Annotated in this window: 392 protein-coding genes, 7 tRNA genes, 3 pseudogenes and 1 riboswitch (2 of these 403 only partly in view); of the genes and pseudogenes, 214 read left to right on the top strand and 188 right to left on the bottom strand. The window is 73.0% G+C overall.

What is annotated here, in order from left to right; translation table 11 throughout:
• Nucleotides 1-826, bottom strand: partial view of a DUF262 domain-containing protein gene (locus tag ACA514_RS02625; protein ID WP_375039331.1) — the 5' portion only. Its footprint begins 1,697 nt before the window's first position; 826 of the gene's 2,523 nt are visible here — the first part of the coding sequence; its start codon is at nt 824-826; its stop codon lies off the left edge, out of view.
• A gap of 167 nt (nt 827-993) precedes the next feature.
• Here ACA514_RS02625 and ACA514_RS02620 point away from each other — a divergent pair, with 167 nt between their 5' ends.
• Entirely contained in the window at nt 994-1,149 is a 156-nt protein-coding gene (locus ACA514_RS02620) for a hypothetical protein (RefSeq protein WP_375039330.1), read from the top strand.
• A 372-nt stretch (nt 1,150-1,521) separates the two neighbouring features.
• Here ACA514_RS02620 and ACA514_RS02615 read toward each other — a convergent pair whose 3' ends face one another.
• The 5 genes from ACA514_RS02615 to ACA514_RS02595 form a co-directional block, all read right to left on the bottom strand.
• On the bottom strand, nt 1,522-3,261 hold the full coding sequence (locus tag ACA514_RS02615; RefSeq protein WP_375039329.1) for a serine/threonine protein kinase: 1,740 nt from the start codon (nt 3,259-3,261) through the stop codon (nt 1,522-1,524).
• 288 nt (nt 3,262-3,549) lie between these two features.
• A complete protein-coding gene (locus ACA514_RS02610; protein ID WP_375039328.1) occupies nt 3,550-4,572 on the bottom strand; it encodes a hypothetical protein in 1,023 nt (340 codons plus the stop codon).
• On the bottom strand, nt 4,569-6,500 hold the full coding sequence (locus ACA514_RS02605) for a hypothetical protein (protein ID WP_375039327.1): 1,932 nt from the start codon (nt 6,498-6,500) through the stop codon (nt 4,569-4,571). The genes ACA514_RS02610 and ACA514_RS02605 overlap by 4 nt, the downstream gene beginning before the upstream one ends.
• Nucleotides 6,497-7,228 carry a toll/interleukin-1 receptor domain-containing protein gene (locus tag ACA514_RS02600; protein ID WP_375039326.1) on the bottom strand — a complete coding sequence of 244 codons (732 nt, stop codon included), beginning with the start codon at nt 7,226-7,228 and terminating at the stop codon, nt 6,497-6,499. The genes ACA514_RS02605 and ACA514_RS02600 overlap by 4 nt, the downstream gene beginning before the upstream one ends.
• 13 nt (nt 7,229-7,241) lie before the next feature.
• A complete protein-coding gene (locus ACA514_RS02595) occupies nt 7,242-8,537 on the bottom strand; it encodes a helix-turn-helix domain-containing protein (RefSeq protein WP_375039325.1) in 1,296 nt (431 codons plus the stop codon).
• A 321-nt stretch (nt 8,538-8,858) separates the two neighbouring features.
• Between ACA514_RS02595 and ACA514_RS02590 the strand changes: the two genes are divergently transcribed.
• Entirely contained in the window at nt 8,859-9,674 is an 816-nt protein-coding gene (locus ACA514_RS02590) for an SGNH/GDSL hydrolase family protein (protein WP_375039324.1), read from the top strand.
• On the opposite strand, the gene ACA514_RS02585 is transcribed toward ACA514_RS02590, so the two are convergent.
• Nucleotides 9,634-10,800 carry a Cmx/CmrA family chloramphenicol efflux MFS transporter gene (locus ACA514_RS02585; protein ID WP_375039323.1) on the bottom strand — a complete coding sequence of 389 codons (1,167 nt, stop codon included), beginning with the start codon at nt 10,798-10,800 and terminating at the stop codon, nt 9,634-9,636. The two genes, ACA514_RS02590 and ACA514_RS02585, sit on opposite strands and share 41 nt — an antisense overlap.
• Before the next feature lie 270 nt (nt 10,801-11,070).
• Here ACA514_RS02585 and ACA514_RS02580 point away from each other — a divergent pair, with 270 nt between their 5' ends.
• Entirely contained in the window at nt 11,071-11,880 is an 810-nt protein-coding gene (locus ACA514_RS02580; RefSeq protein WP_375039322.1) for an amidohydrolase family protein, read from the top strand.
• A gap of 21 nt (nt 11,881-11,901) precedes the next feature.
• Here ACA514_RS02580 and ACA514_RS02575 read toward each other — a convergent pair whose 3' ends face one another.
• Complete coding sequence (locus tag ACA514_RS02575; RefSeq protein ID WP_375039321.1) at nt 11,902-12,948, bottom strand: lysylphosphatidylglycerol synthase domain-containing protein; 1,047 nt, start codon at nt 12,946-12,948, stop codon at nt 11,902-11,904.
• Nucleotides 12,949-13,256: 308 nt separating this feature from the next.
• Between ACA514_RS02575 and ACA514_RS02570 the strand changes: the two are divergent.
• Nucleotides 13,257-14,315: pseudogene (locus ACA514_RS02570) on the top strand (aminotransferase class I/II-fold pyridoxal phosphate-dependent enzyme); the annotation flags it as partial.
• Nucleotides 14,316-14,549: 234 nt separating this feature from the next.
• Here ACA514_RS02570 and ACA514_RS02565 read toward each other — a convergent pair.
• Nucleotides 14,550-15,359 (bottom strand): annotated as a pseudogene (locus ACA514_RS02565) (oxygenase MpaB family protein); the annotation flags it as partial.
• A gap of 199 nt (nt 15,360-15,558) precedes the next feature.
• Between ACA514_RS02565 and ACA514_RS02560 the strand changes: the two are divergent.
• On the top strand, nt 15,559-16,563 hold the full coding sequence (locus ACA514_RS02560; RefSeq protein WP_375039320.1) for an MlaD family protein: 1,005 nt from the start codon (nt 15,559-15,561) through the stop codon (nt 16,561-16,563).
• On the opposite strand, the gene ACA514_RS02555 is transcribed toward ACA514_RS02560, so the two are convergent.
• Nucleotides 16,538-17,272 (bottom strand): TetR/AcrR family transcriptional regulator, encoded by a 735-nt coding sequence (locus ACA514_RS02555; RefSeq protein WP_375039319.1) that lies wholly within the window; start codon nt 17,270-17,272, stop codon nt 16,538-16,540. The genes ACA514_RS02560 and ACA514_RS02555 overlap by 26 nt on opposite strands.
• 194 nt (nt 17,273-17,466) lie before the next feature.
• Here ACA514_RS02555 and ACA514_RS02550 point away from each other — a divergent pair, with 194 nt between their 5' ends.
• Nucleotides 17,467-19,113 carry an amidohydrolase gene (locus tag ACA514_RS02550; protein ID WP_375039318.1) on the top strand — a complete coding sequence of 549 codons (1,647 nt, stop codon included), beginning with the start codon at nt 17,467-17,469 and terminating at the stop codon, nt 19,111-19,113.
• Between the two features lie 73 nt (nt 19,114-19,186).
• On the opposite strand, the gene ACA514_RS02545 is transcribed toward ACA514_RS02550, so the two are convergent.
• The 3 genes from ACA514_RS02545 to ACA514_RS02535 all read right to left on the bottom strand — a co-directional run bounded on the left by ACA514_RS02545 (nt 19,187) and on the right by ACA514_RS02535 (nt 22,227).
• The gene (locus tag ACA514_RS02545; RefSeq protein ID WP_375039317.1) at nt 19,187-20,380 is read right to left on the bottom strand and encodes a beta-ketoacyl synthase N-terminal-like domain-containing protein; all 1,194 of its coding nucleotides are present in this window, start codon (nt 20,378-20,380) and stop codon (nt 19,187-19,189) included.
• Nucleotides 20,381-20,505: 125 nt separating this feature from the next.
• Entirely contained in the window at nt 20,506-21,555 is a 1,050-nt protein-coding gene (locus ACA514_RS02540; RefSeq protein ID WP_375039316.1) for a threonine aldolase family protein, read from the bottom strand.
• Nucleotides 21,556-21,612: 57 nt separating this feature from the next.
• Nucleotides 21,613-22,227, bottom strand: a complete 615-nt coding sequence (locus tag ACA514_RS02535; RefSeq protein ID WP_375039315.1) for a hypothetical protein — start codon at nt 22,225-22,227, stop codon at nt 21,613-21,615.
• A 606-nt stretch (nt 22,228-22,833) separates the two neighbouring features.
• Here ACA514_RS02535 and ACA514_RS02530 point away from each other — a divergent pair.
• Entirely contained in the window at nt 22,834-24,270 is a 1,437-nt protein-coding gene (locus ACA514_RS02530) for a GAF domain-containing protein (protein ID WP_375039314.1), read from the top strand.
• A gap of 31 nt (nt 24,271-24,301) precedes the next feature.
• On the opposite strand, the gene ACA514_RS02525 is transcribed toward ACA514_RS02530, so the two are convergent.
• A complete protein-coding gene (locus tag ACA514_RS02525) occupies nt 24,302-25,033 on the bottom strand; it encodes a histidine phosphatase family protein (RefSeq protein ID WP_375039313.1) in 732 nt (243 codons plus the stop codon).
• A gap of 170 nt (nt 25,034-25,203) precedes the next feature.
• Between ACA514_RS02525 and ACA514_RS02520 the strand changes: the two genes are divergently transcribed.
• The 4 genes from ACA514_RS02520 to ACA514_RS02505 all read left to right on the top strand — a co-directional run bounded on the left by ACA514_RS02520 (nt 25,204) and on the right by ACA514_RS02505 (nt 28,058).
• Nucleotides 25,204-26,070 (top strand): alpha/beta fold hydrolase, encoded by an 867-nt coding sequence (locus ACA514_RS02520; protein WP_375039312.1) that lies wholly within the window; start codon nt 25,204-25,206, stop codon nt 26,068-26,070.
• Nucleotides 26,071-26,141: 71 nt separating this feature from the next.
• The gene (locus ACA514_RS02515; protein WP_375039311.1) at nt 26,142-27,125 is read left to right on the top strand and encodes a GlxA family transcriptional regulator; all 984 of its coding nucleotides are present in this window, start codon (nt 26,142-26,144) and stop codon (nt 27,123-27,125) included.
• 107 nt (nt 27,126-27,232) lie between these two features.
• Complete coding sequence (locus ACA514_RS02510) at nt 27,233-27,595, top strand: hypothetical protein (protein ID WP_375039310.1); 363 nt, start codon at nt 27,233-27,235, stop codon at nt 27,593-27,595.
• 85 nt (nt 27,596-27,680) lie between these two features.
• Nucleotides 27,681-28,058 (top strand): hypothetical protein, encoded by a 378-nt coding sequence (locus tag ACA514_RS02505; RefSeq protein WP_375039383.1) that lies wholly within the window; start codon nt 27,681-27,683, stop codon nt 28,056-28,058.
• 134 nt (nt 28,059-28,192) lie between these two features.
• On the opposite strand, the gene ACA514_RS02500 is transcribed toward ACA514_RS02505, so the two are convergent.
• On the bottom strand, nt 28,193-29,104 hold the full coding sequence (locus tag ACA514_RS02500) for an NERD domain-containing protein (RefSeq protein WP_375039309.1): 912 nt from the start codon (nt 29,102-29,104) through the stop codon (nt 28,193-28,195).
• A gap of 309 nt (nt 29,105-29,413) precedes the next feature.
• On the opposite strand from ACA514_RS02500, the gene hrpB reads away from it, so the two are divergent.
• Nucleotides 29,414-32,005, top strand: coding sequence for an ATP-dependent helicase HrpB (gene hrpB, locus ACA514_RS02495; protein ID WP_375039308.1), 2,592 nt, complete (start codon nt 29,414-29,416; stop codon nt 32,003-32,005).
• Between the two features lie 6 nt (nt 32,006-32,011).
• Here hrpB and ACA514_RS02490 read toward each other — a convergent pair whose 3' ends face one another.
• Nucleotides 32,012-32,776, bottom strand: a complete 765-nt coding sequence (locus ACA514_RS02490; RefSeq protein ID WP_375039307.1) for a TetR/AcrR family transcriptional regulator — start codon at nt 32,774-32,776, stop codon at nt 32,012-32,014.
• A gap of 93 nt (nt 32,777-32,869) precedes the next feature.
• On the opposite strand from ACA514_RS02490, the gene ACA514_RS02485 reads away from it, so the two are divergent.
• Nucleotides 32,870-33,862, top strand: a complete 993-nt coding sequence (locus ACA514_RS02485) for an ATP-binding cassette domain-containing protein (RefSeq protein ID WP_375039306.1) — start codon at nt 32,870-32,872, stop codon at nt 33,860-33,862.
• A gap of 5 nt (nt 33,863-33,867) precedes the next feature.
• Nucleotides 33,868-34,719 carry an ABC transporter permease gene (locus ACA514_RS02480; protein ID WP_375039382.1) on the top strand — a complete coding sequence of 284 codons (852 nt, stop codon included), beginning with the start codon at nt 33,868-33,870 and terminating at the stop codon, nt 34,717-34,719.
• On the opposite strand, the gene ACA514_RS02475 is transcribed toward ACA514_RS02480, so the two are convergent.
• From ACA514_RS02475 to ACA514_RS02465, 3 genes are read right to left on the bottom strand one after another with little or no spacing between them, the layout of a single operon-like run.
• The gene (locus tag ACA514_RS02475; RefSeq protein WP_375039305.1) at nt 34,716-35,420 is read right to left on the bottom strand and encodes a hypothetical protein; all 705 of its coding nucleotides are present in this window, start codon (nt 35,418-35,420) and stop codon (nt 34,716-34,718) included. The genes ACA514_RS02480 and ACA514_RS02475 overlap by 4 nt on opposite strands.
• A 43-nt stretch (nt 35,421-35,463) precedes the next feature.
• On the bottom strand, nt 35,464-36,189 hold the full coding sequence (locus tag ACA514_RS02470; RefSeq protein WP_375039304.1) for an anti-sigma factor family protein: 726 nt from the start codon (nt 36,187-36,189) through the stop codon (nt 35,464-35,466).
• Nucleotides 36,186-36,674, bottom strand: a complete 489-nt coding sequence (locus tag ACA514_RS02465) for a sigma-70 family RNA polymerase sigma factor (protein ID WP_344283200.1) — start codon at nt 36,672-36,674, stop codon at nt 36,186-36,188. Before ACA514_RS02465 ends, ACA514_RS02470 begins: the two co-directional genes overlap by 4 nt.
• A gap of 553 nt (nt 36,675-37,227) precedes the next feature.
• On the opposite strand from ACA514_RS02465, the gene ACA514_RS02460 reads away from it, so the two are divergent.
• The gene (locus ACA514_RS02460) at nt 37,228-37,920 is read left to right on the top strand and encodes a hypothetical protein (protein ID WP_375039303.1); all 693 of its coding nucleotides are present in this window, start codon (nt 37,228-37,230) and stop codon (nt 37,918-37,920) included.
• A gap of 126 nt (nt 37,921-38,046) precedes the next feature.
• On the top strand, nt 38,047-38,475 hold the full coding sequence (locus ACA514_RS02455) for a PPOX class F420-dependent oxidoreductase (RefSeq protein WP_375039302.1): 429 nt from the start codon (nt 38,047-38,049) through the stop codon (nt 38,473-38,475).
• Nucleotides 38,476-38,549: 74 nt separating this feature from the next.
• On the opposite strand, the gene ACA514_RS02450 is transcribed toward ACA514_RS02455, so the two are convergent.
• Both ACA514_RS02450 and ACA514_RS02445 read right to left on the bottom strand, forming a co-directional pair.
• Complete coding sequence (locus ACA514_RS02450; protein ID WP_375039301.1) at nt 38,550-39,266, bottom strand: SDR family oxidoreductase; 717 nt, start codon at nt 39,264-39,266, stop codon at nt 38,550-38,552.
• Nucleotides 39,267-39,376: 110 nt separating this feature from the next.
• Nucleotides 39,377-40,156, bottom strand: a complete 780-nt coding sequence (locus ACA514_RS02445; protein WP_375039300.1) for a class I SAM-dependent methyltransferase — start codon at nt 40,154-40,156, stop codon at nt 39,377-39,379.
• A 70-nt stretch (nt 40,157-40,226) separates the two neighbouring features.
• On the opposite strand from ACA514_RS02445, the gene ACA514_RS02440 reads away from it, so the two are divergent.
• The 3 genes from ACA514_RS02440 to ACA514_RS02430 all read left to right on the top strand — a co-directional run bounded on the left by ACA514_RS02440 (nt 40,227) and on the right by ACA514_RS02430 (nt 43,504).
• Nucleotides 40,227-40,805 (top strand): CGNR zinc finger domain-containing protein, encoded by a 579-nt coding sequence (locus ACA514_RS02440; RefSeq protein WP_375039299.1) that lies wholly within the window; start codon nt 40,227-40,229, stop codon nt 40,803-40,805.
• 124 nt (nt 40,806-40,929) lie between these two features.
• Nucleotides 40,930-42,960 carry a CehA/McbA family metallohydrolase gene (locus tag ACA514_RS02435; protein WP_375039298.1) on the top strand — a complete coding sequence of 677 codons (2,031 nt, stop codon included), beginning with the start codon at nt 40,930-40,932 and terminating at the stop codon, nt 42,958-42,960.
• Nucleotides 42,961-43,045: 85 nt separating this feature from the next.
• A complete protein-coding gene (locus ACA514_RS02430) occupies nt 43,046-43,504 on the top strand; it encodes an SRPBCC family protein (protein WP_375039297.1) in 459 nt (152 codons plus the stop codon).
• Nucleotides 43,505-43,598: 94 nt separating this feature from the next.
• Here ACA514_RS02430 and ACA514_RS02425 read toward each other — a convergent pair whose 3' ends face one another.
• From ACA514_RS02425 to ACA514_RS02390, 8 genes are all read right to left on the bottom strand, one after another.
• Entirely contained in the window at nt 43,599-46,076 is a 2,478-nt protein-coding gene (locus ACA514_RS02425; RefSeq protein ID WP_375039296.1) for a GMC oxidoreductase, read from the bottom strand.
• Between the two features lies 1 nt (nt 46,077).
• On the bottom strand, nt 46,078-47,169 hold the full coding sequence (locus tag ACA514_RS02420; protein ID WP_375039295.1) for an alpha/beta hydrolase: 1,092 nt from the start codon (nt 47,167-47,169) through the stop codon (nt 46,078-46,080).
• 166 nt (nt 47,170-47,335) lie between these two features.
• On the bottom strand, nt 47,336-50,290 hold the full coding sequence (locus tag ACA514_RS02415; RefSeq protein ID WP_375039294.1) for an AAA family ATPase: 2,955 nt from the start codon (nt 50,288-50,290) through the stop codon (nt 47,336-47,338).
• A gap of 219 nt (nt 50,291-50,509) precedes the next feature.
• Nucleotides 50,510-51,943: a rhamnulokinase family protein gene (locus tag ACA514_RS02410; protein ID WP_375039293.1), complete on the bottom strand. Its 1,434-nt coding sequence runs from the start codon at nt 51,941-51,943 to the stop codon at nt 50,510-50,512.
• Between the two features lie 50 nt (nt 51,944-51,993).
• Nucleotides 51,994-52,572: a lactate utilization protein C gene (locus ACA514_RS02405; protein WP_375039381.1), complete on the bottom strand. Its 579-nt coding sequence runs from the start codon at nt 52,570-52,572 to the stop codon at nt 51,994-51,996.
• Between the two features lie 38 nt (nt 52,573-52,610).
• The gene (locus ACA514_RS02400; RefSeq protein WP_375039292.1) at nt 52,611-54,065 is read right to left on the bottom strand and encodes a LutB/LldF family L-lactate oxidation iron-sulfur protein; all 1,455 of its coding nucleotides are present in this window, start codon (nt 54,063-54,065) and stop codon (nt 52,611-52,613) included.
• Nucleotides 54,066-54,115: 50 nt separating this feature from the next.
• Nucleotides 54,116-54,829, bottom strand: a complete 714-nt coding sequence (locus ACA514_RS02395; RefSeq protein WP_375039291.1) for a (Fe-S)-binding protein — start codon at nt 54,827-54,829, stop codon at nt 54,116-54,118.
• A complete protein-coding gene (locus ACA514_RS02390) occupies nt 54,826-55,926 on the bottom strand; it encodes a LacI family DNA-binding transcriptional regulator (RefSeq protein WP_375039290.1) in 1,101 nt (366 codons plus the stop codon). Before ACA514_RS02390 ends, ACA514_RS02395 begins: the two co-directional genes overlap by 4 nt.
• Nucleotides 55,927-56,226: 300 nt before the next feature.
• On the opposite strand from ACA514_RS02390, the gene ACA514_RS02385 reads away from it, so the two are divergent.
• The 20 genes from ACA514_RS02385 (at nt 56,227) to ACA514_RS02290 (ending at nt 101,209) form a co-directional block, all read left to right on the top strand.
• Nucleotides 56,227-57,765, top strand: coding sequence for a sugar ABC transporter ATP-binding protein (locus ACA514_RS02385; RefSeq protein ID WP_375039289.1), 1,539 nt, complete (start codon nt 56,227-56,229; stop codon nt 57,763-57,765).
• Between the two features lie 3 nt (nt 57,766-57,768).
• Entirely contained in the window at nt 57,769-58,911 is a 1,143-nt protein-coding gene (locus ACA514_RS02380; protein ID WP_375039288.1) for an ABC transporter permease, read from the top strand.
• The gene (locus tag ACA514_RS02375) at nt 58,908-59,936 is read left to right on the top strand and encodes an ABC transporter permease (RefSeq protein ID WP_375039287.1); all 1,029 of its coding nucleotides are present in this window, start codon (nt 58,908-58,910) and stop codon (nt 59,934-59,936) included. Before ACA514_RS02380 ends, ACA514_RS02375 begins: the two co-directional genes overlap by 4 nt.
• Before the next feature lie 68 nt (nt 59,937-60,004).
• The gene (gene rhaS, locus ACA514_RS02370) at nt 60,005-61,090 is read left to right on the top strand and encodes a rhamnose ABC transporter substrate-binding protein (RefSeq protein WP_375039286.1); all 1,086 of its coding nucleotides are present in this window, start codon (nt 60,005-60,007) and stop codon (nt 61,088-61,090) included.
• A 3-nt stretch (nt 61,091-61,093) separates the two neighbouring features.
• Nucleotides 61,094-61,426, top strand: a complete 333-nt coding sequence (locus ACA514_RS02365) for an L-rhamnose mutarotase (RefSeq protein WP_375039285.1) — start codon at nt 61,094-61,096, stop codon at nt 61,424-61,426.
• 57 nt (nt 61,427-61,483) lie between these two features.
• A complete protein-coding gene (rhaI, locus tag ACA514_RS02360; RefSeq protein WP_375039284.1) occupies nt 61,484-62,650 on the top strand; it encodes an L-rhamnose isomerase in 1,167 nt (388 codons plus the stop codon).
• 68 nt (nt 62,651-62,718) lie between these two features.
• Entirely contained in the window at nt 62,719-64,767 is a 2,049-nt protein-coding gene (locus ACA514_RS02355; RefSeq protein ID WP_375039283.1) for a bifunctional aldolase/short-chain dehydrogenase, read from the top strand.
• Nucleotides 64,768-64,953: 186 nt separating this feature from the next.
• Complete coding sequence (locus ACA514_RS02350) at nt 64,954-67,458, top strand: alpha-L-rhamnosidase C-terminal domain-containing protein (RefSeq protein ID WP_375039282.1); 2,505 nt, start codon at nt 64,954-64,956, stop codon at nt 67,456-67,458.
• 9 nt (nt 67,459-67,467) lie between these two features.
• On the top strand, nt 67,468-69,672 hold the full coding sequence (locus tag ACA514_RS02345; RefSeq protein ID WP_375039281.1) for an alpha-L-rhamnosidase C-terminal domain-containing protein: 2,205 nt from the start codon (nt 67,468-67,470) through the stop codon (nt 69,670-69,672).
• Nucleotides 69,673-69,777: 105 nt separating this feature from the next.
• Entirely contained in the window at nt 69,778-71,154 is a 1,377-nt protein-coding gene (locus tag ACA514_RS02340) for an arabinose isomerase (protein ID WP_375039280.1), read from the top strand.
• Between the two features lie 204 nt (nt 71,155-71,358).
• Nucleotides 71,359-73,443, top strand: a complete 2,085-nt coding sequence (locus ACA514_RS02335) for a family 43 glycosylhydrolase (RefSeq protein WP_375039279.1) — start codon at nt 71,359-71,361, stop codon at nt 73,441-73,443.
• The gene (locus ACA514_RS02330; RefSeq protein ID WP_375039278.1) at nt 73,444-77,406 is read left to right on the top strand and encodes a family 78 glycoside hydrolase catalytic domain; all 3,963 of its coding nucleotides are present in this window, start codon (nt 73,444-73,446) and stop codon (nt 77,404-77,406) included. It begins immediately after the preceding gene.
• 44 nt (nt 77,407-77,450) lie between these two features.
• On the top strand, nt 77,451-81,161 hold the full coding sequence (locus ACA514_RS02325; protein WP_375039277.1) for a glycosyl hydrolase: 3,711 nt from the start codon (nt 77,451-77,453) through the stop codon (nt 81,159-81,161).
• 39 nt (nt 81,162-81,200) lie between these two features.
• Nucleotides 81,201-83,945 (top strand): family 78 glycoside hydrolase catalytic domain, encoded by a 2,745-nt coding sequence (locus ACA514_RS02320; RefSeq protein ID WP_375039276.1) that lies wholly within the window; start codon nt 81,201-81,203, stop codon nt 83,943-83,945.
• A gap of 11 nt (nt 83,946-83,956) precedes the next feature.
• A complete protein-coding gene (locus ACA514_RS02315) occupies nt 83,957-87,148 on the top strand; it encodes a family 78 glycoside hydrolase catalytic domain (RefSeq protein ID WP_375039275.1) in 3,192 nt (1,063 codons plus the stop codon).
• A gap of 57 nt (nt 87,149-87,205) precedes the next feature.
• Entirely contained in the window at nt 87,206-90,400 is a 3,195-nt protein-coding gene (locus ACA514_RS02310) for a family 78 glycoside hydrolase catalytic domain (protein WP_375039274.1), read from the top strand.
• 31 nt (nt 90,401-90,431) lie between these two features.
• On the top strand, nt 90,432-93,389 hold the full coding sequence (locus ACA514_RS02305) for a glycosyl hydrolase (RefSeq protein WP_375039273.1): 2,958 nt from the start codon (nt 90,432-90,434) through the stop codon (nt 93,387-93,389).
• Nucleotides 93,390-93,489: 100 nt separating this feature from the next.
• Entirely contained in the window at nt 93,490-95,529 is a 2,040-nt protein-coding gene (locus ACA514_RS02300) for a hypothetical protein (RefSeq protein ID WP_375039272.1), read from the top strand.
• A complete protein-coding gene (locus ACA514_RS02295) occupies nt 95,526-98,051 on the top strand; it encodes a beta-L-arabinofuranosidase domain-containing protein (RefSeq protein ID WP_375039271.1) in 2,526 nt (841 codons plus the stop codon). Before ACA514_RS02300 ends, ACA514_RS02295 begins: the two co-directional genes overlap by 4 nt.
• A 29-nt stretch (nt 98,052-98,080) precedes the next feature.
• Nucleotides 98,081-101,209 carry a family 78 glycoside hydrolase catalytic domain gene (locus tag ACA514_RS02290; RefSeq protein WP_375039270.1) on the top strand — a complete coding sequence of 1,043 codons (3,129 nt, stop codon included), beginning with the start codon at nt 98,081-98,083 and terminating at the stop codon, nt 101,207-101,209.
• 85 nt (nt 101,210-101,294) lie between these two features.
• Here ACA514_RS02290 and ACA514_RS02285 read toward each other — a convergent pair whose 3' ends face one another.
• Entirely contained in the window at nt 101,295-101,792 is a 498-nt protein-coding gene (locus ACA514_RS02285) for a DinB family protein (RefSeq protein ID WP_375039269.1), read from the bottom strand.
• A gap of 20 nt (nt 101,793-101,812) precedes the next feature.
• Nucleotides 101,813-102,340, bottom strand: coding sequence for a pyridoxamine 5'-phosphate oxidase family protein (locus ACA514_RS02280; RefSeq protein ID WP_375039268.1), 528 nt, complete (start codon nt 102,338-102,340; stop codon nt 101,813-101,815).
• A gap of 136 nt (nt 102,341-102,476) precedes the next feature.
• Here ACA514_RS02280 and ACA514_RS02275 point away from each other — a divergent pair, with 136 nt between their 5' ends.
• A complete protein-coding gene (locus ACA514_RS02275; protein ID WP_375039267.1) occupies nt 102,477-103,442 on the top strand; it encodes a zinc-binding dehydrogenase in 966 nt (321 codons plus the stop codon).
• A 44-nt stretch (nt 103,443-103,486) separates the two neighbouring features.
• Here the strand turns inward: ACA514_RS02275 and ACA514_RS02270 are convergent, their stop codons facing one another.
• The 3 genes from ACA514_RS02270 to ACA514_RS02260 are packed head-to-tail and all read right to left on the bottom strand — an operon-like array spanning nt 103,487 to nt 106,767.
• On the bottom strand, nt 103,487-104,395 hold the full coding sequence (locus ACA514_RS02270) for an acetamidase/formamidase family protein (RefSeq protein ID WP_375039266.1): 909 nt from the start codon (nt 104,393-104,395) through the stop codon (nt 103,487-103,489).
• Nucleotides 104,395-105,831 carry an APC family permease gene (locus ACA514_RS02265; protein WP_375039265.1) on the bottom strand — a complete coding sequence of 479 codons (1,437 nt, stop codon included), beginning with the start codon at nt 105,829-105,831 and terminating at the stop codon, nt 104,395-104,397. The genes ACA514_RS02270 and ACA514_RS02265 overlap by 1 nt, the downstream gene beginning before the upstream one ends.
• A gap of 18 nt (nt 105,832-105,849) precedes the next feature.
• Nucleotides 105,850-106,767: a proline iminopeptidase-family hydrolase gene (locus ACA514_RS02260; RefSeq protein WP_375039264.1), complete on the bottom strand. Its 918-nt coding sequence runs from the start codon at nt 106,765-106,767 to the stop codon at nt 105,850-105,852.
• A 175-nt stretch (nt 106,768-106,942) separates the two neighbouring features.
• On the opposite strand from ACA514_RS02260, the gene ACA514_RS02255 reads away from it, so the two are divergent.
• Both ACA514_RS02255 and ACA514_RS02250 read left to right on the top strand, forming a co-directional pair.
• Nucleotides 106,943-107,674, top strand: a complete 732-nt coding sequence (locus ACA514_RS02255; protein WP_375039263.1) for a FadR/GntR family transcriptional regulator — start codon at nt 106,943-106,945, stop codon at nt 107,672-107,674.
• Between the two features lie 143 nt (nt 107,675-107,817).
• Nucleotides 107,818-108,648: an aldo/keto reductase gene (locus ACA514_RS02250; protein ID WP_375039262.1), complete on the top strand. Its 831-nt coding sequence runs from the start codon at nt 107,818-107,820 to the stop codon at nt 108,646-108,648.
• 44 nt (nt 108,649-108,692) lie between these two features.
• Here ACA514_RS02250 and ACA514_RS02245 read toward each other — a convergent pair whose 3' ends face one another.
• A complete protein-coding gene (locus ACA514_RS02245) occupies nt 108,693-109,754 on the bottom strand; it encodes a DUF2293 domain-containing protein (RefSeq protein WP_375039261.1) in 1,062 nt (353 codons plus the stop codon).
• A gap of 84 nt (nt 109,755-109,838) precedes the next feature.
• On the opposite strand from ACA514_RS02245, the gene ACA514_RS02240 reads away from it, so the two are divergent.
• From ACA514_RS02240 to ACA514_RS02220, 5 genes are all read left to right on the top strand, one after another.
• Nucleotides 109,839-110,051 carry a hypothetical protein gene (locus ACA514_RS02240; RefSeq protein ID WP_375039260.1) on the top strand — a complete coding sequence of 71 codons (213 nt, stop codon included), beginning with the start codon at nt 109,839-109,841 and terminating at the stop codon, nt 110,049-110,051.
• A 138-nt stretch (nt 110,052-110,189) separates the two neighbouring features.
• Nucleotides 110,190-111,221: a LacI family DNA-binding transcriptional regulator gene (locus tag ACA514_RS02235; protein ID WP_375039259.1), complete on the top strand. Its 1,032-nt coding sequence runs from the start codon at nt 110,190-110,192 to the stop codon at nt 111,219-111,221.
• Nucleotides 111,218-112,765 carry a sugar ABC transporter ATP-binding protein gene (locus ACA514_RS02230; protein WP_375039258.1) on the top strand — a complete coding sequence of 516 codons (1,548 nt, stop codon included), beginning with the start codon at nt 111,218-111,220 and terminating at the stop codon, nt 112,763-112,765. The genes ACA514_RS02235 and ACA514_RS02230 overlap by 4 nt, the downstream gene beginning before the upstream one ends.
• A gap of 61 nt (nt 112,766-112,826) precedes the next feature.
• The gene (locus ACA514_RS02225; protein ID WP_375039257.1) at nt 112,827-114,767 is read left to right on the top strand and encodes a substrate-binding domain-containing protein; all 1,941 of its coding nucleotides are present in this window, start codon (nt 112,827-112,829) and stop codon (nt 114,765-114,767) included.
• Between the two features lie 12 nt (nt 114,768-114,779).
• The gene (locus ACA514_RS02220; protein ID WP_375039256.1) at nt 114,780-115,691 is read left to right on the top strand and encodes a ribokinase; all 912 of its coding nucleotides are present in this window, start codon (nt 114,780-114,782) and stop codon (nt 115,689-115,691) included.
• 23 nt (nt 115,692-115,714) lie between these two features.
• Here the strand turns inward: ACA514_RS02220 and ACA514_RS02215 are convergent, their stop codons facing one another.
• A complete protein-coding gene (locus ACA514_RS02215; protein WP_375039255.1) occupies nt 115,715-116,143 on the bottom strand; it encodes a PH domain-containing protein in 429 nt (142 codons plus the stop codon).
• Between the two features lie 86 nt (nt 116,144-116,229).
• Between ACA514_RS02215 and ACA514_RS02210 the strand changes: the two genes are divergently transcribed.
• Nucleotides 116,230-117,159: a Ppx/GppA family phosphatase gene (locus ACA514_RS02210; protein ID WP_375039254.1), complete on the top strand. Its 930-nt coding sequence runs from the start codon at nt 116,230-116,232 to the stop codon at nt 117,157-117,159.
• A 5-nt stretch (nt 117,160-117,164) separates the two neighbouring features.
• Here the strand turns inward: ACA514_RS02210 and ACA514_RS02205 are convergent, their stop codons facing one another.
• From ACA514_RS02205 to ACA514_RS02190, 4 genes are all read right to left on the bottom strand, one after another.
• Nucleotides 117,165-119,285, bottom strand: a complete 2,121-nt coding sequence (locus tag ACA514_RS02205) for a protein kinase (protein ID WP_375039253.1) — start codon at nt 119,283-119,285, stop codon at nt 117,165-117,167.
• Nucleotides 119,286-119,408: 123 nt separating this feature from the next.
• Complete coding sequence (locus ACA514_RS02200; protein WP_375039252.1) at nt 119,409-122,678, bottom strand: error-prone DNA polymerase; 3,270 nt, start codon at nt 122,676-122,678, stop codon at nt 119,409-119,411.
• A gap of 11 nt (nt 122,679-122,689) precedes the next feature.
• Nucleotides 122,690-124,249, bottom strand: coding sequence for a DNA polymerase Y family protein (locus ACA514_RS02195; protein ID WP_375039251.1), 1,560 nt, complete (start codon nt 124,247-124,249; stop codon nt 122,690-122,692).
• Nucleotides 124,246-125,019 carry a hypothetical protein gene (locus ACA514_RS02190; protein WP_375039250.1) on the bottom strand — a complete coding sequence of 258 codons (774 nt, stop codon included), beginning with the start codon at nt 125,017-125,019 and terminating at the stop codon, nt 124,246-124,248. Before ACA514_RS02190 ends, ACA514_RS02195 begins: the two co-directional genes overlap by 4 nt.
• Nucleotides 125,020-125,178: 159 nt before the next feature.
• On the opposite strand from ACA514_RS02190, the gene mtnA reads away from it, so the two are divergent.
• Nucleotides 125,179-126,210 (top strand): S-methyl-5-thioribose-1-phosphate isomerase, encoded by a 1,032-nt coding sequence (gene mtnA / locus ACA514_RS02185; protein ID WP_375039249.1) that lies wholly within the window; start codon nt 125,179-125,181, stop codon nt 126,208-126,210.
• 24 nt (nt 126,211-126,234) lie between these two features.
• On the opposite strand, the gene ACA514_RS02180 is transcribed toward mtnA, so the two are convergent.
• The 3 genes from ACA514_RS02180 to ACA514_RS02170 form a co-directional block, all read right to left on the bottom strand.
• The gene (locus ACA514_RS02180; protein WP_375039248.1) at nt 126,235-128,370 is read right to left on the bottom strand and encodes a M28 family peptidase; all 2,136 of its coding nucleotides are present in this window, start codon (nt 128,368-128,370) and stop codon (nt 126,235-126,237) included.
• Nucleotides 128,371-128,604: 234 nt separating this feature from the next.
• Entirely contained in the window at nt 128,605-129,192 is a 588-nt protein-coding gene (locus tag ACA514_RS02175; protein ID WP_375039247.1) for a hypothetical protein, read from the bottom strand.
• On the bottom strand, nt 129,189-129,614 hold the full coding sequence (locus ACA514_RS02170) for an ATP-binding protein (RefSeq protein ID WP_375039246.1): 426 nt from the start codon (nt 129,612-129,614) through the stop codon (nt 129,189-129,191). The genes ACA514_RS02175 and ACA514_RS02170 overlap by 4 nt, the downstream gene beginning before the upstream one ends.
• A 423-nt stretch (nt 129,615-130,037) precedes the next feature.
• Here ACA514_RS02170 and ACA514_RS02165 point away from each other — a divergent pair, with 423 nt between their 5' ends.
• From ACA514_RS02165 to ACA514_RS02150, 4 genes are read left to right on the top strand one after another with little or no spacing between them, the layout of a single operon-like run.
• Nucleotides 130,038-130,907 carry a helix-turn-helix domain-containing protein gene (locus ACA514_RS02165; RefSeq protein ID WP_375039245.1) on the top strand — a complete coding sequence of 290 codons (870 nt, stop codon included), beginning with the start codon at nt 130,038-130,040 and terminating at the stop codon, nt 130,905-130,907.
• Between the two features lie 7 nt (nt 130,908-130,914).
• Nucleotides 130,915-131,109, top strand: a complete 195-nt coding sequence (locus tag ACA514_RS02160; RefSeq protein WP_375039244.1) for a DUF397 domain-containing protein — start codon at nt 130,915-130,917, stop codon at nt 131,107-131,109.
• Nucleotides 131,110-131,114: 5 nt separating this feature from the next.
• Complete coding sequence (locus ACA514_RS02155) at nt 131,115-131,423, top strand: DUF397 domain-containing protein (RefSeq protein ID WP_375039243.1); 309 nt, start codon at nt 131,115-131,117, stop codon at nt 131,421-131,423.
• 42 nt (nt 131,424-131,465) lie between these two features.
• On the top strand, nt 131,466-133,694 hold the full coding sequence (locus ACA514_RS02150; protein ID WP_375039242.1) for an ATP-dependent RecD-like DNA helicase: 2,229 nt from the start codon (nt 131,466-131,468) through the stop codon (nt 133,692-133,694).
• On the opposite strand, the gene ACA514_RS02145 is transcribed toward ACA514_RS02150, so the two are convergent.
• Genes ACA514_RS02145 through ACA514_RS02135 form a run of 3 tightly spaced genes read right to left on the bottom strand, consistent with a single transcriptional unit; the run spans nt 133,685 to nt 135,701 of the window.
• Nucleotides 133,685-134,476 carry an MBL fold metallo-hydrolase gene (locus tag ACA514_RS02145; protein WP_375039241.1) on the bottom strand — a complete coding sequence of 264 codons (792 nt, stop codon included), beginning with the start codon at nt 134,474-134,476 and terminating at the stop codon, nt 133,685-133,687. The genes ACA514_RS02150 and ACA514_RS02145 overlap by 10 nt on opposite strands.
• 20 nt (nt 134,477-134,496) lie before the next feature.
• Nucleotides 134,497-135,075, bottom strand: coding sequence for a TetR/AcrR family transcriptional regulator (locus tag ACA514_RS02140; protein ID WP_375039240.1), 579 nt, complete (start codon nt 135,073-135,075; stop codon nt 134,497-134,499).
• Between the two features lie 50 nt (nt 135,076-135,125).
• A complete protein-coding gene (locus ACA514_RS02135; protein WP_375039239.1) occupies nt 135,126-135,701 on the bottom strand; it encodes a TetR/AcrR family transcriptional regulator in 576 nt (191 codons plus the stop codon).
• A gap of 60 nt (nt 135,702-135,761) precedes the next feature.
• Here ACA514_RS02135 and ACA514_RS02130 point away from each other — a divergent pair, with 60 nt between their 5' ends.
• Complete coding sequence (locus tag ACA514_RS02130) at nt 135,762-137,147, top strand: MFS transporter (RefSeq protein ID WP_375039238.1); 1,386 nt, start codon at nt 135,762-135,764, stop codon at nt 137,145-137,147.
• A gap of 28 nt (nt 137,148-137,175) precedes the next feature.
• Here the strand turns inward: ACA514_RS02130 and ACA514_RS02125 are convergent, their stop codons facing one another.
• Nucleotides 137,176-138,501, bottom strand: coding sequence for an aromatic acid exporter family protein (locus ACA514_RS02125; RefSeq protein WP_375039237.1), 1,326 nt, complete (start codon nt 138,499-138,501; stop codon nt 137,176-137,178).
• Nucleotides 138,502-138,636: 135 nt separating this feature from the next.
• A complete protein-coding gene (locus tag ACA514_RS02120) occupies nt 138,637-139,170 on the bottom strand; it encodes a CGNR zinc finger domain-containing protein (RefSeq protein WP_375039236.1) in 534 nt (177 codons plus the stop codon).
• Between the two features lie 79 nt (nt 139,171-139,249).
• Here ACA514_RS02120 and ACA514_RS02115 point away from each other — a divergent pair, with 79 nt between their 5' ends.
• A complete protein-coding gene (locus tag ACA514_RS02115; RefSeq protein WP_375039235.1) occupies nt 139,250-139,435 on the top strand; it encodes a hypothetical protein in 186 nt (61 codons plus the stop codon).
• Here ACA514_RS02115 and ACA514_RS02110 read toward each other — a convergent pair.
• The gene (locus ACA514_RS02110; RefSeq protein WP_375039234.1) at nt 139,432-140,844 is read right to left on the bottom strand and encodes a glutamine synthetase; all 1,413 of its coding nucleotides are present in this window, start codon (nt 140,842-140,844) and stop codon (nt 139,432-139,434) included. The genes ACA514_RS02115 and ACA514_RS02110 overlap by 4 nt on opposite strands.
• A gap of 127 nt (nt 140,845-140,971) precedes the next feature.
• On the opposite strand from ACA514_RS02110, the gene ACA514_RS02105 reads away from it, so the two are divergent.
• Genes ACA514_RS02105 through ACA514_RS02090 form a run of 4 tightly spaced genes read left to right on the top strand, consistent with a single transcriptional unit; the run spans nt 140,972 to nt 149,138 of the window.
• Complete coding sequence (locus ACA514_RS02105; protein WP_375039233.1) at nt 140,972-142,081, top strand: amidohydrolase family protein; 1,110 nt, start codon at nt 140,972-140,974, stop codon at nt 142,079-142,081.
• 49 nt (nt 142,082-142,130) lie between these two features.
• On the top strand, nt 142,131-143,519 hold the full coding sequence (locus tag ACA514_RS02100) for an FAD-dependent oxidoreductase (RefSeq protein WP_375039232.1): 1,389 nt from the start codon (nt 142,131-142,133) through the stop codon (nt 143,517-143,519).
• Between the two features lie 56 nt (nt 143,520-143,575).
• Nucleotides 143,576-146,950, top strand: a complete 3,375-nt coding sequence (locus ACA514_RS02095) for a DUF4132 domain-containing protein (RefSeq protein ID WP_375039231.1) — start codon at nt 143,576-143,578, stop codon at nt 146,948-146,950.
• A 10-nt stretch (nt 146,951-146,960) separates the two neighbouring features.
• Nucleotides 146,961-149,138: a DUF4132 domain-containing protein gene (locus tag ACA514_RS02090; protein WP_375039230.1), complete on the top strand. Its 2,178-nt coding sequence runs from the start codon at nt 146,961-146,963 to the stop codon at nt 149,136-149,138.
• A gap of 6 nt (nt 149,139-149,144) precedes the next feature.
• On the opposite strand, the gene ACA514_RS02085 is transcribed toward ACA514_RS02090, so the two are convergent.
• From ACA514_RS02085 to ACA514_RS02075, 3 genes are all read right to left on the bottom strand, one after another.
• Nucleotides 149,145-150,446 (bottom strand): cystathionine gamma-lyase, encoded by a 1,302-nt coding sequence (locus ACA514_RS02085; RefSeq protein WP_375039229.1) that lies wholly within the window; start codon nt 150,444-150,446, stop codon nt 149,145-149,147.
• Between the two features lie 131 nt (nt 150,447-150,577).
• Nucleotides 150,578-150,832, bottom strand: coding sequence for a hypothetical protein (locus ACA514_RS02080; protein WP_375039228.1), 255 nt, complete (start codon nt 150,830-150,832; stop codon nt 150,578-150,580).
• A 128-nt stretch (nt 150,833-150,960) separates the two neighbouring features.
• On the bottom strand, nt 150,961-152,166 hold the full coding sequence (locus ACA514_RS02075) for a helix-turn-helix domain-containing protein (protein WP_375039227.1): 1,206 nt from the start codon (nt 152,164-152,166) through the stop codon (nt 150,961-150,963).
• Between the two features lie 250 nt (nt 152,167-152,416).
• On the opposite strand from ACA514_RS02075, the gene ACA514_RS02070 reads away from it, so the two are divergent.
• The 8 genes from ACA514_RS02070 (at nt 152,417) to ACA514_RS02035 (ending at nt 166,568) form a co-directional block, all read left to right on the top strand.
• Nucleotides 152,417-152,953: an RNA polymerase sigma factor gene (locus ACA514_RS02070; RefSeq protein ID WP_375039226.1), complete on the top strand. Its 537-nt coding sequence runs from the start codon at nt 152,417-152,419 to the stop codon at nt 152,951-152,953.
• Entirely contained in the window at nt 152,943-153,248 is a 306-nt protein-coding gene (locus ACA514_RS02065; RefSeq protein ID WP_375039225.1) for a hypothetical protein, read from the top strand. The genes ACA514_RS02070 and ACA514_RS02065 overlap by 11 nt, the downstream gene beginning before the upstream one ends.
• A 6-nt stretch (nt 153,249-153,254) precedes the next feature.
• Complete coding sequence (locus tag ACA514_RS02060) at nt 153,255-156,551, top strand: DUF4132 domain-containing protein (protein WP_375039224.1); 3,297 nt, start codon at nt 153,255-153,257, stop codon at nt 156,549-156,551.
• 80 nt (nt 156,552-156,631) lie between these two features.
• Entirely contained in the window at nt 156,632-159,922 is a 3,291-nt protein-coding gene (locus ACA514_RS02055; protein WP_375039223.1) for a DUF4132 domain-containing protein, read from the top strand.
• 16 nt (nt 159,923-159,938) lie between these two features.
• Nucleotides 159,939-161,132 carry an AAA family ATPase gene (locus ACA514_RS02050; RefSeq protein ID WP_375039222.1) on the top strand — a complete coding sequence of 398 codons (1,194 nt, stop codon included), beginning with the start codon at nt 159,939-159,941 and terminating at the stop codon, nt 161,130-161,132.
• Complete coding sequence (locus tag ACA514_RS02045; RefSeq protein ID WP_375039221.1) at nt 161,132-163,405, top strand: DUF5682 family protein; 2,274 nt, start codon at nt 161,132-161,134, stop codon at nt 163,403-163,405. The genes ACA514_RS02050 and ACA514_RS02045 overlap by 1 nt, the downstream gene beginning before the upstream one ends.
• Nucleotides 163,402-164,589 carry a VWA domain-containing protein gene (locus ACA514_RS02040; RefSeq protein WP_375039220.1) on the top strand — a complete coding sequence of 396 codons (1,188 nt, stop codon included), beginning with the start codon at nt 163,402-163,404 and terminating at the stop codon, nt 164,587-164,589. Before ACA514_RS02045 ends, ACA514_RS02040 begins: the two co-directional genes overlap by 4 nt.
• On the top strand, nt 164,586-166,568 hold the full coding sequence (locus tag ACA514_RS02035; protein WP_375039219.1) for a hypothetical protein: 1,983 nt from the start codon (nt 164,586-164,588) through the stop codon (nt 166,566-166,568). The genes ACA514_RS02040 and ACA514_RS02035 overlap by 4 nt, the downstream gene beginning before the upstream one ends.
• A gap of 22 nt (nt 166,569-166,590) precedes the next feature.
• Here the strand turns inward: ACA514_RS02035 and ACA514_RS02030 are convergent, their stop codons facing one another.
• Nucleotides 166,591-167,196 (bottom strand): PadR family transcriptional regulator, encoded by a 606-nt coding sequence (locus tag ACA514_RS02030; protein WP_375039218.1) that lies wholly within the window; start codon nt 167,194-167,196, stop codon nt 166,591-166,593.
• Between the two features lie 85 nt (nt 167,197-167,281).
• On the opposite strand from ACA514_RS02030, the gene ACA514_RS02025 reads away from it, so the two are divergent.
• A complete protein-coding gene (locus ACA514_RS02025; protein ID WP_375039217.1) occupies nt 167,282-168,439 on the top strand; it encodes an FAD-dependent oxidoreductase in 1,158 nt (385 codons plus the stop codon).
• On the opposite strand, the gene ACA514_RS02020 is transcribed toward ACA514_RS02025, so the two are convergent.
• From ACA514_RS02020 to treS, 10 genes are all read right to left on the bottom strand, one after another.
• Nucleotides 168,440-169,378 (bottom strand): MBL fold metallo-hydrolase, encoded by a 939-nt coding sequence (locus ACA514_RS02020; RefSeq protein WP_375039216.1) that lies wholly within the window; start codon nt 169,376-169,378, stop codon nt 168,440-168,442.
• Nucleotides 169,379-169,445: 67 nt separating this feature from the next.
• Complete coding sequence (locus tag ACA514_RS02015; RefSeq protein ID WP_375039215.1) at nt 169,446-170,531, bottom strand: rod shape-determining protein; 1,086 nt, start codon at nt 170,529-170,531, stop codon at nt 169,446-169,448.
• A 153-nt stretch (nt 170,532-170,684) separates the two neighbouring features.
• Complete coding sequence (locus ACA514_RS02010; protein ID WP_375039214.1) at nt 170,685-171,566, bottom strand: metal ABC transporter permease; 882 nt, start codon at nt 171,564-171,566, stop codon at nt 170,685-170,687.
• Nucleotides 171,556-172,209 carry a metal ABC transporter ATP-binding protein gene (locus tag ACA514_RS02005; protein WP_375039380.1) on the bottom strand — a complete coding sequence of 218 codons (654 nt, stop codon included), beginning with the start codon at nt 172,207-172,209 and terminating at the stop codon, nt 171,556-171,558. Before ACA514_RS02005 ends, ACA514_RS02010 begins: the two co-directional genes overlap by 11 nt.
• Before the next feature lie 5 nt (nt 172,210-172,214).
• A complete protein-coding gene (locus ACA514_RS02000; protein WP_375039213.1) occupies nt 172,215-173,141 on the bottom strand; it encodes a metal ABC transporter solute-binding protein, Zn/Mn family in 927 nt (308 codons plus the stop codon).
• Nucleotides 173,142-173,308: 167 nt separating this feature from the next.
• Complete coding sequence (locus ACA514_RS01995; RefSeq protein ID WP_375039212.1) at nt 173,309-174,157, bottom strand: SAM-dependent methyltransferase; 849 nt, start codon at nt 174,155-174,157, stop codon at nt 173,309-173,311.
• A 93-nt stretch (nt 174,158-174,250) separates the two neighbouring features.
• Nucleotides 174,251-175,246, bottom strand: a complete 996-nt coding sequence (locus ACA514_RS01990; protein ID WP_375039379.1) for an aldo/keto reductase — start codon at nt 175,244-175,246, stop codon at nt 174,251-174,253.
• Between the two features lie 166 nt (nt 175,247-175,412).
• On the bottom strand, nt 175,413-176,276 hold the full coding sequence (locus ACA514_RS01985) for a C40 family peptidase (RefSeq protein ID WP_375039211.1): 864 nt from the start codon (nt 176,274-176,276) through the stop codon (nt 175,413-175,415).
• A 330-nt stretch (nt 176,277-176,606) separates the two neighbouring features.
• Nucleotides 176,607-178,028 carry an aminoglycoside phosphotransferase gene (locus tag ACA514_RS01980; protein WP_375039210.1) on the bottom strand — a complete coding sequence of 474 codons (1,422 nt, stop codon included), beginning with the start codon at nt 178,026-178,028 and terminating at the stop codon, nt 176,607-176,609.
• A 2-nt stretch (nt 178,029-178,030) separates the two neighbouring features.
• Nucleotides 178,031-179,977 (bottom strand): maltose alpha-D-glucosyltransferase, encoded by a 1,947-nt coding sequence (gene treS, locus ACA514_RS01975; RefSeq protein ID WP_375039209.1) that lies wholly within the window; start codon nt 179,975-179,977, stop codon nt 178,031-178,033.
• A 339-nt stretch (nt 179,978-180,316) separates the two neighbouring features.
• On the opposite strand from treS, the gene ACA514_RS01970 reads away from it, so the two are divergent.
• Both ACA514_RS01970 and ACA514_RS01965 read left to right on the top strand, forming a co-directional pair.
• On the top strand, nt 180,317-180,667 hold the full coding sequence (locus ACA514_RS01970; protein ID WP_375039208.1) for a hypothetical protein: 351 nt from the start codon (nt 180,317-180,319) through the stop codon (nt 180,665-180,667).
• A 3-nt stretch (nt 180,668-180,670) separates the two neighbouring features.
• Nucleotides 180,671-181,525, top strand: coding sequence for an STAS domain-containing protein (locus ACA514_RS01965; RefSeq protein ID WP_375039207.1), 855 nt, complete (start codon nt 180,671-180,673; stop codon nt 181,523-181,525).
• A 39-nt stretch (nt 181,526-181,564) separates the two neighbouring features.
• On the opposite strand, the gene ACA514_RS01960 is transcribed toward ACA514_RS01965, so the two are convergent.
• Nucleotides 181,565-183,682, bottom strand: coding sequence for an alpha-1,4-glucan--maltose-1-phosphate maltosyltransferase (locus tag ACA514_RS01960; protein WP_375039206.1), 2,118 nt, complete (start codon nt 183,680-183,682; stop codon nt 181,565-181,567).
• A 176-nt stretch (nt 183,683-183,858) separates the two neighbouring features.
• Nucleotides 183,859-184,200, bottom strand: coding sequence for an STAS domain-containing protein (locus tag ACA514_RS01955; protein WP_375039205.1), 342 nt, complete (start codon nt 184,198-184,200; stop codon nt 183,859-183,861).
• Nucleotides 184,201-184,693: 493 nt separating this feature from the next.
• On the opposite strand from ACA514_RS01955, the gene ACA514_RS01950 reads away from it, so the two are divergent.
• Nucleotides 184,694-184,975, top strand: coding sequence for a sulfurtransferase TusA family protein (locus tag ACA514_RS01950; protein ID WP_375039204.1), 282 nt, complete (start codon nt 184,694-184,696; stop codon nt 184,973-184,975).
• On the opposite strand, the gene ACA514_RS01945 is transcribed toward ACA514_RS01950, so the two are convergent.
• The gene (locus ACA514_RS01945) at nt 184,962-185,801 is read right to left on the bottom strand and encodes a helix-turn-helix transcriptional regulator (RefSeq protein WP_375039203.1); all 840 of its coding nucleotides are present in this window, start codon (nt 185,799-185,801) and stop codon (nt 184,962-184,964) included. The two genes, ACA514_RS01950 and ACA514_RS01945, sit on opposite strands and share 14 nt — an antisense overlap.
• A 129-nt stretch (nt 185,802-185,930) precedes the next feature.
• Between ACA514_RS01945 and ACA514_RS01940 the strand changes: the two genes are divergently transcribed.
• The 3 genes from ACA514_RS01940 (at nt 185,931) to ACA514_RS01930 (ending at nt 187,992) form a co-directional block, all read left to right on the top strand.
• On the top strand, nt 185,931-186,446 hold the full coding sequence (locus ACA514_RS01940; protein WP_375039202.1) for a cupin domain-containing protein: 516 nt from the start codon (nt 185,931-185,933) through the stop codon (nt 186,444-186,446).
• 312 nt (nt 186,447-186,758) lie between these two features.
• A complete protein-coding gene (locus tag ACA514_RS01935) occupies nt 186,759-186,911 on the top strand; it encodes a hypothetical protein (RefSeq protein WP_375039201.1) in 153 nt (50 codons plus the stop codon).
• Nucleotide 186,912: 1 nt separating this feature from the next.
• Nucleotides 186,913-187,992: a hypothetical protein gene (locus ACA514_RS01930; protein ID WP_375039200.1), complete on the top strand. Its 1,080-nt coding sequence runs from the start codon at nt 186,913-186,915 to the stop codon at nt 187,990-187,992.
• A gap of 3 nt (nt 187,993-187,995) precedes the next feature.
• On the opposite strand, the gene ACA514_RS01925 is transcribed toward ACA514_RS01930, so the two are convergent.
• Together ACA514_RS01925 and ACA514_RS01920 are read right to left on the bottom strand one after the other, a co-directional pair.
• The gene (locus ACA514_RS01925) at nt 187,996-190,887 is read right to left on the bottom strand and encodes an AAA family ATPase (RefSeq protein WP_375039199.1); all 2,892 of its coding nucleotides are present in this window, start codon (nt 190,885-190,887) and stop codon (nt 187,996-187,998) included.
• Nucleotides 190,884-191,522: an FMN-binding negative transcriptional regulator gene (locus tag ACA514_RS01920; RefSeq protein ID WP_375039198.1), complete on the bottom strand. Its 639-nt coding sequence runs from the start codon at nt 191,520-191,522 to the stop codon at nt 190,884-190,886. Before ACA514_RS01920 ends, ACA514_RS01925 begins: the two co-directional genes overlap by 4 nt.
• Before the next feature lie 51 nt (nt 191,523-191,573).
• On the opposite strand from ACA514_RS01920, the gene ACA514_RS01915 reads away from it, so the two are divergent.
• The 4 genes from ACA514_RS01915 (at nt 191,574) to ACA514_RS01900 (ending at nt 195,775) form a co-directional block, all read left to right on the top strand.
• Nucleotides 191,574-192,530 carry a DNA polymerase domain-containing protein gene (locus ACA514_RS01915; RefSeq protein ID WP_375039197.1) on the top strand — a complete coding sequence of 319 codons (957 nt, stop codon included), beginning with the start codon at nt 191,574-191,576 and terminating at the stop codon, nt 192,528-192,530.
• A 123-nt stretch (nt 192,531-192,653) separates the two neighbouring features.
• Complete coding sequence (locus ACA514_RS01910; RefSeq protein ID WP_375039378.1) at nt 192,654-194,015, top strand: cytochrome ubiquinol oxidase subunit I; 1,362 nt, start codon at nt 192,654-192,656, stop codon at nt 194,013-194,015.
• 3 nt (nt 194,016-194,018) lie between these two features.
• A complete protein-coding gene (locus ACA514_RS01905) occupies nt 194,019-195,020 on the top strand; it encodes a cytochrome d ubiquinol oxidase subunit II (protein ID WP_375039196.1) in 1,002 nt (333 codons plus the stop codon).
• 80 nt (nt 195,021-195,100) lie between these two features.
• Entirely contained in the window at nt 195,101-195,775 is a 675-nt protein-coding gene (locus ACA514_RS01900; protein WP_375039195.1) for an esterase/lipase family protein, read from the top strand.
• Between the two features lie 79 nt (nt 195,776-195,854).
• On the opposite strand, the gene ACA514_RS01895 is transcribed toward ACA514_RS01900, so the two are convergent.
• The 9 genes from ACA514_RS01895 to ACA514_RS01855 form a co-directional block, all read right to left on the bottom strand.
• Nucleotides 195,855-196,709, bottom strand: coding sequence for a geranyl diphosphate 2-C-methyltransferase (locus ACA514_RS01895; protein ID WP_375039194.1), 855 nt, complete (start codon nt 196,707-196,709; stop codon nt 195,855-195,857).
• Nucleotides 196,710-196,791: 82 nt separating this feature from the next.
• Nucleotides 196,792-198,108, bottom strand: coding sequence for a family 2 encapsulin nanocompartment cargo protein terpene cyclase (locus tag ACA514_RS01890; RefSeq protein ID WP_375039193.1), 1,317 nt, complete (start codon nt 198,106-198,108; stop codon nt 196,792-196,794).
• Nucleotides 198,109-198,330: 222 nt separating this feature from the next.
• Nucleotides 198,331-199,224: a TauD/TfdA dioxygenase family protein gene (locus ACA514_RS01885; RefSeq protein WP_375039192.1), complete on the bottom strand. Its 894-nt coding sequence runs from the start codon at nt 199,222-199,224 to the stop codon at nt 198,331-198,333.
• Nucleotides 199,225-199,239: 15 nt separating this feature from the next.
• Nucleotides 199,240-200,073, bottom strand: a complete 834-nt coding sequence (locus ACA514_RS01880) for an ABC transporter permease (protein WP_375039191.1) — start codon at nt 200,071-200,073, stop codon at nt 199,240-199,242.
• The gene (locus ACA514_RS01875) at nt 200,070-200,879 is read right to left on the bottom strand and encodes an ABC transporter ATP-binding protein (RefSeq protein WP_375039190.1); all 810 of its coding nucleotides are present in this window, start codon (nt 200,877-200,879) and stop codon (nt 200,070-200,072) included. Before ACA514_RS01875 ends, ACA514_RS01880 begins: the two co-directional genes overlap by 4 nt.
• The gene (locus ACA514_RS01870; protein ID WP_375039189.1) at nt 200,876-201,940 is read right to left on the bottom strand and encodes an ABC transporter substrate-binding protein; all 1,065 of its coding nucleotides are present in this window, start codon (nt 201,938-201,940) and stop codon (nt 200,876-200,878) included. The genes ACA514_RS01875 and ACA514_RS01870 overlap by 4 nt, the downstream gene beginning before the upstream one ends.
• 337 nt (nt 201,941-202,277) lie before the next feature.
• The gene (locus ACA514_RS01865) at nt 202,278-202,559 is read right to left on the bottom strand and encodes a DUF6295 family protein (protein ID WP_375039188.1); all 282 of its coding nucleotides are present in this window, start codon (nt 202,557-202,559) and stop codon (nt 202,278-202,280) included.
• A gap of 14 nt (nt 202,560-202,573) precedes the next feature.
• Entirely contained in the window at nt 202,574-203,275 is a 702-nt protein-coding gene (locus ACA514_RS01860) for a dienelactone hydrolase family protein (RefSeq protein WP_375039187.1), read from the bottom strand.
• A gap of 124 nt (nt 203,276-203,399) precedes the next feature.
• Nucleotides 203,400-204,230 (bottom strand): undecaprenyl-diphosphate phosphatase, encoded by an 831-nt coding sequence (locus ACA514_RS01855; RefSeq protein WP_375039377.1) that lies wholly within the window; start codon nt 204,228-204,230, stop codon nt 203,400-203,402.
• Between the two features lie 334 nt (nt 204,231-204,564).
• Here ACA514_RS01855 and kdpF point away from each other — a divergent pair, with 334 nt between their 5' ends.
• The 7 genes from kdpF to ACA514_RS01820 all read left to right on the top strand — a co-directional run bounded on the left by kdpF (nt 204,565) and on the right by ACA514_RS01820 (nt 213,148).
• Nucleotides 204,565-204,654, top strand: coding sequence for a K(+)-transporting ATPase subunit F (gene kdpF / locus ACA514_RS01850; protein ID WP_285914484.1), 90 nt, complete (start codon nt 204,565-204,567; stop codon nt 204,652-204,654).
• Complete coding sequence (gene kdpA / locus ACA514_RS01845) at nt 204,654-206,315, top strand: potassium-transporting ATPase subunit KdpA (RefSeq protein WP_375039186.1); 1,662 nt, start codon at nt 204,654-204,656, stop codon at nt 206,313-206,315. The genes kdpF and kdpA overlap by 1 nt, the downstream gene beginning before the upstream one ends.
• Nucleotides 206,315-208,414: a potassium-transporting ATPase subunit KdpB gene (kdpB, locus tag ACA514_RS01840; protein WP_375039185.1), complete on the top strand. Its 2,100-nt coding sequence runs from the start codon at nt 206,315-206,317 to the stop codon at nt 208,412-208,414. The genes kdpA and kdpB overlap by 1 nt, the downstream gene beginning before the upstream one ends.
• A complete protein-coding gene (locus tag ACA514_RS01835; protein ID WP_375039184.1) occupies nt 208,414-209,301 on the top strand; it encodes a potassium-transporting ATPase subunit C in 888 nt (295 codons plus the stop codon). Before kdpB ends, ACA514_RS01835 begins: the two co-directional genes overlap by 1 nt.
• Nucleotides 209,302-209,317: 16 nt before the next feature.
• On the top strand, nt 209,318-211,831 hold the full coding sequence (locus ACA514_RS01830; RefSeq protein WP_375039183.1) for a DUF4118 domain-containing protein: 2,514 nt from the start codon (nt 209,318-209,320) through the stop codon (nt 211,829-211,831).
• Nucleotides 211,828-212,505 carry a response regulator gene (locus tag ACA514_RS01825; protein ID WP_375039182.1) on the top strand — a complete coding sequence of 226 codons (678 nt, stop codon included), beginning with the start codon at nt 211,828-211,830 and terminating at the stop codon, nt 212,503-212,505. Before ACA514_RS01830 ends, ACA514_RS01825 begins: the two co-directional genes overlap by 4 nt.
• Before the next feature lie 115 nt (nt 212,506-212,620).
• A complete protein-coding gene (locus tag ACA514_RS01820; RefSeq protein WP_375039181.1) occupies nt 212,621-213,148 on the top strand; it encodes an HU family DNA-binding protein in 528 nt (175 codons plus the stop codon).
• Nucleotides 213,149-213,160: 12 nt separating this feature from the next.
• Here the strand turns inward: ACA514_RS01820 and ACA514_RS01815 are convergent, their stop codons facing one another.
• Entirely contained in the window at nt 213,161-213,673 is a 513-nt protein-coding gene (locus ACA514_RS01815) for a cupin domain-containing protein (protein ID WP_375039180.1), read from the bottom strand.
• 131 nt (nt 213,674-213,804) lie between these two features.
• Between ACA514_RS01815 and ACA514_RS01810 the strand changes: the two genes are divergently transcribed.
• From ACA514_RS01810 to ACA514_RS01795, 4 genes are all read left to right on the top strand, one after another.
• Nucleotides 213,805-214,308 (top strand): SigE family RNA polymerase sigma factor, encoded by a 504-nt coding sequence (locus tag ACA514_RS01810; RefSeq protein WP_375039179.1) that lies wholly within the window; start codon nt 213,805-213,807, stop codon nt 214,306-214,308.
• A gap of 2 nt (nt 214,309-214,310) precedes the next feature.
• The gene (locus ACA514_RS01805) at nt 214,311-215,360 is read left to right on the top strand and encodes a hypothetical protein (RefSeq protein WP_375039178.1); all 1,050 of its coding nucleotides are present in this window, start codon (nt 214,311-214,313) and stop codon (nt 215,358-215,360) included.
• A gap of 102 nt (nt 215,361-215,462) precedes the next feature.
• Entirely contained in the window at nt 215,463-216,953 is a 1,491-nt protein-coding gene (locus ACA514_RS01800; protein ID WP_375039177.1) for an alkaline phosphatase family protein, read from the top strand.
• A gap of 28 nt (nt 216,954-216,981) precedes the next feature.
• Nucleotides 216,982-218,181 (top strand): hypothetical protein, encoded by a 1,200-nt coding sequence (locus tag ACA514_RS01795; protein WP_375039176.1) that lies wholly within the window; start codon nt 216,982-216,984, stop codon nt 218,179-218,181.
• Nucleotides 218,182-218,215: 34 nt separating this feature from the next.
• On the opposite strand, the gene nhaA is transcribed toward ACA514_RS01795, so the two are convergent.
• The 12 genes from nhaA to ACA514_RS01735 all read right to left on the bottom strand — a co-directional run bounded on the left by nhaA (nt 218,216) and on the right by ACA514_RS01735 (nt 232,039).
• Nucleotides 218,216-220,111 (bottom strand): Na+/H+ antiporter NhaA, encoded by a 1,896-nt coding sequence (gene nhaA, locus ACA514_RS01790; RefSeq protein ID WP_375039175.1) that lies wholly within the window; start codon nt 220,109-220,111, stop codon nt 218,216-218,218.
• A 124-nt stretch (nt 220,112-220,235) separates the two neighbouring features.
• Entirely contained in the window at nt 220,236-220,829 is a 594-nt protein-coding gene (locus tag ACA514_RS01785) for a hypothetical protein (protein WP_375039174.1), read from the bottom strand.
• A gap of 27 nt (nt 220,830-220,856) precedes the next feature.
• Complete coding sequence (locus tag ACA514_RS01780) at nt 220,857-221,486, bottom strand: CBS domain-containing protein (protein WP_375039173.1); 630 nt, start codon at nt 221,484-221,486, stop codon at nt 220,857-220,859.
• 30 nt (nt 221,487-221,516) lie between these two features.
• A complete protein-coding gene (locus tag ACA514_RS01775; protein ID WP_375039172.1) occupies nt 221,517-223,193 on the bottom strand; it encodes an ArnT family glycosyltransferase in 1,677 nt (558 codons plus the stop codon).
• A 32-nt stretch (nt 223,194-223,225) separates the two neighbouring features.
• A complete protein-coding gene (locus ACA514_RS01770) occupies nt 223,226-224,953 on the bottom strand; it encodes a sulfatase (protein WP_375039171.1) in 1,728 nt (575 codons plus the stop codon).
• A gap of 220 nt (nt 224,954-225,173) precedes the next feature.
• Nucleotides 225,174-226,322 (bottom strand): NDMA-dependent alcohol dehydrogenase, encoded by a 1,149-nt coding sequence (locus ACA514_RS01765; RefSeq protein WP_375039170.1) that lies wholly within the window; start codon nt 226,320-226,322, stop codon nt 225,174-225,176.
• Nucleotides 226,323-226,641: 319 nt separating this feature from the next.
• The gene (locus ACA514_RS01760; protein WP_375039169.1) at nt 226,642-227,292 is read right to left on the bottom strand and encodes a DsbA family oxidoreductase; all 651 of its coding nucleotides are present in this window, start codon (nt 227,290-227,292) and stop codon (nt 226,642-226,644) included.
• 38 nt (nt 227,293-227,330) lie between these two features.
• On the bottom strand, nt 227,331-228,404 hold the full coding sequence (locus ACA514_RS01755) for an alcohol dehydrogenase catalytic domain-containing protein (RefSeq protein ID WP_375039168.1): 1,074 nt from the start codon (nt 228,402-228,404) through the stop codon (nt 227,331-227,333).
• On the bottom strand, nt 228,401-229,234 hold the full coding sequence (gene phnE / locus ACA514_RS01750) for a phosphonate ABC transporter, permease protein PhnE (protein WP_375039167.1): 834 nt from the start codon (nt 229,232-229,234) through the stop codon (nt 228,401-228,403). The genes ACA514_RS01755 and phnE overlap by 4 nt, the downstream gene beginning before the upstream one ends.
• Nucleotides 229,231-229,992, bottom strand: a complete 762-nt coding sequence (locus ACA514_RS01745; RefSeq protein WP_375039166.1) for a phosphonate ABC transporter ATP-binding protein — start codon at nt 229,990-229,992, stop codon at nt 229,231-229,233. Before ACA514_RS01745 ends, phnE begins: the two co-directional genes overlap by 4 nt.
• A gap of 4 nt (nt 229,993-229,996) precedes the next feature.
• Nucleotides 229,997-230,905 (bottom strand): phosphate/phosphite/phosphonate ABC transporter substrate-binding protein, encoded by a 909-nt coding sequence (locus ACA514_RS01740; RefSeq protein WP_375039165.1) that lies wholly within the window; start codon nt 230,903-230,905, stop codon nt 229,997-229,999.
• An 18-nt stretch (nt 230,906-230,923) separates the two neighbouring features.
• Nucleotides 230,924-232,039 carry a TIGR03364 family FAD-dependent oxidoreductase gene (locus ACA514_RS01735; protein ID WP_375039164.1) on the bottom strand — a complete coding sequence of 372 codons (1,116 nt, stop codon included), beginning with the start codon at nt 232,037-232,039 and terminating at the stop codon, nt 230,924-230,926.
• 144 nt (nt 232,040-232,183) lie between these two features.
• Here ACA514_RS01735 and ACA514_RS01730 point away from each other — a divergent pair, with 144 nt between their 5' ends.
• From ACA514_RS01730 to ACA514_RS01700, 7 genes are all read left to right on the top strand, one after another.
• Nucleotides 232,184-232,945 carry a GntR family transcriptional regulator gene (locus ACA514_RS01730; RefSeq protein WP_375039163.1) on the top strand — a complete coding sequence of 254 codons (762 nt, stop codon included), beginning with the start codon at nt 232,184-232,186 and terminating at the stop codon, nt 232,943-232,945.
• A complete protein-coding gene (locus ACA514_RS01725; RefSeq protein WP_375039162.1) occupies nt 232,942-233,607 on the top strand; it encodes a phosphonatase-like hydrolase in 666 nt (221 codons plus the stop codon). Before ACA514_RS01730 ends, ACA514_RS01725 begins: the two co-directional genes overlap by 4 nt.
• A 212-nt stretch (nt 233,608-233,819) precedes the next feature.
• A complete protein-coding gene (locus ACA514_RS01720) occupies nt 233,820-234,794 on the top strand; it encodes an aminoglycoside phosphotransferase family protein (protein WP_375039161.1) in 975 nt (324 codons plus the stop codon).
• Between the two features lie 252 nt (nt 234,795-235,046).
• Nucleotides 235,047-237,440 (top strand): tetratricopeptide repeat protein, encoded by a 2,394-nt coding sequence (locus tag ACA514_RS01715; protein ID WP_375039160.1) that lies wholly within the window; start codon nt 235,047-235,049, stop codon nt 237,438-237,440.
• 110 nt (nt 237,441-237,550) lie between these two features.
• Nucleotides 237,551-238,960, top strand: a complete 1,410-nt coding sequence (locus tag ACA514_RS01710; protein ID WP_375039159.1) for a cyclic nucleotide-binding domain-containing protein — start codon at nt 237,551-237,553, stop codon at nt 238,958-238,960.
• A gap of 165 nt (nt 238,961-239,125) precedes the next feature.
• Nucleotides 239,126-241,627: a protein kinase gene (locus ACA514_RS01705; RefSeq protein ID WP_375039158.1), complete on the top strand. Its 2,502-nt coding sequence runs from the start codon at nt 239,126-239,128 to the stop codon at nt 241,625-241,627.
• Between the two features lie 11 nt (nt 241,628-241,638).
• Complete coding sequence (locus ACA514_RS01700; protein ID WP_375039157.1) at nt 241,639-242,097, top strand: hypothetical protein; 459 nt, start codon at nt 241,639-241,641, stop codon at nt 242,095-242,097.
• 223 nt (nt 242,098-242,320) lie between these two features.
• On the opposite strand, the gene ACA514_RS01695 is transcribed toward ACA514_RS01700, so the two are convergent.
• The 5 genes from ACA514_RS01695 to ACA514_RS01675 form a co-directional block, all read right to left on the bottom strand.
• Nucleotides 242,321-242,392: transfer RNA gene (locus ACA514_RS01695), tRNA-Val, on the bottom strand.
• A 14-nt stretch (nt 242,393-242,406) separates the two neighbouring features.
• Nucleotides 242,407-242,477 (bottom strand) — tRNA-Cys (locus ACA514_RS01690).
• 26 nt (nt 242,478-242,503) lie between these two features.
• A tRNA-Gly gene (locus ACA514_RS01685) sits at nt 242,504-242,576 on the bottom strand.
• Between the two features lie 40 nt (nt 242,577-242,616).
• A complete protein-coding gene (locus ACA514_RS01680) occupies nt 242,617-243,588 on the bottom strand; it encodes a CHAP domain-containing protein (protein ID WP_375039156.1) in 972 nt (323 codons plus the stop codon).
• A 171-nt stretch (nt 243,589-243,759) separates the two neighbouring features.
• The gene (locus ACA514_RS01675; protein WP_375039155.1) at nt 243,760-244,563 is read right to left on the bottom strand and encodes a universal stress protein; all 804 of its coding nucleotides are present in this window, start codon (nt 244,561-244,563) and stop codon (nt 243,760-243,762) included.
• A 101-nt stretch (nt 244,564-244,664) separates the two neighbouring features.
• Here ACA514_RS01675 and ACA514_RS01670 point away from each other — a divergent pair, with 101 nt between their 5' ends.
• A complete protein-coding gene (locus ACA514_RS01670; protein ID WP_375039154.1) occupies nt 244,665-245,231 on the top strand; it encodes a YceI family protein in 567 nt (188 codons plus the stop codon).
• A gap of 31 nt (nt 245,232-245,262) precedes the next feature.
• On the opposite strand, the gene ACA514_RS01665 is transcribed toward ACA514_RS01670, so the two are convergent.
• The 4 genes from ACA514_RS01665 to ACA514_RS01650 form a co-directional block, all read right to left on the bottom strand.
• Nucleotides 245,263-246,183: a hypothetical protein gene (locus ACA514_RS01665; RefSeq protein ID WP_375039153.1), complete on the bottom strand. Its 921-nt coding sequence runs from the start codon at nt 246,181-246,183 to the stop codon at nt 245,263-245,265.
• A gap of 118 nt (nt 246,184-246,301) precedes the next feature.
• Complete coding sequence (locus ACA514_RS01660; RefSeq protein ID WP_375039152.1) at nt 246,302-247,522, bottom strand: M20 family metallopeptidase; 1,221 nt, start codon at nt 247,520-247,522, stop codon at nt 246,302-246,304.
• A gap of 95 nt (nt 247,523-247,617) precedes the next feature.
• Nucleotides 247,618-248,331, bottom strand: a complete 714-nt coding sequence (locus ACA514_RS01655; protein WP_375039151.1) for a hypothetical protein — start codon at nt 248,329-248,331, stop codon at nt 247,618-247,620.
• Nucleotides 248,332-248,357: 26 nt separating this feature from the next.
• Entirely contained in the window at nt 248,358-249,128 is a 771-nt protein-coding gene (locus tag ACA514_RS01650; protein ID WP_375039150.1) for a maleylpyruvate isomerase family mycothiol-dependent enzyme, read from the bottom strand.
• A 65-nt stretch (nt 249,129-249,193) separates the two neighbouring features.
• On the opposite strand from ACA514_RS01650, the gene ACA514_RS01645 reads away from it, so the two are divergent.
• From ACA514_RS01645 to ACA514_RS01620, 6 genes are read left to right on the top strand one after another with little or no spacing between them, the layout of a single operon-like run.
• Nucleotides 249,194-250,150 (top strand): MerR family transcriptional regulator, encoded by a 957-nt coding sequence (locus tag ACA514_RS01645; RefSeq protein ID WP_375039149.1) that lies wholly within the window; start codon nt 249,194-249,196, stop codon nt 250,148-250,150.
• A gap of 60 nt (nt 250,151-250,210) precedes the next feature.
• Nucleotides 250,211-251,305 carry an LLM class flavin-dependent oxidoreductase gene (locus tag ACA514_RS01640; RefSeq protein WP_375039148.1) on the top strand — a complete coding sequence of 365 codons (1,095 nt, stop codon included), beginning with the start codon at nt 250,211-250,213 and terminating at the stop codon, nt 251,303-251,305.
• Nucleotides 251,302-251,895 (top strand): CE1759 family FMN reductase, encoded by a 594-nt coding sequence (locus tag ACA514_RS01635; protein ID WP_375039147.1) that lies wholly within the window; start codon nt 251,302-251,304, stop codon nt 251,893-251,895. The genes ACA514_RS01640 and ACA514_RS01635 overlap by 4 nt, the downstream gene beginning before the upstream one ends.
• A gap of 60 nt (nt 251,896-251,955) precedes the next feature.
• A complete protein-coding gene (locus ACA514_RS01630; RefSeq protein WP_375039146.1) occupies nt 251,956-252,297 on the top strand; it encodes an ArsR/SmtB family transcription factor in 342 nt (113 codons plus the stop codon).
• Nucleotides 252,294-252,926 (top strand): SRPBCC family protein, encoded by a 633-nt coding sequence (locus tag ACA514_RS01625; protein WP_375039145.1) that lies wholly within the window; start codon nt 252,294-252,296, stop codon nt 252,924-252,926. The genes ACA514_RS01630 and ACA514_RS01625 overlap by 4 nt, the downstream gene beginning before the upstream one ends.
• Nucleotides 252,927-252,936: 10 nt before the next feature.
• On the top strand, nt 252,937-254,961 hold the full coding sequence (locus tag ACA514_RS01620) for a hypothetical protein (RefSeq protein ID WP_375039144.1): 2,025 nt from the start codon (nt 252,937-252,939) through the stop codon (nt 254,959-254,961).
• On the opposite strand, the gene cobN is transcribed toward ACA514_RS01620, so the two are convergent.
• On the bottom strand, nt 254,922-258,473 hold the full coding sequence (gene cobN, locus ACA514_RS01615) for a cobaltochelatase subunit CobN (RefSeq protein ID WP_375039143.1): 3,552 nt from the start codon (nt 258,471-258,473) through the stop codon (nt 254,922-254,924). The genes ACA514_RS01620 and cobN overlap by 40 nt on opposite strands.
• An 81-nt stretch (nt 258,474-258,554) precedes the next feature.
• Nucleotides 258,555-258,674: riboswitch (cobalamin riboswitch) on the bottom strand.
• 77 nt (nt 258,675-258,751) lie between these two features.
• Here cobN and ACA514_RS01610 point away from each other — a divergent pair.
• The 5 genes from ACA514_RS01610 (at nt 258,752) to cobJ (ending at nt 264,274) form a co-directional block, all read left to right on the top strand.
• Entirely contained in the window at nt 258,752-259,888 is a 1,137-nt protein-coding gene (locus tag ACA514_RS01610; RefSeq protein ID WP_375039142.1) for a hypothetical protein, read from the top strand.
• A 1-nt stretch (nt 259,889) separates the two neighbouring features.
• Nucleotides 259,890-260,951 (top strand): hypothetical protein, encoded by a 1,062-nt coding sequence (locus ACA514_RS01605; RefSeq protein ID WP_375039141.1) that lies wholly within the window; start codon nt 259,890-259,892, stop codon nt 260,949-260,951.
• A gap of 61 nt (nt 260,952-261,012) precedes the next feature.
• Nucleotides 261,013-262,161, top strand: coding sequence for a precorrin-3B synthase (locus ACA514_RS01600; RefSeq protein WP_375039140.1), 1,149 nt, complete (start codon nt 261,013-261,015; stop codon nt 262,159-262,161).
• Nucleotides 262,158-262,778 (top strand): precorrin-8X methylmutase, encoded by a 621-nt coding sequence (locus tag ACA514_RS01595; RefSeq protein WP_344275063.1) that lies wholly within the window; start codon nt 262,158-262,160, stop codon nt 262,776-262,778. The genes ACA514_RS01600 and ACA514_RS01595 overlap by 4 nt, the downstream gene beginning before the upstream one ends.
• Nucleotides 262,778-264,274: a precorrin-3B C(17)-methyltransferase gene (gene cobJ / locus ACA514_RS01590; RefSeq protein ID WP_375039139.1), complete on the top strand. Its 1,497-nt coding sequence runs from the start codon at nt 262,778-262,780 to the stop codon at nt 264,272-264,274. The genes ACA514_RS01595 and cobJ overlap by 1 nt, the downstream gene beginning before the upstream one ends.
• Here the strand turns inward: cobJ and ACA514_RS01585 are convergent.
• Complete coding sequence (locus ACA514_RS01585) at nt 264,262-264,993, bottom strand: cobalt-precorrin-6A reductase (RefSeq protein ID WP_375039376.1); 732 nt, start codon at nt 264,991-264,993, stop codon at nt 264,262-264,264. The two genes, cobJ and ACA514_RS01585, sit on opposite strands and share 13 nt — an antisense overlap.
• Nucleotides 264,994-265,016: 23 nt before the next feature.
• Between ACA514_RS01585 and ACA514_RS01580 the strand changes: the two genes are divergently transcribed.
• The gene (locus ACA514_RS01580) at nt 265,017-266,054 is read left to right on the top strand and encodes a cobalt-precorrin-5B (C(1))-methyltransferase (protein WP_375039138.1); all 1,038 of its coding nucleotides are present in this window, start codon (nt 265,017-265,019) and stop codon (nt 266,052-266,054) included.
• Between the two features lie 7 nt (nt 266,055-266,061).
• On the opposite strand, the gene cobM is transcribed toward ACA514_RS01580, so the two are convergent.
• The 3 genes from cobM to ACA514_RS01565 are packed head-to-tail and all read right to left on the bottom strand — an operon-like array spanning nt 266,062 to nt 268,467.
• Entirely contained in the window at nt 266,062-266,805 is a 744-nt protein-coding gene (gene cobM, locus ACA514_RS01575; RefSeq protein ID WP_375039137.1) for a precorrin-4 C(11)-methyltransferase, read from the bottom strand.
• Nucleotides 266,802-268,064 (bottom strand): precorrin-6y C5,15-methyltransferase (decarboxylating) subunit CbiE, encoded by a 1,263-nt coding sequence (gene cbiE / locus ACA514_RS01570; RefSeq protein ID WP_375039136.1) that lies wholly within the window; start codon nt 268,062-268,064, stop codon nt 266,802-266,804. The genes cobM and cbiE overlap by 4 nt, the downstream gene beginning before the upstream one ends.
• Complete coding sequence (locus ACA514_RS01565; RefSeq protein ID WP_375039135.1) at nt 268,057-268,467, bottom strand: pyridoxamine 5'-phosphate oxidase family protein; 411 nt, start codon at nt 268,465-268,467, stop codon at nt 268,057-268,059. The genes cbiE and ACA514_RS01565 overlap by 8 nt, the downstream gene beginning before the upstream one ends.
• 155 nt (nt 268,468-268,622) lie before the next feature.
• Between ACA514_RS01565 and ACA514_RS01560 the strand changes: the two genes are divergently transcribed.
• The 7 genes from ACA514_RS01560 to ACA514_RS01530 all read left to right on the top strand — a co-directional run bounded on the left by ACA514_RS01560 (nt 268,623) and on the right by ACA514_RS01530 (nt 276,652).
• The gene (locus ACA514_RS01560; protein ID WP_375039134.1) at nt 268,623-270,335 is read left to right on the top strand and encodes an MFS transporter; all 1,713 of its coding nucleotides are present in this window, start codon (nt 268,623-268,625) and stop codon (nt 270,333-270,335) included.
• Nucleotides 270,336-270,499: 164 nt separating this feature from the next.
• Complete coding sequence (locus tag ACA514_RS01555) at nt 270,500-271,528, top strand: LacI family DNA-binding transcriptional regulator (protein ID WP_375039133.1); 1,029 nt, start codon at nt 270,500-270,502, stop codon at nt 271,526-271,528.
• A gap of 29 nt (nt 271,529-271,557) precedes the next feature.
• On the top strand, nt 271,558-272,778 hold the full coding sequence (locus tag ACA514_RS01550; RefSeq protein WP_375039132.1) for an extracellular solute-binding protein: 1,221 nt from the start codon (nt 271,558-271,560) through the stop codon (nt 272,776-272,778).
• 244 nt (nt 272,779-273,022) lie between these two features.
• Nucleotides 273,023-274,132, top strand: a complete 1,110-nt coding sequence (locus ACA514_RS01545; protein ID WP_375039131.1) for an ABC transporter ATP-binding protein — start codon at nt 273,023-273,025, stop codon at nt 274,130-274,132.
• Nucleotides 274,132-275,055, top strand: coding sequence for an ABC transporter permease (locus ACA514_RS01540; protein WP_375039130.1), 924 nt, complete (start codon nt 274,132-274,134; stop codon nt 275,053-275,055). The genes ACA514_RS01545 and ACA514_RS01540 overlap by 1 nt, the downstream gene beginning before the upstream one ends.
• Nucleotides 275,052-275,900 (top strand): ABC transporter permease, encoded by an 849-nt coding sequence (locus ACA514_RS01535; protein ID WP_375039129.1) that lies wholly within the window; start codon nt 275,052-275,054, stop codon nt 275,898-275,900. The genes ACA514_RS01540 and ACA514_RS01535 overlap by 4 nt, the downstream gene beginning before the upstream one ends.
• A complete protein-coding gene (locus tag ACA514_RS01530; RefSeq protein ID WP_375039128.1) occupies nt 275,897-276,652 on the top strand; it encodes an SDR family NAD(P)-dependent oxidoreductase in 756 nt (251 codons plus the stop codon). The genes ACA514_RS01535 and ACA514_RS01530 overlap by 4 nt, the downstream gene beginning before the upstream one ends.
• 43 nt (nt 276,653-276,695) lie before the next feature.
• On the opposite strand, the gene ACA514_RS01525 is transcribed toward ACA514_RS01530, so the two are convergent.
• A complete protein-coding gene (locus ACA514_RS01525; RefSeq protein ID WP_375039127.1) occupies nt 276,696-277,670 on the bottom strand; it encodes a hypothetical protein in 975 nt (324 codons plus the stop codon).
• Between the two features lie 159 nt (nt 277,671-277,829).
• Entirely contained in the window at nt 277,830-278,939 is a 1,110-nt protein-coding gene (locus ACA514_RS01520; RefSeq protein ID WP_375039126.1) for a DUF2637 domain-containing protein, read from the bottom strand.
• 205 nt (nt 278,940-279,144) lie between these two features.
• On the opposite strand from ACA514_RS01520, the gene ACA514_RS01515 reads away from it, so the two are divergent.
• The 5 genes from ACA514_RS01515 to ACA514_RS01495 all read left to right on the top strand — a co-directional run bounded on the left by ACA514_RS01515 (nt 279,145) and on the right by ACA514_RS01495 (nt 283,419).
• Nucleotides 279,145-280,467, top strand: a complete 1,323-nt coding sequence (locus ACA514_RS01515; protein WP_375039125.1) for an erythromycin esterase family protein — start codon at nt 279,145-279,147, stop codon at nt 280,465-280,467.
• A gap of 25 nt (nt 280,468-280,492) precedes the next feature.
• Nucleotides 280,493-281,281 (top strand): DUF427 domain-containing protein, encoded by a 789-nt coding sequence (locus ACA514_RS01510; protein ID WP_375039124.1) that lies wholly within the window; start codon nt 280,493-280,495, stop codon nt 281,279-281,281.
• Between the two features lie 75 nt (nt 281,282-281,356).
• Complete coding sequence (locus ACA514_RS01505; protein ID WP_375039123.1) at nt 281,357-281,983, top strand: LysE family translocator; 627 nt, start codon at nt 281,357-281,359, stop codon at nt 281,981-281,983.
• 87 nt (nt 281,984-282,070) lie between these two features.
• On the top strand, nt 282,071-282,784 hold the full coding sequence (locus tag ACA514_RS01500) for a Crp/Fnr family transcriptional regulator (RefSeq protein ID WP_375039122.1): 714 nt from the start codon (nt 282,071-282,073) through the stop codon (nt 282,782-282,784).
• Nucleotides 282,785-282,855: 71 nt separating this feature from the next.
• Complete coding sequence (locus tag ACA514_RS01495; RefSeq protein WP_375039121.1) at nt 282,856-283,419, top strand: TetR/AcrR family transcriptional regulator; 564 nt, start codon at nt 282,856-282,858, stop codon at nt 283,417-283,419.
• Nucleotides 283,420-283,434: 15 nt separating this feature from the next.
• Here the strand turns inward: ACA514_RS01495 and ACA514_RS01490 are convergent, their stop codons facing one another.
• The 4 genes from ACA514_RS01490 to ACA514_RS01475 form a co-directional block, all read right to left on the bottom strand.
• Nucleotides 283,435-284,898 (bottom strand): MFS transporter, encoded by a 1,464-nt coding sequence (locus tag ACA514_RS01490; protein ID WP_375039120.1) that lies wholly within the window; start codon nt 284,896-284,898, stop codon nt 283,435-283,437.
• Nucleotides 284,899-284,935: 37 nt separating this feature from the next.
• Nucleotides 284,936-285,964 carry a sigma-70 family RNA polymerase sigma factor gene (locus ACA514_RS01485; protein ID WP_375039119.1) on the bottom strand — a complete coding sequence of 343 codons (1,029 nt, stop codon included), beginning with the start codon at nt 285,962-285,964 and terminating at the stop codon, nt 284,936-284,938.
• Nucleotides 285,965-286,042: 78 nt separating this feature from the next.
• Nucleotides 286,043-287,701 (bottom strand): cytochrome bc complex cytochrome b subunit, encoded by a 1,659-nt coding sequence (locus ACA514_RS01480; RefSeq protein WP_375039118.1) that lies wholly within the window; start codon nt 287,699-287,701, stop codon nt 286,043-286,045.
• Nucleotides 287,702-287,789: 88 nt separating this feature from the next.
• Nucleotides 287,790-288,428 carry a hypothetical protein gene (locus ACA514_RS01475; protein ID WP_375039117.1) on the bottom strand — a complete coding sequence of 213 codons (639 nt, stop codon included), beginning with the start codon at nt 288,426-288,428 and terminating at the stop codon, nt 287,790-287,792.
• Nucleotides 288,429-288,616: 188 nt separating this feature from the next.
• Here ACA514_RS01475 and ACA514_RS01470 point away from each other — a divergent pair, with 188 nt between their 5' ends.
• Nucleotides 288,617-289,522, top strand: a complete 906-nt coding sequence (locus tag ACA514_RS01470) for an MOSC domain-containing protein (protein WP_375039116.1) — start codon at nt 288,617-288,619, stop codon at nt 289,520-289,522.
• A 28-nt stretch (nt 289,523-289,550) separates the two neighbouring features.
• On the top strand, nt 289,551-290,294 hold the full coding sequence (locus tag ACA514_RS01465; RefSeq protein ID WP_375039115.1) for a hypothetical protein: 744 nt from the start codon (nt 289,551-289,553) through the stop codon (nt 290,292-290,294).
• A gap of 58 nt (nt 290,295-290,352) precedes the next feature.
• Here the strand turns inward: ACA514_RS01465 and ACA514_RS01460 are convergent, their stop codons facing one another.
• On the bottom strand, nt 290,353-291,606 hold the full coding sequence (locus ACA514_RS01460) for a hypothetical protein (protein ID WP_375039114.1): 1,254 nt from the start codon (nt 291,604-291,606) through the stop codon (nt 290,353-290,355).
• A gap of 364 nt (nt 291,607-291,970) precedes the next feature.
• Between ACA514_RS01460 and ACA514_RS01455 the strand changes: the two genes are divergently transcribed.
• A complete protein-coding gene (locus ACA514_RS01455) occupies nt 291,971-292,531 on the top strand; it encodes a TetR/AcrR family transcriptional regulator (RefSeq protein ID WP_375039113.1) in 561 nt (186 codons plus the stop codon).
• A gap of 47 nt (nt 292,532-292,578) precedes the next feature.
• The gene (locus ACA514_RS01450; protein ID WP_375039112.1) at nt 292,579-293,442 is read left to right on the top strand and encodes an NAD(+)/NADH kinase; all 864 of its coding nucleotides are present in this window, start codon (nt 292,579-292,581) and stop codon (nt 293,440-293,442) included.
• Nucleotides 293,443-293,473: 31 nt separating this feature from the next.
• Here ACA514_RS01450 and ACA514_RS01445 read toward each other — a convergent pair whose 3' ends face one another.
• Genes ACA514_RS01445 through ACA514_RS01430 form a run of 4 tightly spaced genes read right to left on the bottom strand, consistent with a single transcriptional unit; the run spans nt 293,474 to nt 296,364 of the window.
• Nucleotides 293,474-294,082 carry a response regulator gene (locus tag ACA514_RS01445; protein WP_375039111.1) on the bottom strand — a complete coding sequence of 203 codons (609 nt, stop codon included), beginning with the start codon at nt 294,080-294,082 and terminating at the stop codon, nt 293,474-293,476.
• Nucleotides 294,079-295,212: a sensor histidine kinase gene (locus tag ACA514_RS01440; RefSeq protein ID WP_375039110.1), complete on the bottom strand. Its 1,134-nt coding sequence runs from the start codon at nt 295,210-295,212 to the stop codon at nt 294,079-294,081. The genes ACA514_RS01445 and ACA514_RS01440 overlap by 4 nt, the downstream gene beginning before the upstream one ends.
• A gap of 10 nt (nt 295,213-295,222) precedes the next feature.
• The gene (locus ACA514_RS01435) at nt 295,223-295,681 is read right to left on the bottom strand and encodes a hypothetical protein (RefSeq protein WP_375039109.1); all 459 of its coding nucleotides are present in this window, start codon (nt 295,679-295,681) and stop codon (nt 295,223-295,225) included.
• Nucleotides 295,682-295,731: 50 nt separating this feature from the next.
• Entirely contained in the window at nt 295,732-296,364 is a 633-nt protein-coding gene (locus ACA514_RS01430; RefSeq protein WP_375039108.1) for a TetR/AcrR family transcriptional regulator, read from the bottom strand.
• 267 nt (nt 296,365-296,631) lie between these two features.
• Between ACA514_RS01430 and ACA514_RS01425 the strand changes: the two genes are divergently transcribed.
• A complete protein-coding gene (locus ACA514_RS01425) occupies nt 296,632-297,651 on the top strand; it encodes an enoyl-CoA hydratase/isomerase family protein (protein ID WP_375039107.1) in 1,020 nt (339 codons plus the stop codon).
• Nucleotides 297,652-297,696: 45 nt separating this feature from the next.
• A complete protein-coding gene (locus ACA514_RS01420; RefSeq protein WP_375039106.1) occupies nt 297,697-298,527 on the top strand; it encodes an acyl-CoA thioesterase in 831 nt (276 codons plus the stop codon).
• Nucleotides 298,528-298,564: 37 nt separating this feature from the next.
• On the opposite strand, the gene ACA514_RS01415 is transcribed toward ACA514_RS01420, so the two are convergent.
• From ACA514_RS01415 to ACA514_RS01405, 3 genes are read right to left on the bottom strand one after another with little or no spacing between them, the layout of a single operon-like run.
• Entirely contained in the window at nt 298,565-299,170 is a 606-nt protein-coding gene (locus ACA514_RS01415; RefSeq protein WP_375039105.1) for an alpha amylase C-terminal domain-containing protein, read from the bottom strand.
• Entirely contained in the window at nt 299,140-300,183 is a 1,044-nt protein-coding gene (gene nrfD, locus ACA514_RS01410; RefSeq protein WP_375039104.1) for an NrfD/PsrC family molybdoenzyme membrane anchor subunit, read from the bottom strand. Before nrfD ends, ACA514_RS01415 begins: the two co-directional genes overlap by 31 nt.
• Nucleotides 300,180-300,959 carry a 4Fe-4S dicluster domain-containing protein gene (locus tag ACA514_RS01405; protein ID WP_375039375.1) on the bottom strand — a complete coding sequence of 260 codons (780 nt, stop codon included), beginning with the start codon at nt 300,957-300,959 and terminating at the stop codon, nt 300,180-300,182. Before ACA514_RS01405 ends, nrfD begins: the two co-directional genes overlap by 4 nt.
• A gap of 241 nt (nt 300,960-301,200) precedes the next feature.
• On the opposite strand from ACA514_RS01405, the gene ACA514_RS01400 reads away from it, so the two are divergent.
• Nucleotides 301,201-301,647, top strand: coding sequence for a PaaI family thioesterase (locus ACA514_RS01400; protein ID WP_375039103.1), 447 nt, complete (start codon nt 301,201-301,203; stop codon nt 301,645-301,647).
• Between the two features lie 41 nt (nt 301,648-301,688).
• On the opposite strand, the gene ACA514_RS01395 is transcribed toward ACA514_RS01400, so the two are convergent.
• Complete coding sequence (locus ACA514_RS01395) at nt 301,689-302,567, bottom strand: PaaX family transcriptional regulator C-terminal domain-containing protein (protein ID WP_375039102.1); 879 nt, start codon at nt 302,565-302,567, stop codon at nt 301,689-301,691.
• 117 nt (nt 302,568-302,684) lie between these two features.
• Between ACA514_RS01395 and ACA514_RS01390 the strand changes: the two genes are divergently transcribed.
• The 3 genes from ACA514_RS01390 to boxB all read left to right on the top strand — a co-directional run bounded on the left by ACA514_RS01390 (nt 302,685) and on the right by boxB (nt 307,484).
• Entirely contained in the window at nt 302,685-304,289 is a 1,605-nt protein-coding gene (locus ACA514_RS01390) for a benzoate-CoA ligase family protein (RefSeq protein ID WP_375039101.1), read from the top strand.
• A 115-nt stretch (nt 304,290-304,404) separates the two neighbouring features.
• A complete protein-coding gene (gene boxC, locus ACA514_RS01385) occupies nt 304,405-306,063 on the top strand; it encodes a 2,3-epoxybenzoyl-CoA dihydrolase (protein WP_375039100.1) in 1,659 nt (552 codons plus the stop codon).
• Nucleotides 306,064-306,065: 2 nt separating this feature from the next.
• A complete protein-coding gene (boxB, locus tag ACA514_RS01380) occupies nt 306,066-307,484 on the top strand; it encodes a benzoyl-CoA 2,3-epoxidase subunit BoxB (RefSeq protein ID WP_375039099.1) in 1,419 nt (472 codons plus the stop codon).
• Here the strand turns inward: boxB and ACA514_RS01375 are convergent.
• The 5 genes from ACA514_RS01375 to ACA514_RS01355 all read right to left on the bottom strand — a co-directional run bounded on the left by ACA514_RS01375 (nt 307,477) and on the right by ACA514_RS01355 (nt 311,146).
• Nucleotides 307,477-308,226 carry an IclR family transcriptional regulator gene (locus tag ACA514_RS01375; protein ID WP_375039098.1) on the bottom strand — a complete coding sequence of 250 codons (750 nt, stop codon included), beginning with the start codon at nt 308,224-308,226 and terminating at the stop codon, nt 307,477-307,479. The two genes, boxB and ACA514_RS01375, sit on opposite strands and share 8 nt — an antisense overlap.
• Nucleotides 308,223-308,525 (bottom strand): hypothetical protein, encoded by a 303-nt coding sequence (locus ACA514_RS01370; RefSeq protein ID WP_375039097.1) that lies wholly within the window; start codon nt 308,523-308,525, stop codon nt 308,223-308,225. The genes ACA514_RS01375 and ACA514_RS01370 overlap by 4 nt, the downstream gene beginning before the upstream one ends.
• Nucleotides 308,450-309,019 carry a hypothetical protein gene (locus tag ACA514_RS01365; RefSeq protein ID WP_375039096.1) on the bottom strand — a complete coding sequence of 190 codons (570 nt, stop codon included), beginning with the start codon at nt 309,017-309,019 and terminating at the stop codon, nt 308,450-308,452. The genes ACA514_RS01370 and ACA514_RS01365 overlap by 76 nt, the downstream gene beginning before the upstream one ends.
• Before the next feature lie 529 nt (nt 309,020-309,548).
• On the bottom strand, nt 309,549-309,785 hold the full coding sequence (locus tag ACA514_RS01360; protein WP_375039095.1) for a GntR family transcriptional regulator: 237 nt from the start codon (nt 309,783-309,785) through the stop codon (nt 309,549-309,551).
• A gap of 218 nt (nt 309,786-310,003) precedes the next feature.
• Nucleotides 310,004-311,146 carry an acyl-CoA dehydrogenase family protein gene (locus ACA514_RS01355; protein ID WP_375039094.1) on the bottom strand — a complete coding sequence of 381 codons (1,143 nt, stop codon included), beginning with the start codon at nt 311,144-311,146 and terminating at the stop codon, nt 310,004-310,006.
• 71 nt (nt 311,147-311,217) lie between these two features.
• Between ACA514_RS01355 and ACA514_RS01350 the strand changes: the two genes are divergently transcribed.
• A complete protein-coding gene (locus ACA514_RS01350; protein WP_375039093.1) occupies nt 311,218-311,775 on the top strand; it encodes a TetR/AcrR family transcriptional regulator in 558 nt (185 codons plus the stop codon).
• Nucleotides 311,776-311,782: 7 nt separating this feature from the next.
• On the opposite strand, the gene ACA514_RS01345 is transcribed toward ACA514_RS01350, so the two are convergent.
• From ACA514_RS01345 to ACA514_RS01330, 4 genes are read right to left on the bottom strand one after another with little or no spacing between them, the layout of a single operon-like run.
• Nucleotides 311,783-312,370 (bottom strand): ATP/GTP-binding protein, encoded by a 588-nt coding sequence (locus tag ACA514_RS01345; RefSeq protein ID WP_375039092.1) that lies wholly within the window; start codon nt 312,368-312,370, stop codon nt 311,783-311,785.
• The gene (locus ACA514_RS01340; protein ID WP_375039091.1) at nt 312,351-312,740 is read right to left on the bottom strand and encodes a DUF742 domain-containing protein; all 390 of its coding nucleotides are present in this window, start codon (nt 312,738-312,740) and stop codon (nt 312,351-312,353) included. Before ACA514_RS01340 ends, ACA514_RS01345 begins: the two co-directional genes overlap by 20 nt.
• A gap of 7 nt (nt 312,741-312,747) precedes the next feature.
• Nucleotides 312,748-313,176, bottom strand: a complete 429-nt coding sequence (locus ACA514_RS01335) for a roadblock/LC7 domain-containing protein (RefSeq protein ID WP_375039090.1) — start codon at nt 313,174-313,176, stop codon at nt 312,748-312,750.
• Nucleotides 313,173-315,590, bottom strand: coding sequence for a nitrate- and nitrite sensing domain-containing protein (locus tag ACA514_RS01330; RefSeq protein WP_375039089.1), 2,418 nt, complete (start codon nt 315,588-315,590; stop codon nt 313,173-313,175). Before ACA514_RS01330 ends, ACA514_RS01335 begins: the two co-directional genes overlap by 4 nt.
• A gap of 294 nt (nt 315,591-315,884) precedes the next feature.
• Between ACA514_RS01330 and ACA514_RS01325 the strand changes: the two genes are divergently transcribed.
• On the top strand, nt 315,885-317,396 hold the full coding sequence (locus ACA514_RS01325; protein WP_375039088.1) for a M20/M25/M40 family metallo-hydrolase: 1,512 nt from the start codon (nt 315,885-315,887) through the stop codon (nt 317,394-317,396).
• A 109-nt stretch (nt 317,397-317,505) separates the two neighbouring features.
• On the opposite strand, the gene ACA514_RS01320 is transcribed toward ACA514_RS01325, so the two are convergent.
• On the bottom strand, nt 317,506-318,348 hold the full coding sequence (locus tag ACA514_RS01320; protein WP_375039087.1) for an LLM class F420-dependent oxidoreductase: 843 nt from the start codon (nt 318,346-318,348) through the stop codon (nt 317,506-317,508).
• Nucleotides 318,349-318,409: 61 nt separating this feature from the next.
• Between ACA514_RS01320 and polA the strand changes: the two genes are divergently transcribed.
• A complete protein-coding gene (polA, locus tag ACA514_RS01315; protein WP_375039086.1) occupies nt 318,410-321,040 on the top strand; it encodes a DNA polymerase I in 2,631 nt (876 codons plus the stop codon).
• Between the two features lie 37 nt (nt 321,041-321,077).
• The gene (locus ACA514_RS01310) at nt 321,078-321,740 is read left to right on the top strand and encodes a GntR family transcriptional regulator (RefSeq protein WP_375039085.1); all 663 of its coding nucleotides are present in this window, start codon (nt 321,078-321,080) and stop codon (nt 321,738-321,740) included.
• A gap of 21 nt (nt 321,741-321,761) precedes the next feature.
• Here ACA514_RS01310 and ACA514_RS01305 read toward each other — a convergent pair whose 3' ends face one another.
• Together ACA514_RS01305 and ACA514_RS01300 are read right to left on the bottom strand one after the other, a co-directional pair.
• Complete coding sequence (locus ACA514_RS01305) at nt 321,762-322,883, bottom strand: 5-methyltetrahydropteroyltriglutamate--homocysteine S-methyltransferase (protein ID WP_375039084.1); 1,122 nt, start codon at nt 322,881-322,883, stop codon at nt 321,762-321,764.
• 138 nt (nt 322,884-323,021) lie between these two features.
• Nucleotides 323,022-323,699: a GntR family transcriptional regulator gene (locus tag ACA514_RS01300; protein ID WP_375039083.1), complete on the bottom strand. Its 678-nt coding sequence runs from the start codon at nt 323,697-323,699 to the stop codon at nt 323,022-323,024.
• 102 nt (nt 323,700-323,801) lie between these two features.
• Here ACA514_RS01300 and ACA514_RS01295 point away from each other — a divergent pair, with 102 nt between their 5' ends.
• On the top strand, nt 323,802-324,581 hold the full coding sequence (locus ACA514_RS01295; protein WP_375039082.1) for a DUF1932 domain-containing protein: 780 nt from the start codon (nt 323,802-323,804) through the stop codon (nt 324,579-324,581).
• Nucleotides 324,582-324,596: 15 nt separating this feature from the next.
• Here the strand turns inward: ACA514_RS01295 and ACA514_RS01290 are convergent, their stop codons facing one another.
• The 7 genes from ACA514_RS01290 to ACA514_RS01260 form a co-directional block, all read right to left on the bottom strand.
• Nucleotides 324,597-325,538, bottom strand: a complete 942-nt coding sequence (locus ACA514_RS01290; RefSeq protein WP_375039081.1) for a catechol 2,3-dioxygenase — start codon at nt 325,536-325,538, stop codon at nt 324,597-324,599.
• Nucleotides 325,535-326,587, bottom strand: coding sequence for a 4-oxalomesaconate tautomerase (locus ACA514_RS01285; protein WP_375039080.1), 1,053 nt, complete (start codon nt 326,585-326,587; stop codon nt 325,535-325,537). Before ACA514_RS01285 ends, ACA514_RS01290 begins: the two co-directional genes overlap by 4 nt.
• A complete protein-coding gene (locus ACA514_RS01280) occupies nt 326,584-327,282 on the bottom strand; it encodes a 4-carboxy-4-hydroxy-2-oxoadipate aldolase/oxaloacetate decarboxylase (protein WP_375039079.1) in 699 nt (232 codons plus the stop codon). The genes ACA514_RS01285 and ACA514_RS01280 overlap by 4 nt, the downstream gene beginning before the upstream one ends.
• Nucleotides 327,279-328,016, bottom strand: coding sequence for a PIG-L deacetylase family protein (locus ACA514_RS01275; RefSeq protein WP_375039078.1), 738 nt, complete (start codon nt 328,014-328,016; stop codon nt 327,279-327,281). Before ACA514_RS01275 ends, ACA514_RS01280 begins: the two co-directional genes overlap by 4 nt.
• A gap of 139 nt (nt 328,017-328,155) precedes the next feature.
• Nucleotides 328,156-329,928 (bottom strand): ABC transporter ATP-binding protein, encoded by a 1,773-nt coding sequence (locus ACA514_RS01270; protein WP_375039077.1) that lies wholly within the window; start codon nt 329,926-329,928, stop codon nt 328,156-328,158.
• A 332-nt stretch (nt 329,929-330,260) separates the two neighbouring features.
• Nucleotides 330,261-331,217, bottom strand: coding sequence for an ornithine cyclodeaminase family protein (locus ACA514_RS01265; RefSeq protein ID WP_375039076.1), 957 nt, complete (start codon nt 331,215-331,217; stop codon nt 330,261-330,263).
• A complete protein-coding gene (locus ACA514_RS01260) occupies nt 331,210-331,950 on the bottom strand; it encodes an IclR family transcriptional regulator (RefSeq protein WP_375039075.1) in 741 nt (246 codons plus the stop codon). Before ACA514_RS01260 ends, ACA514_RS01265 begins: the two co-directional genes overlap by 8 nt.
• Before the next feature lie 179 nt (nt 331,951-332,129).
• Between ACA514_RS01260 and ACA514_RS01255 the strand changes: the two genes are divergently transcribed.
• From ACA514_RS01255 to ACA514_RS01230, 6 genes are all read left to right on the top strand, one after another.
• Entirely contained in the window at nt 332,130-333,482 is a 1,353-nt protein-coding gene (locus ACA514_RS01255) for an amidohydrolase family protein (RefSeq protein ID WP_375039074.1), read from the top strand.
• Nucleotides 333,472-334,548, top strand: a complete 1,077-nt coding sequence (locus tag ACA514_RS01250) for a dipeptidase (protein ID WP_375039073.1) — start codon at nt 333,472-333,474, stop codon at nt 334,546-334,548. The genes ACA514_RS01255 and ACA514_RS01250 overlap by 11 nt, the downstream gene beginning before the upstream one ends.
• Nucleotides 334,549-334,613: 65 nt before the next feature.
• On the top strand, nt 334,614-336,542 hold the full coding sequence (locus ACA514_RS01245) for an ABC transporter substrate-binding protein (protein ID WP_375039072.1): 1,929 nt from the start codon (nt 334,614-334,616) through the stop codon (nt 336,540-336,542).
• A 49-nt stretch (nt 336,543-336,591) separates the two neighbouring features.
• Complete coding sequence (locus ACA514_RS01240; protein ID WP_375039071.1) at nt 336,592-337,539, top strand: ABC transporter permease; 948 nt, start codon at nt 336,592-336,594, stop codon at nt 337,537-337,539.
• Nucleotides 337,536-338,456 (top strand): ABC transporter permease, encoded by a 921-nt coding sequence (locus ACA514_RS01235; RefSeq protein ID WP_375039070.1) that lies wholly within the window; start codon nt 337,536-337,538, stop codon nt 338,454-338,456. Before ACA514_RS01240 ends, ACA514_RS01235 begins: the two co-directional genes overlap by 4 nt.
• 26 nt (nt 338,457-338,482) lie before the next feature.
• Nucleotides 338,483-340,585: a dipeptide ABC transporter ATP-binding protein gene (locus ACA514_RS01230; RefSeq protein ID WP_375039069.1), complete on the top strand. Its 2,103-nt coding sequence runs from the start codon at nt 338,483-338,485 to the stop codon at nt 340,583-340,585.
• Between the two features lie 2 nt (nt 340,586-340,587).
• Here ACA514_RS01230 and ACA514_RS01225 read toward each other — a convergent pair whose 3' ends face one another.
• Complete coding sequence (locus tag ACA514_RS01225; RefSeq protein ID WP_375039068.1) at nt 340,588-341,040, bottom strand: Lrp/AsnC family transcriptional regulator; 453 nt, start codon at nt 341,038-341,040, stop codon at nt 340,588-340,590.
• Between the two features lie 152 nt (nt 341,041-341,192).
• Between ACA514_RS01225 and ACA514_RS01220 the strand changes: the two genes are divergently transcribed.
• On the top strand, nt 341,193-342,080 hold the full coding sequence (locus tag ACA514_RS01220) for a tryptophan 2,3-dioxygenase (protein ID WP_375039067.1): 888 nt from the start codon (nt 341,193-341,195) through the stop codon (nt 342,078-342,080).
• 16 nt (nt 342,081-342,096) lie between these two features.
• Nucleotides 342,097-343,443 (top strand): FAD-dependent oxidoreductase, encoded by a 1,347-nt coding sequence (locus ACA514_RS01215; RefSeq protein ID WP_375039066.1) that lies wholly within the window; start codon nt 342,097-342,099, stop codon nt 343,441-343,443.
• 18 nt (nt 343,444-343,461) lie between these two features.
• Here ACA514_RS01215 and ACA514_RS01210 read toward each other — a convergent pair whose 3' ends face one another.
• Nucleotides 343,462-344,073: a TetR/AcrR family transcriptional regulator gene (locus ACA514_RS01210; RefSeq protein WP_375039065.1), complete on the bottom strand. Its 612-nt coding sequence runs from the start codon at nt 344,071-344,073 to the stop codon at nt 343,462-343,464.
• A 95-nt stretch (nt 344,074-344,168) separates the two neighbouring features.
• On the opposite strand from ACA514_RS01210, the gene ACA514_RS01205 reads away from it, so the two are divergent.
• Complete coding sequence (locus tag ACA514_RS01205) at nt 344,169-345,176, top strand: oxygenase MpaB family protein (RefSeq protein ID WP_375039064.1); 1,008 nt, start codon at nt 344,169-344,171, stop codon at nt 345,174-345,176.
• Here the strand turns inward: ACA514_RS01205 and ACA514_RS01200 are convergent.
• A complete protein-coding gene (locus ACA514_RS01200; RefSeq protein ID WP_375039063.1) occupies nt 345,173-346,642 on the bottom strand; it encodes an MFS transporter in 1,470 nt (489 codons plus the stop codon). The two genes, ACA514_RS01205 and ACA514_RS01200, sit on opposite strands and share 4 nt — an antisense overlap.
• A gap of 134 nt (nt 346,643-346,776) precedes the next feature.
• Here ACA514_RS01200 and ACA514_RS01195 point away from each other — a divergent pair, with 134 nt between their 5' ends.
• From ACA514_RS01195 to ACA514_RS01185, 3 genes are read left to right on the top strand one after another with little or no spacing between them, the layout of a single operon-like run.
• Nucleotides 346,777-347,418, top strand: coding sequence for a TetR/AcrR family transcriptional regulator (locus tag ACA514_RS01195; protein WP_375039062.1), 642 nt, complete (start codon nt 346,777-346,779; stop codon nt 347,416-347,418).
• On the top strand, nt 347,415-347,621 hold the full coding sequence (locus ACA514_RS01190; RefSeq protein WP_375039061.1) for a ferredoxin: 207 nt from the start codon (nt 347,415-347,417) through the stop codon (nt 347,619-347,621). Before ACA514_RS01195 ends, ACA514_RS01190 begins: the two co-directional genes overlap by 4 nt.
• On the top strand, nt 347,618-348,922 hold the full coding sequence (locus tag ACA514_RS01185; RefSeq protein ID WP_375039060.1) for a cytochrome P450: 1,305 nt from the start codon (nt 347,618-347,620) through the stop codon (nt 348,920-348,922). The genes ACA514_RS01190 and ACA514_RS01185 overlap by 4 nt, the downstream gene beginning before the upstream one ends.
• A 112-nt stretch (nt 348,923-349,034) precedes the next feature.
• Here ACA514_RS01185 and ACA514_RS01180 read toward each other — a convergent pair whose 3' ends face one another.
• The 4 genes from ACA514_RS01180 to ACA514_RS01165 form a co-directional block, all read right to left on the bottom strand.
• Nucleotides 349,035-349,400, bottom strand: coding sequence for an STAS domain-containing protein (locus ACA514_RS01180; RefSeq protein ID WP_375039059.1), 366 nt, complete (start codon nt 349,398-349,400; stop codon nt 349,035-349,037).
• Between the two features lie 41 nt (nt 349,401-349,441).
• On the bottom strand, nt 349,442-350,470 hold the full coding sequence (locus ACA514_RS01175) for an SDR family oxidoreductase (protein WP_375039058.1): 1,029 nt from the start codon (nt 350,468-350,470) through the stop codon (nt 349,442-349,444).
• Nucleotides 350,471-350,563: 93 nt separating this feature from the next.
• Nucleotides 350,564-351,757, bottom strand: coding sequence for an ATP-binding protein (locus tag ACA514_RS01170; RefSeq protein WP_375039057.1), 1,194 nt, complete (start codon nt 351,755-351,757; stop codon nt 350,564-350,566).
• A 64-nt stretch (nt 351,758-351,821) separates the two neighbouring features.
• Complete coding sequence (locus ACA514_RS01165; RefSeq protein WP_375039056.1) at nt 351,822-353,861, bottom strand: phosphatase PAP2 family protein; 2,040 nt, start codon at nt 353,859-353,861, stop codon at nt 351,822-351,824.
• Between the two features lie 140 nt (nt 353,862-354,001).
• Here ACA514_RS01165 and hpnC point away from each other — a divergent pair, with 140 nt between their 5' ends.
• The 6 genes from hpnC to hpnH are packed head-to-tail and all read left to right on the top strand — an operon-like array spanning nt 354,002 to nt 361,039.
• Nucleotides 354,002-354,892 (top strand): squalene synthase HpnC, encoded by an 891-nt coding sequence (gene hpnC / locus ACA514_RS01160; protein WP_375039055.1) that lies wholly within the window; start codon nt 354,002-354,004, stop codon nt 354,890-354,892.
• The gene (gene hpnD, locus ACA514_RS01155; protein WP_375039054.1) at nt 354,861-355,724 is read left to right on the top strand and encodes a presqualene diphosphate synthase HpnD; all 864 of its coding nucleotides are present in this window, start codon (nt 354,861-354,863) and stop codon (nt 355,722-355,724) included. Before hpnC ends, hpnD begins: the two co-directional genes overlap by 32 nt.
• Nucleotides 355,721-357,058 (top strand): hydroxysqualene dehydroxylase HpnE, encoded by a 1,338-nt coding sequence (gene hpnE / locus ACA514_RS01150; RefSeq protein WP_375039053.1) that lies wholly within the window; start codon nt 355,721-355,723, stop codon nt 357,056-357,058. The genes hpnD and hpnE overlap by 4 nt, the downstream gene beginning before the upstream one ends.
• A complete protein-coding gene (locus tag ACA514_RS01145) occupies nt 357,055-358,065 on the top strand; it encodes a polyprenyl synthetase family protein (protein WP_375039052.1) in 1,011 nt (336 codons plus the stop codon). Before hpnE ends, ACA514_RS01145 begins: the two co-directional genes overlap by 4 nt.
• A 51-nt stretch (nt 358,066-358,116) precedes the next feature.
• Complete coding sequence (gene shc / locus ACA514_RS01140) at nt 358,117-359,982, top strand: squalene--hopene cyclase (RefSeq protein ID WP_375039051.1); 1,866 nt, start codon at nt 358,117-358,119, stop codon at nt 359,980-359,982.
• Between the two features lie 52 nt (nt 359,983-360,034).
• Nucleotides 360,035-361,039, top strand: coding sequence for an adenosyl-hopene transferase HpnH (hpnH, locus tag ACA514_RS01135; RefSeq protein ID WP_375039050.1), 1,005 nt, complete (start codon nt 360,035-360,037; stop codon nt 361,037-361,039).
• Nucleotides 361,040-361,108: 69 nt separating this feature from the next.
• On the opposite strand, the gene ACA514_RS01130 is transcribed toward hpnH, so the two are convergent.
• Nucleotides 361,109-361,906: an alpha/beta fold hydrolase gene (locus ACA514_RS01130; protein ID WP_375039049.1), complete on the bottom strand. Its 798-nt coding sequence runs from the start codon at nt 361,904-361,906 to the stop codon at nt 361,109-361,111.
• Between the two features lie 146 nt (nt 361,907-362,052).
• Here ACA514_RS01130 and ACA514_RS01125 point away from each other — a divergent pair, with 146 nt between their 5' ends.
• A complete protein-coding gene (locus tag ACA514_RS01125; protein ID WP_375039048.1) occupies nt 362,053-362,682 on the top strand; it encodes a TetR/AcrR family transcriptional regulator in 630 nt (209 codons plus the stop codon).
• Between the two features lie 66 nt (nt 362,683-362,748).
• Here ACA514_RS01125 and ACA514_RS01120 read toward each other — a convergent pair.
• The 3 genes from ACA514_RS01120 to ACA514_RS01110 all read right to left on the bottom strand — a co-directional run bounded on the left by ACA514_RS01120 (nt 362,749) and on the right by ACA514_RS01110 (nt 363,041).
• A tRNA-Val gene (locus ACA514_RS01120) sits at nt 362,749-362,823 on the bottom strand.
• Nucleotides 362,824-362,858: 35 nt separating this feature from the next.
• A tRNA-Cys gene (locus ACA514_RS01115) sits at nt 362,859-362,929 on the bottom strand.
• 40 nt (nt 362,930-362,969) lie between these two features.
• A tRNA-Gly gene (locus ACA514_RS01110) sits at nt 362,970-363,041 on the bottom strand.
• A gap of 145 nt (nt 363,042-363,186) precedes the next feature.
• Between ACA514_RS01110 and ACA514_RS01105 the strand changes: the two genes are divergently transcribed.
• The 9 genes from ACA514_RS01105 to ACA514_RS01065 all read left to right on the top strand — a co-directional run bounded on the left by ACA514_RS01105 (nt 363,187) and on the right by ACA514_RS01065 (nt 374,021).
• A complete protein-coding gene (locus ACA514_RS01105) occupies nt 363,187-363,888 on the top strand; it encodes an ArsR/SmtB family transcription factor (RefSeq protein ID WP_375039047.1) in 702 nt (233 codons plus the stop codon).
• Complete coding sequence (locus ACA514_RS01100) at nt 363,885-364,922, top strand: chorismate-binding protein (RefSeq protein ID WP_375039046.1); 1,038 nt, start codon at nt 363,885-363,887, stop codon at nt 364,920-364,922. The genes ACA514_RS01105 and ACA514_RS01100 overlap by 4 nt, the downstream gene beginning before the upstream one ends.
• Nucleotides 364,855-365,709: an aminotransferase class IV gene (locus ACA514_RS01095; protein ID WP_375039045.1), complete on the top strand. Its 855-nt coding sequence runs from the start codon at nt 364,855-364,857 to the stop codon at nt 365,707-365,709. The genes ACA514_RS01100 and ACA514_RS01095 overlap by 68 nt, the downstream gene beginning before the upstream one ends.
• 80 nt (nt 365,710-365,789) lie before the next feature.
• Nucleotides 365,790-367,217: an extracellular solute-binding protein gene (locus ACA514_RS01090; RefSeq protein ID WP_375039044.1), complete on the top strand. Its 1,428-nt coding sequence runs from the start codon at nt 365,790-365,792 to the stop codon at nt 367,215-367,217.
• On the top strand, nt 367,189-368,169 hold the full coding sequence (locus ACA514_RS01085; RefSeq protein ID WP_375039043.1) for a carbohydrate ABC transporter permease: 981 nt from the start codon (nt 367,189-367,191) through the stop codon (nt 368,167-368,169). Before ACA514_RS01090 ends, ACA514_RS01085 begins: the two co-directional genes overlap by 29 nt.
• Nucleotides 368,166-368,993, top strand: coding sequence for a carbohydrate ABC transporter permease (locus ACA514_RS01080; protein WP_375039042.1), 828 nt, complete (start codon nt 368,166-368,168; stop codon nt 368,991-368,993). Before ACA514_RS01085 ends, ACA514_RS01080 begins: the two co-directional genes overlap by 4 nt.
• Nucleotides 368,993-370,120: an ABC transporter ATP-binding protein gene (locus ACA514_RS01075; RefSeq protein WP_375039041.1), complete on the top strand. Its 1,128-nt coding sequence runs from the start codon at nt 368,993-368,995 to the stop codon at nt 370,118-370,120. The genes ACA514_RS01080 and ACA514_RS01075 overlap by 1 nt, the downstream gene beginning before the upstream one ends.
• Nucleotides 370,117-371,316, top strand: a complete 1,200-nt coding sequence (locus tag ACA514_RS01070; protein ID WP_375039040.1) for a CehA/McbA family metallohydrolase — start codon at nt 370,117-370,119, stop codon at nt 371,314-371,316. Before ACA514_RS01075 ends, ACA514_RS01070 begins: the two co-directional genes overlap by 4 nt.
• Nucleotides 371,313-374,021: an alpha-mannosidase gene (locus ACA514_RS01065; protein ID WP_375039039.1), complete on the top strand. Its 2,709-nt coding sequence runs from the start codon at nt 371,313-371,315 to the stop codon at nt 374,019-374,021. The genes ACA514_RS01070 and ACA514_RS01065 overlap by 4 nt, the downstream gene beginning before the upstream one ends.
• A gap of 21 nt (nt 374,022-374,042) precedes the next feature.
• Here the strand turns inward: ACA514_RS01065 and ppgK are convergent, their stop codons facing one another.
• The gene (ppgK, locus tag ACA514_RS01060) at nt 374,043-374,879 is read right to left on the bottom strand and encodes a polyphosphate--glucose phosphotransferase (protein WP_375039038.1); all 837 of its coding nucleotides are present in this window, start codon (nt 374,877-374,879) and stop codon (nt 374,043-374,045) included.
• A 131-nt stretch (nt 374,880-375,010) separates the two neighbouring features.
• On the opposite strand from ppgK, the gene sthA reads away from it, so the two are divergent.
• Entirely contained in the window at nt 375,011-376,423 is a 1,413-nt protein-coding gene (gene sthA / locus ACA514_RS01055; RefSeq protein ID WP_375039037.1) for a Si-specific NAD(P)(+) transhydrogenase, read from the top strand.
• Here the strand turns inward: sthA and ACA514_RS01050 are convergent, their stop codons facing one another.
• Nucleotides 376,424-376,837 (bottom strand): SsgA family sporulation/cell division regulator, encoded by a 414-nt coding sequence (locus tag ACA514_RS01050; protein ID WP_151541842.1) that lies wholly within the window; start codon nt 376,835-376,837, stop codon nt 376,424-376,426.
• A 278-nt stretch (nt 376,838-377,115) separates the two neighbouring features.
• Between ACA514_RS01050 and ACA514_RS01045 the strand changes: the two genes are divergently transcribed.
• The 3 genes from ACA514_RS01045 (at nt 377,116) to ACA514_RS01035 (ending at nt 378,726) form a co-directional block, all read left to right on the top strand.
• Nucleotides 377,116-377,541, top strand: a complete 426-nt coding sequence (locus ACA514_RS01045; RefSeq protein ID WP_375039036.1) for a PGPGW domain-containing protein — start codon at nt 377,116-377,118, stop codon at nt 377,539-377,541.
• Nucleotides 377,542-377,565: 24 nt separating this feature from the next.
• On the top strand, nt 377,566-378,591 hold the full coding sequence (locus ACA514_RS01040) for an ABC transporter permease (RefSeq protein ID WP_375039035.1): 1,026 nt from the start codon (nt 377,566-377,568) through the stop codon (nt 378,589-378,591).
• Between the two features lie 63 nt (nt 378,592-378,654).
• Nucleotides 378,655-378,726, top strand: a tRNA-Val gene (locus ACA514_RS01035).
• 468 nt (nt 378,727-379,194) lie between these two features.
• Here the strand turns inward: ACA514_RS01035 and ACA514_RS01030 are convergent.
• Nucleotides 379,195-379,764 carry a TIGR03086 family metal-binding protein gene (locus ACA514_RS01030; RefSeq protein ID WP_375039034.1) on the bottom strand — a complete coding sequence of 190 codons (570 nt, stop codon included), beginning with the start codon at nt 379,762-379,764 and terminating at the stop codon, nt 379,195-379,197.
• A 64-nt stretch (nt 379,765-379,828) separates the two neighbouring features.
• Here ACA514_RS01030 and ACA514_RS01025 point away from each other — a divergent pair, with 64 nt between their 5' ends.
• The 8 genes and pseudogenes from ACA514_RS01025 (at nt 379,829) to ACA514_RS00990 (ending at nt 386,700) form a co-directional block, all read left to right on the top strand.
• Nucleotides 379,829-380,593, top strand: a complete 765-nt coding sequence (locus ACA514_RS01025) for a DUF6597 domain-containing transcriptional factor (RefSeq protein WP_375039033.1) — start codon at nt 379,829-379,831, stop codon at nt 380,591-380,593.
• Nucleotides 380,594-380,775: 182 nt separating this feature from the next.
• The gene (locus tag ACA514_RS01020) at nt 380,776-381,084 is read left to right on the top strand and encodes a hypothetical protein (RefSeq protein WP_375039032.1); all 309 of its coding nucleotides are present in this window, start codon (nt 380,776-380,778) and stop codon (nt 381,082-381,084) included.
• 69 nt (nt 381,085-381,153) lie between these two features.
• Nucleotides 381,154-382,300: pseudogene (locus ACA514_RS01015) on the top strand (IS3 family transposase).
• A gap of 102 nt (nt 382,301-382,402) precedes the next feature.
• On the top strand, nt 382,403-383,686 hold the full coding sequence (locus ACA514_RS01010) for a PQQ-binding-like beta-propeller repeat protein (protein ID WP_375039031.1): 1,284 nt from the start codon (nt 382,403-382,405) through the stop codon (nt 383,684-383,686).
• Nucleotides 383,667-383,960 carry a TSUP family transporter gene (locus ACA514_RS01005; RefSeq protein ID WP_375039030.1) on the top strand — a complete coding sequence of 98 codons (294 nt, stop codon included), beginning with the start codon at nt 383,667-383,669 and terminating at the stop codon, nt 383,958-383,960. Before ACA514_RS01010 ends, ACA514_RS01005 begins: the two co-directional genes overlap by 20 nt.
• A 204-nt stretch (nt 383,961-384,164) precedes the next feature.
• The gene (locus ACA514_RS01000; protein WP_375039029.1) at nt 384,165-384,527 is read left to right on the top strand and encodes an SDR family oxidoreductase; all 363 of its coding nucleotides are present in this window, start codon (nt 384,165-384,167) and stop codon (nt 384,525-384,527) included.
• 486 nt (nt 384,528-385,013) lie between these two features.
• Nucleotides 385,014-385,583: an RNA polymerase sigma factor gene (locus ACA514_RS00995; RefSeq protein WP_375039028.1), complete on the top strand. Its 570-nt coding sequence runs from the start codon at nt 385,014-385,016 to the stop codon at nt 385,581-385,583.
• Nucleotides 385,576-386,700, top strand: a complete 1,125-nt coding sequence (locus ACA514_RS00990; RefSeq protein WP_375039027.1) for a CU044_5270 family protein — start codon at nt 385,576-385,578, stop codon at nt 386,698-386,700. Before ACA514_RS00995 ends, ACA514_RS00990 begins: the two co-directional genes overlap by 8 nt.
• Nucleotides 386,701-386,869: 169 nt before the next feature.
• Here ACA514_RS00990 and ACA514_RS00985 read toward each other — a convergent pair whose 3' ends face one another.
• Entirely contained in the window at nt 386,870-387,133 is a 264-nt protein-coding gene (locus ACA514_RS00985; RefSeq protein ID WP_375039026.1) for a helix-turn-helix domain-containing protein, read from the bottom strand.
• On the opposite strand from ACA514_RS00985, the gene ACA514_RS00980 reads away from it, so the two are divergent.
• Together ACA514_RS00980 and ACA514_RS00975 are read left to right on the top strand one after the other, a co-directional pair.
• Nucleotides 387,072-387,377: an RICIN domain-containing protein gene (locus ACA514_RS00980; RefSeq protein WP_375039025.1), complete on the top strand. Its 306-nt coding sequence runs from the start codon at nt 387,072-387,074 to the stop codon at nt 387,375-387,377. The two genes, ACA514_RS00985 and ACA514_RS00980, sit on opposite strands and share 62 nt — an antisense overlap.
• Before the next feature lie 86 nt (nt 387,378-387,463).
• Nucleotides 387,464-388,084, top strand: a complete 621-nt coding sequence (locus ACA514_RS00975; protein WP_375039024.1) for a TetR/AcrR family transcriptional regulator — start codon at nt 387,464-387,466, stop codon at nt 388,082-388,084.
• 234 nt (nt 388,085-388,318) lie between these two features.
• Here ACA514_RS00975 and ACA514_RS00970 read toward each other — a convergent pair whose 3' ends face one another.
• The 3 genes from ACA514_RS00970 to ACA514_RS00960 are packed head-to-tail and all read right to left on the bottom strand — an operon-like array spanning nt 388,319 to nt 390,701.
• Nucleotides 388,319-388,843, bottom strand: a complete 525-nt coding sequence (locus ACA514_RS00970; protein ID WP_375039023.1) for a hypothetical protein — start codon at nt 388,841-388,843, stop codon at nt 388,319-388,321.
• A 40-nt stretch (nt 388,844-388,883) separates the two neighbouring features.
• Nucleotides 388,884-389,216 (bottom strand): twin-arginine translocase TatA/TatE family subunit, encoded by a 333-nt coding sequence (locus ACA514_RS00965; protein WP_375039022.1) that lies wholly within the window; start codon nt 389,214-389,216, stop codon nt 388,884-388,886.
• A 15-nt stretch (nt 389,217-389,231) separates the two neighbouring features.
• Nucleotides 389,232-390,701, bottom strand: coding sequence for a flavin-containing monooxygenase (locus ACA514_RS00960; protein WP_375039021.1), 1,470 nt, complete (start codon nt 390,699-390,701; stop codon nt 389,232-389,234).
• Nucleotides 390,702-390,818: 117 nt separating this feature from the next.
• Between ACA514_RS00960 and ACA514_RS00955 the strand changes: the two genes are divergently transcribed.
• The 4 genes from ACA514_RS00955 (at nt 390,819) to ACA514_RS00940 (ending at nt 395,746) form a co-directional block, all read left to right on the top strand.
• The gene (locus ACA514_RS00955) at nt 390,819-391,430 is read left to right on the top strand and encodes a TetR/AcrR family transcriptional regulator (RefSeq protein ID WP_375039020.1); all 612 of its coding nucleotides are present in this window, start codon (nt 390,819-390,821) and stop codon (nt 391,428-391,430) included.
• A 137-nt stretch (nt 391,431-391,567) separates the two neighbouring features.
• Entirely contained in the window at nt 391,568-393,445 is a 1,878-nt protein-coding gene (locus ACA514_RS00950) for an FAD-dependent oxidoreductase (RefSeq protein WP_375039019.1), read from the top strand.
• 130 nt (nt 393,446-393,575) lie between these two features.
• Nucleotides 393,576-394,526 (top strand): hypothetical protein, encoded by a 951-nt coding sequence (locus ACA514_RS00945; RefSeq protein WP_375039018.1) that lies wholly within the window; start codon nt 393,576-393,578, stop codon nt 394,524-394,526.
• A 926-nt stretch (nt 394,527-395,452) separates the two neighbouring features.
• Nucleotides 395,453-395,746, top strand: coding sequence for a hypothetical protein (locus ACA514_RS00940; RefSeq protein WP_375039017.1), 294 nt, complete (start codon nt 395,453-395,455; stop codon nt 395,744-395,746).
• 335 nt (nt 395,747-396,081) lie between these two features.
• On the opposite strand, the gene ACA514_RS00935 is transcribed toward ACA514_RS00940, so the two are convergent.
• Together ACA514_RS00935 and ACA514_RS00930 are read right to left on the bottom strand one after the other, a co-directional pair.
• Nucleotides 396,082-396,744: a LuxR C-terminal-related transcriptional regulator gene (locus ACA514_RS00935; RefSeq protein WP_375039016.1), complete on the bottom strand. Its 663-nt coding sequence runs from the start codon at nt 396,742-396,744 to the stop codon at nt 396,082-396,084.
• The gene (locus ACA514_RS00930; RefSeq protein WP_375039015.1) at nt 396,735-398,549 is read right to left on the bottom strand and encodes a sensor histidine kinase; all 1,815 of its coding nucleotides are present in this window, start codon (nt 398,547-398,549) and stop codon (nt 396,735-396,737) included. The genes ACA514_RS00935 and ACA514_RS00930 overlap by 10 nt, the downstream gene beginning before the upstream one ends.
• Nucleotides 398,550-398,847: 298 nt before the next feature.
• Between ACA514_RS00930 and ACA514_RS00925 the strand changes: the two genes are divergently transcribed.
• The 4 genes from ACA514_RS00925 to ACA514_RS00910 all read left to right on the top strand — a co-directional run bounded on the left by ACA514_RS00925 (nt 398,848) and on the right by ACA514_RS00910 (nt 403,688).
• A complete protein-coding gene (locus ACA514_RS00925; RefSeq protein WP_375039014.1) occupies nt 398,848-400,416 on the top strand; it encodes a protein kinase in 1,569 nt (522 codons plus the stop codon).
• A gap of 7 nt (nt 400,417-400,423) precedes the next feature.
• Entirely contained in the window at nt 400,424-401,932 is a 1,509-nt protein-coding gene (locus ACA514_RS00920; RefSeq protein WP_375039013.1) for a serine/threonine-protein kinase, read from the top strand.
• Between the two features lie 311 nt (nt 401,933-402,243).
• Nucleotides 402,244-402,711 carry a PH domain-containing protein gene (locus tag ACA514_RS00915; protein WP_375039012.1) on the top strand — a complete coding sequence of 156 codons (468 nt, stop codon included), beginning with the start codon at nt 402,244-402,246 and terminating at the stop codon, nt 402,709-402,711.
• A 296-nt stretch (nt 402,712-403,007) separates the two neighbouring features.
• Complete coding sequence (locus ACA514_RS00910) at nt 403,008-403,688, top strand: integrase core domain-containing protein (RefSeq protein ID WP_375039011.1); 681 nt, start codon at nt 403,008-403,010, stop codon at nt 403,686-403,688.
• Between the two features lie 168 nt (nt 403,689-403,856).
• Here ACA514_RS00910 and ACA514_RS00905 read toward each other — a convergent pair whose 3' ends face one another.
• The gene (locus ACA514_RS00905; RefSeq protein ID WP_375039010.1) at nt 403,857-404,675 is read right to left on the bottom strand and encodes an MBL fold metallo-hydrolase; all 819 of its coding nucleotides are present in this window, start codon (nt 404,673-404,675) and stop codon (nt 403,857-403,859) included.
• Between the two features lie 112 nt (nt 404,676-404,787).
• On the opposite strand from ACA514_RS00905, the gene ACA514_RS00900 reads away from it, so the two are divergent.
• Nucleotides 404,788-405,396, top strand: a complete 609-nt coding sequence (locus ACA514_RS00900) for a helix-turn-helix domain-containing protein (RefSeq protein WP_375039009.1) — start codon at nt 404,788-404,790, stop codon at nt 405,394-405,396.
• A gap of 1,002 nt (nt 405,397-406,398) precedes the next feature.
• Here ACA514_RS00900 and ACA514_RS00895 read toward each other — a convergent pair.
• A complete protein-coding gene (locus tag ACA514_RS00895; protein WP_375039008.1) occupies nt 406,399-408,171 on the bottom strand; it encodes a hypothetical protein in 1,773 nt (590 codons plus the stop codon).
• Nucleotides 408,172-408,523: 352 nt separating this feature from the next.
• Here ACA514_RS00895 and ACA514_RS00890 point away from each other — a divergent pair, with 352 nt between their 5' ends.
• Together ACA514_RS00890 and ACA514_RS00885 are read left to right on the top strand one after the other, a co-directional pair.
• Nucleotides 408,524-408,943, top strand: a complete 420-nt coding sequence (locus ACA514_RS00890; RefSeq protein WP_375039007.1) for a hypothetical protein — start codon at nt 408,524-408,526, stop codon at nt 408,941-408,943.
• A 709-nt stretch (nt 408,944-409,652) separates the two neighbouring features.
• Entirely contained in the window at nt 409,653-410,141 is a 489-nt protein-coding gene (locus tag ACA514_RS00885; RefSeq protein WP_375039006.1) for a hypothetical protein, read from the top strand.
• A gap of 769 nt (nt 410,142-410,910) precedes the next feature.
• Here the strand turns inward: ACA514_RS00885 and ACA514_RS00880 are convergent.
• Together ACA514_RS00880 and ACA514_RS00875 are read right to left on the bottom strand one after the other, a co-directional pair.
• On the bottom strand, nt 410,911-411,504 hold the full coding sequence (locus ACA514_RS00880) for a hypothetical protein (protein ID WP_375039005.1): 594 nt from the start codon (nt 411,502-411,504) through the stop codon (nt 410,911-410,913).
• 129 nt (nt 411,505-411,633) lie between these two features.
• On the bottom strand, nt 411,634-412,656 hold the full coding sequence (locus tag ACA514_RS00875) for a hypothetical protein (protein WP_375039004.1): 1,023 nt from the start codon (nt 412,654-412,656) through the stop codon (nt 411,634-411,636).
• 653 nt (nt 412,657-413,309) lie between these two features.
• On the opposite strand from ACA514_RS00875, the gene ACA514_RS00870 reads away from it, so the two are divergent.
• The gene (locus tag ACA514_RS00870) at nt 413,310-414,419 is read left to right on the top strand and encodes a hypothetical protein (protein ID WP_375039003.1); all 1,110 of its coding nucleotides are present in this window, start codon (nt 413,310-413,312) and stop codon (nt 414,417-414,419) included.
• A gap of 564 nt (nt 414,420-414,983) precedes the next feature.
• Nucleotides 414,984-415,397: a hypothetical protein gene (locus tag ACA514_RS00865; protein WP_375039002.1), complete on the top strand. Its 414-nt coding sequence runs from the start codon at nt 414,984-414,986 to the stop codon at nt 415,395-415,397.
• A gap of 404 nt (nt 415,398-415,801) precedes the next feature.
• Here ACA514_RS00865 and ACA514_RS00860 read toward each other — a convergent pair whose 3' ends face one another.
• From ACA514_RS00860 to ACA514_RS00840, 5 genes are read right to left on the bottom strand one after another with little or no spacing between them, the layout of a single operon-like run.
• Complete coding sequence (locus ACA514_RS00860) at nt 415,802-416,110, bottom strand: antibiotic biosynthesis monooxygenase family protein (RefSeq protein ID WP_375039001.1); 309 nt, start codon at nt 416,108-416,110, stop codon at nt 415,802-415,804.
• Nucleotides 416,111-416,127: 17 nt separating this feature from the next.
• On the bottom strand, nt 416,128-416,901 hold the full coding sequence (locus ACA514_RS00855; protein WP_375039000.1) for an enoyl-CoA hydratase/isomerase family protein: 774 nt from the start codon (nt 416,899-416,901) through the stop codon (nt 416,128-416,130).
• Complete coding sequence (locus ACA514_RS00850) at nt 416,898-417,371, bottom strand: nuclear transport factor 2 family protein (RefSeq protein WP_375038999.1); 474 nt, start codon at nt 417,369-417,371, stop codon at nt 416,898-416,900. Before ACA514_RS00850 ends, ACA514_RS00855 begins: the two co-directional genes overlap by 4 nt.
• Nucleotides 417,368-418,825, bottom strand: a complete 1,458-nt coding sequence (locus ACA514_RS00845) for an aldehyde dehydrogenase family protein (protein ID WP_375038998.1) — start codon at nt 418,823-418,825, stop codon at nt 417,368-417,370. Before ACA514_RS00845 ends, ACA514_RS00850 begins: the two co-directional genes overlap by 4 nt.
• On the bottom strand, nt 418,822-419,967 hold the full coding sequence (locus tag ACA514_RS00840) for a 3-hydroxyacyl-CoA dehydrogenase NAD-binding domain-containing protein (protein WP_375038997.1): 1,146 nt from the start codon (nt 419,965-419,967) through the stop codon (nt 418,822-418,824). Before ACA514_RS00840 ends, ACA514_RS00845 begins: the two co-directional genes overlap by 4 nt.
• Before the next feature lie 76 nt (nt 419,968-420,043).
• On the opposite strand from ACA514_RS00840, the gene ACA514_RS00835 reads away from it, so the two are divergent.
• From ACA514_RS00835 to ACA514_RS00790, 10 genes are all read left to right on the top strand, one after another.
• Nucleotides 420,044-420,874 carry a CoA transferase subunit A gene (locus ACA514_RS00835; protein WP_375038996.1) on the top strand — a complete coding sequence of 277 codons (831 nt, stop codon included), beginning with the start codon at nt 420,044-420,046 and terminating at the stop codon, nt 420,872-420,874.
• The gene (locus tag ACA514_RS00830; protein WP_375038995.1) at nt 420,871-421,572 is read left to right on the top strand and encodes a 3-oxoacid CoA-transferase subunit B; all 702 of its coding nucleotides are present in this window, start codon (nt 420,871-420,873) and stop codon (nt 421,570-421,572) included. Before ACA514_RS00835 ends, ACA514_RS00830 begins: the two co-directional genes overlap by 4 nt.
• Nucleotides 421,569-422,132, top strand: a complete 564-nt coding sequence (locus ACA514_RS00825; protein ID WP_375038994.1) for a carboxymuconolactone decarboxylase family protein — start codon at nt 421,569-421,571, stop codon at nt 422,130-422,132. The genes ACA514_RS00830 and ACA514_RS00825 overlap by 4 nt, the downstream gene beginning before the upstream one ends.
• Before the next feature lie 38 nt (nt 422,133-422,170).
• Nucleotides 422,171-422,785, top strand: a complete 615-nt coding sequence (locus ACA514_RS00820; RefSeq protein WP_375038993.1) for a TetR/AcrR family transcriptional regulator — start codon at nt 422,171-422,173, stop codon at nt 422,783-422,785.
• A gap of 67 nt (nt 422,786-422,852) precedes the next feature.
• The gene (locus ACA514_RS00815) at nt 422,853-423,770 is read left to right on the top strand and encodes a LysR family transcriptional regulator (RefSeq protein WP_375038992.1); all 918 of its coding nucleotides are present in this window, start codon (nt 422,853-422,855) and stop codon (nt 423,768-423,770) included.
• Nucleotides 423,771-424,008: 238 nt separating this feature from the next.
• Nucleotides 424,009-424,875 (top strand): ABC transporter ATP-binding protein, encoded by an 867-nt coding sequence (locus ACA514_RS00810; RefSeq protein WP_375038991.1) that lies wholly within the window; start codon nt 424,009-424,011, stop codon nt 424,873-424,875.
• Entirely contained in the window at nt 424,872-425,624 is a 753-nt protein-coding gene (locus ACA514_RS00805; RefSeq protein ID WP_375038990.1) for an ABC transporter ATP-binding protein, read from the top strand. Before ACA514_RS00810 ends, ACA514_RS00805 begins: the two co-directional genes overlap by 4 nt.
• A complete protein-coding gene (locus tag ACA514_RS00800; RefSeq protein ID WP_375038989.1) occupies nt 425,621-426,502 on the top strand; it encodes a branched-chain amino acid ABC transporter permease in 882 nt (293 codons plus the stop codon). The genes ACA514_RS00805 and ACA514_RS00800 overlap by 4 nt, the downstream gene beginning before the upstream one ends.
• Nucleotides 426,499-427,545, top strand: coding sequence for a branched-chain amino acid ABC transporter permease (locus tag ACA514_RS00795; protein WP_375038988.1), 1,047 nt, complete (start codon nt 426,499-426,501; stop codon nt 427,543-427,545). The genes ACA514_RS00800 and ACA514_RS00795 overlap by 4 nt, the downstream gene beginning before the upstream one ends.
• A complete protein-coding gene (locus ACA514_RS00790) occupies nt 427,542-428,726 on the top strand; it encodes an ABC transporter substrate-binding protein (protein ID WP_375038987.1) in 1,185 nt (394 codons plus the stop codon). Before ACA514_RS00795 ends, ACA514_RS00790 begins: the two co-directional genes overlap by 4 nt.
• Before the next feature lie 11 nt (nt 428,727-428,737).
• On the opposite strand, the gene ACA514_RS00785 is transcribed toward ACA514_RS00790, so the two are convergent.
• From ACA514_RS00785 to ACA514_RS00750, 8 genes are all read right to left on the bottom strand, one after another.
• Complete coding sequence (locus tag ACA514_RS00785) at nt 428,738-429,265, bottom strand: LysR family transcriptional regulator (protein WP_375038986.1); 528 nt, start codon at nt 429,263-429,265, stop codon at nt 428,738-428,740.
• Between the two features lie 90 nt (nt 429,266-429,355).
• On the bottom strand, nt 429,356-430,495 hold the full coding sequence (locus tag ACA514_RS00780; protein ID WP_375038985.1) for an FAD-dependent monooxygenase: 1,140 nt from the start codon (nt 430,493-430,495) through the stop codon (nt 429,356-429,358).
• On the bottom strand, nt 430,492-431,433 hold the full coding sequence (locus ACA514_RS00775; protein ID WP_375038984.1) for a fumarylacetoacetate hydrolase family protein: 942 nt from the start codon (nt 431,431-431,433) through the stop codon (nt 430,492-430,494). Before ACA514_RS00775 ends, ACA514_RS00780 begins: the two co-directional genes overlap by 4 nt.
• 10 nt (nt 431,434-431,443) lie before the next feature.
• Nucleotides 431,444-432,430, bottom strand: a complete 987-nt coding sequence (locus ACA514_RS00770; protein ID WP_375038983.1) for a cyclase family protein — start codon at nt 432,428-432,430, stop codon at nt 431,444-431,446.
• A complete protein-coding gene (locus ACA514_RS00765) occupies nt 432,430-433,368 on the bottom strand; it encodes a VOC family protein (RefSeq protein ID WP_375038982.1) in 939 nt (312 codons plus the stop codon). Before ACA514_RS00765 ends, ACA514_RS00770 begins: the two co-directional genes overlap by 1 nt.
• A complete protein-coding gene (locus ACA514_RS00760; RefSeq protein WP_375038981.1) occupies nt 433,365-434,393 on the bottom strand; it encodes an amidohydrolase family protein in 1,029 nt (342 codons plus the stop codon). The genes ACA514_RS00765 and ACA514_RS00760 overlap by 4 nt, the downstream gene beginning before the upstream one ends.
• On the bottom strand, nt 434,390-435,364 hold the full coding sequence (locus ACA514_RS00755) for a fumarylacetoacetate hydrolase family protein (protein WP_375038980.1): 975 nt from the start codon (nt 435,362-435,364) through the stop codon (nt 434,390-434,392). The genes ACA514_RS00760 and ACA514_RS00755 overlap by 4 nt, the downstream gene beginning before the upstream one ends.
• Before the next feature lie 500 nt (nt 435,365-435,864).
• A complete protein-coding gene (locus ACA514_RS00750; protein ID WP_375038979.1) occupies nt 435,865-436,608 on the bottom strand; it encodes a hypothetical protein in 744 nt (247 codons plus the stop codon).
• Nucleotides 436,609-437,284: 676 nt separating this feature from the next.
• Here ACA514_RS00750 and ACA514_RS00745 point away from each other — a divergent pair.
• Complete coding sequence (locus tag ACA514_RS00745) at nt 437,285-437,533, top strand: hypothetical protein (protein ID WP_375038978.1); 249 nt, start codon at nt 437,285-437,287, stop codon at nt 437,531-437,533.
• A gap of 344 nt (nt 437,534-437,877) precedes the next feature.
• Here the strand turns inward: ACA514_RS00745 and ACA514_RS00740 are convergent, their stop codons facing one another.
• Nucleotides 437,878-438,069, bottom strand: coding sequence for a hypothetical protein (locus ACA514_RS00740; protein ID WP_375038977.1), 192 nt, complete (start codon nt 438,067-438,069; stop codon nt 437,878-437,880).
• 30 nt (nt 438,070-438,099) lie between these two features.
• Between ACA514_RS00740 and ACA514_RS00735 the strand changes: the two genes are divergently transcribed.
• From ACA514_RS00735 to ACA514_RS00690, 10 genes are all read left to right on the top strand, one after another.
• Nucleotides 438,100-438,435: an LLM class flavin-dependent oxidoreductase gene (locus ACA514_RS00735; RefSeq protein WP_375038976.1), complete on the top strand. Its 336-nt coding sequence runs from the start codon at nt 438,100-438,102 to the stop codon at nt 438,433-438,435.
• Between the two features lie 137 nt (nt 438,436-438,572).
• On the top strand, nt 438,573-439,400 hold the full coding sequence (locus ACA514_RS00730) for an MlaE family ABC transporter permease (RefSeq protein ID WP_375038975.1): 828 nt from the start codon (nt 438,573-438,575) through the stop codon (nt 439,398-439,400).
• The gene (locus ACA514_RS00725; protein WP_375038974.1) at nt 439,400-440,266 is read left to right on the top strand and encodes an ABC transporter permease; all 867 of its coding nucleotides are present in this window, start codon (nt 439,400-439,402) and stop codon (nt 440,264-440,266) included. Before ACA514_RS00730 ends, ACA514_RS00725 begins: the two co-directional genes overlap by 1 nt.
• Nucleotides 440,263-441,294, top strand: coding sequence for an MlaD family protein (locus ACA514_RS00720; protein ID WP_375038973.1), 1,032 nt, complete (start codon nt 440,263-440,265; stop codon nt 441,292-441,294). Before ACA514_RS00725 ends, ACA514_RS00720 begins: the two co-directional genes overlap by 4 nt.
• A gap of 1 nt (nt 441,295) precedes the next feature.
• Nucleotides 441,296-442,390, top strand: a complete 1,095-nt coding sequence (locus ACA514_RS00715) for an MCE family protein (protein ID WP_375038972.1) — start codon at nt 441,296-441,298, stop codon at nt 442,388-442,390.
• Complete coding sequence (locus ACA514_RS00710; protein WP_375038971.1) at nt 442,381-443,409, top strand: MCE family protein; 1,029 nt, start codon at nt 442,381-442,383, stop codon at nt 443,407-443,409. The genes ACA514_RS00715 and ACA514_RS00710 overlap by 10 nt, the downstream gene beginning before the upstream one ends.
• On the top strand, nt 443,406-444,446 hold the full coding sequence (locus tag ACA514_RS00705) for an MCE family protein (RefSeq protein ID WP_375038970.1): 1,041 nt from the start codon (nt 443,406-443,408) through the stop codon (nt 444,444-444,446). Before ACA514_RS00710 ends, ACA514_RS00705 begins: the two co-directional genes overlap by 4 nt.
• Nucleotides 444,443-445,459 (top strand): MlaD family protein, encoded by a 1,017-nt coding sequence (locus ACA514_RS00700; RefSeq protein WP_375038969.1) that lies wholly within the window; start codon nt 444,443-444,445, stop codon nt 445,457-445,459. The genes ACA514_RS00705 and ACA514_RS00700 overlap by 4 nt, the downstream gene beginning before the upstream one ends.
• Nucleotides 445,456-446,769, top strand: coding sequence for an MCE family protein (locus ACA514_RS00695; RefSeq protein ID WP_375038968.1), 1,314 nt, complete (start codon nt 445,456-445,458; stop codon nt 446,767-446,769). The genes ACA514_RS00700 and ACA514_RS00695 overlap by 4 nt, the downstream gene beginning before the upstream one ends.
• A gap of 11 nt (nt 446,770-446,780) precedes the next feature.
• Entirely contained in the window at nt 446,781-447,647 is an 867-nt protein-coding gene (locus tag ACA514_RS00690; protein WP_375038967.1) for a hypothetical protein, read from the top strand.
• 435 nt (nt 447,648-448,082) lie between these two features.
• Here the strand turns inward: ACA514_RS00690 and ACA514_RS00685 are convergent, their stop codons facing one another.
• The 7 genes from ACA514_RS00685 to ACA514_RS00655 all read right to left on the bottom strand — a co-directional run bounded on the left by ACA514_RS00685 (nt 448,083) and on the right by ACA514_RS00655 (nt 455,075).
• Complete coding sequence (locus tag ACA514_RS00685; RefSeq protein WP_375038966.1) at nt 448,083-449,438, bottom strand: GDSL-type esterase/lipase family protein; 1,356 nt, start codon at nt 449,436-449,438, stop codon at nt 448,083-448,085.
• Nucleotides 449,439-449,667: 229 nt separating this feature from the next.
• Nucleotides 449,668-450,072: a hypothetical protein gene (locus ACA514_RS00680; RefSeq protein ID WP_375038965.1), complete on the bottom strand. Its 405-nt coding sequence runs from the start codon at nt 450,070-450,072 to the stop codon at nt 449,668-449,670.
• Between the two features lie 33 nt (nt 450,073-450,105).
• Complete coding sequence (locus tag ACA514_RS00675; RefSeq protein WP_375038964.1) at nt 450,106-450,852, bottom strand: hypothetical protein; 747 nt, start codon at nt 450,850-450,852, stop codon at nt 450,106-450,108.
• 160 nt (nt 450,853-451,012) lie between these two features.
• Nucleotides 451,013-451,840 carry a CbbQ/NirQ/NorQ/GpvN family protein gene (locus ACA514_RS00670; protein ID WP_375038963.1) on the bottom strand — a complete coding sequence of 276 codons (828 nt, stop codon included), beginning with the start codon at nt 451,838-451,840 and terminating at the stop codon, nt 451,013-451,015.
• The gene (locus ACA514_RS00665) at nt 451,837-453,366 is read right to left on the bottom strand and encodes a nitric oxide reductase activation protein NorD (RefSeq protein ID WP_375038962.1); all 1,530 of its coding nucleotides are present in this window, start codon (nt 453,364-453,366) and stop codon (nt 451,837-451,839) included. The genes ACA514_RS00670 and ACA514_RS00665 overlap by 4 nt, the downstream gene beginning before the upstream one ends.
• A 27-nt stretch (nt 453,367-453,393) precedes the next feature.
• Complete coding sequence (locus ACA514_RS00660) at nt 453,394-453,522, bottom strand: hypothetical protein (RefSeq protein WP_375038961.1); 129 nt, start codon at nt 453,520-453,522, stop codon at nt 453,394-453,396.
• 287 nt (nt 453,523-453,809) lie between these two features.
• A complete protein-coding gene (locus ACA514_RS00655) occupies nt 453,810-455,075 on the bottom strand; it encodes a cytochrome P450 (RefSeq protein WP_375038960.1) in 1,266 nt (421 codons plus the stop codon).
• 158 nt (nt 455,076-455,233) lie between these two features.
• Here ACA514_RS00655 and ACA514_RS00650 point away from each other — a divergent pair, with 158 nt between their 5' ends.
• Nucleotides 455,234-455,833, top strand: a complete 600-nt coding sequence (locus tag ACA514_RS00650; protein ID WP_375038959.1) for a TetR family transcriptional regulator — start codon at nt 455,234-455,236, stop codon at nt 455,831-455,833.
• Between the two features lie 91 nt (nt 455,834-455,924).
• On the opposite strand, the gene ACA514_RS00645 is transcribed toward ACA514_RS00650, so the two are convergent.
• The 5 genes from ACA514_RS00645 to ACA514_RS00625 all read right to left on the bottom strand — a co-directional run bounded on the left by ACA514_RS00645 (nt 455,925) and on the right by ACA514_RS00625 (nt 460,910).
• A complete protein-coding gene (locus tag ACA514_RS00645; protein ID WP_375039374.1) occupies nt 455,925-456,713 on the bottom strand; it encodes a VOC family protein in 789 nt (262 codons plus the stop codon).
• A gap of 119 nt (nt 456,714-456,832) precedes the next feature.
• The gene (locus ACA514_RS00640) at nt 456,833-457,003 is read right to left on the bottom strand and encodes an amidase family protein (RefSeq protein WP_375038958.1); all 171 of its coding nucleotides are present in this window, start codon (nt 457,001-457,003) and stop codon (nt 456,833-456,835) included.
• Nucleotides 457,004-457,046: 43 nt separating this feature from the next.
• Complete coding sequence (locus ACA514_RS00635; protein WP_375038957.1) at nt 457,047-458,672, bottom strand: AMP-binding protein; 1,626 nt, start codon at nt 458,670-458,672, stop codon at nt 457,047-457,049.
• Nucleotides 458,673-458,697: 25 nt separating this feature from the next.
• Nucleotides 458,698-459,891, bottom strand: a complete 1,194-nt coding sequence (locus tag ACA514_RS00630; protein WP_375038956.1) for an acyl-CoA dehydrogenase family protein — start codon at nt 459,889-459,891, stop codon at nt 458,698-458,700.
• On the bottom strand, nt 459,891-460,910 hold the full coding sequence (locus ACA514_RS00625; protein ID WP_375038955.1) for an acyl-CoA dehydrogenase family protein: 1,020 nt from the start codon (nt 460,908-460,910) through the stop codon (nt 459,891-459,893). The genes ACA514_RS00630 and ACA514_RS00625 overlap by 1 nt, the downstream gene beginning before the upstream one ends.
• A 345-nt stretch (nt 460,911-461,255) precedes the next feature.
• Between ACA514_RS00625 and ACA514_RS00620 the strand changes: the two genes are divergently transcribed.
• Nucleotides 461,256-461,373, top strand: the start of a protein-coding gene (locus tag ACA514_RS00620; RefSeq protein ID WP_375038954.1) for a nuclear transport factor 2 family protein. It continues 419 nt past the right edge of the window; 118 of the gene's 537 nt are visible here — the first part of the coding sequence; its start codon is at nt 461,256-461,258; its stop codon lies beyond the right edge, outside the window.

Raw genomic sequence — 461,373 nt, 5'->3', positions numbered from 1 at the left:
AGTACTTCGCGTCCTCGCCGAGCCTGAGCACGAGGACGAGATACATGAGCAGTTCGAGAGCCTGCGTCCCGTGTTCGTCCCGGAGCTTTTCCTGGAGTGGCAGCCAGTACATGTCGTAGACGTACTGTCCGCGGTTCGGCAGGCACATGAAGACGTAGTTGCGAATCAGATCGACCGGACTGAGTCGCGTTCCGGTGTTGTTGAGGGACTCGAAGATCCGGAACGCGTTGTCGTCGGACTCCACGGTGATCTGGACGAGGCTCAGCCGGTCGAGGATCACGTTCTCGATCCGCGTGATGTCGTGCGGGTCCGCAGGGTCGTCGGCGTCGACCAGTTGCGCGCGGAAGAACCCGTAGGCATCAGCGATCGGGCCGGTAACCCGCTGGTCGATCTGCCCGTCGATGAGGGCCATGAGCGCGGCCCGGTCCGCCTGGGTGGGGAGCAGCCGGTAACGGAGATCGCCGTGCCGCCACTTGTTGATCAGGTGCAGTTCGTTGATCCGGTCCAGGCTGCTCGGATCCTCGGCCGCGAGATGGTCCCGGATCGCGCAGAGGGCCAGAAGAAGCGTCGTCAGTCGCTGCTGCCCGTCGACCACGATCCATTGCGAGTTCGTCGGGGCCAAGTCGGGACCGGGTGCCAGCACGATGGACCCCAGGAAATGACCGGAGTCCCGGCCCTTTGCGAGACCGTCCGCCTGATCGAGGACGTCCGACCAAAGCGTGCGCAACTGCTGCGGTCCCCAGGCGTACGTACGCTGGTAGAGCGGCACCACGAACTGCTGCTCTCCCTGGATCAGTTTGCGGAGTGTGCTTTCTCCCGCCTTCATGCTTCCCCCTGCCGAGTACGCCGCCGCGTCCGCGCTTTATCGATCAATGTTGACATTTTCCGGGTTGTCCTGTCGTCCCTTCTGCGGGAGCGTGACCGGGTCGTTGCCCTCTGCCTGTGGCGTCTTCGGGGCCCTGCCGGGTGATCGATCGGCGCTATGGTTGCCCGGTGGAGCGAGTGTTTTCGCTGATCCTCCGGGGACGGGACACGATCGCGTGGGTGCGGGGGGAGGAGCGCATGGCCTTTCCGGCGACGGCCCGGCCGGAGGTCGAGCGGCTCGCCGGGGGCGACGAGCTGCTGATCTATGCGATGCGCGGCACTTGAGGTGCTTCCCGACGTCCGGGATTGAAGCATCCGGCTCTGTCGGCCCCTGCTGCGCCTGCCAGGGCCGACGCCGAACTGCTGAAGAGCGCGCTCGATTCTGCTGCGGGTTCCCGGACGCGAAATGTCGGTGGTAGTCGCGGCCGGGAGACTGTCAGGACGTGACGCTCATGGGTCTTCGTCGAGTACCTCACCCAGCGGGATCTCCGGTGAAATGGCCCTGGCCAGGCATGCGCGGTGGGCAAAGAACTCTTGGGAGGGGAAGCCGTCCATAGTCTCGATGTTCAGTCGGCGAAGGTCCGGTGAAGACATAAGGATATCGTTTGCGCAGAAGGCGCAGACGTACCCGGTGTCTTGGTGGTCTGTTGTCATTGCTCAGTAGGCGCTTGTGATGGTTCCGCTCTTGCCCCAGTCGCTGTAGGCGGCGGTGAAGAGCGAGTGGTAGATCACGTTGGGCTGGACGGTCGTCCAGAGGTCGAGGTCGAGGCGTTTCGGCAGGTGGTCGCGGGTGATGACGAGTGTGAACGTTATCTTTGTGACCTTGTTGCCGAAAGATCTGTAGAAGGCGGCCACCGGACCGCCGACTGCCATGGCGGTGCCGGACGCGGTGCCTCGATAAGTGACCGTTCCGACGTCACTTCCACTTCTTAGAGAAGTGGAATTCTTAAGCAATTCCTGCAGGTTGTACGGTGAACTCACCCAGCGGACGTCGCCGGCCATCCACAGATGGGGGTCGTCGAGTTCGGTCGCCGTGGCCGTGATGTGCGCGCAGTGCTTCGGGTCATCCCGGTAGTAAGCGCAGTCGCCAAGGATGATCAGGCGTTGCGCGTAGTCGTCGGTGATGTGGGGGTTCCGGACCGTGAGATCATAATTGGTGCTGTCTCCTTGTCGGTAGTGAAGTCGTCCGTGCGCCTCAAAGGCGTCTTCCCCTTCTGGAAAAGCGCCCGTGGCCGTGAAGGCGGCGGTTTTGCGTTGAGCGACCGCGCGTTCGATGGCACTGGCGATCTGCGTCGGGCTGGTGGGGTCCGTGGTCGGGACGGCCGCACGCGCAGCGGGGAGAGGGGTACCGCGTCCGCTTTGCGCGGCCATGGGGTGAGTGCGGTGCGGGGACGTGCGATGGCGGATGGCGAGGGCGGTGGTGAGGACCAGGAGGGCGGTCGCGGCGGCGATTCCGGACAGGAGTACGCGGCGCTGGAAGAGCGGGCGGGCGGGGCGTTGCGCCGTTGCCCAGCGGGCGGTGCGGTCGGTAAGGGTCCGGTCGTCGGCCATGGCGAGGGCGCGGCCTTGGGCGAGGGCTTCAGGAGCGGCGACGGGGCCTTGGGAGTGTTCGAGGAGGCGGAGGAGGAGGTCCCGGCTCTCGGGGCGGCGGGACGGGTCCTTGTGCAGAGACTCGGCGACCAGAGCGCGGAGGGGACCGGTGAGGCCGCCGAGGTCCGGTTTCCCCTTGACGATGCGGTTCATCACGGCGGGGATGGTGTCCTGGCCGTAGGGCGGGCGGGCGTTGGCGGCGTAGGCGATCGTCGCGCCCCAGGCGAAGACGTCCGCGGGCGGGCCGACGGCCGCGCCGGCGAGTTGCTCGGGGGCCATGTAGGACGGGGTGCCGATGACCGTGCTCGCGGCGGTGACGGTGGCGTCGACAGAGCGCGCGACGCCGAAGTCGATCACGCGCGGGCCGTCCGGACCTACCAGGACGTTGCCGGGTTTGAAGTCGCGGTGCACGATGCCCGCCTGATGGATGGCCGCGAGCGCCGTCGCCGTCCCGATTCCGAGGCGGTAGAGCGCGGGACCGCTCTGCGGGCCTGTGTCTTCCACCAGTTCGCGCAATGAAGGGCCGTCGATGAATTCGGTGACGACGTAGGGCAGATCACCGTCCTCGCCGACGTGCAGGATCTCAGCGGTGCAGAAAGGCGCCACTTTGCGGGCCGCCGATATCTCCCTGAGGAACCCGTCGCGCGAGCCGCCGCGGTCGTGCAGGACTTTCAGCGCGACCTGCCGGCCCGACGGATCCTCGGCGAGGTAGACGACCCCCTGGCCGCCCTCGCCGAGCCGCCGGAGGAGGCGGTGCTCGCCGAGACGCTCCGGATCCCTCGAGGTCAGTGGCCTGCTGCCGGTCATGGACGACCAACGTCGGGACGGGCTTCTCGGGGCATGCGGCCCGGCCTTTCTTCAGCTGTGGAAAAAGAGGCGGCAGTGGCCGCCGCCGTTCAGTGAGACGGTTCAGCGGAGGCTCCCGTTTACGGGGTCGCAGGGGTGATCTGGAATGGCGCGCCGCGCAGGAAACAGGGGTCGCGCACGGCGTCGAGCAGGCGCGGCCACGCGCCGGCCGCCACCGTTCCGTGGCGACCGGCGTCCCGAGTGCGAGCACCGGGGTTTCGTCACCGCCGCCGGTGACCGACCGGTTCCTCAGCGGTCGTTGTCCGAGGGTGGCCAGGGCTCCGGGCGCGGTGCGGAGCCAGGCATGTCGGCGTCGTCCGGCGTGCGCGGCGGGTCGAAGCGGGCCTTGATCTCGTCGGCCACGTCGGGGTGGCCGTTGTGCGCGACGGTGTCGGCGAATTCGCGGGCGACGAGGTTGCGTTGCGGATCATCGGTGGACAGTCCCAGGCGGTCCAGCATGGCGCCGAAGTGGTCGGCGGCGGACCTCTCCGGTTCGGGCGGCGGTTGGACGTTGTTCGCGACGTCGGCCAGTTCTTTCAAGACGTCGATGTGCTCGGCGGTGCCGTCCAGCTGCCCGTCGTTGCGGGCCAGCCACCACACCACGGCGCTGCCCTGGTCCTTGAGGGCGTCCTCGCCGAGGTAGCGCCGCCGGCTCTGCTCCTGCTTGCGTTCGTGCTCCCAGACGGCCTCCGTCTTGCGCACCGTGGCGAGTTCGTCGAGCCGTCTCCGGTCGTCCTCGGGCACGGAAAGCTTGACCGCCTGGGCCACGGCCCGGACGCGGCCGGTGGCATCGGGCTGCATCTCCGCCAGCGCGCAGGCGAGTTCATGCGCCACCAGCGAGACGTGCTCGGGGTCCCAGCGCCGGACGATGTCACGCGCACGCCGGACGATCGCGTTCCGCGCGATGGCGTCCAGGTTGACCGCCGAACCTTCGGCGATGCCGTTCGAGCGCGTCCACACCACGTTCGCGGAGAAGACGAAGAAGTAGTCGGGGCGGTTGCTCGGCAGACGCACCTCGGTGATGCGGCCGACCTCGGTGGACGGCGGAGCATCGGGCACGTACGTGAACTCGCGCGGCGGCGCGCGGCGGAACGTCCTGCGCAGGACGAGCGTGAGCCCGGCGAGCGCCGCGACTGCGATGACCGGTCCCCAGACGAAGACCGGCGCGAGCAGGATCAGCGTGGCGAGCAGCAGCCCGCCGATCAGCAACGGGAAGAAGACCGGCGGAACGCGACCCGTATCGAGGCGACGCACCTTGTCGAACTCGCTCATAGGGAACCGGCCCTCCTACCCGACCTGATCTTGCGAAGCACGAGATCCTCCAGGTCCGCGTGCGCTGCGGCCTCGCGCGCGAGCGTGTACATCCGGGCGAGGACGCGCGGACGGTGCGCGCATCCGGTGATGAGCAGGTCGAGCAGCAGATCCCGGTGGCACCCGTCCTCCATGGCGTGACGCAGCCAGGTGCGTGCGGCCGGAGCCCACGCTTCTTCGGGTAGCGAGCCGATGGCGCGGTCCCAGCCGTCGGCCAGCCGAGCCTGGACGGCCGCCTCGTCGAGGAGCGGGCGCCCACTCGCGCCTGGGGACGCAAAGAGCGCCGGGTCGGCGAGTGCTAGGAAGATCGGTGCGTCGGAGACCCGCCGCCGTTCGTCCGTGCTCGGCAACGTGACGCGGTCGAGCATCCGGCGGAGGAGACGAGGATCGTCGCGAACCAGGGCGGACAGGGCGTCGCGAGCGCGCGTACCCCGCTCGCGCCTGGCCAGGTGGTGCAGGCGCACGATCGCTTCATCCGGATGGCTCACCACCATCTCGTCCCGGCACGCGACCATGACGACCTCGGCCAGGGCCGGCGGCGCATCATGCCGCTTGGACCATTCGTAGATCCTCCGGCGGAAGAAGCGGCCGTGCGCGCGGTCGCGCAGTCCGGCCTGGAGGACGAGGGCCGCCGCCGCGATCCTCGGACGGGAGGGCGGTTTCTCCGTCCAGTTCTCCACGAGTTTCGGCAGAAGGCCGCAGTGCCGGTCGGTGAGGCACAGCGTGGTGAAACGCCCGATCAGATCCGTCCGTTCGGTGTCGGAGAGGCCCGTGTCCTGGGCCGTCCGGGCGACCCATTCGCGGATTTGTCCTTGGAGGAAAGGCAGGTGCATCCAGATGTACGATCGGACCGCCGCGTCGTAGCCGGTTTCTTCGAAGTGGACGTGGCCAGAGTCGTCGAGGCTCGCGTGGACGTCGGCCAGCCGCTGCTGAAGAGGCGAATGCTCCAGGAGCGGAACGTCCTCCGGTGGTTGCTCCATGATTCGCAGGAATTCTGTAGCGCCCTGGTACACCGTCTCAGCGTGCGCGCCGTGCAGCAACGCGGTCACGAGCAGGAATGCTCGTTGTGTTCCTCGCGTCAGCTCGGCGATGTGGCCGGCGAGCTCATCGCGATGACCGGACAGGGCGCGTTCTGCGACTTCGCACCACTCGGTGAAGCTGCCGCCCCCTGTTCCCTTCTTGTGCTCCACCACGACGAAGTGCGCGTACCGGGCGACTCTCTCAAGAGACGGGCGCGCGGTCAGCGGCGGCAGCGGGGGCAGCGGCGTGGGGAAGGGCACGCCGTCCTGCTTGAGGTAGCGCCGGAACACGGCGTCCGGTGGAACCTCGCCGAGTTCGACGCAGAACGGCAGCAGTTCTGGTCCGAGTTCCCACCCTTTGCGGGTCGATGCGTTCCTGGGCGGCAGGACGACGACCAGATGACCGTTCCTGTCGCGGGTCCGGCTGCGCAGGCTGGACAGTTCGCCGTGCACCTTGCGCCAGTCGTTCTCGCCGGCAGTGGAAAGGTCGAGCAGGATGCAGTCGGATTCGCCCACGTGATCGAGGTCCAGGCAGTTCGATCGCTCTTCGTCCTGCAGCACGATCTCGTGGACGGGACGCTGCGCCAGTTGCCACAGGAGCATCTTCGCGGCGGCGAGCCTTCCGCTGCCCGGCAGACCCTCGAGGAAGACGGTGCTGTGCCGCTTCAGGACGTCCCGTGCCGTGCCGAGCCCGGACGGTTCGACGAAACGCTGCCAGAGCCACTCGAGTTCGTCGATGTCCTTCTTTCTGGGCTCCCTCCCTTTCGAATCCCGCAACATGTAGTTGTAGTTGTAATTGTTCTGCGGGGCGTCGCCCGCTTGTACCGGGCCGTGAGCATGAGATATCTGCGGGCCGGTTTGCGTGGTCATCGATCGGCTCCGTCGTCGGTCTTTCCGCCGAACCGGTGGGCGACGTTACCGTGGTGATCGCCCTGGATGTAGGTGGCGCCGTCACCGGAAAAGGTCTGGGAATAGTTGTTCATATCACCGGAGCCGGCATGGACGGGGCCGTGGACATCCCGTATCACCGGGCCGGAGCTACCGACGGCACCGGAGATGTCGCGTGCCTGGACGACGGTTCCGGACGCGTCGGAGGACGAATTGCGCACCGAGTCCTTCCCCGGCGCGTCGGCGGAGGCGGCTTCCCTCAGGGCCGGGACCGCCTTCGCGACGACCTGGGCGATGCGCGCAAGGCCGGACTCGCCGTCCCGGACGTCCAGACGAAGCGACTGGGCATCGGCGAGGCGGCCCAACTCCGGCGGTAGAAGGTCCTTGCGGAGCCGGTCTGTCAGTCTGCCCTTGAGGACAGGGATGACCATCGCCGCGTTGGCGTACGCCTCCATAATCTCTCGCCGTACCCAGTCGTTCTCGTCCCGGAGGCGCGGATCGCCGAGCCAGTCCGGGCCGATTACGGCCAGCAGGACGGTGCAGTTCTGCGCAGCGCGGAGCAGTTCCCTGTTGAAATCCGCTCCCGCACTGATGGATTTGGACGCACGGAACACCGCTTCGGAGCCGAAGCGGCCGGACAACTCCCTTTCGATCGCGAATGCGGCCTCGTCGCCGTCCCCGGTGCGGTAGTTGATGAACACCTCGTGCATGTCCCGTCCCCTTTCATGGGCTCGAGTTCCGCAGGGCCGTTCCGAGTTCGGGCGCCAACTTGCGCACGGCCGGGTTCGTCGGATGGCGCGACAGCGTCCGCGCGAGTTTGCGCAGGTCCGTGGTGATGGTGGCGGAGGCGACGGTGGCCGCTCCGCCGAGGAGTTCGCGGGTCTGCTCGCAGGCGCGGTCGATCTCCCCGGACGCCGCCACGGCCAGCGTTCGCCGCATGCCGAACCGGGTGCGGGCGCGGACGGCATCGGGCGGTACGCGGGCGAGTTGGGCGTCCAGGATCTCAGCGGCCGCCTGCGGACGACCCAGCTCGTACAGGCACCAACCGCGTCCCATTTCCGCCGGGTCGTCCACATTTGTGGTGCCAAGGACCGGCGTTTCCTGCTCGTGCGGCGCGGTGGCGAGCAGGTCCTGGGCCAGGTCGATACAGCGCATGCAGGCGTCGTGGTCCCCGGCGAGGGCGTGCCCCTGCGCTTCCCGCTGCGCGGCCAGCCCGAGGACGCGCGGCGAGATCCGTCCCACCTGCGCCCGCCTCGCGAGGTCGATCGTGCTCCGGGCGTCGTTGCGGTAGAGGGCGACCAGCGCGTGGCGGACCAGCCCGTAGGCGGTGAGCTCCCGGTCGCCGCCGGCGGCCGCGAGGTCGACCGCGTACCGGGTCCACCAGAGCGCGGCCTCGTCGTTGCCGGTCTCCTGCACGAGCCAGCCGATGTATTCGGCATATCGGGAAGCGAGCTGCAGCAGGTCGGGGCGGGCGAGCGGGCCGGCGTGCGACGCCAGTTCGCGGAGCGTGTGGGTCTGGGCGATGAGGACGGGCAGCACGAGGCCGGGGGCGACCGCCTGACCGAGCCGCCGGTACTGCGCGAGCATCGACCGGTAGACGTCAGGGAGCTCTGGGTTGTCGGCGGCTGTCGGTCCGGCGTGACCGATCCCGAGGCTCGCGAGGGACGCGGCGCCTACGGCCACCGCTTGCCGTCGGCTCACGGGCTGGAACCAGCTCGGGCCGTTCGCCGACAGCCGCATCAGCCACACCTCCGCCTCCCGGTCTTCACTCTCTTCAGGCACCGACACTGAGGGATCGGCGGCGAGCGTCGCGAGCGCGCCGTCCGCGCGGAGTTCGGTGTCGCAGAGCCGTGCCAGGTCCCGGGCCGGGGGCCGGAGGCCGCGTTCGACCAGGCTCAGGTGTCCCTTGCTGTAATGCACGCGGGCGGCGAGGCGGGCGAGTGACATGCCCGCCGCGAGCCGCCTTCTCCGAAGCTCTTTCCCGAAATCCGCCGGACCGTCGTTCGTGCGCACCGTCATGCCGTCCATCCGAACAGCGGGACCCGTCGGGGGCAAGAGTGCGTTCCCGGCGGTCCGCTCGCAAGAGGAATGGGTGTGTTTCCTGTTTCGCCTTTTCTGGTTCGGGGGATACGGTCGGGCCGATGCGTCCGAAGTGGGGCGGGTGGTGTTGGTGTGGCCAGGGTGGTCGGCGGGTTTGTGGCGTATGCGTGGATGCCTTGTTATCTGCCATTTCAATGGCGGAATGTGACGAAAGAAAGTTGATCAGGTCGGGGCTTGGGGGAATGGTGGGGCGGGTATGTGGTGGGGGACACAATTCGGTACGGCGCCCCCGGAGGGCAGATGCGTCTCTTCCGCCCCTGTCTGGCCGCTTTCGGTGCGGTGACCTTCGCCGCCGGCATGATCACCTGGTCCGGTGCCGCCTCGGCGGCCGGGACGAACTACGTCGCTCTCGGCGATTCGTACTCGTCCGGTACGGGGGCCGGGGACTACGACCCGGCGAGCGGGTCGTGCAACCGCAGTAAGAACGCCTATGCGGAGCTGTGGGCCGCGGCCCACGCGACGAGTTCGTTCAAGTTCGTCGCGTGCTCGGGCGCGACGACCGCGACCGTGGCGTCGGGGCAGCTCGGCGCGCTGAGCTCGTCGACGACGCTGGTCAGCATGACCGTCGGGGGGAACGACGCCGGGTTCAGCGACGTGATGCAGACGTGCGTGCTGCACTCGGCGTCGACGTGCCAGAGTGCGGTGGCGTCGGCGGAGAGCTTCATGAAGAACACGCTGCCCGGAAGGCTCGACTCCCTGTACGGCAAGGTCCGGGCGAAGGCGCCGGAGGCGCGGGTGGTGGTGCTGGGCTACCCGCACCTCTACAAGATCGTGAGCGTGTGCGTCGGGCTGAGCAACGCCAAGCGGACGGCCCTGAACGGTGCCGCCGACGTGCTCGACGGCACCGTGAAGGCGGCGGCCGGGCGGGCCGGGTTCGCCTGGTCGGACGTCCGCGACGAGTTCGCCGGGCACGAGCTGTGCTCCGGCGACGACTGGCTGCACGCGGTGACGATCCCGATCGGCTCCAGCTACCACCCGACCGCCACGGGGCACCGGCTGGGCTACCTGCCCGCGCTCACCGGGTCGGCGAAGGCGTCGCTGCAGGCGCAGACCTGACCCGCAGCGCGAACGCCGCCGTGGTGAGGGCGCCCGCCATGAGCAGGGCGCTCACCCAGGCGGGGGAGCGGTAGCCGAGCCCTGCGCCGATCGCCAGGCCGCCGAGCCACGGCCCGATCGTCGCGCCGACGTTGAACGCGGCGGTGGTGAGGCCGCCGGCGAGCGCCGGCGCGTCCGCGGCCAGGTGCAGGACGCGGGTGATCAGCGCGGGGCCGGTGCCGAACGCGAGCATGCCCTGGACGAACACCAGCGGCACCGCGGCGGCGGGGGACCCGGCGGTCAGCGCCAGGGCCGTCCAGCCGGCCGCCAGCGTGGTCATCCCGGCGATGGTCAGGGTGCGCGGGTGGGCGTCGGCGATGCGGCCGCCGAGGGTGACCCCAGTGAAGGAGCCGAGGCCGAACAGCGCCAGCAGCGCGGGCACCCAGGCGGTGCGCAGGCCGGTGACGTGCGTCGCGAGCGGCGCGAGATAGGTGAAGGTGCAGAACGTCGCGCCCTGGAACAGCGCGTTCATGGCCAGCGTGAGCAGGAGCGGCCGGGACGCCAGGACGCGCAGTTCGCTCGCGGCGCCCGCGGCGGGGGAGCGGTCGTCCGGGATCGTCCGGGCGATGGCGGCGACCGCGGGCAGCGACACCAGCGCCACCGCCCAGAAGGCCGAGCGCCAGCCGAGGTGCTCGCCGAGCAGCGCGCCGGCGGGGACGCCCGCGACGCAGGCGACGGTGACGCCGCCGACCACGACGGACGTGGCGCGGGCCCGCGCGTCCGGCGGGACGAGCGCGACGGCGGCGGCGAGCGCGACGGCCCAGAACCCGGCGTTGGCGAGGGCGGCGGCGACGCGGGTGGCGAGCAGGACGGCGTAGCTGGTGGTGACGGCGCCGATCACGTGGACGGCGATGAAGGCGCACAGGAAGGCCAGCAGCGCGCGGCGGCGCGGCCGGCCGCGGGCGAGCAGCGACATGGCCGGCGCGCCCACCGCCATGCCGATGGCGAAGGCGGAGGTGAGCAGCCCGGCGGCGGGCACGGACACGTGCAGGCCGGCGGCGATGCCGGGCAGCAGGCCGGACAGCATGAACTCGGAGGTGCCCTGGGCGAACACGGCGAGCCCGAGGACGTAGACGGCGAGAGGCAAGGCAGAACTCCCGAGACGGCGAACAGGGGTGCGCTGAATCGGTGGGGGCGGTGCCGCGGACGGCCGTCATCGACGGCGGCGGCGAGAAAGGAAAGGCCCTCGGGGAGACGCGATCGCGTCGAGGGCGGCCCGCACCGCGGCGCGGCGGCCGTCATGGCCGGGCGCGCCGGGGGTCAGCGTCTGTTCGCCTCCGGGCTGGACATGGGCGCGAGGCTACCAGCGCGGCGGCGCGGGCTCCACACGATAATCGGGTCGTCGAGAGGAGACGCGATGATCGTCGACGCGTGGATGCAGCACGGGACGGTCCGGTTCCTGCGCCACGAGATGCTGGACTCGCTGTGGCGGTGGACCGGGCAGAAGCCGCCGGACGAGGAGGTGCCGGTCTCGGTCACGGTCGGCGCCATGGACGCCGGCGGGGTCGACGTCGGGCTGATCAGCGCCTGGTACGGCCCGGAGGGCGCGCTCGTGAGCAACGACGAGGTCGCGTCGTTCGTCGCGCAGGCGCCGGACCGGCTGGCGGGGGTGGCGTCGGTCGACCTGCGCAAGCCGATGGAGGCGGTGCGGGAGCTGCGGCGGTGCGTGAACGAGCTGGGCTTCAAGGCCCTGCGGGTGGTGCCGTGGTTGTGGGAGCTGCCGCCGACGGACCGGCGGTTCTATCCGCTGTTCGCCGAATGCGTGGAGCTCGGGATCCCGTTCTGCACGCAGGTCGGGCACACCGGGCCGCTGCGGCCGAGTGAGACGGGGCGTCCGATCCCGTACGTCGACCAGGTGGCGCTGGACTTCCCCGAGCTGGTCATCGTAGGCGGCCACATCGGGTACCCGTGGACGGAGGAGATGGTCGCGGTGTGCCGCAAGCACCCGAACGTGTACGTCGACACGTCGGCGTACACGGTCCGCAGGTACCCGCCGGAGCTCGTCCGGTACATGGTGCAGGACCGGCACCACAAGGTCATGTTCGGCACGAACTTCCCGATGATCGCGCCGGAGCGGGCGCTGAAGGGACTGGACGAGCTGGGGCTGGACGCGGCGGCGCGGGAGGCGTTCCTGTCGGGCAACGCCCGTGCCGTGTTCCGCCTTTAATGATCTACAACGTAAAGGCCGTCACCGGCGCAGCATCCGACAGGCCAGCACACCGACCGGGACGGGCGCCCAGAACGTGACCGCCCGGAACACCAGGACGGCGTGCAGCGCCGGACCGGGCGCGATGCCGCCGGCGGCCAGCGCCGCCACCAGTGCGGCCTCGGTGGAGCCGATGCCGCCCGGTACCGGGACCGCCGCCCCCGCGGTGGCGCCGGCCAGGTAGGCGGCGAGCAGCGCGGGGGCGTCGGCCGGGCGCGCGCCCGTCCCAGGGACGGCGAGCACGCTCAGCGTGAACGCGGCGCCGAGGACGAGCGTGCCCGCGGCCGACGCGGCGAGCGTGACCGCGACGTCGCGGGGGCGCCGTCGCAGCTCGGCGAACCCCGCGGCGGCCTGCGCCAGAGCGGCCCGTCCCGCCGAGGCCGAACGCAGGGCCCTGCGCGCCCACGGGGCCGCCGCGGCGAGCAGGACGCCGATGACCGCGAGCAGCGGGACGGGTGGGAGGGCCGGGACGAGTCCCGCCGCCCGGTCCGCGGCCCGCGCCGCGTGGTCGGCGACCGTCTCCGCCATCCGGCCGTCCGCGCCGCCGGAGATGAGGACGGCCGCCATCAGCGCCAGGCCGCCCACCGGCCGCGCGGCCTGCTGCACGGCGACGGCGACGGCCGCCCGGGCCAGGGGCAGGCCCCGGCATACGAGGTACCGGGTGTTGACGGCGGCGGCGCCGAGCCCGCCCGGCGTAACGCGGTTGGCGGCGGCCGCGGTGAACTGGGCGAGCGTCGTCTCGCGCAGCGGGAGGGCGTGGCCGGAGGCGCCGCGCAGCGCGATCGCCGCGAAGAGGTAGTGCAGCACCGCGGGGACCAGCAGGAGCGGCAGGAAGGCCCAGCGCATGTCGCCGATGGCGGCGAGCGCCGCGCGCAGGGGCGCCGAGTGCAGGAGCGTCGGCGCGGCGATGGCACCCGCGGCGAGCAGGGCGGCGAGGGCCGTCCAGCGGACGAAGGCCGGGCGCGCGGCGGGACGGCCGAGCGCCTCGGCGGAGGCAGGGTGTTCGGCGCCGGCGGCGATCGTGTCCACACGGTCCGTTGTGGACCATCCGGTTGACGAGCGTGCGACGACCGTCCGCCCTGCAGGGGAATGGCCGCCGGACGTTGCGCGGCGGGTGGACCGGCCCCGCGACGTCGAGGGCGGCGGCAGAGGTGTCGAGGACGGGCTGGCCGGAGACGATGATCTCGTTCACGAGGACGAGAACGGAACGATCTGTTCCGCTCGCTGGTTTTCTTGTCACGTGGCCCGTGATTGGTCCACCCCATAGATTCTTTTCACCCTATGATTAGGGAGCACTACTCAGTGTGGCCGTCCCGCGACCGGGGAGAGTGACGACCATGACCAGCGCCCATCAGCGGCTGGGCGATCGCATCAGGCATCTGCGCGGTGCCGCGGGCGGACGACGGGCGCGCCGGCCCGCGGCGCCCGGCCGGGCCGTGCCGGGCACGCGGACCATCGTGCTGACCTGCGGCGACTATCTGGCCATCGGCGAGCATCCCCGGGTCACCGAGGCGATGGTCGGCGGGCTGCGCGCGGTGCGGGAGCGCTGCCCCGAGGGCGCCGGCCTCCCCGCCGACCATCCGCAGGTGAGGCTGGGCGCCGAGTTCGCGCGTCATCTGGGCGCGCGCGACGGTGTGCTGTGCCCGTCCGGACGGGACGCGGGCATCGGCGTGCTGCAGCTGGCCGCCGGTCCCGGTACGCCGGTCTACCTGGACGAACTGGCGCACCTGTGGCTGTGGGAGGGGGCGCGGGCGGCGGGCGCCGAGACCGTCTGCTTCCGCCACAACGACCTGGAGGACCTGCGGCGGCGGGTCGGGGCGGGCGGTCCCGGTGTGATCTGCGCCGACGCCGTCTACGGCACGGACGGGTCGGTGTGCCCGCTGACCGGCCTGGTCGAGGTCGCCGAGGAGCACGGCTGCCTGCTGGTGGTCGACGAGTCGCACGCGATCGGGGTACGGGGCCTGCGGGGCGAGGGGCTGGTGGGCGAGCTGGGGCTGGCCGGCAGGGTGGCCTTCCGTACCGCCGGGCTCGGCAAGGCGTTCTGCGCCCCCGCCGGCCTGATCGCCGGGGACCATCCCGCGTTCGCCGGAGCGACCGCCGCGGCGACGGCCGGTGCGGCGGCCGGTGCGCCGCTGCCGCCGCACGAGGTCGCGGGGCTCGCGGCGGCGCTGGAGGTCGTCCGCGCGGACGGCTGGCGGCGGGAGCGGGTGCGCGCGGCCAGCGGCCGGCTGCGCGGCGGCCTGGCGGCGCTCGGGTTCGGCGCGGTCGACGCCGACACGCAGATCATCGCGCTGGAGACGCCCGCGGAGGCCGACGCGGTGCGGCTGCGCGACGAGCTGGCCGGCCGGGACATCTTCAGCGCCGCGCTGTTCTCGGTGGTGCCGGCGGCCCGCACGCTGCTGCGCCTGTCCGTGCACGCCGGCCTCACCGACGACGACGTGGACCGCGTCCTCGCCGCCTGCGAGGAGCTGAGCGGCCAGGTCCGGACGCCCATCGCCGCGCCTCAGGCGGGCGGGCCGGTAGCGGTCGGGGCGGGTCTGGGCGCCGATGTAGCGGAGCATCGTGCGCAGGGCCCAGTGGTTGATGCCGGTGGGGACCATCCGGTAGCCCTGCCGGTTGGCCATGGCGAGCGCGGCGAACCGCGCCTGGTCGAGGGCGGTCCACGGGATGTCGAAGCGGTCGCGGACGATGGCGGGCAGGCAGCCGAAGGTGATCAGGCGCAGCGGGCGTTCGGCGACGATGCGTCCGGCGCGGTCGAGGCGGGGACCGCCGACCGGCAGCAGCGTGACGGTGTCGGAGCCGTGCTTGGCGATCTCCAGGGCGCGCGCGGCGGCGGGGGTGAGTTCGAGGCGTTCGGTGCAGATGTGCCAGAACGCGGACTGGAAGGCGGCGTAGTCGGCGGGGACGGGGCGCATGCTGACGCCGTAGCGGGAGTACCAGGTGACGGTCTCGGCGTACATGCGCTCGTGGTCCTCGGCGGTGAGGGCGCCGGGGTGGAAGAGTTCGGCGGCCTTGAAGATCTCCCAGGTGAAGGTGGCGTGCGCCCACCAGAACGTCTCGGGTTCGAGGGCGTGGTAGCGGCGGGCGCGCTCGTCGGTGCCGCCGATGCCGCGGTGCAGGTCGCGGATGGCGCGGGCGCGGGCGCCGGCGTCCGGGGCGAGGATCGTCGCCCAGATCTGCGGGACGGACCGGTGGATGCGGTCGAAGGGCGCGTCGAAGAAGGCGGAGTGCTCGCCGACGCCGGCGCCGATGCCGGGGTGCATGAGCTGCATCAGGCCCGCGGCGGCGCCGGGGAGCAGGGAGCGCAGGTCGGCGGCGTGCCGCCAGAGCAGGGTGCCGGGGCCGAGCGGGGCGGTGGCGGCGGCGCGGGGACGCGGGGGAGCGGAGCGGGCGGTCGTGACGGTGCCGGCGGTGGGGCCGGGTGCTGGGGCGGCGGGCATCGCACCTCCTGCCAGTGAACGCTTACGTCCACCGTACTCGCGATGAGACAAGAGTCAATTCCTGTCGCATGTCCAAATACTCCGTGAGCGTACTTTTGTGGGACGGGCCACAGGTCCGCCGGCGAAGCTTCGTCGCCGGGCGCATAGCCCGGCCGGGGCCCGCGCCGGTGCAATGGCGGCCTCACGAAGGGACCCCGCCATGAGCGATGAGCACCTGTCCGCGCGCAGCCGGTTCCTGTACGCGGTGGCCGGGTTCGCGGCGCTGGCGGTCGCGGTGGCGGCCATGGTGGTGGCCGGGAGTCCCTCGCCCGGCCGGGTGCACCGGTTCACGGCCGTGTTCTCCACCGCCGGGGAGGGCCTGGATCCCGGCAGGTCGGACGTCAAGGTGCGGGGGATCGCGGTCGGGCGCGTCGAGACCGTCCGGCTGCGGCGGGACGGCCGGGTCGCCGTGGGGCTGCGGGTGCAGGCCGGCGTCGCCGTCCCGGCGACGACGCGGGCGGCGATCGAGCCGGTCTCGGTCTTCGGGCCGAAGGACCTGAGCCTGGACCTCGGCGCCGGCCCCGCGCTGCCCGACGGGGCCGAGATCACTCGGACGTCGGAGCCGCGCGAGCTGACCGGCATCACCGACCGCGCCTACGACCTCGCCCGCGCGATCGACCCGTCCGACGTCGCCACGATCATGCGGACGCTGTCGGCCGGCCTGGACGGCGAGGGGCCCGCGCTGCACCGGACGGTCGTCAACGGCGCGGCGGTCACCGACGCCGTCCACGCGCTGGAGCCGGAGATCCGGCGGCTGATCGGCGACGTCACCGGGGTGTCGGGGACGCTCGCCGGCCGGGGCGGGGCCATCACGGGCGCGGCCGGCGACTTCGACCGGCTCGCACCCGTCGTCTACCAGCGGCCCGACAAGGTGTCGCAGCTGCTCGACGCCGCCGGGGACCTGGCGGACCGGGTGGGCGGCACGTTCCGCGCCCACGGCGCGAACATCGGCCGCATGGCCGACGGGACGGCGAACGTGGTGCGCGTCGTGGCGTCGCAGGACCGCGACCTGCCCGTGCTGATGGACGTGCTGGACCGGTTGTTCCGCGGGCTAGGCGGGCTGATCCGCGTCCCGGGACCGGAGGGCACGCTGCTGGGCAGGGGCGTGGACACCTTCAGCCTGGACCTGTGCACGACCTTCATCGACCTTTGCCGGGCGCCGTGACCTCGGCCAGGCGGGCTTCCAGGCCGTCCAGGAACAGGGCGAGCGCGCCGGGATAGGCGCTGGTCACCATGGTCCTCGCGAGCGGGCCGGCGCAGGCGCTGATGTGCGGGTGGGTGCGCGGGTCCAGCCGGGCGTAGGTGGCCGTCCATGCGGCGCGGTCGGCGGCGGCGGCCTTGGGCGGCAGGGCGTTCGCCGCGGCGTCCAGGGCCGCGAAGCCGAGGGTCAGGTCGACGAACTGGTGGTAGTGGCGGGCCGCGAGGTCCGGCGGGAACCCGGCCTCGCGGAAGATGCCGAGGCCGGTCTCGACGGCGCGGATCTCGTTGGGCCGGCGGGTGACGCGGGACGCGGCGAGCAGCGCGGCCTTCGGGTGCGCCACGTAGGTGGCGTGCAGGTGCTCGCCGGTGTGGCGCAGCCGCTCGCGCCAGCCGCCGTCCCGCCGGGTGCCGGCGAGGGTGCGGCCGATCAGCTCGTCGGCGACGGCGAGCACCAGGTCGTCGGTGCCGCGGAAGTACCGGTAGATCGAGGACGGGTCGGCGCCGAGCGCGGTGCCGAGCCGCCGGACGGTCAGCGCGTCGTCGCCGCCCTGGTTGAGCAGCCGGATCGCGGTGTCGACGATCAGCTCGTAGGTGAGCACGACCCCCGACCTGGTGGGGCGGCGGCGTCGCTTGCGCGCGATGACGCGCTCGGGCTGCGGGGGCGTGCGGTCCATGGGGGCTCCTGGAGGCGCGGGCGGGACGGCCGACACCTTATGACAACACCATTGACCGCAGAAGCGTGCGCGCTGTTTCCTATGGACCCTGCCTTCCTGTGGACCCTGCCTTCCTGTGGACCCCGCCTTCCTGCGGGCCCCGCCGTCCCCGCCGCGCCTCGCCCGTCCGCGCTCCAGCAGAGGAGATCCCGCTCATGACCCGCCTGCCCGCCGACCTGCTGTTCACCGGCGGACCGGTCCTGACCATGGACCCGGCCCGCAGCCGCGGCACCGCGCTCGCCGTCACCGGCGGGCGGATCACCGCCGTCGGCCACGACGAGGTGAAGGACCTCGCCGGGCCCGGCACCGAGGTCGTCGACCTGCGCGGCCGCCTCCTGCTGCCCGGCTTCCAGGACGCGCACGTCCACGCCGTCATGGGCGGCATCGAACTCGGCGAGTGCGACCTGACCGGCACCGTCGACCCGGAGGAGTACCTGCGGCGCGTCCGCGCCTACGCCGGCGCGCATCCCGAGCGGGAGTGGATCACCGGGGGCGGCTGGTCGATGGAGAGCTTCGAGGGCGGCACCCCCACCCGCGAGGCGCTCGACGCGGCCGTCCCCGACCGGCCCGTCTACCTGGTCAACCGCGACCACCACGGCGCGTGGGTGAACAGCCGGGCGCTGGAGCTGGCCGGGGTCACCGCGGACACCCCCGACCCGTCCGACGGGCGCATCGAGCGCGACGGCGCGGGACGCCCCACCGGCATGCTGCAGGAAGGCGCGATGATCCTCGTCGGGCGGCTCATGCCGGCCCGCACCCGCGACGACCGGATCGCCGGGCTGCTGCGGGCCCAGGAGATGCTGCACGGCCTCGGCATCACCGCCTGGCAGGACGCCCTGGTCTGCGGCTCCGACGGGTACCCCGACGTGTCCGACGCCTACGCGGCGGCCGCCGCCGACGGGTCGCTGACCGCCACCGTGGTCGGCGCGCTGTGGTGGTCGCGGGCCCGAGGCGAGGAGCAGATCCCTGACCTGCTCGACAAGCGGGAACGGCTCACCCGCGGCCGGCTGCGCTGCACCAGCGTGAAGATCATGCAGGACGGCGTCGCGGAGAACTTCACCGCCGCGATGACCGCGCCCTACCTCGACGCGTGCGGCTGCGCCACCGCCAACAGCGGCCTCAGCTTCGTCGACCCGGAGGCGCTTCCCGGTTACGTGACCGCCCTGGACGCGCACGGCTTCCAGGTCCACTTCCACTCCCTCGGCGACCGGGCCGTCCGGGAGGCGCTCGACGCCGTCGAGGCCGCCCGCGCCGCCAACGGGTGGCGCGACACCCGGCCGCACCTGGCGCACCTCCAGGTCGTCCACCCCGACGACATCGGACGGTTCCGCGCGCTCGGCGCGACCGCCAACATGCAGCCGCTGTGGGCCGCCCACGAACCGCAGATGGACGAGCTGACCATCCCGTTCCTCGGCCCCGAGCGCGCCGCCTGGCAGTACCCGTTCGGCGACCTGCTGCGCGCCGGGACGACCCTCGCGGCCGGCAGCGACTGGCCGGTCAGCAGCGCCGACCCGATCGAGGGCGTCCACGTCGCGGTCAACCGCGTCCTGCCCGGCGGCGAGGGCAAGCCGTTCCTGCCGGAGCAGGCCCTCGACCTGTCCACCGCCCTGGCCGCCTACACCGCCGGGTCCGCCTACGTGAACCATCTGGACGACACCGGCTGCCTGCGTCCCGGCAACCGGGCCGACCTGGTCGTCCTGGACCGCGACCCGTTCGCCGGGCCCGCCGCCGCCATCGCCGAGACCCGCGTCCACCTGACCTACGTGGACGGGACGCGCGTCCATACAGCCCCGGACGCGTGACGCATCGAGCTGCGGCGAGTCGTCGCTATGAGGCGGTGCCCCATAACGACGACTCGCCGCGAGCGAGCGCGCGTCAGGCGGAGGCGGGCTTGTAGACGGCGACGGCGCAGGCGCTGCCGAGGCCGATGTTGTGCTGGAGGGCGACGCGGGCGCCGTCGACCTGCCGGTTCCCGGCCTTGCCGCGCAGCTGCCAGGTCAGCTCGGCGCACTGGGCGAGGCCGGTCGCGCCCAGCGGGTGGCCCTTGGAGATCAGGCCGCCGGAGGGGTTGACGACCCACTTGCCGCCGTAGGTGGTGGCCTTGTCGTCGACGAGCTTGTGGCCCTCGCCGACCCCGGCCATCCCGAGCGCCTCGTAGGTGATCAGCTCGTTGGCGCTGAAGCAGTCGTGCAGCTCGATGACGTCGACGTCCTCGATGGACACCTGCGCCTCGTCCATCGCCTTCTTCGCGGCGCGCTGCGAGACGCCGAAGCCGACGACCTGGATGGAGGAGTTGTCGGCGAAGCTCTCGGGGGTGTCGGTGGCGATGTGGTGGCCGGCGATCTCGACCGCCTGTTCCCACAGGCCGTGCTCGTCGACGAACCGCTCGCTCACCACGAGCGCGGCGGCGGCGCCGTCGGAGGTGGGGGAGCACTGCAGCTTGGTCAGCGGGTCGAAGATCATCGGGGCGTTCTTGACGTCGTCGAGGGAGTACTCGGTCTGGAACTGCGCGTAGGGGTTGTTCACCGAGTGCTTGTGGTTCTTCCAGCCGATCCAGGCGTAGTGCTCGGGGGTGGAGCCGTACTTCTCCATGTGCTCGCGGCCGGCGTTGCCGAACATCTGCGGCATCGGCGCCTTGTCCAGCTCCCACTCGCGGCCGGCGGTCATCGAGCGCAGGTGGTGGTCGATGATGGTGACCTTGGACTCGCCGACGCCCGCGCCGAGCGAGCCCTTCTTCATCTTCTCCATGCCGAGCGCGAGCGCGCAGTCGGCGAGCCCGCCGCGGACGGCCTGGCGGGCGAGGAACAGGGCGCTGGACCCGGTGGCGCAGGCGTTCATGACGGTCATCACCGGGATGCCGGTCATGCCCGTCTCGTAGAGGGCGCGCTGGCCCATCGACCCGTACATCGAGCCGGCGTAGGCCATCTCGATCGTGTCGTAGGGGACGCCGGCGTCCTGGAGGGCGTTGCCGACGGCCTCCTTGGCCATGTCGGGGTAGTCCCAGTCGCGGGAGCCCGGCTTCTCGAACTTGGTCATGCCCACGCCCACGACGAAGGTGCGGTTGGTCATCTTCGGGCCCGCCTCCTGATACCGAATCCAGTTCGGGTCCACGATAACGCCGAAGCGCGGGGCGGTGTCGGCCCGCCTCCCGATGATCGGGACGCCCCGGCCCGCCCGCCGGGACGCCCCGCAGGTCAGCCGGACAGCTCCTCGGCGAGGGCCGAAGCGAACGCGTCCACGTCGTCCTCGGTGGTGTCGAACGAGCACACCCAGCGGACCTCGCCCGTCCGCTCGTCCCAGGTGTAGAACGCGAACCGCTTGCGCAGCCGCTCCGCCGCGTCCTTCGGGACGATCGCGAACACCGTGTTCGCCTGCACGTCCTGGGTGACCTCCACGCCGGGCAGCGCGCCCGCCGCGTCCGCGAGCCGGCGCGCCATCGCGTTCGCGTGCGCGGCGTTGCGCAGCCACAGGTCCCCGTCCAGCAGCGCGACGAGCTGGGCGGACACGTACCGCATCTTCGACGCCAGTTGCATGCTCGACTTGCGCAGGAAGCTCAGCCCCTGGACCGCGTCCGGGTTCAGCACGACGATCGCCTCGCCCAGCAGCAGCCCGTTCTTGGTGCCGCCGAACGACAGCACGTCCACGCCCGCGTCGGTGCTGAACGCGCGCATCGGCACGCCGAGCGCGGCGGCGGCGTTGGCGATCCGGGCGCCGTCCATGTGCACGCCGAGGCCCCGCTCGTGCGCCGCGGCGGCCACCGCCGCGACCTCCTCCGGCGTGTAGACGGTGCCGAGCTCGGTGCTCTGCGTGATCGACACCGCGGACGGCTGGCGGCGCTGGATGTTGCCGAACCCGGTCGCGTACCGCTCGACCAGGCCGGGCGTCAGCTTCCCGTCCGGCGCGGGCACCGTGACCAGCTTCAGCCCGGCGATCTTCTCCGCAGCGCCACACTCGTCGGTGTTGATGTGCGCCGACTCCGGGCACACGACCGCGCTCCAGGGCTGCGACATCGCCTGCAGCGACACCACGTTCGCGCCCGTCCCGTTGAACACCGGGAACACCTCCGCCGCCGCGCCGAAGTGCCCCCGGACCACCTCGCGCAGCCGCGCCGTCACGGCGTCGTCTCCGTAGGCGGGCTGGTGGCCCTCGTTCACCGCGGCGAGCGCCGCGAGAACTTCGGGATGGACACTGGCCTGGTTGTCGCTGGCGAAACCGCGCTTGGGGTCGGGAATGGCGAAGGTCATGCCCCCCATTGTCCCGAACGCCGGGAACGCGGCCGACCGGCCCGCCGCCGACCCGGGTCAGGCGGGACGGTCGGTGACGCGGTCGGTCACCACCGGGGCGACCGGCGTGACGGGCGTGACGGGCGCGGGCTCGGCGGCGGCCGGTTCGGCCGCGCGCAGCGCCGTCCGGGCGCGCAGCGCGTCGACGTCCTCGCCGAGCCGCGCCATCGTCGCCTGCAGGTCGCGCCACAGGCCCGCCCGCTGCTCCAGCTGCGCGAGCTTGGTGCGCAGGTCGCCGATCCGCCGCTCCACCGCCTCCAGCCGGGTGCGGTGCCCGGCGGTGTCGCGGCCGGTGCGGATCAGGCTGGTGGCGACGGCGGCGAGGTCGCGCTCGGTGTCGTCCATCCGCTCGTCGATGCGCGGCAGCAGCCGGTCGTTGAGCTGCGCGACCAGCGAGTCCAGCTCGGCGCGCAGCCCGGTCAGCTCCTCGTCGCGGGTGCGCAGCGCCGTCTCCTGCGCCTGGACGGTATCCTCCAGCCTGCGCACCCGCTCCCCGTAGGAGGGCAGGAACCGTTCCAGTTCCGCCGACCGTTCCAGGTCCCGGCCCAGTCTGACGAGCAGACCCGCACCGGCGCGCAACCGGTGCTCCGCCTCGGTGGCGGCGCGGCGGACGAGACCCGGGATCACGGTCATGGCTCCCCCCAAGGGGCGTCGAATGGATTCTCCTTAAACTCTAGGCGAACCGGCGGGAAACGGGTGGTGAACTTTCCGGGTCGTCGGCCGGATCCGGGCCGGTACCGGGTGGTTTAACGGGCGGGTTCCCCGGTGGAGCGCCGGCCGGCCCGCCGGGCGCGGTGCCGGGCGCGTTCGCCGGCCGGCGGCGGCGGCCCGCGCGCGCCGGCGGGGCACCGCACGCGCACAGCCCGCGGCGGACGATGAGCAGGGCGCGGTCGGCGGTGTAGTCCGCCCGGTCGAGCGCCGGGCGGACGCGGTGACACGTCAGGCAGAGCATTGGTCTCCATTCCCCCCTCATGCGCGGGAGCCGCGCGCGCGGGCCCGGCCCCTGCCGTCCCGTGCGCATTCCCCCCGGACGCGCTCGGGACGGCGGGGCCCACAGGATGGCCCTGGCTCCCAGCGCTCGGAACGTTAGGCGCCCCGACGTTGCATGCACGTTGCGACCGTCTGATCACACACCGTGCGGAAAGAGCGTCGCCCCGGTTCGCGCGAACCGGTTGCGAGGGCCGCCCGATGGGCCGATCCTCAAACCCGTCGACGTTGTCCTCCAGGGGAAAGGCGCTGATGGTGGTGCAGAACCAGGCGGTCGCCGCGCGCCCGCCGATCGCCGAGTCCTGGAGGCGCTCGCGCGACGCCGGCGTGGACGCCGCCGTCGCGGCGGCTCCGCTGGTGTTCGACCGCGACACCGTCGCCGACGCCCGCGGCGCCCATCCGCTCGACCCGCACCTGCCGCTGCTGCGCGAGCTGCTGCGCGGCGTCGCCGACGAGACCGAGCACCTGATGGTGATCACCGACGAGGCGGGGCACGCGCTGTGGACGCAGGGGCCGCCCGCCGTCCGGCGGGAGGCCGAGCGGATCGGGCTGATGGAGGGCTTCTGCTGGGCGGAGGGGGCCGTCGGCACCAACGGCATCGGCACCGCCCTCGCCACCGGCCGCGCCGAGTACGTCTACGCCACCGAGCACGTCGCGCACGTGCTGCACCGCTGGTCCTGCGCCGGCGCCCCGATCACCGACCCCGACACCGGCCGGGTCATCGGCTGCATCGACGTCAGCGCCACCGTCGAGAAGCTGCACCCGGCGACCGTCGCGCTGGTCGCCGCCGCCGCCCGGCTCGCCGAGTCCCGGCTGGAGGTCGACATGCGGCGGCGGGACGAGCGGCTGCGCGAGCGGTTCCTGCGGCACCTGCGCGGCGCCGGGGTGCTGCTCACCGCGACCGGCCGGATCCTGGCCGCCGGCCGCGAGGACTGGCGGGGCCGGCGGCTGGCCGTCCCGTCCGAGGGCGGCGCCGTCACGCTGCCCGACGGGCGCGCCGCGGTCGCCGAACCGCTCGGTGAGGTCTACCTGCTGCGCCCGTACCCGGGCGCCGCGCCCGGGACGGCGCCCGCCGCCGCCGGCGCCGCCCGGCCCGGCGCGGACGGGCGGTCGCTGCTCACCCTGTCGCTGCTCGGCACCGACCAGCCGTCAGCGCGGCTCGACGGCGTCCACCTGCCGCTGACGCTGCGGCACGCGGAGATCCTCGCGCTGCTCGCGCTGCACCCCGAGGGGCTCAGCGGCGACCGGCTGTCGTGGCACCTGTACGGCGACGAGGGCAGCCCGGTGACCGTCCGCGCCGAGATCCACCGGCTGCGCGCCCAGCTCGGCGGCCTCGTGCGCGCCAAGCCGTACCGGCTGGACTGCGCGATCGACGCCGACTTCCTCACCGTCCGGCGGCTGCTGGACGAGGGCGACGTCGCCGCCGCCGTCCGGCTCTACGACGGCGAGCTGCTGCCCCGCTCGGACGCGCCCGCGGTGCGCGCCGAACGCGACGAGCTGGCGGTGCGGATCCGCCGGTCCGCGCTCGACCGGGGCGGCGCCGAGGCGCTGTGGACCTACGCCCAGACCGAGCAGGGCCGCACCGACCTGGAGGCGCTGGAGCGGCTCGGCGACGTGCTGCCGCAGGACGACCCGCGCCTGCCCGCCGTCGCCACCCGCCGCGCCCTCCTCCTGGACGGCGACGCCTGACCGGCGACCACAGCGCGGCGGGGGGCGCCGGTCAGGTCGAGCCGACGCCGGCGTTGACCAGGTGCGCGCACTCGTTGTAGCAGACGGCGCGCAGCCCGCCCCCGTCGTGCCGCCACCGCGTCACCGACGCGTTCACGACCGGGTCCTTCTCCACCTCGAGGATCTCCTGCTCCGACAGGTCCTCCACGAGGTAGCGGGTCATCACCACGATCGCGTCGTGCGTCACCACCAGCGCCCGGCCGCCGGGGGCGTCGGCCTCCAGGTCGCGGTAGAAGCTGCGCAGCCGCAGCGCCAGGTCCGCCCACGACTCCCCGCCGGGCGGCCGGTAGTAGAACTTCCCGAGCCGCTTCAGCCGGTCGGCCTCGTCGGGGAACCGGCGCTGCACCCCGATCCAGGTCAGGCCCTGCAGCACGCCCTGCTCGCGGTCGCGGAGCCGCTCGTCCACCTTCATCCGCAGGCCGCCGGGGTCCTGCGGCCGGGCGTAGGAGGTCTGGGCGAGCGCGATGCGGGCGGTGTCGAGGGTCCGCAGGTAGGGGGAGACGGCGACCAGCGTCGGCCGCTCGTCCTCGGGCAGGGCGGCGAGCCAGCGGCCCAGCGCCGCCGCCTGGGCCCGGCCCAGCTCCGACAGCGGGGTGTCCGCGTCGCGTTCGCGGATCCCCGTCTCCTCGGCGTCGGTGCCCTGCACCGCCTGGTAGGCGAGATTGCCGGTGCTCTCACCGTGCCGGGTCAGGTTGAGCCACTGCAGCGAATTCACGATCGCCATGCTGCCACGGCCCGCCCGGTGCGCGGACCGCGTCGCCGGTGCCGCCATGGTCAGGCACTGACCGGATCGGCCGCCCGTCTGACCGGTCCTGCCCGGCGGCCCCGCGCGGACGCCCGTCCGGCGTTCAATCGGCCTTGACCGGGGACGGAACGCACGGAAGGCACAGGCGGATGACGGAATTCGTGACTCTCGACGGCGGGCGGATCGCCTGCGACGTGACCGGCGACGGGCCGCTGGTGGTGCTCTCGCACGGCATGGGCACCGGACGCGGCGACTACCGCCGCCTCGTGCCGTTGCTGGCCGGCGCCGGCTACCGGGTGGTGAACACGGACATGCGCGGGCACGGCGAGTCCAGCCTCGGCTGGCCGTCGGTCACGGGGAAGGCGGCCATCAGCCGGGCCGACGTCGCCGAGGACCTGCTCGGGGTCGTCCGGCGCTTCGGCGGGCCCGCCGTCATCGTCGGGCACTCCCTGTCCGGCGGCGCGGCCACCATCGCCGCGGCGCGGGCACCGGAACTGGTCGCCGCCATCGTCGAGATCAACCCCTTCACCAGGAAGCAGCGGCTGGACGCCGGCGCGCTCCTCACCGTCCGGCGCTACCGGCGCGGCATCGCGCGCCTGATGGGGACGCTGGTCCTGAAGTCCCCGCGGATGTGGCGGAGCTACCTGAACGTCGCCCATCCCGGCGCGACGGACGAGGACCGCCGCCACATCGACGATCTGATGGCGGCGCTGCGGCGGCCCGGCCGCTGGCAGGAGTTCATGAAGGCCGGCAAGACCGTTCCGGCCGACGCCGAGGCGCACCTTTCCGGAGTGCGGTGCCCCGCCCTGGTGATCATGGGTGCGGAGGACCCGGACTTCGCGGACCCGCGTGCCGAGGGCGTGGCGGTCGCGGCCGCCATGCCTCCCGGCGCCGGCCGGGTCGCCGTCGTCGGCGGCGGGCACTACCCGCACGCGCAGTCCGCCGACCGGGTCGCCGGGCTGATCGTCCCGTTCCTGCGGGAGCACGCCGGCAGGCGGCTGCGCCAGGCCGGATGAACGGCCCGGCACGGCGCCGGAACGGGCACCTCATGGACGAAATGTCGCCCGATCACGGTCATGATGGAGACGTGTCCGCGCCTCGCACCGTCGTCCTCGTGGTCTACGACGGCATCCAGCTGATCGAGCTGGCCGGTCCCATGGACGTCATCGGCGCCGCCAACACCGCGACCGGGACCACCGCCTACCGTCTCCTGACGGCGTCGCCGCGCGGCGGCGTCGTCACCGCCGACGGCGGCCTGCCCGTCCAGGTCGGGCACTCGCTGCGGGAGATCGCGTCCGGCGGCGAGGAGATCGACACCCTGATCGTGATCGGCGGCACGGGCGTCTTCGAACCGGCGGTGTCCGCCGAGGTGGTCCGGGAACTGCCGGCGCTCGCCCGGCACTCGCGCCGCGTGGCCTCCGTCTGCGCCGGCTCGCTGCTGCTCGCCGCGGCGGGGCTGCTCGACGGCCACCGCGCGACGACGCACTGGGACGCGGCCCGGCTGCTCGCCGAGCGCTTCCCGCGCGTGCTCGTCGAACCCGACCGGATCTACGTGCGCGACCGCGACCGGTGGACCTCGGCGGGGGTCACCGCCGGCATCGACCTGGCGCTGGCCCTCGTCGAGGACGACCACGGCAGCGAGGTGGCGCAGCTGATCGCCCGCTGGTTCGTCGTCTTCACCCGGCGCGGCGGCGGCCAGGCGCAGTTCAGCGCGCAGCTGCGCGCGCAGCCCGCGCGGACACCGGCGATCCGCGCCGTGCAGCAATGGCTGCCCGACCATCTCACCGAGGATCTGAGCGTGGCCGCGCTCGCGGGGCGGGCCGGGATGAGCGAGCGGGGGTTCGCCCGCGCCTTCCGCGCGGAGACCGGCGGCACGCCCGGGGCCTTCGTGGAGGGCCTGCGCGTCGAGGCGGCCCGGCGCCTGCTGGAGACCACGGACCTGACCGTCGGCGCCATCGCCAGGATGGTCGGCTACAAGCACGGCGAGACGCTGCACCGGGTCTTCTCCCGGCACCTGGCCACCACCCCGGAGCGCTACCGGCGGCACTTCTCGACCGGCGCTCCTACCTGACCGCGACCGGTGGCGGGCCGAGCACGGGGCGCCGCCGGGGCCGGGCCGGGGGCGGGGGCTCGCGGCCGGATCGCGGTTGCTCTACAGCCGGTAGTACTCTCGTGTGCGTGACGACCGCCCTGGCCACCGTGATCATCGTGGTGGCGCTGATCATCGCCGTGTACGCGCTGGTGACGGCGCTGCGCGGGCGCGCGATGGGCCTCCCCGACCTGATCGGGCTCGGGGTGCTGGAGGTGCTGCTGATCGCGCAGGCCGTGGTCGGGTTCGTCAAGCTGTCGGGCGACGGGGGGCCGGAGCATCCCGCCACGTTCATCGGCTACCTGCTGGCCGTCCTGCTGATCCCGGTCGCGGGCGCCGGCTGGGGGCTGCTGGAGCGCAGCCGCTGGGGGTCGGCGGTGCTCGTGGTCGCCGGCGTCGCCGTCGCCGTCATGATCGTCCGAATGAACCAGCTGTGGAGCGGCAGTGCCTGAGCCCGACACCGGCGTCACCGGCGAACCGGCCGCCCGCCCCGGCGGCGAGCGCGTCCGCACGGGCACCGGCAGCGGCCCCGGCCGGCTGCTGGTCGCCGTCTACGCGATCTTCGCGCTCGCGGCCGGTGCGCGCGCGGGCGTGCAGATCGGCACCAAGTTCTCCGACGCGCCGCTGGCCTACTCGCTGTCGGCGTTGGCCGCCGCCGTCTACGTCCTGGCGACGGTCGCGCTGGCCCGCGGCGGCCGGACCTCGTTCCGGGTCGCCGTCGCCGCCTGCTCGGTGGAGCTGGCCGGGGTCCTGGCGATCGGCACGCTCAGCCTCGTCGACCGCTCGGCGTTCCCGGACGCCACGGTCTGGTCCGGATACGGCGAAGGGTACGGGTTCGTCCCGCTGGTGCTGCCCGTCATCGGGCTGCTGTGGCTGCGCCGCACCGCCCGCCGCGCCCGTCCGGCGGACGGCTGACCCCTCCACCCACCCTGCCGGCCAGGGGGCGGCGGACCGCGCGCCCGCCCGTCCCGCGCCGGTTCCGGCGGGCGCGCGGCGCTCACCCGTTCCCATCATGATCATCGGCCCTCGGGCGGTGGCGGCGCGCGCCGTCACGCCGCCGTCGTGACCGCGCCGCCCTCGCCGGCCTCGGCCTGCTCCGTCCGGCCCTCCTCGGCCTCGGGCCCGGGGGACGGGTCGGCCGTCAGCGGGGCGGAGGCCGCCGGTTCCGCGGCGGCCGCGGTGACCGGGGCGGCCGCCGGGGGAGCGTCGGTCATGGTGCGCCCGCCGATCGGCAGGGCGTGGACGGCGGCCCGCGCGATGGCCTCGACCTCCTCGGCCGAGTGGTCGGCGGACGGGTTGCGGTGCATCCAGCGCACCAGCCGCAGCGGCCGGGCGAACACGATCCCGTCGGCGGTGAACGGCGCGCGCGCCAGCTTGCCGCCGTGCACCGCCAGCACCGGCGTCACCGTCACCGGCGCGCCGTACCGCTCGGAGATCAGCCTCCCGGCCGCCTCCGCCCGCGCTGTCAGCCCGCCCACCAGCTTGGACTGGGTGCGGCCGTTGACGAACAGCCGTCCGCCGTGCCGGTCGATCTCGGCGTCCGGCGCCCACGCCTCGTTGTGCACCAGCCACACCCCGCCGGGCCCGACGACCAGCTCGTCGGCGTTCTCGTGCCCGGGCACGACCCGGCCGTGCAGCACCCGGTGGCCGCGCCGTTCCAGCGTCAGCCGCAGGATCCGGTCCATCCGCTCCACGCCGCGCCGCCCGAGCCGCCACACCCGGGATGCGTTGTAGAGGCGCCAATGCACCAGCGCGTCCGCGGACGCCAGCAGAACGGCCACCACGACTCCGAAAACAGCGTTCACCAGCATCCCGCACAGCACCAGCGCCGCGACCGCCAGAAATGCGCGGGTCCGCAACCGGCCTTTTCGGCCGCGCTGCCAGAGCTCCTCGTAAACCGCCTGGGGCGAACCGCCGGTGAAAGCCTCCCGGCCGCGGATGTAGATGGATTCGCCGAGCATCCCCAACCTCCAGCACCTGCGACGACGACCTCATTATGGCGATACCCGGCCGATTGTCGCCACACGTGGCGCGGTGATGGAAACCAAACGGCAAAGCAACCTCGGGAGCCCGTAGCATTGCTTACCTGGTCTTTTGCGGGGGTTGGTGCGCCGATTCCCGGGAGAACTTTGCGCCATTATGGGCGAATGATGAAACGCTCGATGCAAGTATCACCGTAACCCGCACGGCGCCTTTCATCGCGGTGGCATTTCTCACATGGACGGTCACCCGCGGGCACCGGTACGGTCGTCTGCCGCCACACTGGACGGATGCATCTCAGCGCCGCCGAGGACCTGCCGGTCCGCCATGCCGTCCCCGGGCTGCGCGCCGCGCTGGCCGCCCGCGGCGCCGCGGTCCTCGCCGCGCCGCCCGGCACCGGCAAGACCACCCTCGTCCCGCTCGCGCTGGCCGGCCTCGCCCTCACCGCCGGCGCCCGGCAGTCCGGCGGCCCGGCTCCCGGCGGCCGGGTCCTGGTGCTGGAGCCGCGCCGGCTGGCCGCGCGCGCCGCCGCCCGCCGCATGGCCTGGCTGCTCGGCGAGCGCGTCGGCGGCAACGTCGGCGTCACCGTCCGCGGCGAGTCGCGTCCCGGCTCCCGCGTCGACGTCGTCACCACCGGGGTGCTGCTCCAGCGCGTCCAGGACGATCCCGAACTCGCCGGCGTCGGCACGGTGATCCTGGACGAGTGCCACGAACGGCACCTCGACGCCGACACCGCGCTGGCGTTCCTGCTGGACGTCCGCGCGGCGCTCCGTCCCGACCTGCGGCTGGTCGCCGCGTCCGCCACCGCCGACACCGGCCCGTGGGCCCGGCTCCTCGGCGGCGGCGACGGCCCCGCGCCCGTGGTCGAGACCGAGGCCGCGCTGCACCCGGTCGAGGTGGTCTGGGTTCCGCCGGCGCGCCCCGTCCCGCCGCCGCACGGGATGCGCGTCGACCCCGCGCTGCTGGCCCACGTCGCCGACACCGTCCGCCGCGCCCTCGCCGAACGCGACGGCGACGTGCTGTGCTTCCTGCCCGGCGTCGGCGAGATCGCCCGCGTCGCCGGGCGGCTCGCCGGCGTCCCCGCCGAGGTGCTCCAGGTCCACGGGCAGGCGCCGCCGGCGGTGCAGGACGCCGTCCTCGCGCCCGGCACCGGCCGCCGCGTCGTCCTCGCCACCTCCGTCGCCGAGTCCAGCCTCACCGTCCCCGGCGTGCGGATCGTCGTGGACGCCGGCCTGGCCCGCGAGCCCCGCACCGACCACGCCCGCGGCCTCGGCGCGCTCACGACCGTCCGGGCGTCCCGTGCCACCGCCGACCAGCGCGCCGGACGCGCCGGGCGCGAGGCTCCGGGCACCGTCTACCGCTGCTGGACGCAGGCCGAGCACGACCGGCTGCCCGCGCGCCCCCGCCCGGAGATCGAGCTCGCCGATCTCACCGGCTTCGCGCTCCAGGCCGCCTGCTGGGGCGACCCCGGCGCGGGCGGCCTCGCGCTGCCCGACCCGCCGCCGCCCGCGGCGATGGACGCCGCCCGCGACGTCCTGCACGCCCTCGGCGCCGTCCGCGACGGCCAGGTGACCTCGCGCGGCCGGCGGCTGGCCAGCGTCGGCCTGCACCCCCGCCTCGCGCGCGCCCTGCTCGACGGTGCCCGCGAGGTCGGTGCCCGCGACGCCGCCCAGATCGTCGCCCTGCTCTCCGAGCCCTCGCCCCGCGCCGCCGGTGACGACCTCACCGCCGCCTGGCGCGCCCTGCGCGGACGGGCCCGTCCGGCCGACGCCCACGCCGCCCGCTGGCACGACGAGACCCGCCGCCTCCGCAAGGCCCTGGCCGGCGAACCCCCGCCCGCGCCGCCGGGCGCCGCCAAGGCCGCGCGGGGCAGCGCCGAGGGCGGAGCGTCCGCGGGGAGGGCGTCGGGCGGTGGCGGCGACGACCATGTCGCGGGCCTGGTGGTGGCGCTGGCGTTCCCGGAGCGGGTCGCGCGGGCCCGGGCGTCCGGCGGCGGGTACCTGATGGCGTCCGGGACGGGGGCGGTGCTCGCGGACGGGTCGGCGCTGGCGGGCGCGCGTCCGGAGTGGCTGGCGGTGGCGGCGGCGGACCGTCCGGCCGGGTCGGCGTCGGCGCGCGTCCGGCAGGCCGTCGTGATCGACGAGGACGTGGCGCGGGCCGCCGCGGCGCCGCTGCTGGAGATCGCCGAGGAGGTCGCCTGGCGGGACGGCGACGTGGTGGCGCGGCGGGTCGAGCGGCTCGGCGCGATCGAGCTGGACGCGCGGCCGCTGCGGGATCCCGACCCGGAGCTGGTGCGGGCGGCCCTGCTGGACGGCGTGCGCGCCGAGGGGCTCGGGCTGCTCACCTGGACGCCGGCGGCCGTCGCGCTGCGCGAGCGGCTGGCGTTCCTGCACGGCGCGGTGGGGGAGCCGTGGCCGGCCGTCGACGACGCGGCGCTGCTGGAGCGGGCGCCGGAGTGGCTGGCCGGGGCGCGGCGCCGGTCCGACCTGAGGCGGGTCGACGTCGCGGGCCTGCTGCGCGGCCTGCTGCCGTGGGAGGCGGCGTCGCGGCTGGAGGAGTACGCGCCGGAGCGGATCGAGGTGCCGTCGGGGTCGCGGGTCCGGGTCGACTACGGGCAGGGCCGGCCGGTGCTGGCGGTGAAGCTGCAGGAGCTGTTCGGGTGGGACGCGGCGCCCCGGCTCGCGGGCGGGCGGGTGCCGCTGGTGGTGCACCTGCTGTCGCCGGCGGGCCGCCCCGCGGCCGTCACGGCGGACCTGGCGACGTTCTGGCGCGAGGGCTACAAGGCCGTCCGGGCCGAGCTGCGGGGTCGCTACCCCAAGCATCCGTGGCCGGAGGACCCCACCGCGGCGGCGCCCACCCGCCGCACGAACCCGCGCCGCTGACGGCGTTCAGGCGCGGGCGTCGACGAGGGTCTGGATGCCGTCGAGGATGCGGGCCAGGCCGAACTCGAAGGCGTGCGCGGGGCCGACGGCGGCGTTGTGCTCGCGTCCGGCGACCTCGCCGACGCGGGCGCTGAGCGGGTAGTCCCTGCCGCCGGTGTCGATCCGCGCCAGCAGCGGCACGAGCGCCTCCCACCACTGCGCGTCGGTCATGCCGCTGCGCCGCTCGGCCTCGGCGGCGTTGACCGACACGCGTGCCGAGCTCTCGGCGAAGCCGGTGACGAGCGCGACGACCGAGTCCATCTCCAGGTCGGTGAGGCCGATGCCGTCGACGGCGCGCAGCTCGAACTCGTACTTGCCGAACACGGCGGGCCCCATGGGCGGGCGGACGGCGGCGACGTGCAGCAGCCACGGATGGCGGTGGTAGAGGTCCCAGTTGTCGCGGGCGATGTGCTCCAGCTTGGCGCGCCAGCCGCCCGGGACGCCGTCGGCGGGGGTGAGCTCGGCGAACGCGCGGTCGAGCATGACGTCGATCAGCTCGGCCTTGCCGGGCACGTAGGTGTAGATCGACATCGGCGCGACGCCGAGCTCGTCGGCGATGCGCCGCATCGACAGCGCGTCCAGCCCGTCGGCGTCGGCGACGGCGATCGCGGTGCGGACGATCCGCTCGGCGGTGAGCTTCGGCTTCGGGCCGCGCTTGGGCCGCTCGGGCACGCCCCACAGGAGTTCCAGGCTGCGCCGGGGGTCGCCGCCTCCGCTGTACTCGGTCGTCACCCGTGCATCCTCCCAGGGATGAAACTCTGTACGACGTACGTTATAGTCGCCCGGACAGTTAATCCGTATGGCGTACGGAGTTTCGGGAGACCCATGACAGAGCCACACTTCGCGGTCGACGCGGCCGGGCTGCGCAAGACCTACGGCGCCACCGCCGCCCTGGACGGGCTGGACCTGCGGGTGCCCGCCGGCACCGTGCACGGCCTGCTCGGCCCCAACGGCGCGGGCAAGACCACCTGCGTGCGCGTGCTCGCCACGCTCGCCCGCCCGGACGGGGGCCGCGCGGCCGTCGCCGGGCACGACGTCGTCCGCGCCCCGGACCGGGTCAAGGCCCGGATCGGCCTGGTCGGGCAGCAGGCCGCGGTCGACGAGCTGCTCACCGGCCGGCAGAACCTCGCCATGTTCGGCCGCCTCCACCACCTCGGCGTCCGCCGGGCGCGGCGGCGGGCGGACGAGCTGCTGGAGCGGTTCCGGCTCGCCGATGCCGCCGACCGTCCCGCGGGCGGGTACTCCGGCGGCATGCGGCGCCGCCTCGACCTGGCCGCCGGGATGATCCTCGCGCCCGCCGTGCTGTTCCTGGACGAGCCCACCACCGGCCTCGACCCGCGCAGCCGCATCGAGGTGTGGGACGCGGTCCGCGCGCTCGCGGGCGACGGGACGACCGTCGTGCTCACCACCCAGTACCTGGAGGAGGCCGACCGGCTCGCCGACGCGGTCTCGGTGGTCGACCGCGGCCGGGTGATCGCCGAGGGCAGCCCGGACCGGCTGAAGTCCCGGCTCGGCGGCGACCACCTGCGGATCGTCGTCGAGGACCCCGGCGCGCTCGCCGCCGCCGCCGAGATCGCCCGCCGCGTCGCCGGCGCCGAACCGGAGGTGGACGCCGACGCGCTGACGGTCACCGCGCCCGTCCTCAACCGGGTCGGCGCGCTCACCGGCGCCGTCCGGGCGCTGGACGAGGCGGGCCTGCGCGTCGCCGACATCGGCGTCCGCCGCCCGACCCTCGACGAGGTGTTCCTGCACCTCACCGCCGGCCCCGCCGCAGGACGCGACGCGACGGCGAGCGACGACGAGGAGGTACCCGCGTGACCGGGCTGCCCTACACCCCGCTGCCGCAACCCCCGCTGCCGCACACCCCGCACACCCCGCTCGGGCGGCTGCGCTGGGCCGCCGCCGACGGCTGGACGCTCACGCTGCGGGCTCTCGCCCACCGGGTGAAGCGCCCCGAGCAACTGGCCATGAACCTGCTGTTCCCGGTGATGGTCGTGCTGATGATGGGCTACCTGTTCGGCGGCCAGATGGAGGTCCCCGGCACCGACTACCGGGCGTTCCTCATCCCCGGCATGTTCGCGATGACGATGGTGTTCGGCGTCGAGAGCACCTTCACCGCGATCGCCGTCGACGCCGCCCGGGGCGTGTCCGACCGGTTCCGGTCGATGCCGATGGCTCCGTCGGCGGTCGTCGTCGGGCGCGGCGCCGCCGACCTGGCCGAGTCGCTGCTCGCCCTCGCGGTCATGGCGGTGTGCGGGGTGCTGATCGGCTGGCGCGTCCACGACGGGATCGCCGCGGCGCTGGCGGGCCTCGGCCTGCTGCTGCTCCTGCGGTTCGCGCTGGTGTGGGCCGGGGTCTACCTCGGCCTGGTCGCCAAGGGCCCCGAGTCCGTCACGATGATCCAGATCCTGGTGTGGCCGGTCGGGTTCCTGTCCAGCGCCCTCGCCGCGCCGAGCACCATGCCGGGCTGGCTCGGCGCGATCGCCGAGTGGAACCCCATGTCGGCGACCGTCACCGCCTGCCGCGACCTGTTCGGCGACCCGTCCCTCGCCGCCCTGTCGGGCGACTCGTGGGCGGCGCGCCACAGCGTGCTGCTCGCGGTCGCGTGGCCGCTGGCGATCACGGCGGTGTTCTTCCCGCTGGCCGTGCGGCGCTACCGCGCCCTCGGCCGCTAGCGGAGCAGCCCGGCGCGGTGGCGGGCCAGCGCCAGCGCCGGGTAGCACGCCTCGGGCAGCGGTTCCGTGCCGTTCAGCGCGGTGCGGAGCCGCTCGCCCACGGCCTGCGCGTCGTAGGGCTGGACGACGCACAGTTCGGCCTGCATCGCCTGCCGCGCCGCCGTCATCAGCGCCGGTACGTCACCGACGATCACGACTTCGGTGGGGGAGCCGCCGTAGGTCAGCCGGACCGCCAGCGCGTGCATGCCCGCCGTGCCCGCGCCCTCGTAGCGGAACTCGCAGACCAGCCGGTCGCCGTCGAGCGGCCCCTCCTGGATCAGCCACGCCTGGCCGGGGACGACGCGGCCGAGCATGCCCTCCCACGGCGCCGCCGGAAGGTCGCGCAGCGCGTCCGCCGCCTTGCCCGCGGCGGTGCGTCCCACCTGCGGGCCGATCGCGGCTAGCGCGCGCAGGAACGAGCGGGCGCCGGGCGTCGCGGCGGCCCGCAGCGACATGATCAGGTCGCCGAGCGCGGCGCGCCGGCCCGCCTCGTGCGGGGCGGCGGCCTCCAGCGTGCCGAGCTGCGCGGACGTCCACACCTCGGCCTGAAGCGCCCCGGGCAGCGCGGGCAGCGCGTCGGCCTCCCGGACGAACGCCGCGTAGGCCTCGCGTAGGCCGGGCAGCATCAGCCGGGGGCCGGGAGACGGTCGGGTCCTGCTCATCCGACCAGCCTATGGGACGCCTCTCCGTGACCCCCGTCACACGTCAGGCGGGGACGGTCAGCAGCGTCCGCGCGCCGGCGCCCAGCGTCCGGACCTCGAACCGCTTGATGTCGGCGGGCTTGACCGCCGCGCCGCCCTGCACGGTCAGCCGCGGCTGCGGCGACCCCGGCAGCCCGTACCCCTTGCCGGGGACGGACCAGCCGGCGACCGTGTGGGCGCGGCCCGCGCCGTCCACCGCGACCAGCTCGCACTCCAGCGGTCCGCGGACCTTGCTCAGCTGCAGCGCGACGCGGCTGCCCCACGGGGTGCCCTGCATCGCGACGGTCCCGGACGCGCCGGTCCCCGCGTCGGCGGCGGTCATCCGCCGCCCGTCGCGCAGCAGCGCCGCGGCGCCGTCGGCGCCGCCCGCCGTGCGCGCCGGGGCCGGGTCCTTGTCGGCGCCGACGGTGTACCCGGTGCCGACCGCCCCGCCCAGCAGGACGAGCCCGGCGGCGGCGCCCACCAGCGCCCGCGTCGTGCGGCCGCGGCGCTCGCGCCGGATGCGGCGGCGCAGCAGCTCCGGCACGGGCGCGGGCTCGGGCAGGGCGCCGGGCGTCTCGGCGATCGGGCCGATGCCGTCCAGCGTCGCCGCGACGCCGCTGAGCGCGGCCAGCTCCTCGTGGCAGGGCAGGCAGGTCGACAGGTGCGCCTCGAACGCGCGCCGGTCCGGCTCCTCCAGCAGGCCGAGGGCGTAGGCGCCGACGTCGACGTGCGCGGTCGGCGCGGTCACGGCGTCACGCCCCTCTCCTCCAGGGCGACGCGCAGCGCCCGGAGCGCGTAGTAGACCCGCGACTTCACGGTCCCGACCGGGATGCCGAGGTGCCGGGCCGCCTCGTTCACCGACCGGTCCCGGAAGAAGGTCTCGTTGAGCACCTCGCGGTGCGCGGGCGACAGCGCGAGCAGGGCTTCGGAGACGACGACCGAGCGCAGCAGGTCCTCCAACCCGTCCGGGACGCGCATGTTCTCCAGCGGTCCCTCGCCCGCCTCCTGGGGCCGGGCGTTCTTGCGGCGCTGGTCGTCGATGACGATCCGGCGCGCGACGGTCGCCAGCCACGGCAGCAGCGACGCGGCGTTCTCGTCCAGCTGGTGCGCGCTGCGCCAGGCGCGGATCATGGTCTCCTGCACCACGTCCTCGGCCCAGTGCCGGTCGCCGCCGGTGAGCCGCAGCACGAACGACAGCAGCGGCCGGCCGTACACCCGGTACAGCTCGTTCACGATGACCTGGTCGTCGACCGCACCGGCGGGCCTCGGGCCGCGGAACCAGCTCCACGGGCCGGCCGCGGCGGGAGGGCGCGCGCGGGACGGCGCTGCGGTGGACGATCTGTTGGCCATCGTGCTCTCCGGCGGGTGCGGGGGCGGCGACGCGGCGGTCGGGGAGGGGCGGTGCGTCGGGTGTCACGTCGGGAGGCAGTACGCGACGGCGGCGACGGCCGGTTCAAGGGAGACCGGAACCCGGGGCGAACGCAGGACGGAAAGCGGGGCGGACGCAGGGCGGAACACCGGCGGCGCAGCCGTTTTGGCCTGGTTATTCCGGTAGCGCACTTACTGGTTCGCTAGGTATTACTTACTCCAGGGCGCCGACGGCGCCGCCGTCCCGTCCAAGTGACCGTAAACGGCGTCACAGGAGAACGGAGGAGGCGACGCACGACCCCCCTTTGACACCGGACCACCGCGGCGATCCTCCATCAGGCAACACTCACTCCACAGTGGAGCGAATGCGGGGCAACCGGCCCCACGATTTGCTCGGAGGACGAGGGGCGGACACGGAGTGGAAGGGAACGAACGACACCCGCTGCACTACCGCCTGCTGATGGCGGTGGACATCCAGGGGTACAGCAAGCGCGACACCAGCGAGCAGCTGCTGGCCCAGCGCCAGCTGTCGGACGCGCTGGACCGGGCGGCGCGCGGCGTCGGCCTCGACCGGTCCCGCTGGGACAAGCAGGTCGGCGGCGACGGGGAGCTGGCCACCCTGCCGGACGGCATCGACCCGGCCCCGGTGGCGGGCGACTTCGTCATCGGCCTCGCCGGCGCGCTGCGCGAGATCAACGCCGCGGCGCTGGACGCGGGCGCCCGGTTCCGGCTGCGGGTGCGGCTCGCGCTGCACCACGGCACGCTGACGGCCGGGCCGTTCGGGCCCGCCGGCGACGCGCCGATCGTCGTCCAGCGGCTGCTGGACGCCGGGCCGCTGCGCCGCCTGCTGGCCGACGACGCCGACCGCGACCTGGCCTACGTGGTCTCGGACTCGCTGTTCGAGGACGTCGTGCGGACCGGGTTCTGCGCGCTGCGCCCGGACGCCTTCACGGCCGTCAAGGTCACCGCCAAGGGCACGGTGTTCCGCGGCCACATCCTCACCGGCCGGACGGCGGCCCTCGCCACCGGCGGCGACGAGCAGGGCGGGCCCGCCGGGGACGGCGCCCCCGGCGCCCGCGTGCTCGACTTCCCGGCGCTCGCCGCGCGCTGACCGCGGCCGGGCGCCGGTCGCCGGCCGGTGTCGCGGGCCGGCCGGTGTCGCCGGCCGCGCTCCCGGGAAGTGATCGTGACCGGGCGCCGTTGTGCCCTGCAGAAGACGACGACCGGGAGGCGGACGATGGCGGACGACGCGGCGCTGGCGAAGCTGCTGGAGGAGCGCGACCTCGGGGTGCTGGCCACCCTGAAGCGGGACGGGCGGCCCCAGCTGTCCAACGTGAACTACCACTACGACGCGGCGGCCCGGCTGATCCGCGTCTCGATCACCGAGGACCGCGCCAAGGCCCGCAACCTGCGCCGCGACCCGCGGGCGAGCCTGCACGTCAGCGCGCCGGACGGCTGGTCCTACGCGGTCGCCGAGGGCACCGCCGAGCTGACCGCGGTCGCCGCCGACCCGCACGACGCGGCCGTCGAGGAGCTCATCGAGGTGTACCGGGCCATCGGCGGCGAGCACCCCGACTGGGACGACTACCGGCGCGCGATGGTGCGGGACGGGCGCCTCGTCGTCCGCCTGCACGTCGAGCACCTGTACGGGATCGCCCGCTCCTGACACCGCGGGGCCGGGCGCCACGCGCGCCCGGCCCCCGGCCGTCAGTGCATGCCCGTCAGTGCAGCCGGCCGCCGTCAGTGCACCTGGCCGGACGGCCGCAGCACCACGGAGTTGACCTCGACGCCCGACGGCTGCGACAGCGCCCACACGATCGACTCCGCGACGTTCTCCGGCGTCATGACCGGGCCGTCGGGCACGCCGTCGTCCCGGGAGTCCCAGAACGGCGACTCCACCCGTCCGGGGGAGACGAGCGTGACGCCGACGCCCGAGCCGGTGACCAGCACCCGGGCGTTCTCCGCCAGCGCCGACACCGCGAACTTCGTCACCGAGTAGAAGTTGCCGGGCGTGTTCTTCACGCCGGCGGTGCTGCCGACCAGCACGATCCGGCCGCCGGACACGCGCAGCGCGGGCAGCGCCGCCTTGACCAGCAGCGCCGGGCCGAGGACGTTGGTCAGCAGCATCTCCCGCCACTGCTCCGGGTCGCCGTTCGCCAGGTCGTCGTGGGTGGAGAACCCCGCGTTGGCGACCACGTGGTCGAGCCGCCCGAATCGCTCGACCGCCCCGTCCACCGCAGCGCCGACCGCGGCCGGGTCGGACGCGTCGCCGGGGAAGGCCAGCAGCGCGTCGCCGGCGCCGGTCTCGGCGGCGAACGCCTTCAGCCGCTCCTCGCCGCGCCCGGTGATCGCGACGCGGTGCCCCCGGCCGAGCAGGAGCCGGGTGGTGGCCGCGCCGATCCCGCTGCCGCCGCCGGTGACCAGGGTGACCGGGGCGCCGTCCGCCGCTGTGCTCATGATCGTTCCTTACTGTCGGTACCGGCGCGACCGCCGGCTCGGCGAACTCAACGATCGCCGAGCGTACGGCCAACGGGCCCGCCCGCGGGGCGCGGCCCCGCGCGTTGCGGTCAGGTGCCGAGCAGGGCGGCGAGCACGCGGTTGCCGCCGTGCTGCCAGAGGGTGCCGACCTCGCCGAACCCGGCCGCGCGCAGCGCGTCGGCGTGCGCGGACAGCAGCCGCGACGGCGAGCCGTGGTGGCCGGTCACCTCCTCGGCGCTGCGGCCGCGCAGCTCGGCGAAGGCGGGGTCGGCGCCGATCGCCTCCCACCACTGCTCCCAGTTCTCCGGGCGCGCTCCGCCGGCGCGGTGCCGGGCCAGCCGGCGCTCGCGCAGCGCGCCCTCCAGCCGGTCCAGGCCGGGTGCGACGTCGTCGACGTGCAGGTCGTCGCCGTTGAGGAACAGGCCGCCGGGCCGCAGCAGCGTCGCCAGCTCGGCGTAGACGACGCGCAGCCCGGCGGGGGAGATCCAGTGCAGCGCGGTGGTGCTGACGGCGGCGTCGGCCTGCCGGGGCAGCCGCAGCCGGGCCGCCCAGCCGGGCTCGCGCAGGTCGAGCGAGGTGAAGCGGACGCCGTCGCGGCCGGCGTGCACGGCGCGGCCGAGCGACAGCAGCAGCGGGTCGGTGTCGACGGCGACGACGGTGGCGCCGGGGATGCGGTCGAGGATCCGGCCGGCGAGCGAGCCGGGCCCGCAGCCGAGGTCCAGCAGGAGCGGGTCGGGGCGCCCGGCGGCGGCCTCGACGGCGTCGACCATCGCGGTGAAGCGCTCCTCGCGGTCGGGCACGTAGCCCTCCTGCTGGGCGTCCCAGCGCGCGATCCAGGTGCCGGCGGTCTCCTGGTCGAGCAGCGTCATGACCCCTCCTGTAACTGTCATGTAGCCTTTGGACAGTCACACGCTAAACCGGAAAGGCGTGACTGGTCAAGTGAATTTCAACAGTTACACCGACGGGGTGGTGGCCGACACCGTCGCCCTGGTCAACCGGCTGACCGAGGGCGAGAGCCGCGGCCGCCCCTTCGCGGTGCCCGACGTCGTCGCCGCGGGCGAGGCGTTCCTGGAGGACGCCGGCTGGGGGCGGAGGCTCACCGCGGACCAGGCCGCCGAGCTGGCCGCCGTCGCCCGCGAGCTGCGCGCCGTCTTCGAGGCCGCCGCCGGCGGCGACCTGGACGCCGCCGCCGGGCGGATCAACCGGCTGCTGGAGGAGAGCCGGGCCAGGCCCCGGCTGGAGCGCCACGACGGCCAGCCGTGGCACGTGCACTTCCACGGCGTCGGCGACACCATCACCGCCGAATGGGGCGCGTCCTGCGCCACCGGCCTCGCCGTCGTCCTCGGCGGCGAGTTCGCCGACCGGCTCGGGGTGTGCACCGCGCCGCACTGCGACCGCGTCTACGTCGACACCTCCCGCAACGGCAAGCGCCGGTTCTGCTCGACCGCGTGCCAGAACCGCGTGAAGACCGCCGCTTTCCGCGCGCGCGCCCAGACGCCGCAGGCTCCCGGAGCATGATCCATATACGCGGTGGTGCAATTCGTGTACCGCGGCGCACATGGCGCATCCGGGACGCCGGGCGGCCCTAGGCGACGTACCGGTTCCGTGTCACGCTGACGGTCCCCCACACCGGGAGACGACGATGTGCGACGCCGACCCGTTGGCACCGCCCGCTGTCGCGCGGGCCCTGGAGAAGTACCGGCGCCTGCTGCGCGAGCACGGCCCGACCTGGGGGGAGCCCGCCAACGGCTTCGTCCGGCAGATCGAGACCAGCGCGTTCCTGCTGAACGAGTACGACTTCTGGATCACCGGCCTCCAGCAGCTCATGGCGCGGTACCCGGACGCCCCGCCCGAGGAGATCGACGCCCGCATTCCCGAACTCGACGCCGCCGAGGTCGTCCGCGACGCGCTCGCCGGCCACGCCCTGGACAACCTCGCCGTCCTGCGCCTCACCCCGGACGGCGCGTCCCTGCACGCCGTCCTCCGGACCCTGCTGGACGAGCGGGACCTGCACACCACCCTGCTCATCGACCCGTCCCAGGGCGCCCCCGCCACCGTGCGGGTGGACGGCACCGACCACGAGATCGCGCCCGGCGGCGCCCGGCTCGTCCCGATCACCTCCGGCAGCCGGGTCACCGTGGACGGGACGCCGGTCGCACTCGACGCGCTCGTCCGGCGCGCCCCCGCCGGGCGGCTGCGGCTGCGCGCCGGGTTCCCCTGCCGCTGGACGGTCGTCGGCGCCGACGGCCAGGGCTGGTACCCGGGCGGCGCGCCCGAGCGGATCGACGCGCACCGCACGCCCTACTTCCACGGCGACGACATCGTCCTGGACGTCCCCGCCGAACCCCTCACCGTCCGCGTCACCCGGGGGATGGAGTACGGGACCGCCGAGAAGGCGCTCACCCCGGCGGCCGGCGCGGAGACCCTCGTGGAACTCGCCCCCGCGCGGCTGTACGACGCGGCCGCCAGGGGCTGGTTCGGCGGCGACATGCACGTCCACATGAACTGGACGGGCGACACCGTCGGGACGCCCGCGCAGGCCGCCGCCGTCCAGCAGGGCGAGGACCTGCACGTCCTCAACCTCGTCGCCGGGAACGTCGCCGGCGACCGCGTCTACGACCGCGAGGCCCTGGAGCACTGGGCCGGGGACGACCTGCCGTGGTCGGACGCCGCGCACCTCGCCCGGCTCGGCGTCGAGTACCGCAACGACCTGCTCGGCCACCTCTACGCGTTCGGCATGGACGCGCCGCCCGGCCGCTACCACACCGGGTTCCTCGGCGCCCCCGACTGGCCGCCCAACGGCGAGGGCTACCGCGAGCTGCGCGAACGCGGCGCGCTCATGGGCTACAGCCACCCGTTCCACATCCCGGTCAACGACGACGACCCGCCCGCCGCGCTGCTGACGTCCGGCCGCAACTGCTCCGCCCGCGAGATCGTCGCCGACGCCGCGCTCGGCCTCGTCGACTCCCTCGACGTCGTCAACCACTCCTCCATCCAGGCCACCGCCGTCGTCTACCGGCGGCTCCTCGGCGCGGGCAACGCGCTCGCCGCCACCGCCGGGACGGACGCGATGCTGTCGTTCCAGCGGCGCGGCAACCAGTCGAGCCCGCCCGGGTGGGGACGCGTCTACGCCCGCGTGGACGGCCCCCTCACCGCCGCGTCGTTCGCCGAGGCCGTCCGGCGGGGCCGCACTTTCGCGACCACCGGGCCGTGGCTGGAGCTGGAGGTGGACGGGCACGGCCCCGGCGACGTCCTGGACCTCGCCCCGGGCGACCGCGTCACCGTGACGGCCCGGACCATCGGCCCCGAGGTGCTGACCGTCCAGCTCCGCACGGCCGACGGCGTCATCGCCGAAGGCCCGCCCGGCGAGGTCACCGCCGAGCTCACCGCGGAGCGCCCCACCTACCTCGTCGCCGTCGCGACCGGGCCGCCGCACCCGCGGTCGATGAACCATGCCGGCGCGTTCGCCCACACCAGCCCCGTCCACCTGCGCGTGGACGGCCGGCACGTGGCCCGCGAAGCCGACCTGCGCTGGTGCCTGGACTACCTCGACGGACTGGAGGAGATGATCCGCGGCGCCGCCCGCCTGGAGGGCCCCGAGCAGCTCGCCGACCACCTCGGCCTGCTCGACCGGGCCCGCGCCGTCTACCGGACGCGGCTCGCCGGGCGCTGACCGGACGCGCGGGCACCGGGGCTTGTGCGCCGGTACCCCGCTGGCTACCGTTCGGTAATCACGCCCGGGAGGGACCGCAGCCACCATGCCGTACGAGATCGAGGCGACCGCCGCCACCACCGCCACGCCCGCCGAGGTCTTCCGGCACCTGGCCGTCCCCGAGGCGTGGGGCGCCTGGGGCAAGTTCCCCACCCCCGCCAAGCAGGCCCGCGAGGGCGACACCGCCACCTACGGCGTCGGCGCGGTCAAGGCGATCTGGCCCGCCGCCGAGCAGACCGTCGCCTACGAGCCCGACACCCATTTCGCCTACATCGCGCTCAAAGGGCTGCCCCTCCGCCGCTACCGCTCCGACGTGCACCTCGACCAGCGCGGCACCGGCACGTTCATCCGCTGGCGGTCGCAGTTCGAACCGCTGGTCCCCGGCACCGGCCCGCTGCTGCGCGTCGGCCTGAAATGGATGGTCGAGGCGTTCACCCGGTGGCTGCCCGCGCACGCCGAGCACTGCCCGCCCGACTGCCCCGCCCGCCGCGCCGGCGACCTCTAGCGCGCCCGGGCGCGAACCCGGGCGAAGAAAAAGGTGCAGGCCGAGAGCACCCCGCAGTTCCCTCGGCCTGCACGATCGAGCCCCCCTGAGGCGATCAGCCCGCGCGGTCCGGGCCGTACACCTCCCACAGCTCCCCGCCGAAGAACCGGCCGAACCGCACCAGCGCCTCCGCGCCGTCCGGACCGGTCGTGCGGAAGGTCGCCAGCTGCCGCGCGAAGTCGGTCAGCCGGATGTGCAGGACGCCCGCCCCCGCGACCGGCGCCCCGCCCTCCGCCTCCTCCGGGACGTGCCCCTCCAGCAGCCGCACGTACAGCGTGGAGGTGTCCGGCCAGATCCGCGTCGGCGGACCGTGCAGGACGTTCTTGTGCCCCGCCAGGGTCAGCGGCCGGCCCGCCCCGTCGGTGAAGTACAGCCGGTACTTCATCAGCCGGCGGTCCTCCCCGCCGTCCGGGACGAACAGGTTGAACCACCCCCGCTCCACCGCGCGGCGGCCCCCGTGCCCCCGCGCGTCCACCCACCCCTCGGCGGACGCGGTGTGGTCCGGCTCGCCGAGGAACCGGTCCACGTCGTCGGCGGTGATCGTCAGCCTGAACGACAGCGGGATCCGCCCGGCGGCCAGCTCGCCGGTCCGCGGGTCGGTCTCCCCGTAGGTGACGAACCCCTTCATCTCCTCGGTGAACGACAGCGACGTACGGCCGGGCGCCGCGGCGGACGGTCCCCCCGGACCCCCGCGGCTCCCCGAACCCGTGCCGTACGCCGGGTCGCGCCCCGCCCCGTCCGGCGAGCCGGCCACCCCGGCCGGCCCGGCCCCCGTGTCGGACGGGACGGTCCCCGCACCCTCCGCCCCCCCGTCCCCCGCCCGTGCCGCGCCCCCGCGCGCGGGCAGGTTGTCCAGCAGCCGCGTCGCGAGCCGGTCGGCCTGCGCGGCGATCGTGAGCGAGGGGTTCGGGCCCACCGGGCCCGGCATCGCCGCCCCGTCGGCGACGTACAGGCCCGGGAACCCGAACACCTCGCCGAAGGCGTCGCAGACGCCCTCGCCCGGGTGGGCGCCCATCGGGGCGCCGCCCAGCGGATGCACCGTGACGATCCGCTTGCGGAACCACATCGGGTTGTCGGCGTAGTGCGCGCCGAGCACGTCCGCCATCCCCTGCATGGTCTTGCGGACGCGGGTGAACAGCGCCTCGCTGGTCTCGGCCGTGTACTCCGCGGCGAGCCGCCCGCCGCGCAGGAACAGCCGCCCGTCCGCGGTGTCGCGGCCCATGCCGAGCAGCGGCAGCGAGCTGACCGTCAGCGCCCCGTCGCCGATCAGGTCGGAGATCTCCTTGGACAGGTTGGTGTCCGGCGCGTCCTTGAAGAACTCGGTGAAGCGGCCCCACAGGAACCGCACCGCGCGCTCGATCTCGTGGCCGGTGTCGAAGCCCTGCACGATCCAGTCGGCGAACGCCGGGTAGCCGCCGTCCTCGATGTAGGCGCCGCGGCCCGCGCCGGGCACCCCGTCGACCTCGTCCGGCAGCCGGATCGCGGTGGTGATGACCGGGCCGCGGGAGGCGTCCAGCGGCCGGACGCGGTCGCGGTCCCTGGCGTTCAGCAGGAACGTCAGCAGGTCGCCGTTGCCGCTGAAGCGGCTGCCGAGCGCCTCGCTCAGCCCGGGGAACGCCTCCTTGCACTTCATCAGCAGGAACGTCGTCCCGTAGGTGCCGGCGCCGAGGACCAGCCGGTCGCAGGAGATGGTGGCGACCTCGGGCCGCCTCTCCTTGGCGGTCAGGTCGGCGTGGTGGACGTAGTCGACCTCGTACCCGCCGCCCGGGCGCGGCCGGATCGCCTTCACCTCGTGCGAGGTGCGGATGTCGGCGCCGTGGTGCGCCGCCGCCGACAGGTAGGTGTGGTCGAGGCTGTTCTTGGCGCCCTCGTTGCAGCCGATGTCGCACTCGCCGCACAGCCGGCAGGTCCGCCTGCCGACCCCGTGGATGTTGCCGTACCCGGCGTCGGCGATCGGCAGGCCGATACCGGGGGTGCCGCCGGGCCGGTCGGCGAAGCTGACCGCGAGCGGCGGCAGCGTGCAGTCCAGCCCGAGCTCGGCCGCCGCGTCCTGCATGGCGTGCGTCTTCGGCGTGTCGTCGAACGGCGGGCGGTCCAGCGGGTACGGCGTCGCGCCCAGCATCTCCTCGACCGCGCCGTAGTGCGGGTCGAGGTCGGCGCGGGAGACCGGCCACGGCCGGTACCCGCCGCCGCGCATCGGCTCGTCGTGCACGAACCAGTGCTCGTCCTTGCGCAGCAGCACGTTGGCGTAGATCAGCGAGCCGCCGCCGAGCCCGGACGACACGACCGAGTCGCAGCCGTCGAAGCTCCACACGTCGAACATCCCGTACAGCCCGGCCGCCGGGTCCCAGAACGCCCGCCCCATCTGCGCGGGGGAGCGGGGGAAGCTGCCGGGCGGGTACGGCTGCCCGCGCTCCAGCAGCACGACCGGCCGGCCCGCCTCCGCCAGCCGGAAGGCGGCCACCGAGCCGCCGAACCCGGAGCCGATGACGACGGTGTCGGCGTGCTCGACGCTCTCGCGGGGGGCGCCCATGTCAGCCCGCCTTCCGCTTCAGGAAGTCCAGCACCTGCGGGAACACCTCGGTGGCGGACGCGGCGCCCATGAACGGGTCCTGGTGGCCGTAGCCGGGGAGGATCTCCAGCTCGTGCAGGCCCGGCGCGACCCGCTCGAGCGTGTGGTGGCAGACGATGTTGGAGTCGGTGAACACGTGGTTGCGGTCTCCGGTGAGGAACAGGATCGGAGTGGCGACGTCCGCCGCGCCGGACAGGTACTCGGCGGGCAGCGCGGCGTGGCGGGGATCTCGCGGGTCGTACCTCACCGCCCGCCCGGCCTTCACCATCTTGTGGACGTGCCGGTAGTAGTGCACGCCGACGGAGCCGAACAGGTCGGGGAGCCGGGCGTGCGTGACCGGCGACATCTTGTCGTGGCTGAAGATCGGCTTGCCGCCGCCCCACATGAAGCTGAGCATGTGGCACGCGGGCTCGTCGCAGCCCCGGTGGAACGGGCCGACCGCCTTGGCGATCATCCAGCCGCGGGTCAGCACGGGAGCGCCGCCGTAGCGCGGGTCGAGGTGGGCGGGGCCGAGCACGTACTCCAGCATCGCCGGGCCGTACCCCAGCTTGATCCTGGACCAGCGCGACGTCCGCGGCGTCAGCGCGACGCTGTTGCAGGTCAGGCTGGTGATGCCGGTGACGGTGCCGGCGAACAGCGCCATCGCGAACGACACCGACCCCAGGCAGTGCGAGATCACGTGCACCCGCCGGTCCCCGATGTGCCGGCGCAGCTCGGCGATCGCCGCGGGATGGTCCCACTGCGCGACGTCGTCGAGGGTGTAGCGGTGCGTCTCGGCGTCGTAGGGGAACCGGCCGCTCATCCGGAAGTCCAGCGCCCACACGTCCCCGAACCCCGAGTCGTGCAGGAAGTTCACCAGGTTCTCGTGCTCCGGCATGATGTACATGTCGCTGGAGGTGGTGAGCCCGTGCACCAGCAGGACGACGTCGTCGCTGTCGGCGCGGCGGAAGCGGGTGAGGTTCAGGCCCAGCCCGTCGCCGGTCGCGAAGGGATGCACGGAGACCTCGGCGTCGGCGACGCCCGCGAGCGTGAAACGCGCGATCCGCTGGTCCATGTCGTTTCCCTTCCGGCTTCCCGAGGCCCCCACCTTGTCAAACGCGGCCGCAGGCCCGGCATCGTGGAGAACCCGTACTTACGTGGTGCGTGGGACGGCGGACCCCGTACGCCCGCGTACGTGAGATAAGAGGACCGTTCCGGCCCGTTGGTTCAGCCCCGCCGGTTCAGCGCTGCTCCGGCTGGCGGTTCATCGCCGTCGCCACCCCGACCCGCGAGGACACGCCGATCTTGGCGAACACCCGGGACAGGTGCGTCTCCACCGTCCGGACGCTGAGGTACAGCCGCTCGGCGATCTGCTGGTTGCTGCACCCCTCGGCGACCAGCAGCGCGATCTCGTGCTCGCGCGGCGACAGCCCGAACGGCAGGTCGCTCCTGCCCTTGCCCCGGGCGGGCGCGGTGCGGCCGCCGCCCGGCACCCGCACGCCGAGCCGCCGCTGCTCGCGGACGGCCTGCCCGTGCAGCCCGAGCATCCCGCACTCCTCGAAGACGTCCGCCGCCGCGCGCAGCCGCTCGCGGGCCTCGGCGCGCTCGTCGGCGGCCGCGTGCGCCGTCCCGGCGGCCAGCTCGGCGCGCCCGGCCTCCAGCCGGCGGCCCGTCCCGGCCAGCAGCCCCGCCGCCTCCGCCGCGAGCCGCGCGGCACGGGCCGGCTCGGCGGCCCGGACCGCGTGCGCCCGCGCCAGCCGGGCCAGCCCGACGTCGCCGGGCAGCGCGGGATGGGCGATGGCCTCGGCGATGTCGGCCCAGCCGGCGGCGCCGGCGGCGTCGTCCTGCCCGGCCCGCACGCGGGCGAGCTGCTCGGCGCACATCACCAGCGTGCTGAAGTCGAGCCCCCGCGTGCCGTCGCCGCACGCCGCGACCAGCGCCTCCGCGCCCTCGTCGGTGCGGCCCGCGTTGATGGTCGCGGTGGCGAGCGCCACGTGCGCCATGTGCGTCCACCACTCGCCCGACCCGGTGTCGCTGGCGACCGCCTCCTCGGCCGCCCGCAGCGCCCGGTCGTGGTCGCCGGCCCAGCTCGCCGTCAGGCACTGCTGGATCAGCCCGTAGGCGAGCACCTCCGGGGAGCGCAGCTCGCGCCCGACGGCGGTGGCCTCGTCGGCGTCCGCGGCGGCCTCCGCCAGCCGGCCGCGCAGCATCAGCGCCCGCGACCGCCCGGCGAGCATGTAGCCGAGGATGAACGTCTGCCCGGTCGCCCGGGTGATCGCCACCAGCCGGTCGGCGTGCCGGATCGCGTGGTCGTACATGCCGAGGAACGCCTCGGCGAACAGCAGCCAGACCATGTAGTCCAGGCAGTCGGCGAAGTCGCCGTCGGACGCGGCGGAGAACCGCTGGTCGGCGGCCTCGGCGTAGGCGATCGCCTCCGCCACCTCGCCGCGCCCGTACGACACCATCGGGCGCATCGCCGCGACCGCCGCGACCAGGCCCGGGCCCCACTGCGGCGCGCTCTCGGGGATGGTCTCCAGGACGGCGTGCGACCCCCGCGTGTCGATGCGCTGGATCCGGTCGGCGACCAGCCGGATCCGCAGCAGCACCGCCTCGGGGGTCTGCCGGTCGGTGATGCGGCGCAGCTCGTCCAGCACCAGCGCGCGGGCCTCGTGGATGCGGCCGAGCTGCCGGTCCATCACCGCGCACAGCTGCACCGTGCGGGCCCGCCGGACGGTGTCGTCCAGCGGCAGCAGGCCCAGCAGCGTCCGGGCCGTCTCGCGGCCCTCCTCGGCGTGCCCGCTGACCGCCTGCACGTGCGCGAGCTCCATCAGGAGCTGGATCCGGTCCGGGTAGGCGCCGGACGGGTCGGTGCCGTCCGGCATCAGGCCGAGCGCCGCCTCCAGCCAGTACCCGGCGGTGCCGGGCGCCTGGGGCGCGACGGCGCGGGCCGCCTCGACCAGCGTCCCGATCGCCTCGGGGTCGCCGAACCGGGCCGACCGCAGCACGTGGTGGGCGCGCACCGCCGCCGGGGCGCCGAGCTCGGCGAGCTGCGCCGCCACCCGCGAGTGGGCCGCGAACCGCCAGCCGGCCGCCGTCGAGGCGTAGGCGACGTGCCGCACCAGCGGATGCCGGAACCGGAACCGGCCGCCCGACGTCGGCCGGACCACGTCGTGCGCGGTCAGCGCGTCCAGCGCGGCGAGCGCGTCCTCCTGCGCCATCTCCGCGGCGACCGCCGCCAGCGCCGGCTCGAACACGTCCGCCGCGACGGCCGCGCCGCGCGCCATCAGCAGCGCCTCGGGCGGCAGCGCGCTCAGCTCGACCTGCAGCGCGGTCCGGACGGCGGGCGGCACCTCGGTCAGGTTCGCCACGCCCCGCTCCCAGTCCCGCCCCTCGATCCCGTCGGCGCCGAGGACGCGGTCGCCGCGCCGGCCCATCCGGGCCAGCGCCTCCAGGTAGAACGGGTTGCCGCCGCTGGCCTTGTACAGCGACTCGGCGCGGGCGCGGGGCACCTGCGGGCCGAGGAACTCCTCCACCTCGCCGCGGGACAGCGGCTCCACCGGGACGCGGGTGCCCACGAGGCCGGCCGCGTCCGCCAGCGCCGCCAGCCGCGGCGACGCCTGCGCGGGCCGGTAGGCGACCGCGACCAGCACGTTCGCGCGCGGCGGGTGCCGGACGAGGTGGTCCAGCAGCTCGATCGTCGCGTCGTCGGCCCAGTGCAGGTCGTCCAGGATCAGCACCAGCCCGGACGGCGCCGCCAGCCGCTCCAGCAGGTGCCGGACGCTGCGGTGCAGCTGGTAGCGGGCGACCGGGTCGGCGGCGCCCTCGGCGGCGCCGTCGCGCGCCGGTTCCCCGCCGGGGCCGGCGACGCGGTCGGCCAGCGAGGGGAAGATGGTGCCGAGCAGCCGCAGCGCGCCGGGCGACAGGTCGGGGGCGTCGTCCTCCAGCCGGTCGTCGAGCGCGTCGACCACGGCGCCGAACGGCATCTCCTGCTCGAACTCGGCGGCGCGGCCGGCCAGGTAGGGCAGCTTGCGGGCGGCCGCGCCGTCGGCGAGCTCGGACAGCAGCCGGGTCTTGCCGGCGCCGGGCTCGCCGACCAGCGCCAGGAAGCCGTAGCCCGTGGCGGTCGCGTCCAGCGCGCGGTTCAGCGCGCCGAGCGCGTCCCGTCGCCCCACCAGCGGAGCACCGGCGTCGCTCATGTCCACACCCCAACAGAGACAGGCGGCCGACACGCCCTGATCATGCTTGCCGTGCTTCCCGGTCCTTCAAGCGGGTTTTACCTTATCGGGTCGAACGTCAATAGGAGCGGGGCAACACGCCCCGCGCGTCCCTGCTATCAACCGCCGACACGCCCCGCATGTCAACCGCGGGGAGTCAAACCCTCCCGGGAACGTGACATTCCCGGACCGGACCGCGGGTCAGCGGTCGAGGTGCAGGCGGGCGGCGGCCTCGGACCAGCGGGCGGTGTCCCCGGACGGCTCGTAGCGGCGCAACGGCTGCGTCGCGGCGACCAGCGCGCGCGATTCGGCGAGGGTGCCGGCGAGGCCGTGCGCGCGGGCCTGGGTGAGGACGTTGCCGAGCGCCGTCGCCTCGACGGGACCGGCCACCACGGGCAGCCCGGCGGCGTCGGCGGTCAGCCGGCACAGCAGCTCGTTGCGGCTGCCGCCGCCGACCAGGTGCACCACGTCGATCTCCTGCCCGGAAAGCCGGGACGCCTGCCGCAGCGTGGCGCGGTGCGCGAGGGCGAGGCTGTCCATGATGCAGCGGACGGTCTCGGCGCGGGTCGCGGGCTCGGGGAACCCGCGGCGGCGGCAGTGCGCGGCGATCCGCGCGGGCATGTCGCCCGGCGGCAGGAACTCGGGGTCGTCGGGGTCGATGAGGCTGCGCAGGCCCGGCACGTCCGCGGCCTCGGCGAGCAGCGCCGGCAGGTCGGGGTTCCCCCACGCGCGCATCGACTCCTGCAGCAGCCACAGGCCCATGACGTTGCGCAGGTAGCGGACGGTGCCGTCCACGCCGCCCTCGTTGGTGAAGTTCGCCTTGCGGCTCGCCTCGGTCAGCACGGGTTCGCTCAGTTCCACGCCGACCAGCGACCAGGTGCCGCAGGAGATGTAGGCGAACCGGTCGGTGGTGGCGGGGACGGCGGCGACCGCGGACGCGGTGTCGTGCGACCCGACCGCCACGACCGGGAGCGTCACCGGGTGGCCGGTCTCCGCCGCGACGTCGGGGCGCAGCGTCCCGAGCACCTCGCCGGGCTCGCGGATCGGCGGCAGGACGCCGGCGGGCAGGCCCAGGCGCGCGAGCAGGTCCTGCGACCAGGCGCCGTCCCGCACGTCCAGCAGGCCGGTCGTGGACGCGTTGGTCCGCTCCGCGCCGACCGCGCCGGTCAGCCAGTGCGCCAGCAGGTCGGGGACCAGCAGCAGCGTGCGGGCGCGCGCCAGGTCGTCGGCGGCGAGCTGGTAGACGGTGTTGAACGGCAGGAACTGCAGGCCGGACGTCTGGTACAGCAGGTCGTCGCCGACCTCGGCGCGGATCCGGTCCATGACCCCGTCGGTGCGGGAGTCGCGGTAGTGGACGGGGTTGCCGATGAGCCTCCCGTCCGCGTCGAGGAGCCCGTAGTCGACGGCCCACGAGTCGATGCCGATCGACGCGAGACCGGCGGGCGCGGCGCGCAACCCGTCCAGGACGTTGCCGTAAAGGCCCAGGATGTCCCAGTGCAGGGTGCCGTTGACGCGGACCGGGCGGTTCGGGAACCGCCGGACCTCCTCCAGCTCCAGCGTGCCGGGCCCGACCCGCCCGGCCATCACGCGCCCGCTGGACGCGCCGAGGTCCACGGCGGCGAACGTCTCGGTCATCCGTGCCTCCTGTGGGGGGACGACCCCCCACGCCCCCCGGTTCGCTTCGCTCATTCCGCGATCACCACCTCGAGGTTGCGGGGCCCGTGCACGCCCTCGACGCGCTGCAGCTCGATGTCGCTGGTCGCGGACGGCCCGGACACGAACGTCAGCGGGCGCCGCGGGTCGAGCCGCTCCAGCGCCTCCGGCACGTCCGGCGACACCTGGTCGGCGAGCACGATGATCAGGTGGTGGTCGGGGACGAGCGACAGCGCGCGCGGGCCCTGCGCCGGGCCGTGGTCCAGGACGATCGTCCCGGTCTCGGCGATCGCGGCGGCGCAGCCGGTGACCGCGCCGGCCAGCCCGTCGAGCGCGGCGACGTCCGGGCCGCGGACCAGGTCGCCGGTCACCCGCGACGTCCACTCCTCGGGCAGGCCCGCCGGGACCCCGTAGACGCCCGGACGGGCGGCGAGGCGCTCGGCGACCATCGCGGCCAGCCCGGACGCCGGTACCCGCAGGACCGTCGCCCGGTAGTCGGCGACCCGCTCGGCGAACAGGTCGAGCACGCCGTCCTCGTGGTGGCGGCGCAGGTAGCCCCGGTCGATGGCGGCGTACCCGGCGGCGACGTCGGCGGCCGGGCGGGCGGGCATGATGCCGTCGATCCGGCGGAGGATCTCCTCGCGCGCGTTCACCGGTCCTCCTCCTTGCGTCCGCCGCCGGTCCGTTTCCACCAGGCGCGGAACGACTCGGGCGGCGGCGCGGGCGCGTCCCGCGTCTCGGTCCAGGCGCTCAGCGGCCCCGGCAGCCGCCGGATCCGGCCGCGCGGCGCGACGACGCGGCGGCTCGCGGACGCGGCGCGCTGCGCGAGCGCGAGGCGGGTGGGGGAGCGCAGCGTCCACCCGGCCGCCGTCATCGCCACCCGTTCGAGGGGGTGGCGCGGGCCGCTCTCCACGGCGCGGGCCCGCAGGTGCACGAGCACCTCGGGGATGTCGATGGCGACCGGGCACGCCTCGAAGCACGCCCCGCACAGCGTCGACGCGTACGGCAGCGACGCGTCGACCTCCGACCCGATGCCCCTGATCTGCGGCGACAGGATCGCGCCGATCGGGCCCGGGTAGGGCGAGCCGTAGGCGTGGCCGCCCGCGCGCTGGTAGACCGGGCACACGTTCAGGCACGCCGAGCAGCGGATGCAGCGCAGCGCCTGCCGGCCCACCTCGTCGGCGAGGGTGTCGGTGCGCCCGTTGTCCAGCAGGACGAGATGGAACGCCTGCGGGCCGTCGCCGGGATGCACGCCCGTCCACGTGGAGGTGTAGGGGTTCATGCGTTCGGCGGTGGACGAGCGGGGCAGCAGCTGGAGGAAGACCTCCAGGTCGCGCCGGCTCGGCACGATCTTCTCCACGCCCATCACCGAGATCAGCGTTTCGGGCATGGTCAGGCACATCCGGCCGTTGCCCTCCGACTCCAGCACGACGAGCGTGCCGGTGTCGGCGACGGCGAAGTTCACCCCGGAGATCGCGACCTTCGCCGACAGGAACTTGGCGCGCAGGTGGCGGCGCGCCGCCTCGGCCAGCGCGGCGGGGGAGTCGGTCAGGCCCTCCGGCACGTCCTCCATCTCGCGCAGGAAGATGTCGCGGATGTCGGACCGGTTCCGGTGGATCGCCGGGACGAGGATGTGCGACGGCCGGTCGTGCCCGAGCTGGACGATCAGCTCCGCCAGGTCGGTCTCGTAGGCGGTGACGCCGTCCTCGGCGAGCGCCTCGTTCAGCCCGATCTCCTGCGTGGCCATCGACTTGACCTTGACGACCTCGGTCTCGCCGGTCGCCTTCACCAGGCCGGCGACGATCCGGTTGGCCTCGGCGGCGTCGCGCGCCCAGTGCACCGTCCCGCCGGCCTCGGTGACCTTCTCCTCCAGCTGCCGCAGGTAGTGCCCGAGGTTGGCGAGGACGTGGTCCTTGATCTGCTTGCCCGCCTCGCGCAGCGCCTCCCAGTCGTCCAGCTCGGCGACGGCGGCGGCGCGCTTGTCGCGGATCGTGGTGGTGGCGTGCGCCAGGTTGCCGCGCAGCCGGGTGTCGGCGACCGCGCGCCGCGCCGCGTCCGGGAACGACGGCATCCCGACGTAGGTCGGCATCGCGTCGGTGCTCATGCGTGTTGCTTGTGGGGGGGCGACCCCCCACACCCCCCGGTTCGCTTCGCTCATGTCTGGTCCTCCTCGGTGGACGCGAGGATCTCGGCCAGGTGGACGGTCCGCACCCCCGCGCGGGTGCGCGTGAGCGCGCCCCCGATGTGCATCAGGCACGAGTTGTCGGCGGCGCACAGCGCCTCCGCCTTGGTCTCGCGGACGGCGGTCACCTTGTCCGCGCACATCGCGGCCGACACCTCGGAGTTCTTCAGCGCGAACGTCCCGCCGAACCCGCAGCACTCCCGGGCGTCCGGCAGGTCGACCAGGTCGATGCCGCGCACCTCGCGCAGCAGCCGCAGCGGCCGGTCGCCGACGTGCAGCATCCGCAGCGAGTGGCACGTCGGGTGGTAGGTGACGCGGTGCGGGAAGTACGCGCCGACGTCGGTGACGCCGAGGACGTCCACCAGGAACTCCGACAGCTCGTACACCCGCGACGCGACGCCGGCGGTGCGCGGCGCCAGCTTCGGGTGCCAGTCGCGGATCATCGCGCCGCACGACGCCGACGGCGTCACGATCGCGTCGTAGGGCTCGAACGTCTCGGCGAAGCCCTTCACCATGTGCCGTGCCTGCGTGCGGTAGCCGGTGTTGAGGTGCATCTGGCCGCAGCACGTCTGCGACTCGGGGAACTCCACGTCGTGGCCGAGCCGCCGCAGCAGCCGCACCATCGCGCGCCCGGTCCCCGGGTACATCGTGTCGTTCACGCAGGTGAGGAAGAGTGCGACCTTCATGCCTGGGTGATCTCCCGGTCTTCGGCGGCGGCCCGGCTGGACTCGCGGACCACCAGCTCCGGCTGGAACATGACCTGCTGGTGGGCGTGCGCGCGCGACTCGTCGCACTCCTCGAGCAGCAGCTCCGTCGCGATGCGGCCGAGCTGGTAGGTGGGCTGCCGCACCGAGCTCAGCGGGACGGCGGCCGCCGCGGTGAACTCGATGTCGTCGTACCCGATCAGCGCCACGTCAGCCGGCACCTTCACACCGGCCTGCAGCAGCACCCGCAGCACCCCGAGCGCCAGCAGGTCGTTGGCGCAGAAGATCGCCTCGGGCAGCGGGTCGCCGGACTCCAGCAGCCGCCGCGCGGCCTCCTGCCCGGCGCGGGCGTTCATCGCCCCGACCGGCACCTCCCGCATGACGTCGCGGCCGAGGCCCGCGGCGCGCAGCGCCCGCAGCGCGCCGCGCCGCCGGTCCGCGCACTGCCGCAGGCCGGGCGGGCCGGTGACGAAACCGAGCGTGCGGGCGCCGTCGTCGAGCAGGTGCCGCACCGCCAGCTCGCCGCCCGCGACGTCGTCGACGGCGACCGAGCACTGGTTGGCGCGCGGCGTCGGATGGTCCAGCAGCACGACGGGCACGCCGCGGTCGCGCAGCCCGTCGGCGCCGTCGCCCTCGTCGCCGACGGGGGTCAGCAGCACGCCGCGGACCCGCTGCTCGGCGAGGACCCGCAGGTTGCGCTGCTCCCGCTCGTCGGACTCGCCGGACGAGGACAGGATCACCGCGTAGCCGCGCTCGCTGGCGACGTCCTCGACGCCGCGCGCGACGTCGGTGAAGAACGGGTTCGCCAGGTCCAGCACCATCAGCCCGATCGTGCTGGAGTGCCCGGCGCGCAGCGTGGACGCCGACCCGTTGCGGACGAACCCGAGCTCCAGGATGGCCTGCTCGACGCGGGTGCGCGTCGCGGCCGCGACGCGCTCGGGCCGGTTGAGCACGTTGGAGACGGTGCCCGGCGAGACGCCGGCGTGCGCGGCGACCTGCTTGATGCCGACCGTGCCGGTCCCGCCGGCGGCGCCCGCGGCGGTGCCGGTTCCGGGGCGCCCGGTGTCGTCTGTGCTCAATCTGTGCCCCCGGTCGCCTCGCTGGTGTGCCGCCGCTCACTTTGGGACATCGAATTAAAACGTGTCAACCCCGCTGTCGGAAACCACCGCCGCCAAACCTCGCTGTCCGGACCCGGACGGGAGGAACTTCGCAAACTCGCCCGTCCCCGGTGGCGTAGGGGTTTCCGCAGGGTCCCGGGCCCTCCCGGCCGAAGTTCCCTCTTGACGGGTGCTCCGGCTCACATCTAGCGTCCTCCGCAACATCGCGTTAAAACGTTTTTCATCCATCCGTCACAGACTCCCCGTCCGAGGAGGGTGGCCATGAGTGCACCCGGCAGGCCGACGCCGCCGACATTGGCACTGGTCAACGTGAGTAAGTCGTTCGGTGCCGTGCGTGCCCTGCAGGGCGTCACCCTCGAGCTGCACGCCGGCGAGGTGCACGCCCTCGCCGGGGAGAACGGTGCGGGCAAGTCCACGGTCGTAAAAACGTTCGCAGGCGTGCACCGCCCCGACGCGGGCGAGGTCCGCGTCGACGGCGAGCCCGTCGCGTTCAACGGCCCCGCCGACGCGCAGGCCGCCGGCGTCGCCGTCATCTACCAGGAGCCCACGCTGTTCCCGGACCTGTCGGTCGCGGAGAACATCTTCATGGGCCGCCAGCCGCGCGCCGCGCTCGGCCGCATCGACCGCCGCACCGTGCACGCCGAGACCGCGAAGCTGTTCGAGCGGCTCGGCGTCGCGCTCGACCCGGACCAGCCCGCCCGCGGGCTGTCCATCGCCGACCAGCAGGTCGTCGAGATCGCCAAGGCGATCTCCCGGGACGCGCGGGTGCTGATCATGGACGAGCCGACCGCGGCGCTCACCGGCCAGGAGGTCGCCCGGCTGTTCAACGTGACCCGCACGCTGCGCGAGCAGGGCTGCGCGATCCTGTTCATCTCGCACCGGCTGGAGGAGATCTTCGAGATCTGCCAGCGGGTCACCACCCTGCGCGACGGCACCTACATCGGCACCGACAAGGTCGAGGACCTCACGGCCGACGACCTCGTCCGCCGCATGGTCGGCCGCGACCTGGAGGCGCTGTACCCCAAGCAGGACGTGGCGCCCGGCGAGGTCGCGCTGAAGGTCAGCCGGCTGACCCGCGAGGGCGCCTTCACCGACATCTCCTTCCAGGTGCGGCGCGGCGAGATCGTCGCGCTGGCCGGGTTGGTCGGCGCGGGCCGCAGCGAGGTCGCCCGCGCCATCTTCGGCGTGGACCGCTGGGACGCCGGAGACGTGGAAGTGACGGGGAAGAAGCTGCCGCCCGGCAGCCCCACCGCCGCGATGTCGGCCGGGCTCGCGCTCGTCCCGGAGGACCGCCGCCAGCAGGGCCTGGTGATGGACATGTCCATCGAGCGCAACATGGGCCTCACCCAGCTGCGCTCGCTGCGCAAGGAGAGCAAGCGCGGCCCGCTGATCTCCCGCAAGGTGGAGCGCAACCGCGCCGCCGACTGGGCGCTGCGGCTCCAGCTCAAGTACGCCCGGCTCACCGACACCGTCGGCGTGCTGTCGGGCGGCAACCAGCAGAAGGTCGTGCTCGCCAAGTGGCTCGCCACCGAGCCGACCGTGCTGATCGTGGACGAGCCGACCCGCGGCATCGACGTCGGCACCAAGGCCGAGGTGCACCGGCTGCTGTCGGAGCTCGCCGCGCAGGACCTCGCGGTGCTGATGATCTCCTCCGACCTGCCGGAGGTGATCGGCATGGCCGACCGCGTCCTGGTCATGCACGAGGGCCGGCTCACCGCCGAGATCGCCCGCGCGGACGCGACCGAGGAGAGCGTGATGGCCGCCGCGACCGGGCGCGCCGGAACCGGAAAGGCGGCCTGACCCATGACCGTGCTCACCCAGTCCCCGGCCAAGCCGGGCTCCGGCGGGCCGCCCGGCGGCGGGCGCCGGCTGGTCGAACTCGTCCTGCGCGCCCGCGAGCTGAGCATCCTCGGCGCGCTGGTCGTGCTGGTCGTCGGCACCGAGCTCGCCAACCACCGGTTCCTGTCCGGGCAGGGCGTCAAGGACATCTTCCTCAACGCCTCCATCCTGGCGCTGCTGGCCGTCGGCCAGTCGATGGTCGTCGTCACCCGCAACATCGACCTGTCGGTCGGCTCCGTCGTCGGGCTCGTCGCGTTCACCACCGGCAAGTTCGCCTCCGGCGGCGACCGCAACGTCGTGCTGGTGGTGCTGCTCGGGATCGTCATCGGGCTCGCCTGCGGCCTCGTGAACGGGCTGCTCGTCAGCTTCTGCAAAGTGCCGGCCCTGGTCGTCACCCTGGGCACCCTCTACGTGATCCAGGGCCTTGACTACCGGATCGCGCACGGGGACCAGATCGGCGCCGCCGACCTGCCGTCCTCGGTGCTGTCGCTCGGCAACGACTCCATCCTCGGCGTCCCGTACCTGCCGGTCATCACCGTCGTCGTGATGCTGATGATCGGCTACTACCTGCGCTCCTACTCCTCGGGGCGCGAGTTCTACGCGATCGGGTCCAGCCCCGAGGCGGCGAGCCTCGCCGGCATCTCCATCCGCCGCCGCGTCCTCACCGCCTACCTCGTCAGCGGCGCCCTCGCCGGCCTCGCCGGGGTGCTGTGGCTCGCCCGGTTCGGCACCGTCGTCGCCGACGCGGCGCACGGCTGGGAACTGAAGGTCGTCAGCGCCGTCGTCGTCGGCGGCGTCGCGATCACCGGCGGCGTCGGCACCGTCTACGGCGCGGTGCTCGGCGCCCTGCTGCTCACCACCATCGGCAGCGTGCTGGTGGTGCTCAAGGTCAACTCGTTCTGGCAGGACGCCATCACCGGCGTCCTCCTGCTCCTGGCGATCAGCGTGGACCGGCTGCTGGCCCTGCGCGTCACCAAGGCGCTCAAGCAGCGGTCGCTGGAGTCCGGCGTCCACCGCGGCGGCGGGGCCCCGGCGCCCGCGGCGGCGACCGCATCGACGACCGCATCGACGACCAAGGACGAGGCGCCGAAAGGAAAGGTGTCGTGACCACTGACACGAAGAGCGCCCCGCGCGGCCTGAACCTGGGCCGGCTGCTGCGGTGGGAGACCGCCGTCACCGCCCTGCTGGTCATCGTCTTCGCCGGCGGCGCCGGCACCTCGCCCGACTTCGCCAACAGCGACAACCTGTCGTTCGCGCTCGGCGACCTCAGCGAGATCGCCCTGATCGCGCTGCCGATGACGCTGCTGGTGGTGTGCGGGCAGGTCGACCTGTCGGTCGCGTCCGTGCTCGGCCTGTGCAGCGCCCTCACCGGCAAGCTGTGGGACGGCGGCCTGGCGATCGAGACGATCATCCCGATCGTGCTGGTCGTCGGCGTCGTCTGCGGCCTGATCAACGGGCTGCTCGTCACCCGGCTCGGGCTGCCCTCGCTCGCGGTGACGATCGGCACCATGACCCTGTACCGGGGCCTGGCGTACGTGGTGCTCGGCACCGAGGCCATCTCCGAGTTCCCCACCCGGTACACCGACCTCGCGACCGGGTCGATCCCCGGGACGCCGATCCCGTACCCGATCGCGCTGTTCGCCGTCCTGGCCGTCGTCACCGCCGTGGTGCTGCACGCCACCGGCGTCGGGCGGTCGCTGTTCGCGATCGGCTCGCAGGAGGACGCGGCGTACTTCGCCGGCATCCGGGTCAAGCGCCTCAAGCTGCTCCTGTTCGTGGTGTCCGGGCTGGTCGCCGGGTTCGCCGGCATCGTCTACACGCTCCGCTACGGCAGCGCCCGCGCCGACAACGGCCTCGGCCTGGAGCTCACCGTCATCGCGGCGGTGCTGCTCGGCGGCATCGACTTCGACGGGGGCAAGGGCACCCTCGGCGGCGTCATCGCCGCGGTGCTGCTCATCGGCCTGCTGCGCAACCTGCTGATGCTCAACGACGTCTCCACCGAGGTCCAGTCGATCGTCACCGGGCTGCTGCTCATCATCAGCGTCCTCACCCCGCGGCTGATCGCCGTGGTGCGCGAGGCACAAGGCCGGCGGCGGGGCGCGCGACCCGCGGTCCCCGCCGCCGCACCATGATCCGCGCTCCCCGCCGCGTCCGATATCCCACCCCAGAGCACGACCTGGAATCCCGAAAGGCACTCGTGATGACCCTTCGTTTGCGCGCCCCGCGCCGCCTCGTGGCCGTCGCGTCCGCGGGCGCACTCGCCCTCTCCCTCGCCGCGTGCGGCGGCACCACCAAGGACTCCTCGGACGACTCGGGGAGCAAGGCCGCCGCCGGCGGCGAGAAGGCGGACCCGAACGCGCCCCTGAAGAAGGGCCTGAAGATCGCGTTCCTGCCCAAGCAGGTGAACAACCCCTACGAGACGATCGTCGACAACGCCGGCGTCGCGGCCGCCAAGGAGTACGGCGGCTCGGCGAAGGAGGTCGGCCCGTCGGACGCGTCGGCGTCCTCGCAGGTGTCCTACATCAACACGCTGATCCAGCAGCGGCACGACGCGATCCTGATCGCGGCCAACGACCAGAACGCGGTCTGCGGCCCGCTCAAGCAGGCCATGGCCAAGAAGATCAAGGTCGTCGCCTACGACTCCGACACCGCGCCGGAGTGCCGCAACGTCTTCATCAACCAGGCCAGCTCCGAGGAGATCGGCCGCAGCGAGGTCAAGCTGCTGGCCGACCAGATCGGCGGCAAGGGCGACATCGCGATCCTGTCGGCGACCGCGAACGCCACGAACCAGAACACCTGGATCAAGTACATGCAGGACGAGCTGAAGAAGCCGGAGTACTCCGGCATGAAGCTCGTCAAGATCGCCTACGGTGACGACGACGACCAGAAGTCGTTCCAGCAGACGCAGGGCCTGCTGCAGGCGTACCCGAACCTGAAGGGCATCATCTCGCCCACCACGGTCGGCATCGCCGCCGCGGCCCGCTACATCGACGGCTCCAAGTACAAGGGCAAGGTCACCCTGACCGGCCTCGGCACGCCGGACCAGATGCGCAAGTTCATCAAGAACGGCTCGGTCAAGTCGTTCGAGCTGTGGGACCCGAAGAACCTCGGCTACCTCGCCTCCTACGCGGCGGCGGCGCTGGCGTCCGGCCAGATCACCGGCAAGCAGGGCGAGACGTTCAAGGCCGGCAAGCTCGGCGACCGCACCATCGGCGCCAACGGCGAGGTCATCCTCGGCCCGCCGACGGTCTTCGACGCCAAGAACATCGACCAGTACCACTTCTGATCCATGACCGCTGACGGCACGAAGCGCGTCTGCTTCCTGCTGAAGGTCCGGCCGGACCGCCTGGAGGAGTACAGGCGACGCCACCAGGCGGTCTGGCCGGAGATGCGGGAGGCGCTGCGCGAGACGGGCTGGCACAACTACTCGCTCTTCCTGCGCGAGGACGGCCTGCTCGTCGGCTACCTGGAGACCGACGACTTCCAGGCCGCGCAGGAGGCGATGGCCCGCACCGGCGTCAACGCCCGCTGGCAGGCGGAGATGGCGCCGTTCTTCGAGGACCTCGACGGCCGCCCCGACGAGGGGATGCGGCCGCTCCCCGAGGTCTTCCATCTCGACTGAGGGCCGCCGCCCCCACCCGGCGGCGGCCCCGGACAGCAGAAACGTGAGGTTGCACCCGTGAACGACACCAGCGCGGTGAAGGACGCCCTGCGCCGCCAGCAGATCGAGACTCCCTCCTGGGCGTACGGCAACTCGGGGACCCGGTTCAAGGTCTTCGCCCAGCAGGGGGTGCCGCGCACCCCGCAGGAGAAGATCGACGACGCCGCGCAGGTGCACCGCTTCACCGGTGTCGCGCCGAGCGTCGCCGTGCACATCCCGTGGGACAAGGTGGACGACTACGCCGCGCTGGCCGCGCACGCCAAGGAGAAGGGCGTGCGGATCGGCGCGGTGAACACCAACGTGTTCCAGGACGACGACTACATGCTCGGCAGCGTCACCAACCCGGACCCGAAGGTCCGCCGCAAGGCGCTGGACCACCTGCTCGAGTGCGTCGACATCATGGACGCGGTCGGGTCCCGGGACCTGAAGCTGTGGTTCTCCGACGGGACGAACTACCCGGGCCAGGACGACATCCGCACCCGGCAGGACCGGATGGACGAGGCGCTCGCCGCCGTGTACGAGCGGCTCGGCGACGACCAGCGGTTCCTGCTGGAGTACAAGCTGTTCGAGCCGGCGTTCTACATGACCGACCTGCCGGACTGGGGCACCTCCTACGCGCACTGCCTCAAGCTCGGCCCGAAGGCGCAGGTCGTCGTGGACACCGGGCACCACGCGCCCGGCACCAACATCGAGTTCATCGTGGCGTTCCTGCTGCGCGAGGGGAAGCTCGGCGGGTTCGACTTCAACTCCCGCTTCTACGCCGACGATGACCTGATGGTGGGCGCCGCCGACCCGTTCCAGCTGTTCCGGATCATGTACGAGGTGGTGCGGGGCGGCGGCTACGACCCGGCGGCGGGCGTGGCGTTCATGCTCGACCAGTGCCACAACATCGAGCCGAAGATCCACGGCCAGATCCGCTCGGTGATGAACGTCCAGGAGGCCACCGCGAAGGCGCTGCTGGTGGACGCGGACGCGCTGCGCGCCGCGCAGGAGAGCGGTGACGTGCTGGCGGCGAACGCGGTGTTCATGGACGCCTACAACACCGACGTCCGGTCCCTGCTGGCGGAGCTGCGCGAGGAGATGGGCCTGCACCCCGACCCGGTCGCGGCGTACAAGGCGTCCGGCTACTTCGAGCGCGTCGTCGCCGAGCGCAAGGACGGCCAGGCGGCCGGCTGGGGCGCCTGACCGCGCCGCCGGACCGCACAGGTCACCGAATCCGACAAGCGGCCGAATCCGACAAGGAGAGAGCACCGATGACCACTCCACCCGAGGTGGAGCAGCTGCTGGAACGGGCCAACACCCTCGGCTCGGACCCGCGCAACACCAACTACGCGGGCGGCAACGCCTCGGCGAAGGGCACCGTCACCGACCCCGTGACGGCCCGCGACGTCGAGCTCATGTGGGTGAAGGGCTCCGGCGGCGACCTCGGCACGCTCACCGAGAAGGGCCTGGCCGTGCTGCGGCTCGACCGGATGCGCGCCCTCGTGGACGTCTACCCGGGCGTCGAGCGCGAGGACGAGATGGTCGCCGCGTTCGACTACTGCCTGCACGGCAAGGGCGGCGCGGCGCCGTCCATCGACACCGCGATGCACGGGCTCGTCGAGGCGGCGCACGTCGACCACCTGCACCCCGACTCCGGGATCGCGATCGCGACGGCCGCCGACGGCGAGGAGCTGACCCGGCGGATCTTCGGCGACCGGGTGGCGTGGGTGCCGTGGCGGCGCCCCGGCTTCCAGCTCGGCCTGGACATCGCCGCGATCAAGCAGGCGAACCCGCAGGCGATCGGCGTGGTCCTCGGCGGGCACGGCATCACCGCGTGGGGCGCGACGAGCGAGGAGTGCAAGGCCAACTCGCTCGACATCATCCGCACCGCGGAGGCCTACATCGCCGAGCACGGCAAGGCCGACCCGTTCGGCGAGGTGATCCACCCGACGCTGCCGCAGGACGAGCGGCACGCCCGCGCCGCGGCGCTGTTCCCGCTGATCCGCGGCCTGGCGTCGGCGGACCGGCCGCAGGTCGGGCACTACACCGACTCCGAGGCCGTCCTCGACTTCGTCTCGCGCGCCGAGCACCCGCGGCTCGCCGCGCTCGGCACGTCCTGCCCGGACCACTTCCTGCGCACCAAGGTCCGCCCGATGGTGCTGGACCTGCCGCCGGACGCGCCGCTCGACGACGTCAAGGCGCGCCTGAAGGAACTGCACGCCGCCTACCGCGAGGAGTACGCGGCCTACTACGACCGGCACGCCGCGCCGGACTCGCCGCCGATGCGCGGCGCGGACCCGGCGATCGTCCTGGTCCCCGGTGTCGGGATGTTCTCGTTCGGCGCGAACAAGCAGACCGCGCGGGTCGCCGGCGAGTTCTACGTCAACGCGATCAACGTGATGCGCGGCGCGGAGGCGCTGTCGTCGTACGCGCCGATCGACGAGTCGGAGAAGTTCCGCATCGAGTACTGGGAGCTGGAGGAGGCCAAGCTCCGCCGGATGCCCAAGCCGAAGCCGCTCGCCACCCGCGTCGCGCTGGTCACCGGCGGCGGCTCCGGGATCGGCGCGGCCACCGCCCGCCGGCTGGCCGCCGAGGGCGCCTGCGTCGTCGTCGCCGACCGCGACGTCGCCGCCGCCGAGAAGGTCGCCGCGGAACTGGGCGCGAACGCGCTGCGCGTGGCGGACGTCGCCGTCGCGGTCGGCGCGGACGTCACCTCCGAGGACGAGATCGCCGCGGCCGTGCGGGACGCGGTGCTGGCGTTCGGCGGCGTGGACCTCGTCGTCAACAACGCCGGCCTGTCCATCTCCAAGCCGCTGCTGGACACCACCGTCGCCGACTGGGACCTCCAGCACGACGTGATGGCGCGCGGCTCGTTCCTGGTCTCCCGCGAGACCGCCCGGGTGATGATCGAGCAGGGGATGGGCGGCGACATCGTCTACGTCGCCTCCAAGAACGGCGTGTTCGCCGGCCCGAACAACATCGCCTACGGCGCCACCAAGGCCGACCAGGCCCACCAGGTCCGGCTGCTCGCCGCCGAGCTCGGCGAGCACGGCGTCCGCGTCAACGGCATCAACCCGGACGGCGTCGTGCGCGGCTCGGGCATCTTCGCCGGCGGCTGGGGCGCCAAGCGCGCCGCCGTCTACGGGGTGGAGGAGGAGAGGCTCGGCGAGTTCTACGCCCAGCGGACGCTGCTCAAGCGCGAGGTGCTGCCCGAGCACGTCGCGGCCGCCGTCTTCGCCCTCACCGGCGGGGACCTGACCCACACCACCGGACTGCACATCCCGGTGGACGCCGGAGTCGCCGCCGCGTTCCTGCGCTGACCCCGCCGTCCCCGCGATGCGAGTTCGGGCCGGCGGCCCGGACCGCGCGCCGGCGCCCGGCACTCCACTGCCGGGCCGCCGCGCCGTCCCCACCCGGGCCGCCGGCCCTCCCTCCATGGGCCCGCTCGACCAAGTGAACCCGAAGGGATAACGATGCCCCCGGCCGAGAAGTTCGCACGAGCACGCGTGTCCGCCGTCACCTCCCTCGCCCTCGCCGCCGCCGCACTCGTCGCCGTGCCCGCCGGCGCCGCCTCCGCGTCCGGCCCCGCCTCCACCCCCGACCCGCTCGGCCTGCCGTCGCTGTCGCGCGCGGGCCACTACGTCCTCGCGCCGTCCGGCCGGACGGTCCGTCCCGCCGAGGTCGGGGAGGCGTACGGGGTCAACGGCGACTACGTGTCCGCCGACTCCGCCGCGTCCGAGACCGGCGGGCACGATCTTCAGGCCGGTGCGTCCACGACCGGCAAGGCGGACGGCGTCATGGTCCGCCAGGCCGGGGACAAGGCCGGCGCGGGCTTCGCCTACACGATGCGCGGCGGGCCCGGTCCGGTCACGCTGCGGGTCGAGGAGGCCGGCAGCGCGACCGCCCACTACGAGGTCCTGGTGAACGGGACGGTCGTCCACGAGCGCAAGCCCGACCCCAAGCAGGCGGGCGTGTGGAGCGGCGACAAGGACGGCCTCGTTCACTACGCGGTGAACGTCCCGGCGCGGGTCGCCGGATCATCCGGGAAGATCAAGGTCGAGTTCCGCAACGCCGACGACCCCGGGCAGGGCGCCCGCGTCCACGCCGTCTGGACGCTCGCGAAGGACGGGCGCGCCTCCGCCGCGCCCTACGGCGCCACGGTGCGCAATCCGGCGGGAGCGTTCCACGGCGGGACCACCACGCTCGCCTCGAACGAGTACGGCCGGCCCTACGTCATCTACGACTTCGGCAAGGAGGTCGGTGGGCAGGTCCAGGTGACCGCGGACGTCCGCAAGGGCACGCCGAAGCTCGGCCTGGCCTTCAGCGAGAGCGACCAGTACCTCACCACTGCCTCCGACTACAGCCAGGACCCGGTGGGCCTCGCCACCGAGACCCACTACCTCGACACCAAGGCCGGACGCACGGCGATGACCGACCCGGTCATCCGCGGCGGGTTCCGCTATCTGATGGTGTTCCTGGACGGCCCCGGCGAGGTGCGCCTGTCCGACCTGCGGCTCACGTTCACCGCCGATCCCGCCAACCCCGACCTCGACGGGTACAAGGGTGCGTTCCTGTCCAGCGACGACACCCTGAACCGGCTCTGGTACGCGGGCGCCTACACCGTCCAGATGGCGACGATCGACCCGAAGACCGGCCGGCCCTACCCGGGGCGGGAGGGCCCGGTCCGCAACGACGCGATCGTCGGTGAGGGCGACAGCGTCATCAGCGACGGCGCCAAGCGCGACCGGATGATCTGGGGCGGCGACAACGCCGTCTCCGACGCGGTGTCCTACCTGACGACCGGGCAGAGCGACCCGGCCGCGAACGCCGTCGCCTTCATGGCCAAGGGCCAGTCGCCGCAAGGCCAGATCCCCGGCCTCTACCTGACCGAGAGCCAGGGCTACCAGATGGGCTGGGGCGAGTACGCGGCCTGGTGGGTCAACAACTACTGGACGCACTACCTCTACACCGGCGACAAGGCGTTCTTCGACAAGTGGTACGACGCCATGAAGAAGAACGTCGCGTGGATGCAGTCCAAGGTCGGCTCCGACGGGCTGCTCGACATGAAGGGCGCGGGCGGCACCTGGGGCTACGGCAACGAGGGCAAGGGCACCTACGTCTCGTCCCTGTACGTCCACGTGCTGGGCCAGGCGGCGCAGGCCGCCGAGGCGCAGGGCGACGCGGCGCTCGCCAAGACCTACCGCGACGCCGCCGCACGCACCGCCAAGGCCGTCAACGACAACCTCTGGGACGCCGACGCGGGCGCCTACAAGGTCGGCCCGACCGACGGGAACCACCCGCAGGACGGCAACGCGATGGCGGTCGTCGCCGGAGTCGCCACCGGGGACCGCGCGAAGTCCGTGCTGAAGTTCTTCGGCGACCGGCTCGCCGACCCGCACGGCGACCTGACCGTGGACAAGGCCGGCGGCGTCGTCCCGCAGTACATCAGCCCGTTCGTGTCCGGCCAGTCGCTGCTGGCGTACACCGCGCAGGGCGACATGGCGGGCGCGATGTCCGTGCTGGGCCGCACCTGGTACCCGATGCTCGGCAAGGACACGCCCGGCACGCTCTGGGAGAACGTCAGCACGGCCGGCGCGCCGCAGCTCGGCTCCTACACCAGCCTCTCGCACGGCTGGGCCGCCGCACCGACCTCGTTCCTCACCAACCAGGTCCTCGGCGTCACGCCGTCGTCCGGCGGGTTCTCGACCTTCACCGTCCTCCCGCATCCGGCGAACGGGCTGAGCTGGGCGGAGGGCAAGGTCCCGACGCCGCACGGCGACATCACCGCCGCCTGGAAGCAGCGCGGCAAGACGTTCACGCTCCGCGTCGCCGCGCCGCGCGGTACGACCGCGACGGCGGGAGTGCCCGCGTCCGGCGCGTCCGAGGTCCGCGTGAACGGCTCGGTCGTCTGGCGGAACGGCACCGCCGTGAAACCCGGCGTCGCCGTCCGCGACGGCCTCGTGCAGGTGCCGGGGCTGACCGGCTCGTCCATCCTGACCGCCTCCCGCTGACCTGGAGTGATGATGGTTCCCCCCGCCTCCCGCCGCTCCCTCGCCCGCGCCGCCGTCGCCGCCGCCCTGGCGGTGTCGGGCACGGCCGCCCTCACCCTGCCCGCCGCCGCGTCCCCGAACGGCCCGTGGCAGGACGCCTCCTACACGCCGCACCAAGGCCAGTGGCGCCCGTACGTGCTGTCGCCGTCGAGCCGCACCGTCCGCCCCGTCGAGATCTACAAGGCCGACCCGCGCCAGGGGGCGATCGACGGGTCGCCGGACGCGGCGCTGCGCGACGGCGGCGGCTCGGTCCGGCTCACCGGCGCCGCCGACCGCACCGGTTCCCCGCTGCTGATCGTCGACTTCGGCAAGGAGGTCGCCGGGCACCTGGAGGTCCGGGTGAAGGGCGCCTCGTCCACGCCGCCGAAGCTGCGCGCCTGCTTCTCCGAGTCGATCCGGTACGCCGCGCTCACGCCGGACGCCAACAACGGCGAAGGCAAGATCGCGCCCGGCTGCGACACCGCCAACATCTGGAACGGCTTCCCCGGCCAGCCGTACACGCAGGACACCGACAGCCACGCCCTGCCGCTGGACGGCAAGAAGCTGCCCGCGACGGTCCGCGACGGTGTCCTGCGCGGCGGGTTCCGCTACGCGACGCTGTTCCTGGACGGCCCCGGGACCGTCGACATCGACGGCGTGTCCGTCGACTTCACCGCCGCGCCCAACCAGCGGGACCTGGACGGCTACCAGGGCCACTTCCTGTCCAGCGACAACGAGCTGAACAAGATCTGGTACGCGGGCGCCTACACCGTGCAGGTGAACACCGGCGCGTCCAACACCGCGAAGAGCTGGCCGTACGCCTCCGGCGAGGGCGACCACGCGGACGCGCAGGTCCCGTACGCCGACCCGAACAAGTCCGTCATCTACGACGGCGGCAAGCGCGACCGGATCGTCTGGCAGGGCGACCTGGCCGTGCAGGCGCCCGTCACCTACCTGTCCACCAACGACCTGGAGGCGGTCGACAACTCGCTGTCGTCGCTCGCCGCGCAGCAGCTCCCGGACGGGTTCATGCCCGCCGAGAGCCAGGTGGGGCAGCACAACGCCGACGAGCTGCGCACCTACGGCGAGTACGTCACCTGGTTCGTCAACAACATGTACGAGCACTGGCTCTACACCGGCGACCGCGCCTACCTCGACAAGTGGTGGCCGCAGCTCACCAAGGCGACGGCCTGGCTGGAGTCGGTCCGCGCCCAGGACGACAAGGGCCTCATCGCCTTCGACAAGGCCGGCTCCTGCGGCCACTACGGGTACTCCGACTGCGGCCACGAGACCTACGTCAACGCCCTGTACGCCCGCAACCTCACGCAGATGGCCGCGATGGCGAAGGCGCGCGGCGACGCGTCCGCCGCCGCGACCTACGGCGACCGGTCCGCGACGCTCAAGAAGGCGATCAACGACCAGCTGTGGGACGACGAGGCGGGCGCCTACCGGCTGTCGCGGGAGATCCCCGGCGCCTACCCGCAGGACGCCAACGCCACGGCGGTCCTCGCCGGTGTCGCCGACGGCGACCGCGCCACCCGCGCCCTCTCCTACCTGCGCAAGAACAACTGGGCGCAGTACGGGTCGCTGACCGTCTCGCAGAAGACCCCGAACGCGAGCCTGCCGCCGTTCTACGCGCCGCTGCCCAGCTCGTTCGAGTCCGACGCGCGCCTGGACACCGGCGACGCGTCCGGCCTCGACCTGATCCGGACGTTCTGGGGCCACCAGCTCCGGCAGGACCCCGGCTCCACGTTCTGGGAGCACATGCAGCCGGACGGCACCCCGAACCTCCAGCAGTTCTCCAGCCTCGCGCACGGCTGGGCGAGCGGCCCGACCGTCACGCTCACCACCCGCGTCCTCGGCGTCCGGCCGACGGGCCCCGGCTACGCGTCGTGGTCCGTCGTCCCGTTCACCGGTGGCCTGAAGTGGGCGGAGGGGACGGTCCCGACGCCGCGCGGCGCCATCGCCGCGTCGTGGCGGACGCTCGGGCACGGGTTCCGGCTGGACGTCACCGCACCGCGCGGCACGTCCGGCCGCCTCGCCGTCCCCGTCACCGCCGCCACGTCCCGCGTCACCCTGGACGGCCGGACCGTCTGGTCGCACGGCAAGGCCGTCGCGCGGGGCGTGACCGGGGATGGGAAGTACGTCTACGTGGACGGCGCGCCGTCCGGCCGCCACACCCTGACGGCCAGGTAACAGGAAGGAACAGGCATGGCAGGCAACACCGGGGCGCCGCCGCGCGAGTCTCTTTTGGGGGGACGACCCCCCAAACCCCCCGAAACGAGGGTCAAGGTCGGCCTCGTGGCCGGCGGGCTCGGCGCGTACTGGCCGCAGTTCCCCGATCTGCTGCCGCAGCTGAAGCGGTCGGCGGAGCGGGTGTCGGAGCGGATGCGCGGGCTCGGCGCCGAGGTGGTGGACGTCGGGTTCATCTCCGACGCGCAGGAGGGCGCGGCGGCGGCCGAGAAGCTGCGCGCGGCGGGCTGCGACATCATCGTCGGGTTCCTCACCACCTACATGACCGCGACGATGCTGGTCCCGGTCGCGCAGCGGGCGGACGCCCCGGTCCTGCTGATCAACCTGCAGCCGACCGAGTCGATGGACCACGCCACGTTCGACACCGGGCAGTGGCTCGCGTACTGCGGCGCGTGCCCGCTGCCGGAGATGGCGAACGCGTTCGCGCGGTGCGGCGTCCCGTTCCGCTCGGTCTCCGGCTACCTGGAGGACGAGCGGGCCTGGGCGAAGATCGGCCGCTGGGTGCGGGCCGCCGGGGTGCGCGCGGCGCTGCGCCGCGGCCGGCACGGACTGATGGGCCACCTGTACCCGGGCATGCTGGACGTCTCCACCGACCTGACGCTGGTCAGCGCGAACTTCGGCGGGCACGTCGAGGTGCTGGAGTTCGACGACCTGCGGGTGCGGGTGGAGAAGGTCACCGACGCCGAGGCGGCCGCGAAGAAGGCCGAGGCGGAGAAGATCTTCGAGCTGGACGCCTCCGTCAACGACGACGACCTGACCTGGGCGGCGCGGGTGTCGGCGGGCCTGGACCGGCTCGTCGAGGACTTCGAGCTGGACAGCCTCGCCTACTACCACCGGGGCCTGGACGGCGAGATCCACGAGCGGCTCGGCGCCGGGATGATCCTCGGCGCGTCGCTGCTCACCGCCCGCGGGATCCCGGCGGCCGGCGAGTACGAGCTGCGCACCTCGCTCGCCATGCTGATCGCCGACCGGCTCGGCGCGGGCGGCTCGTTCACCGAGCTGCAGGCGCTCGACTTCCACCGCGGCCACGTCGAGATGGGGCACGACGGGCCCGCGCACCTGGCGATCAGCGCCCGCCGCCCGCTGCTGCGCGGCCTCGGCGTCTACCACGGCAAGCGCGGCTACGGCGTGTCCGTGGAGTTCGACGTCAAGCACGGCCCGGTCACCGCGTTCGGGATCATCCAGCGCCGCGACGGCCGGTTCGCGTTCGTCGCGTCCGAGGGCGAGACCGTCGACGGCCCGCTGCTGCAGATCGGCAACACGACGTCCCGGGTGGACTTCGGCTGCGACCCCGGCGAGTGGGTCGACGCGTGGAGCGCCACCGGCATCTCCCACCACTGGGCCCTCGGCACCGGCCACCGGATCGCCGACCTGAAGGCCGTCGCCGACCTCCTGGAGATCGAACTGGTCACTGTGAATCCCTGACCCCATCGGTACGAACCGCACGATCCTGACGGACTCGAACTCTCACTAGGCGTGATCGGGGGATCCGTCCCTAGGCGATGACGGGCGAAGGCCCGTGGCCGTGCACCCCGCCCGCACGGCCACGGGTTCTGTTCGGCATGCCCGGAGACGGACGACGCGCCGCCCCCCACCCCACCGCGCAGCCTCCGAGAGGACGCCACGTCCATGCGCACCATCCCCCCACTCCGGTCCAGGCGAGGCCGCGGCCTCGCGCTGGCCGCGATCTTCGCGCTGCTCCTCGGCGCGCTGTCCGCGCCGCCCGCGCTCGCGCCCGCGCAGGCGGCGACCGTCGCCCCGATCACCAACTACGGGCCGGACGGCGAGCAGACCGTCCGGTTCGACACCGAAGGCAACGCGGTCGACGCCCACGACGGCGCGATCCAGCGGTTCGGCGACACCTACTACCTGTACGGGACGAGCTACGACTGCGGCTACCAGTGGACGGTCAACAGCACGTTCTGCGGCTTCAAGGTGTACTCCTCGCCCGACCTGGTCCACTGGACCGACCGCGGGTACGTCGCGAAGGCCCGGTCCTGCAAGTTCTGCTTCCGGCCGCATACCGTCTACGACCAGGCGACCCGCAAGTACGTGATGTGGGTGAACGACCAGGAGGCCGCGGACAAGTTCCGGGTCTACACCGCCGACCGGCCGGCCGGCCCGTTCACCGAGCAGCCCGTCCCGGACCTTCCGGCGGGCACGCACTGCACCGCCGACCTCGACGTGTTCGTCGACGATGACGGCAAGGCCTACCTGGCGTGCAGCAACGCCGGCTGGCACATCGCCGTCATCGAGCTGACGCCCGACTACCTGCGCGCCGCCGGACCGTACGACGTGACCGGCGTGACCCGCGTCGAGGCGCCGTCGATCTTCAAGCGGAACGGCACCTACTACCTGACGATGTCGGACCCGAACTGCGGGTACTGCACCGGGACCGGCACCTCGTACCTCACCGCGAAGAGCCCGCTCGGCCCGTGGAAGGGCCGCGACGCCTGGACGGCCGAGGACGGCGCGCTCACCGCCCGCGGCGGCCTGTACGGGCTGTCGCAGCAGGGCGAGGACTGGTCCGACTACACGTTCTCCTTCGACGTCGCGCCGCTGCCCACCACGTCGGGGACGTCCGCGCAGGCCGGGTTCTCCGTCCGGATGAACCAGGACGACCACGGCTACCTGTTCCTGCTGACCGGCTCGGGCACCGGCAACGGCAAGCTGAGCGTGCTGCGCCGCGCCGGCGCCACCACCGCGAGCCACGTCGTCCAGCTCGGGAAGCCGATCACCGCGGGGGAGTGGCACCACGTGTCGGTCGCCGCGTCCGGCTCCACGCTCACGACGTCGATCGACGGCGTGCAGGTCGACAGCTACACCGACGCGACCTACCCGGTGGGCAAGGTCGGGTTCCGCGAATGGAACGGCGCGAACCTCGAATCGGCGAAGTTCGACAACGTCACGGTGACCTCGGCGTCCGGGCAGCAGCTGCTCGCGGACGACTTCTCCGGCGACCTGTCCAAGTGGGTCGTGCCGACCGCCGGGACGAGCATCACGGCGAACTCCTGCGGCGGCCAGCCCGCCCAGGTCGCGACGCTCCCGCAGCGCCACGGCGCGCCGATCTACATGTACTTCAGCGACCTGTGGGACTTCCACACCAACGAGGCGCTCGCCAACTACCACTGGGAGCCGCTCACCTTCGGCGCCGACGGATCGATCGACCCGGTCAAGTGCGGCAACTCGACCGTCCGCCTCGACCCGGGGCATCCGGGACGGCAGGCGGCGATCCCCGGCCTCGACCAGAGCAGCGGCGTCACCGGCTTCCGCACCGGCTGCGACGTGGCCGGGAACGTCCGGCGCGAGCAGTCGTTCACCGCGGGACGCGGCGGCCGCCTCGACTCCCTCGCCGTCACCGCGTTCAAGGACGGCACCGAGCAGGGCCGCGTCGAGCGCACCCCGCCGTCCGATCCGCTGACCGTCGAGGTCACCGACGGGACCCGGACGATCTGGTCCGGATCCGTCCCGGCCGAGCAGATCGGCTGGTCGGCGCGGAACGTGACCGTCCACCCGGGCATCCGGGTGCGGCGCGGCGCGCACTACACCGTCCGGATCTCCTCCACCACCACGACCGGCTGCTACGGCGTCGCCTACAACGACCACGACCCGTACCGGGGCGGCGCGTCCGCCGTCAGCAATGACGGCGGCGCGATCTTCACGCCCGAGCCCGGCCGCGACCTGAAGTTCTCCACCACCGTCCGGGGAGCCTGAATGCGAACATCCGCGACACGCGTCGCCCTGCCCGCCGCGTTCCTGTCCCTGCTGGTCGGCGCGGCCGGCACGGTCCCGGCGCGCGCCGACGCGGCCGGCCTGCGGGCCACCGGGCTGCGCACCGACGCGCTCGACGACCCGCTCGGCATCGACGACACGGCGCCGACGCTGAGCTGGCGGCTCGCCGCCCCCGGCCACGGCGCGGCGCAGGCCGCCTACCAGGTCGAGGCCGCGACCTCCCGGGACGGGCTCGGAAGCGCCGACCTGTGGGACTCCGGCAAGGTGTCGTCCGGCACCGCGAACGCCGTCTACCGGGGGACGGCGCTCACCTCCCGCCGCCAGGTGTGGTGGCGGGTCCGGGTCTGGGACGGCTCCGGGCGGGCGTCCGCCTGGAGCTCCCCGGCCCGGTTCGAGATGGGCCTGCTCGGCAAGGACGACTGGTCCGGGAAATGGATCACCGACGACCGGTGGCTGAACCGGGCGCCGAGCCCCGTCACGGTCGGCCTGCCCGCCGGGACGAAGGCCCGCTACCTGCGGGTCGACGTGTCGAAGCTGGGCCTGCCGATCGCCGAGAGCGGGTCGCTGGTGTCGCGGCTGCAGCTCGCCGAGATCGAGGCGCTCGACCCGTCCGGGACGAACGTGGCGAAGGGCGCGGCGGTCACCGCGTCCGAGGTCCGCGAGTACCCGGGCAAGTGGATGCCGGAGTTCGTCACCGACGGCTCGCTCACCACGCAGAAGGCGCCGTTCGGCTACACCAGCAACTCCTACAAGGCGCAGGACCCCGGCCACCACATCTGGCTGCAGCTCGACCTCGGCGCCGCCAAGGACGTCGCGTCGGTGAAGCTGTATCCGCGCACCGACGTGATGACGAGCGACGGGAAGACCCCGAACTTCCCCGTCGACTACACCGTGCAGACCTCGGACGCGGCGGACGGCCCGTTCACCGTGGTCAAGACCGTCACCGACCAGGTCCCGCCGCCCGCCTACCAGACGTCCATGCCCGCGCTGCCGCTGCTTGCGCGGCAGTTCTCGCTGAAGAACACCGTCCGGTCGGCGCGGCTCTACATCACCGCGCTCGGCATCTACGACGCGACCGTCAACGGCAGGCCGGTCAGCGACGCCGTTCTCGAACCGCCGAACACCGACTACAAGAAGCGCGTCGAGTACGCGGCCTACGACGTGACGAAGCTGCTGCGGCGCGGCGGCAACGCGATCGGCGTGCGGCTCGGCAACGGCACGTACAACGTCGCCGCGACCAATGACCGCTACACCAAGTACGTCGGCGCGCAGGGGGCGCCGAAGCTGCTCGCGCAGCTGGAGGTGACGCTGAAGGACGGGACGACCGCGCGCGTCGCGACCGATTCGTCCTGGCGCACCGACCTCGGGCCGACCACGTTCAGCCAGTGGTACGGCGGCGAGGACGAGGACGCCCGGCTCGCGCAGAAGGGCTGGGACGGCCCGTCCGCGAACCTCGCGTCGTGGAAGCCGGCCGCCGAGGCGCCCGACCCGGGCATCGCGCTGACCGCGCGGACGTCCCCGGCGATCGTCCCGGTCGGCACCCGCAAGACCGTCAAGGTCACGCACCCGGAGAAGGACACCTACGTCTTCGACCTCGGCGAGAACATCGCCGGCCGGCCGGAGCTGCGGGTGCGCGGGAAGCGCGGCGAGAAGCTGACGGTCAAGCCGGGCGAGCGGCTCGGCGCGGACGGCCTCGTCGAGCAGGGCACCATGATCGCGGGCGGTGCGCAGAACCCGCCGGTCATGGACACCTACACGCTCGCGGGCACCGGCACCGAGACCTGGCATCCCCGGTTCGTCTACCACGGCTTCCGCTACGTCCAGATCAGCGGCCTGGACGCGGCGCCGTCCGCGGACATGGTCGGGGCGACGATCCTGCGCGCCGGGAACGCCTCCGCCGGCTCCTTCGACAGCTCGGATCTCCTGCTCAACGGCATCCACAAGATCATCGACCGTGCGGTGCAGGGCAACATGATGTCGATCCTCACCGACTGCCCCGACCGGGAGAAGCTCGGCTGGCTGGAGGAGGACCAGCTCGTCCAGGGCTCCATCACCCGCGAGTACGACGTCGCCGCCTACTACCCGGCGCTGCTGCGGAACATGGCCGAGGCGCAGACCGCCGAGGGGCTCGTCCCCGACATCGCGCCCGCGTACGTGACGTTCTCCGGCGGCGTGTGGGACGACCCGAACTGGGGCAGCGCGATCATCCTGTCCGCCTGGCAGCACTACGTCACCTACGGGGACACCAAGCCGCTGCAGGACTTCTACCCGAACATGCGGCGCTACCTGGACTACCTGACGTCCAAGGCGAAGGGGAACCTGCTCGACTACGGCCTCGGCGACTGGGCCGCCGTCGACAAGACCACCCCCATCGGCGTCGCCGCGACCTACGGCTACCAGCGCAGCGCCACGGCCCTCGCCAAGATCGCCAAGCTGCTCGGCAAGGACGACGACGCCGCCAAGTACACCGAGCTCGCCGGTGACATCGCCGGCGCGTTCAACGCCAAGTACCTCGACACCGGCAAGCACACCTACGGGTCGGGCAGCCAGGCCGGGGACGCGTTCGCGCTCGACCTCGGCATCGTCCCCGCCGACCAGAGGCAGGCCGTCCTCGACCACCTCGTCTCCACGATCAAGAACGACGGCTACCACCTGACCGTCGGCGAGATCGCGCTGCCGTCGGTGTTCCGGACGCTGTCGGCCGCCGGCCGCGACGACGTCGTCCTCGCCGTCGCGCAGCAGGTCACCAACCCCAGCTACGGCTACCAGGTGGTGCACGGCGCGACCGCGCTCACCGAGTACTGGGACGGCCCGACCGGCTACGGCTCGCAGAACCACTTCATGCTCGGCGCGATCGACGAGTGGTTCGGCGCCGGCCTCGCCGGCATCCGGCAGGCCGACGACTCGGTCGCCTACGGCAAGCTGGTCGTCCGGCCCGCCGTCGTCGGCGACCTCACCCACGCCTCGTCGTCGTACGACACCCCGCGCGGGACGGTGTCCAGCGCGTGGCGCCGGTCCGGGCACGACCTGCGGCTGGACGTGACGGTCCCGCCCGGCGCGCCCGCCCGCGTCGAGGTCCCGCTGCTCGGCGCGTCCGCCGCCAAGGCCCCGGCGGGCGCGCGCTCGCTCGGCGTCCAGAACGGGCACGCCGTGTACGAGGTCGGGTCGGGCTCGTGGACGTTCACCGTCCGCACGCCGGACGCCGTCCAGCAGGACCGCACGCAGCTCGCCGTCGAGCCGCCGTTCGGCGTGAACATCCCCGTGACCGGCGGCGCGGCCACCGACGCCCGGTTCCGCGTGACGAACCTGGAGCGCCGCGCCGTCACCGTCCCGGTGAAGGCGTCCGCGTCGGCCGGATTCACCGCGTCCGCCCCGGCCCAGGTGACGGTTCCGGCGGGCGGCTCCACCGAGATCCCCGTCGAGGTGAAGGGCTCGGGCGCGGACGGGACGGAGGGCACCGTCACCGTCACGGCCGACGACGAGGCCGCGACCGCACCGGTCCTGGTCACCGGGAACCTCGTCCGCTCCGCGGCCATGACGGCGTCCAGCAGCCACAGCGGGTCGTCGCCCGCCTGGGCCAACGACGGCGGCACCGACTCCGGCGTCTGGCTGAACGGCGTCGGCGGCTGGAACGACGACACGTCCAAGACCTTCCCCGACACCCTCACCGCGACCTGGAAGGACCCGCAGGAGATCGGCCGGGTCAAGGTCTTCACGCTCAACAGTTCGAGCAGCCCCGCGTCGAAGTCCGGCCTGCGCGACTTCGACGTCCAGGCGCAGGTCGACGGCCAGTGGACGACGGTCGCGACCGTCACCGGCAACACCGCCGGGACCGTCGAGAAGACCTTCGCCCCCGTGCGGGCGTCCGCGCTGCGGCTGCTCGTCCACGACTCCAACGACCACAACTACAGCCGCGTCATCGAGCTGGAGGCGTACACCTCGTGAACCGATCCGAAGTTCGGCCGGCGGCCGGCCCTCGACGGAGGCCGGTGCGGCTCGCCGCCGTGCCGGTGGCGGCGCTGCTCGCCGCGTCCGGTCTCGCGGTCGCCGGGGCGGCGGAGGGCGCGGAGTCGTTCGGGCCGACCGTCCCGTCCCTGACCCGCGGCACCTTCGCCGACCCGCCCGCGTCCGTGCGGCCCAAGTACCGCTGGTGGCAGCCGCTGGCCCACACCGACGACAAGGAACTGGCCGCCGAGCTCGACCAGATCAAGAAGGCGGGCGGCGGCGGCGCCGAGGTCGCGCCGTTCAACGTCGAGGGCACCGGCAACAACACCCCCGAGTTCCTGAAGACCTACGGCTGGGGCACCCCGCTCTGGGCGCAGAAGACCCGGACGATGCTGGCCGCGGCGAAGGACAAGGGGCTCGGCCTGGACCTCACCATCGGCCCGCGCTGGCCCGCGACCGTCCCCACGGTCGACGACGTCAACGACCCCAGCGCCCAGCAGCAGATCGTCTTCTCCTACGAGTTCCACAAGGGCGGCACGAGCCGGTCCGGCGGGCTGCCGGCCAACTTCAACACCGCGCCGCCCGCCGGCGCGCAGAAGAAGCTCGTCGCCGCGCTCGTCGCCAAGTGCTCCGACGCGGGCTGCGACGCCTCGTCCAGCGCGCCGCGGATGCTGGATCGCTCCAGCGTCACCGACGTCACCGCCAAGGTGGACGCGCAGGGCGGCCTCGCGGTCGACTTCCCCGGCGACGACAAGAGCACGTACGCACTGATCGCCTTCTACCAGACGCCGAGCGGGCAGTCCCTGTCCGGCTACACCGCGACCGGCACCAACTACGCGCTCGACCCGTTCAGCGAGGCCGGCGCGAAGGCCACCACCGACTTCTACGACAAGAACATCCTCACCTCCGACGTGCGGAAGCTGCTCGCCCGGATGGGCGAGACCGATCTGTTCGAGGACTCGCTCGAACTCGGCACCACGCAGAAGTGGACGTCGGAACTGGTCGACCAGTGGACGAAGCTGCGCGGCTACTCGCCGATCGACGTGCTGCCCGCCCTCGCGGGCGCCGGTGACCAGGGCATCACCGACAAGCCGTTCTTCGACTTCGGCGGCGGCGCCGGAGCCCGCGTCCGCACCGACTACCGGCAGACGCTCAGCGACCTGTACATCCGCAACCGGCTCGACGTGCTGCGCGAATGGGCGCACAAGCACCACATCAAGACCCGCATCCAGCCGTACGGCATCCCGGTGGACGTCTCCGAGGCCGCCTCGCACATCGACGTGCCCGAGGGCGAGTCGCTGGCGTTCGGGCAGTCGGTCGGCGCCTACAGCAACGTGCAGGACTACCGGGTGGTCGCCACGGGCGCGCACCTGTCCGGGCAGCCGGTCGTGTCGGACGAGTGCTGCGCGTTCTCCGGCTCGGTGTGGGGCTCGACGGCGGGCGCCGGATCGGACGCCTCGAACCTCCAGGCCGTCTACCGCGGCTTCGCCGGCGGCGTGAACCAGCTCGTCTGGCACGGCTTCCCGTACCTGAGCCGCGGACCGGCGGGCGCCGGACCGCAGTCGGCCTGGCCCGGCATGACCTACGGCGGCAACACCTCCTACTCGGAGGCGTGGGGCGACAAGGGCGGCCCGAACTGGGCCGACTACCGCGCGATCAACGACAACATGGCCCGGATGCAGCTCGTGCTGCGGCAGGGAAAGCCCCGCTTCGACCTCGCCGTGTACTGGCAGGACTTCGGCATGAACGGGACCGGCACCACCGGTTCCGGGTCGAACAAGCTGGTCCAGGACTCCTCGGAGCTGGCGTCGAGCGGATACACCTACGAGTACCTCAGCCCGGCGCAGCTCCAGCGCAAGGACGCCTCCTACTCCCACGGCGCCCTGTTCGGCGACGGCTCCGCCTACCACGCGGTGCTGCTGAAGGACCAGAAGACGATGCCGCTGGCCGCCGCCGAGAAGCTGCTGACCCTGGCGCGCCAGGGCCTGCCCGTCGTGATCGTCGGGGACGTGCCGAGCACGGTGCCCGGCAACGGCGACGCCGCGCACCAGGACGGGCGGCTCACGTCCGTGATCTCGCAGCTGCTCCGGCAGCGGACCGTGGTGCGGGCGGCGAGCGAGGCGGACGCGCCGGACGCGCTGCGCCGCCTCCGCGTCACCCCGGCCGCGACGCCGCACGACGGCTCCGGCGCGATCCTCGACGTGCGCCGCCAGGCGGGCTCGACCGATTACTACTACCTCTACAACCAGACGAACACCACGACCGCGCAGACGGTCACCCTGACCGGCGACGGCGTCCCCTACAAGCTGGACACCTGGACCGGCAAGATCACCCCGATCACGGGCTACACGTCCGGGCACGGCACGGTCACCGTCCCCGTCCGGCTCGCCGGGAACGACGCCACCGTCATCGCGGTCACGCCGCGGCACGACGCCACGTTCCCCGGCCGTCCGGGCAAGACCGACCGGCCGGGCGGGCAGGGGACGGCGGCCGTCCCGCAGCCGGTGAAGCTGAACGAGTGGTCGCTGTCGGTGGACTCCTGGGGTCCAGGAGCGTCCGGCCTGCCCGGCGACACCGCGCACAAGACCCTCGGCCCCGTCACGGTGAAGGCCGGGGCGGGCGGCGCGCTGCCCGCCTGGTCGGCGATCACCACGGCCAACGGCTACCCGGTCGACCTCAAGGACGTGTCGGGCGTGGGCACCTACACCGCGCACGCCACCCTCGACGACGGCTGGAAGGGCATCGACGCCGCCGAACTCGACCTCGGGACGCCGGTGGACACCGTCCGCGTGAACGTCAACGGGCACGACCTGCCGCCGCTCGACCAGTCGGACCTGCGGCACGTCCAGGTCGGCCGGTACCTGCGGCCGGGCGACAACACGATCACCGTGCGGGTCGCCTCCACGCTGCTCAACGCGGTCCGCGTCGCGCCCGGCACCGGCGCGTCCGCGCGGACGCCGATGGACTACGGGCTGTTCGGCCCGCTCACCCTCACCGCGACCGGCGGCGACCGGCCGGTGCTGACCGCCGAGGCCCTCGAACCCGAGCTGCCGCTGGCGGACGGCGGCTACAACCGCGCGACCGTGCTGGTCACCAACGCCTCCGGCCGCGCGGCCAACGTGACGGTCGCGGCGTCGGGCGCCGACGGGATCACCGCCGCGCCGCAGCAGGGCAAGGTGACGGTCCCCGCCGGCGGCTCGGTGACGGTGCCCGTCGACGTGCGCGACAAGGGCGTCTCGTCCGGCACGAGCACGCTGAAGGTGACCGCGCGCAGCGACGCCGGACCGTCCGCCGAGACCGCGGTGATGCTGCGGCACTCCGGCGACCTGGCGCTCAACCCGGGCGGCGCGCCGTTCCCGCGGGTCGTCGCGGACGCCGGCCAGGACCGCTACCCGGCGAAGCTCGCCGTGGACGGCTCGGCGAGCACGTTCTGGGTCTCGTGGGGCCGCGCCGCAGGTCAAGGACCGACCGCGCAGAACCCGGTGCGGTTCGGGCTCGACCTCGGCGCGCCCGTCGAGATCGGCTCGGTCGTCGTGGGCGGGCGCTCCAACTACGGGCCGCGCGACTACGCCGTCCAGGTCTCCCAGGACGGCCGGACGTGGCGCACCGTCGCCACCGCCACCGACACGCCCAAGGAGGGCGGGACGACGGCCTTCGACAAGGTCAGCGCCCGGTACGTGCGCCTCGGCATCACGAGGAGCTGGGACTCCGTGGTCGCCAACGTGCAGATGAGCGGCTTCTCCGTACGGCCGTAGGGCCCGGAAGCCGAAGGAAACTACTGGAGGTTGCTCCTCATGATTCGCCGTGACAAGACCCGCTCCACCCGGTCCCGCGCCGTCATCGCCGCCGTGGCCGCGGTGACGTCGGCGGCCGTCGTCGGGTTGCCCGGCACCGCGCAGGCCGCGCTGAAGGCGGGGCACGCGCCCCAGTCCCCGATCGACCTCGCGGTCGGCGACCAGGCCCGGCCGCTCAGCGTGGAGGGCGCGCCGCAGTTCGGGTGGCGGCCCCGCGACGTGGACCCCGGCGAGGTCCAGTCCGCCTATGAGCTCGCCGTGCGCGACGCGTCCGGCAAGACCGTGTGGGACAGCGGCCAGGTGAAGTCGGCGAGCCAGGAGTACGTCCCGTACGCGGGGCCGGCCCTGGCGTCCGAGACGACCTACACCTGGAAGGTCCGCACCTGGGACCGCACCGGGAAGGCGTCGCCGTGGTCGCGGACCGCCTCGTTCGACACCGGGCTGAGCGACGACCAGTGGGGCGCGTCCTGGATCCGCCGCACCACCACCGAGTCCGACGACTACACCCTGGCCCGCAAGGACTTCGCCGTCGGCGCGTCGCCGGTCGTGCGGGCCCGCGTCCACATCGCCGCCGACCAGCAGTACGACCTGCGCCTCAACGGCGCGACCGTCGACCGGGGCCCGGCGTTCGAGTACGCCGACGACCTGTTCTACAAGACCGTCGACGTCACCTCGCAGCTCAAGGCGGGCCGCGACGCGACGCTCGGCGCGGTCTACCACTGGTACGGGTCCGGGCAGGGGCGGCCCAAGGGCGAGCCGGGGCTGCTCGTCCGGCTGGTCATCGACCACGCCGACGGCACCCGGCAGGTCGTCGTCAGCGACGGCACCTGGAAGGTGACGCGCGGCCCGTGGAAGACGGCGCCGCGCCGCAACGGCGACGGCGGCGACTGGGTGGAGGACGTCGACGGCGGCGCCGAGCCGCTCGGCTGGGACGAGCCCGGCTTCGACGCGTCGTCCTGGGCGGCCCCGCAGGTCGTCGGCGCGCACCCGACCTCGTCGTTCAAGCACGTCCACGGGCAGGAGACGTCGCTGGCGTACCAGACCGTCCACCCGGTGAAGGTGACGAAGCTGGCGTCGGGCGCGCTGGTCGCCGACTTCGGGAAGGTGATCCCGGCCGTGCCGGTCGTCCGGTTCCGCGACGGGACGGCCGGGCGGCACGTCGACATGCACGCCGGCTACCTGCTCGCCGACGACGGGACGGTGTCGCGGTCCAAGGACGACAACCAGGACACCGACCTCACCTACGGCTACACCCAGCGCGACGGCGACCAGACGTTCCGCGCCTTCACCTACGAGGGGTTCCGCTACTTCGAGGTCGGCCCGGACTCGGGCATCGACCCCGACGACATCTCCGCCGTCGTGCAGCACAACTCCGTCGACCGCACCGCGTCCGTCCGCACGTCCGACAAGGGAGTGAACGCCGCCTACGACATGATGGCGCGGTCGGCGCTGTACGGGTCGCAGTCGCAGTTCCTCGACACCCCGACCCGCGAGAAGGGCCAGTTCCTCGGCGACGCCGTCGACACCTCGACCGCCGCGATGGGCGCGTTCGGGGAGCGGCGGCTCACCCGGCAGGCGATCCGCGAGTTCATCGCCTCGCAGGCCCGCTACTGGCCGGACGGGCGGCTCAACTCCGTCTACCCGAACGGCGACGGCAAGCGCGACATCCCGGACTACACCGAGATGTTCCCGGGCTGGGTGTGGGACTACTACGAGCAGTCCGGCGACGCGACGACCCTCACGCAGGCGTACCCGGTGATGAACGCGGTCGCCGGATACGTCCGCCGCTACATCGACTCCGGGACGGGCCTCGTCACCAACCTCGAAGGCGGTTCCGGCCAGTACAAGTACGGCATCGTCGACTGGCCGGCGACGATGCGCTACGGCCACGACATGGACACCGCCGCCCGGACGGTCATCAACGTCCTCGGCGTCGACGTCCTGAACGCCACCGCCCGCGCCGCCGACGCCCTCGGCAAGACCGACGAGGCCGCCGCGCTGCGCAAGGAGGCCGGCACCCTCACCGGCAACATCAACGCCAAGCTCCGCCGCGCCGACGGCGTCTACATCGACGGCCTCAAGAGCGACGGGACGCAGAGCACCCACGCCTCGCAGATCGCGAACACGTACGCGCTCGCCTACGGGATCGCGCCCGCCGAATCGCGCGAGGCGATCGGCTCCTACGTCGCCGGGCTCGGCATGCAGATGGGCCCGATGACCGCGCACCGGCTGCTGCAGGCGCTCGCCGGCACCGGCCGCACAGGCGACGCCGTGACCCGCCTCACCGACACCGAGGGGCCGGGCTGGGGCAACATCCTCGCGCGCGGCGGCACCTTCACGTGGGAGTCGTGGGACGCGCCGGAGACCGGGCAGAGCTTCTCCCACCCGTGGGGCTCGACGTCCCTGGTGGACGTGCAGCAGTCCCTCCTCGGCGTCACGGTGACCGCCCCGGCGTCCGCGTCGGTCCGGATCCAGCCGCCGCTGTCCGGCCTGAGCGGCGCGACCGGCACGATCCCAGTCCAGCGCGGCGACGTCGGCGTCCAGTGGACCCGGCAGGGGAAGGGCGTCTCGCTCTCGGTGAACATTCCGGTCAACGTCACGGCCGAGATCCACGTCCCGGCGCGGTCGGCCCACGACGTCCACGTCTCCGGGCCGGGCGGCGCCCGCTTCGTCGGCATGAAGGACGGCTACGCGGTCTTCCAGGCGGGATCCGGCCGCCTCGCCTTCCGCTCCACCCACGCCTGAAGGGCCTTTCGATGGCGAATGAGCTGACCAGGAGACGCTTCGTGCAGGCGGGCGGGGTCGCGGCCGCCGCCGTGACCGCGGCCGGCGCGCTGCCGGCCGCGGCGGGCGCCGCGCCGGCGGCGCCCGCCCGCGCCCGGACGCTGACCCCCACCGACCTCCAGACCGCCCACCTGCGGTCGCCGCTCGGGATCGACGCGACGCGGCCGACGCTGAGCTGGCGGTTCGCCGCCGGGCCGCGCAACGCCTCGCAGACCGCGTACCAGGTCCGCGCGGCGAGCGCGGACGCCCGCCTGGACCGCCCCGACCTGTGGGACTCCGGCAAGGTCGCGGGCGGCGCGGTCTCCGCCGCCTACGCGGGCCGCGACCTCGGCTCGCGGCAGCGGGTGTCGTGGCAGGTCCGGGTGTGGGACGAGCGGGGCCGCGCGTCCGCGTGGAGCGAGCCCGCGCACTTCGAGACGGGCCTGCTCGCCGCGTCCGACTGGACGGCGCAGTGGATCGGGAACCCGGCGTGGTCCGACCCGGAGCCCACTCCGGCGGCGGTCGCGTTCCCCGCCCGCACCGCGCGGTACGTCCGGCTGAACGTGACGCGGCTCGGCCTCCCGATCAAGGAGGGCTGGCCGTACAAGGTGTCGCGGCTGCAGCTCGCCGAGGTGGAGGTGCGGGACGGCGCGTCCGGCGCCGACGTGGCGCTGCACGCGCCGGTGACGGCGTCGGAGAGCTACACCGTCGCGGGCCAGTGGGAGCCGAAGGCGGTCACGGACGGCTCGCTGACCAGCGATGCCGCGCCGTTCGGCTACACGAGCATGCAGTACCAGGACCAGGACCTCGCGAGTCCGATCTGGCTGCAGATCGACCTCGGCGAGGAGCGGCGGTTCGACCGGGTGCTGCTCTACCCGCGCACGGACACGATGACCGACGACGGGAAGACCGCCAACTTCCCCGAGGACTTCACCGTCCAGACCTCCAGCGACGGCAAGACGTTCGACACCGCCGCCACGGTCAAGGGGCAGCAGGCCCCGCCGCCGCTGCATGCCCAGCCCGAGGCGCTTCCGCTGTTCACGAAGGAGTTCGCCCTCGGCAAGCGCGTCCGGTCGGCGCGGCTGTACGCGACGGCGCTCGGCGTCCTCGACGTCACCGTCAACGGGCGGCCGGTGAGCGACGCCGTCCTCGAACCGCCGTACACCGCGTACAAGCAGCGCATCGTCTACTCGACCTACGACGTGACGCGGCTGCTGCGCCGGGGCGGGAACGCGATCCAGGCCGAGGTCGGGAACGGCATGGCGAACGTTCCCGCCACGCCGGGCCGCTACCAGAAGCTCACCCGCTCCGACGGCGGCCCCGCGTTCCTCGGCCAGCTCGAGATCACCTACACCGACGGGTCGCGCGAGGTCGTCGCATCGGACGCGTCATGGAAGACAGCGCTCGGCGCGACCACGTTCAGCAGCTGGTACGGCGGCGAGGACTTCGACGCCCGCCGCGTCCCGGCGGACTGGACGGCCGCCGTCCGCCGCGACGCGCCGACCGCGAAGCTCACCGCCCAGGCCGCCCCGCCCATCGAACGGGTCGGCACCTTCCGCACCCAGAAGATCACGAAGCCGAAGGACGGCGTGCACGTCGTCGACCTCGGGACGAACTTCGCCGGCTGGGCGCAGCTGCGGGTCAGCGGCCCGGCCGGGACGAAGGTGACGATGCGCCCCGGCGAGCTGCTCAACGACGACGGCACCGTCAGCCAGAACACCACCGGCTCGCCGATCTGGGACACCTACACGCTGTCCGGGAAGGGCACCGAGACCTGGCATCCCCGGTTCTGCTACCACGGCTTCCGGTACGTGCAGCTCGAAGGGCTGCCGTCCGCGCCGGACGACGGCACGGTCACCGGCATCGCGCTGCGCGCCGCCAACGCCACGGCGGGCTCGTTCACCAGCTCGCACGGCCTGCTCAACGACATCCACCGGATCATCGACCGGGCCGTGCAGAGCAACATGTACTCGGTCCTCACCGACTGCCCGCACCGCGAGAAGCTCGGCTGGCTGGAGCAGGCGAACCTGGTCTTCCCGGCCGTCGCCCGCAACTACGACGTGACCGCCTACTACGGCGCGATCGTCCGCGACATCGCCGAGGCGCAGACCGCCGACGGGCTCGTCCCCGACATCGCGCCCGAGTACACGGTGTTCTCCGGCGGTTTCCGGGACGACCCGAACTGGGGCAACGTCATCGTGTTCGCGCCCTGGCAGATGTACCGGGCGTACGGGGACGAGGCGACGCTCCGCACCTACTACCCGAACATGGTCCGCTACGTGGACTACCTGTCGTCCAAGGCGAAGGGGAACCTGCTCGACTACGGCCTCGGCGACTGGATCACCTTCGACAACAGCACCCCGCTCGGCGTGACGGCCACGTTCGGCTACCACCGGGCCGTCACGGCGCTGGCGTCGATCGCCAAGGTCGTCGGCAAGGACGACGACGCCGCGAAGTACACCAAGCTCGCCGGGGACATCGGCGACGCCTTCAACGGCAAGTACGCGACCGGCGACACCTACGGCTCCGGCAGCCAGGCGTGCGACGCGCTCGCCCTCGACATGGGGATCGTCCCCGCCGCGTCCAAGGACAAGGTCCTCGCCCACCTCGTGCAGAGCATCACCGACAAGGGCTACCACCTCACCGTCGGGGAGATCGCGCTGCCGTCGGTGTTCCGGGTGCTGTCGGCCGCCGGGCGCGACGACGTCATCCACGCCGTCGCCACCCAGACCGGCAACCCCAGCTACGGCTACCAGGTCGAGCACGGCGCGACGTCCCTGACGGAGAACTGGGACGGGCCCACGTCCGGCAACTCGCAGAACCACTTCATGCTCGGCGCGATCGACGAGTGGTTCCACGCCGGGCTCGCCGGGCTGTCGCAGACCGGCGACTCGATCGGCTACGCGTCCCTGCTCGTGCGGCCCGCCGTGGTCGGCGACGTCACCCGTGCCGCCGCGACGTACGAGACGCCGCGCGGGCGCGCCGCCGCTTCCTGGCGCCGCACCGGGAAGCGGCTCCGCCTCGACGCCACCGTCCCGCCCAACACGACGGCGCGCGTGGAGTTCCCGCTGTTCGGCGGCAAGACCCGGCCGACGGCGCCCAAGGACGCGAAATGGGTCGGCATCGAGAACGACCGGGCCGTCTTCCAGATCGGCTCGGGCGACTGGACCTTCGAAGGGGCCTGACAAATGAGCGAAGCGAACCGGGGGGTGCGGGGGGTCGTCCCCCCGCAAGGAGCCCGCATGAGCGACAACGGGCTGAGCCGGCGGCGGTTCCTCGGCGCGTCGGCGATCGGGGCGACCGGCGCGATCGTCCTCGGGCACGCCGGGACGGCCGCCGCCGCTGCGCCTGCCGGGAAGGGGGTCGCGGCGCGCACGCCGTCCGGGCTGCTGACCTCCCTCCTCCCGGACGGCCTCGGCGTCACGGCGGCGAGGCCGCGGTTGAGCTGGCAGGTCGCCGACCTCGGCCCCGGCACGAAGCAGACGCACTACCAGGTGCAGTTCGCCACGGCCCCGTCGCGGCTCGCCAAGGGCCCGTACCAGTGGGACAGCGGCCGGGTGGCGTCCGCCGCGTCGGTCGCCGTCCCGTACGGCGGGCCGCCGCTCGCGGCCGGGACGGCGTACTGGTGGCGGGTCCGGACGTTCGACGGCCACAAGGCGTCGCGCTGGTCGGAGCCGTCGCTGGTCGCGACCGGCCTGGACGGCTGGAAGGCCCGGCCGATCTGGGTTCCGGCCGCGACCGCGCCCGGCGACGGTGTGCTCAAGGCCCGGGTGCAGATCACGTCGGTCGCGGCGGGCCTGTGGTTCCGCGCGTCCTCGGCGAGCGCCAACTACCTGTGGCAGCTGCGCGCCGGATCGCCGGGCGTGCTGAAGAAGCACGTGTGCGTGAACGGGACGTACCGGGTGCTGGAGGAGAAGGCGCTCGGCGTCCCGATCGAGACGGGCCGCTGGTACGAGGTCACCGTCGAGATGAAGGGCTCGACGTTCACGACGTCGATCGACGGCACGGCCGTCGACACCACGACGGACGCGACGTACGCGACGGGCACCGTCGGGATGCGCAACGGCTCGACCGAGGCGAACCAGTGGGACGCCGTCACCTTCACCGCGCCCGACGGCAAGGCCCTCATCAGCGAGGACTTCACCGACGGCGCCGGCACGTTCACCGCCGGGACCGTCGCGGGCGGCGTCCTGACGCTCGGCAAGGGGCAGTCGACGCTGTCATCGGCGGGCGCCGCCGACGACAGTTGGGCGCTGCTGCGCACCGAGTTCACCCCGGCGCGCAAGCCGATCGCCGCAGCCGTCCTGCACGTCGCCGCGCAGTCGCCCACGCCGATCCGGCAGTACCCGGCGAAGATCTGGGTCAACGGCGAGGTCGCCGGGTTCGCGTCCCAGCGCGCCGGGGCGGGCGCGCCCCGCTACCACTCGTTCGACGTCACCGACCTGCTCGAACCCGGGCGGCGCAACGCGCTGGCCGCCCTCGCGTTCACCACCGAGGACAAGCGGTTCGTCGCGCAGCTCGCCGTCACCTACGCCGACGGGACCACCGCCACGTTCGCCAGCGGCGCGTCGTGGAAGGCACGGCGCCAGGCTGGCATGCTGCGGGACGCGGGCACGATCGGCTCGACCTTCTACCTCGGACCGCAGGAGTACTGGGACCTGCGCAACGAGCCGGCCGGCTGGACGAGCCCCGGCTTCGACGACTCCGACTGGGACGCCGCGCAGGTCAAGCCCGCGATCGACGGGCTGGTGCCGGCGCTGGTGGAGCCGGTCCGGCTGCATGACGTCCGGCCCGCGTCGGTGCGGAAGGTGTCCCCGGGCACCTGGCTCGTCGACCTCGGCAAGGAGATCGCGGGCGGGCTGCGGCTGTCGGTGCGCGGCAAGGCCGGGCAGACGATCGAGGTCCGGCTCGGCGAGGAGCTGAACGCCGACGGGACCGTGAAGTACGCGCTGCGCGCCGGCGTCACCTACAAGGAGGTCTGGACGCTGCGCGACGGCCGCCAGTCCGCCGAGCACTGGGGCTACCGCGGCTTCCGCTACGCGCAGCTGATCTGCGACGACGACCTCGACCTGTCGGACGCCGCCACCGGACGGGCCTGGCGCCTCGACTGGCGCGGCTCCGACGCCTCGTTCGCCAGCTCCAGCCCCGACCTCGACCGGGTCTACGAGATGTGCCGGTACTCGATCGAGGCCACGCGCGGCGACCTGTACATCGACACCCCGACCCGCGAGCGCGGCCCCTACGAGGGCGACGCGCTGATCAACCAGGCGTCGGAGTACGCGGTGCAGCGGTCGTTCGCGCTGGCCCGCGCGTCCGACTCCTACCTGGCCCGCAACCACACCTGGCCGACCGAGTACCGGCTGATGAACGTGATGTCGGCGTGGCGGGACTACCTGCACACCGGCGACCCCGAGCAGCTCGCCGCCGACTACGACCTCCTCGTCACCAAGCACCTGACGTCCTTCATCGGCGACGACGGCCTGGTCCACAAGAAGCCGGGATCGTCCAGCCAGGACCTCGGCGACCTGGTCGACTGGCCGGTGTCCAACCGCGACGGCTACGTGTTCACCGAGGTCAACACCGTCGTGAACGCCTGCCAGTACGCGGCGTTCACCGCGATGGCCGACATCGCGACCGTCCTCGGCAAGACGGCCGACGCGGCGATGTGGCGCAAGAAGGGGACGGCGCTCGCGGACGCGATGCGCAAGACGCTGCTGGACGCGTCGAACGGCCGGTTCGTGGACGGCGCCGGCACGACCCACAGCGCGCAGCACGCCACCGTGTTCCCGGTCGCGCTCGGCGTCGCCGGTCAGGGCACGGTGCCGGACGCGGTCGTCCAGGCGCTGGGGAAGACGCTCGCCGACGGCGGCATGAAGGTCAGCGTCTACGGCGCGCAGTTCCTGCTGGACGCGCTGTTCGCGACGGGCCGGGCCGGGGACGCGATCGGGCTGATGACCGCGACCGGCACGAACTCCTGGCTGCACCTCATGGACGACCTCGGCGCGACCATCGTCGGCGAGGCGTGGGACCCGTCTCTCAAGAGCAACATGACGTTCTCGCACGCCTGGGGTTCGGCGCCCGCGAACGTGATCCCCCGCCACGTGCTCGGCGTGGAGATCACCGCGCCGGGCGCCGCGGAGATCGAGGTGCGCCCGCGGCCCGGCGGCCTCACCCGGATCTCCGGCACCGTGCCGACGATCCGCGGCCCCGTCGCCGTCGCGCTCGACCGAGCGAAGGGCTACCGCCTCGACTTGGACGTGCCGCCGAACACCGCGGCCCGCGTCGTCGTGGAACTCGGCGGCACCGACCCCCGGGACGTCCGCGTCACCGGGCCCAACGCCCGCGCCCCCCGCGCCACGAGCCGGGACGCGACCGGACCGCTGCTCACGATCGGCCCGGTCGGCTCCGGCCGCACCACCGTGATCGCGCGCACCTGACCCGCGCGATCGATTCAGGAGGAAGACGACAGTGAACGACGACCGTAACGAGCCGGGACCGCGCGGGCTGACCCGCCGGCGCGTGCTGCAGATCGGCACCGCCGCCGCCGTGGTGGCGGCCGCGGCCCCGGCGCTCGGGGGAGAGGCGGTCGCCGAAGCGGCGGCCCGCCCGGGCGCGGCCGGGTTCGCGCGGCCCGGCGCGGCCGTGCGGCCGAGGTTCCGCTGGTGGTGGCCGGACGGGCTGGTCGACCCCGCCGAGATCCGCCGCGAGATCGACCAGATGGCCGACGCCGGGTTCGGCGGCGGTGAGATCTCCGCCGTGCACCACAGCATCAAGGACGCGTCCGTCCTGGACCCGCAGGGCCACGGCTGGGGGACGGCGGCATGGGTCGCCGGCGTCGAGGCCGCCCTGGACCAGGCCGCCCGCCGCGGCCTGACCGTCGACCTGACGATCGGCCCGGCCTGGCCCGCCGCCCTGCCGACGATCACGCCGGACGACGCCGCCGCCGTCCAGGAACTGGCCTACGGGGCGGTGACGGTCGCGGGCGGCGCGACGCACGACGGCCCGGTGCCCGAGCCGGTCGCGGCGGCGGCGAAGGGCGTGACGAAGCGGGACCTCGTCGCCGTCCACGCCGTGAGGATCGACACCGCGAACGCCACCCGAAAGGAGACCGGGCTCGACTTCGCCTCGTTCACCGACCTCACCGCGAAGGCGGTGGACGGCCGGATCACCTGGACGGCCCCGGACGGCGGCGACTGGGTGCTGCTCTCCTACTGGCGGCGCGGCAGCGGCCAGCAGCCCGAGGGCGGCCCGCACACCAGCCCCGAGTCCTACGTCGTCGACCACTTCAGCAGGGCGGGCACCCGCGCGGTCACCGCGTTCTGGGAGGCGCGGCTGCTCACCCCGCGCGTCCGCAAGCTGATCGGGGAGGCCGGCGGGACGCTGTTCGAGGACTCGATCGAGCTGGAGACGCCGGCCCTCAACTGGACGCCCGACCTGCCCGCCGAGTTCAAGCGGCGGCGCGGCTACGACCTGATGCCCTACCTGCCGGTGATCGTCCTGAACAAGGAGAACACCGTCTACGCCTACGACGCCGCGCGCACCGCGCACGCCCGGCACGACTTCTGGCTGACGATCTCCGACCTGCTGAACGAGTACCACTTCGAGGCGCTGCGGACGTGGGCGCACTCGATCGGGCTGGAACTGCGCGCCCAGCCGTACGGGCTGTCGACGGACGCGATCCGGTCGGCGGCGATCCTGGACGTCCCCGAGGGCGAGTCGCTCGGGTTCAAGAACCTGGACGACTACCGCGCGCTCGCCGGAGGCCGCGACATGGCGGGCCGGGAGCTGCTGTCCTGCGAGGCCGGCGCCTACCAGGGCGGCGCGTACAACACCACGTGGGACAAGCTGCTGCGCACCATGGGCGGCGCCTACGCGGCCGGCCTCAACCAGACGGTCTTCCACGGGTTCTCCTATGCGACCGCGCCCGGCGCGGCCTGGCCCGGCTTCGCGGCGTTCACCCCGTACAACGGCGGCATCGGGTTCGCCGAGTCGTGGGGGCCGCGCCAGCCGACCTGGCGGCACGTCCCCGACATCGCCGCGTACCTCGGGCGCGTCCACCAGGCGATGCGCGCCGGCACGAGCCGCATCGACGTCGCGGTGTTCCGGCAGAAGGGGTACACCAAGACCGGCATCGGCGTCGGCTGGTTCACCAAGTACGGCGTCCCGCTCGGCTGGACGCACCAGATGATCAGCGCGCCGCTGCTGGACCTGCCGTCGGCGAAGGTCCGCGGCGGGCGGCTCGCCCCCGACGGCCCCGCCTACCAGGCGCTGTTCGTCGAGGGCGACCGCTTCAACGGCAACGAGTGCACGCTTCCGCTCGCCAGCGCCCGCACGATGCTGAAGCTCGCCAAGGCGGGCCTGCCGCTGGTGTTCCTCGGCGACTGGTCGGCCGCGACGGTCCCGGGCATCGCGAGGGACGGAGAGAACGACGCCCTCCGCGCCGTCCTCAAGGAGATGTTCGCGCTACCACGCGTGAAGGTCGTCGCGGCGGAGACCGACGTGGCGGGCGCGCTCGACGCGCTCGGCCTGCGCCCCGAGGTGAGCTACGCGGCGAGCTCCACGCTGCTCAACGCCCACCGGCGGGACGGCCGCGTCGACTACTTCTACCTGTGCAACGGCAAGCACGCCGAGACGGTGAAGCCGCCGGTCGCCGCGATCGACCACGAGGTCACCTTCACCCGCGCCGACCGCAAGGCCGTCCCGTACCGGCTGGACCTGTGGACGGGCGAGACCGAGCCCATCGCCGTCTACAAGGAGGACGGCGACGGCGTGACGGTCCGCGTCGCGCTCCAGCCGTCGGAAGCCACCGTGATCATGCTGGCGCGCGGCGGGCACCACCCGTCCGCCACCGCCTCGCAGGCCGAGGTCCGGGTGGACGGGCAGAAGCTCGTCGCCCGCGCCACCACCGCCGGCACCTACGCCACGACCCTGGCGGGCGGGCGCACGGTCACGACGACGATCGGCGCCGTCCCCGCCGCGCAGACCCTCACGACCTGGCGGCTGAGCGTCGAGGACATCACCCCGGACGGCACGAAGCGCCACGACCTGACGCTCGACGCCCTGAAGGCCTGGCCCGACATCCCCGAACTCGCGGACGTCTCCGGCATCGGCACCTACACCACCACGGTGACCTGGGACGGCGGCGCCGGCGCCGTCCTGGAGCTGGGCGAGGTCTTCGACACCTGCCGGGTGTCGGTGAACGGCCGGCGCGTCCCGCCGGTCAGCGTGCTGTACCCGACCGTGGACATCGGCCCCTACCTGCGGCGCGGCACCAACACCATCGAGGTCGAGGTCGCGACGACGCTGAACAACCGGCTGCGGGTGTCCGATCCGGCCGTCTACGGCGGGGCGTCGCGCCAGGCCTACGGGCTGATCGGGCCGGTCCGGCTCGTCCCGTACGGCGAGGCGGCGGTCCCCGCCCGCTGAGCCGGCCCCGAGAACGAGTGCGGGAGGGCGTTGGCCCGCCCTCCCGCACGTGAATCCCCTTCAACCCCGTCCTGCTCACGGAACGGAATCCGAGGAATCCATGCACCACAGCGTATCCAGGCGGCGCATCGCCGCTCTGACCTTGGGAATGTCCGCCCTGCTGGCGGCGCAGGCCGTCCCGGCCTCGGCGGCCCCCGGCCAGGGGAGCGGCCACGGCTCGGCGCCGTGGAAGCGGTACAACCTGTCGCCGTCGTCCCGGACGGTCCGCCCCGTCGCCGTCTACAACACCAGCGGCGCCGTCAAGAACCCGGACGCCGTCCTCAAGGGGCACAAGACCACCCTCAGCGGCGCCGGTTCGTACGTCACGCTCGACTTCGGCAAGGAGGTCGGCGGCCTCACCACCCTGCACTTCGCCGGATCGGACGGCGCCCAGCAGGTCGGGCTGGCGTTCAACGAGTCGTCCGCCTACGTCGCCACCGACAGCGACGCCTCCACCGGCGGGCCGCGCAGCCGCGACGGCGCCCTCACCGCCGACGTGGACGGCCGCACGGCCTACACCACGCCCGAGAAGTACCTGCGCGGCGGCTTCCGCTACCTGACGATCTTCATGCGGTCGGGCGGCAGCGTCGACCTGGACGGGGTGTCGCTGTACTACACGCCCGCGCCGCAGGTGAAGGACCCGTCGAAGTACGCGAACTACTTCTACTCCAGCGACGACCTGCTGAACCGGATCTGGTACGCGGGCGCCTACACCGTCCAGCTGAACACGATCTCGCCGAAGACCGGCCGCGTCTGGGAGGCGCCGGCGCAGCTGTGGGACAACACCGGCGACATCGGCTCCGGCACGTCCATCCTCGTGGACGGCGCCAAGCGCGACCGGACGGTCTGGCCCGGCGACCTCGGCGTCGAGATCCCGAGCGCGTACGCGGCGTTCGACGACACAGCGTCCGCGCGCAACTCGCTCGACGTCATCTACCAGCACCAGCGCGACACCGGCGAGCTGCCGTACGCCGGCCCCGAGCTGAACAAGTACGGCTCGGACACCTACCACCTGTGGACCCTCGCCGCGAGCTGGGACTACTACAAGTACACCGGCGACGCGCGCTGGGTCTCCGGGATCTGGGACCGGTACAAGAAGGCCGTCGGCTACACCTCCGCGAAGGTGGACGCCAAGGGCCTGCTGTCGATCACCGGGACGTCCGACTCCGTCCGGATCCTGGCCAAGGGCGAGAACCTCATCGCGAACGTGCTGCTGTGGCGCGTCCTCGACACCGGGTCGCAGCTCGCCCGCACCCAGGGCGACGCCGACCTCGCGGCGTCGTACGCGCAGCGCGCCGCCGCGCTGCGCACCGCCATCAACGCCAACTTCTGGGACGACGCCGCCGGCGCGTACAAGTTCTACCCGGACAGCGCCGTCCACCCGCAGGACGGCAACTCGCTCGCCGTCTGGTACGGCCTCGCCGACCAGGAGCAGGCCCGCCGCATCAGCACCGAGCTGAAGGGCAACTGGAACGAGGTCGCCTCCACCGCGCCCGAGAACAAGGGCAACCCGGGCGTCTTCTCCGGGTCGATGGAGGTCAACGCGCACTTCGCCGCCGGAGGCCAGGCCGCCGACCAGGCCGGGGTCGACATCATCCGGCGCGAGTGGGGCTACATGCTGAGCAACCCGCAGGGCACCGGCAGCACCTTCTGGGAGTCGTACCGCAACCCCGGCGACGGCTGCGTCTTCTGCAGCGCGTACACCAGCCTCGCGCACGCGTGGGCGACCGGCCCCGTCACCGCGCTGACCTTCGGGGTCCTCGGGCTGAACCCGACCGGGACGGGCGGGCGGTCGTTCGACTTCGTCCCGCACACCGCCGACCTGACCTTCGCCCAGGGCCGCATCACCACGACGCTCGGCGCCGTCGACGGTTCCTGGAAGGTCTCCAAGGGCGCCTACACCGCGAAGCTGAAGGCGCCGCGCGCCGCGACGGGACGCGCCGGCGTGCCCACGTTCGGGCAGCGGATCAAGGTCCGGGTCGACGGGCACCTCGTCTGGGACGGCACCCGCGCGCTGATGAACGGCGTCCGCACCGACGGCGAGTACGTCTACGTCGAGGGCCTGCACGGGAACCACACCCTCCGGAGCGAGCGGGCATGACCGGTGCCCTGAACCGCAGGGCGTTCCTCGGCACGGCGGGCGCCGCTTCGGCGGCGCTCGCCCTCCCCGCCCTGCCCGCGCCGCCCGCCCGCGCCGGGACCGTCCGCGTCTCGCCGAAGCCGGTGCTGGCGCCGTTCCCGCTGTCGGACGTCACGCTGCTGGACGGCCCGTTCCGCGCGAACATGACCCGGACCTGCGACTACCTGAAGTTCGTCGACGCCGACCGGCTCCTGCACACCTTCCGGCTGAACGTGGGGCTGCCGTCGTCGGCGCAGCCGTGCGGCGGCTGGGAGGCGCCGGACGTCCAGCTGCGCGGCCACTCCACCGGGCACCTGCTGTCGGCGCTGGCCCAGGCGCACGCGAACACCGGCGACGACGCGTACGCGGCGAAGGCCCGGTACATCGTCGGTGAGCTGGCGAAGTGCCAGGCGGCGTCGCCCTCGGCCGGGTTCGGCGCCGGATACCTGTCGGCGTTCGAGGAGACGGTCTTCGACCAGCTGGAGGCGGGCGGCCACCCCTGGGCGCCGTACTACACCCTCCACAAGATCATGGCCGGGCTGCTCGACCAGTACCGGCTCAGCGGCAACGCGCAGGCGATGACCGTGCTCAAGGGCATGGCCTCGTGGGCCGGCGCGCGCACCGCCAGGCTGACCACCGACCAGATGCAGAAGGCACTGGGCGTCGAGTTCGGCGGCATGAACGACGTGCTCGCCGAGCTGTACCAGGTCACCGGCGACCCCGAGCACCTGGCGACGGCCCGCCGCTTCGACCACGAGGACGTCTACGGCCCCTTCGCCGAGCGCCGCGACGCCCTCGACGGCCTGCACGCCAACACCCAGATCCCCAAGATCGTCGGCGCGGTGCGCGAGTACGAGGCGACCGGCGAGACCCGCTACCACGACATCGCCGCCTACTTCTGGGACACGGTCGTCCACCGCCATTCCTACGTGATCGGCGGGAACAGCAACAACGAGCTGTTCGGCCCGCCCGGCGAGATCGTCAGCCGGCTCGGGTCCGACACCTGCGAGAACTGCAACTCCTACAACATGCTGAAGCTCTCGCGGCTGCTGTTCCTGCACGACCCGTCCGAGTCCGCCTACATGGACTACTACGAGTGGACGCTGCTCAACCAGATGCTCGGCGAGCAGGACCCCGACTCCGAGCACGGCTTCGTCACCTACTACACCGGCCTGTGGCCCGGCTCGCAGCGCGAGGTCAAGGGCGGCCTGAAGGCGGCGCCGGGCAGCTACAGCTCCGACTACGACAATTTCTCCTGCGACCACGGAACGGGAATGGAGACGGCGACGAAATTCGCCGACAGCGTCTACTTCCATTCCGGTGACGACCTCTACGTCAACCTGTTCATCCCGTCCGAGGTGACCTGGAAGGAGCGCGGGATCGGGATCCGGCAGGAGACCGGATACCCGCACTCCGACCGGATCCGGCTGGCCGTGACCTCCGGATCGTCCCGGTTCACGCTGAAGATCCGGGTGCCCGGCTGGCTGGACGCGCGGGGCGCGCGGCCCCGGATCCGGGTGAACGGCGCCGCCGTCCCGGTGGCGGCCCGTCCGGGCTCGTACGCGGCGATCGAGCGGCACTGGAAGCGCGGCGACACCGTCGAGGTCGCGATGCCGATGGCGCCCGTCTGGCGGAAGGCGCCCGACAACCCGTGCGTGCAGGCCGTCACCGTCGGCCCGGTCGTGCTGGCGGGGGAGTACGGCGACCGGACGCTCAACGCGTTCCCGGCGATCGACCCGCGCTCGCTGCGCGCCGACCGGCGGACCCCGCTGGCCTACACCGCGTCGGCGGACGGCGCGCCCGTGAAGCTGAAGCCGTTCGCCGAGGTCCAGCACGAGCACTACACCGTCTACTGGGCGACGCCCGCGCCGCGCAGCAAGCCGGCGCTGCTGGCCCACTTCCCGCTCACCGGACGGAGCCTGGCCGACGCGACGGGCCGCTGGCCGGACGCGTCGCTGGTCTCCGGCGCCTCGTGGGCGGACGACGGCGCCGCGGTCGTGCTCGACGGGACGGGCGGCCACGTCGCGCTGCCCGCCGGCCTGCTCGCCGGGCTCGACGCGCTGACCGTCTCGCTGTGGGTGAACCTCGACACCGTCGCCAACAACACGCGGGTGTTCGACCTCGGCTTCAACAAGACGACGTACTTCGCCGTCATCGCCCGGACCGGGTCGGGCACGGCCCGGTTCACCATGAAGATCACCGGCATGGACGGCGAGGACCACGCCGACGCGGCGTCCGCGCTCCCGGCCGGCGCCTGGACCCACCTCGCCGTCACGGCCGGGGGCGGATCGGCCGTCCTGTACGTCGACGGAGTTCCGGCCGGACGCAACGACGCCCTCGTCATGAGCCCGCTCGCCCTCGGCGCCACCACGCACAACCTCCTCGGCCGCTCCCAGGACACCCGCAACCCGGCCGTGGACGGCCAGGTCACCGGCTTCCGCCTGCACAACCACGTCCTGACGGCGTCCGAGATCGCGGACCTGCACGCCCAGGGCCGTTCCTGAACGCTCAGACCTCCCTAGGAGAATCCCCCTTGCGCAAGCCGATCCGCGGCCTCGCGGCCGCAGCGGTGACGGTCATCCTGCCGCTGACCCTCCTCGTCCCGCCCGCGCACGCCGACGCCCGCGCGGCCGTCACCGGCCTGCGGGCCGACGACCTGGCGGAGGCGCTCGGCATCGACGACACCACCCCGCCCCTCACCTGGCGGCTCGGCGGCGGCCGGGACACGGCGCAGGCCGCCTACCAGATCCAGGCCGCCACCAGCGAGAAGGCGCTGCACCGCGGCCGCCCCGACCTGTGGGACTCCGGCCGCGTCGCCTCCGCCGCCCAGCGCGCCGACTACGCCGGCAAGGAGCTCGGCAGCCGCACCCGCGTGTACTGGCGCGTCCGCGTGTGGACGGGCCCGAAGGCGTCCGGCTGGTCGTCGCCGTCCTGGTTCGAGACCGGCCTCACCGCCCAGGGCGACTGGCGGGGCCGCTGGATCGGCCAGAAGGACTGGCAGACCAGCACCAAGAAGCCCGACCCGATCGTGGTGAAGCTGCCGAAGACCACCGCCCGCTACGTCCGCCTCGACGTCACCAGGCTCGGCCTGCCCCTGGTCGAGCAGGTGCCGGGCGAGACGTACCGGCTGCAGCTCGCCGAACTGGAGGTCCGCGACTCCGGCGCCCCCGGCACGAACCTGGCCTCGGGCAGGATCGTCACCGCGTCCGACAACGGCGGCAACGTCAACCGCAAGTGGGGCACCCGCTACCTCACCGACGGGACGGAGACGACGAACCAGGAGTTCGCCGGATGGTCCAGCTCCGCCTTCACCAGGGCGGACGTCTCGGACAAGCCGCTGACGCTGACGGTCGACCTCAAGGAGGCCAGGGCGTTCGACGAGGTCCTCCTCTTCCCGCGCACCGACCAGCCCGCCGCAGGCGGCAAGGTCCCGTACGCGCCGGCCGACTTCACCGTCGGCACGTCCGACGCCGCCGACGGCACGTTCGAGAACAGGGCGTCCGTCACCGGGCAGGCGCCGCCGGAGTCGCCGGTCCCCGAAGCGCTGCCGATCTTCGCCAAGGACTTCTCGCTGCCGCGCGGCGTCCGCGACGCCCGCCTCTACGTCGCCGGCCTCGGCGTCTACGAGGCGCGGCTGAACGGCCGCCGCATCGGCGACGCCGAGCTCGAACCCGCCAACACCGCCTACGCCGAACGCGTCCAGTACGCCACCTACGACGTCACGAAGATGCTGCGGACCGGCGGCAACACGCTCGGCGTCGAACTCGGCAACGGCAACGCCAACGTGATCTCGACCCCCGACCGGTACCGCAAGTTCTCCGGCACGATCAGCGACCCCAAGCTGATGGCGCAGCTGGAGGTCACCCTCGCCAACGGCCAGGTCGTGCGGGTGTCCAGCGACGGGACGTGGAAGACCGTCCTCGGGCCCGTCACCTCCTCCAACTGGTACGGCGGCGAGGACCACGACGCCCGCCGCGAACGGCCCGGCTGGGACCGGCCCGGCGCGTCCCGCTCCGGCTGGGAGCAGGCCGTCCAGGTCGCCGCGCCCGGCGCGCTCAGCGGGCGCGCGGCCGAACCCGTCCGCGTCGTCGAGACCCTGCCCGGCGAGCAGGTCGGCTCCGGCGACGGCTACCGGGTGTTCGACGTCGGCCGGGTCGTCGCCGGACGCCCCGAGATCACCGTGACCGCGCCCGCCGGCACCGCCGTGCGCGTCTACCCGTCCGAGAGCCTCAAGGACGGCCGCGCCGACCAGTCGATCAGCAACGTCGGCACGCCGATCTGGGACCAGTACACGACCCGCACCTCCGGCGCCGAGACCTGGCACCCGCAGTTCTCCTACCACTCGTTCCGGTACCTGGACGTGCGCGGGCTGCCCGCCGGCGCGACGATCACCGTCCGCGGGCAGGTGCTGCGCAACGACACCGCCTCCGCGGGCACGTTCAGCTCGTCGAACGAGCTCATCGACGGCGTCCACGGCCTCGTCCGGCGCGCCATCGAGAACAACATGCAGAGCATCCTCACCGACTGCCCGAGCCGTGAGAAGCTCGGCTGGCTCGAACAGGACCACCTCGTCGGCGACGCCCTCGCCGCCAACTACGACGTGCACGCGCTGCTGCGCAAGGTCGTCCAGGACATGGCGGACGCGCAGACCGACGCCGGGCTCATCCCGTCCACCGTGCCGGACTACACCGTCCTCGCCGGCGCCTACCGCGACGACCCCAACTGGGGCGGCGCGTTCGTCGTCGTCCCGTGGCAGCTGTACCAGAACTACGGCGACACCGAGACGATGCGGACCTACTACGCGCAGATGAAGAAGTACTCCGCGTACCTGGAGGCCCGCGCGGCCGACGGGCTGACCGACTACAGCCTCGGCGACTGGTTCACCCCCGACCGGACCTTCCCGAAGATGGTGTCGGGCACCTACGGCTACTGGCGCGTCAACGACACCCTCGCCAGGATCGCCGGCGTCCTCGGCAACACGGCCGACGCCGCCGCCTACAAGGCCAAGGCGGACCAGAGCGTCAAGTCGCTGACCGCCAAGTACTACGACGCCTCCACCGGCACCTTCGCGGGCGGCGGCCAGGGCGCCGAGGCGCTCGCCCTCGACATGGGCGCGGTGCCCTCGTCCGACCGGCAGAAGCTGCTCGACCACCTGGTCACCACCGTGAAGAACGCCGGCTACCACCTGCAGCTGGGCGAGATCTCGCTGCCGTCGGCGTTCCGCGTCCTGCCCGACGACGTCGTCTACCAGATCGCCACGCGGACCGACAGCCCGAGCTACGGCTACCAGGTCGTGCACGGCAACACCGCGCTCGGCGAGTCCTGGGACGGCGGCAGCGGCCAGTCGCAGGACCACTTCATGCTCGGCTCGATCGACTCGTGGTTCACCTCCCGCCTCGCCGGCCTCCAGCAGGCCGCCGGCTCGACCGGCTACCGGAACCTGGTCATCGACCCGGCCATCGTCGGCGACCTGACCCGCGCCTCCGCGACCCGGCAGACCCCGTACGGAGAGGTCCGCACGTCCTGGACGCGCGACGGCGGCAAGGTCACCCTCACCGTCACCGTCCCGGCGGGCGGCACCGCCGAGGTCCACGTCCCCGGCGCCGCCGAGCCCACCACGGTCGGCTCCGGCACCTGGACCTTCCACGGCACCACCACCTGACGGCCCGGGCCCGTCCTCCGCTCACCGCCCGGAGGACGGGCCCGCCGCCTCGGCGGTAGCGGCGGCCGATCGGTTCCCGGCGCGGTCAGCGGCCGGTGGCGCCGTCCAGTTGTTCGCGGAGGATGTCGGCGTGGCCGGCGTGCCGGGCGGTCTCCTCGATCATGTGCACCAGGAGCCAGCGCATGGACGGCGGCGGCGTTTCGCGCAGCGATCGGGCGCCCGGACGGTCGAGGTCCGGGCAGGCGGCGGCGATCGCGTCCGAGCGGTCGGCGGCCGCGCGGTAGCCGGCGACGATGTCCGCGGCCGTCTCGCCGGGCAGCGGCGGCTCGTCGTCGTCCAGCGGGAGTGCGTCGGCGCCCTCGTAAGCCCACACGAACCAGTTCAGCTCCGTGCGGGTGAGGTGCTTGATCAGGCCCAGCAGGCTCGTGCCCGACGGGACGCCGGGCGTGCGCGCCGCCTCGTCCGGCACGCCGGCCGCCTTGGCCACCACGGCGTCGCGCAGGTAGCGCAGGAACGTCAGCAGGGTCGTCCGCTCGTCGGCGTTCAGGCTCGGTGGGCGCAGGTCCCCGCGCGGTTCGTTCATCGCACCACCGTAGGGCGGCGTCACACCGTGAAGGTCCAGCGGGTGGCGGCGTACGGCTCGACGAACGCCACGCCGATCGCGGCGTGGACGGTGAAGCGGAACACGTGCCACGGCGGCGGGCCGGCGCTCTGCGCGCTGTACGGCGCGGTGAACGCGTCGCCGTCGACCTGGGCGGGCCAGCCGCCCTCGCGGTAGGCGGCCGCGACCGGCTCGAGCACGGCCGGGTCGGTGACCCGGGCCGCCTCGCCTTCGAGGATCAGGTCCAGGCCCTCCAGCCGGGCCGACAGCGTGCAGGCCGGGTTCTCCGCGAGGTTGCGGGACTTGCGCGTGCCGGGCCCGCTGGTGAAGTACAGGTCGCCGTCGTGCCACAGCGCGCCGATGCCCGCCGAGTGGGGCCGGCCGTCCGGGCGGACGGTGCCGAGGAAGGCGGGCGTCTCCATCCGCGGCAGGCCCTTGGCCAGCGCCGTCCGCGCCCGCTCCCAGGGCATGGGGCCGCCGCTGTCGTAGATGTCGAGGTCGCTGACGTCGATGGGTTCGCGGTCGGTCATCGCTGTTCACCTCTCGTCTCGTGGGTCCTCGGGAGATATGACCGGCCGGGCGCCGGGAACTCATCGGCGGCCGCCGGTTTGACCTCGAGTCCGGTTGAGGTGTGAGTGTTGCGGGGGAGCGAAGGGGAGAGTGCCGATGAAGGTCGTGCGCGTGACGCGGTTCGGAGACCCGGACGTCCTGGTGGCGGGGGAGGCGCCGGAGCCGGCCGCCGGTCCGGGGCAGGTGGTCGTCGCGGTGGCGGTCGCCGAGATCAATTTCGTGGAGACCCAGTTGCGGCGGGGGATCACCCCCGGGCCTCCGCTGCCGGAGCCGCCCTACGTGCCGGGCGGCGGGGTGGCCGGGCGGGTGGCCGCGATCGGGGACGGCGTCGGGCCCGAATGGCTGGGCAGGCGGGTCACCACCGGGACGGCGGGCCACCTGGGCGGCAACGCCGAGCTGGCCGTCGCGGACGTGGACGGCCTCGTTCCGGTGCCGGACGGCCTCGGCCTGCCCGAGGCGGCGGCGCTGCTGAACGACGGCGGGACGGCGCTGGGCCTGATCGAGGGCGCGGGGGTCCGCGCGGGCGACCGGGTGCTGGTCGAGGCCGCGGCGGGCGGCCTGGGGAGCCTGCTCGTGCAGCTGGCGCTGTCGGCGGGGGCCCGGGTCGTCGGCGCCGCGCGGGGCGAGGCGAAGCTCGCGCTGGTCCGGGAGCTGGGCGCGGAGGCCGTCGACTACTCGGCGCCGGGCTGGGCGAAGCGGGTGCTGGACGCCACGGGCGGGGTCGACGTGGTGTTCGACGGCGTGGGCGGCGAGATCGGCCGCGCGGCGTTCGGCGCGACGGCCCGGGGCGGGCGGTTCTCCGTGCACGGGGCGTCGGGCGGCGCGGCGACGGTGATCCCGCCGGAGGAGGCGGCGGGGCGCGGCGTGACGGTGATCGGGATCGAGCAGCTCATGGGGTTCGGGGACGGGGCGAAGGAGCGGGCGCGGCGGGCGTTGGAGGCGGCCGCGGCGGGCCGGATCCGCCCGGTCATCGGGCAGCGGCTGCCGCTGGAGCGCGCCGCGGACGCGCACGCGGCGATGGAGGCCCGGTCGGTGGTCGGGAAGACGCTGCTCATCGTGTGAGGCCGGCCCGGCCCGGCCGCGCCGCCGCGGCCGGGCCGTCCCGGTCAGGGCAGCAGGGACAGCTCCAGGTGGGCGGAGACGATCCAGTTCGGCGCGTCCACGACCTCGGAGATCTTCAGGTCGGCGGCGACGCTCGCCAGCAGGTAGGCGTCCACCGGGGCCATGCCGGTGCGGGCGGCGACCTCCGCGACGAGGGCGCGGGCGGCGTCCCGGGACGCCTGCATGAGGTCGGGGCCGATGCCGGTGGTGACCAGGGCGGCGCCGGTGCGCCGGGTGCGCGGGTCCGTCTCGATGATCGGGGTGGACGGGGCGGCGCCGCGGCGGACGTCCACCCGGAGCCGGACGGTCGCGTCGGTCTCGACGCCGGTGCCGCAGACCTCGCCGTCGCCCATCGCGGCGTGCGCGTCGCCGAGGGACAGCAGCGCGCCGTCCACGCCGACGGGCAGGACGAGCCGGGCGCCGGGGCCGATGTGCCGGACGTCCATGTTGCCGCCCCAGCGGCGCGGCGGGACGATCGAGTGCGCGCCGGGCTCGGGCGGCGCGACGCCGATCGTGCCGATCATCGGGACGACCGGGACGGACAGCCCGGGCAGCAGCTCGGCGGCCCCGTCCGCGATCGTGGAGATGCGCAGGTGGGCGTCCGGGAAGTCGTCGGCGAGCAGGCCGAAGCCGGGGATGCAGGCCGTCCAGCCCCAGTCGCCGACCGACATGTCGAGGAAGTCGACCACCAGGGCGTCGCCGGGTGCGGCGCCCTCGACCAGGAACGGGCCGGTGACGGGGTTGACGCGGCCGAAGTCGAGCGCGGCGACCTCGGCGGTGCCGGAGCCGGGGCCGAGCTGGCCGCCGCTCGCGTCCGCCGTCTCGACGGTGAGCTCGGCGCCGGGGGCGATCGCCGCGATCGGCTCGATCGCGTTGTCCCACGCGTTGTGCACGCTCGTGCGGCGGATGTGCATCAGTCCTCCAGCTTCAGGTCGGTGCCGCGGCCGGAGCGCCGGTAGAACAGCAGCACCAGCGCCCCGAGGACGAGCCAGCAGATCCCGCCGATCTTCGCCCGGGAGTCGGCGTTCCAGAGCACCGAGCCTATGATCACGAAGCCGACCGCGGGGGCCAGGATGTGCAGGCCCCAGCGGGTGCTCCGGTTGCGCAGCTTGAAGTGCACGAAGACGGCGACGTGCAGGAGCAGGAACGAGAACAGCGCGCCGAAGTTGACCAGCGACGACAGCACGTCGATCTGCCCGGTGAAGAACAGGCCGAGCACGAGCGAGATCACGGCGACGAACAGGATCGCGCGCTCGGGCGTCTTGCGCGTCGGGTGGATGCGGGCGAGGAACGCGGGCAGCTTGCGGTCGCGCGCCATGCTGAACAGCAGCCGGGACGTGGCGGCCTGCGCGACCAGCGAGTTGGCGATGCCGGTCGCGAGCGCCGCGGCGACCGCGACGGTGACCTTCAGCCAGTGCCCGCCGGCGATCTGCGCGATGTCGTAGAACGCGGAGTTGGTCGCGTCGTCGCCGGCGAACTCGGTCTTGCCCGGGACGAGCAGCGCCGCCACCCACGTCTGCACCACGAACAGGACCGCGACCAGGCACAGCGCCACGACGGTGGCGCGGCCGACGATCTTGCGGCCGGTGTCGCGGACCTCCTCCGAGAGGGTGGAGATCCCGTCGAAGCCGAGGAAGCTCAGCACCGCGATCGACAGCGCCCCGAAGATCAGGCCCGGGGTCAGCAGGTCGGGCTTCAGCAGCGGGTCGAAGGAGAAGTGCGCGCCGTTCTTCCCCTGCGCCACGGCGGCCAGGCCGAACCCGACGAACAGCGCGAGCACCACCAGCTCGCCGAACAGGAACAGCCGGTTCAGCCGCGCCGTCGACTCGATGCCCAGGAAGTTGATCAGCGTGTTGACCACGACGAACACGATCACCCACGCCCATTGCGGGACGGCCGGCAGCAGCGAGTTCAGCGCCGCCGCGCTCATCACGTACAGCAGCGTCGGGACGAGCAGGTAGTCCAGCAGGATCGCCCAGCCGGCCAGGAAGCCGACCTTGTCGTTGATGCCGCGCCCCGCGTAGGCGTACACGGACCCGGCGATCGGGAACGCCCGCGACATCTCCCGGTAGCTGAGCGCGGTGAACAGCATCGCGACCAGGCCGATGACGTAGGTGAGCGCGACCATGCCCTTGGAGCCGTTGAACACGACGCCGAAGATGGTGAACGGCGCGATCGGCACCATGAACACCAGGCCGTAGATCACCAGGTCGGCCAGGCTGAGCGAGCGCTTGAGCTCCTGGTCGTAGCCGAAGGCCTTCAGCGTGCCCTCGGCCGACTCGGCGGCGGGGGACGCGGCGGGTCCGGGCGAGGCGCCGGAGGGCGCGGGGTTGGGGCCGGCGGTCGTCATCACGCGCCTTTCCGGGGGTCAGAGGGTGGGGTCGTGGGCGTCGAGGAACGCGCCGACGGCGGACATGCACGCCTCACGCTCCTCGACGTGCGGCATGTGGCTGGAGTCCTCGAAGATCTTCCAGCGGGCGCCGGGGACGCGGTCGGCGTAGGGGCGGACGGCTTCGGGCGTCGCCTCGTCGTGCCGGCCGGAGATGACCAGGGTGGGGACGGCGATCCGGTCGAGCCGGTCCACGATCGTCCAGTCCCGCAGGGTACCGACGACGTGGAACTCGCTCGGCCCGTTCATCGTGTGGTAGACGGTCGGGTCGGCGTCGATGGCGGCGAACGTGCGGGCCACCTCGTCGGGCCAGGGGATCCGGCAGACGTGCCGGTCGTAGAAGACCCGCATGGCCTCGGCGTACTCGCCGGAGCCGGTGGTGCCCGCGGCCTCGTGCTCGCGGAGCGTCGCCTCGACGCCGGCGGGCAGCGCGGCGCGCAGTTCCGCGGCGCCCTCCAGCCACAGCGGCATCGACGCGGGCGAGTTCGCGATCACCAGGGAGCGCAGGCCGGCGGGCCGCCGCACCGCGTGCTCGGCGCCGAGCATCCCGCCCCACGACTGGCCGAGCAGGTGGTAGCCGCCGGCGATGCCGAGGTGGGCGAGCAGGTTGTCCAGCTCGTCCAGGAAGAGGCCGACGGTCCAGAAGTCCGCGCCGGCGTCCGGCAGGTGGGTGGAGCGGCCGTTGCCGAGCTGGTCGTAGTGGATCACCTGGCGGCCGGTCGCGGCGGCGAGGTCGGCGAACGCCAGCACGTAGTCGTGGGTGCAGCCGGGGCCGCCGTGCAGCACGACGAGCGGCGCCCTGGACGGGCGGGCCGGGCCGGGCGGGCCGGTGACGCGGTACCAGGTGCGGTGGCCGCGGAAGGGGGCGTGGCCCTCGGCGGTCGCCGGTGCGATCACGCATACCTCCGGTGAGCTGGGAGGATCCCGCCCGGGCGGGGTGCCGGGCGGGGGACGGACGCGGCGGGGCCCGCGGCCGGATGCGAGACTATGCGGTTAAAGGTCTAATTTCTAGACCTTTGTGGGAAGTTATGGTTTCGGGCACAGGGCGGCGGAACCGGGGGGACGGCGGAGCATGGAGCACGATGCGCTCGGGCCGCTGCGTCCCGCGACCACCGGCGAGCAGGTGGCGCACCGGCTGGCGACGGCGATCGCGCTCGGCGAGTTCAGCCTCGGCGACCGGCTGCCCAGCGAGCGCGACCTGGCCGCGCTGCTGCGGGTCAGCCGGGAGAGCGTGCGGGCGGCGCTGCGCCGGCTCGCCGCCTCGGGGCTGGTCGAGGTCCGCCGCGGCCGGGGCGGCGGCGCCTTCGTCCGCGCCGAGTGGGGCGAGGCCAGCGAGGGCGCGGTGCGCAGCGCGCTGCTGGAGCGCTGGACGGAGTTCGAGGAGCTGTTCGACTACCGGCGGCTCGTCGAGAGCCTGATCGCCCGCACCGCCGCCGAGCGCGCCGACGCCGCCGACCACGCGGCCATCGCCGCCGCCCTCGACGGGTTCGACGGCGCCGCGACGCCCGGCGAGGCCCGCGACCACGACGTCCGGCTGCACGCGGCGGTCGCCCGCGCCACGCACAACGCGCGGCTGGCCGGGCTGCACGAGCGGCTGCTGTCGGAGGTCAGCCTCGGGGTGTCCGCCGAGCCGTACACCTGGGCGATCTACGAGGAGGCCAAGCCGCACCACCACGCGCTCGCCGAGGCGATCGCGCGCGGCGACGGCGAGGCGGCCGCGCGCATCGCCGGCCGCCATTTCGCGATCACCGAGGACGCGCTGCGCCGGCTCGCCGAACGGGTCCGCCCGCCCGCCGCGCCGTGAGCCCGTGAGCCCGCGCGCCCGCCGGCGTGCCGGTGGGAGCCGCGTCACAGGTTCGGTCCCGGATCTGGCGGGCACGGCACTCCTGGCACGGCGGATTCCGGGACCGGCGGATTCCGGGCACGCAGCATCGAAGGGGGAGGACCATGACCGTACCGGACGTCAGGCTCAACGACGGGGCCATGATGCCGCAGCTCGGCTACGGGGTGTTCCAGGTGTCCGACGAGGAGGCGGAGCACGCCGTGGAGGTGGCGCTGCGCGACGGCTACCGCAGCGTGGACACCGCCAGCGCCTACGGCAACGAGGAGGGCACGGGACGCGCGCTGCGCGCCTCGGGGCTGCCGCGCGAGGAGCTGTTCATCACCACGAAGCTGTGGAACGGCGACCAGGGCTACGACGAGACGCTCCGGGCGTTCGACGCCAGCATGCGCCGCCTCGGCCTGGACTACCTCGACCTCTACCTGATCCACTGGCCGCTGCCCGAGCGCGGCCTGTTCCTGGACACCTGGCGGGCGTTCGAGAAGCTGAAGGCCGACGGCCGGATCCGCTCGATCGGCGTCTCCAACTTCCGGATCGACGATCTGCGCCGCGTCATGGACGAGTCCGACACGGTTCCCGCGGTGAACCAGATCGAGCTGCACCCCTACTTCCAGCAGGACGGGCTGCGCGCCTTCCACCAGGAGAACGGCATCCACACCGAGGCGTGGGCGCCGCTCGGCCAGGGCCAGGGGCTGCTGGACGACCCGGCGCTCGCCCGCGTCGCGCAGGCGCACGGCCGGACCCCGGCGCAGGTCGTGCTGCGCTGGCACCTGCAGGTCGGCAACGTGGTGATCCCGAAGTCGGTGACGCCGACGCGGATCGCCGAGAACATCGACGTGTTCGGCTTCGACCTGAGCCCGGACGACATGAAGGCGATCGGCGAGCTGGACAAGGGCACCCGGGTCGGCCCCGACCCCGCCACCTTCAACATGGCCTGAGCCCGGCGGCCGGGGCTCTGCGGCCGGAACGCCGGAGGCGGCGGTCAGGGGCGGCGGCGCCAGGCGGTGAGGGCCGCGTCCACGTCGGCGCGGATGCGGTCGCGGGCCGCGCGGCGCGGCACCCCCGACATCAGCAGCGCGTCGTAGCCGGTGTCCAGGTGCCGGATCGAGGCGATGACGGCGAGAGTGACGGCGTTCTCGTCGAGGTCGCGGCCCGCCGCCGTGCGGCCGACCCGTCCGCTGCCGCGCAGCCCGGCGTGCCGGGCGATCTCCTCGGCGCGGCCTTCGGGGCAGCCGGGGAACAGCCGGACGATCTCGGCGGCCATCCGGGACTGGAAGTCGGCGTCCTGCCCGGCGCGGCGCTCCCGGTCGCGGTCCCGGCGCCGGGCGCGCGCGTCCTCGTCGGCGAGGCACTGCTCCTCGGCCCGCTCCAGGGCCGCCTCCTCGACCAGGACCCCGCGCCGCTCGTAGCGCTTGCGGCGCCGGTTGTGCTGGACGACGACCGCCGACAGCCCGCTCTCCTTCTTCGCGCGGCGGCTGAGCGCGGCGTTCCCGGACGGCAGGAACACCAGGTGGCCGAGGTCGGCGCAGTCCAGGCACAGCGGCGCGCCGTCCTCGATGATCTGCAGGTCGCCGGGGGCGTGGCAGCCGCCGCACCTCCACTCGCCCGGCGGCATCAGGACGGTGATGTCGGGCGCCTTGGCCTGCCGGGCGGCGAGGCGCTCGCGCTGCGCGGGCGTCAGGTCGGGGGACAGCCAGTGCGTGCGGTGGTCGCGTTCGGCGGCGGCGCTCCCGGCGGCGGTGAAGCGCAGCTCCCGGTGGTCGCGGGTGGCGGCCGGGTAGGGGGTCTCGGCGGGTTCCAGGCCGTTCGCCCGGGCCCAGGCGCGCAGGGCGCCCAGCGCGGCGGCGATCCTGTCGGGGCGGACCGTCATCGCGGCGTGCAGGTGGTCGTGCCGGCCCTGCCGCCATTCGTCCACGGTCGCCGTCCGGAGCCAGCCGAGCCGGACGAAGACGTCCACGGGGGCCACGGCCCGGGACCTCTTCAGCAGTTCGCCGGCGGCCTCCGACACCCGGCGCGCCAGCCGGGACTCCTGCACCTCGCTCACGGCGCACCACGGTATCGGCTCCGTCGGACAGCCAGCCCTGACCTGCGTCGATCACGAAAAGTGATGCGGCGTAGCGTTCCGTGCATGGGGGATGATCAGGGGAGCTGGACGGGGCCGGGCGGGCTGCGGGTGACGGCGGTGCGGCTGTCGGGTGCGCACCGGGTGTGGGCCGACCGCGCCGGCGTGCACGGCCGGGACGCGTTCCTGGTGACCAGGGACGGCGCGATCGTCGGCTACTACGCCACCGTGGAGGACCTGGCGGGCGTGCTGGACCTGGCCGAGCTGCGCGCCGACTGAGCCGCGCCGTCCGCGCGGAGTACGGGGCCGGCGGAACATTTCGGACGTTCACCGCTTGCGGGAATGCGGCGCGTCGTGTAATCGTTTACAAAGTCATCGTGTAAACGATTACACGATCATCTGCGAGGAGGTGGGCCCGTGGCCGGGGTCAAGGACGTCGCGCGGCTCGCCGGCGTCTCCGTCGCGACCGTCTCGCGCGTCCTCAACGACAGCGCGCCGGTCACCGAGGCGACGCGGGCCCGCGTCCTGGCGGCGGTGGACGAGCTGGGCTACCGGCCGAACGCCGTCGCCCGCTCGCTGCGCACCGACACCACCCGCACGATCGGGCTGGTCATCGGCGACATCCTCAACCCGTTCTTCACCGAGCTGGCCCGCGCCATCGAGGACGAGGCGCGCTCCGCCGGGTACTCGGTCGTCATCGGCAACGCCGACGAGCGGCCCGAACGCCAGGACCACTACGTCCGGACCCTCCTGGAGCAGCGGGTCGACGGCCTGCTGCTGTGCCCCACGGCGGAGATCACGCCGCTGGTCCGCGACGTCGCCTCCGGCGGCGTCCCGCTGGTGTTCCTCGACCGCACCCTGCCCGGCCTGGACGTGCCGACGGTGCGCGCCGACGGCACCGCCGCGATCGGCGCGCTGGTATCGCACCTGGCGGGCCTCGGGCACCGGCGGGTCGCGTTCGTGTCCGGGCCCGCGCTGCTGTCGACCGGCCGCGAGCGGACCGCGGCGTTCACGGCGGCGCTGCGCGCCGCCGGGCTGCCGGTCCGCCCCGAGTACCTGGAGGCCGGCGACTTCCAGGCGGCCAGCGGGCGGGCCGCCGCCGCCCGGCTGCTGGACCTGCCCGCGCCGCCCGAGGTGATCGTCGCGGGCGACAACCTCATGACGCTCGGCGCGCTGGACGAGATCCGCGCCCGCGGCCTGGCGGTCCCCGGGGACGTGGGGATCGCCTCCTACGACGACGTCCCGTGGTTCACCCATGTGGACCCGCCGGTCACCGCGATCGGCCAGCCGGTCCAGGAGCTCGGCCGGCGCGCGGTGCGCGCGCTGCTGGAGCGGATCGGGGGCCGGCCGGTGGAGCCGGTCGTGCTCGACGCGCGGCTGGTCGTCCGGCGCTCCTGCGGCGAACCCGGGGCGGAAGGCAACGAGAGTGAAGGGAGTGGCCGCCCATGAACCTGCCTGCCGACGAGCGGCCGGACCGGGGGGAGATCCTCCGGGTGCGCGGGCTGCGCAAGGCGTTCCCGGGCGTGCTCGCGCTCGACGGCGTCGACTTCGGCCTGCGGCCCGGCGAGGTGCACGTGCTCCTCGGCGAGAACGGGGCCGGGAAGAGCACGCTGATCAAGACGCTGTCCGGCGCGCACCGCCCCGACGCCGGAACCATAGAAGTAGATCGCCGCGAGGTGCGGATCCGCACGGCGCAGGACGCCGAGCGGCTCGGCATCGCGACCATCTACCAGGAGTTCAACCTCGTCCCGGAGCTGACGGTCGCGGAGAACCTGTTCCTCGGCCGGCCGCCGCGCCGGTTCGGGCTGGTGGACCGCGGGGCGATGAACGCCGCCGCGCGGGACCTGCTCGCGCGGGTCGGCGTCGAGGCCGCCCCGGACGACCGGATGGCGGGCCTCGGCATCGCGCGCAGCCAGATGGTGGAGATCGCCAAGGCGCTGAGCCTGGACGCCCGCGTGCTGATCATGGACGAGCCGACCGCGGTGCTGACCGCCGGCGAGGTCGACCGGCTGTTCGGGATCGTCGCGCGGCTCCGCGAGCAGGGCGTCGCGGTCGTCTTCATCACCCACCACCTGGAGGAGATCCCGCGGATCGGCGACCGGGTGACGGTGCTGCGCGACGGCCGGTCGGTCGCCGAGGTCCCGGCGGACACGCCCCGCGACGAGCTGGTCCGGCTGATGGTGGGCCGCTCCATCGACCAGCAGTACCCGCGCGAGCGCACCGAGGCCGGCCCGCCGCTGCTCCAGGTGAAGGGGCTGACCCGCGACGGCGTGTTCGAGGACGTGTCGTTCGAGGTCCGCGCGGGCGAGGTGGTCGGGCTCGCCGGGCTGGTCGGCGCCGGCCGCACCGAGGTCGCCCGCGCGATCTTCGGCGCGGACCGGCCGGACCGCGGCGAGGTGATCGTGGACGGCCGGCCGCTGCCGCCCGGCGACGTCCACGCGGCGATGGAGGCCGGGGTCGGGCTCGTCCCCGAGGACCGCAAGGGCCAGGGACTGGTGCTCGGCGCCGACGTCCAGGAGAACCTCGGCCTCGTCACGCTCGGCCGGTTCAGCCGCGGCGGCCTCGTCGACCGGGCCGGGCAGCGCCGGGACGCCGGCGAGATCGCCGGGCGGCTGAACGTGCGGATGAGCGGGCTGCGGCAGGAGGTCCGCACCCTGTCGGGCGGCAACCAGCAGAAGGTCGTGATCGGCAAGTGGCTGCTCGCCGACGCGAAGGTGCTGGTGCTGGACGAGCCGACGCGCGGCATCGACGTCGGCGCGAAGGTCGAGATCTACGAGCTGATCAACACCCTCACCGCCTCCGGGCACGCGGTGCTCATGATCTCCAGCGACCTGCCCGAGGTGCTGGGGATGAGCGACCGGGTGCTGGTGATGGCGCGGGGCCGGCTGGCCGGCGAACTGCCGGCGGCCGAGGCGACGCAGGACGCGGTGATGGCGCTGGCCGTCGCCGGTCCGGGCAGTGCGAAGGGCGAGGAGAACGACGATGTCCACTAAGTCCGACGGAGTCGGCCCGGGGGGCGTGGGGGGTCGTCCCCCCTCGGGCGACACTGAGACGTTGCGCAAGCGGCCGCAGGGGCCGCGGTCCGGCGGCGCGGCCCGGGTCGCGGGCCGGCTGCTGGGCGAGAACGGCGCGCTGGCCGGGCTGGTCATCCTGGTGATCGCGCTGGCGATCGCGTCCGGTGACTTCCTGACCGTCACCAACCTGCTGAACGTCGGGGTGCAGGCGGCGGTCACCGCGATCCTGGCGTTCGGCGTCACGTTCGTCATCGTCACCGCCGGGATCGACCTGTCGGTCGGCGCGGTCGCCGCGCTGTCGGCGGTGGTGCTGGCGTGGACGGCGACGCAGCACGGCCTGCCGTGGCCGGTCGCGCTGATCGCCGCGATCCTGGTCGGCGTCGTCGCCGGCCTGGTCAACGGGGCGCTGATCACCTACGGGAAGCTGCCGCCGTTCATCGCGACGCTGGCGATGCTCGGCGTCGCCCGCGGCCTCGCGCTGGTGATCTCCGACGGCAGCCCGATCGCGTTCCCCGGCTCCGTCACCCACCTCGGCGACACGATCGGGAAGTACCTGCCCGTCCCGGTCATCGTGATGATCGTGATGGGGCTGCTGACCGCGCTGATCCTGGCCCGCACCTACAGCGGCCGCGCGATGTACGCGATCGGCGGCAACGAGGAGGCGGCCCGGCTGTCGGGCATCCGGGTGAACCGGCAGAAGCTCGTCACCTACGCGCTGTCCGGCGCGTTCGCGGCCGTCGCCGGGATCGTGCTGGCGTCCCGGCTGGCCTCGGCGCAGCCGCAGGCCGCCAACGGCTACGAGCTGGACGCGATCGCCGCCGTCGTCATCGGCGGGGCGAGCCTGTCCGGCGGCAAGGGAAGGGCGTTCGGCACCCTGGTCGGCGCGCTGATCCTCGCGGTGCTGCGCAACGGCCTGAACCTGCTGTCGGTGTCGGCGTTCTGGCAGCAGGTCGTCATCGGCGTCGTGATCGCGGCGGCGGTCCTGCTGGACACCGTCCGGCGGCGCGGCCTGAAGGTCCGCCCGGCGACGTTCTGGGCGGGCGGCGCCGCGGTCGTCGCGGTCATCGTCGCGCTCGCCGCGGTCGTCGCCACCACCGGCGACGACGACTCCAAGTCCGGCGGCGCGGCCGGCGGCGGCTCGGTCAGGATCGGGCTGTCGGTGTCCACGCTGAACAACCCGTTCTTCGTCCAGTTCCGCCAGGGCGCACAGGACGAGGCGAAGAAGGTCGGCGTGAAGCTGACCGTCGGGGACGCGCAGAACGACGCGTCCCAGCAGGTCAACCAGGTGCAGAACTACACCGGCCAGGGGATGAGGGCGATCATCGTCAACCCGGTCGACTCCGACGCCGCGGCGCCCGCGGTGAAGGCCGCCAACCGGGCCGGCATCCCCGTCGTCGCGGCCGACCGCACCGTCAACGGCGCGAAGATCGAGCAGCTCGTCGCGTCCGACAACATCGCGGGCGGCAAGGACGCCGCCGCGCAGATGGCGAAGGAGCTCGGCGGCAAGGGCAAGATCGTGGTGATCCAGGGGCAGGCCGGGACCTCGGCCTCCCGCGAGCGCGGGCAGGGCTTCACCGAGGGCCTCAAGCAGTACCCCGGCATCCAGGTGGTCGCCAAGCAGCCCGCCGACTTCGACCGGACCAAGGGCCTGGACGTCATGACGAACCTGCTCCAGTCGCATCCCGACGTCAACGGGGTGTTCGCCGAGAACGACGAGATGGCGCTCGGCGCGATCAAGGCGCTCGGCGGCAGGGCCGGCAAGCAGGTCAAGGTGGTCGCCTTCGACGGCACGCCGGACGGCATCAAGGCCGTCCAGGCCGGCACGCTCAACGCGACGGTCGCCCAGCAGCCCCGGCTGCTCGGCAAAATGGCCGTCGACAGCGCGCTCAAGGCCGCCAAGGGCGGCGAGCTGGTCGCCAACGCCCCGGTGCCGGTGAAGATCGCCACGCCGGAGAACGCCGCCCAGTTCGCCACGCAGTAGAAGGGGAGTGCCGTGCCCGATCAGTACGACGTCGTCGTGGTCGGCTCCGTCAACGCGGACCTGGTGGTCGGCGTCGACCGGAGGCCCGGCCCGGGGGAGACCGTCCTCGGCTCCGACCTCGCCACCCATCCGGGCGGCAAGGGCGCCAACCAGGCGGTCGCCGCGGCCCGGCTCGGCGGCCGGGTGGGGATCGTCGGCCGGATCGGCGACGACGGGCACGGCGCGCTGCTGCGCGACGCGCTCGCCGGCGCCGGCGTCGACCGGGCGCACCTCGCGGTCACGCCGGGCCCGAGCGGCGTCGCGCTGATCACGGTCGGCCCGGACGGCGACAACAGCATCATCGTCTCGCCCGGCGCCAACGCCCGGCTCACCCCGGACGACGTCGCCGCCGCCCGCGACATGATCGCCGCGGCGTCGGTGGTGACGTTCCAGCTCGAGGTGCCGATGCCCGCGATCGAGGCCGCCGCCCGGGCGGCGGCCTCGGCGGGCGCCCGCGTCGTGCTGAACCTGTCGCCGACCGCGCCCGTCCCGGACGAGGTCCTCGCGCTCTGCGACCCCCTCGTGGTCAACGAGCACGAGGCCGCCTGGCTGCTCGGCGGCCCCGGCGAACCCGCCGAGCAGGACCCGGACCAGATGGCGGCGGCGCTCCTGCGCTCCGGCCCCCGCTCCGCCGTCATCACCCTCGGCGCCGACGGCGCCGTCGTCGCCGACGCGGACGGCACGACGCCGATCCCGTCGCCGAAGGTGGAGGCCGTCGACACCACCGGCGCGGGCGACGCGTTCACCGCCGCCCTCTGCCTGCGCCTCGCCCGCGGCGACTCCCTGCCCGACGCGGCCCGCTACGCCACCCGCGTCGGCGCCGCCGCCGTCCGCAGACCCGGCGCCCAGACGTCCTACCCCACCCCCGAAGACCTTCCCGCCTGACCGCGGTCCGGCCGCCCAGCGCCTCAGCGGGTGGTTCGGGCGCGCAGGTGGTAGAGGTCGTCGGCGACGTCGTGGACGTCCGTGCCGAGGTCGAAGGCGCTGAACAGGTGCAGGTCGTCGGCGGTCTCGATCTCCAGCATCCGGGTGTGCAGCAGCATCCGGCGCCGCTCGTCCACGCGGATCGCGGTCACCGCGTCCCACGGCAGGCGGCGGTGCCCCGCGTACCCGGTGACGATGGTGACGCCCTCGCGGTCGGCGGCCACCCGGACGGGCGCCACCAGGTCGCGGAGCGCGACGACCGCCAGGCCGAGCGCCGCGGCGCCCGCCAGCAGCAGCCGCTGCGAGTCGCCGCCGCTCAGGGCGGCCAGCGCCCCGACCGCGACCGCCGCCGCGCACTTGACCGCGACGACCTTGGGCGGCACCCGCCAGCGCCGTCCCTCGTGCCCGTCCATGGGCCCCACCGTAGCGGTACGGGTGCTGTGTCCCGTTGAGGCTGGTCTGGCGATCCGGCCAGGCGGGCGTCCGATAGCGTCGGGGCATGCGACTCGGCGTGCTGGACGTGGGCTCGAACACGGTGCACCTGCTGGTGGTGGACGCCCACCAGGGAGCGCGCCCGATCCCCGCGTTCTCCCACAAGGCGGAGCTGCGCCTGGCCGCGCACCTGGAGGACGGCGAACGGCTGTCGAAGCGGGGCGAGGGCCTGCTGCGCGAGTTCGTCGACGAGGCGCTGCAGATCGCCGAGGACAAGGGCGTCGAGGACCTGGTCGCGTTCGCCACCTCCGCGGTCCGCGACGCCGCCAACGGCGAGGAGATCCTCGACCGGATCCGGGGCGAGAAGCAGGTGGGCATCGACGCGCTGTCGGGCGAGGACGAGGCGCGGCTGACGTTCCTGGCGGTGCGCCGCTGGTTCGGCTGGTCGTCCGGGCGGCTGCTGGTGGTCGACATCGGCGGCGGCTCCCTGGAGATCGCGGCCGGCATCGACGAGGAGCCGGACGCGGCGTTCTCGCTGCCGCTCGGCGCGGGCCGGCTCACCCGGGGCTGGTTCACCGCCGACCCGCCGCCCGCCGGGGAGGTCCGCGCGCTGCGCCGGCACGTCCGCGCGGAGATCGCCCGGCACGTCGGGGACGTGTCCCGGTACGGGCCCGCCGACCACGCGGTGGCGACGTCCAAGACGTTCCGGCAGCTCGCCCGCATCGCGGGCGCCGCGCCGTCGGCCGAGGGACCGTACCAGCGGCGCGTCCTGCAGGACGCCGACGTCACCGAGTGGGCCGAGAAGCTCGCCCAGATGACCTCCGCCGAACGCGCCGAGCTGCCCGGGGTGTCGGAGTCGCGCGCGCCCCAGCTGCTCGCCGGGGCGATCGTCGCGGACGCGGCGATGGACCTGTTCGAGCTGAAGGAGCTCGAGGTCTGCCCCTGGGCGCTCCGCGAGGGCGTCATCCTGCGCCGTCTGGACGCCCTCGGCGGCTGACCGGCCTAGGACCAGCTCGGGTGGCCGAGGACCTTGCCGGGCGGGGTGACGACGCGGTCGCCGGTGCCGTCGGCGCGGACGGCGTGGATCTCCGGGGTGCCGACCGGGCCGCGCACGTAGCAGATCCAGCGGCCGTCGCGGGACCAGCCCGGGTCCATGTCGTGCGCGTCGCCGGAGGTCAGGGCGTGCCCGCCGGAGCCGTCGGCGTTCATCACCCAGATGCCGCTCGCGGCGGAGGGGCCGCGCGTGTAGGCGATCTTCGAGCCGTCCGGCGACCATTCGGGGTCGACGGAGCGGACGCCGTCGCGGGTCACCCGCACCCAGGGCTTGGCCGGGTGGTCGGGGTCGAGGGTGTAGATCTGCTCGGCGCCGTCCTTCCTGCTCCAGAAGACGATCCGGCCGGTGGACGACCACATCGGGTCGTCCTTGGCGGAGTCGTCGCCGGTCAGCCGGGTGACGGTGCCGTTCGCGAGGGTGACGGTGTAGATCTGGCGGGTGCCGCCGGAGCCGCCCATGTAGGCCAGGCGGGTGCCGTCGGGCGACCAGGTCACCCGGCCGCCGGCGATGTCGGCGACCTTGTGGCGGCCGCTGCCGTCGGCGTTCACGACCTGGGCGGAGGTGGCCCCGTCGACCGACCGGCTGAACGCGATGTACTTGTGGTCCGGTGACCGCTCCGGGAGCGTGTCGCAGGCCGGCCCGCCGACGAGCGTGGCGGGCGCGGCGTCGCCGGGCTTGTAGGTGCCGATGTCGGCGTGGCATTCCTTCGGCCATCCGGGCTCGGTGTCGATCCGCACGAGCATCGGGCCGGTCGGGAAGCCGGTGGCGGCCTTCGCGGTGGAGCCGGTGTCGGCCTTGCCGCCGTTGTCGTCCGGGCGGGTGAGGAAGTAGGCGCCGGCCGCCGCGATCGCGGCGACGACGAGGACCGCGGCGCCCGCCGCGAGGGCCGTCCTGCGCCGGTCGGGCGGTTGCTGAGGCACCGTGACGGGATGCGGGGCGATCTCGTGGGACGGCATCGTCCCCTGGTTCGGGGCCTGCCGGTGCCGTTCGGCCACGGGCATGGGGGCCGGCGGCGGCAGTTCGTTCGCGGGTGCGGTCCGCTGATGCGGCTGCGGCTGCGGCTGTGGCTGCGGCTGGGGCCGGGGCGGTGGCGGGGCCGGGACCTGGGCCCGGGCCTGGGGCTGGGCCTGCGCGGCGCCGGGGTCGCGGGACGTGACGTCCGGGCGGGGGATCGGCGGGGTCGTCCACGACGCGCCGAGGGTGTGCGACACGTCGGCCTCGCCGGCGCCGCCGACCAGGCCGAGCAGCAGGTCGCGGGCGCCCGGCCGCTGCTCGGGGTCCTTGAGCAGCGCGGACCGCACCAGCCGGGACAGCGGCTCCGGCAGGGAGCCCAGCTCCGGTTCGGCGTGCACGGCGCGCGCCGCCATGAGCTCGAAGGAGCCCTGCCCGAACGGGTTGCGGCCGGTCGCGGCGAAGGCGACGAGGCAGCTCCAGGCGAACACGTCCACCGCCGGGGTGATGTTCTGCGTGGTGATCTGCTCGGGCGCGAACCAGCCGGGGGTGCCGACGACCTGCCCGGTGCGGGTGTGCGAGGACGCCGCGTCCAGGGCCCGCGCGATGCCGAAGTCGATCACGCGGGGGCCGGAGATGGACAGCAGCACGTTGCTGGGCTTGAGGTCGCGGTGCACCAGGCCCGCGCTGTGGATCGCGACCAGCGCGGCGGCGACGCCGACCGCGACGCCGTGCAGCATCCCCGGCGACAGCGGCCCGATGGCCGTGACGTGGTCGAGCAGCGACGGCCCCTCGATGTACTCGGTGACCAGGTAGGCGAGGCCGAGGTCCTCGCCGTGCTCCAGCACCTGCGCGGTGCAGAACGACGCGACGCGTTCGGCGTGCGCGGCCTCGTCGTGGAACCGGGCGAGGAACATCCGGTTGCCGGCGAGGTCCGGGCGGACGACCTTGACCGCGACGACCTGCCCGCCGGGGTCGCGGCCGAGGTAGACCGCGCCCATCCCGCCCTCGCCGATCCTTGCCTCGATCCGGTACCGCCCGACCTGCGTCGGGTCGTCCGGCCGCAGTTCGCTCGGCGCGGGCGCGGCGGACCGCGGATGCGACCGTGGGCTCTCCATCGGCGATCAGCCTTTCGCCGGAGCCGCGCCTTGGCGGCCGCCCACACGGCGGCACGCGACCCTCTCCGTCTCAACGATGACACACATCGGACGCGCCGGGCAGTGCCCGGGTTCGGCCGCCGGTCAGTGGAAGTTCCGGGCGCGGACCTTGCCGGGGACGGGGAGGCGGCGCAGCCGGGTGGCGCGGACGTTGGTGACGCCGTCGGCGCGTTCGAGGCGGCCGCCGACCAGCAGCGCCTGGGAGTCGACGGCGAGGCCCCGGTGCCGCTGGAACACCTGCGGCGGGCAGACGACGTTGATGATGCCGGTCTCGTCCTCCAGCGTCATGAACACGATGCCGCCGGCGGTCGGCGGGCGCTGCCGGTGGGTGACGAGGCCGGCGACGACGACGTTGGTGTCGGACGGCGTCTTCGCGAGGCGTTCGGACGACAGGGCGCCGAGTTCGTCCAGCGCATCGCGGACGTGCGCGACGGGGTGGGTGTGGGAGACGCCGGTCGCCCACAGGTCGGCGAGGGTCTCCTCGATCGGCGTCATCGGCGGCAGCGCGGGGGCGGACGCGCCGGGCGTGACGCCTTCGAGCTGCCCGGGGCCGGTGCCGGCGAGCGCGCCCGCCGCCCACAGCGCCTCGCGCCGCGTCATGCCGAGGCGGTCGAAGGCCCCGGCGGTCGCGAGCGCCTCCAGGGCCGCCGCCGACAGCGGGACGCGCCGGGCCAGGTCCTCCATGCTCGTGTAGGGGCGTCCCGCCGCGATCAGCTCGGCGGTGTCGTCGCCGAGGTTGCGGATGCCGGCGAGGCCGACGCGGATCGCGGGCTGCGGCGCGGCGGGCGCGTGCGGGTGGTCCGACGTCACCTCGATGGGCTCTTCCAGCGTCGGGTGGACGTCGCTGGCGTTGATGTCGACGCCCCGGACCACGACGCCGTGCCGCCGCGCGTCCGCCAGCAGCGACTGCGAGCTGTAGAAGCCCATCGGCTGGTTGCGGACGAGCGCCGCCGTGAACGCGGCGGGGAAGTGCCGCTTCAGCCAGGCGCTCGCGTACACCAGGTGCGCGAAGCTCTGCGCGTGCGACTCGGGGAACCCGAACCCGGTGAACCCGAGGATCTTCTCGTAGACGCTCTCGGCGATCTCGGCCGGGATGCCGCGCTCGGCCATCCCGTCCAGCAGCCGGCGCCGGAGCCGTTCGACGCGTTCGGGCGCGCGTTTGGCGCCCATCGCCTGCCGCAGTTGGTCGGCCTCGTTCGGGGTGAACCCCGCGCAGTCGACGGCGAGCTGCATCATCTGCTCCTGGAACAGCGGGACGCCGAGCGTCCGCCGCAGCGCCGGCTCCATCAGCGGATGCGGGCACGTCGCCGGTTCGAGGCCCTTGCGGCGCCGCAGGTACGGGTGGACGGACCCGCCTTGGATCGGGCCGGGGCGGATCAGCGCGACCTCCACCACCAGGTCGTAGAACTCGCGCGGCCTCAGCCGGGGCAGCGTGGCCATCTGCGCGCGCGACTCGACCTGGAACACCCCGACGGTGTCGGCGTCGCAGAGCATCTCGTACACCTCGGGGTCCTCCGGCGGGATGGACTGGAGGTCGTGCCGCTGCCCGTGGTGCTCGGCGACGAGGTCGAAGCAGTCGTGCAGGGCGGCGAGCATGCCGAGGCCGAGCAGGTCGAACTTCACCAGGCCGGCCGCCGCGCAGTCGTCCTTGTCCCATTGCAGGACGCTGCGGTCCGGCATCGCCGCCCACTCGATCGGGCAGATCTCGCCGACGGGGCGGTCCGCGATGACCATGCCGCCGGAGTGGATGCCGAGGTGCCGGGGCAGCGCCAGCATCCGCCCGGCCAGCTCCATGACGTGCGGCGGGATGTCGGTCTCGGACCCGACCGGGTCGCGCGGGTCGATGCCCTTGGACCAGGCGTCCTGCTGGCCGGGGGAGAAGCCGAGCGCGCGCGCCGCGTCCCGGACGGCCATGCGCGGCCGGTAGCTGATGACGTTCGCGACCTGCGCCGTGCACTCGCGCCCGTACTTGCGGTAGACGTACTGGATGGCCTCCTCGCGGCGCTTGTGCTCGATGTCGAGGTCGATGTCGGGCGGTCCGTCGCGTCCGGGGGACAGGAACCGCTCGAACAGCAGCCCGTGCCGGACGGCGTCGACGCCGGTGATGCCGAGCGCGTAGCAGACCGCCGAGTTCGCCGCCGACCCGCGCCCCTGGCACAGGATCCCCTTGCTCCGGCAGAACTCGACGATGTCGTGGACGATCAGGAAGTAGCCCGGGAACTTGAGCTGCTCGATGACGTCGAGCTCCTTGGCGATCTGCGCGTACGCGCCCGACACCCTCTCGTTGTCCGGCGGCCCGTACCGCTTGAGCGCGCCCTCCTTCACCAGGTGCCGCAGCCAGCTCGCCTCGGTGTGGCCGTCCCCGACGGGCCAGTCGGGCAGCCGGGGCGCGACCACGTCGAACCCGAACCGGCATTCGCGTCCCAGTTCCGCCGTGCGTTCGAGCACGCCGGGGAAGCGCGCGAGCCGCGCGGCCATCTCCGCGCCGCTGCGCAGGTGCGCGGTGCCGCTCGCGGGCAGCCACCCCACCATGTCGTCCATGCTGCGCCGCGCCCGCACCGCCGCCATCGCCTGCGCGAGCCGCGCGTCGGCGCCCGGTGCCGCGAAATGCACGTTGTTGGACGCGACGGCGCCCGCCCCGACCCGTGCGGCCAGCTCGAACAGCGCGTCGTTGCGTTCGTCGTCGTCGGGCTGGTCGTGGTCGACCAGCTCCACGAAGACGTTCTCGCGGCCGAACATCCCGATCATCCGGCGCAGCTCACGCTCGGCCGCGTCCGGGCCGCCGGACTCCAGCGCCGCCGGAACCGGCCCCTTCCGGCACCCGGTCAGCACCGCCCACTGCCCGTCGTGCGCCTCCGCCAGCGCCTCCAGGTCGTAGACCGGGCGGCCCTTGCGCCCGCCCGCGAGCTGCGCCGCCGTGATCGCCGAGCACAGCCGCGCGTAGCCCTGCGCGCCCCGGGCGAGCACCAGCAGATGCCGGCCCGCCGGGTCCGGCTCCCCGGTCTGCGGGCCGGGCAGCCCGAGGCTCAGCTCCGCGCCGAACACCGTCCCGATGCCCGACTCGTGCGCTGCCTGCGCGAACTGGACCGCCCCGTACATGCCGTCGTGGTCGGTGACCGCCATCGTCTCCACGCCGAGCCGCGCCGCCTCGGCGACCAGCGCGTCCGGGGAGCTGGCCCCGTCCAGGAAGCTGAACGACGAGTGGACGTGCAGCTCCGCCCACGGCACCCCGCCCTCCGCGCGGCGCGGCGGGCCCGGCTCCTCCGGCGCCTCCTGCGGCGCGTGCTCGGCGGGACGCCACGACAGCTTCTCCTCGAACTCCCGCCACGAGATCGGCGGGTTATGCCACCCCACGGTGCACCCGCCTAGTCATAGGTCGCCTCCACGCGCCATCGCCGGCCCTCGACGGTCAGCAGGTAGGCGGCGCCGTCCTCGGTGACGACCTGGAACCGGGCGCGGCGCCGCGCCTTCGCCGGGTCCCACCACCGCTCGTCCGCCGGCCACGGGCCCGTCCACGCCGTGACCGCCGCCGGACGGCCCGCGAGCACCAGCGCGGCCGGCGGCGCCGACACCGCGCACCGCGCCGACACCACCACCGGTTCCCCGGACGCGTCGACCAGCTCGGCCTCCGGCGCCGCGGGCGGCACCACGGCGGGCGCGGGCGCCCTCAGCCGGCCCGGCCACGGCCCGTCCGGCAGGCCCGCCGGCGGCAGGTCCCCGACCGGCACCCGGACGATCTGCTCGCCCGGACCGCGTCCGCCCGCCGGCACCGGCCGGGTGATCGCGCCGTGGCCGAGCAGCCCCTGGATCCGGTCGGCGGCCCGCGCGATGCGGTCGGTGACGGCCGTCCGCCCCCACAGCGCCTCCTGCCGGCCCCCGTCCGGGACGAGCTGGTCGGGCGCCAGCTCCAGCCACGTCACGCCGCCCCACACGGCCTCCTCTTCGGCGGGCGCCTCGATGCCCTCGGGGTCGGTGCCCGCCGCCGGGCGCCCGTCCCGCCAGGCCGACAGCTGCCAGCGCACCCGCTCGGCGACGGCCAGCGCCGACAGCCGCCCGTCGTGCCGCCACAGCCGCCGCAGGACGTGCCCGTCGGCGAACCCGGCCTCGACCTCCAGCCGCACGCACGCCAGCCCGCCCGCCGCGAGCCCCTCGTGCAGCTCGTCCGCCAGCCGCTTCGCGGTGAACACCACCTGCTCGGCCTGCGCGGCGGGCGGATCGAACGCCGCGCGCACCGACAGGTCCGCCGCCGCGCGGACCGGCGCGATCGGGCGCGGCTCCTCGCCCCGCGCCAGCCGGTGCGCCAGCGCCCCGTCCGCCCCGAACCGCCCCGCGACGTGCCCGGACGGCAGGTCCGCGAACGCGCCCAGCGTCTTGATCCCGAGCCGCCGGAGCAGGTCGGCCAGCTCCGGGCGGTCCAGCACCGACAGCGGGTACGGCGCCAGGAACGCCGCCGCGGCGCCCTCGGGCACCACCGTGCCGCCCTGCCCGGCGCGCGCGGCCAGCTCGGCGGCGAACAGCCCGTCCGCGATCCCGGATCCGCAGTCGTACCCGGCCTCCACCACCGTGTCCTGCACCAGGACCCGCAGCGCCTCCTCGCCGCCGTAGAACCGGGCCGGACCGCGCGCCGCGATCGCGCACAGCCCCGGCCGCACCACCTCGACTTTCGGCGCCAGCTCCGCGACCGCCTCGACGACCGTCTCGAACAACCGCCCTTCCGCGTCGGTGTCGCGTTCCCGTACGACCAGGTCGGGGCATCGCCGCTGCGCGTCCCGCAGCCGCTGCCCGCGCCGGACGCCTTCGGCCCGCGCCGCCGCCGAACACGCCGCTATCCGCCCCTGCACCACCACGGCCCCCGCCGCGGCGGCCTCCACCCCGACGGCCGTCACGGGCCAGTCCGGGCACCACACGGCCAGCACCCGCGTCACGCGATCCCCTCCCTGATGCGGACCACGGCCGCCTCGCCCTCGCGGCGGGTGTGGACGGCGGCGCCGTCCTTCACCGCGGGCGGCGGGACGATCTCCAGCGGCGGCCGCACCGGGGCGGCGGGCCGGACGGTGCCGTCGGCGGCGGGCAGCCACAGGTGGGCGCGGCGGCCCCGGCCGGGGGCGTCGCGGCCCTCGGCGACCACCTGGACGCGCCGGCCGCGCAGGCGCCCGTGGCCGTCGCCGATCCCCTCCCACGCGATCTCGTCCAGCCGCAGCCGCAGCCGGGTGCCCGGCCAGTCGCGGGCGAACGGCCCGGACAGCGCGAGCACGCCGCCGTGCTTGCGGGCGAGGGCCGACAGCCGGCGGACGGCGGCGGCGCCGGGCCGCTCCGGCGGGCACAGCAGCACCAGCTCGACCGCCTCGGCCAGCGCGGCGACCACGTCGGGCCAGCGGTCGCCGGGCTCGTCGACCAGCAGCAGCCGTTCGGGCTCGGCGCCCATCCCCGCGGCGGCGGCGACGCCGAACGACGGGACGCCGACGATCCCGCACCAGCCGCCGGAGCCGTCCTCGCCGCCGTGCCGGGAGACGCCCGCGACGAGCGCGAGGGCGAGCGAGGCGGCGCCGGGCCCGTCCAGCCCGACCACCGAGCCGGGGCGCAGCCCGCCGGGGACCACCGGGCGCAGCGCGGGCAGCACCGGGAGCGCGCGGGCGGGCGGCGCGGACGCGTGCTCCAGCGACCTCGCCAGGTCCCGCAGCGCCGCCTCCGGCACGGTCGTCCCTCCTTTCGCGCCCCCGCGTCCAATCTCGAACAAGAGTTCGACCCGTGTCAAGTTACCGCAGGTCACGGTATAGATGTCCGGGACGGCCCGGGGCGGCGAAAAGCCTTGCCGGGTACGGCTTCGCGGCGCCCGGCGGGCAGAATGGGCGTTATGACGGACGACGTGCGGACGGTGGAATGGGCCGGGGACGGGCTGCGGCTGCTGGATCAGACCGTGCTGCCCGGGCGCGTCGAGCACGTCGTGGTGCGCGACGCCGACGCCCTCGTGGACGCGATCCGGCGGCTGGTGGTGCGCGGCGCGCCCGCGCTCGGCGTGGCCGGCGCGTTCGGCGTCGCGATCGCGATGCTCCAGGCCGAGCGCGAGGGCTGGGACGACGCGGCGCGCGACGCGGCGATCGCCCGGATTCGGGAGGCGCGGCCCACCGCGGTGAACCTCGCCGCCGGCGTCGACCGGGCCGTCCGGCTCGCCGGCAAGGGGGTGGACGCCGTCGTGGCCGAGGCGCAGGCGGTGCTGGACGAGGACGTGCGGGGCAACCGGGCGATCGGCGCGTTCGGCGCGGACTGGATCACCGCCCGCACGCCCGACCGCCCGCTGCGGATCCTCACCCACTGCAACGCCGGCGCCCTCGCGACCGCCGGATGGGGGACGGCCCTCGGCGTCGTCCGCGAACTGCACGACCGGGGCCGGGTGGAGAAGGTCTACGCCGACGAGACGCGCCCGCTGCTCCAGGGCGCGCGGCTCACGGCCTGGGAGCTGGTCCGGGCCGGGATCCCCTGCCTGGTGCAGGCGGACGGCGCCGCGCCGAGCACCGTCCTGCGCGGCCTGGTGGACGTCGCGGTCATCGGCGCCGACCGGATCGCCGCCAACGGCGACACCGCCAACAAGATCGGTTCGGTCGGCGTGGCGCTGGCGTGCGCGGCGGCGGGCGTCCCGCTGGTGGTCGCCGCGCCCTGGAGCACCGTGGACCTCGCGCTCGCGTCCGGCGACCTGATCCCGATCGAGGAACGCGACCCCGGCGAGGTGCTGGCCTGGGGCGGGACGCCGACGGCGCCCGACGGTGCCGGCGGGTTCAACCCCGCGTTCGACGTCACCCCGGCCCGCCTGGTGACCGCGCTGGTCACCGAGACCGGCGTCCTGGAGGTGGCGAGGGGCGAGACGCCCGGCCGGGCCGCGCGGACCTGACGCCCGCGCGGCCCGGACCGGATCTCAGCGGTCGTCCTCGGGGGAGAGGGTGCGGGTGGCCGCGCGGAGGGAGGCGTACAGGCGCGCCTCGTAGGCCTTCGCGGTGGCCGGGTCGTTCTGCAGGAACAGGGCGTCGTTCAGGCCCGGGAGGCGCTGCGTGGCGTAGCCGGTGTCCATGCCGGGGGCGTAGATCTGGTGCCGGTACCAGGGCCGGCCCGGCAGGCCCGCCTGGGTGAGCAGGTCGCGCTCGTCCTGCATGAGCTTGGCGTTCAGCCGCCGGAACTCCGCCGTGTCGCCCTTGCGGAGGGCCTGTTCGGCGCGCGCCTGCAGAGCGTCGGCGGCCTTCTGCCACGCCTTGGCCTGGTCGATGTCGCGGGAGACGTCCACGACCACCTTGCCGAGCCGCTTGCGCTGCTGGTCGGTGAACGCGGTCAGGTACTGCGCGGTCTCGGCGGCGTACGGGGCGTACCGCATCGCGAGGACGTCCGCGTCGGCCAGCCGCAGCGTCGCGATGCCGACGAGCCGCGACATCGCCGCGTGGTACTCCCAGGTCGGGTCGCCGAAGTGCGACATCCAGTAGAAGTCGTCGCACGAGCAGTGGTAGTTGCCCGACGAGCCCGTCGACGAGGAGCCGAGGTTCATCGCGGGGACGCCGTAGCGCTGGAAGAACGCCTGGAAGTCCGAGCCGCCGCCGATGCGGTCGATCGGCGTCTCGCCGCCGTTCTGCGCCTTCCACGCGTCGTAGGCGGTCCCGCTCGTGCCGGGCCAGGCGACCTCCTTGGCGGCGTCGATGACGGACTGGTCCAGCGCGGGCGTCGCATCGGCGCCGAACTGGGAGCCGCCCGCGCCGTCCATGTTCACGTACGCGACCGCGTTGCGGAGCCGCTCGGCCTGCTGCTCGGCGTACTCGGTGGAGCCGAACAGCCCGTACTCCTCGCCGTCCCACGTGGCGAGCACGACCGTCCGCTTCGGTCGCCAGCCCTGCTTGAGAAGCGTGCCGAGGGCGCGGCCGATCTGCAGGACGTTCTCCGTGCCGGACAGGTTGTCGTCGCTGCCGTACACCCACGCGTCATGGTGCCCGCCGAGCACGACCTCCTGGTCGGGACGCTCGCTGCCCGGGATCTTCACGGTGACGTCCCAGAGCTTGCGGACCTGGAAGGTGTTCTCCAGATCCAGGTGCGCCTGCGTGCCGCCCGGGCCGATCCGGTAGGTGAACGGCAGGCCGCCCTGCCAGTCCTTCGGCGCCTCCGCGCCGGTCAGCGAGCGCAGCAGCGGCTCGGCGGCGCCGTAGGAGATCGGCAGCGTCGGGACGAGGCCCTTCAGCATCGGCGCCTCGGACGGCTTGAGCCGGCGGGCGTCCGGCGAGTCGTCCGACCAGCCGGGCGTCAGCGGGTCGCCGGACGCCAGCTGGATCTGCGCGACGCTGCCGCGCTGGATGCCGTCGGGCGCGCGCCACGGCCCGTCCGGGTACACCGCGCCCTTGGTGAACCCGTCGTCGGCCGGGTCGGAGTAGATGAGCACGCCCTTGGCGCCGCGCTTGCCGGCCTCCCGCGGCTTGATGCCGCGGAACACCTGCCCGTAGCGGACGAGGACGATCTTGTCCTTGACCGAGACGCCGGCCTTGTCGAGCTGCTCGAAGTCCTGCGGGCGGCCGTAGTTGGCGTAGACGACCTGGCCCTGCACGTTCCCGGACGGCGACAGCCCGTTGTGCGCCGGGATGACCTCGTCCCAGTGCTGCTGCCAGGGACGCCGCTTCTCCTTGACCGGCAGCGCCGCGCGGCGCGGCGCCGTCATCTGGAGGCTGACCTTCTTCGGCAGCGACGTGTAGGCGTAGTAGGTCTTGACCTCGGGCTTCAGGCCGTACGACGCGAACTGCTTGACGATCCGCTCGACGCGGTGCCGGTCGCCGGTCGTGGTGGTGACGGCGGGCTCGCTCGCCAGCTCGGCGTCGAGCGCCCGCGCCTTCTCGGCCGACGGGACGGCGCTGAACGCCTTCTCGTACTGGCGCTGCCAGCGGGAGCTCTGCGCGGTGAAGCCGGCGATGGGATCGTTCGCGGCGGCGGGCTGCGCGGTGGCGGGGGTGGCGGTGAGGGCGGTGGCTGCGAGTGTGGCGGCGGCGGCGCTCAGGGCCGCCAGTGCCGGGGTTCGGGAGCGGAACACCAGCGTTACCTCCCAGTACGTGCGGTACGGGTGCGCCCGGAACGTACGTCGCGATCACCGGAAGATCCAGAACCGCTGCCGGATCCGGCCACGCCCCGACCGAAACGATCTCTCCCCACCCCCGCCGACCTGCACGTCCCCTTTTCGATCAAGAAAACCAACGGCCCCGCCCGCCCATCGACCGCCGCCATGAGGTTTGCGACGCCCCGACCCGCCTCGCGCCGCCGCCACAAGTCATAAGCCGTTCGTTCGGTGGCTGTTGCGGTAGGCGCGGTACTCGCTGGCGAGGGTGTCGAGGGGAAGCGGCGGCCAGAGCGTCAGCGCTCCGCAACGGCGGTCGATGACGGCGATCTGAAAGGTCTCGCCGGACGCGGCCGTGGTGCGCCAGGCGGCGAAGCCGTCGGCGAACTCCTCGATCCCGACGGGCACCGGGTCGCCGTCCCGATTGAACCAGGCGTCGGCGCGGCGCCACGCCTCGGCCCGGTCGATCGTCACCGGGCGGACGGCGTAGGCGGCGAGGACGTCGGCGACGCCGTGCAGCGTCCGGCAGTCGGACGTACCGCACCCCCGGCAGATCTCGTCACCGTGCGGGCCGGGGCCGGGCCGGTGCGCCGACAGCACACAGGTCAGCGCCGCCGTGCAGGCGAGCACCAGCCGGCGTGCCTCGCGGACGAACTCGCGGCTGTACGGATCGAGCCCTCCGTCGCCGAGTTCGAGGAGCGCGGTGTCGATCGTCCTGGCGTCGGCGCGCATCGCGGCGGTCATCACCGAGTGGACGCGCTGGTGGACCTGGGTGTGCGCCCAGGACGCCCGCCCCTTCACGCGGGCCACTCCCCGGCGAAGACGGCGGCGACGGTGCGGCCCCGGTCGTTGCCGTGCCACCCCCAACTCGCGGCGGTGAGGGAGACGGTGCGCAGCCCGCGCCCGGACTCCTCCAACTCGCCGGCCTCCCGGCACGCCGGCTCTCCGGGCCCGCCCTGGTCGGTCACCGAAACGCGGACGCCGCCGCGCCCCTGCGTCACCTCCACGATGAACCGGCCGCCGCACTGCCCGGACTTGGTGTGCCGCAGCGCGTTGACGACGAGTTCGTCGGCCGCGAGCAGGACGTCGTCCAGCAGCGGGAAGCCGTCCAGCAGGCATTCGACGAAGCGGCGGACGGCGCGGGCCTGCTCGGCGGCGCCGGGGAACGAGCGCCGCCAGCACAGCGGCACCGGATCCGGGGCGAGGAGCATCGCGGGGGTCATCTGATCACCTCTGCTCGTGATGGAGACGGATGTTGCGGAGTGATCGGCGAGCGCCGTCCTCCACCCGCACATCGTCACAGGGAGTCGCCGTCCGGGCACAGAGAAGCAGTCGATAGGGCGCCCGGGGAAGTCGATCGGGGGGACGGGTATTTCGACGAGCAGATCCCTGAGCGGTAGGACGGTGCACGGCGGCTACCGCAGGTCACAGCTTCCAGTTCCTCCGGAATCGCAATTCTCAATTCTTACGGCCGCAGGTTTCGCGTCCCCCTGTCTCCCCTCTCGTAAAGACCTCTGAGCTGGGGTTTTCGGGACGACGGCGGGTGGATCGGCGAAAGCATTCCTATGGCGAGAGATGATTGCGGAAGGTCACTGATCAGCACGGACGGTGATCGACGTGTTCCCCAGAACACCGAGGAGATCGACATGCCGAGTGCTTACCTTCGTCGGCGGCGGCTGGCCGCCGAACTGCGCAAGATCCGCGAAGAGCGCGGCTGGAGCGTCGAGGCGGTGGCGGAAAAGATCTTCATCTCCGAGTCGAAGATCACCCGCTTGGAGAACGCCCAGCTCCGCCCCGACCTGGGCGACGTCATGAACATCCTCGACCTCTTCGAGATCGAGGGCAACCAGTACGACCGGCTGGCCAAACTTGCCCGTACGGCTGCGCAAAAGGGCTGGTGGGACCGCTACGGCATGGCCATGGGTCCCCGGCAGAAAATCGCTGCCGATCTCGAGTCCAGCGCCGCCACCATCCGCAGCTACCATCACACCGCGATGCCCGGAGTCCTCCAAAGCCAGGAGTTCCTCGCGGCGCTCATCGAACTCGACCGGCGTCAGGGGCCGATCAATTACGACCCGCAGCGGATGGCTGAGGCGCTCGGGTACCGGCAGCGTGAGCTGCTCCGCTCGGACGGCCCGACATACGAGACCGTTCTGGACGAGTACGTCATTCGCCGGCTGGATGTCCCCCTGGAGATCATGGCGGCCCAGCTCCGTCACATGGCCGAACTGGTTTCAGCAGAGGAGCGGATCTCTGTCCGCGTACTCCCATACGACGCCCGCGTCGAGGGCGGTTTCCTCCCCAAGTCGCCATTCTTCCTCTATACGTTCATGGAGCCGGGCGATCCGCCGATGGCGCTGGTGGAGACCATCACCACCGACCTCGTCCTTACCCAGCGGCGCGAGGTGAAGAAGTACGACGACATGTACGCACGGCTCAGGAAGGCCACGCTGCCTCCTAAGAGCAGCCTCGCCTTCCTGAATCGGGTGGCCAAGAGACTCGGCGAGCAGACATGATCGGGACATGACCAAGCACTTCGTCGGCTGGCGCAAGTCGAGCTTCAGCGAACCGGACACCCACTGTGTGGAGGCCGCGCATGCGGCGGACGGGGTGATCGGTGTCCGTGACTCCAAGCTTCAGGGCCGCAGCCCCATCCTGGAGTTCACCCGCGAGGAGTGGGCGGCGTTCCTCTCCCGCGTCCGGAACCCGGCCTCCTGAACGCCATGACCGACCACTACACGGGCTGGCGCAAGTCACGTCACAGCAATCCAGACGGCCACTGCGTCGAAGTCGCGACGAGTTGGCGCAAGTCGCGTCACAGTGAACCCAACGGTGATTGCGTCGAAGTCGCCGCGGACTGGCGCAAGTCGCGTCACAGCGAGCCCGACGGCGAATGCGTTGAAGCCGCCCGAGTCGTGGCTGGGACGATCGGGGTTCGGGACTCCAAACTCCGGGAAGACAGTCCGATCCTGGAGTTCAGCCGTGCGGAGTGGGCGGCCTTCCTCGTCCGTGTGCGGGGTTCGGTCGCCTGAGCGGTTCGCAGGGGGGCCGGTGGGTCCGACATCATTGGGCTCATGACGAATGCGGCGCCCCCCGAGCCGCCGCGGCCGGTGGTGCTGGAGGCCGTCCTGGAGCGGGTCACCTACGCCAACGAGGACACCGGGTACACCGTCGCGCGCGTCGCGACCGAGCGGACCGGCGGCGACCTGCTCACCGTCGTCGGGGCGCTGCTCGGCGCGCAGGTGGGGGAGAGCCTGAAGCTCACCGGGCGGTGGCGCTCGCACCCCAAGTACGGCAAGCAGTTCGAGGTCGACTCCTACACCACCGTGCTGCCGGCGACCATCCAGGGCATCCGCCGCTACCTCGGCTCCGGCATGATCAAGGGCATCGGGCCGGTGATGGCGGACCGGATGGTCGGCCACTTCGGCACCGACATCCTGCGGGTCATCGAGGAGGAGCCGGAGCGGCTCGTCGAGGTGCCCGGGCTCGGCCCCAAGCGGACCAAGCGGATCGGCGAGGCGTGGGAGGAGCAGAAGGCCATCAAGGAGGTGATGGTCTTCCTGCAGGGCGTCGGCGTCTCGACGTCGCTGGCCGTCCGCATCTACAAGCAGTACGGGGACAGGTCGGTCGAGACCGTGCAGAAATCCCCGTACCAGTTGGCGGCGGACGTGTGGGGCATCGGCTTCAAGACCGCCGACACCATCGCGCAGGCCGTCGGCATCCCGCACGACAGCCCCGAGCGCATCAAGGCGGGCCTCCAGTACACGCTGTCGGAGGGCGCCGACGACGGGCACTGCTTCCTGCCCGAGCCCAACCTCGTCACGGCCGCGGAGAAGATCCTCGGCGTGCCGCGGGAGCTGATCGTCCCGGCGCTGGACGAGCTGGCCCGCGACGAGGGCGTCGTCCGGGAGCCGATCCCCGGGCCGGGGGAGGACGCCGCGACGATCCCGGCCGTCTACCTCGTCCCGTTCCACCGGGCGGAGCGGTCGGTGGCGCGCGGCCTGCGCGACCTCCTCGACGCGAAGGAGGACCGGCTGAAGGCGTTCGCGGACGTCGACTGGGACAAGGTGCTGCCCTGGCTGAAGCGGCGCACCGGCCAGGCCCTCGCACCCGGGCAGGAGGAGGCCGTCAAGCTCGCGCTGACGTCCAAGGTCGCCGTGCTCACCGGCGGGCCCGGCTGCGGGAAGAGCTTCACCGTCCGGTCGGTGGTGGAGCTGGCCGCCGCGAAGAAGGCGAAGATCGTGCTGGTGGCGCCGACCGGGCGGGCCGCCAAGCGGCTCGCCGAGCTCACCGGGCACGAGGCCGCGACCGTGCACCGGCTGCTCCAGTTGCAGCCCGGCGGCGACGCCAAGTACGACCAGGACAGCCCGCTCGACGCCGACCTGGTGGTGGTCGACGAGAGCTCCATGGTCGACCTGATCCTGATGAACAAGCTGGTCAAGGCCGTCCCACGCGGCGCGCACCTGCTGCTGGTCGGCGACGTCGACCAGCTCCCGTCCGTCGGCGCCGGCGAGGTGCTCGCCGACCTGCTCGGCGCCGAGGTGATCCCGCGCGTCCGGCTGACGAAGATCTTCCGGCAGGCGCAGCAGTCCGGGATCGTGGTGAACGCGCACCGCGTCAACACCGGCGAGCCCCCGCACACCCGCGGCTACCCCGACTTCTTCCTGTTCCCCTGCGAGGAGCAGGAGGAGGCCGCCGAGCTGACCGTCGACGTCATCGCCAACCGGATCCCGCGCAAGTTCGGCCTCGACCCGCGCCGCGACGTCCAGGTGCTGGCGCCGATGCACCGCGGCGTCGCCGGGGCGGGCGCCCTGAACGCGCAGCTCCAGGAGGCCCTCACCCCGCACCGCGACGACCGCCCCGAACGCCGCTACGGCGGACGCGTGTTCCGCGTCGGCGACAAGGTCACCCAGCTGCGCAACAACTACGACAAGGGCGAGGCGGGGGTCTTCAACGGGACGGTCGGCGTCGTCACCGCCGTGTCCCTGGAGGACCAGTCGCTGACCGTCCTCACCGACGAGGACGAGAGCATCGACTACGCCTTCGACGAGCTGGACGAGCTGGCGCACGCCTACGCCATCACGATCCACCGGTCGCAGGGCAGCGAGTACCCGGCGGTCGTGATCCCGCTGACGACCGGCGCGTGGATGATGCTGCGCCGCAACCTGCTCTACACGGGGATCACCCGCGCGAAGAAGCTGGTCGTGCTGGTGGGGTCGCGGCGGGCGCTCGCCGCCGCCGTCCGCACGGCGGGCGCGGGCCGCCGGCACACGGCCCTCGCCCACCGCCTCACTCACACGTAGCGGGCCAGCTCCCACGGGTCGTGCGCGGAGAAGACCTCGACGCCGCCGCTCGGGTCCAGGGCCAGCTCCCGCAGCCGCGCGACACCGGCGAGCCGCTGCTCCCGGTCGGCCTCCCCGCTCGTCTGCACCAGCTCCATCAGCGGGTGCGCGACGGGCTCGGGCCGGTCGACCTCGCCGTGGTACATGTACGCGTCGCCGGCGTGCAGCAGCCAGCGGTCGCCGTCCCGCACCGCGACGCCCGCGTGGCCGGGCGTGTGCCCGTGCAACGGGATCAGCAGGATGTCCTCGGCGACGCCGTCGAGGGCCTGCACGCCGTCGAAGCCGTTCCAATGCTCGCCCGGCCCGCTCTCGTACGTCACCCACTTCGGGCCGTGCGCGAGCTGCGCCGGGGTCTTGCCGCCGTCCGCCCGCTCCGCCTCGAACAGGTGCACCGCCGCGTCGGGGAAGTCGCTGAGGCCGCCCGCGTGGTCGCGGTGCAGGTGGGTGACCGCGATGTGCCGGACGTCGGCGGGGGAGAGGCCGAGCGCCTCGATCTGCGCCACCGCCGTCGTGGCGGGGTCGAGTGCCGGCTGTGTCATCTCCACCCAGTCGTCCATCAGCCGCCCGGACGGGTCCGCGATGTCGCCGGTGCCGATCCCGGCGTCCACCAGGACGAGCCCGGACGAGTCCGTCTCCACCAGCAGCACGTGGCCGACGCTGTGGGCGGGCTTCAGCGGGCTGTCCGGCCCGTCGGCGGGCTCTATTTCCAGCATCCGGGCACAGTCGAGATGGTGCACGCGCATGAGAATCTCCGTTACGACTGCTAAGAGGCGGCTTGTTCGATGAGGTCGCCGAGGTGTCCGGTGACCGTGCGGATCACGGTGACGTCCTTCTGGACGCGGGCGAGCATCACGGCGCCCTGCAGGGACGACAGGACCGTCGCGGCGAGCGGTTCGGCGCGGTCCTCCGGGACGCCCCAGCCGCGCAGCGCCAGCGCGATGCCCTGCCGCCACTCGCCGTAGACGGTGTCGCACGCGGAGCGGATCGGCTCGCTCTCGGCGGCGGACTCCAGCGCCACGGTCGCGACCGGGCACCCCTTCGTGAAGTCCGATTCGAGGAGGTTGCGGGCGAAGTACTCGCCCATCGCCGCCACGCCGGACCGTGCGTCCTCCGCGGCGAGCACCGACTCCGCGAGGGAGTCGCCGACCTCGCGTCCCGCCAGTGCGACCGACTCCGACGCCAGCTGCTCCTTGCCCTCCGGGAAGTGGAAGTACAGCGAGCCCTTCGGGGCCCGGCTCTCCGCCAGCACCTGGTTCAGCCCGGTGCCGTGGTAGCCCTGCCGCTGGAACAGCTCCGCCGCCGTCCGCAGGACCCGTTCTCTCGTCTCGCCCCGTGCTGCCATGCCGCTACTCTAGACCGACTGGTCTAGCAACTACAAGTAGACCGGTCGCCCTATTTCGCGGGGTCGGCGTACCGCTCGATGGCGGCGACGAAGATCTCCTCGGCGAGGTCGTACACCTCTTCGACCCCCTCCGGGTCGCCGGTGAAGCGGCCGTTCGCCTCCGACGCGGCCAGTCCCATGCCGACCGTGTCGAGCAGCCGCTGCAGCGGCCGGACGACGTCCTCGGGCACGCCGGCCTCGCGCAGCATCGCCTGGATCGCGTTGCGCGGGCGGCGCGACTCCTCGGTGACGGTCGGCCGGGTCAGCAGCAGCATGAACAGGTCGGGGTGCCGGCGCGCGATCGCGCGGATGCCCGCCCCGAACGCGCGCAGCCGGTCCCGCCAGGGCAGCGCGGGGTCGTCGTCCGGCATGTCGCGCAGCAGGCGCTCGACGAGCCCGTCCAGCAGCCCCTGCTTGTCGCCGACGTAGCGGTACAGGGCCATCGGGGTGACGCCGAGCCGGTCGGCGACGGCGCGCATGCTCACCGCATCGAGGCCGCGCTCCTCGGCGAGGTCGACGGTCGCGTCGAGCACCTCGTCCCTGGTGAGGCCGCGGGTGCCGCGCCCGCGCTGGGCCGGGGTCTTCACGGATCGCAGTCTAGCCCTTAATATACGCCGTATATCTACGCTGTATATTAAGGAGCCGCCATGCGCGTCGCGCACCGTCCGGCGTGGACCACGGCCGTCGCCTCGGCGGCCGGCTACCTGCTCGTCCTCGACCTCGTCGGGGTCAACGTCGCCCTGCCCGACCTGCGGCGGCGCCTCGGCACCGGGCTCAGCGGGGTGCAGTGGGCCATCGACGCCTACGCCATCGCGCTCGCCGTCCTGCTGCTGCCCGCCGGGGCCCTGGCGGACCGGTTCGGGCGCCGCCGGATGTTCCTGACCGGCCTCGTCGCGTTCACCGCCGCGTCCCTGGCCTGCGCGCTCGCGCCGACCGCGGGGGCGCTGGCCGCGCTGCGGGCCGTCCAGGGCTGCGGCGCGGCCGTGCTGTACGGGACGGCCTCGCCGCTGCTGGCCGCCGCCTACCCGGCGGGACGCGCCCGCAACCGGGCGCTCGGCGTGTTCGCCGCCGCGTCCGGCGCCGCCATCGCCACCGGCCCGCTCGCCGGCGGCGTCCTCACCGGGCTGTTCGGCTGGCGGGCGATCTTCCTGCTGAACGTGCCGGTCGGGCTCGCCGCGCTCGCCGTCGCCCTGCCCGCGGTGCGCGAGTCCCGTGACCCCCGGCCCCGCCCGTTCGACGCGGTGGCCGCGGCCTGCCTCACCACCGCGCTCGGCGGCCCGATGTGGGCGCTGATCGAGGGGCCCCGCCTCGGCTGGGACGCCCCCGGCGTGCTGCTTCCGCTGGCCGCGGCCGCCGCCGGGGCCGCCGTGCTCGCGGTGCGCCGCGTCCCCGAGCCGATGATCGACCTGTCGCTGCTGCGGAACCGGCTCTACGCGGCCAACGCGGCGGCCGCGTTCGCCTACCACGCGGCGGGGGCGGCCGCCCTCGGCTACTTCTCGCTCTACGTGCAGGGCGAGATGAGCACCTCGCCGGCGCGGGCCGGGATGTGGTTCCTCACCTACAGCCTCCCCGCCCTGGCGACACCGCTGCTGCTCGGCCGCGTCTCGCACCGCTTCCCGCCGGCCGTCCTCGTCGCCCTCGGACCCCTGCTGATCGCGATGTCGTCGCTGCTGCTCCTGGCCGCCTACCCGGCCCGCTCGTGGCCGGCGCTGGTGCCCGGGTTCGTCGTGGGGGGCCTCGGCGGGATCGGCAACCTGGTCTCCAGCCAGGTCGCGCTCGCGGCGGCGCCGCCCGGACGCGCGGGCGTCGCGGGCGGCATCACCGGCACCGCCAAGCAGGCGGGGATCGCCGCGGGCGTCGCCGTGCTCGGCATCCCGTACCGCCTGGGCGGACTCGGCGCGATGCTCGTCACCGCGGCGTGCATCGCCGCTCTCGGCGCGCTTCCCGCCCTGCGGCTGGCGCTCCGCCTACGGGCGCGCGGCGGCGAGGTGGGCGGCGAGCGCGCCGAGCGCTCCGGCGATCTGGTCGCGTAGGGCCCCCCGGCCGGCGCGGCGGGCGGACTCAGCGGTAGAAGTCGTCGGAGTCGCGGGTGGTGCGCTCGGCCGCCGCGGCGGCGGACGCCGCGGCCCGGCGCAGCTGGTGCCCCGCCTGCTGGACGACCCGGATCGGCCGCTCCGGCAGGTGCCGGGTCGCGCCGCGGTGCCGCCGCCAGTGCTCGCGGGCGCGGGCCCGGTGCTCGACCCGCAGGTTCTCGATCAGCCGGTCGATGTCCATCGACACCTCGCCGTACAGCGGCCACAGGTCGCCGGCCGCGGCCCGCTCGTGCAGGCTGCGGGTGAGCCGGGCGCGCCGCTCGCGGGCGATGTCCACCCGCACCTCCAGCTCGTTCTCGGCCAGGTACGGGCGGGCGTCGCGGGCCAGGTCCGAGCGGGCCAGCCGGCCGTAGGCGGCGACGCTGGCGGCGATCCCGGCCAGCGCGTCGCCGAGCTGGCGGCGCAGCGTCGGGTCGGTCAGCAGCCGGCCGCGCGGCCCGAGCCGCTCGTCGTCGGCCAGCGACCGGGTCAGGCCGCGCAGCGACAGCGTGAAGTGCTCCATCGTCTCGACGGCGTTGCGCAGCGCCACGCCCGCGTCGACGAGCCGCCGCGCCTGCGTGCGCGGGTTGAGCCGGACGCTCTCCTCCGCGTCGCGCAGGTCCTGGTCGGTGCGGCCGATCTCGCGGGCGAACCGCTCGGCCGCGTCCTGCCAGCCGGCCGCCTCGCCCTCGACCGGGTCGCCCTGCAGCCCGTCGGCGATCTGCTGGATCAGCTCCCGGAGCTTCTCGGAGACCTCCTGGACGGCCTCCTCCGCGGGCCGCACCCGCACCGACGGCACCAGGAAGGTGGCGATCAGCCCGGTGGCGGCGCCGACGAGGGTCTCCACCACCCGGTCGAGCGCGCCCGCCGCGCTGGACGCGCCCAGCGCGAAGATCAGCATCGCGCTGATCGGCACCTCGAGCATCTGGTCGCCGAGCCGCAGCACGTGCCCGATGACCAGCGCCGCGAGGATCGACAGGCCGAGGCTCCACCAGGAGAACCCCACCCCGTTGGAGAACAGCACCGCGACCATCACCCCGGAGGTGACCGCGCCCACCCGCAGCAGGCTGGACTTGATCGTCTCGTAGACGGAGTGCTGGACGACCAGCAGCGCGGTCAGCGGCGCCAGCAGCGGCGGCTGGTCGGTGGTCGACGGCACGTACCGCGCGATCAGGAACGCGGCGACGGCGGTGATCGTCAGCCGGGCGATCCGGTACACCGACGAGGGGGCCTCCGTCGCCACCTGGATCGGCGAGCGGACGGCGCGGCCGGGGCGGTCGAGGAAGCCGGGACGGCGGAAGAACGCTTGAGGCATCTGGGCACTGGTGGGTAGGAGTCTGCGGTACGAGGGTCGGCATGCCCTTTCGGGCACCCGATACTCAAGGTCGGACCCATCCGCTTCTTGCCCGGCGCGCGGTCGGCTCCCGGCGGGGCCGCTCGCCCTCCGCGCTCAGCCCCGCTTGCGGGCGCGGAAGGCCGCGACGTTCGTGCGGTTCGCGCACGCCTCCGAGCAGAACCGGCGCCGCCCCGCCCGGGACGTGTCGGCGTACACCCGGTCGCATCCCTCGGCGTCGCACACGCCCGTCCGGTCGATCCCGTGCTCCACGACCAGCTCCGCGAGGTGCATCAGCGTGGTCGCGCGGAACCGGACCGGCAGCCGCGACGAGGGCGGCGCGTAGTGCATGTGGATGCCGTGCGGGTCGTGCTCGGCGAGGTGGGGGTGCAGCGGCAGCTCCAGCATCAGCCCGTTCAGCAGCCGCATCGCCTCGTCGAGGTCGGCGGCGTCGAAGAACCGGCGCAGCGTCCGCCCCCACCGGCGGAACTCCTCGGCGTCGCCCGGTTCGAACTGCTGCCAGAAGAACTCGTTCTCGCGCAGCAGCTCCCGCAGCGCGTCCGCGGAATCGTCGCCGTCAGTGCTGGTCACGGCGTTGACCAGGGCGACGGCCGCCGCCACTCCGTGGCTCTTGTACCCGGTTATCCGCATTGCCCCGGCTCCCGCTCCCATGCCATCCTGTAAACGGCATCCTAATTTTAACCCTTACAAGCATCCCAGAGGACGCGCCGTGGAGGATTGCCCGCGCTGTGGCTGGCCCCGCTCCGAGGTCTACGAGGTCCTGTCCCGGCACCTCACCTCCGAGGGGGTGGTGACCTACACCCGCTGCGCCTGCGGGGAGCTGGAGGTGCGCGTCCAGCCGTTCGCGCCCGGCGCCGTCGCCGGCGCGGCCGACCCGCCCGAGCCCCGCCGCTAGTGCCGCCAGCGGGTCGCGGCGGCGATCTCCTGCGGGGTCGCGCCGTCGAACAGCGCGATCTCGCCTCGGCGGACGGCCGCGACGGTGTCGGTGACCGCCTCGCCCAGCGCGTCCCGCAGGACGGCGTCGTCCTCGAACACGGCGACCGCGTCCGCGAGCGTGGCCGGCAGCGGCCTGATGCCGCGCGCCGCGCGCTCGTCGTCGGCCAGCCCGGCCGGATCGACCTCGACCGGGTCCGGCAGCGTCAGCCCGGCCTCCAGCCCCGACCGTCCCGCCGCCAGCAGCGCCGCGAGCGCCAGGTAGGGGTTCGCGGCGCCGTCGAAGCACTTGACCTCCAGGTTCGCCGCGCGGCCCCGCTCGCCCTGCGCGCCGGTGACGAACCGGAGCGCCGCCTCCCGGTTCTCCAGCCCCCAGCACGCGAACGCGCCCGCCCAGTGGGACGGGACGAGCCGCAGGTAGCTGGCCACCGCCGGCGCCCCGATCGCCAGCAGCGCGGGCAGCCGGTCCAGGATCCCCGCCGCGAACGCCTGCCCCGCGTCCGTCATCGCGCAGGGGCCCGTGCCGCCCGCCATCGCGTTGGCCGGGCCGTCCCCGGTGTCCTCCCGCCACAGGCTCAGGTGGACGTGCCCGCCGTTGCCCACCGAGCCCGCCACGACCTTCGGGGAGAACGAGGCGTGCATGCCGTGCTCCAGCGTGACCGCCCGGATCGTCTCCCGGACCAGGACGGCGGTGTCGGCCGCGCCGACCGGGTCCTCGGCCGCCACCGAGACCTCGTACTGCCCGGCGGCGTACTCGGGGTGCAGCTGGTCGATCGACACGCCCGTCCGGTCGAGCGCGATGAGGAGCGCCCGCAGGTAGCCGGCCAGCTCGCTGACGCGCGTCATCCCGTACGCGGGGCCGCGGCAGGCGGGCGTGAACTCCTCCGCGGTGGCCGACACCGCCCACTCGACCTCGAACGCCGTCTTCACCGTCCAGCCCCCGGCGGCGAGCCGGTCGGTCTCGCGGCGCAGCACCGCGCGGGCGTCGAGGGGGTGGACGGCGCCGTCCAGCGCGTACCGGTTCGCGGGGGCGTGCGCCCAGCCGGGCAGCGCCGCCAGCGGGACGAGCCGGTCCAGGTCGGGATGGAGCCGCAGGTCGCCGACCGGTCCGCCGATGTGCCGCCCGGACACGATCGAGTCGTCCAGCAGGAACACGTCGAACACCGGCGACATCCCGACGCCCCAGGTCGCCGCGTGCTCCAGCCGCCCCACCGGGACGGTCTTGGTGCGCGTGATGCCGCTGACGTCCACCCAGGTCAGCGCGACGGCGGCGACGTCCTCACCGGCCAGCCGCCGGGCGGCCTCGGCGGCCCGCGCGCCGAGCCGGGCGCGCTCGTGCCCGTCGAGGGCGGTGTCGAAGGTCTGTTCCACGGTTCGGCTCCCGGTCGCAGGGCGGCGGACGCGGGCCTTCCGGCAGGGATGCCGCCCGCACACGCATCGTAGGAAGAACGCTCCGTGATTTCAGGGACGCCGCCCGGTTTCCGGGGACGTATGAGGGGTGCTCGGATACCTGGAGTCGCTGCCGCTGATCGACCACCACTGCCACGGCGTCTACGCCGAGGACCTCGACCGGGCGGAGTTCGAGGCGCTGCTCACCGAGGCCGAGACGGCCGGGCCGCCCGGGACGAGCATGTTCGACACGCAGGTCGGGTTCGCGCTGCGGCGCTGGTGCGCGCCCGTCCTGGACCTGGACGCGCACGCGGAGCCGGACGCCTACCTCGCCCGCCGCGCCGAGCTGGGCGCGGACGAGGTGAACCGCCGGTTCCTGGCCGCCGCCGGGCTGGACGCGCTGTGCGTCGACACCGGCTTCAACCCGCGCGCGATGCTGGACCCGCCCGCCCTCGGGCGGCTCGCCGGGGCGCGGGCGCACGAGATCGTCCGGCTGGAGACGGTCGCCGAGCAGGTCGCCGCGGACGGCGTGGACGCCCACGGCTTCGCCGACGAGGTCCGGGCCCGCCTCGCCGCCTGCGCGCCGCGCGTGGCGGGCGCCAAGTCGATCGCCGCCTACCGCGCCGGGCTGGAGCTGTCGGGCGTGCGGCCGTCCGACGCGGAGGTGACGGGCGCGGCCGGGATCCTGCTGCGCCAGGAGGAGTCGCGGGTCTGCGACGAGATCCTGCACCGCTTCCTGATCTGGTGCGCGGTCGACCTCGGCCTCCCCGTGCAGTTCCACGTCGGGTACGGCGACGTCGACGCCGACCTGCGCCGCGGCGACCCGCTGCTGCTCATCGAGCTGCTGCGGGCCATGGACCGGGCGGGCGTCCCGGCGCTGCTGCTGCACAACTACCCGTTCCACCGGCACGCCGGGTACCTCGCCCAGGTGCTGCCGAACGTCCACGTCGACGCGGGCCTCGCCACCCACAACCTGGGTCACCGGGCGCCCGCGCTGATCGCCGAGCTGCTGGAGCTGGCGCCGTTCGGGAAGGTGCTGTACTCCTCCGACGCGTTCGGCCTGGCCGAGCTGTACCACCTGGGCGCGCTGCTGTTCCGGCGCGGCCTCGCGGGGTTCCTCGCGGGCGGCGTGGAGGACGGCGCCTGGACGTCCGCCGACGCCGAACGCGTCGCGGGGCTCGTCGCGTCCGGCACCGCCCGCCGCGTCTACCGCATCTGACCCGGTGCCGCCCGCGGGTACGCTCGGGGACGATCTTCGGGAGGTGCCCATGGCAGGACGCGAGCGGCTGCTCGTCATCGGGGGCGACGCGGCCGGGATGAGCGCCGCGTCCCAGGCCCGCAGGCGGCGCGGGCCGGACGACCTGGACATCACCGTCGTCGAGCGCGGGCATTTCGCGTCCTACTCGGCGTGCGGCATCCCGTACTACGTCGGCGGCGTGATCGACGACGCGGACGAGCTGATCGCCCGCACCCCCGCCGAGTTCCGCGACCGCGGCATCGACCTGCGGCTGTGCACCGAGGCGACCGAGATCGACCTCGACGGGGCGCGGGTGCGCGTCCGGGACGTGGACGGCGGCGGCGAGGCCTGGGAGCCCTACGACCGGCTCATGGTCGCGACGGGCGCGGTGCCCGCCCGCCCGGACCTGCCCGGCGCGGACGCCGAGGGCGTGCACGGCGTCCAGGTGCTGGACGACGGGATCGCCATCCGCCGCATTCTGGAGGGCGACAAGCCGCGCCGCGTCGTCGTGGTGGGCGGCGGCTACATCGGCCTGGAGATGGCCGAGGCGATGGTCACGCGCGGCCTCGACGTCACGATCGTGGACGCCGCCGAGCAGCCGATGAGCACGCTCGACCCCGACATGGGCGCGCTCGTCGCGGACGCGGTGCGCGGCATCGGCGTCGACCTGCACCTCGGCGACCGGGTCGAGGGCTTCGACACCGGCCGGGACGGGCGGGTGACGGCGGTCCGCGCCGGGGGCCGCGCGATCCCCGCCGACCTGGTCGTCCTCGGCCTCGGCGTCCGTCCCGGCACCGACCTGGCCCGGGCCGCCGGGATCGAGACGGGGCCGACCGGCGGGATCGTCACCGACCGGCGGATGCGCACCCGCACCGAGCGGGTGTGGGCGGCGGGCGACTGCGTCGAGAACCGCCATCTCGTCTCCGGCCTGCCGGTCGCCATCGCGCTCGGCACGCACGCCAACAAGCAGGGCCGTGTCGCGGGCATCAACATCGGCGGCGGCTACGCCACCTTCCCCGGCGTGGTCGGCACCGCCGTCTCGAAGATCTGCCACGCCGAGGTCGCGCGGACCGGGCTGAACGAGCGGGAGGCGGCGGCCGCCGGGTTCGACGCGCTGAGCGTCGTGGTCGAGTCCACGACCCGCGCCGGCTACCACCCGGGCGCCACGGTGATGAAGACCAAGCTGATCGCCGAGCGCCGGTCGGGCCGGCTGCTCGGCGGGCAGATCGTCGGCGAGGAGAACGCCGCCAAGCGGATCGACGGCCTGGCCATCGCGCTGTGGAACCGGATGACCGTCGAGGAGATGACCGGCCTGGACCTCGGCTACGCGCCGCCGTTCTCGCCCGTCTGGGACCCGGTCCTGATCGCGGCCCGCAAGGCCGCCGAGCTCGTCGAGGAGGACATGCGCCGCTCCCCGTGACGCCGGCTTGATCGTTCCGGTGCCGGTTTGTCGGTGATCTCCCTTACGGTGCCGTCATGAGCACGACGGACTCCGCGGCCGACGCCCGCCCCGACGAGAACACCCTGGTGATGCCGGACGCGTGGCTGCGCAGGCTGCACCCCCGCCGCGACCGGCCGCACGCCTGGCCCGCGGTCCGCGCCGACCGGAAGGCGACGGCCCTGGCACGGGAGCGGATGGACGGCGTCCGGTCCGGCGTCGAGGAGGTGCTCGCGCTGCCCGGCACGCCGCCGGAGGTGGCCGCCGCCGCGCGCGCCTACCTGGGCGGCGAGGCGGACCCCGTCGGCGCCGCGGCGGTCGTGCTCGCCACGGCCCCGCTGCACGGGCAGCACGGGTACGGGCAGCCCAACCCGTACGTGGACGCGTGGGTCGAGGAGCACGGGCTGCCGTTCGCCGCCTGCGCCTACACGGCGCTCGCGGGGCTCTGGGCCGATTTCACCGTCGCCGGTTCAGCGATGAAATGGAACGGCGTCCGGCGGCGGAAGCCCGACGAGGGCTACTGCTGGTGGGCGGACGAGGCCACCGCCCGGCGGCTGCGCGAGATGCTGGCCGCCGCCGACGACGGCACGTACGGCGAGGCCGTCGAGGCGCTGGCGCGCCACCGGGTGAGCACCCTGCAGAAGATCGTCGTCTCCTACCTGGTGCCCGAGCGGGCGGAGTGGTTCGCCGAGCTGTGCGCCGACCCGCTGGGGACGCTGCGCGCGGTCCATCAGGCGGACCGGTGGATGCTCCTGTGCGCGTTCGCGGAACGCGGCCACCTCGACCTGTTCCGGCTGTCCCTCGACTACTCCACCCGCGGCCTCGGCATCATCGCCAGCATCGTGGACGGCGCCGGGCCGGGCGCCGTGCTGGATCTGCTGACCGAGTCCCTGGACGTCCCCTACGTCGACAGCGACACGGCGCGGACCCACTTCGACGCCCTGGCCGTCCTGCCGATGGACGCCGCGTTCCAGGCCCTGCTGGACCGGCTCGACCGCAAGTACGCGGGGCCGGCGGCGCTCGCGGCGGCGCGGCGGTTCCCGGCGCGGGCGCTGCGCCTGCTCGCCGCCGCGGCCGACCGCCCGGCGGCGGCCGACCTGCTGTCCGTGCACGTGCGCGCCGAGCCCGCGCTCGCGGAGGAACTGCTCCCCACCCTCCCCGAGGCGTCGTGGGCGGCGGTGCGGGCGGCGCTGGACGCCGGCGCGCGGATGCCCGAGGCCGATCCCGCGTCGCTGCCGCCGCTGCTGGTGGACCCGCCGTGGAACCGTCCCCGCGCGAAGACCAAGCCGGTCGTCATCAAGGACCTGCCGTCGCCCGGCACGCGGGTGATCGCATGGCGGCCGGGGGAGCGCGAGGAGTGGACGGTCGACCTGCACCACTACTGGCGGTGGGCGGAGCGGCTGGAATGGCCGGCGCAGGTCGCGAAGTACCGGCGGGGCGAGCTGCCCGGCCACCTGCACGCGATGCTGTTCACCGAGGCGCCGGAGGAGCTGGTCCTGCCGCTGCTGGCGGACTGGGAGCCGCCGGACCCCTGGTACGTCGAGGACGAGTGGATGCGGGTGGTCGTCGCCAGGTTCCAGCTCGACGCGCTCCACGGCGCCCTGCTCGCGGCGCGCCGCGAGCCCGCCAAGCTCGGGCCGGTCCTGCTGCCGTTCCTGACCGACGAGGTGGCCCGGCTGATGGCGGACTGGCTCGTCCGCCTCAAGCAGGCGAGCCGGACGGCCCGCGCCTGGTTCGCCCGGCACGGCCTCGCCGCCGTCCCGGCGCTGTTGCCGGGTGCGCTGGGGAAGGTGGGGGCGGAGCGGCGTGCGGCCGAGGGGGCGCTCCGGTTCGTCGCGTCCCAGCACGGCGCCGAGGGCGTCGTGGACGCGGCGCGCGCACACGGCGACAAGGCCGCCGACGCGATCGAGGCCCTGCTGGCGGTCGACCCGCTGGAAATCCTGCCCGCGAAGATGCCGGCGGTGGGCGACTGGGCGGACGTGCGGCTGCTGCCGCAGATCCTTCTCCGCGGCGGCGAGCGCGCGCTTCCCGACGCGGCGGCCGAGCACGTCCTGACGATGCTGGCGGTGTCGAAGCCCGGCGAGGTCTACGCGGGGATCGACGCCGTCCGGGAGCTGTGCGACCCGGCGTCGCTGGCGGAGTTCGGCTGGGCGGTGTTCCGGCGCTGGGAGGCCAACGGCGCGCCGTCCAAGGACGGCTGGGCGCTGACGCAGCTCGGATGGCTCGGCGACGACGACACCGTCCGCCGCCTCACCCCGGTGATCCGGGCCTGGCCGGGCGAGGGCGGCCACGCGAAGGCGGTGACGGGGCTGGACGTCCTCGCCGCGATCGGCACCGACGTCGCGCTGATGCACCTGCATTCGATCTCGCAGAAGGTCAAGTTCAAGGGGCTGCGGACGCGCGCGCAGGAGAAGATCGCGGAGGTCGCCGCGGAGCTGGAGCTGACCGCCGAGCAGCTCGCCGACCGGCTCGTCCCCGACTTCGGCCTGGACGCCGCCGGGACGATGACGCTCGACTACGGCCCGCGCCGCTTCGTCGTCGGGTTCGACGAGCAGCTCCGGCCCTACGTCGCCGACGAGGACGGCACGCGCCGCAAGGCCCTGCCCAAGCCCGGCGCCAAGGACGACCCGGAGCTGGCGCCCGCCGCGTACAAGGCGTTCTCCGCGCTGAAGAAGGACGTCCGCACGGTCGCCGCCGACCTGATCGTCCGGCTGGAGACGGCGATGGTGCGCAACCGCCGCTGGTCGCTGACCGAGTTCCGGGACCTGCTCGCCGGGCATCCGCTGGTCCGGCACCTCGTCCGGCGGCTGGTCTGGATCGCCGTCGAGATGGACCAGTACAAGAGCATCACGTTCCGGGTCGCGGAGGACGGCACGTTCGCGGGCGTGCACGACACCGCCCTGGACCTCCCCGAGACGGTCGTGATCGGCGTCGTGCACCCCGTCCACCTCGGCGGGACCGATCTGGTCGCCCGCTGGGCGGAGGTGTTCGCCGACTACGAGATCCTGCAGCCGTTCCCGCAGCTCGGACGTCCGGTGCACGAGCTGGCCGACGAGGAGCGTACGAGCGGGCACCTCGCCCGGTTCGAGGGCGCCACCGTCCCCGTCGGGCGGATGCTCGGGCTGACCAAGCGGGGCTGGGAGCGCGGCGCGCCGCAGGACGCGGGCGTGGAGTGCTGGATCTCGCGGCCCGCCGGCCCGAACCGGCACGTCGTCATCGACCTCGACCCCGGCATCGCCGTGGGCGACCCGGACACGCTGGGCGACCAGACGCTGAGGCAGGTGTGCCTGTGCCGCCGCCAGGACGAGCTGTGGATGCACCAGGGGAATCCGCTGCCGTTCGGCGAGCTCGACCCGGTCACCGCCTCCGAGGTCATCGCCGACCTGACCGCGCTGACCGCCGACGACCGCTGAGGAGAGCGACATGAAGGACGCGCCGCCGGCCGCGCTGCCCGCGAACCTCGTCGACCCGCCGTGGCTGCGCAAGCCGGCCGCGCCGAAGACCGCGGCCGGGCACCCCGTCGTGCCCGGCCTCGAACCGCCCGGTGACCGGCGCGTCGTCTGGGAGCCGGGCGAGCGCGAGCAGTGGGCGGCGATGCGCCCCTACGGCGGTCCCTGGGCGGACGGCGACTGGGAGCGGGAGGCCGAGAAGGTCCGCGACGGGTCGATGTACCTCCCGAGCCAGGCCGGGTTCCTGGCGAGCGCGCCCGAGCCGCTCGCCCGCCCGCTGCTGGCCGCCTGGGAACCACCCCTGGTGACCTGGAACTTCGACCATTCACTGAAGCCGATCGTCGCGCGCTTCGAGGAGGCGGCGTGGGACGTGTCGGTCCGGATGGCGAAGGCGAACCCGTTCGGGACCGGGCCCGTCCTCCTGCCGTTCCTCGGCGCGGACGTCGCGCGGCTGATGGCCGACTGGCTGTACCGGCTCAAGTCGGTGCAGGAGCTCGCCCGCGCGTGGTTCGCCCGGCACGGCCTCGGCGCCGTCCCGTACCTGGTGCCGGACGCGCTGGGCAAACGGGTCGGCCCGCGCCGCAACGCCGTCCACGCGCTGCGCCTCATCGAAGGCGACGTCGCGGCGGCGGCCCGCGTGCACGGCGACGAGGCCGCACAGGCCGTCGCGGCACTGCTCGCGGACGGGCCGGCGCAGGCCGAACCCGCCCACAAGCGGCCGAAACCGCCGGACCTGCCCCCATGGCTGGACACCGGGGCGCTGCCCCGGCCCGTCCTGCGGGACACCGGGCTGCGCCTGCCGCCCGACGCCGCCCGCAACCTCGTCCACCTGTGGGCGATGGCGCCGCGCCCGGACGCGTTCCCCGGCGCGGCCGAGGCCGCCGAGGAGACCGCCGCGCTCTGCGAACCGGCGTCCCTCACCGCGTTCGCCTGGGCGCTCTTCGAGGCGTGGCGGGCCGCCGGGACGCCGGGCCGCTCCGCGTTCGTGCTGCCCGCGCTCGGCCGGTTCGGCGACGACGACACCGTCCGCCGCCTCACCCCGCTGATCAAGGAATGGCCCGGTCAGGCCGGGCACGACCGCGCCGCCGCCGGCCTGGACGCGCTCGCCGCGATCGGCACCGACCTCGCCCTCCTGCACCTCGACGGCATCGCGCGGAGCGGCCGGTACAAGGGACTGCAACGGCAGGCGCAGGTCAAGCTGCGCGAGGTCGCCGCCCGCAAGGGGCTCGGCGACGAGGAGCTCGCCGACCGCCTCGTCCCGTCGCTCGGCCTGGACGCGTCCGGCGCGATGGCGCTCGACTACGGCCCGCGCCGCTTCACCGTCGGGTTCGACGAGCAGCTCCGGCCCTACGTGACCGGCGAGGACGGCAAGCGCCGCAAGACCCTGCCGAAACCCGGCGCCAAGGACGACCCCGCCCTCGCACCCGCCGCCTACACGGCGTTCACCGCGCTGAAAAAGGACGTCCGCGCCGTCGCGTCCCTCCAGATCGCCCGGCTGGAGACCGCGATGGTCGAGGGCCGCACCTGGACGCCCGACGAGTTCGCGGCGTTCTTCGTCCGGCACCCGCTGATGTGGCACATCGCCCGCCGCCTCGTCTGGACGTCCGGCGGCATCCCGTTCCGGCTCGCCGAGGACCGCACGCCCGCCGACGTCGCCGACGACGCCTTCGCCCTCTCCTCCGACGTGCGGATCGCCCACCCGCTGCCGCTCGGCGACGCCCTGCCCGCCTGGGCGGAGGTGTTCGCCGACTACGAGATCACCCAGCCGTTCCCGCAGCTCGCACGACCCGTGTTCACCCTCGCCGCCGGCGCGGGCCGCGACGGCCGCCTCGCCCGCTTCGAGGGCCTCACCGTCCCCTACGGGAAGATCCTCGGCCTGACCCGGACGGGCTGGGTGCGCGGCCCCGCACTCGACGGCGGCCTCCAGCGCTGGATCTCCCGCCCCGCCGGGCCGTACCACGTCGTGATCGGCCTCGACCCGGGGATCGCGGCCGGCTACGTCGACCTGCACCCCGAGCAGAAGCTGGAGCACGTCTGGATCGCACCCGCGCCCCGTGAATACGATCCGGCGTTCCCCATCGAGAACGGCTTCGCCGCCGTCGACCCCGTCCTGCTGTCGGAGATCCTCGCCGACCTCACGCGCCTCGGCTGAACGGGATCACGAGGCCGCCTCGTCCAGGGCGGCCAGGACGTCGGCGACGAGGTCCCCGGTGTTCTCGACGCCGACCGAGAACCGGACGAACCCCGGTGCCACGGCGTCGCCGCCCCAACGCGCCCTGCGCTCGGCGGAACTGTGCACGGAACCGAAACTCGTCGCCTGGTTGACCAGCCGCATCGCGCCGAGGAAGCGCTCCGCGAACGCCTCGTCCGGCAACGTGAAGGAGACCACGCAGCCGAACCGCCGCATCTGCCTCGCCGCGATTTCGTGGGACGGGTCGTCCGGCAATCCCGGATACCGCAGACCGGCGACCTCCGGCCGTTCCCGCAGCGCCTCCGCGAGCGCCATCGCATTGACCGCCTGCCGGTCCAGCCGCAATTCCAGCGTGGCCAGCGAACGGTGCGCCAGCCACGCCTCCATCGGCCCCGGAATGGCGCCGACCGTCTTGCGCCACAACCGCACGCTCTCCGCCAACGCCGCGTCCCGCGTGGCGACATGGCCCAGCAGCAGGTCACCGTGCCCGGTCAGCGCCTTGGTGTCGCTGGCCACCGCGAAGTCCGCGCCCAGGTCCAGCGGCCGCTGCCCCAGCGGCGTCGCGAGCGTGTTGTCGACCGCGACCAGCGCACCCTTCTCGTGCGCCGCCTCCACCACGCGCGCGATATCGCACACGTCCAGATTCGGGTTCGACGGCGTCTCCACCCACACCAGCCGGGCGCCGTCGAGCAATGCGATCTGCGCGTTCCCCGCCGTCGGCCCCATCCTCACGACCGCGCCGTACGATTCGAGCCGCTCTTTCAACGCCCGCGTCGTCTGATAGCAGTCGTCCGGCAGCACCACCACATCACCGGACCGCACCTGCGACAGCAGGACCGCCGCGATCGCCGCCATTCCCGACGAAAAGGAAACGACCTCGGCGCCGCCCTCCAGTTCCCCGATCGCCGCTTCCAGCAACGTCCACGTCGGATTGGTGTCGCGCCCGTACGTGTAGGGACCCGTCGGCTCTCCCGGCAGATGGAAATGCGCGGCGAAGACCGGCCCCGGCAACGGCGGCGCGTACTTCTTCGCGGGCGGCCTCCCGGCCCCCACTGCCAGCGTCCCGTCCCCAAGCTCACGCGTCACACGTCCTCCTCTTCCTCGCCACCATCGTCCCGCACACCCCCCACCAGCACGAACACGCCCCCGGACGATCGCCCGCAGCGTCCGCCCCACCACGACGCCCGCCGCGTCCACGTCCGAGCACGGCGCGACGAGCCGCCCCGCCGAATCACGGAACCACGGCGCCCCGTCCACGAGCACCACCATGACGCTTTCCCCGACCCGAGGCGCCGACCGGTGCGACACCCGAAGCAGCGGCGGCTTCCCGTACCGCAGCGCGACCGTCCACCCGTTCCCGGCCAGCTCGGCGGCCAGCGCGTCGAGGTACCGCACCGCGTTCACCGGGCCGTCCACACGACGCCGCCGTCCAGCCGCGACGCCTCCGCGACCTCACCGAGGTCGACGTACCCGCCGCACCCGACGAGGCTGACCCCCACCCGCCGGACGACACCGCGCGCCCCACCCGGCAGGCCGAGCAGCGCCGCGTCCACGTGCCGCGCCACCGTCGCCCAGTCGTCCGACACCCCACCCGCCGACGCGTCCGGCACGTCCCACGAGTAGAGCGTCGGCGGCTCGCAACACCCCCGCCTCATGCACCCTCCGTGTTCGTCTCGCATTCCGTAACGAGATGAACACGCTAAGTTCGAGCAACCCCGGCAGGTTTCGCCCCCGAAACCATCCCGACCACGCCCAGAGGGAACGACGCTCCCTCAACGAACGGTCAGGCGAGATTCATGCGCCAAGCGAGGCCGCGCAGGTCGCGGTTTGCCGCGCGGTCGTGGAGGTCGGCGACGAGGTCGCGTACCAGCGGGTTCTTGTAGACCTTCACCGGCGCGTGCTTCTCGGCCTGGCGCAGTTCGCGGACGGCCTCCCTCGACTTGCCGAGCATCGCGAAGGCGCGCGCCTTCTCGATGAAGAGCGCGGCCCTGCGGGTCTTGGAGGGGAGCGCCTCGACGTCGATGCGGGACGCGGCGTCCACCGCCGTCTCCGGGTCGGCGGCCTCCACGGCGAGCATCGCGCGCCAGACGCCGACGTTCGCCGTCCCGAAGCTCTGCCACCCGTCGCCGGGGGACGACTCGGGCTGCTCGCCGATCCGTGCGGCGATCCGCTCGGCCTCCTCGACGTGCCGCGCCGCGGCGGCGTGGTCGCCCTGGACCTGGGACGCGAGGGCGGCCGACAACTGCAACATGCCGTACACCTCGTGCGCCGTGCGGTCGGCGCCGAGATGCGGCTCCAGCCGTCCGGCGGTCCGTGCCGCCTCCCGCATCGGCCGCGACAGCGCGGCGGCCGGGCGGGAGTGCGCGCGGGCGAACGCGGCCGCCGCGGTCATGACGGGATCGTCGAGCAGGTGGGCGGCGTGCCCGGCGCGGTCCGCCGCGATCCAGGCGAGATCGACCTGCCCGAGGTTGCGGAGCATGAACGTCGCCGCGGTGCACGTCTCCACCAGCAGCCTCAGCGCCGCCGCGCGCTCCGCCTCGTCGCCCTCGGCCGCGTGGACGTGCAGTTCCGCCACCACCGGCGGCAGCGTCACCCCGAGGCCGGGGTAGTCCGACGTGCGGCGCTGCCGCCGGATCCGTCCATCGATCAGTTCGGTCAGCGCGCCGAGCGGCCGGGCGGGGACGTCCGGCGGGTCGTCCAGCGACGTGTCGAGGAGGACCTCCCGCAGCCGCACCGCGTCACCGTACGCGCGCTCCTTCGGACGGATGATCGGAACCGGTTCGCCGACGAGGTCGGAGGCCGAGACCTGGAGGGCTTCGGCGAGGGCGCGGATGTCGGTGCGCCGTTCGAGCCGCAGGTGCCCGTTCTCCACGCGGGACAGCCATCCCTTGGTGCGTCCTACGAGCCCGGCGAGCACTTCGAGCGACATGCCCCGGTACAGCCGGGCGGCGCGGACGTTGTCGCCTATGCGCCGCACGTCGTCCGTCATGGTCGACCACCTCGATCATCCAACGTACGCCGGACCGCGCAGGATAGGAGCTTGCGGCGGGGGCGGGTTTCCGTGCGGAAACGGGGGCGGGCTGAATCCTTTCGGGGGGACGCGGCCTCCTATGGGTGTCGCCGGTGCCCTGCCGGCGCGGAAACGGAGGTTGCCGTGACCATCGCAGTGGTTCTCGCGGGTGCGGCGGTGCTGGTCTGCGCGTGCACCGTCACCGTCCTGCGGCGCAGGAGGGGGTCGCGTGGCTGAGCGGGCGTGGCCGGGGGAGCGGCTGGTCGCCGGGGCGCAGCAAGGGGACGCCGAGTCGATCGCGGCGCTGGTGTCGGGGTCGCATCCGCACGTCCGGCGGTTCGCGCACGCGCTGTGCGCGTCGCCGCAGGACGCGGAGGACGCCGCGCAGGAGGCGCTGATCGTCCTGTACCGGAAGATCGGGACGTTGCGGGCGTCGGGTGCGCTGGCGTCGTGGATGTTCCGGATCGTCCGCAACGAGTGCCTGCGCCGGGCGCGGACGGCGCTGCGGCCCCGGGAGCTGCCGGTCGGTGACGTGCCGTCGGCGGAGGACGACGTGCTGCGGCGGCTGGAGGCCGAGCGGGTCGCGGCGGCGATCGCCGCGCTGCCCGCCGACCAGCGGCGCGTCCTGATCATGCGGGACGTGCAGGGGATCTCGGGACCGATGACCGCTTCCGCGCTCGGGCTGAGCGTGCCCGCGATGAAGTCGCGGCTGCACCGGGCGCGGGCGGCGGTCCATGAGGCGCTGGAGGCCGGCCATGGCCGATGAGTCGCTGGGGCGTCATCTCGTGCGGGGCGTGGTGGGGTTCGGTGCGCTGGCCGGTGCGGTCGCGCTCGTCCCCGTGATCGGGTTCGCTTCGCTGGTGCTGGTGCTGGTGCTGGTGCTGGCGCCGGTCGGCCTGGTCGCGCTGCGCGGATGCCCGGCCTGCTGGTTCATGGGGCTGGCGCAGACCCTGTCCCGGGGGCGGCTGGAGCGGTCGTGCGAGGGCGGAGTGTGCGAGTTGACCGTGGCCGCGCGTCCGGCCGATCCCGGGGCGGTCTGTCGGGACTCTCCTCTACGGTGAGGCGGCATGGACGATCTCCCCCCGCTGCCCGATGAGGACGCTCTGACGCTTCCGGCCGCATGGCGCCGCAAGCTCCACCCGAGGCGCGGCGGGCTGCCCGGCCCGGCCTTCGCGCCGGACGGCGCGGCGCCCGCCAAGGCTCGCGCGCTGATCGAACGACCGGGCGGCCCGGTCGAGGCGCTCGCCCCGGGCAAGGGCGGTTGGCCCGCCTTCACCGACGCCGCCCTGCGGCACCTGGCGGGGGAGCCCGACCCGGCGGGCGCGGCGGCCGTCGCGGCCGTGGCCGCCTTGGAATTCACGCGGCGGGGCGGCGCCGCGCCCTACGGGATTTTCATCGACTCCTGGATCATCGAGCACGGCCTGCCGTTCGCGGCCTGCGCGGTGGTCGAGCTGGCGCAGTCGTCCGGCTCCCTGATCGGGAAGGACGGCCCGTGGCAGGGCAGCTGGACGGTGGTGAACCGCGGGCTCCACGACGTCGGGCGCGGGCCGACGGCCGACGGGCTGCGCGAGGTCCGCGCGCTGCTGGCGGCCGCCGACGAGGAGGTGTACGCCGAGGCGGTCGAACGCCTGGCGGCGCACCGGGACGGCTGGGAGGCCCGGTGGCTGGTGTCCTACCTGGTGCCGACCCGCCACGACTGGGTGGAGGAGTGCTGCGCCGCCCCCATCGTCACGGGACGCCCCCGGGGCCTGCACGCGCTCGCGCTGGCCTCGCTCGGCACGCCCGCGCAGCTCGCGGCGCCCTATCCGGCGATCGGCCTGCACTTCGGCGGGGCGTCCATCGACGTGCTCGCCACGATGGCGGACGGGATCGGCCCCGGTCTCCTGCCGTTCCTGCTTGCGCAGATGGACGGCCGGTACCTCGACGCCGAGGGCCGCAAGCGCGTCGCCAGGACGATCGCGCTGCTGCCGTCGGACGAGGCGTTGCGGGCGCTGCTCGACCGGCGCGACCACAAGTACCTCAAGGCCGAACTCGGCGATGCGCTGAAGCGGTTCCCGGTCCGGGCGCTGCGGCTGCTCGCGGAGGCGGGCGAGGACGCGCTACTGGAAGAGCACGTCCGGACCGGCCCCGGCGCCGTCGCGGCGCTACCCGGCCTTCCGGACGACCTGCGCGCGGCCGTGGAGAAGGCCGCGGGGACGTCCGCCCGGGTGCCGGAGGCTCCGGCGGGCGCCGTCCCCGAGGTCCTGGCCGCCCCGCCGTGGGCGAACCCTTTCCTGCCGGCCGTCGCGGGCCTCACGCCGCCCGAGGGGGAGCTGCGGTGGCGGGACGGCGAGCGCGCGGACTGGCTCGGCACCGACGTCGGCTCCGTCGGCGCCCCGCCGGACGGTGACGCCGAGGCGCTGGCCCGGGCGATCCGCGAGGGCGGCGTCGGGTCCATGGCGCCGGTGGTGCACGGCCCCGAGGACGTCGTCCGGCCGCTGCTCGCCGGGTGGAAGGGCTACGACCGGTACGACACCGGACGGTGGATGAGGCGCGTCATCGCCCGCTACGGCCTTGACGCGCTGCCGCCGACGCTGCGCATCGTGAAGAAGAACCGGATGCGGCTCACGCTGCTCGCGCCGTTCCTGCACACCGACGTGGCGCTGTCCATGGCCGGGCGGCTCGGCGGCAATGACCACGACGCCGAGCGCTGGTACGACCGGCACGGGTTCGACGCCGTGCCGTTCCTCGTCCCGGCGGCGCTCGGCAAGGCGAAGACGGCGCGCCGTTCGGCCTTCCGGGCGCTGCGCCACCTCGACCGCGACGACCCCGGCAGGCGCCGCGCGATCGTGGACGCGGCCCGCGCGGCCCACGGCGACGAGGCAGCCGCCGCGATCGACGGCCTGCTGGCCGCGCACCCCGTCGAGACCGGCGAGGCCGCCCCGCCGAAGACGCCCGGCTGGGCGGATCCGGCCGTCCTCCCGCAGGTGCTGCTGCGCGGCGGTCAGGCTCTCCCCGGCGGTGCGACCGCCCATCTCGTCGAGCTGCTCGCCCTCCCGTCCCCCTACGGTCTGGACGCGGTCCGGGAGGCATGCGACCCCGCGTCGCTGGCGGAGTTCGGGTGGGAGCTGTTCCAGAAATGGCAGGACGCGGGAGCCCCGCCCAAGGAGGGCTGGGCGCTCGTCCAGCTCGGCCGCACCGGCGACGACACCACCGTCCGCCGCCTCGGGCCGATCATCCGCGCCTGGCCCGGCGACGGCCGGCACGCCTACGCGGTGACGGGCCTGGAGGTGCTCACCGAGATCGGGTCGGACGTCGCGCTCATGCACCTGCACGGCATCGCGCAGAAGGTGAAGTTCCAGGGGATCAAGCGTGAGGCGCAGCGCCGCATGCGGCAGGTCGCCGACCGGCTCGGGCTGTCCACCGACCAGCTCGCCGACCGGATCGTCCCGTCGTTCGGGCTGGACGGCGACGGCGCCATGACGCTCGACTACGGCCCGCGCCGCTTCGCCGTCGGGTTCGACGAGGCGCTGAGGCCGACCGTCGCCGACGAGAGCGGCAGGCCCCGCAAGTCCCTGCCGAAGCCCGGCGCGAACGACGACCCCGCCCTCGCGCCCGCCGCGCACAAGGCGTTCGCGGACCTGAAGAAGGACGTCCGCACCGTCGCCGCCGACCTGCTGCGCCGGCTGGAGGGCGCGATGGTCGCGCAGCGCCGCTGGACGCCCGCCGAGTTCGGCGAGTACGTCGTCGGCCACCCCCTCGTCCGGCACGTGGCGCGCCGCCTCGTCTGGTTCGCGCAGGACGGCGACGCCGTCACCCCGTTCCGGATCGCCGAGGACCGCACGTTCGCCGACGTCGCCGACGACCTCGTCGCCGTGCCCGGGCACGCCGCCATCGGCCTCGCGCACCCCGTCCAGCTCGGCGACGCCCTCGGCGCGTGGTCCGAGGTGTTCGCCGACTACGAGATCCTGCAGCCGTTCCCGCAGCTCGGCCGGGTCGTCCACACGCTCACCGGCACCGAGCGGGACGGCGAGCGGCTGGAACGGTTCGAGAACCTGAAGGTGCCGCTCGGCACGGTGCTCGGCCTCGTCAACCGCGGCTGGGAGATCGGCGCGCCGCAGGACGCGGGCGTCCAGCGGTGGATCTCCCGCCCGGTCCCCGGGAACCGGTACGTCGTCATCGACCTGGACCCCGGCCTGTACGTCGGAGAGCTGGCCGCGTCCGGCGACCACCAGACCCTGGAGTACGTGTGGCTCGGCGCGGAGGCCACCGACCACCGGTACCGCTCCACCAAGGAGGCCCCGTTGCGCTTCGGCGACCTGGACCCCGTCACCGCGTCCGAGGTCCTCGCCGACCTCACCCGCCTCGCCGACGCGGCCACCTGACCGACGGAACCGGGTGCGGGGGCGGCGACACGTCGTGAAACGGGGTGGATTGTCGGCGTGCTCCTCTAGCGTGGAGCGCCATGGACGATCACCTCCCCGGCGAGGACGCGCTGGTGCTCCCCGAGGCGTGGCGGCGGGCGCTGCACCCGCGGCGCGGCGGCGCGCCCGGCCCCAGGGCCAAGGTCGGCGGCTCGGCGGCGGGGACGGCCCAGGCCTACCTGAAGCGGGCCGTGAGAACGGTGGACCCCTTCCTGGAGGGCCGGCACGGCGATCCCGTGCTCGTCGAGGCCGCGCGGCGGCACCTCGGCGGCGACCCCGATCCGCGCGGCGCGGCGGCGGTCGCGGCCGTCACGGTGGCGGGCGTCGGCCCGTACTACCGGCGGGAGGTCCATGAGGCGTTCGCCGACGGCTGGGTCGCCGAGCACGGGCTCGGCTTCGCGGCCGGCGCGCTGGTGGAACTGAGCCGGACGCGGGCCAGCTACCTGCGCCGCCCCGGCGGGAGCGGCAACTGGGTCGGAGCCGTCCACGGCCCCGACGACGACCTGGGGAACGCGTCGCCGGAGGTGCTGCGGCGGGTCCGGGGGCTGCTGGCCGCGGCGCCCGACGAGGAGTACGCCGCCGCCGTCGAGCGCCTGGCGGAGCACCGCGGCGGGCCGGGGACGAAATGGGTCGCGTCGTACCTGGTCCCGACCCGCGAGGACTGGGTGGACGAGTGCTGCGCGCTTCCCGTCTCCGTGCGGCCCGAGGACCACTGGCTCGTGCTCGCGACGCTCGGCAAGGCGTCCCAGCTGGGGGCCGCGCCCGCACTCTCCGCCGAGACCTCCGGCCGGGCGGTGCTCGCCACGATGGCGGACGGCGTCGGCACCGCAATGCTGGGCCTCCTCCTCACCGCGGTCGACGGGACCGCGCCCCTCGGGCCGGACGAGCGCCGCCACATCTTCGAGACCATCGCCGCGCTGCCGTCGGACGAGGCGTTCCAGGCCCTGATCGACCGGATCGACCGCGAGCACGTGCGGGCGGCGCTGGTCGCGGCGGCGCGGCGGTTCCCCGCGCGGGCGCTGCGGCTGCTGGCCCGGGCCGGCGCCGCCGACCTGCTGGGCGCGCACCTCGACGCCAACGCCGACCTGGTCGCGGCGGTGCTGCCCGGGCTGCCGGACGACGAGGCCGCGCTGGTCCGGCGCGTCGCCGCGCAGTCCACCCGCGTGGCGGCGGCGGAACCGCACGAACTGCCCCGCGTGCTGGCCGACCCGCCGTGGCTGCGCGTCCGGCGCCCCGTCATGGCCGGGCTGCGGGCACCCGCGCCGCGGGTCGTGTGGCGCGACGGCGAGCGGCAGGCCTGGCTGGACGCCGACCCGGGCGTCCCGCAGCCGGACGCCACCGACTGGGAAGCCTGCGTCGACGGCTACCGGACCGGCGACGCGAAGATCCGCGCGCTTCAGCTGATCGTGCACGGCCCGGAGGAACTGATCCGTCCCCTCCTCGCCGAGTTCACCGACTACTTCCAGTACTCCCCGGCCCCATGGGTGCGGCGCCTGGTGGCGCGCTACGGGCTCGACGCGCTGCCCATCGCGATGCGGACCGCGACGAAGGGCCCGACGACCAACGCGGTCCACCTGACACCGTTCCTGGACGCCCAGGTCGCGGAGCTGATGGCGGAGTGGTTCGCCAAGCCGGCGAAGTTCCAGGAGCCGGCCCGCCGCTGGCTCGACCGGAACGGCCTCGACGCGGTCGGGCCGCTCGTCCCGGCGGCCCTCGCCCAGAAGGGCGCGCGGCAGGCGCGGGCCGAAACCGCCCTGCGCCACGTGACGGGCGCGCACGGCCTCGGCGGCGCCGTCGCCGCGGCCCGCGAGGCGCACGGCGACGAGGTGGCGGCGGCCGTCGAGGAGCTGCTGTCCGCGCCGCCGGCCGGGACCGGCCTCGAACGGCCCGCGAAGATCGCCGACTGGATCGATCCGGCGGCGCTGCCGCAGGTGCTGCTGCGCGGCCGCGACCGGGCACTGCCCGCCGACGCGGTCCGGAGGCTGCTCGAACTGCTCACCCTGCCGACCTCCACCGGCATGGACGAGGTCAAGGAGCACTGCGAACCGGACTCGGTGGCCGCGTTCGGCCGGGCGCTGTTCCGCCAGTGGCGCGAGGCCGGCGCCCCGTCCAAGGACGGGTGGGCCCTGACGCAGCTCGGCCGCACCGGCGACGACGAGACGGTGCGGCTGCTGACGCCCGTCATCCGGGCGTGGCCGGGGGAGGGCGGGCACAAGAACGCCGTCCGGGGGCTGGGCGTGCTCGCCGAGATCGGGTCGGACGTCGCGCTCATGCACCTCAACGGCATCGCGCAGAAGGTCAAGTTCAAGGGCCTGAAGGCCGAGGCGCAGGCGCGCGTCCGCCAGGTCGCGGAGCGGCTGGGCCTCACCGCCGACGAGCTCGCCGACCGGCTCGTCCCGGCGTTCGGCCTGGACGCCGCCGGCGCCATGACCCTCGACTACGGCCCGCGCCGGTTCGTCGTCAGCCTCGACGAGCAGCTCAGGCCGGTCGTGTCCGACGAGGACGGCACGCGCCGCAAGTCGCTCCCCAAGCCGGGCGCCAAGGACGACCCGGACCTCGCCCCGGCCGCCCGCCAGCGGTTCACGGCCTTCAGGAAGGACGTGCGCGCCGTCGCGTCCGGGCAGCTCCTGCGCCTGGAGCAGGCCATGGTGATGCGGCGCGAATGGACGCCGGCCGATTTCCGCGAGTACGTCGTCGGCCACCCCCTGGTCTGGCACATCGCCCGCCGCCTGGTCTGGATCGCCGGTGACGGCGACGGCGACGAGGCGACGGCGTTCCGCGTCGCCGAGGACAGGACGTTCGCCGACGCCGCCGACGACGCGTTCACGCTGCCGACGTCGTCCCGCGTCCGCATCGCGCACCCGCTGGACCTGGGCGGCACCGTCGACGCCTGGTCGCGGGTGCTCGCCGACTACGAGATCACGCAGCCGTTCCCGCAGCTCGCCCGCCCCGTCCACGCGCTCACCGAGGACGAGCGGGGCAGCGGGCGGCTGGCCCGCTTCGAGGGCCTGAAGGTGCCCTGGGGAAAGGTCCTCGGCCTGGTGAGGCTCGGCTGGGAGCGCGGCGAGCCGCAGGACGCGGGCGGCGAGCGGTGGATCTCCCGGCGCGTCCCCGGCGGCCGGTACGTGGTGATCGGCCTCTACCCCGGCATCTCGGTCGGCGCGGTCGACGCGGCCGGCGACCACCAGACCCTCGAGGACGTGTGGTTCGCCACCGAGCCCGCCGACTACTCGCCCCGCAGGGGCACCCCGCTCACCTTCGGCGAACTCGACCCCGTCACCGCGTCCGAGATCCTCGCCGACCTGACCGCCCTCGCCGAAGCCGCCGCGTGACCCCGGAACGGACACCATGACCGACGACACCACCGACACCCCCGAGATGACCGAAGACAGCGCCGGGACGACCGGAGACGTGGCGGGGTACCAGCGGCCGCCCGCCGAGGTGCGGTTCGCCGACGAGCTGGAGCGGCTCCGCGAGCACGACGACGGGCCGCGCCCGCCCGGCTGGGCGCTGAGCCTGACCGGGGCGCGGCGGTTCGTCGTCGGCGACGAGGCGCTCGGCGTGACCCGCAAGTTCGTCGGGGACACCGCGCTGATCGACCGGGCGCTGGTCACCCTCGCCACGAGCCGCGGGCTGATGCTGGTCGGCGAGCCGGGCACCGCCAAGTCGCTGCTGTCGGAACTGATCGCGGCGGCGGTGAGCGGGACGTCCACGCTGACGATCCAGGGCGGCGCCGCGACGACCGAGGACCAGATCAAGTACTCGTGGAACTACGCGCTGCTGGTGTCGGAGGGGCCGTCCGCGCGGTCGCTGGTGCCGGCGCCGCTGCTGACCGGGATGGCCGAGGGGAGGGTCGTCCGGTTCGAGGAGATCACCCGCTGCCCGCTGGAGGTGCAGGACTCGCTGCTGTCGCCGCTGTCCGACCGCGTCCTGGCGATCCCGGAGCTGTCCAAGGCGGTTGCCGGGGGGCGTGGGGGGTCGTCCCCCCACACGGGGGACAGCCCGGAGTCGATGGTGTTCGCGCGGGACGGGTTCAACGTCATCGCGACCGCGAACACCCGCGACCGCGGCGTCAACGAGATGAGCGCGGCGCTGAAGCGGCGGTTCAACTTCGAGACGGTGTTCCCGATCGCCGACTTCGCCACCGAGCTGGACCTGGTCGAGCAGGAGGCGGCGCGGCTGCTGGAGCGCAGCGGCGTGGGCGTCGCGCCGCGCCGGGACGTCCTCGAGGTGCTGGTCACCACGTTCCGGGAGCTGCGCAACGCCACGACGGAGGAGGGCCGGCCGATGGACCGGCTGTCGGCGGTGATGAGCACGGCTGAGGCGGTGTCGGTCGCGCACGCGGTCGGCGTGCGGGGCTGGTTCCTGCGCGGCGAGGCGGGCGGCGCCGCCGACATCGTGGAGTGCCTCGCCGGGACGGCCGCCAAGGACAGCCCGGAGGACCTGACCCGGCTGCGCCGCTACCTGGAGCGGCAGGCGCCGCGGCGCGACGGCGAGCAGTGGAGGGCGCTGCACGCCGCCCGGCACCTGCTGCCCGGCTGATGGCCGTCACGTTCATCGGCGTCCGGCACCACAGCCCGGCGTGCGCGCGGCTCGTCCGCGACACGATCGCGCGGCTGCGCCCGGCGTACGTGCTCGTCGAGGGCCCCGCCGACTTCAACGGGCGGCTGGACGAGCTGCTCCTCGGCCACGAGCCGCCGGTCGCGATCTACAGCTTCTACCGGGACGCCGAGCGGGTGCACTCCTCGTGGTCGCCGTTCTGCGGGTACTCGCCGGAATGGACCGCGCTCAACACCGGGCGGGCCGCCGGCGCGGAGCTGCGGTTCATCGACCTGCCCGCCTGGCATCCCGCGTTCGCCGAGCGCGGCAACCGGTACGCCGACGCCGAGCGCCGCCACGCCGACGCCACCGAGCGGCTGTGCCGGGAGTTCGCCGTCGACAACACCGACGTGCTGTGGGACCACCTGTTCGAGATCGACGCCGACGACCTGCCCGCGCGGCTCGACGCGTACTTCGCCCTGGTGCGCGGCGAAGCCGAGGCGGGGCCCGACGACTCCGCGCGCGAGTCGTACATGGCCGCGTGGATCCGGGCCGCGGAGGCCGACGCGGACGGACGCCCCGTCGTGGTGGTGACGGGCGGGTTCCACAAGCCCGCGCTCGAAGCCCTCGCCCGCGACGGCGGCACCGAGTGGCCGGAGGTCCCCGCGCCGGGCGCGGACGCGGCGGGCGGCAGCTTCCTCGTCCCGTACTCGTTCCGGCGGCTCGACGCGTTCACCGGCTACCAGTCCGGCATGCCGTCGCCGGAGTACTACCAGCGGCTCTGGGAGGACGGCCCGGACGGCGCCGCCGCCGCGCTGATCGAGACGGTCGTGACGCGGCTGCGCGAGCGCAGGCAGGTGGTGTCGACCGCCGACCTGATCGCCGCCCGGACCCTCACCGAGGGCCTGACCCGGCTGCGCGGGCACCGCTCGCCCGCCCGCACCGACCTGCTCGACGGCCTGGTGTCCGCGCTGGTCGGCGAGGACCTCGACCAGCGGCTGCCGTGGACGTCGCGCGGCCCGCTCGCGCCCGGCGCGCACCCGGCGGTCACCGAGATGGTGGCGGCACTGAGCGGCAACCGCGTCGGGCGCCTGCACCCCGACACGCCCGCGCCGCCGCTCGTCCACGACGCCGCCGCCGAACTGGAACGGCTCGGCCTCGCGGCCGGCGGCCGCATCGCGCTGAAGCTGACCGCCGCGCGGGGCCTGGAGCGCAGCCGCGCGCTGCACCGGCTGCGCGTCCTCGGCATCCCCGGCGTCGAGCGCGAGTCGGGCCCGTCGACCGGCGCCGACCCGGTGCTGGAGGAGGTCTGGCACGTCGACGCCTCCGACCCGGACGGCACCCGGCTCGCCGCGCTGATCGAGGCGGGCGCCTACGGCCCGACCCTCGGCGACGCCGCGGCGGCCGCCCTGGACGAGCGGACGGCCGGCGCGGCCGGCGACATGGAGCGCCTGGCGGAGGTGCTGTTCGACGCGGCGCTGTGCGGCTGCGCCGGGCAGTCCGGCCGGATCGCCGCGTCCATCGCCGCCGGGGTCGCGGGGACGTCCGAGGTCGGCGCGCTCGGCCGCGCGCTGGACGTCGTCCTCGGCCTGTGGCGCCACGACCACGTCCTCGGGACGGCCCGCAGCCCGCTGTTCGGCACCGTCATCGAGGAGTGCACGGAACGGATCCTGTGGCTCGCCGAAGGGATCCGCGGCGGCCCGGGGCCCGCCGACCGCGCCCGCCTGCGGGCGCTCGCCGCGGCCCGCGACGCGCTGCTGCACGCCGCCGGCACGCTGCGCGTGGACCGGGCCGCGGCGCTCGGCGTCGCCCGCCGCGTCGCCGCCGCGCCCGACGCGCCGCCCGACCTGCGCGGCGCCGCGTTCGGCCTCGGCCGGGCGCTCGGCGACACCGCCGACCCCGCCCGCGCGGTGCGCGGCGCCGCCGGGCCGCAGGTGTTCGGCGACTGGCTCGCCGGCCTGTTCGCGCTGGCCAGGCAGGAGGTCCTCGACCACGGCGGGACCGTCCTCGCCGTGCTTGACGAGCTGGTCGGCGCGCTCACCGACGAGGACTTCCTCGTCGCGCTGCCCGCGCTGCGGCAGGCGTTCGAGTACTTCCCGCCGCGCGAGCGCGAGGCCATCGCCGGGCAACTGCTCGCGCGCCGGGGGCTGCGCGGGTCCGGCCGCGCGCTGCTGCGCCCGTCCGGGGACCCGCTCGTGGTCGCCGAGGCGCGCGCCCTGGAGGAGCGCGTCGACCGCGCCCTGGAAACAGCCGGACTCAGCGGAGGACGACCATGACCCCCGACCCCGCCGCGGACCTGGAGCGCTGGCGGCTCATCCTCGGCGCCCCCGCCGAGGCCGCCACCGGCGCGCTCGGCGGCGACGCCGCCGCCCGCGACCGCGCCCTCGGCTGGCTCTACGGCCGCGACCCCGAACTCGCCCGGCGCGGCGTCCGCGCCCGCGCCCCCGGCACCGGCGAGGGGGCCGGCGGCGACTCCGCCGGCGGGCGCTCCGGCGACCGGACCGGCGGCAGCGGGCCGTCGGTGCTCACCACCGTCGACTGGCTCGACGAGGTGCACCGGCTGTTCCCCAAGGAGACCATCGAGCGGCTCGAACGCGACGCCGTCGAACGCTACGAGATCCACGACATCGTCACCGACCCGGCCGTGCTGGAGCGGATCGAGCCGGACCGGTCGCTGCTGCGCGCCGTCCTGCGCACCAAGCACCTGATGAACCCCGAGGTCCTCGCGCTCGCGCGGCGGATCGTCGACGCCGTGGTGCGGGAGCTGATGGACAAGCTCGCCACCGAGGTCAGGCAGGCGTTCCACGGGACCCGGTCGCGGCGCCCGAGCCGGATCCGCAACTCCCGCAACTTCGACTTCCACGGGACGGTCCGCGCCAACCTCGCGCACTACCGGCCCGACGAGCGCCGCCTCTACATCGAGCACCCGCGGTTCGTGTCGCGGACCCGCCGGCACGTCGAGCAGTGGCAGCTGATCCTGCTGGTCGACCAGTCCGGCTCGATGCTCGACTCGGTGATCCACTCGGCGGTCACCGCCGCCTGCCTGTGGGGGCTGCCGGGGCTGAAGACGCACCTCGTCGCGTTCGACACCGCCGTCGTGGACCTGACGTCCGACGTCACCGACCCGGCGGAGCTGCTGATGAAGGCGCAGCTCGGCGGCGGCACCGACATCGCCCGCGCGGTCGCCTACGGCGCCGGGCTGGTCGACAACCCGCGCCGCGCGATCGTCGCCGTCATCAGCGACTTCTACGAGGGCGGCGACGCCGGGCGGCTCGTCCGGGAGGTGCGGCGGCTGGCCGAGCAGGGCACCTGCGTACTCGGCCTCGCCGCGCTGGACGGGGAGGCCAACCCCACCTACGACCGCGACATGGGGCGCCGGCTCGCCGACGCCGGCGCGCACGTCGGCGCGATGACCCCCGGCCGGCTCGCCGAGTTCGTCGCGGAGAGGATCGGATCGTGACGCGCGCCGACCTGCTCGCGCTGACCCCGGACGCGCTCGCCGCCCTCGCCAACCGGGGACTGGTCAAGCGCGCCGCGAAGGACCTGGACGCGGGCGGCGGACCGGAGATGACCGTCGCGCCGGACGGCGGCGTCGAGGGCCGGTACCCCGACGGCACCACGGCGGCGCTCCCGGCGGGCGCGGGCCTGGAGGCCGCGACCTGCACCTGCGCCGCGACCGGGACGTGCCGCCACCAGATCTGCCTCGTCCTGGCCTACCAGCGCGACGCCGCCACCGAAGATGCCGCCGCCGAAGTCCCCGCCGGCCCCGAACAAGGACCCGCCGAGGCGGCCGCCTGGTCGCCCGGGTCGCTGGACGACGACGCGCTCGCCGCCGTCCTCGGCCGCCGCGCCATCACCGCCGCCCGCCGCGCCCACCGCGCCGGGTACGCGGCCACGATCCACCGGCCCACCGCCGCCGACCCGGTCGCGCGGGTCGAGTTGCAGACCTGCACGGTCCGGTTCCTCGTGCCCGGCGAGCTCGGCTACGTCCACACCGACGCCGCCGCGTCCGTGCGCGGCGAGATGACCGTGCTGGCCGCCTGGGCGTTCCGCGCCGCCGACGAGCGCGGCCTGACCGGCGCGGACGCCCGGCTCGACGTCGGCGGCGAGGCGAAGGGCGGGAGCGCGGGCGCCGGGCTGGACACGGCGGCCGGCCTGGTGGACCAGGTCCTCCTGGAAGGCGCCGTGCACGCCGGGCCCGTCCTCGCCACCGCGCTGCGCCGCGCCGCCACTGAGCTGGCCGCGCGGAATCTGCACTGGCCCGCCGGGGCGTTCGACGACCTCGCCGGGCAGCTCGCCGCCTACCACGAGCGCGACGCCGCCCACGATCCCGCGAGGTTCGCCGCGCTCATCGCCGAGGTGCACGCCCGGCACCGCGCGTCCGCCGCCGGCGGCGGCCCGCGCTCGCAGGTGCTCGGCACCGACGAGTCCGCCGAGACGCCGCTGCGCCGGGTCCGGCTCACCGCGCTCGGCTGCCGCGTTGGCGGCACCGACCTGGTCCGCACCGCCGACGTCTTCCTCGCGCACGCCGGCACCGGCGTCGTCCTGGTGCTCAAGCGCCGCTGGAACGTCCCGGACGGCGAGGAGCTCACCGGCGCCGACCTCGCCGGACGCCGCGTCCTCGGGTCCCCGCTGCGCGCGCTCGCCGCCGCGAACGTGGTGTCGGAGAGCGCCTCCCGGAGCGCCGGGCGGGTCGTCCGGGTCGCCGCGGGCCGGATCGCCAAGACCACCGTCACGCCGCTCGGCGACGCCTGGAAGGGGCTGCCCGCCGGGCTGCTCGTCCGCGACCTGAAGGCCGAGGAGCAGGCGCTGGACGCGCTGCCGCCCCGCCTGGTCCGGCCGCGCGTCGAGGCGGAGCTGGTGCGCGCCGTCGAGATCGCCGAGGTGCGGGACGTCGGCTACCACCCGGGCGCGCAGCGGCTGGAGGCGGTGATCGCGGACGCGGCCGGCGCGACGGCCGTCGTGTCCGCCGAGCACGGCCCCTACCGGCCCGCGGCGCTCGACGCCCTCGCGGCGGCGCTCGCCGACGCGCCCCGCATGGTGACCGGCGCCGTCCGCCGCGACCGGGGCGGGCTCGTCATCGACCCGTTCGCGGTGCTGACCGCGTCGGGCGCCGTCGTCCCCGACCTGGCGCCCGGCGACGGCGCCGCCGCGCTCGACGGCCCGTCCGCCGCCCCGCCCGACCCGCTCGGCGACGTCGTGCGGGCCGCGCTCGACGTCTGCGCCGAGGCCGCGCACCGCGGCCTGCTGCACGCCACGCCGGGCCTGCGCGACCGCATCGCCCGCTCCGGCGAGGACCTGCGGCGCGCCGGGCTGCGCGCCGCCGCCGCCACGCTGGCCGACCTCGCCGCCGCGCTCACCGCCGACGACCCGCACCGCACCGCGGAAGCCTGGGCGACCGCCCACATCCGCCTCCTGGTGACCGCCGAACTCCGCTGACGGGCTCCCCTTCGCCGCGCCGTCAGCGGGCGCCGCTGTCGAAGGCGGCGAGCATCTCCCTGCTCCAGGTGAGCCGGCCCGAGCGCAGGTCGTCCACGACGGAGCGCACCCAGCCGGTCTCCGCGGCGGTGACCGCCCGCAGGTACTCCGTCTCCAGCATGGTGACGCGCGGCAGGCCCATCCCCTCCTCCTCGCCGAGGCTCGCGTCCAGCCCGGCCAGGTCCTTCTCCAGCGCGCGCAGGCGCTCGTCCAGGACGTCCAGCAGTTCGGCCGGCGGCAGCAGCATCATGTTCGACAGCGCCGCCGGGAACTCGGGGAACTCCCGCTTCGGCGCCGCGAGCATCTCCCGCAGCCACGTCCGCGCCGCCTCGCGGCCCGCGCCGGTCACCTCGTAGACGGTCCGCTCCGGGTACTGGCTGCCGCGCTCGGTCTGCCGGACGGCGATCAGCCCGGCCGCGTTCAGCCGGTCGATCGTCCGGTACAGGCTCGCGCGCTGCCCGACGTTGACGACCTGCTCCTTGCCCCATTCCTTGATCAGCCGCTGGATCCCGTACGGGTGCAGCGGCCGGTTGTGCAGCAGCGCCAGCACGGTGAGGGCGAGCGGGGAACTGCGGACCGGTGAGCTCATGCACCGATACTAGCTTCGCCATCACTAGTTGACTTGCAACTAGTTTCAGTGTGACTATGAGCCCATGACGACGCGAGGAGACGACATGACCCCGGTACGCACGGCCCTGGTGATCGGCGGCGGGATCGCGGGCCCGGTGACCGCGCTGGCCCTGCGCAAGGCGGGCATCGACGCGACCGTGTACGAGGCGCACCCCGGCGACCTCGACGGCGGCGCGGCGCTGACCGTCGCGCCGAACGGCCTGAACGCGCTGGAGGTGGTCGGCGCGGGCGAAGCCGTCCGCGCGGCCGGCCGCCCGATCCCCGGCATGGCGATGGGGGACGGCGCCGGCAACCGGTTCGCCGAGTTCGCCGGGCTCCCCGGCCTGCCGCCGAGCCACGTCATGGCCAGGGCCGACCTGAACCGCGCCCTGCACGACCACGCGGTGGACCGCGGCATCAAGATCGAATATGGGAAGCGGCTCACCGGCGCGGAGGAGACCGCCGGCGGCGTCACCGCCCGGTTCGGCGACGGCACCACCGCCACCGCCGACGTCCTGGTCGGCGCCGACGGCATCCGCTCCACCGTCCGCGCCCTGATCGACCCGGACGCGCCGGGCCCCGAGTACACCGGCCTCATCGGGATCGGCGGGTTCGCGTCCGGCGGCGGCGTGGCCCCCGATCCCGACGTCATGTACTTCGCGTTCGGCGCCCGCGCCTTCCTCGGCTACTGGTGGATGCCGGACGGCCGCGTCGCCTGGTTCAGCAACGTCCCGGAGCCCGACGCGGCCACCGCGTTCGCGTCGCGGACCACGCCGCCCGCCGAATGGCTCGAACGGCTCCGCGGCCTGCACGCCGACGACGTCCCCGGCAATGCGCTGCTCCAGCACAGCCGGGCCGAGGACCTGTTCGTCCTCGGCGGCATCGAGATCATGCCCCGCGTCCCGCACTGGCACCGGGGCCGGATGGTGCTCGTCGGCGACTCGGCCCACGCGCCGTCGCCGAGCTCCGGGCAGGGCGCGTCGCTGGCGATCGAGAGCGCGCTCGAACTGGCCCGCTGCCTGCGCGACCTGCCCGAGCCGTCCGCCGCGTTCACCGCCTACGAGAACCTGCGGCGCCCGCGCGTCGAGGCGATCGCCGCGGCGGCCGCGCAGACGAACAAGGAGAAGTCGGCCGGCGGACCGGCGGGGCCGGTCGAGCCGGAGCGGATGTTCGGGTTCGTGCAGCGGTTCCGCGTCGACTGGGACGAGCGCGTCGCCGGCTGATCACGCCCGGCAGGTCAGGGGACGGCCGCCGTTGTAGTCGACCATCTCCAGCAGGGCCGTGGCGGTGTCGATCTCGCCGCCCGGCTCCAGGCCGTCCAGCTCGGCGTACGCCCGGTGCAGGTTGCCGACGAGGCGCTCGGCGTCGGTCAGCTCCGCGTAGGGGCCGAGGTCGGTCTCCCGGGCGGCCTCCAGCGGGGCGAGCCCGGCGGCCTTGGCCTCCGCCGCCGTCGCCTGCACGAACCGCAGGTAGCCGAGGACGCGGCCGATCAGCTCCGGGCCCGCGACGGGACCGTGCCCCGGGACGATCGTCGCCGCGTCCAGCGGCGCGACGACCTCCTCCAGCACCGCGATCGCGCCCGCCACCGATCCCTGCATCACGAACGGCGTGCCGCCGTTGAACAGCAGGTCGCCGCAGAACAGCACGCGGCGCTCGGGGATCCACACGATCGAGTCGTTGGTCGTGTGCGCGGCGGTGCCGACGTGCCGGACCTCGCAGCGCAGCTCGTCCGACCAGAGCGTCACGCCGTCGGTGTAGGTGAGGAACGGCGGCTCGACCTCGACGCCGCCCCAGTCGACCTTCGTCCAGAACGGCTCGTCGAACGGCCCGCCCCACGCGAGCGCGCTCTCGCGGGTCCGCTCGTGCCCGACGATGGCCGCGCCCGCGAACAGGTAGTTGCCGAAGGTGTGGTCGCCGTGGTGGTGGGTGTTCACCAGCGTCCGGACGGGCCGGTCCGTGACGCGGCCGATCGCGTCCAGGTAGGCGCGGGTGCGGCGCTCGGTCGAGCACGCGTCGACGCTGATCACGCCGCGCCCGCCGGCGAGGAAGCCGGTGTTGTTGATCCACCAGGTGCCGTCGGGCTGGACGTAGGCGAACACGCCGTCCGACACCTCCTCGAGCCGGGGCTCGCCGGGGCCGTCGCGTCCGGGCGCGTCGCTCATGGGACCTCCCTCGTCCGGGACGTACCCTACGAGGCCCTGCGGCGCCCGGCCAGGTTCGAGCGACCCGTCACTGCTCCGGCACGGTGGTGAGCAGGTGCGGGCGCGGAGAGCTGCGGCGGGCCGGCGGCTCCTGCGAGCCGGCCGAGCGCAGCACGTCGGCCGCGCCGATGACGGCGGCGTCGCCGGTGTCGTCGCCGATGCGCGCGGCCAGGCCGGTGCGCTCGCGGATGAGCCGGTCCAGGCCGGGCAGGCGGGAGGTGCCGCCGGTCAGCGTGATGCCGACGCCGAGCAGCTCGCCGGAGATCTCCGGGGAGCAGCCGGACAGCCCGCGCTGGACCGCGGTGACGATCTCCGCGACCGGGCCGGCGATGGCGCGCGCGACGTCGGCGGTGGTCAGCACGATGCCGCGCGGCATGCCGGTGGACAGGTCCCGGCCGTGCACCACCGTCTGCCGCAGCGGGCGGCGGCCGATCGGCGGCACCGCGCCGACCTCGAGCTTGGCGGCCTCGGCGCTCGCCGGCGAGATCCGCACGTTGTGCTCGCGCCGCACGAGCGCGACGATCGCCCTGTCCAGGGACGAGCCGCCGACGAGCGCGGTGTGCGAGGTGACGAGCCCGCCGAAGGAGATGACGCCGACGTCGGTGATGTCGGCGCCGATGTCGGCGACGACGACGACCTCCGGCCGGCCGGACGAGGTGAGCCCCATCCCGATGGCGGCCGCGATCGGCGTCGGCACCAGCGTCAGGCGGCGCGCGCCCGCCTGGAACGCCGAGAACTGCAGCGCCCGGTAGTGCACGGACGACATGCCGCTCGGCACCGTCACGACCAGCCGCGGCCGCGCGGTGTAGCGGCGCCCGTGGTGGGCGCGGACGAGGGCCCGCATCAGGTACTCGGCCTCGTCGGTCTCCGTGGGGGCGCCCTCACGGATGGGCCGGACGAGGCGCACGTCCGGGTTGCGGCCGGCCATCTCCTGCGCCGGGAGGCCGAGCGCGAGGATCTTGTCGGTGTGCAGGCAGCGGGCGAGCAGCGACGGCTCGCGCGCGACGACCCCGCGGTCCCTCACATGCATCCGCACGGTCGCGCTCCCCAGGTCGATGGCGGTGTCCCGGCCCGCGAAGTCCCACATCGCGTCCCCTTCCCAGTCGCCCTGCATTCGCAGAGTGCTGATGCCCTCACGACCTGCGGCGACGCCCATCGGCGGGTAAGCGAATCGCAACGTCCCGGCGAACAGGGATCCGGAATATCCGATACGGCGACCGGCGGCCCGGACCCGCCCGGCCGCCAGTGCCGAGCGGGCGTCAAAAGATCATGTGGAGACGGTGTCGCGCCGCCGCGCCGGGTGGCGGCGCGCCGTCCGGCCGCGCCGCGTCCGGACGGCGCCGGCCGCGCGGCACACCCCGTACAGCAGGAACGAGATCGTGGTGACGTACGGGCTGATCGGGACGCCCGCCCCGAGCGACAGCAGGATCCCGCCGACCACCGAAACGGTCGCGAGCACGGTGCTGAGCAGCGGCACCAGCACCGGCGACGCGGTCACCCGCACCGCGGCGGCGGCCGGCGTGCAGATCAGCGCCAGCACCAGCAGCGCCCCCACGACCTGCACCGACACGGCGACGGCGAGACCGAGGACGAGCGTGAACAGCACCGACAGCGCGCGCACCGGGACGCCGCGCGCCGCCGCCACGTCCGGGTCCAGGCTCGCGAACGCCAGCGGCCGCCACAGGACCGCGAGGCACACCAGCACCACCGCCGACGTCGCGAGCAGCCACGACAGCCGCGGCGTGTCGATCGCGACGATCTGCCCGGTGAGCAGGCCGAACTTGTTGGCGGCGCGGCCCTTGTACAGCGACAGGAACAGCACGCCGAGACCGAGCCCGAACGGCATCAGCACCCCGATCACCGAGCTGCGGTCGCGCGCCCGGGCGCCGAGCGCGCCGATGAGCGCGGCGGCCACCAGCGCGCCCGCGACCGAGCCGCCCGCGACGCCGGCGCCCAGCAGCAGCGCGGCGGCGGCGCCCGCGAACGACATCTCGCTGATCCCGTGCACCGCGAACGCGAGGTCCCGCATCACGACGAACGTCCCGGCGAGCCCGCCGACCAGCCCGAGCACGGCGCCCGCGATCAGCGAGTTGCGGACCAGCCCGAGCAGCGCGCCGTAGTCGTCGAAGTTGAAGATCTCATGCCACATCGCGCGCCTCCCGGCCCGGCTCGCCGGGCATGCGCAGCACGCGGTCGGCCAGCGGCAGCACCGGCTCGACCTCATGCGTCACGAACACGACGGCGGTGCGGTGCTCGCGGCGCCGCCGGTCGACCAGCTCGCTGACGATCCGCTGGTGCTCGGCGTCCAGCGAGGCCAGCGGCTCGTCGCAGAGCAGCACGCGCGGGCCGGACGCGAGCGCCTGCGCGACCCGGACCCGCTGCAGCTCGCCGCCCGACAGCAGTTCGAGGGGGACGTCCGCGAACGCCTCCGCGCCGACGTCGCGCAGCGCCTCCTCGACGCGGCGCCGCGCGTCGGGGCGGGGGAGCCGCGGCCCCCAGCGGTGCCCGTCGACGCCGAGCCGCACCAGGTCGCGGGCCCGCAGTGGAGTGTGCGGCGGGATGCCCCGGTGCTGGGGGATGTAGCCGATGAGGTCGCTGCCGCGGCGCGGCGGGCGCCCGCCGACCGTCACCGTCCCGGCCGACAGCCCCAGCAGGCCCAGCAGCACCTTCAGCAGGCTCGTCTTCCCGGACCCGTTCGCGCCGAGGACCACGACGAACTCGCCGGCCGCCACGTCGAGGTCGAGGCCGCTCCACACCGTCCGCTCGCCGTAGCGCAGGGCCGCGCCGCGCATCGCGATCACGACAGCGCCTTCCCGAGCGCGGCGATGGTGCCGTCCATCCAGGAGATGTAGTCCTGACCGGACGGCAGGGTCTCGGTGACGGGCACGACGGCGACGCCGTGGCCCTTCGCGGCCTTCTCGACCTGCCCGGTCTGCGGGCCGCTGGTCTGCGCGTTGTAGACCAGCGCCTGCACCTTCCGGCCGCTGAACAGCCTGAGCGTCTCGCGCATCGTCCGCGGCGCGACGTCGTCGCCCTCCTCGATGGCCTCGCTGAAGTCGTCCGGCGTCTCGTTGCGCAGCCCGGCCGCCTCCAGCAGGTAGAGCGGGACGGGTTCGGTGATGGCGACGCCGTCGCCGGAGTGCGCGGCCCTGAGCGCCGCGACCTTGCCCTCCAGGTCCTTCAGCCTCGTCTTGAACGCGGCGGCGTTCGCGGTGTACGCGCCGGCGCCGGCGGGGTCGGCCTTGGCGAGCGCGGCCGCCAGCCGGTCGGCCAGCAGCGCCATGGACGGCAGGTCGTACCAGACGTGCTCGTTCAGTTCGCCGCCCTTGGGGGCCGTCCGCCCCGAGATCCGCACCGCGTCGAGGACCTCGGCCTTCGAGCCCGAGGCCTTCAGCAGCGTGCCCATGAAGTCGTCGTAGCCGCCGCCGTTCTCGATCACGACCCCGGCCCGGCTCAGGGCGAGGCGGTTGCGCGTCCCGGCCTCGTAGGAGTGCGGGTCCTGCGCCGGGTCGCTGATGAACGAGGTGACGCGCACCCTGCCGCCGCCGATCGTCCGCGCGATGTCGCCGTACACGTTGGTCGAGGCGACGACCGCCACGGTGCCGCCGGACGACCCCGACGACCCGGCCGGCCCGGCCTCGGACGAGGAGCCGCAGGCGGCGAGCGCCAGCGCGGGCGCGACCGCGAAGGCCGCGCCGAGGGTGCGAAGGGGGAGAGGGGGCATGGAACGCTCCTGGAAATGAAAACGGTTTTCAATGCAACTTAGCATGAAGTGTCCGGATGCGTCCCAGGGCGGGCAGGGCAGGCGGGCCGGCGCCGCGGCGCCGGAAAACACCTCGCCCCCGCAGGCCGCTAGGGCCTACGGGGGCGAGGTCGAGAAACTCTGGGCGGTCAGCGCTTGCGCAGGACGCCGCCGTACTCGTAGATGCCGGTGTCCTGCTTGGAGGCGCCCTCGTAGCGGCGCAGTTCCTCGGGGACGGGTGCGAGCGGCGGCTGGAGGTCCATCGGGCGCCAGTCGACCAGGTTGCACAGGCCCGGCTCCACCGGGTCGAAGTCCGACAGCAGCGCGTCGATCTCGCCCGGCGTGCGGGTCTGCCAGGGGATCCCGGCGCCGGTGACCTGTGCGGTCATCTCCGCGCTGCGCACCGGGTCGTCGCACGCCACCTGCGAGAACGTCAGGTGGCTGCCGGGCGCGGCGCGGTCCATGACGGCGCGCAGGACCGCCTTCGGGTCGTCGGCGTCGGGCAGGTGGTGGCCGACGGACAGGAACAGCGTCGCCACCGGCTCGGTGAAGTCGATGAGCCGCTTGACGTCCGCGTGCTCGAGGATGGCCTCCTGGTCGCGCATGTCCGCGGTGATGACCGTGGTGCGCTCGTCGCCGGCGAGCAGCGCGCGGCCGTGCGCGAGCACGATCGGGTCGATGTCGACGTAGACGACGCGGGCGTCCGGCGCGAACTGCCGGGCCACCTGGTGCACGTTGGCGTCGGTCGGCAGGCCGCAGCCCATGTCGATGAACTGCCGGATCCCCGCCTCGGCCGTCAGGTACCGGACGGCCCGGTACAGGAACAGCCGGTTCTGCCGGGTGATGTCCAGCCCGGCCGGGTGGTGCTCCAGCTGCCCCCGGATGAACTGCCGGTCGACCTCGTAGTTGTCCTTGCCGCCGAGCAGCCATCCGTAGGCCCGCGCCGAGGTCGGCACGTCGTTCGGGATGTCGTCGATCGAAGGCTGCTCATCGCTCACGGCCCGCTCCGCATCTGCGCAGTGAAGGGGGATCAGTATCGGTTGGAACGGTATACGGCTTCGCCCCCCGATGGTGATCGTTTGCCGCCTTCGTTACCAGGCGAACGCCTCCGGGGCGGCGCCGGGGCCGGGGAAGATCTCGTCGAGGGCGGCCAGGAACTCCGCGGAGAGCTCCAGCTCGACGGCGCGCAGCGCGGAGTCGAGCTGGTCCCGGACGCGGGGGCCGACGATCGGGCCGGTGACGCCGGGGCGGGTCAGCAGCCAGGCGAGGCCGGCGTCGCCGGGGGCGACGCCGTGCTTGTCGCACAGGTCCTCGTACGCCTGGATCCTCGCCCGCTCCGCCGGGTCGGACAGCATCTCCGCGGCGCGGCCCGACCGGGACCGGGACGTGCCGCCCTCGCTCTCCTTGCGCAGGACGCCGCCGAGCACGCCGCCGTGCAGCGGCGACCACGGGATGACGCCGAGGCCGTAGGCCTCGGCCGCGGGGATCACCTCCATCTCCGCGCGCCGCTCGGCCAGGTTGTACAGGCACTGCTCGCTGACCAGGCCGAGCGAACCGCGCCGCGCGGCCGCCTCGTTCGCCTGCGCGATGCCCCAGCCGGGGAAGTTCGACGACCCGGCGTACAGCACCTTGCCCTGCTGGACGAGGACGTCGACGGCCTGCCAGATCTCGTCCCACGGCGTCGTGCGGTCGATGTGGTGGAACTGGTACAGGTCGATGTGGTCGGTGCCGAGCCGCTTCAGCGACGCCTCGCAGGCGCGGCGGATGTTCAGCGCCGACAGCCGGCTCTGGTTCGGCCACGGGTCGTCCTCGGCGGCCATGTCGCCGTAGACCTTCGTCGCCAGGACGGTCTTCTCCCGGCGGCCGCCGCCCTGGGCGAACCAGGTGCCGATGATCTCCTCGGTGCGGCCCTTGTTCTTCCCCCACCCGTAGACGTTGGCGGTGTCGAAGAAGTTGACGCCCGCGTCGAGCGCCGCGTCCATGATGGCGTGGCCGTCGGCCTCCTCCGTGAACGGGCCGAAGTTCATCGTGCCGAGGACGAGGCGGCTGACCTTCAGGCCGGTGCGGCCGAGCTGCGTGTACTCCATGGTCGTCCAGCCAAGCAGCTGGAGTGTGCTCCAGGTCAAGGCCGCGGAGCGAACGGCGTGCCGCCATGGACGTCCGGACGTCCATGGCGGCGTGCGGGCGGCGTCACGATGGCGTCGGTGACGGCGCGGGCGGGTGCCGGTGGAGACGTGACCTGGATCGGCTGGATCAGCCGGGGACGTGGCCGGGAGCCTTCATGGTCCCGGAGTGCCCGAAGGGCGTCCAGGACTGCCAGTCGGCGTCGTTCCGGGAATTCTTGCCGGCGCTTCCATGCGGTGCGTCCGTGTGGTTCGGGTGCTTCGCGGCGGGCTTCACGTGCCTCGGCCGCGGGGCCGGATCCCTGTCCGGTCTGGCAGGCTTCTTATGGATCGACGTGTGGTCGCTTCGCGGTGCCTGGGCCGCGGAATGTGCGGGGGTGTGCGCGGGGGCCTTCGCCGGGTGTCCGGCCGGCATGTCGTTGGGTGGCGGAAGATGGGGGGTCCGCTGCTTATCTGGCGGCTTCCGCTGCGTCTCGCGATCCTGTGCGGCCATTTTGTCTATTTTGTCGACGAGTTCGCGGATGGACGGAGAGAACGTCCGCTTCGCCGGCGCCCCGGGCCGTACCGCGCCGGCGAACTGCCGTTTTCGGGTACCGCCCAGCTTGTCCACCCGGACCCGCGCGCCGGTGTGCGGCGCGTGCAGGAAGCGGCCGCGGCCGACGTAGATGCCGACGTGGCTCCGGCCGTGGAAGAAGACCAGGTCGCCGGGCTTGAGATCGCCCAGGCCCACCTTCCGCTCGACCACCCGGTACTGCGAGTAGGTGACGCGCGGGAGCTTCACGCCGGCCCTGCGCCAGGCGGCCATGGCCAGCCCCGAGCAGTCGTAGCTGGACGGGCCCGTCGCGCCCCACCGGTACGGCTTGCCGATCTGCTGGCGCGCGAACGCCAGCGCGTGCCTGGCGTCGGTGCGCTGCTCGGCGACCCTGGTGCGGTACCGGTCGTAGGCCTTGACCTTGCTCAGCGTCGCGGCGTCGAGGTTGAGCCGCTTCAGCACGGTCGGATTGAGCGACGCCCGTGCCGGTGCCCCCATCGGGACCGCCAAGGCGAATCCGGCGGCGGTCGCGGTGACGGCGATGGCGATCGCCCGATGTTTTCGGACCGGCCGCCCGGTATGGCCGGTGGACCGGACGGTGCGTGATCGGCGATCGGTGCCGTCCCGATGCGAGTGGCGTGCGATGCACATTCTCGAGCTCTCCGTTTTCCCTCGTCGGTTGATCATCCCGCCGACAGTTCGGGTACCCGGTGATCGTGCTTGAATGGGGGAGAACCGGCCGATTTTGCATGATCATGGAGCGGAATTGAGGCCGCTGTTCGGTGCTCTTGATCAAGCGGTCAGATGCGCCAGCGATTTCAGCGGCACCGGCAGCCAGGCCGGCCGGTTCCGCGCCTCGTAGCGCACCTCGTAGACCGCCTTCTCGAATTCGAACGCGCGCAGCAGCACCGCGTGCGCGGCCGGGTCCGCGCCGCCCGCCGCCGCGTAGCCGCGGCAGAACGCGGCCCGGTTGCGCGCCGCCCACGCGTGCGCCCGCGTCTCCAGGCGGCCGCCCGACTCCAGCGGCACCGTCCCGGACCTGGTGATGAGGAACCGCGCCGCGTACTCGAACGAGCGCAGCATCCCGGCGACGTCGCGCAGCGGGTGGGACAGGGCGCGGCGCTCGCGCTGCGTCCGGGCCGGCTCGCCCTCGAAGTCCAGCAGCGTCCAGCCCGACTCCGAGCGCAGCACCTGCCCGAGGTGGTAGTCGCCGTGCACGCGCTGCACGGCCAGCGGCCCGGCCTGCGCGGCCAGGTCGATGAAGGCGCCGGTGAGCGCCTTGGCGTGCGGGGCGAGGCCGGGCACGTCCCGGCACGTCCCGGTCAGCTCGGCGTTCATCCGCGCGGCCATCGCGCGGATCTCGTCGGCCGGGACGACCGTCACCCCGAACGCGTCGGCGAGCGCCCGGTGCACCTGCGCGGTCGCGGCGCCGAGCCGCTCGGCCTCGGCGGCGAAGTCGCCGCCGGCGGCGCTGGCGTCCAGCTCCGCCCACTCGTCCTCCTCCGGCTGCGTGGTGTGCGCGAACCAGTCCCGGACGCTCGCGATCGCCAGGCTCCAGCCGTCGGCACCGGTGCGCAGGTAGTCCGACAGCAGGCCGAGCGTGACCGGCTCCCCGCCGGCGCCGTCCGCTTCCTCCAGCTCGATCCAGCCGTGCACGGCCGGGACGTGCTCGCAGCCGGCCTGTGTCAGCGCCAGGTTGACCTCCAGGTCGAGGTTGATGCCGTCGCTGAGCCGGCGGAACAGCTTGCAGATGTAGTCGTCGCCGAACAGCAGCGAGGTGTTGCTCTGCTCCGCCGTGATCGGCAGGCTCGTCAGGTCCGTCCGGATGCGGGCCCCGGGGACGTGCCGGAAGCGCAGCGGGCCGACCGACGCACCGGCGGCCAGGTCCTCCAGCAGCGTGCGGGTCAGGTCCGGGTCGTGCGCGGCGTCGTACACCTGCTCCTTCGCGCCGCCGTCCGGCGGCGCGCCGATCCGCGCGTACCTGAGGCGGTCCGGCAGGTCGCGGCGGACGCCGAGCAGCACCTGGTACCGGTCGGACGCGCCGTTCTGGCGGACGTCGAGGACCAGGTGGTGCAGCCCCGGGTCGCCCGCCCGGAGCTCGGTGGCGATGGCGATGGACAGCTCCTCGATCGGGGCGTCCTTGCCGCCGAACCAGCGCTGCCGGGGCAGCCAGGCCGCGAGATCCCGGGTGAGGACGTGCTCGGGTGGCAGCACCGTCAGCCGTCCCTCTCCACGCCGGTCCCGGGTTCGCCGCCCGTGTCCGGCGCGGTGCCGGCGGCGGTGTCGCTCACGGTTCCGGCGGTGTCGGCCGCGGGACCGGCGGGCGGGTCGGCGGGCGCCTCGTCCGGAGGCGTGAGCTGGAACCAGTAGAAGCCGTGGCCGGGGAGGGTGAGCAGGTAGGGCAGTTCGCCGATGGCGGGGAACTGCACGCCGCCCATGCACTCGACGGGGGAGTAGCCCTCGAACCGCCGCATGTCGAGTTCGACCGGCTGCGGGAAGCGCGACAGGTTCGCGACGCACAGCACGGTGTCCATCCCGCCCCAGCGCGCCTCGTCGGCCTCGTCGATCTCGCGGGTGAAGGCGAGGACGGAGGGGTTGGAGGCGGAGAGTTCGACGTAGGAGCCGACGCCGAAGACGGGGTGGCGTTGCCGGATCTCGATCATTTTGCGGGTCCAGTGCAGGAGTGATCCGGGGTTGTTGGTCTGTGCTTCGACGTTGACGGCTTGGTAGCCGTAGATGGGGTCCATGATGACGGGGAGGTAGAGGCGGGCGGGGTCGCATTGGGAGAAGCCGGCGTTGCGGTCGGGGGTCCATTGCATGGGGGTGCGGACGGCGTCGCGGTCGCCGAGCCAGATGTTGTCGCCCATGCCGATTTCGTCGCCGTAGTACAGGACGGGTGAGCCGGGGAGGGAGAGCAGCAGGGCGGTGAAGAGTTCGAGTTGGTTGCGGTCGTTGTCCAGGAGGGGTGCCAGGCGGCGGCGGATGCCGATGTTGGCTTTCATGCGGGGGTCTTTGGCGTATTCGGTGTACATGTAGTCGCGTTCTTCGTCGGTGACCATCTCCAGGGTGAGTTCGTCGTGGTTGCGCAGGAAGATGCCCCATTGGCAGGATTCGGGGATTTTGGGGGTTTGGGCCATGATTTCGGAGATGGGGTAGCGTTGTTCGCGGCGGACGGCCATGAAGATGCGGGGCATGACGGGGAAGTGGAAGGCCATGTGGCATTCGTCGCCGCCGGCGCCGGGGTCGCCGAAGTATTCGACGACGTCGGCGGGCCATTGGTTGGCTTCGGCGAGTAGGACGCGGTCGGGGTAGAGGCGGTCGACTTCGGCGCGGACGCGTTTGAGGTAGGCGTGGGTTTCGGGGAGGTTCTCGCAGTTGGTGCCTTCGCGGGCGTACAGGTAGGGGACGGCGTCGAGGCGGAAGCCGTCGATGCCCAGGTCGAGCCAGAAGCGCAGGACTTCGAGCATGGCGTCCTGGACGGCGGGGTTGTCGTAGTTGAGGTCGGGTTGGTGGGAGAAGAAGCGGTGCCAGTAGTACTGGCCGCGGACCGGGTCGTAGGTCCAGTTGGACTGCTCGGTGTCGACGAAGATGACGCGGGCGTCGGGGTATTTCTCGTCGGTGTCCTCCCACATGTAGAAGTCGCCGAACGGGCCCTCCGGGTCCATTCGCGATGCCTCGAACCACGGGTGCTGATCCGAGGTGTGGTTCATCACCAGGTCCGCGATGACCCTGATACCGCGGGCATGGGCCTGTTCGATGAGCTCGACGAAATCGCCGAGTTCCCCGAAGTCGGGCAGGATCTTGGTGTAGTTCGCGATGTCGTAGCCGCCGTCTTTGAGCGGTGACTGGTAGATGGGCAGCAGCCACAGGCACTCGACGCCGAGCCATTCCAGGTGGTCGAGTTTGGAGATGAGGCCGCGCAGGTCGCCGTAGCCGTCGTTGTTGGAGTCGGCGAACCCGCGCACCGACACCTCGTAGAACACGGCCGTCTTGAACCAGTGGGGCGTCCGCGGCGCGTCCTCGTCGAAGGGGTCGGGGATCGCGCCCGCCGCCGGCCGGGCGGACTCCGCCGGAAGAGCGCCCCGCGCCGGGCCGTGACCGGTCTCCGGCTCGGTGACCGGGCCGGACGTGCTGCAGGTGAAGTACTTCGACTGGGCGTGCATGGGCCATCCCGGAGTGTCGGCGACGTCTAGATCAGCAATTCCCGCCGCCCGTCGCGGGGACGTGCACGACAGGCAACCATCCGTAAAAATCTCAGTACTCTCTGTAATCGGGCCGTCGCGCCCGGCCCCGGCGCGGCCTGTCGCCGACGGTCGGCGGGACTTACCGCCCGGCAGGCGTGTCATGCCCGGACCTTTAGCTTCGGCACCGTTTTCGCCCCGGGCCCCGGGTAGGTCGATCCCAAGCTCAGAACCTGCCGCGCGGGCAGTTGACGACCAGCCCGGACGGGGCGGCTCGCCGCCCCGTCCAAAGCGATCGGAGGGACAGTGGAGCGCTGGGAGATGTCGCCATCGGTCGTACCGACGCGCGATGACCTCGTGGCCCGGCTGCGCGCTCGCTTCGCCGACATTCCGGCCGAGCACGTGCGCCGTTGCGTGGACGACCTGTGGTGCTGCTGCACCCACCTCGGGATGCGGCCCGACGCCCGGACGATCGAGCGCCTCGCGGCGTCCCGGCTGACGGGCGTCGTGCGCGGCGCCCGGCCGCCCTATCCGGACGGCGGGCGGGCGCCGGGGCCGCACGGCCCGGCCGGCACCGCGCTCCCTCCCGTACCCGCGGCCGCCACGGCACCGCCGGCCGCCGCCAGGCCCAGGACGGCCCGTGCCGCCGCGAGCACCCCGATCGGGATGTGACAGATGAAGGACACCGCCGTGCCGGGCCTGCGGATGGACACCCGGCGAGGGTTCGTCGTCCTGCGGCTGCCGGCGCAGATCAGCTGGCACAACTACGCGGGGATCCGGGAGGGGGTGTGCCGGGCGCTGTCGCTGGCCGGCGGCGCGCTCGCCCCGGACGGCCCCGCCGCGCCCGGGCCGCGCAAGGGGGTCGTGGTCGACTTCGGCGACTCGGTCCTGCTGGACGCGTCCGGGCTGGTGCTGCTCGCCCGCACCGAGACCCGCGCCCGGCTGCTCGGCTGCCCGCTGCGCGCCGTGGTGCCCGCGATGGCCATGCCCGTGCGGCGCGCGCTGCACCTCACCGGCCTGTCCAGCCTGGTCCCGGTCTTCGAGGACGTCGCGGCGGCCACCGCGGCGCCCGTGCCGCCCCGGGAGACCGCGCCCGCCGACACCGGCCACGTGCTGGACGCCATCCGGGCCCTGCACCCGGCCGACGCCGGGTTCGCGCCGGCGCCGGCCGCCGCCGCGCCCGGCCTGCGCATCACCACCGCCGAGGCCGGCGACGGCGACCACACCGTGGTGCACCTGTCGGGGGTGCTGGACCCCGTCACCGTCCGGCGGCTCGGCGAGACGCTGACCACGCTGGTCGAGAGGAACCTGCGGCACCTGATGGTGCGGATGGGCGACCGGATCGGGGTGCGCTGCGACCCGCTGCCGGTGCTGCTCGGCATCCGCTGGCGGGTAGCGGCCGAGGGCGGCTGCCTGTCGCTGCCCGGGCTGCCCGCCCGGCTCCGCGAGATCATCGACCGCGAGGGGCTCGGCTCGGTGTTCACCGCCTGCCGGTCCCTGGACGGCCGGATGCTCGGCGAGCCGGCCTGACCGGCGCCGGTTCCGCCATCGGGCCGTCCCGCCCTCCGCTCAGCTCCCGCCCGGCCGCAGCAGGTTGCGCGCCGCGCGCAGGGAGTCGCGGACGGGGCGGCCCGCGCCCGCCGTCCGGCCGGAGCGGGCACCGGCCGCGCCGCCTTCGTCCGGCCCGGGACGTTCCTCGTCCCGCTGGATCGTGAAGACGTGCGCGGGCCGCGCGTGCGGATCGAGCCGGACGTAGTTCGCCCGCCGCCACGTGTAGGTCTCGCCGTCCAACTGGTCGATGACGGTGAACGGCCGCTCGGGGTCGTTGGGGAGGCCGAGTGCGGTGAGGTCGAGGTGGACGGTGGCCTCGCGCGGTTGGTGGGGGTTGAGGTTGACCACCGCGAGTACCACGTCGTCCATGTGGCGTTTGGAGAAGGCGAGTAGTTCCGGCTGGTCGATGTGGTGAAAGCGCAGGTTCCGGAGCTGCTGCAAGGCCGGATGCAGCTTGCGGAGCGTGTTCAGCTGGCCGATGAGGGGGGCGATGGTGGTGTTGTCGCGGTCGGCGGCTTCCCAGTCGCGGGGGCGGTACTGGTATTTCTCGGAGTCGCGGTATTCCTCGCTGCCGGGGCGGACGGGGGTGTTCTCGCAGAGTTCGTAGCCGGAGTAGATGCCCCAGGTGGGGGAGAGGAGGGCGGCGAGGATGGCGCGGATTTCGAAGGCGGGCCGGCCGCCGTGTTGGAGGTATTCGTTGAGGATGTCGGGGGTGTTGGTGAAGGCGTTGGGCCGCATGTAGGCGGCGGCGTCACCGGCGAGTTCGGTGAAGTAGTCGGTGAGTTCGTCGGCGGAGTTGCGCCAGGTGAAGTAGGTGTAGGACTGGTGGAATCCGATTTTGGCCAGGGTGTGCATCATGGCGGGGCGGGTGAAGGCCTCGGCGAGGAAGAGGACGTCGGGGTCGGTGGTGTGGATGTCGGCCAGGAGGCGTTCCCAGAAGTCGACGGGTTTGGTGTGGGGGTTGTCGACGCGGAAGATCCGGACGCCGTGGTCCATCCAGTGCCGGATGACCCGTTTGACTTCGGTGTAGAGGCCGTTGGGGTCGTTGTCGAAGTTGAGGGGGTAGATGTCCTGGTATTTCTTGGGCGGGTTCTCGGCGTAGGCGATGGTGCCGTCGGCGCGGGTGGTGAACCATTCGGGGTGGGTGTGGACCCAGGGGTGGTCGGGGGAGCATTGCAGGGCCAGGTCGAGGGCGATTTCGATGCCGTGGTCGGCGGCGTAGGCGACGAAGGCGTCGAAGTCGGCGATGGTGCCCAGGTCGGGGTGGACGGCGTCGTGGCCGCCGTCGGGGGAGCCGATGGCCCAGGGGGAGCCGGGGTCATACGGGCCGGCGTCCAGGGTGTTGTTGGGGCCTTTGCGGTGGGTGGTGCCGATGGGGTGGATGGGGGGCAGGTAGACCACGTCGAAGCCCATGTCGGCGATGGCGGGCAGGCGTTTCATCGCGGTGCGGAACGTTCCGGTGATGGGCCCGCGTCGCCCGAGCGGGTCGAAGGTGGCGCCTTCGGAGCGGGGGAAGAACTCATACCAGGCGCCGTACAGGGCGCGTTGGCGGTGCACCACCAGGGGGTGCCAGTCCGACACCGTCAGCAGATCCCGCAACGGATACCGCTCCAGCACATCGGCCACGTCCGGGTGCTCGACGGCGGCCAGCCGCGCGAGCGCGTCGGTGTCCCGGTCGGACAGGACGCGGGCCAGCCGCGCCAGCGTCCGCCGCTCCTTCGCGGGGGCGCCGCGAGCCGCACGTGAGAACAGGGCCGCGCCTTCGGTGAGCATGAGTTCGACGTCCTGGCCGCGCGGGATCTTGATCTGCGCGTCGTGCCGCCAGTGCGCGATCGGGTCGCCCCACGCCTCGACCCGGAACGACCACTCGCCCAACTGCGTCGGCGTCACCCGCGCGGCCCACCGGTCCAGACCCGTACCGACCTCGCTCATCGGCGCACCGGGCTGCTCGGTCCCGTCCGGCGAACGCAGCACCACCGCCGCACCCAGCATCTCGTGCCCCTCACGGAACACCGTCGCCGACACCTCGACCGTCTCGCCCACCACGGCCTTGGCCGGCCACCGGCCACCCCCGACCACCGGCGCCACATCCAGGATCGGGATGCGCCCGAGCGCGCCCGTCGGTTCCACCTGCATCTGCGTCCCGCTCCCGCCTGTCCGCGCCGTCCGCGCCCGCCCGTTCCGCGGCGGTCCCCGGGATCCATGCCCGGCCCGCGGTCGCGCGGCATCCCGCGAACCACAAGATCGCGCAAAGAGATCGCGCGCCGCGCCGCCCGTGGCGCGACGCGCGACGGCGCCGGTGCTCGGGAGGGTCAGCCGTGCGGGACGGGGGCGAGCGCCTCGCGCGCGGTCGCCACGTCGGGCGCGATGGCGACGCGGCGCGGCAGGCCCGCGATCTCGGCGATCCGGCGGACGATGCCGCGCTGCGGCAGCACCACCCACATCGGCACGCCGAGTTCGGAGGCGCGCATCTGCGAGCGCAGGATGACGTTCAGCGCGTTGGAGTCGCAGAAGGTGCAGCCGGACAGGTCGAGGATGAGGGCGCGCACTCCGGAGTCGAGCAGCCCGAGGGACTGGGCGAGGATGGCCTCGCCGTTGCTCAGGTCGACCTCGGCGGGGAAGGTCACCGTCCCGCAGGTCTCCGTGCTCTCCACTCGCGCTGCTCCGAGATCCATGGCTCGCCCCAAGGTCGGGTTCCTCACGTGGGTGACATCTGGGGGTGCTTCACTGCGACTGTAAGCCCCAAAGCTGGACGAAACCTGAAAGAAATGGTCAAGACTGGGACGCCGCTCCCTCATGTCGCCGATCATCGCGTTCACTTCCCGTTGGTCCTGGTTCGTCGCTTCGGATATGCGCATGCGCCATCACAGGACGTTCCTGGGACGACGCTCGCGAATCCAGATCCGGCACCCGGCCGAGCCGGGCCGCGCCCTCGCGGGCGCCGTTCTCCGAAGCACGCGCCGGGACTCACTCGATGACGTCGTCGGCGCTCCGGTCCGGGCCGTCGCGCACCGTCCGGTACACGGGCCCGTAGACATAACGATCGCCCCTCGTGGGATGTTCCGCGGGTGATGCGCACGTCGCAAAGCCCTATATTTCCCCCAGGGGCATGGCTCGCTTCGCGAGGCGCGGACAGGGGGACGGCGGATGGGCGCGGAACCGGTGGTCATCGACGGCGGCGACCGCTCCTGCGTGCGCCTCCTGCTGGAGCTGCGCGGGCACGTGGCGGAGCTGGCGCCCGGCACGGTCGTGCACCTGATCGCCTCCGACCCCGCGGCCCCGATCGACCTGCCCGCGTGGTGCCACCTGACGGGCCACGCCTACCTCGGCCCGGTCGCCGCCGGCACCCCCACCTACGCCCTGCGCGTGGCCGAGCGGCCGCGCGCCACCGAGCCTGATTCCCCGTGGCGCCCCGCTAGCGGCTCGTGAGCGCCGCCCGCACCTTCCGCAGGTCGTCGGGGGAGGCGGGGACCTCGGTCACCACCCGGAAGTCGGGGTGGTCGGACGGATGGAGATGGAACAGCTCCAGCTCGATCGGACCCGCCGACGGATGCGTCACGGTGATGGTCGTCGGGCGGAAGTCGCCGACCGCGTAGTCGGGCCACCACTGCCCGAACTCGGGGCTGGCCGCGGTGAGCCCCTCGGTGATCTCGGTGAACCGGGCGTCGCCGGGACGGCGGCCAGCGGCGGCGCGGAACTGGCCGAGCACGGACCGGGCGACGTGCCACCAGCGCGGCAGGGACGCGCGGACGCCCGGGTCGGTGAAGACGAACCACAGCAGGTTGCGGCGGTCCGGCGGAACGGACGCGGGGTCGTGCCGGACCCGGCAGTAGGGCAGGTTCCAGGCCAGGTAGTCGTAGTGCAGGTCGTAGACGGCGGCCGGGCTGGGGGCGGCGGAGTCGATGAGCCGCTGCAGGCGCCCGAGCGCGCCCGGGGGCGGCGGGACCGGGGGAGGCGGCGGCAGGTCGGCGAGGGCGCGCAGGTGCCGGTGCTCGGCCGGGCCGAGCCGCAGGGCGCGCGCCAGGGCGTCCACCACCTGCGCCGAGGCGGGGATGTCGCGGGCCTGCTCCAGCCACGTGTACCAGGTGAGGCCGACGCCGGACAGCTGGGCGAGCTCCTCGCGGCGCAGCCCCGGGGTGCGGCGGCGGCCCCGGCCGGGCGGCAGCCCGACGTCGGCCGGCGCGAGGCCGGAGCGCCGGGCGCGCAGGAAGGCGGCCAGCTCGGCGCGGCGGCCGGACGCGTCCTCGTCGGTCATCGGGCTCCCCCGACTGGTAGCGCTGCTACCAGTACCGATCCTGCTCTGGCAGCCCATCGTAGATCGCGGGAGCCTCGAGGCCACCGGGACAGCGACGGCCACTCGCGGCCATGGAGGGGGCGAGGGAGCATGACCGACGGACTGGTGCTGCCGCCAGGGGCGGGCGGCGCGAACGGGACCACGGGGATGACGCTCAAGGTGGGGGCGGGCCGATCGCGGGTCTGGTCGGCGTTCGAGTCGGTGGTGCAGCCGGGGTTCGACGTGGGCGCGCATGTGCACGCGGAGGCGGAGGAGCTGTTCTACGTCCTGGAGGGGGAGCTGGACCTGCTCGCGTTCGAGCCGGCCGAGCGGACGCCGCGGGACTGGCGCTCCTGGGAGGGGGCGGACGGGGCGAAGGTGACGCGGGGCGGCCCCGGGAGCGTGATGTTCGTCCCGCCGGACTGCCCGCACGCGTTCGCCAACCCGGGGACGGCGCCCGCCCGGATGCTGTTCCTCGTCACGCCCACCGGACATGAGATCTACCTGGAGGAACTGGCCGAGCTGCTGGGGGACGGCCCGCCGGACAACGTCGCGATCGCGCGGCTGCGCGCCCGCTACGACATCGCGCAGTTGACGCCGATGGTGCCGGGGCGTCCGCCGGGGTGAGGCCCGGCTCCGGCTCCGGCCCCGGTCCGTCCGCCTGCGGACGGGCCGGGGCTTTCCTTGTGCCGCCCCGTCCGGCACTATTGGCGTAGCGCCAATAGTGACCGGAGGTGACCGGGCATGGCGGGACGGCCGTCGATCGCGAGTGCGGCCCGCTTCGCCGCGCCGATGCGCGTGACAGGTCCCACTGAGCGGGACCTGGACGGGACTCGGCGGGAGAGAAGGCGAGCCTACCTGGGAACGGCCGTCGCAGGTTTCCCGAATCTCCTCATCTACGGGCCCAACACGAGTGTCGGTTCCGGGTCGGTGGTGCACATGCTGGAAAGCCAGATCGCCTACATCGTCCAGGCCGCCCGCACGCTGCGTGATCCGGAGGTGCTCGACATGGACGTCCGCGAGGGCGTGCCGGCCCGCCGGCGCCGCGGCCGCGCGCTCGACCCGTCCGGCTCCCGGATCGTGATGCGCTGACATGGGCACCGGATCCGCCCGCACGGCACGGTCCCGCGGCGCCGCCGGCGGCGTGGACCGGCGGCTGCTGCGCGCGCTGGAGGGCCTCTACGTCATCCCGCCCGAGTACCACCGGCCCGACACCGGCCGCGCCGAGGCCGCGGAAATGCTCGCCTGCGACGACCGGACGCTGACCGCGCTCGCCCGGCACGGCCTGCCCGGCACCGGCGAGCCCGGCCGGGAGCGGTTCGACTCGCGCGACCTGTTCAACCTCGCCCTGTACTCCGGGACGGGGCGCACGCCGGTCGAGCGGGACGTCGTGTCCCTGCTGCGCTGGACCCGCTCGTCCTGCGAGGACCTCATCGCGCCGCGCGTCTCCCGGTTCGAGCTCCGGGTGGCCTGCGGCGACCCGGACGGCTGCCGCCCCGACGCCCGCAACGCCCTCGCGCGTCCCCGCACCGGCGCCTACGGCGGGGCGGTCCGCAACGTCCGGGCGCATCCGGGGCGCGGCGGCCGCCGGGTCGGCGCCGCGCCCGACGCCGCCGCGACGACGGCGCGGTCGTCCGGGCCCGCCATGGCGATCTCCGCGGTGCTGCGGACGGTCGGCGACTGCCCGGTGCTGCGCTCGCCCGTGCTGCGCGCGATCGTCCGCGAGTTCATGGGCGCCGAGCCGCGCTTCCTCCGGCTGCCCGTCGAGCTGCGCGACGACCCGGACCTCGTCCCGCGCGGCTTCGCCGGCTGCGGCGCCGCCAGCCGCTACATCGAGCGGCTGTGCCGGGAGGAGGGCGTGCCCGCCACCACCCGGATCGGCTGGGTCGTCGGGCTGCCCGACGTCGTGCACGCCTGGGTGGAGGTCGTGGACGACGACGGCGTCACCAAGGTGATCGACCCGACGTTCGCGCTGCTGGCGGAGGTGATCCCCTGGTCGAACCCGATGCTGCGCGACCCGTCGCTGGCGTTCCGGACGAACCGGCTCGTCCCGACCGGCCTGCACGTCGGCGGCGACATCGCGTCCCACACCTGCGGCCACGCGGTCGGCGCCGCCGACCGCCCGCACGCGCGCGTCACCACCCGGATCGTCCCGCTGCGCCCGGGCCCCTGACGCTCAGTCGAACAGCCTCAGCCGGTGGGCGCGGGCGGCGGCCTCGCCGCGCCCGGCCACGCCGAGCTTGCCGAGGATGTTCGACACGTGCACGCTGGCGGTCTTCGCCGAGATGAACAGCGCCTCGGCGATCTCCCGGTTGCTGCGCCCGGCGGCGACGAGCCGCAGCACCTCGGTCTCGCGCGGGGTCAGGCCGAGCCCGGGGGACGGGCGCTCGCCGTCGAGGGCGATGCCGGCGCGGCGCGCGAGGTCGCCGGCGCGGTCGCGGAGCGGGACGGCCCGCAGCCCGTCCGCCAGCTCGGCGGCCCTGCGCAGCGCGGCGCCGGCGCGGTCGCGGTCGCCGGCGGCGAGGGCGGCCTCGCCGGCCCCGGCCAGCGCGAACGCCGTCTCGTAGGGGCGGTCCAGCGCGTCCCACGCCTCGGCCGCCGCGTCCCAGGCGGCCCGGTTCGCGGCGCCTTCGGCGCGCGCCGCCTCGGCGGCGAACGTCAGCCGGTGCGCCGCCTGCACCGGGCCGTAGATCCGCAGCCCCTCCAGGCGGGCCCGTACCGCGGCCAGCGCCCCGGCGTCGCCCAGCTCCGCGCACGCGGTCGCGGCCATCACCAGCCCCGGCAGCGCGTACCGGGAGTCGTCGGGCAGGCCGACGTCGGTGAGGACCGGGCCGAGGGCCTCCAGGGCGTCGGCCGGGCGCCCCTGCGCGAGCGCGATCGCCGCGTCCAGCCGGCACACCGGGAACAGGTTCTGCGCGCGCCGGGCCGCGCCCCGCGCGATGAGCTCCGGCGCCTGCGCGGCATGCTGCTCGGCGGTGGCGACCTCACCGCGGGCGAGCGCGACCGTCCCTCCCAGGTTGTGCAGCCCGGCCCGGATGACGCCGGCCGACGTCCGCGGCAGCGTCCGCCCGATCACGGCGAGCGCCTCGTCCCACCGGCCGAGCGAGACCAGCGGCTCCGCCGCGTTGATCGACAGGTGCGCGCCCGCCGACCGGGCCAGCCCGTACTCCTCCGCCCGGGCGATGCCCGCGGCGGCCACCTCGGCGGCCTCCGCGTGCCGCCCGTACATCTCCAGCACGTCGGAGTGGTTGGTGTACGCGCGCAGCAGCGGCTCGAACGCCCGGACCTGCGAGGACCGCGCGGCGACCCGCCCGATCCGGGCGAAGAACGCCTCGGGGTCGTCGTCGCGGAACAGGTCGAGCCAGGTCATGTTCAGCTCGATGGACAGCTCCACCTCGGTCTCGCCGACGGCCCGCGCGACCGCCAGCGCCTCCCGCGCCGCCGCGTCCGACTCCGGGCCGGTGCCCTGCAGGCCGATGATCTTCGTGGCGAGCGTCGCGAGCACCCGGGCGCGCGCCGCGGACGGCGGGTCGGCGGGCACCAGCCGGGCCGCCTCGCGCAGGTCGGCCGGGGCCTTGTCGCTGCCCGCCCGCAGCCGCATCATGCCGCGCAGCTCGTAGAGGCGGGCCGTCCGCATCGGGTCGCCGGCCGCCTCCTCGTGCCGCAGCGCCTCCGTCGCCAGCCGGACCCCGGTCTCGGGCTCGCCCGCGAGATCGGCCAGCGTGACGGCCTCCTCCATCACCTGGACGTGCGGGACGCCGATGCGCCGCGCCGCGTCCGGCACCCGCTCCCACAGCTCCAGCACCCGCGCGGCCATCCGCAGCGCCTCGGCGTAGGCGAGCGCCCGGCGGGTCTCGCCGACGGCCCGCCACGCCGAGGTCAGCGCCTGCACGACGTCGTGCGCGGCATGCCAGTGGTGCGCCAGCGTCACGGCCCGCGCCCGGTCCGGCATCAGCTCCGGGCGCTCCTCCAAGACCCGCGCGTACCGGACGTGCAGCCGGGTCCGCTCGCCGGGCAGCAGGTCGTCGTGCACGGCCTCGCGGATGAGCGCGTGCCGGAAGGCGTAGCCGTCGCCGTCGACCACGAGGGTGTTGGCCGCGACGGCGGGCCGCAGCCCGCGGGTCAGCTCCCGGTCGTCCAGCCCGGCGACCGCCGCGAGCAGCTCGTGGTCGATCCGCGCGCCGCCGGCCGCCGCCACCCGCAGGATCTCCTGGGTGTCCTCGGGCAGCCGCTGGACGGCGCCGAGCAGCAGGTCCCGCAGCGATTCCGGCAGGTCACGGCCGCCGCCGGAGCCGACCAGCGCCTCGACGAACAGCGGGTTGCCCTCGCTGCGCTCGAACACGTCCGCGAGCGCGCCGGGCGGCGGCTCCGCGCCGAGGATGCCGCGGACGAGGCCGCGCACCTCGTCCCGGCCGAGCCGCCCGACCTCCACCCGGGCGACGTGCTCGACGCGCTCCAGCTCGCTGAGCACGGGGCGCAGCGGATGCGCGCGGTGCAGCTCGTCGGTCCGGTACGTCACGACCACCAGCAGCGCGTCGCCGCCGCTCAGGTTGCGGACCAGGAACGTCAGCAGGTCGCGGGTCGAGGCGTCCGCCCAGTGCGCGTCCTCGACGACCAGCACCACCGGGCCGGCCGCGGCGAGCCGCTCCAGCAGCGTCAGCACCAGCTCGAACAGCCGGGCCCGCGCCTCGCCGGTGAACGCGCCCGCGTCGGCGTCGCCGAAGTCGGGCAGCAGCCGGGCGAGGCCGTCGCCCGCGCCGGCGGGCAGCAGCCCGCACACGCCGTCCACGCCGAGGTCGCGGACGAGCCCGCGCAGCGCCGCGGTGAACGGCGCGAACGGCAGCCCCTCGGTGCCGAGCTCCAGGCAGCCGCCGAGCAGCACCCGCGCGCCCTCGGCGCGGGCGCGCGCGGCGAACTCGCCCACCAGGCGGGTCTTGCCGACCCCCGCCTCGCCGCCGAGCAGCACCGCCGAGGGCGTGCCGCCGCGGGCGGCGCGGAAGGCGGCGTCGAGCGCGGCGGACTCGCGCTCGCGGCCGACGAGCACCGGGCTGACCGTGCGGGCGTTCACCGCTTCGGCGCGTCCGGCCGCGCGGCCGCGCGCACGGCCTCGGCCATGACCGGATCGCCGTCGGCGAGGTAGCCGGCGGCGACGCCGTCCCGGTCGGCACGCGGCCGGTTCTGGCTCATCTTCGCCTTCGCCTCGATCCGGGTGATGGCGAGCTCGAGGCCGACGATCGCGCGCAGCTGGCCGGCGATGTACTCCGGCGGCGCGTCGTCCACCGACCACGCCTCCGCCCGGCCCGCCTCGTGCTTGACGGTGAGCCGCCGCACCAGCGAGTCCAGCCACTGCGGGTCGTCGTGCACGACCAGCCGCCCGTAGACGTGCGCGGTGAGGTAGTTCCACGTCGGCACGACCCGCCCGTGCTCGGCCTTGGACGCGTACCACGACGGCGTCACGTACGCGTCGGGCCCGTGCACGATGAACAGCGACTCGCCCTGCGCGGGCTCTTTCCACTGCTCGTTGTTGCGGGCGACGTGCGCAAGCAGCGCGCCGTGCTCGCCGGCGTCCGGCTCGTAGAGCACGGGCAGGAACGTCGCGACGAGGCCGCGCGGCGTGCTCGTGACGAGGTCGGCCGCGCCACAGCCGTGGAGCAGCTCGCGGACCGCGGTGTCATCGGCCGAGAAATGGGCGGGTATGTACACGCCCCGACGCTACCCGACCGGCCTGTCGGAGGCGCGTGCGAAGGTGGGGGTGTGAGCGCAGAAGAGGAGCGGGACGGGGTCCGGCTGACCAATCTCGACCAGCCGCTGTTCGACGGGGCCGAGGCGACCAAGCGCGACCTGGTCGACTACCTCGACGCCGTCGCCGACCGGCTCGTCCCGCGGCTGGCGGGCCGTCCGCTGTCGGTCATCCGCGTGCTGCGCGGCCAGAAGCCGTTCATGCAGAAGAACCTGCCCAAGTACACGCCGCCGTGGGTGCGCCGCGTCACCGTGTGGGCCGAGACGTCGCAGCGCGAGGTGTCCTACGCGCTGTGCGACGACCGCCGGACGCTGCTGTGGTTCGCCAACCAGCGCGCGGTCGAGTACCACCCGCCGCTCGTCCGCGCCGGCGAGCCCGCCCTCCCCACCCACCTCGTGATCGACATCGACCCGCCCGAGGGCGGCCCGTTCTCCGCCGTCGTCGGCGCCGCCCGCCTGGTGCGCCGCGCGCTCGGCGACTGCGGGCTCGACGGCGCGGTGAAGACCAGCGGGTCCAAGGGCGCGCACGTGTTCGTCCCGCTCGACGGCCGGACGGCCGCCGACGACGCCGCGGCGGCGACCCGCGCGCTCGCGGCCCGCGCCGAACGCCTCGACCCGGCGCTCGCCACCACCGCGTTCATCCGCGAGGACCGCGCCGGCAAGGTCTTCCTCGACTCGACCCGGGCGGGCGGCGCGACCGTCGCCGCCGCCTACAGCCCGCGCATCCGGCCCGGCACCCCGGTGTCGTTCCCCGTCCCCTGGGACGACCTCGACGCCGCCGATCCCCACGCCTTCACCGTCCGCACGGCGGCCCGCCTGCTCGCCGATGGCGACCCCTGGGCCGAGCTGATGCCCGCCGCGCGCCCGCTCCCCGCCGACCTGGTCGAGGAGGGGCACACCATCCCGATCGCCCGCGTCCAGGCGATGCACGAGGGCAAGCGCCGGGCCCGCGCCCGCCGCGCCCAGGGCTGACGCCCGGAATGGTCAACGGCCGCCCATGATCGTCCCGGCCGCCGCGTCGCCGCGCGGCGCCCCGGGTACGACCCCGCCGGACCGATGCGCGGACGGAATCCGGGGGAGCGGCACGTGACCGTGATGGGGCAGCTGGCGGCCGGCGCGACCCCCGGCGACCTGGTGGCCGCGCGGACGCAGATGGCGGTCTCGCTCGGCTGGCACATCGTGCTGGCCTGCCTCGGCGTCGGCATGCCCGCCATCACCCTGATCGCCGAATGGCGCGGCCACCGCACCGGCGACGCGAACTACCGGCTGCTCGCCCGCCGGTGGGGCCGCGCGATGGGCGTGCTGTTCGCCGTCGGCGCCGTGTCCGGAACGATCCTGTCGTTCGAGATGGGCCTGCTGTGGCCCGGCATGATGGGCGTCTACGGGCAGGTCATCGGGCTGCCGTTCTCGCTGGAGGGCATCGCGTTCTTCATCGAGGCGATCTTCCTCGGCCTCTACCTGTACGCGTGGGACCGGCTGAGCCCGGTGAAGCACCTGCTGTCCGGCGTGCCGATCGTCGTCGCCGGCGTGCTCAGCGCGTTCTTCGTGGTGACCGCGAACGCGTGGATGCAGGCGCCCGTCGGCTTCCGGGCGGTCAACGGCCGCATCGTGGAGGTGCACCCCTGGCGGGCCATGTTCAACCCGTCGTTCCCGTCCCAGACCGTCCACATGATCCTCGCCGCGTTCATGGTCGCCGGGTTCGGCATCGCGTCGGTGTACGCGGTGGCGATGCTGCGCGGGCGCCGCGACCGCTACCACCGGCTCGGCCTGCTCCTTCCGTTCACCGTCGCCGCCGTCGTCGCGCTGCCGCAGGTCGTCGTGGGCGACTGGGCGGCGCGGTTCGTCGCCGACCACCAGCCGATCAAGCTCGCCGCGATGGAGGGCGTGTTCGACAGCGCGCGCGGCGTCCCGCTGCACATCGCCGGTGTCGCGATCGACGGCAGGCTGCGCTACGCGCTCGGGATCCCCGACGGGCTGTCGCTGCTGGCGCACGCCGACCCGCACGCCGAGATCATCGGGCTGAACACGGTGCCGCCCGCCGACCGCCCGCCGGTGAACATCGTGCACTGGGGCTTCCAGGTGATGGTCGGCCTCGGTCTCGCGATGCTGCTGCTGGCAGTCTGGCTCGGCGTGTCCTGGTGGCGCCGCCACGACATGCCCCGCACCCGGTGGTTCCTGCTGGCCACCTCGGTGTCGGGCCTCGCCGCGGTCGGCGCGCTCGAAGCCGGGTGGGCGGTGACGGAGGTCGGCCGGCAGCCGTGGATCGTGTACGGGGTCCTGCGGACGGCCGACGCCGTCAACCCGGCGCCCGGCCTGGTCTGGGGCGCCGTGCTGGTCGGGGCCGTGTACGCCGTGCTCACCGTCGCGTCGGTGTACGTGCTGCGGCGCATGGCCCGCGACAAGCCCGTGCCGATCGCGCCGCAGGAGCAGGACGTCACCGGATTCACGGTGGTCTGACCCGTGGCGGCCGCGATCCTGCTCGCCGTGCTGTGGATCGGCCTCAGCGCCTACGTGCTGTTCGCCGGCGCCGACTTCGGCGGCGGCGTCTGGGACCTGCTCGCCGGCGGCAGCGAGCGCGGCCGCCCGCAGCGGGCCCAGATCGAGCACTCCATCGGCCCGGTGTGGGAGACCAACCACGTCTGGCTGATCTTCGTCCTCGTGGTCGCCTGGACGGGCGTGCCGGCGGTGTTCGCGGCGCTCGCCTCCACCCTCTACATCCCGCTGACGCTCGCCGCGCTCGGCATCATCGCGCGCGGCGCCGCGTTCGCGTTCCGCAAGGCCAGCACGGCGCTGTGGCAGCAGCGGCTGTTCGGCTTCACCTTCGCGTTCTCCTCGCTCGTCACCCCGTTCTTCCTCGGCACGGTGGCGGGCGCGATCGCCTCCTTCCGCGTCCCGCCGGGGCCGGCGAAGGGCGACCTCGTGACGAGCTGGGTGAACCCCACCTCGCTGATCAGCGGCGGTCTCGCCGTCGGCGTCGCCGCCTACCTCGCCGCCGTCTACCTCACCCGGGACGCCGAGCGCGGCGGGCACCCCGAGCTGTCCGAGCGGTTCCGGCGGCGGGCGCTGGCCGCGGGCGCGGTGGTGGGCGTCCTGTCGGGCGGCGGCCTCGCCGTCCTGCACGCCGACGCCCCGCGGCTGTTCACCGGGCTGACCTCCGGACGCGGGCTGCCGCTGCTCGTGGTGTCGATCGCGGCGGGGATCGCGTCGATCGTCCTGCTGTGGCGGCGCGCGTACGTCGCCGTCCGCGCCACCGCCGCGCTCGCCGTCGTCGGCCTGCTGTGGGGATGGGGCGTCGGCCAGTACCCGCACCTGCTGCCCGGCGTCGACCTGGACCAGGCCGCGGCCACCGACTCCGTCCTCGTCGCGAGCCTCGCCTCCCTCGGCGTCGGCGCGCTGCTGCTCCTGCCGTCGCTCTGGTGGCTCTACGCGACGTTCCAGCGTGAGCAGGCACCGGAGGCGTGAGACCGGTGATTTCGCCGATGCGGTGACCGGCGGCCGCACCGACACTCGGTGACGAAACCCCCACCCCCGAGGAGGAGCAGATGCGCCGGATTCTCGGCACACTCCTGACGGCGGCGGTCACCGTGCTCGGTGCCGTCGTCGGCGTGAGCGCGCCCGCGCATGCGGCCGGGCACACGCCCGTGGTCTTCGTCCACGGCTACACCGGCAGCGCGTCCAACTGGGTCACCGCGGAGGCGGTGTTCGCCGCGGCCGGCTACAGCAGCAACGAGATGTTCGCCTTCAACTACAACTCCTACGGCGACAACAAGACCAACGCGGCCAGCCTGGCCTCCTACGTGAACCAGGTGCGGGCGCAGACCGGCGCGTCCAAGGTCGACATCGTGAACCACTCCATGGGCGGCCTCGTCAGCTGGTGGTACATCAAGCAGCTCGGCGGCCAGCAGTACGTGCGGCACCTGGCCTCCCTCGCCGGCGCCAACCACGGCACCACCGCCGCCTACGCCTGCCTGACGTTCGTCACCTGCCAGCAGATGTCGCCCGGCTCGTCGTTCATCCAGACGCTGTCCGCCGGTGACGAGACGCCCGGCGACACCAGGTACGCCACCTGGTACTCGCCGTGCGACGGCGTCATCAACCCCTACACCAGCACCATGCTCAGCGGCGCCACCAACAACTACGTGCCCTGCGAGAACCACCTCACCTACCTCACCGACACGGTGGTGCTGAGCTCCGTCCGCACCTTCCTGGCGAGCTGACGCCCGCGCCTCCCGCCCCGATCGGAAAGCCCGCGGCCCGCCGGTGCCCCCACCGGCGGGCCGCCCCCCTCTCCGGAGATCAGACCCGGTCGGCCGCGATGAGCAGGTACTGGAAGCTGCCGCCCTTGTAGGCGTCCAGGAACGCCGCCTCGATGCCGGTCGCCAGCGTCGACTTGGCCCGCAGCTCCCAGTAGGGGATCGTCGCGGCCGTGAGGTCGACGACGCTCACCGGGACGAGCCGGTTCGCCGCCATCTCCCGGAAGTAGGTGCTGCGCGGGTGGATGTCGCAGATGTAGTGCGCGTTGATCTCGCTGACGGCCCGCGAGGGGAGCCCGTAGGCGTCGTTGTAGCAGCCGGTGATGCACACGTAGCGGCCGCCGCGCCTCAGCAGCCTCGAGTGCTCGGCGAACAGCAGGCCGAGTTCCACGTACATCGTGCTCTCGTTGTTCCAGATCGCCTGGAACGCCCCCGTCTCGAAGCCGGTGTCCAGCATGTTCTTGAAGTGGAACCGCACCTTGTCGGCCACGCCGCGCCGCTCGGCCTGCTCGTTGGCGAACGCGACCTGCGCCTCGGAGATCGACACCCCGTCCACCCGGCAGCCGAACCGCTGGTTGGCCACCAGGCTGGACCCGCCGCGGCCGGACCCGGCGTCCATCAGCCGGTCGGACGCCTTGACCGGGGCGAGGTGGCTCATCAGCAGGTCCGCCTGGGCGCTCTCCAGCCGGTGCAGCTCGGCGATGGTCCGCTCCTCGCGGGTCTCGGCCGGGCCGTCCATCACCGTCCAGTCCACGGCGCCGATGCCGTAGTGGTGGTGGTAGATGCCGTCCACCTCGCCGAGCCGCAGATTGACCGGGTTGCGCTCGGCGTTCCAGTACTCCGCCACCGAGTGCTGGTAGAGGCTGCTGAGGACCGGGGACTCCTGGGTCGCGGTCATATCCGGTGATCCTTTCTCGTGGGTTCGGGTCATCGGTGCTGGTCGGCGGGTGGGGCGGGGAGCGGGGCGGGGGAGCCGGGCGTCACTTGTAGCGGTCGGAGGCGCCGTGCCATTCGAGGCAGCCGCCCATCCAGCTCTGCACGCCGAGCAGGAAGCGCTGCAGCTCGGCGGACGGGACCGAGGCCAGCTCCCGCTGGCTGGCCTCGAAGCCGCGGACGAAGTCGTTGTGCATCGCCACGGCCGTCCGGACCGCGTCCTCGAGCGGGCAGCCCTCCTCCTCGGCGATCAGCAGGACCACGTTGCAGTCCGGCAGGTCGTCGGCGGCCTCGCGCTCCACCGAGTGCAGGTCGTTGACGATGACCGAGGCGGTGCCCGCCTGCATCACCGCGCGGTGCACGCGCGGCTCGTAGAACAGGTCGGCGTCCAGCTGGTAGCCGCCGACGACGTCGATCAGCGTCATGGACGTGTAGAAGCTGTCGTGCTGGCGGGCGGCGAGGTAGCGCCACACCGGCGGCAGTTCGCCGAGGTGCCGCCAGGCCGCGTAGGCGGTCCAGCTCACGTACATCTGGAACGTGGTGTTGAGGATCCGCATGAGCTGCGACGGCCCGGAGTGGCGCTTCAGGTGCCCGGTGGCCGAGCGCAGCGCGACCAGGACGGGATCGGACCGCACGGCCTCGTCCAGCCGGGCGCTGTACCCGCCCGCGTCCGGCGGCGGGTCCATCGCCGACATCACCAGCGCCAGCCGCGGCGGCAGCTCGGTGGGGGTGGCGCCGAGGTCGCTCTCGTCGGCGTAGTAATCGTCGCACGCCCACCACGCGGCGTTCATCTTGGCGGCGAGCAGCAGCGCGTCGACGTCGTCGGTCTCGGGGTGGGCGAGGACGGCCAGCCGCCCGAACCCGGTGTCGCGGAACTTCTCCAGCTGGTCGGCGTAGATCCCGACCTCGCCGGCCCATTCGACGAGCCGGTCGTTGACTACGCGGGCGAGGTCGTCGTCGATCCGCGCGGTCAGCGGGCAGTACAGCGGCGGGAACGAGCCATCGCCCCACTCGCGCTCGGCATAACCCGGCGAGAAGAGGCCGCCCAGGCGGGTCGGGCTCGGCAACGGCGTCGGCAGGACCGGGAGTGCGGCTTCCGGCTCCGGGACGCCCGGCCGGGGGGTTTCCGGCGCGAGGGCGTCAGGGGCGAGGGCGTCCGGCGAGGGCGTCACCGGGGCTGGGACGGACGGCGGGGGCGGGGCCGTGCGGAGCGCGTCCAGGATGCGCGCCGCCGACGTGCCGAGGCCGCTGGGCCCGGACGGCAACCGGCTCGCCCGCCCGGCCGCCGCGCCGTCGGCCCCGGACGTGCGCGGCGGCCCGTCCGTCCCGCAGCCGGGTCCGCGGGCAACGCTGCACTCGTCCATCGTCGGTCCCCTCGCTGGATCATGGCGTGGTCGGCCGGAACCAGTTACTCACAGCTTCAGGGTGACTACAACAGGCAATGACCTTGCCTTGGGGTGACAGCATGTAAGCGGACGGGCACCTTCGCCGGCGGCCGTGGCGGCGGGATCCTCGACGGGGGCGGAAAAGGCGCCGTGCCAGGGCCGGGAGGCCTGGCACGGCGCCTTACGGACGTCAGGCGGACGTCAGGCGGCGGCGGTGGCGGCCGCGGCCGGGGTGTAGTGCCCGGCGTCGTCGCCCTGGATGATGTAGCTGGTTTCGCCGTCCACGCCCACCGGCGCGTCGCCGGCGACGGTGACGCGGTGCAGCGTGCGCGGCAGGTCGCCGTAGTCGTCCGGCGCGTAGTGCTGGGTGATGCGGTTGTCGAACAGCACGAGGTCGCCCGGATTCCACGCCACCCGCACGATGTTCTCCGGCCGCGTCACGTACCGCTGCAGCAGCCGCAGGATGTCGCGCGACTCGGTGCCGGACAGCCCCACGATCTTCTGCGCGAACCCGCCGATGAACAGGCCGCGCTCACCCGTCTCCGGATGCACCCGCACGACCGGGTGGGCCGTCTCGTAGCGGCGGGCGGTGAACACCTTGCGGTACTCCAGCGCCTTGTCGGTGTTGCTGCGCGGCACCGCGTAGTCGTAGTCGTTGGTGTGCACGGCCCACAGCCGGTCGGCGAAGTCCCGCAGCTGCTCGGGCAGGTCCCGGTAGGCGGCGGCGGAGTTGGCGATGAGCGTGTTGCCCCCGTACGGCGGGACGACCAGGGCGCGCAGCGTGCTGAGCTTCGGCGGCGTCCGGACGAACGTGACGTCGGTGTGCCAGTTGTTGGACCGGATGCCCTCCTCGCCGTTCACGGGGAGGATGTCGGGCTGCCCGTCCACGGACGGGACGGTCGGATGCGCCCTGGTCAGCTCCCCGAACCGGGCGGCGAAGCGGAGCTGGCCCTCGTCGTCGAGGCCGGCGCCCCGGAACACCAGCACCTTGTGGGCCAGCAGCGCGTCGTTGACCTCGTCGAAGGGCAGCTCGTTCGGGTCGGTGCCGGTGTACTCGGCTCCGATGCGGCCGCCGATGCGGCGGAAATCGGTCATGGTCCTCTCCCTTGTCTAGCGGCGGGCGGTGGGGTCGGCCAGCCGCAGCAGCAGCCGCAGCAGGCCGTCGAAGGCGAAGCCGAGCACGGCGATCTCGGCGATCCCGCTGAAGATCAGCGGCGTCTGGAGGTAGTTGCCGGCCTGCAGGATCAGGTAGCCGACGCCGCCGGTGGCGGCGATCATCTCGGCGGCGATGATGGCGGTCCACGCGCCGCCCATCGCGATCCGCATCCCGGTGATGACGCCGGGCACCGCCGCGCGCAGCCGCACGTGCAGCATCGTGTGCAGCTGCGAGGCGCCCAGGCTGCGGCTGGCGTTCAGCAGGTCGGACGGGACGGCGTCGAGCGCGCCGAGCGTCGCGACCGTCACGATCGGCAGCACCCCGAAGAAGATCAGCGCGATCTTCGAGGTCTCGCCGATGCCGAACCACACCACCAGCAGCGGGATGAACGCGATCGGCGGCAGCGGCCGCATGATCGCGATGAGCGGGTCGGCCAGCTCGCGGACCACCCGGATCCCGGCCATGGACGCGCCGAGCGCGAGGCCGGCGGCGGTGCCGAGCAGGAACCCGGTGAGGATCCGCCCGGTGCTGATCAGCGCGTCCGCGACGAGCGTCTTGCCCTGCACCTCCGGATACGGCTTGCCGAGGTACTCGGCGAGCGTCCGGGCGGTCTCGGTGACGGTCGGCAGCGTGACGGTGTCGCCGATCACGAGCGCGGCGAGCTGCCAGACCATCAGGGCGAGGGCGATCGCGCCGGCGCCGGTCCACACCCGCCGCCACGAGCGCGGCCGGCGGGCCGGCCGGGCGGGGGAGGCGGTGGCCGCGGGGGCCTCGGCCGTGGTCGTCATCGCTCCAGCACCTCCCGGATGCCGCGCTTGGCGTTCACGAACGCGAGCGTCTCGGTGTCCTCGTAGGCGCGGGGCCGCGGCAGCTCGATGTCGATGACGTCCTTGGTGCCGCCGGGCGGCGCGGACAGCACGCACACCCGGTCGCCGAGCAGGGCCGCCTCCTCCACGTCGTGCGTGACGAACACGATGGTGGTGCGGTGCTTCTGCCACAGCTCCAGCAGGAACCGCTGCATGGCGGCGCGGGTGATGGCGTCCAGCGCGCCGAACGGCTCGTCCATCAGCAGCACGCCCGGCCGGTTGACCAGCACCCGCGCGAACGCGGCGCGGTGCCGCATCCCGCCGGACAGCTCGTGCGGGTAGGCGTCGCGGGCGTCGGCGAGCCCGACGGTGTCCAGCAGCCGCTCGGCCTCCTCCCGCACGCGCGGGGTCAGCGCGCCGCGCGCCTTCGGCCCGTACAGGACGTTCTGCCAGGTCGTCAGCCACGGGAACAGGTTCGGCGTCTGGAACAGCACGCCCCGGTCGTGGCCCGGGCCGGTGACCGGCCGGTCGCCGACCAGCACCTCGCCGGAGTCGGCGGCGGTGAACCCGGCGATGATGTTCAGCAGCGTCGACTTGCCGCAGCCGGACGGCCCGAGCAGGCACAGGAACTCGCCGGGCCGCACGTCCAGGGTCACCCCGTCCAGCGCGGGACGCCCCGGCCGGCGCCGCCGGCTGAAGGTCTTGCGGACGTCCCGCAGCCGCACCCCGGCCGGCTCGTCGGCGGCGTCCGCCGCGGCGATCGCGGGGCTCGTTTCGACGGCGCTCATTTGCAGCCTCCCGACTGGGCCTTGTCCCAGAAGCTCGGGTCGATGTGCTGGGCGATCTTCTGCGGGTCCGGCACGCTCTTGGCGCGGCCCTGCGTGACGAGGAACTCGGCCGTCAGCTTGAAGTTCTGGGCGAGCCGGCCGGTCGCGGACGTCCCGTCCGGGCCCTTCAGCCACGACGCCTCTTCCGAGGCGGGGATGTAGGGGTAGGTCTTCGTCGCGGCGATCGCGTCCTCCGGCGTGACGCCGACGAACTTGGCCGCGGGGCGGATGTAGCGCTCGGCCTGCGGGCCCTTCACGAGCGTCTCCGCCTTCGACATCTGGCAGACGAGCGCCTGCACCACGTCCGGGTGCTGCCGCGCGTACTGCGAGGACACCGCGAGCATGTTGACCGCCGCGAATCCGAGCGTGGCGATGTCGGTGGACCGCACCAGCACCCGGGCCTTGTGCTTCTCCAGTTCGAGCAGGAACGACTGGCTGATGTAGACCGAGTCGATCTTCCCGGACTTCCAGGCGGCGGCCTCGGCGGCCTCGCTGGCGAAGCCGGCGACCTGCACCTTGTCGGCCAGGCCCCGCGTCTTCAGCCAGCCGCGCAGCTGGAAGTCCAGCGTGGACCCGACCAGCACGCCGACCTTCCGCAGGTCGCCCGGTCCCTTGATCTTGCCGTTCACGGCCAGGCCGGAGGCGTCGATGCCCTCGACGTACACGGCCGTCACGTCGGTGCCGTTGGTGAAGGCGCCGGTGAACGGCGGGTTGCCGACCCCGGCGACGAACGGGAACGCGCCGGCGCGCAGCTGGGCCATGCCGGCGACGCCGCTGTCGATCGGCCGGAGCTGGATCGTTCCGGGCACCTTGCTTGCCAGGTCCTTGTTCGCCACCACGACCGACTCGGGCCCGGCGACGGCGCCCTGGAAGTAGCCGATCTTGATGGCGCTCGTGGCGCCCCGCGCGGAGGCCCCGCAGCCGGCGGCGGCCGGCACGAGCGCGACGGCGGCCGCGACCGCGCCGAGCAGGGGCTTGGTGAGCAGGGGTTTCGTGGGCAGGGGTGTGCTGAATCTGTGCATGGAGGGACGCGTTCCTCGTGCAGGGGCGGCGTGCGCGCCGCGGTGACGGCGCGCGGCCTCGGGGGACGGGACGGGCGGGCGGAGCTCCGCGGGCGGGTCCTCGGCGGAGGCCGCGGGCGGATCGTCAGGCCGGACAGCGCGCGGCCGTCACGCGGAGCAGGTCCACGTGGCGGCGGCGGACGAGGCGGGGCCGGAGGCGCATGCCGGTATGAGAACACGGCGGGCACCCACTATGCAACTATTCCGACCGATTTACTATGAAATACCCGGTGGCGGGCGCCGTCCGGGCCCGCCCCGGCGTCCATCCGCCGGCGTGCGGGGGAGGTGCGGCGTGCGCTCAGGCGCCGCGCGGCCCGGCGGCGGCCATGCCGGGCGGGGCCGACGCGAGGGCCTTCTGGATGGCCTCGACGAGCGCGAGCGCAGCCTCCTCCGTCAGCTCGACCGCGACCCGCGCGGACGGCCCGTCGGACGGGTTCGTGAAGTCGATGTTCAGCGTGTGCTCGTTCGTCGAGTGGAACGGGTGGTCGACGTAGACCGCCCCGTCCGTCAGCGTGAACCAACCGGACGCGCCCTTGGCGGCCCCGGCCAGCTCGACCTTGTGGGTCTGGTAGGTGCACATGCGGGGGTCCTCCTTCAGGACGCGAGGTGCCGGCCGTAGAAGTCGAGGATCCGTTTCCAGCCGTCGACGGCGGCCTCGGGCCGGTAGGAGGTCCGCTCCACGGAGAAGAACGCGTGCCCGGCGCCCGGGTAGCTGTGGAACTCGTGCTCCTTGCCGAGCCTGGTCAGCTCCGTGTCCAGCTCGGCGACCTCGTCGGGCGCGGGGAACCTGTCGTCCTCGCCGAACAGCCCGAGCAGCGGGCAGGACAGGTCGCCGGCCTTGGAGATCAGCGACGTGGCCTGCAGCGGGAAGTCCGCGGGCGGGTCCTTCACCACGAAGGCGCCGTAGCAGTCGACGGCCGCGTCGAGGTCCAGCGACACCGCCGCCAGGAACGCCTGCCGGCCGCCCGAGCAGTAGCCGATCACGCCGACCTTGCCGTTGGCGCCCTCCAGCGAGTTGAGGTGCGCGGCGGCGCCGGCGACGTCCCCGACGAGCTGCTCGTCGGGGCTGACGCCCTCGCCCTCCCGCGAGTACAGGTTCGGGCAGATCGCCGCGTACCCGCGGGCGGCGAAGGTGCGGGTGATCTGCTTGGTGCCCTCGTCGTAGCCGGGCAGGTGGTGGATCACGACCACGCCGCCGCGCGGCCGGTCGCCGAGCGGGCGGGCCAGGTACGCCTCGAGCCCGGCCTTCCCGTGGCCGGTGATCGTGACGGTCCCGGCCTGCATCTGGTCTGTCATGTCAGCGCAACGCTCCGTATGCGGATGGGGACACGGTCGGACGCGCGGTCCGCGGCCGGCCGTGCGGACGGTCGCCAGTCTGCCGCACGGCGGTGTCGAAGATCACGGGCACCCCCCGGCCCGGTCAGCCGTTCAGCGTCCCGGCCCCGAGCAGCCCGAACAGCAGCAGGCCGATCACGACCCGGTACACCACGAACGCGGTGAAGGTGTGCCGCGCGACGAACCGCAGCAGCCAGGCGATCGAGGCGTAGGCGACCACGAACGACACGGCGGTGCCGATCGCGAGCGGCAGCGCGCCCTCGCCGGACCCGAGGGCGCCGGGCAGCTCGTACAGGCCGGCGCCGGTCAGCGCGGGGATGCCCATGAAGAACGAGAGGCGGGTGGCGGCGAGGCGGTCGAGGTTCAGCAGCAGCCCCGTCGAGATCGTCGCGCCGGACCGGGAGAAGCCGGGGAACAGCAGCGCGAGGATCTGCGAGGAGCCGACGAGCATCGCGTCGCGGAAGCCGGTGTCGTCCTCGCCGCGCTTGTTGCGGCCGAACCGGTCGGCGAGCCACATCACGGCGCTGCCGGCGATCAGCGAGCCGGCCACCACCCACAGCGAGGCGAGCGGCCCCTCGATGAGCGGCTTGGCGGCGACCCCGACGATGACGACGGGGACGGTGGCGAAGATGACCCACCACGCGAACTTGTAGTCGTGGTGGTACCGCTCCTCCTTGTTCGCCAGGCCCCGGAACCAGGCCCGGACGATCCGGACGATGTCGGCGAAGAAGTAGACCAGGACGGCGGCGATGGCGCCGACCTGGATGACGGCGGTGAACCCGACGACGCCCTTGTCGTCCACCGGGACGTCCATCAGTCCCTCGACGATCTTCAGGTGCCCGGTCGAGGACACCGGCAGGAACTCGGTCAGGCCCTCGACGATGCCGAGGACGACGGACTGCCCGACGTTGATCACGCTCAATGGACGGTTCCCTCACGCCTCGTCACCGGCTCGGTGACGCGAGCCTACTCCCGCCCGCGCCGGGCCGGACATGACTGGCCGGAGCCGGGCGTGCCGCCGCGGCGGGCCCGTGTCCCCGGGGCGTGACGGGGGCGTGCCGGGGCGTCCCGGGGCGGGCGCGTAGCGAACGCGTGAAGATCGGGCGCGGGGGCGTAGGGAACGCGTCAAGAAGCCGTATTTGCCCTGGTTGCAGGTGTTTTCTGAGGCTCATGACTGATCTGCTGCTCGTGGCGCTGACCGTCGCGGTCTTCGCGCTGCTCGGCCTGGTCGCGAAGGCGGTGGGGCGGCTGTGACCGTCGACAACGCCGTCGGCCTGGTGCTGGCCGTGCTCCTCGTGGTCTTCCTGATCGCGGCACTGCTGTTCCCGGAGCGGTTCTGATGGGAGCCACGACCGCGGGGGTCGTCTTCATCGGCTCCCTGCTGCTCGCGCTGGCCGCCGTCCACGTGCCGCTCGGCGACTACATGCACCGCGTCTACTCGTCCACGAAGCACTGGCGGGTGGAGCGCGCCCTCTACCGGACGATGGGCGTCGACCCCGGCGCCGAGCAGGCGTGGGGCGCCTATGCGCGGAGCGTGCTGGCGTTCTCCCTGGTCTCGGTGCTCGTGCTGTACGGGCTGCAGCGGCTGCAGAGCCACCTGCTGCTGAGCCTCGGCATGAAGGACGTCCCGGACCACGTCGCCTGGAACACCGCCGTCAGCTTCGTGACGAACACCAACTGGCAGTCGTACTCGGGCGAGTCCACGATGGGCCACCTGGTGCAGATGTCGGGCCTGGCCGTGCAGAACTTCGTGTCGGCGGCCGTCGGCATGGCCGTCGCGATGGCGTTCGTCCGCGGCCTCGCGCGGCGCCGCACCGGGAATCTCGGCAACTTCTGGGTGGATCTGACCCGCGGCGTCCTGCGGATCCTGCTGCCGATCGCCGTCGTCGCCGCCGTGGTGCTGGTCGCAGGCGGTGTTGTGCAGAACTTCGCCGATCCGCACACGGTCGGCACCCTCGCCGGGCACCCCCAGACCATCACCGGCGGGCCGGTCGCCTCCCAGGAGGCGATCAAGGAGCTCGGCACCAACGGCGGCGGGTTCTACAACGCCAACTCCGCGCACCCGTTCGAGAACCCGACCGCCTGGACGAACTGGATCGAGATCTTCCTGCTGGTGGTCATCGCCTCCGCGCTGCCCCGCACGTTCGGCCGGATGGTCGGGCAGAAGCGGCAGGGCTACGCGATCGCGGCGGTGATGGGCGTGCTCGCGGTGCTGAGCATCTGCGCCACCACGGCCGCGCAGGTCGCGCACCACGGCACCGTCCCGCAGGCGGTCGGGGCGGCGTCCGAGGGCACCGAGACGCGGTTCGGGATCGTCGGCTCGGCGATGTTCGCCACCGCCACCACGCTCACCTCGACCGGGGCCGTCGACTCCTTCCACGACTCCTACACCAGCCTCGGCGGCGGCATGGCGATGCTGAACATGATGCTCGGCGAGGTCGCGCCGGGCGGGGTGGGATCCGGCCTGTACGGGATGCTGATCCTGGCGATCATCACGGTGTTCGTGGCGGGACTGATGGTCGGCCGGACGCCGGAGTACCTCGGCAAGAAGATCGGCGCCCGGGAGATGAAGCTGGCGTCGCTGTACTTCCTCGTCACCCCGGCGCTCGTGCTGGTCGGGACGGCGGTCGCGATGGCGTTCCCCGGGCCGCGCTCATCCATGCTGAACGGCGGCCCGCACGGCTTCTCCGAGGTGCTGTACGCCTTCACCTCCGCGTCCAACAACAACGGTTCGGCCTTCGCGGGCCTCACCGTGAACACCCCGTTCTACGACGTCGCCCTCGGGCTGGCGATGCTGCTCGGCCGCTTCCTGCCGATCGTCGTGGTGCTGGCGCTCGCCGGGTCGCTGGCCCGGCAGACGCCCGTCCCGGTCTCCGCCGGGACGCTGCCGACGCACCGCCCCCAGTTCGTCGGCATGGTCGCCGGCGTGACGCTCGTCCTCGTCGCGCTCACGTTCTTCCCGGCGCTGGCCCTCGGCCCGCTGGCAGAAGGGATCCGCTGATGTCCACCTCTGTACGTTCCGGCAGGGTCCCGCCCGCCGTCCGGGCCGCGCTCCCGGACGCGTTCCGCAAGCTCGACCCGCGGGCGATGTGGCGCAACCCGGTGATGCTGATCGTGGAGATCGGCGCGGTCTGGACGACGGTCCTCGCCGTCCGCGACCCGTCGGCGTTCGCGGTCGCGACCGCGGTGTGGCTGTGGCTGACCGTACTCTTCGCGAACATGGCCGAGGCGGTCGCCGAAGGCCGCGGCAAGGCGCAGGCCGACTCGCTGCGCCGCACCCGCCAGGACACCGCCGCCCGCCGCCTCACCGGCTGGAAGCCCGGCACCGGGGAGGGCTCCGAGGAGGAGGTGCCGGCCACCGAGCTGCGGCGGGGCGACATCGTCGTGGTCGAGGCCGGGCAGACCGTGCCCGGTGACGGCGACGTCGTCGAGGGCATCGCCAGCGTGGACGAGTCGGCGATCACCGGCGAGTCCGCACCGGTCATCCGCGAGTCCGGCGGCGACCGCAGCGCCGTCACCGGCGGCACCCGCGTGCTGTCCGACCGGATCGTCGTGAAGATCACCCAGAAGCCCGGCGAGTCGTTCGTGGACCGGATGATCGCGCTGGTGGAGGGCGCGTCGCGGCGCAAGACGCCGAACGAGATCGCGCTGAACATCCTGCTCGCCGCGCTGACCGTCGCGTTCCTCATCGCCACCGCCACGCTCCAGCCGTTCGCGATCTTCGCGTGGGCGCAGCACCCCGGCGCGTCCGCCGGCGCTGCGCTCGGCCCGCACGGCGTCACCGGGATCGTCCTGGTGTCGCTGCTGGTCTGCCTGATCCCGACGACTATCGGGGCGCTGCTGTCGGCGATCGGCATCGCGGGCATGGACCGGCTGGTGCGGCGCAACGTCCTCGCCATGTCCGGACGCGCCGTCGAGGCGGCCGGCGACGTCAACACGCTGCTGCTGGACAAGACCGGCACGATCACCCTCGGCGACCGGCAGGCGTCGGAGTTCATCCCGGTCGGCGGCGTGACCGCCGCCGAGCTGGCCGACTCCGCGCAGCTGTCGAGCCTGGCGGACGAGACCCCGGAGGGCCGCTCGGTCGTGGTGCACGCCAAGACCGCGTACGGGCTGCGCGAACGGCACCCGGGGGAGCTGGCGCACGCCGAGTGGATCCCGTTCGCCGCGCAGACCCGGATGTCCGGCGTCGACATCGACGGCCGGCGGCTCCGCAAGGGCGCCGCGAGCGCGGTGTCCGCGTGGATCCGTGAGCAGGGCGGCACCGTCCCGCCCGAGCTCGGGGGAGTGGTCGACGGCATCTCGGCGTCCGGCGGCACGCCGCTGGTCGTCGGCGAGGCCGAGGACGGCGGCAAGGCGCGGGTGCTCGGCGTCGTCCACCTCAAGGACGTCGTGAAGCAGGGCATGCGGGAGCGGTTCGCGCGCATGCGCGCCATGGGCATCCGGACGGTCATGGTCACCGGCGACAACCCGCTGACCGCCAAGGCCATCGCCGACGAGGCGGGCGTGGACGACTTCCTCGCCGAGGCCAGGCCGGAGGACAAGATGGCCCTGATCAAGAGCGAGCAGGCCGGCGGCCGGATGGTCGCGATGACCGGCGACGGCACCAACGACGCGCCCGCGCTCGCCCAGGCCGACGTCGGCGTCGCCATGAACACCGGCACCTCGGCCGCCAAGGAGGCCGGGAACATGGTCGACCTGGACTCCGACCCGACCAAGCTCATCGAGATCGTGGAGATCGGCAAGCAGCTGCTCATCACCCGCGGCGCGCTGACGACCTTCTCGATCTCCAACGACATCGCCAAGTACTTCGCGATCATCCCGGCGCTGTTCGCCGGGCTCTACCCGGGCCTGGACACGCTCAACGTCATGCGGCTGCACAGCCCGCAGTCGGCGATCCTGTCCGCCGTCGTGTTCAACGCGCTGGTGATCGTCGCGCTGATCCCGCTGGCGCTGCGCGGCGTCCGGTACCGGCCGGGATCGGCGTCCAAGCTCCTCAACCGCAACCTGCTCGTCTACGGGCTCGGCGGCGTCGTGGCCCCGTTCGCCGGGATCAAGGCCGTCGACCTGCTCGTCCAACTCGTTCCGGGGATCTCCTGATGGGCATGTTCCAGAACCTGCTGCGCCGGCACGCCGCCGCGCTGCGGGCACTCCTCGTCCTCACCGCCGTCTGCGGCGTCCTGTACCCGCTGGCCGTCACCGCGATCGCGCAGCTGCCGGGGCTGAAGGCCAAGGCCGACGGGTCCTACGTCGGCGCGGACGGCCGCCGGGTCGGCAGCGCCCTGATCGGGCAGCTGTTCACCGACGTGCAGGGACGGCCGCTGAAGCAGTACTTCCAGAGCCGCCCGTCGGCCGCGGGCGACGGCTACGACCCGGCCTCGTCCGGCGCGAGCAACCTCGGCCCGGAGAACGTCGTCGACACCGCGGACGGCCCGAGCCTGCTGTCCCAGGTGTGCGCGCGCAGCAAGGCCGTCGGTGAGCTGGAGGGCGTGGACGGCCGCCGCCCCTACTGCACGCCAGGCGGGGCGGGTGCGGTGCTGGCCGTGTCCGGCCCCCGCGACGCCGCCGGGACCGTCGCCCACCCGACCCGTGTGATCAGCGTCAACGAGCCCTGCCCGGCGACGCCGTTCCGGTCCGAATACCGTGGTGTCAGGGTGCGATGCGCCGCCGCTGGACAGGATTACCGCGAGAGCGTGATCGTGCCCGTGCGGGGGGACGCCCCGACCCGTCCGGTTGTCCCGTCCGACGCCGTCACCGCCAGTGGCAGCGGCCTGGACTCCGGCATCTCGCCCGCCTACGCACGGCTGCAGGCCCCGCGCATCGCCCGCGAGCGCGGCCTGACGACCGCGCGGGTCGACCGGCTGATCGTGGCCGCCACCACCGGGCGCGCCGCCGGGTTCATGGGCGACCCGGCGGTGAACGTCCTGAAGCTCAACATCGCACTCGACAGAATCTCGAAGAACAGGGCGGCCCCCTTCCGGGGCTGAGAAGGGAGAGGTGACCATGGGCAGGGGGCAGCTCCGCGTCTACCTCGGGGCCGCCCCCGGCGTGGGCAAGACCTACGCCATGCTCTGCGAGGGGCGCCGGCGGCTGGAGCGCGGCACCGACGTCGTCGTCGGCTACGTCGAGACGCACGGCCGGCCGCGCACCGCCGCGCTGCTGGACGGCCTGGAGATCGTCCCGCGCCGCACCGTGACCCACCGCGGCGCGGCCTTCACCGAGCTGGACGCGCAGGCCGTGATCGACCGGGCCCCGGCGGTCGCGCTGATCGACGAGCTCGCGCACACCAACGTCCCCGGCGGCCGGGACGGCAAGCGCTGGCAGGACGTCGAGCGGATCCTCGACGCCGGCATCGACGTGATCTCCACGGTGAACGTCCAGCACCTGGAGTCGGTCAACGACGTCGTGGAGGAGATCACCGGGGTCGCGCAGCGCGAGACGCTGCCGGACGAGGTGGTCCGCCGCGCCGACCAGGTGGAGCTGGTGGACATGGCGCCGGAGGCGCTGCGCCGCCGGATGGCGCACGGCAACGTGTACGCGCCCGAGAAGGTCGACGCGGCGCTGTCGAACTACTTCCGCGTCGGCAACCTCACCGCGCTACGCGAACTGGCGCTGCTGTGGCTGGCGGGCAAGGTCGACGAGCAGCTCGACCGGTACCGCGCCGACCACGGCATCGCCCGCACGTGGGAGGCCCGCGAGCGCGTCGTGGTCGCCCTCACCGGCGGCCCCGAGGGCGACACGCTGATCCGCCGCGCCGCCCGCATCGCCGACCGCACCAAGGGCACCGACCTGCTGGCCGTGCACGTCACCCGCGGCGACGGGCTGGCCGGCGCCGGACCGGCGCTGCTCGCCCGCCAGCGCAACCTCGTCGAGGGCCTCGGCGGCACCTACCACCAGGTCGTCGGCGACGACGTGCCGCGCGCCCTGCTGGAGTTCGCCCGCGCGGTGAACGCCACGCAGCTGGTCATGGGGGTGTCGCGGCGCAGCCGGCTGTCGCGGGCGCTGCTCCCGGGCGTCGGCGTCACCACGACCGCGCTGTCCGGGCCGATCGACGTGCACATGGTCACCCACGAGCACGCGCACCGGAGCCTGCGGCGGCCCCAGGACGGCGGCCCGAACCTGCCGCTGCGGCGCCGCCTCAGCGGGTACGCGCTCGCGGTCCTCGGCCTTCCGCTGCTCACCGTCGCGCTGACCGCGCTGCGCGAGTCGTTCTCGCTGCCGACCCAGATCATGTTCTTCCTCGCGGCGGTCGTCGCGGTCGCGCTCGCGGGCGGGCTGTGGCCGGCGCTGCTGGCCGCCGTCGCGGGCTCGCTGCTGCTCAACTTCTTCTTCGCGCCGCCGCTGCACACCCTCACCATCGCCCAGCACGAGAACCTGATCGCGCTCGCGGTGTTCCTGCTGGTCGCGGCCGGGGTCAGCGGGGTGGTGGACCTCGCCGCGCGGCGCTCGCGGGAGGCCGCCCGGTTCGGCGCGGACGCCGAGGTGCTGTCCACCCTCGCCGGGAACGTGCTGCGCGGCGAGCGCGAGCTCGACGCGCTGCTCGGCCGGCTCCGCGAGACGTTCGGCCTCGACTCGGTGACGCTGCTGGAGCGCACCGGGGACCCGCCGCGCTGGCAGGTCGTCACCACCGCCGGCGGGCGGCCCTGCACCGCCCCGGAAGAGGGCGACACCGAGATCCCCGTCGGCGACGACCTCGCCCTCGCCCTGCGCGGGCGCCCGCTGCCCGCCGGGGACCGGCGCGTCCTGGAGGCGTTCGCCGCGCAGGCCGCCGCCGCGCTGCGGCGCCGCCGGCTGGAGGCCGAGGCCGAGCGGGCCCGCCCGCTGGAGGCCGTCGACCGGATGCGCACCGCGCTGCTCAGCGCCGTCAGCCACGACCTGCGCACCCCGCTGTCGTCCGCCAAGGCCGCCGTCGAGAGCCTGCGCAACACCGAGATCGACTGGACGGCCGAGGAGCGCGCCGAGCTCGCCGACACCGCCGGGGAGTCCCTCGACCGGCTCGACCGGCTCGTCGCCAACCTGCTCGACATGAGCCGCCTCCAGGCGGGCGTGCTCGGCATGGCCGCCCGCCCGCTCGCGCTGGACGAGGTCGTGCCGCGCGCGCTGGACGAGATCGGCGCCGCCGCCCGGCACGTCAGCGTCGCGATCCCCGGCGACCTGCCCGAGATCGAGGCGGACCCGGCGCTGCTGGAACGGGTGCTGGTCAACCTGATCTCCAACGCGCTGCGCTACAACCCGCCGGGCCCGCCCGTCCTGATCACGGCGGGGGCGCTGCGGGACCGGGTCGAGCTGCGGATCGCCGACCGCGGCCCCGGCATCCCGGCCGCCGACCGGGACCGGGTCTTCCAGCCGTTCCAGCGGCTGGACGACCGCGACAACCACACCGGCGTCGGGCTCGGCCTCGCCCTGGCGCGCGGCCTCACCGAGGCGATGGGCGGGGAGCTGATCCCCGAGGACACCCCCGGCGGCGGCCTGACGATGATCGTCGTGCTGCCGGCCGGGGAGAATGGAGCGTCATGACGCGCGTGCTGGTGGTCGACGACGAACCGCAGATCCTGCGGGCGCTGCGCATCAACCTGCGCGCCCGCCACTACGAGGTGGAGACCGCCGCGGACGGCACCACCGCGCTGCGCCGCGCCGGCGACTGGCATCCCGACCTGGTCGTGCTGGACCTCGGGCTCCCCGACATCGAGGGCCTGGAGGTGATCCACGGGCTGCGCGGCTGGACCCGCACCCCGATCATCGTGCTGTCCGGCCGGGCCGGCAGCCAGGACAAGGTCGAGGCCCTGGAAGCCGGTGCCGACGACTACGTCACCAAGCCGTTCACCATCGAGGAGCTGATCGCCCGGATCCGCGCGGTCGGCCGCCGTGCCGCGCCCGGCGAGGAGGCGCCGACCGCCGCCGTCGGCGCGCACACCGTCGACCTCGCCGCCAAGACCATCACCGCGCGGGACGGCACGCCCGTCCGGCTCACCCCGACCGAATGGCACCTGCTGGAGATCCTGCTGCGCAACCCCGGCAAGCTCATCAGCCAGGGCCAGCTGCTCACCGAGGTGTGGGGCCCGTCCTACACCCGCGAGACGCACTACCTGCGGCAGTACATGGCCCAGCTGCGCCGCAAGCTGGAGCCGGACCCGACCCGCCCCCGCCACCTGCTCACCGAACCCGGCATGGGCTACCGCTACCAACCGTGACCCCGGCCGGCGTCCCGTCCCGCGGCCGGCCTGGAAATCCGGCCGTATCCAGGGATTTCGGCGGTCACGCTGGGCTAACCTGAGCGCACGAAACGCCGCAATGGAGGCAGGGCGCATGAATCGCAGCGAGTTGGTCAAGGCCGTGGCGGAACGGGCGGACGGCGACGAGGCGGTCGCGCGCCGGCACGTCGACGCCGTCTTCGAGGCGGTCATGGCGGCGGTGTCCGCCGGGGAACGCGTCGTCGTCACCGGTTTCGGCGCGTTCGACCGGTCCTCCCGCCCGGCGCGCAGCGCCCGCAACCCCCGCACCGGGGCGGCCGTCGAGGTGCCCGCCGCGCTCGTCCCGACGTTCCGGTTCGGCCAGACCTTCCGCAACCGCGTCGCCCAGACCACCGCCCCCAACGGGGCCGAGCCCCAGGCCGAGACCGCGCCCGCCGAGGCGGCGCGGGTCGTCGAGGACGCCCCCGCCCGTCCGAAGAAGCCGAAGAAGGGCAAGAAGGCCGCCGCCGAGAAGGCGCCTGAGAAGGTGTCGGTGAAGGCCCCGGCCAAGGCTTCGAAGAAGGGCAAGAAGGCGGCCGCCGAGAGCCCCGCGCCGAAGAAGAAGGGCGGAAAGGGCAAGGCGAGGGCCAAGAGCGGCAAGTAGCGCGCCGGCCCGTCACACCTCGTACTGGTCGTGGCGGCGGTAGAGGTCCGTCCATTCCTCATCGGTGAGCTTCCGGCCGGTCATGGTGATCTCGGCGAGTTCCTCGAAGTAGGCCTCGCGCGGCGCGCCGGGAGTGAACAGCAGGAGCATCGAGGCGGGCTCGCCCGACTCGTTGCGGAAGGCGTGGACGCCGCCTTCCGGCACGAACAGGAAGTCGCCCTGCGCGGCGTCCCGCCAGCCCGTCCCGTCGTACAGCCGGACAGTCCCGGACAGGATGTAGAACGACTCGGTGATCGTGCGGTGGAAGTGCGCGCTCGGGCCGGACGGCCGGGGCCCCATCTCCCACCGGTACAGCCCGAACGCCCCGTTGGTGGAACCGCCGGTGCCGAGGTAGTGCACCCGCGTCCCGGTGGGGGCGCCCTGCTCGTCGGGCGGCCCCATCAGCAGGTCGGGCGCGGCGCCGCCGGGCCGGAGCGCCGCGCTGCTCTCGCCGCCGCCGAAGTAGCGGGGTTCGGGATAGGACATCGTGGCTCCTGTTCTGCGCGCCGGGCGGCTCTCGTCCCCGACCCTAGCCTGGCGATGATCATGCGGTCGCCGGGCAACCGTTCCGGGGGTCCGGCCGGTAGATGTCGGCAGGAGATCTACCGGGAGGTCGGATGCGCGAGCGGCCGGAATACGCGGCGTACGTGACGGAGCGTTCGCCGCGCCTGCTGAGGACCGCCTACCTGCTCTGCCGCGACTGGGCGCAGGCGGAGGACCTGCTGCAGACGGCGCTGGTCAAGGCGTGGCGGGCGTGGCGGCGGATCGAGGACAACCCCGATCCGTACGTGTACCGGATCCTCGTCAACACGCACGCCTCGTGGGCGAAGCGGCGCTGGCGCGGCGAGCGCCCCACCGAACGGCCGCCGGACGGCCCCGACCCGGCCGACGGCATCGGCGCCGCCGAGGACAAGGCCGTGCTGTGGGCCGCGCTCGGCCGGCTCCCGCAGCGCCAGCGCGCCACGGTGGTGCTGCGCTTCTTCGAGGACCTGTCCGAACCGCAGGTCGCCGCGATCCTCGGCTGCTCGGTCGGGACGGTGAAGAGCCAGACCAGCAAGGCCCTCGCCAAGCTCCGGATCGATCCGGGCGTGCTGGCCGCCGCACCGCAGGGAGGGGAGTGACCATGGTCTACGAGCTGGAAGACCTCACCAAGGTCATGGAGGCCGAGAGCGCCCGCGGTGTCCCCTCGCCGGACCTGCTGGCCGGCGTCCGCCGCCGCGTCCGCCGCGGCGACCGCCTGCGCGCCGCCGCGGCGGCCCTCGCCGTGGTGCTGGTGGCCGGCGCGGTCTTCGGAGTGGTCCAGCGGCAGGACGGAAGCGGCCCCGGCCGGCACGCGCTGGGGCCGGTGCCGACGATGACGGGCTACACCGACCAGATCTTCCAGGAGACCGCGGGAGGCGACGACGGCATGGAGCCGCTGAAGCAGGTGCGGTTCTCGAAGATCCGGGCCAAGGCGCGGTTCACCGTCACGCCGACCGGGCCGTTCATCGGCGTCGCCCTCACGTGCTCGGGCGATTTCACGGTCTACCGGGTCGTGGGCGGCCGTTTCGAGAGTGCCGGCTGCAGCGGGGGCATGCCCGGCAGCGTCACCTCGGTCTCCGCGGTCACGCCGGGCGTCCCGATCACGCTGGAGGTCGCGGCCGTCCCGTCGAAGGGCGCCGGCCCGGGCCCGAGCGGGATGCGGTCGATGGCCGACGTCGACCGGTATCTGGCGGGCGGCGAACCGAAGCGGGGTAACTGGAGCGTCAGGGTCTACAGCGGCCGATGCGTCTCCGGCCGGTGCGACACGCCCCCGTCGCCAGGGCAGGGGCGGCTCTCGGTGACGGGGCTGACGGAGCTGGGCCGGGCGACCGGCACCGCCGACGGACGCGCCCGCACGGTGCCGCTCAAGGTGCGCGGCAAGGCGCTGCGGCTGCGGGTGACGTGCGTGGACGGCGCGGCGCACGCGGTGGTCCGGATCGCCGGCCGAGCGAAGGTCGTCGAATGCGAGGCCGCCGAGTCGGCGGGCGTCGTCTGGGACGCGGAGGCGGGGGACGGGACGGACGCCGTCGTCGTCGCCGTGCTGCCGGCCGAGGTGGCCAGGGTGCGCGGCACTGGAGACGCCGCGCTGGCGAAGGCGATGAGGGGCGTGAAGCCGGCCGGGACGTGGACGCTGGAGGTCTACGCCCGCTGAGCGCGGCGGGCCGCCGGGCCGGCGCGGCGTGCGTCCCGGCCCGGCTCGCCGAGCGCCGCGCGGATCCGCGAGGGCGCAGGTCAGGCGGGTTACGCTCGCGAAGTGATCTTGACTGGTGAGCGGCGCGGGGAGCGCCGCCCGGCCGGCCCGGGGGCGCCGCTGACGCGGCGGCGGCTGCTGTCGGCGGCGGGCGCCGCGACCGCCGCGGCGTTCGCCGCCGAGTTCCTGCCGCCGAACGTGCGCCGCGCGCTGGCCGCCCAGCCGGCGCGCCGCCGAGGCAGCCTCAAGGACGTCAAGCACGTGGTGATCCTCATGCAGGAGAACCGCAGTTTCGACCACTACTTCGGCACGCTCCCCGGGGTCGCCGGCTTCTCCGACCCGAACGCGATCACGCTGAGCACCGGGCGGTCGGTGTTCTACCAGCCAGACGACGTCAATGAGGCCGGCTACGTACTGCCGTTCCACCTCGACACCACCAGGAGCAGCGCGCAGGCCATCCCGTCCACCAGCCACGCGTGGAGCGTCCAGCACGCGGCCTGGAACAACGGGAAGATGGACGGCTGGCTGCCCGCGCACCGCGCCGCCGACGGCGACAACGCCCCGTACGTCATGGGCTACTACACGCGCGAGGACATCCCGTTCCACTACGCGCTGGCCGAGCAGTTCACCGTCTGCGACCGCTACCACTGCTCCGTGCTCGGCCCGACGTGGCCGAACCGGCTGTACCTGATGAGCGCGACCATCGACCCGGACGGCGACGACGGCGGCCCCATCACCGGCAACGTCGACCCGGAGCCCTACACCTGGGACACCTACCCGGAGGCGCTGACCGACGCGGGCGTGAGCTGGAAGGTGTACCAGGAGGCCGACAACTACGGCTGCAACATCCTGGAGCCGTTCGCCGCCTACCAGGACGCGCCGGTGAGCTCCCCGCTCTACAGGAACGGGATGCGGACGTACTCGGCGGGGCAGTTCGAGTACGACGCGGCGCACGACCAGCTGCCGACCGTGTCGTGGATCATCCCGACCAGCTACCAGTCCGAGCATCCGGACTACACCCCGGCGGCGGGCGCCGACTACGTCGCCGCCAAGATCGACGCGATCGCGTCCAACCCGGACGTGTGGGCCAAGACCGTCTTCATCCTGAACTACGACGAGAACGACGGGCTGTTCGACCACGTCCCGCCGCCGGTCCCGCCGCCCGGCACCGACGGCGAGTTCGTCGACGGCGTGCCGATCGGCGCCGGGTTCCGGGTGCCGTGCGTCATCGTGTCGCCGTGGACGCGCGGCGGCTGGATCGCGAGCGAGCCGTTCGACCACACCTCCCCGCTGCGCTTCCTGGAACGGGTCACCGGCGTGGAGATCCCGAACATCAGCGACTGGCGCCGCGCCGCCTTCGGCGATCTGACCTCGGCGTTCGACTTCGGGGGACGGTCCGCCGGGCAGGGCGCGCCCCCGCGCCTGCCCGGCACCAAGAAGCCCCTCGCCGACGCGGTCGCCGGCGTCACCTCCCTGCCCGCGCCCGCGCTGCCGGGCGCCGAGCAGGCCCCGCCCGTCCAGGAGCACGGCCCGCGGCCGCGGCCGCGGCGCTGAACCGCACCGACAGCGACAGGAGACCGAGATGGTGCGAGGCCTGCGAGGACTGAGCCTGACCGCCGCCGGAACCGCCGCCGGGGCCGCGCTGATCGCGCTGCCCGTCGCGGCGTCCGCGCTGACCGGCCCGGACCCGGGCTCCGGCCCGTCCGACGAGCAGGGCGTCCAGCCGGGCGCGCCGTCCTGGGCGCCGTTCGTCCCGCCGGCGCCGCGGCCGGCGTCCCCGCCCGCGGTGCCCACGCTGCCGCCGGTCCCGCAGGTGCCGCCCGCGCCGTCACCGTGGGGGCGCAGCCAGCCGAAGGAGACCGGCTACACCGCGTACGTCGCGCTGGCCGGGAGCGGCCGGGTCGCCCGGGTGGACGTCGCGACCCACACCGTCACCTCGACCGCGATCCGCGCCGACACCGCCGAAGGCGTCGCCGTCACCCCGGACGCCAGGAAGGTGTACGTCGCCGTCACCGGCCAGTACCAGGTGATGGCGGTGGACGCCGCCTCGCTGCGGACGACCCCGATCGTGGTCGGCGCCTTCCCGCAGGACGTCGCCGTGTCACCGGACGGGGCGCAGGCGTACGCGGCCGTCACCGGCGGCGACACCGGTGACGGCGGATCCAGCGCGGTCGCGGTCATCGACACCCGCACCGACACGGTGACCCGCCGCATCGACGTCGGCGCGGCGCCGCGCCGGGTGGCGTTCGCGCCCGACGGCGGGCACGCCTACGTGGCGACGGCGCGCGGCCTCGTCGTCATCGACACCGCTAAGGGGACGGTCACCGGCAGGGTCGCCGGCATCCCGGACGCGCAGGGCGTCGCGGTCGGCCCGGACGGCGACCGGGTGTACGCGACGCAGCCGGACGCGAACCTGCTGTACGTGGTGGACGCCGCGAACCGCAAGGTCACGCGCAAGGTGAAGGCGGGCGCCGAACCGTGGGCCGTCACCGCCACGTCGGACGGCCGGAAGGTCTACGTCGCCGACATGAACTCCGACTCGGTCGGCGTCTACGACGCCACGGGCCGCAAGCACCTCGGGGACGTGCCGGTGGGCCGGCTGCCCGCCTCGGTCGAAGCCGCGCCGGACGGCTCGGAGGTCTGGGCGGGCAACGACATGACCGGCACCGTCTCGGTGATCGACACCGGCGACGACAAGGTCACCACGACGATCCGCGGCGGTGCGCGGAACGAGACCCTCGGCGCGAGCCCCCTCGACATCGCCTTCGTCCGCAACCCCTGACGAACGCGCGTTCACTCGCCGTGGCCCAGCGAGGTCAGGCGCCGATGGCGGCGCGTTTGCGGGCGATGTGGACGGCGTGCCGCAGGCTCTCCAGGTCGTAGGCGCCCTGGTGGCGGCGGCCGTTGACGAAGAACGTGGGGGTGCCGGACACGCCGCTGAGGTCGGCGGAGTCGACGTCCTCGGCGACCCGGCCGGCGCCGGCGCCGCGGCGCAGGTCGTCGCGGAACCGGGCCGTGTCCAGCCCGAGGTCGCCGGCGTACCGGACGAGGTCCTTGGGCTGCAGCGCGTCCTGGTGGGCGAACAGCAGGTCGTGCATCTCCCAGAACGCGCCCTGCGCGGCGGCGGCCTCGGCGGCCTGCGCCGCGACCTGCGCCTGCGGGTGGACGTCGTTGAGCGGCAGGTGCCGCCACACGTACCGGACGTCGCCCTGCCCGGCCAGCAGCTCGCGGATCACCGGCTCGGCCTGTCCGCAGTACGGGCACTCGAAGTCGCCGTACTCGACCACGGTGACCGGCGCGCGGTCCGGGCCGCGGACGTGGTCGCGGTCGGGGTCGACCGGCGCGGCCAGGTCGATCACGCTCTCCGCGGTGCCGAGCAGCGCGACCACCCGCGGCCGGGCCGGCAGCAGCGCCGTCACCCGCACCACCAGCCAGGTCACCGCGGACGCCAGCAGCGCCGCCGACAGGATGCCGACCTTCGCCTCGGCGAGCCGGTCGCCGGTGAACGCCAGCGTCGCGATCAGCAGCGCGGCGGTGAAGCCGATCCCGGCGATGGCGCCGCCGCCCCCGACCGCCGCCCAGCCGACCGGCGGCTTCAGCCGGCCCCGGCTCACCGCCGACACCAGCCACGACAGCCCGAGGATCCCGATCGGCTTGCCGACCACGTAGCCGGCCACGATGCCCAGCGTCACCGGCGAGGCGAACGCGTGCCGCAGGAACCCGGCGCTGATCGGGATCCCCGCGTTGGCGAGCGCGAACAGCGGGACGATCACGTAGCTGGTCCACGGGTGGTACAGCTGCTGGAGCCGCTCGTTCGGGGAGATCGCGGCGGCGACGCCGGTCCGCGCCGACCGGGCCAGCTCCGGGGTCGGCTGCTCGCGGAACAGCCGGAACACCTCGCTGGCGCGCTCCAGGTCGGTGCGCGCCGCCGGGTACGCGTACGTCAGCAGCCCCATCGCCAGCCCGACGACGACCGGTTCGACGCCCGAGGCGTTCAGCGCGAGCCACGCGCCGATGCCGAGGACCGCGTAGACCGGGAGATGGGCGACGCCCGCCGCGCGGACCGCCAGCGTCACGGCCAGCACGCCGACGGCGGTGAGCAGCGGGCCCACCTTGACGTCCTCGCTGTACACGGTCGCGATCACCAGCAGCGCGACCAGGTCGTCGACCACGGTGACGGTGAGCAGGTAGGCGTGCAGCCGGCCGGGGAACCGCTTGCCGACGAGGGTGAGGACGCCGAGCGCGAACGCCGTGTCGGTGGACATCGCGGTGCCCCACCCGTGCAGGGACGGCCCGCCCGCGTTCACCGCGAGGTAGATCGCCACCGGGACGACCATGCCGCCGATCCCGGCGGCGAGCGGCAGCGCGAGCCGGCGGCGCTCGCGCAGCTCGCCCATGTCGAACTCGCGGCGCGCCTCCAGCCCGACGACGAAGAAGAACAGCGTCATCAGCCCGCTGTTGATCCACTCCCGCAGGTTCATCGCCAGGGCGTGCCGCCCCGCGCGCAGCGACGCCTCCGTCCCCCAGAACGCGTCGTAGGACGAGCCGGAGGCGTTCGCCCACACCAGCGCCGCGATCGTCGCGGCCAGCAGGACGACCGCGCCGCCGGTCTCGGTGCGCATGAACTCCCGCAGCGGCGTCTGCAGGTTGCGGGCCCACGCCGTCCGGTCCGACAGCGGTCCGGCGGCCGGGCCCTCACGGTGTTCCGTCATCGCAGCATCGTCACCCGATCGTCCGGCGGCACTGCGGGCCGCGGTCGGTCGACCGGCCCCGACCAGCGCATACCCCATGATCGCCGGCCTGGAACCGGCGCCGCCCGGCGCGCGCCCGCGCGGGTCAGCCGATGTGCGGACGGTCCAGCCGGGCCCACGCGGTATCCCACATCTCCTCCCGGCCGCGGTCGCAGCGCCGCCGGACCACCAGGTAGACCGCCAGCGGCGGCAGCGCGGCGGCGCCGACGGCGGCCGCGCCGGCGAAGACCGCGCCCGCCACGGTGTCCGCGCGGTCCTGCGGCCGCGGTGTCTTCTCGCCGCGGTCGTCGACCCAGATCCGCCGGACCGTCCCCGGCCTGGTCTTCCTTCCCGCGGGGATCACGGCCGTGTGCGCCCGGCCGTCGCGGGTGGTCCAGGCGAGCCGGGCGTAGGAGTACCGCTGCTCGCCGCTCTGCTCCTCGATGCCCGTGACCCGGGCGGTGATCCGGTGGTGCGCGGCCGACTCCGCGCGCTCGGCGTGCACCCCGGCCCCGTAGGCCAGCGACGCCGCGCTCGCGCAGGCGGGCGGCGCCGCGATCGCGAACGCGGCGGCGGCCCCGATCCCGACGGCCCGCTGCCGGCGGTCGACCTCCCGGCGCAGCGGGTTGCCGTCGAACCCGAACCGGCGGCGCAGCCGCCGCAGGGCCGCCGCGACGCGGCGCGGACGAACGCTGGTCATGGCTCCCTCCCGATGGGATCCATGATCTCAGCCCGGTCCGCCGCGGGCTCCGCCGGGCTCCGGGGTGCGCACCGAGACCCGGGTGACGCCGGGCACGGTGCGGGCCAGCACGTCGGCGACGCGCTGCGCCGCCTCGTCGGCCGGCCCGGTCAGCACCACCACCCCGTCGCGCACCGACACCTCCCAGGCGTGCCCGCCGGGACCGTACTCGGTGATCGCGGCCAGCACGTCGTCCCTGATCCGCGCGTCGCCGCGGGCCAGCAGCGCGATCAGGTCGCGGCGGCTGACGATGCCGACCAGCACGGCCCCGTCCAGCACCGGGACGCTCTTGTGCCGCGTCCGCATCATCGTCTCGGCGAGCGCGGCGACGTCGGTGCCCGGGCGGGCGGTCTCCACCTCCCGCGTCATGACCTCCGCCACGGACCGCGGCGGCGGCCCGGCGGAGGTCGCGACGGGCCGGGAGAACGCCCGCGGGTCGGCCTCGAACGCGCCGTGCAGCAGGTCCATCTCGCTGACGATCCCCGCCAGCCGCCCGTTGTCGTCCAGGACGGGCAGCGCCGTGATCTCGTGCTCGTGCAGGACGCGGGCGGCCTGGCGGACCGTGGCCGTCCGCGGGACCGTCACGACCGGTGAGGTCATCGCCTCTCGGACCAGCATGGCGTCCTCTCCTTCGACGTGTCGTCCTGTCTACATCTCCCGCACCGGACCGCGCATGCGCCGCACGGGCCACCGCGGCGGGGGCCACCGCAGCGGGGGCGCCGGCCGCCGGTAGATGGTGATGGTGTGGCCGACCTCGTCGATCGGTTCGCTCGTCCTGATGAGGGCGAGTATGCGGGGATCGCCCTTGGCGATCCAGCTGTCCGACACCGCGAGGATCCCGCGGACCCGGTCCGGCGGGACGGCGAGCGGGTCGGAGGCCGCGATCCCGTAGCCGGACGGGACGCCGCTGCCCTTGTAGGCCAGCCAGACCGGCTCCCCGGCGTACCGGTCGCGGAGGCGGCCGGCGAGGCGGCCGAGGTCCTGCCCCCAGTCCGCGTTGGAGTCGTGCAGCCGCAGGTGGGTCTTGGACGGCCCGCCGAACGCCTCGTTGGAGTACGGCAGGTAGTACGGGAACGTCCGGACCGAGCTGACCGCGGCGAACAGGACCAGCCCGACTGCCGCCACGGGCGCCCACCGCCACCGGACGGCGACCGCGCAGCCCGCCGCGACCGCCAGCAGGATCGGGACGAAGATGGCGTACCGGACGCCGAGGTCGCGGGATCCGGCCATCGCGGCGGCCAGCAGCACCGCCGCGGGCAGGAGCACGTACGGTGCCGCCGGGCGGAGCCGCCGCACCGACACCATCGCCGCCGCGCCCGCGAGCCAGAGCGCCAGCATCCCCAGCGGCGTCTTCACCAGGAGCGCGGCCGGCAGGTAGTACCAGAGCGATCCCTGGTAGTGGCGGCCGAACAGGAACCCGGTCCACGTCGCCTCCTCGAACCCGAACTGGATGCGCAGCCCGTCCCGGTACGGGCGGGGGAACGGCAGCGCGCCGGCGGCGAGCCCGCGAAGCCCGCCGACGGACGGAACGCCCGGCGGGGCCGTCCACCGCAACCGCGGATCGACGGCGAGGTAGCTCGCCCACACCACCGCGACCGCGATCACCGCGACCCCGGCCACCGCTGCGGCACCGCGCAGGATCGCCTTCAAGGCCGTCTTGTCCTCGCCCCGCCGGTACGCGGACCACGCAGGGACGGCCGCGAGGGCCAGCAGCACGGGAACGGCCGCGAGGGTGCTCATCTTGGTGGCGAGCGCCGCGCCCAGCGCCGCCCCCGCGAGCGGCAGGTACGGCCACGGCCGGTTCCGCGCCCGCCACAGCAGCCACACCGAGGTCAGGACGAACCCGGCCGCCGGCACGTCCAGCGTGGCCAGCGACCCGTGCGCGACGACGTCCGGTGAGAACGCGTACAGGCCCAGCGCCGTCAGCCCGCCGGCCGCGCCGGCCAGGTCACGCGCGAAGGCGAAGACGACCAGGCCGAACAGCAGCGTCAGCATGATCATGGGAAGCCGGGCGGCGAGCATCACCCGGTCCGGGTCGTTGCCCGACCCGTACAGCAGGTGCCGCCCGACCGCCTCCTGCGGCCCGGTGTAGGACCGGTCCAGGCGGACGCCCGCCAGCTCCGGCCCGGCCCCGATGACCAGCTTGCCGAGGGGCGGGTGCTCCGGGTTGTCGCGCAGGTCGTGCTCCCGCAGGTAGACCAGGGACGCGCCGGCGTACACCGGCTCGTCGATGGTCGGCGTCTGCCGCACCGCCGTGGTGACCATCGCCGCCGCCATCGCGGCGAGCAGCGCCACCACGGCGAGCGCCACCGCCAGCGACCTCATCTCCCCAAGGTCCCACCATCGGGGGCCCGAGGTCACCTGTGCGACGCCGCCGGCGCGGAAGGCGCGGAGGGCGTGGAGCCGAACGCGGTCAGGAAGCGGTCGCGGAACGTGCTCATCGGCCAGACCGGCGAGGTCCGCGCCGGACGCAGCCCGTCCTGCCAGCCCCACCCGGAGATCCGGTCCAGCACGGCCGGGTCGCGGGCCACGATGGTGACCGGGACGTCCCGGCTCGCGTGCTGCCCGGCGATCGTCGGCGCGGGCTGGTGGTCGCCCAGGAAGACCAGCACCGTGTTCTTCGACCCGTAGGTCAGCATGTAGGACACCAGCGTGTTCAGCGTGTACTCGATGGACTTGCGGTACTCGCCGCGGATCCGGCCGGACGACGGCCAGCCCGCGTTCTCGCCCTTGCCCATCCCGGCGAACACCGACCCGTCGCCCACCGTCCTCCAGTCGACCAGGCTCGGGATGTTCGCCCACGGCGCGTGGCTGGACACCAGCGCCAGCTCCGCCATCACCGGCGCCCGCTTCGGCGCGCTCAGCTCGTCGCGCTGCAGCGTGTTCAGCGTGTACTGGTCCGGCATGGTCGCGTAGCTGAACCGGGGGCCCTTGTAGCCGAGGTTCCGGTCGTCGTAGACCTTGTCGTAGCCGTAGAACGACGCCTCCGGCCACGACCGGGTGATCGCCGGCTGGACGGTGAGCGTCCGCCAGCCCGCCTCGCCGAACGCCCGGGTGAGCGTGAACCGGCTGCTCGACGTCAGCGTCCGGTACCGCTGCTGGTTGTCGATCCACAGCCCGGACAGCAGCGTCGAGTGCGCCAGCCAGCTCCCGCCGCCCGCCGTCGAGGAGGTGAGGTAGCCGCTGCGGGCGCCGAACCCGGCCGCCTTGAGCCGCTGCGTGCCCGCGTCCAGCGCCGCGTCCACCCGCGGCGCGTACTCCGGGTGCTCGACGGCCGAGCGTCCGTAGCTCTCCACGAACGCCAGCACGACGTCCTTGCCGCGCAGGCCGGTCAGCATCTGGCTCGGGGGCGTGTGCTGGAAGGCGTCGACGGAGGCCTGCTTGGCGAACACCTCGCGGTCGTTGAGGCTCGACCGGACCTGCCGCGCGTGGTCGTAGGCGAGCTCCGCGGCGCTTCCGGATGCCAGCGGGACGCCGGGGACGAGCTGCGCGCCCAGCGCGCCGCACGCGACCCACGCCGTCCCGAGGACCGCGACCGTCCTGCCCGTCGCGGTGCGATGCCGGGCGGCCAGCCGGGTCAGCCGCAGCACCGACAGCGCCATCAGCACCGGCACGGCGATGACCAGCAGCACGATGAGCGCGGTCAGGCCGATGGCGGCCGGCCGTCCGGCGGAGGTGTCGACGAACTCGAACCCGGGCCGCAGGAAGCTCCAGTCGAACACCGGGTTGAACGGCCGGACCAGGACGGCGTCGAAGCCGATGTCCAGCACCTTGAAGATGACCACCACACCGAGGAGGGCGCCGAGCGGCGCCGCGACCCACCGCCGGGCCCGATCGGGCAGCACCAGGACCAGCGCCGCGGTGAGGAGCGCCTCGACCGGGATCCGGACGAACTGCCCCGGCGTCAGCCGGTCGAACCGGTCCGGCGCGTCCAGGGCGAACAGCACCAGCAGGCACGCCAGCGTGGTCGCCGTCCATGCCGCGACGCGCCGCAGCCGGCTCCGCGCGGGCGGGTCGTCCGGGCCCCGCGCGGCCCCGTCCTCGCGGTCCGCGCTCGCCGAACGGAACGCATGAAACACCGACATCTCGGTTCTCCCCAGCCTGGCCCGTGACTGCGTGCGGCCGTCCGGGGGCCCGGATTCGTTCCCGGGCGCCGCGGCCACATCCGGGTGTACGGCCCGGAGGCCCTGATCGGTTCAGGTCGGGGAGCGGCGCGGGGGCGCCCCGGCGCATGCGAAGGCCGCCCCGGACGCGTCCCCGGGGCGGCCTTCGCAGGTCCGATCGGCGCGGCGGCGCCGGCCGGGATCAGTACGTGATCAGGCCGCGGATGTTCTTGCCGTCCCGCATGTCCTGGTAGCCCTGGTTGACCTCGTCCAGGGTGTAGGTCTTGGTGATCAGCTCGTCCAGCTTGAGCTTGCCCTCCTCGTACAGGCGGAGGAGGCGCGTGACGTCGCGGCGCGGGTTGGCGTTGCCGAAGATGCAGCCGACCAGCTCCTTGCGCTGCATCGCCAGGTCGAACAGGTTGAGCTTGACGTCCTCCTGCATGACCGGCGCGACGGCCGTGACGACGCCGCGGCCGCCCTTGGTGACCATGCCCATCATCGGGCCGATGAGGTCGCCGGTGGCGGTCCCCACGGTCAGGATGACCTTGTCGGCGTTGGCGCCCCAGGTCATCTCGGCGACCATCGCCTGCGCCTCCTCGATGGAGGCGGCGCCGTGGGTCGCGCCGAAGGTCGAGACGGCCTTCTCCCGCTTCCACTCGACCGGGTCGACCGCGATGACGTGCCGGGCGCCGGCCAGCGCCGCGCCCTGCACCGCGTTCATGCCGATGCCGCCGATCCCGATCACCACGACGGTGTCGCCGGCGCGCACGCCGGCGGCGTTGACCGCCGAGCCCCAGCCGGTGGTGACGCCGCAGCCGACCAGCGCGGCCTTGTCGAGCGGGATCCAGTCGTCGATCTTGATCACGGACGACTCGTTGACCACCGTGTACGGCTCGAACGTCCCCGTGCAGCACATGGTGCCGAGGTCCTCGCCGTTCTTGGAGTGGTGCCGCGAGGTCATGTCGCTGATCTGCCGGCCCGACAGCAGGAAGGCACCGAGGTCGCAGATGTGCTGGCGGCCCTGCGCGCAGGAGGGACAGCGGCCGCACGCGGGGATGAACGACAGGACGACGTGGTCGCCCTCCTTCACCGAGGTGACCCCGGGGCCGACCTCCACGATCTCGCCGGCGCCCTCGTGCCCGCCGATGACCGGGAACTGCTTCCAGCCCATCAGGTCGGCGATCTCCTTGTCGATCACCATGTCGCCGGTGACCATGTGCTCGTCGGAGTGGCACAGGCCGGACGCCGCGAGCTTGACCTTGACCTCACCGGCCTTGGGGTCGTCGAGTTCGATGTCCTCGACGCTCCACTCGGTGTTCTTGTCCCACAGGATCGCCGCTCGAGTCTGCACAGGGCCCCCTCGCTGGTTCGGGCTGAAGATTCGTCCAAAAATAGACGTTTTCCACCCCGCCTGTCGACATCCGAATCGGATTATGTTTCATGTTCCGGACGGGGTTCCGGTCGCGCCGCTGGACAGGCGTCCAGGTCGCCGCTTTCGCAGCACCTTCTGAGATCACCGTCCTACCGCGCGACCACACCGTCCGCAGCCTCGGCCACCGGGCGGGCGAGCTGTGAGGCCCCGGTGACGGCCACGTCCGCCGCACCCCGAACGCGCCGGCCGGGCCACCGTCCAGGCCGATCCGCGCGCTCCCGGCCCGCTGGGCGCGCGCCTAGGTGCCGGCGTCGGACCAGGCGCGGTCGAGGACCTGCGCGAACGCCTCGGCGGGCTGGGCGCCGGAGACGCCGTAGCGGCGGTCGACGACGAAGAAGGGGACGCCGGTCGCGCCGAGCCGCTGCGCCTCGCGCTGGTCGGCGTCCACCTCGGCGGTGAACTCACCGGACGCCAGGGTGGCGCGGGCCGCCTCCGGGTCGAGCCCGGCCTCCGCGGCGACGCCCACCAGCGAGTCGTGGTCGAAGATCGAGCGCCCGTCGGTGAAGTGCGCCTTGTAGAGGGCCTCCACGACGGCGTCCTGGACCCCCTGCCCGCTCTGCACGCCCGCGAGGCGGACGAGCCGGTGCGCGTCGGCGGTGTTGCCCACCTGCCCGCCGTCGAGGTGGTACTCCAGCCCGACCCCGGCCGCGCGCTCCTCCATCTGCCGGTTCATCTCGACGGCCTGATCGCGCGTCATGCCGTACTTCCCGGCCAGCATGTCCGCCACGTCCTCGGTCTTGCCGCTCGGATAGGACGGGTCGAGCTGGAACGCCCGGTAGGCGACCTCGACCCGGTCGCGGTGCGCGAAGCCGTCGAGCGCCCGCTCGAACTGGCGCTTGCCGATGTAGCACCAGGGGCAGATCACGTCGGACCAGATCTCGACACGCATGGGGCACCTTTCTCAGGACGGCTGACTGTGTGCAACGCTCAGCGGCCCTGATCGATTTCCCCAGGGGCGACTCCTACGCGGATCGAGCCGGACCGTGCGGCCTCCTGGAGCGCGGCGTCCAGGTTCTCCAGCGGGTGGACGGCGCCGAGCAGCGCGTCCAATGGCAGCCGGGCGGCGGCGGACTCGGTCCAGGCGGCGGCCTCGGCGAGGTGGGCGGGAGCGTAGTTGTGCACGCCCCGCACGGTGAGCAGGCCGCGCACCAGGTCCTGCGCCTCCCAGTCCAGCGGCGCGCCGGGCGAGACGGTCCCGGCGAGGACGATGGTGCCGCCGGTCGCGGTGCGGGCGACGGCGTCCCGGGCGGCGGCGGGCGCGCCGGACAACTCGATGTAGACGTCGGCGGGCGGCGGCTCCGCCGTGAGGCCGACGGTGTTCGCGGCGCCCATCAGCTTCGCGGTCGCGCGGCGTCCGGCATCGGGGTCGACGACCGTGACGGCGGCGCCCCGGTCGGCGAGCATCGCGGTCGCCAGCAGGCCGAGCAGTCCCGCGCCGCATACCGTGACGTTCCGGCCGCCCACCCCAGCGCCCCCGGCGGCGACGGCCGCGACCGCCGTCGCGGTCGCGCAGCCGAGCGGCGCCGCCAGTGCCGCGGGCAGGTCCGGCGGCACCACGGCCAGGGGAGTGCCGGCGCGCACGCGCACGTGGGTGGCGTAGCCGCCCGACAGCGGCCCGGCCTCCGCCAGCGGCACGTGACCGTACTTGAACAGCCGCTCGCACTTCTGCGGCAGATCCCGGCGGCAGCGCACGCACTCCCCGCACGCCGCGTAGATGCCGATCGCGACCCGGTCACCGACGCCGACGGCCCGGTCGCGGACGTCGCGCGGGGGCGGCCCGTCCCCGAGGCGGACGACCCGTCCGACGATCTCGTGGCCGAGCACTCCGGGCGCCGGCCCGGGCCGGCGCCCGGAGACGGTGTGCAGGTCCGAGCCGCAGATCGTCGCGAGCTCCACCTCGACCAGCGCCTCGCCCGGGGCGGGTTCCTCGGGGCGCGCCGTCACGGCCTGGTGGCGCCCGCCCGCGCCGGGCCAGACCATCGCGACCGCATCGGCGGTCACGGCGCGAGCCTTCGCCGGACGAACGAGCTGAGCAGGTCCACCACCACGACCAGGACCAGCACCATCAGGATGTAGGTGAGCATCTGGTCGAACCGGAACTCCTGGATCGACTGGTTGATGAGGAAGCCGATGCCCCCGGCGCCGACCAGGCCGAGCACCAGCGACGCCCGCACGTTGACGTCCAGCCGGTACAGCACCAGCCCGACCAGCTGCGGCACGCACGCCGGCAGCACCGCGTGCGCGACCAGCTGGGTGCGGCTCGCGCCGGCGATCCGCAGCGCCTGCGCCGGGCCGTCGTCGACCTCCTCCATCGCCTCCGACCACAGCTTGCCCATCACGCCGGTGTTGTTGCAGACCAGCGCGAGCACGCCGGCGAACGGGCCGAGCCCCACGGCGGTGACGAAGATCAGCGCGAACACCACGTCCGGGACGGCGCGCAGGAACGACATGACCCCGCGCGCGGCCTGGTAGACGGCCGCGTTGCCATTGACGGCGCGCGAGCCGAGCGCGCACAGCACGATCGTGAACGGGATCGACAGCGTGGTCCCGAGCAGCCCGATCCACAGCGTCACCAGGCAGGCATGCAGGCCGTCCTTGACGACCGGGTCCCAGGCGAGATCCGGCGGGACCGCCTCGGACACGAAGCGGACCATGCCGTGCCAGCCGTCGGCGAGCAGGCCGAGGTCCATGTCGGTGCCGATCCACGCGGCGACGTGCAACGCCACGAGCACCGCGATGACGGCGCCGCCGGTCACGAGCGTGCGGGGGCCGCGCCGCCTGCGCGGGACCGGCAGCCGCTCCGGGGCGCGTTCGGTGACGAGAACGCTCATGAGTGGACCTCCTCGTCCGCGACATAGAGAGAGGACACCTGGTCCTGGGACACCTCGCCGGCCGGCCCGGCGAAGGCGATCCGCCCGCCGCGCAGGCCGACCAGGCGGTCGGCGTGCCGGCGGGCCAGGTCCGGCTGGTGCAGCACCGCCGCGACCGCGATCGACTCCGCCCGGGCCAGCTCGGTCATCACGGTCATCACGTTCTCGGCGGCCGACGGGTCCAGCGCCGAGACCGGCTCGTCCGCCAGCAGCACCTCCGCGCGCTGGCACAGGGCGCGGGCCAGCGCGACCCGCTGCTGCTGCCCGCCCGACAGCGCGGCGACCCGTTCGTGCGCCCGGTCGGCCAGGCCGACCCGGTCCAGGCACGCCATCGCCTCCTCGCGCAGTTCGCGGGGGAACGCGACCGGCGCCCACGAGCGGCGCAGCGGCAGCCGGCCGAGCGCGCCCGCGCAGACGTTGTCCAGCGCCGAGCGCCGCCGCACCAGGTGGATCTGCTGGAACACCATGGCGACGCGGGTGCGGGCCCGGTCGGCCGCGCGGGACCCGTCGAGCAGGTCGTCACCGAACACGCCGGCCCGCCCCTCGTCCGGGCGGACGAGACCGACCACGCACTTCAGCGCCGTCGACTTGCCGGACCCGTTGGCCCCGAGGAGCGCCACCACCTCCCCCGGGGCCACGTCGAGGTCGAAACCGGACAGCACCGTGCGGCCGCCGAAGGACTTGCGCAGGCCGCGGACCGTGAGCGCGTTGGCGGTCATCGCGCTACAGGTTCTTCTCGGTGAGGCCGAGGGTCGAGGCCAGGTCGAACAGCGGCTGATAGGTCTGCCTCGTCACCGGGACGAGCGGGCCCGGCTCGACGTCGAGGAACCGGCCCGCCTTCGCCACGTCCTGCGGGGACAGCGAGGTCAGCGCGGACACCAGCTTCGTCTTGAACGCCGGGTCCAGGCCCTTGGCCACGGTGATCGGGTCGTTGGGGATCGGGTCGGACGCCCAGACCTGCTTGTACTTCGCGGCGTCGAACTGGTGCCCGTCCGTCGAGGTCGCCTGCTGCTGGGTGTTGATCTCCGCCGCGTCGACCTTCCCGTAGGTCAGCGCGAGCAGCGACTGCGGGTGGCCGCCGGCGTACTGCAGCTTGACGTCGGTCTCCTTCAGGCCCGCCTTCCTGATGGCGTAGCGGGGCAGCGCGTCGCCCGACGTGGAGCCCGCGTCCGACAGGGCCAGGGTGCGGCCCTTGAGGTCCGCGATGGTGCCGATCGGGCTGTCCTTCTTCACCCAGATGCCGGCCTTGTAGGTCGACACCGAACGATCGGGGTTGCCGAAGGACACCACCGGCTCGGCGCCGGTGCGCTGCGAGGCGAACACGAACCCGAGCGGGCCGAACTGCGCCATGTCGAGCTTGCGGTTCTGCAGCGCCAGCACCTCGGCCGAGTACCCCTGGACGATCTGCACCTCGACCGGGCAGTCCAGCTTGGCCTCGAGGGCCTTGCCCAGGGTCTTGTAGGCGGGCGTGAGCTTGGCGGCGTCCTCGAACGGCTCGACGCCGAAACGGATCTTGCCGCCGGGGCAGGACCCCTTGGCGGCGTCGGACGAGCCGTCACCGCAGCCCGTCAGCAGGAGGGCGGCCGCGGGGACGAGCGCGGCCAGCGCGGCGGAAAGCCGAAAACGGCGCATGGAAAGGCCTCTCATAGGTCAGAACAGCGAATCCAGGACGGCGGGGGCCAGTCCGTGGGCGATGGTCATGCCGATGCCGGAGGTGACCGAGACGGCGCGGACGCCGCCGGCCACCTCCACGTCGAGCACCCCGGCGGGCGACGAGGCGTACTGGCCCCGCCAGCGCCGCAGCACCCGCAGCGACGGGGCGCCGAGCAGCCGCGCGCCCTCGCGCAGCAGCAGCCCCGCCGTCTCCTCGTCGTCGAACGGCGCATGGGTGGGGGAGTAGTGGTGGGTGTCGCCGAGCACGATCGCGCCGCCAGGACGCTGGGTGAACATCAGGTTCACCCCGGCGTCCAGCAGCCCGGGCGCCTCCGCGGCGACCGCCTCGCGCAGCGCGGCGGTCGACGGCTGCGCGGCGAACCCGCCGTAGCGCAGCAGCGACAGCCCGGTCAGCACGCCCGGCGCGACCCGGACGCCGCCGGGCGGCGCGACCTCCAGCATCCGCAGCAGGCAGCGGGTCATCCCGGCGGCGTCGGCGACGTCCGGGAGCAGCCGGTCGAGGTCGTGGCCGACCGCGAGCACCGTCCGGGCGGCCCGGACGTCGCCCCGCGAGGTGCGCACCAGGCCCGGCTCCACCGACAGCACGCTGGTGCGCCACGCGATCGGAACGCCCTGCCCGGCCAGCCAGCCGGCCAATGCGGGGATCACCGTCGGCGAGTCCAGCCGCAGGTCCAGCGGCAGATGCGCACCGCCCAACGCCCCGGCCACCCGCGCCTGCCCCGCGACGGCGTCCGCGTCCAGCATCCGGACCTGCTCGACGCCCCGCACCGCCGCGAACTCCTCCAGCACGGCCATCTCCTCGGGCCGCCGCGCGACCACCACCGTGCCGGCCTCGACGACGCCGAAGCCCGCCTTGGCGGCCAGCCAGAGCCAGCGTTCGCGCGCGGCCAGCGCGTACCGGAGCGCGTCGCCGTCCTGGGCGGTCACGCAGACATGGCCGAAGTTGCGGATCGAGGCGCCCGCCGCGAACGCGTCGCGGTCGACCACCGCGACCGACAGCCCGCGCAGGTGCGCCTCGACGGCGTGCGCGAGCCCGACGACGCCGGCGCCGACCACGAGCAGGTCCACGGGAGTGGCAGGAAGGGGGGTCATGGCCCCGAGACTCGGGGCCCGGCGGACCGCCCGTCAACCACCCAGGACGACTTGTACAAACAAGTTAACCGCCCGTTCACCTGCGAAAACAAAGACGCTTCCGCACATTGACAGGGTCGCCGCCGACCCTTGTATGGTCAGCCCATGCCGTCGGGATCACTGCACGCCAAGCTCGCCGACGCGCTCCGGGAGCGGATCGCCTCCGGCGCGCTCGCCGTGGGGGAGCCGCTGCCGTCCGAGGCCCGGCTCGTCGCGGAGTTCGGGACCTCCCGCGGCACCGTCCGGCAGGCGCTGTCCACCCTGCGCAACGAGGGCCTGATCGAGGGCGGCCAGGGCCGCCGCCCCGTCGTCCGGCGCCGCCCGATGGGCCAGCCGTTCGAGACGTTCCTGTCCTTCTCCGCGTGGGTCGAGCGCTCCGGGCACCGGCCCGGGCAGCGCACCATCGAGCTGGCCCGGCGCGGCGCCGACCCGGTCGCCGCCGGCGCGCTCGGGCTGGAGCCGGGCGAGCCGGTCATCGACGTGCTGCGGCTCCGGCTGCTGGACGACGAGCCGGTCATGCTGGAGCGCAGCACGTTCGTCCTGGACATCGGCCTGCTGCTGTTCGACTTCGATCCCGACGCGGGCTCCATCTACGCGGGCCTGCTGGCCCGCGGCGTGGAGATCGTCGCGGCCACCCACACCATCGACGCGATCGCCGCCCCCGCCGACGACGCCCGCCTGCTCGGCGTCGCCAAGGGCGCCCCGCTCCTGCGCGAACGCCGCGCCGCCCGCCTGGCGGACGGCCGTCCCGTCGAGTACGGCGACGACCGCTACCGCCCCGACCGCGCCACCTTCACCATCGCCAACGAACGGGCGCACCACCTCGCGCTGGTGCGCACCGTCCCCGAAACGGGAGAAGCCCTGTGACCTTCGAACTCGCCGCCCTCGACATGGCCGGCACCACCGTCCAGGAGGGCGGCGCGGTGTACGCGGCGCTCGACCAGGCCGTGGCGGCCCACATCGGCCGCCCGGTCCCCGCGGACGCCCTGCACCGCTGGACCGGCACCAGCAAGCGCGAGGCCACCGCCGGCCTGCTGACCGAACTGACCGGAACCGCCGCCGACACCGACACCGTCTACACCGACTTCACCCGCCGCCTCACCAAGGCCTACGCGGACGTCCCTCCAACGCCCCTCCCCGGCGTCACCGAGGCCATCGCGGAGCTGCGCGCCGCCGGCGTGAAGGTCGTCCTGCAGACCGGCTACTCCCGCGACATCGCCGAGTCGATCCTGGACGCGCTGCACTGGACCGTCCCCGGCACCGTCGACGGCCTCGTCACCAGCGACGAGGTCCCCGCGAGCCGCCCCGCCCCGTACCTGATCTTCCGCGCGATGGAGCTGGCCGGCGTAACGAGCGTGCACCGCGTCCTCGCCGCCGGCGACACCCCCAACGACCTGGCCGCCGGCCACAACGCCGGCGCCGCCTACGTCGTCGCGGTCACCACCGGCGCGACCACCCCCACCGACCTGGGCCGCCACCCCCACACCCACCTCCTGAAGTCCGCCGCAGAACTCCCCACCCTCCTGTAACCACGCCCCGATGCCCTGGAAGGAGGACCCGCCGCACCTGTGCGGCGCGGGGGAAAGCGGTGCGTGGGAAACGAACTAGCGGACAATTTGCTCGCCATTCCTGCCGACCCGGCGTGTAGCCCCCGATCAGGCACCTGGTCTGCGATGATGCCCACCGTCGAGCATCGCCCGAAAAGGGGGAGCACCGTGACGAGGGCGGCACGCGGTTGAACGTGGAGGTCAGGGCGGTCATCTCCGGGGAGTGGTCCCGGATTCTCCGGCACCACTACGGCATGCGCTGGTCGGCGCGCACCACCCGTGTGAAACACCATGGCGAGCATCACTTCGTCCGCACGCTCCGCCGCCGCTACGTACTGTCCCGCTACGGTTTCAGCACCGAGGTTCCGCACTACCGGCACCAGTTCCACATCATGACGGCGCTGCGGGAGGCGGGCTTCGTGTTGGCGTGCCCGCCGGTCGACACGGTGTCCGGCGACCCGGCGGTGGAGCGCGCCGACGACTACTGGATCCTGCGGGCCTTCACGCCGCATGACGGGTTCGAGAGCTGGCACGACGAGCGCACCGTCATCAGCTCCGCGCGCACCCTCGCCGCCCTCCACGAGACCGGTGTGCACTGCCCTGCTCCGGTCATCGGCCCCGCCGACGCTTCCGACGCGCTGAACTGGTCGGTCGTCCGGGTCATGGACAGCTTCGACCTCCTGCTGGCGCGGTCCGGCCATGAGCGGCTGCCGGAGGACGACCGCCGCGAGTTCCGCACCGCCGTGGAGACGCTGCGCGCGACCGCCGCCGAGGTCTTGCCGTCGGCCGAGGAGGCCGGGCTCTCGGGCGTGACCCATGGCGACTACCGGCCTGCGAACGTCCTGGTCCGCGGCCGGGAGGTGGTCAACGTCCTGGACTGGGAACGCTCGCGCCACGATCACCACCTGCACGACGCGGCTTTCGCCGCACTGCAGTTCATGGTCACCTGCCCCTGCCCGTGCCGCCGGACCGGGGACGTCGCGGCCACGCGCCTGTTCATGCGGGAGTACCTGACCGCCCGCCGCGTCCGGTTGCCCGAGACGGTGGCGTGGATGCTCGGTTTCGTCGTGGTGCGACGCATGCTGTTGAACGGTCGCACGCCTGAGCGCGTGCGTCTGTTCCGTTCTCTCGGCCGCACGGGGCTGACGGATCCGCACTCTTGGAAGTAGTTTGTTCCGATTTGGCGGGTTCGTGGCGGGGTATCTGCTCGACAGGGGACGGGCATTGGGAGAGATCTCATGGTCGCAGCTGCCGACCGACACGGGTTACCGGCCACACCCGCCGGCGGGGAGATCCGTTTCGGCGGGGACGCGATCGCCGGCAACAAGATCGTCAACATTGGGCCGGCCGCTGCGGCGCTTCCCCGCCAGCTCCCGAGTGAGGATCCCTGCTTCCGTGGCCGAAACGCCGAATTGTCGGCCATGGACGCACTTCTGGGCGACTCCCTGCGCGGCGGGGCGCCGCTCGTCATCGTCCTGCAGGGAATGCCGGGCGTCGGCAAGACCGCCCTCGCCGTCCAGTGGGCCCACACGGTCGCGCCCTGCTTCTCCGACGGGCAGCTCTTCCTGGATCTTCGCGGCCACAGCGCGGACGCGGCCATGGAGCCGCGGGAGGCCCTCGACCGCCTGCTGCGCGGGCTCGGCGTCCCGGGTGAGCTGGTGCCGGCCGAGGTGGAAGCGCAGATCGCCCTGCTCCGTTCGCACTTCGCGCGGCGGGCCATGCTGCTCGTCCTGGACAACGCCGCGGGTTCCGACCAGGTGCATCCGCTGCTGGCCTCCGGCCCGCGTTGCGTGACGGTGGTGACGAGCCGCAAACGGCTGCCCGGGCTGATCGTGACAAGCGGCGTCCATACCCTCGACCTGAAGGTGCTGCGCCCGGAAGAGGCCTTCGAGGTCGTCGCCGCCGTGCTGGGGCAGGACGAGGCGTCCGCCCAGCCCGCGGCCGTCTCCGACCTGACGGAGCAGTGCGACTACCTGCCGTTGGCCCTGCGCCTCGCGGCCGCCAACCAGAGGGTCCGTCCGCACAGCACGGTCGCCGACGTGGTTCGCGAACTGAGCGAGGGCAACCGGCTATCGGCGCTCGCGCTCGACGATGACCTCTCCTCCAGTGCGGTACGGATGGCGTTCGACTTCTCCTACCGGGAGCTGACCCTCGAGCAGAAGCGGGGGTTCTGCCTCCTCGGACTCGTCGCGGGCACGGAGTTCGGGCCGGACGCGGTGACGGCGCTGCTCGGCCGCGATGCCGCCACGACACGGCAGATCCTGCGCGGGCTGGCTCTGGCGAACCTGATCGAGCAACCTGCGCCAGGGCGGTTCCGCCTGCACGACCTCCTCGCCGATTACGCATGTGAACGCCTGCGGTCGGAGGAGCTCACGCAGCAGCGGACGGCGGCCCGGCGCCGCCTGCAGGACTGGCTGCTCGACACGGCGCAGGACATGGCGCAGGCGATCAGGCCGCGGTCCCGGTCGGGTGCCTGTCCCCGCCCGCCCAGCCTCGAGAACGCCCTGGACTGGTACGAACGGGAACGGCGGTTGCTCGTGGCGACCACGAGGCAGGCGGCGCTCAACGGCTCCCGAAAGATCACCTGGCAGCTCGCCGAGGCGCTCTTCACCTTCCTCGACCTGCGCGCCTACACCCTGGAGAACCTGGAGGTCCATCAGTACGGCGCCGAGGCCGCGGAACTCGCCGAGGACGACGTCGCATTGGCCACCATGCTGCGCCACCTGACCTGCATCTACAGGGAACAGGGGCGCTACGGGAAGGCCATCAGGGTGGGGGAGCGGGCCCGTGCGCTGTTCGTCGCCCGCGAGGAGCAATGGGCGGTCGCCGAGAGCATGGCGACCCTGGCCAGCGTCTACTGGCGCTGCTCCGACTACGACCAGGTCCGGCAGCTGATCCACGGTGCCCTGCTCATCCGGCAGCGGCTGGGCGACCGCAGGGGAGAGGCCGACTGCCTGAACGACCTCGCGCGCATCCACCGGCGCCTGGGCCACTGCACGGACGCTCTTCGCTGCGACCTGGAGGCGCTGGACCTCCGCCAGGAACTCACCGATCGTTACGGCGAGGCCAGGTCCTTCCTGAACCTCTCCCGGGTCTACTGCCGGATGGGGCTGCACGGCCGGGCGCTGGAGGCGGCCGAGAGCGCGATGGCGATCTGCGAACAGCTGGGCGCCCAGAAGGACAAGGCCCTGGCGCTCTGCAGCATGGCCAACGTCCTCCGGCACCTGGGCAGGCCGGAGGAGGCCGAGGAACCGGCGACGGAGGCGCTGTTCATCCAGATCAGGGTCGGTGACAGCCGCGGCGAGACGGCCACGAGGGACAACCTCGCGCGGATTCGCCTCGCGCTCGGTGATGTGGAGGGCGCGCTCGAGCACGCCCGGCTGGCGCTCAGCATCGACATGCAGCTGTCCGACCCCTACGGGATCGCGTTGCGGCGTCACACCCTCGGGCAGATCAAGGCTTCCGCGCACGACCACGAGGCGGCCATGGGCGACTTCGAAGCCGAGTTGGTGCTGCGCCAGGAGATCGGTGATGTGCGCGGCACGGCGACGACCTTCATAGCGATGGCCTCGTTGTGGGAGGACATGGGCCGGGGCGGAAAGGCGATCGAGTACGCCGAACGCGCCGTCGCGATCGAGCGCAGGTACGACAACGCCTTCGCGTTGGGGCGGCGTTTGGCCCACGCGGGGTCCGTGGTCGCCCGGTACCAGGGGATACGGGCCGCCCGGCCGTACTGGGAGGAGGCCTGTGGCCTGCTGGCGGACGTCGATCCGTCGGCCGTCCTCGTCATGCACGGCCGCCTCGGGGCCGCTTGACCCGAGCCGGAGGGGAGCGAGGAGACGGGAACTGTGCTCCATGACGTCGTGGCTTCCGCGGGGTGGGCGGACGATGCCTTCAGGAGCGTGTTCGCGGGAGGAGGAAAGGGATGGCGGGGTGGCAGCCGGCGCGTCGCTGGGAACATCCTTCGAAGGAGAGCTTCTGGATGTCCCTCACCGCTGCGGAACGCGAGGAGATCGAGGACGCCGCCAAAAGCCGCACCTACGGGCGCGGCGCGCTGCTCTGCGAGGAGGGGGCGCACTCCGACCATGTGATCGTCATCAGGTCGGGCTGGGCGAAGGTGGCACGGCACGAAGACGGACACGAGCAGATCGTCACGGTCCGCGGTCCCGGCGACATCGTCGGCGAACGGGCCGCCCTGACCCGGCGTTCCCGTTCGGCGTCGGTCACCGCGCTCGGTGCCGTCCGAGGACTCGTGCTCCGGGCGTCCGACTTCCAGGAGTGGCTGCGGGCCCGCCCCCGGGTGCGGAGCATCCTGGAAGGTCAGGAGCGGGAGAGGCTGGTCGAGGACGACGAGCAACTGTTCGGCGACGATCCGGCCGGGGTGGAGCACCGGCTGGCCTACCTGCTGAGCGAGCTCGCGTTCCGCCGCGGTGAGCAGACCTCTGCGGCGACGACGCTGAGCCTGCCGATGTCCTGTAGAGACATGGCGCGCTGGGTCGACGCCAAGCGGAAGGACGTCGCCCAGGTGCTCGAGGACTGGTGCCGCGACGGTGTCGTGTCGACGGCGCCCCGGCAGGTGACGGTCGAGGACGCGCAGACCCTCGACGAGCGGTGCCGTGGGCCGGCCGAACCGGCATGGTCGTCGCTCCACTGCTCGATCCTCTACACGGACGTGGCCGGGTTCAGCGCCTCCTGCCGGAACGAGTCGGACCGCCGTGAGGTGCGGACCGTCTTGTACGACGTGCTCCAGCGTGCGTTCGAGGATTCCGGCGTGTCCTGGTCCTCGTGCTACCACGAGGACCGCGGTGACGGAGTCCTGGTGATCGTGCCCCCGGAGATTCCCACGCGCGCCGTCGCCGACCCCCTGATCGCCTGGCTTGGCGTAGGCCTGCACCGGCACAACCGCAGGGCGAGCCCGGCCACCGGCGTCCGCCTGCGCGTGGTGCTGCACGCCGGCCGGGTGACATGGGACGAAGAGGGGCTCAGCGGGGACGCGATCATCCACGCCGCCCGCATGCTCGACGCCGCCCCGCTGCGCGACGCCCTCGAACGGACCGGCGCGGATCTGGCGTTCATGGCGTCCGACCCGGTGTACACGACGGCGGTTCGCTCCGATGTCGGCCTGTTGGACGCGGCCTCTTTCAGAATGGTCGACTTCGAGGTGAAATCATCGCGCATATCGGCCTGGATCTACGTCCCCGACAGAGTCGGTCCGCCCTCGACGGAACCGCCTCAGACGGCCGCTTCCGGTCAGCCGAGCGGCACGCACTTCCATGGCACCGTTCACGTCGACGGAGATCTCGTGGCTGGCAACAAGCTCATTAACGGCACATAGGCGGCCCGACGTCGCGCTCGCCTGATCGCGGCCGTCCCCCTAGGCAAGGCATCGCGGAACCGGAGGCACGGTAACGAGGCTGCGGCTCGCTGCGAAGAGCCTCATGTGGCGGGCCGCCTTCGAGGCGGCCGAGTTCGGGCCGCATGGATACCGAAGGTGCATTCCATGGTCGACCATCCGGAACTGAGACTCCTCCTCGGACAGGCCATAGACAGCGTTCACACCATCATCGACGAGGAGCACACCGACCCGGCCGCCGTACCGGACGGCGGTGCGCCCGCGACACCGCTCGGTGCGGGCGGTTCGAGCACGGTCTACCTCGCCTCCTACCGGGGAATGCAGAAACGGGCGATCAAGTTCCTCACTCTGAACTACCTTTCCGGGCGGACCGGTTATCGGAAGACCGACTTCCAAAGCACGTTCAACCGCGAGCGGGTGTTTCTCTCCACGCTGGCTCACGGGCACATCGCACGACTTCACGACTTCGGCACCCACAGGGACGAGTCGGGGACCGAGTGGCAGTACATCGTCACCGACCACATCGAGGGACGGGAACTCGTCCCGACGCTGGAGGAGGAGACGGTGTCCTCGCGAGACGCCTACCGCCTCGTCTGCCACGTCCTCCGTGCCGTCGACTACATGCATTCGATGCGGGTGCTCCACGCTGACATCAAGTGGGAGAACATCCGATGCCGACGTTCTCCGGCAGGACCGGAGGCGGTGGTCCTGGACCTGGGGACGGCACACTTCGTGCCGGACGTCGAACACGGAGGGCAGCAGTTCCTGCCGCTGGACCCGGCCGCCCGCGTCCGGTTCATTACCACGGGACGGATCCTGCACGCCAAGCACCGAGAGTATCGCGACCGGGTCGTCGACAAGGAGGCCGTGCAGGCTCTGTTCCCATTGCACGACATCCATGCGATCGGCGTCCTGTTCGAGGAGATCGTCGCCCGGCCGGCGATCGTTGCCAAGTTCCGTGACGAGATCGGCGACGAGGGGCTCCATGCGCTGCGGAGCATGATCCAGAACATCGAACAGTCACCGGTCGACGGGTACTACGAGAGCGTGCGCCGGATACATGACGACTGGCACAAGCTGCGCAGGGCGCATCTGGCGCCGGTCGGGGTCCCCGAGTTGAGCCTCGCCGCCGAGTTCAAGTACTCCGTACCGACCTCGGCCGGACGGGAGGTCATCACCCCGAGGCTCGCGCCGCTGGTGAGCCACAAACTCTTCCAGCGCCTGCGGAGAGTGCCCCAACTCGAGATGACGCTGATGAAGTATCCGGGAGCGACCCACACCCGCTTCGCCCACTCGATGGCCGTTCTGCGGAACACCAGGTACTACCTGGCGCATCTCCTCAATGACACCAACTTCCGCCTGCTGGCGGAGAAGTCCGACCTCGAGGCCACGATCCTCATCGCCCTGCTCCATGACGTCGGCCATTACCAGCTGAGCCACATGTTCGAGGACTATGCGAGCAACCAGCGAGGTGATGTGACCGTCGGGCCGTGGAAGAAGGTTCCCTTCGACATCCCCTCCGACGACGACCTGTTCTGGTGCGTCATGGACCCGGAGTTCGACTCTCCCGTGCGGGGCGGCTACGGCCGGCGGATCGAGGACGCTCGCCGGCGTAGCGAGGCGGAACTCGGGCTGGAGCCCGCTCCGACGCTGGCCCGGCTCGTCCAGGACAACTTCGGGCCCAGGACCTACGATTCGATGCTGCGCATCCACCACGCGATCTACCGGCCGGGGACCTATCCGGAGACCAGGGCGGTCCACCACGTCCTCGGCGCGGTCCTCTCGTCGGACGTCGACGCCGACAAGGTGTCGTACCTGATCGAGGACGCTGATCGCTCGGGAGTCAACTTCGGTGCCGGGGTGGACCTCGACGGCCTCCTGGGCGCCCTGCGGATGCCGGTCCTGTCGGATATCCGCGACAGGCCCACGATGGCCATCACGCAGAAGGGGCTCGCAGCCGCGCAGTCCATCGCGGTCAGCAGAAATCTCATGGTCGGGCAGGTCTACTGGCATCACAACAACCGTGCCGCGACAGCGATGATCAAGTACGTGATCGCCCGGCTGCTCCAGCGCGAAATATTTTCGATGCCCGATTACATTGAGCAGACCTTCTTCCTGGAATACGACGCGTGCCTGCGGCATCTGTTCGACGGCTTCCAGGCGGTTCGCGGGCCGGAGGAGTCGAATCCGATCGCCGGACTGCTGGAGGGCGAGCGTCGCGTCTACAAGACCGTGTTCTCCACCGTCCGGCTGGACAGGGAGGACAGCGAGCACATCAGCACGGCGCTGACGAAGAAGCGGTTCGATGAGATCATCCAGCTTGAGGCGGATTTGCGGGAGGTCGTGCGGAACACCTCGGGCATCAGTGACCTGAAGAGCGGCGAGGTCCTGGTCGACGTACCGCTCAAGGAGCGTGAGCGCCCGTCCGGCGAGCGAGGAGGGCGCGTTTTCGTGTACAACGACCTCCTCTCGGAGGAGGGCAAGGAATTGCGTTCGTACACTCCCTTCCTTGAGCACATCAAGGAGCAGCACATACGCGAGAACCGGGTCTGCCGTGTATTCGTCTCACCTCGTGTCGCGGCGTCCGAATACTACGAGCGTGTGACGAAGGAAGTGCGCGAGATAATGATCGACAAATACGGCGTCTAGGGGAGCTTGCAATGTCCGTCATTCCGGAGATGTACGGCGATCGCCGCCGGGGAGGGCCGGACGCGTCCCGGGCCGTCGAGGTGTGCGGGCGGCACAATCTGGCGAAGCTGGCCTATCTGGGATGTGTGCGGCTCCACGGTGAGGGCGGGGCGGTGGTCGAGATATCGGAGCCGCAGGCCGTCGGCGACGGCGACCACAGGGTCAGGCTCGTCATCCGACTTTCGGCCGCCATGACGGAGCGGTACCGGGATCCGCTTCCCGAGGACCTCATCAGTTCGATCTCCGAGCACCGCGACGTGCAGGCCGGTGACTCGGCGTACAACTTCTGCGGTTTCGAGATCCAGGGCTGGGGCCTCTATGGCTCCGACGGCGAGCGCGTCAGGCACCACAGTCGCAGGTTCATCTTGCGCGACATCTCGAAGGTCGAGGTGATCGTGCGCGGCGACGCCGCCGTGCTTCCGGAGGACTAGCCCACCGCAAGCAAGGAGGAGACCGTAACGAAAGGGGGGCGAGGGGCGGAGCCCCAGAAAGCGAGGCGGGGGAGACCGGGAGGTGCTCGCCGACCGCGACCACGTGGGGGGTGTGGGGGGCGGAGCCCCTCACAGCGGGGGTCCGGAGGTCGTCCCCCGGGTCAACAGGAATAGGGAGTGACGGCCCGCGCTTTCCGCGGGCACACCACTCCCCACTCCATCGTGGGCGATACTGGGATTGAACCAGTGACCTCTACCGTGTCAAGGTAGCGCTCTCCCACTGAGCTAATCGCCCTTGCGTGTACTGCGAGGTGGAGACGGGATTTGAACCCGTGTACACGGCTTTGCAGGCCGTTGCCTCGCCTCTCGGCCACTCCACCAGAGCGAGGCCTTACGGGCCTCTCAGAGCGGACGACGGGATTCGAACCCGCGACCCTCACCTTGGCAAGGTGATGCTCTACCAACTGAGCCACGTCCGCGTGTCGGCCCCGGGGTTTCCCCCGGTGCGCATGGACAACTCTAGCGGAATCCGGGAGCGGTTGCGTACTCGATGGGCTCGGAGCCGGTGGCCTCGGCGTGCACCGAGTTCCAGAAGGCGAGCTCCTTGTCCTCCTCGAGGTGGGCGATGCGGCCCCAGAACTCGCGGTCCTCGGCCTCGTGGGCGGCGGCGAGGGAGAGGGCGGGCATGACGGTGGTGCCGGCGTCGGCGGCGTCGAGGTCGGCGGGGGTGACGCCGGCCGGGAGGACGACGGGGGTGGAGGGGCGGTGGTGCTTGCCGCGCTTGCGGACGCGGATGGGCGGCGCGGTGGGGGCCTTCGCGGCGGCGGCGCGTCCGGCGGCGAGGGCGACGGTGCCGCACAGCACGATGGCGAGGACGCCGCCGAGGACGACGTCCTGGGTGGGGAGCTGCTGCTCGGGGGAGCTGTGCTGTTCCTCGTGGGTCTGCGTGGTCGTGCCGCGGTCGCCGACCTTGTCGACGGTGGTGGCGGGGGCGGCGTGCTTGGGGGTGTACTTGGCCTCGGTGACGTGGATCTTGCCGGGGTAGCCGAAGCCGACGACCTCGTCCATGCCGCGGGTCTTGCGCATGAGCTTGTAGCCGTCGGCGTTGCCCTCGATGGTGTGCAGGGTGCGGCCGTCGACCTTCTCGACGATGCCGACGTGGTCGATCTGGTCGATGTCGCCGGAGCCGGACCAGTCGTAGAAGACGAGGGCGCCGGGTTCGGGGGTGTGCCCCCAGGCGTCGTGCTCCTTGAACCACTTGGCGTGGTCGATCGTGGAGGCGAACTGCCCGGCCTGCTCGGCGACGCCCGCCTTGTCGGCGGCCCAGGCGAGGAACATGTCGCACCAGGGGGCCGTCTTGAAGTAGGAGTCGTGGTCGCCGTCGATGTGCTGGGCGTACCAGTCGCCGAACTTGGTGTAGCCGCTGCCGTGCTCGGTGTATCCGAGCTGCTTCTGGGCAGCGTCGAGCAGCTTCTTGCCGATCGGGTCCATCTCGCTCCCTGCCGACTCGCCGACTCGGGCAGGGGACGCCCGACCGGGGGATCCGGTCGGTGCCTCGTTCCAAGGTCACGTTCCGGTCTCGCTGGAATGTAGTCGAGGTAAACCGGGGGCGGCAAGCCGTTCCGGGAAAGCGGTCAAATCGGGCTACCCGGGGGTAGTCCGTCAGAAGTAGCCCCTCGGCAGGACGGTGACCGGGCACGGCGCGGCCCGCAGCACCTTGACGGAGACCTCGCCGAGGAAGACCCGGTGGGCGGCGGCGTCCTCGCTGGACGCGCAGACCAGCAGCTCGCCCTCGGGCCAGTCGAGGTCGTCCAGGGCGTCGGCGACGTCGTCGCCCTCGGCCAGGTCGGCGCTGACGTCCTCGGGGAGGAGTTCGGCGGACTCGACCGCCAGCCGGATGGCCAGCGCCAGGTCGTCGCGGAGCCGCTCGGCGTCGACGTCGCCGATGGCGAGGGTGACCAGGCGGAGCGGGACGTCGAGCCGGTCGGCGGCCTGGGCGGCGCGGACCACCGCCTCGTCGCACTGGGGGCGCCGGACGTACATGACGGTGATGCGGCCGAGCTCGTCGGGCGGGACGTAGCCGGCGGGGGCGAGCATGACGGCCTCGGTGGCCGAGTGCAGCAGGTGGTCGGCGGCGGCGCCGACGCCGATGCGGCCCCGCGCGCCGCCCTCGGGGGAGCCGACGACGATCAGGTCGGCGCCGATCCGGCCGGCGAGCGAGGTGAGGCCGCGGCCGACGCTGCGGCTCTCCTGGGCCATCAGCTCGGCGGGCTGCTCGCCCAGCAGGTCGGCGGCCTGCTCCAGCAGCGTGTTGGCCTCGGCCGCGGCGCCCGCGCGGCCCGGCGGGTGGACGGTGGCCACGCTCAGCTCGCCGCCGGTGAGGGCGACGATGGCGCGCCCCAGCTCCAGGGCCTCCCGTCCGCCGGCCTCGTTGACGTATCCGGCCAGCACGTGTTCGCCGATCATGTGGTCAGCATTCCCCCGGACGGCGGCCTCACAACGATCATGGGCTGATTTGCGGTAACTTTTCGTGTTTAAAGCTCAGTGCACGATTTGGGGGGATTTGTATGGAGGACGAGGCGGGGGGCCTCGCACCGGGCCGATGGACGATCGACCCGGTCCACTCCGAGATCACCTTCACGGTCCGGCACCTGATGACCACGGTCCGCGGCTCCTTCCCCGACTTCGGCGGCGAGGTGACCATCGGGGCGGACCCGATGCGCTCCAGCGCCCGCGCCGAGATCAGGATGGCCTCCATCGACACCCGCAGCGCCGAGCGCGACGAGCACGTCCGCTCGGCCGACTTCCTGGACGTCCGGCGCCACCCCGTCATGACGTTCCGCGGGACCGGCGTGGAGCGCGCCGCGATCGGCCGCCGGGCCCGGCAGCCCCGCTACCACCTGGACGGAGACCTGACGGTCCGGGGCGTCACCCGGCCCGTCCGGCTGCTGACCGAGTTCCACGGCATCGCGTCCGACCCCTGGGGCGGCACCCGCGCCGGGTTCACCGCGACCGCCTCGATCAGCCGCCGCGACTTCGGCATCGAGTTCAACGTGCCGCTGCAGGGCGACAAGGTCATGCTCGGCGACACGATCGCCATCGCGCTGGAGATCCAGGCCGTCCACGAGGGCTGACCGGCACAGGGCGGCCCGGGGGCGGCTCGGGTCAGCTGAGCGGGCCGGGCCCGCCCGTGCCGGCCGGTTCCGGTGCCCGCACCTCCGGGACGTGCGGGTTGCCGTACCAGGCGACCGCCACCGCCCCGGCGACCGCCAGCACGAACCCGATGCCCGCGAGGACCGCCATGCCCTCCCGTGACGCGTCCCCGAGCCACAGCACGCCGATCATGCCCGGAACGACCGTCTCGCCCGCCACCAGCGCGGCCGTGGCGCCGTTGATGGACCCGATCTGCAGCGCGAGCGTGTGGAAGTACATCCCGCCGAGGCCGGCGATCGCGATCGCGTACAGCGCCGGGTCGCCGAGCAGGTCCCGCCAGGCGAGCGGGTCGGTGCCGTTCAGGATCCGGACGCCGACGCCGACCGCGCCGAAGCACAGCCCCGACAGCAGGCCCGCGGGGATCGCGGCGCGCGGCCCCATCAGCCGGACGATCGGCAGCGCGGCGGCGACGAGCAGCACCGACACCGCGAGCAGCCCCCAGTGCCAGCCGATCGCGACGCGTCCGGCGCCCTCGTGCCCGGCGGTGCCGGCCAGCAGGACCAGCGCGGCGCACACCACGCCGATCGAGATCCATTCCGGCCGGACCAGCCGGATGCCGAGCACCCAGATGCCGAGCACCGCCGTGATCACCAGGTTGGCGCTGATCACCGTCTGCGACAGGAACAGCGGCACCAGCTTGGCCGACAGCGCGCCGAGCGCGAACCCGGCCGTGTCCAGCACCGTCCCGACGATGAACTCCCACGTCACGACGGCCTTGGCGGTGGAGGACAGGCTCGGCCCGCCGTACCCGGTCGCCCCTTCGCCCGCCGTGGTCTCCCGGGCGGCGGACCGCCGGGCGCCGAGCGCCTGCAGGACCGATCCCGTCCCGTAACACGCCGACGCGCCCACCGCCGTCAGCAGCCCGATGAACACCGGCGTCCTCCGATTCGCCGCGGGAGGCCGCCCGTCCCGCCGGTCCGGTCCGTCCCGCCTCCCAGTCTGACGACCGGGCGGGCGGGAATGTTTCGCCTGCTCCGCACCCGGCCGCGCCTCACCCTTCCCGCGCCAGCCGCCGGACGGCCAGCTCGGCGTAGAGGGCGGCGCCGTCGGCGAGCACGGCGTCGTCGTAGCGGGCCTCGGGGGAGTGGTTGACCGCCGCCTCGCCCGGGTCGGCGCCGGCCGGGCACGCGCCCATCACGACGAAGGCCGACGGGACCTCGTTGCACACGAACGCGAAGTCCTCGGAGGTGGGGAACGGCCGCGGCGAGTCGACGTAGCGCTCCTCGCCGTAGACCTCCCGGACGGTGTCCGCCAGGAACGCGGCCTCGGCGGCGTTGTTGATCATCACGGGGAAGTCCTGGAGATAGCTGACGTCGACGTCGAGGCCGTGCGCCTTGGCGAGGCCCCGCACCAGCTCGACCACCCGCTCCTTCAGCTTCTCGTGCGAGGCGGGGGAGAACGACCGGACGGTGCCGGAGAAGCTCGCCTCGTCCGGGATGACGTTGTCCATCGTCCCGGAGTGGAACGATCCGATCGTCAGCACGACCGGGTCGAACGGGTCGAACGCGCGGGTCACCATCGTCTGCAGCGCGGTGACCATCTCGCAGGCGGCCGGCAGCGGGTCCTTCGCCAGGTGCGGCATGGACCCGTGCCCGCCGGCGCCCCGGACGGTGACCCGCAGCCGGTCCGCGGCCGCCATGACGGGGCCGGTCCGGCTCACGAACATGCCCTGCGGCAGCGCCGCGGAGAACACGTGCAGGGCGTACGCGGCGACGGGACGCTCCCCGGATGCCTCCAGCACGCCCTCCTCGATCATGATCTTCGCGCCGCCGAGGCCCTCCTCGCCGGGCTGGAACATGAACACCACGTCGCCCGCCAGGTCGTCGCGGCGGTCCGCGAGCAGCCGCGCCGCGCCCGCCAGCATCGTGGTGTGCAGGTCGTGCCCGCACGCGTGCATGACCCCGTCCACCTGCGAGATCACCCCGGCATCGCCGCGCTCGCTCACCGGCAGCGCGTCCATGTCGCCGCGCAGCAGCACCGTCGGGCCCGGGCGGGCGCCGCGCAGCACCGCCGTCACCGAGGTCAGCCGCTCGCCCGTGGTGATCTCCAGCGGCAGGCCGTCGAGCGCCGCGAGCACCTTCTCCTGGGTGCGCGGCAGGTCCAGGCCGAGCTCGGGCTCGCGGTGCAGGGCGCCGCGGAGCCGGACGAGATCATCCTGGAGGGCGGCGGCGTCGTCGCGCAGGGAGCCGGGATCGGGCGAGGGCTGGCTCAACGGTTCCTCCTCAGGAATCTCCGGGGGCCGCGGACGGCTTTCCGGGCGGCCCGTTACGGCGCCGCACCTGCACCGTATCGCCGGTGCCGCCCGGCTCACCCCTCCCGGCGGGCACGAAGATCCTTGAGGAGGAGGTGCGCGTCGCGCAGCCGCGGCGCGTCCTTCAGCGACCGGTAGATGCCCCATTTGGGGGAGATCCCGGCCGCGCCGGGCCGGAGGTCGAGCCCGTCCCGTCCGGCGCCCGCGACCGTCCGGCCGCCGGCCTCGACCGCCCAGCGGACGCGCCCGGCCGGCGCCGCGGCGAACCGGGCCTCGACCTCGACGCCGATCCAGCGGCTGGCCAGCGGCGCCAGGTCGGTGGCGGCCACGACGACGCCCGACCTGGTCGCGTTCAGCTCCAGCAGGTCGCGCCCGCCGCGCCGGCGCAGCGACATCACCAGCACCGGCGCGCCGCCCGGCCCGCCGCCGGGGGCGGAGGCGAAGAACTGCTGGACGTGCGTGAAGCTCGTCGTCGCCCGCAGCGCCCGCGTCAGGTACCACGACCAGGCGAAGCGCCACGTCTCGCCCTCGGCGACGCGGAGTTCCCGGCCGTCCGCCGTCCGCATCCCCCGGACCTCCTGGCGCTGCCGGTCCGGATAGGTGTCGACATCGCCCGGATAGTGGATGTCGAACCGGTACATCGTCCCCAGTGCCCGGATGTGGCGGACGCCCGGATGCGACCCGGCCCGGTCATCCTCGACCCCCGCGAACGCGCCGAGCCCGTCCGCGCGGGGGTCGGCGCTCCACGCCGCCGGTCCGTCGTCCGCCATCGGGCCATCATGCCGGTCGCGACCCGTCAGAAGGCCGTGCGGGCGAGCCAGTGGTCCAGAAGCGACCGGTCGCCGGTTACCGTCACCGCGGCGTCGCCCGGGGCCAGCCGCCGGGCGAACAGCAGCATCAGATCGCGGACGGGCCCGGCGACGGTCATGTCGCCGTCCCGCGACGCGCGCTCCCAGCCGAGCCCGTCCGGCAGCCGGGTGATCACCCATCCGGGCACGGACGGCTCGGACGGGCGCAGGGCCAGCGTCTCGCCCCGCCCGCGCAGTTCGGCCAGCTCGGGCCGGAACGTCGCCGCGGCGGGCTCCGACACCAGCACGAGCCACTCGTTGATCCCGTCCGCGGCGACGTCGGGCGCGACCCCGTACCGGACGCCCGCGGTGAAGGCGGCGTCGGCGTGGTGGACGACGGTGTCGTGCAGCATCCGGCGCAGCCACATCGCGGCCGGGCGCGGCCCCATGACCGGGTGCGCGACGGTGCGGCCCGGGTCCGCCTCGAAGGCCCGGACGAGATCGTCCGCGCCGTCGCGCAGCCAGCCGGGCCAGTCCGCCGCCGAGCCGGGCGACGTCCGGGGCACCTGCGTGACCAGGTCGGTCTCGCCGGCGCGGAGGAAACCGGCGGCCCACCGGTGCGCCTGGCCGACGTGCCCGACGAGATCGCGCAGCGTCCACTCCGGGCAGGTCGGCACCCGCGCGTCCGGGGCCGCCCCGGCGACGGCGGCGGCGATCCCGCCGGCGTGCTCGCGCAGGGCTCGGGCGATCCGCTCGGCTCCGAGCACCGTGTCGTCCATGTCCGTTCCCTTCTCTTGGCTTTTCGTGCCCGTAACGTAGGAACTCCAGCCCGGTGGAGGTTCAAGTGGATGTGACCGGCGCCACAGGGCCGGGATCCCTCGGCATCGGCGATCTGGCGGCGCTGACGGGCGTCCCTGTGCGGACGATCCGGTTCTACTGCGACGAGGGGATCCTCGAGCCCGCCCGCAGCGCGGGAGGGCACCGCCGGTTCGACGCGGCGGCGGCCGACCGGCTCCGGCTCGTCCGGCGGCTGCGCGGGCTCGGCTTGGGGTTGCCCGCCATCGCGGCCGTGCTCGCGGGAGAGCGCTCGCTCGGCGAGGCGGTGGCCGCCGAGCGCGCCGCGCTGGAGGCGGAGATGGCCGCGCTGGCCTGGCGGCGCGCCGCGCTGTGCGCGGTCGAGACGGCGGCGCCGGACGAGCGGGCCGCGCGGCTGGAACTGCTGGCGGCGGCGGAGGACGGCCGCGCGGCGCGGGGCGCGCTGGTGGAGTTCTGGCTGCGCCGGATCATGGCGCCGCTTCCGGACCGGCAGGTCGAGGAGTTCCTGGAGATGGTCGTGCCGGCACCGCCGGTCGACCCGACCCCGGTCCAGGTGGTCGCCTACGCGGAGATGGTGGTGCTGGCGGGCGACCGATCGCTGAACCGCAGGCTGCGGGAGCAGGGCCGGGCGAACGTGCGGGTGGTGGGCGACGAGGAGTCGCTGCTGGCCGGGATGGGCGAGGCGATGGAGCTGGCGTCGCCGCTGGTGATGGCGGGGGAGGCGCCGGGCCCGGGCAAGGCCCTGGACCGGTTCGTGGCCGCGCACGCCGCCGGGCGCAGCGCCCGGGACACCCCGGAGTTCCGGCGCGCGATCCTGCGCGACGCCCAGGTGGAGCTCGACCCGCGCGTCGTCCGGTACTGGGACCTGTTCCGCCTGGTCACCGGTGATCCGGTGTCCCTCGGCACGCTCCACTTCTGGCTGCTCGAGGCGCTGGCGCGCACCGTTCCCCCGGCCGGGACGCGGGTCCGGCGCGGGCCGGAATAGCGGGGCGGCCGGCGCGGTTCCGGTAGAATACTTGAAACTTCTACTACTTCGGAGGCCGGCATGCAGTTCGGGATCTTCACCGTCGGCGACGTCACCGCCGACCCGACCACCGGCCGGACCCCGTCGGAGGCCGAGCGGATCAAGGCGATGGTGGCGATCGCGCTGAAGGCCGAGGAGGCCGGGCTCGACGTCTTCGCCACCGGCGAGCACCACAACCCGCCCTTCGTGCCGTCCTCGCCGACGACGATGCTCGGCTACATCGCGGCCCGCACCGAGCGGCTGATCCTGTCCACCGCGACCACGCTGATCACCACGAACGACCCGGTGAAGATCGCCGAGGACTTCGCGATGCTGCAGCACCTGGCCGGCGGCCGGGTCGACCTGATGATGGGGCGCGGCAACACCGGGCCCGTCTACCCCTGGTTCGGCAAGGACATCCGCGACGGCATCCCGCTCGCGATCGAGAACTACCACCTGCTGCACCGGCTCTGGCGCGAGGACGTCGTCGACTGGGAGGGCAAGCACCGCACGCCCCTGCAGTCGTTCACCTCGACGCCGCGCCCGCTGGACGGCGCGCCGCCGTTCGTGTGGCACGGCTCGATCCGCAGCCCGGAGATCGCCGAGCAGGCCGCCTACTACGGTGACGGGTTCTTCGCCAACCACATCTTCTGGCCCACCGACCACTTCCAGCGGCTGATCGGCCTGTACCGGCGCCGCTACGAGCACTACGGGCACGGGTCCGCCGACCAGGCGATCGTCGGCCTCGGCGGGCAGGTGTTCATGCGGAAGAACTCCCAGGACGCCGTCCGCGAGTTCCGGCCCTACTTCGACAACGCCCCCGTCTACGGGCACGGGCCGTCGCTGGAGGAGTTCACCCGCGAGACGCCGCTGACGGTCGGCAGCCCGCAGCAGGTGATCGACAGGACCCTGACGTTCCGCGACCACTTCGGCGACTACCAGCGGCAGCTGTTCCTGATGGACCACGCGGGCCTGCCGCTCAAGACCGTCCTGGAGCAGATCGACCTGCTGGGCGAGGAGGTCGTGCCGGTGCTGCGCAAGGAGTTCGAGGCGCTGCGGCCCGCGCACGTCCCGGCGACCGCCCCGACGCACGCCTCGCTGGTCGCGGCCAAGGAGAACGCGGAGGTGACGCGATGACGACGCTCGCCGTCGTCTCGGCCGGGCTCGGGCGCCCGTCGTCCACCCGGCTGCTCGCCGACCGCCTCGCCGAGGCCGCCGCGCGGGCGCTGGGAACGGACCCGGAGATCGAGACGGTCGAGCTGCGCGACCACGCGCACGCGATGGTCGACGCGACGCTCACCGGCTTCCCGTCCGGGGGGTTCCGCGCCGCCGTCCAGGCCGTGACCGGGGCGGACGGGCTGATCGCGGTGACGCCGGTGTTCAACGCCTCCTACAGCGGCCTGTTCAAGACGTTCTTCGACGTGATCGAGCGCGGGGACCTGGAGGGCCGGCCGGTGCTGCTCGGCGCGACCGGCGGCACCGCCCGGCACTCCCTGGCCATCGACTTCGCGATGCGCCCGCTGTTCGCCTACCTGCGCGCGAACGCCATGCCGACCGCCGTGTTCGCCGCGTCCGAGGACTGGGGGAGCGCCGCCACCGCCCTGCCCGACCGGATCGCCCGCGCCGGTGCCGAACTCGCCGCCGCGATCGCCGGCCGCCCGGCCGCCGGGAAGGCCGACCCGTACGAGGAACCCGTCCCGTTCGAGGACCTCCTCGCCGGCCGCTGACCCGGCGACCTCCTTCATTAAGGCTTGGCTTATATAAGCCGTGCCTGTATGTTGAGTCCCGTGCACGCCTTCGATGTGCTGGGCGACCCGGTCCGGCGCCGCATCCTGGAGCTGCTCGCCGACGGCGAGCGGTCCTCGGGCGAGGTGTCGTCGGTCGTCCGGAAGGAGTTCGGCATCTCGCAGCCCGCCGTGTCGCAGCACCTCAGAGTGCTGCGCGAGGCGGGCTTCGCGGTCGTCCGGCCGGACGGGACGCGGCGCCTCTACAGCGTCGGCTCCGCGCCGCTCCAGGAGATCGACGCCTGGCTCGGCCGCTTCCGCCGCTACTGGACGCCGCATCTGGACGCCCTGGCCACCGAGATCGCCAGGGGCCGGCGCGCACGCCGCACCGAGGAGGAACCATGATCGAAGTGACCGGGCAGATCAACGACGTGCGCCGCCGGGTCGGCGAGCGCGAGATGGAGGCCGGCACCGCCCGCGCCGTCGTCATCAGCCAGACCTACGGCGCCCCCGTCGAGGACGTGTGGGACGCCGTCACCAGCCCCGAGCGGATCCCGCGCTGGTTCCTGCCCGTCTCGGGCGACCTGCGCGAAGGCGGCCGCTACCAGCTCGAAGGCAACGCCGGCGGCACCGTCGAGCGCTGCGACCCGCCGAAGAGCTTCTTCGCCACCTGGGAGTTCGCCGGCCAGACCAGCTGGATCGAGGTGCGGCTGACCCCCGAGGCGGACGGGCGGACGCGGTTCGAGCTGGAGCACATCACCCACGTCGACGACCACTGGGAGCAGTTCGGGCCGGGCGCCGTCGGCGTCGGCTGGGACATGGGCCTGCTCGGCCTCTCCCTGCACCTGTCGACCGGGAAGGACGTCCCGGCGGACCTCGGACCCGAGTGGCAGGCGTCCGACGAGGCCCGCGACTTCATGACCGGCTGCGCGGAAGGCTGGTACGCGGCGGACGCCGCGTCCGGCACCCCGCGGGCCGAGGCCCGCGCCCGCGCCGACCGCACGATCGCCGCCTACACCGGATCCGTGGAATGATCTCCGTTCCGTGACGCCTCTCCAGGGACTGGACCGCATCGACTGGTCCGCCCTGCGGCACGCCTACGGCTCCGCCGAGGACGTCCCCGGCCTGCTGCGCGCCATCGCCGACGAGCGCGACCCGTCCACCGACGCGGTCGGGGACCTGGACGTCGAGATCTACCACCAGGGCGGATTCGTCTGCGACGCCGCCACCGCCGCCCTGCCCTATCTGGTCGGGCTGGTGGCGTCGCCGGACACCGCCGACCGGATCGGCCTGCTGGACCTGCTCGGACGGCTCGTCCACGAGGCGAACACGGTCCCGGGCGTCGACGCGGGCTGGCCGGGCGCCTGGGCCGCCGCCCTGCCCGGCCTCCTCGCCCTGCTCGACGACCCCGACGCGGCCGTCCGCCGGGAACTGACGAGCACGCTGTCGGCCGCCGTGAGCGACGCGGACGCGATCGTCCCGGCGCTGCGCGCCAGGTGGGACGGCGAGGACGACGCGGCGGTGCGGCTCGGGATCGTCCTCGCGGCGGGCGAGCTGGCGTCCGGCTGCACCGCGCTCGTCCTGCCCGAGACACTCCTCTGGCTCCGTGACCTGCGCGCGCCGGGCGGCGCGCAGCTCCGGCTCGCCGCCGACATCGCGCTGTCGGCGGCGGTCGGCGCGCAACGTCCGGACCTCGCCGTGGCCGTCGACGCCGTGCGCGGGGACATCGCGGTCTGGCGCGACGTCCCGTGGGTCGGCGGCATGAGCCGCGACCTCGTCCCCTACTTCGGCGGCGGCGCGTCCCGCCTGCTCGGCTGGATCGCGGGGCGGATCAAGGACGAGCCGCCCGCGCGCCTCGACCTGTGCACGGCCTTCATCGGCGACGGCGACGCCGACAGGCGGATCGGTGCGGTGCGCATCGCCGCGCACCTGCTGACCGAGCGGCGATCCCCGGTGGAACGCCTGCTTCCGCACCTGGCCGCCCTGTCCGCCGACGCGGCGTCGGCGGCGCGCTCCCACGCCGTCCTCCTGCTCGCGGCGCTGGCCGAGGGCGACCCCGACCTGCTCGCCGCCCGGCTCGGCGACGACGCGCCGCTGTCCCGGCACGGCGACCAACGGGTCTCCGACCTCGCCGCGTGGGGCCTGGCCTGGCGCGAGGACCCGCGCTGCGTCCCCTACCTGGTGGAACGGCTCGCCGGAACCCCGCCGCTGACCGACGACTATTCGGGCTCGGTGTTCACCACATCGGCTCCGTCCATCCTCTACTCGCTGGCCCCGCTGGGCGAGCACGCGGACGTTCTCCTCCCGGCGATCCGCGCGCGGATGGACGACCCCGACACCGGCCGTACTCTGGCGCGGGCGCTGGAGGAGTGGGGGCCGGCCGCCGCGCCGGCCGTCCCCGAACTCGTCCGGCTGCTCGGCACCGGCGCGGCCGTGCAGGCGGCAACGGCGCTCGCCACGATCGGCCCGGCCGCCGCCGATGCTGTGGACGGCCTCTTGCCGGATCGCGGGCATCCGAAGGAGCAGGTCGCGCGGCAGCGGAGGTTCGCGCTTCCCTGGGCCCTCTTCAAGGTCACCGGCGATCCCGCGCCGCTGCTCGATGTCGCGGACGCCCTGCTCGACCAGCGGTACCCGGGCGGGGGTCTGCGGTTCATCGCCGATCTCGGCGCGCATGGCACCGCCTACGCCGGCCGTCTCCGGATGCTCATGAAGTCCAGTGACGACTGGGCGCGAACCGAGGCGGCCAACGCCTACCACCGCGTCACCGGAGACCTCGACGCCGCGGCGGACGTCCTGGGCGTCGCGGCGTACGACCTCGCGCGGGGCAAGTATCTGCCGGTCCGGTGGGCGGCGATGCGGTACCTCGCCGAGATGGGCCCGGCGCCGTCGCAGGTGCGCTGGGCACTCCGCGAGATCCTGAGCTCCGACCGCCGGCATCACGTCAACAGCGGATGGCGGGCGTTCGCCGAGGACCGGGAACTGCGCGCCCTCGCCGCACGCCTCCTCGGGGAGGCGGACGCCGCCACGGCTCAGTCGGAATCCTCCAGGTCGCCCTCGACGTCGAGGTAGAGGCGCTTCAACGCCTCCAGGGTGTCCTGTTCCGGGTGCTCCCACATGCCCCGGTCGGCGGCTTCGAGGAGGCGTTCGGTGATGCCGTGCAGCGCCCACGGGTTCGACTCGTTGAAGAACGCCTGGTTCTCGGCGTCCAGCGCGTACGTCTGCGCGAGCTTCTCGTACATCCAGTCGGCGACGACCCCGGCGGTCGCGTCGTAGCCGAACAGGTAGTCGACCGTCGCGGCCAGCTCGAACGCGCCCTTGTAGCCGTGCCTCCGCATGGCGGCGAGCCAGCGCGGGTTGACGACGCGCGCGCGGAAGACGCGCGAGGTCTCCTCGTCCAGCGTGCGGGTCCGGACGGCGTCCGGACGCGTGCTGTCGCCGATGTAGGCCTTCGGCGCCTTCCCGGTCAGCGCCCGCACCGTCGCGATCATGCCGCCGTGGTACTGGAAGTAGTCGTCGGAGTCGGCGATGTCGTGCTCGCGGGTGTCGGTGTTCTTGGCCGCGACGCTGATCCGCCGGTAGGCGTTCTCCATGTCGCCGCGCGCCGGGACGCCGTCGAGCCCGCGCCCGTAGGCGTAGCCGCCCCACACCGCGTACACCTCGGCGAGGTCGGAGTCGTCGCGCCAGTTCCGGCTGTCGATCAGCGGCAGGATCCCCGCCCCGTACGCGCCGGGCCGCGACCCGAACACCCGCAGCGTCGCCCGCCGCTCGTCGCCGCCCTCGGCGAGGTCGGCGCGGACGTGCGCGCGGACGTAGTTCATCTCGTCGGGCTCGTCCTGGTTCGCCGCGATCTGGACGGCGTCGTCCAGCATCGCGACGGCGTGCGGGAAGGCGTCGCGGAAGAACCCGCTGATCCGGATCGTGACGTCGATGCGCGGGCGGCCCAGCTCGTCCAGCGGAACCGGTTCGAGGCCGGTGACGCGGCGGGACGCCTCGTCCCACACCGGGCGCACGCCGAGCAGCGCCAGCACCTCGGCGATGTCGTCGCCGGACGTGCGCATGGCGCTGGTGCCCCACACCGACAGGCCGACCGAGCGCGGCCATTCGCCGGTGTCCTCGCGGTACCGGTCCAGCAGCGAGTCGGCCATCGCGCGGCCCGTGTCGTAGGCGAGCCGGGACGGGACGGCCTTCGGGTCGACGGAGTAGAAGTTGCGGCCGGTCGGCAGCACGTTGATCAGGCCGCGCAGCGGGGACCCGCTCGGCCCGGCCAGCACGTAGCCGCCGTCGAGGGCGTGCAGCACCATGCCGATCTCGTCGGTGGTCCTCTCCAGCCGGGGCACGACCTCCGTCGCGGCGAACCGCAGGATGTCGGCGACCTGCCCGTCCGCGATCCCGGCGGCGGCGGCCGGGTCCCAGCCGCGCTCCTCCATCGCGGCGACCAGCGCGCGCGCCCGCTCCTCGACCGCGTCGACCTCGGTCCGGGCCGCGCCGTCCTCCTTCAGGCCGAGCGCCTCGCGCAGGCCGGGCAGCGTCACCGAGCCGCCCCACATCTGCCGCGCCCGCAGCATCGCCAGCACCAGGTCGACGCGCGTCTCCCCGGCCGGGGCCGCGCCGAGGACGTGCAGGCCGTCGCGGATCTGGACGTCCTTCACCTCGCACAGCCAGCCGTCCACGTGCAGCAGGAAGTCGTCGAACTCGGCGTCGTGCGGCCGGTCGTCCAGGCCGAGGTCGTGGTCGAGGCGGGCGGCCTGGATCAGCGTCCAGATCTGCGCGCGGATCGCGGGCAGCTTCGCCGGGTCGAGTGCCGCGATGTTCGCGTGCTCGTCCAGCAACTGCTCCAGCCGCGCGATGTCGCCGTAGCTCTCGGCCCGCGCCATCGGCGGGATCAGGTGGTCCACCAGCGTGGCGTGCGCGCGGCGCTTGGCCTGCGTGCCCTCGCCCGGGTCGTTGACCAGGAACGGATAGACGAGGGGCAGGTCGCCGATCGCCGCGTCCGGCCCGCAGGACGCCGACATCCCGGCGGACTTGCCGGGCAGCCACTCCAGGTTCCCGTGCTTGCCGACGTGGACGACGGCGTCCGCGCCGAACTCGTCCGCGATCCACCGGTACGCCGCCAGGTAGTGGTGGCTGGGCAGAAGGTCCGGGTCGTGGTAGATCGCGACGGGGTTCTCGCCGAACCCGCGCGGCGGCTGCACCATCACGACGACGTTCCCCGACCGCAGCGCGGCGAGGACGATCTCGCCGTCCGGGTCGCGCGAGTCGTCCACGAACAGCTCGCCGGGCGGCGGCCCCCAGTGCCGCTCGATGCTTTCGCGCAGATCCGCCGGAAGCGTCGCGTACCAGGCCTTGTACCGCGCGGCCGGAATGCGGACGGGATTGCCGGTGAGCTGCGCCTCGGTCAGCCAGTCGGGGTCCTGGCCGCCCGCCGCGATGAGCGCGTGCATGAGCGCGTCGCCCCCGGCGGGCAGCCGGTCGCCGACGTCGTAGCCGTGGTCGCGCATCTCGGCGAGCAGCTTCACGACGCTGGCCGGGGTGTCGAGCCCGACCGCGTTGCCGATCCGCGCGTGCTTGGTCGGGTACGCCGACAGCATCAGCGCGACCCGCTTGTCCTTCGCCGGGACGTGCCGCAGCCGTCCGTGCCGGACGGCGATCCCGGCGACCCGCGCGGCGCGCTCCGGGTCGGCGACGTAGACGCTCAGGCCGTCCTCGTCGGTCTCCTTGAACGAGAACGGCACCGTGATGATCCGGCCGTCGAACTCCGGCACCGCGACCTGCGTCGCGGTGTCCAGCGGGGACAGGCCGTCGTCGTTGGCCTCCCACGCGGCGCGCTCGCTGGTCAGACACAGGCCCTGCAGGATCGGGACGTCCAACTCCGCGAGCGCGCCGACGTCCCACGCCTCGTCGTCGCCGCCCGCACCCGCGAACGCCGGCTTCGTGCCGCCCGCCGCGAGCACGGTGACGACCAGCGCGTCCGCCCGTCCGAGCGTTTCGAGGAGCTCCTGCTCGGCGGTGCGCAGCGACGCGCAGAAGACGGGAAGCGCCCGCCCGCCCTTCGCCTCGACCGCCTCGCACAGCGCCTCGACGAACGCGGTGTTCCCGGCGAGGTGGTGCGCCCGGTAGTACAGGACGCCCACGACCGGGCCGTCACCCGGCTTGCTCTCGCGCTCCAGCACGCCCCAGGTCGGCGTGGGCGCCGGGGGAGCGAACCCGAATCCGGTGAGCAGCACCGTGTCGGACAGGAAGTTGAACAGCTCGGCGAGGTTGCCGGGCCCGCCGTGCGCCAGGTACGCGTGCGCCTCCGCGCTCACCCCGGCCGGGACGGTCGACAGCTCCATCAGCTCGGCGTCCGGCGCCTGCTCGCCGCTGAGCACCACCACCGGGCGCGGGCCGGCGAGCAGCGCGTCCAGCCCGTCCTCCCACGCGCGGCGGCCGCCGAGCAGCCGCACGACCACCAGGTCGGTGCCGTCCACCAGCGCGGGCAGGTCGTCCACGGACGTGCGGGCCGGATTGGCGAGCCGGAAACCGGCGCCGCTCGCACGCGCACTGAGCAGATCGGTGTCCGAAGTGGACAGCAGCAGGATCACGCGGATCGGGTCCTCACCCGGGGTCCTCGCCCCGAATCGCAGGTCGCAGCGCCGTACGACGGCTCGTACGGCGGCGGCACGGAGTCTCCTGGCTCCCGGATCGGCGCTCGCCCCGGCCTTCCCGCTCGCGCGGTGGCCTTCGGTGGGGTCCGCTCCCCGGTGACAGTGGCGGGACCGCGCCGGATTCGCACCGGCTTCCTCCCTTGCCGCCGCCCACACCCTAACCCGATCGGCGCGAACCCCGCGCGCCGGGCGCCCCCGGCCGCGATGATCGTCGGATGCCCGACGAACCGAACCCCCGGCCGGACGAGGACGCCCCCGCCCCCGCACGGCGGGCGCGCCGACCGAGCGTGCCGGCCGTGCTGTCGGTGGCGGCGGCCGTCGCGGCGATCGTCGCGGTCGTCTCCGGAGCGAGGCTGTTCACGGACGCCCCCGCCGACGACCCGGACGGCCGCCCCTGGGCGGGCGGGAAGCCGCGGCACGAGTACCGGCAGCCCCGGTTCTCCGTGGAGGCGGGGAGGAGCGAGACGCAGCCGTGGGTCAGAGTGCTGGCGCTGCGGAGCCGCGGGCAGCCGAAGCCGGCCGACACGGTCCGGGCGCCGTCGGGCGCCGGACCTGCCCAGGCGATCGTCGAGGCGCCGCACAACACGTTCGTCGTCGCGGCCGTGCAGGCGAAAAGGTGCGAGACGCGCCTGTACTGGTTCCGCCTCACCGGCGACGGGCACGTGACCGGGCTCCACCCGGTCACCGGCGGGGCGTTCCCCGGCATCGTCGGCGGGCCGGCGGTCAGCCCGGACGGGAACCGCCTCGCCTTCGCGTCCGCGCCGTGCGCCGGAAACGACGGCGAGGCGTCCGGCGGAGGCGCGGTTCCGCGGCTTCGGCCGGCGCCGCCCGCCCTGTCTGTCCTCGACATCACCACCGGACGGCGGCGCACGTGGACCACCACGGGGACGGCCGCTCTCGGTGAGATCGTCTGGGCCGCCGACGGCCGCACCCTCGGCTACACCCTCGCGGACGTCGCGGGCGGAGGCCTCGGACCGGTCACCGTCCACGCGCTCGACACCGTCGCGGGCGGAACCGATCTGCGCGCCGGACGCGTCCTGTTCCGCCAGACCGCTGAGGTCGGGAAGGTCGGCACGGCCATCATGAGTGCGGACGGCAGGTCGGGCCACGGCACCGGTGAGCGAGCGCAGCCTCCGGCCACCGTCCTGTTCTCCTTCGAGGAAGGCCGGATCAAGATCGGCAGCACCATCCCGCACCGGGACGGCAGGGGCGTCGGCGTCATGGTCAGCACCGGCGAAGGGCCGCGGTACGCCTGCCTGAACGGCGTCGACGCCTTCGACCGGACCATGTCCGGAGGCTTCGAGGCGCCGGCCCAGTTCCCCGTCTCGTGCTCGACCGCGTGGGGGTACTGAGATGCCGTCGGAAACGGAGCGCGAACCGGTGTCCTGGCGGGTCCAGCGCTGGGCGGCGCCCATCGCACTCGCGGTCCTGGTCGCCGCCGCCATCGCCGGCGTCGGCCTGGCGGTGGGCGGGGAAGCCCCGGGGGCGGCCGGACATTTCCAATACCGGACGCCGCGTTTCCTGCTCACCGCAGGACGGCAGGGGCCGTGGCTCGAGGTTCGTTCGATGCCCCGGACCGGCGCGCGCGAGCAGGTGGTCGACTCGGTGGGGCCTCCGGCGTCCGCCGGTGCGGTGCAGGAGATCCTCGCCGGGCCGGACGGGAGGTTCGTGGTCGCCGCCTCGCGGGCGGACCCATGCGAGACGCGCCTCTTCCAGTTCCGGCTGACCGGTGACGGTCGCGTGACGGGCCTCGCGCCGATGCGCGGGGGTACCACGCCGGCGCTGGTCGCGGGCCTCGCCATGAACCGCCGAGGCGACCGGCTGGCCTACACGACCGCGCCCTGCGCGCCGGACCCGCCGGACCCGTCGCAGCCGTTGGCGCCCGCGAGCCCGTCGCGTGCCGCGCTGACCGTGCTCGACACCGCGACGGGGGACCGCCGCACCTGGAGCGCGGCCGGGCCCTCGGTCATCGGTGAGATCGTCTGGGCCCGCGACGGGCGGACGCTCGGTTACGCCACCGGCGAGATGCGGAACGCCGCCATCCGGAACCTGACCGTCCGCGCGACCGACACCCGCGCCGGCGGCTCCGGCCTGCGGGAGGGTCGTGTCCTGTTCCGTGCGCCGGACGGCCAGGGGACGGTCACCTCCGCCACCATGGGTCCGGACGGCCGGGCCGGCTACGGCGTCATGAGCCGGCCGCGCGCCACCGTCCTGTTCTCCTTCACCGAAGGGGAGCCGATGCGCGTCAACCGCACGATCCGGCGGGAGCCGGGGGTGCTGCTCAGTTTCGTCTCGAGCGGGGAACCGCGTTATGCCTGCTTGAACGGCCTCGACGCGTTCGGCAGAGCCGTCGGGGGGACGTTCGACACGAACCTGTCGGGGTTCGGGCACTGCGATTCGGCGATGGCGTACTGAGCCGCCGTCCCGTCCGGGATCGTGTCGTTCCGGCCTTCGGGGCGGGCCTTAGGATCCTGGCGTGTCGTCTTCGCGTTCCGGTCCCGACCGCTGCCCCGGTGCTCTGCGGGTGCACGCCGCCGCCGATGGCGGGCTGGCGCGCGTCCGGCTGCCCGGCGGTGCGCTGACACGGGCGCGGCTCGACGCGCTCGCCGGGGCTTCGCGGGAGCTGGGCGACGGGTTCCTCGAACTGACGTCCCGCGCGAACGTGCAGATCAGGGGGCTCGCGGACGGCGCGGAGGAGGAGCTCGGCGCGCGGCTGCGCGACGCCGGGCTGCTGCCGTCCGCGGCGCACGAGCGGGTCCGCAACATCCTCGGCAGCGTGCTGACCGGACGCGACGGCGGCGGCTTCGTCGACGTCCGGCCCGTCGTGGCGGCGCTGGACGCCGGTCTCTGCGCGGACCCGGACCTCGCCGGGCTGCCCGGACGGTTCCTGTTCGCGGTGGACGACGGGCGCGGCGACGTCATCGCGCTGCGCGCCGACGTCGGCCTGTACGCGGTGGCGCCGGACGCGTTCGCCCTGGTCCTCGCCGGACGGGACAGCGGCCTGCGCGCCGCTCCGCAGGACGCCGCCGCCCTCGCGCTGGACGCGGCCCGGACGTTCCTGCGGGTGCGGACGAGCGAGTGGCGGGTCGCCGAACTCGGCCGCGACCTTCCGCTGACCGGTGAACGGGCGGAACCCGTGGCCGTCCCGGCCGTGCCGCGCAGGCCGCCGCTCGGGGAGGTCCCGCAGCGCGACGGGCGGACGGCGTTCTCCGGGCTGGTCCCGCTCGGCCGCCTCGACCCGGCCGGGCTGCGCGCCGCCGGGGAGATCATCGTCACTCCGTGGAGGGGGGTCGTCGTTCCCGGCATCACGGACATGCCAGACTTCCCTGGCCTGGTCACCGGACCCGACTGGGCGGGGCTGACCTCCTGCGCGGGCCGTCCGGGCTGTGCCAAGTCGCTGACGGACGTGCGCGCCGACGCGGCGCGGGCCCGCCGGGCCGGCGGCGGGCTGCCGGTGCACTGGTCGGGCTGCGAGCGGCAGTGCGGGCGTCCCGCCGAGCGGCACGTCGCGGTCGTGGCCACCCCCGGCGGGTACGAGGTGCGGCTCGGCGGCGAGGTCCGCGCCCGGTCCGGCGACCTGACGGCGACGGCGGCGGCCGCCGCCACGACACGGAGGAGCGAGTGATCGACTACGTCCGCGACGGCGCGGAGATCTACCGGCGGTCGTTCGCGACCATCAGGGCGGAGGCGGACCTCGCGGGGCTGCCGGACGACGTCGCCCGGGTCGCCGTCCGCATGATCCACGCGTGCGGGATGACCGACCTGGTGCGGGACCTGGACCACGCGCCCGGCGTCGTCGCGGGCGCCCGCCGGGCCCTGCTGGACGGGCGCCCGATCCTGTGCGACGCGCAGATGGTCGCGGCGGGCGTCACCCGCCGGAGGCTCCCGGCGGGCAACGACGTCGTCTGCACGCTCGGCGACCCCCGGGTCCCCGCGCTCGCCGCGGAGCTCGGCACCACCCGCAGCGCCGCGGCGCTGGAGCTGTGGCGGGACCGGCTCGAAGGCTCCGTCGTCGCGATCGGCAACGCGCCGACCGCGCTGTTCCGGCTGCTGGAGATGGTCGCGGACGGCGCGCCCCGGCCCGCCGCCGTGCTCGGGATCCCGGTCGGGTTCATCGGCGCGGCCGAGTCCAAGGACGCGCTCGCCGCGTCCGGCCTGCCGCATCTGGTGGTGCGCGGGCGGCGCGGCGGCAGCGCGATGACCGCCGCCGCGATCAACGCCATCGCCAGCGAGGAAGAGTGATGACCGGACACCTTTACGGGGTCGGGCTCGGCCCCGGCGACCCCGAGCTGATCACGGTGAAGGCGGCCCGGCTCGTCGAGGCCGCGGACGTGGTCGTGCACCACGCCGCGCGGCACGGCCGCAGCATCGCCCGCCGCATCGCCGCCCCCCACCTGCGCGAAGGGCAGATCGAGGAAGCGCTCATCTATCCGGTCACCACCGAGAGGACCGACGACTACAGGGCGGTGCTGGAGGAGTTCTACGAGCGGTGCGCGGCGCGGCTCGCCGAGCACCTGGACGCCGGCCGGACCGTGGTGGTGCTCTGCGAGGGCGACCCGTTCTTCTACGGCTCGTACATGCACCTGCACAAGCGGCTCTCCGGCCGGTACGCGACGACGGTCGTGCCGGGCGTGACGTCGGTGAGCGCCGCGTCCGCCGAGCTGGGCCGGCCGCTGGTGGAGCGCGACGAGGTCCTGACCGTCCTGCCGGGCACGCTGCCGCCGGATGACCTGGCCCGCCGCCTGGAGGCCACCGACTCGGCCGCCGTGCTGAAGCTCGGCCGGACGTTCGGCGGCGTCCGCGCGGCGCTGGAGGAGGCGGGCCGGCTGGACGACGCCTGGTACGTCGAGCGTGCCACCACCGACGGGCAGCGGGCGCTCCCGCTGGCCGAGGTCGATCCGGACACCGTCCCGTACTTCTCCGTCGCGATCCTGCCGAGCCGCGTGCACGAGCAGACCCGCCGGACGCTGCCGGAGCCCGGCGGCGCGCCGCAGGGCGGGGTCGCGATCGTCGGGCTCGGCCCGGCGGGCCGCGAATGGCTCACCCCGGAGGCGCAGGACGCCCTCGCCACCGCCGACGACCTGGTCGGATACGCCCCCTACCTGGCGCGGGTGCCCGCCAACCCCCGGCAGGAGCGGCACCCCTCCGACAACCGCGTCGAGTCCGAGCGGGCCGAGTTCGCGCTGGCGCTGGCCGAGCGGGGGCGCCGCGTGGCCGTCGTGTCGTCCGGCGATCCCGGCGTGTTCGCGATGGCCGCCGCCGTCCTGGAGGTCGCCGCCGAGGACCGCTGGAAGGACGTCCCGGTGCGGGTGCTGCCCGGCCTGACCGCCGCGAACGCCGTCGCGTCCCGGATCGGCGCGCCGCTCGGCCACGACTACTGCGTGCTGTCGCTGTCGGACCGGCTGAAGCCGTGGGACGTCATCGCGGCCCGCCTCGCCGCCGCCGCTGCCGCCGACCTGGTCATCGCGATCTACAACCCGGCGTCGAAGACCCGCACGGAGCAGGTCGCCAGGGCGCGCGACGTCCTGCTGGAGCACCGGTCGCCGGACACGCCGGTCGTCATCGGACGCGACGTCGGCGGCCCGGAGGAGAGCGTCCGGGTCGTCCGGCTCGCCGACCTCGACGCGGACGGCGTCGACATGCGGACGCTGCTGCTGGTCGGGTCGTCGCAGACGACGGTCGCCGAACGCGGCGACGGCCGCACGACCGTGTTCACGCCCCGCCGCTACCCCTCATGAGCGAGCCAGTTCACCGCCTCCTCGACCGTCGCGGCGATCGGGACGCCGTCCGGCGCCGGCGGCCGGTCGACCATGACGACCGGGACGCCCAGCGTGCGGGCGGCGGTGAGCTTGGCCGAGGTCATGGCGCTGCCGCTGTCCTTGGTGACCAGGGTGTCGATCGCGTGCTCGCGCATCAGCGCCAGCTCCTCGTCGACGGTGAACGGGCCGCGCGCCAGGACGGTCCCCATGCGCGGGGGCAGCGGCGGCTCCGGCGGGTCGACGGACCGGACCAGGAACCAGCGCCGCGCGTCGCCCGCGAACGCCGCGAGGTTCTTGCGGCCGGTCGTCAGGAAGACCCGCTCGCCGGGCAGGCTCGCGGCGGCGGCCTCCAGGGACGGGACGCGCCGCCAGTCGTCGCCGGGCCCCTCCGTCCAGCCGGGGCGGCGCAGCACCAGCAGCGGGACCCCGGTCCGCCCCGCCGCGACCACCGCGGACTCGGTCATCAGCGCGGCGAACGGATGCGTGGCGTCGACGACCGCGCCGATCCGCTCGTCGCGCAGCCACGCCGCGAGCCCGTCCGGGCCGCCGAACCCGCCGATGCGGGTGCGGCCGGGCGGCAGGTCGGGGTCGGCCGTCCGGCCGGCGAGGGAGCTGGTCACGTCGTAGCGGGGATCGGCGGCGAGGGTTCCGGCCAGCCGCCTCGCCTCACCGGTCCCGCCGAGCAGGAGAACACGCAGGGTCACGAAGGCATGGTACGGCCGTGAGCGAGCTCCGTTACGGCTGGACGACCGGGGCGTGCGCGACCGCCGCGACGAAGGCCGCGCATGCCGCGCTGCTGACCGGCGAGTTCCCCGACCCGGTAGAGATCACGCTGCCAAAGGGGCAGACGCCAGCGTTCGCGCTGGCAGTCGAGGAGCTCGGCGACGGGTTCGCGACCGCCGGGATCGTCAAGGACGCCGGCGACGACCCCGACGTGACGCACGGCGCGCTCGTCCGCTCGACCGTCCGGCACGGCGAGCCGGGCAGCGGCGTGGTCTTCCGCGCGGGCCCCGGCGTCGGCACCGTCACCCGCCCCGGCCTGCCCCTCGACGTCGGCGAACCGGCGATCAACCCGGTGCCGCGCCGGATGATGCGCGAGGTCCTCGGCGACGCCGACGTCATCGTGGAGATCTCCGTCGACGGCGGCGAGGAGCTGGCCCGCCGGACGTGGAACCCGCGCCTCGGCATCCTCGGCGGGCTGTCGATCCTCGGCACGACCGGCGTCGTCGTCCCGTACTCCTGCTCGGCGTGGATCGACAGCATCCGGCGCGGCGTGGACGTCGCGCGCGCCATGGGCCGCGTCCACGTCGCCGGCGCGACCGGCAGCACGTCCGAGAAGGTCGTGGCCGAGCTGCACGGACTGCCGGAGGACGCGCTGCTCGACATGGGCGACTTCGCCGGCGCCGTGCTGAAGTACCTGCGCCGGCATCCGGTGCCGAGGCTGACGATCGCGGGCGGCATCGGCAAGCTCGCCAAGCTCGCCGCCGGGCACCTCGACCTGCACTCCAAGCGCTCGCAGGTCGACTACGGCGTCCTCGCCGCCATGGTCGACGAGCCGGAGACCGCCGAACGTGTCCGCAACGCCAACACCGCGCTCGACGCGCTCCAGATCTGCCAGCGAGCCGGCGTCCCGCTCGGCGACCTGGTGGCGGCCCGCGCCCGGGAGACCGCCCTGGCCACCCTGCGCGGCGCCCCCGTCGCGGTCGACGTCGTCGTCATCGACCGCGCCGGCGTGATCGTCGGCCGCTCCGGCCCCTGACCCGCGCCTACGAGCGGCAGCGGGCGGCGGAGTACAGGTGGCTGTCGGTGAAGTCCCGCGCGGTCAGGACGCGCCCGACGATGATGACCGCCGTCCGCTTGATGCCCGCCTCGCGGACCTTCGAGGTGATGTCCGCGAGCGTGCCCCGGACGATCACCTCGTCCGCGCGGGACGCGTAGGCGACGACGGCGACCGGGCAGTCGCCGCCGTAGTCGAGGACCAGCTCGTCCACCACGGACTCGATCCGCTGGACGGCCAGGTGCAGCACCATCGTCGCGCGGCTGCGGCCCAGGGTGCGCAGGTCCTCGCCCGGCGGCATCGGCGTCGCGCGCGCCGACGTCCGGGTCAGCACCACGGTCTGCGCGACCTCCGGGACGGTCAGCTCCCGGCCCAGCGAGGCCGCCGCGGCGGCGAACGCGGGCACGCCCGGCGTCACGTCGTACGGGACGCCCGCCGCGTCCAGCCGCCGCATCTGCTCGGCCATCGCGCTGAACACCGACGGGTCGCCCGAGTGCAGCCGCGCCACGTCCTGCCCGCGCCCGTGCGCCGCCACCAGCTCGGCGACGATGTCGTCCAGGACCATCCGCGCGGTGTCCACCAGGCGCGCGCCCGGCGGGCACCACTCCAGCACCTCCGGCGGGACGAGGCTGCCCGCGTACAGGCACACCGGCGACGCGGCGACCAGGTCGCGCCCGCGCACCGTCATCAGGTCGGCGGCGCCCGGCCCGGCGCCGATGAAGTGCACGGTCACCGGTCGTCCCCCCGCGTCACGGCCCACTGCGTCACCGGCATCATCGGCCGCCACCCCGTGAACCCGCCGACCGCGCCGGCGCGCCCGATCTCGATCCTGGCCAGGTCGCCGCCGAGCCGCTCGCGCGCCTGCGTGACCACCCGCTCCGACTCGATCGTGACGGCGTTGACGACCAGCCGCCCGCCCGGCCGCAGCGCCTCCCAGCACGCGTCCACCATCCCCGGCGCGGTGACCCCGCCGCCGATGAAGACCGCGTCCGGGGCGGGCAGCCCCGCGAGCGCGGCGGGCGCCTCGCCCACGACCACGCGCAGGCCCGGGACGCCCAGCGCCGCCGCGTTCGCCTCGATCCGCGCCGCGCGCCGCTCCACCTCCTCGACCGCGATCGCCCGGCAGGACCGGTGCGCGCGCATCCACTCGATCCCGATGCTGCCCGCGCCGCCCCCCACGTCCCAGAGCAGCTCGCCCGGGACGGGCCCCAGCCGGGCGAGGGTGATCGCGCGGACCTCCCGCTTGGTGAGCTGCCCGTCGTGGTCGTAGGAGTCGTCCGGCAGGCCCGGCACGACGGACGTCCCCGGCCCCGCGCAGCGGACCGCGACGACGTTCAGCGCGCCCGGATCGTCCGGCACCGGGCCGACGCGCTCGTCCTCCGCGCCCAGCCGCTCCAGCACGGTCACCTCGCTGGCGCCGTAGCCGCGCCCGTCCAGCAGCGCCCGGACCTCGGCGGGCGTGTCCGCGCCCGCGCTCAGCACCAGCACCCGCCGGCCCGGCGCCAGCACCGCGTTCAGCACCGACAGCGGCCGGCCCACCGCGCTCACGACCTCGGTGTCCTCGACCGGCCAGCCGAGCCGCGCGCAGGCCAGCGACAGCGACGACGCGTGCGGCACCACCCGCACCCGGGCGGCGCCCAGCAGCCGGACGAGCGTCGCGCCGACCCCGTGGAACAGCGGGTCGCCGCTCGCCGCGACCGCGATCCGGCGCCCGCGGTGCGCCTCGAACAGCGCGGCCAGCCCCGGCAGCATCGGCGACGGCCACAGCGCCCGCTCGGCGTCCAGGGCCGGCAGCAGGCCCAGATGCCGCGGCCCGCCCATGATCACTTCGGCCTTGCGGAACGCGTCCCGCGCGGCCTCGGTCAGCCCGTCCCAGCCGTCCGCGCCGATGCCGACGACCCAGACGTCCGGGACCTCCGTGCCTTCCGGGCCGTCCACGGCGTGCAGGTCCGGCCGTGTCGTGCCGCTGGACGCGCTCGCGCCGTCAGACATTGCCCAGCACCCGCCCGACCGCGATCTCGATGACGACCCGCTGCGGGTTCGCGCGCGGGGGCTTGTAGCGCTCGGCGTACCGCCGCTCCGCGTCCGCGACGGACGCCGCGTCGTCCTTCAGGACGGCCCGGCCCTCGACCGTCACCCAGTGCCGGCCGTCCACCTGGCTCACCGCGACCGGGAGCCCCGCCTCGCCCGCCGCCCGCACGTGCCGGGCCTTCGCCGACCCGCCCGAGGTGATCACGCGCACCAGCCCGGCGCCGGCGTCCAGCGTCGCGCCCACCGGGACCGCGTGCGGCGTGCCGTCCGGGCGGATCGTGACCAGCGTGCACACCCGCCGCTCCCGCCAGAACGCCCGGACCCGTTCGTCGTCCAGGCTCAGCCGGTGTCGTGTCGCCCGCATCTCGTCCTCTCGTCCGGGTGGTCAGCAGGATCCCACGGCCCCGGGGGAGAACGTACGGACGGGCGGGTGACATGGTCCCGCCGTTCCCGTGGTGGCGGATTTGTCGCGCTATATGATTAGTTAGCGCAAGAAACTATTTCTGGGGAGGGGAGAGCGTGCCGACCAAGCACTATCCGTGGGTGGCGCTGAGCAACACGACGCTGGGCATGCTGCTGGCCACGGTCAACTCCTCGATCGTGATCATCTCGCTGCCGGCGATCTTCCGCGGCATCCACCTGAACCCCCTCGAGCCGGGCAACGTCAGCTACCTGCTGTGGGTCCTGATGGGCTACATGCTCGTCTCTGCCGTCCTGGTGGTGACGCTCGGCCGGCTCGGCGACATGTTCGGGCGCGTCCGGATGTACAACGCGGGCTTCGCGGTCTTCACGGTCGGGACGGTCGCGCTCGGCCTCGACCCGCTGCACGGCGGCGCGGGCGCGGTCTGGCTGATCGCCTGGCGGGTGTTCCAGGGCATCGGCGGCGCCATGCTGATGGCCAACTCCGCCGCGATCCTCACCGACGCGTTCCCGGCCGGCCGGCGCGGCATGGCCATGGGCGTCAACCAGGTCGCCGGCATCGCGGGCAGCTTCCTCGGCCTCGTCGCCGGCGGGCTGCTGAGCGAGGTCAACTGGCGGCTGGTGTTCTTCGCCTCCGCCCCGATCGGCCTGATCGGCACGCTCTGGGCCTACCGCAGCCTCGTCGAGACCGCCAAGCGGTCGCTCAGCACCAAGATCGACTGGGTCGGCAACGCCACCTTCGCCGCCGGGCTGACCGCGCTGCTGGCCGGGATCACCTACGGCATCCAGCCCTACGGCGGGCACGACATGGGCTGGACGAACCCGTGGGTGCTGGCCGGCGTCATCGGCGGCGCCGCGGTCCTGGCGGTCTTCTGCCTCATCGAGACCAAGGTCGACGAGCCGATGTTCCACCTCGGGCTCTTCAGGATCCGCGCGTTCGCGGCCGGGAACGCGGCGGGCCTGCTCGCCGCGATCTCCCGCGGCGGCATGCAGTTCATGCTGATCATCTGGCTGCAGGGCATCTGGCTGCCGCTGCACGGCTACGACTTCGAGGACACCCCGCTGTGGGCCGGCATCTACCTGCTGCCGCTGACCCTCGGGTTCCTGGTCGCCGGGCCGGTCTCGGGCCACCTGTCCGACCGGTACGGGGCCCGCGCGTTCGCCTCCGGCGGGCTGGCGCTGTCCGCACTGGCCTTCCTCGGGATGCTGCTGATCCCGACGGACTTCGACTACTGGGCCTTCGCGGCGCTGATCTTCCTCAACGGGGTCGGCTCCGGGCTGTTCGCCGCGCCCAACACCACGGCGATCATGAACGCGGTGCCGGCCGGGCAGCGCGGCGCCGCGTCCGGCATGCGCGCCACCTTCATGAACGCGGGCATGGTGCTGTCCATCGGGGTGTTCTTCTCGTTGATGATCGCCGGGCTGTCGAACTCGCTGCCGAGGACGCTGACCGGCGGGCTGACCTCGCACGGCGTCCCGGCGGGCGTCGCGGCCCAGGTCGGCCAGACCCCGCCGGTCGGGACGCTGTTCGCCGCGTTCCTCGGCTACAACCCGATCCAGAACCTGCTGGAGCCGTTCGGCGTGCTGGGCGGGCTGGACCCGCACGACGCCGCCACGCTCACCGGCCGCTCGTACTTCCCGCACCTGATCGCCGACCCGTTCCACCACGGCCTGGTGATCGTGTTCAGCCTGGCGATCGCCATGTCGCTGATCGCGGCACTCGCCTCGCTGCTGCGCGGCCGCCGCTACGTGCACGACGACGCGGCGGCGGACGCGCCCGAGCCGGTGAAGGCCGGGAAGGACGCCCCCTAGCAGCCGCCCCGCGCGGGCCTCCCACGGCCCGCACGCGAGACCCCGCCCCGGAACCCCCGCCCGCACCCGCGGCCGGGGGTTCCGCCCTGTCCGGCCGGATTCACCCCGGATTCACCGCCGCCGCCCCATTGACGCGTACCACAAACGTTTTCATACTTCCGGGCATGAGCACCGCCCCTGACGGCCCCCGGGCGACGATCCGGGCCGTGGCGAGGCTCGCCGGGGTGTCCGCCTCGACGGTCTCGCGCGCCCTGAACGCCCCCGAGCTGGTCAACGCCGAGACCCGGCGGCGCGTGCTCGAATGCGCCGACCGGCTGGGCTACCAGCCCAACCGGGCGGCGCAGTCCCTGGTCCTCGGCCGCACCCGCAACGTCGGGCTGATCGTCCCCGACATCGCCAACCCCTTCTACGCGCCGTTCATCAAGGGCGTGGAGGCGCACTTCCGCGACACCGAGTACGCGGTGTTCCTCGCCGACACCGACGAGGACACCGCGACCGAGGTCCGGCTCGCCGAGGCCATGTCCGAACGGGTGGACGGGCTGATCCTGTGCGCCCCCCGGATGTCCGGGACGCGGCTGCGCACCGTCGCGTCCAGGACCACGATCGTGCTGGCCAACCGGGTCAGCCGCGCCGCGCCGTCGGTCCTGCTGGACTTCCGGCCCGGCATGGAGCAGGCCGTCGCGCACGTGCACGCGCTCGGCCACCGCCGCTGCGCCTACCTCGCCGGGCCGGCCAACTCCTGGTCCAACCGGCAGCGGCGCAGGTACCTGGCGGCCGGCTGCGCCGAACGCGGGATCGAGCTGGTCGAGCTCGGCCCGTACGAACCGCGCTTCACCGGCGGCTTCCGCGCCGCCGACGAGGTGCTCGCGCAGGACGTGACCGCCGTGTTCGCCTACAACGACCTCGTCGCGCTCGGAGTGCTGTCCCGGCTCACCGCGCGCGGCGTCCCCGTCCCCGCCCGGCCCGGGACGCCGGGCGGGCTCAGCCTCGTCGGCTTCGACGACGTCCCGATGGCGTCGATGACCCATCCGCCCCTCACCACCGTGGCGATGCCCGTGACCGCCCTGGCCAGGGCCGCGGCCGCCGCCATGCACGCGATGCTCGCCGAGGGGGCGCCGGGAGCGCCCCCGCCGCCGCCGGCCGCCGAGCTGGCGACCCGTCTCCTCATCCGAGGCACCACCGGGCCGATCTGAGCGCCGGCCCGCCCTGGAGGACCCACCCCATGCGAATCCCCCGAACTGCCGTCCTCGCCCTCTCCGCCGCCACCGCCGCCCTGGTCGCCGCCTGCGGCGCCCCCGACTCCGGCGGCACGTCGAGCTCCGAGCCCTCGCCCGCCGACGTCAGGCTCCCGTCCAAGCCGGTCACGCTCAACATCGTCGACGTCGCCGGCAACCTCCAGCTCACCCAGCCGATCTTCGAGAACTACCAGAAGACCCACCCGAAGCTGGTCAGCAAGATCACCTACACCAAGGTCACCGCGCCCGAGCTGGCCGGCAAGGTCAAGGCGCAGCAGGACGCCGGGCGCCTCGACATCGACCTCGTCCTCACCGGCACCGACGGCCTGTCCGCCGGGCTGGAGCAGAACCTCTGGGTCGACCTGCTCGGCAAGTACGCCGGCAAGCTCCCCGACGTGAAGTCGATCTACCAGGACCCCGCCGCGAAGATGCAGGACCTCGCGCAGGGCAAGGGCGTCGTCGTCACCTACTACCCGTCCGGCCCGCTGCTGGAGTACAACCCCAAGACCGTTCCGGACCCGCCGAAGACCGCGCAGGACCTGCTCACCTGGGCGAAGGCGCACCCGAAACGCCTCGAATACGCGCGTCCCGCCAACTCCGGGCCCGGCCGCACCTGGCTGATGGGCCTGCCCTACATCCTCAAGGACTCCAACCCGATGGACCCGGTGAACGGCTGGTCCAAGACCTGGGCCTACCTCAAGGAACTCGGCAGGTACGTCGACTACTACCCGACCGGCACCGCGCAGGTGATGAAGGAGCTCGGTGAGGGCTCCCGCGACATCGTCCTCACCACCACCGGCTGGGACATCAACCCGCGCGCCCTCGGCCAGGTTCCGAAGAACGTCGGGGTCCAGTCGCTCGACGGCTTCACCTGGGTCACCGACGCGCACTACATGGTCGTGCCGAAGGGCGTGTCCGGCGGCAAGCTCGCCGTCCTCGCCGACCTCATGAAGTTCGCGCTCACCCCGCAGCAGCAGGCCGTCACCTACGACAAGGGCTACTTCTACCCCGGCCCGGCCGTGAAGGGCGTGACGCTGTCGATGGCGCCGGCCGAGAGCCAGAAGGTCATCCAGGAGTACGGCCGCCCCGAGTACGACAAGCTCATCGCCGACAACCCCAAGGCCCCGCCCCTCGACGCCAAGGCCATGGTCGCCGCCTTCGACCGCTGGGACCGCGAGATCGGCGGCCAGAAGGTCAAGAAGTCATGACGGTGCGAACAGTGAGAACGGAACGAGGACGCTCCGCAGGCTCCGCGTCCTCGTGTGGGGCCATGCCGAACGCGACGGAAGGCCGAGGACGCTGCGCAGGCTCCGCGTCCTCGTGTGGGGCCATGCCGAGCGCGACGGAAGGCCGAGGACGCTGCGCAGGCTCCGCGTCCTCGTGTGGGGCCATGCCGAGCGCGACGGAAGGCCGAGGACGCTCCGCAGGCTCCGCGTCCTCGGGAGGTGCGTCATGACGGCGGAGGTGGTGGCGGCGCAGGGCGCGCGCGGGACGTTCGGGGCGCTGCGGCTGGAAGGCGTGACGCGGCGGTTCGGGAAGGCGGTGGCGCTGAGCGGGCTCGACCTGCGGATCGAGGGCGGGGAGTTCCTCGCGCTGCTCGGGCCGTCCGGGTGCGGCAAGTCGACCGCGCTGAACTGCCTGGCCGGGCTGCTGCCGCTGTCGGAGGGCGGCATCTGGCTGGACGACGAGCGCATCGACGGGCTGCCCCCGGAGCGGCGCGGGTTCGGGATGGTGTTCCAGAACTACGCGCTGTTCCCGCACCTGTCGGTCCGCAAGAACGTGGCGTTCGGGCTGTCGGTCCGGCACGTCGGGAAGGCGGAGACGGCGCGGCGCGTGGACGAGGCGCTGCGCATGGTCGAGCTGACCGAGCACGAGCACAAGCTGCCCGGCCAGCTGTCGGGCGGCCAGCAGCAGCGGGTGGCGATCGCCCGCGCGATCGTGCTGCGGCCCCGGCTCGTGCTGATGGACGAGCCGCTGTCGAACCTGGACGCGAAGCTGCGCGTCCAGATGCGCACCGAGATCCGCCGCATCCATCAGGACCTCGGCCTGACCACCGTGTACGTGACGCACGACCAGGAGGAGGCGCTCGCGCTCGCCGACCGGGTCGTGGTCCTGCGGGCGGGGCGCGTCGAGCAGATCGGCACGCCCGAGGAGGTCTACACCTACCCGGCGAGCACCTACATCGCCGGGTTCATGGGGTACCGGAACCTGCTGGCACTGCCCGTGCTGTCGGCCGGGGACGGGCGGGTCACGCTCGGCGAGCGGGACGGCCCGAAGCTGACCGGCGTCGCCCAGGAGGCCGTCGAGGGGACGCGGGCGGTCGCGGCCGTCCGGCCCGAGGACTTCCGGGTCGCGGCGGCGGAGCCCGAGCCCCCGAACGCCGTGGCCGTCCGGGTCGAGGTGTCGGAGTTCCACGGCCGCGAGGTCGCCGCCGAGGGCGTGACCGACGGCGGGCGGGTCATCCACTTCCGGTCGCCGGAACGGATCGCGCCGGGGGAGCGGGTCACGCTGACCGTCCCGCCGGAGCGCGTGCTCGTGTTCGCCGGCGAGGGGGACGGGTGATGGCCGTCGACGCCCCCGCGCGTCCCGCGCCGGCGAAGGCGCGGGGCGGCCTGCGGCACCGGCTCGCCGAACGCGGCGTCGACCGGGTGCTGCTCCTGCTGCTCCCCGCGCTGCTCATCGTCGTGCTGCTGTTCCTGTACCCGATGATGTACGGGGTCGGGCTGTCGCTCCAGCCGATGCACGGCGGCGGCGCGCTCACGAACTACCGGGAGTTCTTCCAGGACTCCTACCAGCGGAGCACGGTCTGGAAGACGCTGCGGCTCGCGCTGCCGGCCGCACTGATCAACGTCGGCGCGTCCGTGCCGATCGCCTACCGGCTGCGCGGCCGGTTCCGGGGCCGCCGGCTGCTGACGGCGGTGCTGGTCCTGCCGGTCACGCTCGGAACCGTCCTGGTGGCGGACGGCATCCTCCGGTACCTCGGCCCGAAGGGCTGGTTCAACCGGGTGCTGCTGGACATCGGGCTGGCCGACCATCCGGTCCGGCTGATCTACAACTACTGGGGCGTGCTGTTCTCGCTGCTCATCACCGGGTTCCCGTTCGCGTTCCTGCTCGTCCTGGCGTACATGTCGGGCATCGACCCGACGCTGGAGCGGGCCGCCGCGACGCTCGGCGCCGGGCCGTGGCAGCGGATGCGCCGCGTCGTGCTGCCGCTGCTGGCGCCCGGCCTCGCCACCACGTTCGTCCTCGCGTTCGTGCTGGCGTTCTCGGTGTTCCCGTCCGCGAACCTCGTCGGCCAGCCGGCCGGAGAGACGCGGGTGATGGCGATCGCCGCCTACCAGGCGGCGTTCGAGAAGTACGACTACTCGATGGCCTCGACCATCGCCGTGCTGATGGGCCTGTTCGAACTGCTGGTCATCTCGGTGACGCTGCTGCTGCGCGGCCGCCTCTACACCGGGCCCGCGACGGGAGGGAAGGGATCGTGAGCATCGTGTCCGCCGCGCGCCCGCGCGGCCGTCTCGGCAGCTGGATCGTCTGGATCTGCGTCGCCTTCTTCCTGGTCAACCTGGCCGCGCTGATCTTCTCCGTGGTCGTCAACTCGTTCGGGACGCGCTGGTTCGGGGGCTGGCTGCCCGAGGGCTTCACCAAGGCGTGGTACTCCGACGCCTGGGAGGAGTTCGGCCTCGGCGACGTCCTGCGCGTCACGCTGGAGGTGACGCTCGCGGTGGTCGCGATCGCGCTGGTGCTCGGCGTCCCCGCCGCGTACGCGCTCGCGCGCCGCGACTTTCCCGGCAAGCGGATCGTGATGTTCCTGCTGTTCCTGCCGGTGCTGCTGCCGCCGATCACCTACGGCATCCCGCTCGCGACCGTCCTGTACAAGGTGCACCTGGCGGGGACGCTGACCGGCGTCATCGCCGCGAACCTCGTCCCCGCGCTGCCGTTCGTCGTGCTGGTGATGACGCCGTTCGTCGAGCAGATCGACGCCAACGTGGAGTCGGCGGCGCGGATGTGCGGGGCCCGCACCGGGCAGGTGTTCGCGCGGGTGCTGGTGCCGCTGCTGCTGCCCGGCATCCTGGCCGCCGGGATCCTGGTGCTGGTGCGGACCGTCGCGATGTTCGAGCTGACGTTCCTCGTCGCGGACGCCGACAGCCAGACCCTGATCGTCGCGCTCTACAGCGCCGCGTTCACCCCGGGCATCCGCGCCGCCCAGGCCATCGACGCGATGGCCGTGATGTACATGGCCGTGTCGGCGGTGCTGCTGGTCATCGCCCTGATATTCGTCAACCCGACGCAGATCGTCGCGCAGGTGAGGGAGGCGCAGGCCGAATGAGCGCCGTACGGTTCGACCACCGGGGCGAGCGGGTCGTGGTGACGGGGGCGGCCGGGCTGATCGGCCGCGCCCTGGTCGCCCGGTTCGCCGGCGCCGGCGCGCGGGTGCTGGCCGTCGACGTGGACGCCGACGGGCTGAAGGTCCACGACGGAGCGCCCGGCGTGGACGTGCTGGCCGGCGACCTGGCCCGCGAGGACGTCGCCGACGCGGTGTTCGAGCGGCTGCGCGCCGCCGGCGGCGGCCTGGACGTCCTGGTCAACAACGCGGCGATGACCGAGCTGCGCACCCCCTTCGCCGACATCGGGGCGGAGGTGTGGGACGCGGTCGTCGCGGCGAACCTGCGCTCGGCGTACCTGCTGTCGGTCCGCGCCGTCCGGTACTGGCGGGACGCCGGGCGCGGCGGCGCGATCGTCAGCATGTCGTCGCCCGGCGGGTCCCGCGCCCACGAGGACCAGAGCGTCTACGACGTCACCAAGGCGGGCATCGAGGCGCTCAGTCGGGCGATCGCGGTGGAGCTCGGCGACCTCGGCATCCGCGCGAACTGCATCGCCCCGGCCAGCGTCGTCGGACCGGTGCGGCCCGCCACCGACCTCCCGTCCGGCCGCACGACCTCGCCCGAGGAGGTCGCGGACGCGGCGCTGTACCTGGCGTCCCCGGCGGCGGCGCAGCTGAACGGGCACGTCCTGCACCTGGACGGCGGCCTGCACGCCCGGCTGCGCACCGACCCGTCGCAGGAGCAGCTGCGCGACTGACCGCGTGGTGCCGCCGCGGCGCTCCCGCGGCGGCGCCAACGGGCTAGGGCTTCGTGCCCGCCGGTGCGGGGCAGGAGCCCGTCGTGGTGGGGCTCGGCGAGGGCGCCGGGTCGCGTCCCGGAACGCCCGGGCCGGTGCGGCGCAGGTTGTGCTTCTTCATGACGGCCTGCAGGTCGGGGTTGCCGGACCGGCCGTCCGCGTCCGCCAGCGCCGGGCACGCCCAGGCGTCCTGCCGGCCCCACGAGTAGCTGATGTCGAAAGCGGGCCGCGGGACGAGCCGGTCCCACCGGTTCAGGATCGCCGCCATCTCGCCGGCGTCCGGCAGCCGCCAGTTCTTCTCCCCGTCGCTGCACGACTGCCCGAACGTCTGGAACACCGGGACGATCGCCTTCGTGGCGAACCCGGCGCGCCTCGCCTGCCCGACCATCCGGTCGATCGCCTTCAGGTCGCATCCGCCGCCGCCCGCCCGGCACGGGTAGGGGTCGAGCCCGATCAGGTCCAGACGGGTCTCCGACGTCTTCAGCGGCGCCATCGGCCAGTCCGTCAGCGACGCGAACGCCTTCTGCCGGGGCGCGTACCGGTGCACGATGTCGGCCCGCCGCCGCAGCTCGCCCGCGATGCCGGGGCACTGGTCGGGGTTCGGCTCGTCCGACAGGTACCAGCCGTAGACGCGGTCGTCGCCGGCGAACCGCTTCACCGTGTCGGCGAACGCCGACGTGCTGTTCTGCTGGAACTCGCCGCAGGTGGTGTTGCCGACCCACAGCAGCGCGCGTCCCCCCTTCGGCAGGGAGGCGATCTCGTCCTCGTCGGGGTCCACGTCGAACAGGTTGTAGCCGAGCGCGGCGGCCTTGGCGCGGTCGCCGTCCGGCATGTTCAGCGCGGCGTGCAGCGTTCCGGTGGCGAGGGGGGCGGAGGCGGGACGGGCGGCGGCGTCCCCGGGGGAGGGGGCGGCCAGGTACCCGGTGACGGCCCCGCCGAGCGCGGCCGCGGCGGCCACTGCGAGCAGTTGCGTCTTCATGGGTCTCTCCCGGCATCGCTGATGCGGCATGAGAAGCGCGTCCAGCGTCGCACGGGAACGGCGGAGATGGCCGGGAAAGCGGATGCGGGCCGCAATGGACCGGGAAAAGGACGGGACCGGCCGCCATTTCGGACGACCGGTCCCGGAAAGGACGACGGGTCAGACGCGCCAGGAGCGGACGAGCTCGTCCAGCGCGGCCTGGTCGTAGGAGATGCCCTGCGCGGCCAGTTCCCGCGCGACCAGCTCGCCGTCGCCGTGGTGCTTGGCGAGCAGCCGGTAGACCGCGTAGGGGAACCAGTGGTTGTCGCTGATCCGCTGGATGTCGGCCTCGTCGCACACGTAGCCCTCGGCGCGCACCTCGTCGAGCGTCGCGGCGATGTCGCCGTGCCGGCGCTCGAGGACGTCGATGACGATGGCGCGCAGGTTCTCCGGGTCGGGGGCGGCCGGCGCCGGGTCCTCGTGCGGGGTGCCGAGGGTGCTGCGGCCGTTGAGGCCGCCGCGCGCGGCGGCGCTGACGACGGCGAGCTCCGGGTCGGGCGCGGGCGCCGGGGCCGGGGCGGGCTCCGGGGACGCGGCCGCGGCCCGCTTCGGGGCCGCCGCCGCAGCGGCCGTCCCGGCCTCGGACGCGGCCCCCCCGGACGCGGTGCCGGCGGCGCCGGCCGTGCCCGACTCGAGCGCCTTGCCGGAATGGCCGGGCACCTGGATCTGCGGGAACGGGCCGGTGTTGCGCAGCGGCATCAGCGTGATCTGCTGCAGGGTGACCGGCCCCGCGATGGCGCGCGGCGCGGCGGGCTCGGGCGCCTTCGGCTCCTCCTCCTCGCCCTGCCGCGAGACGTACCGGTGCAGCGTTCTCAGCAGGACGAACAGGCCCAGCATCGACACGATCGGCGGGACGGCGGCCGTCGCCTGGTAGGAGAACGACCGGTGGCCGACGTGCCCCACGTTGAAGATGAGGCTGGCCGTCCAGCCCGCCAGGGCGATGGCCAGCGGCAGGAAGAAGTCGAGCCAGCTCATCATGTCGCGGCGGCGCAGCACGAAGGCGTCGACGGCGAGCAGGAAGAGGCCGAGCTCGCCCACGATGATGAACAGGTCGACCAGCAGCGGGAACGAATCGGCCTTCCAGCCCCGGAGGCCGTGCTCCAGCGCCCAGTGGTAGAGCCCGGCGTAGGACTGGGCGAAGCCGCCGGCGGTCGCGGTCATGACCGCGATCGCCATGAAGGCGATGGCCCCCCACCGTGTGATGACCTGTACCCGGTTGGCAGCGCTCATGCGGCAGGTGCTCCAGATTGTCTTACCTAACCAAATGTGATCGGAGGGAGACTATCCATTCCTTGGGTGTTTCGTGGGAGATTCCAGTTACGTCTGCGTACCGTTCAGGGTCCGGCGGACCGGGGCCGCATCGGCGGCCGGCGGCGTGCATCGATCCGGGGATCGGGGGAACGCGGGAGGTAAGCAGCATTTTGGGGGGAATGTCATGCCACGCCCAGGGAGTCAGACGGACGCCGACGACGTGCGCGGCGCCGCGCTGCCGCTGGAGTACGCCGAGGACCTCGACCCGCTCCTCGACCGGATCGGGGACGCCGCGTGCGTGCTGCTCGGCGAGGCCAGCCACGGCACCCACGAGTACTACGCCTGGCGGGCCGCGATCACCCGCCGGCTGATCGCCGAACGCGGCTTCTCCTTCGTCGCCGTCGAGGGCGACTGGCCGGACTGCCGCCGCGTCGGCCGGTCGGTCGCGCTGGCGCCCGGCGGCGCGCCGGACCCGCGGACCGCGCTGGACGCCTTCGAGCGCTGGCCCACCTGGATGTGGGCCAACGAGGAGACCGTCCGGTTCTGCCGCTGGCTGCGCGGGCGCAACGCCGACCTGCCGCCGGACGAGCGCGCCGGCTTCTACGGCCTGGACGTCTACAGCCTGTGGGAGTCGCTGCGGGCCGTCGTCGACCATCTGGCCGATCACCGTCCCGAGTACCTGGAGACGGCGCTGGAGGCCTACCGCTGCTTCGAGCCGCACGGCGAGGACCCGCGGTCCTACGGGTGGAACACGGCGCTGGTCCCGGACGGGTGCGCCGAGGAGATCCTGGCGCTGCTGACCAGGCTGCGCCGCCCGGTGTCGCACGGCGACTCCCGCGACCCGGCCGAGGAGCTGGACGTCCGGCAGAACGCCGAGGTCGCGGCGGGCGCCGAACGCTACTACCGCGCCATGATCGGCGGCGGCCCGGAGTCGTGGAACGTCCGGGACGTGCACATGGCCGACACCCTCGACCGGCTGATGGACTTCCACACCCACGGCGGGCAGGGCGGCAAGGCGGTCGTGTGGGCGCACAACACCCATGTCGGCGACGCCCGCGCCACCGACATGGCGGGCGCCGGCATGGTCAACCTCGGGCAGCTGGCCCGCGAGCGGCTCGGCCGCGACCGGGTCGTCGCGGTCGGGTTCGCGGGCGGGCCCGGCGAGGTGGTCGCCGCGCCGCGCTGGGGCGACCCGATGGAGGTCATGACCGTCCCGCCGCCGGAGCACGGGTCGCTGGAGGAGGTGCTGGCGCGGTCGGAGCTGCACCGCGGCCTGTTCGTGGTGCCGCCCGAGCGCGACATGCCCGGCTTCCTCACCGGCGAGCTGGGGCACCGGGCGATCGGCGTCGTCTACGATCCCGATCGCGACCGGCGGCAGTACGTCCCGACGAGGCTCGCCGATCGCTACGACGCGCTGTGCTGGTTCCGGTTCACCACCGCGATCGAGCCGCTGCACATGGAGGCGGCCCGGCGCGGCGAGCTGGAGACCATGCCGACGGGCGTGTGAGCAGGTCCGACGCAGGAGGACGAGCATGACGCTGACCATGGCCCCCGGGCCGCTCGCCGGGTCGCCCGGCGACGACGTCAACTTCCGCATCGAGGGGCCGAAGCACCGGCTGCTGATGCACGAGTTCCCCCGCCGGGTGCACGCCCGCTTCGGCGGGGAGGTCGTCTTCGACACCGAGCACGGGAAGCTGCTGCACGAGACGGGGCTGCTGCCCGTCCTGTACGTCCCGGAGGAGGACGTCCGGACGGACCTGTTGGAGAGGACCGACCACAGCACGCACTGCCCGTTCAAGGGTGACGCCGCGTACTGGACGATCCGCGCCGGCGGCCGCGCCGCGGAGAACGCGGTCTGGGGCTACCCGGAGCCGCTTCCCGAATCGTCCTGGCTGCGCGGTCACATGGCCTTCTACTGGGACCCGATGGACGCCTGGTACGACGAGGACGAGCAGGTGCACGGGCACCTGCGCGACCCGTTCCACCGGGTCGACGCCCGGGCCTCGTCGCGGCACGTCCGGGTGCTGCTGGACGGGAAGGTCATCGCCGAGACCGAGCATCCGATGCTGCTCTCGGAGACGGGCCTGCGCAACCGGTTCTACATCCCGGCCGAGGACGTGCGCCGCGAGCTGCTGACCCGCGGCGACAAGCACACCGTCTGCCCCTACAAGGGCGAGGCGACGTACTGGTCGCTGGACGGTGCCGAGAACGCGGCCTGGTCCTATGAGGAGCCGCTCGAGGACGCGACGAAGGTCCGCGGCCACCTGAGCTTCGACCACGAGGCGCTGACCGTCGAGACCGAGCCGCCGCCCGGCACGTGACCGCGCGGACGTCCGGGCCCGCGCGGGCCTCTAAAGGAGTCGCGCCGGTCCCGCCCGCCGTTCCATGATTCAGACATGCTGGACACATCTCTCTACCTGGCGTTCCTCGTCGCCGCGCTCGCCCTGTGCCTCACTCCCGGCCCCGACATGATGTTCATCGTGGCCATGGGCGGCCGGGGCGGGCCCGCCACCGGCGTGATGGCCGCCGCGGGGGTGGCCACCGGCGCCCTCACCCACGCCGTCGCCGCGATGCTCGGCCTGTCGGCGCTGTTCACCGCCCTGCCGACGCTCTACCACGTCCTGCGCTGGGCGGGCGCCGCCTACCTGCTCTACCTCGCGGTGAAGTCGTTCCGGGACCGGGGCGAACCGGGCGAGGCGACCGCGCCCGCCGGGCCGGGACGGCTCCGCGCGTTCGGGCAGGGCGTCGTGACCAACCTGCTGAACCCGAAGGTCATCCTGTTCAACATCGCGTTCCTGCCGCAGTTCGTGAACCCCGGGCTCGGCCACCCGATGGTGCAGTTCCTCGTCCTCGGGCTGACGCTCGTGCTGATCGGGCTGGCGGTGGACGGGACGGTGGGGCTGCTGTCCGGCCGGCTCGCGGCGGTGCTGCGGCGCAGCCGCCGCGTCGCGCGGGGGCTCAACCTCTTCAGCGGCACCGTCTTCACCGGCCTCGCCGTCCGGTTGCTCGCCGTGCCGAAATAGGACCGCCCCGAAGTGCGCGGGGGCGGTTTACCGGCCAGGTGACAGCGGGCATGTCAAGGTACCTGGCGAGAGGTAAGGAGGAGGACCGTGGCACCCTCCTCGCCGTGCTTCCCCCGCCCCGGTTTCTGGGCCGCGCTCGACACCGCGCAGCGGACCGCGCTGCGCGCCGCCGCGCGCGCCCGGCAGTACGCGGTCAAGGCGCCGCTGGTCTACCAGGGCGACGAGTCCGACCATGTGATCATCATCGAGCGGGGCTGGACCAAGGTGACCTCGTCCACCGAGGACGGGCACGACGTGGTGCTGGCCGTGCGCGGGCCGGGGGACCTGCTCGCCGAGAGCGCGGTGCTCGGCGGCCGCACCCGGTCGGCGACGGTGACCGCGCTGTCGCCGGTGCGGGCGCTGGTCGTCCCGGCCAACCGGTTCACCGGCTTCCTGGACGCGCACCCGGACGTGTGGATGCTGGTCACCGGCACGTTCGTGCAGCGCATCGACGACTCCGACCGGCGGCTGCGCGCGCACGTCGCCAGCCGGGGCACCCAGCGGCTCGCGCGGCTGCTGGCCGACCTCGCCGAGCGCTCGGCGCAGCACGTCCCGCCCGCGCCGGACGGGTCGATCGTCATCGGGCCGCGGCTGTCCCAGGAGGAGCTCGGCAGCTGGATGGACGCCTCCCGGGAGACGGTCGCGCGGGCCCTGACCGGGCTGCGCGCCGCCGCCCTGATCCGCACCGGCCGGCGCCGGATCACCGTCGTCGACCTGCCGGGCCTGCGCGCGTACGCGGGTGACGCCGAACCGCCGGAGTAGTCCCCGGGGCGGGCGTGGCCGGCCCCGGCCCCGGCGACGCGAACTTGTCAATGGCAAGATAGGATCCCGGCATGAGGGACGACGCCTACCACCACGGTGATCTGCGGCGGGCCGTCATGGCGGCCGCCGTCGACGCGATCGCCGAGTCGGGGCCGGCCACCTGGAGCCTGCGCGAGCTGGCCCGCCGCGCCGGCGTCTCGCACGCCGCGCCCGCCCACCACTTCGGCGACAAGGCCGGGCTGCTCACCGCCGTCGCCGCCGAGGGGTACGCGCGGTTCGCCGACGCGCTGGAGAGCGCCGGCGGCGACTTTTACGAGGTCGGACTGGCCTACATCCGCTTCGCCGTCGACCACCGCGCCTACTTCGAGGTGATGTTCCGGCCCGAGCTGTACCGGGCCGACGACCCGGAGGTCGCCGCCGCCCGCACGCGCGCCGACGCCGTCCTCGTGCGCGGCGCCCGCAGCGTCGCGCCGGACCGCCCGGCGGGCGACCTCACCGCCCCGATCGCCGCCTGGTCGATCGTCCACGGCTTCGCGGAGCTGTGGCTGCGCGGCGCCCTCCCCGCCGGGCTCGGCGACGACCCGGTGGCCGCCGCCGAACCGGTCATCCGGCTGCTGTTCGAGAAGCGGCACTGAACAGCGGTCGCCGCCCTAGGGGCGGGGGCTGACGGAAGCGCGCGGCGGCGCGGTCTCGGTCGCCGCGATCCCTGCCTTGGCCGGGACGCACAGTGCGGCGACCACCCCGGCGACGGCCACCCCGGCCGCGACCCACAGCGCGGGCTTGAAGCCGTCGACGAACGACTCGGGGGAGGCGTAGCCGCCCTCGTGGGCGAACACCGCGGCGAGGATCGCGATGCCGAAGACGCCGCCGAGCTCGCGCAGCGCCGTGTTGGTGCCGGCCGCCACGCCCACGTCGCCCGCGGGCACCGCCGCCGTCGCCGCGCCCGCCGTCGTCGCGAAGATCATGCCGGTGCCGACGCCCGCGAGGACCAGCGGCCCGACGAGCGTCCCGTACCCCACGTCCGGCGCGGTCGCCGCCGCCAGCCAGCCGAACCCGGCGGCCTGCAGCACCATCCCGCCCACCATCAGCGGGCGCGGCCCGACGCGGTCGGCCAGCGCGCCGGACAGCGGCGCGGCGACCATCGGCATGCCCGTCCAGACCAGCAGCCGCAGCCCGGTCTCCAGCGGGGAGTCGCCCAGCCCGATCTGGAACAGCTGGGTGATCATGAACAGCGAGCCGAGCAGCGACACCGCCTGGAGGAAGATCACCGCGTTGGCGGAGGAGAACGCGCGCAGCCGGAAGTACGCCAGCGGCAGCATCGGGTGCGCGGCCCGGCGCTCCCACAGCAGGAACAGCACCACCAGCACGGCCCCGGCGGCGAGCGCCCCGGCCACCTCCGGCGAGTCCCAGCCGGCCGCCGGCGCCCGGACCGGCGCCCACGTCAGCGCGAACATGCCGAGCCCCGCGAGGACCTGCCCGGGCAGGTCCAGATGGGGGCGCGGCCCGCGGCTCTCCCGCAGCAGCGTCGCCGACAGCGGGATCATCACCAGCCCCACCGGCACGTTGATCCAGAAGATCCACTGCCAGGCCAGCCCGTCGGTGATCGCGCCGCCGAGGACGGGCCCGCCGGCCACCCCCAGCCCGGTGATCCCGCCCCACAGCCCGATGGCCGCACCGCGCTTCTCCACCGGGAACACGTCGCTGATCAGCGTCAGGGTCAGCGGCAGCAGCAGCGCCGCGCCGGCGCCCTCGACCACCCGCGCCGCGACGAGCGCGCCGGCGCCGCCGGCCAGCGCGCACGCGGCGGACGCCGCGGTGAACACGGCGAGGCCCGTCACGTAGATCCGGCGGCGCCCGAACCGGTCGCCCAGCGCGGAACCGGTCAGCATCAGGCAGGCGAACGCCAGGTTGTAGGCGTTGATCGTCCATTCGAGGTCGGACAGGCTCGCGTTCAGGTGGGTGCGCAGCACCGGCAGCGCGGTCGCGACCACCACCACGTCGAGGGAGCACAGGAACGCCCCCATCCCCGCCAGCACCAGCGTCCAGCCCCGCCGCGCCGCCGGGACGCCGCCCGTCGCGGACGCCTCCCGGCCGGTCGCGGTCTTGCTCGTCATCTCCGGCATCCCGGTCCCTTCCCTTGGAGCGGATCGCTCACCGGGTACAGACCGCCGCCGATCCGGAAGGAACCGGTGCCGCCGCCGGGACGGGGAAGGGCGGCACGGACGGCAGCCCGAACCGCGGGAACAGGTCCGGGTCGAGGAAGGCCGTGATCCCCGCGACGCCGCCCGCCGATACCGCGAGGACCTGGACGCAGTGCGCGCGGTGCACGCCGTCCGGGTCGCGCCGGTACGCGGCGAAGGCCGGCTGGCCGTTGGCGGAGACGGGGAACAGGCGCATGTCGCCGGGGCCGCTGAAGATGTGCGCCGCGGCGAAGCGCGCCACGTGGCCGCGCCCGGCGAACCACGCCGCGTACGGCGGCATCTCCAGCGTCGCGTCCCGCGTCAGCAGCTCCGCGAGCGCGGCCGCGTCGGCGTTCTCGAACGCCGCCGCGTACCGGTCGAGCAGCGCGCGGACGTCCGGATCGCCGGGTTCGGCGACCGCGTCCTCCTGCGGCGCGAGCCGCTCCAACTGCTCGCGCGCCCGCTGCAGCATGCTCTTGACCGCGACGGTGGACGTGCCGAGCGTCTCGGCGACCTCGGCCGCCCGCCAGCCCAGCACGTCCCGCAGGATCAGCACCGCGCGCTGCCGGGCGGGCAGGTGCTGCAGCGCGGCGATCAGCGCCAGCCGGACGCCCGCCCGCGACGCGACGACCGCGGCCGGGTCGCCGCCGTGCGCCGCGTCCGCCCATCCGCCGGGCAGCGGCTGCAGCCATCCGATCTCCGGCCGGGCGGGGCCGGGCGGAAGGTCCGGATCGGAGCCCGGCGCGCCCAGCCCGGACGGCAGCGGCCGGCGTCCCCGCGCGCCGAGGCCGGTCAGGCACACGTTCGTCGCGATCCGGTGCAGCCAGGTGCGCAGCGACGCCCGCCCCTCGAACCGGTCGAACGACCGCCACGCCCGCAGGTACACCTCCTGGACGAGGTCCTCCGCCTCGTCCAGCGACCCGAGCATCCGGTAGCAGTGCACCAGCAGCTCGGCACGGTACGGATCGGTCAGCCGCACGAACTCCCCGTCATCGGTCATCGGCAATCCCTTCAGTGCGCCCACACCTGTACAGACCGGTGCGGCGCCCGAAAGGAACCGGCCGCGGGGCCGCCGGATTCAGCGGGACGCCGGTGCGGTCTCCGCGGACGCGCCCTCCTCCAGCGCGGGATCGGCGGGCGCGGGTTCGGGAACGGTGGCCAGGTCGGCGCGGAAACGGCGGTTGAGGGCCGCGCGCATCCGGGCCGCGCGGCTGCGGGCGCGCGGGCTCTCGACGCCGCCGGACGTCGGCGGGACGTCCAGCGGGACGGCCGGGGCCGGACGCGGATCGGTGATCGCGGCCGTCCCCTCGGCCGGGAGCCGCCGCTCGACCTCGCTGAAACCGCCCTCGGGCGACTGCCGGATGACACCCGTCTCCAGCCCGTGCTCGACGAGCGCGAGGTCGCGGCGCTGCAGGCCGACGCAGATCCGGTAGGTCACGACGTAGGCCAGGACGGGGCCGAGGACGACCGCGAACCGGAAGAACCAGGTCGTCCAGAACAGCGGGATGTCGAACCGGTTGGCGATGACGTCGTTGCCGCCCGCCGCCCACAGCGCCCCGTAGAACACGACGCCGCCCATGCCGATCCCGGTGCGGGCCGGGACGTCGCGGGGCCGGTCGAGCAGGTGGTGGATCTGCCGGTCGCCGGTGACCCAGCGCTCCAGGAACGGGTAGGCGGCCAGCCCGGTGAACAGCAGCCCCGGCACCACCAGCGCCGGCACGAGCACGCTCAGCGTGACCGTGTGCCCCCACGCGCTGACCTCCCACGACGGCATGATGCGCAGCGCGCCCTCCAGCCAGCCCATGTACCAGTCGGGCTGCGAGCCGGAGCTGATCGCGCCCGGATCGTACGGGCCGAACAGCCAGACCGGGTTGATCTGCACGAACGCCGCGAGCAGCACGGTCACGCCGAACACCCACAGGAACAGCGACGTGGTCTTGGCGACGAACACCGGGAAGAACGGGTAGCCGCGCACGGTCGTGTTGGTGCTGCCCTTGCCGGGGAACTGCGTGTGCGTCTGCCGCCACGTCAGCACCACCGCGTGCAGCGGGATGAGCGCCGCCAGGATCCCCGGGATCAGCAGCACGTGCACGATGTACAGCCGCGGGATGATGTCGGTGCCGGGGAACTCCCCGCCGAACAGGAACATCACCAGGTACGACCCGACCAGCGGGACCGACTCGGTGACGCCCTCCAGGATGCGGATGCCGGTGCCGGACAGCAGGTCGTCCGGCAGCGAGTAGCCGAACAGCCCGTTCAGCATCACCAGGATGAACATGGTGATGCCGATCAGCCAGTTCAGCTCCCGCGGCTTGCGGAACGCGCCGCTGAAGAAGTTGCGCAGCAGGTGGACGAGGATCGCGCCCATGAAGATCAGCGTCGCCCAGTGGTGGATCTGCCGGACCAGCAGCCCGCCGCGCACCTCGAAGCTGATCTTCAGGGTCGAGGCGTACGCCTCGCTCATCCGGACGCCCTTGAGCTGGGTGTAGGAGCCGTTGTAGACGACCTCGTTCATGCTCGGCTTGAAGAACAGGGTGAGGTACACCCCGGTCAGCAGCAGGATCACGAACGAGTACATCGCGATCTCCCCGACCAGGAAGGTCCACTGGTCGGGGAAGGCCTTGCGCAGCGCCTTGCGCGCGAAGCCGGTGGTGCCGAGCCGCTCGTCGAGGGCGTGCGCCGCGCCGTCCACGCTCCGTGCGGCGCTCGTCCCGGTGCTCGGCATCGTGTCCGCCATCGACGCCGTCCTTTCGTCGGTCTGGACCGGTTCTGCGCATAAGACCGATCAGGGCCGACGAATGTGACATCGACTGATGTGCGACCCGTCACACGGCGGGCACGGCCCACCGTTCGCGGCGCTGGTAGCGCGGCAGCCAGCGGGCCCTGTACAGCAGGCGGAACGGCGGCGGCAGCAGCCGCATCACCGCGCGGGACGTGGCGTCGGGCGCCCCGTCCAGCAGCCACGGCAGGAACGAGGCCAGCCCGCGCATGCCGAGTTCCCGGCGCATCTCGACGTCGAAGGTGCCCCACTCGAACGGGGACAGCGCGCGGTGGATCAGCGGCAGCATCTCCGCCTCCTTGTAGTCGAGGAGGTCGTTCACCGCCGCCGGGAGGGTGCGCGCGTACTGCCGGAACGCGCGCCGGTCGCCGTGCTCCAGCGCCGCGTCGACCCCGTCCAGCAGCGGGACGACCCGGAACGCGCGCAGCTCCAGCGCGTCGAACACGCCGGGCCGCTCGCGGCCCCGCATCACCGTCCACAACGCGCGCTGCTCCGCCGCCTGCTGGGCCAGCCAGTGCCGCCGGAACATCGCCCATCCGCGGGCGACCCGCCCGGCGTCCGGGACGGCGCCGGCCTCGGCCGCGCCCGACATCCGGGTCATGTCCCGCCGGAACGCGTCATAGGCGGCGTTCAGCATGGTCAGGTTGAACCGCCGCGGCGTGCTGCTCTCCGGCATCGCGCCCATGCCCCCTCCAAACCCTCCGTGGGACCCGTCACAGAGAAGATGGATCAGTGCCGCCGAACGTGACGCGATCGCGGCCGATCCAGGTGTGACCTGCCCCACATCGCGTTGGCCCGGGCGGTGCTATATGTCCATGTAATCACTCTTCCCCGCCGCGCCCCTCTGATGCGGCCACGAAACCGGGAGTCGCCATGACGGTCGGCACAGGCACCGCGGCGCGCACCGCGACGATCGCCGGGGTGTGGCGCCACCCGGTCAAGAGCATGGCGCCCGAGGCGCTGGCCGAAGCCGCGGTGAGCGTGGACGGCGGCGTGCTCGGCGACCGCGCGTGGGCGCTGCGGGACGAGCGCCGCGGCGTGATCGCCGACGCCCGGACGCTGCCCGCGCTGCTGGACGTCTCGGCGCGCTACGTCCGGCCGGCCACCGCCGCCGAACCGGGCCCGCCGGTGGAGATCACCGTCCCCGGCCACGCGCCGGTGAGCTCCGCGGACCCGGACGTCCACGGGCGGCTGAGCGCGGCGCTCGGCCGGGAGGTCACGCTGTGGCCGTGGCTGCCCGCCGGCGAGGACGCGCACTACCGCCGCGTCCCGCCCGAGGACGGCGACTGGGACCGCTACCTGCGCGAGTTCTTCGACGTGGCCGACGCGGCGGACGTCCCGGACCTGTCGCGGCTGCCCGCCGAGGTCACCGCGTACCAGACGATCCCCGGCACCTACTTCGACGCCTACCCGATCCACCTGATCACCGACGTGACGCTGCGCGCCCTCGGCGGGCTGACCGGCGGCGGCCCCGCCGGGGTGCGGCGCTTCCGGCCGAACCTGCTGCTGTCCGTCCCGGACGGCGCCGACGGCCCGGTCGAGCCGTATCCGGAGCTGGCCTGGGCCGGCCGGCGGCTGCGCGCGGGCACCGCCGTGCTGCGCGTCACCGTCCCGACGCCGCGCTGCGTGATGATCACCCACGCGGCCGGCGGGCTGCCGCGCGACCGGGACCTGCTGCGCGCCGTGCACCGCCGGGCGGAGCACAACGCCGGCGTCTACGCCGCCGTCGAGGAGCCCGGTGTGCTGCGGCCCGGCGATCGGGTCGAACTTCTGCCGTGACCGCGATCATCGCGTACCCTGCCGCCTGATGATTGATGAGCAGACGTCGGTGAGCTCCCGGCATGTTCTGTGCGTGCTCGGTACGGGCCTGGACCTCGGCGAGGTCGAGGCGCTCGCCGAGAAGGAGGGCTTCGAGCTCGACTGGGAGTACTCCGGGCACGCGCCGGACCCGCGGATGCCCGCCGCGTTCGAGGCGTGCGGCGCGGGCGCCTCGTTCACCGGCCGGGACTGGGAGGCGGTGCGCGAGCACGACACCGTCGCCTACCTGCTGTCGCCCGCGGTCCGTCCCGGCGTCGCGTTCACCGTCGCCCGCCGCACCCTCGCGCTGGCCGCCGAGCTGCTGCGCTCGGGCGCCACCGCGGTGAAGAACGAGAGCAACGGGCTCGCGCACGGCCGCGACCGGTGGCTCGACCTCGCCTACAAGGCGTACGCGGGGCAGGAGGCGGCCGTCCCGCTGTACCAGGCGTGGGTCAAGAAGCCGATCACGACCGGCGCGCTGTACTTCAGCTGCGGCATGCACCTGCTCGGCGCCCCGGACGTCGAGCTGGACCATCCGGGCGACCCGCACCCCGACGACGTGCTGGACCTGATCGACGGTCTGGCGCTCTACCTGCTGATGGAGCAGCGGACGCGGGAGGTCCAGGACGGCGAGCTGTTCGCCCTCGACGACGGCGCGGCCCCCTGGGTGCTGCGGCACGGGCCGTGCGAGCGGTTCGCGGAGGACGACTACTTCCACAACCCGCACGGCTACTGGCGCCTGGTCCCCGCCTGAAGATCGGGCATGGGCCGGGCCGGGCGGCGGGGCCGCGCCGCCCGGCGCGGCGGCTCGGTCAGGTCACCGGGTTGTCGACCAGGTAGACCGTCGGGGAGGGGGCTCCGCAGGTCGCCGGGGCGCTGGACCCGCCGCCGAACGACAGGTCGGCGGCGGCCGACCCGAGCGAGACGGCGGTGCTGGTCGCCGAGGACGTCGGCGTGAACGGCCCCGCGGTCAGCGTGCCGTCGCCCGGCAGCGGCACGGTGATCTGCTTGCCGCGCACCAGCTGCGTGGCCGGGATCGGGATCCCGCCGGACGGGATGACGTTCTGCGACGCGGGCGTGCCGCCCTCGACCGCGAGGTTCAGCGCCGTGACCTTCCCGGACGCGGAGGTGTACCCCTTGTCGATCAGCTTGTCCACCGTCGCCGCCGGGATCACCAGCGCGCCGCTCGCCGCGGTGAAGGAGAAGGCGGCGCCGCGCTTGGCCACCAGCGGGATGTGCGCGCCGACCGCGATGCCGACGTCGAGGGTGTCGCCGCCGACCTTGCACGCGTAGGGCGCGTTGATGATGCCGACCAGCTCGTTCGAGGCGGGCTCGGGGAAGTTCAGCGGCGCACCGGTGATCTTCGCCGGGGGCTGCCCGGCGGCGCCGCCGACCGCGATCGTGAGCAGCGCGTTGCCCGCCGACGGCTTGCAGTCGGCGGTGATCGGCAGGCTGAACCCGGCCTGCGACTTCAGGTTCACCTCGGCGAGGGCGTGGTCGAACGCGAGCGTCACCTTGCCGCCGTTCGGCGCGGTGTACGGGCCGACGTCGAACGTGCCGGTCAGTGGCAGCCCGACCTTCAGCGGCTTGCCGGCCTCGATCGCGATGTCGTCGATCTCGAACGGCTTGCCCGCCGCGATGTTGATGCTGGACGGGGTGGAGTTGCTGGCCCCGATGCTCAGGTCGGTGATCTTCGCGTCCGCCTTGTTGATGCCGAGTATCGGCGCCAGCGACGTCAGCCAGGACGGGAAGGTGATGCTGCCCGATCCCTGCGACAGGTAGAACTGCTGGCCCGGCCCGAGCTGGACGGGGGCGGCGCCCTGCACGTCCACGTCCGTCGGCAGGTAGAACACCGGCAGCCCGGCGAGGCTGATCGTGCAGCCGATCGGCAGCTTGAACCGGCCGGTGTCCACGCCGACGGCGGGCACGTCGCCCGGCGGTAGCGCGTGCGCGGCCGGCGCCTGGACGAACGCGAGCACCGCGAGGGCGGCGCCCGCGCAGGCGGCGAGGGACCGCCGCGCCCGGCGGCGCCCGGCCGTCGCGGCGCCCGCCTGTCCGATTCTCATGGGGACTCCTCTCAGAAGTACGCCCACGTACCTGTGGGTTCCGGACATGGTGAACCCCGGCGGGAGGCGCGGGATACGGACGGTGATGCGGAAACGCCGCGGACCGCTTAGCAACCGGCCATAGAAAGAGCACGGTCACCCGCGTGGCCGCACGGCGTCCGCCCAGTACAATGCGCCCATCGAACGACAGCGGCGCTCCGATGGCGGCGCCCCTTCCGGCGGCCCGCGGTCCGGTGATCGGCGACCCGGCGGCCTGCGGCTGGCCGAGGTCTACGACCCGGCGCGCCCCGGCCTGCCGCGGGGCCGCAGCAGCCTGCCCGCCCCGGTCGTCCGCAAGGCGCAGCGCGAGCGGCTGCTCGGCGCGGTGATCTCCGCGGTCGCCGAGAAGGGCTACCCCGGCACCACCGTCGCGATGGTCGTCGCGCGCGCCCGCGTGTCCCGCAAGGCGTTCTACGACCACTTCACCGGCCTGGAGGACTGCTTCCTCACCGCGCTCGCCGACGCCCAGAAGGTGGTCCTGCGGGAGCTGATGAACGCGCCGAAGGGCCTCGGCGAGAAGCCGCCGCCGCTGGCCGTCCTCCAGGCGGGCCTGCGCTCCTACCTGACCCTGTGCGCGCGGGAGCCGGAGTACGCGCGCTGCATCCTCGTCGAGCTGCCCGCCGTCGGCCCGCGCGCGCTCAAGGGCCGCAACAAGGCCTACGGAGCGGTCGCCGACGTGCTGCGGCTGTGGCGCGAGCACGCCGCCAAACGCCACCCGGAATGGCCGCCCGTCGAGGACCCGGCCTACCGCGCCGCGGTCGGCGCCATCGCCGAGCTGATCACCGCGCACGTCTGCGCGGGCGACGCGGCGGGCCTGCCCGGCCTGCACGGCCCGCTCACCGACATCCTCCTGCGCATCCTCGCCGCGCCCCTCCCGCGCGGCTGATCGCGCGTCGCCGCCCGCGCGGGCCGGGATGGCCGTACGGTGCTGGCATGGGCATGGTGCACACGGTGGGGCTGGTCCTGCATCCCGAGCGCGACTCCGAGGTCGCCGTCGAAACGATCATCGGATGGGCGGGCCGGCGCGGCGGGACGGTGCTCGGGCTGCCCGAGGAGATCGGCCGGATCGACTGCAGCGCCGTCCCGGTCGGCGCCGCCGCGCTCGCCGAGCGCGCCGACCTGCTGGTCAGCCTCGGCGGCGACGGGACGATGCTGCGCAGCATGCGGCTGGCGGCCGGCGCCACGACACCGGTGCTCGGCGTCAACCTCGGCCGCCTCGGCTTCCTCGCCGAGATCGACGTGGACGGGCTGGCGGACGCGCTGACCGCCATCGACGAGCACCGCTACCAGGTGGAGCCGCGGATGGCGGTGTGCATGCGGCTGCCCGGCGGCGAGATCGCCTCCGCCTTCAACGACATCGCGCTGGTGCGGATGCCGGGCGACGGACTGGCGGCGGTGGAGGTCACCGTGCAGGGCCACCCGTTCGTCCGGTACGCCGGCGACGCGGTGATCGTGGCGACCTCGACCGGGTCCACCGCCTACAGCTACTCCGCCGGCGGGCCGATCGTCTCGCCCGCCGTCGAGGGCTTCCTGGTGGTGCCGGCGGCGGCGCACTCGACGTTCAACCGCGCCGTCATGCTGTCGGCGGACGAGGACGTCGAGCTCACGCTGCTGCCGACGTCGGGAACGCTCGCGGTGGAGGTGGACGGCGCCGTCGCCGCGCAGCTCAAGGCGGGGGACCGGCTGCACGTCACCGCGTCGCGCGGCGCGGCCAGCGTCATCCGGCTGGGCGGGACGACCTTCTACGAGCGCGCCCGCCGCAAGCTGCGCGTCAGCGGCAGCGCCGAGGCCGACTAGCCCGGCCAGCTCGACCAGCCCGGCCGGCCCGTCACAGCCAGCCGCGCTCGTCGGCGACGCGCAGCGCCTCCATCCGGTTGCGGGTGCCGGTCTTGGCGATCGCCGCGGACAGGTAGTTGCGGACGGTCCCCTCCGACAGGTGCAGCGTCGCGGCGATCTGCGCCACGGTCGCGCCCGAGCGCGCGGTGCCGAGCACGTCGACCTCGCGGGGGGTGAGCGGCGAGTCGCCGGCCGCCAGCGTCGCCGCCGCGAGCGCCGGGTCGACGACGCGCTCCCCGCGCGCCACCCGGCGGACGGCGTCCGCGAGCGCCTCGGCCCGCGCGTCCTTGACCACGAACCCGGCGGCGCCCGCCGCCATCGCCCGGCGCAGGTAGCCGGCGCGGCCGAACGTCGTCAGGATCACCACCCGGCAGCCCGGCGCCTTCTCGGCGAGCACCGCCGCCGCGGCCAGGCCGTCCGTGCCGGGCATCTCGATGTCGAGCAGCGCCACGTCCGGGCGGTGCTCCAGGACCGCGGCGACCACCTCGTCGCCGCGCCCGACGGAGGCGACGACCTCGAAGTCGTCCTCCAGGTCCAGCAGCGCCGACAGCGCCGTGCGGATCAGCTCCTGGTCGTCGGCGAGCAGCAGCCGGATCGTCATGCGCGCGCACCTTCCGCCGTCCCGACCGTGACCTTCAGCCGCCAGCCGCGGGGCCGTGCCGGCCCGGCCTGCACGCTCCCGCCGGCCGCCGCGACCCGCTCCCGGAGCCCGGTCAGCCCATTCCCCCCGGACGCGGCGCCGCCCGCACCATCGTCCACTATCTCCACGGCCGACGGCGACAGCGTCACGGTGCAGCGGGCGGCGTGCGCGTGCCGCACCACGTTCGTCAGCCCCTCGCGCACCACCCAGCCGAACAGCTCCTGATGGGCGGGGTCGACCATCTCGGTGGAAGCGGGCAGGTCGGCGGCGACACCCGCGGCCCGCAGCACCTCCCGGCCCCGGGCCAGCTCGCCCGCGAGCGACACCTCGCGGTAGCCGGACACGGCCGCGCGCACATCGGTGAGCGCCTGCCGGGACAGCTCCTCCACCTCGGTGATCTCCTGCGCCGAGCGCGGGGATCCGGCCTCCGCGAGCCGGCGGGCCAGCCCGCTCTTGACCGTGATGACGGTCAGCGAGTGCCCGAGCAGGTCGTGCAGGTCGCGGGCGATGCGCGCCCGCTCCGCCTCCGACGCCAGCCGCGCCACCTCCGCGCGCGCCTCCACCAGCGCCTCGTTGGTGTCGGCCATCTCGGCGTAGGCGTGGACGGTCATGGTGGTGAACACGACCATCAGCGCGGTGAACGGATCGGGCCCGGTGTGCCACGGCGGCACCGCCCACGGGACGACCAGGGGCGGCAGCGCACCGGCCAGCACGATGAGGACGATCCGCCGGCGCAGCATCAGAGCCGTGAAGGCGATGACGACCGCCCACAGGAAGAACGCGAAATTCCGGGCGAACGGCAGCTCCGCGAGGAACAGCGCGACCATCACGCCGTACAGGGCCCAGAGCCGGCCCCGGTCCCTGCGGGCGACCGACACGCCGGCGAGGACGTAGACGGCCGCGAACGCGGCGGCGATCGTGAAACCGGCCGCGGCGCCCGCCCCCGTGGAGTACTGCGCCACCCCGACCGCCGCCACCGACGGGTACACCAGCATCCCCGTCGCGAGCCCCGCCCGGCGCCGGCCGCGCGTCCACCGCTGCGGATCGGCCGCCGGCCCGCCGCCCGCCGGCGCCCTCACGGCGTCGTCCATGACGGGCACGCTACCGGCCGTCGGACTCGGCGCCCGGGCGGCCCGCGCTCCCGGCGGCGAACAGCGCCCGCATGCGCCGGCCCGCCGTGATGGCGACGACGCAGAGCAGGAGCAGCCCGCAGACCACCTGCTCGACCTTCATCCACGGCGGAAGGAAGCCGGGGATCGAGACGATGACGACGACCGCCGCCACCATCACCGCCGAGAAGATCCGCAGCCGCCGGTACGCCCCACGGGAGCCCTGGGCGGTGCGGCGGGCGAGGGCGAACGAGAACACCGACACGACGGCGACGATGGTCCCGCGCACCCACACGGTGCCGTTCACCATCGAGTGGTGGTCGCGGAGCAGGTAGACGGCCGCCATCGTCAGCCAGCTGAGCACGAGGTAGGCGCCGGTGAGCAGCGTGATCGCGCGGAAGGCGCGCAGGTCGCGGGGGTCGCGGGCGGTGCTTGCGTCGAATGCGTCCATGCCCGTCATCGTGGTCGCGGGCCCCCGGTCACGCACAGTGAGTTCGCGCATCACCCGCCCATGACATTCGTCATGGCGCGGCCGTTGGCGGACCGGACGCCGAGCGCCCGGAACAGGAACGCGGTGAGCTGGGCGGCGGCCGCCGAGGCGCTCTCCCGCGCCGTCCCGGCCAGCTGGTGCTCGAACGCCCGGCCGAGCGCGGCGCGCGCGGACCGCGCGTCCGGCTCCGGGTCCGCCCAGGGCAGCGACCCGTCCGCCAGGCCCGCGGCCAGGATCTCCGCGATCAGCGCCTCCTGCTCGGCCACGGCGCGGGCGCGCACCTCCGCGCAGCCGCGGGCCCGCGTCGCCTCCTCCGAGGTCAGCGCGAGCGCCCGGCGGCGGCGCCGGTCGTCCGCGGTGATCCGCAGCATCCCGTCGACCAGGGCGCGCAGCGCCTCGGGCGGGCTCGCGGCGGACGCCGCCCACGAGCGCATCTCCGCCGTCACCAGCGCGCCGTCGCGGCGGAACATCGTCAGCAGCAGCGCGTCCCTGGACTCGAAGTGCCGGCCGAACGCCTCGTCCGGCAGCCCCGCCGCCGCGACGATGTCGCCGGTCGTCACGGGCGCGCCGTCCGCCGCCGCCAGGCAGCGGTACGCGGCGTCGATGATGCGGACCCGCTCGACGGCCTGACCCGGTGCCTGCACGGCCCCTCCCCGCACGCCTTCGTCCGGACGTCCCGGGCGCCCGCCGGGCCCCGGGAGCCTCCACCCTAACCCGGCGGCCCGCCGCCGGGCGTCCCCGCGAAGGCCATGCTGAGGTGGCCGGACGGCCGTGTCCACGTCGCTCACCTGCACGGACTCGCGGTGCCGCCGCCGCGCCGGCGGGCCCGCGGCGCTACACTCCCGTCCCGGTAGAGATCAACGCGCGGATCCGCCGCCACACCGGAGGGTCCCCGGGCGAGAGGGACCGGCGTGCACGTCTCCATAGCGGACCTCGCGGACGGCGCGGCGGACCTGCCGCCGCTCGACGGGGACGGCGCGGTCCGCGACCCCCTCGTCGCCGTGGACCTCGCGCCGGCCGACGCCGCGGTCGTCGCGCGCGCCGTGCGCCGCGCCCGCGACTGCGACCGCATCCTGGTCGGCGTGGGCGCCGGCGACCGCGACCTGGTCCGGGCCCTCGACCTCACCCTCACCGGGCCGGCGGGCGGCGGGCCGGAGAGCGTCGCCGCCGGCGACCCGGCGGAACGGCTCGCCGCGCTGCGCGCCGCGGCCGCGCACAGCCCGCAGGCGGCGCTGGTGCTGCGCGACGTGCTGCGCGCCACCGACGGCATGCCCGTCGGCGCGGCGCTGGACGTGGAGTCCTACGCCTACTCGACGCTGCTCGGCGGGGCCGAGTTCGCGCGCTGGCTCGCCTCGCGCGGGCCGCGGCTGCTGCCGTCCGACGTCAAGGACCCGGTGCTGATGGCGCGGGACGGCGGCGTCCTGTCGATCACGCTGAACCGGCCGCAGCGCCGCAACGCCTACGGGCGCCAGCTCCGCGACGCGCTCGTCGACGCCCTCCGCGTCGCGCTGCTCGACGACGGGATCTCCCGGGTGGTCCTGGACGGGGCGGGCCCGGTGTTCTGCTCGGGCGGCGACCTGGACGAGTTCGGCACCGCCCCCGACCTCGCGACGGCGCATTTCGTGCGCACCCGCGCGGGCGCCGGCCGGCTGGTCCACCGCCTCGGGCCGCGCATCGAGGTCCGGGTGCGGGGCGCCTGCGTCGGCGCGGGCATCGAGCTGCCCGCGTTCGCCGGGCGCGTCGTCGCGGCCGGCGACGCGACGTTCCGGCTGCCCGAGGTGTCGATGGGCCTGATCCCCGGGGCCGGCGGGACGGTGTCGCTGCCCCGCCGGATCGGCCGGTGGCGCACCCTGTACCTCGCGCTCACCGGCGAGCCCCTCGACGCGCGCACCGCGCTGGCCTGGGGCCTGGTCGACGAGGTCCTGCCGTGAGGGCGGCCGGCGAAGCACCGGACGGCGTCGGATAACGTCTCGACCGTGCGACCCACGATCAACGAGCGACCCGAACCCCGGCTGGAAGAGCGGCACTCCGTCCTGGAACTGCTGGACCTGGAGGAGCTCGACCGGGACCTGTACCGCGGCGCCCTCGTGTTCGACGACCCGTACCCGCTGTACGGCGGGCAGGTCGCGGCGCAGGCGCTGCGCGCGGCGGGCGGCACCGTCCCGGAGGGCCGGCTGCCGCACTCGCTGCACGGCTACTTCCTGCGCGGCGGCGACGCCGCCCGCCCCACGATCTTCCGCGTCGACCGGGACCGCGACGGCCGCTCGTTCTCGGCGCGCCGCGTGGTCGCGCTGCAGGGCGGCGAGGTGATCTTCAACATGTCGGTGTCGTTCCAGCGGCCCGCCGCGGACGAGGACCGCCAGGTGCACCCCGCCCCGGACGCGCCCGGCCCCGAGACGCTGCCGGACGCGGAGATGCCGCGGCTGTTCTCGATGGACAGCCGCGTCCCGCCGCAGCCCTACGCGGCGTCCGACTTCCCGACGCGGGTCTGGTCGCGCTGCGTCGAGCCGCTCCCGGACGACGACCTGCTGCACGCGTGCGTGCTGACGTACCTGTCCGACATCTCCAGCGGGCTGACGGCGCTGCACGACGGGACGGCCCGCTCGGGGTCCAGCCTGGACCACTCGGTCTGGTTCCACCGGCCCGTCCGGATGGACGAGTGGGTGCTGATGGACCTCGTCCCGCTGACCGTCGCCTCCGGGCGCGGCCTGTATTCGGGAACGATCCACACCCGGGACGGCGTGCTCGTCGCCAGCCTCACCCAGGAGTGCCTGTTCCGCACCCCGCGCGACCGCCCCGCCTCCTGACGCGGCCGGGCGTCAGGAGGCGGGCGCTCGCACCGGGTCATCCGGCGGTCGCGCCGACGTCGATGGCGACGGCGCCGCCCGCCGGGATCGTGACGGCGGTGGTCCCGCCGGACACCGTCACGGCCGTGCCGTTGCAGCCGTCCGCCTTCGCGCCGCCGGTGATGACGTCGCAGTACACCCCGTCCGGCAGGCCCGTGGTGTAGGTGGCGGTGGACGCGCCGGACGAGGCGTTCAGTCCGACCCAGCCTTTCGCGCCGCGGCTGAAACCGATGACGTCGCCTGCGGTGGCGGTGAAGTTGGAGACGGCCGTGGCGGACGCGGTGGCGTTGTGCCAGCCGACCATGCCCTTGACGCCGGTCGACTGCGTGATGCACTGCCAGCCGTCCGAGCAGTCGCGTCGGTGACGAAGCCGTTGGAATCGGCGGGCGGCGACTGCCCGGCCGCCGACCAGGGCCTTCGCGACGGAGTTCCAGTTCCATCCCCACAGGTTCGCGGTGACGTCACTCGCGTTGGGGGTCGCGGCGGCGCGGGGGGCGGCGGCGCGGGCCGTCCCGTCCGGGGACGGGACGGCGAACGGCGCGGCGCCGCAGATCAGGAGGGTGGCGGCGGTGATCAGGGAGCGAGCGGGGCTTCCACGGTGCATGTCGCCGTGTCCCGGGCGTTCGCGCGCTCGCGCTGCGGCACCACGGTGTACTTCGGGTCCCGCGCCGACTGCATCCCGGCGTGGAACACCCCGAACCTCGTGCACGCCGAACCGGCCAGCAGCGCGGTGCCGCTCACGGCCGCCGCGATCCGGCTGCGCCCGCCGAGCAGCGCGCCGCCGGCGGCGCCCGCGACCGAGAGGATCTCCGCCGCCCGCATCAGCGTGCCGCCCTTGCCCTGCCGGTACGGCTCCGCGACCATCCCGAGGCGGCGCTCCATGACCTTGGACGCGGCGAGTTCGAGTCCCGCGCCGAACACGGCGGCGCTGCGCATCGGCGCCGTCTCGGCGACGGGGGAGGCGAGCAGCGCCATCCCGGACGCGGCAGCGGCGGCGGAGCCGACGAACACCAGCGGCAGCTCCCGGTAGCCCTCGTGCCACGCGGGCACCGCCGTGTCGGCGGCGAGGACGGCGGTGTAGGCGGCGACCGCCGGGCCCAGCGCCGCCGCGCCCGCCGTCGCGGCCCTGCCCAGCGGCTTGAACAGCCCGGTCACGTCCAGCACCGCGGCGGCGCCGGCCGCCGGGCCGTAGGCGGCCAGCAGCCACGAGCCCATGCTCATCGGCGAGGTCGGCTTGATCACCCGCAGCATGTTGACGAACCGCGCGGGACGTCCGAGGTCGTGGACCAGCGCCGCCGCCGATCCGGCGATGGCGGCCAGCGAGGAGATCTTCAGCGCCCGCGCGGCGGCCGGACGCCCGGTCAGGTCCGCGCCCGCCGCCAGCACCGACCCGGCGCCCGCCAGGCCGCCGAGGAAGAAGTACCCGGCGATGTCGGCCGCGTGCCACACCGGCGCGTTCAGCACGGGCTTGCCGTAGTAGGAGGTGAACTCCGCCTTCGGCACCATCGCCCGCTCGCCGCGGCGCCTGCGGCGCTCGCCCTTGCCCTGCCCGATGAGGGCGTCCCGGCCCTCCCGCTGCCCCTGGACGCCGTCCTTGGTGACGTCGGACGTGCTCATCGCCCGCCTCCCGGCCGGCCGTGGACGGTGAACAGCGCGGCGATCCCGCCGGCGAGCGCGGCCGCGGCGACGCCCGCGTGCTTCCACATGGACGGCAGGTCCCGCGTGGTCACGACCGGGTCCGGCGGCAGCCCGTACACCTCCGGCTCGTCGAGCAGCAGGAAGAACGCGCCGTCGCCCCCGACGCCGTCCTCCGGGTCGTGCCCGTACAGCCGGGCGTCCTCGACGCCGATGCCGTGCAGCTGGTCGACGCGGGCGGCGGCGCGTTCGCGCAGTTCGTCCAGCGGGCCGAACTGGATGGAGTCGGTGGGGCAGGCCTTGGCGCAGGCGGGTTCGAGGCCGTCGCCGATCCGGTCGTAGCAGAGGGTGCACTTCCAGACGCGGCCGTCCTCCTTGCGCTGGTCGATGACGCCGTAGGGGCAGGCGGGCACGCAGTAGCCGCAGCCGTTGCAGATGTCCTCCTGGACGACGACCGTCCCGAACTCGGTGCGGAACAGCGACCCGGTCGGGCAGACGTCGAGGCAGGCGGCGTGGGTGCAGTGCTTGCACACGTCCGAGGCCATCAGCCACCGCACGCCGGAGTCGGCGTTGCCGACCGGCTTGTCCTGCTCGATGAAGGCGACGTGCCGCCAGGTGTCCGCGCCGAGCCCCTGGGTGTTGTCGTAGGACATCCCGGTGAACTCCAGGCCGTCCTCGGGGACGGCGTTCCACTCCTTGCAGGCGACCTCGCAGGCCTTGCAGCCGATGCACACCGACGTGTCGGTGAAGAACCCCATGCGGGGCGGGGCGTCGGGATAGCCGGCGTCCCCGGCGACGTCGGGCTCGGCGCCCGCCAGCAGGTTCCGCCCGACCAGCCCGCTCATGTGGTCACCTCCGGCCCGTGGACAAGGCGCTGCGTCCCTTCCCGCGAGAGGGCCGCCTACACCTGCGCCGTTCCGGGCTCCGCTGGGACATCTCGGTGCATTGACGGCTTTTCGGACGGCTGGATAACGTCGGGAGATCATCGAGGAGGCGGCGATGGCGGAGGATCCGTCCGGCTACGCGGGCCCGCTGGACCGCACGCTGGGCCTGCGGGTGGTCGAGGCGTCCGACCGGGAGGTCGTGGCCGAGATCGAGGTGACGGGCAGGCTCATGCAGGCGTACGGGATCGTGCACGGCGGCGTGTACTGCGCGATCAACGAGACCGTCTGCAGCATGGGCGCCGCGCTCACCGTCGGGCTGGAGCACCGGGTCGTCGGGGTCAGCAACCACACGCGCTTCATGCGCGCCGTCCGGGAGGGCCGGCTGACCGCCCGCGCCCGCCCGGTCGACCGGGTCGGCGACCACGTCACCTGGCAGGCGACCATCACCGACGACAGGGGCCGGGTGGCCGCCGAGGGCACCGTCAACCTGCTGCGGCTCACCCCGCAGGGCCCGCCCGAGCCCGCGACCGGACGGGCGGCCGGGTCATCGCCGGCGGGTTAGCCGGGGCCCGGTCGGCCTGGGCCCGGTCAGTCTGGTCCCGGTCAGTCGGAGGCCATCGCCTTCCACTGGCGGTCGGCGGCCGGCCGCCACGCGCCGTGCCGCTCGTGGAAGAGCGCGAACGCCTGCGAACCGCTCCAGTCGTCCGGCAGCAGCTCGGCCGGCAGCGCCGGGTCCAGGAACGGGAACCGCCGCCATTCCTGGACGAGCCGGGCCTGCGCGGCGAACGTCCCCGGGTCGTCGGCGGGACGCAGCGCGCCGACCGCGTCGAGGAAGTCCTCGTAGGCCAGCTCGATCTCGTCCAGGTTCCACGCCTGCCGGGCCACGCGGCGCGCCTCGTCGAGGTCGCCGAGGCCGCCGACGAACAGCGTCGAGGTGTCGGCGACGCCGATCTCCGCGAGCACCTCGCGCACCTCGGGCTCGCGTTCGGGGTGCGGGCTGACCCACACGCCGGGGGAGAGGTTGCCGAGCCCGTTCCAGGAGAGCCGGGTCCGCAGCAGATGCCGCAGTTTCCGGTTCGTCTCCGGGACGGTGGCGAGGACCAGCAGCCATCGCCCGTCCCAGTCGCCGCCGGGGCGGCCGAAGCCGTAGATGCGCCCGGTGCCGGCGGTGAGCAGCCGCTTCCCGGCCGGGGTCAGGTGCCAGGCGGTGCGCCGGCCCTGCCGCTCCCCGGACAGCCAGCCCTCGCTCGCGCTGCGGGCGAGCGCCTGCCGGACGGCCTTCTCCTCCACCCCGAGCAGCCCGAGGGCCTCCAGGAACGCCGCCGTCCACACCGGCTCTCCGGCCGGCAGGACGAACTCGCCGAGGACGGTCAGCAGCAGCGAGCGCGCGCTCGCCGCCCCGAGCTCGCGGCGGCGCCGGAACCGCGGACCCGCGCCGGTGCCCGCGCCGGTTTCCGCGTCCGTGCCGGCGGCCGGGCTCATCGGCTCTCCCTCCGCGGGTGGCTGCATCCGGTCCCTCATCATTCCACATAACTATTGACTAGCGTTTTGCGAGTGTAGAACATATTTGCCACGGTTCACGGCGAAGGGGAGTCCCCGATGACCGCTGACACGGCGGCCGGCCAGGCGCGGCCGGACACGTTCAACGCCTCCGATCATCTCCTGGAGGCCGCGCGGGATCCCGGCACCGCCGGACGGACGGCGCTCACCGGCCCCGGCGGCGACCTGAGCTACGCCGAGCTGGACGTCCTCGCCGGGAATGTCGCCGCCGGGCTGGAGGCGTGGGGCCTGCGGCCCGAGGAGCGCGTCGTGCTGTTCATGGCGGACGGTCCCGCCATGGCGGGCGCGATCCTCGGCGCGATGCGGCTCGGCGCCGTCCCCGTGCCGGTGTCGACCATGCTGACCGGCGCGGAGCTGGCGGCCCTGCTGAACGACGCGCGGGCCCGGGTGCTGCTGGTCAGCGACCGGTTCGCCGTCCCTGCGGAGGAGGCGCTGGCGCTGGCGCCGGGCGTCCGGCGCGTCGCGGTCGAGGGGGACGCGGCGCTCCGCGTTCCGGCGGGCGTGCGGCTCGATCCCTTCGCCGACCTGGTGGCGGAGGGCGCGGCGCAGGGCGGGGAGGTCCGCGAACCGTACGCGACCTCCGGCGATTCCAGCGCGCTGTGGCTCTACACGTCCGGGACGACCGGCAAGCCCAAGGGCGCGATGCACCGGCACGCCAACATCCGGCACGTCGTGGAGACCTACGGCCGGCAGGTCCTCGGCATCACGCCGGAGGACCGCTGCTACTCGGTCGCCAAGCTCTTCTTCGCCTACGGCATCGGCAACTCGCTGTTCTTCCCGCTCGCCGCCGGCGCCGCCACGATCCTCGACCCGGACCGGCCGACGCCCGCGTCCGTGGCCGAACGGCTGCGCGAGTACCGGCCCACGCTGTTCTTCGCCGTCCCCACCTTCTACGCCGCGCTGCTGAACGCGGACGTGCCGCGCGAGGCGTTCGCGTCGGTGCGGCTGGCGGTGTCGGCGGGCGAGCCGCTGCCCGCCGAGCTGTGCCGCCGCTTCACCGAGCGGTACGGCGTGGAGATCATCGACGGCATCGGCTCGACCGAGTGCCTGCACATCTTCCTGTCGAACCGTCCGGGCGAGGTGCGCCCCGGCACCACGGGCGTCGCCGTTCCCGGCTACGAGCTGCGCGTCGTCGACTCGGCCGGCGCCGACGTCCCGCCCGGAACCCCCGGGTCGCTGCTGGTGAAGGGCGAGTCGATCGCCACGGGCTACTGGTGCCGGACGGAGACGACCCGGCAGGTGTTCCAGGGCGAGTGGCTGCGCACCGGCGACACCTACGTGGTGGACGAGGACGGCTACTACACCTGCCTCGGGCGCACCGGCGACATGCTCAAGGCGGGCGGCATCTGGGTGTCGCCGGCGGAGGTGGAGGCCCGGCTGCTGGAGCATCCGGCGGTCGCGATGGTGGCGGTCGTCGGCCTGCCGGACGGCGACGGCCTCGACAAGCCGATCGCCTGCGTCGTCCTCGCCGACGGGGTGAAGGCCGAGCCGGCGGAGCTGATCGAGTTCTGCCGGGCGGGCCTGGCCGCGTTCAAGCGGCCCCGCGAAGTGCTGATCATGGACGTGCTGCCGACCACGGCCAGCGGCAAGCTGCGCCGCTTCGCCGTCCGCGACCTGGCCGCCGCCCTCCTCGGCCGCGACTGACCCCGCACGCCCGGCCGGGGCGGCGTCCTGCCCGGCGCCGATATGCTACAAACTCTTGACGCATTGACCGGTTCCTGTGGAGCATGGGAGCACGGACAGAGTGGAGGAGCACCCCATGCACGTCGAGTTCCGGACGGATCCGGCCCGCTACCGGCACTGGAGGGTCGAGGTCGGCGGTCCGGTCGCCACGCTGACGATGGACGTCGACGAGCAGGGGGGCCTCGTCCCCGGCTACGAGCTGAAGCTCAACTCCTACGACCTGGGCGTGGACATCGAGCTGTACGACGCCGTCCAGCGGCTGCGGTTCGAGCACCCCGGGGTGCGCACGGTCGTGGTGACCAGCGGCAAGGAGAAGATCTTCTGCGCGGGCGCCAACATCCGGATGCTGGCGGCGTCCGAGCACGCGTGGAAGGTGAACTTCTGCAAGTTCACCAACGAGACCCGCAACGGCATCGAGGACGCGACGGCCAACTCGGGGCAGACCTACCTCGCCGCGTGCAACGGCACCGCGTCCGGCGGCGGCTACGAGCTGGCGCTCGCCTGCGACCACATCATGCTCGTGGACGACCGGTCGTCCACGGTGTCGCTGCCGGAGCTGCCGCTGCTGGGCGTGCTGCCCGGCACCGGCGGGCTGACCCGCGTCACCGACAAGCGGCACGTCCGCCGCGACCGGGCCGACTACTTCGCCACCAAGGCCGAAGGGCTCGGCGGCAGGAAGGCCGTCGCGTGGCGGCTGGTCGACGAGGCCGTGGCCCGCACCGCGTGGGACGCGACCGTCGCGGAGCGCGCCGCCGAGCTGGCCGCCCGCTCGAACCGTCCGGTCGGCGCCGAGGGCGTCGCGCTGACCCCGCTCGGCAAGACCCGCACCGGCGACGAGATCGCCTACCGGCACGTCACGGCGAAGCTGGACCGGGACGCCGCCGCCGTCGAGATCACCGTCGCCGGCCCCGTCGCCGACGCCCCCGAGGACATCGCCGGCGTCCACGCCCAGGGCGCGGACTACTGGACCCTCGCGATGACCCGCGAACTGGACGACCTGATCCTCGACCTGCGCACCAACGAGCCGTCCCTCGGCACCTGGATCCTCCGCACCGCCGGCGACCCGCTGAAGGTGCTCGACCACGACCGCCTGCTGCTCGACAACGCCGGCGACTGGCTCGCGAACGAGATCGTCCTGTACCTCAAGCGGACGCTGAAGCGCCTCGACGTCACCAGCCGCAGCCTCATCGCGCTGATCGAGCCCGGCAGCTGCTTCGCCGGCTCCCTCCTGGAGCTCGCGCTCGCCGCCGACCGCTCCTACCAGCTGGAAGGCGTCTTCGAGGACGTCGACCCGGACGCCGACCCCGCCACCATCGCCGTCGACGCGATGAACCTCGGCCCCCTCCCGATGGGCAACGGCCTCACCCGCCTGGAGACGCGCTTCCTCGGCGACGACGAGGCCCTGGCCGCCGTCCGCGACGCCGCCGCCAAGCCCCTCGACGCCGGCGACGCCGAACGCCTCGGCCTGGTCACCTTCGCGCCCGACGACATCGACTGGGACGAGGAGGTCCGCATCGCCGTCGAGGAGCGCGCCGGATTCTCCCCGGACGCCCTGACCGGCCTGGAGGCCAACTACCGCTTCCCCGGCCCCGAGACCCTGGAGACCAAGATCTTCGGCCGGCTCACCGCCTGGCAGAACTGGATCTTCAACCGGCCGAACGCGTCCGGCCCGGACGGCGCGCTGCGCCGCTACGGCACCGGACGGCGCGCCGACTTCGACCGAAAGCGAGTCTGAGCATGCCCGTCTCCGCGGACTACTCCGAGAAGATCCCGAACAACGTCGACCTGCACGAGGACCGGCGCCTGCAGCGGGCCCTGGAGTCGTGGCAGCCGAACTTCCTGTCCTGGTGGGAGTCGATGGGCCCGACCCTGCCGACCCAGGACGTCTACCTGCGCACCGCCGTCAACGTCGGACGCGAGGGCTGGGCGCACTTCGGGCACGTCGCCATGAAGGACTACCGCTGGGGCATCTTCCTCGCCGAACGCGACGGCGACCGCCGCATCGGCTTCGGCGCGCACAAGGGCGAGCCCGCCTGGCAGAAGGTGCCGGGGGAGTACCGCGCCGAGTTGCAGCGCCTCATCGTCATCCAGGGCGACACCGAACCCGCGTCCGTCGAGCAGCAGCGCAACCTCGGCGCCACCGCTCCCAGCCTCTACGACCTGCGCAACCTGTTCCAGGTGAACGTCGAAGAGGGCCGGCACCTGTGGGCGATGGTCTACCTCCTGCACGCCTTCTTCGGACGCGAGGGCCGCGAGGAGGCCGAGGAGCTGCTGCACCGCAACTCCGGCAGCGAGGAGTCGCCGCGCATCCTCGGCGCCTTCAACGAGGAGACCCCCGACTGGCTCTCCTTCTTCATGTTCACCTACTTCACCGACCGGGACGGCAAGTACCAGCTCGGCACCCTCAAGGAGTCCGCGTTCGACCCCCTGTCGCGCACCTGCGAGTTCATGCTCAAGGAAGAGGCCCACCACATGATGGTGGGCACCACCGGCATCGACCGCGTCGTCGAGCGGACCGTCCAGCTCATGATCGAGCACGACACCGACGACGTCGCCGCGTACGGCGCGATCCCCCTGGACATGATCCAGAAGTACCTGAACTTCCACTACTCGGTGTCGCTCGACCTGTTCGGCTCCGAGACGTCCAGCAACGTCGCCAACTACTACACCGCCGGGCTCAAGGGCCGCTGGATGGAGGGCCGCCGCAAGGACGACCACCGCCTCACCGACGACTCCATCCTGGTGGACGCCCTGGTCGACGGCGAGATCGGGCAGACCGAGGTCCCCGCCCTCGTCGGCCTCAACACCGACCTGCGCCGCGAGTACGTCTCCGACTGCCAGAGCGGCGTCAACCGCTGGAACCGCATCCTCGCCGACGCGGGCCTGCCGCAGCGCCTCTACCTGCCCAGCGTCGCGTTCAACCGCAAGGTCGGCGCCTTCGCCGGCATCGAGGCCACCCCCCGGGGCGAGCGCCTCACCCCCGAGGAGTGGGAGGCCCGGCAGGCCGCCTGGCTGCCGACCGAGGTCGACAAGACCCACGTCCGCTCCCTGATGCGCCCCGTCCACGAGCGCGGCAAGATCGCCTCCTGGATCGCCCCGCCCCGCAACGGCATCAACGGCCGGCCCTTCGACTACGACTACGTGAGGCTCAGCTAGCCCCGGGGGCGCCTCCGACGGCCCGCGAGATGCCCCGCGCTGCGGCCTGCAGCGCGGGGACCTGGGCGCGCGCGTTGCCGTCGTTGGGGACCACGACCGACAGCGACGCGATCACCTTGCCGTCCGGGCCCCGGACCGGCACGGCGATCCCGGTCGCGCGCTCGTCGATGTAGCCCGGGCACAGCGCGACGCCGCTGCGGCGCACGTCGGCGAGCAGCGCCCGCAGCCGCCTCGGATCGACCACGGTGCACGGCGTGAAGGCGGCGAGTTCCCCGGCCAGCACGTCCTCCTGCAGCTCGGCGGACGCGTTCGCGAGCAGCACCAGCCCGCTGGACGAGGCGTGCAGCGGCAGCCGCCCCGCGATCCGGGTCAGGTTGATCACCGCGTTCGGCATCGAGAGCCGCTCCACGAACAGCACCTCGCGGCCGTCCAGCACGCCGAGCTGGGTGTGGTGGCCGATCACCGCGTGCAGGTCCTCCATGAACGGCATCGCGGCCTCGCGGAGCCCGAGCGTCGGCGCGGCCCGCGACGCCAGCTCCCACATGCGCAGGCCGACCCGTACGCGGCGCCGCTCGTCCCGCGCGAGCAGCCCGTGCCGCACCAGCTCGTCGACCAGCCGCGACGCCGTCGCCACATGCAGGCCGGTGCGCCGCGCGACCTCCGACACCGACAGCGACGGATGGTCGGGATCGAACGCGTCGAATATCCGCACCGCCCTGGTCAGGACGGACTCACGTGTCACCCTGCCATTCTGCCGCGCGCGAAGAACGGGCGCCGCCCGGTGAGGCGGCGCCCGTCCCTGCGAACGATGTCGTGCAGGTTTTCCGGCGTGAATACCCGCGACTCCTCGTGGAGCCCTTCCGGCCGCTCGAATCCCACGAACGTCACCGGCCCGTCCGGAAGCCGCTCGCCGTCCCACATCGTGACCTCCCGGGACGCCCAGAGGCCGGTCAGATACCGGACGGTCAGGTACCGCCGCTCCACGACCGCCCGGACCAGCGCGGACGTGGTGAGGCGGTTGCCCTCGACCTGTGCAGCCACTTGGCGCGCCACCGGCCGTCGTCGCCGCGCAGGAACACCAGCGGCAGCGCGACCCGGCCCGCCCCGCGCAGGTCGGACTTCATCCGGACCGTCCGCGGCTCGAACGGCCGTCCCTTCTGCTCGGCGTCGCGGAGCATGAACCCGAAGAACGACTCGGCGACCTGCTCGAACCCCTCACCGGAATAGACGTTGACCTGCGGGATGATCACCCGCGCGCCGACCTGGCCGAGGCGCAGATCGATGAACTCCGACGCCCCGTCCGGCGCCGACGTGATGTCGCCGGAATGCTCGCCGCCGACCTGCGTCAGCGACGTGTACGACAACCACGCCGGGTTCTGGAAGTCGCCGTCGAGCATCAGCGCCGACAGGTCGAAGTCGGTCCGGGCCTTGGCCTGCTTCCAGTAGACGAAGAACCGGAGCAGCTCGCCTTCGACCGGTGACACCGACCCGCGCGGCAGGACGCCCAGTCCGGACGCCGTCGCCTTCCCGCTCATGGCAGCGCGACATCCAGGACGTCCCGGTCGACGACCAGCCGCCCGGCGTCCGGCAGCCGCCGCGCGATCTCCCCGTCCAGCAGCGCCGCCAGCCGCTCCCGCACCGCCTCGTCCAGGGGCGGCCGCGCGTCCGGAACGACGACGCCGCGGCCGTGGGTTGGCGAAGACGCGTGCCTGGCCGGGCTTCTCGGGCCGGTTGAGCAGATGCTCGCGCAGCGACAGCACGACGCGCCCCGAAACCCCGCCGGCGGCCGCTTCGATCTCCTCGAACACGGCGTCCCGCCCGTCGCCGGACGCGAGGCGCAGCAGCCGGTCCGCCGACCGGAACAGCATCCCCGGCGCCCCGCGCAGCAGCCGGGCGGCGCCGGTGACGTCGCCCTCGCCGATCAGCACCTCGACGCATCCCGCGAACGACCGCGCCGCCTTCTCACGCCGCGCGACCGCGAACACGTCCGCCTCACGCGGCCACGCCGGAAACCCGTGCGGATGCAGCCGCTCCCGCGTTCACTTCTCCGCCGCTGTGCCGGCCCTATTCGGGAGAGCGGACGAAGGAGCCCTTACCGCGCACCGTGATCACCAAGCCGCGCTCGACCAGGAGCGCCACGGCCGAGCGTGCGGTCGGACGGGAGACGTCGAACTCGTCGCAGATGGCCGCCTCGGACGGGATGCGCCGCCGCGGCTGGTACGTGCCGTCGGAGATCCGAGCCCCGAGCAGGTCGGCGATCTGCTCGTACAGCGGCTCGGGGCCGTCGAGGTCGAGGGACATATCTCAACAGTAAATGCCCGCATACATCTCGATCACCTTGCGGGCAGGCTCGCCGCTGAGGGTCTGTGCGCGGTTCCTCGGTACGGCGGGACGCCTGCGCTGCTGCGGGTCTTTCGTTCCGAGGCGCCGTTGGTGGGCGAGAGCATCAGCGTCAAGGGCGGGGTGGGAGGCGTGCCGTGGTTCGTGGCGTCCACCGGTGATCCGCCCGGCCGGGTGGGTCAGCGGGCGAGGTGGCGGGAGATGACGAGGCGCTGGATCTGGTTGGTGCCCTCGAAGATCTGCATGACCTTGGCCTCGCGCATGAAGCGCTCGACGGGGAAGTCGCGGGTGTAGCCGGCGCCGCCGAGGACCTGGACGGCGTCGGTGGTCACCTTCATGGCGTTGTCGGTGGCGACCAGCTTGGCGATGGACGCCTCGCGGCCGTAGGGGCGGCCGGCGTCCTTCAGCCGGGCGGCCGACAGGTACGTCGCGCGGGACGACTCGACGGCGGCGGCCATGTCGGCGAGGACGAACGCCAGGCCCTGGTGGTCGATGATCGCCTTGCCGAACGCCTCGCGCTCCTTGGCGTAGGCGACGGCGTGGTCGAGGGCGCCCTGGGCGAGGCCGGTGGCGACGGCGGCGATGCCGAGCCGGCCGGCGTCCAGGCCGGCGAGCGCGATGGACAGGCCCTGGCCCTCGCGGCCGATCAGGTGGCCGGCCGGGATCCGCGCGTCCACCAGCCGGACGGTCGCGGTGGTGGAGCCCATCAGGCCCATCTTGTCCTCGGGCTGGTCGAACTCCAGACCCGGGGTGTCCGCCGGGACGTAGAAGCAGGAGATGCCGCGCGCCCCGTCGTCGGACGTGCGGGCCATGACGGTGTAGAAGTCGGCCTTGCCGCCGTGGGTCGTCCACGCCTTGGCGCCGTTGAGGACGTAGGAGTCGCCGTCCCGGACGGCCTTGGCGCGCATCGCGGCGGGGTCGGAGCCGGCGTGCGCCTCGGACAGGCAGTACGCGCCGAGCCGCTCGCCCGACAGCATGCCGGGGAGCCATCGCGCGCGCTGCTCGTCGGAGCCGAAGGCGAACAGCGGGAAGCAGGACAGCGCGTGCACGCTGACGCCGACGCCGACGCTGGCCCACACCGCGCCGATCTCCTCCAGGACCTGCAGGTAGATCTCGTACGGCTGCTCGCCGCCGCCGAACTCCTCGGGGTAGGGGAGCGTGAGCAGGCCCGCCCGGCCGAGCGTCGTGAAGACGTCGCGGGGGAAGGTGCCGGTGCGCTCGGCGTCCGCGACGCGGGGCGCCAGCTCCTTGGCGGCGATCTCGCGGGCGAGCGCGAGCAGGTCCTCGGACTCGGACGTGGGCAGGTGCCGGGTGGCGGGCATGCGCGACTCCTTTCGGCACCTGAACGGTACCAGAACCAGTACCAGAGAACCCTTTTTGGTACTGTCGCGGGATGACGGAGACCCGGGCCGCGCGGCGCCGCGCGGAACTGATCGAGCGGCTCATCGAGGTGTTCCTCGACCGCGGGTTCGCCGGGCTGAGCGTCGCCGAGCTGGCCGCCGTCCTGCGCTGCTCCAAGAGCACGCTGTACGCCGTCGCGGCCAGCCGCGAGCAGATCATCGCGACGGTGGTGCGGGCGTTCTTCCGCCGCGCGACCGAGCGGGTCGAGGCGGCCGTGGACGCCAGCGCCGGACCCCGCGAGCGGGTCGGCGCCTACCTGCGCGCCATCTCCGCCGAGCTGGCGCCCGCCTCGCCCGCCTTCTTCGCCGACCTGGACGCCTTCCCCCCGGCCCGCGAGATCTACAAGCGCAACACCCTGATCGCGGCGCGGCGCGTGCAGGCGCTCGTCCGCGAGGCCGCCCCGGGCGCCGACGCGGAGTTCGTCGGCGCCGTCGCGGGCCAGGTGATGGAGTCGATCCACCGGGGCGAGATCAAGGCGCAGACCGGCCTGGACGACTCCGCCGCCTACGCCGCGCTCGCCGCCCTCGTCGTCGCGCGGACGACGGCCTGACCGCCGGTCACCCCGTCGCCTGCAGGGCGTGCTCCACCAGCTGGATCAGGACGTTCTTGGCCGAGTCGTAGTCGCGGACGTCGCACAGCACGACCGGGACGTCCGGATCGAGGTCGAGCGCGTCGGCGATCTCCTCGGCGGTGAAGCGGCGGGCGCCGTCGAACACGTTCGCGGCGACGACGAACGGGATCCCCCGGTTCTCGAAGAAGTCGATGGAGGCGAAGCTGGTCGGCAGCCGGCGCGTGTCGACCAGCACGATCGCGCCGACCGCGCCGTAGGCGATCTGGTCCCACATGAACCAGAACCGCTCCTGCCCGGGCGTGCCGAACAGGTACAGCCGGACGCCGCCGCTGAAGGTCAGCCGGCCGAAGTCCATGGCGACGGTCGTGGTGGTCTTGCGCTCGACGCCGCCGAGGTCGTCCACCCCGACGGACGCGTCGGTGAGGGTCTCCTCGGTGCGCAGCGGGCGGATCTCGCTGACGGCGCCGACCAGGGTGGTCTTGCCGACGCCGAAGCCGCCGGCCACCAGGATCTTCAGCGTGTGCGCGGGGAGGTCCTCGGCCGGCGCGGTGGGGTCATAGGCGGCGGAGTTCATCGAGCACTCTCATCAGGATCTTCGGGTCGGGACGTCCGGCGCTCTGCTGCCCGGACGGCGCGCCCTGGGGGAGTTCTTCGATCAGGCCGTAGTGGTGCAGGTCCGCCAGCAGGACCTGCACGACCCGCAGCGGCAGGTCGGTGTCGGAGGCCAGGTCGGCCGGGGTGGAGGGGTGCCGGCACAGCTCCAGCAGCCGCCGCTGCTCGCGCGACAGCCACACCCGCTCGCCGGGTGTGCGGCCCGTCGCGATCAGCAGCGTGACCAGGTCGGCGACCAGCCCCCGGGGGCGGGTGCGCCCCCGGGTCACCGCGTACGGCCGGACGATCGGGCCGGCGTCCGCGCCGACCCAGCGCTCTCTCGGGGTCTCCACGGCCGGCTCAGCCCGGGGCGCCGGCCTGCGAGGGGTCGGCGGCCTCCGCCCGCGGCGCCGTGCCGAGCTGGCGCCGCACCCGTTTGATCAGCATCGTCGTCTCGTAGGCGACCAGCCCGGCGTTGCCGCCCGCGTCGCTCAGCACCGCCAGGCAGCTGCCGTTGCCGGCCGGCATGACGAAGAACAGCAGCCCGTCCAGCTCGACGACGGTCTGCCGGACCTGTTTGGCCCGGAAGTGCTCGCGGGCGCCGTTGGCCAGGCTGTGGAAGCCCGACGACAGCGCCGCCAGGAACTCGGCGTCCTTGCGGGTGACCCCGCCGGAGGCGCCCATCACCAGGCCGTCCCGCGACAGCAGCACGGCCTGGTGCACCTCCCCGACCCGGTTCACCAGATCGTCCAGCAGCCAGTCCAGCTCTCCGGTGGCGTGCTGCGTCATCCCTGCCCCCATTCATCGCGCGGGTCGCGATCGTCCTGCTCGTCGTCGTCCCTGCCCCGAAGCCATCCCGACTGTAGCGATGCCATCAGGTCCCGGCTGACCTCCGGGCTCGGCTCCTCGTACTCCTCCGTCGGCCCGCCGCCCCACTCCCGCTCCTGCTCCGGGACGGCGGCCGCGGGCTCGGGCGCGGGCCGCGCGCGCAGCTCCGGCGCCATGTTCCGCTGCCGCTCCCGCCGGGGGAGCCGGCCCGTGACCTCGCTGGATTCGGTGTCGGCCGCCTCCGGGTCCGCGGCCGGCGGCCGGGGCCGGCCACCGGCCGGCGCCCGCCCGCCGGGCGGTGCGGCGGGCGGCGGGTACGCCGGCGGGTAGGCCGGGCCGGGCAGCGCCGGACGCACCGGACGGGCCAGGCCGCGCGGCGCCGGCACGGCGGACCCGACGGGGTGCCCGACCAGCGGGGCCTCGTCGCCGCCGAGCAGTTCCCGGGGCTCGTCCAGCACCACCAGGGCGTGCGGGACCAGCACGATCGCGGTCGTGCCGCCGTACGGGGACGCCTGCAGCGACACGCCGATGCCGTGCCGGTCGGCGAGCCGCGCGACGACGAACAGCCCGAGCCGCTCGGTGTCGACCAGGTCGAACTCGCCGCCGCCGGCCAGCCGCCGGTTCAGCTCGCCGCGCTCGTCCGGGGCGAGCCCGACGCCGCGGTCGATCACCTCGACGGCCAGCCCGTTCGCGACCGTCTCGATCTTGACGGTGACCTCGGTCGTCGGCGGGGAGAACGACGCGGCGTTCTCGATCAGCTCGGCGAGCAGGTGGATCACGTCGGCGACCACCGCGCCGGTCACCGCGGCCGACGACGCCCCGGTCATCTCCACCCGGGTGTAGTCCTCGACCTCGGCGATCGCCGCGCGGATCACGTCCTCGGCCGCGACCGGGCGGTCCCAGGCGCGGACGGTCGGCGAGCCGGACAGGATGACCAGGCCCTCGGCGTGCCGGCGCATGCGGGTGGTGAGGTGGTCCAGCCGGAACAGGTCGTCCAGCTCCTCGGGGCTGGCGGCGCGGCGCTCCATCTGGTCCAGCAGCCGCAGCTGCCGGTGCAGCAGCGACTGGCTGCGCCACGACAGGTTCACGAACACCCGGTTGATGCTCGCCCGCAGGTCGGCCTCGCCGACCGCGGTGCTCACCGCCGTCCGCTGGACGGCGCCGAACGCCTCGCCGACCAGCGCGATCTCCCGGGTGCCCCCGCCCTGCGGACGCGGCGCCTCGGCGTCCACGTCCACCTTCTCGCCGCGCCGCAGCCGCGCCACCAGCCGCGGCAACCGCTCGTGCGCCAGCTCCTGCGCGCTGCGCTGCAGCTGCCGCAGCTCGAAGGTGATGCGCCGCGCGAACAGCAGCGACAGCGCCACCGACACCACGACGGCGAGCAGGCCGAGCCCGCCGATCAGGTAGAAGGCGAGCATGATCCGGCGGCCGGCCGGCTCCACGTCCTTGCGGTTCACCTCGTCGCCGGCCTTGGCGGCGGCGCCGAGCCAGACGGGCGACACCGCGGCGACGGCGGCCCGCCACTCGCGCGGGTCCGGGTTCGCGCCGTTGGTGACGACGTCGTTCTCCAGCACGGAGTAGTCGGTGTAGGCCTCCGAGTTCACCAGGTCGGCCATGATCTTGCTGATGCCGCCGCGCGCCGACGCGCGGCCGAGCTCGAAGAACTGGTCGCGGTTGCTCGCCCAGCCGGTGAACGCGGCGCGGTCGTCGGTGGTCATCCGACCGCGCCGCAGCCCGTTGACGAGGTCGGCCTCGCGCAGCATGAACTCGCGGGCCCAGTACATGTCCAGCAGGGCGTTGGTCTGCTGGTAGACCGAGATGGCGTTGACGCTCACCAGCGTCGTGAGCACCCGGATCGTGCCGTCGGAGAGCTTGCTGTACCCGTTGATGATCCGCAGCGGCGGGCTGCCGATGCGGACCTGGGCGCGCAGCGAGCCGAGGTCGTCGAAGGCGCCGCTGAGCAGCCGCGTCCGCTGGAGCACGGCGCCGGTCATCGCGTCCTTGGCGGCCGAGGAGAAGGCCGACTTGCGGAACGCCGCCACGATCGCGTCCGTGCGGGCTGTCTGCGCCTGGTACTTCTTGTCGTTCGCGGCGCTGCGCGACGCCAGCGACACGACGGCCGCGGAGCGCTCCTGCTGGATCGCCTCGATGACGGTCGTGGCCGGCAGCCCGACCTTGTCGTAGACGGTCGAGAAGTCGTACCGCTCGAGCGCGCTGTTCAGCGAGACGCCCGTCGGGATGGCCCACAGGATCAGCAGCGAGGTCAGCGGGACGGCCAGCAGCAGCGCGATCCGGCGCCTGATGCTGCGGGTGCGCGGCCCGGTCCGGTCGCGCGATCGCCGCGGCGGCGCGGGCGCCTGGTCGGGTCGCGTCACCGGTTCACTTCCTTTTCGTCCGCTCGCGGAGCTCGCTCCGTGGCTGAGCTGCAAAGGCCCGAAGCATACTGAGTCGGATTTATCGCTGACCAGTGCTATCAACCTGTATTTATCGGCTGCGCGGGCGCCGGTGAGGTTGACACGTGCTCGTCAGATGAGCTAACTCGGGTGCCCGATCGCCCCGTTTGACCGCTTCCGGCTAGGGCCGCGGATTGGCAACTCTAGATCTTGTCCGCGGTAAGCCCACATGTCACGCTTCGTGCGATTTGTCCCCCACGCAACGGAGACACGGTCATGCGCAGAGCCGCGCTCGCCTCCCTCCTCGGCCTCTCGCTCGCCGCCACCGCCCTGGCGGCGCCCGGCGCCCGGGCCGCCGCGCCGGCCGGTTCCCGGCTGGCCGGGCTCGTCACCCTCGAGGCCGTCCGCCACCACCAGCTGAACCTGCAGAAGATCGCGGACGCCAACGGCGGCAACCGGGCCGCCGGCCTGGACGGCAACAAGATCACCATCAAGTACGTCGCCGACCAGCTGAAGCGCTACGGCTACCGGCCGGCGGTCCAGAACTTCACCTTCGACTTCTGGCAGGAGAACGCGCCGGCGACGTTCGCCGAGACCGCGCCGGCGCCGCGGACGTTCACCCCCGACACCGACTTCGCGACGCTGCAGTACTCCGGGTCCGGCGACGTCACCGCCGCCGCGACCCCCGTCGACCCGGCCGCGGCCGGAACCGGCAGCGGATGCGAGGCCGGCGACTTCACCGGGTTCCCGAAGGGGAACATCGCGCTCGTCCAGCGCGGCGGCTGCTTCTTCTCCGTCAAGGCCGGCAACGCCGTCGCCGCCGGCGCGAGCGCCGTCGTCATCTACCAGCTGCCCGACCAGCCGGGACCGGTGGCGGGCACCCTCACCACGCCGCATTCGATCCCGGTCGTCGGCCCGACGAACGCGGTCGGCACCGACCTCGTCCGGCAGGCGCAGAACGGCGGCGTGACGCTGCACGTCAAGACCGACACCACCAACCAGAAGCGCGAGGCGGCCAACGTCATCGCCGACACCCCGCGCGGACGCGCCGACAACGTCGTGGTGGTCGGCGCGCACAACGACAGCGTCGTCGCCGGGCCCGGCATCAACGACGACGGCTCCGGCACCGCGACGCTGCTGGAGATGGCCAAGCAGATCCACAAGCTCGGCAACAAGGTCCGCAACCAGGTGCGGTTCGCGTTCTGGGGCGCCGAGGAGGAGGGCCTGCTCGGCTCCCAGTACTACGTCGAAAACCTGCCGCAGGCCGAGCGCGACAAGGTCGCGCTGATGCTCGACTTCGACATGCTCGCCTCGCCCAACTACGTCCGGTTCGTCTACGACGGCGACAACAGCGAGGGCGGCAACAACGTCGACACCCCGGCCGGTACCGGCGCGATCGAGAAGGCGTTCAACGACCACTTCTCCGCACGCCGCCTCGCCACCGACCCGACCGCGTTCGACGGCCGGTCCGACTACAACGCCTTCATCACCGCGGGCATCCCGGCCGGCGGCATCTTCACCGGCGCCGAGAAGATCAAGACCGAGGAGCAGGCGAAGGTGTACGGCGGCACCGCCGGCGTCGCCTACGACCCGTGCTACCACTCCGCCTGCGACCGCTACGACAACGTGAACCTGCGGGGCTTCGACCAGATGATCGACGCGACCGCGGCGGTCACCGAGCAGTTCGCGAACAGCACGCTCACCGTCAACGGCAACGAGCTCGCGCGCAAGCACGCGCTCGCGAAGAAGGTCCCGCCGGCCCGCGTCGGCCCCTACTTCACCCGCTGACCCCGCGTTGACCCGCGGCGAGTCGTCGGTAGGGGACGTCCCTACCGACGACTCGCCGAAGGGCCCGGCGGCCGGGCAGGCCCGGCGGAGGTCCCTCCGTTTCCGGTGCTCAGCCCAGGTTGAGCGCCTCCGCGACGGCGCGCAGGGCGGGCAGCGGGTCCTGGCCGGAGCCGGTCAGCACCTGCACCGCGACGTGGTCGGCGCCCGCCTCGAGATGCTCGGTCACCCTGGCCGCCGCGACCTCGGGGCCGCCGTGCGCGACGAGCGCGTCCATGAGCGCGTCGCTGCCCTCGCCGTCGAAGTCCGCGCGGGTGAACCCGAGCCGCTCGAGGTTCGCGACGTAGTTGCGCATCTTCAGGTACGTGCCGGACAGGTTCTCCCGGGCCAGCGCGCGGGCGCGGCCGGCGTCGGTGTCCACGATGACCTTCTGCTCGGGCGCGAGCAGCGGCCACTCGCCCAGTTCGGCGCGGGCCCGGCGGGTGTGCTCCGGCGTGGTCAGGTACGGATGCGCCCCGGCCGCCCGCTCGGCCGACAGCCGCAGCACCTTCGGCCCGAGCGCCGCGAGCACCCGCGCCGACACCGGGACCTCCTGGGCGTCCAGCCGGTCGAGATAGTCGACGATCTTCTCGAAGGGCTTGCGGTAGTCCTGCGTGGCCTCGCGGTGGCCGATGCCCACGCCGAGCAGGAACCGGCCGCCGTGCGCGGAGTTCAGCCGGTGGAAGGAAGCGGCGGCCTCCTCCGCCGGCGTGGCCCACATGTTGACGATGCCGGTCGCCACCATGATCCGGTCGGTGGCGGCCAGCAGCCGCTCGGCGATGCCGAGGTCGCCGGACGGCGAACCGCCGATCCAGATCGTCCCGTAGCCGAGCAGCTCCACCTCCCTGGCCAGTTCCGGACTCAGGCCGCTCCAGGAGCGCCAGATGCCGACGCTTCCCACATTGATCTCCGTCATGTCCCCCTCCAACGGCAGGTGCCTCCGCGTGCCCACTACCCGCGGCTGCGAGGATGAGACCATGACCGACCGGTCCCGCCTGCTGCTCCTGGACGGCCACTCGCTGGCCTACCGGGCGTTCTACGCCCTGCCGGTCGAGAACTTCAGCACGACGTCGGGCCAGCCCACCAACGCCGTCTACGGGTTCGCGAACATGCTGGCCAACGCGTTGCGCGACGAGCGGCCCACGCATCTGGCGGTCGCGTTCGACGTCGGGCGCCGCACGTTCCGCACCGAGGCGTTCCCCGATTACAAGGCGACGCGGGCGCGCTCGCCCGAGGAGTTCGGGAGCCAGCTCGCCGTCCTGGACGACCTGCTGGCCGCGATGAGCGTGCCCGTGCTGCGGGCGCCCGGCTACGAGGCCGACGACGTCATCGCGACGCTCGCCGCCCGGGCGGTGGCCGGCGGCGTCGAGGTCCTGGTCGTCACCGGCGACCGCGACGCGCTCCAGCTCGTCAGCGACGACGTCACGGTCCTGTACTTCTACCGGACGGCGTCGGAGATGATCCGCTACACGCCGGAGGCGGTCGAGGCGAAGTACGGCCTGACGGCGGCGCAGTACCCCGACTTCGCGGCGCTGCGCGGCGACCCGTCCGACAACCTTCCCGGTATTCCCGGCATCGGGGAGAAGACCGCCGCCAAGTGGATCCGCGAGTACGGGTCGCTCGCGGCGCTGCTGGAGCGGTCCGGCGAGGTGAAGGGCAAGGCGGGGGAGCGGCTGCGCGCCGCGCTCGACACCGTGCGGCTGAACCGGCGGCTCACCGAGCTGGTCCGCGACGTCGACCTCCCCCTGGACGTCGGCGACCTGCGGCGGCGGCCCTACGACATCGCCGCCTTCACCGCGCTCCTGGACGATCTGGAGTTCCGCAACGCGAGCCTGCGGCAGCGCCTGTTCGCGGCCGATCCGGGCGGTGGCCGGCCGCCGGAGCCCACCGGTCCGGTGCTGCGCGGCCACGAACTGGGCCCGGACGAGCTGGCGCCCTGGCTCGCGGCCAGGGCGACCGGGCCGGTCGGGCTCGCCGCCGACTGCACCTGGACGCGGGGGACCGGCGACATCGAGCGGTTCGCGCTCGCCACGCCCGACGGGTTCGCCGCCGCGTTCGAGCCGGCCGCGCTCACCGCGGGCGACGAGCGCGCGTTCGCCGCGTGGCTCGCCGACCCGGACCGTCCCAAGGCGGTGCACGGCGCCAAGGAGCTGTCGCGGGTCCTGCCCGATCGCGGCTGGCGGCTCGGCGGGGTCACCACGGACACCGCCATGGCCGCCTACCTGCTGCTTCCCGGCCTCGCCGCGTACGGCGTCGCGGACGTCGCCGCCCGCTACCTCGGCCGCCGCCCGCCCGCGGACGGCCCGGACGGGCTGATGCTGCAGGCCGGCGCCGTCCTGGAGTTGGCGGACAGGCTCGCCCCCGACCTCGCGTCCACCGGGATGGACGAGCTGCTGCGCGACGTCGAGCTGCCCCTGTCCGGCCTGCTCGCCCGCGCCGAGCGCGCGGGCATCGCCGTCGACGCCGGGCTCCTGCGCGAGCTGGAACGGCATTTCGCCGACGGCATGGAGCGCGCCGCCGACGACGCCGCCGAGATCGCCGGGCGCCGCTTCAACCCCGGCTCCACCAAGCAGCTCCAGGAGGTGCTGTTCGGCGAGCTCGGGCTGCCGAAGACCAAGAAGATCAAGTCGGGGTACTCCACCGACCTGGACGCGCTGACCTGGCTGGCGACCCGGACCGACAACGGGCTCCCGCAGATCCTGCTGCGCCACCGCGACCTGGCCCGGCTGCGCGCGACCGTCGCCGGGCTCATCCGGGAGGTCGGCGCGGACGGCCGCGTGCACACCACCTTCCAGCAGACCGTCGCGGCGACCGGCCGGCTCACCTCCACCGAACCGAACCTGCAGGTCATCCCCGTCCGCACCGAGGAGGGACGGCGGATCCGGCGGGCGTTCCGGCCCGGCGAGGGCTTCGACGCGCTGCTGACCGCCGACTACGGCCAGCTGGAACTGCGCGTCATGGCGCACCTGTCGCAGGACCCGACGCTGCTCGCGGCGTTCGCGTCCGGCGAGGACCTGCACGGCACCATGGCCGCGCGGGTCTTCCAGGTCGCGCCCGAGGCGGTGACCCCGGACATGCGCCGCAAGATCAAGGCGATGTCGTACGGGCTGGCCTACGGCCTGTCGGCGTTCGGGCTCGCCAAGCAACTCGGCATCGCGATGGCGGAGGCGCGCCCGCTGATGGACGCCTACTTCGCGCGGCTCGGCGGCGTCCGCGACTACCTGGAAGAGGTCGTCGCAGAGGCCCGCGTCACCGGCTACACCCGCACCATCCTCGGCCGCCGCCGCTACCTGCCGCACCTGACCAGCGACAACAGGCAGCGGCGCGAGACCGCCGAGCGGATGGCGCTGAACGCGCCCGTGCAGGGCTCCGCCGCCGACATCGTCAAGATCGCGATGCTGCGGGTGGACGCGGCGCTCGCCGCCGCCGGGGCGCGCAGCCGGCTGCTCCTCCAGGTCCACGACGAGGTCGTGCTGGAGCTCGCGCCGGGGGAGCACGACGCCGTCCGCGACCTCGTCCGCACCGGGATGACGGCCGCGTACCCGCTCAGCGTCGGGCTGGACGTGGCGATCGGCACGGGCCCCGACTGGGCCGCCGCCGCGCACTGACGCCCGCCCGCCGTTACCGCCATGAGATATTGAGCCGATGACCACGCAGCCCAGACGGCCTCCGACGGCCCAGCAGTTCGTCCTGGAGGAGCTGCGGCGCGCCATCACCAGCGGCCGGCTGCGCCCCGGCGCGCCGATCCGGCAGGACATGGTGGCCGAGGAGCTCGGTGTCAGCCGGGTCCCGCTGCGCGAGGCGCTCAAGACCCTGCAGGGCGAGGGGCTGGTCACCTACCGGGCGCACCGCGGCTACTACGTCGAGGAGCTGTCCCTGGACGACCTGCGCGAGGTGTACCGGATCCGCACCATCCTGGAGGAGGAGGCCGTCCGCCGCGCCGCCGCCCTGATGACCGCCGCCGACCTCGCCGCCCTCGACCGCGCCGAGGACGAGGTCGAGCGCGCCGGTCGGGCCGGCGACGTGCTCGCGATGGCGGCGGCCAACCGGGCCTTCCACATGGCGCTGTACGAGTACGCCGCCATGCCGCGCCTCATCCGGCTCATCCGCACGTTGTGGGACGCCACCGACGCCTACCGCTCCATCTACTACGGCGAGGGCGTCAACCGCGAACGCGTCATCGGCGAGCACCGCGCGGCCCTGGCCGCGTTGCGGGCCGGGGACGCCGACGAGGCCGTCCGCGTCCTCGACGTGCACCGCGCGCACGCGGTCACCGCCCTCGAACACCTCATGACCGAGCCCGCCTAGCCGCCCCCGGCCCGGCCAGGCTCAGCCCCAGACCTCCTCGGCGGTCTCGGCGATGAGCCGCAGCTTGGCGAACTGCTGGTCCGCCGTCAGCGCGTTCCCCTCCACGGTGGAGGAGAAGCCGCACTGCGGGGACAGGCAGATCTGCTCCAGCGGGACGAACCGGGCGGCCTCGTCGATGCGGCGCTTCAGCTCGTCCTTCGACTCCAGCTCGCCGCGCTTGGTCGTGACCAGCCCGAGCACGACCGTCTTGCCGGGCGGGACGAACCGCAGCGGCTCGAAGCCGCCGGAGCGCGGGTCGTCGTACTCCAGGAAGAACCCGTCCACGTCCAGCTCGGAGAACAGCGCCTCGGCGACGAAGTCGTAGCCGCCCTCGGCCGTCCACGACGAGCGGAAGTTGCCCCGGCACATGTGCGTGGTGACGGCGAGGTCGTCGGGACGGCCCGCCAGCGCCGCGTTGATCTGCCCGATGTAGCGCAGGTGGAGGTGGTCGGGGTCGTCGCCGCGCTCAGCGATCATGGCGCGCTGCTTCGGGTCGTTGAGGTAGGCCAGGCTGGTGTCGTCCAGCTGCAGGTAGCGGCAGCCGAGAGCGGCGATCCGCCGCACCTGCTCGGCGTACGCGGCGGCCAGGTCGGACCAGAACTCCTCGATGTCCGGATACACCTTCGGGTCGATCGCCGCGGGCCCGCCCCGGTAGTGGACCATGTTCGGCGACGGGATCGTCAGCTTCGGCGTGACGCCGTCGCCCGCCGCGTCCCGCAGGAACCGGAAGTGGTCGGCGAAGATCGTCTCGTCGAGGCGGACCCGGTCGTGCACGCGCAGCGCGGCCGTGCTGAACTCCAGGTCGCCGGACTCGTTGCGGAACCTGACCTTGATCTTCTCGTCCGCCGGGCTGATCCCGCCCAGCCGGTAGATGAAGTCCATGTGCCAGGACGTGCGGCGGAACTCGCCGTCGGTGGCGGTCCGCAGCCCCGCCTGGCGCTGCATCGCCACCACGTCGCGGACGGCGGCGTCCTCCACCTCGGCGAGGCGCCGGTCGTCGATGCGGCCGTGGGCGTGGTCGTCGCGCGCGGCCAGCAGGTCGGCGGGGCGCAGCAGGCTCCCGACGTGGTCGGCGCGGTACGGCGGTCGTGTTCGCGGGGACATGGCGGCTCCCTCACCGGGACGGTGCTGGCGGACGGGCTCCACCCGCCAATCTAGGCACTGCCGCGACCGCGATCAATCCGTTGTACAGGAACGTTCCTGACAGGCGGGAACGTCCGACTCCGGAGACCGCCGCGCGGGTCAGCGCGCCAGGCCGTTGCCGTGCGGGCGGGTGCGGTCGGCCTCGGGCAGGGTGCGGATGACGCTGCGCAGGTGCTCGCGGGCGGCCCGCTCGGCCGCCTCGGGGTCGCGGTCGCGGATCGCCTCGATGATCGCCAGGTGCTCGGGCAGCGACACCGCCGGGCGGCCGGGGTGCATCGCCAGCTTGAACTGGTGCCGGACGCTCTGCGCGCGCAGCCGCTCCAGCACCCGCGCGGCGGTGCGCTGGCCGCTGATCTCGCGGATCTCGCGGTGCAGCCGCTCGTTGAGCCGGGAGTAGCCGAACACGTCGCCCGCCGCGACGGCCGCGCGCATGCCGTCGCCGATCTCGGTCAGCAGCCGGACGCCGTCCTCGGTGACCCGCTCGGCGGCCTTGGCCGCGCACAGCCCCTCGATCACCATGCGCAGCTCGCTGATCTCGACGGCCTCCTCCAGCGACACCGCGCGCACCCGGGCGCCGCGGTTCTGCACCCGCTCGATCAGCCCCTCGTTGGCGAGTTCGAGCAGCGCGGCGCGGACCGCGGCCCGGCTGGCGTCGAACCGCTCGGCGAGGTCGGCCTCGACCAGCCGCTGGTTGGGGACGAACTCGCCGGAGAGGATCGCCTCCCGGATCCCCGTCACCACCGGGCGGCCGGTGTCCCGGTCGTCGGGTGTCGGCACTGTCCCTCCCCTGGAGCTCCGTGCGAAGACATTGTCGCCAATTTTGTCGCGCCCTTAGTCTAGCGGCCGGCGTGATCGCGCCGCCGGAGGCAGGAGGCTGGAATGACGCAGGGTACCGGCCGGAGGCCGGCCGTCGCCGTGCTCGGGCTGGGCGAGGCGGGCGGCGCCGTCGCCCGCGACCTCGCCGCGGCGGGCGCCGCCGTGCGGGCCTACGACCCGGCCGTCGCGGCGCCGGAGGGGACGGTCCCCTGCACCGGTGAGGCGGACGCGGCGTCCGGTGCCGACCTGGTGCTGAGCGTCAACAGCGCGCACGACGCCATGGCGGCCCTGCGCGCCGGGATCCCTGGCGCGGGCGGCGCGGTCTGGGCCGACATGAACACCGCGTCGCCCGGTCTGAAGCGGGAGCTGGCGGCGACCGCGAAGGCGGCCGGCGTGCGGTTCGCCGACATCGCGATCATGGCGCCGGTGCCGGGCCGCGGCCTGTACACCCCCATGCTGGCCAGCGGGGACGCGGCGGCGGACGCCGCGGAGATCCTCACCGGGCTGGGCGCGTCCGTCGAGGTGATGGACGCCGAGGCGGGCGCCGCCGCGACCCGCAAGCTGCTGCGCAGCGTCTTCTTCAAGGGCCTGGCCGCCTCGGTGGTGGAGGCGCTGGAGGCGGCGCGGGCGGCCGGCTGCGAGGACTGGCTGCGCGGCAACATCGTCGAGGAGCTGGTCGCGGCGGGCGAGCCGACCGTGGACCGCCTCGTCACCGGGACGCACAAGCACGCCGTCCGCCGCGCCGCCGAGATGGACGCGGCGGCCGCCATGCTGGCCGAGCTGGACGTCCCCCCGACGATGGCCGCCGCCAGCCGCGACCTCCTGCAACGCCTCTCCCGCTGACCCGCCTTCAACGGGTCACAGGGGCGGGGTGCCGTGGGTGTGGAAGGACTCGATCGTCTTCAGGCCCCAGGCCTGGCCCTTCGCGCGCTCCGCCTCCGTCCAGGTGATCGGCTTCCAGTCGGGCGCCAGCACCAGCCGCGCGCACGGGTTGCACAGCTCGATGCGGTTGCCGCCGGGCTCGTAGACGTACAGGAAGAACGTCTGCTGGATGGCGTGCTTGTGCGGCCCCGTCTCGATGAAGACGTCGTGGTCGAGGAAGATGTCGGCGGCGCGGAGGATGTCCTCGCGGGTGTCGGTGGCGAACGCGACGTGGTGCAGGCGCCCGTTGGCGCCCGTCCAGTCGCGGGTGTAGACGATGTCGTAGGACTTGTTGGTGAAGTGCAGCCAGCGTCCCGCGATGTCACCACTGTCCAGCTGGATCTGCTCGGTGGTGCGGCCGCCCAGCGTCTCCATCAGGAACTCGGTGCTCGGCTCCACCTCGGCCGACAGGTAGTTGACGTGGTCGAGGCGGCGGACGCACACGCCGCGCGCCGGATACGCCTGCGCCTGGTTCTTCAGCGACGGCTTCAGCTTCGGCGGCGCCTCGTACCACTCGCTCTCCCAGTACAGCTCCAGCTCGTGGCCGTCGGGGTCGCGGAACACGTACGTCGGGCCGATGCCGGGGTCGCCGTCGCGCCAGCCGACGCCGAGCCCCGCCTCCTCGACGGCCTTGACCCGCCGTTCGAGGGCCTCCTGCGACCAGGTGCGCAGCGCGGTCCGGCGGATCCCGGACGTGCCGTGCGCGGTCAGCTTCACGGTGTGGTGCTCGTAGTCGTCCCACGTCCGCAGGTACACCGAGTCGCCCTCGGAGCCGACCTCGGTCAGGCCCATGACGCGGGTGAAGAACCGCAGGCTCTTCTCCGGCTCGGGCGTCAGCAGCTCGACGCTCCCGACGTGCGCGATCTCGTGCGTGATCAAAGGGACCTCCGGGGGAAGACGGTTCCGTCGAAGAGCTTGCGGGCGGTGCGGACGATGCTGGACCGCCGCACGGACGCCCCGTCGAGTTCCACCTCGACGTCGAGCCGCCCGGTGGCGTGCTCGATGCTCATCGGCACGCCCGGCGCGGGGAACTCGGCGAGGTCGTGGCCGACGGCACCGTCCATGAGCAGCGCCGTCGCGACCGTGACGGCGCCGAGCACGCCGATCGAGGTGTGCACGCGCAGCGGGATGAAGGTGCGGGTGCAGATCGTGCCGCCGTCGCGGGGCGGCGCGACCAGCGTGGTCTTCGGGACGGACGCGTCCGACACGTCGCCGAGCCCCATCAGCTTCCCGGCCGCCAGCCGCAGCGACTGGATCCGGTCCCGCAGCCCCGCCAGTTCGGCGGGGCCCTCGTAGCCGGTGGCGCCGAGGTCGGACGCGGCGGCGACCACGACCGGCATCCCGTTGTCGACGCACGTCACCTCGACGCCGTCGACGACGTCCCGGACGTTCCCGGTCGGCAGCAGCGCCCCGCACGCCGACCCCTCGGTGTCCTCGAAGTCCAGGACGATCGGCGCGGCGGTGCCGGGCACCCCGGAGATCGCGGTGTCGCCGTCGTAGTCGACGGCGCCGCCCGGCGTCGCGAACGTCGCGGTCGCGATGCTGCCGGAGTTGACCATCCGGATCCGCACGCTGCTGCGCCCGGGCCCGGCGGCGACGAGGCCGCGCTCGACCGCGAAGGGGCCGATCCCGGCGAGCAGGTTCCCGCAGTTCTGCTTGTCGGAGACGGTCGGCTCCTCGACACCGAGTTGCAGGAACAGGTACTCGACGTCGACGCCCGGCCGCTCCGAGGGGGAGACCACCGCGACCTTGCTGGTCAGCGGGTGCGCGCCGCCGATCCCGTCGATCTGCCGGGGGTCGGGGGTGCCTATGACCCGTAGCAGCAGCTCGTCGCGCTCGGCGGGGTCGGCGGGCAGGTCCTTGTCGAGGAAGTAGGCGCCCTTGGACGTCCCGCCGCGCATCATCATGCAACGGATCCCCGTGCTCATGACTCGCCGTATTCGCTGTAGGGGACGTACTCGATGCCCATCCCGGGCAGCCGGTCGCGCAGTCCGTAGCGGTCGAGCCCGAGTTCGCCCTTCTGGAACGCCGCGCGGGTCGCGTTCTCCTTCTCCTCCCGCGCGCGCGCCGCCTGCACCGCGTCCGCGATCTTCCCGCGCGGGACGCACACCACGCCGTCGTCGTCGGCGAGGATCGCGTCGCCCGCCCGGACGACCTGGCCGCCGATGCTCACGGGCACGTTGACCGCGCCCGGCGTGGCCTTCACCGTGCCCTGCGCGCTGACGGCCGCCGACCACACCGGGAACCCCATCGCGCGCAGGTCCGCCACGTCCCGCACGCCCGCGTCGATGACGAGCCCGCGCACGCCCCGGTACTGCAGCGCCGTCGCGAACAGCTCGCCGAACATCCCGTCCGTGGACGGCGACGTCGTCGCCACCACCAGCACGTCGCCCGGCCGGCACTGCTCGACCGCGACGTGGATCATCAGATTGTCGCCCGGCCACGACAGCACCGTCACCGCCGTCCCGGCGATCCGCGAGCCGGGGTGCACCGGGCGGACGCCCGGCCCGAGGTAGCCGGTCCGGCCCATCGCCTCGTGCACGGTCGCGACCCCGAAGCCGCCCAGCTCGTCGACCGCGCCGGCGTCCGCGCGCGGCGGGCCGGTCACCACCACCGTCCTCATGCCAGCACCCCCGTCGTCTGCGGGTACACGCGAACGTACGCCTCGGCCATCGTCTCGTGGGGGAGCCCCAGGTTCGGGCCCGCGTTCCGCTTCAGCTGGACGCCCCGCCGCTTGGCCAGATCGGTGTAGTAGTCCCACATGTGCACCTGCGCGGGCAGGCACTCCATCGCCTTGCGCTTGCGCTCGAACACCGGCGTGATGTCCAGCAGGACGTCCGGCTTGAAGTCGCACTGCTCCGGCTGGTGCGGCTCGAAGAGGAACACCGGCGGAGCGCCCAGCGGCTCGCCCGGCGCGTCGTACCCGATCGCCTGCGCCAGCACCCGGGCCTGCATCGCCATCCGCGCCGCCGCCGGGTGGTCGCCGTTGTACGGGTCGGCCAGCGTGTGCGTCAGGACGACCGCGGGCTCGAACTTCCGGTACACCCGGACGAGCCGGTCCACCAGCTCGGGCGTCTCCCGCAGCGGGTAGTCGCCGGCGTCCAGGAACTCGATCTCGGCGCCCAGCTCGGCCGCCGCGGCCTCCGCCTCGCCGCGCCGCAGCGCCTTGATCTCCTCCAGGCCCTTGCCCTCGCGCCAGGCCCGCGCGGACTCCCCGCGCTCCCCGTAGCTCAGGCACACCACCTTCGCCCGGTCCCCGCGCTCCGCGGCCAGCGCGATCGCGCCCGCGGCCCGCCACACGAAGTCGCCCGCGTGGGCGCTCACCACGAGCAGCGGACTGGCGGCGTCGGTGCTCATTCAGATTCCTCCAACAGCAGACGGAACCCGCCCCCGAACAGGGCCGATCAGCGCCGATCCTGAATCCTGTCGCCCAAATTGTCAACAATTCTGGCGTTTATTTCGCGCCGGAGCGGCGCCGCGGCGCCGGCCGCCGGCGTCAGGCCGGACGGCGGTCCAGGTCCTCGGCGGCGGCCTCGTCGGTGAGGAAGCCGCCGGACTGGTGGTGCCACAGCCGGGCGTAGGGGCCCTTCGACTGGAGGAGCTCCCGGTGTGAGCCCTGTTCGACGACGCGGCCGCGGTCGAGGACGACCAGGCGGTCCATGCGGACGACCGTGCTCAGCCGGTGCGCCACGACCAGGGCGGTGCGGTCGCGCATCAGGCGCCACAGCGCCTCCTGGACGAGGACCTCGCTCTCGGAGTCCAGGGCGCTGGTGGCCTCGTCCAGCAGCAGGATCGGCGCGTCCCGCAGGATGGCGCGGGCGAGCGCGACGCGCTGCCGCTGCCCGCCGGACAGCTTCACGCCGCGTTCGCCGACCAGCGTGCCGAGCCCGTCCGGGAGGCCGTCGGTGAACTCGGTGACGTGCGCCGCCCGCGCGGCCGCCAGGATCTCCTCGTCGGTGGCGCCCGGCCGGGCGAAGGCGATGTTGTCGCGCACCGACCGGTGGAACATCGCGGGCTCCTGCGGCACGTAGGCGATCAGTCCGCGCAGGTCGTGCTGGCGCAGCCGGGCGATGTCCTGGCCGCCGACCAGGATGCGCCCGCCGTCGACGTCCATCAGCCGCAGCAGCAGCCGGGTGAGGGTGCTCTTGCCGCCGCCGGACCGGCCCACCAGCCCGATCTTGGCGCCGCCGGGGATCTCCAGGTCCAGCCCGTCGAACAGGGGCGGGCCGCCGCCGTGCGCGAAGCGCACCCGCTCGAAGCGGACCGAGGCGTCGGCCGGGCCCAGCGGCTCGGGGTCGGGCGGGTCGACGACGACCGGGGGCGCCAGGAGCAGCTCGGTGAACTGCGCGGCCTCGGTGAGCGTGCTCTCGATCCGCCGGTAGACCTGGTTGAACTCGAACATGATCCGGGTGGCGTTGGTGTAGTAGGTGAACGTCACCACGACCGCCTCCACCCCGAGGCCGCCGCGCAGCGCCACCGCGGCCAGCAGGCCGAGGACGCTCGTCAGGATCGACATCGGCGCGACGATCATGTCGACCCGGAGGTTGGCGTAGTCCCAGGAGCGCAGCGAGAGCCGGCGCTGCTCGATCACCCGCGTGCGGTGCTCCGCCGACTCCCGCTCCTCGGCGGCGAACGCGCGGACCGTCTCCATGTTGGTCACCACGTCGGCGACGTGGCCCGACACCCGCACCTTGGCGGCCTCGCGCGCGTCCACCAGCGCCTGCCGGCGGCGGATGAGCGGGGCGATGAGCAGGCCGGTCAGGACGATCATTCCCACCAGCACCAGGACGAGCGCCGGGTGGTACCGCCACAGGACCACCGAGGCGAACGACAGCGGGATCACGTTGGCCATGATCGAGAACGCGAGGGTGTCGGCGAAGTCCTCGAAGCCGCTGGAGAAGTTCAGGATCCGCTTGGTCAGCGCGCCGGCGAAGTTGTCGTGGAAGAAGGCCGTCTCCTTGGCGAGCAGCTCGTCCATGCCGGTGATGCCGAGCCACTCGATCCCCCGGCCGTCCGTCCGGTTGAGGCAGTGCAGGCCCACCCGCCAGAACGCCTCGCCCGCCAGCATCAGGCCGGCGAAGGCGAGCAGGTAGGGAAGGAGCGCCCCGGAGCCGCCGTCCCCGCCGCCGGCCAGGTGCCCGACCAGGGCGGCCACCACCAGGGGAGTCAGGTAGTACAGGCAGGTGTTGCCGAGGGCCGGGAAGACCATCGCCGGAAGTGAGACCCGCCAGTGGCGGCGCAGGACGGCGCTGTAGTAGCGCAACGCCAACAGGACCGCTCGCCTGCGGGGCGCCGGACCGTCCTGAGAACCCTCTCGTGCCCCTGCCGGAACCACGCACCCTCCCCCGCCGCCGCGGCCTTCATGCTGCCCCGAACCCTCCGGGCCGGGCGAGCGCATTTCCCGCGGGCGGTGCGGCCGGTGCCGGACCGCGTTCCGAAAACGAGGAGGAGCGCGTACCGGCACGCGCCGAACGCGGGGGAGAGGGGCGGCGAGCCGCCCTTCCGCGCGGTGCCGATCGGGAGGAGAGCATCCGGAATCGGGACGACTGTTATGCGCCGGCCGCACATCCGAATGTGGCCGGGACCGGGACCGGAACCCGGCTAGAGGTCGACGGCGATCCCGAGCCCGCGCTCGCGGGCCGCGCGGTAGACCACGGAGGCCGCCGCGACGTCGAGCGCGGCGTGGCCGGTGGACTTGAAGAGCGTCAGCTCGGCGGCCGAACGGCGGCCCGGCCGCCTCCCGGCGAGCACGTCGCCGATGAGGCGGGCGCCGGCGGGGTCGGTCCCCTGCAGCTCCCAGGCGCCGGCCGGGGGCGGCTCGGTCACGGCGCCGGGCCATTCGACGAACAGCGACGACGCCCGGAGGGTCTCGGCGTCGAACTCCGGGCCGTCGGAGCCGCCGACCGAGCTGAGGTGGGCCCCGGCGCGCAGCCACGAGCGCCGCAGGACCGGTTCCCGGCTGGACGTGCAGCAGAAGACGACGTCCGCCGACCTGACCGCCGCCTCGACGCCGGCCGCCGTCGACCCCGCGGGCAGGCCCGCGACGAGCCGCTCGGCCTTGCCCGGATCGCGCGCGCCGACCACGAGCTCCACCCCGTCCAGCGGCGCGACGAGCTCGGTCTGGGCGCGTGCCTGCGTCCCGGTGCCGATCACGGCGATCCGGCAGGCGCCGGGCCGGGCGAGCGCGCGCATGGCGACCGTCGCGGCGGCGGCCGTCCGCACCGCGGTGATCGCCTCGGCGTCCATGACGGCCAGCGGCCGCCCGGTCTCGGCGTCGAAGTGGGCGACGATGCCGCGGTGGGCGCCGTGGTCGCCCGCGGTGGCGCCGGGGAAGACCGACACGAGCTTGGCCGACAGCCCCAGCCCGGGCACGTGGCCCGGCATCGCGCCCAGCAGGCCGCGCCCCGAGCGGGCCGCGACGCGCGGCGGCGCGGAGACCCCGCCGGCGGCGACGGCGATGAGCGCGGTGCGGACCGCCTCCAGTACCGCCTCCGGAGGTGCGGCCGCCCTGGTCGCCTCCCGGTCGAGGACGAGCACGCCGCCTGCGGTGTCAGCCAACGCCGGCTCCGGCGTCCGGGCCGGTCAGGGCGCGTTCCAGCTCCGCCGTGGCCGCGGTCAGGTGGTCCTGGAGCCCGGTCAGCGTGGGATCGTCGAACTCGCTGTCCAGGCCGACGATCGTGAGCGCGCACAGCGGCCGGCCGTTGCCGGCGAGCACCGCGCGGCCGAGCGAGGCGATCACCTCCTCGTTGCGGCCGCGCTCGAGCGCGAAGCCCGTGCGCCGGGTCCGCTCGATGTCGGCCAGCAGCTCGGCCCGGCGCTCCGGCGGGTGCCCCTGCTGCTCGGCGGCGCGCAGGTAGGGGATCTGCGCGGCCTCGTCCAGCGCGGAGACGAGCGCCATGGGCCCGGCGAACTTGTGGACGGGGAGCAGCTCGCCCAGCAGGTCGTTGATCATCGCCAGCCGGGGCGGCCGGACGACGTCGATCACCCGGGCCCCCTCGGGTTCGAGGACCTGCAGGTTCACCATCATCGCCGTCCGGTCCGCCAGCGCCTGCAACACGGGGCGGCCCAGCACGACCAGGGAGTTGGCGGCCGCGGCCTCGGAGAACTGCAGCACCACCGGACCCGGCAGGTAGTGGTCCTCGCTGCGCATGATCCAGCCGCGCCTCACCAGGTCCACCAGGATGCGGTAGGCGGTGGCGCGGTGCATGCCCGCCTCGTTCGCCACCTCGCTCAGCCGGAGCGGGCGGTCGGCCCGCACGACGGACTCGATGAGATCCAGAGCCTTGTCCACGGCAGAGCTCGCCGGTCTGGGCAACTTCCCTCCACGGTCGCTGAGCGGCTTTTCCAATTCTTGACGCACATTAGCAGACGTTGCTAATGTTGTAACACTTGTTGCGCTCTATGTAACACACCTGGTCGGCGGGGTGCACCAGCCGACCCGGGACCGAGAACGGAGACCGTGCGATCGCCATGACGGACAAGGACGAGCCCCCGGTCGCGGGCAACGACCCCGCCCCCACTCCCTTCGCCGCGCCCGAACCCGGCCGGGCGACGGCCTACCGCGGCGTCTCGCTGATCGACGGGACCGGCGGCCCGGTCCGGCACGGCATGGCGGTGGTGACCGACGGGCCGACGATCACCGCGGTCGTCCCCGACGCCGACCTCGGCGCCGCGGTGCCGCCCGGCGCGGAGACGGTCGACCTGCACGGCGCGTTCCTGCTGCCCGGCCTGGTCGACGCGCACCAGCACCTGTCGACGCCGCCCAACCGCGCGCAGGCGGAGGCGCTGATGCGGCGGCAGGTCTACGGCGGCGTCACCGCGATCCGCGAGATGGCCGGCGACCTGCGGCAGATGGCCGACCTCGCGCGGGCCTCACTGGTCGGCGAGATCCCCGGCCCGGACGTGCACTGCGCGGCGCTGATGGCGGGCCCGGGGTTCTTCGACGACCCGCGCACATGGCAGGTGACCCAGGGCGCGACGCCCGGCACCGTGCCGTGGATGCAGGCGGTCGACGCGGACACCGACCTGCCGCTGGCCGTCGCCGCGGCGCGCGGCACCGGCGCCGTCGCCATCAAGATCTACGCCGACCTCGACGCCGCGACGGTCGCCCGGATCGCCGAGGAGGCCCACCGGCAGGGGATGCTCGTGTGGGCGCACGCGGCGGTGTTCCCCGCCATGCCCGGCGAGGTCGTCGCGGCGGGCACCGACGTGGTCTCGCATGCCCACATGCTGGCCCACGAGATCCCCGGCGACCGGCCCGGCGAGTACCGGCGGCAGCGCGGGCAGCTCGCGGACACCTACCGGCGCCTCCTCGACGCGCCTGTGGACGCCCTCGACGCGCTCTTCGCCGACATGCGGCGCCGCGGCACGATCCTCGACGCCACCGCGAGCCTCGTGGCGCGCCTGCCGTCGGGCGCGCCCGGCGCGGCCGAGCTCGCCCCCGACGTGCTGAGAAGGCTCATCGACCGGGCACGACATGCGGGCGTCACGATCTGCACCGGAACCGACTACGAGACGCAGCCGGCGGACCCCTTCCCCTCGCTCCACGAGGAGCTGCACTACCTCGTCCACACGATGGGGATGCCGCCGCACGAGGTGATCCGCGCGGCCACGTCCGCCGGCGCCGCCGCCGTCGGCCTCCAGGACACGGTCGGCACCGTCGAGAAGGGCAAGCGGGCCGACTTCGTGATCGTCGAGGCGGACCCCTGCGAGGACATCGGCCACCTGCGCCGCATCGTCGCCACCGTCAAGCGCGGCCGGCGCTACGACCGGGCGGACTACGACCGCGCCGGCACCCAGGAAGGAGCGCCCCGTGAGCGCTGACATCGAGGACCTCATCGTCGTCAACGCGCTCGGCGGGCTGGACAACCCGAACGCCCCGGCGTCGGCCTCCGCGTCCGGCGCGCTCGTCCAGACCAGCGACCAGCTGACCATCGACGAGCGGACCCTCGCCGACGCGCACGCCTCCGGCGTGACGGCCATCAACGTGACCCTGGGGTACACGCTCGGCGACTTCCCGCCCTACCGGCACACCCTGGACGAGATCCGCACCTGGGACGCGATCATCGCCGCCCACCCGCGCGACCTGATGCGGATCGACACCGCCGCCGACATCGCCGAGGCCAAGCGGCAGGGGAAGATCGGCATCATCTACGGCTTCCAGAACGCCGCCGCCGTGGAGGACCGCCCCGAGCGGGTCGCCGAGTTCGCCGGCCTGGGCGTGCGGATCATCCAGCTCACCTACAACCAGGCCAACCAGGTCGGCGACGGCTCGATGGCGCCCGGCAACCGGGGCCTGACGCCGCTCGGACGCCAGGTCGTGGAGGCGCTCAACGAGCAGCGCGTCATGGTGGACCTCTCCCACAGCGGCGAACAGACCTGCCTGGAGGCCGCGCGCATCTCCGCGCAGCCCGTCTCCATCAACCACACGGGCTGCCGCGCGCTGGTCGACCTGCCGCGCAACAAGACCGACGAGGAACTCCGGCTGGTCGCCTCGAAGGGCGGGTTCGTCGGCATCTACTTCATGCCGTTCGTCAACGCGTCCGGGCACGCCACGGCCGCGGACGTGGTGGAGCACATCGTCCACGCGGTCGACGTCTGCGGCGAGGACCACGTCGGCATCGGCACCGACGGGACGATCACGGCGATCGACGACCTGGACGGCTACCGGGCGCTGCTCGCCGAGCAGGTGGCGCAGCGGCAGGCCGCCGGCGCGTCCGCCGCGGGCGAGCGCGCCGACACCTTCCCGTTCGTGGTCGACCTGCGCGGCGTCGACCAGTTCCGCGAGCTCGTGCGGCTGCTGGACGAGCGCGGCTACTCCTCCACCCGGATCGAGAAGATCCTCGGCCTGAACTTCCACAACTACGCGAAGGCGGTCTGGGGGAGTTGACGGCCGCCGAGACGCGGAGTCACGCGATTCCCCCGGACACGGACACGACACAGGAGCGGGCGCGCATGGGCATTAACACCTGCATCGACACGGGCAGTGCCCGGACACCGGGCCGCCGCACGGCGCGCGCGCGGGGCGGCCGGGCACGGTACGCGCTCCTCGCCGGGGCGCTGGCCGCCGTACTGCCACTGGCGGCGTGCGGCGGTGGCGGCGGCGGATCGACGAAGCACAAGTCGGGGTCGCCGACCTTCGGCTCCATCCCCGCCCAGGCGGGGACGCCGAAGGACGGCGGCGCCATCGACATTGCGCAGCAGCCAGGAGCCGGGCCGTTCTACATGCTGCCGATCGTCCCCGGCGCCTTCAACTCCACCTACGTGACGTACGAGTTCCAGCGGCTCATGTACCGGCCGCTCTACTGGTTCCCGCAGGGCGGCAGCCCCAAGATCGACGAGAGCCTCAGCCTGGCGTCCCCGCCGCAGTTCACCGACGGGAACAAGACGGTCACCATCACCATGCGCGACGGCTACACCTGGTCCGACGGCACGCCCGTCGACGCCGACGACGTGGTGTTCTTCATCGACCTGCTGAAGGCCGCGCTGAAGAAGAGCCCGGCGAACTGGGGCAGCTACACCCCGGGCCAGTTCCCCGACAACGTCGCCGACGCGAAGGCGACGTCCGGGAACACGGTGACGCTGAAGCTCAAGGAGGCCTACAACCCCGAGTGGTTCACCGCCAACGAGCTGACCTCGCTCGTCCCGCTGCCGGCCGAGCAGTGGTCGCGCGCCGCCGGCGGCGGCCTCGACCACGCCTCTCCGAAGGACGCCGCGGCGATCTACGCCTACCTGGACAAGGCGTCGCGCAACCCGGCCTCGTTCGCGAAGAACCCGCTCTGGCGGACGGTCGACGGCCCGTACAGGCTGAGCAGCTTCGACGTGACGACGAACGCCTACTCGATGACCGCCAACAAGGCGTACGGCGGCCCGCAGAAGCCGCATCTCGAGACGCTGAACTTCCGGCCGTTCACCTCCGAGAGCGCCAAGTTCAACCAGCTGCTGAGCGGCAAGCTGGCGATGGCCACGGTCGACCAGAGCAACGTGGGCCAGGTGTCGGCGCTCAAGGCCGCGGGCTACAACGTCTACGGCGCTCCGGCCCTGGGCTTCAACTTCATCATGCTCAACTTCAAGGACACCACCGACAACGTCGGCAAGCTCTACGCCCAGCTCTACATTCGGCAGGCGTTGCAGCGGCTGATCGACCAGCCCGGATACATCGCCAGCAAGGGCATCTACAACGGCGCGGCCGTCGAGAGCTACGGCACGGCGCCCGCGACGTCGCCCTACGTCTCCGGAAGCACCGCCACCGCGCCCTACCCCTACGACCCGGCCGCCGCCCGCAAGCTGCTGGAGGACCACGGCTGGAAGGTGGTGCCGAACGGCACCACGACCTGCGTCAGCCCCGGCACCGGGCCGTCGCAGTGCGGCGCCGGGATCCCGCAGGGCCAGACGATGAAGTTCAACCTCTTCTACCGGAGCGGCCCGCAGCTGCACAGCGCGGTCAGCACCGCGTTCGCCTCGGAGGCCCGCAAGCTCGGCATCACGATCAGCGTCGCGCCGAAGACCTTCAGCTTCCTGATCCAGAACTACAACGTCCCGGCGGCACCGTCGAAGGCCGGCGAGTGGGCCATGTCGACCTGGGGCGGCTTCAGTACCCCGCCCTACCCGACCGCGTCCGGGATCTTCGACACCAAGGGCTCGGGCAATGTGGGCGCCTTCAGCGACCCCGAGACCGACAAGCTGATCGACGCCTCGGTGCACGGCGCGGACCGCAAGGCCGTCCAGGCGGAGGTCGAGCACCTGCGGACCGGCCTGCCCGTGCTGTGGCTGCCCGCCGCGCAGACCATCTGGGCCTGGAAGAAGACGCTGTCCGGCCCGGCCGGCTCCTTCGCCAACCTGCCCGCCAACGTGCTCACCCCCGAGTACTGGTACACGCGCTAGCCGGCGTCCCGGCGACGCCCGGGACCGCGACACGGAAAGGAGGCGCAACGTGATCCAGTACGCGCTGCGGCGGCTCGCGACGTCGGTGATCGTGATCCTGGGCGTCTCGGTGATCACCTTCGTCCTGCTGCACGGGATGGCCGGCTCGCCCGGCCGCGCCATCCTCGGCGTCCAGGCGAGCCCGGGGGCGGTGGCCGCGTTCGAGCACGAGCACGGCTACGACCGGTCGATCGCCGTGCAGTACCTCAGCTACCTGGGGGACCTGCTGCACGGCGACCTCGGGTACTCCTACAAGCTGAACCAGAGCGTGAACGCGCTGGTGGCCGAGAACGCCGGGCGGACCGCCCTGCTGTCGGCCGTGGCGCTGATCCTCGCGATCGGCATCGCGGTCCCGCTCGGCGTCTTCCAGGCGGTGAAGCGCGGCGGCATCGGCGACACCGTGCTGACGACCCTCACCTTCGTCGCCTACTCGATGCCCGTCTTCCTGCTGGCGATGCTGCTGATCCAGGTCTTCGCGATGGGGCTGGGCGTCCTTCCCGCGCAGGCGTCCCAGTCCAGCTCGGCCTTCGTGATCTTCACCGACCCGCGCGCCATGCTGCTGCCGGTGCTGACGCTCACCGGCGTGACGGTCGCGCTCTTCTCGAGGTACCAGCGGTCGGCGGCGCTCGACCAGCTCGCGCAGGACTACATCACCGTGGCGCGGTCGAAGGGGCTGTCCATGCGCATGGTCCTCACCCGGCACCTGCTCCGCAACGCCTGCGCGCCGCTGGTGACCCTGATCGGCATGTCGATCCCGCTGCTGCTCGCCGGCAACCTGGTGGTCGAGTCGGTCTTCAACTACCCGGGGCTGGGGCTGCTGTTCTTCAACGCCCTGAACAACCAGGACTATCCGGTGCTGCTCGGCTACACGCTGATCGCGGCGACCCTGACCGTCCTGGGCAATCTCGTGGCCGACCTGCTCGTGGCGGTCACCGACCCGAGGACGCGGCGGGCATGACCGAATCGGCGACCGACAGGACCGCGGCGCCGGCCGCGCCCGGCGAGCCGGGAACCCGTCCACCGGGCCGGACCCGCGGCGGCCGGCTCACCCTGCGGGAGTTCACCCGGAACCGGCTCGCCGTCCTCGGCGGCGGCATCATCGTCTTCTTCGTCCTGTTCTGCTTCGTCGGGCCGCACCTCTACGTCACCGAGCAGATCTCCGTCGACCCGGTGAACAGCATGCTGCCGCCCGGCGGCGGGCATCCGCTCGGCACCGACGCGCAGGGCTTCGACGTGCTCGGACGGATCATGAAGGGCGGCCAGGCGTCCCTGCAGATCGGGCTGCTCGCGGCGCTGATCGCCACCGCGATCGGCACCCTCTACGGGACGGTCGCGGGCCTCGCGGGCGGCCTCGCGGACGCGGTCATGATGCGCGTGGTCGACACGTTGCTGTCGATCCCGTTCCTGTTCATCGTGCTGATCATCGCGACCCGGTTCAGCTCCACGGTGCTGTCGCTCAGCCTGACCCTCGGGGCGTTCTCCTGGCTCGCGCCGGCCCGGCTGGTGCGGGCCGAGGTGCTGGCGCTGCGCTCGCGCGGGTTCGTCGCGGCCGCGACGGTGATGGGGGCGACGAAGGCCCGGATCATCGTCCGGCACCTGATCCCGAACGCGCTCGGCGTGGTGATCGTGAACATCACCTTCCAGGTCGCCGACGCGATCATCGCGGTGTCGCTGCTCGGCTTCCTCGGCTTCGGCCTCAACTACCCGGCGGTCGAGTGGGGCACCCAGCTGTCCAAGGGCGTGAGCTCCCTGCTCGACGGCTCCTGGTGGCTGATCTACCCGGTCGGCGGCTGCCTGGTCCTGGTGGTCATGGCGTTCAACTTCGTCGGGGACGCGCTGCGCGACTCGATCGACGTACGGCTGAGGCGGCGCTGATGGCCGCCGGCGCGAGAGGTGGCGATGTGAGGACCGGCGAGGAGCCCCTGCTGGCGGTCGAGGGGCTGTGCACGAGCATCCGGACGAGCCGGTCGGAGGTCCGCGCCGTCGACGGGGTCGACCTGACCCTGCGCCGCGGCGAGACGCTCGGGCTGGTGGGGGAGTCGGGCTCCGGCAAGTCGATGACGGGCCTGTCGGTGCTGGGGCTGCTGCCGCCCGGCGGGCGGGTCACCGGGGGATCGATCCGGCTGGAGGGCCGCGAGCTGGCCGGCCTGCCGGAGCGGCACTACCAGCGGATCCGCGGCAACGAGATCGCGATGGTCTTCCAGGACCCGATGACGTCGCTCAACCCCACCAAGACCATCGGCGAGCAGATCGCCGAACCGGTGCGGCTGCACCGCGGGGCGAGCCGGAAGGAGGCGCGGGACCGGGCTCTGGAGATGCTCGAGCTGGTCGGCATCCCCGGACCCGCCGAGCGGCTCGGCCAGTATCCGCACGAGCTGTCCGGCGGGCTCCGGCAGCGGGTCATGATCGCCATGGCGCTGTCCTGCGAGCCGAAGGTGCTGATCGCCGACGAGCCGACCACGGCGCTCGACGTGACCGTGCAGGCGCAGGTGCTGCGGCTGCTGCACGACCTCAAGGAGCGGCTCGGCATGGCCATGCTCCTGATCACCCATGACATGGGGGTCGTCGCGCAGTGGGTCGACCGGGTCGGCGTCATGTACGCCGGAGGCGTCGTCGAGAGCGCCGCCACGGCCGAGCTGTTCACGGGCATGCGCCACCCGTACGCGCAGGGCCTGCTCGCGTGCACGCCGCGGCTGACCCAGCGGCGCGAGGACGTCCTGTTCTCCATCCCCGGCTCCCCGCCGGACCTGGCCGCCCCGCCCGCCGGATGCCGCTTCGCCGCCCGCTGCGGGCACGCCGACGACCGCTGCCGGACGGAGGCGCCGGCGCTCACCGAGCCGCGGCCCGGGCACACGGTGGCCTGCTGGCACCCGGTCGACGGCCCGCTCCCCGCGGAGGTGCCCGAGCCCGCGGTGGAGGCCGCGCCGGAGGCGCCCGCGGCCGGCGCCGCCGACCTCGTGATGGTGGTCGAGGACCTGGTCAAGGAGTACCCGGCCGGCCGGTCGCTGCGCGGCCCGGCGCGCAGCGTCAAGGCCGTCTCCGGAGTGTCGTTCGAGGTGCCGCGCGGCCGGACCTTCGGGCTCGTGGGCGAGTCCGGCTCCGGCAAGAGCACGCTGGCCCGGATGCTCGTCGCGCTGGAGAAGCCCTCGTCCGGCGGCGTCACCGCGCTCGGCGGCGACCTCGCCCGCCTGCGCGGGCGGGAGCTGCGCCGGCACCGCCGCGACCTGCAGATGATGTTCCAGGACTCGCTCGACGCGCTCGACCCGCGGATGCGCGTCGGCGCCGCCCTGGCGGAGCCGTTCGCGGCGCAGGGCGTCGGGACGGCCGGGGAGCGGCTCACGGCGATCCACGGCCTCCTGGACGAGGTCGGGCTGCCGCACGACGTCCTGGACCGGCACCCGCACGAGTTCTCCGGCGGGCAGCGCCAGCGCATCGCGCTGGCGCGGGCGCTGGCGCTCAACCCGCGCGTGATCGTGGCAGACGAGCCCGTGAGCGCGCTGGACGTGTCGATCCGGTCGCAGGTGCTCAACCTCATGCGGCGGCTCCAGGCCAAGCACGACCTCACCTTCGTGGTGATCTCCCATGACCTCACCGTCGTCCGCTATCTGGCGGACACGGTCGGGGTGATGTACCTGGGGAAGCTGGTCGAGATCGGCTCGCCGGACGACGTCTACCTGCGCGCCGCGCACCCCTACACCGCGGGGCTGATCGCCGCGATCCCCGTGCCGGAGCCGGGCGCCGGGCCCGCCGCCGGGGACGCGGGCGCCGAGGCCGCCGACCAGGCCGGCGATCAGGCCGGCGATCAGGGCGGCGCCATCGAGATGCCCAGCCCGTTCGATCCGCCGTCCGGCTGCCGCTTCCGCACGCGCTGCCCGCGCGCGCAGGCCCGGTGCGCCGAGGAGGAGCCGGTGCTGCGCGACTTCGGTCCCGGCCACGTCGCCGCGTGCCATTTCCCGCTCCGCGAGCCCGCGCCCGAGCCCGGGCCCGCCGCGCGGGCCGTCTGACGTCAGGGGGCCGCCGGGGCGCCGGGGGAGGTGATCGGCGACCAGGCCAGCGGCGTGGACAGCACCATCGTGCTGGTGGGCTGCCCGAAGGGGGCGAGCCGGTCGATCAGGGACTCGAAGGCGTCCATGGAGGCCGCCGCGATCTTCAGCAGGCTGCACGCGGCGCCGGTGACGCGGTGGATCTCGCGGATCTCGGGCCACTCCGCCACCTCGGGGGCGCGCAGCACGCAGCGCGGCCCGTAGCAGGACATCTGGATGAACGCGACGACGGACCACCCGACGCGGGCCGGGTCCACCTGCGCCCGGTAACCGGTGAGCACGCCCGCCTCCTCCATCCGGCGCACTCGCTCGGCGACCGCGGGCGGGGACATGTGGACCCGCCGCGACAGCTCGCTGAACGACAGCCGCGCGTCCGCCTGGAGCTGCGCGAGGAGCAGCCAGTCGGTCTCGTCCATGGTGACCCTCCCGATCTGAAACCCAGATTGGCCAAATGAAGCTGATACAGCGCCATATCCGGTCTGATGCCTTCGAAGCGGCATGTACTACGGCCTATCTCCTATCAGATCATTAACACCACGTCACATCACCGAGCATGAGGAGGGCGGCGTTGACCGGCACCGATCTCGCATCATCGATCCGGCCCGCGTCCGAGCGGGAGCGCGCCGAGCGCGCCGCCGCGAGCGGGGGCGAGCCCACGCTGGCCTTCGCGGAACGCGTCCCCTACGACGCCTACGTGCGGGCCGACACCCTGCACACGCTCCAGCGGACGCTGAGCGACGACCCCGGCGAGATGTCGTTCCTGGTGATCAGCCAGGTGATGGAGCTGTACTTCGGGCTCGTCCACCACGAACTGCGCGAGGTCCAGCGCCTGCTGCGCGCCGACGACGTGTGGGGCGCCCTGCCGCCGTCGCGCCGGGCGGCGCTGCACCTCGACGGGCTGAACGCCGGCTGGCAGTGCCTGCGCTGGATGACCCCGGCCGACTTCAACCGGTTCCGCGACCTGCTCGGCGAGGGCTCCGGCTTCCAGTCCGCGATGTACCGGCGGCTGGAGTTCGTCCTGGGCCTGAAGACGGCCTCGCTCATCCGGCCCTTCCGGCGGCAGCCCGCGGTGCACGCCGACCTGACCGAGGCACTGCGGGCGCCCAGCCTCTGGGACGACGTGGTCGCGCTGCTCGCCCGCGCGGGGCACGACATCCCGGCGGACCTCCTCGGCAGGGACTTCTCGGACGAGCACCGGCCGCACCCCGCGGTGGAGGCCGCCTGGGTGGAGATCTACGGCGACGAGGGACCCGGCAACCATCTGCGGATGCTCGGCGAGGCGCTGACCGCGATCTCCGAAGGGTTCGGCGACTGGCGCCACCGGCATCTGGCCTCGGTCCGGCGGGCGATGGGCGCCAAGGCCGGCACCGGGGGCTCGAACGGCGTCCAGTGGCTCCGGCGCAGCCTGGACCGCGAGGTCTTCCCGGAGCTGTGGTCGGCCCGCACCCACATCTAGAAAGGTCCGCGATCCCATGAGCACACCCCAGGAGATCGCCGTGGTCGGAGCCGGCCTCACCGGCTCCCTCCTCGCCTGCTACCTCGCGCGGCGGGGGCACCGGGTCGCCCTGTACGAGCGCCGGCCCGACCCCCGGGCCGGCGGCGCCGAGCGCGGGCGCTCCATCAACCTCGCCCTGTCCGAGCGGGGCCTGGACGCGCTGCGCCGGATCGGCCTGGAACGGCAGGTCATGGCGGGCGCGCTGCCGATGAGCGGCCGGATGATCCACCCCGTGGCCGGCGGCCTGGACTTCCAGCCCTACAGCCGGGACGGCGGCAAGGCGATCCACTCGATCAGCCGGAGCGGGCTCAACGCGGCGCTGCTCGACGCCGCCGAGGCCGCGCCAGGAGTGCGGGTGCACTTCGGCCACCGGCTCACCGGAGCCGACTTCGCGACCGGTGCGCTGCGGTTCGAGACCCCCGGCGGCACGGTGCACGCCGCCGCGCCGGTCATCCTCGGAGCCGACGGCGCCGGGTCGGCGGTGCGGGCGCAGATGGCGGCGTCGGGCGCCGTCCGCGAGAAGGTCGCGTTCCTCGACCACGGGTACAAGGAACTGACCATCCCGGCGGCCGGCGGCGAGTTCGCCCTCGACCCCGGAGCGCTGCACATCTGGCCGCGCGGCGGCTCGATGATGATCGCGCTGCCCAACCCCGACCGGTCGTTCACCTGCACGCTGTTCTGGCCGCGGGACGGCGCGTCCGGGTTCGCCGCGCTCGACGGCCCGGCGGCCGTGGAGCGGCACTTCCGCACCCGCTACCCCGACGTGCCGCCGCTCTCGCCCGGCCTGGTGGACGACTACCTCCGCAACCCGGTGGGCAGGCTCGGCACGGTGCACTGCGACAGGTGGGTGGTGCCGGGCCGCGGGGCCGCGCTGATCGGCGACGCCGCCCACGCGATCGTCCCGTTCTACGGGCAGGGCGCCAACTGCGCCTTCGAGGACGTCGTCGAACTCGACCGCTGCCTCACCGAGACCGCCGGCCGATGGGACCGCGCGCTGCCGCTGTACGAGGCGCGCCGCAAGGACAACGCGGACGCCATCGGCAGGATGGCGCTCGAGAACTTCACGGAGATGCGGGAGAAGGTCGCCTCACCGGCCTTCAAGCTCGCCCGGAAGGCCGACCACGCGATGGAGCGCGTCCTGCCGGGCCGGTGGATGTCCCGGTACGAACTCGTCTCGTTCTCCACCGAGCCCTATGCGCGGGTCGAACGGCGCACGCGGCGGCAGCGGCACGTCCTGGCCGGGCTGGCGGTCACGCTGACGACGGGCACGGCGGCCCTCGCCCTGCACCGAACGGCGGCGGCCCGTCGAGGCGCAGGGGCCTGAGAAGCCCCTCGACCGGGGCTAACAGCGCATGGCGAGGGAGAGGGTGACGGCGGTGTCGACGACGGCGTCGAGGTCGCCGCCGAGGCGGCCGTCGGCCCACTGCTGGGCGAGTTCGGTCATGGCGCCGGTGAACATGGTCGCGGCGATGACGGCGGGGAGCGGCGGGTCCTGGTCGCTGGTCATCGCGAGGACGCCCTCCAGCAGCGCGGTCTGCGCGGCGCGGCGGCGGGCGGCGAGGATCTCGTTGCCGCGCGCCTCGGCGAACAGCACGCGGCCGCGGCCCGGATCGTCGCTGATGAACCGCAGGACGGCGCGGATGCCGGCCCGGGTGCGCGCGTCGGGGCGCGGGCCCGCGTCCTCGACCGCGCGGGCCAGGACGTCGCCGAGCGCGGTGGCCTGCTGGTCGTACACGGCCGCGAGCAGCTCGGCGGTGTCGGCGAAGTTCTCGTAGAAGTAGCGCGTGTGCAGCTCGGCCTCGCGGCACACCGCGCGGACGGCCAGAGCGGCCTCGCCGCCCGCGGTGAACAGCCGGTAGGCGGCCCGGACGAGCATGTCGCGCCGCTCGTCGCGGCGCCGGGCGGCGGGGATGCCCGCCCACCGGGTGTTCGCGGCCGTCCGGGCGTTCGCCATGGCCGTCACGATACCAAGTCTGGACACGCATGTACCCAGACGCTTACGCTGAGGTCTGGACACGGTCGTAGCCAGACTTTGACGGGAGCGCCGGGATGGCACCGAGAAGCAACCTCCTCGCGGCACGGTTCGAGCGGGCCTTCGACGCCGAGATCCGGTCCCGGTTCTTCCGGGGCCTGGAGTTCGCCGGGCCGGCCGGCGACCCGGGCTGGTTCGGCCCGGACAGCGCGGTCTGGTACGTCCACTCGCACCTGCCGACCCTGGTCCTCGGCCTGGTCGGCGCCGCCTACATCGAGGGCCTCGACCCCAGCATCAGCTGGATGGCCTACGACCACTCCCGCATCCCCGAGCGGGTGGACGGCGTCCCGACCGGCGGCATCGACCCGGAGGGCGCCGCCGTCCGGCTCGGCCACTCGCTGTCGTTCTTCATCGGCACCGCCTACGGCTCCACCGAGACCGCCGAGCGGCTCGCGCGCACCGTCCGCGCCATGCACCACACGGTCAAGGGCACCCGTCCGGACGGCCTGCCTTACGACGCCGACGACCCGGAGTGGCTGCGCTGGAACTACGCCACCGTCGTGTGGGGCCTCGCGACGGCGCACGAGCGCTACCACCGCAAGCCGCTGCGCGGCGCCGACCTCGACCGCTACTACGGCGAGTTCGTGCGGGTGGGGGAGGCGCTCGGCGGCACGGACCTGCCCGCCACGAAGGCGGAGGTCGCCGAGTGCCTGGAGTCCTACCTGCCGCGCCTGGCCATCACGCCGATCAAGGCGTTCGGGACCGGCCCGAACCTGCGCGGCAACGGCACCAAGCCGTGGGAGCCCGGCAGCCCGTTCATGGACTGGGCGGCCCGCGACATGCTCCCCGAATGGGCGCAGAAACTGGCCCTCTACCAGCGGCCCAACCCGCTGGTGCTGCGCATGCGCCGCAGCGCGCTCTGGATCGCGCTCAACGGGCTGTACGACGCGACCGGCCCGCTGCCGGAGTTCCGGCAGGCCCGGGACCGCGTCGCCGGCGGCGTCTCGGCCCCGGTCGTCGCCACGACCGCGCCCGCCGCCCCCGATCCCGTGCTGACCCGCGCCGAGGTGGAGGCCACCGCCTAGCGGGAGCGTTCCGCGCGGCGGGTGCCGAGGCAGGCGAGCACGGCGAGCGCCGACAGCGCCGCCATGCAGGCCAGCGCGTACCGGTAGCCGATGACGAGCTGGTGGACGCCCTGGACCGAGACCCGCGACAGGTCACCGGCGAAGACGTGCGCGCGCAGCGCCGCCGGCACCGGGCCCGCGATCAGGGAGAAGGCCAGGGCGGTGCTGACCACGATCCCGGTGTTCTGCGCCATCAGCCGCATCGCGTTGACGATGCCGAGCCGGTGCGACGGCAGGCCGCGCAGCAGGGCCGTCGCGTTGGACGGCAGGAACATGCCCGATCCGGCGCCCAGCAGCATCAGGCCCGCCGCGACCGGCCAGTACGCCACGTCCCGCCCGAGCACCGCCAGCAGTTCGAGCAGCCCGAGCGTGGTGAGCGCGGTGGCGAGCACCGTCATGGTCCGGGCGCCGACGCGGTTCTCCAGCAGGCCCGCGCCGGTGGACGCCAGGACCGCGACCGCCGACATCGGCAGCACCTTGAGCCCGGCCGTGACGGGGTCGTCGCCCTGCACGGACTGGAAGAACAGCGCCAGCAGCACCACGGCGCCCATCCGCGCGGTCGCGTTGAGGAACGTGGCGAGCAGCCCGAGCGCGAACGGCACGTCCCGGAACAGCCCGATGTCGACGACGGGACGGGCCGCGCGGCGCTCGGCGGCGAGGAACACCGGGAGCAGCACCAGGAACACGGCGACGCCGCCGAGCACGACCGGGCTCGTCCAGCCCCGCTCGTTCACCTGCGACAGCCCGAACAGCAGGCCGCCGAGGCCGGCGAGGACGAGGACGTTGCCGGGCACGTCGATGCCGCGCTCGCGCGAGGGCGCCTCCGCGGGCCGCAGCGCGACCGCGCCCCACAGCAGGCACAGCGCGCCGAACGGCACGTTGTACCAGAACACCCAGCGCCAGCCGAAGGCGTCGGTGAGGTAGCCGCCGAGGGTGGGCCCGGCGAGCTGCGCGATGGAGAAGGAGGCGGTGTAGACGCCCATGGCGCTGCCGAGCCGTTCGCGCGGGAAGGCGTCGGTGACGATGGCCGCGCTGTTGGCCAGCAGCATCGCGCCGCCCGCGGCCTGCAGGACGCGCAGGCCCACGACCGTCCAGGCGGTCGGGGCGAAGCCGAGCAGCAGGCTCGCGAGGGTGTAGGCGCCGAGGCCGGACAGGTACATCGCGCGGCGCCCGAACATGTCGGCGAAGCGGCCGAACACCACGACCAGGACCGTGTTGGCGAGCATGAACGCCAGCAGCATCCAGTTGGCGGCCAGCGGGCCGGCGCGGAAGTGCCGCACGACCGAGGGCAGCGCGACGTTGAGGGTGTTGCCGCCGAGGCCGGTCAGCACGCTCGCCAGGCTGACCGCGGACAGGGTCCACCAGGGATTGCCGGGCCGCCCGGCGGCGGGCCCCGGGCGCGCGACGGCGGACGCCGCCCCCGTCACGCGGGTGCGCCGGCAACGCCCATGCGGGGCCTCCCGACCGACGAGTCCGAGCAATTTCTAGATCTTGATACTAGAATTCGATTCGAGAATCTAGCCCTTGACGGTACTGAATGAACGGTCTTTTAATTCGGGTCATGGGCCGGATCGCGGGTGTCACGGCGGCCGAGACGCGGGAGCGCCTGCTGCGCGCCGCCGCCGACGTGTTCGCCGAGCGCGGGTACGACGGGACGCGCGTCGCCGACATCGCGGCCGCCGCCGGCGTCAGCAACGGCGCGCTGTACGCGCACTTCGGCTCGAAGGGCGAGCTGATGGTGGCCGCGCTGCGCGCGCACGGCCGGCGGCTGCTGGCCGAGCTGGTCGCCGCCGACCCGGAGCGCTCGATCACCGAGTCGCTGCTGATCATCGGCCGGTGGCTGCCGCGCCGCCGGGACGCGCGCGGCCACCTGGTGGTCGAGGCGCTCGTCGCGGCCCGCCGGGACGCCGAGGTGGCCCGGCCGATGCACGACTACATGGGCGAACGCGCCGGGATGCTCGAGGAACTGGTACGCGCCGCGCAGGCCGGCGGGGAGATGGACGGCGCGCTCTCACCGAATGCGATCGCCCACTTCTGCCTGCTGCTGGCCATGGGCAGCGTGCTGGTCCCCCCGGAGATGCACGGCGTCGGCGACGAGGAGTGGTCGGCGCTGCTGACCCGCGTCGTGGCGGCCTTCGCACCGGCGGGCGCCACCGCGCGCCCGGCCGGCCCGGCGGCGGCCCGGACAGGAGGAACGCGATGAAGGTACGGATCGACGCCGGACGCTGCCAGGGGCACGGCCGCTGCTATGACCTGGCCCCCGACCTGTTCGGCGAGGACGACGAGGGCTACGGCACCGTCCTCGGCGACGGGACCGTCCCCGCGGGCGGGGAGCAGGACGCGCGCCGGGCGGCGGCCAACTGCCCCGAGCGCGCGATCACCGTCCTGAAGGAGGCGCGGACATGAGCACCGGCGACGAGATGACCGCCGGCGAGGCGGCGGCCGCCGACGACCGCTTCGCCGAGGGCTTCGAGGAGATGCGCGAGAGCCGGCCGCTCGGCACGCGCAACGAGGTCGTCACCGGCCCCGTGTCGGACTGGGCCACCGACTTCTCCCACATGGAGCCCGAATGGGCCGCCGACCCCTACCCGATCCAGGACGACCTGCGGCGGCGCTGCCCCATCGCGCACACCGGCCGGTTCGGCGGCGGCTGGCTGCCGACCCGCTACGAGGACGTCAGCGCCGTCGCCTACGACACCGAGCGCTTCTCGTCCCGGGCCATCGTCATGAGCAACTTCCGGCCGCCCCTGGAGATCGCGCCGGTCGGCGGGGTGCCGCCGATCTCCTCCGACCCGCCGTTCCACCACGACGCGCGCAAGCTGCTGCTGCCGGCCTTCACCAGGTCGGCCGTCTCCCGGCTGGAACCGGCGACCCGCGCGTTCTGCCACTCGCTCATCGACGGCTTCGAGGGCGACCTCGTCGACGCCGCCCGCGACTACGCCCAGCACATCCCGACGCGCGTCATCGCGAACATGCTCGGCTTCCCGCCCGAGGACGGCCCGACGTTCCGCGAGTTCGTCGAGAACGCGCTGGAGGGCGTCAACCGTCCCCCGGACGAGCGCATCGCGCGGATGGAGAAGCTGTTCGACTACCTGCTCGCGCAGATCCGCGACCACATCGACCACCCGCGCGACGACCTCACGACCTACCTGATCAACGCCGAACTGCACGGGCGCAAGCTCGAACCGTCCCACGTGTCCGGGACGATGGCACTGCTGCTGATCGCCGGGATCGACACGACGTGGAGCGCGATCGGCGCGTCGCTGTGGCACCTCGCCAGGACGCCCGCCGACCGGGAGCGGCTGGTCGCCGAGCCGGAACTGCTTCCGACCGCGATGGAGGAGTTCCTGCGCGCCTACGCGCCGGTGACGATGGCGCGGCTGGTGAAGCAGGACATGCGATGGCGCGGCGCCGACATGAAGGCCGAGGACTGGGTGCTGCTGTCGTTCCCCGCCGCCAACCGGGACCCCGAGCAGTTCGACCGCGCCGGCGAGGTCGTCATCGACCGCGAGGTCAACCGGCACGCCGCGTTCGGGCTCGGCATCCACCGCTGCGTCGGCTCGCACCTGGCCCGGATGGAGCTGCGCGTCGCCCTGGAGGTCTGGCTCGAACGCTTCCCGCGCTTCACCCTCGACGACCCCGCGGCGGTGACGTGGGCCGCCGGGCAGGTCCGCGGACCCCGCACCCTGCCCCTGCGCATCGGCTGACCGCGCGCACCGGCCGACCGCGCCCGGCATGACCGCGCCCGGCGTGACCGCGCCCGGCATGACCGCGCCGGCGTGACCGCGCCCGGCATGGACGGGCCGCGTCCGGGCGCGGTCAGCCGCGTCCGGGCGCGGGCAGCTCGTCGCGGATGTCGAAGACGCGTTCCAGCCCGGTGACCCGCAGCACGTTGCGGACCCGCTCCGTCGGGCGCACCAGGACGAACCGGCCGCGCATCGCCGCGATCCGCTTGCTCGCGCGGATCAGCACGTTCAGCCCCGACGAGTCGCAGAACGTCATGCCGGTCACGTCGACCACCACCCGCGGCGGGCCGTCCGCGCCGATCGCCTCCGACAGATGCTCGTCCAGCGTCCCGGCCGTGGCGAGATCCAGCTCGCCCGCCACCGACACCACCGTCCACCCGTCGTGCTCGGCGACACCGAAGTTCGCTCCGCCGCGCGGGACGCCACCAGCGGCCCCCATGTGCTCTACCTCCGATCGTTCCCCTCGGGCACCCTAGGGGATCATCGGCGCAGCAGCTTCGCGGCGCCCACCGCGGCACCCGTGGCGGCCGCTCCCGCCGTCGCCGCGCCGACCAGGTACTTGTGCTTCGCCGCCCACAGCTGCGGGCTGTGCGGATGGGCCTCCTCGTCGAACCGGCCGTGCGCGCCGTAGTCGTGGCCGCCGGCGTCGTCGGCCGGCTCCCACAGGTTCGCCGCCTGGTCCGGCGGCGTCCTCTGCTCGGTCTGCTGCGACGAGAACGCCGTCCTCGCCAGGTAGCGGTCGAGCAGGCCCGCGGCGAACTTGTTCGCGATCAGCGTGCCGACCGTGCTCCCGCCGACCCAGTACTCCCGGCGCCGCGGATGCTCCGCCGCGTACAGCAGCGCGTCCGCCGCGATCTCCGGCTGGTAGATCGGCGGGACCGGTTGCGCGCGGCGCGGCAGCCGCGACAGCACCCAGTTGAACTGCGGGGTGTTGACGGCCGGCATCTCCACCATCGTCACCTTGACGTTCGGGTGCTCGTGCAGGAGCTCGGCCCGCAGCGAGTCGTGCAGGCCCTGGACGGCGTGCTTGGCGCCGCAGTACCCGCTCTGCAGCGGGATCCCCCGGTAGGCCAGCGCCGAGCCGCACTGGACGATGACGCCGCGCTCGCGCGGGATCATCCGCTTGAGCGCCGCGCGGGTCCCGTTGGCGTAGCCGAGGTAGGTGACCTCGGTGATGCGCTTGAACTCGTCCGGCTCGATCTCCCAGAACGGCGCGAACACCGAGGAGAACGCCACGTTCACCCACACGTCGATGGAGCCGAGCCCGTCCTCGACGCGCTGCGCGGCCTCCTCGACCCGGTCGTTGTCGGCGACGTCGACGCTGATCGGCAGTGCCCGCCCGCCGGCCTTCTCGACGTCGGCGGCGGCGCCGTCCAGCCCCTCCTCGCCGCGGGCCAGGAGGGCGATCCGGGCGCCGCGCGCGCCGAACGCCCGCGCCGTCGCCCGGCCGATGCCCCCGCTGGCACCGGTGATCACGACGACGCTGTCCCTGTCGATCCCGTACTTCATCGCGGCCCTCCACCCGGCTTGGTCGGCACAGGCAGCACTGCCCGCACAGACGCGTCCGTAACGCGCCCGGCCTGCCGCGTCGCCGGCCCGGCGCTACCCGTCGCGCAGGGGGAGGCGCACGACCATGCAGGTGCCGGACGGCCGGTCCGCGACGTGCAGGGTCCCCCGGTGGGCGTCGGCGATCTGGCGGGCGATCGCGAGCCCGAGGCCGGTGCCCTCCGGCTCGCTGCTGCGCGCGTCGGGACGGCGGTAGAAGCGCCGGAAGACCGCCTCCCGCTCGCCGGCCGGGATGCCCGGCCCGTCGTCGACGATCTCCAGGACCGCGTGGTCGCCGCTGCGGTCGAGCACGACCTCCACCCGGCTCTCCGCGTGCCGCTCGGCGTTGGACACGAGGTTGCGCAGCAGCCGCGCCAGCCGGACGGCCGAGCCCTCCACCGTCAGCCCGCGCTTCAGCCGCGTCGTGACGGCGGCGCCGGGATCGCGGCGGGCCAGCTCGTCCTCCACGAGCCGGGTCAGGTCGACGGTCTCGGTGCTGATGGGCTCGCCGGCCTCCAGCCGGGCGAGCTCCAGCAGGTCCGCGACGATCCGGCCGAGCCGGTCGGCGTCGTCCAGCGCGGCGTGCAGGATCGCGCGGGAGTCGGCCTCCGGGTCGGCGAGCGCGAGCTCCAGGCGGGTCTGCAGCCCGGCGAGCGGGCCGCGCAGGTCGTGCGAGGTGTCCGCGACGGCCTGCTGCTGCCGCCGCAGGGCGTCGCCCATCGCCGCGGTGGCCCGGTGCTCCTCCTCTCGCGCCCGGTGCAGCCGCTGGTTGACCTCCTGCAGCTCGCGCGTCCGGGCGAACAGCTCCGCTTGCACCGCCTCCACCCTGGCCTCGGGCGGCTGCTCGGCGCGCAGCTGCAGGATGTAGGAGGTCACCTCCTCCACCCGGTGGATGACGGCGATGACCGTGCCGTCCGGGCCGAGCAGGGGGGCGTTGCGGATGCTCCAGTACCGCTCCTCGTACATCCCGGGCCGGCCGGCGGCCTCGATGTCGTACCGCTGCAGCGGCATGATGTCGGTCTCGCGTTCCCTCGCCACCCGCTCCAGGGACGCCCGCACCTCGGTCACGCCCCGCCCGCCCGGGCCGCCGGGGAACATCTCGTAGAAGAGCCGGCCCATCAGCCGCTCGCGGGGATGTCCCGAGAGCTGCTCGTAGGTGCGGTTCACCATCGCGTACCGCAGATCGGGCGTGAACACCGCGCAGCCGACCGGGATTGCGTCGAAGACCGCCGACAGGTCGATCTCGGCCATCCCTCATATCTATCCATTCAGGGCAAACGGCCGGGAAGGTGCGGGCATCCCGGCCGCAAAACCCTCATCCGCGCACGGACGGCCCGGGCCCCCGGCGCGCCTGGCGCAGGCCGTCCGCCCCCGGCGGCTCCGAGGCGTCGGCCGTGCCGAGCTCCTCGATGACGTCCCGCATGGCCCGGCAGAGCGCGTCGATGTCGTCCACCAGGGTCGCCTCCGCGCTGATCCCGAGGTTCAGCATCCCGGTCCAGCCGAGGGCGCCCACCGCGAGCGGCGCGCCGGGCCCGGTCGGGACGATCGGGTGCGCCAGGGCCATCGGCGCGCCGGCCAGCCGCGCCGGCGTGTTGGACCCCGGCAGGTTCGTCGCGATCGCCTGGAACGTCCGGCCGCCGTACACCGCCCGCGCGAACGCCGCGTGCAGCACCGGCGGCAGTGCCCGCGAGGCCCGCTGCATCACGAACGCCGAGGCCAGCGCCCGGGTGCCGGAGCGCAGCCGGCGGGTGGCGGCGGCCAGCGCGCGCAGCCGCTCGACCTCCGGCATCGGCCCGCACGGCAGGTCCACCATGACCGCCGAGGTGTGGTTGCCCTCGGGCGGCACCTCGGGCCCGCCCGTCATCAGCGGCACCGCGACCCGCAGGGCGCGGCCGCCCTCCGGGTCGGCGGCGAGCGGGCCGACCCGCCCCAGCCCGCCGGCCAGCGCGCACAGCACCACGTCCGTCACCCGGACGCCGTGCCCGCGGGCGAGGTCGCGGACCGCCGGCATCGGCAGCCGGAAGGTGCCGAAGACCCGTTCCCCGGTGCCGGTCGACGGCAGCCGGGTCCGCTGCCGGGACTCGGTCGCCAGCTGCGCGATCCCGGCGACGGTGCCGAGGGCGCGGCGCGTCGCGGACGGCCCGGCGCCCGCGGCCGGCAGCGCGTCCGGCGGCGTCAGCAGCCGCAGCACGTGCGTGATCACTCCCATGCCGTCGGCGACGACATGGTGCATCAGGAAGACCACCGCGGCCTGGTCGGGGGCGTAGCCGCGCACCGCGATCATCCGCCACATCGGCCGGTCGCGCGGCAGCGGCTCGCTCTGCAGCGCGCCAACCAGCGTGTTGAGGGCGGCGTCGCCGGGTTCCGGCAGGGTCGTCTCCTGGACGTGCCAGTCCCAGTCGACCACCGGCTGCGCGACCCAGCGGCGCCGCCGCAGCCTGGACGGGGGCGACAGCCGCTGGCGCAGCCGGGGCAGTTCGTCCTGGCGGCTCCGCAGCGTCGCGATCAGGTCCTCCCGGCTCGGGGTCCCGTCCGGCGCGTCCAGGAAGATCAGCCCGCCGACGTGCTGCGGCACCCGGTCGGACTCGACGGCCAGGAAGAACGCGTCCTCGGGCGGGACGACCGGTGCGCGCGGCCGGCCGGAGTCGCGGTCGGTCAGGAGGGAGGCGACCCAGACCACGACGACCGCTCCCGCCGCGTCCAGCAGGTAGTGGTTGGCGGTCGCCATGATGACGTAGATCGTCACGAGGACGTGCAGCAGGCTCGCCGCCTGCAGCCACCGGCGCACCGGCAGCCGGGCGAGCTCGACGCTGACCCACAGCGCCCACGCGACGTGCAGCGACGGCATGGCCGCCAGCCGGTCGGCGTGGTCGACGACGGGGCTGCCCCACGACCCCCAGGTGCCGTGGGCCATGACGGTGTCGACGTATCCGAGGTCGGGCACCAGGCGCGGCGGGGCGACCGGCCATAACGCGAAGCAGACCGCGCCGATCACGTTGATCAGCGCGAAGGAGGTGCGGGCGGCCCGGTAGCGGTCGGGGCGCCTGCGGTACAGCCAGGCCAGCAGCCACAGCGTGCTGACGAGGTAGACGGTGGCGTACTCGTAGTTCGCGAGGACGGCGGCGGTCCGGTGCGAGGCGAGCCAGTCGTTGAGCGGCCGCTCGGCGGTGATGTGCAGCGTCCGCTCGAGGTCGTGGATCCGCCGGCCGTGGTCGGCGGCCGCGGCGCGCCGGTCGCCGACCGGGAAGGCGGCGGCGACGGCGTAGAGGGCGAAGAGCGAGAGCCCGAACGCGAGTTCGCGAGCGAGCGGGGGGCGGCGGCCCAGCAGCCCGGAGGGGTCGGTTTCTGGGGTCACCAACCAGTAGTAACCCAAAAACTTGGCCTATACACATATATATGATCGGTTTCGCGTTTACCCGGCGATCAACGGGGTTATGGGGACCACTGCGACCGGCAGAGCGCCGCCCCGCCCCGCGCGCCGCCCCCGAGGAAACGATGTCCATCAGCGAGCGCTTATGGAACGAGACCTACGAACGCCAGATCAGGACCCGCCTGCAGGCCAGGGAGAACTTCCCGGTGGCCGCCCGGCTCCTGCCCGCCCGGCACCGGGCGCACCTGCTCGACGTCTACGGCTACGCCCGGCTCGTCGACGACATCGGCGACGAGGCGCCGCCGGATGAGCGCACCGGCCTGCTCGACCTCGTGGACCGCGACCTCGACCGGATCTACGCGGGCGCCGTCCCCGAGATCCCCGTCCTGCGCGCGCTGGCCCGCACGGTCCACGAGTGCCGGATCCCCGCGGAGCCGTTCCGGCGGCTAGTGCTGGCGAACCGCCGGGACCAGGTCGTCACCCGCTACGGCTCGTTCGACGAGCTGATGGAGTACTGCACGCTGTCGGCCGATCCCGTCGGCCACATCGTCCTGCACGTGTTCGGCGCGGCCACCCCGGCGCGGCTGCGGCTCTCCGACCGGATCTGCTCCGCGCTGCAGATCATCGAGCACTGCCAGGACGTCGGCGAGGACCACCGCGACGGCCGGGTCTACCTGCCGGCGGACGACCTGCGCCGGTTCGGCTGCACCGACGAGGACTTCCGGGCCGCGGCGACGCCGACGCGCCTGCGCGGTGTCATCGCACTCCAGGCGGGCAGGGCGGAACGGCTGCTCTCGGAGGGCGCGCCGCTCGTCCGGAGCCTTCCGGGGTTCGCGCGCCTCGCGGTCGCCGGATACGCGGCGGGCGGATTCGCCGCCCTGGCCGCCCTGGACCGCCGCTCCTACGACGTCCTGGAAGGCCCGCCACGCCCGGGGAAGGCGCGGCTGCTCGCCGAGTGGTCGCGGATGATGGGAAGGAGAGGGGATGGACGCAGCCGGCGCCTACCGGCACTGTGAACAGGTCGTCCGGTCGCAGGCACGCAACTTCTCGTACGGGATCCGACTCCTGCCCCCGCCGAAGCGCCGCGCGCTGAGCGCCGTCTACGCCTTCGCCCGGCGGATCGACGACATCGGCGACGACAACGACGCGCCGCCCGATGCGCGGCTCGCCGCGCTGGCGGCCGAGCGCGACCGGCTCGCCGACCTGGACGCCCACCAGGACGACCCCGTGCTGGCCGCCCTGTCGGACGCGGCGCGCCGGATGCCGGTACCGCTGGAGGCGTTCGGCGAACTGATCGACGGCTGCGAGGCCGACGTCCGCGGCGCGGCCTACGACACCTTCGACGACCTGCTCTGGTACTGCCGGTGCGTCGCCGGCTCGGTCGGCCGGCTGTCGCTCGGCGTGTTCGGCACCCGCGGCGACCCGCGCGCGGCCCGGGCGCGCGCGGACGCGCTGGGCGTCGCGCTGCAGCTGACCAACATCCTGCGGGACGTGCGCGAGGACCGGCTCGGCGGCCGGATCTACCTGCCGGCCAAGGACCTCGCCAGGTTCGGCTGCACGCTGGACCAGGACGCCTCCGGCCGGTTCACCGACCCGCCGGAGCAGCTGGCGGCGCTGGTCCGGTTCCAGGCGGCCCGCGCGCAGGAGTGGTACGGGACGGGCCTGCGGCTGCTGCCGATGCTCGACCGGCGCAGCGCCGCCTGCACGGGGACCATGGCCGGCATCTACCGGCGGCTGCTGCGGCGCATCACCGCCGACCCGGCGGCCGCGCTGCAGGCCCGCATGTCGCTGCCGGCCCGGGAGAAGGCCGCCGTCGCCGCCGCGGCGCTCACCGGGATCCGGCGGTGAGCCCGCGCGGGCACGTCGCCGTCGTCGGCGGCGGGCTGGCCGGGATCAGCGCCGCGCTGGCGCTCCAGGAATCGGGCGTGCGGACGACCCTGTACGAAGCGCGTCCCCGGCTCGGGGGCGCGACCCATTCGTTCGACCGGGACGGCCTGACCGTCGACAACGGCCAGCACATCTTCCTGAAGTGCTGCACCGCCTACCGCGGGCTGCTGGAGCGGCTCGGCGCGCAGGACCGCGTCCGCGTCCAGGACCGCCTCGACATCCGCGTCCTCACCCCGGACGGGACGTCCGGGAGGCTGCGCCGGGCCAAGGCGCCCGGTCCGCTGCACCTGCTGCCCGCGCTCGCCCGGTACCGGCTGCTGTCGCCCGGCGACCGGCTGCGCGCCGTACGCGCGTCCCTGGCCCTGCAGGGCCTCGACCCGCAGGACCCGGCGCTCGACGCCGTCGGCATGGGCGGCTGGCTGGCCGCCCACGGCCAGCGGGAGCGGGCCCGCACCGCGCTGTGGGAGCTGTTCCTGATCTCGGCGCTCAACATCGGCGTGGACGACGCCGCGATGGGCCCCGCCGCGATGGTGTGCAAGGAGGGGCTGCTCGGCCGCGCCGACGCCGCCGACATCGGCGTCCCGACCGTCCCGCTCGGCGAACTGCACGGCGGGATCGCGGCGCGGCGGATCGAACGGCTGGGCGGCCGCGTCCACCTGAAGGCCAAGGTCTCGGCGGTCGAGGCCGGACCCAAGCTCGTGGTGGACGGCGAGCCGGTCGCCGCGGACGCCGTCGTCGTCGCGGTGCCGCACCGCGCGGCGGCCCCGCTCGTCCCGGCGCAGGCGTGCCCGGACCGGGACCGCTGGGCGGGCCTCGGATCCAGCCCGATCATCAACGTGCACGTCGTCTACGACCGGCCGGTCATGGACCTGCCGTTCGCCGCCGCGATCGGCTCGCCGGTGCAGTGGGTGTTCGACCGCACCGAGATCAGCGGCCTCGCCGGCGGCCGCGGCCAGTACCTCGCGGTGTCGGTGTCGGCCGCCGACGGCTGGATCGACACGCCCGCCGCCGACGTCCGCGCCGCCTTCCTGCCCGCGCTGGCGCGGCTGTTCCCGGCCGCCCGGCGGGCCCGCGTCACCGACTTCTTCGTCACCAGGGAACGGCACGCGACGTTCCGCCAGAGCCCCGGCAGCGGCGCGCTGCGTCCCGCGTCCGCGACCCGGCTGCCGGGCGTCTTCCTCGCCGGCGCGTGGACCGACACGGGCTGGCCCGACACCATGGAGGGGGCAGTGCGCAGTGGACTGACCGCCGCCCGGCTGGTCCGGCGGCACCTGGACGGGGTGAGCGGCCGATGACCGCCGTCCCGGCCTCGATCACCGGCGGGCGCGCCCTCGCCGAGGAGGCGATGCGCGCCTGCGCGGACCGCCTCGACCCGGCGAACCGCCGCGTCATCGCCTACCACCTCGGCTGGACCGACGCCGAGGGCCGGCCCGCCGTGGCGGGCGGCAAGGCGCTGCGCCCCGCGCTGGCGCTGCTGTCGGCGCGGGCGGCGGGCGCGCCGCCGGAGAGCGCGCTGCCCGGCGCGGTCGCGGTGGAGTTCGTGCACGCGTTCTCGCTGCTGCACGACGACATCATGGACGGCGACCGGACCCGCCGGCACCGCCCCGCCGCGTGGACCGTGTTCGGCGCGCCGGCCGCGATCCTGGCCGGCGACGCGCTGCTCGCCCTGTCGGAGGAGCTGCTGCTGGAGCAGCACACCCGGGGCGCGCACTGGGCCGCGGAGGCGCTGACCGCCGCCACCCAGCGGCTCATCTCCGGCCAGGCCCTCGACATGGGGTTCGAGACGCGCGCCGACGTCACGCTCGACGAATGCCTGACGATGGCGTCCGACAAGACCGGCGCGCTGCTGGCCTGCGCCTGCTCCATCGGCGCGATGCTCGGCGAGGCGCCCGCGGAGCTGGTCACCGCCCTCACCGGGTACGGGACGGAGATGGGCCTGGCGTTCCAGCTGGTGGACGACCTGCTCGGCATCTGGGGGAGCCCGGAGACGACCGGCAAGCCGGTCCTGTCGGACCTGCGGGCCCGCAAGAAGTCGCTGCCGGTCGTGGCCGCGCTGACCGCCGGGACCGCCGAGTCCGCGCGGCTGGCCGAGCTGTACGCGGCGCCCGCGGACCCCACCGAGGACGACCTGCGGGAGATGGCGGGGCTCGTCGAGGCCGCGGGCGGGCGCGCCTGGGCCGAGGCCGAGGCGGACCGCCGCGTCGCGCTGGCCGGCAAGTACGTCGGCGACGTGGAGATGGACGACGCGGTCCGCGCCGAGTTCCGCGACATCGCGCTGTTCGTCACCTCCCGGGACCACTGAACGACCCATCCCACCGAGAAAACGGAGACCCGCCAGAAAGCAGGATGCCGAATGACCACGACGGAAGCCCCCGGACTCACCGGAGCGGCCGCGGCCGCGGTCGACGCCGCCCGCGGCCACCTGCTCGGACTGCAGTCGGCCGAGGGCTGGTGGAAGGCCGAGCTGGAGACGAACGTCACCATGGACGCCGAGGACCTGCTGCTGCGCCAGTTCCTCGGCATCCGCACCGACGCCGAGACCGCCGCGGCGGCGCGCTGGATCCGCTCGCAGCAGCGCGCCGACGGGACCTGGGCGAACTTCCACGGGGGCCCGCCGGACCCGTCCACCACGATCGAGGCGTACGTCGCGCTGCGGCTGGCCGGGGACCCGCCGGAGGCCGGGCACATGCGCAGGGCCGCCGCCTACGCGCGGGAGGCCGGCGGCATCGAGGGCAGCCGCGTGTTCACCCGCATCTGGCTCGCGCTGTTCGGCCAGTGGTCCTGGGACGACCTGCCCGTCATGCCGCCCGAGCTGATGTTCCTGCCGAGCCGGTTCCCGCTGAACGTCTACGACTGGGCCTGCTGGGCGCGGCAGACGATCGTGCCGCTGACCGTCCTCGGGTCGCTGCGGCCCGTCCGGTCGCTGCCGTTCGACCTGCCGGAGCTGCGCGCGGGCCGGCGCCCCGGCCGCGAGGCGACCGGGTGGGGCAGGGCGTTCGACACCCTCGACCGCTTCCTGCACGTCTACGAGAAGCGCCCGGTGCGGCCGCTGCGGACCGCCGCCCTGCGCCGCGCGGCCGAGTGGATCGTGGCCCGGCAGGAGGCGGACGGCTGCTGGGGCGGCATCCAGCCGCCCTGGGTGTACTCGCTGATGGCGCTGAGCCTGCTCGGCTACGACCTCGACCATCCGGTGATGAAGCGCGGCCTCGCCGGGCTCGACCGGTTCACGATCGACGATGAGAAGGGCCGCCGGCTGGAGGCGTGCCAGTCGCCCGTCTGGGACACCGTGCTCGCGATGAACGCGCTGTCGGACGCGGGCGCGCCCGCCGGCGACCCGGCGCTGCTGCGCGCCGCCCGCTGGGTCGTGAACGAGGAGATCCGCGGGCCGGGGGACTGGTCGGTGCGCCGCCCGGACCTGTCGCCGGGCGGGTGGGCGTTCGAGTTCGACAACGACCTGTACCCCGACACCGACGACACCGCCGAGGCGATCCTGGCGCTGCGCCGCTCCGGGCTGCCGGAGGCCCGCGGCCCGATCGACCGGGCCGTCCGCTGGATGTCCGGAATGGTCTCCAAGGACGGCGGGTTCGCCGCCTTCGACGCCGACAACACCCGCGAGCTGTGCACCAAGCTGCCGTTCTGCGACTTCGGCGCCGTGATCGACCCGCCGTCGGCCGACGTCACCGCGCACGTCGTCGAGGCGCTCGCCAAGGAGGGCCACGCGGAGTCGCCCGTCACCAAGCGCGCCGTCGTGTGGCTGCTGAAGGCGCAGGAGGCCGACGGGTCGTGGTTCGGCCGCTGGGGCGCCAACCACGTCTACGGCACGGGAAGCGTGGTGCCCGCGCTCATCGCGGCGGGCGTCCGCCCGGAGAAGCCGCCGATCCGCCGGGCCGTGGCGTGGCTGGAGCACCACCAGAACACCGACGGCGGCTGGGGCGAGGACCTGCGCTCCTACGACGACCCGTCCTGGATCGGGCGCGGCGCGTCCACCCCGTCGCAGACCGCCTGGGCGCTGCTGGCGTTGCTCGCCGCCGGGGAGCGCTCGCCGGCGGTGGAGGCCGGCGTCCGCTGGCTCGTCGAGAACCAGCGCCCGGACGGCAACTGGGACGAGGACCACTTCACCGGCACCGGCTTCCCCGGCGACTTCTACATCAACTACCACCTGTACCGGCTGGTGTTCCCGATCAGCGCCCTCGGCCGCTACCTCGGGCGGGCGGCGTGACCCGCGTCGTGGAGACCACCGAGTTCACCTTGCCGAAGGAGGTTCGACCGTAATGCCGATGCCACTGCGCCAGAGCGTCCGCGTCGCGTCGCACATCATGAGCAACAAGGTGCGCGGCAAGGACAAGTTCCCGCTCATCATGGAGCTCGAACCGCTGTTCGCCTGCAACCTCGCGTGCGCGGGCTGCGGCAAGATCCAGCACCCCGCCGACGTGCTCAAGCGGCGCATGCCGGTCGAGCAGGCCATCGCCGCCGTCAAGGAGTGCGGCGCCCCGATGGTGTCGATCGCGGGCGGCGAACCGCTCATGCACCCGCAGATCGGCGAGCTGGTCGACGAGCTGGTGAAGATGAAGAAGTTCGTGTTCCTGTGCACGAACGCGCTGCTCATCCCGAAGAAGCTCGACAAGTTCAAGCCGTCGCCGTACTTCGCCTTCACCGTGCACATCGACGGCCTGCAGGAGCGGCACGACGAGTCGGTCTGCAAGGAGGGCGTGTTCGACGACGCGGTCGCCGCCGTCAAGATGGTCAAGGAACGCGGTTTCCGGGTCACCACCAACACCACGTTCTTCAACACCGACACCCCGCAGACCGTCATCGACGTCCTGAACTACCTCAACGACGACCTGCGGGTGGACGAGATGATGCTCTCGCCCGGGTACGCCTACGACAAGGCGCCCGACCAGGAGCACTTCCTCGGCGTCCAGGAGACGCGCGAGCTGTTCAAGAAGGCGTTCGCCGACGGGAACCGCAAGCGGTGGCGGCTGAACCACTCGCCGCTCTTCCTGGACTTCCTGGAAGGCCGGGCCGACTTCGGCTGCACGGCGTGGGCGATCCCGTCCTACTCGCTGTTCGGCTGGCAGCGCCCGTGCTACCTGATGTCCGACGGCTACGCGAAGACCTATCAGGAGCTGCTCGACGACACCGACTGGGAGTCCTACGGCCGGGGCCGCGACCCGCGCTGCGCGAACTGCATGGCGCACTGCGGCTACGAGCCGACCGCGGTCTTCAAGACGCTCGGATCGCTGAAGGAGTCCCTCCGCGCCCTCCGCGAGAACTGAGGGTTGTTCACCCAGGGGCCGGTCATGGCGAAGTCGCCATGACCGGTCGGGGAGACGTTGCCGGCCGGGTCACTCCGCGGCGGAGAAGAACTCCCGCGCGATCGGCAGGACGAGGTCGGTGCGGCGCATCAGGCCGTTGTGGGTGGTGCCCGGCAGGACGGCGATCCGGGATCCTCCGATCAGGTTGTGCATCTCGACCGCGTGCTCCAGCCGGACGAAGTCGTGGTCGCCGACCATCAGCAGGGTCGGCGACCGGATGGCGCGCAGGTCGTCCTGCTCCCACCCCTTCCACGCCTGGAAGACCCCCTGGAGCTTCGCGGTGAACGCCTCGAAGTGATCGGGGTCGGGTGCGACCTGGACGTAGACCTCCTGCATCTCCTGGAACTCGGCCGGTGTCGGCAGGCGGGTGGAGCCGGTCTGCAGGGCCTCCGGGTTCTGGATCTCGTCGTGGTAGCCGTCGTGCCGGTAGTGGACGGAGGCCAGCACGAGCCGTCCCACCCGCCGCGGATACCGGATGACGGTCTGCAGCGCCGTGAGACCGCCGAGGCTGAACCCCCACATGTCGGCGACGTCGATCCCGAGATGGTCGAGGAGGCCGACCACGTCCTCGGCGAAGTACTCCAGGGTCATGTCGCGGTCGATGTCGGCCGTCCGGCCGTGTCCCTGGAGTTCGACGGCGATCACCTGCCGCGTGGCGGCCAGGGCCGGCAGGACGCCGGCGAACGACAGGTCGATGGTGAGGACGCCCCCGTGCAACAGGAGCAGCGGCCGCTGCGCGCCGTCCTGGTCGCCGTGCACCTCGTAGTACATCCGCAGCCCGTTCACGGGCGCGTACCCGCTCGCCGTCAGCGTGCCGGCATCGCTCATCGCCGCTCTCCTCATCCGGATCGACCTTGCACACCTCAGACCGTCGCGCGTCCCGGAACTCATCGTTCCGGCCCCGATCGGCTCCCGGCGAGCGAGTAACGCGCCTAACTGGAGGGCGATCGTCCGCTTGGTGCTAGATTGGCGGCATGGACGCGACCTGGCCCGCGGTGGACCGGCTGCTGGACGACGGGACCGGGCACCGGCCCCGGGCCGACGCCCGCCGCAACGTGGAACGCCTGGTGGCCGCCGCCCGCGAGGCCGCCCGCGAGGCCGGATCGCAGATCACCGCGCACGACGTCGCGCGCCGCGCGGGCGTCGGGATCGGCACCTTCTACCGCCGCGTCGGCTCGCTCGAGGACCTGCTGAAGGCCGTCCTGGACGAGCTGCTCGGCGAGATCACCGCGACGGCCGACGCGTGCCTGGCCGCCGCCGACCCGTGGGAGGGGTTCCGCGCGTTCGCCGCGTCGTACGTCCGCGGCCGCAACGAGCTGTGCGACATCAACGAGGCGCTCGGCCACGTCCTCGACCACTCGCGCGCCGACCTGCGCGACCGCATTCGGAAGCTGGTCGAGCGCGCGCAGGAGGCGGGAGCCGTGCGCGCCGACGTCGGCTGGACGGACGTGGCGTTCCTGCTGGTGTCGGCGGCGACCGGCCCGCACACGCTCGGCCTGCGCGCGGGCGACGAGCAGTGGGACCGCAACCTGCACATCATCCTGGACGGCCTGCGCGCCCCCGGCTCCGGCGACCTCCCCGGAGAGCCCCCGCAGGCGCTGTGACAGGAGTCGGGAACGCGAAGAGGGAGTGACGGCCCGCGCCTCGCGGCGCGGCACACCACTCCCTGCTGGTGGGCGATACTGGGATTGAACCAGTGACCTCTACCGTGTCAAGGTAGCGCTCTCCCACTGAGCTAATCGCCCGTGCGCGTGATCTCCGGGGGGAGACACGGCGGTCGAGGTGGAGACGGGATTTGAACCCGTGTACACGGCTTTGCAGGCCGTTGCCTCGCCTCTCGGCCACTCCACCAGAAGAGACCTTCTGGGTCACAGCCTGAAAGGCCCCTCAGAGCGGAAGACGGGATTTGAACCCGCGACCCTCACCTTGGCAAGGTGATGCTCTACCCCTGAGCCACTTCCGCCTGCGCTGCCCGGTGCCCTGCGGCCCCTTGCGGCGACGGGGAAAACATTAGCGCGTCCCGGGCGGTTCCCCAAACCGGGTTTCCCGGCGAGCCGGACCGGGACGCTTCGATGCCGGGCGAAGGATGCGGCGCATAGGGTCGAGATATGGCGGAACTTGTCGTTACTTCGGACATCGCCCCGGTGGCGGCGCTGCTGGCCGACCGGGCGCGCGCGGCGATGCTGACGGCGCTGCTGGACGGGCGTCCGCTGGCGGCGGGGGAGCTGGCGCGGGCGGCGGGGGTGAGCGCGCCGACGGCGAGCGCGCATCTGGCGCGGCTGCTGGACGGCGGGTTCGTCGCGGTGGTCAAGCAGGGCCGGCACCGCTACTACCGGCTGCAGAACGCCGACGTGGCGCAGGTGATCGAGGCGCTGTCGCGGATCAGCCCGCAGGTCAAGGTGCGCAGCCTGAGGCAGTCGCGGGACGCGCGGCGGCTGCACGAGGCGCGCACGTGCTACGACCACCTGGCCGGTGAGGCGGGGGTGGCGCTGTTCGCGGCGCTGGTGGACGGCGGCATGATCGAGCGGGACGGCGAGGAGGCGTACGAGGTCACCGAGAAGGGCGAGGACCGGCTCGGCGCGCTGGGGCTGGACCTGCCCGGGCTGCGCAGGACGCGCCGCAGGTTCGCCTGGCGCTGCCTGGACTGGACGGAGCGGCGCCCGCATCTGAACGGGGCGCTGGGGGCGGCGCTGACGGACCGGATGATCGAGCTCGGCTGGTTCGAGCGGGGGCCGACGCGGCGCGCGCTGACGGTGACGGAGGACGGGCTGAAGGGCCTGGCCGATTCGTTCGGGTGCGTGCTGGTGTGAGCTTCGCCTACGCCGCCGGACGGCTGGCCACGGGGCTCGCGGAGGTGACGAGCGATCCGGCGGCGCTGGATTCGCGCGGCTGGTGGGCGGTCGTGGTCACCTACGAGGGACAGGTCACGTGCGCGCGGTTCGAGCGCGTCCGGGAGGCGCCTCACCCCGGCGGCGCCTGGCCGGGCGTGCGGGAGTGGGAGAGCTCGCTGGACGAGGCGGCGTACGTCGCCGGAGTCGAGCGGATCAGGGCGGAGATCGCGGACGGGGTCGTCTACCAGGCGAACCTGTGCCGGGTGCTGTCCGCGGAGCTGCCGGCCGGGGCGGACATCGCCGGGCTCGGAGCGCGTCTCGCGCGCGGGAATCCGGCGCCGTACGCGATGACGCTGCGGATCCCGGGGCTGGAGGTCGCGTCGGCGTCGCCGGAGCTGTACCTGGCGCGGGACGGGGACGTGGTGGAGTCCCGCCCGATCAAGGGGACCGGCCGGACCGCGGCCGACCTGCTGCCGAAGGACCGCGCCGAGAACGTGATGATCGTCGACCTCGTCCGCAACGACCTGGGCCGCGTGGCGGCGACGGGGTCGGTCGAGGTGCCGGGCCTGTGCGAGCTGGAGGAGCATCCCGGCCTCGTCCACCTGGTGTCGACGGTGCGGGCGCGGCTGGCGGGCGGCGCGGGCTGGCCGGAGCTGCTCGCCGCGACGTTTCCTCCCGGTTCGGTGACGGGCGCGCCGAAGTCGAGTGCGCTGACTCTGCTGGATGAACTCGAACCCGTCCCCCGCGGCCCGTACTGTGGGGCCGTCGGCTGGGTGGACGCGGACTCCCGGCGCGGCGCTCTCGCGGTGGGCATCCGGAGCTTCTGGGCGGAGGACGGCCTGCTGCGCTTCGGCACGGGCGCCGGCATCACGTGGGGGTCCGATCCGCTCCGCGAATGGCGCGAGACCGAGCTGAAGGCGGCTCGGCTATTGGAGGTGGCTTCGGGTGACGGCGCAGGCCCACGGGGGCGGGCGGGCCAGGATCTGGCTGAACGGGGAACTGGTCGACCCTGAGCGGGCCGTGGTGTCGGTGTTCGACCACGGCGTGCTGGTCGGCGACGGGATCTTCGAGACGGTGAAGGCCGCGCACGGCGAGCCGTTCGCGCTGACCCGGCACCTGCGGCGGCTGGCGGCCTCCGCGGCGGGCCTCGGCCTGCCCGAGCCCGACCACGACGCGCTCGCGCAGGGCGTGCTGGAGGTGCTGGCGGCGGCGCCGAAGTGGCCGCTGGCGCGGATCCGGATCACGTTCACGAGCGGTCCGGGGCCGCTGGGCTCGGCCCGCGGCGACGCGGGCCCGACGGTGTCGATCATCGTGGACGAGCAGGCGCCGTTCCCCGCCACGGCCGGCGTCACCGTGGTGCCGTGGCAGCGCAACGAGCGGGGCGCGCTGGCCGGCCTGAAGACGACGTCCTACGCCGACAACGTGCTGGCGCTCGCCTACGCCAAGGAGCGCGGCGGCGGCGAGGCGATCTTCGGCAACCTCGCGGGGAACCTGTGCGAGGGCACCGGCAGCAACGTGTTCCTCGTCCGCGGCGGCCGGCTGGTGACGCCGCCGCTGGCGTCGGGCTGCCTGGCCGGGGTGACGCGCGCGCTGGTGCTGGAGTGGTGCGGCGGCGAGGAGGAGGACGTCCCGCTCGAGGAGCTGTACCGGGCGGAGGAGGCGTTCCTGACGTCCACGACCCGCGACATCCAGCCGATCCGGGCGGTGGACGGCACCGCCCTTTCCGAGGCCCCGGGCCCGATCACCGCCAAGGCGATGGAGGCGTTCGCGGCCCGCGCCGCCGAACTGATGGACCCCTGATCGAGAAAGCGATCGGCTGGGTCTTTACGTGATCGCGTTCTTCGGTGACGTTAAGTGGTGACGCTTGTAGGAGGTCACCCGTGGTCAGCTCCCGTAGGGATTTCTCCAGACGGCGGATCGGCGCGGCGGCCGCGCTCGTGCTGGCGGGCGCGGCGCTCGCCAGCTGCGGCGGCGGCGGATCCTCGACCGATCCGGATCGGGGCAAGGACGCCAAGAGCTTCACCCTCACCATCACCCGGAACGCCATCGCGGGTGGTAAGAACGCCGGCGAGGCCGAGTGGCTCACCCGGACCGTCATCCCGGGGTTCGTCGCCGCCGAGAAGGCCAAGGGGATCACCGCGAAGGTGACCTTCCGCGGGCAGGGCGTGGACGACGAGGCGTACAAGACCAAGCTCGCGCTGGATCTGAAGTCGCGGTCCGGCGCCGACATCATGGACATCGACGGCATCTGGGTGGGCGAGTTCGCCCAGGCCGGGTACATCAAGCCGCTCAGCGAGGTCGTGGGCCCCCCGGCGGACGCCTGGGACGGCTGGTCGCAGATCGCCGGATCGGTCCAGCAGCTGGCGCTGTTCGACGGGAAGAGGTACGGCATCCCGTCCGGGACCGACGGGCGCCTGCTCTACTTCAACAAGAAGCTGTTCGCGCAGGCGGGCCTGCCCGCCGACTGGCAGCCGAAGAGCTGGCCGGACGTCATCGCGGCCGGCCGCGCGCTCAAGAGGCTCCCCGGCGTGACCCCGATCCAGCTGGACGCGGGCACCGCGATGGGCGAGGCGACCAGCATGCAGGGCGTGCTGCCCCTGCTGGCCGGCGCGGGCGCGCAGATCTACCAGGACGGCAGGTGGACCGGCGGCGGGCAGGCGCTGAAGAACGTCCTCGGCCTGTACGCGCAGATCTACGGCTCCGAGAAGCTCGGCGACCCGAAGCTCCAGGAGGAGGCGAAGGGCCGCGACAAGTCGTTCGAGGAGTTCGCCGCCGGCAAGATCGGCGTCCTGGCGGAGGGCGACTACCTCTGGCGCGACGTGCTGAACCCCAAGGACGGCGTCGCGAAGATGAGGACCCGCGACACCGACGTCGGGTTCGCGTTGATCCCGGCGGTCTCGCCGGGCAAGGGCGTGCGCGGCCAGTCGTTCGTGAGCATGTCGGGCGGGCCGCTCACCGTGATGAACCCGAACACCAAGTACCCGCAGCAGGCGTTCGCGTTCATGGAGTTCATGAACTCCGCGGACATGGTCAAGGCGCGAACCGCGGGCACGCCCGAGATCACCTCCCGGACGGACGTGAACAAGCAGATCCTCGCCGGCGACCCGCTGCTGACGTTCATCTCCGAGAAGGTCCTGCCGGTCACCTCCTACCGCCCGGGCCTGTCGGTCTACCCGCAGGTGTCGACGGCGCTGCAGGAGGCCACGGCGGCGGTCGTGGCGGGCAAGAACCCGGACCAGGCCGCCGCGCAGTACACCAAGAAGCTGGAAGGGATCGTCGGTGGCCCCTCTCACGTCTCCGCCCAGTGAGGCGGCGCGCCGCGGCGGCTCCGCCGCGGCGTCCGCGGGCGGGGACGCGGCGGGGCTCGGACGCGGGCGCGCGGCGGCGTTCGTCGCGCCCGCGCTGGTCCTCGTCGCGGTGTTCCTCGTCTTCCCGGCGCTCTGGACGCTCTACCTCGGCACGACCGACTACCGGCTGACCGGGATCGCCGCCAGCGAGCCGAAGTTCGTCGGCGCGCGGAACTACGGCGACGTGCTCGGCGACGGCGACTTCCACCGCTCGCTGTGGCTGACGCTGCAGTTCGTGCTCGGCTCGGCGGTGATCGGGCAGACCCTGCTGGGGTTCGCGATCGCCTGGGTGATGCGCGACCGGAAGGGGTTCGTCCGGCGGATCGTCGAGGCGCTGGTGCTGCTGGCGTGGATTCTGCCCGGCTCGGTGATCGCCTTCCTGTGGATCGCGCTGCTGGACCGCGACGGCGGCACGCTGAACGCGCTGCTCGGCACGCCCGGCACGGCCTGGCTGATCGACCATCCGATGGCGTGCGTGATCGTGTTCAACGTCTGGCACGGCACCGCGTTCTCGATGATGCTGTACGGCGCCGCGCTCGGGAACGTTCCACCGTCGCATCTCGAGACGGCCCGGCTGGCCGGCGCGTCGACGCTCCAGACGCTGCGGGACGCGGTGTTCCCGCGCATCCGCGGGCACGTCCTCACCAGCCTGCTGCTGATCAGCCTGTGGACGTTCAACGACTTCACCCCGTTCCTCATCACGGCCGGCGGGCCGGACAAGCGGTCGGAGATCATGTCGGTGTACGTGTACCGGACCGCGCTCGGCGACGGCCGGCTCGGCTTCGGTGCCGCCATCTCGCTGGTCATGATCCTGATCAACCTGGGGATCGCGCTGGTCTACCTGCGGGCGCTGCGCGAGCGGGGCCGCCGCGAGTCGCGGGAGCGCGCGTCGCGAGAGGCGGTGCCGGCGTGAACACGCTCGTCCGCGAGACGCTGCGCAGGATCGGCCTGGCGACGTTCGTGTCGGCCGTCCTCGGGTTCTTCGCGCTGCCGCTGCTGTGGCTCGCGTTCACCCCGTTCGACTCCACCCCCGGCATCGCGGCGTCCCTGCCCGACTTCACCTTGCACAACTTCAGGATCCTGATGGATAACCCGTACGCGCTGGAATCGCTGCGCAACTCGGTGCTGCTCGCCGCCGGGACGGCCCTGCTCGTGGTCGTCTGCGCCGCGCTCGCGGCGTACGCGCTGAGCCGCGTCCGGGTGCCGGGCCGGGACGCGCTGCTGTACGTCCTGCTCCTGCTGTCGTCGATCATCACCGGGACGGCGGCGATGGTGCCGATCTTCCTGCTGGCCTTCAACCTGCACCTGATCGACTCGCGCCTCGGGGTGATCCTCGTGCTCACCGGCGGGCTGCTGCCGGCGGCGATCTTCTTGCTCAAGGACTTCACGGACTCCACGCCGACGTCCTACGAGGAGGCCGCGCGGGTGTTCGGGGCGTCGCCGCTGCAGATCCTGCGGCACGTGGTCGTCCCGGTGATCCGCCCCGGCCTCGCCACGGTCGGGGTGTGGACGGTCGCGCAGGTGTGGGGCGACTTCCTGATGCCGTTCCTGCTGCTGCGCAACCCGGACAAGGCGCCCGCGTCCGTGATCATGTACACGTTCTACACCGAGGGCGGGCAGCCCGACCTGCCCCTGATCTCCACGTTCTCGCTGCTGTACTCCCTGCCGGTCGTCGTCATGTACCTGTTCGTGAGCCGCCGGTACGGATTCCGCTTCCACGGAGGGATCAAGCGCTGATGGCGGCCATCACCATTCGGGAGCTGACCAAGGTCTATCCGGGCGGCGTGCGGGCCCTGGACGCGCTCGACCTCGACGTGGCGGACGGCGAGTTCTTCGCGCTGCTCGGCCCGTCCGGCTGCGGCAAGACCACGCTGCTGCGGACCGTCGCGGGGCTGGAGACCGCGACCTCCGGGACGGTCGCGCTCGGCGGCGCCGACGTGACGCGGCTGCCGCCGGGCCGCCGCAACGTCGGCATGGTGTTCCAGGACTACGCGCTGTTCCCGCACATGAGCGTCCTGGACAACATCGCCTATCCGTTGAAGATCAAGAAGCGGAGCAAGGCCGACCGGCACGCGCGCGCCGCCGAGGCCGCCGAGTACCTGGGGCTGGAGGGGCTGGGGAGGCGGCGCCCCGGCGAGCTGTCGGGCGGCCAGCAGCAGCGCGTCGCGCTGGCCCGCGCCCTGGTCGCCGAACCGCGGATCTTCCTGCTGGACGAGCCGCTGTCCAACCTCGACGCCCGGCTGCGCCTGGAGGCCCGCACGTTCCTCAAGCGGCTGCAGAAGGAACTGGCCGTGACCACCGTGTTCGTCACCCACGACCAGGCGGAGGCGCTCGCGCTCGCCGACCGCATCGCGGTCATGGAGAAGGGGCGGATCCGGCAGCTCGGCACGCCCACCGAGGTGTTCCGGCGCCCCGCGAACCTGTTCGTCGCGTCGTTCATCGGCTCCACGCCCATGAACCTGCTGCCCGGGCGCGTCGAGGGCGAGCACGTCAGCGCGGCCGGCGCCCTCCTGCCCCTGCCGGAGGAGGCGCGTGCCGGGATGCCGGTGGGGGAGGAGATCGTCTGCGGGGTACGACCCGAGTATCTCGACTACAGCGACCGCCCGGCCGACGGCGCGTTCGCCGGGCGGGTGTCGGTGGTCGAGCACCTGGGCGGCAGCGCCCTGGTGACGCTGGACGTGGAGGGCGAGCCGTTGCACGTCGTCGTGGGGGAGGGGCGCGAGCCCGAACCCGGTGACGAGGGCTGGGCGCTGCCCCGGCCCGGCCGCGTCCTGCTGTACCGCGACGGCGAACTGGTGACCGCGGCGGACGCGTCCGACGTGCCGGAACCGAGGATGGCCCCGACAGGGAAGGACAACGGATGACCGTTCATCGGGGGAGATGGACTCTGGAAGACCGCCTCGAACAGGGGCTGCGGGAACTGCCGTTCGAGGTCCCGGCGGGGACGGCGGCGATCACGGTGGAGCTGTCGTTCGACGGCGGCGTCATCGACCTCGGCTGCGGCGGGCCCGGCGGGTTCCGCGGCTGGTCGGGCGGCGCGCGACGCGAGTACACGGTCGCCGCCGGCTGGGCGACCCCGGGCTACCTGCCGGGCGAGCTGGAACCGGGCACCTGGCACGTCTGGCTCGGGCTGCACCGGATCCCGCCCGACGGCGTCCCGTACGAGGTCGCGGTGACCACGTCGTCGTCCCCGCCGCCGCGCCCGGAGGTCCCGGCGCCGCCGCCGCGTCCCGAACGCCCACCGCGCCGCGACCTGCCCGCCCCGTCCGGGATGCGGTGGCTCGCCGGGGACCTGCACTCCCACACCGTGCACAGCGACGGGACGCTCACCGTCCACGAGCTGGCCTGCCTCGCCGCGTCGCGCGGCCTGGACTACCTCGCGGTCACCGACCACAACACCGTCAGCCACCATCCCGAACTGCCCGCCGCCGGCGCGCACGCGGGCGTCCTGCTGCTGCCCGGCCAGGAGGTCACCACCGACCTCGGGCACGCCAACGTGTTCGGCGACACCGGCTGGGTCGACTTCCGCCGCCCGAGCGCCGACTGGGCCGCGTTCGCGCGGGCGCGCGGCGGGCTGATGTCGATCAACCATCCGCTCAGCGGCGACTGCGCGTGGCGCCGGCCGCTGCCGCCCGAGTCGCGGCCGAGGTTCGCCGAGATCTGGCATCCGTCCTGGTGGGACCGGCGCTGGGGCGCCCCGCTGGCCTGGGCGGACCTCTGGCGGCCGACCGGGATCGTCCCGCTCGGCGGCAGCGACTTCCACGACCCCGGCCAGTTCAAGAACCTCGGCGAGCCCGTCACCTGGGCGCTCGCCGAGGGCGACCGGGTCCTCGACGCGCTCGAAGCCGGGCGGGTGGCGATCGCGGCGGGCCCGGACGCACCCGTCCTGCTACGCGTCGAGGACGACCTGGTCGCGCTGGACGCCGACGGCACCGTCCTCGTCCGGCCGGACGGGCGCCGTCTCGCCGTCCGGGGCGACAAGGTCCGGGTCCCGGCGGAGGGGCCGGGGATGCACCGCCTGGAGTCCCACGAGAACGAGGTGATCGCACTGTGCGGATGAACGCCCCCGAGATCGTCGTCGTGCCCCACACCCACTGGGACCGCGAGTGGTACCTGCCGTTCCAGCGGTTCCGGCTGCGGCTGGTGTCGCTGATGGACGGCGTCGTCGACCGGATGGAGGCCGACCCGCGCTGGCGCTTCACCCTCGACGGCCAGATGGCCGCCGTCGACGACTACCTGGAGATCCGCCCGGAGCGGCGCGAACGCGTCGCCGCGCTCGTCCGGGACGGGCGGCTGGCCGTCGGGCCCTGGCAGATCCTGCACGACGAGTTCCTGTGCTCGGGCGAGAACATCGTCCGGAACCTGGAGCTCGGGTTGCGCCGCGCCGAGGAGCTGGGCGCGGCGATGATGGTCGGCTACCTGCCCGACCAGTTCGGGCACTGCGCGCAGACGCCGCAGATCCTGAAGCTCGCGGGGATCGAGCACGCGTGCGTGTGGCGCGGCGTCCCCGATCGCGTCCGGACCCGGTCGTTCGCGTGGGAGGCGCCCGACGGCACCGCGATCCGCACCCAGTACCTGCCCGAGGGTGGCTACGGCAACGCCGCGTCGATGTTCGAGGACTTCGCGGACGGCGCGTCCCTGCTGCCCGGCCGCGCCGCCGGATTCGCCGAGGCGATGAGCCCCTGGTATCCCGACGGCGGCCCGCTGCTGGCGATGTACGGCGCGGACCACACCGCGCCCGCCGCCGACCTCGCCGACCGGATCGGCGGCGCCGGCGCCGACATGCGCCTGGACACCCTCGCCGGGTACTTCGCCGCCCAGGACCCGTCCACCGACGGCCTGCCGCGCGTGCGGGGGGAGCTGCGCTCGCACGCCCGCGCCAACATCCTGCCCGGCGTCATCTCGGTGCGGCCCCGGCTGAAGCAGCTGATGGGACGTGCCGAGCGGCTCGTCGAGCGGTACGCCGAGCCGCTCGCCGCGCTCTGGTACACCGGCGACGCGCAGCGGTTCCTGGACCTGGCCTGGCGGCGGCTCATCGAGGTGAGCTGCCACGACTCGGTCACCGGCTGCGGCAGCGACGAGACCGCCGAGCAGGTCGCCGCCCGGATGGCCGAGGCCGGGCAGCTCGGACGGGCCGTCTGCGACCTGGTCACCGCCGAGCGCGCCGCCGCCGTCCCGCTCGGCGCGCACCTGGTCTTCAACCCGACGCCGGACGTCCGGACCGGTCTGGTGTTCCTCGACGTCCCCGGCGAGGGCGAAGAGGGGCTGGTGACGGGCGACGGGCGCCCGGTGCCGGTCCAGGTTCTGGAGACCGCGCCGACCGTGCTGGACGACGCCGTCCACCCCGCGTCGGCCCTGCCCGTCCTGCTGGAGCGGGTGTACGGGCGGGTCCTGTTCGGGCAGGAGATCCGCGCCTGGTCGGTGTCGCGGGACGACCGCACCCTCACCTTCCACGTGACGGCCCGCGCGAACACCCCGTTCGACATCGGCGACGTGCGGGCGGCGCTGCGTGGCGCCGAGGGGGAGTGGCGTGTGCGGATCCTGGCCGACCCGCGCCGCGAGGTCGCCGTGCTCGTCGAGGCGCCGCCGCTGGGACTCGTGACCGTCCGCCCCGGCGGCCCGGCCGCCGCACCTGACACCCCGGTCACCGCGGTTGGGAACGTCCTCGACAACGGGCTGCTGCGCGCCGAGGTCCGCGACGACGGCACGATCGGCCTCCGGACGCCTGGCGGCGGCGTGATCGAGGGCATCGGACGGATCGTGGACGGCGGCGACCTCGGCGACTCCTACAACTACGCCCCGCCCGCCGCCGACCGCCTCGTCGGCGACCCGGTGTCGGTGCGGGTCGAGCCCGTCCGGAGCGGCCCGCTCGTGGCCGCGCTCGACATCGTCCGGACCTACCGCTGGCCCGCGTCCGGCGACTTCGCGGGCGACGCCCGGTCCGCGGCGGAGGAGGACGCCACCGTCGTCACCCGCGCCGAGTTGCGCACCGGCGAGCCCTTCCTGCGGCTGCGCGTCACCTTCGACAACCGCTGCGCCGACCATCGCGTGCGCCTGCACGTGTCGCTGCCCCGTCTGGCGGAGTCGTCGTTCGCCGAAGGGCAGTTCGCGGTCGTGGAGCGCGGTCCGACGGCCGAGGGCGGGTTCGGGGAGCGTCCGGTGCCGACCTATCCCGCGAACGGGTTCGTCGCCGCGGGCGGGCTCGCCGTCCTGCTGGAGCACGTCACCGAGTACGAGGTCACCGGCGGCGGGCGCGAGATGGCCCTCACCCTGATGCGCTCGATCGGCCACCTGTCGCGCGACCGCAACGCCTATCGCGACCAGCCCGCCGGCCCGCAACTGCCGACGCCGGGCGCGCAGTCCCGCGGCGAGCGGACGGTCGGGATGGCGATCATGCCGTACGCGGGCGCACGGCCCGGCGACGACGTCGTCGACGCCGCCGAGCGGTACCGCCACGACCTGCTCACCGCCGCCGGCTACGGCCCGGCCGGCGCGCCCGCCCCGCCCTCCCGGGACGGCCTCTCGATCACCGGCCCCGGCGTCGTCACGACCTCGCTGCGGCCCCGCGGCGACGGCTGGATCGAGGCCCGGATGGTCGCCCAGAGCACCGAGCCCGCCACCGCCGTCCTGCGCGGGCCGTTCACCGAGGCCACCCGCGCCGACCCGCGCGGACGCCCCGGCCTACCGCTCGACGTGCACGACGGCACGGCCACGCTGGCGCTACGCCCCTGGGAGATCGCGACCGTCCGCCTGCGCACGGCATAGCCGCCCGGGCGACGGCGCGGGTCAGCGGGCGGCCTCCGCCGTCCCGCCCTCGCGCTGCCGCCCGCCCGTCGTGCCCGCCCCGCGGACCTCGTGCGGCGCCGGCTCGGCCACCTCCGCCGGATGCGCCGCGGCCGCCGCCATCGCCGCGCCCACGATCCCCGCGTTGTTCACCAGCCGCGCCGGCACGATCGGCGCCCGCACGCCCTCGATCAGCGGGACGAACCGGTCGGCCTTCTTGCTCACCCCGCCGCCCAGGATGATCAGCGACGGGGAGATCAGCGCCTCCAGGTGCGCCAGGTACTCGCTCAGCCGCTCCGCCCACTTCTCCCAGCTCAGACCGTGCTCCTCGCGGGCCTTCGCCGACGCCCGGATCTCGGCGTCCTTGCCGTTGACCTGGATGTGCCCGAACTCGGTGTTCGGCACCAGCACCCCGTCGGTGAACAGGGCGCTGCCGATGCCGGTCCCCAGCGTCAGCACCACCACCGTGCCCGGACGGCCGCGCCCCGCGCCGAGCCGCATCTCCGCCACCCCGGCCGCGTCCGCGTCGTTCAGCAGCGTGATCTCCCGGCCCGTGGCGTCCGCGATCAGCGACGCCGCGTCCAGCCCGAGCCAGTGCTTGGAGACGTTGGCGGCCGACAGCGTCACCCCGTCGATCACCACGCCCGGATAGGTGACGCCGACCGGCCCCTCCCAGCCGAAGTGCTCCACCACCTCGGCGAGCACCTTCACCACCGCGTCCGGCCTGGACGGCTGCGGCGTCGCGACCCGGTACCGCTCGCGCGCGAACTCGCCCGTGGACACCTCGACCGGCGCCCCCTTGATCCCGGACCCGCCGATGTCGATCCCCAGCATCCGCATGCCCATGACCTACCCCCGCCCCTTCTCCTGACCCACCTGTGCCCGCTCGACGGCCAGGGTAGGCCGTGAAGATCATGATTCGTGCACCGGAAACCCTTATGCCGGCCGCACGCCCCGGTCAGACTGGGGAGGTGAATGACTTCGATCTCCTCGTCCTCGGATCGGGACCCGGCGGGCAGCGCGCGGCCATCGCCGCCGCCAAGCTCGGCCGGAAGGCGGCCGTCGTCGATCGCCGCGAGATGATCGGCGGCGTCTGCATCAACACCGGGACGATCCCCTCCAAGACGCTCCGCGAGGCCGTCCTGTACCTCACCGGCCTGAACCAGCGCGAGCTGTACGGCCAGAGCTACCGGGTCAAGGACGACATCACGGTCGCCGACCTCGGCATGCGGACCCAGCACGTCATCGGCCGCGAGACCGACGTGATCCGCAGCCAGCTGGCTCGCAACCACGTCACGGTGCTGCCGGGCCTCGGCCGGTTCGTCGAGCCGAACGCGGTCGCGATCTCCGGCGGCCGGGAGCCGGACGGGCGGGAGCGGAAGGTCACCGCCGACAAGATCGTGATCGCGACCGGGACCCGGCCGGCGCGCCCGGAGACCGTCGCCTTCGACGACCGGACGATCATCGACTCGGACGGCATCATCCACATGGACCACGTCCCCGAGACGATGGTCGTGGTCGGCGCCGGGGTGATCGGGATCGAGTACGCCTCGATGTTCGCCGCGCTCGGCACCAAGGTCACCGTGGTCGAGCGGCGCGAGCGGATGCTCGAGTTCTGCGACCTGGAGATCATCGAGGCCCTGAAGTACCACCTGCGCGACCTCGCGGTCACCTTCCGGTTCGGCGAGACCGTCGCGTCCGTCGAGCGGATGGCGCGCGGCGCGATCACCGTCCTGGAGAGCGGCAAGCGCATCCCCGCCGACACCGTGATGTACTCCGCCGGACGGCAGGGCATGACCGACGACCTCGGGCTGGAGGCGGCCGGCCTCACCGCCGACCGCCGCGGCCGGATCAAGGTGGACGAGCACTACCGCACCGAGGTCCCGCACATCTACGCGGTCGGCGACGTGATCGGCTTCCCGTCCCTGGCGGCCACGTCGATGGAGCAGGGCCGGCTGGCCGCGCACCACGCCTGCGACGAGCCGGTGTCCGGCATCATCGAGGTGCAGCCGATCGGGATCTACACGATCCCGGAGATCAGCTTCGTCGGCCGCACCGAGGACGCGCTGACCGAGGCCAAGGTGCCCTTCGAGGTGGGGGTCTCGCGCTACCGGGAGCTGGCCCGCGGCCAGATCATCGGTGATTCCTACGGAATGCTCAAGCTGCTGGTCTCCCCGGACGACCGCAAGCTCCTCGGCGTGCACGTGTTCGGCACCGGGGCCACCGAGCTGGTCCACATCGGGCAGACCGTCATGGGCCTGGGCGGCACCGTCGACTACCTGGTGAACGCGGTCTTCAACTACCCCACGCTTGCCGAGTCCTACAAGGTCGCCGCCCTGGACGCGATGAACAAGATGCGCCACATGGCCCGGCTGTCGCAGTGATCACGACGGCCAGAGCAGGTTCTCCAGCTCGTCGTCGATGTCGATGAACTCGCTCTCCTCCCCGGCCGGGACGGCCTGGTAGGTGCGGTGCAGGAAGTCGGCCAGGGGCGGGAGCGGCACCTCGAACAGGGCGTTGCCGAACGGCGACGACAACGCGATGTTCAACGTGCCGTCGTCCCGGGCCGGCCAGACCTCGACGTCCCCGTCCCCGACCTTGCGCACGATCCCCACGGTGAGCAGCTCCCGTGCGAAGATCCACTCAACCGGCTCGTCGTCGCCCACATAGAACGCCATCCGGATCGCGTACGGGTCGTCGGCCGCGTACTCCAGCCCGGCGAGCAGGGGAACGCTCGTGCGGTCGGGGACGACGAGACGAAGGCCCAGCTCTGCTGAGACGGTGGTACTGCTGTTCATGGCCATTCCCTCTAACGTCGGTCCCGCTGGCTCGCGGGGTGTCCGGTGAGTGCTTCTCCCTCTCCCGGATGTCCCCCCGATCTATGACGCCTAACTGCCGGGGCGCGGTCCGACATTCCACGGCCCCCGGTCATTGTGATCCATGTCACGCGCGCAAAACCAGCTTCTGACCTGCGCAAAAGCGGATCTTCATCAAAGATCGGCTTCCCGGGGGCGGCGGCCCCGGCCGGGTAGGCTCAGGGGTGTGCGGCGGCGATCCTCTGGCCTAGGGTAAAAACGTGACCATTAATGAACAAAAGGCTGCTCCACCGGGCGAACTCGGCCCGCTGAAGCGCTTCCGCGAGTCCCTCCGGCGCAACCCCGTCCTGAACACCGCCTGGCGCGTGGGCGTCTTCGCCGTCGGCGCCACCGTCCTCGCCGGCGGCCTCGTCATGATGGTCACCCCGGGCCCCGGCATCGTCGGGATCGTCCTCGGCCTGGCCATCCTCGCCACCGAGTTCGCCTGGGCCCAGACGGCCCTGCACCGCGCCAAGTCCGCCGCCGAACGCGCCAAGGAGAAGGCCCTCGACCCCCGCAAGCGCCGCCGCAACACGATCCTGGGCGCCACCGGAGGCGTGCTCGCCGGCGCCGTCGTCGTCGGCTACCTCGTCGCCTACGGCTTCGCCCTGCCGTGGAACGTCGAGGACCTCACCTTCTGGAACTGATCGCCGATCACCTAGCGTGATCCCATGGACCACGCCCGCCACCGCACGGCCCGCGAGCACTGGACGGCCTTCCGGGAGTCCCCGTTCCTCCCCGCCGTCGTCCTGCTGCTGATCCTGGCCGCCGCCGCGGGCCTGTTCGCCGGCTCCTACTGCTACGCCATGGCGAACCCCGCACCCCGCCACGTCCCCGTGGCGGTCACCGGCCAGGGCAGGTCCGCCCACCTCGTCCGCGCCCTCGACGCCGGCCTCGACACCTCCCTGTCCGTCCGCCGCTACCGCACCTACAAGGCCGCCCGCGACGCCGTCGAACAGCAGCGCGAGTTCGCCATCCTCGCCCTCCAGGGGAACCGCGCCCAGCTGGACGTCGCGGCCGCCGCCGGCGCCTCCGTCTCCCGCCTGCTCGCCCAGGCCGCCCCCATCGCCGGCCAGAAGGCCGGCGTCCCCCTCGCCGTCCGCGACATCAAACCGCTCCAGCCCACCGACCCGCAGGGCCTGGCGATCTTCTACATCTCGCTGGCCTCGGTGATCATCGGCTTCGTCGGCGCCATCCAGCTCAGCGTGCACGCCCGCGCCCTCAACGCCGGCGAGCGCATCTCCTTCATCGCCGCCTACGCCGCCCTCGGCGGCCTGTCCATCTGCGCCGTCGTCGACTGGCTCCTCGGCGTCCTCGACCTGCCCTTCCGCGAATCCTGGGGCATCTGCACCCTCACCATGTTCACCAGCGGCATGGTCTTCACGATGTTCAACACCCTCGTCGGCCGCTGGGCCATGATCCCCACCTGGGGCCTGATGGTCCTGATCGGCAACCCGTCCTCCGGCGGCGCCGTCTCCTGGCCCCTCCTGCCGTCCCCCCTCGGCCTGATCGGCCGCTGGCTCCCGCCCGGCGCGTCCGTCAACGCCCAGCACACCGCCATCTACTTCCACGCCCACCAGCACGCCCTGCCGTTCATCACCCTGGCCGCCTGGTCCCTGCTGGCCACGGCCGTCTTCCTCATCTGGCGCCACCGCCACCCCGGCGGCCGCGAGACCGCCCGCGCCCACGCTCGATGAGCGAGCACCCCGCAACATGCGCTAGAGTTTCCGACGTCGGAACGCCCGCAGGACGTTCCGCCGGGGCGATTAGCTCAGTGGGAGAGCGCTTCGTTCACACCGAAGAGGTCACTGGTTCGAACCCAGTATCGCCCACCCCGTTTTAGCAGGTCAGACAAGGTCTCGGAGATCACTCCGGGGCCTTTTTCGATCTTCGGGCCCGTCCGGGAGCCAAACGGGGAGCCACCGCTCCCAGACCTCGCAACCCACGTGAGACACGCTCTAAAAGTCCGAAACTGTCGTATCAGGGCGGCTCTCTCCGCGTCGGCCTGTGCTGATCTGTCCGCATCGAGCCCGATCCTCGTGCCGAAGTATGCCGCCGCATGCCGATCCGTTTCGGAACCGCCGAGCCGACAACGAGCCGACACGGACCGTCGACGACCTTATAGCTTCATCTCCAGTGGCCCCACCTGACCTGCGTGGACGGAGCTTCTCGGCATGCGCGGCGTCGTTGACATTGCGTTGGCCGACGGACGAGGAGAAATAGCGGCGGCATCGACGCGGTGCCGCCGCGCCACGCTTCGACAGTTCGCCTCAGGTGCGACCGACATCGCCAGTCGGGGGCTACGCCCAGGCGGGATCGCGGCCGGTCAGGCCGAGGATGCGGTCCAAGGTGGGTGCGTCGGCCGGTACCGCGATCTGCGGTCCGTACATGCCCATCTCCCGCCCTTGCTCCACGCCGGCGAACACCGAGTCGTGCAGATGCTCCAGCAGGTCGGCGGGCAGTTCCAGCCGCTGCCCGGTCGCGACCGCCAGGTCCCAGCCGTGCATGGCCAGCTCGCCGGTGATCATGTCGCCCAAGAGGGGCGCGGGCAGCGTCTGCGGCGTGCCCATGTCCGTCTCGCCCTCCCAGGCGCTCGGCGGCGCCCACGACGAGGTGATGTCGTCCAGCAGGGCGAGCAGGCGGCCGCGCCAGTCGCCGGCCGCCAGGTCCACATCGGACTCGGCGGCCGCCGGCTGCGGAACGGACTCCTTGCGGCCGCCGCCGGCGAGCGACGGGCCCCAGAACAGCAGGTGGTTGACCAGTGCCCGCACGTCGTACTCCGTGCACGGAGTCTTGTTGGCGAGCTGGTCGTCGGTGATGGTGCGGGCGACTGCGGCCATGGCCTCGGCAGCATTGGACAGATGTGACATGGCAGCGACGCTAGGTGGCCCGGGCCGGAGGGGTATTGGACAAAGGCGACATACACTCTGCCGTGTGGAGCGGGACGTCCGTGAGCTGCGCGGTGCGTGGACCAGGTATCAGTGCCACACGTTCCACGACCCGTCGCTGGCGCTCGCGCCATGGGTGGAGCGGTACTGGGAGGCTCGCTGGGACTACGCCGAGCCCTACCGGCAGAAGATCGTGCCGTACCCGAACGTGCACCTGTCGTTCGGCGGCGGCCGCGCGGACGTCAACGGCGTGTGCAGCGGTTACCAGATCAAGGTTCTCGAGGGCCGTGGCCATGTCTTCGGCGTCGCGTTCCGGCCGGGCTGCTTCCGCCTGTTCCTCGGTGCCTCCGTCTCGACGATCACCGACCGTGTCGTCCCGGCAACCGAGGTGTTCGGCCCGGACCTGCCGACGACGCTCGACGTGCCGACCGTGGAGGCTTTCCTGCTGGAACACCTGCCGGACGACGACCCCCGGGTGCGCCAGGCGGTGGCCGCGGTCGAGCTGATCGCCAAGGACAAGGCCGTGACCAGGGTCGAACGCCTCGCCGGCGAGCTGGGGCTGAGCATGCGGGGGCTGCAACGGCTGTTCGCGGAGTACGTCGGCATCGGGCCCAAGTGGGTGATCCGCCGCTACCGCCTGCACGAGGTGACCGCACGCATGGCCGCGGGCGGGGCGATCGACTGGGCCGCGCTGGCGGCCGACCTCGGCTACGTCGACCAGGGCCACTTCATCCGCGACTTCAAGAGCATGTTCGGCGAGCAACCGACCCGGTACGCGCAGCGGTACGAGGGCGTGTCCGATAGATCTTGATCTATCGGTTCGGTAGTTGCTGGTCGGTGACGCTGTGCCTGTCGAAAAATACGTCCATGCAGGTGAGAGGTGGAGGGGGTGGGCTCCGACGCGGGGTTTGATCAGGCGCAAGGACAGGCCGCGGCGAGGTGGTTGCCGGGGGATGATGGGCGGCTGTGCTGTTGCGACTTGCCTACTTGACCGTGACCAACGCGTTCGCGGTGCTGCGTCTGCTTCCAATGACCGATCGGGACAAGGACACTGAGATCCTGGCGTTGCGGCACCAGATCGCCGTGCTGGAGCGCCAGCTTGCGGGAAAGCGGGTGCGATTCACTACGGCGGACCGGGCGTTTGTGGCGGCGCTGCTGAACCGGTTGCCTTCCGGGGTGCTGCGGCGGATGCGGTTGGCGGTGCGGCCGGACACGGTGCTGCCCTGGCACCGTGTCCTGATTGCCGGTCGGCACGCTGCCCGCTCCAAACCCAAGCGGGCGGGCCGTCCACCGACCGACTGATGTGCCCCGTTCTCGGTGGGGTCGGCTTACTGGAATCCTCATGTCTTTGATCATGAGGAGAGACGCAGGATGCCCAGGAGCTATCCCCCGAGTTCCGTCGCAGGGCGCTGGACCTGGTCAGGGCCGGACGGCCGGTCCGGCAGGTGGCCGCGGACCTGCAGATGCCGAGCCAGACCATCTACGTATGGCTCCGTCAGGACCGCATCGATGCCGGTCTGGAGCCGGGGCTGACCTCGGCCGACCAGGCCGAGCTGGTGGCGGCCCGGCGCCGGATCGCGCAGTTGGAGGACGAGCTGGCAGTGACGCGGCGGGCGATCGAGTTGGTGAAGCAGGCGGTGCCCCCAAAAGACGGTTCGAAGCGATCGCGGTGATGGCCGGCGAGGGGCTGCCGATCAAGGTGTGCTGCCGGGTGCTGGGCGTGTCGGAGTCGGGGTTTCACATGTGGCGCAAGCGCCCGCCGTCACCGCGGGCGATCCGGCACGCCTGGCTCACCGAGCAGATCCGCCGCGTGCACGCCGACTCCCGCGGCACCTACGGCGGCAAGCGCGTGCACGCCGAGCTCACCCTCGGCCTGGGCATCGCCGTCGGGCACGGAGCAGTGGAGATGTTGATGCGCCGCGCCGGCCTGCGTGGTCTTCCCGGCAGCCGGCGGCGACGCCTGATCCACCAGACGCCGACCGCGGCCGACCTGGTGGATCGCCAGTTCGCTCGCAGCGAGCCGGATGAGCTGTGGGTTACCGATATCACCGAGCATCCCACCCGGGAGGGCAAGGTGTACTGCTGCGTGGTGCTGGACGCCTTCTCCCGCAAGGTGGTCGGCTGGTCGATCGACTCCGCGCAGACCCCGACGCTGGTCACCAACGCGCTCGGCATGGCCATCCAGAACCGCCGACCCGCACCCGGCACCATGATCCACTCCGATCACGGGGTTCAGTTCACCTCCTGGGCCTTCACCGAGCGCGCCAAGGACTCCGGCCTGGTCGCCTCGATGGGTTCGATCGGAGACTGCTTCGATAACGCGGTGATCGAGTCGTTCTGGGGCCGGATGCAGGTCGAGCTCCTCAACCGGCAGCGCTGGCGCACCCGGATCGAGCTCGCCAACGCGATCTTCGAGTACCTGGAGATCTTCCACAACCGCCGACGCCGCCACAGCGCCCTGGGGATGCTCAGCCCAGTCGAGTACGAAAGACTTCACTCAGCCCAACTGCTCGCATGAGATTCCGGTATCCCGACACCACGGATCTCGGGACACATCAGTACTTGGGCTCACAGATCGGCCGTCAGCCGTTAGCGTGATCGCACGCCCGGTGAGGGCGGCGTGCGGAGGTTGGCTGTGACATCCGTTGAAGGGACCGTGGCGGGCGCTCCGTACGGCAACGATGGGCGATCGGGCGCCTATCGAGTGTCGGGGCTCCCCGATCAGGCTCAAGTCGCTTGGACGGCCCCGACAGGATCTCCGGTGGTCGCGTCGCCTGCACTCGCCGGTGACGCGCTCATCGTCGCCACCGCGGGAAACCTGGACGCGGACGGAGCGGTGCACGCCTTCGACGCGAACACCGGTGACGAACGCTGGCGCCACGTCTACCGGAATTGTCTCGATGAGGGACTGGAGATCCACGACGACTGGCTCGTCGATGTCGACGATGACGTCCCCGGTGTCATCGCCGCGCCCGCAGTCTGGGGACCGTGGGTGTTCGTGGAGGAATGGCGGACGTCGCGCCGGATCTACGTGCACGACCTGCGTTCTGGGGAGGTCGTGCACACTATTGAGCGGGGCGGGACGCCCACCGTCGTCGGGGACCTGCTCCTGATTCACGAGGTCGAGGCCGGAGCCAGGGCGTTGTGGCTGCCCGACCTGACGGAGGCCTGGCGGGGCGTGCGGGGTGAGGGCGGCGTGCAGTCCGATGGCTGGCTGCGGGCCTGTCCGGCGTTCGGCCCCGACGGTACTGCTTACGCGGCGCTCGGCGGCTGGCACGGCGTTCCACGGTCCGGCATCGTCGGATTCGACCCTGCGACGGGAACTGTGCTGTTCGAGCATGACGGGGCTGACGAGACATTCTTCGCCCTCGGGCATCCGGTGGTGGCAGAAGGCCTGGTCTGGACGCAGGTCGATGAGGACGTCGTGGGCATGGACTCGGCGACCGGCGAACCTCGTCGCAGGCACCGGCCGACGGCCCGGATGCACGGCCGGGCCGTGACCGTGGCCGATGGAATGATCTTCGTTGTCGATAGGCCGATGCGGAGTCCCTTCGGCAACGACGAGCATCTTCAGGCTATCGACAGCACTTCCGGTCGACTTCGGTGGTCGGCGCCGCTCGTTCCGGCAGGGTCACCGGGTGACTTGCAGGTGGTGGGCTCGCCTGTCGTGGCGGGCGGTGCGATCTACGTCGCCGACACCTCCGGTGTGGTCCGCGCGTTCGGCGCTGGCACCGGCCAAGTCCGCTGGGCGGTCGAGACAGGTCATCGAATCGGCAACGCCTACGACGACGTCCTGATGTCCCAGCAAGGTGAGAGCTGGTTCGACGAGGACGCCCAGGCCGTCCTGCCAGGCGACGGAATCATCTACGCTCGCACCAACACGGGTGTGGTGGCACTTCGATGACTCCTCTGTCACCCAGATCGCCCCTGCCGCGCCGGCCTCGACCTTCCTGACTTCGCTGACCGGCGCGGCGGCCTACGCCGCGCTGTCCCTCACCGCTCACGGCGACATCGCCCCGGACTGGCCCCTCGGCCTGACCTGCGGGCTCGGTGGCCTACTCGGTGGGTACGCGGGCGCGCACCTGCAACCACGACTCCCTGAAACCGCTTTACGACTCGCACTGGGCCTGCTGGCGACCGCACTGGCCGTGCTCTATCTCCTCCAGACGGTCGCCTGACTGCAGGGCTTGCGGTGGGAGTACCCGCTGTGTAACCCGCCGGCGCGGATCGCCGGACAGCAAGGCTCGGGCTCTGCCTTTACGGCTGGTCACGAGCGGCAAGGGCGCGGACGGCGTCGGCTATGGCGGGCGGAGCGCGTCCAGCGACTGGTCGGGCCCAAGGAGCATGCGCCTGCGGCGACGGCCCTGGCCTGCGGCGCGACGGTGGTGCCCCAGGTCCTGATCCCGCTGGCCGCCGAACTGGCGCCGCCCGAACGGCGGGCCGGCGTCGTCGCAGGCGTCCAGATCGGCCTGATGACCGGCATCATCGGGTCGCGGGTCGTGGGCGGCGTCGTCGGCGAAGCGCTGGGATGGCGGTCGGTCTACCTGCTCGCGGCCGTCCTCACCGCGCTGGCGGGCTCGGTCCGCAGCCGTCCGCCCGAATTCATCGCGAGCCTGGAGCGGATGACCGCCTTCGGGCGTATCGGCCGTCCGGACGAGATCGTGAGCGTCGTCGCCTTCCTCGCCTCACCCGAGGCCGGCTGGGTGACCGGCCAGAACATCCGCGTCAACGGCGGAGCCGTCTGACCGCCGCATCACCCCGAGGAATCATGGTGCCCCGGAGAACCCGGGGCGCCAGGGCTACCTGCGACCATTTCCAGAATCGCCACTACCGTTGAACCAACGGTCGAAGCCCCGAGTGAACCGCCGCCACTCGACTCGCTCATCTCCAACGGCCAAGAGGGGTACCGACGAAAGTCGTCGCCCCGCAGTGACGGAACAATCCCCGGAGCGGCAAGCTCCGGGGCCTTCGTGTTACGGCGGCCAGTCTTCTGTGACCACGGAGACCGAGGGGGGAGCACGCAAAGGAGCGCCTCGGCCCGTGGGTCTTGTCCGTGGTGGTGTACCGGTGCCGCTGGCGCCGGGGACTCAGCCGGTGACCGTCCGCACGCAGCCGTGCATCCGTGGTCCCCGGCACCGTTCCCGGGCGAGCGGAGGATCGTTTTCCTGTTTCTAGTGATACCGGGCTTGTTCTGCTCACTTCTCAGTGTGACGGGATTGGATGAACGTGGCATGAGCGGGCGAGGGCCTTGCGCCGAGTACGCAGGCCAGGGGTCGACCGAGTGGTTCGACGAGCTGTTCGGCCGGTACTTCGCCCGCGTGTACGCCTATGCGGTGACGCGGGTCGGCGGCACGCTCGCCGAGGAGGTGGCCAGCGAGACGTTCGTCATCGCATGGCGGCGACGCGACGTGGTGCCGGACGTCCCGCTGGCCTGGCTGATCGGCGTCGCGCGCAACGTGATCCGGGAGCAATGCCGGCAGGCGGTGCGGCAGGACCTGATCGCCGCGGAACTGCGGGCCTGGGCGGCGACCTCACCGCCTGTCGCCGGGGATGTCGCCGAGTTGGCCGTCGACCGGGACGTCCTGCTGCGGGCGCTGGCCGCGTTGCCCGAGCCGGACCGCGAGGTCCTGATGCTGCTCGGCTGGCACGGGCTGTCGTCGCGCGAGGCCGCCGACGTCCTGGGCTGTTCCCGGCCCGCGCTCGCCATGCGCGTCCATCGGGCGCGCCGTCACCTCGACTGCCGCATCAACGACGTGGTCCGCGACCCGGATCCGAGAAGTGAAGGGGACACCGATGAGTAGGAAGACCGATCTGCTCGCGACGATGTCGGCCGTCCGGCCGGACCGGCTCGAACCGCCCGCCGATCCTGGACGGCTCGAACGCCTCCGCGCACGCGCGATGGCGGAACCGGAACCGGGCCGGATGCACGCCCGCCCGCTCGGACGGCGCCTCCAGTACGGCGGAGCCATCGTCGCGGCGGCGGCCCTGGTCGCCGGGCTGGTCGTCGTGGCACGCCCGACCGGCCAGGACACGGGTCCGTCGTCGGCGCGCCGAACCCTCCTCGCCGCCGCCACGACGCTCCTGGAAGGCGACACGGCGACCGGACGGTACTGGACTGCCGACCTCAGCACCTACACCACTGCGAGCTACCTGGGCGACACCGCCGCGGGGCCGCCGTCCGCCACCGCGAAACCCCTGTACCGCTACTCCTCGACGTGCGACGCCCGGCTCTGGGCAGCCCGATCTGGACGCGACACCAGCTGGCTCGTCGTCGATGCGGTCACCGACCGGAAGCTGAGCGGCGCCGACGAACGCGCCTGGCGGCAGGCCGGCGCGGCACGTTCCCGCCGGTGCGAGATCCACGGCATGAGCGTCGGCCTGCGGACGGCCCCACCCGCGGCGCTCGCCCTGAAACGCAGCATGCGCACGACCTCGCGAGACGAGCCGAGCTATCCGAGCGTGGCGGGCGTACCCATCACCCTCGGTCAGATCGCCGCGCTGCCCATCGATCCCGCGGCGCTCAAGGCCGCGCTGGACAAGCGGTGGCTGACCTCCATCGCCTCGACAACGAGACCGAACGCGGGCCCGACGCCCTCGCCGGACGTCACGTTCCAGCAGATCACCGACCTGCTGGTCGCCGCCCCCGCGCCGCCCGCCGTCCAGGCCGCCCTGTACCGGGTGCTGGCCGGCCTGCCGATCGACCGCAGCCACGGAACCGTCACCGACCGCCTCGGCCGCCACGGCGTCGCCTTCCGGACCGCCACCGGAGCCATGGACAACAGACTGATCATCGACCCGCGGACGGGACGCCCCCTCGCCGTGGAGAGCCGCCTCGCGGGCAAGCTCGACAGTTACACCCTCGTCCGCCAGCAGGGCTGGACCGACACCGCCCCCACCCTGCCCGCCCACCGCCCCTGAGGCGTGTCCCCGCCATCCGGCGCCGGAGAGGACGTCCCGTGCCCACTCGAACCATCACGTTCGCCATGGACCAGGCCGAAGGCCGAAGTAGAAGATGATCTTCTTGGCGTGGAACCCAGATGGGGCAGACGCTGCTCCGACCCTGGTCAGCGAGTTTGGTCGCTAGCCCTCAAGACGACCAGTGCGTGACCCCCAGGCGCTCCGGCGGACCTCCAGCGTGCGGACCACTACCTCGGCCTCGTCGACCACCGGCGGTCGCCCTGACCGCGGCCGGCCGGCCGTCCAGGTCGGCCGGCCCAGCCGACCGGAACCGATTCCGCCAGGTCACCACCGTCTGCCGGGACACCTCCAGACGGCGGGCGATCTCGGCGTTGGGTACTCCCTCGGCGGCCAGCAGCACGATTCTCGCCCGCCTCACCAGACCAGACGGCATCGACGGCGACCGCGGCTCCTGGAAGATTCGGCCGAAGTACGCGACGGGCCTCTGCCTGGACATGCCCGCCTACACCGACACCGACGGGAAACAAGTCCAGCTCTACAAATGCAAGACATCCGGCAATGCCTCAAACGAGCGCTGGGACATGCGGACCGACGGCAACACCTACTGGATCAGCCCGTCTCGGTTGGGCGGCCGGTCGTGCCCCTGGAGATGGTCGCGGATTGCCAAGGTGACGTAGGTGAGTGCCTCCCGATCTGGCTGGACGAGCGGTCCGGCCGGCCGGGCCATAATGGTCGTCACCCCTGCGTTGAAGGAGCTGCGACGATGGGCGAGGCGGGTCCGAAGCCGCGGTTGCGTGCGCCGGCGCGTAAGGCCTTGATCACTGCGGCGGCGGTGAAGATCTTCGCCGGGAAGGGGTATCACGGCACGTCCCTGGGGGAGATCGCGGCGGCCGCCGGGGTGGCGCGGACGGTGCTGTACGACCACTTCCCGTCCAAGCGGGTGCTGCTGCTGACGGTGATGCAGGAGGAGAACGCCTCGCTGATCGAGTTCGTGGGCGCCCGCATCCGGGCCTCGGGTACCGCCGAGACGCGGATGCGCTCCACGATCGAGGCCTATTTCAGCTTTGCGCAGAGCCGCCCGGACGCCCGGCGCCTGCTGTTCGACCGCACCGGTGAGGACGATCCGGAGATCCAGATCGTCCGCCAGGGCATTCGTGAGTCGCGGACGCATGCGGTGACGGCGCTGCTGGCCGAGGACATCCGCACGGTGGGTGTGGAACCCGGTGAGCCGATCGCCGAGGCGATGGTCGAGCTCATCATCTCGGGTTTGGACGGGGTGGCGCAGTGGTGGGAACGCAACCCGGACATGTCCAGGGACGTGTTGGTCGAGGGCGCCATGCGGATGTTGTGGACCGGGCTCGGGCATGGAGAGCCCGGGGCTTGAGGGAAGGCTTCGGGGCGGCGGGTCCCTGCCTGCTTCACGTTCCCCGCCCGGTGAAGGCCTCACGCTCGCCTCACGCTGGTGTCGTGGTGGTCGTACGGTGTGCCGGATACTCCCGACCGAGCGGCGATCTTGGTGGCGAGCGCGACGCCGGTTCGTTGCCAGGTGTCGCCGCGGCGGCTCGCGCGTTCATTCTGCGGCGGGCGTTGGGCAGCCGGTCGCCGACTCTGCGGATGGTCACGTTGAGGTGGACGAGCGTTCGGCGATGCTCTGCCACGGTTGGAGCCGCGCCGTTGCCAGCGGGGACGCGCGCAGCAGGGCGCGGACGAGGGATTCGCCGGTGAGAGCGGCGACGAGGCCGATGATCGGGGCGGCGGCGTGGATTTGCAGGCGGCGCAGTACCGGGTTGCGGCTGAAGGTGTGGTCGCCGGCGGCCTTGATGGTGATGTCGGTCCATTCGGTGGGGCCGCCGGCGGTGAGGATCATGTGGTGGGCCATGTGCAGGCCGTCGACGGCGTTGCGCGGGATGACTTCGTCGCCTTGCCGGCGGTGGTCGTCGAAGTGCCGGGTCAGCGGCGTCTGCACGGGGACGGGCCGGACGGGGATCCAGGCGGAGAACTGCGCGACCTGCGGTCTGGTCAGCAACAGCGGCGACACGGTCGCGGTCTCGGGTGCCGGCCACAGCTCCATGCCTTCGCGGTAGTAGTAGTCGTGGGGATGACGGGCGGCGTCCGGCTGGGCGGCCTTGGGACTGTTGCGCATGGGAATCGGACACTCCAAGCTCAGGCGGTGGCGGGCCTCGCTACGAGCGCGCCGGGTCGGTGTCGCGGCGTCCGGTGGGTTGGACGCTTGCCCGCCGCGGTCGCGCGGGCGGAAGGGGCGGCTGCGGTCCGGCTTGGCGTTCGAGGCGGGCGGCCTCTTCGCGCAGGCGGGCGGCTTGTTCGCGTGCATCGGCGGGCGGGATGGAGGTCTGGGGCTCGGCGGGGTCGTCGTCGTGCAGTCCGTGGGTCTCGGTCTTGAGGATGCGAGCCGAGCGGCCGAGGGAACGGGCCAGTTGCGGGAGTTTCGCCGAGCCGAACAGCAGCAGGACGACGGCGAGGATGATGAGCAGTTCGCTGGTGCCGAGGCCGGCCATGGGTTCGCCTTCCGGTCAGTGTTCGAGGTGGTAGTCGGCGGGGTCGAGGCGGCGGGTGCGGCGGCGGTAGCCGGTCATGGAACCGGGCCAGTTGTTGGTGTTGCGGTGGTCGGCGTCCAGGTACCAGCTGTCGCAGCCGCCCTGGTTCCAGACGGAGGTGGACAGGCGCTGCTGGGCGGCGGCGTCGAAGCGGTCCAGGACGTCCGCACGGACCTCCATGGAGGTGACGCCGCCGGCGAGCAGGCGGGCGGCCTGCACGATGTAGGCCGCCTGGCTTTCGAGCATGTGGACGACCGATCCGGACCCGACGTTGGTGTTCGGGCCGTACATGAGGAAGAAGTTGGGGAAGCCGGTGACGGCGAGGCCGAGGTAGGCGCGGGCTCCGTCCTTCCAGGCGGCGTTGAGTTCGGTGCCGTGGGTGCCGATGACGCGCATGGGGGCGACGAAGTCCTGGGAGCGGAACCCGGTGGCCCAGATGAGGGTGTCGAAGGTGTGGTGGTCGCCGTTGGCGGTCCGGGCGCCGTGCCTGGTGAGTTCGGTGATGGGGTCGTCCACCACGGCGACGTTGGGGCGGTTGAGCGTCGGGTAGTACTCGCTTGAGGTGAGGATGCGCTTGCAGCCGGGCTCGTAGCGCGGAGTGAGGCGGCGCCGGAGCCGGGGATCGCGGACCGAACGCAGGGCGTACCGGCACAGCAGGCGGATGGGGGCCGACAGGACGCGGCGTCCGCGCGGGGAGATCAGCGCGGGGTTGAGGACGAGCTCGAACCACAGGAAGATGCCCAGCCGCGACAGCTTCTGCACCACGGGGACGCGCCGGTTGAGGGCGTGCCGCCAGCGCGGGTAGAGGCGGTCGGGTTTGCGGCTGATCCAGTGCACCTCGACCTGGAAGACCGTCAGCCGCTCGGCGGCGGGCGCGATCAGCGGGACGAACTGGACGGCGCTGGCGCCGTTGCCCACCACGGCGATGCGTCTGCCCGCCAGTTCGTGGCCGGGGTTCCAGCGCGCGGAGTGGAACATCGTCCCGCCGAACCGGTCCTGGCCGGGCAGGGGCGGCACGGCCGGGTTGGACAACTGCCCGCATGCCGCGACGAGCAGGTCGTAGTCGTGGGTCTCGCCGTCGCTGGTGTGCAGTCGCCATCGCCCGGTCGCGGTCTGGAACTGCGCGTCGGTGACCGTGGTGCGGAACCGGAAGTACGGCATGAGGCCGTACTTGGCGGCGCAGTGCCGGAGGTAGGCGAGGATCTCGGGTTGCTCGGCGAACCGGCGCGTCCAGTCGGGCTTGGGTTCGAAGGAGTAGGAGTACAGGTGGGACGGGGCGTCGCAGGCGGCGCCGGGGTAGGTGTTGTCGCGCCAGACGCCGCCGGGGCCGTCGGCCTTGTCGAAGACGGTGATGTCGGTGAAGCCGGCCCTTTTCAGGGCGATGGCCAGGCCGATCCCGCTGAATCCGCTGCCGACGATGGCGATCGAGACCTTGCGGCGCGTCATGCGCATCTCCCCGGCCAGGCGAGGCCGCTCGCCCCGGGACGGGGTGCTCCCGCCGCCCACAGTTTTCCGACACTCATGTCGGTTAGGGTGACCGCACCGGCAAAGGGAGTCAAGACGATGGACGAGAAACCGCCCAGAACGCGGATGCGGGGGCCCGCGCGCCGGGCGGTCATCACCGCGGCGGCGCTCGAGGTCTTCGCCAAGAAGGGCTATCACGGTGCCTCATTGAGCGAAATCGCAGTTCAAGCAGGTGTCGCGCGGACGGTGCTGTACGACCACTTCCCTTCCAAACGCAGCCTGCTGCTGGCCGTCATGCAGGAGCAGAACACGGCGCTGATGCGCCACGTCGGCGCCCGCATCACCGGAGCCGGTCCGGCCGAGGTCCGGTTGCGGTCCACGATCGATGCGTATTTCAGCTTCACCGAAACGGGATCCGCCGGCCGCAGACTGCTGTTCGACCACGCCGACGAGGACGACGCGGAGATCCGGACCGTCCGGCAGGGCATCCGCGAGTCCCGCGCACGCGCGGCTACGGCCCTGCTCGCCGAGGACATGCGCGCGCTGGGCGTCGACCCGCGCGAGCCGATCGCCGAGGCGATGGTGGAGTTCATCATCGCCGGCCTGGACGGGGTGGCGCAGTGCTGGGAGCGCCATCCCGAGATGCCCAGATCCACGCTGGTCGAAGGGGTGACGCGGCTGCTGTGGAGCGGCCTTGGACGTGCCGAGTGAGGCTGCCCGCCACCACGTCCCCACGTAGACCGGGATCGCCCGAAGGGGTTGACGCCGTACGGCGGCGTGTTCATAGTGAGGGGCCATCCGCAACCGACGTCAGTGTCGGTTAGCACGCCACCCCCAAGGAGTGCGCCGTGGAGGACACGACTCCATCGCAGAACGCGTCATCCCCGACCGCGTCGACCGGGCCGGCACGGGACGGGCAGCCGGGCACCGGCGGGCTCGACCGCCGCCAGTTCGTCACCGGCGCCATCGCCGCCGCCGGTGCGATCGCCGCCGCCGGGGCCCTCGGCACCGGACGCGCCCAGGCCGCGACCCCGGCCGCGCGCCGGGCTCCCCGCACCGGGCGCGCCGCCCAGGCCGGACGCCGGGTCGCGATCTTCGGCGGCGGGATGGGAGGCCTGTCCGCCGCCCACGAGCTGGCCGAGCGCGGGTTCGACGTCACGATCTACGAGCGGAAGGCCTGGGGCGGCAAGTGCCGCAGCATGCCCGTCCCGAACACCGGCGGCGGGGGCCGCCAGGACCTGCCGGCCGAGCACGGGTTCCGGTTCTTCCCCGGCTTCTACCAGAACCTCCCCGACACGATGAGCCGGATCCCGCTGCCCGGCGGCGGGAAGGCCTTCGACAACCTGGTCGCCGGCACCGAGGTCGCCGCGTTCTACAACGGCACCAAGCTCGTCCTGCCCGCCCGCGGCACCATCGAGGGCACGCTCAGCCCCGACTCGCTTCTGGCCTTCCTGTCCACCGGGATCAACCTGCTCGGCACCGTCCAGGCGTGGGAGGTCGGCTACTTCCTGCAGAAGATGATCGCGTTCGTCACCAGCGGTCCGCTGCGCCGCTACAACCAGTGGGAGAACATGAGCTTCTCCGAGATGGTGCACGCGGAGAAGATGGACAAGCCCTACAACGAGATGCTGGTGCAGCTGTTCACCGGCACCCTGGTGGCGGCCAAGCCCGACAAGGCCAACGCGCACACCATGGGGCTGATGGCCGAGGCGTGGGTCTACAGCACCCTCGGCCTCGGTGGCTACAAGGCCCCCGACCGGCTCCTCAACGCCCCCACGAACGAGGCGCTCATCGACCCCTGGGTGGCCTACCTCAAGTCCCTCGGCGTCAAGTTCCAGTCCGACGCCACGCTCACCCGCCTCGACGTCACCGACAAGAGGATCAGCGGCGCGCAGATCACCGGCAGCGGCGGCACCACGGGCGTGGACGCCGACCACTACGTCCTCGCGGTCCCCGTCGAGCGCGCCGTCCCGCTGCTCAACGACCAGATCCTCGCCGCCGACCCGAACCTGAAGAACCTGTCGCAGATCACGACCGACTGGATGAACGGCATCATGATCTACCTGCGGCAGCCGATCGACCTGGCCAAGGGGCACGTCGCCTACGCCGGGCAGCCGTGGGCGCTCACCTCCATCAGCCAGGCCCAGTTCTGGAAGAAGAAGTTCGGCACGACCTACGGCAACGGCGAGGTCAACGAGTGCCTGTCGATCGACCTGTCCTCCTGGGACACCAAGGGCGTCCTCTACAACAAGACGGCCCGCGAGTGCACCTCCGACCAGATCTTCAACGAGGTCAAGGAGCAGTTGCGCCGCGCGATCCCGTGGGGCGGGGTCGTGCTCAACGACGCCAACATCCACTCCTACTACATCGACCCCGCCATCACCGGCAACGGCACCTCCCAGGTCGCCAACGACGAGCCGCTCATGATCAACAAGCCGGGCTCGTGGAACTACCGGCCCGAGGCCACCACCGGGCTGCCGAACCTGTTCCTCGCCTCCGACTACGTCCGCGCCGACATCAACCTCGCCACCATGGAGGGCGCCAACACCGCCGGCCGCAAGGCCGCCAACGCCATCCTGGACGCCTCCGGCGCCGGCGGCACCCCCGCCAAGCTCTTCAACCTCTACCTGCCCAACGAGTTCAAGGGCTTCTACGACGACGACGACCGGCGCTACAAGGCCGGCCAGCCGAACGCCTTCGACCTCTACGACCCGGCCAAGCCGTAACGCCCAAACCGCAACGCCGAAGCCGTAACACCCGAGGTCCATCGGATACCCACCCCCCCTTGAGCCGCCGCCCGCGGCCCGGTCCAGCGCGCCGACCGGCCGGGCCGCGGGCGGCACGGAAGGCTCTGCCGTGCAAGCGCAGTACCAGGCCCTCGCCGTCCTCTCCACCGGCATCTACTTCACCGGCCTCACCTTCCTGAAGATCGCCGCCACCGCCATGCCGCCGCTCGCCGGAGACCGCCCCGTCCACCTCGCCCGCACGCTGCTCACCGACCGGACCTGGCTCGCCGGCGGAACCGTCGTCGCGGTGGGCGCGTGCGTCCAGGCCGCGTCCCTCACCGGCCTCACGCTGGTGAAAGCGCAGCCGATGCTCCTCGCCGGGATCGGCCTGCTGATCGTCCTGGCCGTGCCGGTCATGGGCGAGCGGCTCACGCTCCGTGAATGGGGCTGCGTGCTGGTCCTCGCCGCCGCGACCGCGCTGTTCGCGGACGCGGCGGACGGCCCGCCCGGAAACGGCCGCCACGGCGGGGCGGTGGTGCTCACCTCGACGGTCACGGCGTCCGGCGCCGTGGGCACCGCCGTCCCGCCGTGGCTGCTCGGGACCGTCGCGGCGCTGTCGCTGCTGGTTCCGTGCGCCGGTTTCCTCGTCGCCGACCTCACCCGCAAGGGCGCGCACGCCCGCCCGCTGACAGGCGTCGCGCTCGCCATCGACGTCGGCCTGCTCACCGGCACCGCCGAACTGATGCTGAAGGGCGCCGCCGCGCGGCTCGGGCACCCGTTCACACCGGCCGCCGCCGCCTACCCGGCCCTGTTCACGGTCACCGCGCCGCTCGCCCTCGGCCAGCTCCAGATCGCCCTCCAGCGCGGCCGGCTGGTGATCATCGGGCTGGTCGCCACCGCGACCGCCAAGACGTACCTCCTGCTCGTCGGCACCCTTCTCCTCCGCGAGCCGTGGCCGGACGGGGCCACCGCCGAGATCGCGGCGGCGCTCATGCTGCTGGTGCTGGCCATCGCCGCAGTTCCGCACCACGAACGGGCGGCGGCCCGCACCCGAATCCAGAACCTGCCCATCACCCGATGACCACGCCGCAATCACCGCCCCCGCCCGCTCCACGGTTCGGCCTACACCGACCGGCTCCGGCAGGTCGCGGCTGCCGGCCACCTGTCAGCGGCGGCGCGCGCCACCGCCCAGGGCGGACCAGACCGCCGACGCCTGATCGAGCTGGTCCTCAGGCCGCGCCGTCAGTCCCGGGAGTTGCGCAAAGCCGCAGCACGCGCGGACTGGCCGCTCCGGCGCACCGTCGCGGTCATCACCGTCGAGGCACACCGCCAAGCCGCCTTCCCGCGGCGACTCCTTCCTCCCGGCATCCTCAGCGGACTCCACCTGGACGCTCACCGCCGGCACCGCCATGCACGTGAGCGAGCACATGTCCATGCCCGCACGAGCGCAAGGACCGCCTGACCTGCCGCTCACCGTGTACCGCTCGGATACTCGGTTTGATGCTGTGAGCTGGGATTTTGCTGTGGGGCCGTGGGAGTCGCTGCGACGATCTCGGGGTGTTGTTGGCTGTGCTGTGCCGGTTGGTCTGGAGCCTGCTCGGCGTGTTGGTGATGCTGGTTCGGTCTGGTCTGTCCAAGGATGTCGAGTTGCTGGTGGTGCGTCATGAGGACCAGGTGTTGCGCCGTCAGGTCGCGGGTCGGCCGCGTTGGGGTCATGGCGACCGGCTCTGGTTTGCGGCGTGTCCCATCTGGTGCCGCGCCGGCGGTGGGCCGAACTCTTTCCGGTTGTTCCCGCGACGGTCCTGCGCTGGCACCGTGACCTCGTCGCCCGTTAGTGGACTTTCACTGACCGGCGTCGTCCAGGTCGCCCCTGCACAGGTGTGTCGATCAGAACGCTGATCTTGCGGATGGCGCGGGAGAACCCGGCGTGGGGGCGCCGGCGGATCCAAGGCGAGTTGGCCCGTCTCGGCTGCACGATTGCGGCTTCCGCGGTGTGGGAGATCCTGCATGCAGCCGGCGTCGATCCGGTACCGCGTCGGGCGGAGCCGACCTGGCGGCGGTTCCTGGCCGCTCAAGCGCACGGAATCATCGCTTGCGACTTCCTGGTGGTGGGTGACGGTGCTGCTCAAGCGGCTCTGTGTGCTGGTGTTCATCGAGCACGGCACCCGCAGAGTGCACCTGGGCGGGGTGACAGATTGCCCGACGGGGCGTGGGCGGTGCAGCCGTGAACTGCTGGATCGGGTGTTGATCCTGGGGGAGTGGCACCTGGCCCTGGTGCTCGGCGAGTACCTGACCCACTAAAACGGCCACCGGCCCCACCAAGCCCGCCGGCAACGACCTCCAGATGCCGAATGCCAGCCCGCCAGGACCGCGGCTGAAGCAAACGACCTGAGATCCATCCGGCGAAGACCCGTCGTCACGGGTGTTATCAACGAATACCACCATGCCGCATAACCCCAACTCAAGCCGCATAACTCAATAGTCGAGCGGCACACGTTCGGCCACCTGTGGATCATCACCGGCGAGCCGCGTTGAGCCATTCCCGGCCGCCGCCCGGGCACCGACCCGTCCAGGCCGCCGGGTGCGGACGGTCGTCCCTGCCGGAGACCGCGGCGGCCATGGCTCCCGAGCCGGCCTCAGCCCCGGCCGATGCGCCGGGCGGTGAGATAGGCGAGCACGGCGCTGACCCGGCGGTTGCTGGTGGGGGCGGCGCTGATGCGGAGTTTGCCGAAGATGCCGCGGGCATGCGAGCCGACCGTCTTCTCGGTGATGACGAGGCGTTCGGCGATGCCGCGGTCGGACAGGCCCTGCGCCATCAGCGTGAGCACGTCCCGCTCGCGCGGCGTCAGCGCGGCGAGCGGGTCCGGACCGGGGCCGGGGGCGACCAGCTCGGCGACGACCTCCGGGTCGACGGCGGCCTCGCCGGCGGCCAGGCGGTCCAGGGCGTCGCCGAGCATCGCCGGCTCGAACAGCCGGTCCTTCAGCAGGTAGCCGACGCCGGACCCGCCGGTGCGCAGCAGCTCGGCCGCGTAGGACGTCTCGACGTACTTGGACAGGACGAGCACCGCCGTGCGGGTGTGGCGGCCGCGGATGTGCGCGGCGAGCCGCAGCCCCTCGTCGGTGTACGTGGGCGGCAGCCGGACGTCCAGGATCGCCGCGTCCGGGAGGTGCCGGGCGACCAGCCCGGGGACCTGCTCGGCGCGGACCGCCGCGGCCGCCACCTCGTGCCCGAGTCCGGACAGCACGCTGACCAGCCCCTCGCGCTCCAGCAGCGCGTCCTCCGCGACGATCAGCCGCATGACCGGTCCGGTCCGGCGGGCAGCGCGGGGGCGACCGGCAGGTCGGCGGTGAGCACGGTGCCCCGCCCCGGCGGGCTGTCCAGGGTGAGCGTGCCGTCGAGGGCCGCGACCCGGTCGGCGAGCCCGACCAGGCCGGACGCGGGGACCGCGCCGCCTGCGCCGTCATCGGCGATCCGGATGCGCAGCCGTCCGCCGCCGGCTTCCACGTCGACCTCGGCGCCGGTGGCACGGGCGTGCCGGGCCGCGTTGGCCAGCGCCTCGCCGACCACGAAGTACACGGTGGCCTCCAGGGTCGGGTCGAACCGGGGCAGGTCGGGGACGCCGAGCCTGACCGGCAGCGCGCTGCGCATCGCGAGCCGTTCCAGCGCCGGGCCGAGCCCACGGGCGGTCAGCACGGCGGGGTGGACGCCGCGGGCCAGGTCGCGCAGCTCGCGGAGCGCCTCGCGCAGCTCGTCCTCGGCGCGCCCGAGCAGCGCCAGGGTGCCGTCGGCCGCGGGAGCGCCGCGCAGGCTCTCGCGCAGGTCACGGAGCGTGCGGCCGATCCCGAGCATCCGCGCCTGCGCGCCGTCGTGCAGGTCCCGCTCGATGCGGCGGCGCGCCTCGTCCCCGGCCATGACGAGCCGGGCCCGGGACGCGCGCACCTCTACGAGCCGCGCCCGCACCTCCGCCTCCAGCCGCGCGTTGTCGAGCGCGAGGCGCGCGGCGGCGCTCACGGCGTCCAGCAGGCGCGGCTCGTCGCGCAGCGTCGGGTCGTGCAGCAGGACGGCGACGGGGCGTTCCGGCGGACCCACCATGGTCAGCCGCCGGGGGTCGGGTGCCTCCGGCAGCCGCACCGGCGCGCCGCGGCCGTCCACCCAGCCGCCCGCGACGGGGTAGGCGACCTGGAGTTGCGGGTCGCCGAGCGCGGCGGCGAGCGCGGTGTGCAGCCGGGCGGCGGGCATCACCGCGATGTTGCGGACCAGGTCGGACACCCGGGCCTCGTCCAGCCGCTCGCGCAGCAGCCCGAGGAAGAACGCGGCGGGAGCGGCCAGCAGCGAGGTGAACTGGGCGGCCGCCAGGACGGTCTCGATGGCGCCGGACGGGGGCGACCGCACCGTGCCGAGCAGGTTGACCGCCCCCCACAGCACCGCGGCCGTGATCATCGCGGCGGTGGGGAAGGCCAGCAGCCGCCGTTCGCGGTCGCCCGCCCGGACGAAGCGGCGCACCGGCACCGACGCGCCGATGAGCACCAGCGCCGCCGTCCCCAGCGCGAGCCCCTGCTCGGTGAGGCGGGCGGAAGTCGCGGACCCGGCCAGGCTGAGCGGCGCGCAGATGTCCTTGCACCGGCCCTCGGGCGGGGCGGGGCCGAAGACGACCAGCAGGAGCACCGACACCGCCCCGAACGCGTATCCGGCCGTGATGACGGCCCGCCCCGCCCGGTCGGTGAAGCGCCCGGACGGGTAGGCGAGGAAGACGTGCGCGCCCAGCGGCAGCTGAAGCGCGGTGAGGAGCATCGCGACTGTGAGGGCGACGCGCAGGGCGGGGCCGGGGGAGGCCAGCGCGAAGGAGGCGGGAGCGTCGGTCGCGAGCAGCAGCCCGAGCAGCGCCATCAGGGCGCCCATCGGGGACCGCGGCCGGATGACGGTGACCAGGATTCCCGCGGTCAGCCAGCCGGCGACCTGCGCGAGCTCTTTGAGGTAGAAGACCGCGCCGTGGCCGCCGCGGGTGGCCGCGAGCCAGCCGTCGAAGGCCACCAGCGCGAACCCCGCCGCGGCCGCCGCCCGCGCCCGGCCGGGCGCGGGCGCGCGGATCTCAGGGTTTTCCATGAGGCGGGACGCCCGTCGGATCCGCCATCCTCGGAGAAACCGGCCGACGTGCGGAGGAATGTCCCGATGCGCGAATCCGAATTGTCTTCACCATTACCGGAGCATGCGGGCGGGCGGGCTGGCGGGAGGGGCGCGGCAACGGTGTCGCGTGGATCATTCCACGCTCCTTTTCGGGGTCACGGGGGCACCTCGGAAGAGACCGATCGGGCGCCATCCTAACCGTCCGCTATGGCGAACGGCCGGTGTGTGACCGATATCGGCACCTCGGTGCCCGAAAACTGATTCAGGGGGCGAGGATATGAACCACTGGCGGCTCAAAGGATTCACCGAGATCGGTGAACTCGGTACCGGCGCCCAAGGACGGGTGGTGCTGGCCCAGCGCGGCGACCGCGGCCCTTGCGTGGCGATCAAGTATGTGCGGGCGGGGGCGGGACGGGTCCCGTCGCAGCGAGAGGCGCGGATCCTCGCCGGAGTGGACGATCCGCACGTCGCGCGCCTGTACGAACTGGTCGAGGGCGCCGGCGGCGTGGCGCTGGTGATGGAGGCCGTGCCGGGGCATCCGCTGGCGGCGGTCCTGGCGCGCAACGGCGCGCTGCCGCCCGAGGCCGCCCTGCTGGTGCTGAGGGGCTCGCTGCTCGGGCTCGCCGCCGCGCACGCGGCGGGCGTGGTGCACCGCGACTACAAGCCGTCCAACGTGATCGTGCAGGCCGACGGCGCGAGCAAGCTCATCGACTTCGGTGTGGCGACGCCGGCGGGGACGCGGTCGAGGGCGGGCACTCCGGCGTACATGGCGCCGGAGCAGTGGGCCGGGGAGCCCGCCTCGCCCGCCACCGACGTGTACGCGGCGACCTGCGTCTTCTACGAGTGCGTCACCGGGCGCCCGCCGTTCGGAGGGGACGGGCCGCTCGCGCTGATGGCGCAGCACAGCGCCGACCCGGTGCCGCTGGAGGATGTACCCGAGCCGCTGCACCGGCTCGTCGAACAGGGCATGGCCAAGGATCCGGGCCGCCGTCCGCAGAGCGCGGCCGAGTTCGTCGCCGTCCTGGACGCCGTCGCGGGGAAGGCGTACGGCTCGGGCTGGGAGCGGCGCGGCCGACTCGCGCTCGCCGCGCTGGCCGTCGCGCTGCTGCGGGAGCGGGCCGCCGCGCCGTCCGGCTCGGTGAGCCTGGCCGAGACCGTGCTCGCGCGGACGGCGCTCCGGCCGGGACGTGGGCGCCGGGTCCGTAGGGCGCTCACCGCGGCGCTCGCGGCCGCGGCCGTCCTGGTGATCGCCGTGGGGCTTCTCCTCGCCCGGAACGGGCACCGTGCCGGCCCGGCGGCGTCGACATGGGCGACCACGCCCGCGACCGGGCACCGTCCACCCGCCGGAGGGGGCGGTTCGGCCGGCGGGACGGCCACGCCCACGGCGCCGCAGGGCCCCGGCGCGCCGGGGCCCGCGCCGAGCGGAATGCGCGCACCCGCGCCGAGCGGCACGCCCGGGACGACGCCGGCGGGCGGGGGCACTCCCGCGCCGGGCCCCTCCACGACACCGCCCAGCACGCCGCCCACCACGACGACGCCGACGGCCCCCGGCACGAAGACGTCCCATCCCAGGCCGGGACCGGACGAGCCGGGACCGGACGAGCCGGGACCGGACGAGCCGGGACCGGTGGAGCCGGGACCGGTGGAGCCGCGACCGGGGCCGACCGAGCCCCGGCCCGGCACGGACGACGAGTCCGGCCCGGGAACCGACGGACCGATCGTGGCCGTCCCGGTCCGGCCGGGACCCGCCGTTCCCGCGCGGACCATCACCCCGAGCGCCGCCCCCGGCTCCGGTGCCGTCAACCCGCGGGCGGGCGTCCCGGCGGACTCCGGCGAGCCGGGCTGATCACGCGATGGACACACGACCCCTTCCCGCCCGGGTGCGCCCGCCCCGGCCCGCCGACCCCCGGTGGATCGGCGCTTACGAGGTGGCCGGTTTCCTCGGCGAGGGCGGCATGGGCAGCGTCCTGGTCGGGCGCGGGCGCGACGGTCGGCTCGTCGCGATCAAGGTGATCCGGCCGGAGTTGGCGGGCCAGCCGCAGTTCCGGGCCCGGTTCCGGCGCGAGGCGAGGAACGCGATGCGCGTCCCCCGGTTCTGCACCGCCGAGGTTCTGGACGCCGACCCGGACGCCCCCGCGCCCTACCTCGTCACCGAGTACATCGACGCCCCGACGCTCAAGGAGGCGGTCCGCGCGTCCGGGCCGCTGCGCGGCGCCGAACTCGAGCAGCTCGGCGTGACGATGGCGGCGGCCCTGGCCAGCATCCATGGGTGCGGCGTCGTCCACCGCGACCTGAAGCCGGGGAACGTGCTGCTGTCGCGGTTCGGGCCGCGCGTCATCGACTTCGGCATCGCCAAGGCGGTCGACGAGACCCGGATGACCGGTGACGACCAGGTCCTCGGCACCCCCGCCTACATGGCCCCGGAGCAGTTGCGGGGACGGCCCGTCCCGGCGTCGGATGTGTTCGCGTGGGGCACCGTGATGGTGTTCGCCGCGACGGGACGGCGCCCGTTCGGCGGGCGGACGCTGACCGAGATGGCCGCGGCGATCCTGAACGGCGAGCCCGACCTCTCGGGCCTTACCGGAACGCTGCGCGCGACCGTCGCGGCGGCGCTGGCCAAGGACGCCGGGTCCCGGCCCGCTCCGGCACGGATCCTGGAACTGCTCGGCGTGACGGCGGCTGAGATGGCGAGGTCCGAGACGGCGGCCCGCGTCCCGTCCGGCGGCGACCCCGTCCCCGAGCGGACGAGGACCGACCTCACCACCGGCGCCTTCACACCTCCGCGGGCACCCGGGCCGAGCCTGCCTCCACCCGATCCGGCATCCGCCCGGCATGCCCTCACCGCGCCGCCGGACGAACGGCACCGGACGGCCGGTACACGGCCCGACGGCGGCGACGGGGCCGTCCCGGAGGAGTGGGACGGGTGGACACCTGAGCGGATGCGCCGGCGCCGGCGCGCGTCCCGCGTCTCCCGCGGGGTGCTCGGCGCCGTCACGAGCGCGCTCATCGTCGCCGCCCTGCTGGCCCTCCTGCTCGTGCGGGGCGGGACACCGCTACGGGTGGAGGACGTCTCGGTCCGGACGGACAAGGCCAAGTACGGATGCGGCGCCAACGTCGATGTGACCGCGACCTTCGCCACCAACGGCGCGCCCGGGGATCTCGCCTACCGGTGGAAGCGCAGCGACCAAGACCAACCCGGTCCGCGGATGGAGAGCTCCGTCGAACGGGGAACGAAGACGACCACGGTGCATCTTTACTGGCGGATCAGCGGCCCCGGAAAGCACCGGTTTACCGCCACGGTGATGCTGCTCGACGCCCCGGGCACGCGGAAGTCCACAGCCTTCACCTATTCGTGCAAATAGCCAAGATCCCGTAAACAACTGAGCCATTCGTCGGAGATCTGAGGTGGCCTTGTGTGGTCGCTGGGCGTGGTGATGGGGACTCGCGCGGCCCGGGGGATTTCCGGGGTGGCGGGGCCGGGTCCTCCTGTCACGGCCGGAGACCGGGCGACTGCGCCGGAGCCGATCGCGAAAAGCATCTCGGGGAGGGTGAGCGCGGCCACGCGGATGAGGCGCTGCGCGGGCGGGCGGGCGGTGCTCCTGGCCGGGTTCTGGGCCCCCGGTCAGGGCTCGGGTTCGTGTGACCGCTCCCCAGGCTGCTAGACATCTGCCGCATGGAACGACGTACCGTGCGCTGTTACCGCTATCTGTTGATCATGGCAGTGCTGGCGGTGTTCCTGGCCGTCGGTGCCGGCCTGCTGGTGCGGGCACTGCTCCGAGGTCTGCCGTATCTGGAGACGCTCGGCGCGATCATCCTTCTCGCCGTCGTCGCCGCGGCCCTCGTGACGGCCGTGGCCGCACTGCGCAGCCGCGCCATCGTCGACGACCACGGCGTCACGGTCGTGGGTGCGCTGCGCCGCTGGCGCTACGCCTGGGACGACGTCACCGAGATCTCCCTGCACGTATCGCTGCGCTACTGGGAGGTGTACCTGCGTACCGCCGATGCCGAACGCCGGGTCTTCTTTTATCCGGTCGGACTCTTCGCGCCTCCGGCCGCCGGCGAGCGCCACTCCACACCTCCGCCCTGTACCCCGTCCGGCCTGGCGAGGCTCCATGCGCGCCTGACCGAGTTCCGCGGCTGAAACCTGGCGTACCACCGAGCATCGCGCTCCGGCCCGCACCGGCCGCCTCTCGCTGACGATCCGGGAGCGCTCTGAACGCCTTCGCTGGGCGGGGGAGCACGGTGATGGGGCCACCAGCGCCGACCGGTCCCTGATGCCGGACCGACAGCTGTAGCCGGTCGTTCCGGCCAGCGCGTACACGCCGAGCGCCCGGTTGCGGCGCGGCCCCTCGGCGAACGTCGTGGTGATCAGCGACAGTGCCGCCGGAGCGGTACTGCGCTTGGTGCGGGAGAACCCCGGGCTGGGGCTATCGGCGGGTGCACGGCGAGTTGCTGGTGCTCGGCGTCAAGGTCGCGGCCTCTACCGTGGGGGAGATCCTCAACGACGCCGGCGTCGATCCGGCGCCTGAGCGTTCCGTCACCTCCTGGGCCGGGTTCCTGAGTTCCCAGGCCGGGGCGCTGCCGGCGTGTGACTTCCTGGAGACCGTGCCCCTCACCGGTGCCCGCGTGTACGTGCTTGCGGTCATCGAGCATCACACCCGCCGTGTCCGGGTTCTGGGCGCCACCGCCCACCCGAACGCGGCGTGGTTGACCCAGTCGGCGCGGAACCTGGTCATGGACCTGGAGGACGCCGGCTGCCGGGCACGGTTATTGATCCGCGACCGGGACGCCAAGTTCCCCGACTTGTTCGACGCCGTCTTTGCCGATGCGGGTATCCGGGTGGTGCTGACCGGTGTGCGGTTGCCGAGGATGAACTCGGTGATGGAGCGGTGGGTGCAGACCTGCCGCCGCGAACTCCTGAGCCGCACGTTGATCTGGAACCAGCGGCACCTGCTCCACGCCCTCCGCAAGTTCGAGACCTTCTCCAACCAGCACCGGCCCCACCAGGGCATCGCCAACGCTCGCCCGTTGAAGCCGCTGCCTCCACCGATCGCCGATGCCGACGAGATCGCCCACCTGAACGTCCGAAGAACGCAGCGTCTGGGCGGGGCTCCTTAATAGGTATGAACACGCCGCTTGACTTGCACGGATGAGGTTTTCGGCAGGGGCAGGGGCCCGTCGAGTAGGGCGGGGTCTGGGAAGTCCGGCCGTGTCGGTATGGCTCATTGCCCCCTACAGCAGTTGATGGCCTGGGGGTATGGCGAAGTCCGGAGCCTGACAGGCTGATCAGCCGATCGGTGGTGCGAGGTATTCCAGCGCGTAACCGTCGCCGGAGGGCGTTACGCGGGCGATGCCGGGTGAGTCGAGGTGGGCGCCGGCCACGAAGTGGTGCGGTCGGGACAGTTGTTCGAGGAGCGCCGCTCGCGCGGCGCGGGCCTGGGGCTGGTCGCCGTCGAGTTCCCAGGACACGTTCGGCTGATCGAATTGGAGCGTGGGGACGTGAACGGTGTCGCCCCAGACGAGAAGGTGGCCGGTGCCGCTCCTGACGTCGTAGACGGTGTGACCGGGCGTGTGGCCCGGTGTCGGGATCGCGGTGGTCCAGTCGTTGATCGCAACCCTTTCCGACACGGGGACGACCCGGTCGCGGATCGGCTCGAGCCGCCCGGTGAACACCGAGGTGTCGCCCGCGCCGATCCACACGCTCTCGAGTTTCGTGAACGCCTCTGAACCGTCCGGTGCGATCAGGCCGCTCACATGGTCTTCGTGCCTGTGGGTGATGGCCACGTCGGTGATATGCGCGCGGTCGATTCCCGCTTCGTCGAGCGCGTCGTAGATCAGTCCCATGGTGGGGTCGTGCCAGGCGTTGGACGCGCCGGTGTCGATGAGGAGCGACCGTGTGCCGTCGGTGACGAAGAAGGCGTTGACCGACAGCCGCAGGTTGTCGCCGGCCAGCGGGACGGTGGCCGGCAGCTCATCGAGCGTGCGCCCGTCCTCGTCGCGGAGCCGAGTCGGCGGCATGTCGATGTACCCGTCTCGCAGCGAGATCACCTGCAGATCGCCGAACTCGAACGTGGCATGGTGCCGGCCACTCGAGATCAAACGCATGGAACCTCCATCATGTTGGGCGCACAGCGTGCGTCTCCGATAGAAGAGTACGTCTTCTTTAGGAGAAACCCTACACTGTGGGCTGCGAGGTACCCATCGATCGAGGAGCACGGTGGTCGAACAAGACGGAGACGCGGCCGAACCATGGCACGGGGACGACCTGGCCGGCGCGTTCGGCGGTAACGTGCGGCGACGCCGTGAGGAGGCGGGCCTGACGCTGGAGCAATTGTCCACGCGGTCGTCGGTCAGCCGGGCGATGCTGTCCAAGGTCGAACGCGGCGAGAAGAGCCCGACGATCGGCGTCGCGTCCAGGATCGCCCACGCGCTCGGCGCGCCGCTCTCGGACCTGATCGGCGCGCCGGCCGCCGCCGCGTCCGGTGTTGCCGTTGTCATGCGCAAGAACGATCGTCCGGTTTTCCGTGACCCGGAAACCGGCTTCGAGCGGCACATGGTGTCAGCGGCCCCGGGCGCGGGAGGAGCCGAGATGATCGTCCACTACCTGCCCGCGCAGGTCTCCACCGGGCTGCTGCCCGCGTATCCGCCCGGTACGGAGAAGCAACTCGTGGTGCTCGAAGGCACCCTCACCGTCGCGATCGGCGGGATCAGCCAGACCCTGAACACAGGCGACTCCCTGTTCTTCCAGGCCGATGCGGACCACGGCTTCGCCAACCGAACGAACGCCCCTTGCGAATACATCATGGTGATCTCGCGCAGAACCTGATCGACCGCGGGTTGCGGGCTGACGCGGGCTTGCGGGGCGAAGGCGGATTCCGGGGGATCCGTCGGCGCTGCTCGCGAGCCGGCTTCGAAGAACACCGTGAGTCCGGCGCCGTGCTGGCTGCACTCGATCATGATCTCGGTGACAGTCGGGTGACGGGTGACGGGTGGCCGCTGCCGAGTGCGGAGTGGCGGCGGGTGGTGTTGTAGTGCTCGAGCCAGGGGCCGGGGAACACTTGCAGGTCGCCGCGCGCACCGGGCCCGGATCGAAGTGGGCGGTTATGCGGCCGGGTGAGCAGCGGGCATTCCGCGAGATGTGCCATCCCTTGAGCGCAGCGGCGCCTCGCTCGCCCAAGGCGCGGCCCTTGGCGTGGTGCCGGTTGAACAGCTTCCTGCGTTCCCCGGCTTGCGATGCTTCTTGCACTTGTAGGAGGTACCGACCGCGCCGCCGGCGTCGACGCCCCCTTGTCGGCGTAGCAGGCGATCGCCCGGTCCGTCAGAGCGTCGATGATGCCGTGCTCACGGTCAACTCAGATCGAGTGTCCGTGGAACGGGGGGAAGCTCAGTCATGAGAGCGGAGGTGAAGGCCGTGCTGGAGTCGTAGGTCTGGCTGGTTTGGAGACAGTGGAAGAGCTGGCCGAGCATTCGGTCGAACAAGTGCCGGAGAGCGGCTGAGTGTCGATCGCCTCGGTTGCGGCGTCGCTGGTAGTGGGCTCGTGCGGGTTCGTGGTTGGTCGAGGCCGCGAATGCCCGAACGAACCCTGCGCCGGCGCCGGCGATCGTTCTTGATCGTTCGGTGGGTGATGGAGATGCTCCGTCCGGAGGCACGAGTGTGCCTTCAACCTCCGCCGACTCATCAACCTCGGACTCACCCGAACCAACCACACCTGGCACCTCTCCCCAGCCGGCACATAACTACAAAGAGCCGTCCGGCCCACGGCCGGACAGCCCCTCGCAAGATCTTCAGCAGTCTTCTAGCCGCGCCGTCCAGGGCAGGGCTGCCCGCTTAGGACTCGCAGATCGTGATGAGCTCGTTGGCGGCCCAGCGGATGTTGCCAGGATGTTCCTCGTCGGTGAAGTGCCGCAGGGAGGGCAGGGCGCCGATCACCGCGTCCCGCTCGGCCCCCGGGCCGTTGGCGATGTCGGCGATGAGCAGGAGCAGCGTGTTGTGGGCCCGGTTGGTTGGCACCAGCATGCGTTCCGCCAGGAAGGGCACCGCGGCGGCGGCCGCGGTGTTCTCGGCGTGCTTTGACACCAGCAGTTCGTAGAGGCGTTTGACGGCCTTCTGTGCAGCGTCCTCGTCGTCGGTCGCCAAGGTGGTGAGGAGGTCGGGGACCTCGTATCCCGGACCGTGGTTGGTCCGGAGGTCACCCCACTCGACCTCGTGCACGCGCCGAAAGAAGTCCCGGTCGGGCCACAGGGCGTTCACATCGAGGCGAAGCTCGGTGGTGCCGTGTTCGGTGGTGACATGGAGGGCTGCGTCAGCGCGCAGGGCGAGCGTTTCGATGCCGGTTCCCAGGCGCAGGTCGGCGCGAGCTTCGGTGTGCACGTCCCAGATCGTGACGAGCCCCTCGCGCCAGGCCACGGCGACGGCCGGGCCGGTCTCCAACACGGCCGAGGCGAGCGCGGTGACCGGGGTACGGCGGCGCGCGAAGGGGACGCGCGCCACGACGTCGCTTCCGGTCCAGTACCGGAGCACGCCGTCGGCGTCTCCACTCCACAGGAGCACGCCGGTGCCGGACCGGTGGGGGGTGACGGCGGTGACCGGAGCGTGGTGCAGGTGCCGGGAGCCGGAGCGGGAACCGTCGACCGTCCAGAAGTGCACGTCGCCGCCGGCGTCTCCGGCCACCACGACCGTCGCGTCGCGGTCGGCGGCCAACGCGGTGTGGTTCGCCAGCGCCTCCGGCCCGCTGACCTGCGGGATGGCGGGAATCGCGAGAGCGGCCGAGGTCGATCCGACCTCCCAGCGGGGATCGGCGGCAGGGGCGAACGCAGGCAGGTCCTCGACCGGGGTGGGTGTCTCCCCGGGAGACTGGATGTCCTTCTCGGTCCACTCCACGCCCAGGGTGCCGAGCGCTTGGAGGAGGCCGTCGCGGGTCCGTGCGTGCACCACGAGCGCGTAGTCGGCCCCGGGGCCCCTTCCGTGGCGGACGATGACCTCGGGGCCGCCGTAGGAGAGGGCGTCGGTGGCCATCTCCTGCCAGGGAGGCAGCCCCATCTCCTGGTAGTTGGCGCGGAGCCTGTCGACCATGGCGGCATCGACGTGTTCGCGTTCGACACGCATGGTCCACCAGAAGTGCGCCGGGAGCCGCTCCACCGCGAGCTGAAGGAAGAACTCCGAGATCGAATCGCTCTGCACGACCCAGCCGTCGGAGGTGTTGACCCACACCGGCGGGTCGGGCCATTGCTCCGCTTCGGAGACGAAGTAGCCCCACTGGTGGACGTAGTGGTACTCGGACATGATCACGCGGATCTCGTCATCGGACGGCTGCTCGAACGTGTCCGGGGCCGAGGGCGGCCAGTGCGGATGCGTCCAATAGAGCCTCGGCCGGTAGGCGAAGGAGTTGCCGTGCCAATCCCACCACTCGACCAGCGCGGCCGGCACATCGGCTCCCGGCTCGAAGCCGGGAGCTTCGCCCTGCCTGGTGATCAGGGGCTCCCCGCCGGGTTCCTCGTACCCCAGCTCGCGCTGCACCTCCCGGAGCAGAACCCAGCGTCCCCGATCCGCCGCCCCGGCCAGCCGCCCAGCGAACAGACCGAAGTCAATGACCTTGTCCATGCCGGGCCATCCTAGACAGAGCGGGAGATACGGTCGCGACGCGTGCCGATCATGGGATCGTGGCCGACACCAGTCCGGGCGAGGGGTGCGTCTAGGCCTCGGGGATGGTCAGGTAGTAGACGGACAGGCTGGCGCCGGGGATCGCCTCCGACTGCACGAGGTGGAAATCCAGGGTGACAACATGACGAAACCCGCTCGAAGATGGGGCCGGGACGACTCTACGGCGGAACCAGCCTTGTGCCTGCCGAAAACTACGTCCGTGCAGGTGGGAGGTGTAGGACGTGGGATCCGACATGGGGCCTGTTCGGTCGCGGGGACAGGCTGCGGCGAGGCGGTTGGCGCGGGGTGATCGGTGGCTGTGCTGTTGCGATCGGCCTACTTGACCGTGGCGAACACCTTCGCGGCCCTCCGCCTGCTCCCGATGACTGATCGGGAGCAGGAAGCCGAGATTCCGGTGTTGCGGCATCAGGTCGCCGTGTTGGAGCGTCAGCTGGCCGGGAAGCGGGTGCGGTTCACCGCTTCGGACCGGGCACTGCCGGCGGCGCTGCTGAACCGGTTGCCTCGCGGTGTACTGCGCCGGATGCGGCTTCTGGTGCGGCCGGAGACGGTGCTGCGCTGGCACCGTGACCTGATTGCCGGTCGGCACGCTGCCCGCTCCGAACCCGAGCGGCCGGGCCGTCCACCGACCGTCCGCTCCATCCGGCTGCTGGTACTTCGCCTGGTGAGGGAGAACCCGAGCTGGGGCTACCGCGAGTGCACGGTGAGCTGCTAGTGCTCGGCGTCAAGGTCGCAGCCTCCACCGCTATACGGACGAGGATTTCGGCAGGGGCGAGGCCGGAGGCCCCCTCGTGTCCGGCGGGCTTAACCATGTGGTCCCTTTCTGGGTGTTATGGATAGAAGCTGGCGATGCCTTTCAGTGTTGGTTCAGTTTGCGGCATGGTAAGTACTCTCAGGTTTCGATGAAGGTGTGCCGCTCGGATACTCGGTTTCGTGCTGTGAGCTGGGATTTGCTGCGGTGCCGTAGGAGTCGCTGCGACCATCTCGGGGGGTTGTTGGCTCTGCTGTACCGGTTGGTCCGGAGCCTGCTCGGCCTGTTGGTGATGCTGGTTCGGTCTGATCTGTCCTAGGACGTCGAGTTGCTGGTGCTGGGTCATGAGGACCAGGTGTTGCGCCGTCAGGTCGCAGGTCGTCCGCGCTGGGGTCATGGCGACCGGCTCTGGTTTGCGGTGTTGTCCCATCTGGTCCCGCGCCGGCGGTGGGACGAGCTCTTTCCGGTCACCTCGGCGACGCTCGTGCGTTGGCACCGTGACTTCGTCGCTGGTAGGTGGACCTTCACCGACCGGCGTCGTCCAGGACGGCCACGTACGGGTGCGCGGTCAGAACGCTGATCCTGCGGATGGCGCGGGAGAACCCGGCGTGGGGCACCGGCGGATCCAGGGAGAGTTGGCCCCTCTGGGGGGTATGCGATTGCGGCGTCGAGGGTGTGGGAGATCCTGCACGCCGCCGTTATCGGACCCGCGCCTCGTCGGGCCGGGCCGACCTGGCGGCGGTTCCTGGCCGCTCAAGCGCACGGAATCATCGCCTGTGACTTCCTGGTGGTGGAGACGGTGCTGCTCAAGCGGCTGTATGTGCTGGTGTTCATCGAACACGGCACCCGCAGAGTGCACCTGGGCGGGGTGACAGATTGCCCGGCGGGGGCGTGGGCGGTGCAGCAGGCCCGCAACCTGGCCATGGACCTGGCCGACCGTATCGGCACGCTACGCTTCCTCATCCACGACCGCGACCCGGTCTTCACCGGCGCCTTCGATGAGGTGTTCAAAGCCGAAGGCGTCCGGATCATCAGGACCCTTCCGCGGACGCCGCGGATGAACGCCATCTGCGAACGGGTGGTCGGAACCCTTCGTCGCGAACTGCTGGACCGGGTGTTGATCCTGGGGGAGCGGCACCTGGCCATGGTGCTCGGCGAGTAGCTGGATCACTACAACGGCCACCGGCCGCACCAAGCCCGCCGGCAACGACCTCCAGATGCCGAATGCCAGCCCATCAGCACCGCGGCTGAACTCAACGAGCTGCGATCCATCCGGTGAAGACCCGTCGTCACCGGGGTGATCAACGAATACCATCGCGGGACCAGGTGCAGAGGATGCCGTCCGTCACCTGATCTTGGACGTCCTCACCCGCCGTCGCGGGCCCGCCAACGAGCTGGTGCTCGCCCGTCCCGTCGCATGGCGACTGCTCGGCATCTCGGTAGACGATCTGCAGGGACGAACTACGCTCACCTGCGCCGACCCGGCTTCTCGCGTCGCTTGCTGATCACCTACGACGGAAACACCCCGGTTCGGAAAGGCGAACGTTGCGCCGTAGTGAGCGTGGCGACCTGGACCAAGTCATCCGCGCAGATCTCGGCTGACGAGACCCTCACGCCATGCTCGCCCTCCGGCGCCACCATCCCGGGAAAGCACACGCGGGCACCACTCCTCTCCAGACCCGACGCCGCCGAGAAGTTGCTGGCTCTCCCGACGCACTGCCGTGCCCGCCTCAGCAACTTCAAAGTGCCCGGTCGGTGGCGCATCGTCGATGACCTGCCTCTCACCCCGTCGTCCAAGGTCCAGCGCGCAGTGAAGGTGCCGCGCGGTGGCCGTCGAGCAGCCGATGGGGCGGCCTCATCGTCGGACACGGCATGACCGAATGGATTGACGCCCCCGCTACCTTGGAGACAAGGTACGCACTTCCTGTGGGTCAACCGGGTTCGTCCGTGAAGTGGAATGGCGGTAACGAGCAGTACAGCGACGTTGTGTTGCGGGCAACGCTCATGGCGCAGTTCTCCAGGCGAAATCCCAGTGCGTCACGCATGATCTCCTGGGTCTGATTCATCAATTCCAAGGAGACCTGCAAGATGGCGCGAGTCACCTTCTGATGGAGGGTTGCTTCACGGTCGAAGATGGCGTGGGCTTTCGGATCGCCACGCATCTCGCCCAGCAACCCGATCTTGATCCGTTCGGTCGCGCCCTCAACGAGTGCATGGTCCATATCCGCGGGCTGGTGTTGAAGCCGCAGGCGGCGGATCAGATCATCCACCGGGTAGCGCCTGGTGCGCATCCCCACGGCGACAATCCACATCACGTGCACCCAGTTGAGGCTGTGGAGGACGAACAGGGGCTGCCCGTTGTCCAGGGACTCCGTCAGCCCTTGGGCGGCGCTCGTCCTGCCGCCCGGAGAGCACCACAGATGCGCCAAATGCTCGATGAGATCGATGACGTCGATCGAAGGGAAGCGCTCAAGTTGGGGCCGCGCCACGATCAGGGCTTCCCCGGTGTCCACGTCCTTGAGCATGGCGGCACCCGGATGCGCCGAAGGCGTCCAAAGGTGCTGAAACGAACCATCCATCAAGCGATCATGACACCAACACTCGACCAGGGCGGCTTGCTCGGCCCCATTCAGCGGCCGCCGCCTGTCCCAGTGCTAAGAACCGTTGAGGGCCGCCGGGTTGTCGTCTCCTTGCCTCCCGACCCCCCAGACGCCGCCGGGCACGGCGGCCAGGTCGTACACCTCGGTGCCGGCCGGGATCGTCACCTTCTCCCATTTGCCGCCGCTGTAGCGGTACGGGGGGTCTTCAGGCGGCGCGGACGCCTCCGGCGCGACCCAGGGAGTCCCGGACGCGTCCACGGTCAGGTCGCCGAGGTCGGGGTACCCGGCCGGGGCCGCGATGTAGGTCCACGCGGTGCCGTTCCAGTGCGCCAATCGCTTGGCCGTGATGCCCCAGACGTCGTTCGCGGCGACCGGGACGACCTTGCGGAACCAGTCGTTCTCGGTGACCGGGGGCAGCGGGACGTTCTTCCAGACCGTGCCGTCGAAGTGCGCGACGGCGGGCACTTGCTGCAGGCCGTCCTTGTAGCCGACCGCCCATGCGTCGGTCGCGGTGAGCGCCTGGAGGTCGGCGACGGAGTCGACTCCGGGCACGTCGACGGGGGTCCAGGTGTCGCCGGTGCGCTTGAAGAGCCGCTCCACGGAATCCGAAACCCAGGCTTCGGCGAAGGTCCCCGCCGGGCCGGTGGCGATCACGGAGGCCGAGCCGGTCGGGCCCGCGACCTTCTGGAACGCCGAGCCGTCGAAGCGCGCCATGTACGAGTTCGTGCCGGCGATCCAGGTCTCGCCCGCGCCCGAGACGATGCGCGTGATCTCGCCCTGGCCCGTCCAGCCGCTGATCGGGTACTCCTGCCACGATGAGCCCACCCGGCGCCGCACCACCGGGTTCCCGTCGTAGTAGACGGGGCACAGGTCGCCCCAGCGGAGGCAGTACTTGCCCTGCACGCCGCCGATCCAGACGCCCCCCGTGCCGTCGGCGGTGACGTCGTGGAGCCGGGCCGTCGGCCACAGGAAGGGCAGGGAGACGGTGCGCAGTTCGGGGGCGGCCGCGAGGGCGGGGGCGGGAAGAGACGCGAGGACGGCGGCGGTGGCGACGGCGGCCGCGAGGACACGTTTCATACGAGCACTATCCAACGAACTCCAAAAGAACACCAGTGTCTACTGGCGTAATCGCCCCGTAGAGCAGAGTCCACTAACGAGCCACTACTGAGCGCTGCGTGTGCCGTCAGCATGCGAGGTGTTAATGGTGGGAGATCACAAGGGACTCGATCTTCTTCGAGGCGTGCTGTGCTGCGCTGAACGACTGCATCTGGCCTGCGGTTATGTCGGAGGCCCTGATCTCTGGGCATGATCGGTCGTGTTCACACCGAAGAGGTCACTGGTTCGAACCCAGTATCGCCCACCCCAAGTTCCCGCAGGTCAGAGCACGTCCTGCCGTTGGCTTCAGCGGTTTGCCGGTGACCTCTTCGTAGTTTCGGGAGCCAATCAGGGAGCCGCTTCGGGATTCCCGAAGCGGTCACTCAGGCCCGCTCGGCACCGTTGCGGCCGCTGACAGAGCTCGTAAACGTGCAGCGCATCGCTGCCGACTCCCCACGGGACCGCGCCACCATCCGTGAAGTCTTGGCCGCGTTCATCCGTGAACACGACCCTGCATCCGTCATCAATTCGAGCACGCCTTCTGCAGGGCCGGTTGTTCCGCTCTCGCGCTCTGCTCGATCACGTGGCAGAACCTCTCCGGAAGCTTCCCAGGGCACGGCGGTAGGGTCCGTTGCGTGCCCGTGAACCCGAATGATCTGCTCACCGAGGGTGCTGCGATAAGCCTGGCCGGAGACAACGTCATCGGCTGCGAGACCGACGGGGCCTCCGTCATGCTGGGCGAGGCCGCAACCGTGATCATCGCGGACCCGCGGGACGGGCTGGACGTGACCGGCGTTTGGAACGGCCGCCGGTTCCACCTACACGGACCATTGGTTGACGACGTCGGCGTCCGCCTGTTCGGACATCCCCCCGACTCTCCTGACTGGAGCTGGACCCAGCGCTCGGACGCGCGGCCGGTTCACCTGCTGACCCGACTGCCGGAAGGCTGCGTGTACCTGGGGGTCGGCAAGCCGGCGCAGGCCAGGTACGCGAATGGATGTCTGACCTACGCCGCCCTGACGATAGAGCCGGAACTGACCCTGGAACTCCTGGACCAGGTCAGGCCGCCTTCCGAACCAGAGACCTTGCCGAACCTGGACTGGCTCGCGCATATGACCGCGAGCCCGCTGGAAGCGCTGACGCAGTTCGTCGAGGGCTGGCTCCCCGAGACCTACCAGGACCTCGGGGAGTCCGTCGCAGCGCCCTGGGATGTCCCCGAACCGCTTGCCGTGTTCTATCGGCTGGCCCGCCACCGGCCTGCGCTACTCGGCGTTCAGAACCGCCTACGGCCTCCCCACGCGTGGAGGGAGAGGCATGACGGTCTGATCGCTTTCGGAGATGAGAATCAGGGCGGGTTCGTCTGGCTGTTCGATCCATCGCGCCCCGACCCTGAGGTATGGATCGACCAGGATGGGTACGGACTGCGCCGGGAGCACCAGCCGATGAGCGGCTTCCTGCTCCAGTTCGCCCTGTACGAGGCCATGATGAACGCGCCCTACAAGGCCTTGCGTACAGATCTGGCCGCCGAGCACGTCGACAAGCTGACGGCCGCGCTGACGCCGGTGCCGTGGGAGCCCTTGCGATGGCCGAACGACTCCACACACTTCTACGTCGCACCCGGCGTGATCGCCGAGACGACGGACCAGTGGCACGGGAACACATCAGCGTGGGTCGGTGCCGTACATCGCAGCGTCCTCCGGCCGCTGGGGCAGCTCGGAATCCCTTGGACCAGCTTCGATGGCTGAGCCACCGACGGGCCCAAGCAACGCGCCCGGATCGCTGCCGTACGACCCGTCAGCTCGGATCTGGACTACGGGCATCGGGGGCCTGGCGGCCACCTGGCGGGCGAGTCCGTTCGCGAGCGGCCGGGGCGGTGGCGCCAGAGCCAGTCGAGGAGGTTCCGGGGTAAGAGCCCGTACCCCGGAGCCTCCCGGCGCCGCTACGGTGACGTCTCGAACTGCCCCGGCAGGTTCCGTGCACCCGTATCCGCCTGAAGTGACCCCGCTACAACGGCACCCCGCGGTTGCACGAAGGTCCGCGGTTGCCCCATTTGGCCTCGGGCATCCAGGCCCCTAACGGTTCGTGTCGCCCGCGCCGAGCGTTGCTCCGTTCGCTGCGCGCGGGGGACAGGGTGTCGACGACGGGTGAATACTGGTGTTCTGTTCCCTCGACTGGCCCGCGTGTGCGTTGACCAGGTGTTCCGCTCCGGGGATTCTGTGCGGTTCAAGGCCGGGACCACGACCATCGAGGCGGTATGCCCGGGCTGTGGGAGGCCGTCACGGCATCGGCACAGCAGCTACGAGCGGCGGTTGTCCGATACCGCGGTCGGTCAGCGGGAACTGCAGGTCCACCGGTTCTCGTGCCGCAACGACGGATGCGGCAAGAAGACCTTCGCCGAGCAGGTTCCTGGTCTGACCGTGCGTTATGGACGCCGGTCGGTGGTGGCCAGTGAAGCGCTGCGGGCGATCGCGCTCGCGTTGACCGGCCGTCCGGGTGTCCGCCTGGCCGAACGACTGGTGACTGCGGTGAGCCGGATGACGCTGCTCCGGCTGAGTTGCACCCTGCCCGACCCCGCGCTCACAGTCGGTCCCCGCGCGCTGGGCTTCGCCCTTCGCCGCCGCAGAATCTACGGCACGATCCTGATCGACATCACCACCGGCAAGCCCGTGGACGTCCTGCCCGACCGCACCGCCGACACCGTCACCAAATACCGCCGGGGCTGATCGCGCCGGCCATGGCCGCGGTGCTGCCGTCCCCGAAACCGGCCGCGGGTCCGGTCGAGCGGACGCCTCGCCCGTTCCCGTTCCGGCGCATGGCGGGATCTACGCGCCGCCGGTGTTCGGCGCCATGGTCTTCTACACCTCCCGGTGGAGATGTCTTATCTGCTGGACGACCTCGGGGTGACGGCCACCGGCGCGATCGGCACGGCCACGGCGGCGGCCAGCGTGTTGGCTCGCTGGCGAGGCCGCCGTCGGCACGCTGACGGGCATCAGTCGGCCTGCTCGCCCTGGCCGCCGGCGTGGTCGCCGCCGCACTGCTGCTCATATCCCGCCACATGGCCCCGGTATTTGCCTCCCTGGAACGAGACGGCAAGGCCGCCGGCGAGTCTAGGGACTCGCCGGCGGCTTCAGTCGAGGTGATCGAGGTCGGGTTCCGCCTCGTAGTGGGTGACGACGGGAGCGGATGCGAAGAACTCGCCCACGGCGCCGCGCCATTCCTGGAAGAGCGGTGATTCCCGGAAGCCGACGGTGTGGGACTCGAGCGTTTCCCAGCCGACGAGCAGAAGGTAGATTCCCGGGTTCTCGATCTGGCGTACGAGGCGGGCCCAGCGGTAGCCGGCGGCCTGGGCGATGGCGCGGTGGCCGCGCGTGAAGGCTTCCTCGAACTCCTTCTCGCGCCCGGGGACGATGCTGAGCTCGGCGTGTTCAACGACCATGAGGTTCCTCCGGGTGATCAGTGAGCCTCAGTGAACCGCGGCGGGCGTTTCTTGGTGAAGGCAGCCACCCCTTCGGCGTGTTCGGGGCTGCGGGCGGCGATGCCCTGGGCATCGGCTTCGGCGGCGAGGACGTCGGCGCCGGGGGAGTGGGCGGCCAGGTGGAAGACGCGCTTGGTCAGCGCGAACGCTGTTGCAGGGCCGTCGGCCAGGGCGTCGGCGCGGGTCTGGGCTTCGGAGGCGAGGTCGCCGGCGGGGACGACCGCGTTGATCAGGCCAAGGCCGAGGGCTTGGCGCGGGTCCAGGGGGCGTCCGGAGGTGGCGAGTTCGTAGGCGCGGGCGTGGCCGAGCGCGTGGACCAGGACGCTGGACAGGCCGGTGTCGGGGACCAGGCCGACGTTGCCGAAGGCGCAGGTGAAGCGGGCTTCTTCGGCGGCGAGGACCAGGTCGCAGACCAGGGCGAGGCCCATTCCGGCGCCGACGGCGAGGCCGTTGACCGCCGCGATCACCGGCTTGTCCATGCCCGTGATCGCGGTGACCAGCGGGTTGTAGGTGTCGCGGACGGTCGCTCCGGCGTCGTCCAGTTCGTGCCGGGCGGCGAGGTCCTGGCCGGCGCAGAAGGCGCGCCCCGTTCCGGTCAGGACGACGCACCGGACGGCCGGGTCGTCACCGGCTCGGTGCAGGGCCTCCAAGAGAGCGCGGCGGGTGGGCTCGTCCAGGGCGTTGAGCCGGTCGGGACGGTTGATGGTGATCCATTCGACCGTGCCCTTCCGTTCGGTGGTCACGGTCTTCACGAGGCGGTCTCCTCGGCGGGCGTGTGGACGGCACTGTGTTCGGCGCCGTGGCGGGAGTAGCCGCGCTCGGTGTAGGGGAAGCCGTCGAGTTCGGTGTCGCGGTCGTCGTGCTGGCGGTAGTAGGAGCGGATCTCGCTGATGCGGCCGTCGGCGGCGAAGGCGAACCATTCGGCGCCTCGGGTCGCCACTCGCCGGTCGGAGCGGGGCGGTGTCCAGAACATCGTCCACTCGATGACGGCCTCATCGGTGCCGCCGAGGACGTGGTCGACGATCCAGACGGCGCCGATGAGGTGGTGCACCTTGCGCCAGTAGCGGGCGAGGTGCTCGCCGCCGCGCACTGCGGCGGAGTCGGGGTTCGGGGCGAGGAACCAGTGGACGACGTCGTCGGTGAGTGTGGCGCGCATCAGCTCGACGTCCCCGGTGCTGCAGCCGTCGTAGTAACGGGTGATGGTGTCCAGGTGGCCGGTCATCGCTGGATCGCCTTGGTCTCGACGAACTCGTCGATGCCGTGGTGCCCGAACTCGCGGCCGATGCCCGACTTCTTGTAGCCGCCGAACGGCGCGGCGGGGTTGAAGGCGGCGCCGTTGACGTCGACCTGCCCGGTGCGGATTCGGCGGGCGACCGCCAGGGCGTGCTCCTCGTCGGTGCTCCATACGCCCCCGGCCAGGCCGTAGGGGCTGTCGTTGGCGATGGCGACGGCCTCGTCCTCGGAGTCGAACGGGATGATCGTCAGGACGGGGCCGAAGATCTCCTCCTGGGCGATGCGGGAGGTGTTGTCGACGTCCGCGAAGATCGTCGGCCGTATGTAGAAACCGTCCGTGAGGCCGTCGGGTGGGGTGTCGCCGCCGAGGACGAGCTTGCCGCCCTCGCTCTGGCCGAGCCGGATGTAGTCCCGGACGATGGCCTGCTGCCGGGCGGAGGCCAGGGGGCCGAGCCGGGTGGACGGGTCGAGCGGGTGGCCGACGGTGAGCCGCTCGGCGGCGGCGCGGGCGAGGTCGACGGCCTCGTCGTGGAGTTCGCGGGGGACGAGCATGCGGGTCCACGCCGAGCAGGTCTGCCCGGAGTTGAGGAACGCGTTGCCGACGCCGGTCTTCACGGCCCGGCCCAGGTCGGCGTCGGGAAGGACGATGTTGGCGGACTTGCCGCCGAGCTCCAGGGAGACGCGGGTGATGTTCGCGGCGGCGGCACGCATGATCTTCGTGCCGACCGCGGTGGAGCCGGTGAAGGAGACCGCGTCCACGCCGGGGTGTCCCGCCAGAGCCTCGCCGACCCGCGAGCCCGGCCCGGGCACGAGGTTGAACAGCCCGGCGGGCAGTCCGAGGCGGTCGGCGACCTCGGCGAACACGTCGGCGAACGCGAAGGCCGACAGCGGAGCGACCTCGGCGGGCTTGGCCACCACGGCGCATCCGGCCGCGAGCGCGCCGCCGACCTTGGCCACGAGCTGGTGCAGCGGGTAGTTCCACGGCGTGATCGCGGCGACGACGCCCACCGGTTCGCGGACGAGCAGGGAGTTGCCCGTCTCGGTTTCCCACGCATAGCCCGGGACCGTGTCGGCGAAGGTGTTCAGCACCGACACCGGCAGCCCGACCTGGATGCGCTGGGAGATCTTCAACGGCGTGCCGACCTCGAGGCTGATGACCTGGGCGATGGCGTCCTGGCGCTCGGCGAGCGCGGTGGCCAGGGCGCGCAGCACCTCCGCCCGGTCGGCCGGGCTGCTCCCGGCCCACGCGTTGGCGGCGGAGCGGGCGGCGGCGACCGCGGCGCCGACATCGCCGGGTGCGGCTTCCGGAACGTGCCCGAGCACACGGCCGGTCGCCGAGTCGATCACTTCCCTGGCGGCGCCGCCCGTCCCGCGCCAGGTTCCGCCCACGTAGATGGAGTCGCGTTCGGTGAGGGCGGCGTCGGGAGCCGGAAAGTCGCTCATGTCGTGCTCCTTGTCGTGGACGTGTGGTCGTGGAAGCCGCGCCCGCTCTTGCGGCCGAGGTGCCCTTCGGAGGCGAGGCGCAGCAATCCGTCCGCAGGGCTCAGCCGCGGTTCTCCGAACGCTTCGTGCAGCGACGTCTGCGCGGCGGCGGTGACGTCGGTGCCGATGAGATCGATCAGCTCGAACGGGCCCATCGGGTGGCCCAGCGCGTCGCGCATGAGCGCGTCGGCCTCGGCGGCGGTGAACGCGCCCGCGTCGAGCAGGCGCACGGCGTCGTTGAGAAAGGGGATCAGCAGCCGGTTGACGATGAATCCGCGCTGGTCACCGCAGCGCACCGGAACCTTGCCGATCCGGTGCGCCCAGGCGCGGGCCGCGCTGACGGCGGTCTCGTCCTCGCCGACCACTTCGACCAGCTTCATCGCCCTCGCCGGATTGAAGAAGTGCAGCGCGATCACGGTGCGGCCGGCGGGAAGCCCGGCGCGGAGTTCACCGACGGTGAGGGACGAGGTGTTGGTGGCCAGCACGGCCGCATCCGGCAGTACCGCGTCCAGGCGGGCCAGCAGTTCCCGCTTCGCATCGGCCTGTTCCGCGACGGCCTCGATGACGTGACCGCAGCCGGTCAGGTCTCCGGGCTCGGTGGTGACGGTCAATGCGTCCAGCGCGCGGCGGCGCTCGCCTTGGGCGAGCCGTCCTTTGGCGACGGCCGCCTCGAGGCTCGCCGCGACCGCGATACGAAGGCGTTCGACGGAGGCCTGCGATCGTCCGAGCACCGTGGTGGGCACTCCGGCGCGTACTAGCGCTTCGGCGATGCCGGTCGCCATCGTTCCTGTTCCGGCGATGCCGACCGGGTGGTCGGGGGCGTCCTGCCCGGCGTCCTCGGCCACCAGTGCGGTGCCCGGGCCGGGAGGTTCGGGAAGGCCCCCGCGATGGCGGACCTCGGGGCCGAGTTCGCGGAGAAGCGCGAGAGGGCCGACGGGGTGGCCGGCACCCAGGCGCATCGCGGTGTCGATGTCGTCTGGCGCGGCGAACCTTGAACCTGCCATGGCCACCGCGTCTCGCAGGAGCCCGGCGGCCAGGGACAGGGCCGGGAGCCGGGAGCCGCCCGCATCGGCCGGATCGACGGAGATGAAATCCTGTGACATGTTATCTACCTTCCGGACGGTAGGTAACGTAAGGTGACGGGCGGCACCGTGTCAAAGCCGCATCGAAAGGAGCAAGATGGTCATCGACCTGGCATCCGGCACAGACCCGGGCGTCTCCGACCTGAGCAAGGTCGTCCCCGATCCACGACGCTCGGTGGCCGACATTCCCGACGGCGCCGTCCTGGCCGTCGGGGGATTCGGTTCCTGCGGCATCCCGAGCCTGCTCATCGACGCTCTCCGCCAGACGGGACGGCGAGGGCTCCACGTCGTGTCCAACAACTGCGGCATCGACGGCTGGGGTCTCGGCGTCCTCCTCGAAGCCGGGCAGATCGACCGGGTCACCGCCTCCTACGTCGGCGACAACAAGGAGTTCGCCCGCCGCTACCTGTCCGGCGAGCTGGAGGTGGAACTCATACCGCAGGGCACCCTCGCGGAGCGGCTGCGGGCCGGAGGCGCTGGCATCCCCGCCTTCTTCACCCCCGCCGGCGTCGGCACGCAGATCGCTGAGGGCGGCCTGCCCTGGCGGTACGGCGCGGACGGCACGGTCGCCGTCGCGTCACCGCCGCGCCGGACGGAGGTCTTCGACGGGCGGGAGTACGTGCTGGAACACGCCGTCCGCGCCGACTTCGGCCTGGTGCGCGCATGGAAGGGCGACACGCTCGGCAACCTGGTGTTCCGCCGCGCGGCCCGCAACTTCAACCCGCAGTGCGCCATGGCCGGCCGCGTCACGATCGCCGAGGTCGAGGAGCTCTACGAGCCCGGCGGGATCGACCCCGACGAGGTCCACCTGCCCGGCGTGTTCGTCCAGCGGGTCGTGCCGGTCCCGCCGGACGGCCCCGGAGCCGAGAAGCGGATCGAGAAGCTGACCGAACGCCGGACCGCACGGTCCGACCAGGAGTCCCGATGAGCCTGACCCGCGAGCAGATCGCCCGCCGCGCAGCGCTGGACTTGCGCACCGGCCAGTACGTCAACCTCGGCATCGGTCTGCCCACCCTCATCCCGGGGGTGCTCCCGTCCGGAGTCCGCGTGCACCTGCACAGCGAGAACGGCATCCTCGGCACCGGCGACCACCCCGACCCCGGCGAAGCCGACCCGGACCTGATCAACGCGGGCAAGGAGACCGTCACCGTGCTGCCGGGCGCGGCGTTCTTCGACTCGGCCCTGTCCTTCTCCATGATCCGTGGTGGCCACATCGACGTCGCCGTGCTCGGTGCCATGCAGGTCTCCGCCCGCGGCGACCTGGCCAGCTGGGCGATCCCCGGCGCTATGGTCAAGGGGATGGGCGGCGCGATGGATCTCGTGCACGGCGCCCGCCGCGTGATCGTCACGATGGAGCACCTCACGCGCAAGGGCGACCCGAAACTCCTCGACCACTGCGCGCTTCCGCTCACCGGGGCGCGAGTGGTGCACCGCGTCATCACCGACCTCGCGGTCCTCGACGTCACCGCGGACGGGCTCGTCCTGCGCGAAACGGCACCCGGGGTCACCATCGACACCGTCCGTTCGGCCACCGCCTGCCCGCTGACCGTCGCCTCCGACGTCCGGACGATGGACCTGTACGCGGCGCCGCCCGCACCGGGCGCGGGTGTGGAGGTGATCCGATGATCGGAAGGCTGCCCACCGTCGTTCACGACGACCCGGACCTGCGGCGGCTCCTGGACCCCTACCGGCTGCCGGACGGCCGTCCGCTGCCGATCTTCCACGTACTGGCCCACAGCCGTGCCGCGCTGGACGACCTGCGGCGCGCGACCGCGGCCTGCATGAAGGGAACCGCGCTCGACGCGCGCACTAGGGAGCTGGCGATCCTGCGGGTCTGCGCCCGGATCGGGGCGGAGGCCGAGTGGGCCGTGCACGTGGAGATGTTCGCTCGGGATGCGGGCCTGTCAGAAGCCGAGGTCCGCGCGACCATCGCCCCGCCGCACAGCGCGCCCTGGTCGCCGCACGACCTGCTCGTCCTGGCCGTCGCAGACGAGATCATCGCGACCTCGACGCTCTCCGATGAACTCTGGGGACGGGTAGCGGCGGCGTTCCCACCCCAGGAGATCGTCGAGCTGCTGCTGGTCGTGACGCAGTACCAGAAGGTCGCGTGCCTGACGAACGCCCTGAGGCTGGAAACGCCCCGCGGACTGCCGCGCCTTCCCGGTCAGGCGGAGACGGCATCATAGAGGCAACGCAGGGGCGGCCCGGGAACGGAGAGCGATCGGTGGCGGACGGACACAAGCGGGGCCCGCGGTTGTCCGGTCCCCTCCGCAAGGCGCAGATCATGCAGGTCGCCGCCGAGCTGTTCGACACCCGCGGCTATCACGAGACGTCCATGGAGGCCATCGCGGAGAAGGTCGGGATCCGCAAGCCGTCGCTGTACTACTACTTCCCCGGCAAGGACGCGCTCCTGGTGCAGATGCACCAGGAGATGATCGACCTGATCATCTCCGCGCAGCGGACCCGTCTGGACGAGGGAGAACTCGATCCGGGCGGGCTGCTGCTGGCGATGATGACCGACCTGGTGTCGCTCATGGAGACCCACCCCGGCCATTTGCGGATCTTCTTCGAGCACTACCGGGAGCTGCCCGAACCGGTCCGGGCGGAGATCGCCGGGAAACGCGACCTCTACCAGCGCATGCTGGTGGACGTCCTGGAACGCGGCGTCGAGGACGGCTCCTTCCGCATCGAGAACCCGCGCCTGACCGCGCTGGCGGTCCTCGGCATGTGCAACTGGGCCTACCAGTGGTTCCGGCCCGGTGGCGGACGGACGGCGGCGGAGGTGGCGCGGTACTTCCACGACACCCTGCTCGGCGGGATCGGCACTGCCCCGGCCTGACCGGCCGCCGCAGCGTCGCGCGGAGCGGCCGGCCCGCCGAGCGCCTTCCGCCCGTGAGGGAGCACCGATGAACCTTTCCCGCTACGACCTCAACCTTCTCGTGGCCCTGCGAGCCCTGCTCGAAGAACGGAACGTGACGCGTGCGGGGGAGCGGCTCGGGCTCAGCCAGCCGGCCGCGAGCAACGCGCTGGCCCGCCTGCGCCGCCAGTTCGGCGACGAGCTGCTCGTCCGCTCCGGGCAGGCCATGGAGCTGACGCCGCTCGCGCGGGCGCTGCTGGACATGGTCACGGCGACGCTGACCATGGCGGAGCGCACCTATGAGATGACCAGCGAGTTCGATCCGGTCGCCAGCACCCGGCGGTTCACGGTCGTCGGGTCCGACTATGGCCTGTCGCTGCTGGCCGCTCCGCTGCGCGAGCTGGACGTGGTCGCTCCGGGCGTGCACGTCCGGCTCGACCTGCTGCGCGCCGAACACCTGCGCGATCCCGAGGGGCTGCTGCGGCGCGCGGACTTCATGGTCGCCCCCCGCGCGTGGTTGCACGGGCTGCCGGCGGCGCATTTGTCCACCGACGAATGGGTCGGCGTCATCGACCGCGCCAACCGCGCCGTCGGGGACCGTCTCACCATGGACGAGCTGCGGACGCTCCGGCTGGTCGGCCTCTTCGACGAGCCCCCGGGTGACGCCCATATCGGCCGGCAACTGGAAGTGCTCGGCATCGAGTCGGACGGCCGCATCAGCGTGGAGTCGTTCCTGGAGGTGCCGTTCCTCGTCGAGCACACCGAGCGGCTCGGGCTGCTGCCGCGCCGGATGGCGGAGCGGTCCGCGCGGTCCGCGCACATCCGCCTGGTGGCCCTCCCCTTCGAGGCGGCAGAGCTGGTGGAGATGCTGTGCTGGCATCCCCGCGCCGACCCCGATCCCGGTCACCGCTGGTTCCGCACGCTCCTGGGCGCCGCGGCCGCCCCTGACCGGGTATCCGGATCCTGAATTCCCGGCATCACCACAATTGATTTCACTTCAGGGTGGTCTCGGTCTACCCTTTTTCTACCCGAAGTAATGGGAAGACCCGCCGCGGTGCCCGCAATTGTTTTCCCGACTTCTTCGGATCCCGCGACGCTTGAGCGATCGCCCTGAAGTGATCCCCGTCGCTCCCCGCTCCCTCCCGACGGCGCGCCACGACGGCGCGCCGTTCCGCCCCGCCTCATCACCCCCTGGGAGGCCATCCATGGAACCGACGACGACGAGCGAGGGGCGCCCGCCGGATCGCCCGCCCGGTGCCGTGGCGCTCAGCGTCCAGCGCGCCGGCGTCGCGTTCCGGGGCCTGCGGGCCCTGGACGCGGTGACCTTCGACGTCCCGGTCGGCGGCGTCAGCGCCGTGATCGGCCCCAACGGAGCCGGGAAGACCACGCTGTTCAACTGCGTCAGCGGGCTCTACCGGCACGACGGCCGGATCTCGCTGTACGGCGACGACATCACGAGCCTCGATCCCCACACCCGCGCGTCGAAGGGCATCGCCCGGACGTTCCAGACACCGGTGCTGCTCGACGAGCTTCCCGTCCTGGACAACGTGATGCTCGGCGGCCACACGCGTACCCGGTCCGGAGTCGTGTCCACGCTGGTGGCGGCGGGCCGCCACCGCAGTGAGGAACGGCGGCTCCGCGAGGACGCCGAAAGGCTGCTGGACGCCTTCGGCATCACCCACCTCGCGGACGTGCCGGCGGGCACGCTGCCGCACGGCGACCGGCGCAGGACCGAGGTGGCCCGGGCCGTCATGTCCCGGCCCCGGCTGCTCCTGCTGGACGAACCGGCCGCCGGGCTCGGCGCCGACGAGTCCCGCGAACTGCTGGAGACCGCGCTCGCCGCCTGCGAGGACGCCGGTGCGGGGCCCGCGACGGCACTGCTCGTCGAGCACGACATGGACCTTGTCATGTCGGTCGCGCGGTTCGTCGTCGTGCTCGACGCCGGCCGGCTGCTGACCTCCGCCACGCCCCGCAAGGTCGCGGCGGACCCGCGAGTCGTCGCCGCCTACCTCGGAGCCGACGCCGAGGACGCCACCGGCGAGGAGCACGATGGCGGGGAGGCCACGCGATGAGCGAGCACACGCTCCTGCGAGCACGAGACCTGACCGCCCGCTACGGAGCGGTCCAGGTCCTGCACGGCGTCTCCGTCGACGTCGGCGAAGGCGAGATGGTCGCACTGCTGGGTGCCAACGGCGCGGGGAAGACGACCCTGCTCCGAGCAGTTTCGCGCGGCGTCGCCACCACCGGAACGGTCGCCTTCGACGGACGCGACATCACCCGGCTCGACGCGATCGGCGCGGCACGGGCGCGGATCGGGCACGTCCCCCAGGGGCGCGGCACCTTCGCCGAGCTGAGCGTGGAGGAGAACCTGCGGCTCGGCCTCATGGGCCGCCCCGCGTCGCTGCGCGCCGACTCCGACCGGGACCTGGAGCGCGTGCACACCATGTTCCCGGTCCTGAGGGACATGCGGAACCGGCCGGCCGGCGCGCTGTCCGGCGGGCAGCAGCAGATGCTGGCGCTCGGCCGCGCCCTGCTGGCCCGGCCGCGGCTGCTGCTGGTGGACGAGCCGTCCCTCGGACTCGCCCCGCGCACCACCGCCGAGCTGTTCGAGGCGCTCGCCGGGATCCGCGCCGCGTGGTCGACCGCCGTTCTGCTCGCCGAGCAGAACGCACGGCTCTCGCTGCGCGCCGCCGACCGCGTGATCGTCCTCGCCCGCGGGCGGGTCGTCCGTTCCTGCGCGGCGGCCGATCTCGCCGATGAGGCCGAACTTCGCGCGGCCTACCTCGGAACCGTCGCGGACCAACAGGAGGCGGACCGATGACCGAACTGATCCAGCAGATACTCGCCGGTCTCGCCACCGGTGTGATCTACGCCGGTCTGGCACTCGCCCTGGGCGTGGTCTTCCAGGGAACCGGCATGCTCAACCTGGCGCAGGGCGAACTGGCGACGCTGTCGGCGTTCGCCGCCTGGAGCCTCATCGACGCCGGGCTGCCGTTCTGGGGCGCGTTCCCCCTGGCCGTGCTGCTGTCGGCGGTGCTCGGCGCGGCGATCGAACGGGTACTGGTGCGGCCGGTCGAGGGATCGGGGCCGATGGTCCTGCTCGCCGCCGGCGCCGCGATGCTTCTCGGGATCAACGCGCTCATGGCGCTCGGCTGGGGCACCGACCCCAAGACGTTCGCCTCGCCGTTCGGGGCGTCCTCGGTCGGGTTCGGAGACGTCCGGCTGACCAGCCAGCAGGCCGGCGCCGCCGCGCTCGTCCTGGTCACGATGGGGGTGATCGCCGCGCTGTTCCGGTTCACGCCGGTCGGGCTGAAGCTGCGGGCGGTGGCGACCAACCCCGCGTCGGCGCGGCTCCTCGGCATCCGCACCGGCCGCATCCTGGCCCTCGGGTGGGCCCTGGCGGGTGCCGTCGGCGGTGTCGCCGGCATCGCGGCCGCGCCGGTCGTCGGCCTGTCCCCGGACATGATGTCGGGGCCGCTGCTGCTGGCGCTGGCCGCCGCGACTCTCGGCGGGATGACCAGCCGCGCCGGCGCCGTCGTCGGCGGGCTGGTCATCGGTGTCGCGGGCAGCCTCGCGAGCCGCTACGTCCCGGGCCTCGGCGGCGACCTGCAACTCGTCGTCCCGTTCGGGATCATCTTCGCGGTACTGCTGCTGCGTCCTCAGGGCCTGTTCGGCCGGGCTGCGACGGTGCGGGCATGAGCGCCGCGACCACGAACACCGAGAAGCCGGCCGCCGCGGGCAGCCGCGCCCGGACGCCGGGCGGCGGGCGCGCCCGCGTCCTGTGGAGTGTCGCCGTCCTGTGGGCGCTGGCCGTGCCGTTCCTGTTCAGCGACTACGACCTGCTGCAGCTGTCGCGCGTGTGGTCGGTCGCGCTTGCCGTCGCGTCTCTCAACCTGCTCAGCGGCTACGCGGGCCAGGTCAGTGCCGGCCATGGCGCGCTGTTCGGGCTGGGCGCCTACACCGGCGTCCTGCTGGTCGGCAAGGGCGGGCTGCCATGGCCGGTCGCACTGCTCGGGGCCCTGCTGGTCTGCCTGGTCGCCGGCGCGCTGCTCGGCCTGCCCGCACTGCGGGTCGGCGGGCTCAGCCTCGGCCTGCTCACCATTGCCGTCGCGGCACTGTTCCCGCTGGTGGTGACCCGGTTCGACGACCTGACGGGCGGCGCGGTCGGGCTGCAGCTCGACTCACCGCCACTGGCCGCACCCGGCTGGACGGGGCTCGCCGACGCCCAGTTCGGATACCTGGTCGTACTGGCCCTCTGCGGCATCGCCGCGATCGGGCTGCGCAACCTCACCCGCGGCCGGTTCGGCCGGTCGATGGAGTCGCTGCGCACCAGCCCCCTCATGGCCGTGTCGACCGGTGTGAACACCCGGCGGCTGACCCTGACGGTGTTCGCGCTGAGCGCGGGCGTCGCCGGATTCGCCGGTGCCCTGAACGCCATGGTCCTGACCCTCGTCACCCCGGACGGGTTCTCGCTCGCCTTCTCCCTGACGCTACTGGCCGCGAGCGTCGTCGGCGGTACCCGGTCCTGGGCGGGAGCGGTCGTCGGCGGCGCGTTCGTCACCTATCTGCCGCAGTACATGAGCGACCACATGGACGGCGGGAGCGCCGGGCAATGGGCACAGGTCGCCTACGCCGCTGCGCTTCTGCTCGTCCTGTACTTCGCGCCCCGCGGCATCGTCCACCTCGTACGCACGGGCCTCGCCCGCCTGGGCGCACGCCGAACCGAAGGGAGGCCCGCATGAGGCACTCACGACGGCTCCCGACATCCCTGCTGCGCCCGGTCGCTCTGCTCTGCGCCGCGGCGACCGCGCTCAGCGGCTGCACCTTCCGCTGGAACGCACAGGCCGGCACGGGGCGCGGCGACATCGTGATCGGCGCCAGCCTCGCCCTGTCCGGGCCATTGGCCGTCACCGGCGTCGTCGGCTCCGGTGCGCAGGCCTACTTCTCACGCGTCAACGCCGAGGGCGGCGTCAACGGCCGGAAGATCGACTTCCAGGTCCTCGACGACGCCTACGACGCCTCGCGGCTGACCGCCAACATGCGGCGGCTCGTCGAGCAGGAGCACGCGGCGCTCGTGCTGTCGTTCGGCGGCGCGGCGATCTCCACACGCCCCTACCTCGGCGAACGCAAGGTCCCGCTGATCGCACTGGCCGGGCAGACCCCGTTCAGCGACGTCCGGAGCTTCCCCTACGCGCGCGCCTGGTGGCCGGACATCGCCGTCGAGGGCAAGATCGCCGGCACGTTCCTGAAGAACCGGTTCCCCGGAGCGAAGGCCGGGCTGCTCGGTCTCAACAACGACCTCACGCCCAGCCAGGCCAACGGGCTGCGCGCGGCGGGTCTGACGCTCACCAAGACGATCAAGGTCGCGCCGAGCGTCGTCGACCTCGGCCCGCAGGTCAACGAGCTGCGCGGCGCGGGCGTCGACGTGCTGTTCCTGTCGGTCGGCGGCGCGGCGCAGAGCGCGGTGCTGCGGCTGATGGACCAGGTCGGCTACCACCCGAAGATCATGCTCTACAGCGCGCAGAGCGAGTACACCAGCACCCTCACGCCCGCCGGACCGGCCGCCAAGGGCGTCTACACGGCGCAGTGGGCCAAGGATCCGTCCGACCCGCGCTGGACGGCCGACCCGGCCGTCCGCCAGTTCAAGGCGGACATGGTCAAGTACGGGCACGCCGCCGACAGCGGCAAGCTCCTCGCCCTCAACGGATATGGCGCGGCGGCCGCCGTCGTCGCCGCGCTGCGCAAGGCGACCGCCCTCGACGGGAAGGGCTTCCTCAAGGGCTGGGACGGACTGCGCGGCGCCGCCGATCCCGCGCTGCTGCCCAGGATGTCCCTGAACGGCGGCTCGGACGGCAGGCTCGTCCGCAGCTACCGCGTCCAGCGTTTCGACGGCCGCACCTGGCAGTTCGAGAACGCATCCTGACAGGACCGTGATCAAGAGCCGGGGCCGCGACGAGGCGGCCCCGGCCCTTTCACGGCTCGGCCCGGCCACTGGAGCCGTCCGGCGCGCCTTGCAGGGCGTTGCCCTGCTCGATGAGCAGGTCGATGCACCACCGCCTGGTTCACGCCCCGGAAGTCCAGGCTGACTCCCGGGGCCGCCCGCGCGACAGCGGCGACCAGCCGGGGCCCGAGCACGGTGAGCACGGCATCGGAGCACTGGACAACGAACCGCCGCTCGGCCGTCGCGGCATCGAATCGCGGCTGGGCGGCCAGCAGCCGCTGGAGGTCGTCCAGCATCCGCCCGAGCTGGTCGTAGAGTCCCTGCGCCAGCGGCGTCAGGACGTACTGGCCGCCTTCCCGCTCCAGGAGCGGGTCGTTGAAGTGCCGCCGCAGCCGGCCCAGCGCCGCGCTCGTCCCCGGCTGGCTCATGCCGAGCCGCTCGCCCGCGCGGGTCACGTTGCGCTCTTCGAGCAGGGCGTGCAGAACCACGATCGAGTTCAGATCGAGGCTGGGCAGGTGCACCGTGGGTCCTCCGAGTCCTGCGCGAACGGCCGGCGGGCCGCCGGCCGTTCGCGTCGATCATCCTCGGGTGGACGCCGGGTCCGGCGCATTTCAGTACGGCTGGGCCAGGCGGGCGTGCGCGGACGGGATGGGAAGCTCAAGCAGCTTCAGGTCTTCCGCGGATGCCTTGCCCTGCTCTCGGCGCATGAGCGCGGCGGAGTAGTCCTGGACGAGCCCGGCGCGCGGGATCCGGCGCCGCCACCAGGCGTCGAGGGCCTCGGGCACGGACGCGGCGCGTTCCAGCTCTTCGGCCAGGACGACGGCGTCCTCGGCGGCCATCGCCGCGCCCTGCGCCATGTGCGGGCTGGTGGCGTGCGCGGCGTCGCCGGCGACGAGAACACGGCCGCGAAACCACGGCTCGCCGAGGGTGACCTGCTCGATGGGCCCGTACGCGGCCGAGTTCTCCTGCGAGATGTACTCGGCGAGCCCGCCGATCCAGCCTCCGAACTCCTGCAGCATGGCGCGCATCTGCGCGGCGATGTGCGATGGCGTCATCCCCTGCTGGACGGACTCCTCGGGCGCCACCAGCGCGATGTAGCCGTCGTCCGCGCCGAGCGGGATCAGCGTGGCCTTGACGTTCCCGGCGAAGGCGTAGACGACCCCGTCCAGTTCCGGTGGGCGGGGCAAGCTGATGCGCCAGACCGAGAAACCGGTGAGCCGAGGTTCGTACCGATCGCCGAACAGGTGCCGGCGGGTGGCCGAGCGGATGCCGTCGAAACCGGCGACGAGGTCGTAACGGCCCGGCGCGGGCGCATCGTGACCGGTGAAGGTGACCTCGACGCCGTCGCCGTCCTCCGAAATGGTCGCGGTGGTCGCGTCGTGGTGCAGCCGGGCGCCCGCCCTTGCGGCCGCGTCCAGCAGGACGCGGCAGAGTTCGCGCCGCTGGATCGCGTTGTTGCGCGCGGGCAGGCCGGGGGCCGGGGGAGGCGGGATCTCGGCCAGCGCCGTCCCGTCCACGCCGATCATGCGCAGGTCGTCCCACTGGTAGCCGACGGCGAGGCAGTCGTCCAGGACGCCGATCTCCTCCATCACCCGCAGGGCGTTGGACGGCTGGTTGAGCCCGACGCCGAGCACCGACCCTGCGGGCCGCCGTTCGACGACGTCGACCTCGACGCCGCGCCGGGCGAGGGCGGTGGCGGCGACGAGGCCGCCGATGCCGCCGCCCTGCACGAGGACACGATTGACGATCACGACCGTACTCCTGGAGCGATACGCCGCCGGGCCGGCGGGATGGGGACGGGCACCCGCCCGGGGACGAGCCGGTTCTCGACGTGCCCGAGTTCCTCGACGTCGATGCGGACGACGTCGCCGGACGACAGCCAGGCGGGCGCGGCGTCGCCGCGGGTGCGTTTGAGTTCGGCGATGCAGCCGGTGCCGCAGGTCCCCGAGCCGAGGACGTCACCGGGCCGGACGACAGTGCCCCGCGACGCGTACGCCACCAGGTCGGCGAACGACCACGACATGCTGGCCGTGCTGTCGCCACCGGTGCGCACCCCGTTGAGGCGCACCTCCGTCCGCAGCGCGAGCCGCCCGTCCTCGGCCCGGTCGGCCAGCTCGTCCGCGGTGACGAGCCAGGGCCCGAGAGTGGTCGCCGAGTCCTTCGACTTCGACGGCCCCATCGGCTGCTTGAACTCCCGTTCCTGCAGGTCGCGCGCCGACAAGTCGTTCATGATCGTGTAGCCGAGGATGTGGTCGGCGGCGTCCAGCGGGGACAGGTCGGAGCCGGCGCGGCCGATGACCGCGGCCACCTCCAGCTCGTAATCGAGCTGCCGGGCTCCGGGCGGAATGGCGACGGTCCCGAAGGGAGCGACGATGGCCGCGGGATTGGAGAAATAGAACAGCGGCTCCTCGTACCATTCCTCGGGCACCCCGCCCGCCAGGGCGTCGATGTGCTTCTCATAGGTGAGGAAGTCCCGCACGCTCGGCGGCTGCAACAGCGGCCCGAAGAAGGCCTCCTCGATCGGGACGGCGTCGCCGGTGCGGACGCGGCGCGCCACGTCGTCCAGCGCCTCCTTCCCGCCCTGAACGACGTCCAGCAGCGTCGTGCCGGCCGCGAGCAGCCGGACGACGTCGCCGTCCAGCACGCCGACCCGGTCGCCTTCGCCGGTCAGCAGGGTGGTCAGTCGCATGATCGTCTCCTCACTTCACCGCGACAGGGTTGACGGGCGAGCCGACCGCGCGGGTGAACGGCAGCGGCTGCGCGGCGAGGAAGAACTCGTAGACGCCGTCGGCGGCGCAGTCGGCGGCCAGCGCGTCCAGGTCCCACATCTCGCCGACCAGCAGGCCGATGTGGGGGAGGGCCACCTGGTGGAGCGGCTGGAACGAGTCCGGGAACTCGTTGGGCCGCACCTCGAAGCCCCAGGTGTCGGTGGCGATGGCCGCGATCTCGGTGCCGTGCAGCCAGCCGGCCGTCTCGAAGGACAGGCCGGGCGCCGGGCCGCCCGCGTACCCGGCCCATCCCTCGCCGCGCCGGACCCGCGACAGCTGACCCGTCCGCACCAGGACGATGTCGCCGCGCCCCACCTGCGACGTCTCGCCCTGCCGCTGGATCACCTCCGCCAGGTCGGCGCTGGTGATCGGGCACCCGTCGGGCAGCTCGCCGTCCTCGCCGAGAGCGCGCCCGACGTCGAGCAGGACGCCGCGCCCGATCACCGGCGCGGCGATCCTCTCGATGCCCGTGGCGAAGTCGCCCTCGCTCGTCACGACCTCGGCGCCCTTGCGGCCGTTCCAGGCGATGCCGTGGTCGAAGACGTGCCCGAGACCGTCCCATTGGGTGCTGCATTGCAGCGGCATGAAGACCGCGTCGTCGGCCGCCGTCAGCCCATGGGGCAGACCCAGCTGCTCCGCGGTGTCCTGGCCGGTCGACATCATCGTGTGCACCGGGTTGACCCGGCGCCGCCAGCCGTTCTGCGGGCCGTTCTCATCGAACGGCAACGACAGGCTGAACGACTCGCCGCGACGGACCAGCCGGGCCGCCTCCGCGCGCTTGTCCGCGTCGATGAAGTTGACGGTGCCGATGCCGTCGTCCGGACCCCAGCGGTTCCAGTTCCCGTACCGCTTCGCCGCCGCCGCGATCGCCGCCTCGGCATCGCCGCCGAACTCGGCGGTGGCGTCGTAGCCGCGCATCAGACCGGAGGGGCGACGAAGATGCCGCGGTCGACGTCGTTGAAGCTCTCCTTGGCCACCAGCTCATCGAACGGGTTGGCGGTGCCCCACTGGTCCTGGTTCCCCGGCTGGGACACGTCGTAGACGCTCGGGTGCCAGGCGTCCTCGTCCAGCACCTCCAGCTCGGTCGTGTACTCCACGGTGTTGCCGTGCGGGTCGAGGAAGTAGCTGAAAGTGTTGTCCCCGGCCATGTGACGGCCCGGCCCCCAGATCTTGCGGACGCCCGCGCGCAGCAGCCGTCCGGTGCCGCGCATGTACTCGTCCAGTCCCCGCATTTCGAACGACACGTGATGCAAGGAGGTGTGCGGGCCTTGGGCGATCGCCAGGCTGTGATGCTGCGGATTGCACCGCATGAACTTCATCAGGTCGCCCATGTGCGGATGGGTCAGCGAGTCGGTCAGCGCGAAGCCGAGATGGCGCTCGTAGAAGGCCTGGGTCCGGGCGACGTCGGGGGAGTTGACGACGACATGCGACAACCGGACCGGGATCGACTCGCGCTCCTCGATCTTGCGGTGCGCGCGGTCCTGGACCTCGGCGGACACCTCGATGGTGCGCCCGTCGACGTCGAAGAACCGGAAGCCGTGTCCGCCGCCGGCGGTCTTCAGCACGTCGGGCTCGCTGATCAGCTGCACGCCGGCTTCGCCGAGACGCCGGGCGAGCGCGTCGACGTCCTCGCGCGACGCGGCGCCGTAGGCGATCAGGTCAAGCCGCTTGTCGGCGTCCTTGCGCAGCCGGACGATGTACTGCTCCGGCGATCCCTCCGCGGCGAGGAACACGATGTCCTTGTCCTCGGCGACCGGGGTGAGGCCCCAGAGGGTGGTGTAGAACTCGCGCTGGACGGCGTAGTCGGGCACGGCGAGATCGACGTGCCGCAGATGGGTGATCAAACGATCGCTCATGATCGGGCTCCAATCGGTTCCGGCATGTCGCCGAGCAGGCGGACGGCGTTGCCGCCGAGGACGGCGTCGGTGGTGGCTTGGTCGAAGCCGGCCGCGAGAAGCCGGTCGACCGGGTCCTCGACGCCCATGTCGAAGGGGTAGTCGCTGCCGAGCGTCACCTGCCCGGCCCCCATCGAGGCGACGAGGTGGCGCAACTGCTCGGGCGTGTAGACGAGGGAGTCGACGAACGTGCGGCGCAGTAGAGCGCTGGGCGGCTGCTCGGTCGTGCGGGCGTCGCCTCGTATCTCCCATGCGTGGTCGGCCCGCACCATGTAACTGGCCAGATAACCGCCGCCATGAGCCGACCAGATGCGCAAACGTGGATGCCGTTCCAGCAGCCCGGAGAAGGCGATCCTGGACAGGGCCAGCGCCGTCTCGGTGGGGTTCCCCACGCTGTTGAACAGGTAGTAGGCGTTCAGTCGTTCGCCGAGGGTGCAGCCCCAGGGGTGGATGAGGACGGCGGCGTCGAGTTCCTCGGCGGCGGCCCAGAAGTCGGCCAGGGCGGGATCGTCCAACTCCATGCCTGGGCCGGCGGCGGTGGAGATCTGAACACCGCACATGTCCATCTCCCCGACCGCGGTCTCCAACTGCTCGACCGCCAGGTCGGGATGCTGCAACGCGACGGTGCCCACGGGCACCAGGCGAGAGGGCTCCCGGGCGCAGAACGCCGCCACGCCCTCGTTGCTCGCAGCCACGATCCGGGCCGCCATGTCCTTGCCGGCCCACGCGTGCGGCAGCGGCGTCGCGGTGACGACCTGCACGTCCACCCGCGCACGCTCCATCGCGGCCAGCCGAAGATCCAGGTCGGTCAGCTTCGGCGCCAACTCGGCGATGTGCCGCATGTTGTACGCCATCGACTCCGGCCCGAGCGACGCCGCGTCGACCTGTCGCTGCCGCGCCAGCCCCGGCTCCTTCTCGATCAGCGCATCCACCGCCGGGACGGCGACATGCGCATGGACGTCGACGGTGCGGACGGCCGCGCTCATCGCTCGGCCACGCATGTATTGCGCTGGACGCCGAGGCCCGTGATCGTCGAGTCCATGACGTCACCGGGCCGCAGCAGCCGGCCGTGCGCCATGCCGTTGCCGGCCGGGCTCCCGGTGAGCACCAGGTCGCCGGGCATCAGCGCGGCGACCGTCGAGCAGTGCGCGACGATCCGCGCCACGTCGAAGATCATGTCCTTGGTCGACTCGTCCTGCATGACCTCGCCGTTGAGCCGCAGGGTGATTCGCAGATCCGAGGGGTCGGGGACCTCCCGGCGCGGCACCAGCACCGGCCCGGCCGGCAGGAACGTCGGCGAGTTCTTCGCGGCCAGCCAGTCGGCGCCCAGCTCCGGCATGTCCCGGCCGAAGATCCGCTCGCGCAGCGTGAGGTCGTTGACGATCACCCAGCCGGCGACGACGTCCAACGCCCTATCAGGGGATATCCGGCGTGCCGGCCGCCCGACCACCGCCGCCAGCTCCAGCTCCCAGTCCGGTTTCTCCCCGTCGAAGGGGAGAACGACGTCGTCGTATGGCCCGCAGATCGCGCTGGGCATTCCGGTGAAGACGTACGGTGGGAACTTCAGCCGGTCGTCCATCTGCGCGGCGGCGTCCGCCCGCACCTGCTCGACGGTGCGGCCATCGGAACCGTCATGGTGGGCGGCGGCGATGTCGATGACGTGCGTCCGGTAGTTCGCCCCCGCCTGGAAGACCTGCCGTGGCTCCACCGGGCTGTGCACACGGAGACCGGCCAGCGCCCGCCATTCCGAACGGTTCGCGTTCGCGGTGAGCACGTCCAGAGCGGGCAGGACCTCATCCCAACGGTCGAGCAGCTCGAGCGCCCCGCGAGGCCGCCCGACCTCATCACGAACCGACAGGTCCAGCACGCGATCGTGAGCGATGAGAGCGGGGAACACGCGCCCCGCCTCCTCCACCCGGCCCAGCGCCCAAGCGCCCGCGTGCTCGATCGAAGTCACATCCGTCAACGGCACGTGCGATTCACCCCTCCGCAACACCGACGACATCCAGCCGTCGCACCCCAGCATCGAGGAGAGGTGCCGCCGAAGGGAAATAGCTGCTGCGTATGTCCAGCCATTCACCCGACTTATGGTGCGCCGAGACGCCGCATGAAACGGCGAATGAAATCCATGCGGAGCTGTTGATCTTTTGGCCTCAATGGCGTCGAGAAGAGTTCGGTGATTACTCCTGCGGCTTGCGGCGCCGCGGCGAGTCGCCGGCTCTGCTCGACCAGAACGACTCGGTCCGCGAGATCATGAACGGTGTGGAGCGGCGAGGCTTCTGCGCGTACACGGCCACAGGACTCGCGGCTCACCGAGATTGGACGCACGCGGAGGCGGGGTGCCGAGGAGCAGGACTTCGTGGGAGCCAGGTTCCTCCCGCGTGACCTTGGGAGCCAGTTTCGGGAGCCAACGCCTTCAGGCTCCCATCGACTAATGACCTCAAGATTCCCGATGTTCTAGGTGCGCGAGTCTACGGCTTGCTTCAGCGTGGTCGTGGCGTGGTCTTCTGCTTGCTTGATGAGGTCCTGGTAGGCGGAGGTCCGGAGCCTGCCGGTCGGCGACAAAGAGAGCAATATCGCGTAATCGCCGCGCCTGCTGGTAAGGTGGACGGCGCTATTGGTTGCCTTGCCAGCTCGGTATTCCCAGATTCGGGTCCGTTCGGATATGCCGTCGCGCTGATGGAGTTCATCGGATTTCAGGATGGCGCGGTAGGTGTTTCCGGAAGAAGTGAAGTCGTAGGCGTGGCACTCCTTTGGTGTCGGCATCGCGACGAGCAGTTGCGCGCTCGCCTTCGGCAGCTTGATGATGGTCTCGGTTATGGTGAGATTTCGGGTTTCGTCGACCCACATGGCCAGCGCTGCGGGCGAGAAGCGGGCCTTCTCGCCGAGCTGCTGGATGCGGCCGGGCAGCATTGTCCGCTGGGCGCAGGGCTCGGACGGCCACGTCTTACCTTCGACGATTCTTTTCATGAGTTGCTCGTAGGGGCCCGTCATCGGTCCGTATCGGAACGCCTGCTTCGACTGTGCCGGCGGGATCGGCAACAGCGCTTGCTTCATGCGGTCAGTGTCGGCCGGTGCTGTCGGCCGGATCGCTGCGGACGCGCTCCGATCGGCGGTCGCCTTGCGGTCGGCCGTACCGCACGCGCAGGTGATCATGAGAAGCGCCGCGCAGGTTGAGAGGCGGACCGGGGGATGAGGCATCGAGTGATCATAACGGGAGCCGACAGGTCAAGTGACGGTGTGTCGTCCGGAAATAGAGTGCATCAAATTGCAGGTCCCATCGGGTGTCATTACCGGCTTGAGGGAGTGCGGAGCGGCGTAGGTGGGCGGCTCGGTCGACGGCTCCAGCGGCACACCTGGCCTGAGGTCGACCTTGGCCTTGACCTGCTCTCCTCGTCCGGGATGCCGATGACGTTTGCGTCGGCGGCCATCGGGTCTTCCTGTAAGGCGGCCTCGAGTTCGGCCGGGTAGATGTTGGCGCCGCCGGAGATGTTGATGTCGATCTGCCAGGCCCGGAGGAACGACTAGAGCCTGCTCCTTGGCTCGCCTGACCGTGATCGTTCGTTTGATCACTGTGAGTTTATGGATCGTGGTGACATGACCGATGCGCATTAGGAGCGCGTCCGTGGCCCGGGTGGTCCGCTCGCCGAGTCCTGCGGCGCGGACCGCGGCCGAGACCGGCTGGCTCCGCTGAGCGACGCCCTCCTCCATGCTCCGAGGGAGTGGCATTAATCGGCCTTACCGCGACCGGAACCGGACAGGACCAAATGTCACGTTCCGGCCGCGCCCGAGGTCTATATGGCGTTGATGGAGGACGCCGAGGGGTGGCCTCCGCCAGTCAAGGAAGGGAATCTCCTTGTCCACACGATCTCGCGCAGTGGGTCTGCGCACCCGTGCCGCCATCCTCGCCGCCGCGCTCACCACAGGACTCGGGGTGACGACCGGCATCGCCACCGTTCCTGCTCAGGCATCGCAGGCGACACCTGCGGCAACCTGGTGGGACGTCGGCACCTACGGCACCAAGAGCCTGTGCATCGACGCGGGCCAGCAGTACCAGCGTGAGGGCTGGCCGTACAGGTGCCTGCACGTCACCGGCGCTGGGTGGGTACTCGAAATCTGGCAGTAGCCTTCACCGCCGAGTCCCTCCGCTGCCGGCGAGCCGACCCGCAGCCTGACCAGTCATGATCGACGCCGGCCTCCGGGCACTCGGAGGCCGGCGGTCGGCCTGCCGGCGGCTTCAGCGCCGGGCCACACCCCCTGTTCCGAAGCTCGCGATGCCGGGGCGAACTGGGCCGGCAGGCCGTCCGGCAACTGGCTGGGCAGCGAGTATCCGCCCTCGCCGCGGATCACCTGGCCGGTGACCGTGGCGAACGCTGTGCCTGCCGAAAATCACGTCCATGCAGGTGAGACGCTGCGGCTGCTTCCGATGGCCGATCGGGACAAGGGCGCCGAGATCTTGGTGTTGCGGCATCAGGCCGCCGTGTTGGAACGCCAGTTGGCCGGGAAGAGGGTGCGGTTCACCAGCAGGCCGTGGTCCTTCGCGTCCCTGAGGATCGTGCCCAGCATGGAGCGCGCATCGGAGGCCGTTCGATGCGAGAAGCCCTTGGCGCGCGTCCGCTTCTCCCACGCCACGATCTCCTCCGGGCTGGTGAAGGTGTTCACCGGCCGGTTGCCGAACGCCGGGAGGACGTGGTGGTCGATCAGATACTCGTACTCGAGCTCGGTGGTCGGCTCGCCCGGGGCTGGTCTGCGGACGTGCCCGGAGCCGGGCCGCCGCCGGTGCTCGTCGCCGCGATGAGCCCGGCGATGCTGCGGGGCGCCGGGGAACTGGCCGGCGGCACCGTCACCTGGCCGCCCGGGTCGCGGACCATCGCCGACCACATCCGTCCAGCCCTGGACGAGACCGCCGCGGGCCGTCCCGCCCCGGCGGTGGTCGCGAGCCTTCCCGTGTGCCTCACCGACGACCCGGCGGCCGCCCGCGATCGGGCCGCCGCGGCGTTCGACTTCTGGGAGTCCGGTCGGCGGTAGACGCCGCCCTGGAGGCTGGAGCTCGGCCGTGGTGACGCTCCTCGGGCATCCCGGAAGGACGGGGCGATCGGTCAGCCGGCATGCCCTATTGGTGGTCCGCCAACAGCTATTGGCGGTCCGCCAATTAGTGCTCTAGGGTGTCCCTGCTCGACGACGGGTGGATCGAGGAGGTGATCACCATGGCCGTCGCCTATCTGCCGAACCGCGTCCACGGGCTGCTCAGCGAGGTCGGTGAGCTGTTCGTCATCGCGCTGGAGGGGCTGCGGCGCACGTGGGACGTGCGCCGGTGGTTCTGGGAGTTCGCCGAGCAGGCGTGGTTCCTGGCGCGGGTGACGAGCCTGCCGGTGATCCTGGTGTCGCTGCCGCTCGGGGCCACCGTCGCCCTGCAGGTGGGGCAGCTGGCCGCCCAGCTCGGTGCCCAGTCGGCGACCGGGGGAGCGGTCGTCGTCGGTCTCGTCCGCGAGGTCGCGCCGATCGCCGCCGCGCTGATCATCGCCGGTGCGGGCGGGTCGGCGATGACCGCCGACATGGGCGCCCGCCGGATCCGCGACGAGCTGGCGGCCATGGAGACCATGGCGGTCAACCCGGTGCACCGGCTGGTCACGCCGCGGCTGTGGGCCTCCAGCCTGATCTCGACGCTGCTGGCCTCGCTGGTGATCGTCTCCGGCGCGGTGGGCGGGTTCGTGTTCAACGTGCTGCTGCAGGACGTCACGCCGGGCGCCTACTTCGACGGCGCGGTGTCGCTGCTGCAGGTGTCCGACCTGGTCGTGACGCTGCTGAAGGCGTGGCTGTTCGGGCTGGTCGCCGCGGTCGTGGCCTGCTACATGGGGATGAACTGCGCGCAGAGCCCGGTCGGGGTCGGCCGCGCGGTGAACCGGGCGATCGTGGTCGCCTTCATGCTGGTGTTCGCCCTCAACTACGTGATCACGACGGTGTACTTCGTCGCGTTCCCGCCGAAGATCTGATGGCGGGCTCGATCCCGGCCGGGCGCGCGGGCCGCAGCGGTGTGCGCGCGGCGGGCCGGCTGGCGGAGCGGACAGGGGATCTCGCGCAGTGGCCGGTGTTCACCTACCGGGTGCTGCTGTACTCCGTCCGCGATCTGATCTGGCACCGCAAGTACGCGCGGACGGTCGCACGGCACGTCAGCGACGTCGTCGTCGGCGCGGGCGCGACCGTGGTCGGCGGCGGCATGATCTTCGTGATCTTCACGATGGCGTTCTTCGTCGGTACCGAGGTGGGCCTGCAGGGCTACACCGGCCTGCAGTCGATCGGCGCGCAGTCGTTCATGGGCCTGGTCGGGTCGTTCGCCAACGTCCGGGAGATCACTCCGGTGATCGCGGCGACGGCGCTGGCGGCGCAGTGCGGGTCGGCGTTCACCGCCGAGCTCGGCGCGATGCGGATCTCCGAGGAGATCGACGCGCTGGAGGTCATGGGCATCGGCTCGTTCGCGTACCTGGTGTGCACGCGGGTGGTGGCCGCGCTGATCGCGCTGGTTCCGCTGTACCTGATCGCGCTGTTCGCGAGCTTCTTCGCGACCCGGCTGATCAGCACGGAGTTCTTCGACCTGGCGCCGGGTGTCTACGACTACTACTTCCGGCTCTATCTGCCGACGATCGACCTGGTCTACAGCTCGATCAAGGTGGCGGTGTTCGCCTTCGCCGTCATCACCATCCACTGCTTCTACGGCTACTACGCCACCGGCGGGCCGGCCGGGGTCGGGCGCGCGGCCGGCCGGGCGATCCGGTTGTCCATCGTGACGATCGTGACGCTGAACCTGCTGCTGTCGTATGTGTTCTGGGGTTCCGGCGCGACCGTGAGGTTGAGCGGATGATCAACGAAGAGCTCTCCCTGCGCCGCAGACTGCTGATCACCGCGGTCACGCTGGCCGTGGCCGCGTCGATCCTTTGGGCCCTCGTTGCCAAGCCGTTCCAGGACGGCGGCACGGTGTTGGCCGCCGAGTTCGGCCGCGCAGGCCAGGGCCTCGGCACGGGAGCTCCGGTGAAGGTGCGCGGAGTCCAGGTCGGCTCGGTGCGGCAGGTGCGGCTGGGCGGGAACGGGCGCGCCCGGTTGACGTTGCGGCTCGACCCGGGGACGCACGTCCCCGACACGGTGACCGCATCGATCGAGCCGGCGTCGGCCTTCGGCCCCAAGTTCGTCGACCTGATACCGGGCGCGCACGAGGGAGGCGGGCCCTACCTCGCCTCCGGCGCGACGATCGCGCGGACCTCCGATCCGGAGGACCTGTCGGATCTGCTCGCCGATGCCGACAGGCAGCTCGGGGCGATCGCACCCGAGGACGTGTACACGATCGTTCACACCGTCGCGCAGGGCCTGGACGGGCAGGGAGCGAAACTGGCCGCCACGATCGATCAGACCGGTGTCCTGTTGAACGTCGCCTACCGGCACCGGCAGGACGCCCGCCGGTTCATCTCCGACGGTGCGAACCTGAGCGGTGCGCTGTCGGGATCGGGCGACGAGATCGCGGGCATCGGCTCGGACGCGAACGCGCTCATCACCGCTGCGGCGAGCGGCCGCAAGGGGCGGCTCGGTGACTTCGCCGATCAGCTCTCCGCGCTGTCGCTGCTGGTCGCCCACGGGTTCGACAAGCGCGGCGGGCAGCTCGGTGAGGCGTTCCGCAGCGGGGAGCGCGCCGTCGCGGTCATCTACGCCCAGCTGGGCCTGCTCGGTGACGCGGTCCGCACCGGAAACCGTCTTCTCCCGCTCTACCAGGAAATCGCCTCGAAGGCGGGACCCGGCGGCAAGCACTACCTGGAGTCCCAGGCCTATCTGCCGACCGATCCGTGCGCGCTGATCCTCGGCCTGTGCGGTTCGGGCACCGGTGCGAAGGGAGGCCGGTGACATGCGCGGCCCGATCGCGGCGCGACTCGGCGACCAGGCGCGGTCGCGCGCCGGGACGATCATCAGACTCATCGCGTTCCTGCTGGTGACCGGAGCCCTCACCGTGTTCATCGGCATGCAGATCGCCCGGATCGGGCTCGGCGGCGGATGGCACGTGTCGGCGACGTTCGACGACGCGAGCGGCCTGTCCAAGGGCGACCAGGTCAAGATCGCCGGTGCGCCGGTCGGCCGGGTCGACGGGGTGAAGGTCGTGGACGGCCGGGCGAAGGTCGACATGACCGTCCGCGACCCGGTGAAGGTCCCGGCCGACAGCGAGGCCGCGATCCGGTGGCGGGACGCCATGGGCCGCCGCGTCGTCTACCTCGTCCCCGGCACGAGCCGGACGATGATGCGCTCCGGCGCCCACATCGCCCGCACCCGCTCCGTCGTGGACGGGAGTGCGCTGCTGGACGAACTCGCGCCCCTCACCAAGAGCCTGGACCCGAAGCAGGTGAACACGGTGCTCGCGTCGCTCGCGCAGGCACTGGACGGCAACGCCGGCGACATCGACCGGCTCATCGGAAACGTCGACCAGCTGTCGTCCACCATTGCCGAACGCCGCAGCACGCTCAAGCAGATGCTGTCGGACTACGCGACCGTCACCGACCTCATCGCTCGCCGGGACAAGCAGATCGGCGCCGCGACCGACGACCTGGTGAGCCTCAGCGGCGCGTTCGCCGACAACCGGAAGCTGATCGACGACACCCTCGTGCAACTCGCCGCCCTGGCGCGCACGTCAGACGCCGTCTTGGCGGGCAACGGCGACAGGCTCGCCGACGTCATCTCCAAACTGTCGACGTTCACCGCCGGAGTGCATCGCAACGACGAGGCGGTCGCGAATGTGCTCGAGTCGGCGTCGCCGAAGCTCCAGCACATCTTCGCCGCCGTGGACAACGGCCGCTACATCGAGGCGGCCATTCCCTGCCTCAGCCTCGCCGCCCCGCCCTGCCCGTACCCCACACGGCTGCCCGGCCCGCGGGAAGGCGGCGGCGGCAAACCGATCGACTCACCGGACGCACTGCAGAACCTCATGGTCGGAGGCAGCCCGTGGCACTGAAGTCCTTCCGCGACCGCAACAAGATCGTCGTCGGGCTGGTGTCGGCGACCGCGCTGGTACTGCTGCTGGTCACGGTGTTCCTGGTCGGGACGAAGGGCCTGCTGCAGGACCGCTACACCGTCACCGGCGTCTTCGCCGACACCGGCGGGCTCGGCTCCGGCGACGACGTGCGGGTGGCCGGCGTCCGGGTCGGTGAGGTCAGCGGTGTCCATCCCGATTTCGGCCGGGGCCGGGTGCTCATCAGCTGGAAGATCGACTCCGGCGTCGATCTCGGCCCCTCGACCCGCGCGCAGATCGAGGTGTCCAACATCCTCGGCGGCCGGTACCTGCGGCTGTCCGGCGCCGTCACCACCCCGCACCTGGCCGACCTGCCGCCCGCCAAGCGGCGCATCCCCCTCGACCGGACGCAGGTGCCGACCACGGTCAACGACGTCCTCAACACCTCCACCCGCACGGTCGCGCGGCTGGACACCAAGTCCATCAACAAGATCGTTTCGGAAGTGCGGGGAGTGGACGCCCGGCACCGCGGACGCCTTGCCCGCACCCTGGTCAACCTCTCCGAGCTCGCCGAAACGGTGAACGACTCCAGCCCACAGATCAAACAGATGCTCGCCAACGGCGACCGCATCCTGTCCCTCGCGCACTCCAAGGACGAGCAACTCGACCGGTTGCTCGGCAACGTCCAGGCGATGCTGGACGAACTCCAGCGCCGCAAACGGGAACTCGCGGCCTTCCTGGGCAGCGGCAGCCGCACCGTCGCGAGCATCACCAAGCTGATCGACGATCACCAAGCGCAACTGCTGTCGGTCATGGCCGACCTGCGCGGGACGCTCGGCACGCTGCGCCCGCGGACCGGCGCCTTCAACAACCTGCTCGCCTGGGCGGGACCCACCCTCAGCGGCCTCGCCGGGACCGGCGGTTACGGACCGTGGCTGGAGGTCGTCGCGACCGGGCTCGGCCCACTGTCCCCGCAAGACCTGGCCCAGCTCGCCCGCCTCGCCCCCCAGGGAGAACGATGATGCGACGCCTTGCCGCCGCGGCCGTGGCGCTGGCGCTGGTCGCGGCAACCGGTGGATGCACGGCGACCGGCGGCGGCGGCACCTACAAGCTCACCGTCTACTTCGCCAAGACCCCGTCCCTGTACGAGCGGTCGCGGGTCAAGGTCATGGGCGCCGACTCCGGCACCATCACCTCCATCAAGGACGAACAGACGCGCGTGCGTGTGGAGTTGGCCGTCGAACGCTCCGTCCCCCTACCGAAGGACGTCCGCGCCGCCATCGCCTCCGACAACGCCCTCGGCGAACGCTACGTCCTGCTGCACCCGGTCTGGAAGCCCGGCATGGCCAAGGCGACCTCCGGCACCGTGATACCGCAGTCGCGTACCGAACTGCCGGTCGAAATCGACGAGGCGCTCAACGCCTTCGCCAAGCTCAACCGCTCGATCGACCCCAAGGAACTCGGATCGGCCTTCCACCGGGGGGCCGATGGGCTTCGCGGCCACGGCGCCGACATCAACGTCGCCCTGGGCGCCACGTCCCGGCTGACCAGCGACCTTGCCGCCCAGGACCGGCAGATCGTCTCACTCGCCAAGAACCTGCGATCCGTCGCGTCCAGTCTCAACGGACGAGACGAGCAGCTCTCGCAGCTCATTGCCTCGTTCTCCACCACCAGCAGCACGCTGTCGGGAGAACGGACGAAACTGCGCGACTTCGTCGCCGGCCTGGCCGCCGCCATCCGCAAGAGCGACGTCCTCATCACCGAGTACCGCGAAACGCTGCCCAGCACCGTCGCGGACCTGTCCAACATCATCCTCACCCTCAAGGGCAACGCCCAAGGGCTCAACCAGGCCATCGAGGGCATCGGACGATTCGCCGACGTCGCCGTCAAGGCCTGGAACCGCAAGCAGCACGTCGCCACCATCCGCGTCCTCGTCCACGCCACCCTCCGCACCTGGCTCCAGCCGCTGTTCACCGCGATGGGGTGGGGCGCCGTCCCCTGCGTCCCGAGCAATCCGGCCCTCGGCAACTGTGTACCGACCGGAAAGGCGGGCAAATGAGACGCCCTGCCGTCACCCACTGCGTCCTGGCGATCGCCCTGACCGTGAGCGCCGCCAGTGGATGCTCGCTCCAGACGATCGGAGCCCCCCGCGGCGACATGACGCTTTCGGCGACCTTCGACGACGTCCAGAGTCTCGTCGTCGGTCACAGCGTCCAGGTGTCGGACGTCCGGGTCGGCACCGTCACGGCCATCGGGCTGTCCGGCTACCGCGCCAAGGTCACCATGTCCCTGAAGAACGGGCGGCACATCCCGGTCGGCACCACCGCCACGATCGCCAAATCGTCCTTGCTGGGAGAGAACTACGTCCGTCTCGACCTCCCGCCCGGCCGCGATATGCGCACCGGGGCGTTCCTGCACAGCGGCGCCGCGATCGTCCAGACCTCCGTCCAGCCCGACCTGGAACAGATCAGCGAGAAGGTCGGACCGCTGATCGCCGCGCTCGGCGGACAGGACCTCGCGACCATCACCGACGAATCGGCGACCGCGCTCAACGGCAAGGGACGCAAGCTCAACACGCTGATCAAACGGGCCGCGGACGTGACCGACAGCTACGCGGCGGCCAGCGCCGACCTCGGCCGCGCCCTCGACTCGCTCGCAAAGCTCGGCGACTCATTGGACAAGGGAAAAGGCGACATCAGACGGCTTCCCGGCAATGTCGCCCTTGCCACCCGGCGGCTCCAGGATGAGCGCCACCGCATCAAGACCTCCATCCAGCGGCTCGAGCAACTCGCCCGCTCGGTCAACGCCAAGGTCCAGCAGCGGCATGCCAAACGCCTGGCCGTCCTGCTCGGACGCGCCGACCAACTGCTGGCGGCGGCACTGCGCGGACGAAACGATCTCAAGGCGATCACCGCCAATGTCCTGACCTTTCTCCGCGGACCCTCGGTCTCCTCCAGCGGCCAGGCCCTGCTGTTCCTCTGGATCAAGGGCTTCCTGCCCCAGACCGGCAAGACGCCCGCCAGAACGCCGCAATCGCCATCGCTGACCGGACTCCTCGGACCGCGGCCATGAAGACACCCGCCTTCAAGCTTCCGCACGTCAGGCAGCCGCGGATCGCCATCAACCTGATCTTCTTCGCGCTGCTCGGCGCGCTCCTGGCGACCTGGGCGGTCCGGAACATCATCACCATCGACGCCTTGGAGCAGCCGTTCCCGGTGACCGCCGATTTCGCCTCCTCACCCGGCCTGCACAGCGACCTCGAGGTCACCCACCTCGGCGTCAAGGTCGGGCGCGTCGGCGGCGTGAAGCTCCGCAACGGCCACGTCGAGGTCCGCATCGAAATGGATCGCGGCGTGCACGTCCCGAAGGACGCGGGCGCGCAGGTTCTCCGCAAGTCCGCGATCGGCGAGCCCTACATCGAACTGACCTCACCGAAGGCGCCGGGCGGGGGATACCTCAAAGCCGGCGACCATATCCCCCTCGGCCGGACCGCCGGCACCACCGACTACAAGCAACTGTTCACCGGGCTCAGCGACACCCTCAAAGCCGTCGACCCGCGCGACGCGCAGACCCTGTTCCACGAAGCGGCGACCGGACTTCAGGGCCGCGGTACCGCTCTGCACGACATGATCGGCGACACCGATCAGCTCACCGCGACCCTCGCCGCCAACGCCCCGGCACTGGACGCCCTCGCAACGCAGCTCACTCAGCTCACCGCCACCCTCACCCGGCACCGCTACCAGTTGGTCTCGGGCGTCAACGACCTCGCGGCCTTCACCGCGACGATGCGCCAAGCACGCCAGGACCTCGACACGGTCCTGGCGCAAGGGCCCGGGACCCTCGGCGACCTCGACAAGCTTCTGCAGACGGCCCGCCCCGGCCTGGACTGCCTGCTGTCGGCCGCCGCGGTCCCGACCGTCCCCGTCTTCGACTCCGCCAACCAAGCGGAGATCAATCACGTGCTCCGCATGGTCCCGACACTCCAAGCCCTGGTCTCAGACGTCCGGGTCAAGGACGGCAAGGGCAGCGCCCTGCGCGTCACCCCGGTGATCACCGTGGCGGGCCCGCCCCAGGCCGCCGAGTACGCCACCCCGACACCCAAGCCGACCGCGCCGGCCCTCGCCTACTGCCCTGCCGCCGCCGGGAAGGACGGCTCGACATCGGCGGGGAAGCCGCCCTCCGGCAACGTGTCCACCGCGCGAAACGGCACGAAAACACAACCGCCGACGGCGATACCGACCCGCCCGATCAGCGAGCATCGCTCGTTGCCGGCTCGGACGATGCCCCTGCTACCGCCCGCGCTCGCAGCGGTGGTGGTGCTGGCCGTCGTCGCCAATGTCGTCCGAACCTTCCTGAACCGCCGGTTCGGCACACGCCGATGAATGGAGGAGCCGTGAAGACCGAGACCCCAGCGAAAACACCCTCGCCCGCCACGGACGAAGAAGAGAACCTCGAAGACGCCGGCCTCGAGATCCCCGCTGCGGCCGACGATGCCGGACTCACGGAGGCGGAGGAAGGCGGCAAGAACGAGAAAGCTGATCAGAGCGACACCAAGTCGCGCAGTGCCGCGTCCGGCAAGGGGCAAGGGGCCGACGAGAGCGGCACGAAAGACTCGGAGAAAGAGGAAGGCAGGACGGCGGAGACGAGCACCGAGGAGGCTGAGCCGCCGCTGCGAAAGCGGGTGATCGGGTACCTGACCGGTCAGTTCACCGTCAAGGTGATCGTGGTCGTGGTTCTGATCGCTTCAGTCGTTACTGCCGGGCTGCAGTGGCATCGAGCGGACAAGGCCGATACCCGTGAGGACGAGCGACGGCAGGCCGGCGCCAGCGCAGGCAGATTCGGGCAGGCGCTTCTCAGTTACGACCACACCAAACTCCAAGCCGCGCGGGACAAGGTGCTGTCCCTGGCTTCCGACGACTTCGCCAAGACCTACGATCAAGCCTTCACCGGTGGACTCGAAGGCATCATCACCAAGCTCAAGGCCGATGCCTCCGCGACCGTCCGCACCGTCTACGTCGGTGACATCGACGGCGGCAACACCCGCGCCGTCGTCGTCATGGACAGCGAAGTCCACAGCACCGCGGGGACCCGTAGCGTTCTCGGTTCCTACCTCGACATGAAACTCACCCGCGACCACGGCACATGGAAGGTCACCGAGGTCACCTCCGTCGGCGCCGCCAACGAAAGCATGACCGACCCCAACGGAAAGCAGGAGACGACGCCCATCCAACCCGACCCGACGCTCTCACCCGGCGGCTGAGCGAACACCCCGCGCCATAGCCCGGCGAACCGGTCTCGAACTACAGCCGAGGCGAACTCCTCGGGCGCCGTGTGCGTCAGCGCGTAGGCGCAACCCACGCACCGCCAGTAGGGGCGGGGTCGCTCGGGGGTGAAGGTGATCGGCAGATGGACGACGCCTCGTACTTGGCTGGAGTGGGCGACGGGGGCGCCGAGTTCCGGCTTGCCCGTCAGTGCCACGTCGTGAACTCGGCCTCGCCGTGGGCCGTCGAATGGACGACCGGCCCCCGTGCGGCGAGCTCTGCGATCTTTCCCTGCATGACGGGATGCCTCCTGGAGCCGTTTCGCTGAAGGTTCGGCGCCAACAGCCGCGCTCCGGCGTCCCGGCCGCCTCACGCCGACCATCCGCCGGCCACTCGGCCAATCAAGATCAGCCGTTGGTCGGGCACATACCCGGTCAGGCGCAGGGGACTTGTTCCAGCAGGTCGAGCGGCACTGCGTCGGCCATCTTCTGATAGCCCCTGAGGCTGGGGTGAAGGTTGTCCGGGCTGGCGTATTCAGGTAGCAGCTGTGAGTGGTGTGCGGGATCTCGTAGCGCGGCGTCGAAGTCGATGACGCCGTCGGCGAGGGCCTGGCCGCGGATCCAGGCGTTCACCTGCTGCCGGTAGTTCTCGCTGTTGGGGGCGGTCGCGGTGCCGTCGATCAAGGCGTTGGCGGCCGGCGTGATGGTGCCCAGCCAGATCTTTTTCCCGCTGGCGTGCGCCTTGCCGATGAGCCGGGTGTAGCCGGCCTGTAGCTGAGTCGGGGTGACACCGCTGCCGAGCCCGAGGTCATTGATCCCCTCCAGGACGATGATTCCGCCGGCGCCGGGGATGTCGAGGGCGTCGGCCTGGAAGCGGGACAGGCCGCTGGGGCCGTCCATGAGGCCGAGACTGCCCAGCAGTTGGTTGCTGCCGATACCGGCGTTGACCACCGATATGGCTCGCCCGGCATCGGTGGCCCTGCGTTGGAGGTCATCAGGGTACCGGCCGTTCTTGTCGGCCGCGGAACGGTCGGCCGGGATGCTCAGCGGGCTGCCGCCGACGAATCCGTCGGTGATCGAGTCGCCGAACGCAGCGATCGCCCGCGCGGGTGCCATGACATCGAGTCCGTCGACGAACAGCCAGCTCAGCGTCCTGTTGGTGAAGCGTGCTCCGCTGGTCTGCGTGCTGAGATCACCGGCGCCCTGGTCGCTGTAGTAGGAGGTGGCGTTGGCGTTCCAATGCTTGGTCACCGCCGTGGTGCTCTTGGGCAGGTAGATGCTGACCGACAGGGGCGTGAACGCCGAGAAGGTCAGCGCGACGGGGTCGCTGACAACGTCCCGGCCGCCGGGAACCGTGACGGACTCGGCTCCGCTGAAGGTCACCGGCCGCGGATCGCCGACGGCTGGTCCGCCCTGCTCCTGGAGGCCGACGGTGACGCGGCCGAAGGCCACGGGGGCATTGCCGAATCGGTTGCTCAGGTGTAGCCGCAGCGATGCTCCTCCCACATGGGGGGATATCACCATTCGAACGGTCTGGTCCGTGAGCGATGTCGGGACCGCTCCGAGGGAGGGGTCGAACGGTACGGAGCCGTCGGTCGGGCTGGCCGTCCAGGCGGCGACCCAGCGGCTTGCCGGGCAGTCGGCGACGGGGGCGGTCGCCGTTGCGCCGAGGGCGGAGGTGATGCTGGCGGGTCCGGCCGCGGTCGCCGCTGGGGGAGTCAGTCCTGCCACCGCCAGCGCGGTCGCCGTCGTAGTGATCCAGCCGGTGATTGTTCGTGTTGTGGTTCGCACGTGTCGGTTCCTTGGGGTGGGTGATCGCCGCAGGGGGGCGATCGAGGAGACAAGCGCCATACTTTTCCGATCAGCGACGCGGCGCTTCGATCCTTTTGACCAGCGTCGTGGTTTGCTCTGGACCGAGGTCCTCCTGGAAGGGCGGCGGATTCGATGCCGCGCCTTCATGCTGCGAGCGCTCACTGGCTTTTGGAGTGGGGGGCAAAGCACTTTGGCGGTCGTCCGTGGGTTATTTCGCTGGGTGCATTATTTGCTGGTTATGGCGATAGATCTTGATGAGTTCACGGAACTCTATTCGCGGGTATTGTGGTGTGGGTTGGATTCCCCATTTGTCCTTGGCGGTGGTTCTGTGGGTGTTGGGGCCGCTGCTGCCGAAGGGCGGGGCGCTGAGCGGGGCGGGGTCTTGGCACTGGACTGTGGGGTCGTTGTACATGACCTCTTGGAGTCCGCTGCATATCTCCTGGACCGACAGCGTCGGCCAGCCGTACCAGATGAGAGTGAAGGGGAGGGTGAACGCCCCTTCGATCACCAGCGCGAACAGCAGGATGTAGCAGATCCGGCGGATGGTGGTGTGGAGGCGGGCGGTCGCCGATGTCGTGCCGAGGGGCAGGTCCGTTTTCGGGGGTGTGCTCATGGCTTCTCCTTTGGCGGCGGGATGGCGGATTGCTCAGTCGGAGAAGACTTCGCGGTTGACGGTGTGCAGGTAGGGAATGGCCAGGAACGGGGTGATGTAGAAGATGTCGTACAGCCACCATCCGATGACCGGGAACACCGTGTGCGCGTAGCGGACATCGGCGAAGATGGTCATGTTGGCCACGTAGCCGACCCAGATCACGACTCCGAACCAGCAGGTGACGATCATCCATTGGTGGCCCCAGCGCTTCATGCGCAGGAGCCCGATGCACGCCGCCATCCGCATGGCGAACACGGTGAGCACGCAGGTGATCTCCCAGGCCTTTTCACCGGGGCCTCCCGCGCCGCCGACCCAGGGCAGTTGGTTGTAGTGCCAGAAGTAACCGGCGTCGAAGAAGTTGCCCCACGCCATGATCATGGTTTGCCAGAGGACGGCGTGGCTGGCGATCGTGTCCAGGGCCCAGCCGAAGCAGTTGAGGGCGGCGTCGAGGCAGACCATGTAGGCGATGAGCGTGATGATCATCGGGCGGACGGACAGGCCCGCGCGGCCGGCTCGTCTCAGCAGCACCAGTCCCCGCAGGAAGATGGGCAGGCCGATGATCCCGGGCAGCGTCATCCCCATCAGGACCGTGCCGGCGATGAGCCATCGGTCCGCCTGGCGCTGGGCCTGCCGCGATCGTTCCACGTGGTCGTCGTAGTCGGCCGGTTCCTTGGAGATGGCCGCGACGGCGGGGGTACTCGCATCTGGGCCGGGCCGGCGCTTGCGCAGTGGCGTCCTCATGGTGGCCTACCAGTTCCGCTGCGAGTACATGTACAGCTGGATCGCGAACATCAGCAGCAGGTAGCCGTAGATGGCGATCTGGAAGACCATGAGGGCTCGGCGCCGCTGGCGGTCTTGTTCGTTCATGGGCATGGGGCTCCCTTCTGGAACGAGCGAGGGGTCAGCGCGTGGCCGGTGCCTGGTCGGTGAGGAGGCTGGCCGCGGCCAGTTCCCGCAGGCCGTCGGTGATGGCGCCGTCGGTGCTGAGCGGCGCCAGGACGCAGGCCTCGGCGGCCTGGATCTCCTGCGCTCCGGCGGCGATGAGTTCTGCCGCCGTGATCAGTGCCCGGGTTGAGGGCGGCTCGAAATGGAAGACCTGGTCGGCGTTGCGGATGCTGGTCGCGCACTGGACGAGCCGCTGTGCCGTCAGCGGCTCGATGCCGGTCTCGGCGACCAGCACCTCTACTTCCTGCTCGGGCGGCAGGTAGTCCATCGCCAGCGTGACGAACCGCTGGCGGAACGAGGGCTTGAGTTCCTTCAGGGAGCTGAGGAAGGCCGGGTTGTAGGAGCATACGAGCATGAACGACTCGGGTGCCTGGAGGACCTCGCCGGTGCGGTCGAGGTAGAGGGCGCGCCGGTGGTCGGCGAGCGAGTGCAGGACGGCAAGGGAGTCGTGGCGGGCGTGCACGACCTCGTCGAGGTAGCAGATCGCGCCGTCCTTGACCGCTCTGCTCAGGGGGCCGTCGGTCCAGATGACGTCGCCGCCCGACACGATGAAGCGTCCGACGAGGTCGGCGCTGGTGAGGTCGTCGTGGCAGCTGATGGTGATGACCGGACGGCTGAGCCGTTCGCCCATGTGCTCCACCAGCCGGGTCTTGCCGCAGCCGGTCGGCCCGGTGAGCATCACCGGCAGCCGCCGCTTGCAGGCCAGCTCGAACATCCGCACTTCGTTGCCGTGCGCTCGGTAGAAGGGGGGCGTCATCCGGCCTCCGGCGTCGGTGGCGGTCATGCGGTGACCAGTTCGCGGTGCACATGTGCCAGGACGCGTGGGAGTTCCTCGACCCGCTTGATGCGTCTGGCCCGGCGGCGGCCGAACATGTCCGGGAGGAGATCGGTGTGGGTGGGGCCGACACCGATGTAGTAGGGGGTGACGCCCGCTTCGGCGGCTTCGTCGACGGCGTGGGCCACGTCGGCGATGGCGTACCGGCCTTCGTAGCCTTCGTCGGACACCAGCCCGTCACCGATCACGATGAGCAGCCGCCGCTGCGATGGTTGTTCGAGCAGGCGGCTGGTCAGGTGCCGCAGCGGGGCACCGAGCCGGGTGTAGCCGCCTGCGACCAGGCCCAGACGGCTGGGCATGACGAGGTGGGGGTCGGCGAAGTCCTTCAGGCAGCCGACCTCGACCCGGTGCCGGGTGTCGCCGGTGAAGCTGAAGATGCCGTGCCGTTCCCGGGCGAGCGTCAAGGCATGGGAGAGCGCATCGGCGCAGGCGAGTTCCAGCCGGAAGATCTGTCCCTGGTGGGCTGCCAGCGAGGAACTGCCGTCCAGCAGCAAGGCGGTGGTGACGTGCCGGGCGGCGGGCAGCAGATCCCGGAAGATGCGGGCGTGCGAGGTCTGGCCCGCGACCGTGGCGACGTGATGCGCGACGTACTGGTCGATGTCGAGGTCGGAGCCGTCCTCCAGGTGGTTGGTCACGGTGCGGTGGGTGTGTTCTTCGAACCATCGGTGCAATTCGGCCACGGCCTGGGGACGAGGTTGGGAGTACGGCCCGTGCTTGCGTTCGAGAACGGCCACATGGTCGGGCAGGAAGCGCTGCGTCCAGATGTTCCATTCCGGGTAGGGAATGCCGGCCCGCTGATCGGGGCGGATCTCGATGTCCTCGTCCTCAGGCCTGCTCGGCGGCGGCAGGTTGGGATTCCTGGCCCCGCCGTCGCCTCCCACCGGCACCGAATACCACCGGTAGGCGTCCTGGCGTCGCGATGTCCACGGCATCCGCCCGAGCACTCTGCGCGCGTGCGCGGGCAGAGTGCGGCGCGCCTGGACCGATGACGGCAGCCGTCCGAGCAGCGGGTGGGTGCGCAACTCCCGCCCGGATCGGGCCAGCTCCCTTGCCCGTTCGATGATCGCCGGACCGTCGAGTTCACCGTCGGCGCCCTCGAGGTCGGGAAGCCGGCGCCGCAGTTCCGGCAGCAGCCCGGGCCAGCGCTCGATCACCCACCCCAGCGAGACCTCGGCTTCGGCGATCGTCAGCGCCTGGAACTCCCGCGGGGAAAGCACGGTGATCGAGCACGCGGCGACCCGGTCCTTCGACGGCGAGCACTGCAGCGCGACCCCGCAGGCCACAGTCCGGGGCGTCCAATCCGGGGCCGAGAGGGGATAGGGCACGCTCACCAGGCTCCGGTCCGCGTTCAAGCCGAAACCGCGGCGTTCGCCCGAGCTGAGCCGTGCGCCCCGGCGCCGCCCCTCGGAGAAGGCGACCGCGAGCAGAGCGCAACTGCGCTCGATCCGCGACGCCGCCGCGACGGGCTCAGTCATGGCCGCGCTCCTGGCGGCCGGTCTCCGTCAGAAGGTTCCGATGCGGCTCAGCACCCAGTACCAGAAGTAGACGAGTGCGACGCAGAACACCCAGGTGAGCGCGAAGCGCACCAGGTCCTGCCAGCTGATGGACAGATCCCACACGTTGTGCAGCACGAGAAGACCTCCGTATCGATCGGTTGCCGCAAGACGGCTGCCGGGAGCGGGAGCGCGGGTCATGCCGCCTTCGCGGCCCCCAGGGCATCGGAGCCCCAGGCCGCCGAACAGAACTCACGACGTTGCCCAGAGCGGTGGCGGCCCTGGCGGATGGCGGACAGGTATGGCTGGGGTTCATCGCGAATACGCTCCGGGGGAGCCTCGTTGAGTCGGGTGCAGAAGGGGTGAACGCGTCCGGGCCCGATGCTCATGTGCCGCTCGGACACGCAGTGCCGGGGCGGCGACCGCTAGAGGCCGCCTGCTGGTCGCGGCGACAGGGTGAGGGGCAGATGCTCCAGGCCGCGCAGGCTGAAGCCCGGGCGGCGGGTCGGCTCACCCGCCAGCGCGACGTCGTAGTGCCGGGTCAGGAGTTCCAGGAAAACCTGGCCTTCCAGCCGGGTGAGGTGGGCGCCCAGGCAGAAGTGAATGCCCGAGGCGAAGGCCAGGTGCCCGCCGTCGAGGCGACCCACATCCAACTCGTCCGCTTCCCCGAAACGCTGCGGGTCGTGATTTGCGGCGCCGAGCATGGTGAGTACCAGCCGCCCCGGCCCGAGATCCACTCCCGCCAAGGTGACGGGCTCCAGCACAATGCGCGCACCGAACTGGACGGGCGAGTCGTAGCGGAGCAGTTCCTCGACCGCCGCGGGAACCAGCTCGGGGTGCTCGCGGAGCTTGCGCAACTGGCCAGGGTGCCTGAGCAGTGCATGCAGCCCGTTACCGAGCAGGTTGGTGGTGGTCTCGAAGCCGGCGGCGAACAGCAGCAACGCCGTTGAGATCATCTCCGCTTCGTCCAGCGCATCCGCATCGTGAGAAGCCACCAGGCGGCTGAGCAGGTCCTCGGCGGGCCGGGCCCGTTTGTCGGCCAGCAGCACCGAGAAATACTCCACGAGTTCCTCGCCGGCCGTTGCGCCCTGCTCGCGCAATTCGGGGGCCGCGGTGGGCTCCAGCGCGGCGACCAGGGCGTGCACCCGCGGTGTGAAGGACAGCCGGTCGGACTCGGGAATCCCCAGCAGGTCGGAGATGACGTTGACCGGAAGGGGCAGCGCCACCGCGGCCATGAAGTCGCCGCTCGGCTCGGCGGCCAGCGCTTCCAACAGGGCACTGGTGCGGATGGTCACCGCGTCCCGCAGAGCCTCGACGTGGCGGCCGGTGAAGGCGGAGCTGACGAGTCGGCGCAATCGCGTGTGGTCGGGCGGATTGGCCAGCAGCATGCTGTGCCGCAGGAGGTCGATCAAAGAGCCGGAGCATTCGGCCGGAGCATCGCCGGGGCTGAAGTCGAACAACTGGTCGCTCTTACCTACGGCGCGATGACGCAGCGCGGCATCGCAGTCATCGAACCGGGTGAGCACCAAGGTGCCGTCCCCGGTCACCAGCGCAGGGGCCAGCTCCCGCAGCGTCCGGTACCCGACATAGGGGTCGTCGTTCAGCGGATCCAGCATCAGTTCGAACAGCAGCCGTTCCGCGTCCGGGGCGGCGCAGGCCGCCGTCGCGGCTGGAGACGGATCCGAGGCCATGAGCGCTCCTTCCGACAGCGGGCACGCTGACGTCCACAGCATTGACAGAACGATGAGGGTTGTCAACAGTATGGCCGGAAACCTGCAAGATGTCGTCATTAAGACCCTGTGGCGATCTAAGTCGTCATGAACGACATGTCCTTTGGTAATGTCCACGAATGAGCACTTCAGTGCCGGTGAGCTTCCACGCCCGGGTTCGGCAGCAGATCCGCGACGATGCGCTGGACGCGGCTTACCGGGTGGTGGAAGAACGAGGCTGGGAGGCCCTCCGCATGACGGCGCTCGCCACCGCCGTCGGCGTCAGCCGGCAGACCCTGTACAAGGAGTTCGGATCCAAGGAACAACTCGGCGAGGCCCTGGTGCTCCGCGAGGCCCAGCGGTTCATCGACGGGGTCTCGAAGGAAATCCAGCAGCATTCCGGCGTGCTGGCCGCCATCGAGGCGAGCCTGCGTTTCGTCTTGCACCACACCACGACCAACCCGCTGCTGCGCGCGATCCTGTCCTCCACGCTGGAAGGCGCAGACGACACGCTGCTGCCGTTGATCACCACCGGGTCGGAGTCATTGCTCGTGCTGGCCCGCCAGGTCATGCGGGAACACATCACCAGCCGGGCGCCGGAATTGGCCCCTGAGGACGTCGAGACCACCGCGGACGCCCTGGTACGGCTACTGATCAGCCACATCCTGCTGCCGCTGGACGATCAGGAGACCACAGTGCGCCGCCTCACCCGCCTGGCCGCCCGCGGACTCCGACTCTGACCCGGAGGGATCCCCGGCCAGGAAGCGCTGGAGCTCACGGAGGATGAGCGCGTTGACAAGGTCGTCGCGACCGGGAAGCGGGGGTAGACGGTCATGCTGCGCCGGGCCCCGGTGATCGCACGGGGGTGATGACGGCAAAGGGCGCTCCGGTGGGATCGGTCATCTTCGAGAACCTGCCGGGTCGGATGCTGGTGGGCGGGACGCCGACGGTGGCGCCCAGTTCGGTGGCCCTGGCCGCCGTGGCATCGCAGTCGGTCACCCAGAAGCACGGCGTCCACTGCGTCGGGTACCGGCGCGGCCAAGCGTCGTCCATCAGGACCATGCCGCCGACCGACCGGTCACCGACCTTCCAGGTGGTGTAAGCCGATCCGTGGTGATCACGGTCGGTAGCGCGCCAGCCGAACACCTCGGTGTAGAAGCGACGTCCCTCGTTGAGATCCGGGGCCGCCAGTTCCACCCAGCACACCGTAGAGGGCTGATCAGTGGCGCCGAGGCCCTTGATCAGACCTGGCTTCGCGACGCCGAAATCGGCCCCCTGAGAGTCCGTGCACAGCGCCATGTCCGCAAGACCGGCCCAATCGGTCGGCGGAATGAGCTCCTGCCCGCCCTGGTCGATTATGGTGTCAACGGTGCCGCGAAGGTCTTCGACGCGGAAATAGCACGTCCATGACGGCGGCTGCGAGTCGTCGGTGAGCATCTGCAACCCGGCGACCTCCGGACCGTGCACATCGTCCAGGGTGAAGATGTTGTAATTGCCGTAACCAGGCGCAGTCAGGGTGTAGACGGACCAGCCGAACAACTCGCAGTAGAAGGCCCTGGACGTCGCGGCGTCCGGACTCGCCAGGTCGACCCAGTGCAACCAACCAGGGCCCTTGGGCATCTCGTCCACGATCAGTCCTCTCCTGAGCGCATCACCACCAAGCTACGAACAGCTGCGCAATCGCAGCGGATGCGGCAAGGATGAGATCCCCCAAGACCATCTAAGCCCCCGCCAAGCCCCTAACATGGTCGAGGCTGTAGCCGAGCGGCGCCACGCCCGACTTCGGCACCCGGCCCGAACATCGGCATCAGCCCGGTGACACCGCAGAACGCCGACGGGATGCGGATACTGCCGGCCATGTCGGTGCCAGGCGCCCGGCGAAGAACAGCCCGGCTCGGCCCTCCCACCATCGTGATGATGTCCTTGCTGATGGTGCTTTCGGCAAGCGCAAGGTCAGGGCGTCGGATGCCGGTCGGCCTCCACCAGTTCTCGCGCGGCGCGGTAGTCGGCCTTCCCGTTGGGACCGCGCGGGACGACGTCGACGAAAACGATGTGCTTCGGCGCCTTGTAGCTTGCGAGCCGGCCCTTCACATGCGAGATCACGTCGTTGGGGGCGAGTGACCGCCCTGGCTCGAGGCTGGCGACGGCGGCCACGATCTGACCCCACTCCGGGTCGGGGATTCCGACGACCAGAACGTCGCCGACCGCCGCGTGATCGAGGATGACCGCCTCGACCTCTTCGGTGAAGATCTTCTCGCCGCCGGAGTTGATGCAGAGGGAATCACGGCCCATCAACTGGATGGTGCCGTCCTCGAGCACGATGGCGTGATCGCCGGGGACCGCCGACCGTACACCGTCGATCACCGGGAAGGTGCGCCGGGTCTTTTCCGGGTCCTTGTAGTAGCCGAGGGGCAACCTGTCGCTCAGGACGAGCCTGCCGACGACTCCGGAGCCCGCGACGACCGGCCGACCATCCTCGTCCAGCACGCGTAGGTTCCTCCCCGGCCTGAACCTGCCGGTGGGCGGGACGTCCTCCTTGGTGGCCACCGACCAGCCCATTCCGAAGCCCTCGGACGAGGAGAACCCGTCGAGTATCGAGGCCTGTGGCCAGTGTTTCAGGAGGCTGCGCTTGCTCGCCTCGCTCAGCATGCCGCCCGAGGTGAGGACGTCGCGGATGGATGTGCTGTCCCAGCGCCCGGGATGCTGCTCAAGCGTCGCCAGGATCCGGCGCGCGAACACCTCGCCGGCGATGGTGAGGCTGGACACCCTGAGGCGGTCGATCAGGTCGAGGAGTTCGACCGGGTCCAGGCCCGGCTGCACGAGTGACGCGACCGTGCCGCCCTGATGCATCGCGATGACCGCCCCGAACCAGCCGCTGCCGTGCATCATCGGGCTGCAGGAGACGTGCACCGGACGGGATCGGGGGAGGGAGGCGCGGATGCCGGCGACCGCGTCGCCAAGGTCGAAAGACACCTCGGCGACATCGTTGACCTGGCGCAGCATGTCTTCCACCCGCCACATGACGCCTTTGGGCATCCCGGTCGTGCCGCCGGTGTAGAGCAGGAACAGGTCCTCGCCGCCACGCCCCCAGGGCGAGCGCACCTGCCCGGTCGCAGAGGCGGCCGCCTGCTCGTAGGGGACGGCCCAGTCCGGGCAGGGCTCCGTCCCATCGTCGACATGGATGAACCGGCGCAGGCCGGACGATCTCGGACGGATGCCCTCCATGGTCTCGGTGAAGGAGCCATGGAACACGACGGAGGTCACGTCGGCGTCCTCGAAGAGGTAGCGCAGTTCTTCGTCCCGGTAGCGGTAGTTGGTGTTGACCGCGGGAATTCCGATCTTGAAGGCCGCGTGCTGGACCTCCATGTACTCCGGGCTGTTGCGCAGGTACAGCGCGACCCGATCGTCCCTGCTCGCCCGGTCGTCCAGCAGGGCGGCGGCCACGCCGTTCGAGCGCTCATCGAAGTCGGCCCACGAGAACGCGCGCTCGCCGTGTACCTGGGCGGGCGCGTTCGGGATCTCCTCGGCGATGGTCTCCCACACCGTGGCCAGGTTCCAGTCGAACTCCGACATGCTCATCCGTGTTCCTCTAATCGAGCTGACTTCACTGGTCGGGGTCGGTCGACCGTTCGCGCTGCGGGTCGGGCCGGCGTCGCTCTCGCGGCAGCCCGAGTCTCTGCCGTGCGATGGCCGTGAGCAGCACCTCGGAAGTGCCGCCGTAGATCGTCGCGATCTGCGACTCCCGGTAGAGGTGCTGGAGCTCCCCGCCGGCCGCCGCCCCGGCCACGCCGCGGTTCCGGACCCCCTGGACGCCGGTCGCGTCGAGCAGTGCCCGGCTTTCGCGGATCAGGGCCTCGGTGCCGTAGACCTTGGCCATCGCCCCTTCGACGGCACCCGCCCTGGCGCCGGTCCGTGACCATGAGGCCTGGACACCGAGCAGGCGGGAGACTTCGGCGGAGGCGACCGCGCGGCCGATTCGAGTCAGGAAACGCGCCTCGCCTCCGAGTTCTTCGTCATGTCCCCAGGCCACAGCTGCGTTGACGAGCCGACGCAACTGCGCCGCGAACTCGCCGCCGCGCTCGAAGGCGAGTGCGACATTGACGATCTCCCAGCCCTGCCCCACCTCACCGACCCGCGCCTCGTCACCGACGTGGACATCGGAGTAGTAGGTGACGTTGGTCCGCTGGCCGCTCAGCGTGAAGATCGGCGCCACGGAGAAGCCTTCAGCGGACGTCGGGACCAGGAAGGTCGTGAGGCCCGTGTGCTTCGGTGCCGCCGGATCGGTGCGCGCGAGGAGGAAGACGTAGTCCGCCCTGTTGCCGAGGGTGGTGAAGATCTTCTGGCCGTTGACGACCCAGCCATCGCCGTCGCGGGACGCCCGCGTGCGGACCGAGGCCAGGTCCGAGCCCGATCCGGGTTCGGTATAGCCGAGCGCCAGCAGCACCTCGCCGCGGCAGATCGGTGCGAGCAACCGCTCCCTCTGCTCCGCGGTACCGACGCGCCGGATGGTCTCGCCCACGATCTGGGTGATCGCCAGGCCCTCGGTCGGAGCGCCCGCGGAGGCCAGCTCTTCGTAGATGACGTCGGTCTTGTCGCGGTCCCAGCCGCGACCGCCCTCTTCCACCGACCAGTGAGCGCCCACCCACCCCCGCTCGGAGAGTGCCGCGTGGAACTCCTGGTCGTGGTAGTCGCCCGTGGACGCGACCCGCGCGCGCACGTCGGAGGACAGGTGTTCGCGAACGAACGCGCGTACCTCCTCCCTGAGGGACTCGGTCTCGCGGTCGGTGGCGAAATCCATCAGCCCGTCCTGTTCATGGTCGCGGCGCCGATCGCCTCCCAGATCACTTCCGGGTCCCCGCCCTGTAGCTGAAGCGCCTTGGCTCGCCGAAGGTAGAGCTGGGCGTCGTACTCCAGGGTGTAGCCGTAGCCGCCGTGCACATGGAGGCATGCCTCGGCGGATCTCACGGCCGTCTCGGCGGCGTGCGCGAAGGCGATGTCCGCCGCGTCACGCCATTCCGCGGCCGTGGTGTCGTGGCGCCAGGAGGTCTCCCGCACCAGGAGGCGCGCACCGTCCACGGCCATCGCGATCTGGGCCAGCAAATGCTGGATCGCCTGGAACGACCCGATCGGGACCCCGAACTGCTCGCGCGCCTTGACGTAGCGGACCGCTGTCGCGAGCGCCTGTTCGGCCACGCCGACCAGCGCAGCCGCCGTACCAAGGCGCCAGCGGCCGAGCGCGATCCGCCACAGCCGCCGGGCGTGCTCTCCACGCGCGACGACCGTCCGCTCGATGGCGTTCCCCTCGAGAGGCCGGTCGGCACAGGCCAGGAAGCCGAGATCCGCGGGCGCCTTCGGCGGCGCTCCTCGCGCGAGCACGAGGTGATCGGCGTCGAGCGCGACGACCGCCTGAGCCCCGCCTCCGCCGGGCACGAGGACCGCGGAGCCGTCGACCGCGGGGCGCGGGCAGAAGACGATCGGCGCGCCTCCGGCCAGCGCCTCCGCCAGCGCCGCGTCCTGGCCGCCGGCATCCGCCAGCAGCATCGCCGCCGTCGCGGCCTCCACCAAGGGAGCACAGGCCAGGTGCCGTCCGAGGCTCTCGGCCAGGAGACCGAGTTCCAGGACGCCCTTTCCGCTGCCGCCGGCGGCTTCGGGCACGGCCACGCCGACTGCGCCCATGGCCGACAGAACCTTCCACAGGGCCGGGTCGTAGCCCGCGCCCTCGGCTGCTCGCACGCGCTCGGCAGATGATTCCCGCTCGAGGACATGCTCGAAGGCGGCCGCGACATCGTGCTGTTCCGGGGTCAGCTCCAGATTCACGCGACCCTCCGATCCTCGCCTCCCACCGCGACCGGGCAGGTGCATCACCTCTTTATAGCCAACTATGTAGTTGGCGACAAGTGACCGTTGGGCGTAATCTGCGCGGCGTGGACCACCGCAGCGAGGGCGGTCCGCCCGCCGCGGGTCTCGTGGACGCGCCCCATCCGACCGCGCTCCGTGCTGTGTGAGCTGACGAAACTCTGTGGCGGTGGCCCGGGGCCCGTGGGGTCGAGGGGGGAGGGCGTTCGGTCATGCCGCGCTCGGCAGGGGCGGAGTCGCTGGTATTTCAACCATCTAGTTGGTAGGTTAAACCCGTATCGAGACCGGCGCTCCGGGCAGGTGGCCATGGATGACGAGATCGCATCGCTCAAGCGGGAGCTGGAACGGCTGCGTGACCACGAGGAGATCAGGCAGTTGCTCTACCGCTACGCCCGAGGAGTGGACCGCGCTGACCTCGAGCTCC

The sequence above is a fragment of the Actinomadura sp. NTSP31 genome (genome assembly GCF_041951385.1).
In the GTDB taxonomy this organism is placed as follows: Bacteria; Actinomycetota; Actinomycetes; order Streptosporangiales; family Streptosporangiaceae; genus Spirillospora; species Spirillospora napierensis.
Note: the sequence above shows the minus strand (reverse complement) of the source record. Positions and strands in the feature narration are given on the sequence as shown.

Excerpts from the sequence above, each read along its gene's own strand:
- ACA514_RS02615 (WP_375039329.1), bottom strand. The coding sequence starts at position 3,261 with ATGACCGGCAGCAGGCCACTGACCTCGAGGGATCCGGAGCGTCTCGGC.
- ACA514_RS02610 (WP_375039328.1), bottom strand. The coding sequence starts at position 4,572 with ATGAGCGAGTTCGACAAGGTGCGTCGCCTCGATACGGGTCGCGTTCCG.
- ACA514_RS02605 (WP_375039327.1), bottom strand. The coding sequence starts at position 6,500 with ATGACCACGCAAACCGGCCCGCAGATATCTCATGCTCACGGCCCGGTA.
- ACA514_RS02600 (WP_375039326.1), bottom strand. The coding sequence starts at position 7,228 with ATGCACGAGGTGTTCATCAACTACCGCACCGGGGACGGCGACGAGGCC.
- ACA514_RS02595 (WP_375039325.1), bottom strand. The coding sequence starts at position 8,537 with ATGACGGTGCGCACGAACGACGGTCCGGCGGATTTCGGGAAAGAGCTT.
- ACA514_RS02590 (WP_375039324.1), top strand. The coding sequence starts at position 8,859 with ATGCGTCTCTTCCGCCCCTGTCTGGCCGCTTTCGGTGCGGTGACCTTC.
- ACA514_RS02580 (WP_375039322.1), top strand. The coding sequence starts at position 11,071 with ATGATCGTCGACGCGTGGATGCAGCACGGGACGGTCCGGTTCCTGCGC.
- ACA514_RS02560 (WP_375039320.1), top strand. The coding sequence starts at position 15,559 with ATGAGCGATGAGCACCTGTCCGCGCGCAGCCGGTTCCTGTACGCGGTG.
- ACA514_RS02555 (WP_375039319.1), bottom strand. The coding sequence starts at position 17,272 with ATGGACCGCACGCCCCCGCAGCCCGAGCGCGTCATCGCGCGCAAGCGA.
- ACA514_RS02550 (WP_375039318.1), top strand. The coding sequence starts at position 17,467 with ATGACCCGCCTGCCCGCCGACCTGCTGTTCACCGGCGGACCGGTCCTG.
- ACA514_RS02545 (WP_375039317.1), bottom strand. The coding sequence starts at position 20,380 with ATGACCAACCGCACCTTCGTCGTGGGCGTGGGCATGACCAAGTTCGAG.
- ACA514_RS02540 (WP_375039316.1), bottom strand. The coding sequence starts at position 21,555 with ATGACCTTCGCCATTCCCGACCCCAAGCGCGGTTTCGCCAGCGACAAC.
- ACA514_RS02535 (WP_375039315.1), bottom strand. The coding sequence starts at position 22,227 with ATGACCGTGATCCCGGGTCTCGTCCGCCGCGCCGCCACCGAGGCGGAG.
- ACA514_RS02530 (WP_375039314.1), top strand. The coding sequence starts at position 22,834 with ATGGTGGTGCAGAACCAGGCGGTCGCCGCGCGCCCGCCGATCGCCGAG.
- ACA514_RS02525 (WP_375039313.1), bottom strand. The coding sequence starts at position 25,033 with ATGGCGATCGTGAATTCGCTGCAGTGGCTCAACCTGACCCGGCACGGT.
- ACA514_RS02520 (WP_375039312.1), top strand. The coding sequence starts at position 25,204 with ATGACGGAATTCGTGACTCTCGACGGCGGGCGGATCGCCTGCGACGTG.
- ACA514_RS02500 (WP_375039309.1), bottom strand. The coding sequence starts at position 29,104 with ATGCTCGGCGAATCCATCTACATCCGCGGCCGGGAGGCTTTCACCGGC.
- hrpB (WP_375039308.1), top strand. The coding sequence starts at position 29,414 with ATGCATCTCAGCGCCGCCGAGGACCTGCCGGTCCGCCATGCCGTCCCC.
- ACA514_RS02485 (WP_375039306.1), top strand. The coding sequence starts at position 32,870 with ATGACAGAGCCACACTTCGCGGTCGACGCGGCCGGGCTGCGCAAGACC.
- ACA514_RS02475 (WP_375039305.1), bottom strand. The coding sequence starts at position 35,420 with ATGAGCAGGACCCGACCGTCTCCCGGCCCCCGGCTGATGCTGCCCGGC.
- ACA514_RS02455 (WP_375039302.1), top strand. The coding sequence starts at position 38,047 with ATGGCGGACGACGCGGCGCTGGCGAAGCTGCTGGAGGAGCGCGACCTC.
- ACA514_RS02450 (WP_375039301.1), bottom strand. The coding sequence starts at position 39,266 with ATGAGCACAGCGGCGGACGGCGCCCCGGTCACCCTGGTCACCGGCGGC.
- ACA514_RS02445 (WP_375039300.1), bottom strand. The coding sequence starts at position 40,156 with ATGACGCTGCTCGACCAGGAGACCGCCGGCACCTGGATCGCGCGCTGG.
- ACA514_RS02435 (WP_375039298.1), top strand. The coding sequence starts at position 40,930 with ATGTGCGACGCCGACCCGTTGGCACCGCCCGCTGTCGCGCGGGCCCTG.
- ACA514_RS02430 (WP_375039297.1), top strand. The coding sequence starts at position 43,046 with ATGCCGTACGAGATCGAGGCGACCGCCGCCACCACCGCCACGCCCGCC.
- ACA514_RS02425 (WP_375039296.1), bottom strand. The coding sequence starts at position 46,076 with ATGGGCGCCCCCCGCGAGAGCGTCGAGCACGCCGACACCGTCGTCATC.
- ACA514_RS02420 (WP_375039295.1), bottom strand. The coding sequence starts at position 47,169 with ATGGACCAGCGGATCGCGCGTTTCACGCTCGCGGGCGTCGCCGACGCC.
- ACA514_RS02415 (WP_375039294.1), bottom strand. The coding sequence starts at position 50,290 with ATGAGCGACGCCGGTGCTCCGCTGGTGGGGCGACGGGACGCGCTCGGC.
- ACA514_RS02410 (WP_375039293.1), bottom strand. The coding sequence starts at position 51,943 with ATGACCGAGACGTTCGCCGCCGTGGACCTCGGCGCGTCCAGCGGGCGC.
- ACA514_RS02405 (WP_375039381.1), bottom strand. The coding sequence starts at position 52,572 with ATGCCCGCCCGCCCGGCCGCCGACGTCGCCGCCGGGTACGCCGCCATC.
- ACA514_RS02400 (WP_375039292.1), bottom strand. The coding sequence starts at position 54,065 with ATGAGCACCGACGCGATGCCGACCTACGTCGGGATGCCGTCGTTCCCG.
- ACA514_RS02395 (WP_375039291.1), bottom strand. The coding sequence starts at position 54,829 with ATGAAGGTCGCACTCTTCCTCACCTGCGTGAACGACACGATGTACCCG.
- ACA514_RS02385 (WP_375039289.1), top strand. The coding sequence starts at position 56,227 with ATGAGTGCACCCGGCAGGCCGACGCCGCCGACATTGGCACTGGTCAAC.
- ACA514_RS02380 (WP_375039288.1), top strand. The coding sequence starts at position 57,769 with ATGACCGTGCTCACCCAGTCCCCGGCCAAGCCGGGCTCCGGCGGGCCG.
- rhaS (WP_375039286.1), top strand. The coding sequence starts at position 60,005 with ATGACCCTTCGTTTGCGCGCCCCGCGCCGCCTCGTGGCCGTCGCGTCC.
- ACA514_RS02365 (WP_375039285.1), top strand. The coding sequence starts at position 61,094 with ATGACCGCTGACGGCACGAAGCGCGTCTGCTTCCTGCTGAAGGTCCGG.
- ACA514_RS02355 (WP_375039283.1), top strand. The coding sequence starts at position 62,719 with ATGACCACTCCACCCGAGGTGGAGCAGCTGCTGGAACGGGCCAACACC.
- ACA514_RS02345 (WP_375039281.1), top strand. The coding sequence starts at position 67,468 with ATGATGGTTCCCCCCGCCTCCCGCCGCTCCCTCGCCCGCGCCGCCGTC.
- ACA514_RS02335 (WP_375039279.1), top strand. The coding sequence starts at position 71,359 with ATGCGCACCATCCCCCCACTCCGGTCCAGGCGAGGCCGCGGCCTCGCG.
- ACA514_RS02330 (WP_375039278.1), top strand. The coding sequence starts at position 73,444 with ATGCGAACATCCGCGACACGCGTCGCCCTGCCCGCCGCGTTCCTGTCC.
- ACA514_RS02320 (WP_375039276.1), top strand. The coding sequence starts at position 81,201 with ATGATTCGCCGTGACAAGACCCGCTCCACCCGGTCCCGCGCCGTCATC.
- ACA514_RS02315 (WP_375039275.1), top strand. The coding sequence starts at position 83,957 with ATGGCGAATGAGCTGACCAGGAGACGCTTCGTGCAGGCGGGCGGGGTC.
- ACA514_RS02310 (WP_375039274.1), top strand. The coding sequence starts at position 87,206 with ATGAGCGACAACGGGCTGAGCCGGCGGCGGTTCCTCGGCGCGTCGGCG.
- ACA514_RS02300 (WP_375039272.1), top strand. The coding sequence starts at position 93,490 with ATGCACCACAGCGTATCCAGGCGGCGCATCGCCGCTCTGACCTTGGGA.
- ACA514_RS02295 (WP_375039271.1), top strand. The coding sequence starts at position 95,526 with ATGACCGGTGCCCTGAACCGCAGGGCGTTCCTCGGCACGGCGGGCGCC.
- ACA514_RS02285 (WP_375039269.1), bottom strand. The coding sequence starts at position 101,792 with ATGAACGAACCGCGCGGGGACCTGCGCCCACCGAGCCTGAACGCCGAC.
- ACA514_RS02280 (WP_375039268.1), bottom strand. The coding sequence starts at position 102,340 with ATGACCGACCGCGAACCCATCGACGTCAGCGACCTCGACATCTACGAC.
- ACA514_RS02275 (WP_375039267.1), top strand. The coding sequence starts at position 102,477 with ATGAAGGTCGTGCGCGTGACGCGGTTCGGAGACCCGGACGTCCTGGTG.
- ACA514_RS02270 (WP_375039266.1), bottom strand. The coding sequence starts at position 104,395 with ATGCACATCCGCCGCACGAGCGTGCACAACGCGTGGGACAACGCGATC.
- ACA514_RS02265 (WP_375039265.1), bottom strand. The coding sequence starts at position 105,831 with ATGACGACCGCCGGCCCCAACCCCGCGCCCTCCGGCGCCTCGCCCGGA.
- ACA514_RS02255 (WP_375039263.1), top strand. The coding sequence starts at position 106,943 with ATGGAGCACGATGCGCTCGGGCCGCTGCGTCCCGCGACCACCGGCGAG.
- ACA514_RS02250 (WP_375039262.1), top strand. The coding sequence starts at position 107,818 with ATGACCGTACCGGACGTCAGGCTCAACGACGGGGCCATGATGCCGCAG.
- ACA514_RS02240 (WP_375039260.1), top strand. The coding sequence starts at position 109,839 with ATGGGGGATGATCAGGGGAGCTGGACGGGGCCGGGCGGGCTGCGGGTG.
- ACA514_RS02230 (WP_375039258.1), top strand. The coding sequence starts at position 111,218 with ATGAACCTGCCTGCCGACGAGCGGCCGGACCGGGGGGAGATCCTCCGG.
- ACA514_RS02215 (WP_375039255.1), bottom strand. The coding sequence starts at position 116,143 with ATGGACGGGCACGAGGGACGGCGCTGGCGGGTGCCGCCCAAGGTCGTC.
- ACA514_RS02210 (WP_375039254.1), top strand. The coding sequence starts at position 116,230 with ATGCGACTCGGCGTGCTGGACGTGGGCTCGAACACGGTGCACCTGCTG.
- ACA514_RS02205 (WP_375039253.1), bottom strand. The coding sequence starts at position 119,285 with ATGGAGAGCCCACGGTCGCATCCGCGGTCCGCCGCGCCCGCGCCGAGC.
- mtnA (WP_375039249.1), top strand. The coding sequence starts at position 125,179 with ATGACGGACGACGTGCGGACGGTGGAATGGGCCGGGGACGGGCTGCGG.
- ACA514_RS02170 (WP_375039246.1), bottom strand. The coding sequence starts at position 129,614 with ATGACCCCCGCGATGCTCCTCGCCCCGGATCCGGTGCCGCTGTGCTGG.
- ACA514_RS02165 (WP_375039245.1), top strand. The coding sequence starts at position 130,038 with ATGCCGAGTGCTTACCTTCGTCGGCGGCGGCTGGCCGCCGAACTGCGC.
- ACA514_RS02160 (WP_375039244.1), top strand. The coding sequence starts at position 130,915 with ATGACCAAGCACTTCGTCGGCTGGCGCAAGTCGAGCTTCAGCGAACCG.
- ACA514_RS02155 (WP_375039243.1), top strand. The coding sequence starts at position 131,115 with ATGACCGACCACTACACGGGCTGGCGCAAGTCACGTCACAGCAATCCA.
- ACA514_RS02150 (WP_375039242.1), top strand. The coding sequence starts at position 131,466 with ATGACGAATGCGGCGCCCCCCGAGCCGCCGCGGCCGGTGGTGCTGGAG.
- ACA514_RS02145 (WP_375039241.1), bottom strand. The coding sequence starts at position 134,476 with ATGCGCGTGCACCATCTCGACTGTGCCCGGATGCTGGAAATAGAGCCC.
- ACA514_RS02140 (WP_375039240.1), bottom strand. The coding sequence starts at position 135,075 with ATGGCAGCACGGGGCGAGACGAGAGAACGGGTCCTGCGGACGGCGGCG.
- ACA514_RS02130 (WP_375039238.1), top strand. The coding sequence starts at position 135,762 with ATGCGCGTCGCGCACCGTCCGGCGTGGACCACGGCCGTCGCCTCGGCG.
- ACA514_RS02125 (WP_375039237.1), bottom strand. The coding sequence starts at position 138,501 with ATGCCTCAAGCGTTCTTCCGCCGTCCCGGCTTCCTCGACCGCCCCGGC.
- ACA514_RS02120 (WP_375039236.1), bottom strand. The coding sequence starts at position 139,170 with ATGCGGATAACCGGGTACAAGAGCCACGGAGTGGCGGCGGCCGTCGCC.
- ACA514_RS02100 (WP_375039232.1), top strand. The coding sequence starts at position 142,131 with ATGGCAGGACGCGAGCGGCTGCTCGTCATCGGGGGCGACGCGGCCGGG.
- ACA514_RS02095 (WP_375039231.1), top strand. The coding sequence starts at position 143,576 with ATGAGCACGACGGACTCCGCGGCCGACGCCCGCCCCGACGAGAACACC.
- ACA514_RS02090 (WP_375039230.1), top strand. The coding sequence starts at position 146,961 with ATGAAGGACGCGCCGCCGGCCGCGCTGCCCGCGAACCTCGTCGACCCG.
- ACA514_RS02085 (WP_375039229.1), bottom strand. The coding sequence starts at position 150,446 with ATGGTGGTGCTCGTGGACGGGGCGCCGTGGTTCCGTGATTCGGCGGGG.
- ACA514_RS02080 (WP_375039228.1), bottom strand. The coding sequence starts at position 150,832 with ATGAGGCGGGGGTGTTGCGAGCCGCCGACGCTCTACTCGTGGGACGTG.
- ACA514_RS02075 (WP_375039227.1), bottom strand. The coding sequence starts at position 152,166 with ATGACGGACGACGTGCGGCGCATAGGCGACAACGTCCGCGCCGCCCGG.
- ACA514_RS02065 (WP_375039225.1), top strand. The coding sequence starts at position 152,943 with ATGGCCGATGAGTCGCTGGGGCGTCATCTCGTGCGGGGCGTGGTGGGG.
- ACA514_RS02060 (WP_375039224.1), top strand. The coding sequence starts at position 153,255 with ATGGACGATCTCCCCCCGCTGCCCGATGAGGACGCTCTGACGCTTCCG.
- ACA514_RS02055 (WP_375039223.1), top strand. The coding sequence starts at position 156,632 with ATGGACGATCACCTCCCCGGCGAGGACGCGCTGGTGCTCCCCGAGGCG.
- ACA514_RS02050 (WP_375039222.1), top strand. The coding sequence starts at position 159,939 with ATGACCGACGACACCACCGACACCCCCGAGATGACCGAAGACAGCGCC.
- ACA514_RS02045 (WP_375039221.1), top strand. The coding sequence starts at position 161,132 with ATGGCCGTCACGTTCATCGGCGTCCGGCACCACAGCCCGGCGTGCGCG.
- ACA514_RS02040 (WP_375039220.1), top strand. The coding sequence starts at position 163,402 with ATGACCCCCGACCCCGCCGCGGACCTGGAGCGCTGGCGGCTCATCCTC.
- ACA514_RS02030 (WP_375039218.1), bottom strand. The coding sequence starts at position 167,196 with ATGAGCTCACCGGTCCGCAGTTCCCCGCTCGCCCTCACCGTGCTGGCG.
- ACA514_RS02025 (WP_375039217.1), top strand. The coding sequence starts at position 167,282 with ATGACCCCGGTACGCACGGCCCTGGTGATCGGCGGCGGGATCGCGGGC.
- ACA514_RS02020 (WP_375039216.1), bottom strand. The coding sequence starts at position 169,378 with ATGAGCGACGCGCCCGGACGCGACGGCCCCGGCGAGCCCCGGCTCGAG.
- ACA514_RS02015 (WP_375039215.1), bottom strand. The coding sequence starts at position 170,531 with ATGCAGGGCGACTGGGAAGGGGACGCGATGTGGGACTTCGCGGGCCGG.
- ACA514_RS02010 (WP_375039214.1), bottom strand. The coding sequence starts at position 171,566 with ATGTGGCATGAGATCTTCAACTTCGACGACTACGGCGCGCTGCTCGGG.
- ACA514_RS02005 (WP_375039380.1), bottom strand. The coding sequence starts at position 172,209 with ATGCGCGGCGCGGCCCTGCGCTACGGCGAGCGGACGGTGTGGAGCGGC.
- ACA514_RS02000 (WP_375039213.1), bottom strand. The coding sequence starts at position 173,141 with ATGCCCCCTCTCCCCCTTCGCACCCTCGGCGCGGCCTTCGCGGTCGCG.
- ACA514_RS01990 (WP_375039379.1), bottom strand. The coding sequence starts at position 175,246 with ATGGAGTACACGCAGCTCGGCCGCACCGGCCTGAAGGTCAGCCGCCTC.
- treS (WP_375039209.1), bottom strand. The coding sequence starts at position 179,977 with ATGCACGCCCAGTCGAAGTACTTCACCTGCAGCACGTCCGGCCCGGTC.
- ACA514_RS01970 (WP_375039208.1), top strand. The coding sequence starts at position 180,317 with ATGTCGCCATCGGTCGTACCGACGCGCGATGACCTCGTGGCCCGGCTG.
- ACA514_RS01965 (WP_375039207.1), top strand. The coding sequence starts at position 180,671 with ATGAAGGACACCGCCGTGCCGGGCCTGCGGATGGACACCCGGCGAGGG.
- ACA514_RS01960 (WP_375039206.1), bottom strand. The coding sequence starts at position 183,682 with ATGCAGGTGGAACCGACGGGCGCGCTCGGGCGCATCCCGATCCTGGAT.
- ACA514_RS01950 (WP_375039204.1), top strand. The coding sequence starts at position 184,694 with ATGGGCGCGGAACCGGTGGTCATCGACGGCGGCGACCGCTCCTGCGTG.
- ACA514_RS01945 (WP_375039203.1), bottom strand. The coding sequence starts at position 185,801 with ATGACCGACGAGGACGCGTCCGGCCGCCGCGCCGAGCTGGCCGCCTTC.
- ACA514_RS01940 (WP_375039202.1), top strand. The coding sequence starts at position 185,931 with ATGACCGACGGACTGGTGCTGCCGCCAGGGGCGGGCGGCGCGAACGGG.
- ACA514_RS01935 (WP_375039201.1), top strand. The coding sequence starts at position 186,759 with ATGCTGGAAAGCCAGATCGCCTACATCGTCCAGGCCGCCCGCACGCTG.
- ACA514_RS01930 (WP_375039200.1), top strand. The coding sequence starts at position 186,913 with ATGGGCACCGGATCCGCCCGCACGGCACGGTCCCGCGGCGCCGCCGGC.
- ACA514_RS01910 (WP_375039378.1), top strand. The coding sequence starts at position 192,654 with ATGGGGCAGCTGGCGGCCGGCGCGACCCCCGGCGACCTGGTGGCCGCG.
- ACA514_RS01900 (WP_375039195.1), top strand. The coding sequence starts at position 195,101 with ATGCGCCGGATTCTCGGCACACTCCTGACGGCGGCGGTCACCGTGCTC.
- ACA514_RS01895 (WP_375039194.1), bottom strand. The coding sequence starts at position 196,709 with ATGACCGCGACCCAGGAGTCCCCGGTCCTCAGCAGCCTCTACCAGCAC.
- ACA514_RS01890 (WP_375039193.1), bottom strand. The coding sequence starts at position 198,108 with ATGGACGAGTGCAGCGTTGCCCGCGGACCCGGCTGCGGGACGGACGGG.
- ACA514_RS01885 (WP_375039192.1), bottom strand. The coding sequence starts at position 199,224 with ATGACCGATTTCCGCCGCATCGGCGGCCGCATCGGAGCCGAGTACACC.
- ACA514_RS01880 (WP_375039191.1), bottom strand. The coding sequence starts at position 200,073 with ATGACGACCACGGCCGAGGCCCCCGCGGCCACCGCCTCCCCCGCCCGG.
- ACA514_RS01875 (WP_375039190.1), bottom strand. The coding sequence starts at position 200,879 with ATGAGCGCCGTCGAAACGAGCCCCGCGATCGCCGCGGCGGACGCCGCC.
- ACA514_RS01870 (WP_375039189.1), bottom strand. The coding sequence starts at position 201,940 with ATGCACAGATTCAGCACACCCCTGCCCACGAAACCCCTGCTCACCAAG.
- ACA514_RS01865 (WP_375039188.1), bottom strand. The coding sequence starts at position 202,559 with ATGTGCACCTACCAGACCCACAAGGTCGAGCTGGCCGGGGCCGCCAAG.
- ACA514_RS01860 (WP_375039187.1), bottom strand. The coding sequence starts at position 203,275 with ATGACAGACCAGATGCAGGCCGGGACCGTCACGATCACCGGCCACGGG.
- kdpA (WP_375039186.1), top strand. The coding sequence starts at position 204,654 with ATGGGAGCCACGACCGCGGGGGTCGTCTTCATCGGCTCCCTGCTGCTC.
- kdpB (WP_375039185.1), top strand. The coding sequence starts at position 206,315 with ATGTCCACCTCTGTACGTTCCGGCAGGGTCCCGCCCGCCGTCCGGGCC.
- ACA514_RS01835 (WP_375039184.1), top strand. The coding sequence starts at position 208,414 with ATGGGCATGTTCCAGAACCTGCTGCGCCGGCACGCCGCCGCGCTGCGG.
- ACA514_RS01830 (WP_375039183.1), top strand. The coding sequence starts at position 209,318 with ATGGGCAGGGGGCAGCTCCGCGTCTACCTCGGGGCCGCCCCCGGCGTG.
- ACA514_RS01825 (WP_375039182.1), top strand. The coding sequence starts at position 211,828 with ATGACGCGCGTGCTGGTGGTCGACGACGAACCGCAGATCCTGCGGGCG.
- ACA514_RS01820 (WP_375039181.1), top strand. The coding sequence starts at position 212,621 with ATGAATCGCAGCGAGTTGGTCAAGGCCGTGGCGGAACGGGCGGACGGC.
- ACA514_RS01815 (WP_375039180.1), bottom strand. The coding sequence starts at position 213,673 with ATGTCCTATCCCGAACCCCGCTACTTCGGCGGCGGCGAGAGCAGCGCG.
- ACA514_RS01810 (WP_375039179.1), top strand. The coding sequence starts at position 213,805 with ATGCGCGAGCGGCCGGAATACGCGGCGTACGTGACGGAGCGTTCGCCG.
- ACA514_RS01805 (WP_375039178.1), top strand. The coding sequence starts at position 214,311 with ATGGTCTACGAGCTGGAAGACCTCACCAAGGTCATGGAGGCCGAGAGC.
- ACA514_RS01795 (WP_375039176.1), top strand. The coding sequence starts at position 216,982 with ATGGTGCGAGGCCTGCGAGGACTGAGCCTGACCGCCGCCGGAACCGCC.
- nhaA (WP_375039175.1), bottom strand. The coding sequence starts at position 220,111 with ATGACGGAACACCGTGAGGGCCCGGCCGCCGGACCGCTGTCGGACCGG.
- ACA514_RS01785 (WP_375039174.1), bottom strand. The coding sequence starts at position 220,829 with ATGACCAGCGTTCGTCCGCGCCGCGTCGCGGCGGCCCTGCGGCGGCTG.
- ACA514_RS01780 (WP_375039173.1), bottom strand. The coding sequence starts at position 221,486 with ATGCTGGTCCGAGAGGCGATGACCTCACCGGTCGTGACGGTCCCGCGG.
- ACA514_RS01775 (WP_375039172.1), bottom strand. The coding sequence starts at position 223,193 with ATGAGGTCGCTGGCGGTGGCGCTCGCCGTGGTGGCGCTGCTCGCCGCG.
- ACA514_RS01770 (WP_375039171.1), bottom strand. The coding sequence starts at position 224,953 with ATGTCGGTGTTTCATGCGTTCCGTTCGGCGAGCGCGGACCGCGAGGAC.
- ACA514_RS01760 (WP_375039169.1), bottom strand. The coding sequence starts at position 227,292 with ATGCGTGTCGAGATCTGGTCCGACGTGATCTGCCCCTGGTGCTACATC.
- phnE (WP_375039167.1), bottom strand. The coding sequence starts at position 229,234 with ATGAGCGTTCTCGTCACCGAACGCGCCCCGGAGCGGCTGCCGGTCCCG.
- ACA514_RS01745 (WP_375039166.1), bottom strand. The coding sequence starts at position 229,992 with ATGACCGCCAACGCGCTCACGGTCCGCGGCCTGCGCAAGTCCTTCGGC.
- ACA514_RS01740 (WP_375039165.1), bottom strand. The coding sequence starts at position 230,905 with ATGCGCCGTTTTCGGCTTTCCGCCGCGCTGGCCGCGCTCGTCCCCGCG.
- ACA514_RS01735 (WP_375039164.1), bottom strand. The coding sequence starts at position 232,039 with ATGACCCCCCTTCCTGCCACTCCCGTGGACCTGCTCGTGGTCGGCGCC.
- ACA514_RS01730 (WP_375039163.1), top strand. The coding sequence starts at position 232,184 with ATGCCGTCGGGATCACTGCACGCCAAGCTCGCCGACGCGCTCCGGGAG.
- ACA514_RS01715 (WP_375039160.1), top strand. The coding sequence starts at position 235,047 with ATGGACGCACTTCTGGGCGACTCCCTGCGCGGCGGGGCGCCGCTCGTC.
- ACA514_RS01710 (WP_375039159.1), top strand. The coding sequence starts at position 237,551 with ATGGCGGGGTGGCAGCCGGCGCGTCGCTGGGAACATCCTTCGAAGGAG.
- ACA514_RS01705 (WP_375039158.1), top strand. The coding sequence starts at position 239,126 with ATGGTCGACCATCCGGAACTGAGACTCCTCCTCGGACAGGCCATAGAC.
- ACA514_RS01700 (WP_375039157.1), top strand. The coding sequence starts at position 241,639 with ATGTCCGTCATTCCGGAGATGTACGGCGATCGCCGCCGGGGAGGGCCG.
- ACA514_RS01680 (WP_375039156.1), bottom strand. The coding sequence starts at position 243,588 with ATGGACCCGATCGGCAAGAAGCTGCTCGACGCTGCCCAGAAGCAGCTC.
- ACA514_RS01675 (WP_375039155.1), bottom strand. The coding sequence starts at position 244,563 with ATGATCGGCGAACACGTGCTGGCCGGATACGTCAACGAGGCCGGCGGA.
- ACA514_RS01670 (WP_375039154.1), top strand. The coding sequence starts at position 244,665 with ATGGAGGACGAGGCGGGGGGCCTCGCACCGGGCCGATGGACGATCGAC.
- ACA514_RS01655 (WP_375039151.1), bottom strand. The coding sequence starts at position 248,331 with ATGGCGGACGACGGACCGGCGGCGTGGAGCGCCGACCCCCGCGCGGAC.
- ACA514_RS01650 (WP_375039150.1), bottom strand. The coding sequence starts at position 249,128 with ATGGACGACACGGTGCTCGGAGCCGAGCGGATCGCCCGAGCCCTGCGC.
- ACA514_RS01640 (WP_375039148.1), top strand. The coding sequence starts at position 250,211 with ATGCAGTTCGGGATCTTCACCGTCGGCGACGTCACCGCCGACCCGACC.
- ACA514_RS01635 (WP_375039147.1), top strand. The coding sequence starts at position 251,302 with ATGACGACGCTCGCCGTCGTCTCGGCCGGGCTCGGGCGCCCGTCGTCC.
- ACA514_RS01625 (WP_375039145.1), top strand. The coding sequence starts at position 252,294 with ATGATCGAAGTGACCGGGCAGATCAACGACGTGCGCCGCCGGGTCGGC.
- ACA514_RS01610 (WP_375039142.1), top strand. The coding sequence starts at position 258,752 with ATGCCCGACGAACCGAACCCCCGGCCGGACGAGGACGCCCCCGCCCCC.
- ACA514_RS01605 (WP_375039141.1), top strand. The coding sequence starts at position 259,890 with ATGCCGTCGGAAACGGAGCGCGAACCGGTGTCCTGGCGGGTCCAGCGC.
- cobJ (WP_375039139.1), top strand. The coding sequence starts at position 262,778 with ATGACCGGACACCTTTACGGGGTCGGGCTCGGCCCCGGCGACCCCGAG.
- cbiE (WP_375039136.1), bottom strand. The coding sequence starts at position 268,064 with ATGTCTGACGGCGCGAGCGCGTCCAGCGGCACGACACGGCCGGACCTG.
- ACA514_RS01565 (WP_375039135.1), bottom strand. The coding sequence starts at position 268,467 with ATGCGGGCGACACGACACCGGCTGAGCCTGGACGACGAACGGGTCCGG.
- ACA514_RS01555 (WP_375039133.1), top strand. The coding sequence starts at position 270,500 with ATGAGCACCGCCCCTGACGGCCCCCGGGCGACGATCCGGGCCGTGGCG.
- ACA514_RS01550 (WP_375039132.1), top strand. The coding sequence starts at position 271,558 with ATGCGAATCCCCCGAACTGCCGTCCTCGCCCTCTCCGCCGCCACCGCC.
- ACA514_RS01545 (WP_375039131.1), top strand. The coding sequence starts at position 273,023 with ATGACGGCGGAGGTGGTGGCGGCGCAGGGCGCGCGCGGGACGTTCGGG.
- ACA514_RS01540 (WP_375039130.1), top strand. The coding sequence starts at position 274,132 with ATGGCCGTCGACGCCCCCGCGCGTCCCGCGCCGGCGAAGGCGCGGGGC.
- ACA514_RS01530 (WP_375039128.1), top strand. The coding sequence starts at position 275,897 with ATGAGCGCCGTACGGTTCGACCACCGGGGCGAGCGGGTCGTGGTGACG.
- ACA514_RS01525 (WP_375039127.1), bottom strand. The coding sequence starts at position 277,670 with ATGAAGACGCAACTGCTCGCAGTGGCCGCCGCGGCCGCGCTCGGCGGG.
- ACA514_RS01520 (WP_375039126.1), bottom strand. The coding sequence starts at position 278,939 with ATGAGCGCTGCCAACCGGGTACAGGTCATCACACGGTGGGGGGCCATC.
- ACA514_RS01515 (WP_375039125.1), top strand. The coding sequence starts at position 279,145 with ATGCCACGCCCAGGGAGTCAGACGGACGCCGACGACGTGCGCGGCGCC.
- ACA514_RS01510 (WP_375039124.1), top strand. The coding sequence starts at position 280,493 with ATGACGCTGACCATGGCCCCCGGGCCGCTCGCCGGGTCGCCCGGCGAC.
- ACA514_RS01505 (WP_375039123.1), top strand. The coding sequence starts at position 281,357 with ATGCTGGACACATCTCTCTACCTGGCGTTCCTCGTCGCCGCGCTCGCC.
- ACA514_RS01495 (WP_375039121.1), top strand. The coding sequence starts at position 282,856 with ATGAGGGACGACGCCTACCACCACGGTGATCTGCGGCGGGCCGTCATG.
- ACA514_RS01490 (WP_375039120.1), bottom strand. The coding sequence starts at position 284,898 with ATGACGAGCAAGACCGCGACCGGCCGGGAGGCGTCCGCGACGGGCGGC.
- ACA514_RS01485 (WP_375039119.1), bottom strand. The coding sequence starts at position 285,964 with ATGACCGATGACGGGGAGTTCGTGCGGCTGACCGATCCGTACCGTGCC.
- ACA514_RS01480 (WP_375039118.1), bottom strand. The coding sequence starts at position 287,701 with ATGGCGGACACGATGCCGAGCACCGGGACGAGCGCCGCACGGAGCGTG.
- ACA514_RS01475 (WP_375039117.1), bottom strand. The coding sequence starts at position 288,428 with ATGGGCGCGATGCCGGAGAGCAGCACGCCGCGGCGGTTCAACCTGACC.
- ACA514_RS01470 (WP_375039116.1), top strand. The coding sequence starts at position 288,617 with ATGACGGTCGGCACAGGCACCGCGGCGCGCACCGCGACGATCGCCGGG.
- ACA514_RS01465 (WP_375039115.1), top strand. The coding sequence starts at position 289,551 with ATGATTGATGAGCAGACGTCGGTGAGCTCCCGGCATGTTCTGTGCGTG.
- ACA514_RS01460 (WP_375039114.1), bottom strand. The coding sequence starts at position 291,606 with ATGAGAATCGGACAGGCGGGCGCCGCGACGGCCGGGCGCCGCCGGGCG.
- ACA514_RS01450 (WP_375039112.1), top strand. The coding sequence starts at position 292,579 with ATGGGCATGGTGCACACGGTGGGGCTGGTCCTGCATCCCGAGCGCGAC.
- ACA514_RS01445 (WP_375039111.1), bottom strand. The coding sequence starts at position 294,082 with ATGACGATCCGGCTGCTGCTCGCCGACGACCAGGAGCTGATCCGCACG.
- ACA514_RS01440 (WP_375039110.1), bottom strand. The coding sequence starts at position 295,212 with ATGGACGACGCCGTGAGGGCGCCGGCGGGCGGCGGGCCGGCGGCCGAT.
- ACA514_RS01435 (WP_375039109.1), bottom strand. The coding sequence starts at position 295,681 with ATGGACGCATTCGACGCAAGCACCGCCCGCGACCCCCGCGACCTGCGC.
- ACA514_RS01415 (WP_375039105.1), bottom strand. The coding sequence starts at position 299,170 with ATGCACCGTGGAAGCCCCGCTCGCTCCCTGATCACCGCCGCCACCCTC.
- nrfD (WP_375039104.1), bottom strand. The coding sequence starts at position 300,183 with ATGAGCACGTCCGACGTCACCAAGGACGGCGTCCAGGGGCAGCGGGAG.
- ACA514_RS01405 (WP_375039375.1), bottom strand. The coding sequence starts at position 300,959 with ATGGGGTTCTTCACCGACACGTCGGTGTGCATCGGCTGCAAGGCCTGC.
- ACA514_RS01400 (WP_375039103.1), top strand. The coding sequence starts at position 301,201 with ATGGCGGAGGATCCGTCCGGCTACGCGGGCCCGCTGGACCGCACGCTG.
- ACA514_RS01395 (WP_375039102.1), bottom strand. The coding sequence starts at position 302,567 with ATGAGCCCGGCCGCCGGCACGGACGCGGAAACCGGCGCGGGCACCGGC.
- ACA514_RS01390 (WP_375039101.1), top strand. The coding sequence starts at position 302,685 with ATGACCGCTGACACGGCGGCCGGCCAGGCGCGGCCGGACACGTTCAAC.
- boxC (WP_375039100.1), top strand. The coding sequence starts at position 304,405 with ATGCACGTCGAGTTCCGGACGGATCCGGCCCGCTACCGGCACTGGAGG.
- boxB (WP_375039099.1), top strand. The coding sequence starts at position 306,066 with ATGCCCGTCTCCGCGGACTACTCCGAGAAGATCCCGAACAACGTCGAC.
- ACA514_RS01365 (WP_375039096.1), bottom strand. The coding sequence starts at position 309,019 with ATGAGCGGGAAGGCGACGGCGTCCGGACTGGGCGTCCTGCCGCGCGGG.
- ACA514_RS01360 (WP_375039095.1), bottom strand. The coding sequence starts at position 309,785 with ATGTCCCTCGACCTCGACGGCCCCGAGCCGCTGTACGAGCAGATCGCC.
- ACA514_RS01355 (WP_375039094.1), bottom strand. The coding sequence starts at position 311,146 with ATGCCCGCCACCCGGCACCTGCCCACGTCCGAGTCCGAGGACCTGCTC.
- ACA514_RS01350 (WP_375039093.1), top strand. The coding sequence starts at position 311,218 with ATGACGGAGACCCGGGCCGCGCGGCGCCGCGCGGAACTGATCGAGCGG.
- ACA514_RS01345 (WP_375039092.1), bottom strand. The coding sequence starts at position 312,370 with ATGAACTCCGCCGCCTATGACCCCACCGCGCCGGCCGAGGACCTCCCC.
- ACA514_RS01335 (WP_375039090.1), bottom strand. The coding sequence starts at position 313,176 with ATGACGCAGCACGCCACCGGAGAGCTGGACTGGCTGCTGGACGATCTG.
- ACA514_RS01325 (WP_375039088.1), top strand. The coding sequence starts at position 315,885 with ATGCGCAGAGCCGCGCTCGCCTCCCTCCTCGGCCTCTCGCTCGCCGCC.
- ACA514_RS01320 (WP_375039087.1), bottom strand. The coding sequence starts at position 318,348 with ATGACGGAGATCAATGTGGGAAGCGTCGGCATCTGGCGCTCCTGGAGC.
- polA (WP_375039086.1), top strand. The coding sequence starts at position 318,410 with ATGACCGACCGGTCCCGCCTGCTGCTCCTGGACGGCCACTCGCTGGCC.
- ACA514_RS01310 (WP_375039085.1), top strand. The coding sequence starts at position 321,078 with ATGACCACGCAGCCCAGACGGCCTCCGACGGCCCAGCAGTTCGTCCTG.
- ACA514_RS01305 (WP_375039084.1), bottom strand. The coding sequence starts at position 322,883 with ATGTCCCCGCGAACACGACCGCCGTACCGCGCCGACCACGTCGGGAGC.
- ACA514_RS01295 (WP_375039082.1), top strand. The coding sequence starts at position 323,802 with ATGACGCAGGGTACCGGCCGGAGGCCGGCCGTCGCCGTGCTCGGGCTG.
- ACA514_RS01285 (WP_375039080.1), bottom strand. The coding sequence starts at position 326,587 with ATGAGCACGGGGATCCGTTGCATGATGATGCGCGGCGGGACGTCCAAG.
- ACA514_RS01280 (WP_375039079.1), bottom strand. The coding sequence starts at position 327,282 with ATGAGGACGGTGGTGGTGACCGGCCCGCCGCGCGCGGACGCCGGCGCG.
- ACA514_RS01275 (WP_375039078.1), bottom strand. The coding sequence starts at position 328,016 with ATGAGCACCGACGCCGCCAGTCCGCTGCTCGTGGTGAGCGCCCACGCG.
- ACA514_RS01255 (WP_375039074.1), top strand. The coding sequence starts at position 332,130 with ATGACGGACAAGGACGAGCCCCCGGTCGCGGGCAACGACCCCGCCCCC.
- ACA514_RS01245 (WP_375039072.1), top strand. The coding sequence starts at position 334,614 with ATGGGCATTAACACCTGCATCGACACGGGCAGTGCCCGGACACCGGGC.
- ACA514_RS01235 (WP_375039070.1), top strand. The coding sequence starts at position 337,536 with ATGACCGAATCGGCGACCGACAGGACCGCGGCGCCGGCCGCGCCCGGC.
- ACA514_RS01225 (WP_375039068.1), bottom strand. The coding sequence starts at position 341,040 with ATGGACGAGACCGACTGGCTGCTCCTCGCGCAGCTCCAGGCGGACGCG.
- ACA514_RS01215 (WP_375039066.1), top strand. The coding sequence starts at position 342,097 with ATGAGCACACCCCAGGAGATCGCCGTGGTCGGAGCCGGCCTCACCGGC.
- ACA514_RS01210 (WP_375039065.1), bottom strand. The coding sequence starts at position 344,073 with ATGGCGAACGCCCGGACGGCCGCGAACACCCGGTGGGCGGGCATCCCC.
- ACA514_RS01205 (WP_375039064.1), top strand. The coding sequence starts at position 344,169 with ATGGCACCGAGAAGCAACCTCCTCGCGGCACGGTTCGAGCGGGCCTTC.
- ACA514_RS01195 (WP_375039062.1), top strand. The coding sequence starts at position 346,777 with ATGGGCCGGATCGCGGGTGTCACGGCGGCCGAGACGCGGGAGCGCCTG.
- ACA514_RS01190 (WP_375039061.1), top strand. The coding sequence starts at position 347,415 with ATGAAGGTACGGATCGACGCCGGACGCTGCCAGGGGCACGGCCGCTGC.
- ACA514_RS01185 (WP_375039060.1), top strand. The coding sequence starts at position 347,618 with ATGAGCACCGGCGACGAGATGACCGCCGGCGAGGCGGCGGCCGCCGAC.
- ACA514_RS01180 (WP_375039059.1), bottom strand. The coding sequence starts at position 349,400 with ATGGGGGCCGCTGGTGGCGTCCCGCGCGGCGGAGCGAACTTCGGTGTC.
- ACA514_RS01175 (WP_375039058.1), bottom strand. The coding sequence starts at position 350,470 with ATGAAGTACGGGATCGACAGGGACAGCGTCGTCGTGATCACCGGTGCC.
- ACA514_RS01170 (WP_375039057.1), bottom strand. The coding sequence starts at position 351,757 with ATGGCCGAGATCGACCTGTCGGCGGTCTTCGACGCAATCCCGGTCGGC.
- hpnC (WP_375039055.1), top strand. The coding sequence starts at position 354,002 with ATGTCCATCAGCGAGCGCTTATGGAACGAGACCTACGAACGCCAGATC.
- hpnD (WP_375039054.1), top strand. The coding sequence starts at position 354,861 with ATGGACGCAGCCGGCGCCTACCGGCACTGTGAACAGGTCGTCCGGTCG.
- ACA514_RS01145 (WP_375039052.1), top strand. The coding sequence starts at position 357,055 with ATGACCGCCGTCCCGGCCTCGATCACCGGCGGGCGCGCCCTCGCCGAG.
- shc (WP_375039051.1), top strand. The coding sequence starts at position 358,117 with ATGACCACGACGGAAGCCCCCGGACTCACCGGAGCGGCCGCGGCCGCG.
- hpnH (WP_375039050.1), top strand. The coding sequence starts at position 360,035 with ATGCCGATGCCACTGCGCCAGAGCGTCCGCGTCGCGTCGCACATCATG.
- ACA514_RS01130 (WP_375039049.1), bottom strand. The coding sequence starts at position 361,906 with ATGAGCGATGCCGGCACGCTGACGGCGAGCGGGTACGCGCCCGTGAAC.
- ACA514_RS01125 (WP_375039048.1), top strand. The coding sequence starts at position 362,053 with ATGGACGCGACCTGGCCCGCGGTGGACCGGCTGCTGGACGACGGGACC.
- ACA514_RS01105 (WP_375039047.1), top strand. The coding sequence starts at position 363,187 with ATGGCGGAACTTGTCGTTACTTCGGACATCGCCCCGGTGGCGGCGCTG.
- ACA514_RS01075 (WP_375039041.1), top strand. The coding sequence starts at position 368,993 with ATGGCGGCCATCACCATTCGGGAGCTGACCAAGGTCTATCCGGGCGGC.
- ACA514_RS01070 (WP_375039040.1), top strand. The coding sequence starts at position 370,117 with ATGACCGTTCATCGGGGGAGATGGACTCTGGAAGACCGCCTCGAACAG.
- ACA514_RS01065 (WP_375039039.1), top strand. The coding sequence starts at position 371,313 with ATGAACGCCCCCGAGATCGTCGTCGTGCCCCACACCCACTGGGACCGC.
- ppgK (WP_375039038.1), bottom strand. The coding sequence starts at position 374,879 with ATGCGGATGCTGGGGATCGACATCGGCGGGTCCGGGATCAAGGGGGCG.
- ACA514_RS01050 (WP_151541842.1), bottom strand. The coding sequence starts at position 376,837 with ATGAACAGCAGTACCACCGTCTCAGCAGAGCTGGGCCTTCGTCTCGTC.
- ACA514_RS01040 (WP_375039035.1), top strand. The coding sequence starts at position 377,566 with ATGGACCACGCCCGCCACCGCACGGCCCGCGAGCACTGGACGGCCTTC.
- ACA514_RS01030 (WP_375039034.1), bottom strand. The coding sequence starts at position 379,764 with ATGTCACATCTGTCCAATGCTGCCGAGGCCATGGCCGCAGTCGCCCGC.
- ACA514_RS00995 (WP_375039028.1), top strand. The coding sequence starts at position 385,014 with ATGAGCGGGCGAGGGCCTTGCGCCGAGTACGCAGGCCAGGGGTCGACC.
- ACA514_RS00990 (WP_375039027.1), top strand. The coding sequence starts at position 385,576 with ATGAGTAGGAAGACCGATCTGCTCGCGACGATGTCGGCCGTCCGGCCG.
- ACA514_RS00985 (WP_375039026.1), bottom strand. The coding sequence starts at position 387,133 with ATGCCGTCTGGTCTGGTGAGGCGGGCGAGAATCGTGCTGCTGGCCGCC.
- ACA514_RS00975 (WP_375039024.1), top strand. The coding sequence starts at position 387,464 with ATGGGCGAGGCGGGTCCGAAGCCGCGGTTGCGTGCGCCGGCGCGTAAG.
- ACA514_RS00970 (WP_375039023.1), bottom strand. The coding sequence starts at position 388,843 with ATGCGCAACAGTCCCAAGGCCGCCCAGCCGGACGCCGCCCGTCATCCC.
- ACA514_RS00965 (WP_375039022.1), bottom strand. The coding sequence starts at position 389,216 with ATGGCCGGCCTCGGCACCAGCGAACTGCTCATCATCCTCGCCGTCGTC.
- ACA514_RS00960 (WP_375039021.1), bottom strand. The coding sequence starts at position 390,701 with ATGACGCGCCGCAAGGTCTCGATCGCCATCGTCGGCAGCGGATTCAGC.
- ACA514_RS00955 (WP_375039020.1), top strand. The coding sequence starts at position 390,819 with ATGGACGAGAAACCGCCCAGAACGCGGATGCGGGGGCCCGCGCGCCGG.
- ACA514_RS00940 (WP_375039017.1), top strand. The coding sequence starts at position 395,453 with ATGCAGCCGGCGTCGATCCGGTACCGCGTCGGGCGGAGCCGACCTGGC.
- ACA514_RS00935 (WP_375039016.1), bottom strand. The coding sequence starts at position 396,744 with ATGCGGCTGATCGTCGCGGAGGACGCGCTGCTGGAGCGCGAGGGGCTG.
- ACA514_RS00930 (WP_375039015.1), bottom strand. The coding sequence starts at position 398,549 with ATGGAAAACCCTGAGATCCGCGCGCCCGCGCCCGGCCGGGCGCGGGCG.
- ACA514_RS00925 (WP_375039014.1), top strand. The coding sequence starts at position 398,848 with ATGAACCACTGGCGGCTCAAAGGATTCACCGAGATCGGTGAACTCGGT.
- ACA514_RS00920 (WP_375039013.1), top strand. The coding sequence starts at position 400,424 with ATGGACACACGACCCCTTCCCGCCCGGGTGCGCCCGCCCCGGCCCGCC.
- ACA514_RS00915 (WP_375039012.1), top strand. The coding sequence starts at position 402,244 with ATGGAACGACGTACCGTGCGCTGTTACCGCTATCTGTTGATCATGGCA.
- ACA514_RS00905 (WP_375039010.1), bottom strand. The coding sequence starts at position 404,675 with ATGCGTTTGATCTCGAGTGGCCGGCACCATGCCACGTTCGAGTTCGGC.
- ACA514_RS00895 (WP_375039008.1), bottom strand. The coding sequence starts at position 408,171 with ATGGACAAGGTCATTGACTTCGGTCTGTTCGCTGGGCGGCTGGCCGGG.
- ACA514_RS00880 (WP_375039005.1), bottom strand. The coding sequence starts at position 411,504 with ATGCTCAAGGACGTGGACACCGGGGAAGCCCTGATCGTGGCGCGGCCC.
- ACA514_RS00875 (WP_375039004.1), bottom strand. The coding sequence starts at position 412,656 with ATGAAACGTGTCCTCGCGGCCGCCGTCGCCACCGCCGCCGTCCTCGCG.
- ACA514_RS00860 (WP_375039001.1), bottom strand. The coding sequence starts at position 416,110 with ATGGTCGTTGAACACGCCGAGCTCAGCATCGTCCCCGGGCGCGAGAAG.
- ACA514_RS00850 (WP_375038999.1), bottom strand. The coding sequence starts at position 417,371 with ATGACCGGCCACCTGGACACCATCACCCGTTACTACGACGGCTGCAGC.
- ACA514_RS00845 (WP_375038998.1), bottom strand. The coding sequence starts at position 418,825 with ATGAGCGACTTTCCGGCTCCCGACGCCGCCCTCACCGAACGCGACTCC.
- ACA514_RS00840 (WP_375038997.1), bottom strand. The coding sequence starts at position 419,967 with ATGTCACAGGATTTCATCTCCGTCGATCCGGCCGATGCGGGCGGCTCC.
- ACA514_RS00835 (WP_375038996.1), top strand. The coding sequence starts at position 420,044 with ATGGTCATCGACCTGGCATCCGGCACAGACCCGGGCGTCTCCGACCTG.
- ACA514_RS00830 (WP_375038995.1), top strand. The coding sequence starts at position 420,871 with ATGAGCCTGACCCGCGAGCAGATCGCCCGCCGCGCAGCGCTGGACTTG.
- ACA514_RS00825 (WP_375038994.1), top strand. The coding sequence starts at position 421,569 with ATGATCGGAAGGCTGCCCACCGTCGTTCACGACGACCCGGACCTGCGG.
- ACA514_RS00815 (WP_375038992.1), top strand. The coding sequence starts at position 422,853 with ATGAACCTTTCCCGCTACGACCTCAACCTTCTCGTGGCCCTGCGAGCC.
- ACA514_RS00810 (WP_375038991.1), top strand. The coding sequence starts at position 424,009 with ATGGAACCGACGACGACGAGCGAGGGGCGCCCGCCGGATCGCCCGCCC.
- ACA514_RS00805 (WP_375038990.1), top strand. The coding sequence starts at position 424,872 with ATGAGCGAGCACACGCTCCTGCGAGCACGAGACCTGACCGCCCGCTAC.
- ACA514_RS00800 (WP_375038989.1), top strand. The coding sequence starts at position 425,621 with ATGACCGAACTGATCCAGCAGATACTCGCCGGTCTCGCCACCGGTGTG.
- ACA514_RS00795 (WP_375038988.1), top strand. The coding sequence starts at position 426,499 with ATGAGCGCCGCGACCACGAACACCGAGAAGCCGGCCGCCGCGGGCAGC.
- ACA514_RS00790 (WP_375038987.1), top strand. The coding sequence starts at position 427,542 with ATGAGGCACTCACGACGGCTCCCGACATCCCTGCTGCGCCCGGTCGCT.
- ACA514_RS00775 (WP_375038984.1), bottom strand. The coding sequence starts at position 431,433 with ATGCGACTGACCACCCTGCTGACCGGCGAAGGCGACCGGGTCGGCGTG.
- ACA514_RS00770 (WP_375038983.1), bottom strand. The coding sequence starts at position 432,430 with ATGCGCGGCTACGACGCCACCGCCGAGTTCGGCGGCGATGCCGAGGCG.
- ACA514_RS00765 (WP_375038982.1), bottom strand. The coding sequence starts at position 433,368 with ATGAGCGATCGTTTGATCACCCATCTGCGGCACGTCGATCTCGCCGTG.
- ACA514_RS00760 (WP_375038981.1), bottom strand. The coding sequence starts at position 434,393 with ATGAGCGCGGCCGTCCGCACCGTCGACGTCCATGCGCATGTCGCCGTC.
- ACA514_RS00750 (WP_375038979.1), bottom strand. The coding sequence starts at position 436,608 with ATGCCTCATCCCCCGGTCCGCCTCTCAACCTGCGCGGCGCTTCTCATG.
- ACA514_RS00725 (WP_375038974.1), top strand. The coding sequence starts at position 439,400 with ATGGCGGGCTCGATCCCGGCCGGGCGCGCGGGCCGCAGCGGTGTGCGC.
- ACA514_RS00720 (WP_375038973.1), top strand. The coding sequence starts at position 440,263 with ATGATCAACGAAGAGCTCTCCCTGCGCCGCAGACTGCTGATCACCGCG.
- ACA514_RS00715 (WP_375038972.1), top strand. The coding sequence starts at position 441,296 with ATGCGCGGCCCGATCGCGGCGCGACTCGGCGACCAGGCGCGGTCGCGC.
- ACA514_RS00705 (WP_375038970.1), top strand. The coding sequence starts at position 443,406 with ATGATGCGACGCCTTGCCGCCGCGGCCGTGGCGCTGGCGCTGGTCGCG.
- ACA514_RS00700 (WP_375038969.1), top strand. The coding sequence starts at position 444,443 with ATGAGACGCCCTGCCGTCACCCACTGCGTCCTGGCGATCGCCCTGACC.
- ACA514_RS00695 (WP_375038968.1), top strand. The coding sequence starts at position 445,456 with ATGAAGACACCCGCCTTCAAGCTTCCGCACGTCAGGCAGCCGCGGATC.
- ACA514_RS00680 (WP_375038965.1), bottom strand. The coding sequence starts at position 450,072 with ATGAGCACACCCCCGAAAACGGACCTGCCCCTCGGCACGACATCGGCG.
- ACA514_RS00675 (WP_375038964.1), bottom strand. The coding sequence starts at position 450,852 with ATGAGGACGCCACTGCGCAAGCGCCGGCCCGGCCCAGATGCGAGTACC.
- ACA514_RS00670 (WP_375038963.1), bottom strand. The coding sequence starts at position 451,840 with ATGACCGCCACCGACGCCGGAGGCCGGATGACGCCCCCCTTCTACCGA.
- ACA514_RS00665 (WP_375038962.1), bottom strand. The coding sequence starts at position 453,366 with ATGACTGAGCCCGTCGCGGCGGCGTCGCGGATCGAGCGCAGTTGCGCT.
- ACA514_RS00655 (WP_375038960.1), bottom strand. The coding sequence starts at position 455,075 with ATGGCCTCGGATCCGTCTCCAGCCGCGACGGCGGCCTGCGCCGCCCCG.
- ACA514_RS00650 (WP_375038959.1), top strand. The coding sequence starts at position 455,234 with ATGAGCACTTCAGTGCCGGTGAGCTTCCACGCCCGGGTTCGGCAGCAG.
- ACA514_RS00645 (WP_375039374.1), bottom strand. The coding sequence starts at position 456,713 with ATGCCCAAGGGCCCTGGTTGGTTGCACTGGGTCGACCTGGCGAGTCCG.
- ACA514_RS00640 (WP_375038958.1), bottom strand. The coding sequence starts at position 457,003 with ATGGTGGGAGGGCCGAGCCGGGCTGTTCTTCGCCGGGCGCCTGGCACC.
- ACA514_RS00635 (WP_375038957.1), bottom strand. The coding sequence starts at position 458,672 with ATGAGCATGTCGGAGTTCGACTGGAACCTGGCCACGGTGTGGGAGACC.
- ACA514_RS00630 (WP_375038956.1), bottom strand. The coding sequence starts at position 459,891 with ATGGATTTCGCCACCGACCGCGAGACCGAGTCCCTCAGGGAGGAGGTA.